General features: G+C 65.0%; 365 protein-coding genes, 2 tRNA genes and 1 pseudogene. 179 read left to right on the forward strand and 189 right to left on the reverse strand.

The window, feature by feature from the left end; genetic code table 11:
• Positions 1–177: 177 nt before the first annotated feature.
• The 3 genes from FBZ93_RS17220 to FBZ93_RS17230 are packed head-to-tail and all read right to left on the reverse strand — an operon-like array spanning position 178 to position 3,307.
• Entirely contained in the window at positions 178–687 is a 510-nt protein-coding gene (locus tag FBZ93_RS17220) for a hypothetical protein (protein WP_146987106.1), read from the reverse strand.
• Positions 684–1,754, reverse strand: coding sequence for a phosphotransferase family protein (locus FBZ93_RS17225; protein WP_167529080.1), 1,071 nt, complete (start codon positions 1,752–1,754; stop codon positions 684–686). Before FBZ93_RS17225 ends, FBZ93_RS17220 begins: the two co-directional genes overlap by 4 nt.
• A complete protein-coding gene (locus FBZ93_RS17230; protein ID WP_146987108.1) occupies positions 1,754–3,307 on the reverse strand; it encodes an acyl-CoA synthetase in 1,554 nt (517 codons plus the stop codon). Before FBZ93_RS17230 ends, FBZ93_RS17225 begins: the two co-directional genes overlap by 1 nt.
• 204 nt (positions 3,308–3,511) lie before the next feature.
• Here FBZ93_RS17230 and FBZ93_RS17235 point away from each other — a divergent pair, with 204 nt between their 5' ends.
• The 7 genes from FBZ93_RS17235 to FBZ93_RS17265 all read left to right on the forward strand — a co-directional run bounded on the left by FBZ93_RS17235 (position 3,512) and on the right by FBZ93_RS17265 (position 12,114).
• The gene (locus FBZ93_RS17235; RefSeq protein ID WP_146987109.1) at positions 3,512–4,747 is read left to right on the forward strand and encodes an ABC transporter substrate-binding protein; all 1,236 of its coding nucleotides are present in this window, start codon (positions 3,512–3,514) and stop codon (positions 4,745–4,747) included.
• A 49-nt stretch (positions 4,748–4,796) separates the two neighbouring features.
• A complete protein-coding gene (locus tag FBZ93_RS17240) occupies positions 4,797–5,912 on the forward strand; it encodes a hypothetical protein (protein WP_146987110.1) in 1,116 nt (371 codons plus the stop codon).
• A complete protein-coding gene (locus tag FBZ93_RS17245; RefSeq protein WP_146987111.1) occupies positions 5,912–6,838 on the forward strand; it encodes an acyl-CoA thioesterase in 927 nt (308 codons plus the stop codon). The genes FBZ93_RS17240 and FBZ93_RS17245 overlap by 1 nt, the downstream gene beginning before the upstream one ends.
• Positions 6,839–7,051: 213 nt before the next feature.
• Positions 7,052–7,285, forward strand: coding sequence for a hypothetical protein (locus FBZ93_RS40635; RefSeq protein ID WP_167529081.1), 234 nt, complete (start codon positions 7,052–7,054; stop codon positions 7,283–7,285).
• A gap of 270 nt (positions 7,286–7,555) precedes the next feature.
• A complete protein-coding gene (locus FBZ93_RS17255; protein ID WP_146987424.1) occupies positions 7,556–9,880 on the forward strand; it encodes a TonB-dependent siderophore receptor in 2,325 nt (774 codons plus the stop codon).
• A 1-nt stretch (position 9,881) separates the two neighbouring features.
• Positions 9,882–10,907, forward strand: a complete 1,026-nt coding sequence (locus tag FBZ93_RS17260) for an extracellular solute-binding protein (RefSeq protein ID WP_146987113.1) — start codon at positions 9,882–9,884, stop codon at positions 10,905–10,907.
• Positions 10,900–12,114: a PepSY-associated TM helix domain-containing protein gene (locus FBZ93_RS17265; protein ID WP_146987114.1), complete on the forward strand. Its 1,215-nt coding sequence runs from the start codon at positions 10,900–10,902 to the stop codon at positions 12,112–12,114. Before FBZ93_RS17260 ends, FBZ93_RS17265 begins: the two co-directional genes overlap by 8 nt.
• A gap of 342 nt (positions 12,115–12,456) precedes the next feature.
• Here FBZ93_RS17265 and FBZ93_RS17270 read toward each other — a convergent pair whose 3' ends face one another.
• A complete protein-coding gene (locus tag FBZ93_RS17270) occupies positions 12,457–14,094 on the reverse strand; it encodes an isocitrate lyase (protein ID WP_146987115.1) in 1,638 nt (545 codons plus the stop codon).
• A 146-nt stretch (positions 14,095–14,240) separates the two neighbouring features.
• On the opposite strand from FBZ93_RS17270, the gene FBZ93_RS17275 reads away from it, so the two are divergent.
• On the forward strand, positions 14,241–15,677 hold the full coding sequence (locus tag FBZ93_RS17275; RefSeq protein WP_074125890.1) for a helix-turn-helix domain-containing protein: 1,437 nt from the start codon (positions 14,241–14,243) through the stop codon (positions 15,675–15,677).
• 9 nt (positions 15,678–15,686) lie between these two features.
• Here FBZ93_RS17275 and serA read toward each other — a convergent pair whose 3' ends face one another.
• The 3 genes from serA to FBZ93_RS17290 form a co-directional block, all read right to left on the reverse strand.
• Positions 15,687–16,940 (reverse strand): phosphoglycerate dehydrogenase, encoded by a 1,254-nt coding sequence (serA, locus tag FBZ93_RS17280; RefSeq protein WP_146987116.1) that lies wholly within the window; start codon positions 16,938–16,940, stop codon positions 15,687–15,689.
• Between the two features lie 278 nt (positions 16,941–17,218).
• Positions 17,219–17,578 (reverse strand): BA14K family protein, encoded by a 360-nt coding sequence (locus tag FBZ93_RS17285; protein ID WP_246667528.1) that lies wholly within the window; start codon positions 17,576–17,578, stop codon positions 17,219–17,221.
• 155 nt (positions 17,579–17,733) lie between these two features.
• Entirely contained in the window at positions 17,734–18,030 is a 297-nt protein-coding gene (locus FBZ93_RS17290) for a hypothetical protein (protein ID WP_246667529.1), read from the reverse strand.
• Between the two features lie 535 nt (positions 18,031–18,565).
• On the opposite strand from FBZ93_RS17290, the gene FBZ93_RS17295 reads away from it, so the two are divergent.
• Complete coding sequence (locus FBZ93_RS17295; protein ID WP_246667530.1) at positions 18,566–19,564, forward strand: AraC family transcriptional regulator; 999 nt, start codon at positions 18,566–18,568, stop codon at positions 19,562–19,564.
• Positions 19,565–19,592: 28 nt separating this feature from the next.
• Here FBZ93_RS17295 and FBZ93_RS17300 read toward each other — a convergent pair whose 3' ends face one another.
• The 8 genes from FBZ93_RS17300 to deoC form a co-directional block, all read right to left on the reverse strand.
• A complete protein-coding gene (locus FBZ93_RS17300; RefSeq protein WP_146987118.1) occupies positions 19,593–20,684 on the reverse strand; it encodes an ABC transporter ATP-binding protein in 1,092 nt (363 codons plus the stop codon).
• An 84-nt stretch (positions 20,685–20,768) separates the two neighbouring features.
• The gene (locus FBZ93_RS17305; protein ID WP_146987119.1) at positions 20,769–22,229 is read right to left on the reverse strand and encodes an extracellular solute-binding protein; all 1,461 of its coding nucleotides are present in this window, start codon (positions 22,227–22,229) and stop codon (positions 20,769–20,771) included.
• A 27-nt stretch (positions 22,230–22,256) separates the two neighbouring features.
• A complete protein-coding gene (locus FBZ93_RS17310; protein WP_146987120.1) occupies positions 22,257–23,294 on the reverse strand; it encodes a carbohydrate ABC transporter permease in 1,038 nt (345 codons plus the stop codon).
• Positions 23,291–24,166, reverse strand: coding sequence for a carbohydrate ABC transporter permease (locus tag FBZ93_RS17315; protein ID WP_146987121.1), 876 nt, complete (start codon positions 24,164–24,166; stop codon positions 23,291–23,293). Before FBZ93_RS17315 ends, FBZ93_RS17310 begins: the two co-directional genes overlap by 4 nt.
• Before the next feature lie 7 nt (positions 24,167–24,173).
• Positions 24,174–25,097: a ribokinase gene (gene rbsK, locus FBZ93_RS17320; protein ID WP_146987122.1), complete on the reverse strand. Its 924-nt coding sequence runs from the start codon at positions 25,095–25,097 to the stop codon at positions 24,174–24,176.
• Between the two features lie 4 nt (positions 25,098–25,101).
• Entirely contained in the window at positions 25,102–25,557 is a 456-nt protein-coding gene (locus tag FBZ93_RS17325) for an RbsD/FucU family protein (RefSeq protein WP_146987123.1), read from the reverse strand.
• A 144-nt stretch (positions 25,558–25,701) separates the two neighbouring features.
• On the reverse strand, positions 25,702–28,086 hold the full coding sequence (locus FBZ93_RS17330; RefSeq protein ID WP_146987124.1) for an aldehyde dehydrogenase family protein: 2,385 nt from the start codon (positions 28,084–28,086) through the stop codon (positions 25,702–25,704).
• A 10-nt stretch (positions 28,087–28,096) separates the two neighbouring features.
• Entirely contained in the window at positions 28,097–29,122 is a 1,026-nt protein-coding gene (gene deoC / locus FBZ93_RS17335; protein ID WP_433995419.1) for a deoxyribose-phosphate aldolase, read from the reverse strand.
• A gap of 238 nt (positions 29,123–29,360) precedes the next feature.
• Here deoC and FBZ93_RS17340 point away from each other — a divergent pair, with 238 nt between their 5' ends.
• Entirely contained in the window at positions 29,361–30,155 is a 795-nt protein-coding gene (locus tag FBZ93_RS17340) for a DeoR/GlpR family DNA-binding transcription regulator (protein WP_146987125.1), read from the forward strand.
• A gap of 80 nt (positions 30,156–30,235) precedes the next feature.
• Here the strand turns inward: FBZ93_RS17340 and FBZ93_RS17345 are convergent, their stop codons facing one another.
• From FBZ93_RS17345 to FBZ93_RS17355, 3 genes are all read right to left on the reverse strand, one after another.
• On the reverse strand, positions 30,236–31,387 hold the full coding sequence (locus FBZ93_RS17345) for a substrate-binding domain-containing protein (RefSeq protein ID WP_146987126.1): 1,152 nt from the start codon (positions 31,385–31,387) through the stop codon (positions 30,236–30,238).
• Positions 31,388–31,491: 104 nt separating this feature from the next.
• Complete coding sequence (locus tag FBZ93_RS17350) at positions 31,492–32,484, reverse strand: ABC transporter permease (RefSeq protein ID WP_095733239.1); 993 nt, start codon at positions 32,482–32,484, stop codon at positions 31,492–31,494.
• A complete protein-coding gene (locus FBZ93_RS17355; RefSeq protein WP_146987127.1) occupies positions 32,481–34,061 on the reverse strand; it encodes a sugar ABC transporter ATP-binding protein in 1,581 nt (526 codons plus the stop codon). The genes FBZ93_RS17350 and FBZ93_RS17355 overlap by 4 nt, the downstream gene beginning before the upstream one ends.
• A 267-nt stretch (positions 34,062–34,328) precedes the next feature.
• On the opposite strand from FBZ93_RS17355, the gene FBZ93_RS17360 reads away from it, so the two are divergent.
• A complete protein-coding gene (locus FBZ93_RS17360; protein ID WP_146987128.1) occupies positions 34,329–36,161 on the forward strand; it encodes a PQQ-binding-like beta-propeller repeat protein in 1,833 nt (610 codons plus the stop codon).
• Positions 36,162–36,494: 333 nt separating this feature from the next.
• Here the strand turns inward: FBZ93_RS17360 and FBZ93_RS17365 are convergent.
• Positions 36,495–36,571, reverse strand: a tRNA-Pro gene (locus tag FBZ93_RS17365).
• A gap of 78 nt (positions 36,572–36,649) precedes the next feature.
• Here FBZ93_RS17365 and FBZ93_RS17370 point away from each other — a divergent pair.
• The 4 genes from FBZ93_RS17370 to FBZ93_RS17385 are packed head-to-tail and all read left to right on the forward strand — an operon-like array spanning position 36,650 to position 40,155.
• Entirely contained in the window at positions 36,650–37,639 is a 990-nt protein-coding gene (locus FBZ93_RS17370; RefSeq protein ID WP_167529082.1) for an L-threonylcarbamoyladenylate synthase, read from the forward strand.
• Positions 37,640–37,668: 29 nt separating this feature from the next.
• Positions 37,669–39,096: an FAD-binding oxidoreductase gene (locus FBZ93_RS17375; protein WP_146987130.1), complete on the forward strand. Its 1,428-nt coding sequence runs from the start codon at positions 37,669–37,671 to the stop codon at positions 39,094–39,096.
• A gap of 14 nt (positions 39,097–39,110) precedes the next feature.
• Positions 39,111–39,554 carry a GNAT family acetyltransferase gene (locus FBZ93_RS17380; protein ID WP_167529083.1) on the forward strand — a complete coding sequence of 148 codons (444 nt, stop codon included), beginning with the start codon at positions 39,111–39,113 and terminating at the stop codon, positions 39,552–39,554.
• A 19-nt stretch (positions 39,555–39,573) separates the two neighbouring features.
• A complete protein-coding gene (locus FBZ93_RS17385; protein WP_146987132.1) occupies positions 39,574–40,155 on the forward strand; it encodes a GDP-mannose pyrophosphatase in 582 nt (193 codons plus the stop codon).
• Positions 40,156–40,497: 342 nt separating this feature from the next.
• Here FBZ93_RS17385 and FBZ93_RS17390 read toward each other — a convergent pair whose 3' ends face one another.
• The gene (locus tag FBZ93_RS17390; protein WP_146987133.1) at positions 40,498–40,938 is read right to left on the reverse strand and encodes a hypothetical protein; all 441 of its coding nucleotides are present in this window, start codon (positions 40,936–40,938) and stop codon (positions 40,498–40,500) included.
• 258 nt (positions 40,939–41,196) lie between these two features.
• Here FBZ93_RS17390 and FBZ93_RS17395 point away from each other — a divergent pair, with 258 nt between their 5' ends.
• Complete coding sequence (locus FBZ93_RS17395; RefSeq protein ID WP_146987134.1) at positions 41,197–41,451, forward strand: hypothetical protein; 255 nt, start codon at positions 41,197–41,199, stop codon at positions 41,449–41,451.
• A gap of 83 nt (positions 41,452–41,534) precedes the next feature.
• Here the strand turns inward: FBZ93_RS17395 and FBZ93_RS17400 are convergent, their stop codons facing one another.
• Positions 41,535–42,008 (reverse strand): hypothetical protein, encoded by a 474-nt coding sequence (locus FBZ93_RS17400; protein WP_146987135.1) that lies wholly within the window; start codon positions 42,006–42,008, stop codon positions 41,535–41,537.
• 124 nt (positions 42,009–42,132) lie between these two features.
• On the opposite strand from FBZ93_RS17400, the gene FBZ93_RS17405 reads away from it, so the two are divergent.
• Both FBZ93_RS17405 and FBZ93_RS17410 read left to right on the forward strand, forming a co-directional pair.
• Positions 42,133–42,900 carry an SDR family NAD(P)-dependent oxidoreductase gene (locus tag FBZ93_RS17405; protein WP_146987136.1) on the forward strand — a complete coding sequence of 256 codons (768 nt, stop codon included), beginning with the start codon at positions 42,133–42,135 and terminating at the stop codon, positions 42,898–42,900.
• Between the two features lie 170 nt (positions 42,901–43,070).
• Complete coding sequence (locus FBZ93_RS17410) at positions 43,071–43,331, forward strand: helix-turn-helix domain-containing protein (RefSeq protein WP_016840962.1); 261 nt, start codon at positions 43,071–43,073, stop codon at positions 43,329–43,331.
• Between the two features lies 1 nt (position 43,332).
• Here FBZ93_RS17410 and FBZ93_RS17415 read toward each other — a convergent pair whose 3' ends face one another.
• Positions 43,333–44,307: a hypothetical protein gene (locus FBZ93_RS17415; RefSeq protein WP_246667531.1), complete on the reverse strand. Its 975-nt coding sequence runs from the start codon at positions 44,305–44,307 to the stop codon at positions 43,333–43,335.
• Between the two features lie 130 nt (positions 44,308–44,437).
• Here FBZ93_RS17415 and FBZ93_RS17420 point away from each other — a divergent pair, with 130 nt between their 5' ends.
• Positions 44,438–44,962 (forward strand): collagen-like protein, encoded by a 525-nt coding sequence (locus tag FBZ93_RS17420; RefSeq protein WP_146987137.1) that lies wholly within the window; start codon positions 44,438–44,440, stop codon positions 44,960–44,962.
• Positions 44,963–45,019: 57 nt separating this feature from the next.
• On the opposite strand, the gene FBZ93_RS17425 is transcribed toward FBZ93_RS17420, so the two are convergent.
• Both FBZ93_RS17425 and FBZ93_RS17430 read right to left on the reverse strand, forming a co-directional pair.
• Positions 45,020–45,247: a hypothetical protein gene (locus FBZ93_RS17425; protein WP_050426266.1), complete on the reverse strand. Its 228-nt coding sequence runs from the start codon at positions 45,245–45,247 to the stop codon at positions 45,020–45,022.
• 88 nt (positions 45,248–45,335) lie between these two features.
• Positions 45,336–45,602, reverse strand: a complete 267-nt coding sequence (locus FBZ93_RS17430; protein WP_021076086.1) for a DUF2277 domain-containing protein — start codon at positions 45,600–45,602, stop codon at positions 45,336–45,338.
• Positions 45,603–45,722: 120 nt separating this feature from the next.
• On the opposite strand from FBZ93_RS17430, the gene FBZ93_RS17435 reads away from it, so the two are divergent.
• Entirely contained in the window at positions 45,723–45,968 is a 246-nt protein-coding gene (locus FBZ93_RS17435; RefSeq protein WP_146987138.1) for a DUF2188 domain-containing protein, read from the forward strand.
• Positions 45,969–46,076: 108 nt separating this feature from the next.
• On the opposite strand, the gene FBZ93_RS17440 is transcribed toward FBZ93_RS17435, so the two are convergent.
• Positions 46,077–46,766 carry an ArsR/SmtB family transcription factor gene (locus tag FBZ93_RS17440; protein ID WP_246667532.1) on the reverse strand — a complete coding sequence of 230 codons (690 nt, stop codon included), beginning with the start codon at positions 46,764–46,766 and terminating at the stop codon, positions 46,077–46,079.
• Between the two features lie 140 nt (positions 46,767–46,906).
• Between FBZ93_RS17440 and FBZ93_RS17445 the strand changes: the two genes are divergently transcribed.
• From FBZ93_RS17445 to FBZ93_RS17460, 4 genes are all read left to right on the forward strand, one after another.
• The gene (locus FBZ93_RS17445; protein WP_246667533.1) at positions 46,907–47,308 is read left to right on the forward strand and encodes a nuclear transport factor 2 family protein; all 402 of its coding nucleotides are present in this window, start codon (positions 46,907–46,909) and stop codon (positions 47,306–47,308) included.
• Positions 47,309–47,370: 62 nt separating this feature from the next.
• Positions 47,371–47,718, forward strand: coding sequence for an MmcQ/YjbR family DNA-binding protein (locus FBZ93_RS17450; RefSeq protein ID WP_146987141.1), 348 nt, complete (start codon positions 47,371–47,373; stop codon positions 47,716–47,718).
• A gap of 156 nt (positions 47,719–47,874) precedes the next feature.
• Positions 47,875–48,228: a hypothetical protein gene (locus FBZ93_RS17455; RefSeq protein ID WP_050422017.1), complete on the forward strand. Its 354-nt coding sequence runs from the start codon at positions 47,875–47,877 to the stop codon at positions 48,226–48,228.
• Between the two features lie 169 nt (positions 48,229–48,397).
• Positions 48,398–48,811, forward strand: coding sequence for a hypothetical protein (locus FBZ93_RS17460; protein WP_146987142.1), 414 nt, complete (start codon positions 48,398–48,400; stop codon positions 48,809–48,811).
• Positions 48,812–48,907: 96 nt separating this feature from the next.
• On the opposite strand, the gene bfr is transcribed toward FBZ93_RS17460, so the two are convergent.
• Positions 48,908–49,396, reverse strand: a complete 489-nt coding sequence (bfr, locus tag FBZ93_RS17465; protein ID WP_050422038.1) for a bacterioferritin — start codon at positions 49,394–49,396, stop codon at positions 48,908–48,910.
• 213 nt (positions 49,397–49,609) lie between these two features.
• A complete protein-coding gene (locus FBZ93_RS17470) occupies positions 49,610–49,885 on the reverse strand; it encodes a (2Fe-2S)-binding protein (RefSeq protein WP_074128037.1) in 276 nt (91 codons plus the stop codon).
• A gap of 387 nt (positions 49,886–50,272) precedes the next feature.
• On the opposite strand from FBZ93_RS17470, the gene FBZ93_RS17475 reads away from it, so the two are divergent.
• Positions 50,273–50,578 (forward strand): hypothetical protein, encoded by a 306-nt coding sequence (locus tag FBZ93_RS17475; RefSeq protein ID WP_050422015.1) that lies wholly within the window; start codon positions 50,273–50,275, stop codon positions 50,576–50,578.
• A gap of 237 nt (positions 50,579–50,815) precedes the next feature.
• Positions 50,816–51,100 (forward strand): hypothetical protein, encoded by a 285-nt coding sequence (locus tag FBZ93_RS17480; protein ID WP_050422014.1) that lies wholly within the window; start codon positions 50,816–50,818, stop codon positions 51,098–51,100.
• Positions 51,101–51,185: 85 nt separating this feature from the next.
• On the opposite strand, the gene FBZ93_RS17485 is transcribed toward FBZ93_RS17480, so the two are convergent.
• The gene (locus tag FBZ93_RS17485; RefSeq protein ID WP_146987143.1) at positions 51,186–52,418 is read right to left on the reverse strand and encodes a lytic murein transglycosylase; all 1,233 of its coding nucleotides are present in this window, start codon (positions 52,416–52,418) and stop codon (positions 51,186–51,188) included.
• An 82-nt stretch (positions 52,419–52,500) separates the two neighbouring features.
• Here FBZ93_RS17485 and FBZ93_RS17490 point away from each other — a divergent pair, with 82 nt between their 5' ends.
• Positions 52,501–53,592 carry a toll/interleukin-1 receptor domain-containing protein gene (locus tag FBZ93_RS17490; RefSeq protein WP_167529085.1) on the forward strand — a complete coding sequence of 364 codons (1,092 nt, stop codon included), beginning with the start codon at positions 52,501–52,503 and terminating at the stop codon, positions 53,590–53,592.
• Positions 53,593–53,662: 70 nt separating this feature from the next.
• Here FBZ93_RS17490 and FBZ93_RS17495 read toward each other — a convergent pair whose 3' ends face one another.
• The gene (locus tag FBZ93_RS17495) at positions 53,663–54,244 is read right to left on the reverse strand and encodes a TIGR00645 family protein (protein WP_146987145.1); all 582 of its coding nucleotides are present in this window, start codon (positions 54,242–54,244) and stop codon (positions 53,663–53,665) included.
• A 166-nt stretch (positions 54,245–54,410) separates the two neighbouring features.
• Complete coding sequence (ettA, locus tag FBZ93_RS17500) at positions 54,411–56,060, reverse strand: energy-dependent translational throttle protein EttA (RefSeq protein WP_146987146.1); 1,650 nt, start codon at positions 56,058–56,060, stop codon at positions 54,411–54,413.
• A 274-nt stretch (positions 56,061–56,334) separates the two neighbouring features.
• Here ettA and FBZ93_RS17505 point away from each other — a divergent pair, with 274 nt between their 5' ends.
• Together FBZ93_RS17505 and FBZ93_RS17510 are read left to right on the forward strand one after the other, a co-directional pair.
• Entirely contained in the window at positions 56,335–56,577 is a 243-nt protein-coding gene (locus tag FBZ93_RS17505; RefSeq protein WP_146987147.1) for a hypothetical protein, read from the forward strand.
• A 123-nt stretch (positions 56,578–56,700) separates the two neighbouring features.
• On the forward strand, positions 56,701–57,663 hold the full coding sequence (locus FBZ93_RS17510) for a D-2-hydroxyacid dehydrogenase family protein (RefSeq protein WP_146987148.1): 963 nt from the start codon (positions 56,701–56,703) through the stop codon (positions 57,661–57,663).
• A 119-nt stretch (positions 57,664–57,782) separates the two neighbouring features.
• On the opposite strand, the gene FBZ93_RS17515 is transcribed toward FBZ93_RS17510, so the two are convergent.
• Entirely contained in the window at positions 57,783–58,538 is a 756-nt protein-coding gene (locus FBZ93_RS17515; protein ID WP_146987149.1) for a DUF4336 domain-containing protein, read from the reverse strand.
• 100 nt (positions 58,539–58,638) lie between these two features.
• Positions 58,639–59,886, reverse strand: a complete 1,248-nt coding sequence (locus tag FBZ93_RS17520) for a L,D-transpeptidase (RefSeq protein ID WP_167529086.1) — start codon at positions 59,884–59,886, stop codon at positions 58,639–58,641.
• A gap of 331 nt (positions 59,887–60,217) precedes the next feature.
• On the opposite strand from FBZ93_RS17520, the gene FBZ93_RS17525 reads away from it, so the two are divergent.
• Positions 60,218–61,057, forward strand: coding sequence for a hypothetical protein (locus FBZ93_RS17525; RefSeq protein WP_146987151.1), 840 nt, complete (start codon positions 60,218–60,220; stop codon positions 61,055–61,057).
• Positions 61,058–61,280: 223 nt separating this feature from the next.
• Here FBZ93_RS17525 and sseA read toward each other — a convergent pair whose 3' ends face one another.
• The 3 genes from sseA to FBZ93_RS17540 all read right to left on the reverse strand — a co-directional run bounded on the left by sseA (position 61,281) and on the right by FBZ93_RS17540 (position 63,878).
• The gene (gene sseA, locus FBZ93_RS17530; protein WP_146987152.1) at positions 61,281–62,138 is read right to left on the reverse strand and encodes a 3-mercaptopyruvate sulfurtransferase; all 858 of its coding nucleotides are present in this window, start codon (positions 62,136–62,138) and stop codon (positions 61,281–61,283) included.
• A 30-nt stretch (positions 62,139–62,168) separates the two neighbouring features.
• Positions 62,169–62,582, reverse strand: a complete 414-nt coding sequence (locus FBZ93_RS17535; RefSeq protein ID WP_050422006.1) for a rhodanese-like domain-containing protein — start codon at positions 62,580–62,582, stop codon at positions 62,169–62,171.
• Between the two features lie 120 nt (positions 62,583–62,702).
• On the reverse strand, positions 62,703–63,878 hold the full coding sequence (locus FBZ93_RS17540; protein WP_050632069.1) for a vWA domain-containing protein: 1,176 nt from the start codon (positions 63,876–63,878) through the stop codon (positions 62,703–62,705).
• Positions 63,879–64,060: 182 nt separating this feature from the next.
• Here FBZ93_RS17540 and FBZ93_RS17545 point away from each other — a divergent pair, with 182 nt between their 5' ends.
• From FBZ93_RS17545 to FBZ93_RS17560, 4 genes are all read left to right on the forward strand, one after another.
• Positions 64,061–65,959, forward strand: a complete 1,899-nt coding sequence (locus FBZ93_RS17545) for a diguanylate cyclase (RefSeq protein WP_246667534.1) — start codon at positions 64,061–64,063, stop codon at positions 65,957–65,959.
• 129 nt (positions 65,960–66,088) lie between these two features.
• A complete protein-coding gene (locus FBZ93_RS17550) occupies positions 66,089–66,334 on the forward strand; it encodes a GlsB/YeaQ/YmgE family stress response membrane protein (RefSeq protein WP_050422003.1) in 246 nt (81 codons plus the stop codon).
• Between the two features lie 93 nt (positions 66,335–66,427).
• Positions 66,428–67,270 (forward strand): AAA family ATPase, encoded by an 843-nt coding sequence (locus FBZ93_RS17555; protein WP_028334810.1) that lies wholly within the window; start codon positions 66,428–66,430, stop codon positions 67,268–67,270.
• 89 nt (positions 67,271–67,359) lie between these two features.
• Complete coding sequence (locus tag FBZ93_RS17560; protein ID WP_146987153.1) at positions 67,360–68,862, forward strand: flavin-containing monooxygenase; 1,503 nt, start codon at positions 67,360–67,362, stop codon at positions 68,860–68,862.
• A gap of 199 nt (positions 68,863–69,061) precedes the next feature.
• Here the strand turns inward: FBZ93_RS17560 and FBZ93_RS17565 are convergent, their stop codons facing one another.
• The 6 genes from FBZ93_RS17565 to FBZ93_RS17590 all read right to left on the reverse strand — a co-directional run bounded on the left by FBZ93_RS17565 (position 69,062) and on the right by FBZ93_RS17590 (position 77,961).
• Positions 69,062–70,705, reverse strand: a complete 1,644-nt coding sequence (locus FBZ93_RS17565) for a GMC family oxidoreductase (protein WP_146987154.1) — start codon at positions 70,703–70,705, stop codon at positions 69,062–69,064.
• A 28-nt stretch (positions 70,706–70,733) separates the two neighbouring features.
• The gene (locus tag FBZ93_RS17570) at positions 70,734–71,327 is read right to left on the reverse strand and encodes a GNAT family N-acetyltransferase (RefSeq protein WP_146987155.1); all 594 of its coding nucleotides are present in this window, start codon (positions 71,325–71,327) and stop codon (positions 70,734–70,736) included.
• A 134-nt stretch (positions 71,328–71,461) separates the two neighbouring features.
• On the reverse strand, positions 71,462–72,388 hold the full coding sequence (locus tag FBZ93_RS17575; protein WP_146987156.1) for an SMP-30/gluconolactonase/LRE family protein: 927 nt from the start codon (positions 72,386–72,388) through the stop codon (positions 71,462–71,464).
• 485 nt (positions 72,389–72,873) lie between these two features.
• Entirely contained in the window at positions 72,874–73,761 is an 888-nt protein-coding gene (locus FBZ93_RS17580; RefSeq protein ID WP_146987157.1) for a 4-(cytidine 5'-diphospho)-2-C-methyl-D-erythritol kinase, read from the reverse strand.
• 342 nt (positions 73,762–74,103) lie between these two features.
• Complete coding sequence (locus FBZ93_RS17585) at positions 74,104–75,891, reverse strand: tetratricopeptide repeat protein (RefSeq protein ID WP_146987158.1); 1,788 nt, start codon at positions 75,889–75,891, stop codon at positions 74,104–74,106.
• A 411-nt stretch (positions 75,892–76,302) separates the two neighbouring features.
• The gene (locus FBZ93_RS17590) at positions 76,303–77,961 is read right to left on the reverse strand and encodes an electron transfer flavoprotein-ubiquinone oxidoreductase (protein ID WP_146987159.1); all 1,659 of its coding nucleotides are present in this window, start codon (positions 77,959–77,961) and stop codon (positions 76,303–76,305) included.
• A 185-nt stretch (positions 77,962–78,146) separates the two neighbouring features.
• Here FBZ93_RS17590 and FBZ93_RS17595 point away from each other — a divergent pair, with 185 nt between their 5' ends.
• On the forward strand, positions 78,147–78,971 hold the full coding sequence (locus tag FBZ93_RS17595; RefSeq protein WP_433995420.1) for a uracil-DNA glycosylase: 825 nt from the start codon (positions 78,147–78,149) through the stop codon (positions 78,969–78,971).
• A gap of 111 nt (positions 78,972–79,082) precedes the next feature.
• Here the strand turns inward: FBZ93_RS17595 and FBZ93_RS17600 are convergent, their stop codons facing one another.
• The 4 genes from FBZ93_RS17600 to FBZ93_RS17615 form a co-directional block, all read right to left on the reverse strand.
• Positions 79,083–80,588: a glycosyltransferase family 39 protein gene (locus FBZ93_RS17600; RefSeq protein WP_146987160.1), complete on the reverse strand. Its 1,506-nt coding sequence runs from the start codon at positions 80,586–80,588 to the stop codon at positions 79,083–79,085.
• Between the two features lie 373 nt (positions 80,589–80,961).
• Positions 80,962–81,732 carry a ribonuclease HII gene (locus tag FBZ93_RS17605; protein ID WP_146987161.1) on the reverse strand — a complete coding sequence of 257 codons (771 nt, stop codon included), beginning with the start codon at positions 81,730–81,732 and terminating at the stop codon, positions 80,962–80,964.
• Between the two features lie 91 nt (positions 81,733–81,823).
• Entirely contained in the window at positions 81,824–82,270 is a 447-nt protein-coding gene (locus tag FBZ93_RS17610; RefSeq protein ID WP_146987162.1) for a VOC family protein, read from the reverse strand.
• A gap of 142 nt (positions 82,271–82,412) precedes the next feature.
• Positions 82,413–83,579 (reverse strand): PA0069 family radical SAM protein, encoded by a 1,167-nt coding sequence (locus tag FBZ93_RS17615; RefSeq protein WP_146987163.1) that lies wholly within the window; start codon positions 83,577–83,579, stop codon positions 82,413–82,415.
• 165 nt (positions 83,580–83,744) lie between these two features.
• On the opposite strand from FBZ93_RS17615, the gene FBZ93_RS17620 reads away from it, so the two are divergent.
• The 3 genes from FBZ93_RS17620 to FBZ93_RS41955 are packed head-to-tail and all read left to right on the forward strand — an operon-like array spanning position 83,745 to position 85,444.
• Positions 83,745–84,314 (forward strand): glycosyl transferase, encoded by a 570-nt coding sequence (locus FBZ93_RS17620; protein ID WP_146987164.1) that lies wholly within the window; start codon positions 83,745–83,747, stop codon positions 84,312–84,314.
• A gap of 42 nt (positions 84,315–84,356) precedes the next feature.
• Entirely contained in the window at positions 84,357–85,298 is a 942-nt protein-coding gene (locus FBZ93_RS17625; RefSeq protein WP_146987165.1) for a bifunctional helix-turn-helix transcriptional regulator/GNAT family N-acetyltransferase, read from the forward strand.
• Between the two features lie 29 nt (positions 85,299–85,327).
• Entirely contained in the window at positions 85,328–85,444 is a 117-nt protein-coding gene (locus tag FBZ93_RS41955; RefSeq protein ID WP_433995425.1) for an RSP_7527 family protein, read from the forward strand.
• 185 nt (positions 85,445–85,629) lie between these two features.
• On the opposite strand, the gene moaB is transcribed toward FBZ93_RS41955, so the two are convergent.
• The 3 genes from moaB to FBZ93_RS40640 all read right to left on the reverse strand — a co-directional run bounded on the left by moaB (position 85,630) and on the right by FBZ93_RS40640 (position 87,584).
• The gene (gene moaB / locus FBZ93_RS17630; protein WP_146987166.1) at positions 85,630–86,193 is read right to left on the reverse strand and encodes a molybdenum cofactor biosynthesis protein B; all 564 of its coding nucleotides are present in this window, start codon (positions 86,191–86,193) and stop codon (positions 85,630–85,632) included.
• A gap of 179 nt (positions 86,194–86,372) precedes the next feature.
• The gene (gene ypfJ, locus FBZ93_RS17635; RefSeq protein WP_074130872.1) at positions 86,373–87,311 is read right to left on the reverse strand and encodes a KPN_02809 family neutral zinc metallopeptidase; all 939 of its coding nucleotides are present in this window, start codon (positions 87,309–87,311) and stop codon (positions 86,373–86,375) included.
• A 96-nt stretch (positions 87,312–87,407) separates the two neighbouring features.
• Positions 87,408–87,584 carry a hypothetical protein gene (locus FBZ93_RS40640; protein ID WP_167529087.1) on the reverse strand — a complete coding sequence of 59 codons (177 nt, stop codon included), beginning with the start codon at positions 87,582–87,584 and terminating at the stop codon, positions 87,408–87,410.
• Between the two features lie 108 nt (positions 87,585–87,692).
• Here FBZ93_RS40640 and FBZ93_RS17640 point away from each other — a divergent pair, with 108 nt between their 5' ends.
• The 3 genes from FBZ93_RS17640 to FBZ93_RS17650 all read left to right on the forward strand — a co-directional run bounded on the left by FBZ93_RS17640 (position 87,693) and on the right by FBZ93_RS17650 (position 90,274).
• On the forward strand, positions 87,693–88,826 hold the full coding sequence (locus tag FBZ93_RS17640; protein WP_146987167.1) for a site-specific DNA-methyltransferase: 1,134 nt from the start codon (positions 87,693–87,695) through the stop codon (positions 88,824–88,826).
• A gap of 299 nt (positions 88,827–89,125) precedes the next feature.
• The gene (locus FBZ93_RS17645) at positions 89,126–89,452 is read left to right on the forward strand and encodes a hypothetical protein (RefSeq protein ID WP_146987168.1); all 327 of its coding nucleotides are present in this window, start codon (positions 89,126–89,128) and stop codon (positions 89,450–89,452) included.
• Between the two features lie 135 nt (positions 89,453–89,587).
• Positions 89,588–90,274 (forward strand): glutathione S-transferase family protein, encoded by a 687-nt coding sequence (locus FBZ93_RS17650; RefSeq protein ID WP_146987169.1) that lies wholly within the window; start codon positions 89,588–89,590, stop codon positions 90,272–90,274.
• A gap of 75 nt (positions 90,275–90,349) precedes the next feature.
• Here FBZ93_RS17650 and FBZ93_RS17655 read toward each other — a convergent pair whose 3' ends face one another.
• Positions 90,350–90,772 (reverse strand): nuclear transport factor 2 family protein, encoded by a 423-nt coding sequence (locus tag FBZ93_RS17655; RefSeq protein WP_146987170.1) that lies wholly within the window; start codon positions 90,770–90,772, stop codon positions 90,350–90,352.
• Between the two features lie 151 nt (positions 90,773–90,923).
• Here FBZ93_RS17655 and FBZ93_RS17660 point away from each other — a divergent pair, with 151 nt between their 5' ends.
• The gene (locus tag FBZ93_RS17660; protein WP_146987435.1) at positions 90,924–91,838 is read left to right on the forward strand and encodes a LysR family transcriptional regulator; all 915 of its coding nucleotides are present in this window, start codon (positions 90,924–90,926) and stop codon (positions 91,836–91,838) included.
• A gap of 157 nt (positions 91,839–91,995) precedes the next feature.
• Here FBZ93_RS17660 and FBZ93_RS17665 read toward each other — a convergent pair whose 3' ends face one another.
• Positions 91,996–92,616 carry a glutathione S-transferase family protein gene (locus FBZ93_RS17665; RefSeq protein ID WP_146987171.1) on the reverse strand — a complete coding sequence of 207 codons (621 nt, stop codon included), beginning with the start codon at positions 92,614–92,616 and terminating at the stop codon, positions 91,996–91,998.
• Between the two features lie 174 nt (positions 92,617–92,790).
• Here FBZ93_RS17665 and FBZ93_RS17670 point away from each other — a divergent pair, with 174 nt between their 5' ends.
• Positions 92,791–94,056 (forward strand): flavin-dependent oxidoreductase, encoded by a 1,266-nt coding sequence (locus tag FBZ93_RS17670; protein WP_146987172.1) that lies wholly within the window; start codon positions 92,791–92,793, stop codon positions 94,054–94,056.
• A 167-nt stretch (positions 94,057–94,223) separates the two neighbouring features.
• On the opposite strand, the gene FBZ93_RS17675 is transcribed toward FBZ93_RS17670, so the two are convergent.
• Both FBZ93_RS17675 and mutY read right to left on the reverse strand, forming a co-directional pair.
• Positions 94,224–94,643: a PaaI family thioesterase gene (locus FBZ93_RS17675; protein WP_146987173.1), complete on the reverse strand. Its 420-nt coding sequence runs from the start codon at positions 94,641–94,643 to the stop codon at positions 94,224–94,226.
• Between the two features lie 91 nt (positions 94,644–94,734).
• Positions 94,735–95,826 (reverse strand): A/G-specific adenine glycosylase, encoded by a 1,092-nt coding sequence (gene mutY / locus FBZ93_RS17680; RefSeq protein WP_146987174.1) that lies wholly within the window; start codon positions 95,824–95,826, stop codon positions 94,735–94,737.
• A gap of 75 nt (positions 95,827–95,901) precedes the next feature.
• Here mutY and FBZ93_RS17685 point away from each other — a divergent pair, with 75 nt between their 5' ends.
• From FBZ93_RS17685 to FBZ93_RS17710, 6 genes are all read left to right on the forward strand, one after another.
• On the forward strand, positions 95,902–96,186 hold the full coding sequence (locus tag FBZ93_RS17685; RefSeq protein WP_146987175.1) for a type II toxin-antitoxin system RelE/ParE family toxin: 285 nt from the start codon (positions 95,902–95,904) through the stop codon (positions 96,184–96,186).
• Positions 96,158–96,481 (forward strand): HigA family addiction module antitoxin, encoded by a 324-nt coding sequence (locus FBZ93_RS17690; protein WP_021076039.1) that lies wholly within the window; start codon positions 96,158–96,160, stop codon positions 96,479–96,481. Before FBZ93_RS17685 ends, FBZ93_RS17690 begins: the two co-directional genes overlap by 29 nt.
• Before the next feature lie 31 nt (positions 96,482–96,512).
• Entirely contained in the window at positions 96,513–96,992 is a 480-nt protein-coding gene (locus tag FBZ93_RS17695) for a DUF721 domain-containing protein (protein ID WP_146987176.1), read from the forward strand.
• Between the two features lie 123 nt (positions 96,993–97,115).
• Positions 97,116–97,772, forward strand: a complete 657-nt coding sequence (locus FBZ93_RS17700; RefSeq protein WP_074132364.1) for a DsbA family protein — start codon at positions 97,116–97,118, stop codon at positions 97,770–97,772.
• Between the two features lie 334 nt (positions 97,773–98,106).
• Entirely contained in the window at positions 98,107–101,571 is a 3,465-nt protein-coding gene (smc, locus tag FBZ93_RS17705; protein ID WP_146987177.1) for a chromosome segregation protein SMC, read from the forward strand.
• A gap of 155 nt (positions 101,572–101,726) precedes the next feature.
• Complete coding sequence (locus tag FBZ93_RS17710) at positions 101,727–102,695, forward strand: small ribosomal subunit Rsm22 family protein (protein ID WP_146987178.1); 969 nt, start codon at positions 101,727–101,729, stop codon at positions 102,693–102,695.
• 271 nt (positions 102,696–102,966) lie between these two features.
• On the opposite strand, the gene FBZ93_RS17715 is transcribed toward FBZ93_RS17710, so the two are convergent.
• A complete protein-coding gene (locus FBZ93_RS17715) occupies positions 102,967–103,677 on the reverse strand; it encodes a hypothetical protein (protein ID WP_146987179.1) in 711 nt (236 codons plus the stop codon).
• A gap of 343 nt (positions 103,678–104,020) precedes the next feature.
• Between FBZ93_RS17715 and FBZ93_RS17720 the strand changes: the two genes are divergently transcribed.
• The 4 genes from FBZ93_RS17720 (at position 104,021) to FBZ93_RS17735 (ending at position 107,713) form a co-directional block, all read left to right on the forward strand.
• Entirely contained in the window at positions 104,021–104,581 is a 561-nt protein-coding gene (locus tag FBZ93_RS17720; protein ID WP_050627216.1) for a LemA family protein, read from the forward strand.
• Between the two features lie 147 nt (positions 104,582–104,728).
• Positions 104,729–105,994, forward strand: coding sequence for a M48 family metallopeptidase (locus tag FBZ93_RS17725; RefSeq protein ID WP_146987180.1), 1,266 nt, complete (start codon positions 104,729–104,731; stop codon positions 105,992–105,994).
• Positions 105,995–106,218: 224 nt separating this feature from the next.
• A complete protein-coding gene (locus FBZ93_RS17730) occupies positions 106,219–106,962 on the forward strand; it encodes a hypothetical protein (protein ID WP_146987181.1) in 744 nt (247 codons plus the stop codon).
• 82 nt (positions 106,963–107,044) lie between these two features.
• Positions 107,045–107,713: a hypothetical protein gene (locus tag FBZ93_RS17735; RefSeq protein WP_146987182.1), complete on the forward strand. Its 669-nt coding sequence runs from the start codon at positions 107,045–107,047 to the stop codon at positions 107,711–107,713.
• A gap of 141 nt (positions 107,714–107,854) precedes the next feature.
• Here FBZ93_RS17735 and FBZ93_RS17740 read toward each other — a convergent pair whose 3' ends face one another.
• Together FBZ93_RS17740 and FBZ93_RS17745 are read right to left on the reverse strand one after the other, a co-directional pair.
• Positions 107,855–108,394, reverse strand: a complete 540-nt coding sequence (locus tag FBZ93_RS17740) for an adenine phosphoribosyltransferase (RefSeq protein ID WP_146987183.1) — start codon at positions 108,392–108,394, stop codon at positions 107,855–107,857.
• A 144-nt stretch (positions 108,395–108,538) separates the two neighbouring features.
• Positions 108,539–110,704 carry an anthranilate synthase component I gene (locus tag FBZ93_RS17745; RefSeq protein WP_146987184.1) on the reverse strand — a complete coding sequence of 722 codons (2,166 nt, stop codon included), beginning with the start codon at positions 110,702–110,704 and terminating at the stop codon, positions 108,539–108,541.
• 344 nt (positions 110,705–111,048) lie between these two features.
• Between FBZ93_RS17745 and FBZ93_RS17750 the strand changes: the two genes are divergently transcribed.
• Complete coding sequence (locus tag FBZ93_RS17750) at positions 111,049–112,047, forward strand: VOC family protein (protein WP_146987185.1); 999 nt, start codon at positions 111,049–111,051, stop codon at positions 112,045–112,047.
• Positions 112,048–112,195: 148 nt separating this feature from the next.
• Here the strand turns inward: FBZ93_RS17750 and FBZ93_RS17755 are convergent, their stop codons facing one another.
• The 3 genes from FBZ93_RS17755 to petA all read right to left on the reverse strand — a co-directional run bounded on the left by FBZ93_RS17755 (position 112,196) and on the right by petA (position 115,750).
• Entirely contained in the window at positions 112,196–112,870 is a 675-nt protein-coding gene (locus FBZ93_RS17755; RefSeq protein WP_146987186.1) for a dienelactone hydrolase family protein, read from the reverse strand.
• 207 nt (positions 112,871–113,077) lie between these two features.
• A complete protein-coding gene (locus tag FBZ93_RS17760; RefSeq protein ID WP_146987187.1) occupies positions 113,078–115,147 on the reverse strand; it encodes a cytochrome c1 in 2,070 nt (689 codons plus the stop codon).
• A 72-nt stretch (positions 115,148–115,219) separates the two neighbouring features.
• The gene (gene petA / locus FBZ93_RS17765) at positions 115,220–115,750 is read right to left on the reverse strand and encodes a ubiquinol-cytochrome c reductase iron-sulfur subunit (RefSeq protein WP_146987188.1); all 531 of its coding nucleotides are present in this window, start codon (positions 115,748–115,750) and stop codon (positions 115,220–115,222) included.
• 278 nt (positions 115,751–116,028) lie between these two features.
• Here petA and FBZ93_RS17770 point away from each other — a divergent pair, with 278 nt between their 5' ends.
• The 6 genes from FBZ93_RS17770 to FBZ93_RS17800 all read left to right on the forward strand — a co-directional run bounded on the left by FBZ93_RS17770 (position 116,029) and on the right by FBZ93_RS17800 (position 119,657).
• Positions 116,029–116,514, forward strand: a complete 486-nt coding sequence (locus FBZ93_RS17770) for a tRNA (cytidine(34)-2'-O)-methyltransferase (protein WP_146987189.1) — start codon at positions 116,029–116,031, stop codon at positions 116,512–116,514.
• A 10-nt stretch (positions 116,515–116,524) separates the two neighbouring features.
• Positions 116,525–117,157, forward strand: coding sequence for a 7-carboxy-7-deazaguanine synthase (queE, locus tag FBZ93_RS17775; protein ID WP_146987190.1), 633 nt, complete (start codon positions 116,525–116,527; stop codon positions 117,155–117,157).
• 121 nt (positions 117,158–117,278) lie between these two features.
• Entirely contained in the window at positions 117,279–117,644 is a 366-nt protein-coding gene (locus FBZ93_RS17780; RefSeq protein WP_021076023.1) for a 6-pyruvoyl trahydropterin synthase family protein, read from the forward strand.
• A 2-nt stretch (positions 117,645–117,646) separates the two neighbouring features.
• The gene (gene hemF, locus FBZ93_RS17785; RefSeq protein WP_208764024.1) at positions 117,647–118,543 is read left to right on the forward strand and encodes an oxygen-dependent coproporphyrinogen oxidase; all 897 of its coding nucleotides are present in this window, start codon (positions 117,647–117,649) and stop codon (positions 118,541–118,543) included.
• Positions 118,534–119,274, forward strand: coding sequence for an HAD family hydrolase (locus FBZ93_RS17790; RefSeq protein WP_146987191.1), 741 nt, complete (start codon positions 118,534–118,536; stop codon positions 119,272–119,274). Before hemF ends, FBZ93_RS17790 begins: the two co-directional genes overlap by 10 nt.
• Before the next feature lie 131 nt (positions 119,275–119,405).
• Positions 119,406–119,657: a DUF2158 domain-containing protein gene (locus FBZ93_RS17800; RefSeq protein WP_146987193.1), complete on the forward strand. Its 252-nt coding sequence runs from the start codon at positions 119,406–119,408 to the stop codon at positions 119,655–119,657.
• A gap of 87 nt (positions 119,658–119,744) precedes the next feature.
• Here FBZ93_RS17800 and FBZ93_RS17805 read toward each other — a convergent pair whose 3' ends face one another.
• Genes FBZ93_RS17805 through FBZ93_RS17820 form a run of 4 tightly spaced genes read right to left on the reverse strand, consistent with a single transcriptional unit; the run spans position 119,745 to position 122,567 of the window.
• Entirely contained in the window at positions 119,745–121,001 is a 1,257-nt protein-coding gene (locus FBZ93_RS17805; protein WP_146987194.1) for a CCA tRNA nucleotidyltransferase, read from the reverse strand.
• Positions 120,998–121,261 (reverse strand): DUF6111 family protein, encoded by a 264-nt coding sequence (locus FBZ93_RS17810; RefSeq protein ID WP_050421967.1) that lies wholly within the window; start codon positions 121,259–121,261, stop codon positions 120,998–121,000. Before FBZ93_RS17810 ends, FBZ93_RS17805 begins: the two co-directional genes overlap by 4 nt.
• On the reverse strand, positions 121,258–121,893 hold the full coding sequence (locus tag FBZ93_RS17815) for a CoA pyrophosphatase (RefSeq protein ID WP_433995426.1): 636 nt from the start codon (positions 121,891–121,893) through the stop codon (positions 121,258–121,260). The genes FBZ93_RS17810 and FBZ93_RS17815 overlap by 4 nt, the downstream gene beginning before the upstream one ends.
• A gap of 32 nt (positions 121,894–121,925) precedes the next feature.
• Positions 121,926–122,567 carry a DUF1285 domain-containing protein gene (locus FBZ93_RS17820; protein ID WP_146987196.1) on the reverse strand — a complete coding sequence of 214 codons (642 nt, stop codon included), beginning with the start codon at positions 122,565–122,567 and terminating at the stop codon, positions 121,926–121,928.
• Positions 122,568–122,806: 239 nt separating this feature from the next.
• Between FBZ93_RS17820 and FBZ93_RS17825 the strand changes: the two genes are divergently transcribed.
• From FBZ93_RS17825 to FBZ93_RS17850, 6 genes are all read left to right on the forward strand, one after another.
• A complete protein-coding gene (locus FBZ93_RS17825; RefSeq protein WP_050421964.1) occupies positions 122,807–123,811 on the forward strand; it encodes an AAA family ATPase in 1,005 nt (334 codons plus the stop codon).
• Positions 123,811–124,752 (forward strand): DUF58 domain-containing protein, encoded by a 942-nt coding sequence (locus FBZ93_RS17830; protein WP_146987197.1) that lies wholly within the window; start codon positions 123,811–123,813, stop codon positions 124,750–124,752. Before FBZ93_RS17825 ends, FBZ93_RS17830 begins: the two co-directional genes overlap by 1 nt.
• Positions 124,752–127,562: a DUF4159 domain-containing protein gene (locus FBZ93_RS17835; RefSeq protein WP_146987439.1), complete on the forward strand. Its 2,811-nt coding sequence runs from the start codon at positions 124,752–124,754 to the stop codon at positions 127,560–127,562. Before FBZ93_RS17830 ends, FBZ93_RS17835 begins: the two co-directional genes overlap by 1 nt.
• Before the next feature lies 1 nt (position 127,563).
• Positions 127,564–129,627, forward strand: coding sequence for a hypothetical protein (locus FBZ93_RS17840; RefSeq protein WP_146987198.1), 2,064 nt, complete (start codon positions 127,564–127,566; stop codon positions 129,625–129,627).
• Positions 129,628–129,798: 171 nt separating this feature from the next.
• Complete coding sequence (locus FBZ93_RS17845) at positions 129,799–130,224, forward strand: DUF2946 family protein (protein WP_146987199.1); 426 nt, start codon at positions 129,799–129,801, stop codon at positions 130,222–130,224.
• Positions 130,225–130,354: 130 nt separating this feature from the next.
• Complete coding sequence (locus FBZ93_RS17850; RefSeq protein WP_146987200.1) at positions 130,355–132,721, forward strand: TonB-dependent receptor; 2,367 nt, start codon at positions 130,355–130,357, stop codon at positions 132,719–132,721.
• Positions 132,722–132,861: 140 nt separating this feature from the next.
• Here the strand turns inward: FBZ93_RS17850 and FBZ93_RS17855 are convergent, their stop codons facing one another.
• The 3 genes from FBZ93_RS17855 to FBZ93_RS17865 all read right to left on the reverse strand — a co-directional run bounded on the left by FBZ93_RS17855 (position 132,862) and on the right by FBZ93_RS17865 (position 134,250).
• Positions 132,862–133,179 carry an EthD family reductase gene (locus FBZ93_RS17855; protein ID WP_146987201.1) on the reverse strand — a complete coding sequence of 106 codons (318 nt, stop codon included), beginning with the start codon at positions 133,177–133,179 and terminating at the stop codon, positions 132,862–132,864.
• A gap of 114 nt (positions 133,180–133,293) precedes the next feature.
• Entirely contained in the window at positions 133,294–133,806 is a 513-nt protein-coding gene (locus tag FBZ93_RS17860) for a GNAT family N-acetyltransferase (protein ID WP_050387376.1), read from the reverse strand.
• Positions 133,807–133,845: 39 nt separating this feature from the next.
• A complete protein-coding gene (locus FBZ93_RS17865; protein ID WP_433995427.1) occupies positions 133,846–134,250 on the reverse strand; it encodes an NUDIX domain-containing protein in 405 nt (134 codons plus the stop codon).
• A 242-nt stretch (positions 134,251–134,492) separates the two neighbouring features.
• Between FBZ93_RS17865 and FBZ93_RS17870 the strand changes: the two genes are divergently transcribed.
• Positions 134,493–135,380, forward strand: coding sequence for a metallophosphoesterase family protein (locus tag FBZ93_RS17870; protein ID WP_146987203.1), 888 nt, complete (start codon positions 134,493–134,495; stop codon positions 135,378–135,380).
• 26 nt (positions 135,381–135,406) lie between these two features.
• Here the strand turns inward: FBZ93_RS17870 and FBZ93_RS41100 are convergent, their stop codons facing one another.
• The 4 genes from FBZ93_RS41100 to FBZ93_RS17890 all read right to left on the reverse strand — a co-directional run bounded on the left by FBZ93_RS41100 (position 135,407) and on the right by FBZ93_RS17890 (position 137,516).
• Positions 135,407–136,177 (reverse strand): glycine-rich domain-containing protein, encoded by a 771-nt coding sequence (locus FBZ93_RS41100; RefSeq protein WP_208764025.1) that lies wholly within the window; start codon positions 136,175–136,177, stop codon positions 135,407–135,409.
• 95 nt (positions 136,178–136,272) lie between these two features.
• Entirely contained in the window at positions 136,273–136,848 is a 576-nt protein-coding gene (locus FBZ93_RS17880) for a hypothetical protein (protein WP_146987204.1), read from the reverse strand.
• A gap of 213 nt (positions 136,849–137,061) precedes the next feature.
• Positions 137,062–137,271 carry a DUF4170 domain-containing protein gene (locus FBZ93_RS17885; RefSeq protein ID WP_016839740.1) on the reverse strand — a complete coding sequence of 70 codons (210 nt, stop codon included), beginning with the start codon at positions 137,269–137,271 and terminating at the stop codon, positions 137,062–137,064.
• Positions 137,272–137,273: 2 nt separating this feature from the next.
• Positions 137,274–137,516, reverse strand: a complete 243-nt coding sequence (locus tag FBZ93_RS17890) for a hypothetical protein (RefSeq protein ID WP_146987205.1) — start codon at positions 137,514–137,516, stop codon at positions 137,274–137,276.
• Here FBZ93_RS17890 and FBZ93_RS17895 point away from each other — a divergent pair.
• Entirely contained in the window at positions 137,515–138,957 is a 1,443-nt protein-coding gene (locus FBZ93_RS17895; protein ID WP_146987206.1) for a helix-turn-helix domain-containing protein, read from the forward strand. The two genes, FBZ93_RS17890 and FBZ93_RS17895, sit on opposite strands and share 2 nt — an antisense overlap.
• 2 nt (positions 138,958–138,959) lie before the next feature.
• Here FBZ93_RS17895 and FBZ93_RS17900 read toward each other — a convergent pair whose 3' ends face one another.
• From FBZ93_RS17900 to FBZ93_RS17910, 3 genes are all read right to left on the reverse strand, one after another.
• Complete coding sequence (locus FBZ93_RS17900; RefSeq protein ID WP_146987207.1) at positions 138,960–139,217, reverse strand: iron oxidase; 258 nt, start codon at positions 139,215–139,217, stop codon at positions 138,960–138,962.
• Positions 139,218–139,703: 486 nt separating this feature from the next.
• On the reverse strand, positions 139,704–140,129 hold the full coding sequence (locus FBZ93_RS17905; RefSeq protein ID WP_246667535.1) for a hypothetical protein: 426 nt from the start codon (positions 140,127–140,129) through the stop codon (positions 139,704–139,706).
• Positions 140,130–140,193: 64 nt separating this feature from the next.
• On the reverse strand, positions 140,194–141,006 hold the full coding sequence (locus tag FBZ93_RS17910; protein ID WP_246667536.1) for a S1 family peptidase: 813 nt from the start codon (positions 141,004–141,006) through the stop codon (positions 140,194–140,196).
• Positions 141,007–141,389: 383 nt separating this feature from the next.
• On the opposite strand from FBZ93_RS17910, the gene FBZ93_RS17915 reads away from it, so the two are divergent.
• Positions 141,390–142,361 carry an SPFH domain-containing protein gene (locus FBZ93_RS17915; protein ID WP_146987208.1) on the forward strand — a complete coding sequence of 324 codons (972 nt, stop codon included), beginning with the start codon at positions 141,390–141,392 and terminating at the stop codon, positions 142,359–142,361.
• On the forward strand, positions 142,354–142,566 hold the full coding sequence (locus FBZ93_RS17920; protein ID WP_146987209.1) for a toxin-antitoxin system HicB family antitoxin: 213 nt from the start codon (positions 142,354–142,356) through the stop codon (positions 142,564–142,566). Before FBZ93_RS17915 ends, FBZ93_RS17920 begins: the two co-directional genes overlap by 8 nt.
• 277 nt (positions 142,567–142,843) lie before the next feature.
• Here FBZ93_RS17920 and FBZ93_RS17925 read toward each other — a convergent pair whose 3' ends face one another.
• Positions 142,844–143,290, reverse strand: coding sequence for a GYD domain-containing protein (locus FBZ93_RS17925; RefSeq protein WP_246667537.1), 447 nt, complete (start codon positions 143,288–143,290; stop codon positions 142,844–142,846).
• A 270-nt stretch (positions 143,291–143,560) separates the two neighbouring features.
• On the opposite strand from FBZ93_RS17925, the gene FBZ93_RS17930 reads away from it, so the two are divergent.
• Positions 143,561–144,511, forward strand: a complete 951-nt coding sequence (locus tag FBZ93_RS17930; RefSeq protein WP_146987210.1) for an aldo/keto reductase — start codon at positions 143,561–143,563, stop codon at positions 144,509–144,511.
• A gap of 225 nt (positions 144,512–144,736) precedes the next feature.
• On the opposite strand, the gene htpX is transcribed toward FBZ93_RS17930, so the two are convergent.
• The gene (gene htpX, locus FBZ93_RS17935; RefSeq protein WP_146987211.1) at positions 144,737–145,669 is read right to left on the reverse strand and encodes a zinc metalloprotease HtpX; all 933 of its coding nucleotides are present in this window, start codon (positions 145,667–145,669) and stop codon (positions 144,737–144,739) included.
• 254 nt (positions 145,670–145,923) lie between these two features.
• Positions 145,924–147,576, reverse strand: a complete 1,653-nt coding sequence (locus FBZ93_RS17940; RefSeq protein ID WP_146987212.1) for an ATP-binding protein — start codon at positions 147,574–147,576, stop codon at positions 145,924–145,926.
• 188 nt (positions 147,577–147,764) lie between these two features.
• Here FBZ93_RS17940 and FBZ93_RS17945 point away from each other — a divergent pair, with 188 nt between their 5' ends.
• The 5 genes from FBZ93_RS17945 (at position 147,765) to FBZ93_RS17965 (ending at position 153,187) form a co-directional block, all read left to right on the forward strand.
• Positions 147,765–149,111, forward strand: a complete 1,347-nt coding sequence (locus FBZ93_RS17945) for a lytic murein transglycosylase (protein WP_246667538.1) — start codon at positions 147,765–147,767, stop codon at positions 149,109–149,111.
• Between the two features lie 346 nt (positions 149,112–149,457).
• Complete coding sequence (locus tag FBZ93_RS17950) at positions 149,458–149,961, forward strand: DUF1993 domain-containing protein (RefSeq protein ID WP_146987213.1); 504 nt, start codon at positions 149,458–149,460, stop codon at positions 149,959–149,961.
• Positions 149,962–150,069: 108 nt separating this feature from the next.
• Entirely contained in the window at positions 150,070–150,930 is an 861-nt protein-coding gene (locus tag FBZ93_RS17955) for an SDR family NAD(P)-dependent oxidoreductase (RefSeq protein WP_146987214.1), read from the forward strand.
• 75 nt (positions 150,931–151,005) lie between these two features.
• On the forward strand, positions 151,006–152,109 hold the full coding sequence (locus FBZ93_RS17960) for an alkene reductase (RefSeq protein ID WP_146987215.1): 1,104 nt from the start codon (positions 151,006–151,008) through the stop codon (positions 152,107–152,109).
• 265 nt (positions 152,110–152,374) lie between these two features.
• Complete coding sequence (locus tag FBZ93_RS17965; RefSeq protein WP_146987216.1) at positions 152,375–153,187, forward strand: tetratricopeptide repeat protein; 813 nt, start codon at positions 152,375–152,377, stop codon at positions 153,185–153,187.
• Here the strand turns inward: FBZ93_RS17965 and FBZ93_RS17970 are convergent.
• The 24 genes from FBZ93_RS17970 to FBZ93_RS18080 all read right to left on the reverse strand — a co-directional run bounded on the left by FBZ93_RS17970 (position 153,176) and on the right by FBZ93_RS18080 (position 181,571).
• Entirely contained in the window at positions 153,176–153,886 is a 711-nt protein-coding gene (locus tag FBZ93_RS17970; protein ID WP_146987217.1) for a hypothetical protein, read from the reverse strand. The two genes, FBZ93_RS17965 and FBZ93_RS17970, sit on opposite strands and share 12 nt — an antisense overlap.
• 184 nt (positions 153,887–154,070) lie before the next feature.
• On the reverse strand, positions 154,071–155,813 hold the full coding sequence (locus FBZ93_RS17975; protein ID WP_167529103.1) for an ABC transporter substrate-binding protein: 1,743 nt from the start codon (positions 155,811–155,813) through the stop codon (positions 154,071–154,073).
• A gap of 115 nt (positions 155,814–155,928) precedes the next feature.
• Positions 155,929–156,255, reverse strand: a complete 327-nt coding sequence (locus FBZ93_RS17980; protein ID WP_146987218.1) for a DUF2160 domain-containing protein — start codon at positions 156,253–156,255, stop codon at positions 155,929–155,931.
• A 66-nt stretch (positions 156,256–156,321) separates the two neighbouring features.
• On the reverse strand, positions 156,322–157,128 hold the full coding sequence (locus FBZ93_RS17985; protein WP_021075985.1) for a carbohydrate ABC transporter permease: 807 nt from the start codon (positions 157,126–157,128) through the stop codon (positions 156,322–156,324).
• Positions 157,128–158,102 (reverse strand): carbohydrate ABC transporter permease, encoded by a 975-nt coding sequence (locus FBZ93_RS17990; RefSeq protein ID WP_146987219.1) that lies wholly within the window; start codon positions 158,100–158,102, stop codon positions 157,128–157,130. Before FBZ93_RS17990 ends, FBZ93_RS17985 begins: the two co-directional genes overlap by 1 nt.
• On the reverse strand, positions 158,102–159,187 hold the full coding sequence (locus FBZ93_RS17995) for an ABC transporter ATP-binding protein (protein ID WP_146987220.1): 1,086 nt from the start codon (positions 159,185–159,187) through the stop codon (positions 158,102–158,104). Before FBZ93_RS17995 ends, FBZ93_RS17990 begins: the two co-directional genes overlap by 1 nt.
• Positions 159,188–159,199: 12 nt before the next feature.
• Entirely contained in the window at positions 159,200–160,288 is a 1,089-nt protein-coding gene (locus FBZ93_RS18000) for an ABC transporter ATP-binding protein (RefSeq protein WP_146987221.1), read from the reverse strand.
• Positions 160,285–161,829, reverse strand: coding sequence for a glycerol-3-phosphate dehydrogenase (gene glpD, locus FBZ93_RS18005; protein ID WP_146987222.1), 1,545 nt, complete (start codon positions 161,827–161,829; stop codon positions 160,285–160,287). Before glpD ends, FBZ93_RS18000 begins: the two co-directional genes overlap by 4 nt.
• Positions 161,724–162,005, reverse strand: a complete 282-nt coding sequence (locus FBZ93_RS40645; protein WP_167529077.1) for a hypothetical protein — start codon at positions 162,003–162,005, stop codon at positions 161,724–161,726. Before FBZ93_RS40645 ends, glpD begins: the two co-directional genes overlap by 106 nt.
• A gap of 137 nt (positions 162,006–162,142) precedes the next feature.
• Positions 162,143–162,973, reverse strand: coding sequence for a DeoR/GlpR family DNA-binding transcription regulator (locus FBZ93_RS18010; RefSeq protein ID WP_146987223.1), 831 nt, complete (start codon positions 162,971–162,973; stop codon positions 162,143–162,145).
• Positions 162,974–163,133: 160 nt separating this feature from the next.
• The gene (locus FBZ93_RS18015; protein ID WP_146987224.1) at positions 163,134–163,844 is read right to left on the reverse strand and encodes an HAD family hydrolase; all 711 of its coding nucleotides are present in this window, start codon (positions 163,842–163,844) and stop codon (positions 163,134–163,136) included.
• An 82-nt stretch (positions 163,845–163,926) separates the two neighbouring features.
• Positions 163,927–164,121, reverse strand: a complete 195-nt coding sequence (locus FBZ93_RS18020) for a hypothetical protein (RefSeq protein WP_146987225.1) — start codon at positions 164,119–164,121, stop codon at positions 163,927–163,929.
• A gap of 164 nt (positions 164,122–164,285) precedes the next feature.
• Positions 164,286–164,747 (reverse strand): acyl-CoA thioesterase, encoded by a 462-nt coding sequence (locus FBZ93_RS18025; RefSeq protein WP_167529089.1) that lies wholly within the window; start codon positions 164,745–164,747, stop codon positions 164,286–164,288.
• Positions 164,744–166,840, reverse strand: coding sequence for a 3-hydroxyacyl-CoA dehydrogenase NAD-binding domain-containing protein (locus FBZ93_RS18030; RefSeq protein ID WP_146987226.1), 2,097 nt, complete (start codon positions 166,838–166,840; stop codon positions 164,744–164,746). The genes FBZ93_RS18025 and FBZ93_RS18030 overlap by 4 nt, the downstream gene beginning before the upstream one ends.
• 2 nt (positions 166,841–166,842) lie before the next feature.
• On the reverse strand, positions 166,843–168,126 hold the full coding sequence (locus tag FBZ93_RS18035; protein WP_146987227.1) for an acetyl-CoA C-acetyltransferase: 1,284 nt from the start codon (positions 168,124–168,126) through the stop codon (positions 166,843–166,845).
• Positions 168,126–170,393: an acyl-CoA dehydrogenase gene (locus FBZ93_RS18040; RefSeq protein WP_146987228.1), complete on the reverse strand. Its 2,268-nt coding sequence runs from the start codon at positions 170,391–170,393 to the stop codon at positions 168,126–168,128. The genes FBZ93_RS18035 and FBZ93_RS18040 overlap by 1 nt, the downstream gene beginning before the upstream one ends.
• A gap of 317 nt (positions 170,394–170,710) precedes the next feature.
• Positions 170,711–171,955, reverse strand: coding sequence for an SMP-30/gluconolactonase/LRE family protein (locus FBZ93_RS18045; RefSeq protein ID WP_146987229.1), 1,245 nt, complete (start codon positions 171,953–171,955; stop codon positions 170,711–170,713).
• Positions 171,956–172,368: 413 nt separating this feature from the next.
• The gene (locus FBZ93_RS18050) at positions 172,369–172,992 is read right to left on the reverse strand and encodes a flavin reductase family protein (RefSeq protein ID WP_146987230.1); all 624 of its coding nucleotides are present in this window, start codon (positions 172,990–172,992) and stop codon (positions 172,369–172,371) included.
• 159 nt (positions 172,993–173,151) lie between these two features.
• A complete protein-coding gene (locus FBZ93_RS18055) occupies positions 173,152–173,760 on the reverse strand; it encodes a TetR/AcrR family transcriptional regulator (protein WP_146987231.1) in 609 nt (202 codons plus the stop codon).
• A gap of 21 nt (positions 173,761–173,781) precedes the next feature.
• The gene (locus FBZ93_RS18060) at positions 173,782–176,919 is read right to left on the reverse strand and encodes an efflux RND transporter permease subunit (protein ID WP_146987232.1); all 3,138 of its coding nucleotides are present in this window, start codon (positions 176,917–176,919) and stop codon (positions 173,782–173,784) included.
• 125 nt (positions 176,920–177,044) lie between these two features.
• The gene (locus tag FBZ93_RS18065) at positions 177,045–178,151 is read right to left on the reverse strand and encodes an efflux RND transporter periplasmic adaptor subunit (RefSeq protein WP_146987233.1); all 1,107 of its coding nucleotides are present in this window, start codon (positions 178,149–178,151) and stop codon (positions 177,045–177,047) included.
• Between the two features lie 379 nt (positions 178,152–178,530).
• Complete coding sequence (locus FBZ93_RS18070; RefSeq protein ID WP_146987234.1) at positions 178,531–179,856, reverse strand: MFS transporter; 1,326 nt, start codon at positions 179,854–179,856, stop codon at positions 178,531–178,533.
• A gap of 203 nt (positions 179,857–180,059) precedes the next feature.
• Positions 180,060–181,223 (reverse strand): winged helix-turn-helix domain-containing protein, encoded by a 1,164-nt coding sequence (locus tag FBZ93_RS18075; protein WP_146987235.1) that lies wholly within the window; start codon positions 181,221–181,223, stop codon positions 180,060–180,062.
• A gap of 105 nt (positions 181,224–181,328) precedes the next feature.
• Complete coding sequence (locus FBZ93_RS18080) at positions 181,329–181,571, reverse strand: hypothetical protein (RefSeq protein WP_146987236.1); 243 nt, start codon at positions 181,569–181,571, stop codon at positions 181,329–181,331.
• 151 nt (positions 181,572–181,722) lie between these two features.
• On the opposite strand from FBZ93_RS18080, the gene FBZ93_RS18085 reads away from it, so the two are divergent.
• Entirely contained in the window at positions 181,723–182,355 is a 633-nt protein-coding gene (locus FBZ93_RS18085; protein WP_146987237.1) for an OmpA family protein, read from the forward strand.
• Positions 182,356–182,417: 62 nt separating this feature from the next.
• On the opposite strand, the gene FBZ93_RS18090 is transcribed toward FBZ93_RS18085, so the two are convergent.
• Complete coding sequence (locus FBZ93_RS18090; protein ID WP_146987238.1) at positions 182,418–183,722, reverse strand: phospholipid carrier-dependent glycosyltransferase; 1,305 nt, start codon at positions 183,720–183,722, stop codon at positions 182,418–182,420.
• Positions 183,723–183,959: 237 nt separating this feature from the next.
• Between FBZ93_RS18090 and FBZ93_RS18095 the strand changes: the two genes are divergently transcribed.
• Together FBZ93_RS18095 and FBZ93_RS18100 are read left to right on the forward strand one after the other, a co-directional pair.
• Positions 183,960–184,664: a FecR family protein gene (locus tag FBZ93_RS18095; RefSeq protein WP_146987239.1), complete on the forward strand. Its 705-nt coding sequence runs from the start codon at positions 183,960–183,962 to the stop codon at positions 184,662–184,664.
• Positions 184,665–184,666: 2 nt separating this feature from the next.
• Positions 184,667–185,833 carry a hypothetical protein gene (locus FBZ93_RS18100; protein WP_146987240.1) on the forward strand — a complete coding sequence of 389 codons (1,167 nt, stop codon included), beginning with the start codon at positions 184,667–184,669 and terminating at the stop codon, positions 185,831–185,833.
• A 77-nt stretch (positions 185,834–185,910) separates the two neighbouring features.
• On the opposite strand, the gene FBZ93_RS18105 is transcribed toward FBZ93_RS18100, so the two are convergent.
• From FBZ93_RS18105 to FBZ93_RS18115, 3 genes are all read right to left on the reverse strand, one after another.
• Entirely contained in the window at positions 185,911–186,240 is a 330-nt protein-coding gene (locus FBZ93_RS18105; RefSeq protein WP_146987241.1) for a hypothetical protein, read from the reverse strand.
• A gap of 172 nt (positions 186,241–186,412) precedes the next feature.
• Positions 186,413–186,733: a ComEA family DNA-binding protein gene (locus tag FBZ93_RS18110; RefSeq protein WP_146987242.1), complete on the reverse strand. Its 321-nt coding sequence runs from the start codon at positions 186,731–186,733 to the stop codon at positions 186,413–186,415.
• A gap of 111 nt (positions 186,734–186,844) precedes the next feature.
• Complete coding sequence (locus FBZ93_RS18115) at positions 186,845–188,515, reverse strand: glycosyltransferase family 39 protein (protein ID WP_146987243.1); 1,671 nt, start codon at positions 188,513–188,515, stop codon at positions 186,845–186,847.
• Positions 188,516–189,082: 567 nt separating this feature from the next.
• Here FBZ93_RS18115 and FBZ93_RS18120 point away from each other — a divergent pair.
• Positions 189,083–189,754 (forward strand): response regulator, encoded by a 672-nt coding sequence (locus FBZ93_RS18120; protein WP_146987244.1) that lies wholly within the window; start codon positions 189,083–189,085, stop codon positions 189,752–189,754.
• Complete coding sequence (locus tag FBZ93_RS18125) at positions 189,754–191,178, forward strand: sensor histidine kinase (protein ID WP_146987448.1); 1,425 nt, start codon at positions 189,754–189,756, stop codon at positions 191,176–191,178. Before FBZ93_RS18120 ends, FBZ93_RS18125 begins: the two co-directional genes overlap by 1 nt.
• Positions 191,179–191,256: 78 nt before the next feature.
• Here the strand turns inward: FBZ93_RS18125 and FBZ93_RS18130 are convergent, their stop codons facing one another.
• The gene (locus tag FBZ93_RS18130) at positions 191,257–191,691 is read right to left on the reverse strand and encodes a VOC family protein (protein ID WP_146987245.1); all 435 of its coding nucleotides are present in this window, start codon (positions 191,689–191,691) and stop codon (positions 191,257–191,259) included.
• 105 nt (positions 191,692–191,796) lie between these two features.
• Positions 191,797–192,813: an alpha/beta hydrolase gene (locus FBZ93_RS18135; protein ID WP_146987246.1), complete on the reverse strand. Its 1,017-nt coding sequence runs from the start codon at positions 192,811–192,813 to the stop codon at positions 191,797–191,799.
• Between the two features lie 216 nt (positions 192,814–193,029).
• Between FBZ93_RS18135 and FBZ93_RS18140 the strand changes: the two genes are divergently transcribed.
• Entirely contained in the window at positions 193,030–194,556 is a 1,527-nt protein-coding gene (locus FBZ93_RS18140) for an amidohydrolase family protein (protein ID WP_146987247.1), read from the forward strand.
• Positions 194,557–194,697: 141 nt separating this feature from the next.
• On the opposite strand, the gene FBZ93_RS18145 is transcribed toward FBZ93_RS18140, so the two are convergent.
• On the reverse strand, positions 194,698–195,435 hold the full coding sequence (locus FBZ93_RS18145; RefSeq protein ID WP_146987248.1) for an enoyl-CoA hydratase/isomerase family protein: 738 nt from the start codon (positions 195,433–195,435) through the stop codon (positions 194,698–194,700).
• Between the two features lie 47 nt (positions 195,436–195,482).
• The gene (locus FBZ93_RS18150; protein ID WP_050424019.1) at positions 195,483–196,007 is read right to left on the reverse strand and encodes a cupin domain-containing protein; all 525 of its coding nucleotides are present in this window, start codon (positions 196,005–196,007) and stop codon (positions 195,483–195,485) included.
• A 144-nt stretch (positions 196,008–196,151) separates the two neighbouring features.
• On the opposite strand from FBZ93_RS18150, the gene FBZ93_RS18155 reads away from it, so the two are divergent.
• Positions 196,152–196,367, forward strand: a complete 216-nt coding sequence (locus FBZ93_RS18155) for a CsbD family protein (RefSeq protein WP_146987249.1) — start codon at positions 196,152–196,154, stop codon at positions 196,365–196,367.
• A 57-nt stretch (positions 196,368–196,424) separates the two neighbouring features.
• On the opposite strand, the gene FBZ93_RS18160 is transcribed toward FBZ93_RS18155, so the two are convergent.
• From FBZ93_RS18160 to ggt, 3 genes are read right to left on the reverse strand one after another with little or no spacing between them, the layout of a single operon-like run.
• A complete protein-coding gene (locus FBZ93_RS18160) occupies positions 196,425–197,432 on the reverse strand; it encodes a D-2-hydroxyacid dehydrogenase family protein (RefSeq protein ID WP_146987250.1) in 1,008 nt (335 codons plus the stop codon).
• A gap of 29 nt (positions 197,433–197,461) precedes the next feature.
• On the reverse strand, positions 197,462–197,920 hold the full coding sequence (locus FBZ93_RS18165) for an FKBP-type peptidyl-prolyl cis-trans isomerase (RefSeq protein WP_074127875.1): 459 nt from the start codon (positions 197,918–197,920) through the stop codon (positions 197,462–197,464).
• 35 nt (positions 197,921–197,955) lie between these two features.
• Positions 197,956–199,542 (reverse strand): gamma-glutamyltransferase, encoded by a 1,587-nt coding sequence (gene ggt / locus FBZ93_RS18170; RefSeq protein WP_146987251.1) that lies wholly within the window; start codon positions 199,540–199,542, stop codon positions 197,956–197,958.
• Positions 199,543–199,737: 195 nt separating this feature from the next.
• Between ggt and FBZ93_RS18175 the strand changes: the two genes are divergently transcribed.
• Together FBZ93_RS18175 and FBZ93_RS18180 are read left to right on the forward strand one after the other, a co-directional pair.
• Positions 199,738–200,490 carry a rhodanese-related sulfurtransferase gene (locus tag FBZ93_RS18175; RefSeq protein ID WP_146987252.1) on the forward strand — a complete coding sequence of 251 codons (753 nt, stop codon included), beginning with the start codon at positions 199,738–199,740 and terminating at the stop codon, positions 200,488–200,490.
• Positions 200,483–200,698, forward strand: coding sequence for a SlyX family protein (locus FBZ93_RS18180; protein WP_146987253.1), 216 nt, complete (start codon positions 200,483–200,485; stop codon positions 200,696–200,698). The genes FBZ93_RS18175 and FBZ93_RS18180 overlap by 8 nt, the downstream gene beginning before the upstream one ends.
• Before the next feature lie 30 nt (positions 200,699–200,728).
• On the opposite strand, the gene FBZ93_RS18185 is transcribed toward FBZ93_RS18180, so the two are convergent.
• Positions 200,729–201,616 carry a LysR family transcriptional regulator gene (locus tag FBZ93_RS18185; RefSeq protein ID WP_246667539.1) on the reverse strand — a complete coding sequence of 296 codons (888 nt, stop codon included), beginning with the start codon at positions 201,614–201,616 and terminating at the stop codon, positions 200,729–200,731.
• A 378-nt stretch (positions 201,617–201,994) separates the two neighbouring features.
• Between FBZ93_RS18185 and FBZ93_RS18190 the strand changes: the two genes are divergently transcribed.
• The 3 genes from FBZ93_RS18190 to FBZ93_RS18200 are packed head-to-tail and all read left to right on the forward strand — an operon-like array spanning position 201,995 to position 204,402.
• Positions 201,995–202,408: a TadE/TadG family type IV pilus assembly protein gene (locus tag FBZ93_RS18190; RefSeq protein ID WP_146987254.1), complete on the forward strand. Its 414-nt coding sequence runs from the start codon at positions 201,995–201,997 to the stop codon at positions 202,406–202,408.
• A 1-nt stretch (position 202,409) separates the two neighbouring features.
• Entirely contained in the window at positions 202,410–204,068 is a 1,659-nt protein-coding gene (locus FBZ93_RS18195) for a TadG family pilus assembly protein (RefSeq protein ID WP_146987255.1), read from the forward strand.
• A gap of 43 nt (positions 204,069–204,111) precedes the next feature.
• Entirely contained in the window at positions 204,112–204,402 is a 291-nt protein-coding gene (locus FBZ93_RS18200) for a hypothetical protein (protein WP_246667540.1), read from the forward strand.
• A gap of 134 nt (positions 204,403–204,536) precedes the next feature.
• Here the strand turns inward: FBZ93_RS18200 and FBZ93_RS18205 are convergent, their stop codons facing one another.
• A complete protein-coding gene (locus FBZ93_RS18205; RefSeq protein ID WP_146987256.1) occupies positions 204,537–204,722 on the reverse strand; it encodes a hypothetical protein in 186 nt (61 codons plus the stop codon).
• Between the two features lie 122 nt (positions 204,723–204,844).
• Between FBZ93_RS18205 and hemE the strand changes: the two genes are divergently transcribed.
• The gene (gene hemE / locus FBZ93_RS18210; protein ID WP_146987257.1) at positions 204,845–205,891 is read left to right on the forward strand and encodes a uroporphyrinogen decarboxylase; all 1,047 of its coding nucleotides are present in this window, start codon (positions 204,845–204,847) and stop codon (positions 205,889–205,891) included.
• Between the two features lie 163 nt (positions 205,892–206,054).
• On the opposite strand, the gene FBZ93_RS18215 is transcribed toward hemE, so the two are convergent.
• From FBZ93_RS18215 to FBZ93_RS18225, 3 genes are all read right to left on the reverse strand, one after another.
• Positions 206,055–207,668, reverse strand: a complete 1,614-nt coding sequence (locus FBZ93_RS18215; RefSeq protein WP_146987258.1) for a GMC family oxidoreductase — start codon at positions 207,666–207,668, stop codon at positions 206,055–206,057.
• A gap of 163 nt (positions 207,669–207,831) precedes the next feature.
• A complete protein-coding gene (locus tag FBZ93_RS18220; RefSeq protein ID WP_146987259.1) occupies positions 207,832–209,421 on the reverse strand; it encodes a bifunctional 3-(3-hydroxy-phenyl)propionate/3-hydroxycinnamic acid hydroxylase in 1,590 nt (529 codons plus the stop codon).
• Between the two features lie 7 nt (positions 209,422–209,428).
• Positions 209,429–210,424 (reverse strand): VOC family protein, encoded by a 996-nt coding sequence (locus FBZ93_RS18225; protein WP_246667541.1) that lies wholly within the window; start codon positions 210,422–210,424, stop codon positions 209,429–209,431.
• Here FBZ93_RS18225 and FBZ93_RS40650 point away from each other — a divergent pair.
• Positions 210,408–210,584 carry a hypothetical protein gene (locus FBZ93_RS40650; protein WP_167529078.1) on the forward strand — a complete coding sequence of 59 codons (177 nt, stop codon included), beginning with the start codon at positions 210,408–210,410 and terminating at the stop codon, positions 210,582–210,584. The two genes, FBZ93_RS18225 and FBZ93_RS40650, sit on opposite strands and share 17 nt — an antisense overlap.
• A 123-nt stretch (positions 210,585–210,707) precedes the next feature.
• Positions 210,708–212,669, forward strand: coding sequence for a putative bifunctional diguanylate cyclase/phosphodiesterase (locus FBZ93_RS18230; protein ID WP_146987452.1), 1,962 nt, complete (start codon positions 210,708–210,710; stop codon positions 212,667–212,669).
• A gap of 22 nt (positions 212,670–212,691) precedes the next feature.
• Here FBZ93_RS18230 and FBZ93_RS18235 read toward each other — a convergent pair whose 3' ends face one another.
• From FBZ93_RS18235 to FBZ93_RS18245, 3 genes are read right to left on the reverse strand one after another with little or no spacing between them, the layout of a single operon-like run.
• Positions 212,692–213,672: a PDR/VanB family oxidoreductase gene (locus FBZ93_RS18235; protein WP_146987261.1), complete on the reverse strand. Its 981-nt coding sequence runs from the start codon at positions 213,670–213,672 to the stop codon at positions 212,692–212,694.
• 12 nt (positions 213,673–213,684) lie between these two features.
• Positions 213,685–214,431, reverse strand: a complete 747-nt coding sequence (locus FBZ93_RS18240) for a GntR family transcriptional regulator (RefSeq protein WP_146987262.1) — start codon at positions 214,429–214,431, stop codon at positions 213,685–213,687.
• Between the two features lie 5 nt (positions 214,432–214,436).
• Positions 214,437–215,486 (reverse strand): aromatic ring-hydroxylating oxygenase subunit alpha, encoded by a 1,050-nt coding sequence (locus tag FBZ93_RS18245; protein WP_146987263.1) that lies wholly within the window; start codon positions 215,484–215,486, stop codon positions 214,437–214,439.
• Between the two features lie 203 nt (positions 215,487–215,689).
• Here FBZ93_RS18245 and FBZ93_RS18250 point away from each other — a divergent pair, with 203 nt between their 5' ends.
• From FBZ93_RS18250 to FBZ93_RS18285, 8 genes are read left to right on the forward strand one after another with little or no spacing between them, the layout of a single operon-like run.
• Positions 215,690–216,403: a GntR family transcriptional regulator gene (locus FBZ93_RS18250; RefSeq protein ID WP_246667542.1), complete on the forward strand. Its 714-nt coding sequence runs from the start codon at positions 215,690–215,692 to the stop codon at positions 216,401–216,403.
• A gap of 58 nt (positions 216,404–216,461) precedes the next feature.
• Positions 216,462–217,427 carry an ABC transporter substrate-binding protein gene (locus FBZ93_RS18255; protein WP_146987265.1) on the forward strand — a complete coding sequence of 322 codons (966 nt, stop codon included), beginning with the start codon at positions 216,462–216,464 and terminating at the stop codon, positions 217,425–217,427.
• Position 217,428: 1 nt separating this feature from the next.
• Positions 217,429–218,184: an ABC transporter permease gene (locus tag FBZ93_RS18260; protein WP_146987266.1), complete on the forward strand. Its 756-nt coding sequence runs from the start codon at positions 217,429–217,431 to the stop codon at positions 218,182–218,184.
• Positions 218,163–218,969 (forward strand): ABC transporter ATP-binding protein, encoded by an 807-nt coding sequence (locus FBZ93_RS18265; RefSeq protein WP_246667543.1) that lies wholly within the window; start codon positions 218,163–218,165, stop codon positions 218,967–218,969. Before FBZ93_RS18260 ends, FBZ93_RS18265 begins: the two co-directional genes overlap by 22 nt.
• Before the next feature lie 7 nt (positions 218,970–218,976).
• Positions 218,977–219,777, forward strand: coding sequence for an ABC transporter permease (locus tag FBZ93_RS18270; RefSeq protein ID WP_146987268.1), 801 nt, complete (start codon positions 218,977–218,979; stop codon positions 219,775–219,777).
• 12 nt (positions 219,778–219,789) lie between these two features.
• Positions 219,790–220,455, forward strand: coding sequence for a polysaccharide deacetylase family protein (locus FBZ93_RS18275; RefSeq protein WP_146987269.1), 666 nt, complete (start codon positions 219,790–219,792; stop codon positions 220,453–220,455).
• Positions 220,452–221,321, forward strand: coding sequence for a fumarylacetoacetate hydrolase family protein (locus tag FBZ93_RS18280; protein ID WP_146987270.1), 870 nt, complete (start codon positions 220,452–220,454; stop codon positions 221,319–221,321). The genes FBZ93_RS18275 and FBZ93_RS18280 overlap by 4 nt, the downstream gene beginning before the upstream one ends.
• Positions 221,322–221,353: 32 nt before the next feature.
• Positions 221,354–222,397 carry a cobalamin-independent methionine synthase II family protein gene (locus FBZ93_RS18285; protein ID WP_208764026.1) on the forward strand — a complete coding sequence of 348 codons (1,044 nt, stop codon included), beginning with the start codon at positions 221,354–221,356 and terminating at the stop codon, positions 222,395–222,397.
• A gap of 50 nt (positions 222,398–222,447) precedes the next feature.
• Here the strand turns inward: FBZ93_RS18285 and FBZ93_RS18290 are convergent, their stop codons facing one another.
• From FBZ93_RS18290 to FBZ93_RS18305, 4 genes are all read right to left on the reverse strand, one after another.
• Complete coding sequence (locus FBZ93_RS18290; RefSeq protein WP_246667544.1) at positions 222,448–223,413, reverse strand: DUF2778 domain-containing protein; 966 nt, start codon at positions 223,411–223,413, stop codon at positions 222,448–222,450.
• Positions 223,414–223,704: 291 nt separating this feature from the next.
• Positions 223,705–226,080 carry a putative bifunctional diguanylate cyclase/phosphodiesterase gene (locus FBZ93_RS18295; protein ID WP_146987272.1) on the reverse strand — a complete coding sequence of 792 codons (2,376 nt, stop codon included), beginning with the start codon at positions 226,078–226,080 and terminating at the stop codon, positions 223,705–223,707.
• A 148-nt stretch (positions 226,081–226,228) separates the two neighbouring features.
• Positions 226,229–226,639: a DOPA 4,5-dioxygenase family protein gene (locus FBZ93_RS18300; protein ID WP_146987273.1), complete on the reverse strand. Its 411-nt coding sequence runs from the start codon at positions 226,637–226,639 to the stop codon at positions 226,229–226,231.
• A gap of 23 nt (positions 226,640–226,662) precedes the next feature.
• Positions 226,663–227,283: a class I SAM-dependent methyltransferase gene (locus FBZ93_RS18305; protein ID WP_146987274.1), complete on the reverse strand. Its 621-nt coding sequence runs from the start codon at positions 227,281–227,283 to the stop codon at positions 226,663–226,665.
• Between the two features lie 186 nt (positions 227,284–227,469).
• On the opposite strand from FBZ93_RS18305, the gene FBZ93_RS18310 reads away from it, so the two are divergent.
• A complete protein-coding gene (locus FBZ93_RS18310) occupies positions 227,470–228,171 on the forward strand; it encodes a hypothetical protein (RefSeq protein ID WP_146987275.1) in 702 nt (233 codons plus the stop codon).
• A gap of 21 nt (positions 228,172–228,192) precedes the next feature.
• Here the strand turns inward: FBZ93_RS18310 and FBZ93_RS18315 are convergent, their stop codons facing one another.
• On the reverse strand, positions 228,193–228,846 hold the full coding sequence (locus FBZ93_RS18315; RefSeq protein ID WP_146987276.1) for a PilZ domain-containing protein: 654 nt from the start codon (positions 228,844–228,846) through the stop codon (positions 228,193–228,195).
• Between the two features lie 378 nt (positions 228,847–229,224).
• On the opposite strand from FBZ93_RS18315, the gene FBZ93_RS18320 reads away from it, so the two are divergent.
• Positions 229,225–230,037, forward strand: coding sequence for an enoyl-CoA hydratase (locus FBZ93_RS18320; protein ID WP_146987277.1), 813 nt, complete (start codon positions 229,225–229,227; stop codon positions 230,035–230,037).
• A 194-nt stretch (positions 230,038–230,231) separates the two neighbouring features.
• Here the strand turns inward: FBZ93_RS18320 and FBZ93_RS18325 are convergent, their stop codons facing one another.
• The 8 genes from FBZ93_RS18325 to FBZ93_RS18360 form a co-directional block, all read right to left on the reverse strand.
• Positions 230,232–231,014: an SDR family NAD(P)-dependent oxidoreductase gene (locus FBZ93_RS18325; protein WP_146987278.1), complete on the reverse strand. Its 783-nt coding sequence runs from the start codon at positions 231,012–231,014 to the stop codon at positions 230,232–230,234.
• 86 nt (positions 231,015–231,100) lie between these two features.
• The gene (locus FBZ93_RS18330; RefSeq protein WP_146987279.1) at positions 231,101–232,024 is read right to left on the reverse strand and encodes a DUF1932 domain-containing protein; all 924 of its coding nucleotides are present in this window, start codon (positions 232,022–232,024) and stop codon (positions 231,101–231,103) included.
• A complete protein-coding gene (locus tag FBZ93_RS18335; RefSeq protein WP_146987280.1) occupies positions 232,024–232,893 on the reverse strand; it encodes an ABC transporter substrate-binding protein in 870 nt (289 codons plus the stop codon). The genes FBZ93_RS18330 and FBZ93_RS18335 overlap by 1 nt, the downstream gene beginning before the upstream one ends.
• A gap of 18 nt (positions 232,894–232,911) precedes the next feature.
• Positions 232,912–233,658 carry a TetR/AcrR family transcriptional regulator gene (locus tag FBZ93_RS18340; protein ID WP_146987281.1) on the reverse strand — a complete coding sequence of 249 codons (747 nt, stop codon included), beginning with the start codon at positions 233,656–233,658 and terminating at the stop codon, positions 232,912–232,914.
• 59 nt (positions 233,659–233,717) lie between these two features.
• Positions 233,718–234,596 (reverse strand): SMP-30/gluconolactonase/LRE family protein, encoded by an 879-nt coding sequence (locus FBZ93_RS18345; RefSeq protein WP_167529104.1) that lies wholly within the window; start codon positions 234,594–234,596, stop codon positions 233,718–233,720.
• A gap of 34 nt (positions 234,597–234,630) precedes the next feature.
• A complete protein-coding gene (locus FBZ93_RS18350) occupies positions 234,631–235,701 on the reverse strand; it encodes an aldose epimerase family protein (protein ID WP_146987283.1) in 1,071 nt (356 codons plus the stop codon).
• Between the two features lie 2 nt (positions 235,702–235,703).
• Positions 235,704–236,633, reverse strand: coding sequence for a Gfo/Idh/MocA family protein (locus FBZ93_RS18355; RefSeq protein ID WP_146987284.1), 930 nt, complete (start codon positions 236,631–236,633; stop codon positions 235,704–235,706).
• A 226-nt stretch (positions 236,634–236,859) separates the two neighbouring features.
• Positions 236,860–237,885 carry a histone deacetylase family protein gene (locus FBZ93_RS18360; RefSeq protein WP_146987285.1) on the reverse strand — a complete coding sequence of 342 codons (1,026 nt, stop codon included), beginning with the start codon at positions 237,883–237,885 and terminating at the stop codon, positions 236,860–236,862.
• A 151-nt stretch (positions 237,886–238,036) separates the two neighbouring features.
• Here FBZ93_RS18360 and FBZ93_RS18365 point away from each other — a divergent pair, with 151 nt between their 5' ends.
• The gene (locus FBZ93_RS18365) at positions 238,037–238,645 is read left to right on the forward strand and encodes a TetR/AcrR family transcriptional regulator (protein ID WP_146987286.1); all 609 of its coding nucleotides are present in this window, start codon (positions 238,037–238,039) and stop codon (positions 238,643–238,645) included.
• Here the strand turns inward: FBZ93_RS18365 and FBZ93_RS18370 are convergent.
• Both FBZ93_RS18370 and FBZ93_RS18375 read right to left on the reverse strand, forming a co-directional pair.
• Positions 238,642–239,592, reverse strand: coding sequence for a fatty acid desaturase (locus tag FBZ93_RS18370; protein ID WP_146987287.1), 951 nt, complete (start codon positions 239,590–239,592; stop codon positions 238,642–238,644). The two genes, FBZ93_RS18365 and FBZ93_RS18370, sit on opposite strands and share 4 nt — an antisense overlap.
• Before the next feature lie 14 nt (positions 239,593–239,606).
• Entirely contained in the window at positions 239,607–240,638 is a 1,032-nt protein-coding gene (locus tag FBZ93_RS18375; RefSeq protein WP_146987288.1) for an alpha/beta fold hydrolase, read from the reverse strand.
• A 213-nt stretch (positions 240,639–240,851) separates the two neighbouring features.
• Here FBZ93_RS18375 and FBZ93_RS18380 point away from each other — a divergent pair, with 213 nt between their 5' ends.
• From FBZ93_RS18380 to FBZ93_RS40655, 7 genes are all read left to right on the forward strand, one after another.
• Positions 240,852–242,189 carry an MFS transporter gene (locus FBZ93_RS18380; RefSeq protein WP_146987289.1) on the forward strand — a complete coding sequence of 446 codons (1,338 nt, stop codon included), beginning with the start codon at positions 240,852–240,854 and terminating at the stop codon, positions 242,187–242,189.
• A 263-nt stretch (positions 242,190–242,452) separates the two neighbouring features.
• On the forward strand, positions 242,453–243,358 hold the full coding sequence (locus FBZ93_RS18385) for a LysR substrate-binding domain-containing protein (protein ID WP_146987290.1): 906 nt from the start codon (positions 242,453–242,455) through the stop codon (positions 243,356–243,358).
• Between the two features lie 123 nt (positions 243,359–243,481).
• Positions 243,482–244,423, forward strand: a complete 942-nt coding sequence (kdgD, locus tag FBZ93_RS18390) for a 5-dehydro-4-deoxyglucarate dehydratase (protein ID WP_146987291.1) — start codon at positions 243,482–243,484, stop codon at positions 244,421–244,423.
• Between the two features lie 27 nt (positions 244,424–244,450).
• Positions 244,451–245,806, forward strand: a complete 1,356-nt coding sequence (gene gudD, locus FBZ93_RS18395; RefSeq protein ID WP_146987292.1) for a glucarate dehydratase — start codon at positions 244,451–244,453, stop codon at positions 245,804–245,806.
• 22 nt (positions 245,807–245,828) lie between these two features.
• Complete coding sequence (locus tag FBZ93_RS18400) at positions 245,829–247,277, forward strand: aldehyde dehydrogenase family protein (protein ID WP_146987293.1); 1,449 nt, start codon at positions 245,829–245,831, stop codon at positions 247,275–247,277.
• Between the two features lie 108 nt (positions 247,278–247,385).
• Positions 247,386–248,927: a galactarate dehydratase gene (gene garD / locus FBZ93_RS18405; protein ID WP_146987294.1), complete on the forward strand. Its 1,542-nt coding sequence runs from the start codon at positions 247,386–247,388 to the stop codon at positions 248,925–248,927.
• 95 nt (positions 248,928–249,022) lie between these two features.
• Positions 249,023–249,193, forward strand: a complete 171-nt coding sequence (locus tag FBZ93_RS40655) for a hypothetical protein (RefSeq protein WP_167529090.1) — start codon at positions 249,023–249,025, stop codon at positions 249,191–249,193.
• Between the two features lie 46 nt (positions 249,194–249,239).
• Here the strand turns inward: FBZ93_RS40655 and FBZ93_RS18410 are convergent, their stop codons facing one another.
• A complete protein-coding gene (locus FBZ93_RS18410; RefSeq protein WP_146987295.1) occupies positions 249,240–250,745 on the reverse strand; it encodes a CYTH and CHAD domain-containing protein in 1,506 nt (501 codons plus the stop codon).
• 112 nt (positions 250,746–250,857) lie between these two features.
• Positions 250,858–251,118 carry a hypothetical protein gene (locus FBZ93_RS18415; RefSeq protein WP_146987296.1) on the reverse strand — a complete coding sequence of 87 codons (261 nt, stop codon included), beginning with the start codon at positions 251,116–251,118 and terminating at the stop codon, positions 250,858–250,860.
• A 199-nt stretch (positions 251,119–251,317) separates the two neighbouring features.
• Between FBZ93_RS18415 and FBZ93_RS40660 the strand changes: the two genes are divergently transcribed.
• Positions 251,318–251,494, forward strand: coding sequence for a hypothetical protein (locus FBZ93_RS40660; RefSeq protein WP_167529091.1), 177 nt, complete (start codon positions 251,318–251,320; stop codon positions 251,492–251,494).
• Between the two features lie 43 nt (positions 251,495–251,537).
• On the opposite strand, the gene FBZ93_RS18420 is transcribed toward FBZ93_RS40660, so the two are convergent.
• Genes FBZ93_RS18420 through leuC form a run of 6 tightly spaced genes read right to left on the reverse strand, consistent with a single transcriptional unit; the run spans position 251,538 to position 257,469 of the window.
• A complete protein-coding gene (locus tag FBZ93_RS18420; RefSeq protein ID WP_146987297.1) occupies positions 251,538–252,410 on the reverse strand; it encodes an ABC transporter permease in 873 nt (290 codons plus the stop codon).
• Positions 252,407–253,240 (reverse strand): ABC transporter ATP-binding protein, encoded by an 834-nt coding sequence (locus FBZ93_RS18425; protein WP_167529092.1) that lies wholly within the window; start codon positions 253,238–253,240, stop codon positions 252,407–252,409. The genes FBZ93_RS18420 and FBZ93_RS18425 overlap by 4 nt, the downstream gene beginning before the upstream one ends.
• A complete protein-coding gene (locus tag FBZ93_RS18430) occupies positions 253,237–254,298 on the reverse strand; it encodes an ABC transporter substrate-binding protein (RefSeq protein WP_146987299.1) in 1,062 nt (353 codons plus the stop codon). The genes FBZ93_RS18425 and FBZ93_RS18430 overlap by 4 nt, the downstream gene beginning before the upstream one ends.
• Positions 254,298–255,431: a 3-isopropylmalate dehydrogenase gene (gene leuB / locus FBZ93_RS18435; RefSeq protein WP_146987300.1), complete on the reverse strand. Its 1,134-nt coding sequence runs from the start codon at positions 255,429–255,431 to the stop codon at positions 254,298–254,300. The genes FBZ93_RS18430 and leuB overlap by 1 nt, the downstream gene beginning before the upstream one ends.
• Positions 255,428–256,063: a 3-isopropylmalate dehydratase small subunit gene (leuD, locus tag FBZ93_RS18440; protein ID WP_146987301.1), complete on the reverse strand. Its 636-nt coding sequence runs from the start codon at positions 256,061–256,063 to the stop codon at positions 255,428–255,430. The genes leuB and leuD overlap by 4 nt, the downstream gene beginning before the upstream one ends.
• Positions 256,063–257,469, reverse strand: a complete 1,407-nt coding sequence (gene leuC / locus FBZ93_RS18445; protein WP_146987302.1) for a 3-isopropylmalate dehydratase large subunit — start codon at positions 257,467–257,469, stop codon at positions 256,063–256,065. Before leuC ends, leuD begins: the two co-directional genes overlap by 1 nt.
• 146 nt (positions 257,470–257,615) lie before the next feature.
• Between leuC and FBZ93_RS18450 the strand changes: the two genes are divergently transcribed.
• Positions 257,616–258,404, forward strand: coding sequence for an IclR family transcriptional regulator (locus FBZ93_RS18450; RefSeq protein ID WP_146987303.1), 789 nt, complete (start codon positions 257,616–257,618; stop codon positions 258,402–258,404).
• 153 nt (positions 258,405–258,557) lie between these two features.
• Here the strand turns inward: FBZ93_RS18450 and ald are convergent, their stop codons facing one another.
• A complete protein-coding gene (ald, locus tag FBZ93_RS18455) occupies positions 258,558–259,673 on the reverse strand; it encodes an alanine dehydrogenase (protein WP_146987304.1) in 1,116 nt (371 codons plus the stop codon).
• A 126-nt stretch (positions 259,674–259,799) separates the two neighbouring features.
• On the opposite strand from ald, the gene FBZ93_RS18460 reads away from it, so the two are divergent.
• On the forward strand, positions 259,800–260,288 hold the full coding sequence (locus FBZ93_RS18460) for an Lrp/AsnC family transcriptional regulator (RefSeq protein ID WP_050627110.1): 489 nt from the start codon (positions 259,800–259,802) through the stop codon (positions 260,286–260,288).
• 15 nt (positions 260,289–260,303) lie between these two features.
• Here the strand turns inward: FBZ93_RS18460 and FBZ93_RS18465 are convergent, their stop codons facing one another.
• Positions 260,304–260,864, reverse strand: coding sequence for a cytochrome b (locus FBZ93_RS18465; protein WP_246667545.1), 561 nt, complete (start codon positions 260,862–260,864; stop codon positions 260,304–260,306).
• A 397-nt stretch (positions 260,865–261,261) separates the two neighbouring features.
• Here FBZ93_RS18465 and FBZ93_RS18470 point away from each other — a divergent pair, with 397 nt between their 5' ends.
• Both FBZ93_RS18470 and FBZ93_RS18475 read left to right on the forward strand, forming a co-directional pair.
• Positions 261,262–262,230, forward strand: a complete 969-nt coding sequence (locus tag FBZ93_RS18470) for a hypothetical protein (RefSeq protein ID WP_167529105.1) — start codon at positions 261,262–261,264, stop codon at positions 262,228–262,230.
• A gap of 204 nt (positions 262,231–262,434) precedes the next feature.
• Complete coding sequence (locus tag FBZ93_RS18475; protein ID WP_146987305.1) at positions 262,435–263,148, forward strand: type 1 glutamine amidotransferase; 714 nt, start codon at positions 262,435–262,437, stop codon at positions 263,146–263,148.
• A gap of 9 nt (positions 263,149–263,157) precedes the next feature.
• Here the strand turns inward: FBZ93_RS18475 and FBZ93_RS18480 are convergent, their stop codons facing one another.
• Positions 263,158–263,481, reverse strand: coding sequence for a hypothetical protein (locus FBZ93_RS18480; protein WP_208764030.1), 324 nt, complete (start codon positions 263,479–263,481; stop codon positions 263,158–263,160).
• A 279-nt stretch (positions 263,482–263,760) separates the two neighbouring features.
• A complete protein-coding gene (locus FBZ93_RS18485) occupies positions 263,761–264,696 on the reverse strand; it encodes a LysR substrate-binding domain-containing protein (protein WP_146987306.1) in 936 nt (311 codons plus the stop codon).
• A 201-nt stretch (positions 264,697–264,897) separates the two neighbouring features.
• On the opposite strand from FBZ93_RS18485, the gene FBZ93_RS18490 reads away from it, so the two are divergent.
• The 4 genes from FBZ93_RS18490 (at position 264,898) to FBZ93_RS18505 (ending at position 270,951) form a co-directional block, all read left to right on the forward strand.
• The gene (locus FBZ93_RS18490; RefSeq protein WP_146987307.1) at positions 264,898–266,229 is read left to right on the forward strand and encodes an MFS transporter; all 1,332 of its coding nucleotides are present in this window, start codon (positions 264,898–264,900) and stop codon (positions 266,227–266,229) included.
• A 19-nt stretch (positions 266,230–266,248) separates the two neighbouring features.
• The gene (locus FBZ93_RS18495) at positions 266,249–267,274 is read left to right on the forward strand and encodes an amidohydrolase family protein (protein ID WP_146987308.1); all 1,026 of its coding nucleotides are present in this window, start codon (positions 266,249–266,251) and stop codon (positions 267,272–267,274) included.
• 215 nt (positions 267,275–267,489) lie between these two features.
• Positions 267,490–268,164, forward strand: coding sequence for an RraA family protein (locus FBZ93_RS18500; protein WP_146987309.1), 675 nt, complete (start codon positions 267,490–267,492; stop codon positions 268,162–268,164).
• Between the two features lie 315 nt (positions 268,165–268,479).
• Positions 268,480–270,951: a TonB-dependent receptor gene (locus FBZ93_RS18505; protein ID WP_433995421.1), complete on the forward strand. Its 2,472-nt coding sequence runs from the start codon at positions 268,480–268,482 to the stop codon at positions 270,949–270,951.
• Positions 270,952–271,132: 181 nt separating this feature from the next.
• Here FBZ93_RS18505 and FBZ93_RS18510 read toward each other — a convergent pair whose 3' ends face one another.
• Both FBZ93_RS18510 and FBZ93_RS18515 read right to left on the reverse strand, forming a co-directional pair.
• Positions 271,133–271,906 carry an SDR family NAD(P)-dependent oxidoreductase gene (locus tag FBZ93_RS18510; protein ID WP_146987310.1) on the reverse strand — a complete coding sequence of 258 codons (774 nt, stop codon included), beginning with the start codon at positions 271,904–271,906 and terminating at the stop codon, positions 271,133–271,135.
• A 99-nt stretch (positions 271,907–272,005) separates the two neighbouring features.
• A complete protein-coding gene (locus FBZ93_RS18515; protein ID WP_167529093.1) occupies positions 272,006–272,626 on the reverse strand; it encodes a hypothetical protein in 621 nt (206 codons plus the stop codon).
• A 241-nt stretch (positions 272,627–272,867) separates the two neighbouring features.
• Between FBZ93_RS18515 and FBZ93_RS18520 the strand changes: the two are divergent.
• From FBZ93_RS18520 to FBZ93_RS18620, 21 genes and pseudogenes are all read left to right on the forward strand, one after another.
• Positions 272,868–273,008 (forward strand): annotated as a pseudogene (locus tag FBZ93_RS18520) (SDR family oxidoreductase); the annotation flags it as partial.
• Positions 273,009–273,515: 507 nt separating this feature from the next.
• Complete coding sequence (locus FBZ93_RS18525; protein ID WP_050425097.1) at positions 273,516–274,766, forward strand: ABC transporter substrate-binding protein; 1,251 nt, start codon at positions 273,516–273,518, stop codon at positions 274,764–274,766.
• Between the two features lie 136 nt (positions 274,767–274,902).
• Entirely contained in the window at positions 274,903–275,721 is an 819-nt protein-coding gene (locus tag FBZ93_RS18530) for a helix-turn-helix transcriptional regulator (protein ID WP_146987311.1), read from the forward strand.
• Between the two features lie 122 nt (positions 275,722–275,843).
• Positions 275,844–276,854 (forward strand): branched-chain amino acid ABC transporter permease, encoded by a 1,011-nt coding sequence (locus FBZ93_RS18535; protein ID WP_146987312.1) that lies wholly within the window; start codon positions 275,844–275,846, stop codon positions 276,852–276,854.
• Position 276,855: 1 nt separating this feature from the next.
• The gene (locus FBZ93_RS18540) at positions 276,856–277,941 is read left to right on the forward strand and encodes a branched-chain amino acid ABC transporter permease (protein ID WP_146987313.1); all 1,086 of its coding nucleotides are present in this window, start codon (positions 276,856–276,858) and stop codon (positions 277,939–277,941) included.
• Positions 277,934–278,716, forward strand: coding sequence for an ABC transporter ATP-binding protein (locus FBZ93_RS18545; RefSeq protein WP_016847809.1), 783 nt, complete (start codon positions 277,934–277,936; stop codon positions 278,714–278,716). The genes FBZ93_RS18540 and FBZ93_RS18545 overlap by 8 nt, the downstream gene beginning before the upstream one ends.
• Positions 278,709–280,919 carry an ABC transporter permease gene (locus tag FBZ93_RS18550; RefSeq protein WP_146987314.1) on the forward strand — a complete coding sequence of 737 codons (2,211 nt, stop codon included), beginning with the start codon at positions 278,709–278,711 and terminating at the stop codon, positions 280,917–280,919. Before FBZ93_RS18545 ends, FBZ93_RS18550 begins: the two co-directional genes overlap by 8 nt.
• A 3-nt stretch (positions 280,920–280,922) precedes the next feature.
• The gene (locus FBZ93_RS18555; RefSeq protein ID WP_146987315.1) at positions 280,923–281,756 is read left to right on the forward strand and encodes a phosphoenolpyruvate hydrolase family protein; all 834 of its coding nucleotides are present in this window, start codon (positions 280,923–280,925) and stop codon (positions 281,754–281,756) included.
• Positions 281,757–281,782: 26 nt separating this feature from the next.
• The gene (locus FBZ93_RS18560) at positions 281,783–284,677 is read left to right on the forward strand and encodes a flotillin family protein (protein WP_146987316.1); all 2,895 of its coding nucleotides are present in this window, start codon (positions 281,783–281,785) and stop codon (positions 284,675–284,677) included.
• A gap of 9 nt (positions 284,678–284,686) precedes the next feature.
• Positions 284,687–285,124, forward strand: coding sequence for an SRPBCC family protein (locus FBZ93_RS18565; protein ID WP_146987317.1), 438 nt, complete (start codon positions 284,687–284,689; stop codon positions 285,122–285,124).
• A gap of 216 nt (positions 285,125–285,340) precedes the next feature.
• Positions 285,341–285,784 (forward strand): SRPBCC family protein, encoded by a 444-nt coding sequence (locus FBZ93_RS18570; protein WP_146987318.1) that lies wholly within the window; start codon positions 285,341–285,343, stop codon positions 285,782–285,784.
• Between the two features lie 15 nt (positions 285,785–285,799).
• Entirely contained in the window at positions 285,800–286,618 is an 819-nt protein-coding gene (locus FBZ93_RS18575; protein WP_146987319.1) for an FAD binding domain-containing protein, read from the forward strand.
• Between the two features lie 5 nt (positions 286,619–286,623).
• A complete protein-coding gene (locus FBZ93_RS18580) occupies positions 286,624–287,103 on the forward strand; it encodes a (2Fe-2S)-binding protein (RefSeq protein ID WP_146987320.1) in 480 nt (159 codons plus the stop codon).
• Between the two features lie 12 nt (positions 287,104–287,115).
• Positions 287,116–288,711: a xanthine dehydrogenase family protein molybdopterin-binding subunit gene (locus tag FBZ93_RS18585; RefSeq protein ID WP_146987321.1), complete on the forward strand. Its 1,596-nt coding sequence runs from the start codon at positions 287,116–287,118 to the stop codon at positions 288,709–288,711.
• A 2-nt stretch (positions 288,712–288,713) separates the two neighbouring features.
• Positions 288,714–289,736: a xanthine dehydrogenase family protein molybdopterin-binding subunit gene (locus FBZ93_RS18590; RefSeq protein ID WP_146987322.1), complete on the forward strand. Its 1,023-nt coding sequence runs from the start codon at positions 288,714–288,716 to the stop codon at positions 289,734–289,736.
• Positions 289,737–289,746: 10 nt separating this feature from the next.
• Complete coding sequence (locus FBZ93_RS18595) at positions 289,747–290,628, forward strand: AAA family ATPase (RefSeq protein WP_146987323.1); 882 nt, start codon at positions 289,747–289,749, stop codon at positions 290,626–290,628.
• A complete protein-coding gene (locus FBZ93_RS18600) occupies positions 290,625–291,743 on the forward strand; it encodes a vWA domain-containing protein (RefSeq protein ID WP_146987324.1) in 1,119 nt (372 codons plus the stop codon). Before FBZ93_RS18595 ends, FBZ93_RS18600 begins: the two co-directional genes overlap by 4 nt.
• Positions 291,740–292,630 carry an amidohydrolase family protein gene (locus FBZ93_RS18605; RefSeq protein ID WP_146987325.1) on the forward strand — a complete coding sequence of 297 codons (891 nt, stop codon included), beginning with the start codon at positions 291,740–291,742 and terminating at the stop codon, positions 292,628–292,630. The genes FBZ93_RS18600 and FBZ93_RS18605 overlap by 4 nt, the downstream gene beginning before the upstream one ends.
• A 51-nt stretch (positions 292,631–292,681) precedes the next feature.
• Positions 292,682–293,530, forward strand: coding sequence for an MBL fold metallo-hydrolase (locus FBZ93_RS18610; RefSeq protein ID WP_146987326.1), 849 nt, complete (start codon positions 292,682–292,684; stop codon positions 293,528–293,530).
• An 18-nt stretch (positions 293,531–293,548) separates the two neighbouring features.
• Positions 293,549–295,120: an isochorismatase family protein gene (locus FBZ93_RS18615; protein WP_146987327.1), complete on the forward strand. Its 1,572-nt coding sequence runs from the start codon at positions 293,549–293,551 to the stop codon at positions 295,118–295,120.
• 10 nt (positions 295,121–295,130) lie between these two features.
• Positions 295,131–295,757 (forward strand): FMN-dependent NADH-azoreductase, encoded by a 627-nt coding sequence (locus FBZ93_RS18620; RefSeq protein WP_146987328.1) that lies wholly within the window; start codon positions 295,131–295,133, stop codon positions 295,755–295,757.
• 600 nt (positions 295,758–296,357) lie between these two features.
• Here FBZ93_RS18620 and FBZ93_RS18625 read toward each other — a convergent pair.
• The 3 genes from FBZ93_RS18625 to FBZ93_RS40670 all read right to left on the reverse strand — a co-directional run bounded on the left by FBZ93_RS18625 (position 296,358) and on the right by FBZ93_RS40670 (position 299,077).
• Positions 296,358–297,731, reverse strand: a complete 1,374-nt coding sequence (locus FBZ93_RS18625) for a sensor histidine kinase (protein WP_146987329.1) — start codon at positions 297,729–297,731, stop codon at positions 296,358–296,360.
• On the reverse strand, positions 297,718–298,410 hold the full coding sequence (locus tag FBZ93_RS18630) for a response regulator transcription factor (RefSeq protein ID WP_146987330.1): 693 nt from the start codon (positions 298,408–298,410) through the stop codon (positions 297,718–297,720). The genes FBZ93_RS18625 and FBZ93_RS18630 overlap by 14 nt, the downstream gene beginning before the upstream one ends.
• Positions 298,411–298,537: 127 nt before the next feature.
• Positions 298,538–299,077 carry a hypothetical protein gene (locus tag FBZ93_RS40670; protein WP_167529094.1) on the reverse strand — a complete coding sequence of 180 codons (540 nt, stop codon included), beginning with the start codon at positions 299,075–299,077 and terminating at the stop codon, positions 298,538–298,540.
• A gap of 401 nt (positions 299,078–299,478) precedes the next feature.
• Between FBZ93_RS40670 and FBZ93_RS18640 the strand changes: the two genes are divergently transcribed.
• Entirely contained in the window at positions 299,479–299,679 is a 201-nt protein-coding gene (locus FBZ93_RS18640; RefSeq protein WP_146987331.1) for a catalase-related domain-containing protein, read from the forward strand.
• Between the two features lie 43 nt (positions 299,680–299,722).
• Here the strand turns inward: FBZ93_RS18640 and FBZ93_RS18645 are convergent, their stop codons facing one another.
• From FBZ93_RS18645 to FBZ93_RS18660, 4 genes are all read right to left on the reverse strand, one after another.
• The gene (locus tag FBZ93_RS18645; RefSeq protein ID WP_146987332.1) at positions 299,723–302,062 is read right to left on the reverse strand and encodes a Tex family protein; all 2,340 of its coding nucleotides are present in this window, start codon (positions 302,060–302,062) and stop codon (positions 299,723–299,725) included.
• A 110-nt stretch (positions 302,063–302,172) separates the two neighbouring features.
• On the reverse strand, positions 302,173–303,027 hold the full coding sequence (locus tag FBZ93_RS18650) for an amidohydrolase family protein (RefSeq protein ID WP_146987333.1): 855 nt from the start codon (positions 303,025–303,027) through the stop codon (positions 302,173–302,175).
• Entirely contained in the window at positions 303,024–304,061 is a 1,038-nt protein-coding gene (locus FBZ93_RS18655) for an aldo/keto reductase (RefSeq protein WP_208764027.1), read from the reverse strand. The genes FBZ93_RS18650 and FBZ93_RS18655 overlap by 4 nt, the downstream gene beginning before the upstream one ends.
• 156 nt (positions 304,062–304,217) lie before the next feature.
• A complete protein-coding gene (locus FBZ93_RS18660; RefSeq protein ID WP_146987334.1) occupies positions 304,218–304,535 on the reverse strand; it encodes a YdhR family protein in 318 nt (105 codons plus the stop codon).
• 82 nt (positions 304,536–304,617) lie between these two features.
• On the opposite strand from FBZ93_RS18660, the gene FBZ93_RS18665 reads away from it, so the two are divergent.
• On the forward strand, positions 304,618–305,193 hold the full coding sequence (locus FBZ93_RS18665) for a TetR/AcrR family transcriptional regulator (RefSeq protein WP_146987335.1): 576 nt from the start codon (positions 304,618–304,620) through the stop codon (positions 305,191–305,193).
• Positions 305,194–305,215: 22 nt separating this feature from the next.
• Positions 305,216–305,620: a GFA family protein gene (locus tag FBZ93_RS18670; RefSeq protein WP_146987336.1), complete on the forward strand. Its 405-nt coding sequence runs from the start codon at positions 305,216–305,218 to the stop codon at positions 305,618–305,620.
• 18 nt (positions 305,621–305,638) lie between these two features.
• On the opposite strand, the gene FBZ93_RS18675 is transcribed toward FBZ93_RS18670, so the two are convergent.
• The 8 genes from FBZ93_RS18675 to FBZ93_RS18710 all read right to left on the reverse strand — a co-directional run bounded on the left by FBZ93_RS18675 (position 305,639) and on the right by FBZ93_RS18710 (position 313,378).
• Entirely contained in the window at positions 305,639–306,478 is an 840-nt protein-coding gene (locus FBZ93_RS18675; protein WP_146987337.1) for a class I SAM-dependent methyltransferase, read from the reverse strand.
• Between the two features lie 48 nt (positions 306,479–306,526).
• A complete protein-coding gene (locus FBZ93_RS18680) occupies positions 306,527–307,384 on the reverse strand; it encodes an alpha/beta fold hydrolase (RefSeq protein ID WP_146987338.1) in 858 nt (285 codons plus the stop codon).
• A gap of 83 nt (positions 307,385–307,467) precedes the next feature.
• A complete protein-coding gene (locus FBZ93_RS18685) occupies positions 307,468–308,517 on the reverse strand; it encodes a hypothetical protein (protein WP_146987339.1) in 1,050 nt (349 codons plus the stop codon).
• Between the two features lie 193 nt (positions 308,518–308,710).
• Positions 308,711–309,832: a branched-chain amino acid ABC transporter substrate-binding protein gene (locus tag FBZ93_RS18690; protein WP_146987340.1), complete on the reverse strand. Its 1,122-nt coding sequence runs from the start codon at positions 309,830–309,832 to the stop codon at positions 308,711–308,713.
• A gap of 231 nt (positions 309,833–310,063) precedes the next feature.
• On the reverse strand, positions 310,064–310,612 hold the full coding sequence (locus tag FBZ93_RS18695) for a hypothetical protein (protein WP_146987341.1): 549 nt from the start codon (positions 310,610–310,612) through the stop codon (positions 310,064–310,066).
• On the reverse strand, positions 310,581–311,912 hold the full coding sequence (locus FBZ93_RS18700; RefSeq protein WP_246667554.1) for an acyl-CoA dehydrogenase family protein: 1,332 nt from the start codon (positions 311,910–311,912) through the stop codon (positions 310,581–310,583). The genes FBZ93_RS18695 and FBZ93_RS18700 overlap by 32 nt, the downstream gene beginning before the upstream one ends.
• A 31-nt stretch (positions 311,913–311,943) precedes the next feature.
• Positions 311,944–312,963 carry a DUF4424 domain-containing protein gene (locus FBZ93_RS18705; protein WP_146987343.1) on the reverse strand — a complete coding sequence of 340 codons (1,020 nt, stop codon included), beginning with the start codon at positions 312,961–312,963 and terminating at the stop codon, positions 311,944–311,946.
• A gap of 31 nt (positions 312,964–312,994) precedes the next feature.
• Positions 312,995–313,378, reverse strand: a complete 384-nt coding sequence (locus FBZ93_RS18710) for a hypothetical protein (protein ID WP_146987344.1) — start codon at positions 313,376–313,378, stop codon at positions 312,995–312,997.
• Between the two features lie 486 nt (positions 313,379–313,864).
• Between FBZ93_RS18710 and FBZ93_RS18715 the strand changes: the two genes are divergently transcribed.
• Positions 313,865–314,089 (forward strand): hypothetical protein, encoded by a 225-nt coding sequence (locus tag FBZ93_RS18715; RefSeq protein ID WP_146987345.1) that lies wholly within the window; start codon positions 313,865–313,867, stop codon positions 314,087–314,089.
• 15 nt (positions 314,090–314,104) lie between these two features.
• Here FBZ93_RS18715 and FBZ93_RS41760 read toward each other — a convergent pair whose 3' ends face one another.
• Positions 314,105–314,347: a helix-turn-helix domain-containing protein gene (locus FBZ93_RS41760; RefSeq protein ID WP_283810827.1), complete on the reverse strand. Its 243-nt coding sequence runs from the start codon at positions 314,345–314,347 to the stop codon at positions 314,105–314,107.
• A 206-nt stretch (positions 314,348–314,553) separates the two neighbouring features.
• Here FBZ93_RS41760 and FBZ93_RS18725 point away from each other — a divergent pair, with 206 nt between their 5' ends.
• A complete protein-coding gene (locus FBZ93_RS18725; protein ID WP_146987347.1) occupies positions 314,554–314,919 on the forward strand; it encodes a hypothetical protein in 366 nt (121 codons plus the stop codon).
• 32 nt (positions 314,920–314,951) lie between these two features.
• On the opposite strand, the gene FBZ93_RS18730 is transcribed toward FBZ93_RS18725, so the two are convergent.
• Positions 314,952–315,932 carry an AraC family transcriptional regulator gene (locus FBZ93_RS18730; protein WP_146987348.1) on the reverse strand — a complete coding sequence of 327 codons (981 nt, stop codon included), beginning with the start codon at positions 315,930–315,932 and terminating at the stop codon, positions 314,952–314,954.
• 391 nt (positions 315,933–316,323) lie between these two features.
• On the opposite strand from FBZ93_RS18730, the gene paaG reads away from it, so the two are divergent.
• Together paaG and paaZ are read left to right on the forward strand one after the other, a co-directional pair.
• The gene (gene paaG, locus FBZ93_RS18735) at positions 316,324–317,115 is read left to right on the forward strand and encodes a 2-(1,2-epoxy-1,2-dihydrophenyl)acetyl-CoA isomerase PaaG (protein ID WP_146987349.1); all 792 of its coding nucleotides are present in this window, start codon (positions 316,324–316,326) and stop codon (positions 317,113–317,115) included.
• 113 nt (positions 317,116–317,228) lie between these two features.
• Positions 317,229–319,256, forward strand: coding sequence for a phenylacetic acid degradation bifunctional protein PaaZ (gene paaZ / locus FBZ93_RS18740; protein WP_146987467.1), 2,028 nt, complete (start codon positions 317,229–317,231; stop codon positions 319,254–319,256).
• A gap of 178 nt (positions 319,257–319,434) precedes the next feature.
• Here the strand turns inward: paaZ and FBZ93_RS18745 are convergent, their stop codons facing one another.
• Positions 319,435–320,085, reverse strand: a complete 651-nt coding sequence (locus FBZ93_RS18745; protein WP_146987350.1) for a TetR/AcrR family transcriptional regulator — start codon at positions 320,083–320,085, stop codon at positions 319,435–319,437.
• Positions 320,086–320,291: 206 nt separating this feature from the next.
• A complete protein-coding gene (locus FBZ93_RS18750) occupies positions 320,292–321,212 on the reverse strand; it encodes a LysR substrate-binding domain-containing protein (protein ID WP_146987351.1) in 921 nt (306 codons plus the stop codon).
• Positions 321,213–321,312: 100 nt separating this feature from the next.
• Between FBZ93_RS18750 and FBZ93_RS18755 the strand changes: the two genes are divergently transcribed.
• From FBZ93_RS18755 to FBZ93_RS18855, 21 genes are all read left to right on the forward strand, one after another.
• Positions 321,313–322,086 (forward strand): ABC transporter ATP-binding protein, encoded by a 774-nt coding sequence (locus FBZ93_RS18755; protein ID WP_146987352.1) that lies wholly within the window; start codon positions 321,313–321,315, stop codon positions 322,084–322,086.
• Positions 322,083–322,805, forward strand: coding sequence for an ABC transporter ATP-binding protein (locus tag FBZ93_RS18760; RefSeq protein ID WP_146987353.1), 723 nt, complete (start codon positions 322,083–322,085; stop codon positions 322,803–322,805). The genes FBZ93_RS18755 and FBZ93_RS18760 overlap by 4 nt, the downstream gene beginning before the upstream one ends.
• Before the next feature lies 1 nt (position 322,806).
• Positions 322,807–323,721 carry a branched-chain amino acid ABC transporter permease gene (locus FBZ93_RS18765; RefSeq protein ID WP_095733037.1) on the forward strand — a complete coding sequence of 305 codons (915 nt, stop codon included), beginning with the start codon at positions 322,807–322,809 and terminating at the stop codon, positions 323,719–323,721.
• Positions 323,722–323,724: 3 nt separating this feature from the next.
• Positions 323,725–324,798: a branched-chain amino acid ABC transporter permease gene (locus FBZ93_RS18770; protein WP_146987354.1), complete on the forward strand. Its 1,074-nt coding sequence runs from the start codon at positions 323,725–323,727 to the stop codon at positions 324,796–324,798.
• Between the two features lie 32 nt (positions 324,799–324,830).
• Entirely contained in the window at positions 324,831–326,018 is a 1,188-nt protein-coding gene (locus FBZ93_RS18775) for an ABC transporter substrate-binding protein (RefSeq protein ID WP_146987355.1), read from the forward strand.
• Positions 326,019–326,109: 91 nt separating this feature from the next.
• Complete coding sequence (locus tag FBZ93_RS18780) at positions 326,110–326,838, forward strand: LamB/YcsF family protein (RefSeq protein ID WP_146987356.1); 729 nt, start codon at positions 326,110–326,112, stop codon at positions 326,836–326,838.
• Between the two features lie 38 nt (positions 326,839–326,876).
• Entirely contained in the window at positions 326,877–327,119 is a 243-nt protein-coding gene (locus FBZ93_RS18785) for an acetyl-CoA carboxylase (RefSeq protein WP_146987357.1), read from the forward strand.
• Between the two features lie 13 nt (positions 327,120–327,132).
• Positions 327,133–328,533, forward strand: coding sequence for an acetyl-CoA carboxylase biotin carboxylase subunit (locus FBZ93_RS18790; protein ID WP_146987358.1), 1,401 nt, complete (start codon positions 327,133–327,135; stop codon positions 328,531–328,533).
• A gap of 43 nt (positions 328,534–328,576) precedes the next feature.
• Complete coding sequence (locus FBZ93_RS18795; protein ID WP_146987359.1) at positions 328,577–329,452, forward strand: 5-oxoprolinase subunit B family protein; 876 nt, start codon at positions 328,577–328,579, stop codon at positions 329,450–329,452.
• The gene (locus FBZ93_RS18800; protein ID WP_146987360.1) at positions 329,442–330,419 is read left to right on the forward strand and encodes a biotin-dependent carboxyltransferase family protein; all 978 of its coding nucleotides are present in this window, start codon (positions 329,442–329,444) and stop codon (positions 330,417–330,419) included. Before FBZ93_RS18795 ends, FBZ93_RS18800 begins: the two co-directional genes overlap by 11 nt.
• Before the next feature lie 175 nt (positions 330,420–330,594).
• Complete coding sequence (locus FBZ93_RS18805) at positions 330,595–331,560, forward strand: LysR family transcriptional regulator (RefSeq protein WP_146987361.1); 966 nt, start codon at positions 330,595–330,597, stop codon at positions 331,558–331,560.
• Between the two features lie 107 nt (positions 331,561–331,667).
• On the forward strand, positions 331,668–332,627 hold the full coding sequence (locus FBZ93_RS18810) for a helix-turn-helix domain-containing protein (protein ID WP_167529095.1): 960 nt from the start codon (positions 331,668–331,670) through the stop codon (positions 332,625–332,627).
• Between the two features lie 191 nt (positions 332,628–332,818).
• Complete coding sequence (locus FBZ93_RS18815) at positions 332,819–334,843, forward strand: hydantoinase/oxoprolinase family protein (protein WP_167529096.1); 2,025 nt, start codon at positions 332,819–332,821, stop codon at positions 334,841–334,843.
• A 3-nt stretch (positions 334,844–334,846) separates the two neighbouring features.
• Positions 334,847–336,808, forward strand: coding sequence for a hydantoinase B/oxoprolinase family protein (locus FBZ93_RS18820; protein WP_146987363.1), 1,962 nt, complete (start codon positions 334,847–334,849; stop codon positions 336,806–336,808).
• Positions 336,809–336,912: 104 nt separating this feature from the next.
• A complete protein-coding gene (gene torT / locus FBZ93_RS18825; protein WP_146987364.1) occupies positions 336,913–338,019 on the forward strand; it encodes a TMAO reductase system periplasmic protein TorT in 1,107 nt (368 codons plus the stop codon).
• A gap of 74 nt (positions 338,020–338,093) precedes the next feature.
• The gene (locus tag FBZ93_RS18830) at positions 338,094–339,632 is read left to right on the forward strand and encodes a sugar ABC transporter ATP-binding protein (protein ID WP_146987365.1); all 1,539 of its coding nucleotides are present in this window, start codon (positions 338,094–338,096) and stop codon (positions 339,630–339,632) included.
• On the forward strand, positions 339,629–340,645 hold the full coding sequence (locus FBZ93_RS18835) for an ABC transporter permease (RefSeq protein WP_146987366.1): 1,017 nt from the start codon (positions 339,629–339,631) through the stop codon (positions 340,643–340,645). Before FBZ93_RS18830 ends, FBZ93_RS18835 begins: the two co-directional genes overlap by 4 nt.
• Positions 340,638–341,651, forward strand: a complete 1,014-nt coding sequence (locus tag FBZ93_RS18840) for an ABC transporter permease (protein ID WP_146987367.1) — start codon at positions 340,638–340,640, stop codon at positions 341,649–341,651. The genes FBZ93_RS18835 and FBZ93_RS18840 overlap by 8 nt, the downstream gene beginning before the upstream one ends.
• Entirely contained in the window at positions 341,648–342,541 is an 894-nt protein-coding gene (locus FBZ93_RS18845) for an FAD binding domain-containing protein (RefSeq protein ID WP_246667547.1), read from the forward strand. Before FBZ93_RS18840 ends, FBZ93_RS18845 begins: the two co-directional genes overlap by 4 nt.
• A gap of 15 nt (positions 342,542–342,556) precedes the next feature.
• The gene (locus tag FBZ93_RS18850) at positions 342,557–343,015 is read left to right on the forward strand and encodes a (2Fe-2S)-binding protein (protein ID WP_146987368.1); all 459 of its coding nucleotides are present in this window, start codon (positions 342,557–342,559) and stop codon (positions 343,013–343,015) included.
• Between the two features lie 15 nt (positions 343,016–343,030).
• On the forward strand, positions 343,031–345,400 hold the full coding sequence (locus tag FBZ93_RS18855; RefSeq protein WP_146987369.1) for a xanthine dehydrogenase family protein molybdopterin-binding subunit: 2,370 nt from the start codon (positions 343,031–343,033) through the stop codon (positions 345,398–345,400).
• A 48-nt stretch (positions 345,401–345,448) separates the two neighbouring features.
• On the opposite strand, the gene FBZ93_RS18860 is transcribed toward FBZ93_RS18855, so the two are convergent.
• Positions 345,449–346,207, reverse strand: a complete 759-nt coding sequence (locus tag FBZ93_RS18860; protein WP_146987371.1) for an SDR family NAD(P)-dependent oxidoreductase — start codon at positions 346,205–346,207, stop codon at positions 345,449–345,451.
• A gap of 80 nt (positions 346,208–346,287) precedes the next feature.
• Complete coding sequence (locus FBZ93_RS18865; protein WP_146987373.1) at positions 346,288–347,559, reverse strand: ROK family protein; 1,272 nt, start codon at positions 347,557–347,559, stop codon at positions 346,288–346,290.
• Positions 347,560–347,812: 253 nt separating this feature from the next.
• On the opposite strand from FBZ93_RS18865, the gene FBZ93_RS18870 reads away from it, so the two are divergent.
• From FBZ93_RS18870 to FBZ93_RS18900, 7 genes are all read left to right on the forward strand, one after another.
• Positions 347,813–348,766 (forward strand): sugar-binding protein, encoded by a 954-nt coding sequence (locus FBZ93_RS18870; RefSeq protein WP_433995422.1) that lies wholly within the window; start codon positions 347,813–347,815, stop codon positions 348,764–348,766.
• A gap of 63 nt (positions 348,767–348,829) precedes the next feature.
• Positions 348,830–350,356: a sugar ABC transporter ATP-binding protein gene (locus FBZ93_RS18875; protein WP_146987376.1), complete on the forward strand. Its 1,527-nt coding sequence runs from the start codon at positions 348,830–348,832 to the stop codon at positions 350,354–350,356.
• On the forward strand, positions 350,353–351,414 hold the full coding sequence (locus FBZ93_RS18880; RefSeq protein WP_146987378.1) for an ABC transporter permease: 1,062 nt from the start codon (positions 350,353–350,355) through the stop codon (positions 351,412–351,414). The genes FBZ93_RS18875 and FBZ93_RS18880 overlap by 4 nt, the downstream gene beginning before the upstream one ends.
• 309 nt (positions 351,415–351,723) lie before the next feature.
• The gene (locus tag FBZ93_RS18885) at positions 351,724–353,076 is read left to right on the forward strand and encodes a carbohydrate porin (protein WP_146987379.1); all 1,353 of its coding nucleotides are present in this window, start codon (positions 351,724–351,726) and stop codon (positions 353,074–353,076) included.
• A gap of 40 nt (positions 353,077–353,116) precedes the next feature.
• Positions 353,117–353,881 carry an ATP-binding cassette domain-containing protein gene (locus FBZ93_RS18890; RefSeq protein WP_146987380.1) on the forward strand — a complete coding sequence of 255 codons (765 nt, stop codon included), beginning with the start codon at positions 353,117–353,119 and terminating at the stop codon, positions 353,879–353,881.
• The gene (locus FBZ93_RS18895; protein ID WP_167529097.1) at positions 353,881–354,963 is read left to right on the forward strand and encodes an ABC transporter permease; all 1,083 of its coding nucleotides are present in this window, start codon (positions 353,881–353,883) and stop codon (positions 354,961–354,963) included. The genes FBZ93_RS18890 and FBZ93_RS18895 overlap by 1 nt, the downstream gene beginning before the upstream one ends.
• Positions 354,964–355,055: 92 nt before the next feature.
• Entirely contained in the window at positions 355,056–355,988 is a 933-nt protein-coding gene (locus FBZ93_RS18900) for a sugar-binding protein (RefSeq protein ID WP_146987384.1), read from the forward strand.
• A gap of 35 nt (positions 355,989–356,023) precedes the next feature.
• On the opposite strand, the gene FBZ93_RS18905 is transcribed toward FBZ93_RS18900, so the two are convergent.
• The 12 genes from FBZ93_RS18905 to FBZ93_RS41825 form a co-directional block, all read right to left on the reverse strand.
• Positions 356,024–356,794 (reverse strand): adenylyl-sulfate kinase, encoded by a 771-nt coding sequence (locus tag FBZ93_RS18905; RefSeq protein ID WP_146987386.1) that lies wholly within the window; start codon positions 356,792–356,794, stop codon positions 356,024–356,026.
• A 55-nt stretch (positions 356,795–356,849) separates the two neighbouring features.
• Positions 356,850–358,775 carry a tetratricopeptide repeat-containing sulfotransferase family protein gene (locus tag FBZ93_RS18910; protein WP_146987388.1) on the reverse strand — a complete coding sequence of 642 codons (1,926 nt, stop codon included), beginning with the start codon at positions 358,773–358,775 and terminating at the stop codon, positions 356,850–356,852.
• A complete protein-coding gene (locus tag FBZ93_RS18915) occupies positions 358,768–360,666 on the reverse strand; it encodes a tetratricopeptide repeat-containing sulfotransferase family protein (RefSeq protein ID WP_167529098.1) in 1,899 nt (632 codons plus the stop codon). Before FBZ93_RS18915 ends, FBZ93_RS18910 begins: the two co-directional genes overlap by 8 nt.
• 77 nt (positions 360,667–360,743) lie before the next feature.
• Entirely contained in the window at positions 360,744–362,198 is a 1,455-nt protein-coding gene (locus FBZ93_RS18920; RefSeq protein ID WP_146987390.1) for an HlyD family type I secretion periplasmic adaptor subunit, read from the reverse strand.
• Positions 362,188–364,353 carry a type I secretion system permease/ATPase gene (locus FBZ93_RS18925; protein WP_208764028.1) on the reverse strand — a complete coding sequence of 722 codons (2,166 nt, stop codon included), beginning with the start codon at positions 364,351–364,353 and terminating at the stop codon, positions 362,188–362,190. Before FBZ93_RS18925 ends, FBZ93_RS18920 begins: the two co-directional genes overlap by 11 nt.
• 28 nt (positions 364,354–364,381) lie before the next feature.
• Positions 364,382–367,468: an Ig-like domain-containing protein gene (locus tag FBZ93_RS18930; protein WP_146987393.1), complete on the reverse strand. Its 3,087-nt coding sequence runs from the start codon at positions 367,466–367,468 to the stop codon at positions 364,382–364,384.
• 247 nt (positions 367,469–367,715) lie between these two features.
• On the reverse strand, positions 367,716–367,958 hold the full coding sequence (locus FBZ93_RS18935) for a hypothetical protein (protein WP_146987395.1): 243 nt from the start codon (positions 367,956–367,958) through the stop codon (positions 367,716–367,718).
• 52 nt (positions 367,959–368,010) lie between these two features.
• Positions 368,011–379,332, reverse strand: a complete 11,322-nt coding sequence (locus FBZ93_RS18940; protein WP_146987396.1) for a filamentous haemagglutinin family protein — start codon at positions 379,330–379,332, stop codon at positions 368,011–368,013.
• A 128-nt stretch (positions 379,333–379,460) separates the two neighbouring features.
• On the reverse strand, positions 379,461–380,423 hold the full coding sequence (locus FBZ93_RS18945) for a FecR family protein (protein ID WP_246667548.1): 963 nt from the start codon (positions 380,421–380,423) through the stop codon (positions 379,461–379,463).
• A gap of 117 nt (positions 380,424–380,540) precedes the next feature.
• Complete coding sequence (locus FBZ93_RS18950) at positions 380,541–381,056, reverse strand: RNA polymerase sigma factor (RefSeq protein ID WP_146987399.1); 516 nt, start codon at positions 381,054–381,056, stop codon at positions 380,541–380,543.
• A complete protein-coding gene (locus tag FBZ93_RS18955; RefSeq protein ID WP_146987401.1) occupies positions 381,053–381,724 on the reverse strand; it encodes a secretin and TonB N-terminal domain-containing protein in 672 nt (223 codons plus the stop codon). The genes FBZ93_RS18950 and FBZ93_RS18955 overlap by 4 nt, the downstream gene beginning before the upstream one ends.
• A gap of 152 nt (positions 381,725–381,876) precedes the next feature.
• Complete coding sequence (locus FBZ93_RS41825; protein WP_146987473.1) at positions 381,877–382,020, reverse strand: LysR family transcriptional regulator; 144 nt, start codon at positions 382,018–382,020, stop codon at positions 381,877–381,879.
• A gap of 236 nt (positions 382,021–382,256) precedes the next feature.
• Here FBZ93_RS41825 and FBZ93_RS18965 point away from each other — a divergent pair, with 236 nt between their 5' ends.
• Both FBZ93_RS18965 and FBZ93_RS18970 read left to right on the forward strand, forming a co-directional pair.
• Positions 382,257–382,889 (forward strand): hypothetical protein, encoded by a 633-nt coding sequence (locus tag FBZ93_RS18965; RefSeq protein WP_146987402.1) that lies wholly within the window; start codon positions 382,257–382,259, stop codon positions 382,887–382,889.
• Between the two features lie 87 nt (positions 382,890–382,976).
• A complete protein-coding gene (locus tag FBZ93_RS18970; protein ID WP_167529099.1) occupies positions 382,977–383,759 on the forward strand; it encodes an alpha/beta fold hydrolase in 783 nt (260 codons plus the stop codon).
• A 364-nt stretch (positions 383,760–384,123) separates the two neighbouring features.
• Here FBZ93_RS18970 and FBZ93_RS40675 read toward each other — a convergent pair whose 3' ends face one another.
• The 5 genes from FBZ93_RS40675 to FBZ93_RS18990 are packed head-to-tail and all read right to left on the reverse strand — an operon-like array spanning position 384,124 to position 389,215.
• Complete coding sequence (locus FBZ93_RS40675) at positions 384,124–384,270, reverse strand: hypothetical protein (RefSeq protein WP_167529100.1); 147 nt, start codon at positions 384,268–384,270, stop codon at positions 384,124–384,126.
• Between the two features lie 40 nt (positions 384,271–384,310).
• The gene (gene moaA, locus FBZ93_RS18975) at positions 384,311–385,381 is read right to left on the reverse strand and encodes a GTP 3',8-cyclase MoaA (RefSeq protein ID WP_433995423.1); all 1,071 of its coding nucleotides are present in this window, start codon (positions 385,379–385,381) and stop codon (positions 384,311–384,313) included.
• The gene (locus FBZ93_RS18980) at positions 385,378–386,730 is read right to left on the reverse strand and encodes an FAD-dependent oxidoreductase (protein WP_146987406.1); all 1,353 of its coding nucleotides are present in this window, start codon (positions 386,728–386,730) and stop codon (positions 385,378–385,380) included. The genes moaA and FBZ93_RS18980 overlap by 4 nt, the downstream gene beginning before the upstream one ends.
• Positions 386,727–387,032 (reverse strand): ferredoxin family protein, encoded by a 306-nt coding sequence (locus FBZ93_RS18985; RefSeq protein ID WP_146987407.1) that lies wholly within the window; start codon positions 387,030–387,032, stop codon positions 386,727–386,729. Before FBZ93_RS18985 ends, FBZ93_RS18980 begins: the two co-directional genes overlap by 4 nt.
• 56 nt (positions 387,033–387,088) lie before the next feature.
• Positions 387,089–389,215, reverse strand: coding sequence for a molybdopterin-containing oxidoreductase family protein (locus FBZ93_RS18990; RefSeq protein WP_146987408.1), 2,127 nt, complete (start codon positions 389,213–389,215; stop codon positions 387,089–387,091).
• 221 nt (positions 389,216–389,436) lie between these two features.
• Between FBZ93_RS18990 and FBZ93_RS18995 the strand changes: the two genes are divergently transcribed.
• The gene (locus FBZ93_RS18995) at positions 389,437–390,345 is read left to right on the forward strand and encodes an AraC family transcriptional regulator (protein ID WP_146987410.1); all 909 of its coding nucleotides are present in this window, start codon (positions 389,437–389,439) and stop codon (positions 390,343–390,345) included.
• 143 nt (positions 390,346–390,488) lie between these two features.
• Here the strand turns inward: FBZ93_RS18995 and FBZ93_RS19000 are convergent.
• From FBZ93_RS19000 to mnmA, 4 genes are all read right to left on the reverse strand, one after another.
• Positions 390,489–390,565 (reverse strand) — tRNA-Met (locus tag FBZ93_RS19000).
• Between the two features lie 116 nt (positions 390,566–390,681).
• The gene (locus FBZ93_RS19005; protein WP_167529101.1) at positions 390,682–391,062 is read right to left on the reverse strand and encodes a hypothetical protein; all 381 of its coding nucleotides are present in this window, start codon (positions 391,060–391,062) and stop codon (positions 390,682–390,684) included.
• 54 nt (positions 391,063–391,116) lie between these two features.
• Positions 391,117–391,755 (reverse strand): class I SAM-dependent methyltransferase, encoded by a 639-nt coding sequence (locus FBZ93_RS19010; RefSeq protein ID WP_146987412.1) that lies wholly within the window; start codon positions 391,753–391,755, stop codon positions 391,117–391,119.
• A 75-nt stretch (positions 391,756–391,830) separates the two neighbouring features.
• A complete protein-coding gene (mnmA, locus tag FBZ93_RS19015; RefSeq protein WP_146987413.1) occupies positions 391,831–393,027 on the reverse strand; it encodes a tRNA 2-thiouridine(34) synthase MnmA in 1,197 nt (398 codons plus the stop codon).
• 358 nt (positions 393,028–393,385) lie between these two features.
• Between mnmA and FBZ93_RS19020 the strand changes: the two genes are divergently transcribed.
• Together FBZ93_RS19020 and FBZ93_RS19025 are read left to right on the forward strand one after the other, a co-directional pair.
• A complete protein-coding gene (locus tag FBZ93_RS19020; protein WP_246667549.1) occupies positions 393,386–394,978 on the forward strand; it encodes a flagellar hook-length control protein FliK in 1,593 nt (530 codons plus the stop codon).
• A 10-nt stretch (positions 394,979–394,988) separates the two neighbouring features.
• The gene (locus tag FBZ93_RS19025) at positions 394,989–395,711 is read left to right on the forward strand and encodes a flagellar hook assembly protein FlgD (RefSeq protein ID WP_146987414.1); all 723 of its coding nucleotides are present in this window, start codon (positions 394,989–394,991) and stop codon (positions 395,709–395,711) included.
• Positions 395,712–395,955 lie beyond the last annotated feature (244 nt).

The following is a 395,955-nucleotide window of genomic DNA, read 5'->3' on the forward strand; positions in this document are numbered from 1 at the left end:
CGCTCCGTCTCCCTCGCCGACCGCTTGCGCGGATGCCTTCAACGCCCGTCAATAATAATCCGAACGACCGTTCGGTCAATGAATAACACGGGCGCCGCAGGCGAGCAAGCTTCTTCTGGACGCCGCACCGCCGTGCAGCCCGCAAAGATGCAATCCCGGGTGGCCGACGCCGCCGCCTCAGCCCTGCGCCGCGCCACCCTCGCGTTCGCCGCCCGCGATCTGTTGCTGCATCGACTTCGGCGTTGTCGCGAGCTCGATCTTGAGCTGGTCGCAGATTGCCCGCCGCAACAGGCGCTCGATCTCGGCCGCGGCGTCACGATCGGCTGCACGCGCGTCCTCGCCGCTCGCCCAGAGCAGGAGCTGTCCCAGCTGCCGGTCGCCATCGTCGCGGACCGCCTCGATCGCCGCAGCGTCGGACACGTCGCCGTGAATGCGAGGCGTCGCAGAGATCTCCGGATGCATCATGCCGTCGGCCAGTCGCCTGACTGCCGCAAAAGTCTCGTCCTGCAGGCGCACCTGCTCGAGCAGCGGCCCCGCCTTCCAGTCGGCGGCGAGCTTCAAGCCGTTCAGAGCATAGATCGCTGAAAATACCTGCCCGCGGACGAAATCGTCGCTGCTGTTCGGCACGACATGGCTTTGCAGGGCATCGATGATGCCCTCGATCAACCGCTCGAAGGATCCACTCATGCCGCGGCCTCCAGCGCCCGCTCGAAGGCCCGCACGATCGAGGGCATCTGGCTTGCCATCACCGCAAGCCGCATGTCGTTGAAGCGATCGACCTCGAAGGCGCGCACCGCGCACATCTGGATCGCCGCGGCCTGGTACAGCGCGTAGGCCTCGTAGAAGGCGAGGCTCCTGTCCGAAACCGCAATGCCGGAGGCGCGCTGATAGAGCTCGATCACCTCGGCGCGCTCGAGCACGCCATAGAGCTTCCGGCTCCTGGCGTTGAAGGTCGGCATCATCGCCCAGGCCAGATCCTCGTGGGGATCGCCGAGATGAGTCAGCTCCCAATCGAGAATGGCGACGATCCGCCCCTTATGCTCGATGAAATTCCCGATCCGGAAGTCGCCATGCACGACGGTGCGGCACGGCGGCAGCGGGCAGTGATCCTCAAGCCAGCGTCCGCCCCAATCGAGCAGCGGATAATAGCGCGCCGTCGGGCGCGCCAGCGAGGCGCGCCAGCCGGTAATTGCCCGGAGCTCGGCGCGATCCGCGCCCTGCGCCTGCGACGCGAATGGCGTCGCGTCTGGATTGATCCGATGCAGCGACGCGAGGATCTCGATAAACTGCCGGGCGATCACGCGCTTGTGGTTCGGGTCGAGCTCGCTCGCCGCCCAAGGTGCGGGAACGTCGCCCTCGATGTGCTCGCAGATGAAGAACGGGAAGCCGATCTCGGCGCCATCCTGCGCTGACGACACCAGCGCCGGAACCGGAACGCCGCTGCCGGCCAATGCCTGCAACGCATGGACCTGCGGCAGCACCGAGTAAGGCGCAAACAGCCCGCTCGGCGGACCGACACGCAGGATCAGCTTGCGGTCTCCACCGAGGGCGGAGCGTGCCGCGAAGGCGTAGGTGATCCAGGAGAACCCCGACGATTTGCGGCCGAAGCTCGTGATCTCCGTCCGGCTCCCGGATATCCGCGACATGTGCTGCGCGAGCGCAGTCCGCACCGCATCGTCATTCACCACGGCCGGGTGAACAAGGTTCGGCGCAGTACCCGGCACATCGTTGGATCGTTTCGCAGCCTGCGGCATCAATTGACCGACCTCGTATAGCCCTGCCACTTCTCTTCGCGCAGCGCCGACTTCATGATCTTGCCGGAGCCGGTGAGCGGCAGCGGTTCAAGCCGGATGTCGACCGAGCGCGGGCATTTGTAGCCCGCGATCAAGGTGCGGCAATGCGCGATCACCATCTCCGAATCGAGCCGCGCGCCGTCCTTCGGCACCACGATCGCGTGCACCGCCTCGCCCCATTGCGGATCGGGAACCGCGATCACGGCGCATTCCTTGACGTGCTCATGCTGGAAGATGGCGTTCTCCACCTCGCCGGAATAGACGTTCTCGCCGCCGGAGACGATCATGTCCTTCAGGCGGTCGACGATATAGACGAAACCGTCCTCGTCCATCCAGGCGCCGTCGCCGGTGTGCAGCCAGCCGTTGCGCAGCACACGCGCGCTCTCTTCGGGCTTGCGCCAGTAGCCGAGCATCACGCCGGCGCCGCGGATCGCGATCTCGCCGACCGTGCCGCGCGGCACCTCGTTGCCGGCGGGATCGACGATGCGGATCTCGACGCCCGGTGCCGCTCGTCCCGCCGATTTGCGCTTGCTCGCCAGCGGTCCCTCCAGCGCGTGGTATTCCCAGGGCAGAATCGTCGCCAGCGCCGCGCTCTCCGTCATGCCGTAACCCTGGTGGAAGCGCCAGCTCGGCAGCACCCGCATCAGCTTGACCAGCAGCGCATCCGGCATCGGAGAGGCGCCATATTCGCAATCCCTGACGCTGCTCAGATCATACGTGCCGAAGGACGGATGATTGAGCATCATGTTGAGCATGGTCGGCACGAACAGGCAGTAATCGACTTTGTGCTCGGCGATGGTCTTCATCGCCAGTTCGGGCTCGAATTTCGGGATCGTCACATGGGTGCCGCCGACGAGCGTGAGCGCGATCATCGGCGAGGTGCCGGCCAGGTGGAACATGCCGGCCGAGTGCAGGTATCGGGTGTCCTCGCGGAATCGGAGCGCATAGATCCAGACCAGCGATTCATAGACGATGTTGGCATGCGACAGCATCACGCCCTTGGGGAAGCCCGTGGTGCCACCGGTGTAGAAGATGCCGGCAAGATCGTTATAGGCGCCGGATGCATCTTCGATCGGCGCGTGCGCAACCAGCTCGTCATAGCCCTGCATCCCGTCGGGGACCTGGCCCTCATCCAAATAGACCATCGCGGTGAGCGATTTCGCGCCTCTCAGCGCCGATGCGATCTCGGCAAAGGCCTTGTCCACCAGCAACAGTTTTGGCGTGGAATCGTCGATCGCATAGGCATTTTCAGCAACGGCCCAGCGCGTGTTGAGCGGCACTGCAACCGCACCGGCCCAGGCGATGGCGTAGAGCGCCTCGATATAGAGGTCGCTGTTGTGCGCCAGGATGGCGACGCGATCGCCTGGCTCGATGCCGAGCCGCCGCAGCCCGCCCGCGACACAGGCGACGCGGCGGCCGATCTCCTTCCAGCTCCGCGACCGTCCGGCATGGATGGTGCCCGGTGCATCCTTGCGCAACTGCACCGCCGAGATGAGCGCCTGCGTCAGCTTCATGTTTCCTCCTCGCCGCCACGCCGCTGCGTACGCCTGCGGATATTTCCGTCATGCGCGGCAGCCGATATGTCGCCCGGAGATTCCAGTTGATAATCCGGACAGACGGTCTATTATTGCACAGCGAACGCGGCGGGTAAAGCCTGGAAGGCAGCCGCCGTCGGGATCAACGAGCCCCGCAAAAGAGGGCCGTCATGGGAGGGGAAGATGCGGAAGCCAATCGTCACGTTTGCAGTGTGGGCGTTCGCGCTCACCGGCGCGCTCGGAACAGCGAACGCCCAGAAGGCCTATGGTCCGGGGGTCAGCGACACCGAGATCTTGCTCGGCGCCAATGCGCCTTACAGCGGGCCGGCGTCGATCTATGCGAGCTTCCCGAAGACCATGCTCGCCTATTTTGCGATGCTGAACGAAAAGGGCGGCATCAACGGTCGCCATATCAACTTGCTGACCCGCGACGACGCCTATAGCCCGCCCAAGACCGTCGAGGTGACGCGCGCGCTGGTCGAGAACGACAAGGTGCTCGCGATCATGGCGCCGTTCGGCACGCCGACCAATGCCGCGATCCAGAAATATCTCAACAGCAACGGCGTCCCACAGCTGCTGGTGCAGAGCGGCGGCACCCGCTGGAACGATCCGAAGCAGTTCCCCTGGACCACGCCCTACTCGCCGACCTACGTCAACGAGTCCCGGATCATCGCCCGCTATGTCCTGCGCGAGAAGCCGGATGCCAAGATCGGCGTGCTCCTGCAGGCCGACGACATCGGCAAGGATTTTGTCCTCGGCCTGAAGGAGGGGCTTGGCGCCAAGGCCGACACCATGATCGTCAAGGAGGCGATGTATCAGTCGACCGAGCCGACGATCGACTCGCAGATCGTAAACCTGAAGGCGTCGGGCGCGGATACGGTCCTGATCGCGGCGCAGAACAAGTTCGCCTCGATGGCGATCCGCAAGATCCACGAGCTCGGATGGAAGCCGCTGATCTTCCTCGGCTCGACCGCGAATTCGATCGCCGGCGTGCTGGTGCCGGCGGGGCTCGAGGCCTCGACCGGCATCCTGACCACGACCAGCTACAAGACGCCGAACGATCCGGCCTGGGCCAACGACAAGGGCATGGCCGACTATCTCGCCTTCGTCGCGAAATACATGCCGGGCATGGACCCGAACGATGTGATCGCGGTGACCGGTTACACCACGGCACAGCTCGGCGCGATCATCCTGCAGCGTTGCGGCGACAATCTCACCCGGGAGAACGTGCTGAAGCAGGCCACCAATCTCAGCGGCATCGCGCTGCCGATGCTGCTGCCGGGCATCACCATCCAGACCACGCCGCAGGACTACGCGGCGATCACCGAACGCCGCTTCGCACGCTTCGACGGCAAGACCTGGGTGCTGTTCGGCGACATCGTCGGCGCGGGAACGGCCAAGCAAGCCGCCAAGGACTGACTGCTCTGCGCACCGACCGACCGAGGCTCAAACACCAAGGACAAGAACAATGCTGACAGCCCAGGATGATCTCATCGGCCACCAGACACCGCAGCCGTTTGCCAAGGCAGGCGGCGGCGATATCAGGTTCACCGAGCGCTACTGGTACACCGCACATCCGATCGACGGCAGCGAGCTCTTGATCGATATCGGGCTCGGCTATTACCCGAACCGCAATGTGATGGACGGTTTTGCCGGCATCACGATCGGCCGCCGCCAGCACAATTTCCGTGCCTCGCGGCGGCTCGGAACGCGCCCGCTGGAGACCGAGGTCGGCGGGCTCAGAATCGAGATCGTCGAGGGCAACGGCCTGCACCGGGTCTCGCTCGCCGAGAATCCGTCCGGGATCAGCTTCGCGCTCGAATTCAAGGCGAGCTTTCCCGCGGCACAGGAGAAGCAGAATTTCCGGGAGCGCAACGGCGTCGTCGAAGAAGACCTCGCGCGGGTCTCGCAATTCGGCCGCTGGCGCGGCTGGATCATTGCCGACGGCAAGCGCTACGACATCGAACCGGAACGATGGTGGGGACAGCGCGACCGCTCCTGGGGTCTGCGTTCGGAGATGCGCACCGACGAGACGCGGCCGCCGGTTGCAACCCATCGCAACTTCTTCTGGACGTGGTCGATGTTCCAGTTCGAGACGTCGGCGCTGTCGGTCTTCATCAAGGAGCGCACGCCGGGCAAGCCGCATTACCTGTCGGGCACCGAGTTCCGCCGCGAGGCCGACGGATCGGTGTCGCATCGCGAGGTCACCTCGGTCGAGCACACAATCGAGTGGGCCGACGACCCGCTCGGGCAGACCATCGCTGCGGCCGACTTCACCTTCGTCTTCGATCACGGCGAGCCGCGCCACGTCAGGATACTGGGATTGCCGACCCGGTTTTATCTCAAGGCCGGCATGTATGGTGGGCTGCAGGGCTGGACCCATGGCGACGACCGCGGCGAGAACCATGCCGCACATGACGTCTGGAACCTCGACGATGCCGCGACGCGTGCCATCGCGCGCACGCTGTCGGACCATGTCGTGCGGCTCGACAGCGGCAACGAGACCGGATTCGGCATCAGCGAATACGGCGTCGCCGCCGGCTATCCGCTCTACCCGGGACCGCAGAAATTCCCGGCGATGTGATGGACGGGCAAGGCATCCGCGTCGCGGACGGTGACGAAGCCGCGTGCGATCCATGGGACAATCAGGCGGCGGAGGCGCTGGTCTCGCTCGAGACCATCGCCCCGCTGCGCTATCGCAGCCGCTTCGGCGACGGCAATCTCAACGGGCGCTCCTATGGCGGCCAGATCCTTGGCCAGGCCATGATGGCCGCGACGCTCAGCGCTCCCGAGGATCGCCCGGCGGCAATGCTGCAGCTCTTGTTCCTGCGCGGCGCCGATCCGGCCCGGCGCATCACGTTTGAGGCGCAGATTCTCCAGGACGGCAAACGGTTCTCCTCACGCCACGTCGTCGGCAGCCAGGGGGACGGGCGAACGGTGCTGAGCGCGCAGGCCACATTCTCCGCACCGCAGCCGGGTCCGCGGCACGCCGCCCCGTTCGCGCGATTGGAGGATCCGGAAGGCCTGCCCGATCTCTCCGTGATCCCCGACGCATTGATGGCGCAATTGCGGCCGCTCGGTCCCTATTCGCAGCACATCAAGCCCAGTATGGATTTTCGCATTCCCGAGATCGAGCGGCAGCTCTCGGCCGCGGCCGCAGAGCCGCGCCTGCGCTTCTGGATCAGATCCAGGCAGCCGCTCGCCACGGGTTCCCGCGCCCAGGCCGCCGTGTTCGCCTATCTCTCGGATTGGTGGCTCAACTTCTCCAGCGTCGGCGGCCATCTCCGCGACCTGCAGACGCGCGCCCCGCTCTATCTGTCGAGCCTCAACCATTGCATCTGGTTTCATCGCGCATTTTCGCCCGACGCCTGGATGCATGTCGACACCGAGAGCCCGTGCGCCGACGGCGGCCGCGGCCTGTCGATCGCCCGCGTCCATGACCGCAATGGGTCGATGCTCGCAACGTCAATCCAGGAAACCCTGATGGTGCATCCCGACGGCGATGCGTAAGCCACGCCGCGACAGAGTTGAGCGCGTGCCGTGATCGCGGCCGGGTTGCCGTCGATGCGCGGCGCTGGTTCCATCGTCTGTTGAATCCCGGCAACACCGTCAGACAAAAACGCGCAATCGCGCAGATTGTGGGTTTTGAATCACGAAGGTGCCGCATCCCTGTCAAATCCTGTTCGCGGGTGGCGCAACAAGAACACTATGGGGAAAACCTACATGCAGCAGGCACCGCTGGCCGCACGGAGTGCGGAATCGTCTGGATATGTTCTCTACTTCCAGCTCGCCAGCAATGGCACCAGACGCGCGTGCAGTCTGACGATCCAGGCGGAAAGCGCCAACGAGGCGGCGCGCATCTTCCGCGAGAACTGGGGCGAGATCGAATCGATGGCGCGCGACGGCGTGAGCACCGGAGTGGTCGGCTCGGCGCCCGTCAGCCTGGCGATGTCGTGAGACATATCGCGCGACGTACGGCGAACTCTACGCGTGAGGCGTGACAGGATAACGACCTCCGGGATCGCGCGACCAATTGACGCGCTGACGCAACAATCAAGTCATGGGGTGCGAGGCTCGCGCAAACGCGCGAGCCTCGCTGCGTCTTAGAACGATTCAAATCCAATCCGGTTAGAGGGATTCAAGTCTGCTCCGGTTCTTTTCGCGCGCGCCGACTGCTAGAGGCGCGGCGTGAATGAGTTCGCGTGAATCGGAAGTCCAAGAGTGCCTGTGAATGCTGATCGCCGGGTTGTCGGCGACCGTCGAAATGCCGCCGACAAGGGCCGCACCCACCTGCTGATCGGCGCAGCGTTCCTGCTCGCCGACGTTTCCTCCGCAGTAACGCCGGCAAGCGCCCAATCGAGCGTCGCCTTGCCGCCGGTCACGGTCGAGCAGCCCACGCCGAAGCGCAAGCCGGCCACCAGTTCGGCGAAGCCGGCGCAACGAATGCAGGCGGCGGCCGCGGCGCGGCAGCGCAGCCGAAATACCCAGCCGACCGCATCGGAGCGCGCCGCAGCCAGCGCCGCCGCGCTGAACGAAGCCAAGCTCGGCTATCGCGCGATGCCGAACTCGACCACCTTGCGCAGCGGCGCCTCGCCGCTCGACACCGCGCAGACGGTCAACGTCGTGCCGGAACAGGTCCTCAGGGATCAGCTGCCGCGCAACCTCGACGACGCGCTGGCGAATGTCAGCGGCGTCACCCAGGGCAACACGCTGGCAGGAACCCAGGATGCCGTGATGCGCCGCGGCTTCGGTGACAACCGCGACGGCTCGATCATGCGCAACGGCATGCCGCTGGTGCAGGGCCGCAGCCTCAACGCCGCGGTCGAAAGCGTCGAGGTTCTGAAGGGCCCCGCGTCACTGCTCTACGGCATCATGGATCCCGGCGGGATCGTCAACACGATCAGCAAACGCCCCGAGCTCTACCAGCACGGCTCGGTGACCCTGCTCGGCTCGACCTACGCCAACAACAAGAACGGCGCCGACGGCACCATCGACATCACAGGCCCGATCGGCAATGGCGGCCTCGCCTATCGCTTCATCGGCTATGGCGTGAGCGAGGACTATTGGCGCAATTTCGGACGCCATCGCGAGATGCTGGTCGCGCCGTCACTGGCCTGGTACGGCGACAACACCACCGTCCAGCTCAACTATGAGCACCGCGAATTCATCGCGCCGTTCGACCGCGGCACCGCTTTCGATTCCGTGACCAAGGCGCCGCTTGCGATCCCCGCGACACGCCGGCTCGACGAGCCCTTCAACAACATGTGGGGAACCTCCGACCTGATGCAGGCCTCGGTCGAGCACCGGCTGAACCAGGACTGGAAGCTGTTCGCGGCCTACAGCTACAACACAGAGACCTTCAGCGCCAACCAGCTCCGCATCACCGGCATCAACAGCAAGACCGGCGTCGAGACCCGCAGCAATGACGGCACGCAGGGTTCACTCAGCAATGCGAGCTACGGCACCTCCTATCTGCAGGGCAATGTCTGGCTCGGCGGGTTCCGCAACGAGGTGCTGTTCGGCGGCGACGGCCAGTACCGCACGATCTACCGCGACAATCTGATCCGTCAGGCGACGCCAAGCTTCAACTTCTACAATCCGGTCTATGGGCTGATCTCGCCGGGCATCACGGTATCGGCCAGCGACAGCGCGCAGACCGACAAGCTCGGCCAGTGGTCGGTGTTCTTCCAGGATACGCTGCATCTGACCGAGCGCTTCGCGCTGGTCGGCGGCGTGCGCTACATGGACTACGACCAGATCGCCGGCAGGGGCCGGCCGTTCATCACCAACACCAACGTGTCGGCGGACAAGGCGCTGCCACTCGGCGGCGCCATCCTCAAGCTCACCGACCAGGTCTCGCTCTATGCGAGCTACACGCAGTCGCTGAAACCGACCTCGACCATCGCGCCGCTCACCGGCGGCGTCGTGATCGGCTCCAACATCGCGCCCGAAGAGGGCACCCAGTGGGAGACCGGCGTCAAGTTCGACTTCAACAAGCGGATCTCCGGCACGCTTGCGCTCTACGACATCGAGAAGAAGAACGTGCTGGTTTCGCAGCTCAACCCCGCAACCGCTATCGTCGAGTACCGCACCGCAGGCAAGGTTCGCTCGCGCGGCGTCGAGCTCGATGTCACCGGCAGACTGACCGACAGCTGGAGCATGATCGGAAGCTACGGCTATACCGATGCACGGGTCACCGAGGATCCGACGCTCGCCGGCAACGCGCTGCAGAACGTCGCCCTCAACACCGCCTCGCTCTATCTGGTCTATGACTTCGGCACCGCCCTGCCCGGCCGCCTGCGTCTCGGCGGCGGCGCGCGCTATGTCGGCGACCGGCCCGGCGACGCCGCGAACAGCTTCGTGCTGCCGGCGTACACCGTTGCGGATGCATTTGCGACCTACGAGACCAAGGTTCAGACCTTCCCGGTGATCTACCAGTTCAACGTCAAGAACCTGTTCGACACCGTCTACTATCCATCCGCCAACAACATCCTGACGGTGGCGATGGGCGATGCGCGGCGCTTCTCGCTCTCGGCGACGGTGAAATTCTAGTATGGGCGCGGCGCGGACAGCGATCGGACTGCTCGCCGCCATGGCCGCGACCGCTTTCGCCTGCACTGCGGTGTGCGCTGACGAGCTCACGCTGTACTCGACCCGCGAAGCCAATCTGGTCGAACCCGTCATCGCGGCCTTCACCGCAGCGAGCGGCACCAAGGTCAGGACCGTCTTTGTCGAGGACAGCCTGGTCAAGCGCCTGACGTCGGAGGGCAACGATTCACCCGCAGACGTCCTCCTCACCATCGGTCTCGACAAGACGACGCAGCTTGTCACGCGCGGGCTGACGCAGCCGCTTGCATCTCCAGTGCTCGACCGGGCGGTCCCGGCGAACCTGCGCGGTGGCGGCGGCCAGTGGATCGCGCTCGCCGTCCGTCCACGCGTGGTGTTCGCACGCAACGACAGCTCCCTCGCCGCGATCAACTATGAGGAACTCACCGATCCCAAATGGCGCGGCAAGCTGTGCATGCGGCCGGCCTTGCACCAGAACAATGTCGCGCTGATCGCAGCCTTCCTCGCGCATCACGAGGCGGATGCGACGGAGAGCTGGCTCGCCGGGCTGAAGGGTAATCTCACTCACAAGCCGACCGGCAAGGACAACGACGTGGTCCGCGAGATCGCGGAAGGACGCTGCGAGATCGGGATCGGCAACACGGTCGCGCTCGCGCAGCTTCGCGACGGCCGCGAAGGCAATGATTGGCGCACGTGGGCGGACGCCGTGAAGGCCGTGCCGACCGCGTTCACGGGCGGCAGCAGCCACGTCAATCTGACCGGCGCGGCAATTGCCCGGCACGCACCGCATCCTGCCGCGGCCCGCGCCTTCCTCGAATTCCTCGTCACGCCCGAAGCCCAGACCATCTTTGCCGCCGCCGAGCTGGAATATCCCGTACTTGCGACCGCAAAGCGGCCGCCAATCGTCGAGGGACTCGGATCGTTTCCCGCCGATCCGCTGCCCATCGACGAGATCGCCGCGCATCAAGCGGCCGCAATCGCCCTGATCCGAAAGGCCGGCTTCGATGAGTGACGTCCGACGCCCGATCAAGGCCGCGCTGTTGCAGGTCCACTCCATCGCAGGCCTTGCGCTGGCGCTGCTCTGGGCCGTGATCGGCCTCACCGGCGCGACGATGGCGTTCGAAGATGAGATCGAGGCCAGCCTGAACAGCCAGATGATGCGCGTCGACGCCAGCGCGGCCCGGCGGCTGACACCGGATGAGCTGGTCGCGCGGCTTCAAGCCGCGGGCGAATTCGGCAAGGTCTCGGCCGTGACGATGGCGAGCGACCCGTCAGCGGCCGTACGCATCCGCTTCGCCCGCAGCGACGGCGGCGCGCGGCCGTCGTCGGTCTATGTCGATCCCTATGACGGACACGTACTCGGTTCGCCGCGCGGCGAGGACTTCTTCGCGACCGTGCGCAAGCTGCATCGCTGGCTGCTGCTGCCTGGTGACGGCAATGGCATGGGCCGCAAGATCACCGGCACGGCCGCGATCTGCCTGATCGTGATGCTGATCACCGGCCTCGTGCTGCGCTGGCCGCATCGCGCGCGCAGCGTGAAGATGTGGCTGAAGCCAAATCTCGGCCTGCGCGGGCGCGGCCTGCACCGCTCGCTGCATGCCGTGATCGGCACCTGGGTGCTGCCGGTCTATCTGGTGATGACGCTGACCGGCCTGTGGTATTCGTTCGAATGGTACAAGGCCGGCGCCAACTGGCTGCTGGCGCGGCCGCAGGCCACGACAGCGGCGATGCAGCCGAAACCACCGCGCGGCGCGTCGGCTGTCGAGACCAAGAGTGAAGCAAGGGCGGAAGCGAAGACCGAGGCAACACCGCTCGTGTTCGATCACGTCTGGTCAGCGTTCCTGCAGCAGGAGAACAACGATTACGGTAGGGCTCTCCTGACCCTGCCGGCCGGCGCCGGCACGGCAGTGCGCGTGCGGTCCTGGCCGCGGGATTCGTCGCTCGAGAGCGTGCGCGACGAATTCCGCATCGATGCCGTCACCGGGCGCGTCATCTCGTCGGACCGCTACGCGGACAAGACGGTTGGCGAGCGCGTCCTTGCCGGCGTGCTCGACATCCACCGCGGCGCCATCCTGGGATGGCCCGGCAAGCTCGCCTTCATGCTGGCCGCGGCCATGACGCCGCTGTTCGCCGTGACCGGCCTGCTGCTCTATCTGTCCCGCCGCCGGCACCGGCGCCTCGCGCGGCCGCCAGTCGCTCACCTCGTGCCGGGTGAATGACCCTCATGTCGCGAGAGGGCGAATGCCGTGACTCATAGATCGTGGAAAAACATTTGCTGTCGTCCCTGCGAAAGCAGGGACCCATAACCACAGATGCCGATCGTTGCGCGACGACGGAACGACGGGTCCCGATCACGACAACCGCCGCGGCGTATGGGTCCCTGCTTTCGCAGGGACGACAGTGGTGAATGCTGCCGCGGACACAGACTAAACGATTTTGCAAAACGTTGCGGGGCGATCTCGACCGCGTCACCGTGGTCGAAATCGCCCCGCCAAACGACGAACAGGCGGGACTGCCTCGCAATCCCGCCTGTCCGCCGATATCTTGATCCGTTCGAGCGATTAGCCGAACTGGTTCATCGTGTTGTGGGCGCCGCCCGCCTTGAGGGCAGCCTCACCGGCGAAGTATTCCTTGTGGTCGTCGCCGATGTCGGAGCCCGCCATGTTCTGATGCTTGGCGCAGGCGATGCCCTGACGGATCTCCGCGCGCTGCACGTTCTTGACGTAGCCCAGCATGCCCTGCTCGCCGAAATACTCCTTCGCGAGATTGTCGGTCGACAGCGCCGCCGTGTGATAGGTCGGCAACGTGATCAGATGGTGGAAGATGCCGGCCCGCTTGGCCGAATCCGCCTGGAAGGTACGGATGCGCTCGTCGGCTTCGATCGCCAGCGGCGTCTCGTCGTATTCCGGCTTCATCAGCTCGGCACGGTTGTACTTGCTGACATCCTGGCCGGCTTCCTTCATCGCATCGTAGACCTGCCAACGGAAGTTGATCGTCCAGTTGAACGACGGCGAGTTGTTGTAGGCGAGCTTCGCGTTCGGAATGACCTTGCGGATGCGGTCGACCATCGAGGCGATCTGCTCGATATGCGGCTTCTCGGTCTCGATCCAGAGCAGGTCGGCGCCGTTCTGCAGCGAGGTGATGCAGTCGAGCACGCAGCGATCCGCACCGGTGCCGGGACGGAACTGGTAGAGGTTGCTGGGCAGCCGCTTCGGACGCATCATCTTGCCGTTCTGGTTGATGATGACGTCGCCATTGCGCGCGTTCGCAGCCGTCACTTCCTCGCAATCGAGGAAGCTGTTGTACTGGTCGCCGAGGTCGCCGGGCTTGTGGCTGACGGCGATCTGCTGGGTCAGGCCGGCGCCGAGCGAGTCGGTACGGGTCACGATGATGCCGTCCTCGACGCCGAGCTCGAGGAACGCATGGCGGCAGGCGCGGATCTTCGCGATGAACACCTCATGCGGCACGGTCACCTTGCCGTCCTGGTGGCCGCACTGCTTCTCGTCGGAAACCTGATTCTCGATCTGCAGGGCGCAGGCACCCGCCTCGATCATCTTCTTGGCGAGCAGATAGGTCGCTTCCGCGTTGCCGAAGCCGGCGTCGATGTCGGCGATGACAGGCACGACGTGGGTCTGGAAGTTGTCGATCTTCTCGATCAGCGCCTTTTCCTTGGCCTTGTCGCCTTCCTTGCGCGCCGCATCGAGCGCGCGGAAGATGTCGTTGAGCTCGCGAGAATCCGCCTGACGCAGGAAGGTGTAGAGCTCCTCGATCAGCGCCGGCACCGAGGTCTTCTCGTGCATCGACTGATCAGGCAGCGGTCCGAATTCGGAGCGCAGCGCGGCGATCATCCAGCCGGAGAGGTAGAGGTAACGGCGGTCGGTGTTGCCGAAGTGCTTCTTGACCGAGATCAGCTTCTGCTGGGCGATGAAGCCGTGCCAGCAGCCGAGCGACTGGGTGTACTTGGTGCTGTCGGCGTCATAGGCGGCCATGTCGGCGCGCATCAGCGCAGCCGTGTAGCGGGCGACATCCAGACCAGTCTTGAAGCGGTTCTGCAGGCGCATGCGCGCCACGGCTTCGGCGGTGACGCCGTTCCAGGTGTCCTTGGTCTTGAGGAGCGCTTCGGCCGCCTCAATCTCGCTCTGATACGAAGCCGGTCCCTGGATGGCCCGGTCGCTGATCCCGCGCGGTTGGAAGTTCATGTCCGTGATCCCTTCGGTGACGAAATAACTGCACCGTTTGTGACGCTTGGCGGCGTTGGGAGCTAGACCTGGCGCGGAAAGCTTGTCATAACTTACAAGAAACCGTTGTATTGTTGTAATAACCTTACATTGGCATGGATGAGGCTATGGTAACCTCAAGCGCCCGTTCCGTTTTCATGGGCCCGCGACTGCGGCGGCTGCGGCGCGACCTCGGGCTGACCCAGGCGGACATGGCCGCCGATCTCGAAATCTCGGCCCCCTATGTCGCGCTGCTGGAACGGAACCAGCGGCCGGTGACGGCGGATATGCTGCTTCGGCTGGCCCGCACCTACAAGATCGATCTGGCCGATCTCGCCGGCGACGGCGGCGCCGATCACACCGCGCGCATGCAGTCGGTTCTGAAGGAACCGATGTTTGCCGACATCGACATCCCGACGCTCGAGGTCAGCGACCTCGCGGTCAGCTATCCCGGCATGACCGAGGCGTTCCTTCGCCTCTACACCGCCTATCGCGAAGAGCAACTGGCGCTCGCGGAGCGGCGCGCGCCGGACCTTGCGGGTGCCGCCTTGCTACCGGGTGAGAACTTCGACGCCAACGATCCCGTCGCGGAAGTCCGGCGATTCCTCGCCGCGCGCCGCAACAATTTCGCCAACCTCGACGATGCCGCCGAGCGTCTCGTCCATGAACCGGCCGGACCGGCGGGATTCATCGAGCGGCTTCGCGAACGTCACAAGCTCCAGGTCCGTTATCTGCCGCCGAACGTCATGCTCGGCTCGGTCAGGCGACTGGATATGCATCGCAGACAACTGCTGCTCGAGGACTCGCTCGATACCGCAGGTCTCAATTTCCAGCTCGCCAAGCAACTCGCCTATCTGGAACTCGAAGGCGAGATCAGCGCGGCGGTGGAAGACGGCAAGTTCAGCAGCAAGAGCGCCGAGCTGCTGGCCCGCCGCGCGCTCGCAGCCTATGCCGCGGCCGCGCTCATCATGCCGTACTCCGTGTTCGCGAAGGCGGTCGAGACGCGTCGTTACGATCTCGAGGCGCTGGCCCGTCAATTCGGCACCAGCTTCGAGCAGACCGCGCATCGCGTCACGACGCTGCAGCGGCCGGGCCTCGAGAAGGTGCCGTTCTTCCTGATCCGGGTCGATCCGGCCGGCAACATTTCCAAGCTGCTCGACGGTGCCGGCTTCCCGTTCGCAAAGCACGGCGGCGCCTGCCCGCTGTGGTCGGTCCACGACATCTTCAAGACGCCGCGCCAGATCGTCACGCAATGGCTGGAATTGCCCGACGGACAGCGGTTTTTCTCGATCGCCCGCACGGTGACCGCCGGCGGCGGCGCGTTCGGCGCCATCCGCGTCGAGCGGGCGATCGCGATCGGCTGCGCTGCCGAGCACGCGGGCCAGCTGATCTACACGCGCGATGGACAGGGGCCGAACGCCGATGAGCCGACCCCGATCGGCGTCGCTTGCCGGGTCTGTCATCGTCCGCGATGCGCGGCGCGATCGGCTCCTCCAATCGGGCGCGAGATTCTTCCCGACGATTTCAGAACCTCGAGCGTGCCGTTCGGCTTCTCGGCCGATTGACGCAGTCGATCACCCCTGCGGCCGGTTCTGGTCGTACAGCACCCGCGCACGGATGGTGCCGTCGATGTCTTTCAGGTCGGCCAGGAGCGCCTCGCCCTCGCCGCCGACAACGTCGGTCTCGAGCACGACATAGCCGACTTCCGGATCGGTCTGCAGATACTGCGCCAGGATGTTGATGCCGTGCCGGGAGAGTGCGTCGTTGACCTGGCGCATGACGCCGGGAACGTTGCGGTGAACATGGATGAACCGGGTGCCGGTCGGTCGCGCAGGCAATTGCACCTGCGGGAAATTGACCGCGCCGAAGGTCGACCCGACGTCGGAATAATCGATCAGCTTGCGTGCGACCTCACCGCCGATGCGATCCTGCGCTTCCTCGGTCGAACCGCCGACATGCGGCGTCAGGATGACATTGGGGAGCCCCTGCAGCGGCGAGACGAAGCGCGCTTCGTTCGAGACCGGTTCGACCGGAAACACGTCGACCGCGGCACCGGCCAGGCGGTTCTCACGCAATGCGCTCGCCAGCGCGTCGAGATCGACCACCGTGCCGCGCGAGTTGTTGATCAGATACGCCTCGGGCTTCATCAGCCGAAGCTGGGCCACGCCAATCATGTTGGCGGTAGCGGGCGTCTCCGGCACGTGCAGCGATACGACGTCGCTGGCCGCGAGCAGCTCGTCGAGCGTATCGACCGGCTCGGTATTGCCGTGACGCAGCTTGTCGGTGTGATCAAAATAGATCACGCGCATGCCCATCGCTTCCGCGAGGTTCGACAGCTGGGAGCCGATGTTGCCGTAGCCGACGATGCCGAGCGTCTTGCCGCGCACCTCGCGGCTGCCTTCGGCGGACTTGTCCCAGCCGCCGCCGTGTGCGGAGACCGAGCGCGGAAAGATCCGGCGGAACAGCATGACGATCTCGGCAATGGTCAGCTCGGCCACGCTGCGGGTGTTGGAGTATGGCGCATTGAATACCGGGATTCCGAGCTTTCGCGCGGCGTCGAGATCCACCTGATTGGTGCCGACCGAAAAGCAGCCGACGACGAGCAACCGGTCGGCAGCCTCCAGGATTTCCGCGGTCAACTGGGTCCGCGACCGAATTCCCAGCATATGGATGCCCGACAGCGCCTGCCTGAGGTCTTTCGGTCCGAGCGCCTTGGGCAGACGTTGCAGCTCGGTATAGCCGTTCGCCTCGAACATCCGGACCGCGGAATCGTTCACGCCCTCCAGCAGCAGCACGCGTATTTTTGTCTTGGGAAGCGACAACATCATCAAGATCCAGGCTCGTAGGTTCGGCAGGTCATACACGAACGCAGTTTCGACGGATCAGGTGATAACATAGAAAGCAATCGCGTCAGAAGCGGCCGTCAGCGGCCTGCCCCGCGATTTCCGGTCAAGCCCCCCTCGATCCGCGCATCCAGCCCCAGGGCGGGAACCGATTCAGCCAAATATCTTGCTCGATTCTCGGGCAGAGGCTCCATTCTGCCCCGGGCGGTCGAACGCCTGCTCCAGCTCACCGGCCAGAGCAGGCGCGGCTGCATCTCAAACGCTTACTGGCAGGGATAGCGCCGGCCGTCCTTGGCCTGGAACGTATTCGACGCCGGATCGTATGAGCGATAGCGCTGGGCGCAGGACGCCGCGTGCTGCTGGGCGGCCGCAGCTTCCTGCTGCGCAGCCGCGTTGGCGGCGCCAGCTGCGATGACGCCGCCGATGAGGCCGCCGACCAGTCCGCCGACAGCAGCGCCGCCATCGCAGTTCCCGTAGCGGCACCAGACCTTCTCGGTCACTGCCGGCGCTGCCGCCGCAACACCCGCACCGTGCTGCAGCGGAGCCGAGATAGCGGAGGCGGAAAACATCATAACGCCGGTGGTGGCCGTCAAAACAACTTTCAGAAAGCGAGCCCTACGCATCATATCTCCTGCTTCATTGCTGCGGGCGCAGGCCGGCACCTGCGTCCTGATTCCCTCAACATGGATGGGCTCGTCTGGTCCCGGACCGGACGACACCCGGACACGCGCGGCCGGTTACAATTCGCGCGTCAGCCTGCTTCACGGATGGGCGGAGTTCATTGGCCGGCTGCGTTCACGACGCGGCAGAGGTTATCGCCGACACCCGGAGCCAGCTGTCCCGGAGGCAAGATGAAGGTCGCATCGACGCGGCTGCCCTTGCCGTCCTTGCGGACGACGACCTGCAACGTTTGTGGCCGGCCGGATCCGGTGGTCTCCTGCTGAACGGTCAGCGTGCCGAGCTTCTTGTCGACGTTCACACCAACGAAACCCTCCGCCAGGACGGCGCGGGACACCTTGTCGAGGGCAGTAGCGGGATTGACCGATGGGAAGATCATCCAGGTCTTGTGCGTCATACCCGTGACCATGGGAACGCCGGTGCTCTGGACGTGATCTGCGCAACCATCGGCCAGCGCAGGTATGGACGAAAGAACCGTGAGCGCGAATACGCAAGTTATCCTTGTAAGCATGCTTTCATAACCCGTTTGAGTAGGCCCGCAGCATTTAGGCCAAATGGGCTATGAGTCCATGGACGCCATCGCATTCTGGATGGATGCATTCGGATTTCGGCTAGCGTGACCGGTTGCGTGCGGAGCCACGCTCGCTGGTATTCTGGAACGCCAGCACCGCGATAGGCGTGACCTCAGCGAGGACGCTCGAGGCGAGCGAATTGGATCAAATCTTACCTTTCGCTGCTCGATCTTCGCGATCCGGATATCCTGTTCGGAAATTGGATATCGAGCGAGAAGAAAAAGAGAACGCGACCTGATTTCCCCTAGGCTGTGTTAGGATGACCGTGCGGTTTGTGCGTGTGGCAGACGTCTCAAGGGATGGCTACCCCCCGGTCTGATCGATCGGGTCACTTAGCGCACAGCAATTGGTTAGGATTTGATGGTCGAAGACATACTCGTTGCAGCTCCCACACGATCGGGCTCTTCGTTTGAAGAACTCCTTGAAATGCTCAGACCGCACGGGATCAGCGCCCACTCCCCCCTGCAGCCCGACCAATCGTTTCGTTGGCATGCGGATATTGCAATTGGCGCGGAGATTGACGTCGTACGGGCGGACCTCTCTGCGGGCTGGGATTGGCGCTACTCATACGAGGACTCTGCCGGAGAACTCGCAATAGGTCTGCTGAATGCCGGCAAGGCCGAGACGCTCATTGCGGGAAAGAGCGTCGAGCGAACCCCGTCCGAGATCGCCATCGTCCCCCTCCCGACGATGCAGGCGCAGCGTGTCGAAGCGGTCGATGGACGATACTCAAGCGTAACGCTTACCCTGCATACGGGCATCGTCTCGAAGGTGCTGTCCGCAACATTCGGGAGCGCAGCGCTCGAAGATCTCAATTTGATGCCCATCGTCGACTTGTCGACCGGGGCCGGGCAGACGCTGCTCCAGCTCGTTCGTACCAGCGCGACCGGTCTTTATGACGGCACCCTGGCGCGCTCTCCAAAAGCCAGCGCGCTGTTGTCCGAGGCCACGATACAGCTCATCCTTGAGAACGTCCCGCATCGGCTGAGCGACCGGTTGAACCGCCACCCGCTGGATGCGCCGCCGCGCTACATCAGGCGGGCTGTCGACTATATGCGGGCCAATCCCCATCTGCCGCTGACGATATCGGATATTGCCGCGACGGTCGGCGTCAGCAGCCGGCTGCTGCAATTGGGCTTCCGCAAAATTCACGGCACGACGCCGGTCGCCTATTTGCGACAAGTTCGGCTGGAGGCGATCCACCATGAACTATCGCGACCCGAAAACCTGCTTCCGGTCAGCGAAGTTGCGCTGAAGTGGGGCTTTACCCATATGGGCCGGTTTGCCGCGGTGTACCGCTCGGCATTCGGCCTGTATCCGTCCGATACCGTCCGGCGAGCCCGGGGGTTCTGCGGCTAAGCAGGCGGTTGTCGAGCACTCCGGAAGATCAGCAAATCGCCATCCCTGACGCCTTGTCGAACAGATGCGTGCGCTCGAGGTCGAGCGCGACGTCGATGAACTGATCCGGCTCGGCGGCGACACCGACCGGCATTTGCGCGGTGAACGCGAATGCGCCGACGGTTCCGATCACCAGCGTGTGCGGCCCGAGCGGCTCCACGTCCTTCACAAATATGCGGATGGAAGAACCTGCCGGCGCGCCTTCGCGCAACACATGATCGGGCCGCACCCCAAGGACCACGGGCTTGCCGACGCTGCCCGTGTAGGCCGCCTCACGCGACTTCGGCACGCGCAACGCCGTGCCCGACGGCTCGGTGAAGGTGAGCGCGCCGTCGCGGGCTGTGATCTCGCCATGGATGAAGTTCATGCTCGGTGCGCCCATAAAGCCCGCGACGAAGAGATTACTGGGCTTCTCGTAGATCGTGATCGGATCGGCCGCCTGCTCGATCCGGCCCTTGTTCATCACCACGACGCGGTCGGCCATCGTCATGGCTTCGACCTGGTCGTGGGTCACATAAACGATCGTCTTGGCGAGGCGGCGGTGCAGCGCCTTGATCTCGGTCCGCATCTCGATGCGCAGCTTGGCGTCGAGATTGGACAATGGCTCGTCGAACAGGAACACATCCGGGCTGCGCACGATGGCGCGGCCGATCGCGACGCGCTGGCGCTGTCCGCCGGAAAGCTGCTTCGGCCGGCGCTGCAGATATTGCTCGAGGTCGAGCACGCGCGCCACGTCACCCACGGCCTTGTCGATGCTGGCGCGCTGCTCACCCCGCACCTTCATGCCGTAGCCGATGTTCTCGGCGACCGTCATGTGCGGATAGAGCGCGTAGTTCTGGAACACCATCGCGCAGTTGCGCAAGCCCGGGCGCAACTGCGTCACGTCGCGGTTGCCGATGCGGATGGTTCCGCTGGTGACGGCCTCCAGCCCCGCAACCATGCGCAACGTCGTGGTCTTGCCGCAGCCGGACGGGCCGACCAGCACGACAAACTCCTCGTCGGCCACCTTGAGGTCGAGCCCTTCAATGATCTTGTAGGGCCCGTATGCCTTGCTGACGTTCTCGATCTTGACGTGCGCCATGGAATCCTTTTCCGTCCCTTCGTCGACGGCTAGTCAAAATCCCGGATGACACGCGCGCATCATCCGGGATGTCTCGGTTGAGAGCTAGTTCTTCGGCGGCAGGCCCATCGCCGCGCGATAGGCCGCGAGCTGCTTGGCCCGGCCGAACTCGTCGGTCAGGCGATTCCACTCCTTCGCCATCGCGTCGAGCGCCGCCTGCGGCGTGGTCTGGCCGGCCAGCGCCTTGCCCAGCTCGATCTCCACCACCTCGGTATAGGAGAAATAGCCGGGCAGACGCATGTCGAGCGCGACGTTCTTGGCATTAATGGAGTCCGATTGCGCGCCGAGATATTCCTTGGCCTCTTCCGGCGAGAAGATCTTGCTCCACAGTTGCAGGTTGGCGGTGTGCGATTTGCGATAGGGATTGACGCCGCTGCCGCCGGTGATCGCCGCCTGCCCGGACACCTCGGGGCTGGTCAGCGTCTTGACGAAGTCCCACGCCGCCTTCTGGTTCTTGCCGGCCTTCGGCACCGCGATCTGCCAGCCGCCGAACGCCATGAACGGGCCCGGAAGCACGCTCGGGAATTTATCCCACTTCTTGGTCTTGGCGTTCCAGATCTCGTCCGAGCCAGGCAGCATCGCCGAGCCGACCTTGCCCGAGATCTTCGACTGCTTCGGGTCGGCGGCGATGACGCCGGTGTCGCCCCAGCCGATCGATTCCGCGACCTGGCCGCCGGCGACCGCCGCGTTCACCTCGCCGAACGAGAAGTTCAGCGCGTTGGGCGGCCCGAGCTTCGAGGCCCGGATGTATTCCTCGAGCCCCTTCACCCAGCCCGGATTGTTGATCTGCGCGTCCATCGTCTCGGGATCGAAGAACATCGCGCCCGGATAGTTCGGATTGTTGGCGTAGGCCGCCGCGTGGCTGAAGAAGAACCAGAACTGCTGGCCGCCGCGACGGAACGCTTCCGCCGTGCCCCACAGGCCCTTGTCGGGCCGCTGGAAGAACTCCGCAATGTCGAGATACTGCTTCCAGGTCTTCGGCGGCGCGAGGTCGTAACCGTATTTGGCCTTGAACGCGTCCTTCTCCTTGGGATCGCTGAACAGGTCGGTGCGGTACGTATAAGTGTGGACGTCGCCGTCCATCGATTGCGAGTAGATCTTGCCTTCCCACACCATCAGGCGTTCGCGATAGGCCGGCTCGATATCGTCCCAGTCCTTGCCGGACTGCATCTCCTTCGGCATCTCGCTGAGATAGGGGACGAAGTCCGGCAGCCAGGCCGGCGCGAAGCTGACGAGGTCGAACGTCGCGTCCGACGCCGTCAGCGATGTCGCGATCTTCGGATAGAGCTCGGACCAGGGAAACTCGACGACATTGACCTTGCCGCAGGTCTTCTTGGCCCATTCATCCGCGCCGAGCTTGAGCGCGGAGGCGATATACGGTCCGGTCTGCGACGCCACCGTCAAGGTGACGCCGGTGTAATCCGGACTACAGGCAGCGTTCGCCTGGCTCGCAACGCCCGCGATCGCGAGCGAGGTGGTCAACATCAGGAACGTCCGTCGCAACATCGTCTAGTCCTCCCTACAAAGTTTTTGCTATTTGATGGCCCCGAGCAGCAGGCCCGACTGCATCATCCGGCTGAGCAGGCCCGCCATGATCATCATGGGAACGATGGCGACGAGCGCCGCGGCCGAGATCGCCCACCATTCGTCGCCGCGCTGGCTGTTCTGTCCCGCCACCAGAATGGGCAGCGTCTGCCATCTCGAATTGGTCAGGAACAGCGCGAACAGAAACTCGTTCCAGACGAAGGCCAGCGTGATCATGAACGTCGCCAGCAGCCCGTTCATCGACATCGGCACCACAATGCCGATGAAGATGCGCCAGCTCGGCACGTTGTCGACCATCGCGGCTTCCTCGACCTCGATCGGGATCGCCTCGAAGAAGTCTCGCATCAGCCAGACCACGATCGGCAGCGAGAATGCGACGTAGCACAGCGTCAGGCCGACATAGCTGTCGATGAGCTGGAAACCCAGCCGGCCGATCTCGCTGTAGAGCAGATACAGCGCGAAGGCCGTGACGATCGGCGGAAACATGCGCTGGCTCACGAACCAGAACAGGATGTCCTCATTGCCGAGGATCGGTCCGGGCAGCGGCAGGCGATTGGCGACGACGGCTGCGATCAGCGCGATCGGAAAGGCGAGCAGAAGTGCCTGCGGGCGGGTCAATCCGAACGTCGCGTTGAAGAGCAGGTAGAAGCCGAGCGCGAGCAGGAAGAACACCAGGCCCGCACCGAACCGGACCTTGAACTCGAACCGCACCAGCGCATAGGCCGCCATCGCACCGATCGCGGTGGCGATCGCCGCCGCCGATAGGCCGACGATGGTCGAGTTCAGGAAGGTACGGAAGAACTCGCCGCGGATCCCCTGATAGAGATCGATGAAGGGCTGCAGGGTCGGCGTGAAGTCGATGAACGGCAGATAGGTCGGCCCGCCGACGACGCCCGGCGGCGTCTTGAACGCGGTCACGACCACCCAATACAGCGGAAACACCGTGATCAGGCACCAGGCGAGAACGCCGACCGCGACCAGCCGGCGGCTCCATGGCGACAGTCCGGTCAAGCCCTGTCCGCTCATCGGCGCTTCTCCAGATGCGGCCGCAGCAGCGCCAGATAGGTGACGCCGATGATCGTGATCGCGATCAGGAACAGGAAGCTGAGTGCCGACGTGTAGCCGAGATTGAACTTCTTGAAGCCTTCCTGATAGGCGAACAGCGTCAGCGTCTCGGTGTCGACGCCCGGCCCGCCGCCCGTCATCACGAACACCGTGTCCATGATCTTGTAGCTCTCGATCAGGCGGATGAAGACGACCGCGGCCGAGATCGGCAGCATCATCGGAAAGGTGATGCCCCAGAACTGCTGCCAGGCGCTGGCATTCTCCAATTCGGCGGCCTCGTAGACATCTTCGGGAAGCGTTTGCAGGCCGGCCAGCATCATCAGGATAACGAACGGCGTCCATTGCCAGACCTCGACCGCAATGATGCAGGCGAGTGCCCAATGTCCATTGGTGAGGAACGGCAGATTGACCAGGCCGAACTTCGACAGGAACTGGTTGAGCGGTCCCATGGTCGGGTTGAACATCATGCGCGCCACCAGCGCGACCGCCACCGGCGCCAGCAGCATCGGCAGCAGCAAGGCGACCCGAAACAGCCGCTCGCCCGGCACGCGCGCGTTGAGCGCCAGCGCAACGCCGAACCCAATCGCGTATTGCAGGGCGACCGCGATGAAGGCGATCAACGTCGTCGTGAAGAGCGCACTCCAGAACCGCGGCTCCTGCAACAGCGTCGCATAATTGCCGAGCCAGACGACGCGCGGCGGGATCGGTGGAATCAGGCGATAGCTGAGGAAGCTCGTGGTGAGCGAATAGATCAACGGAAAGATCGAGATCGCCAGCACGACGAGCACCGCCGGCCAGATGAAGACATGCTTGATCGGATCGTTCCGCATCATCGCGCGATCATCCCTTCAGCAGCGCTTCAATCTCTGCACGCTGCGGCATTGCGGGCGCGGTGCCCGGCCGGGTCACCGAGATTCCCGCGGTGGCCGAACCGAAGCGCGCAGCCTCGAGCGGATCGACACCGTCCGCGAGCGCCGCCGCGAAGCCGCCGACGAAGGCATCGCCCGCACCGGTGGTTTCGACCACCTTGCCGGCGGCAAACGGCGGCACATGCAGCGAGCGATCCCGCGAATGGAACAGCGCGCCGCGCTCGCCAAGCGTGATCAGCGCGGTGCCGGCGCCTTTCGCCAGCAACGCATCGCCGGCCCGTCGGGCGCCGGCGAGGTCGCCGACCGCGATCCCGGTCAGCGCTTCGGCTTCGGTCTCGTTGGGGACGACATAATCGCACAGCGCAAACAAGCCAGCGTCGAACTTGATCGCCGGCGCCGGATTGAACACCGTGATGCTGCCGGCGGCGCGCGCGATCTCGAGCCCTCGAAATGCCGCATCGACCGGCTGTTCGAGCTGCGTCACGAACACGCTGGAGTTACGAATGGCGTCCGCCACCGCATCGACATCGGCCGGGCTGATCCCGCCCGCCGCGCCCGGCACCACGATGATCGCGTTGTCGCCGCGCGTCTCGTGGACGTAGATGAACGCCGCGCCGGTCGGCGCGTCCGCCGTTTTCGCCACGCGCGGCCGGATTCCCTCGGCCTCCCAGGTCTTGACCGCAAGCTCGCCGAAGGCGTCGCTGCCGATCCGCGAGATGAAGCTCACGCTGGCGCCGGCCCTTGCTGCCGCGACAGCCTGGTTGGATCCCTTGCCGCCGGGGCCCATGGCGAATCCCGATCCGGCGATGGTCTCGCCGATCGCCGGCATGTTGCCGGCGCGGAATGCGAGGTCGACGACGAACACGCCGAGGACGGCGACGCCATTCTTGCTCATCTCGTCACTCCCCGTCCGGCGCGATGACGCCCTTGGTGAGCAGGAAGCAGCCGTAGAACCGGCGCTCACCGGTCGCGATCACGCAATAGGCCGTCTTGGCCTTCTCGTAAAAAGCATGGCGCTCGACGCCGACCAGCGGCCAGGATCGTCCCTCGGCGTGGTCGATCGCGGCCTGCACCTCGCGCTGCACGGGAGGTACTTCCTGCGGCTGGCCGACAATCTCCATGCGGCTCGCGGCATCGTCGACGAAGGTATCGAGCGGCATCACCGAGAGCACGGCTTCGACCGCCTTGGCGGCGCTCACATTGTCGATGCGCAGCAACTTGCCAAGCGCGGTCTGGCGCGCGATCGAGTCGGCCGGAAAATTGGTGTCGCACACCACCAGGCGATCACCGTGCCCCATCGCCCGCAGGGCATAGAGCACGTCGGCATTGAGCAGCGGATTGATGCCCTTGAGCATGTTGCGTCCCTCCCTCGTCTTCAAAATCGCCGGACTCTGACGGTCCGGATTCCCCACCGATATCACCGCAAGATGACGTCGCTCGATTCCAGTTTTGACACGTTTTCCTCACGCGAACCGGTACCCACTTCGCTCGGAAACGCTCTAGTCGCCATACGGAATCCAGATGTTCTTCACCTGCACGGCATGGCGAAGCAGGATCGGGCCCTCGCTCGCGGCCTTGTCGTACCAGTCGAGCGCGAGGCCGTGATCGACCAGCGTCCGCTTGAGATTTCCGATCGAGAGACGCTCGGCGGCCGCCGACGCGTCCTGCGATCCGAACGCCCAGAGCGCGTCGACATCGTCGTGCTCGGCAAGCACCTTGACCAGTTCGCCGCGATCGCCGGTGACGATGTTGACGACGCCACCCGGCACATCAGACGTCTCGAGCACCTGGTAGAAATCGGTCGCAGCGAGCGGATGCCGCTCGCTCGGCACGGCGACCACCCGGTTGCCCATCGCGACCAGCGGCGCCACCAGGCTGATGAAGGCGAGCAGCGGCGCCTCGTCGGGACAGGCGACACCGACCACGCCGATCGGCTCGTGCATCGCGAGCGCCACGCCGCGCAGCGGCGGCGCGTGCACGGATCCCTCGAATTTATCGGCCCAGGCGCCATAACTGAACAGCCGCTCGATACTCGCATCGACTTCCCCGCGCGCCTTTGCCGACGAGACGCCGGTCATGTCGGCGATGCGGCGGGTGAACTCGTCGCCGCGCGCCGACAGATTCTCGGCAAGGTAGTAGAGGATCTGGGCGCGATTATGCGCCGTCGCCCGCGCCCATGATTCGGCGGCGCGCGCCGCGGCCACCGCATTGCGGATATCCTTGCGATTGCCCTCACCGGCTTCGCCGAGGCGCCGGCCCTTTGGCGACAGCACCGCGCGCGAATAATTGCCGTCCGGACGGACCTGCTTGCCGCCGACGAACAGTTTTGCCGTTCGATCGATCGGCGGCACGTCGAATCCAGCGCTGGCGCCGGACGCAATCGGCAGCGGCGACGCCTTGGGCCGCGCCTTGCGCCCACTCCAGGCCTTCGGCTTGAGATATTCGACCATGCCTTCGCGGCCGCCCTCGCGGCCGAAGCCGGACTCGCGATAGCCGCCGAAACCGACGCTGGCGTCGAACAGGTTGGTGGCGTTGACCCAGACTACCCCGGCCAGCAGCTTCGGCGCGATGTCGAGCGCAAGACCAATCGTCTCGCTCCACACGCTGGCGGCAAGGCCGTAGCGCGTGTTGTTGGCGAGCATGACGGCCTCGTCGGGCGTGCGGAACGTCATCGCAACCAGGACCGGACCGAAGATCTCCTCGGTCGCAACCGTCGAGGACGGATGCACGTTCCAGAGCAGCGTCGGCGGATAGAAACATCCCTCCGCCGGCATCGCGCCGGGCGTCTGATATTTCTCGGCGCCTTCCTTCACGCCGGTCTCGACCAGCGCCTTGATCCGCTCGAGCTGCACCGGGGCTACCACCGCGCCCATGTCGATCGCCTTGTCGAGCGGCATGCCGACGCGAAGCGTCGACATGCGGCGGATCAGGCGCCTGCGGAAGGTCTCCGCAATCCCCTCCTGCAGCAGCAGCCGCGATCCGGCGCAGCAGACCTGACCCTGGTTGAACCAGATCGCATCGACCACGCCTTCCACCGCGCCATCGATGTCGGCATCGTCGAACACGATGAACGGCGACTTGCCGCCGAGTTCGAGCGTCAGCGATTTGCCGGTGCCTGCGGTCGTCTGACGGATCAGCCGTCCGACCTCGGTCGATCCAGTAAAGGCGATCTTGTCGACGGGACTTTCGACCAGCAACGCACCGGTCGCGCCATCGCCGGTGACGACGTTCAGCACGCCCGGCGGCAGGCCGGCCTCGGCCGAGAGTTCGGCGAACAGCAGCGCGGTGAGCGAGGTGAACTCCGCCGGCTTCAGCACCACCGTATTGCCGGCGGCAAGTGCCGGCGCGATCTTCCAGGCCAGCATCAGCAGCGGGAAATTCCACGGGATGATCTGCCCGATCACGCCGATCGGCACCTGATCGGCGAATTCCCGCTCCTGCAACTGCGCCCAGCCGGCGTGATAGTAGAAATGGCGCGCGGCGAGCGGCACGTCGAGATCGCGGGTCTCGCGGATCGGCTTGCCGTTGTCGATCGCCTCCAGCACGGCGAACAGCCGGGCGTGACGCTGCAGCATGCGCGCCAGTGCATAGAGATGACGCGCGCGGCCGTGACCGCCAAGCTTGGCCCACGCAACCTGCGCGGTGCGCGCGGCGTGGACCGCCGCCTCGACGTCGGCAGCCGCACCCTGCGCAATGCGCGCCAGCGCCTTGCCGGTGGCGGGCTCGATCGTGGTGAGGTGCTTGCCCGCATGCGGCGCGGTGAACTTGCCGGCGATGAAATGCCCGAACGTGGCGCCGTGCCGCGCCAGCCAGGCGCGCGCCTCGCCGTCCGCCTCGGGCGCGGGGCCGTACTCCATGGTCTCGAAATAATTTGCGACGCTCATCGCTGGAGTCTCATCCCACGGGGTGGCGGTTGAAAGCCGAATAGTGGCCGGTCACGTGATGCTCGAGCTGCCGCTCGATATCGGCAAGCAGGCTGGAGGCGCCGATGCGGAACAGATCCGGCTCGAGCCAGTCGCGTCCCAGTTCCTCTTTCATCAGGAACTGATAGTTGAGCACGTCCTTTGCCGTCGAGATTCCGCCGGCCGGCTTGAAGCCGATCTTGAAGCCGGTGCGCTCCTGGTAGACACGGATCATCCGCAGCATCGCCAGCGTCACCGGCAGCGTGGCATTGACGCCTTCCTTGCCGGTCGAGGTCTTGATGAAATCGGCACCGGCCATCATGCAGACCATCGATGCCTTGGCGACATTGCGCAACGTCTTGAGATCGCCGGTCGCCAGGATCGTCTTCAGATGCGCGTTGTCGCAGACGGCGCGGAAATCCTGGACCTCGGCGTAAAGCGTCCGCCAGTCGCCGGTCAGCACATGCTCGCGCGTGATGACGATGTCGATCTCCTTCGCGCCGTCGCGCACCGATGCCTCGATCTCCTTCAGCTTCAGTTCGTGGGGGATCAGCCCCGCCGGGAATCCGGTCGAGACCGCAGCGACCGGGATGCCGGATCCAGCGAGCGCTTCGACGGCCGTGCGGACGAACCGATGGTAGACACAGACCGCGCCGGTATGCAGCTCGCGCCCGGCAAAGCCAAGCCGCTCGAGAAGGTCGCCGCGCACGGGCGCCTTGGCCTTGGCGCAGAGGCGCTTCACCCGCTCGGTCGTATCGTCGCCGTTGAGCGTCGTGAGGTCGATGCAGGTGATCGCCTTGAGCAGCCACGCCGCCTGCGCGTCCTTCTTGACCGTACGACGGCCCGGCAGGCTCGCGACCCGCCGTTCGGCGGCCGACAGATTGATCCTGATCTCGTCGACCCAATCCAGATCGAGCGCGCGGCCGCTGTTGCGCGCGAGCTGCTGCGGATGCCCGCCGGGGGAAGACGGCAGCGCGGTCAATACGGACGGATTCTGGATGAAGACGCTCTGCGTCATGGAAGCGCCGTGCGGTCCTAGCGAATCGACGAGATCGGCAGATAGACTGAATGTGTCGATCGCAACATGTGATCCTCCCCTGACCTTGCCGCTGGGTTTGCTACCTGCCGAGGAACGACATCGTCCCGACGTCAGATGAGCTGCCAAACTGGATGTTATTATTGTAACAAGTTGACGTTGCTAAACTCACAACATTGTAAGATCATTGTCAATCAGATAAGCAAGCTCGGCGACAAAAATGGCTGAAACCCCAAACGCACGACCAAGCGAGACACGCGTCCAGCGCCTGCAGAGGCTGCGCCGCGCCGTTGAATCGAGTGGCGCGCTGCACCTGAAGGACGCCGCCGAGCTCCTGAAGGTTTCCGAAATGACGGTGCGGCGGGACCTTGCTGGTCCGGAGGGCGCCCTCGCTTTGCTCGGCGGCTACGTCGTCAACGCGGCATCGCCGACCGGGATCAAGTACGCGTTCGAGCAGGAGATCGACCAGCACACCCAGGACAAGCGTCTCGCCTGCCGGGCCGCCGCCGCCTCGATCAAGGAAGGCGATACGATCTTCATCGATTGCGGCACCACGATGCAATCGCTGGCGGATTGCCTGCCCGAGGATCTGCCGCTCTCGGTGATCTGCTATTCGATGAACGTGGCGTCGATTGTGACGCACCGGCCCGGCACGCAGGTGATGCTGATGGGCGGGCTCTATCATCCCTCGTCGCAATCCTTCGCGTCGGACGACGGACTGTCCTATCTGCGGCGGCTCGGGATCAACAAGGCCTTCATTTCCGCCGGCGGCGTGCACTGGACCCGTGGCGCGAGCTGCTCGAACTTTCACGAGGTCGCCGTCAAGCAGGCCGTGATCGAGACCGCGATGGAGAGCATCCTGGTGATCGACGCGAGCAAGCTCGGCAGTCTTAAGTCGGCATTCTTCTCCGATATCGGCGCGTTCTCGCGGATCATCGTCGGCGGCGCGGCGTCATCGGACGTGCGCAAGCACTTCCGCAGCCTTCCCGTCGAATATGTGACCAGTGCAATCTGACCCGGGCGGGGGCTGGCTCGCCCGGGTCAGCTTTGTCCATGATGCACGCCGTTGCGACACCGCGCATCGTTGGCCAAAGATCAGTTGCAGGCAGGCTTCGCCTTGTTGCAAGCGTCGGTCAGTTCGGACGGCGGCTCCTTCTTGAACACCGTCTTGTAGGATTCCAGCACGTTCGACTGCGTCACCGGCAGCGACTGCACGCCGACCCAGGCCGGCGTTTCCTTGCCGAGCAGCGCGTTCATCATGGCCATCGCCTCCGCGACGCCCTGGTCATAGGGACGCTGCGAGCCGGTCGCCTTCAGCGGTCCGCCCTTGGCGATCTCGATCGCCGATTGCAGGCCGAGATCGACGGTCGTGACCGGAATGTCGATGCCCTGCGCGCGCATCGAGCTCAGCGTATCCAGCGCCGGCTGATCCCAGACCGCGAACACGCCCTTGACGTCAGGATTGCCGGTGAGGAAATCGCCTGCGATTTGCGAAACCTTCGGCGGATCGGTGAAGTCGACCTGCTTCATCTTGATGTCGGGCCGGTTCTTCTGCATCCACTCGCGAACGCCCTTGGTGCGCTCGTTGGTGCTGAAATAGTCGACGCCGAAATTGACGAGGCCGATGGTGGCGCCCTGCGCCATGCAGGACGCCAGGATCTGCGCCGCGATCTGCCCGTTACCCAGATTGTCCGCCGAAATCATCGAGGCATATTCCTCGGGATGCTTGAGGCCGGTCGGAATGCTGTCCATCAGCACCAGCTTGATACCGGCCTTGGCGACCTTCTTGTAGGTCGGCGCGGTCGCGGTGAAATCGACCGGGATCGAGATGATGCCGTCCGGATGCTGCTGGATGGTGTTCTCGATGTCGGCGATCTGCTTGTCGACCTGATATTCGGCGGAGGCGACGCCGGTCACCGACACGCCGTACTTCTTCAGCGTGTCGGTGATGCCCTGGATCTGCAGCTGCGCCCAGTCGAGGTTGACCGTCTGCATCGAGATGCCGACCTTGAAGTGCTTCTCCTTGACCTTGGCGGCATCGGCATCCGACAGCGCCAGGACCTCGGGCGAAGCGGCCTTCTCGCCGTGGGGCCCCTGACCGACGATCGATTTCGGTCCGAGCGTCGCAAGATCGACGCCCTTGACGCAGGTTGCCGGCACTTCGGCGCGGGCCGAAGGGGCGATCGAAATGGCCGTCGCCGCGATCAGCGCGGTCAGCGGCAGGGTTTGTCGCAAGATTGGCTTCATTGTTTCCTCCCGTGTTTGGTCGCCGATTGACCGGAGGCCGGCGACCTTGCCCCTACCCTTGCAGCGCAGTGACCTTGCGGCCCTTGCGCTGCATCTGACTTCGACTAGCGCTTCGTGAAGGCGACCGCCGCCACGATGATCGCTCCCTTGATGACGAGCTGCATCGGCGAGCTGACGCCGAGCAGCACGAGACCGTTGTTGAGCGTGCCGATGATCAAGCTGCCGAACAGCGTTCCCAGGATGTAGCCGCGGCCTCCGAACAGGCTGCAACCGCCGAGGATCACGGCGGCGATGACGTCGAGCTCCATCCCCTGCACGACATCGGGCCGCGCGGCATGCGAGCGCGCCGACAGCACCAGCGCCGCAAGCCCGGCCAGCGCGCCGGTCAGCACGAAGGCGGCGGTCGTCACCCATTTGGTGTTGATGCCGGAATAGAGCGCCGCAGTCGGATTGCCGCCGACCGCATAGATGCGGCGGCCGAACACGTTGTAGTGCAGCAGCAGGATGCCGACGATCATCGCCACCAGCGTCCAGGCGATCGGAACGGGGATCCCTAAGAACGTGCCTTCGCCGAAGATCGCGAAATAGGTCTCGTTGGTGATGATGACCGGCTTGGTGTTGGTGACCATCATCGCCAAACCGCGCGCCATGCTCAGCGAGCCAAGCGTGACGAGGAAGGAAGGAATTGAGAGCTGCGTGGTCAGGATGCCGTTGAGCAATCCGACCAGCGCGCCGGTGCCGAGCCCGGCGGCGGCGCCGACGATCCAGCTGTTGCTGATCTGGCTCATCGCCAGCGCCGCGGCCATGCCGGACAGGGCCAATGTCGATGCGACCGACAGATCAATCTGGCGCGCAATGATCACGAAGGTCATGCCGACCGCGATGATCGAGACCAGCGTGGTCTGGCGTCCGATATTCAGGAAATTGTCGACCGACAGGAACCAGGGCGAGGACAGGCTGAACACCACCAGCAGCACCACGAAGGCGATGTACAGCATGTAGGGCCGCTCGCCGCGCAGCAGGTTCTGCAGCAGCTTGCGGCGCCGATCGGATCGGGTCGGCGCCGCGGCGACATTGGGCGCGGTCAGTTCAGTCATGCGGGCAGCTCTTGCAATACGCCTTGTCCGGAAGCCTGGTAGATCTGCAGGAGATGATGCAGCTCTTCGGCATCAACGATCTCTCCGCGCACGAGCGTCCGCGCCACGCGTCCATCGACGATCACGGAGATGCGGTCGCAGAGCTCGATCAGTTCGACGAGATCGGACGAGACGACCAGCACGCCGCTGCCGTCGCGCGCGGCGTTGCGGATCACGCCATAGATCTCCTCGCGTGCGCCGACGTCGACGCCGACCGTCGGCTCGTCGAGCAGCAACACGCGCGGCCGCGGATCATTCCATTTCCCGAACACGACCTTCTGCTGGTTGCCGCCGGACAATGTCCTGACCAGGCTGGAAGCGCCTTGCGCCTTCACCGAAAGCCGCGCGACGGCGGTTTCCGCGCGCCTGATGGCAGCGCGCTGCTGCATGAAGCCCCAGCGCGAGAAACGCGGGATCCGCGGCAGAGTGATGTTGCGCTCGATCGAATGATCCAGCACCAGGCCCTGCACATGCCGATCTTCCGGCACCAGCGCGACGCCCTGGTCGATCGCATCGGCCGGGCTCTTCGGCAGCCAAGGGCGGCCCTCGATCTCGAACGCGCCGCGCTCGACCGGCCGAAGTCCGAAGATCGTCTCCAGAATCTCCGTGCGTCCGCTGCCGATCAATCCGGCAAGGCCGTGGATCTCACCCTTCATCACAGTCAGGTCGACGGCCGACAGCCGGTCGTTGGACACATCAGAGAGCGACAGCACCGGCGACGGATCGAGCGCGCGCGCTGCCGCGGGCGCGGCGCGCGATGCGGCCGGCGCCAAGCGATCGGTGCCGATGATGGCGTTCACCAACCGCTTCATGTCGGTATCGGCCGTGACGAACGTGCCGGCGTTGGCGCCATCGCGCAGCACGGTGACGCGCTGCGAGATCTCGAACACCTCGTTGAGCCGATGCGTCACATAGATCACGCCGACGCCGCGGCGCGTCGCCTTGCCGATCGCATCGAACAGGATGCGGACCTCATCCGAGGTCAGCGAGGATGTCGGCTCATCAAGGATCAACAGCCGCACCTCGCCCATCAGCGCCTTGGCGATCTCCGTCATCTGGCGATAGGCGAACGGCAGCGAGCCGACCGCAGCTTTGGTATCCAGGGGAATGCCGAGCTCGCCCAGGAACGCTTCGGCCCTCGCCATCAGCTCGCGCTTCCTGACAAAGCCGAACCGCGTGCGCGGCTCGCGGCCGAGCAACAGATTGTCGGCGACGCTCAGCGACTCGACGAGACTGAGGTCCTGATAGACGACCGCGATCCCGGCCTCGCGCGACCGTGCCGGACTGTCGAACGTCGCCGGCTTGCCGGCGATCTCGATGGTGCCGCTGTCGGCCGCATGAACGCCGCTGAGGATCTTGATCAGCGTGGATTTTCCGGCCCCGTTCTCGCCCAACAGGGCATGCACCTCGCCGGCACGGACCTCGAGGTTGACGTCGCGTAGCGCTCGCACGCCGCCAAAGCGCTTGTTGATGCCGCCGACCATCAAAAGCGACGTCGACGGCCGAGGCTCTGCCGCGATCGAACCGGACAATTCCATTTTCCTCCCGTCGCCCGCGCGAAACGCTGATGCGATGATGACATATTGTTATTTTTGCAACTTATTGTGTTATAATTCTATCACAACAGGCAGCCTGTCAATGGGAGATCGCGCCGACGGGCGTCAGAATTGAGGGCGGTCCGAGCGAGCCCGGCACCGTCAGATCCGCGCCGCCGGCCTCCGCGGGGCACGCCGACATCCATCAGGGTTGTGCTACGCTACGCTTCGCTTGCTCGACTCATCCAAAGCCAACGCCGGTGAAGCGCGATGAAACTGGGTGCTGCGATTGCCGTCATCCTGATCGGGTCTTGCCTGCCTGCGACCGCGCAGCAAGGCGGTGCCGCCCTCTACGCGCAACGCTGCGCGCAGTGTCACGACAGTACCGACGCAAATATTCGGGCGCCGAGCCGCGCCGCGCTGCAGTCAAGGTCGTTCGATGAGGTTCTGGGAGCGATCACCACGGGCCCGATGGCATCCTTCGCGCAGGGACTGAGCAATGACGAGCGGGCGGCGATCGCCTCGCTCGTCACCGGAAAGGCCGCTTCGCATGCGGCGGCGGAGAACCCAGGCCAATGTGCGCAGGGCGAGACCGGCTTTCCGCAGCCGATCGACGGGCCACGGTGGAACGGCTGGGGCGCGGATCTCAACAACAGCCGGTTTCAGCCGGCGGCCATGGCCGGCCTCACGCAGGACAAGGTCTCCCGGCTGCGTCTGAAATGGGCCTTCGGATTTCCCGGCGCATCGATCGCGTTCGCCCAGCCGACCGTCATCGGCGGCCTGCTGTTCGTCGGCGGCACCGACCGCAAGGTCCACGCCCTCGACGCGAAAACCGGATGCACCCGCTGGGTGTTTCCGACCGAAGCGCCGGTCAGGGCGGCGATCAATTTCGCCACGATGGATAACGGCCAGCCGGTCGTCTTCTTTGGCGACCTGCTCGCCAACATCTACGCCGTGAATGCAACGACCGGCATGCTAATCTGGAAGTCCAGGATCGAGGATCACCTGGCCGCCCGGATCACCGGCGCGCCAGTTTTCTATGCCGGCGTCGTCTATGTCGGCGTGTCATCGATCGAGGAAGCGACAGGGTCTCGCCCCACCTACCAATGCTGCACGTTTCGCGGCAGCGTCGTTGCGCTGAGGGCCGAGACCGGCGCGCAGGTCTGGAAGACCTACACGATCGCCGAAGCGCCGCATCCGACACGAACGAACGCGATCGGGACCCAGCTGTTCGGTCCGGCCGGCGCATCGGTCTGGTCCGCGCCGACGATCGACGTTCAGCGCAAGGCGCTCTATGTCGCGACATCGAACAGTTACGCCGACCCGGCAACCGACACCAGCGACGCGGTCCTCGCATTCGATCTCGAGACCGGCAAAATGCTTTGGCATCAGCAGGCCACGCCGAAGGACAGCTTTGTCGTCGCGTGCTTCGGCACCGACCAGAGCAACTGTCCGGAGGATCGCGGCCCCGACCATGACTTCGGACAATCGCCGATCCTGGTGAACCTGCGTGATGGACATCGCGCGCTCGTCATCGGCCAGAAATCCGGCGTGGTGCATGCGCTGGATCCCGACCATGAAGGCAAGGTCCTGTGGCAGACGCGGATCGGCCAAGGCGGCCCGTTGGGCGGCACCGAGTGGGGCTCCGCCGCGGACCAGGACCGAATCTATGTCGCCAATTCCGACGTGCGGTTCCTGAGGGATGGCTCGAGGCGTCTCAATTCAAGCGAAGGCGGCGGCCTGTTTGGCCTCGATCTTGCCACCGGGAAAATCGCGATGCAGGTGGCGCCGGTTGCCTGCGGCGATCGCCCCCAATGCAGTCCTGCGCTCTCCGCAGCGGTCACCGCGATTCCCGGCGTTGTGTTCTCGGGTGGCGTGAGCGGCTTCTTGCGTGCCTACGCAAGCGATGACGCCAAGCTGCTTTGGGAGATCGACACCGCGCGCGACTACAGCACGGTGAACGGCGTTCCTGCCCATGGCGGCGCCATGGATGGACCCGGGCCGATCGTCGTGGACGGCATGCTGTACGTCAATTCCGGCTACGCGCAATGGGGCGGCCTGCCCGGCAACGTCCTGCTGGCCTTCGAGGTCGGCAACCCCTGATACGATGTCGGCATTTGCGCCGGCACAGCGAGCACTACTCGCCGCGGGGTATTCGTGCTTTGATGTCGGCCAAGATCGGCCGATAGTCTGAAGGGAGGCCTCGTGGTGTTTGGTGACGCGCTACGCAACATCACGTCCGGGGCCGTTTCCCTCGCGCTCAACGATCGTCCGATTTCAGGTTCCAAGCGGCGTCGAATCATCGCGGCCGGCTCGAGCTATTGCCCGACATCAGGGACGCGCGGCACGAGATCGAACGGCATGGCAGCCGCGCGGCAAATCGATGCGCATCTCGTTGCGCACAAAAAACACAGAAACTATAAGTGCTTGGAAAGATGGTCGGAGTGGCAGGATTCGAACCTGCGACCCCTGCGTCCCGAACGCAGTGCTCTACCGGGCTGAGCCACACTCCGACTGAGGGCCGGCTTATAGCGTCGGGTTTCGGGGACTGCAAGGGACCACAAGGCACCCAATTGAGGAATCTAGTCACAGTGGATACAGGTCTGAAAACGCACGTATTGCCCGCCGGCGCCGCCGCCACGGCCACCGCCGCCGGGGTTCTGGCCGAGGGCGGCCTGGTGGCGTTTCCGACCGAGACGGTTTACGGCCTCGGCGCCGACGCCGGCAACGCCTCCGCGATCGCCCGGCTCTACGAGGCCAAGGGCCGGCCGGCCTTCAATCCGCTGATCGCCCATGTCGCCGATCTCGGCGCCGCCCGCCGGATCGCCCTGTTCGACGGCCAGGCCTTGCGGCTGGCGGATGCGTTCTGGCCCGGCCCCCTGACCCTGGTGCTGCCGAAGGCGCTGTCCTGCCCGGTTGCGGAACTCGCGACCGCCGGGCTCGATACGGTCGCCATACGCATACCCGCCCACAAGGTGGCGCGCGACATCATCAAGGCCTTCGGCGGTGCCGTGGTGGCACCGTCGGCCAATCTCTCCGGCCATGTCTCGCCCACCACCGCCGAGCATGTGAACGGCGATCTGGCTGGGCGAATCGACATGATCGTCGACGGCGGCCCGGTCGAGGTCGGCGTCGAATCCACCATCGTCGGCTGCTTCTCCGATCCGGTGCTGCTGCGGCCGGGCGGGCTGACCCGCGCCGAGATCGAGCGCGTGCTCGGCCATCCCTTGCAATCGCCGCCGCAGGATGCCGAGAACGACGCTCAGCCGATCGCCCCGGGCATGCTCGCCTCGCATTACGCGCCGCGGACCCCGGTCCGGCTCAATGCCAGCGACGTCCATGTCGGCGAAGCCCTGCTGGCGTTCGGGCCAGCCAAGGTTGCAAGGCGCGAATGTGCCTTGGTGGTGATGAACCTGTCCGAGCGCGGCGATCTCGCCGAAGCCGCCGCCAATTTGTTCGGCTACCTTCGCACGCTCGACAAGAGAAACGCCGATGCTATCGCAGTGATGCCCATTCCCGAGGATGGGCTAGGCGAAGCCATCAATGACCGCCTGCGTCGCGCAGCGGTTGGGCGGAACTAACTTCCGGCTGAGTGAAAGACCAAGAAAAAATGAACATCGTCCAATCAGCGGTGCCGCCGCTTCCGCCCGAATTGCTGGAAAAATTCCGCGCCATCGTCGGCGCGAAATATGCGGTGACCGATGCCGCCGACATCCAGCCTTACGTCACCGAGGAGCGCGACCTGTTCCACGGCCGTTCGCCGCTGGTGCTGCGTCCGGGCTCGACCACTGAGGTCGCCGCGATCTGCAAGCTTGCGAGCGAACACAGGATCGCGCTGGTGCCGCAGGGCGGCAACACCGGCCTGGTCGGCGGGCAGACGCCGCACAATGGCGAGGTCGTGGTGTCGCTGCGGCGGCTCGACAAGATCCGCGACATCGACGTCGAATCCAACACCATGACCTGCGAGGCCGGCGTGGTGCTGCAAATCGCGCAGCAGAAGGCTGCGGACGTCGACCGGCTGTTTCCGCTGTCGCTCGGCGCCGAAGGCAGCTGCACCATCGGCGGCAACCTCTCGACCAACGCCGGCGGCACCGGAGCGCTCGCCTACGGCGTGGCGCGCGAGATGGCGCTCGGGCTCGAGGTCGTGCTGGCCGACGGCCGCGTGCTGAACGCGCTGTCGAAACTGAAAAAGGACAACACAGGTTACAACCTGCACAACCTGTTCATCGGCGCCGAGGGCACGCTCGGAATCATCACCGCGGCGACGCTCAAGCTGTTTCCGCGGCCGCGCGCGGTCGAGACCGCCTATGTCGGCCTGAAGTCGCCCGCGGCGGCGCTCAGGCTGCTGTCGATCTCGCGCAACCAGGCGGCCGGCAGCCTGACGAGCTTCGAACTGCTCGCCGACGTCGCGGTCGACTTCTCGATCCGCCACGGCATCGACATCCGCGATCCGCTTGAGAGCAAGCATCCCTGGTACGTGCTGATGGAATTGTCGTCGTCGCGCGACGATGCGCGCGACACGCTGGAGGCGATCCTCGCCCAGGGCATGGAAGACGGCATCGTCGATGACGCCGTCATCGCCGCCAATCTGAGCCAGCGCCAGGCGTTCTGGAAGCTGCGCGACGAAATGTCGGCGGCGCAGAAGCCGGAGGGCGGCTCGATCAAGCACGACATCTCGGTGCCGGTCGCAGCGGTGCCCGCCTTCATCGCGGAGGCCAATGCGGCCGTCGTGAAGCTGATCCCCGGCGCGCGGCCGGTACCGTTCGGCCATCTCGGCGACGGCAACATCCACTACAATGTCAGCCAGCCGGTCGGCGCCAATGCGGCCGACTTCCTGGCGCGCTGGCACGACGTCAACGCCGTCGTGTTCGACATCGTGCTGCGGATGGGCGGCTCGATCTCGGCCGAGCACGGCATCGGCGTGCTCAAGCGCGACGAACTGCCCGAGGTCAAGGACAAGGTCGCGATCGAGTTGATGCGGCAGGTCAAGGCGATGCTCGATCCGCTCGGCATCATGAATCCGGGCAAGGTGCTGTGACCGTGCAAGCGACAATGCCCTCTCCCTCCCTCGCCATCGCAGCCATCACCGACGCCGACATCTCTGCCGTGGTCGCGCTATGGCAGGCCTGCGGCCTGACACGGCCGTGGAACGATCCGGCTTCCGACATTGCGCTGGCGCGGCGCGGACCGAGTTCGGCCGTGCTGGTCGGCCGCGACGCCGGCGCGATCGTGGCGACCGCGATGGTCGGCCATGACGGCCATCGCGGCTGGGTCTACTACGTCGCGGTCGATCCCAACAGCCAGGGCAAGGGTCTTGGCCGCACCATGATGGCCGCGGTCGAGGATTGGCTGCGTGCAGCCGGCGTGCCGAAGCTGCAATTGCTGGTGCGGCGGGAGAACGCCAAGGCGAGCGCATTCTATCAAACGCTCGGCTATGAAGAATCCACCTCGGTGATGCTGGCCAAATGGCTCGACGGTCGCGAAGCGACGCCGTGAGCGAATTAAGGATTGACCCATGAGCATCGCCGACCGCGTCCGCGTCAAGGACGTCCAGCTGCTGTCGAAGCGCCGCTACGAGCTGAAGAGCGCGACCTTCGACTACCGCCGCAGCAACGGCGAATGGCAGACCCAGGTGCGCGAGGTCTATGACCGCGGCAACGGCGCGGTGTTGTTGCCCTACAATCTGAACATCCGCACCGTCGTGCTGGTGCGCCAGTTCCGCTACCCCGCTTTCGCCAACGGCTATGATGATCTCCTGATCGAGGCCGCCGCCGGCATGCTCGACGATGCCGCGCCGGAAGAGCGCATTCGCGCCGAGGCGGAGGAAGAGATCGGCTACCGGCTCGCGCATGTGCGCAAGGTGTTCGAAGCCTTCATGACGCCGGGCGCGGTGACCGAGAAGCTGCATTTCTTCATCGCCGAATACGACGCGGCGATGCGCGTCGGCGACGGCGGCGGGCTTGCCGACGAGGGCGAGGACATCGAGGTGCTCGAGCTTGCGATCGACGACGCACTCGCCATGATCAGCGACGGCCGCATCGTCGACGCCAAGACCATCATGCTGCTGCAATACGCAGCGCTGCATCTTTTCAGGTAGGTACCGCCGCGTTCCGGCTTACGCCCGCGAGCCGGGCAATCGCGGGGGGACGTTGCCAAAATATCGAAAACAACCCCATGCAAAGCAGCCGGCGGCGGCCGGCGCTCGACCAGCCACTTGACACGTCGGGCAACTCACGGATACACTTCTAATATTCCGAAATCACGCAGGCGCGCGCTGCCCCTAGCCCCGTCATCCTGAGGAGCGCGTCTTCGCGCGTCTCGAAGGATGCACGGCCCGGCTGGTGGCCGATTCATCCTTCGAGGCTCGCTCCGCTCGCACCTCCAGCGACAACGGCAAAGCCGTTGCGCGGGGATGACGGGGATAGATTGAACAAATGCGCTACCGCATCGTGATCGCAAGCCCGCTCAGATCGGCGTTGGCCATCAGGCCGACCTGGTGGCCGGTCAGCTCCAGCACCGCGCCCTTCTGATTGGTCAGCACGATCGCACGCGCGCCGCGGCCGAGGGCAAGCCCCGCGCCCGCTGCGCCGTAGACGCCGGCGACGTCGGACGGACGATTGATGTTGCTGACGCGGCCACGCAGCACGGTCTTGGAGCCGCCGAACACCAGGCCGTAATCGAGACCGCCGGTGGAGAGCCGATAGGAGCGGCCGCGGAACGTCAGCACGCCGCTGCCGCCGGAGCCGCCGATGATCCATCCGGCCTTGTAGATCGTGAGCGTCACGAAGCCGCTGTCGGCACGGGCGGCCGACGAGAAAGCAAGTCCGGTGAACGCCAGCAGCGCGACCAGTGCGGCACGAAGGGTGGATGAAAATTTCATGTGCAGTCTCCCCAAGATGGCTCACGTCGAGTTTCTTGCGTCGCGGCGCCGGCGCGAATCGCAATGCGCGACTGTAGCAAGCGCGTGACCAGGCGCAATTTGGCACGGCGCCGGCCTATTTGTTGACGGCTGTTTCCATGTAACCGGCGTTGAACCTGTTCCCGGGGTTGCAACACTCACTGCATGTCCGGGGCGGTCGGCCCCAGAGCTCCAGGATTTTCTCGCGGAGCATTCACATATTCAAACCGGAGATTTTCGATGCGTCGTCTTGCGATTGCCTGTGCCGCCATTGCCGCCACCGTGTCCGTGCTTGCCGCGGCAAGCCCCGCCAGCGCTAACCCGTATCACCTGATCCGCTGGCAGGACACGGGCTTCTGCCAGATCTGGGACCAGAGCATCCCCACCACGCCGTGGCCCGCAAACTTCGCCGTCGTCAGCGAGGAGCTGCCGACCTTCGACGCCGCGTTCACCTACAAGACTGGACTGCTCAATAACGGCACCTGCTCGTTCTGAGCGATCCCGATCACGCACAGGGCGGACACGCGGCAACCACGCGGCGTCCGCCCTTCTGCTGTCAGGCATCACGCGATCAAGCATCAGTGATGCTTGATCAGCGCGTCACGCGCGGCGGCAAGTTCGAGGAACGCGGCGCCGTTGCCGCCGCCATCGGGATGCACCGTCTTGGCAGCGCGCTTGAACGCCTGATGGACTTCGGTCGCCGCAAGGTGGCGGCCGAACGGCAGGCCGAGCAATTGCCGGTAGCGCTCCTCCTGCGTCAGCACCTTGGGCGTCAGGCCGCGGCGGCCGAACTGCGGCGCGGACAGCATGTGCAGCGCATCGCTGACGATGCCGAGACGGCGCAGCGCGATCGATTTGGTGCGGCGATCGGCCGATTTCAGCGCCGCCTGGCGCAGGATCGGCAGCACCTGTGCGGCCGCTTGCCGCAGCGTCTCGTCGATGTCGGTCGTGGCGATCTCGGCGACCATTTTGGCCATCTCGCGATAGTCGGGATCAGTCGCCGCGCAGAAGCGCTCGATCGCAACTTTCCAGTGTCTGATATGCGGGTCCATGATCGGTCCGTACTGTCATCCGAATATGGATGACAGCAACGCGCAAACGCGGCTTGGCGTTTCGGTTGGCGCAGTTTTGAATAGTGTTGTCGACAACGCTCACAAATCAGAACGAGGAAACGCCATGGCCCTTCTCGACAATCACATCGCCGTCATCACCGGTGCAGGCTCGGGCATCGGGCGCGCCATCGCACTGGGCTACGGCCGCGAGGGCGCGCGGGTGGTGCTGCTCGACATGAACGGCGATGCGGTGGCGGAAGCGGCCAAGGAGATCAGGAATGCCGGCGGCAAGGCGGAGAGCTTTGCACTCGACGTGACCGATCGCGAGGCCTGCATCGCGATGGCAAAGCAGATCGCCGACAAGGTCGGGCCGGTCTCGATCCTGGTCAACAATGCCGGCATCGCGCGCCGCAACGGCATGCTCGGCGCCGACGAAGCCGTGATCAAGGACTGGGAAGACATCATCGCGATCAATCTCACCGGCGTCTTCAACGTCACGCATTCGTTCCTCGCGCCGCTGCGCAAGAACAAGGGGCGCATCGTCAATATCGGCTCGATCCAGTCCTTCGTGCATCTGCGCACGCCGAGTTCACCAGCCTACACCGCCTCCAAGCACGGCGTGCTCGGCTTCACCAAGGCGCTCGCCGCCGAACTCGGCAAGGATGGCGTGCGCGTCAATGCGATCGGCCCCGGCTTCATCGAAACGCCGCTGAACGAGAAGGTGCGCGCCACCAATCCCGATCTCGTGAAGGTGTTCATGGATCACACCCCGCTCGGCCGCGCCGGCAAGCCGGAGGACATCGTGGGCCCCGCGATCTTCCTCGCCTCGGATCTCTCGGCCTATGTCTCGGGATCGATCGTGATGGTCGACGGCGGCTACCGCACACTGTGACGGATGGAACCGCAATCGTGGCGATTTCTGGGTATTTTGCTTACAAAGCAGGGAGTTAGCGCGGCGTTAAGGACTTGTTAACCAAACCGGCACACCGTGGATCTACGGGGTAGTTGGTTTCTCGATGTCTCCGCCTCATCGACGAGGCGGGCGTTGATCGGGAGGAGTTCATGTCATACGCGTCCACCGTACCGTCGCCGGAAGCACTGCTGCCGTCGCTGGCTCCAAATGAAATCGTCCCATTGCTGATCGGCGCGACAGTCGATGAGGTCGAGCGGGAACTGGTGCTGCAAACGCTCGCGCGCTGCGACGGCAATCGCACCCGCGCCGCGCGCGTGCTGGGACTGTCGGTCCGAACCTTGCGGAACAAGATCCGCGAATATTCGGCCGACGGCATCGACGTGCCGCTGAGCGAGCACGCCGCGGCCTAGCTCAGATCGAGAGATCGATCGCAAGCTGCCGCCAGCGCGACAACAACGCACTGTCCTCGTCACCGAGGCAGCGCGCGAGATACATGTCGGTCGTCGCGGTCTGTTGCATCGTCTGGGCTACCAGCGCAGTCGCGTAGTCCCAATAGTCGCGCCGTCCATTGGGATCGTCATCGACGAGGGACTTTGCGAGGATCTCGACGTAGATCGCGGCGACCGCATTTTGCCAGAACTCGCTTGCTGGCCTGTCGGCGGAGACCGCTCCGGTCCGCGCCTGCCACATCAGCCAGTAATTTTCTTCGCCTGCTGCCCAATCCGATGACGGCAGGCACGGATCGAGACATGGCGAGCGGCACAGCAATGGCTGCATCGTCCGCGCATTGCAGAACACGGCGTAGCCGAGCTTGTCGTACCAACGCGCGCGCAGCAATCGGCGGATCTCGTCCTGCTCGTCCGCGGCGAGTTGGCGCCTGCCCGTTCGCTCGAGTTCGGCGATGATCGCGGCCACGCGGTCGCGATCGAACGGCTCGACCTCGAGCACCACACCGATATTACGCGGAAACAACGCGTCGAGCACGCCGACCATCTCGCGATAGAACGCGCGCGCCAGGCCACCGCCGCGCCACGTCTTCCCGACGCCGACATGGTTGCAAAAGATCAGATCGCTTGCGTGATCGTAGGTGAAGAAGCCGAGCCCGATCGCGCGCCCGGCGGCGCGCAGGATGAAGCAGCGCGAGTCGAGCCGATAAGACAGCTCGCCGCCGCCGACGCTGAATTGTCTGATCTCGCCGACGTCATCGGACAGCAGCCAGCGGACGATGTCGTCAGGGCTGTCGCGCTCGCTCGCGGGAAACAGCTCCTCGTAGAGATCGAGCACACCCGTGCCACGAAAGGCCGCTTCGTCGAGCACATCGTGCCGCGTCACGACGATGTCGAGCGGTTGCGATGCTTCGCCGTAGCTGCCGTCCAGAATCCGCAATGCGTCCTCCGTTGTCATAATGCCCATGGAATTATGACTGTTGATCGCTCGCATCGGTGTCGGCCGGCAGAATTGAAGCCGTCGTCCAACCTCTGTTACAAGCGGCTTCAAATCGCGACGGAGCATAGCAGTGGCTGACGAGACAACTTCCCGCCAGGGGGCACGAGGTGCACAGGGGCCGCAGGGCCGTCAGGGCGAGCCGGGAAAGCCCGGACCGCAGGGACATCCCGGGCGGCCGGGGCCGGAAGGTGCACGCGGCAAGCCCGGTCCGCAGGGCAAAGCGGGCGTGGTCGGAAAGGCTGGTCCCCAGGGCAAGCCGGGGGCGCAAGGCAAGGCAGGCGTGCAGGGTCCGCGCGGCGAAGCAGGTCCACAGGGGCCGCAGGGCCCGGCCGGCCCGCGCGGTGAAGCCGGCCCGCCCGGCCAATTGCCGTCGATCGAGCAGGTGATGCCGTGGCTGCACATGATCTTCGACGCCTGGGAAGACTACAAGCGCACCAGGGAGCGTGAAGCCGCCGAGCAGGCTGAACGCGATGCCGTCGAGCGCGCGGCAGCGGAGGCGATCGCCCTTGAAGTCGATGACATCGATCTCGAGGAAGACGACGAGGACGACGATCACAAGAAAAAGAAGAAGCACCGCAAGAAGGACAAGAAGTAAATTCTTGTCGTCATCGCGCGACGACACGGCCCGCCATGTCCGTGTCGCGCGCCAGGCTCACCGCTCGGTCCGGGGATTGGTCGGAGGATCGGACGGCCTGGCGAGCTGCATGAGCTGGAAGACCCAGCGCATCGCATAGTACCAGGCAACACCCGCGAACGCCCCGCACGCCGACAGGATGATGACGTTGGCGAGGTCGATCGTGCCGCTCGACCACAGCATGCCGCAGGTCCAGAGCACGGCGAACGCAATCGAACAGAGCGTGAGCAGGGCGGCAGGCTTCATGGCGTTGCTCCGGGGCCGGGGTGAACGGCAACGATGCCCGGTGGCCCGACGCCTTACCGTGACCCGCGTCACGGAATGCGCCTGGGCCTCAGCCGAACCGGAGGCGCGAGCGCTCCCGCGCCTTCTCCGCCTCGACCTCGCGATCGCGCGCCGGCGCCGTGGTCTGCAGCGAGATCAGGAGTTTTCGCGCAGCAGCGGAAACCTCGGCCACGGCAAGATTGAAGGCGGCTTCATTGGACTGCGACGGCTTGTTGAAGCCGGACAATTTGCGCACGAACTGCAGCGCCGAGGCGTGGATCTCGTCTTCGGTGGCGGGCGGCTCGAAGTTGAACAGCGTCTTGATATTACGGCACATGTCGGTCTCCCTCGCCCGCACCAGCGGGGCGGCTCTCTCAAAGACGATCGGCTGCTGCAAAATACGACATCGTGGTCTATTCTGGCAGCCTCATCCTCCACGACGGAAACGAGGTTCCGGATGACCCACGTGATCTACAAGGTTGTCCAGCACGACGGCGGCTGGGCCTATACCGTCAACGGGGTGTTCTCGGAACCGTTTCCAACCCATGCCGCGGCGCTCGCCGCCGCACGGCGCGCCGCCAACGAGCAACGCGTTCCCGGGCGCACCGAGGCGATCCAGTATGAGACCTCGGACGGCAAATGGCTGACCGAGACCGCCTCCGGCAACGACCGCCCGGAGACCGAGGTCGAGGACGGCCGCTAAAGCGCGATGAAAAGCGTCATCGCGCTTTAGCTTCTTGTCTGAGCATGATCTTCTCGGAAAACCGCGTCACACTTTTCCGGATCATGCTCGAGGTTCATTCACGCGCTCTCAGAACGGAACCTGCACGCCGAGCCGATCGAAGAACGCCCGCCCCCGATCGGTGATCCGCAGCGCGCGAGGTATCCGATGCGGCGCAACGCCGCGCATCTCGACCAGCCGCGCCAGCACGGCATTGGCGAACGGACCTGCGAGATGCGGCACGCGCTCGGTCCAGTCATTGCAAAGCCGCAGATGCGGCTGCCGCGCCGGATCGAAATCGATCTGTTCGGCGCGGCACCACGCCAGCCCCTGCTCGGTCACGCGGCCATCGCGGCCATCGATGATGACGAGGCGACGGCGGATCAGCGCATTCGACAGCAGCACGCCGAGCTGGCCGGCAAGATGATGGTAGCAGGTGCGCGATTGCCGGAGCTGTGCGGCCGCCATCGCACGCCTGGGCGCGGCAGCGGCTTTCGCCGCGAGATCGACCAGGTTCTCGATCAGCGCCGCGACATCGTCGTCCCTGATACGGTAGTATCTGAACCTGCCCTGTGCCCACACCGACAGCACGCGCGCATCGACCAGCTTCTGCAGATGAGCACTGGCGCCCTGCGGCGAAATGCCGGCCACCGCGGCGAGCTCGCCCGCCGGCAGGGCCTTGCCGTCGGCCAGCGCGCTGACCATGGCCTCGCGCACCGGATCGCCGAGTGCCTCGGCGATCCGCGAAAATCCGGTCTGCACGGTTTGGGATGATCCCACCGCATCGTCCTCCATGTCGTGCTGAAACCGTCCTACGCGCATTCGCGACATCGCGAAACTCATTTCAGATTTTCCTGAAACGTCAGGACCGCTGTTTCCGGTCAAATCGGCGGCAGTCGACGACACACAAGGGAACAATCATGACAGAAGCCAACAAGGACGCCGAACGCATCTACAAGCTCTGGGATCAGGCCCTCGGCGACAAGGACCTCGAGGCGGCGCTCGCGCTCTATGCGCCCGACGCCTCGATCGAGAGCCCGCTGGTCCAGCATTTGATGCAGACCAAGGACGGAATCGTCCGGGGCCGGGAGGCGTTACGCGAGTTCATCACGCGCGTGTTCCGCACCAACCCGCCGCAGCGGCGGCGCTTCAAGCAGGGCTTCTTCAGCGACGGCCGGATTCTCACCTGGGAATATCCGCGCCAGTCCCCGGATGGCGACCAGATGGATCTGGTCGAGGTCATGGAGATCAAGGACGGCCTGATCCAGCGTCATCGCGTTTATTGGGGATGGTATGCGCTGAACGTCCTGAAGGCGGGCTAGCCGAACACGCCTCCATTAGTAACACGTGATAGGCTGCGCCGTCGAAATCGAGGTCGTCGACCATGTCCGCAACTCGCTTCCGCCGCACGGCGCTGAGCCTGCCCGAGGTGATCGAAGGCGCGCACCACGGCACGGTCGACTTCCGCGTCGGCAAGCGCATCTTCGCGACGCTCGGCTATCCGGACAAGGATTGGGGCATGGTGAAGCTGACGCCCGAGCAACAGGCTGTCGTGGTCGAGGCCGAGCCGGAGATCTTCCGGCCGGTGCCGGGCGGCTGGGGCAAGAGCGGCAGCACCAATGTCCGTCTCGCGAAAGCCGACCAGCTCACGCTGCGCAGCGCGCTTACGATGGCGCGGGACAACATCGCGGCGAAGCCTGCGAAGAAGGCACGCACGAAGAAGCCGGCCTGAACGCCACGATCCCGCACTGCATCACCGAGACCGCGCCGCTTCGCTCATTCTTTGAGCATGCATCCCGCACGCGGTTCGTGCCTAATCGCGCAAACACCGGATTCGGCGCGCTGGATGTCGCGTGGATCACGCACGAAGTTTTCGCGGAGGAATGCAATGCGAAGGCTCACGCATGGCGCGGTGCTCGCGTGGCTCGTCATCATGGCGGGCGCTGCGCTGGCGTTCGACAACGGCCAATACGACAATGTGCCGCCCGATATCCGCGCCTGGTTCAAGAGCGTGATCGCGCCGAATGGCGTACCCTGCTGCGACATCTCCGACGGCCATCGCACGAGCTATGATGTTCGAGGCGGCGCCTATTGGGTGCCGATCGAGGGCGAATGGATGATGGTGCCGGAGCGCGCCGTGATCCGCGATCGCGGCAATCCGGTCGGCGAGGCCGTGGTGTGGTACGTGCACCACCGCGGCAGCATCATCATCAGCTGCTTCGTTCCGGCGGACGCGGTCTGAACAGCGCCCACCGTTTACGCGCCACACAAGTGCGCGATCGTTTCAATTTGAGACAATTACTCTCTGTTAACCTTACTTTTTAACCAATAATTAAGGATGAGTTTGCGGGCGCAACGCGGCCCGGCCTAGCGTCCGCACAATGCTCCGTAACCGCGAGTTGGTGCGTGCCATGAGCTTTCGAACATCCACGACGCTGATGGCGTCCCTCGGCATTGCAGCGCTGCTGCTTGCTTCCTCGACCGAGACCGATGCGAGATCCGGAACGGCGCCGCGCGGCACCTTCGCCTCGCACCATCCGGCCTTCCGCCACCATGTGCGGGTGCCCGGCATCGTGTTGCCGGGGACGAGCGGATATTACGACGACGCGCTCGCCGCTGCGCCGCTCGCCGCCGAGGTCCCGGCGCCGGTGTCGAACGACGTCCGTTACACCTACACCCAGGACGTGCCCTGGGATTGGGCGCACCGCTATCCGCCGGCCGTGGCGCCGTCGGATCGCCCCTATGTGTCGAGCTGTCCCACCGAGACCGTGACGGTGCCGGGACGCGGTGGCGACCGCACCATCAACATCATGCGGTGCTACTGAGCGAGAGCTCGGTCCGAACAGCGAAAACAGAAGAGGCCGCCCGCAAGGACGGCCTCTCGTATTTTTAACGCGACTCAGCGAGCGCGAAACAGCCGCTCAGTGATCCTCGCCCTTCAGATGACCGACGTGCTTCTGGGTGTAGAGTTCGAGACCGATGCGCTTGATCAGGTCGAGCTGGGTCTCGAGGAAGTCGATGTGGTCTTCCTCGTCCTTCATCAGCTGCTCGAACAGGTCGCGGCTGACGTAGTCCTTGACGCCGTGGCAGTAGGTTGCCGCCTCCTGGTAGAGCGTGCGGGCGCCGATCTCGGCGGCCAGGTCACACTCGATGATCTCCTTGACGTCCTGGCCGATCTTCAGGGGATCGAGCACCTGCAGATTCGGGAAGCCGTCGAGGAACAGGATGCGATCGACGAATTTGTCGGCGTGCTCCATCTCCTCGATGGATTCCTTGCGCCAGACCTTGGCCATCTCCAGGAGGCCCCAATTGTTGAGCATCCGGTAGTGCAGCCAGTACTGATTGATGGCGGTCAGTTCGCTGCGCAGCCCCTTGTTCAGATAGTCGATGACCTTCGGGTCGCCTTGCATGATCCACTCCACCTGTCGCGGCCAAACCGGCCAGCACTAAATTTAGAATGCTTCTAAATCAGATTGCCGGGGAGAGCAACCCATCGCGGAAGCAGCGCGTGGATAACCGGATTCGGTGGATTTGGAGAGGACAGAGCGTTCCCGCGGTGCAAAAGCGGGATCGCGGGCCGTCAAGACAGGAACTCGAGCTTGGGCTCAGAGCCGAAAATTGCCCTAGCAGGCCGCGAGCGCAAATTCGGCCGGCTCGGCCTCTTCGTCGTTAGCGGCGTGGGGATGGCCGCTGTGGGGGCAGCCGGAGCAGCAGGCCTTGGCGCAGGGACCGAGCGCCTCGTCGATGATGGCCTTGATGGTGCGCGCGCAGCGGCCGCACTCGGCGCTACAGCCGAGGCAGCCATACACCTGCTTTGCATTTCGTGTCACGGACCCGCCACCGTTCACGGCATTGCGGACATCGTGGTCGCTCAGGACGTTACAGGAACAGACAATCATCAGAGGAGGCGGGTCCAACGGGTGATGCTCGGCAATATGGATATTGTCGGGCCCCGCCGGATGCAAAAGGAAAAAGCCGTTCTTGTAGCAATTCCAAACTGATGCGGGATTCATATTGGAATGAATCTAAATCGGTCGGTTCGGGCATTCGGGAATAAGAGGACCGGCCAGGCGGGTCTACCAGCCCAATCCGGTTTCGCGCCGCCACAGCCACCGCTTCACTGCGGCACTACAAGCTTGTGCGTTGCAAGATATGCCAAAAGCTGCAAGCATTTGGTCGCGAATACGGCAGCGTCGTTCATTGATCATTCAAGCTGGATATGGAACCCTCAGGCGAGACAGATCGCCAACGCACGCTGTCCCTGCTCCCGTGAGAAAGGTGAGGTCATGAAGAAGACATTGCTGGCGCTTTGCGCCGCCGCCACTCTGGCGGTTTCGGCCGTGGCGGTGCCCGCCCCCGCCCAGGCACAACGCGGTGTCGCCGCCGGCGTCGCTGCGGGATTGATCGGTGGCGCCATCGTCGGCGGCGCGATCGCTTCGCAGAACGGCTATTACGGTCCCGGCTATGGCTACTACGCGCCCGGTCCGGCCTATGTCGCCGAGCCCGGCTACGGTCCCGATTGCTTCTGGCAGCGCCAGCGGTTCTGGGACGGCTACACTTGGCGCGTTCGCCGCGTCCGCGTTTGCGATTGATCGCCGTTCATCTCGATTAATTCGAACCAGATGTCCCGGAAAACCGACTGTTTGTCCGGGACATCGGCTGTAGAAGGCCAGAAAAAACCGCTTTTCTGCGCGATGAGCCTGCGGGCGTTTACTTTCGGTTGACTGTTCTGCGCTGTTTAGCAAGACAGCAGTTCGAGATCAGCGTGCGAGTCACCTAAAACCCGGCGTCGAACCCTGACGCCACCACCTTCCAGGAGAGCCAAAGACATGAAGAAGACTTTAGCTGCCCTCGTTGCCGTTACCACGATTGCCGGTTCGCTGGCGGTTGCTCCGGCTGCCAAGGCTGGTGACGGCGGCGCCGTCGCGGCCGGCGTTGCCGGCGGCCTGATCGGCGGCGCCCTGCTCGGCGGCGCAATCGCGGGCGCCCGTCCGGCCCCGGTCTATGTTGCACCGGCGCCTGTTTACGTCGAAGAAGCTCCGTGCCGCTGGGTTCGTGAGCGCTTCTGGGATGGCTACGGCTGGCGCTTCCGTCGCGTCCAGGTTTGCGACTGATCGACCGACACGCTTTCAGCATCACACTCTAAAACCCGGCCTTGCGGCCGGGTTTTTGTTTTGCGCCACCGAGCGGACCTCGGGCTCAGCGCTGCCCGTTCATCGCGCGCAGCACCGCCTCGCTCGGCCAGCAGTCGACCTTGAGCCCGGCCTGCTTTTGGTAGGCCCCGAGCGCCGCGCGGGTCTGCATCCCGGCCTTGCCGTCGAGCTTGTCCTTATAGAGACCGATCCGCGTCAGCTGCTGCTGCATCGCCTCGACGTCGGCGGATCGCAGCTGCTTCGACGCCGACCATGGCGTTGCAAACGGCTGCGGGCTCGTCATGCGGTCGGCGAGATGGCCGACGAACAGCACGTAGAGATCGGAGAAATTGTATTCCTTGATCACGAAGTAGTTCGGCGTGGTCAGGAAGGCCGGACCATAGATGCCCTCCGGCTGCAGCAGCGAGGCCGATTGGGCCTGCTCGGTGGCGTTGAGCTTTTGCCCGCGCACCGGCACGAAGCCCGCCCGCAGCCACTGGCTGATCGGCTTCGTCACTTCGGGCACGCCCATCGTGCAGTCGGCATTGGCGGGTGCCGTAACCTCGTAGGCCCAGCGCACGCCCGCCTGCCAGCCCTTGTTGACGAGCTGCTGCGCGGCGGAAGCGAGCGCGTCCGGCACCGAGTGCCAGATGTCGACACGGCCGTCGCCGTCGAGGTCGACGCCGTGCTTGTAATACTCCGACGGCAGGAACTGGGTGTAGCCGGTCGCCCCCGCCCAGGACGAGCGCATCTCCTTGCGCGTCACCGCACCCTCGCCGAGGATCTTCAGCGCAAGGATGAACTCGGTGCGATACTGATCCTTGCGGCGGCCGACATAGGCTTGCGTCGCCACCACGCGCAGCGTGTCATAGGGCAGCGAATAGCGGCCGTAGTCGGTCTCGCGGCCCCAGATCGCCAGCACGATCGTCGGGGGAACGCCGAACCGCTTCTCAATCGCGTCGAGCGACGAGCGATACTTCTGCAACAGCCGCTGCCCCTCGGTGGCGAGCCGCGCGATCGAGGCTTCCTTGATGTAGTCGGCCGGCACCTGCACGAACTCGGCCTGCGCCGGCGCGCCGGTCTTGGGACGTCCCGGCAGGATCAGATCGGGCAGCTTGTAGTCGGGCTCGAGGGAGCGCGTCTCGCGATCGAAGGTTTCACGCGACACGCCGGCCGCCTTGGCCTCAGGCCACAGCGAGGCGATGAACTGGGTGAACGCGGCATCGGCGGCATATGCCGGCCGCTGCAGCGGCGCACAAAGCAGCAGCGCGCATGCGATGATGGTGGCTGGCCATTTCATGATCGATCTCACCCCGCGGAAACAGGCATTGCAACGTGGATTCGGCAATGTCAGAATTCAATTCTGGGTGGTAAGTTTTGCCATGCGCATATTTTTGTCATTTCCCTCCGAATTGGAATCGCAGGCTGACAACATCGCTCAGTCCTTGCGCAATTGCGACCATGACGTTTTCTTTTCGCACGACGATCTCCCGCCGGGCGACAGCTTCGATGCGCGCGTCGAAAAAGCCATCGAAAGCAGCGATTTTATGGTGTTCCTGATCTCACCGGAATCGGTGACCAAGGGGCGTTACACCTTGAGCGAGCTGGCCTTTGCCCGCAGCAAATGGCCGAACCCGAGCAATCGCGTGCTGCCGGTGATGATGGCGCCGACCCCGCTCGACCAGGTTCCGACCTATCTCAAGGCGGTCACGATCCTCGAACCTCAGGGCAGTGCCGCCGCCGAGACGCGCGCCGCGGTGGATCGCATGCTGGAGGCCAAGAGCGAGCAGTCGCGCGGGCCACTGAGCCTGCCGTTCCTCGTGCTGGCGCTGGCGTCCGCCATCGTGTGCAGCCTGGTCACGACCTATGCGCTCAACGTCCTGCAATATTCGTTCGTCGTCTCCGACGCAGGCGGGATCACGATCCTGCCCGGGGTGATCTTCGGCGCGGCGATCGCGACCTGCAATGTCATGTTCGGCGCGAAGGACCGGTTTCAGCTGGCGCTGGTGGTCGCCATCACGACCGCGGCCTGGATCGCGGCCTATGATGCGAGCGCGGTCACGCTTCAGGCGCTCGGCCAATATGCGAAGACCGTCCCGGCCGACGGCAATGCCGCAAGCCCGGCACAGATCACCGAGACGCTCGGCAACAACCCGTTGATGGGTTACCTGATCGGCGGCATCGGCGGCGCGGTCGGCGGAGCGATCACCATTCTCGGCGTGCTGCTGACCAACCCCGCCTTCAGGCGGATCGACAGCGTCGTGGTGACCTGGATCGCCGCCATCGCGGCCGGAACCATCTACGGCGCAATCGTCAGGCTGCCGACCCTGCTCGGCTGGCTGGTGCTGTTTGGCGTCTGGCAGAGCGCGTTCATCCTTGCCATGGCCCGCGGATTTCCGCGCGACGCGGCGCAGATCCCCGAATGGCTCGGCCGATCCGCGCCGACCTTGTTCGGCTCACGCGCGGCGCGGTGACGCCGCGCACAGAGCGTTTCCGAGCGAAGTGGGCACCGGTTCGCGTGAAGGAAACGCGTCAAGAAAGCCCCTAGTGTCCGGACTGCTTGGCGCCCTCGATCGAGTCGTTCGACAGCTTGTCGACGATGGCGATGCCGATCGCCGACAGGATGAAGACGCAGTGGATGATGGTCTGCCACATCACGCCGGTCTCGGTGTAGTTGCCCTTGCCTGACGACAGCGCGCCGGCCTCGATGAAGGTGCGCAGCAGATGGATCGAGGAGATGCCGATGATCGCCATCGCGAGCTTGATCTTCAGCACGCTGGCATTGACGTGGCTGAGCCATTCCGGCTCGTCGGGATGTCCCTGCAGATTGAGGCGCGACACGAAGGTCTCGTAGCCGCCGACGATCACCATCACCAGCAGGTTCGAGATCATGACGACGTCGATCAGGCCGAGGACGGCCAGCATGATCTGCTGCTCGCTGAAATCGAACGCATGGGCGAACAGGTGCCACAGTTCCTTCAGGAACAGCACCACATAAACGCCCTGGGCGATGATCAGCCCGACATAGAGCGGCAATTGCAGCCAGCGCGATCCGAAGATCAGCATGGGAACGGGACGCAGCGAGCGGCCCTTCAGAGGGACACGCGCGTCGGAAACAGCGGACATGTTGGAGTGCTCGCGGAATTGGAATTGCGGAGCGCTCTATCTACGCAATCCCGCGCGCTTGAAAAGCGACAACTGGCCGCAGATTGCGGCCGCGATACCGTCACGATCCTGCAAACAAGGAACAGTCGAACGCGGCACGATTGCCGCGCTCGACCGATCGAACCGATCAGCGCGTCAGCTTCTTGTACTTCACGCGGTGCGGAATGATGCTGTCCTGGCCGAGCCGGCGCATCTTGTCCTTTTCGTAATCCTGGAAGTTGCCCTCGAACCATTCGACATGGCTGTCGCCCTCGAAGGCCAGGATGTGGGTCGCGATGCGGTCGAGGAACCAGCGATCATGGCTGATGATGACGGCGCAACCGGCAAAATCCTCCAGCGCCTCTTCCAGCGCGCGCAGCGTGTCGACGTCGAGATCGTTGGTCGGTTCGTCGAGCAGCAGCACATTGGCGCCCGACTTCAGCATCTTGGCGAGATGCACGCGGTTGCGCTCACCGCCCGACAGCGCGCCGACCTTCTTCTGCTGGTCGGCGCCCTTGAAGTTGAACGACGAGCAGTAGCCGCGCGAGTTGACTTCCTTCTTGCCGAGCAGGATCAGCTCGTTGCCGCCGGAGATCTCCTCCCACACGGTCTTCTTGCCGTCGAGCGCGTCGCGCGACTGGTCGACATAGCCGAGATGCACGGTCTCGCCGACCGTGATGCTGCCCTTGTCGGGCGTGTCCTGCTCGGTGATCATCTTGAACAGCGTGGTCTTGCCGGCGCCGTTCGCGCCGATCACGCCGACGATGCCGCCGGGCGGCAGCTTGAAGCTGAGATCGTCGATCAGCAGCCGATCGCCGAAGCCCTTGCTGAGGCCTTCGAAGTCGACGACGTTGGCGCCGAGCCGCTCAGCGACCGGGATGATGATCTGCGCGGTCTGGGTCTGCTTCTCGCTCGCCTGCTTGAGCAGCTCCTCATAGCGCTGATAGCGCGCCTTCGACTTGGCCTGGCGGGCCTTCGGCGAGGACGCGACCCATTCCTGCTCGCGCGCCAGCGTCTTCTGATGGGCGGCGTCTTCGCGGCCCTCCTGCTCGAGCCGCTTCTGCTTCTGCACCAGCCAGGACGAGTAGTTGCCCTCGTAGGGAATGCCGCGGCCACGATCGAGCTCGAGGATCCACCCGGTGACGTTGTCGAGGAAGTAGCGATCGTGGGTCACGATCAGGATCGCGCCGGGGTAGTTGCGCAGATGGCCTTCCAGCCACGACACCGACTCGGCGTCGAGATGGTTGGTCGGTTCGTCCAGCAGCAGCAATTCCGGCTGGTCGAGCAGCAAGCGGCAAAGTGCGACGCGGCGGCGTTCACCACCCGACAGTTTCGTGACATCGGCATCGTCCGGCGGGCAGCGCAACGCATCCATCGCCTGGTCGACCTTGCTGTCGAGATCCCACAGGCCCTGGGCCTCGATCTCGTCCTGCAGCTTGGTCATCTCGTCGGCGGTCTCGTCCGAATAGTTGACGGCGAGCTCGTTGTAGCGGTCGAGGATCGCCTTCTGCTTGGCGACGCCTTGCATGACGTTCTCGCGGACCGAGAGTTTTGGATCGAGATGCGGCTCCTGCTCGAGATAGCCGACGCGAGCGCCCTCGGCGACCCAGGCCTCGCCATTATATTCCTTGTCGAGGCCGGCCATGATCTTGAGCAGCGTCGACTTGCCCGAGCCGTTGACGCCGAGCACGCCGATCTTGGCGTCCGGGTAGAAGCTCAGATGGATGTTATCGAGCACCTTGCGGGTCGGGTACGCCTTGGTCAGACCCTGCATGAAATAGATGAACTGGCGAGCCATCCGCTGTCCCTGGAATTGATCCGATTTAGAGGAAATTTTGCTGCCGCCGATGTAACGGCCGGCCCCTGAAAGCGCAACCGCGGGGCGGGCGTTTTCCATCCGTTCACCACGTTCTGTCCATTGGCCACGGGTGATTACGGGTTCGACACCATGTGAGCGCCGAATCACGACAATTGAAACCATCTTTTAATAAATCAGGCCAAAACTCGTCTGCAACGCCGAAAAACGGCGATTTTCGCGGCAGAACCGCGACCAAAACAGTTGAGGCCACACCATGGCTACCATCATTTCAGCACCGCTTTCGCGCCCGGTGACCAAATCCGAGGCGACGCTGTTCACCGAATTCCGCGCCTTCTGGCGGGCCTTCGCCGCCAAGGCTTTCAATCCCTACCGGCCGGAACTGCACTATATGCGCGGCCCGGGCCCGGCCTGCCGTGCCAAGCAGATGGCGTTGTCGCCGGCGGTCCGGTCGATGCTCGCCGACATCCGCACCGCGAAGACGCGCAAGCCGTCCTGAGCTTTCTAGCAATCGCCGCTTTTTGAAACCGCGGCGCTTGCGCGCCTGCCGATTGCGCGCGACCATCAGGGGATCTCGACGGTCGATTTCCTGCCGTTGCCCTCACCCTGAATGGACCTTCCGATGACGCGGCTCCGCTGTGCAATCCTCGACGACTATTTCGACATCGCGCTCTCGCTGGCCGACTGGCCGGCAATCAAGGATCGCGTCGAGGTCACGGTGTTCGACAAGCCGTTCGCGAGCGAGGCCGAAGCAGCCGGCGCGCTGAAGGATTTCGAGATCATCTGCGCGATGCGCGAACGCACTCCGTTCCCGAAGAGCCTGCTCGACGCGCTGCCCAAGCTGAAACTCCTGATCACATCGGGCATGCGCAACGCCGCGATCGATATGGACGCCGCCAAGGACCGCCAGGTGGTGCTGTGCGGCACCCAATATAGCCAGGATCCCACCGCGCCGCTGACCATGGGCCTGATCCTGGAATTGACCCGCGGCATCGGCCGCGAGAATGCGCGGATGCACGCCGGCGAGCCGTGGCAGAGCTTTGCCGGCACGGAGATCGAGGGCAAGACGCTCGGAATCATCGGCCTCGGCAAGCTCGGCAGCAAGGTCGCCGGCATGGCCAAGGTGTTCGGCATGAACGTAATCGCCTGGAGCCCCAATCTGACGCCGGAGAAGTGCAAGGAGGCCGGCGTCGGCTACGCCAGCAAGGACGAGCTGTTCGCGACATCAGACATCATCACCATCCATGTCGTGCTGAGCCCGCGCTCGCGCGGACTGGTCGGCGGCGCCGATCTCGCCCGCATGAAGCCGTCGGCCTATCTCGTCAACACCGCGCGCGGGCCGATCGTCGACGAAGACGCACTCCTTGTCGCATTGCGCGAGAAGACAATCGCAGGCGCCGGCATCGACGTGTTCTCGGTCGAGCCGCTGCCGACAGATCACCCGCTGCGCAAGCTCGACAACGTCGTGATCACACCGCATCTCGGCTACGCAACGCGCGAGAGCTTGCAGGCGCACTATCAGCAGATGGTCGCGTGCATCGACGCCTTCACCAAGGGCGGTGAGCCGCCGCGGCGGCTGGCCTGACCGCAGCATTCGCTGCGGCTAGAGCATGATCCGGAAAAGTGCGAAGCGGTTTTCCGAAAAGATCATGCTTAAACAAGAATCTAAAGCGCGATGACGATTCAACCTGATCTCATCGCGCTTTAGCCGAGCCAGCGGAAAGCGCGTTCGAGCTCGGCGCGGCCGTTCCGGTCATACCACCGCCCATGGGCGAGGATGATCCGCTCCGGGTTCCATTCGATCATGCGGGCGACGGCGGCCTTCAGCGCCCCCTTGTCACGCCGGAAGGTCAATCGCATGTCGCGCGGCGTGCTGCCGTCAGGATCGCGCACGCCGCCGATCCATGTCAGCAACCGCATCAATGGCGAGCGAATTCGGTCCGCTTCAAAGTTCTCGATCAGATCGGTCAGCAGCAAGGTCCGCGATTCCAGATGAAAGAACACGGTCTCCGTCATGTAGCTGCCCGCGACCGGAAGCGTTGCGATCCATTCATCCCACGGATAGCCCGATCGCGCCTCGAGTGGCTCGCCATCGAGAGCGAGCCGGCCGCCGGCCTGCTGTGCAATCCCGCGCGCAAGGAACACGCCCGCGTCGGGATAGGCCGCACGCCACTCAGGTATCCACCAATAGTGCAGGCGGTTCGGCCCGATGATCCAGCTCGGCACGCCAAGCGGCGCGATCTCGGCCTTGAGTTCATCCACCAACGGGGTCGGCGAGTGGATGAAGAGCCGCGCCCCCGGCAGACGAAGGATCGTCGCGCGCGTCGGGAACGGCATCTCGAGCCAGCGCGGGCCGAACCGGATCACCGGGCCGTCGACAATCCATACGTTGTCGGCAACCGGCTTCGGTGTGTTCAGCGGCGGATAGGTCAGGCGGGATTCGTGACGTGATTCTTGCATCGCATTGCCTCATAGCGGCAACGTCGAGACGGTCTGCTCGTTGCAACAAAAAAGGCGCGCCGTTCGCGCGCCTTTTCCAATGATGAGTTTGCCGGTTGGCCTAGCGCACCGTGACCGGCGCGGGCAGCGGCTGCACCGAGGTCGGCTGCGTGCCCGGCAGCGGCGCGGCCTGGGCCTGCGTCGGCGCGGGGGCCATCGGGTTCGCCGGCGCGGCGGATGCCGTCGTCGTTCCCGGCGGCGGGCCACCGGGCAGCACGACCACGCGGGTGCCGACCTTGGCGCGTTCAAACAGATCCGAGACGTCCTCGTTCAGCATGCCGATGCAGCCCGACGACACGAACTTGCCGATGGTCGACGGCTGGTTGGTGCCGTGAATGCGGTACACGGTCGAGCCGAGATACATCGCGCGGGCGCCGAGCGGGTTGCCGGGTCCGCCGGCCATGAAGCGCGGCAGATAGGGCTGACGCTCGATCATCTCCGTCGGCGGATGCCAATCCGGCCACTCGGCCTTGCGGGTGATCTTCTGCACGCCGGTCCAGGTGAAGCCGTCGCGGCCGACGCGGACGCCGTAGCGGATCGCCCGGCCGTTGCCGAGGATGTAATAGAGATAGGTGTTCGGCGTATCGACAACGATCGTGCCCGCCGGCTCCTTGGTCGCGAACGCCACTTCCTGGCGACGCAGATTCGGGGCCAGTTGCGCCGGGCCGTCTTCGGGCTGCTCGTCAGCCGGCAGCGACGCGATCTGCACCGGCTTGCCATTGGCATCGACCGGCGCCTGCTGCTGCGGCACGGCTCCAGTCACGCCCTCGGGCGGACGCATGCCGCCGCGGTCATCGCCATAGGACACACCTGCGGCCGGAACACCATTGTCGCGGTTGGCCTGCTGTGCGCCCGGACGATCGCCATAGATCACCGGCGGCGGCCCCATCGGACGGCCATAGCGCGGATCATCGGGCGACATCACCGGGCCAGTCGGCGCACCGCGCTCGGAATAGACCGGCTGCGAATTCATCGGGCGGCCGTAGCGCGGATCGTCCGGCGACATCACCGGACCGGTCGGCGCACCACGATCGGAATAGACCGGCGGAGCATTCATCGGGCGGCCATAGCGCGGATCATCCGGCGACATCACCGGGCCGGGCGGCGGCAGCGCGGCCGAATTGCGCGGCGCATCGTCATCGTCATTGATGGCGTCGAAATCCGGCATGTTGCCCTGCGAGTAGGGCTGCGGCGCGACCGAATAGGCCGGGCCCTGGGGAGCCGGATACCCCTGCTGAGCACGCGCGAGCGAAGTTCCTGCCAGGCCAAAAGCCGCGGCAGCGCAAATCGTCAGAATGCGGTTGATCATCATTGCTCTATTATAGTCCCCAAGCCACACCGGACTGTTAACGGCCCAATGCAGGAAGATAGCGGCGCATTCAAGACAAATCCGCGAAATCCGGGCTATTTCGGGCATTTGTGATTTGCCGTCAACGCTGCGGCAAAGATGTCTCATGGGTCGGGATTGTTTGTCCACGTGCCCAAAGTCATCAATCACCCGCATTTTGTAACAAACAGTCTCCGGGGGTTGCGATATCTTCGAATCGGCCTGATTCGCGTTCGCGACGCCGGCTTTCTTGTGTGGTCACCGCGTTCCCTCGACATCAAAGACCCTCCCGCAGAAGGGGGAACCCGCGCCCATGCTCCCCGGCCTTCGCTTCCTGTTCGCCGCGATCGTGCTGGCGATATCGCTCCTGGTGTTCGGGTTAGGGGCCGCCGCGCTGTTTCGCGCGGCGCATGAGGAATTCGCCAGTATTCCGGCCCGCCGGGCCCCGCCCGAGCCGCAGTTCGCACAGCAGCCAGAGGCCCCGCCGGTGCTCGCCATGGTGCGGGTCGATCAGCCCGCTGCGGACAAGACGACGACAGATGTTCCCGCCCCTGCGACCGCGACTGAGCCGGCGGTGTCTGAACCGGCCGCTGCCGCGGAGGCGCCGCCTGCTGCCGAGCCGGAGAAGCTTGCCGCGGTGAAGGCGGATGATGCGCCGCCGCCCGCCTCTCCCAAGGCCGAACCGCAAGCCGTGGAGACGCCCGCACCGGCGCAGCCCGCCGAGGTCGCTGCGCAGCCTCCGACCCCAGATCCGCCGCCGGCATCGCAGCCGACACCGGCCGCAAGCGAAGCGGCACCGGCCGCTGCCGAGCCCAAGGTCGCCGCAGTGGTTGATCCGCCCGCCGCAGCCAGCGAGCCCGCGCCACCGGCACCAGCAATGGTTGCGCCGGAGCCAGCACCGCCGCCGTCACCCGAGACCATCGCGGCCGAGACCAAGATCGCAACACTGGGCGGACCGGAAGTCGTCGTCGAACAACCGGCAGCGCCGAAGGCCACCGAGGCGAAGAAGCCGGAGCGCAATGCGACCAGCAAGCCGGCGCATCGCAAGGAGCGGCGGCGAATCGTCCGCGCGCGGCCGGTGGTGCGGCAGGCCGTTCAGCAGCAGCTCGATCCGTTCGGCAACCCGACCCTGGTGCCGCTCACGCGGCGCTAGAGCCTGATGAGATTAGGTTGAGCTGGAATGGCGTCGAAAGTTCACCTCTCCCTTGGGAGAGGTCGATTTGCGCAGCAATCCGGTGAGGGGTTACGGTCTATCGAGAGAGCAAGAGCCCTCACCCGGATTGCTGCGCAATCCGACCTCTCCCCACCGGGGAGAGGTGAAGCAAGACCGCGCCAAGCCGATTCAACCAAAACTCATGCCGCTTTAGGAGTATCGATCAGGCCGGCCCCGTCGCGATCGGCGGGCCGCTCGCCTGTCCCCATTCCGACCACGAGCCGTCATAGAGCGCAGTGTCGGTGACGCCGATCCGATAGAGCGCGAGCGTCAGCACGCCGGCCGAGACGCCCGAGCCGCAGCTCGTAATAATCGGCGCATCGAGCTTCACGCCCGCCCCAGAGAACGATTTGCGCAGATCGTCGAGCGGCTTCATCTCGCCGGTCGCGGCATCGAACAGCTGGTTGTAGGGCACGTTGCGCGCCCCCGGGATGTGACCGGCGCGGATGCCCGGCCGCGGCTCCGGCGCGCGGCCCTCGAAGCGATCGGCGGCGCGCGCATCGATCACCTGCTCCTTGCGGCTTTCGACATTGGCGATCATCTGCTCGATGCTGCGGACCCTCTTCGGATCGTAGCTCGCGTTGAACGTCGCAGGCTTCGGCTTCACCTCACCGCTCTCGACCGCCCTGCCCTCGGCGCGCCACTTCTTCAGACCGCCGTTGAGGATGCGCACATTGCGATGGCCGTAGGACAGGAACATCCACCAGGCGCGGGGTGCTGCGACCCAGCCGCCGGCATCATAGATCACGACAGTGTCGGCATTGCCGACGCCGAGCCCGCCGATGTCGCGGCCGAACTGCTCGGCGCTCGGGAACATATGCGGCAGCGGATTGGAATGGTCCGACACCGCGTCGACGTCGAAGAACACCGCGCCGGGCAGATGCGCGGCGAGATAATCGTCCTTCGGCAGCGGCAAAACGCCGGGCAGCTTGAAGGTCGCGTCGAGCAGTTTGACGTTGGCATCGCCGAGATGCGCGGCCAGCCATTCGGTCGAAACGAGCGGATCGTCGGCAACGGTCATGATCTGATGTCCTTGCGGGCCTGGGGCTTCTTAGCCCTTCTTCTTCGGCTCCCACGCCTCGATCGGGCCGCCGGCCTCGCGCCAGGCAGCAAAGCCGCCCCCCATATGCGCGACCGGCTTCAGGCCCATGTCCTTTGCGGTCTTGGCGGCCAGCGCCGAGCGCAGGCCGCCGGCGCAGTGGAAGATGAACTTCTTGTCTTCCTGGAAGATCGGCTTGGCATAGGGGCTGTTCGGATCGATCCAGAACTCGAGCATGCCGCGGGTGCAGGAGAATGCGCCGGGGATCTTGCCGTCGCGCTCGATCTCGCGGGGATCGCGGATGTCGACGATCACGACGTCGTTCTTGCCGATCATCGTGATCGCATCGGCCGCGCTGATGGTCTCGATCTCGGCATTGGCCTCGTCGATCATCACCTTGATGCCGCGGTGGATGTTCTGGGGCATGGGGCTCTCCCTTGTCTTTGTCTTTTGCCACCGTCATTCCGGACAGACGCGAAGCGGCTGATCCGGAATCTCGAAATTCCGGGTTCGATGCTTCGCATCGCCCCGGAATGACGGAAGTTATTACCGCACCAGCTCCCGCATCGCGTTCTCCAGACCCTCGATCGTGATCGGATACATGCGCTCGGAGAACAGGCGGCGGATGATGGTGGTCGATTCCGAATAGTCCCAGTGCTTCTGCGCCACCGGATTGAGCCACACCGCGTGCGGATAGGTGCGGGTGATGCGGTCGAGCCAGACCGAGCCGGCCTCCTCGTTGACATGCTCGACCGAACCGCCGGGCACCATGATCTCGTAAGGGCTCATCGAGGCGTCGCCGACGAACACCACCTTGTAGTCGTGCGGGTACTTGTGCAGCACGTCCCAGGTCGGCGTTCGATCGGTGAAGCGCCGCTTGTTCTGCTTCCAGACGCCTTCATAGAGGCAGTTGTGGAAGTAGAAATATTCCATGTGCTTGAATTCGCTCTTGGCGGCCGAGAACAGTTCCTCGACCTGCTCGATATGCGAATCCATCGAGCCGCCGATATCGAAGAACACCAGCACCTTGACCGCATTGCGCCGCTCGGGGCGCATGTGCACGTCGAGATAGCCGTGGTTGGCGGTCTCCTTGATCGTGGTGTCGAGGTCGAGCTCGTCGGGCGCGCCGGTACGCGCGAACTTGCGGAGCCGCCGCAGCGCGACCTTGATGTTGCGGATGCCGAGCTCGACATTGCCGTCGAGGTCCTTGAACTCGCGCTTGTCCCACACCTTCACGGCGCGGTTGTTGCGGTTCTTCTCCTGCCCGATCCGCACGCCCTCGGGATTATAGCCGTGGGCGCCGAACGGCGAGGTGCCGGCGGTGCCGATCCACTTGCTGCCGCCCTGGTGGCGGCCTTTCTGTTCCTCGAGCCGCTTCTTCAAGGTCTCCATGAGCTTGTCCCAGCCCATGGCCTCGATCTGCTTCTTCTCTTCCTCGGTGAGATATTTCTCGGCGAGCTTCTTCAGCCACTCCTCGGGGATCTCCGCCTTGCCCATGGCGTCGAGCAGGCTCTCGAGCCCCTTGAACACGGTGCCGAACACGCGGTCGAACTTGTCGAGATTGCGCTCGTCCTTCACCAGGGCGGCGCGCGACAAATAATAGAAGTTTTCGACCGTCTGTTCGGCGAGGTCGGCGTCGAGCGCTTCCATCAAGGTCAGATATTCCCGGAGCGTCACGGGGACCTGGGCGTCGCGCAGTGATGTGAAGAACTGGAGGAACATGGTTACTTAGATCGCCCGCCCTGCCGGTGCCGTCAAGGGCCCCTACCCCGCCCGTTCCGGCGGATCAGCCATTCACTTTCACTTAACCACCCCGGCCAGCTTCGGCTCCCGGCGGCGAAACGTGACGTTAAGATGGGACGTTGATCACTGGAGCTAACACGACGCCAGTGGACCCGATCGCCTTGCCCCACCGCAACGCCAAGCTGCCGAAACTGTTCTCGCCGACGGCGATCGTCGCCGCCGTGGTGACGGCGATGAGCATATTCGTGCTGGGTCTGCTGATCTGGAAGGCGGTCGAGGCGCGCACCACGGCCCTGTCGCAGGGCGAACGCGACATCCGCAACCTCACCCATTCGCTGGCGGAACACGCCTCCCATTCGGTCCAGGCGATCGACGTGGCCATGAACGCCATGGTCGACCTGCTGAAATACCAGAAGCCCCGCGTCGACCGCTTCAACGCGGCCTTGCGCAAGACCGCGGATGCGCTGCCGCAGATCAAGGAGATCGGCGTCATCGACCCCGACGGCAACCGGATCTACTCCTCGGCCGCGGAGCTGCCGGCCCACAACAACGCCGATCGCGGCTATTTCATCAGCCATCGCGACTCGCCGGACGCGACGCTGCATATCAGCGAGCCGTTGCAGTCCCGCCTGACCGGGCATCAGACCATCGTGCTGTCGCGACGCGTCACCAGGGAGGACGGCAGCTTCGGCGGCGTGCTGTTTGCGACCATCGAAAGCGGCTTTTTCGACCAGTTCTACCAGGCCTTCGAATTCGGTCCGCATGCCGGAATTACCCTGCTCCGCCTCGACGGCGTCGTTCTGGCGCACTGGCCGGCGGGCAAGTGGAGCAAGGAGGTTTCCGCGGCCTTCAAGGCGCAGATCCAGCAGGACCGGACGGGCTATAGCAGGACCACATCGCCGTTCGATGGACGCGTCAAGTTTCTCGGCTTCGAGCGCGCATCGCAATATCCGATCGTGGTCACCGTCGCCTTGCCGGAAGCGCAGGTGCTCGCCGCATGGCATGAGGATCTGCGCAACGACCTGTTCGTTGCCGTGATTCTGATGGGAAGCGTCATCCTGTTCGCCATCCTGTTGGGCAAGGAGTTTGCCAAGCGGGCCAAGGTCGCGCGGATGCTCAGGGAGCGCGAGGCGCGCTACCGGCTGCTGGCCGACAACATCGCCGACGTCGTGATCCTGCTCGACCGCAACGGCCGCTTCCTGTTCGTGTCGCAGTCGGTCGAGACCATCCTCGGCCGCAAGCCGGACGATCTGATCGGCAAATCCTGTTTCGAGTTCGTGCATCCCGATCACCTCGCCGACGTCGCCAAGGCGACATCGGAACTGACCAATTGGACCACCACCAAGACCGTCGAATTCAAGACCTTCCGCGCCGACGGGACCGAGGTCTGGGTCGAGATCAACTTCAAGCTGGCCGGGATTGCGGAAGACCATCAGGCCATCGAGGTCGTCGGCGTGCTGCGCGACGTGACCGAGCGCCGCAAGATGGAGGACGAGCTCAACGCGCTGAACGTCCGCCTGTCCGAGCTTGCGACCACCGACGGCCTGACCGCGCTCGCCAACCGCCGCAGCTTCGACAGCGCGTTGCCGCGCGAGTTCCGCGACCGCGAGCTGATCTCCCTGATCATGCTCGACATCGATCACTTCAAGGACTTCAACGACACCCAGGGCCATCAGGCCGGCGACGAATGCCTGAGACGGGTGGCGCGCGTGATCGCCGATGCCACCACCAACACCACGGCCATGGCGGCGCGCTACGGCGGCGAGGAATTCGCGATCATCCTGCCCGGCGTCGGCGAAGAGGATGCGCTGAAGGTCGCCGAAGCGATGCGCCTCACGGTGCGATCGCTGGCGATCGCCAATCCGGCCGCGCGCCGCGGCGTGGTCTCGATCAGCCTCGGCATCGCCAGCCGATCGGCTGCGACCGCGAACGAGACCGAACTGCTCGGCCAAGCCGATCTCGCACTCTATGAGGCGAAACGCAGGGGACGCGACTGCGCGGTGCTGGCCTCGTCGCTCGCGGGTGACAGTCATTCCGCAGGGCGGAAACAGTACGCCTGACATACTATGCGCCAGCTGCTTATGCGCTGGCTGCCGTTCAGGGTACCGCTGCGCTGCGGAATCCGCCCTAGACCGCCCGGCGTTTTCATTTACAATTGCGCCTGACAAGACAATGGGCAGGACGTTTGAATGGGCATCATTGCGGCACTGGTGATCGGTGCGATTGCCGGCTGGCTCGCCGGGCTGATCGTCCGCGGCGCGGGCTTCGGGCTGATCGGCAACATCGTGGTCGGCATCATCGGCGCGCTGGTGGCGGGCTGGCTGTTGCCGCAACTCGGCGTCAGCCTCGGCAGCGGCACGGTCCGCGACATCGTCAACGCGACGATCGGTGCTGTGGTCGTGCTGGTGATCCTGTCGCTGATCAGACGAGTCTGATCGAACAATTTGCAATTCCCACGGCCGCTGCGAGAGCGGTCGTTTCATGTTGAGGCCGAACCGGCCAGCGAACGAAACAAGGCAAAGAGATAGATGAAATTCACGGGTACCAAGGACTACGTCGCCACCGATGACCTCAAGGTCGCCGTCAACGCCGCCATCGTGCTCGAGCGCCCGCTGCTGGTGAAGGGCGAGCCCGGCACCGGCAAGACCGTGCTGGCCGAGGAAGTCGCCAAGGCGATCGACGCGCCGCTTCTGACCTGGCACATCAAATCGACCACCAAGGCGCAGCAGGGCCTCTACGAGTACGACGCGGTGTCGCGCCTCCGCGACAGCCAGCTCGGCGACGCCCGCGTGTCCGACATCAAGAACTACATCAAGCGCGGCAAGCTGTGGGAGGCCTTCACCAACGAGAAGCGCCCGGTGCTCCTGATCGACGAGATCGACAAGGCGGACATCGAATTCCCCAACGACCTGCTGCTCGAACTCGACCGCATGGAGTTCCACGTCTACGAGACCGGCGAGACCATCAAGGCGAAGCTGCGCCCGATCGTGATGATCACGTCGAACAACGAGAAGGAACTGCCGGACGCGTTCCTGCGCCGCTGCTTCTTCCACTACATCAAGTTCCCCGACACCGAGACGATGGGCAAGATCGTCGACGTGCACTTCCCCGGCATCAAGAAGCGCCTGGTGGAGGAAGCGCTGCGGATCTTCTTCGAGGTGCGCGAGGTTCCGGGCCTGAAGAAGAAGCCCTCGACCTCCGAGCTGCTCGACTGGCTCAAGCTGCTGCTCAACGAGGACATCACGCCCGAGATGCTCCGGGAGCGCGATCCGCGCAAGCTGATCCCGCCGCTGCACGGCGCGCTGCTCAAGAACGAGCAGGACGTGCATCTGTTCGAGCGGCTGGCGTTCCTCAGCCGCCGCGAAGTCTAGTTTCGAGATCGGCGGACGCCGGGGCGATGGCTCCGGCGTTTTGCTTCCAGTGCTCAACAACAAGCCAACAAACAAGAAGACCAGGGAAGATGAACGTCCAGACCCAGATCCGTGCCGCCGAGCCGGTCACCACAGAGCATTTCGACGTCCTGATCGCAGGCGCCGGCATTTCCGGCGTCGGCGCCGCCTACCACCTCACCACGCAATGCCCGGGCACCAGCTTCGTGGTGCTGGAGACGCAGAAGACCTTCGGCGGCACCTGGTCGACCCACCGCTATCCCGGCATTCGCTCCGACAGCGACCTGCACACTTTCGGCTATCGCTTCAAGCCGTGGACCAGCGCGCCGATCGCGAGCGCAGCGGAGATCCTGAAATACATGGGCGAGGTGATCGAGGAGAACGACCTCAACTGCCACATCCGCTATCGCCACACCATCACCGCGGCGAAGTGGTCGAACGAGACCAATCTCTGGACCATCGATGCCACCCGCATCGACACCGGCGAGCGGCTGCGCTTCACCACCAACTTCTTCTGGATGTGCCAGGGCTACTACCGCCACGACGCGGGCTATACGCCCGAATGGACCGACATGACGAAGTTCAAGGGTACGGTCGTGCATCCGCAGACCTGGCCCGACGACCTCGACTACAAGGGCAAGCGCGTCATCGTGATCGGCTCCGGCGCCACCGCCGCGACCCTGATCCCGGCGATGGCCAAGGATGCCGGCCATGTCACCATGCTGCAGCGGTCGCCGACCTATTTCCGCACCGGCCGCAACGCGATCGAGATCGCCGAGGAGCTGCGCCGGCTGCAGGTCGACGAGGCGTGGATCCACGAGATCACCCGCCGCAAGATCCTGTTCGAGCAGGATGCCTTCACCAAGCGGACCTTCGCCGAGCCGGAGGGCGCCAAGAAGGACCTGCTGGCGGCGGTCGAGGCCGTTCTCGGCAAGGACTACGACATCGCCACCCACTTCACGCCGCGCTACCGGCCGTGGCGGCAGCGCATCGCCTTCATTCCGGATGCCGACCTGTTCCACGCCATCAAGGGCGGCAAGGCGTCGGTCGTCACCGACGAGATCGACCGCTTCACCGAGAAGGGCATCCTGCTCAAGTCCGGCAAGGAGCTCGAAGCCGACATCATCATCACCGCGACCGGCTTCCACCTCTCCGCCAATGGCGGCATCGACTTCGAGATCGACGGCAAGCCGCTCGACTTCAAGGACACCGTGACCTATCGCGGCATGATGTTCACCGGCGTGCCGAACCTCGTCTGGGTGTTCGGCTATTTCCGCGCCAGCTGGACCCTGCGCGTCGATCTGGTCGGCGACTTCGTCTGCCGCATGCTCAAGCACATGAAGGCAACCGGCGTGAACAAGGTAACGCCGGCGCTGCGCCCCGAAGACCACAACATGCCGCTGCTGCCGTGGATCGATCCGGAGAACTTCAACCCCGGCTACATGATGCGCGGCATGCACCTGTTGCCGAAGCGCGGCGACAAGCCGGAGTGGCAGCACAACCAGGACTACTGGGCCGAGAAGGACGAATTCCCGGCGATTGATCTCGACGACAAGGCGTTCGTCTACGGCTGAGCTGCTTCTGCTTTCCGGTCTCCAACGGCGACACACCCAACGCTGTCGTCCCGGCGAAGGCCGGGACCCATACTCCGCGGCGGATGTTGTCGACGGAATTCGTCATTCCACTGGCGCTCAACAATGAGCATCGGTGGTTATGGGTCCCGGCCTTCGCCGGGACGACGCTGAACGGCTATCGTCGTACCTATCCGCTTCCTCACGCATACTCCGGCAGCTTCGCCGCCGCCTCGGGCGTCTTGCCGCGGATCATGTCGGAGGCCTTGTCGGCGATCATCAGGGTCGAGGCGTTGAGATTGGCCGAGATCATCCGCGGCATGATCGAGGCGTCGATCACGCGCAGGCCTTCCATGCCGTGGACCCGAAGCTGGTCGTCGACCACGGCCCACGATGCATCCGCCGGTCCCATCCGGCAGGTGCAGCCGGGATGGAAGGTGGTAGTGCCGCGTTGGGTCGCGGCCGCAAGCAGCTCCTCGTCGCTCGTGACCTTCGGACCGGGAAAGTCCTCATAGGCGAAATACGGCTTGAGCGGCTCGGAGGCGAGCAGCCGGCGCGCCAGCTTCATGCCGGCGACGACGACGCGGCGATCGATCTCCTCGGCGAGATAATTGGTCTGGATGATCGGCGGCGCGAACGGATCGGCCGAGCGGATTCGGACATAGCCGCGGCTCTCCGGCCGCTGCTGCCATGAGGCAACCGTCATGCCGGGTTCGTCCTCGAGCTGGCCCTGCACGCCTTCCTTGTAGCTCGCCGGCGTGAAGGTGAGTTGCAAATCGGAGCTCTCGGTGGTCTCGCCGGAATGCCAGAAGCAGTAAACCATGGTCGGCGACAGCGACAGCAGCCCGCGCCGCGTCGTCGCCCATTTGATCGCCTCGCCCCACAGGCTGAAGCCGCGGCGCAGCTCGTTGATGGTCCGGATGTTCTTGACCCGCGCCACCGAACGCGGCGCGTAGTGATCCTGCAGGCCTTCGCCGACACCCGGCAGCGCGTGGCGCACCTCGATGCCGTGCGACTGCAGCAGGTCGGGCGAGCCGACGCCGGAGAGCTGCAACAGCTGCGGCGAATTGTAGGCGCCGCCGGAGAGGATGACCTCCTTGGTGGCGCGGATCTCCAGCGGATCGCCGTGCTTGCCGCCGCGGTTGTAGCGTACGCCGACCGCGCGCTTGCCCTCGAAGATGATGCTGGTGACATGGGCATGCGTGCGCACATCGACATTCGGCCGCTTTCGCGCCGGATGCAGGAAGGCGGTGGCGGCGCTGACCCGGCGGCCGTTCAGGATGGTGCGCTGGCAATACGACACGCCCTCCTGGATCTGGCCGTTGTAATCAGGATTGCGCGGAATGCCGAGGCTGACCGCGCCCGCCATGAAGGCCTCGCAGAGCGGGTCCTGCCAATCCATCGTGGTGACGGTGAGATTGCCGTCGCGGCCACGATAAGTGTCGTCGCCCTCGCCGATCCTTCGCTCCATGCGCCGGAAATACGGCAGCACGTCGGGATAGCCCCAGCCGCGATTGCCGAGCTGCGCCCAGGTGTCGAAATCCTGGCGCTGGCCGCGATTGTAGATATGGCCGTTGATCGAGGACGAGCCGCCGAGCGTCTTGCCGCGCGGCGCGTAGATGCTGCGCCCGCCGGTATAGGGACCAGGCTCCTGCTGGTAGGCCCAGTTCACGCTCTTCATGTGGAAGGTCTTGATGAAGCCGGCCGGCAGATGGATGTAGGGATGCCAGTCGCTCGGCCCCGCCTCGAGCACGCACACCCGCGTGCCCGCGTCCTCACTCAACCGGTTGGTCAGCACGCTCCCGGCGGAGCCCGCGCCGATGATCACATAATCGAACGTTTCCATCGTCTCGTTTCTGGCGCCGACCACAGTGTCAGCGCGGCTTTTCGTTGAGTTGATAGTTGAGATGCGCCTTCACCGTCGGCCATTCGCTGGCGATGATGCTGTAAACCACGGTGTCGCGCAACGTGCCGTTGGGCGCGATCTGGTGGCTGCGCAGGATGCCGTCCTGCTTGGCACCCAAACGCTCGATGCCGCGCCGGCTCTGGTGATTGAAGAAGTGCGTGCGGAACTCGACCGCGATGCAATCGAGCTTCTCGAAGGCATGTTGCAGCAGCAGCAGTTTGCACTGCGTGTTGACCGCGCTGCGCTGCACGCGCTTGGCGTACCAGGTCGAGCCGATCTCGACGCGGCGGTTCGGCGTGTCGACATTCATGTAGGTGGTCATGCCCGAGATCCGGCCATCGGCATCGAACACCGTGAACGGCAGCATCGAGCCGGCCTTCTGCAGGCCAAGCCTGCGGTCGATCTCTTTCGCCATGTTCTCTGCTTGCGGAATCGCGGTGTACCAGAGCTTTGACAGCTCGCCGTCCTTCACCGCCTCCGTCACTCCAGCGAGGTGATCATGCGACAGCGGTTCGAGCCGCGCATGCGCGCCGCGAAGGGTGACCGGTTCAAGCCAGGGCATTTTGTTATCCTTCGTCTGTAGTCTCGCGCGACCTTAACCGTCATTGCGAGCGAAGCGAAGCAATCCATCCGTCCACATATGCGGATCGATGGTTTGCTTCGTCGCTTCGCTCCTCGCAATGACGGTGGGCTCGATCACTTGTTCAGAAAATTCAGCGGCAATCCCGGCCGCGACCAGTCCATCGCGATCAGCTCACCCTTGCCCGACAGCGTGATGTAGGCAGTCTTTAGATCGGGACCACCGAAGGCGATGTTGGTGGTGACGCGGTCGCCGGTCGGCACCTGCTCGACCACGGTGCCATCGGGCGCGATCACCGAGATGCAGCCCGAGATCAGGGTCGCGACGCAGACATTGCCGTTCGCTTCGACCGCGAGTGAATCAAACATCTGGTAGCCGCCGAGCCCCGCGATCGGCTTTCCCCGCTCGCCGCGATAGATCACGTCGCGCGGCTTGATGGTGCCCGGCTCGGACAACTCATAAGCCCACAGCCGCGCCGTCGGCGTCTCGGCGATGTAGACGGTCTTCTCGTCCGGCGAGAGACCAATGCCGTTGGCCGGCAGGATGCCGTGCACGGCCTCGACGATCTCGTTCATGCCGGGCTTCAGGTAATAAAACGCGCCGACATCCATGTCGCGGGCGCGGCGCTTGCCGAGATCGGAGAACCAAAGGCCGCCCTGTCTGTCGAACACCAGGTCGTTCGGCCCGCGCAGCTCATGCTCGCCGCACTTCGTCACCACGGTCTCGACCTTGCCGGATTGCAGATCGACGCGCTGGATCGAGCCGCCGAGATAATCCTCCGGCTGCGGTCCCGGCATGATCATGTTCTTGGTCGGGATCCAGGAGAAGCCGCCATTGTTGCAGATGTAGATCTTGCCGTCGGGACCGAGCGCGGCACCGTTCGGGCCGCCCGGCACCTTGGCGACGATCTCCTTGCGCCCGTCCGGATAGACCCGGGTCAGCCGCTGGCCGCGGATTTCGACCAGCACGACCGAGCCGTCGGGCATCACGACGGGACCTTCGGGAAACTCGAGATCGGTGGCGAGAACTCGGATATTGGCCATGGCATCCTCCCGGCTCTTTGGCTGCCGGCGGTCTCCGAACGGCCCCGCACGTGCAACGTTGTTGTTTCATCCTGTTATGGCAAACGGGGTTTGGCTTGCCAAGCAATCCGGGGCGCAACGCTGCCCGGCGTTGGGGTGGGATGATGCGGCAGAGAGGATGTCGTCCCGGCGAAGACGCGATGTCGCCACATCCACAGGTGTCGTCCCGGCGAAGGCCGGGACCCATCACCACAGGGCTGAGTTGTTAAACAAGGCTGCGGCCACGGCGTCGCGCAACAATGAGCATCGATGGTTATGGGTCCCGGCCCCCGTGCGCAATTGCGCACTAGGCCGGGACGACATCGAGTATGTTGCACGGTTGGTGAGTCACACATCCGCGTGCTCGCGGCAAGTTTCGCCCGAGCTTTGCTCTTCGGCCCGCCTTGTCGCACCTTACTCTACGTCGTTCCCCGATGCGCAATTGCGCATCTGTGAATGACGAAACGCTAGCTCAGCGAGCCCGCGTGCACCCACCAGCCGGGATGGTCGGCGCGGAGTTTTTCGCCGGCGGCCTCGGCGTCGGCATCGGTTCCGAACACGGCAAAGCAGGTCGCGCCGGAGCCCGACATGCGCACCAGGCGAACGCCGGTGGTCGCGCGCAGCGCGGACAAGACGTCACTGATGACGGGCTCGATGCGCGCCGCGGGGGCTTCGAGATCGTTGGTGCCGCGCGAAAGCGCTGCGATCCAATCGTCGACCGCGCGGCCGGCCTCCGGCCAGGCCGGCGCCTGCATCACGACATCGGTGGCGCCGATCAGGAGTTCGCCATGGCGCAGGCCGAGCGCATTGAAGACGTCCTTGGTCGCGACCGGCACGCGCGGATTGACCAGCACGGCCGGCATTTTCGGCAGGTCGAGCGGGAGCAGGCCCTCGCCGACGCCAGTCATGTCGCAGGCGCGCGAGGCGACGCACACCGGCACGTCGGCGCCGGTCTGCAACGCGACCTCCATGATCCTGCTATCGTCGAGCGAGAGCTCGTTGAGCCGCGCCAACAGCCGCAGCGCCGCCGCGGCATCCGCCGAGCCACCGCCGATGCCGGCCGCAACCGGCAGCACCTTCTCCAGCGTGAAGTGGCCGACCTCGAGATCCACGACGCGCTCGCCGAGCAGCCGCGCGGCCTTGAGCACGAGATTCTCGGAAGTATCGCCGCAGGCGTCGGCCAGCGGTCCCGCCATCGTCAGCGACAGCTCCGGGCCCGGCTCGAGCGTGAGACGATCGGCGCAATCGGCAAACGCGACGACGCTCTCGAGATCGTGAAACCCATCGACGCGCCGTCCGACAACCTTCAACGTCAGGTTGACCTTGGCACGCCCTTCTTCAATCAGCGCCGGCACGGCGATAAACCCCTAAAAAACAAACATCGTGATGCGATTAGCGTAAATCGCCGTACGATCCTATCCCTTTGTTTGGACGGAAATTCCGGGATTTGGGGGCTGTATTAGCCTGGCTTCACCTCTCCCGCTTGCGGGGGAGGCAAAGGAAGAGGCTCAGCGCGCGGCAACCGCTGCCGTCTAACCGCATCAGCCGCCGTCGTCCCTGCGAAAGCAGGGACCCATAACCATCGATAATTATTGTTGTAGACTGCCCGAACGACGAATTCGGTTCACAACATGCGCCGCGGAGTATGGGTCCCTGCTTTCGCAGGGACGACACCGAGTTTACCGCACCAACAAACCCTAGCCGCCCTTGCCGTCGTCGTCCTTCTTCTTGTCGGCGGCGGCGGCGTTCGAGGTGTCGTCCGGCAGGCCGTTGTCGATCTTGGCCTGGATCTTCGGCAGCTCTTCCGGCTCGGGCTTGAGGTCGCGGGCATGCGCCCACTGGAACTTGGCTTCCAGGGTGCGGCCGACGCGCCAGTAGGCGTCGCCGAGATGGTCGTTGATGGTCGGATCTTCCGGCTTCAGATCGATCGCGCGCTCGAGGTTCTTCACCGCCTCGTCGTAATTGCCGATCCGATAGTAAGCCCAGCCGAGGGAGTCCACGATGTAGCCGTCGTCAGGGCGCTGATCGACGGCACGCTTGATCATCTTCATGCCTTCGTCGAGGTTGATGCCCTGGTCGATCCAGGAATAGCCGAGATAGTTCAGCACATGCGGCTGCTCGGGCTGCAGCTCGAGCGCCTTGCGCATGTCGGCCTCGGCCTTATTCCACTGCTTGGAGCGCTCCTCGCAGATGCCGCGGTAGTAATAGGTGACCCAGGCATTCTTGTCGCCGCTGCCGGCCGGCAGCGCGTCGATCGCCTGCGAATAGGTGGTGGCGCAGTCGGCGAACTTCTTGCGGCCGCGCTCGATGTTGCCGAGCGCCAGGATCGCCTCGATGTCCTTCGGCTGATCCGCGGTGACCTCCTTGAGGATCTTGATCGCCTCGTCGCTGCGGTCGGCGGCGTCGAGGTTGGTCGCGAGCTGGATCTGCGCGTTGCGCTTCAGCGGCGACGACGCCGGCATCCGCTCATAGACCTTGATCGCCATCTGCGGCTTCTTCACCGATTCATAGAGATCGGCGAGCGACAGCAGCGCCAGCGGATGGTTGGGCTGCAGATAGAGCGCGAGCTGCAGGTAGACCAGCGCGAGGTCCTCGCCGCCGCGGCGGGTCAGCGTCGCGCCGATGCCGTACAGCGCTTCGGCTGCGCCGGCCTGCGGGCTGTCGACCAGCGGCGGCAGCTTCTTGCCGGCCTTGGTCTCCTTGATGCCTTCCAGCACCAGCGGATGGCGCGGTAGCTTCTTGTCGAACGCCTCGTACATCGCGGTGGCGGCGGCTGCATCCTTGTTGCGCGAGGTCCAGCGCGCATATTCGTCGACCGTGCGCAGCATCGAATCGTCGAGCTTGTAGACCTTCTCGAAGCGGGCGCCGGCATCTTTCTCCTTGCCGGACAACTCGTAGATCATGCCGGCGTGCAGGTCCTTGAAGATCGGATACCATTCGGGGCCGGTCAGCTTGTCGATCGAGGCGACCGCGCCCTTGCTGTCGCCGGCGCCATAGGCCGCCCAGGCCGACAGCAGCGTCGCCACCAGATCGGTGATCGGGCCGCGCACCGACTGGTTGATGTTGGACTGCGCCGCGGCGTACTTCTTCAGCTTGAGGTCGCGCACGCCGACCACGAGGCGGGCGACGCGGTTGGCCTTGTCCTGGGTCAGAATGCGGTCGGCGAGCTTGACCGCCTCGTCGATGTCGCCGTCGGCGAGCGAGGAGATGAAGGCGCGGTCGAGCAGCTCGGAATTCTTCGGATCGGTGCGCAGCGCCGAGCGGTAGAACGCCGCGGCCGAGGCCGCATCGCGTTCGACACTGGCGTGGCGGGCGGCGAGGTAGCTGCCGGCCGTGGTCAGCGATTTCAGATCGTTCTTGGACGGGAATTGGGCGGTATTGTCGGTCGGATGTTCCGGCGTTTGCGCCGCCAGCTGCGCAGGCACGGCAAGCGCCGCGGCAGCGAGAAGGGCAATCGTCAAGCGGTTGAAACGGGTGGACAGCATCACGGTCGCCTTGCTCCAGGGATTTACGCCAAGATGGATTTTACGGCCAAGATCTTGCGATCAGTCTCAAAATGCGAACCCAAGCGGCGGCATCACGGCGAGCGACAATGCCGCTTTTGGCGGTTATCCGCAAGGATCGCCCAAAGGCAACCCGTGACGAATCAATTGGCAGATTAGGCCCTTAGATCCGCCGATCCAGCCAGCCCCCGCAAGACGCTCCCACTATGGCGGTATCGTGACCGGGCCGGGCATATTCGCGCGCAGACGCAAAAAGCGCCGGATCCTGACGCCACGACACCTTGTTCCGAGTTTCCTGACGTATCCGACAGTGCAATCCGGCCGCTTCCGCAAGGCAAAGGCCAAGCGGAGGTTGCGGCGGGCTGCGCTCGGCCTCACGCAAATGTGGTCGGCTTACATCGCCTCGTAGTTCGGACCGCCGCCGCCCTCCGGAGGAACCCAGGTGATGTTGCCGTTGGGATCCTTCACGTCGCAGGTTTTGCAGTGGACGCAGTTCTGGGCGTTGATCTGGAAACGCGGTCCTGCGGATTCCTCGACCCACTCGTAGACGCCGGCCGGGCAATAGCGGTTGGAGGGACCGGCGAACACGTCATGTTCCGACGTCTTCTGCAGGTTCATGTCGGCGACCTTGAGATGGACCGGCTGGTCCTCCTCATGGTTGGTGTTGGACAGGAATACCGACGACAGCTTGTCGAACGAGATCTTGCCGTCCGGCTTCGGATAGGCGATCGGCTGGTGCTGCTTGGACGGATCGAGCGTCTTGCGGTCCGGCTTGGCGTGCGACTGGGTACCGAACAGCGAGAAGCCGAGCGTGTTGCACCACATGTCGAAGCCGGACAGTGCCATTCCGAGCAAATTGCCGAACTTCGACAGCAGCGGCTTGGCGTTGCGGACCTTGAACAGGTCCTTGCCGATCGCCGACGAACGCCAGGCATTTTCATACTCGACGAGCTCATCATTGGCGCGGCCGGCGCCGAGCGCGGCAGCGACGTGCTCGGCGGCGAGCATGCCGGAGCCCATCGCGTTGTGGACGCCCTTGATGCGCGGCACGTTGACGAAGCCCGCGGCGCAGCCGATCAGCGCGCCGCCCGGGAAGGAGAGCCGCGGCACCGACTGGTAGCCGCCCTCGGTGATGGCGCGCGCGCCATAGGCGAGCCGCTTGCCGCCTTCGAACAGCTCGCGAATATCGGGATGCGTCTTCATCCGCTGGAATTCGTCGAACGGCGACAGATACGGATCGTTGTAGTTCAGGTGAACGACGAAGCCGACCGCGACGCGGTTGTCGTCGTAATGATAGAGGAACGAGCCGCCGCCGGTCTTGTCGTTCAGCGGCCAGCCGAGCGTATGCTGCACCCGGCCCTTGTTGTGTTTCGCCGGATCGATCTGCCAGACTTCCTTCAGGCCGATGCCGAATTTCGGCGGCTCGGAGTTGGCGTCGAGCTTGAACTTCGCGATCAGCTGCTTGGACAGCGAGCCGCGCGCGCCTTCGGCGAACAGCGTGTACTTGCCGAGCAGCTCCATGCCGCGGGTATAGGAATCCTTGTGGCTGCCGTCCTTGGCGACGCCCATGTCGCCGGTCGCGATGCCGCGCACCGCGCCCTTGTCGTCATAAAGCACCTCAGCGGCGGCGAAGCCCGGATAGATCTCGACGCCGAGCGCTTCCGCCTTCGGCGCCAGCCAGCGGCAGACATTGCCGAGCGAGCCGATGTAGCAGTGATGATTGTTCATCAGCGGCGGCATGATGAAGTTCGGGATGCGGAACCAGCCTTGCGACGTCGCCCAGTAGAAGCGGTCGCTCGTGACCTGGGTCTTCAGCGGACAGTCGGCATCCTCGCGCCAATCGGGCACGAGCTTGTCGAGGCCGGCCGGATCGATCACCGCGCCCGACAGGATGTGCGCGCCGACTTCCGAGCCCTTCTCCACCACGACGATCGAGAGCTCCGGATTGAGCTGCTTCAGCCGGATCGCGGCCGACAGGCCCGACGGGCCGGCGCCGACGATGACGACGTCGAATTCCATAGACTCGCGCGGAGGAAGGTCTTCAGCACTCATGATCTTTGATCTCAGCCCATTGAGAACGCTTCTAAGCTTTTCAGAGGTCGTTGTTTCCGATTTTTGGCGGAAGGACAACCATGGAATTGCGCTTTGCGAGGTTTCGCGCGGCCGCGACGCCACAGGAGCATAATCTTTTCCAAAAACCAGCCTCCGCTTTTCCCGTTCATGCTAAAATTACATCCATGATGGCCCTGCCGCCCGAGCCCACCCCTACACTGCAGCAATTGCTGGCCTTTTACCTCGAGGCCGGGGTCGATTGCGCGCTTGGCGACGAGCCGATCAACCGGCTGGAGGAGGCCGAACCAGTTCCCGCCCTCGCCGCGCCGCGGCCGGTGGCGCTCAATCCGCTGCGGCCCCCGCCGATCCCAGCAGTTCCGCGCAGCGAAATCACCGTCGCGCCGGACGCCGCGATCGCCTCCGCGCGCGAGGCCGCGCGCACCGCGGCGACGCTTGAAGCATTGCGCACCCTGATGGAGACGTTCGACGGCTGCGCGTTGAAGCACACCGCGACCCGGCTGGTGTTTGCCGATGGCAACCCCGAGGCACGCGTGATGTTCGTCGGCGAGGCGCCGGGCCGCGACGAGGACATCGAGGGCCTGCCGTTCGTCGGCCGCTCCGGCAAGCTGCTCGACCGCATGATCGCCGCGATCGGGCTCGACCGCAGCAAAGCTTATATCGCCAACGTGATCCCGTGGCGGCCGCCGGGCAACCGCACGCCGACGCCGCAGGAGACGCAGGTGTGCCTGCCCTTCATCCAGCGCCACATCGAGCTGGTCAATCCCGACGTGCTGGTGACGCTCGGCAATCCCTCGACGCAGGCACTGCTCGGCACGCGCGAGGGCATCATGCGCACGCGCGGCAAATGGATCGATTACGACACCGGCACCCGCACGATCCGCGCGGTCGCCACCTTCCACCCGGCCTATCTGCTGCGCTCGCCGTCGTACAAGCGGCTGTCGTGGCAGGATCTGCGCGCGATCGCGAAGGTGTTGCAGCCGGCTTCGTAAATCCGTAGCCCGGATGGAGCGAAGCGTAATCCGGGTCAGGCTGCGGAAGGTTGAGGAAGCGGCCCCGGATTTCGCTGCGCTCCATCCGGGCTACGGCTTCACATCAAACCACTACCCCTTCGGCCGCACGATCGCCCAGCCGATCCGCAGCACCGGCTGCCGGCCGTTGACCAGCCGATCGAACGAGCGCGGCACTTCCGGCACCAGGCCGGGGAAGCGTTGCGCGAGTTCGGGCGGCGGCGTACCGGCGGTGTCCTGCGCGCGCCAGACCACGACGCCGCCGGTCTCGTTGAACTTCGCGACCGACAGCCAGGGCGTCCGCTGCGGCGCGGCGTCGAGCAACAGATGCGGGCGGCGCCCGTTCATCGCAATCAGGCTGGCGATCTCGGGATCGCCGGCCACCGCGCGCAGGCGCTGGTTGGTGCGGCGCTCATAGCTGTCGTCGAAGAAGCGCCCCATCGCGGCCGCCGGCAGCGAGGTCGGCACCTCCTTGGTGCTGGTCCAGGGCAGGAACAGCGCCGCCGCCAGCGCCGCGGCAGCAGGCGCCGCGACCGCGAAGGCCCACACCGAACGCAGCAGCCGCTGCCGCCGCAGATGGATCAGATCGCCGGTCGCGACCACGACCGCCAGCCCCGACATCAACAGCGCGACACCGGCGCCGCCGAAGGCGCGATCCAGATCGAACAGGGCGGAGATGAAGCTGCTCACGATCGCCGGCGCGAATGCGAAGAAATAGACGAATTGCTGCGCCAGCGGACTGACCGGCGGTCGGTAGATGATCGGGGCATCCTCACCGTCTCGGGCAAACCAGCGCGAATTGAGGATCGCCAGCACCACGATCGCCACCGTCGCCACGATCAGCCCGCCGAGCACGACACCCCAGTGCAGGGCGCGCGCCTTGAGATCGGCGAGCGCGGGCAGTGCCGGCAACGCCAGCACGTCGGCGCGGACCAGCCAGATCAGATAGGGCAGCGCCAGCACGATGATGACCAGCAGCGCGTAGAGCGGATCGACCGCGCGCAGCGTGCGCCGCCCGCGCTCGGTTGCGACCGCAAAGCCTGACACCAGTAGGATCATGCCGATCGCCGCCGGCGTCGTCAGCAGCAGCAGGCCGCAATCGATCGACCAGGCGAACCAGGCGCTGCGCCGGTTCTGCCCGATCAATTGCCAGGAATGCAGCAGCAACAGCGCCCACAGCGGGCGCGCCAGGATCAGCGGGCCGAACTCGAGGCTCGGCGAGGAGAACACCACGACCGTCATCGACAGCAGCACCGCCAGCACGCCCTGCGGGCCGCCGACAATGGCGCGCGCCAGCTGGTAGAAGGCGATGAAGGTTGTGATCTCGCAGACCTGCGCCAGCAGATAGACACCGAACACGTGGTTGCCGGCGGCGCGGAAGGCGATGTCGGCGAGCCAGAACGCCAGCGGCGGCCCCATGTCGGTGCCGACCTGATATTCGCGGCCGAAGGCGAGGACGGTGGCGAGATTGCCGGGCGGGCTGCCGTAGAAGATCAGCGGCAGGACCAGCCAGATCGCGGCCTGCACCAGCACCACGACCCACACCACGAGGCGCGGCCGGGCGCGGATCAGTTCGACAACCAGGGAGGTAAACCGCATGAAACGCCTGAAATGCCCCAGCCACCCGCGAGCATGATCCGGAAAAGTGCGAAGCGGTTTTCCGAAAAGATCATGCTAGAACACGGCGGCGTCTTCTGATCCCGAGGGTTTTGATAACGGGCGGCGGCGGTGGAGGCAACCGGCGTCAGGTATGCCGACGCACGATCCTCAAACTCCGTTGTCATCGCCCGCGAAAGCGGGCGATCCAGTACGCCGCGGCCCCTCGATCGAAAACGACTGTCTCTGGAATACTGGATCGCCCGGTCCCGTCTACGCCAAGGCTTCGACGAGGCAAGCGGCCTTGGGCGAGCCGAAGCTTTAGCGGAGGCGGCGAGCCCGGGCGATGACAGCGTTGGGTGGGTTGAAGGCGGTGCTACGCCGCTTCGGACGCCGCGGCGGCTTCGCTTTCGGCGTCGACCGTGAACAGGTCGGGCTCGGCGGGAAGCGGAAAATGCTTCAGCCGTGCGGCAACGACGGGGGCGAAGAAGCTGCGGTGATGGGTGCTCGGCCCGAGCCGGTCCAGCGCCTCGAGGTGCTCGGGCACGCCGTAGCCCTTGTGCTGCTCGAAACCGTAGCCGGGGCAATCCAACGCCAGCGCGCACATCAGGCGGTCGCGCGTCACCTTGGCGATGATCGAGGCCGCCGCGATCGAGGCCACGATGCCGTCGCCGCCGATCACGGCGTCGCAGTCGCAGGGCGTGGCGAGCTTGTCGCGGCCGTCGACGAAGACGTGCTTCGGCATTTCCGGCAGCGCATGCACCGCGCGCGCCAGCGCCCACAGCGAGGCGCGCAGGATGTTGTCGCGGTCGATTCGCGCCGGCGAGGCCACCGCGACCGAGAACGCGGCGGTGGCGCAGATCTCCTCGAACAGTTCCTCGCGGCGCTCGGCGGTCAACCGCTTGGAATCATCGAGGCCCTTGGGCACGCGATCGGGATCCAGCACGACGGCGGCGGCGACCACGGGCCCCGCCAGCGGGCCGCGCCCGGCCTCGTCGCAGCCGGCGACCGGCCAGACGCCGCGCTTGATCAGCGCGCGCTCGCGGCGAAAGCTCGGCCGGGTCACGGCGATGACGCGATTGGCCGGCTTGGCTGGCGCCTTGTTCGACGCGGTCTTTGACGTAGCCTTGGACTTGTCCCGAATCATGCGGGGATCGTGATCAACCAAGGCCCGCGACGCAACCGGGAACCCGGTGCCCTTCCCCGTTATTCAACTCGGCCCACTCCTCTTCCCGCACCTAGTCGGGAATCGACACCCGCCCGCTCTCGAGCACCTCGAATCCCGGCGCGCGCACCACTTCCCACGCGTGGCCGTCGGGATCGCCGAAATAACCGCAATAGCCGCCATAGCTGGTCGGCTGCGCCGGCTTCAGCAATTTGGCGCCTTTCGACAGCGCGAACGCCATCACCCGATCGACCTCGGCATCGTCGTTGCAGTTCCAGGCAATTGAAACGCCGTGGAATGCTGATGGCCGCGGCTGATCGGGCAGCCCGGCGTCGTCGGCGAGCAGATGCCACGGGAACAGCCCGAGCACGCTGCCACCGGTCTCGAAGAAGGCCACCTCCTCGCCGGTGGCGCGCATCTTCCTGCTGAAGCCGAGGGACTCATAGAAGGCGATGCTGGCGCGCATGTCGTTGACGCCGAGGGTCAGGACGGTGAAGCGTGCGGTCGGGGCGTTACTCATTGCTGCACTCACTTTATTTAACGTTGTCGCCATCTTGCATCTTCGTAGCCCGGATGGAGCGAAGCGCAATCCGGGAATATCTCGCAACCATGTTCGACCGTCCCGGATTTCGCTGCGCTTCATCCGGGCTACGGGATCTCGCCTAGAACAGACTGAGCTGCTGCCCGCTGCGCTTCGGCTTGGCGAAGTGATCGGTGGTCAGCTTGGTGCGCCGCTTGTTGAGGCCGAGCTTTTCGCAGGCGATCTCGAAGCGGCGGCCGATCATCCAGGCCATCGGCCCGGTGCCCTTCATCCGCGTACCCCATTGCGAGTCGTAGTCGCGGCCGCCGCGCATGTCGCGGATCAGCGTGAAGACGTGGCGGTAGCGGTCGGGATAGTTCGCCATCAGCCATTCGCGAAAGAGGTCGCGGACCTCGAGCGGCAGCCGCAGCAGCACGTAGCTCGCCTCTTTCGCGCCGGCATGGGCAGCGGCATCGAGGATGCGCTCGATCTCGGAATCGTTCAGCGCCGGGATCACGGGCGCGACCATCACCGTGGTCGGGATGCCGGCCTCGGTGAGCCGCTTGATCGCCTCGAGCCGCTTCGGCGGGGTCGAGGCGCGCGGCTCCATGGTGCGGGCGAGCTTCGCATCGAGCGTCGTCACCGAGAGCGCGACCTTGGCGAGATTGCGCTTGGCCATCCGCGCCAGGATGTCGATGTCGCGGGTCACCAGCGCCGACTTGGTGACGATGCCGACCGGATGACCGGCGCGCTCCAGCACCTCGAGAATGCCACGCATGATCTTCCGTTCGCGCTCGATCGGCTGATAGGGATCGGTGTTGGTGCCGATCGCGATCATCCGCGCTTCATAATCGGGCGCCGCCAGCTCCTTCTCGAGCAGCGCCGGCGCGTCGGGCTTGGCGAACAGCTTCGACTCGAAGTCGAGCCCCGGCGACAGGCCGAGATAGGCGTGGGTCGGCCGCGCGAAGCAATAGACGCAGCCATGCTCGCAGCCGCGATAGGGATTGATCGAGCGGTCGAAGCCGATGTCGGGCGAGTCGTTGCGGGTGATCACCTTGCGCGAGGTGTCGAGCGTGACGCTGGTGGTGAACGGCGGCAGGTCTTCGAGGCTCTGCCAGCCGTCGTCGAAGGCGACCCGCGCCTCGGCCTCGTAGCGGCCGCTGGCGTTGGACTGCGCACCGCGGCCGCGCCGCCGCTCGCGCTCGATTGCGACCGCAAGCTCGGGAAAAGGGGTGGGTGCACCCGCCGGGTTATCGGAGGGCGCCGTTACCGGCGGGTGCTTGAGGGCATGAGAGGATGCTCGGCTCATGCTTTGAAGCTAACACAGCCGGAGAACAAATCAAGAACAAGCGCAGAGAAAATCCACAAAGTGATGACGCAAAAATCTGCAGATGAGAAGGCTGCTTTGAATATGACAAGGTGATAACACGGCCGGAGTTTTCCTGAACCGTTTGAGCCACCGAAGCCTCAAATCATGCTGAGCGTGATCATTCCAACCGACGGGATCGAGCGCACCGCGGTCGCAACCTTGGCCGCGCTGGTGCCGGGCGCGGCCGCCGGTGTGATCCGCGAAGTGCTGCTGGTCGACCGCACCAACACCGACATCATGGAACGCGTTGCCGACGTCGCCGGTTGCCGGTTCCTGCGTTTCGAGGGCACGCGCGCCGCGGCGCTCGCGGCCGGCGCACGGCAGGCGCGCTCGCCCTGGCTGATGTTCCTGCATCCGGGCGCGGTGCTCGATGCCGGCTGGATCGAGGAAACCACCCAGTTCATCCAGATGGTGGCGGCGAGCGGCAAGGATCGCGCCGGCATCTTCCGCTACGCCCGCGCGCCCTACTCCGACCCCGGCCTGCGCGACGGCCTGAAATTCGTCGCTCGGATGATCGCCGGCCCCTCGGCCGAACAGGGCCTGCTGATCGCGCGCGAGCATTACGAGCGGATCGGCGGCTACCGGCCGGACGCCCGCCGCTCCGAGGCGCGGCTGCTGCGCCGGCTCGGCCGCTCCTCCCGCACCATGCTGCGTAGCCGGATCATGGTCGCTTAAAGGGTCTTGCATATTATTTGATTCCGTCAAATAATATATTTGATGAAATCAAATTCCTACGACGCCGCCCTCGAAAGCCAGGTTGCCGCGGTCCGCGGCTTCAGCCGGTTCTATACCCGCAAGCTCGGCATCATCGAGCCGAAGCTGCTGCACTCCCCGTTCACGCTGCAGGAAGCGCGGATCATCTACGAGCTTGCGCATCGCGAGCACTGCATCGCCACCGACCTGGTGCGCGATCTCGACCTCGATGCCGGCTTCGTCAGCCGCACGCTGGCAGCGCTGCAGCGCCGCCAGATCGTGACGCGCAAGCCGTCGAAGGCCGACAAGCGCGTCAACGAGGTGGCGCTGACCGCCAAGGGCCGCGCCACGGCCGCAGACCTCGACAGCCGCTCGCGCGACGAGGTCGCGGCGCTGCTGATGCAGATCGACAGCAGCCACCGCGCCGCGGTGGTGCATGCGATGAGCACAATCGAACAAGCGTTGGAGCCAACCATGCAAAAACCCACCGGCTTCCTGCTGCGCAGCCACCGCGTCGGCGACATGGGCTGGGTCGTCTCGCGGCAGGGACAAGCCTACGCCGCGGAATACGGCTGGGACATCAGCTACGAGGCGTTGGTAGCCGAGATCTGCGCGCAGTTTCTGCGATCGTTCGATCCGGTCCGCGAGCATTGCTGGATCGCGGAGGTCGATGGCGAGCCGGTCGGCTCGATCTTCCTGGTCAACGGCGGCGACGGGATCGCCAAGCTGCGGCTGTTGCTGGTCGAGGAGAAGGCGCGCGGGCTCGGCGTCGGCCGCGCCCTGGTCGAGCAGTGCATCCGCACCGCGCGCGAGAAGGGCTACAAGAAGATGACGCTGTGGACCCAGAGCATCCTGGTCGCCGCGCGCGGCATCTACGCCCGCGCCGGCTTTCAGCGCGTCAAGGAAGAGAAGCACCACAGCTTCGGCGCCGATCTGGTCGGCGAGACCTGGGAGCTCAAGTTGTGAAGCCGCAGCGCCGCGAAACCGGGCGGCGCGTGACGGCTGAGCTGATCACATTCTATGCGCGCAGGGCGCATGCGCTGCGGGCCGAGGCGTATCGCAGGGCGGTTCGCGCGTTGTGGCGCGGCTTGGTCAGGCTGATCAGCGGTTAATAGCTTCCCGATCGCGGAATTTTGACTCCGTAGCCCGGATGGAGCGCAGCGCAATCCGGGAACGCTACCGCCGCGGGGAAACTGCCCCGGATTTCGCTCCGCTTCATCCGGGCTACGGGGACCAGGCTCGAGATTCCGGGTTCGTGCTTCGCACGCCCCGGAATGACGATGGAGAGATACAAGGACTACGCGCTCGATCCCTTCGCCTTCGGGCGGCGGAGGTGCTCGTCGAGCCGCGGCATGATCTCGACGAAGTTGCAGGGGCGCGTGCGGTAGTCGAGCTGCGCGGCCAGGATTCCGTCCCAGCCGTCGCGGCAGGCGCCGGGCGAACCAGGCAGGCAGAAGATGAAGGTCGCGCCGGCAACGCCGGCGGTGGCGCGGCTCTGGATCGTCGAGGCGCCGATCTTGGCATGGCTCAGCATGTGGAAGGCGATCGAAAAGCCGTCCATCCGTTTCTCGAACAGCGGCTCGACCGCCTCCGGCGTCACGTCGCGGCCGGTGAAGCCGGTGCCGCCGGTCGTGATCACGGCATCGACGCCCGGGTCGGCGATCCAGCGCCGGATCACGGCGCGGATCGCCTCGACATCGTCGGTGACGATCTCGCGCGCCGCGAGCTTGTGGCCGGCCGCGGTGAGACGGTCGGCGAGCGTGGTGCCCGATTTGTCATCCGCCAATGAGCGGGTGTCTGAAATCGTCAGCACCGCGATGTTGAGCGGGACGAATGATTTGGATTCGTCGATTGAAGACATGGCAGTGCGCTCCTTCCGCACATCCCGCCGTCATCCTGAGGTGCTCGCGAAGCGAGCCTCGAAGGATGGGCCGCGGGCTCCGTCATCCTTCGAGGCTCGCCAAGAGGCGAGCACCTCAGGATGACGTCACAGGCAGCGCACAACTATATATGTCGCGCCACCGAAAGCCCCGCCTAGAGCTACCCGCCGCCGAACGTGTTGCAGGCCTGCACGGTGCCCTGCTGGTAGCCGGTCATGAACCATTGCTTGCGCTGAGCGGCGGAGCCGTGTGTAAAGGAATCCGGTACCACCCGGCCCGTCGCTTGCCGTTGCAGCGTGTCGTCGCCGATCGCGTTCGCGGTGGTCAGCGCGGCGTCGATATCGCCGGCCTCGAGGAAGCCCGGCCGCTTCTTCTCCTCGCGATTGACCCAGACGCCGGAGAGACAGTCGGCCTGCAACTCGACCTTGACCTGCAGCGCGTTGGCCTCGGCCTTGCTGCCGGCCTGCTGCTGCAGCCGGTTCACGCGCGGGATGATGCCGAGCAGGTTCTGGATGTGATGGCCGGCCTCATGCGCGATGATGTAGGCCGCGGTGAACTTGCAGGCGTTGCCGGAGCAGCCGCGGAAGCGTGTCTCGACCTCGCGGAAGAAGCCGGTGTCGAGGAAGATGGTCTTGTCCGGCGGACAGTAGAACGGTCCCATCGCCGACTGCGCCATGCCGCAGCGGCCGCCATTGGTGGCGTTGCGGAACAGCACGATCTTCGGACCGGTATAGCTCTGGCCGCTCGCCTTGAAGATCTCGCTCCAGCGATCGTCGATCTCACCGAGGATGCCGGATATCATGCTGCCCATCTCGTCGGTCGGGGCACCGCGCTTGGCCTGCCCGCCCGACGCCTGCCGGTCGGTCTGATAGGTCGGCGCCTGGCCGCCGCCGGTGAGAATCTCGGCGCCGCCGATCAGGATGCGCGGGTCGATGCCGAAGGCATAGCCGAGCAAGCCGAGCACAATGATGGTGCCGATGCCGAGCCCGCCACCGCCGCCCATCGGAATCCCGAAGCCGCCACCGCCGCCTCCACCCATCCCGCCTTCGTCGCGACGGTCTTCGATGTCGTCGCTGCGACGGAAATCATCATAGCGCATGGCGGCTTCCCTTCATTCCAGTCGGCGACCCAATGCGGGACACACCAACTTAAAATTTCCATTCTGTTAATCAATATCCTGCCCGGCAAAAATTGCCTAGCCCGTTGCACGCGCATCCTTTGCGCCGCGAACACTGCAAGCGCCGGCCGATTTACCGGCCGAATCGTGCCGGTTTGATGATCCGTAAAATTTTTCGCAGAACGCGCTGATGTTGCAGCACAACGCCGACGCCAATGCGCCACGTCGTTCGAAAGCTGCTGCAATCTTTTGCATGAACATTTCCAATTAAGTCGATTTTTACTTTGCCGGGTCAATGTGGCGCCAGTCGGTTGTTTAGTCCCGCGTCGCCGACAGCGTCGCCTGAGTCAGAGTTCTTGAGTCATGGTAGTGTCGCGTCGCGGGGCGTCTGCAAGGGCGCCCCGCACTAAATTTGAGAGTGCCCCGTCGAGCCACATCGTCATTGGCGATTGCGTGGCCGAATTGTCGAAGCTTCAGGCCGGCTCGGTCGACCTGGTCTTCGCCGATCCTCCCTACAATCTGCAGCTCAAGGGCGATCTCAAGCGTCCCGACGAATCGCATGTCGATGCCGTCGACGACGACTGGGACAAGTTCTCGTCGTTCGCTGCCTATGACGATTTCACCCGCGCTTGGCTGCTCGCCTGCCGCCGCGTGATGAAGCCGTCGGCAACGCTGTGGGTGATCGGCTCCTATCACAACATCTTCCGCGTCGGCGCGATCATGCAGGACCTCGGCTTCTGGCTCCTGAACGACATCGTGTGGCGCAAGTCCAATCCGATGCCGAACTTCCGCGGCCGCCGCTTCACCAACGCGCACGAAACCATGATCTGGGCCGCGCGCGACGAGAAGGCCAAGGGCTACACCTTCAACTATGAAGCGCTGAAGGCGTCCAACGAGGACGTGCAGGCGCGCTCCGACTGGCTGATCCCGCTGTGCACCGGCGAGGAGCGCCTCAAGGGCGACGACGGCAAGAAGGTTCATCCGACGCAGAAGCCCGAGCAGCTGCTCGCCCGCGTGCTGCTGTCGTCGTCGAAGCCCGGCGATCTCGTGATCGATCCGTTCAACGGCACCGGCACCACCGGCGCCGTCGCCAAGCGCCTCGGCCGCAACTATATCGGCTTCGAACGCGACCGGACCTATGCCGCCGCAGCCGAAGCCCGCATCGCCGCGGTCGAGCCGCTGCCGGAAGCAACGCTGGCGCCGTTCATGACCGCACGCGAGGCCCCTCGCGTCGCGTTCTCCGAACTGATCGAGCGCGGCATGATCGTGCCCGGCGCAAAGCTGGTCGACGCCAAGAAGCGCCACGGCGCATTGGTGCGCGCCGACGGCGCCATCATGCTCGGCGACAAGGTCGGCTCGATCCACCGCATCGGCGCGGTCGCGCAGGGCTCCGGCGCCTGCAACGGCTGGACCTTCTGGCACGTCGAGACCAAGACCGGCCTGCGCCTGATCGACGAGCTGCGCGCCGAGATCCGCTCCGAGATGGCGGTGGGCTGAGCGGGCCGCATTGCCGCTCAGTAGGATGGGTAGAGCGAAGCGAAACCCATCACTTTCTCGCCGTGTGATCGATGGGTATCGCTTCGCTCCACCCATCCTACGGTTCTGAGACCTGGGCCGACTTATCCTCATCCGTCATTCCGGGCTCGCCGCTTCGCGGCGCCCTCAGATGCGCAATTGCGCATCGGGGAATGACGGTGGAGAACAATGACGCCGTCTTGAACGCGGGCCGCCTTGTTGCGCCACGGCGGCGGGCTTACACTCACCTCCGTCACTTGCCGTTTCGATTGGTCGCCCCGATGCGAAGACAATCCGAGACCCTGCTGCTGGTGCCGCTGCTGCCGATCTTCCTGCTCGGCATGTTTCCGATGCTGCTGATCGGCCTGCTCGGATTCTTCGGTCTGATCATCTTCGGCATCCTGCTGGTCTGCGTCGGGCTGACGCTCGCCCTCGAGGCGCATGGCGAATTCAACGAGGAGATCATCGTGCACGGCTTTGCCCGCGGCTCCGAGCGGGCGACGCAGCTTTCACACCTGCATGCCGCGACCCGCTCCGCCGTCCTGCTGGACCTCGCGGGAATTGCGCTGATCGCCGCGGGTATCCTTGGCTTCTTCTGGGCCGGCTGACCAGCGCGGCACGCGACCCTGATTCACAAACTCGTCGCTTGCGCGTTGCGGCGAAATTTGCGCAAGAGGGACCCGTCTGCGGCCTTCCCCGCCGCGTCCCGTCTCGCCGGTCGCAAGAACCAAGGGAGTCACTTCATGATCAAATTCTATTTCAATGGCGCGCCGAATCCGAACAAGATCGCACTGTTCCTGGAAGAATCCGGCCTGCCGTTCGAGGCGATCCCGGTCGACACCCGCAAGGGCGAGCAGTTCGCGCCTGATTACCTGAAGGTCAATCCGAACGGCAAGGTGCCGGCGATCGACGATGACGGCGTGCTGGTGTTCGATAGCAACGCGATCCTGCTTTACCTCGCCGAGGAGCACGGCAAGTTCCTGCCCGCCAACACGCCGGCGAACCGCGCCGCGACGCTGTCCTGGCTGATGTTCATCGCGACCGGCCTCGGGCCGTATTCCGGCCAGGCCGTGCACTTCAAGCATTTCGCGCCGAAGGACCTCGACTACGCCAACAACCGCTATCAGTACGAGGCGCACCGCCACTACAAGATCCTCGACGATCACCTGGCGAAATCCCGCTACATGGTCGGCGACAGCTACACGATCGTCGACATGGCGTTCTGGGGCTGGGCGCGGATGGCGCCGTTCATTCTCGGCGAGGAAGGCTACGCGAAGTATCCGAACGTGAAACGGCTGGTCGACGAGATCTCGGCGCGGCCGGCGGCGGCGCGCGCGATCGCGCTAAAGGACAAGCACACCTTCAAGGCCGAGATGGACGACGCGGCCCGCGACATCATGTTCGGCCACATCAAGAACAAGGTGGCATAAGCCGATCGATACGACAGCAAGACGGCGCCCTCGCGGGCGCCGTTTTCATTTGTGTGGCCTACTTGCGGCGCGTGGCTATGCCGGAAACGCGCCGAGCGCTTTCTCGGTCAGGACCGAGTCGCAATATTCCCGCACCTCCTTGATCCGGCCGTCGTCGAAGCGGAACACCAGGCAATAGTCGTTGTCGTAGCGCTGACCTTCCTTGGTGAGGTTGTTGCCCTTGGCCTCGACCACGACGATGTCGCCGTCGGCGATGATACGATGCGCGACAGTGCGGCCGCGTTCGACCAGTCTCGAGCGGACATGGCCGTGCAGGTCGGTCATGATCGATTGCTTGCCGGTGAAGGTGCGCGACCAGGAATATTGCCCGGTCACGGTCCAGATCGCGTCATCGGCAAGCGTTGCCATGAACAGCGATTTCTCGCGCACCGCGGGATCGGGACTGCCTGCGATCACGAACATCTCCTGCACCAGTTTCTTGTTGTCGGCTGCGCTCATGGCGCGTCTCCTTGCGATGGGTTGGCTCTGATCTCAGGCGCTCCTGCGCGCGAACCGCGGTTCGCGACGCGTGAGAACGCCTTGCCTCCTGACCATGCGGCGCCGACACGCATTCTTCCAATCGATAGGCGATATGATATATATTCACCTGATGAATTTGAATTCGCTTGACCTCAATCTGCTTGTCGCGCTCGACTCCCTGCTGCGCGAAGCCAATGTCAGCCGCGCCGCGATGCGGCTCAATCTGTCGCAGCCGGCGACCAGCCACGCGCTGCAGCGGCTGCGCGACCTGATCGGCGACCCGCTGCTGGTGCGCAACGGCGCGCGCATGGAGCTGACGCCGCGGGCGCAGGCGCTGCGTTCGCCGCTGGCGCAGGCGCTCGACCAGGTGCGCACGCTGTTCATCTCCGACGATTTCGATGCGGCGCGCAGCGAGCGGCATTTCCGCCTGATGATGCCCGACCTCGCGGTCGAGCTGTTGATGCCGTCGCTGATGGAGAAGGTGACGCGGCTGGCGCCGAACATCACCATCGACGTGGTGCCGTGGCGGGGACCCGCGATCTTCACGGCGGAATTCGCCCGCACCATCGATCTCGTGATCTCGATCGGCGACTCCTTCAAGGGCTTTCACCGTCAGCGGCTCTACACCGACAGCGATGCGCTCGCGGTGCGCCGCGGCCATCCCGCCGGTACGCGGCTGAAGAAGCGCGAGGCATTCCTCGCCGCACGTCATGTTGCCGTGATCATCCGCGGCCAGAACGAGGATCTGATCGACACATGGCTGCGCGGCAAGGGCATCGAGCGGCGGATCGCGCTGGTGGTGCCGGGCTATATCGAGGCGCTGCACGTCACCGCGCGCACCGACCTCGTCGCCTTCGTGCCGCGCCGGCTGATCTCGGCGCTGTCGAAGCAGCTCTCGCTGGTGACGGTGACGCCGCCGCTCGATCCCGGGATCGACGAGCAGCACATGTTCTACCCGACGCGGGCGCAGATGGATCCGGGCTCGATCTGGCTGCGCAAGCTGATGCTGGAGACCGGACGGGAGCTGGAGACGGGGAAGGCGTAACGGCACGCTCTATCCACACGTCGTCCCGGCGAAGGCCGGGACCCATAACCACAGTTGTGAATTGGGGATTGAAGGGCTGTGGCCCCAGCGTCGCACCACAGGCGAGATTTGTGGTTATGGGTCCCGGCCTGCGCCGGGACGACAGCGAATTTGTTGCTTACGCCCTCTGCTCCGCCAGCACCTTCTGCACCGCCGGCCGCTGCTCCATCGCCGCGCGATGCGCCTTCACCTTGGGCAGCGTCGCAACGTCGACGCCGTCGCCGTCGAGCCAGAGCGTGAGCGTATAGAGATAGGCGTCGGCCACCGTGTAGCTGTCGCCCATCACCCACGGTCCCGCGAGCATGTCGCGCTCGATCAGGTTGAAGCAGGCGCCCATGGTCTTCGGGATCATCGTCTTCATGTCGGCGAACGAACTCTCCTGCGTCGCCCAGCGTGCGCCGCGCATCTTGTGGGCGTGGCAGACATGCACCGTCGAGCAGAGATAGGAATTGAAGGACTGCAGCCTGGCGAATGCGAAGGCATCGTCGAGCGGCGCGAGCTTCGCCTGCGGATAGGTCTGCGCAATGTAGGCCAGCATCGCCGGGGTCTCGGTCAGCACGCCACGATCAGTCACCAGCGTGGGCACGCGTCCCTTGGGGTTGATCTTGAGATATTCCGGGCTGTTCTGCTGGTTGACCTTGAAGTCAAGCCGCTCGACCGTATAGGGCGCGCCGGCTTCGGCCAGCGCGATGTGGGAGGCGAGCGCACAGGTGCCGGGGGCGGTATAGAGCTTGAGCATATCGTTGTCCTCTGCGGGCCTTGTCGGTTCGTGGCGAACCCGGCCCTTACCTTTTTATGGGATGCGGCGGACGTTAGCGGCAGCCTCCCTTGCCGTCCACCCCGCGCGCCGCCGCGGACCTTGCCCGCGGCGCCGCCGCCGTGCGATGACCATGGCCGATCGAGAGGGCTTTTCATGACTGTGCTTATTGCAGGTGGCGGAATTGGCGGACTGACGCTGGCGCTCAGCCTGCACCAGATCGGGGTGCCCTGCCGCGTGTTCGAGAGCGTGCCCGAGCTGAAGCCGCTCGGCGTCGGCATCAACGTGCTGCCGCATGCGGTGCGCGAACTGATCGAGCTCGGCCTGCACGATGTGCTCGACGCATCGGCGGTGCGCACCCGCGAGCTCGCCTATTTCTCCAAGCACGGCAAGCCGATCTGGAGCGAGCCGCGCGGGCTCGAGGCCGGCTACAAATGGCCGCAATTCTCGATCCATCGCGGCCGCCTGCAACAGCTGCTGCTCGATGCCGCGACCGCACGGCTGGGAGCTGCGAACATCCTGACCAGCCATCACCTCACCGGCTGGACCGAGACCGCGGACGGCGTCCGCGCCGACTTCATCGACCGCGCCACCGGCAAGCCGGCGGGCAGCTATGACGGCGCGGTGCTGATCGCCGCCGACGGCATCCATTCGGCGGTGCGCGAGAAGCTCTATCCGAAGGAAGGGCCGCCGATCTGGAACGGCCGCATCCTGTGGCGCGGCATCACCCGCGGCAACGCCTTCCTGACCGGGCGCACCATGATCATGGCCGGCCACGAGACGTTGAAATTCGTCTGCTATCCGATCTCGAAGGAAGCCGGCGCCGACGGCAAGTTCGACATCAACTGGGTCGCCGAGCGCCACATGCCGCCGACCTATCAATGGCGCCGCGAGGACTATAACCGCACCGCAAAGCTCGACGAGTTCCTGCCGTGGTTCGAGAGCTGGAATTTCGACTGGCTCGACGTGCCGGGCCTGATCCGGAATTGCCCGCATGCCTATGAATATCCGCTGGTCGATCGCGATCCGATCCCGCAATGGACCTTCGGTCGCGTCACGCTGATGGGCGACGCCGCGCATCCGATGTACCCGATCGGCTCCAACGGCGCTTCGCAGGCGATTTTGGATGCGCGCACGCTGACGCGCGAAATCCTGGCGCATGGCGCAACGCAGACCGCGCTCGCGGCCTATGAGGCCGAACGGCGACCCGCAACGACCGACCTCGTGATGCTGAACCGCCGCAACGGTCCGGAACAGGTGATGCAGCTGGTCGAGGAGCGCGCGCCTGATGGCTTCAAGCTCGTCACCGAGGTGCTATCGCAGCAGGAGCTGGAAGACATCGCCGCCAACTACAAGCGCGTCGCCGGCTTCCAGGTCGAGGGGCTGAATGCCAAGCCGCCGATCGTGCAGCGGCCAGGGTAGCTTTGCTTAAGCTGCGAAATCTATCCCCGTAGCTGCGAAATCTATCCCCGTCATCCTGAGGTGCGAGCGGAGCGAGCCTCGAAGGATGCACGGCCACAAGCAGGGCCGTCGACCCTTCGAGACGCGCGCTCCTCAGGGTGACGGGACTGCTAGTTGCGCGCGCGCCATCAGCGCAGCGCCCGTGTCGCCTCCACCAGGCGGATGCTACTGCTCGCCGTCGCGAGCAGCGTGCCGTCCGCGGCGGTCAGCCGGCCCTCGACAAAGGCGATGGTCTTGCCGAGCTGTGTCACCGTCGCCTCGCCGGTGATCGGTCCGGGCTTGGCGGGTGCCAGAAAGTTCACGGTCATCGAGATCGTCGTGGTGAAGAGCCTGCCCTCGGTCATCACGAACACCGCCGGCCCCATCGTGTCGTCGAGCATCGCCGAGAGCATGCCGCCCTGGATGAAGCCAGCCGGATTGCAGAAATCCTGCTTGCCGTCGAAGGCCATCTTGATCCAGCCCTCCTGCGGGCGTGCATCGACAAGCTGCCAGCCGAGCAGTTTTGCGACACGCGGCATCGGAATTTGGTCAAGCGCGGTTGCGATCATGGCGGCCCTCCATTGTGCCTGCCGTGATAGCCGACCGCTGCTGCCAGCATGGTGTCAGCAGGTCGTCACCTTCTAGAGATCCAGCCCGCTTCTAGAGATCGAGCCCGTGCGCGATGACCTTGCGCATCACGTTGGGAAACGCCTCGCCGTCCAGCGTCTCGACCGGCACCCAGCGCATGCCATCAGGCGCGCGGGTCCGCGACGCAACGCTCGCGCTGTAGACGACGAGTTCGAGCGGGAAATGCGTGAACACATGCGTGACGACGCCGGCCTTGCGGTGCCAGCGCCCGACGCCCTTGAGTTCCGGCGCCTGTGCAAGTGCGGCAGCATCCTCCAGTCCGGCCTGCCATTGCGATCCCGGCACCTCGGTCATGCCGCCGAGCAGGCCCTTTTCCGGGCGCGAGCGCACCAGGAGTTCGCCGCCGCGCGTCACCACGAAGGCGGCGCCGCGGCGCAACACGCCGCTCTTCTTCGGCGCCTTGCGCGGGAAGGTTTCCTGATCGCCCCGGATGCGGCCTGCGCAATCGTCATTCAGCGGACATAATGCGCAGGCCGGCTTCTTCGGCGTGCAGATCGTGGCGCCGATATCCATCAGCGCCTGCGCACTGTCGCCGGCGCGAGCCGGGCCGAGCAATGTTGTCGCCATCTCCTTGATCAGCGGCTTGGCCTGCGGCAGCGCCTCCTCGATGGCGTAGAGCCGGGTGACCACGCGCTCGATATTGCCGTCGACCGGCATGGTGCGGCGGTCGAACGCGATCGCGGCGATCGCCGCCGCCGTGTACGGCCCAATGCCGGGCAACGCGCGCAGGCCCTCCTCGGTGTCCGGAAAGACCCCGCCATGGTCGCCCGTCACCGCGACCGCGCAGGCGTGCAGGTTGCGCGCCCGCGAATAATAGCCGAGCCCGGCCCACATTCTCAGCACGTCGTCGAGCGAGGCGCGGCCGAGCAGGGTGACGTCCGGCCAGCGCGCCACGAATTTCTCGAAGTAAGGCCCGACCGCCCGCACCGTGGTCTGCTGCAGCATGATCTCGGACAGCCATACGCGGTACGGATCCGCCCGCTCCCCGGCCTTCGCGCGCCACGGCAGCGTCCGGCGATGCCGGTCATACCAGGCGAGCAGCCGCGCCGGGCGGTCGGGCGCATCCTGTTGCGGTCTTCGCTTGGTCGCTCGTGACTGGGACACGTTTCTTCCTCTGGATTCAGGCTCCACCAACGGCCAATCATTGCAAACTATGACGCAACGCGTTATAGTGCGCACATGATCGAGAGTTTCGCCGATCCCGAGACAGCATTGATCTGGTCGGGCCGGCGCAGCAAGAGATTGCCGCCAGATATCCAGAACGTTGCGCTCAGGAAACTCCGCCTTCTTAATCAAGCCCGCACTTTGAGCGACCTGCGCGTGCCACCCGGTAACCACCTCGAAGCATTGAAGGCTGACCGGCTGGGACAGCATTCGATTCGGATCAACGATCAATGGCGTATCTGCTTTGTATGGGATGAGGGAGGACCGGCACATGTCGAAATCGTCGACTACCACGACTAAGGGCGGGCTGCTCCACAACCCCCATCCCGGCGAGATCCTGCTTGAGGAGTTCCTCAAGCCGATGGGCCTCAGTCAGAACGGGCTGGCGCGGGCCGTTCATGTGGCCCCGCGCCGCATCAATGAGATTGTGCTGGGCAAGCGCGACATCACCGCCGATACCGACCTGCGGCTGGCACGCTATTTTGGCCTATCGGAGGGGTTTTTCCTTGGGCTGCAGATGGACTATGACCTGATGCAACGGCGCCGCGAGATCGACCGCGATCTCAAGGCCATCCGTCCACGCGCGGCGGCCTGATGGCCGCCGGGCACCATGGTATAACCCTCCCATGTCCAAACCCGGCCCGATCAGCGCAAAGCCCCTGTCGATCCTGCTCCGCGACGTCTTCACCGACGCCTATGCCAAGCAGGGCTTTGCCGCGCGCGAACTGGTGACGCGCTGGACCGAGATCGCGGGCGAGCGGATCGCCACCTTTTGCGAGCCGTTGAAGATGCAGTGGCCGCGGCCGGTGGAGGGCCAGCCCCAGGAGCCGGCGACGCTGGTGCTGCGGGTCGAGGGGCCGATGGCACTCGAGATCCAGCACTCCTCCGACGTGATCCTGGAACGAGTCAACCGCTTCTTCGGCTGGCACGCGGTCGGCCGCCTGACGATCCGGCAGGCGCCCCTCTCGCGCCGCAGCCGCCCGGCGCGGCCGCGCCCGCCCGACGCCAAAATCGTGGCCCGGGAGGCGGCAAACCTCGGCGCCGTGGAGGACGACGATCTGCGCGCGGCGCTGGCCCGGCTGGGTGCCTCGATCAAGCGAAATTGACGCTTTTCCGCAGGCCGGCCGCGAGACCCCGGCATTGCCACAATGGCCGTTTCAAGCTAGCGAAGGCTTCTTTTTCGGGACCCCCTTCATTGTGGCGTGAATGCGCCAATCCGGGAGCTGACCTTGATCATCACGCGCCGCGCTTTCACCACCGCTCTCTCGCTGACCGGGCTTGCCGCCCTCGCCGGCCTGTCGCCGCTGCGCCTGATCACGGACGCGTTCGCGCAGACCGCCGCCGAGGTCGCCAAGCCGCAGTCGCTGCCGGACATGGGGCTCGGCCCGCAGGACGCCAAGGTGACCATCGTCGAATACGCCTCGATGACCTGCCCGCACTGCGCCAATTTCAACGAGACCGTGTTCCCGAAGATCAAGTCGACCTACATCGACAGCGGCAAGGTCCGCTACGTGTTCCGCGAATTCCCGCTCGACATCAAGGCCGCCGCCGGCTCGATGCTGGCGCGCTGCATCGCCAAGGATGACGCGCCGAAGTACTTCGCCGTGATCGACCTGCTGTTCCGCCAGCAGAACGACTGGGTGATGAAGAACACCACCGAGACGTTGACCCGGATCGGCAAGCAGGCCGGCCTCAGCCAGCAGCAGGTCGAGGACTGCCTGAAGGATCAGACGCTGCTCGACAAGATCGCCGCCGACCAGAAATACGCCAACGACGTGCTGAAGGTGAACTCGACGCCGACCTTCTTCGTCAATGGCGAGATGCTGAAGGGCGAGACCTCGTTCGAGGAATTCAGCAAGCACATCGATCCGCTGCTGAAGAGCTGATCGCAAACCTTCGAGCCTGACATCGTCGTGCCCGATTTTGAGTCGGGCACGATAATTGTGGATGACTTGCGGTCACTACATGCGGCGATCGCATTATTTCGTTGTTGAAAACCTGATTCGCCCGATGCGAATCTCCGCGGACATGCAGAGGCCATAAAACCCCTGCAAATCCCTTGGGAAAAGCTTGGTCAAGCGGTTGCCCTGACGCGCAGGCATCGCCATTGTCCCCGCTCATGAGAGCTGCACGCAGCTATTCAGCCCAGACACCGACATTGCCATCCATGGTATTGTCACGGCAGGGAGATTCGCGCCCGGCCAAACGAGATTTGTGTACATGAAGCTCACGCGCCTCCGCCTGCACGGTTTCAAGTCGTTCGTTGAACCCACCGATTTCATGATCGAGCCGGGCCTGACCGGCGTCGTCGGACCGAACGGCTGCGGCAAATCCAATCTCGTCGAAGCGCTGCGCTGGGCGATGGGCGAGACTTCGCACAAGTCGCTGCGCGCCGCCGACATGGATGCCGTGATCTTCGCCGGTTCCGGCAACCGTCCGGCGCGCAACCATGCCGAAGTCGTGATGACGATCGACAATTCCGATCGCTCGGCGCCGGCCGCGATGAATGACAGCCAGCTGCTCGAAATCTCCCGCCGCATCGAGCGCGAGGCCGGCTCGGTCTACCGCATCAACGGCCGCGACGTGCGTGCCCGCGACGTGCAGATCCTGTTCGCCGACGCCGCCACCGGCGCGCGTTCGCCGGCGCTGGTCCACCAGGGCAAGATCGGCGAGATCATCCAGGCCAAGCCCGAGCAGCGCCGCCGCGTGCTCGAAGACGCCGCCGGCGTCGCCGGTCTGCATGCCCGCCGCCACGAGGCGGAACTGCGGCTCAAGGCGGCCGAAACCAACCTCACCCGCGTCGAGGACGTGATCGGCCAGCTCACCGGCCAGATGGAAGGCCTGAAGAAGCAGGCCCGCCAGGCGATTCGCTACCGCGAGGTCGCGGCCAAGGTGCGCAAGTCCGAGGCCATGCTGTTCCATCTGCGCTGGATCGAGGCCAATGCCGACGTCAACGACGCCGCGCGCACCCACGATCTCGCCGTGCGCGAGATGGCCGAGCGCACCCAGCATCAGGCGGAAGCCGCGCGCATCCAGGCGATCCGCGCCACCGAATTGCCCGCGCTGCGCGATGCCGAGGCGCGCGCCGCCGCCGGCCTGCAGCGCCTGACCAACGCGCGCGAGATGCTCGACCGCGAGGAGCAGCGCGCCAAGGAGCGCGTCGGCGAGCTCGATCGCCGCCTCACCCAGTTCGCCCAGGACATCGCGCGCGAGCAGCAGCAGACCTCGGACGCCGACATCGCGTTGCAGCGGCTCGACACCGAAGACGCCGAGCTGAAGGAAGAGATCAAGTCGCGCGTCGAGAAGCGCTCCGGCGTCGACGAGCGCGTCTCGGAGGCCGAAGAGATCCTGGCCGCGACCGAGCGCCAGTTCTCGGAGCTGACCACGCAACTCGCCGACCTCACCGCCAAGCGCAACCAGCTCGAAGCCGGCGTGCGCACCCATCGCGACCGGCTGGCACGGCTCGATCAGGAGATCGCCAACGTCCAGGCCGAGGAGACCAAGCTCGCGCAGGAGACCGGCAATCTCGGCGACATCGACGCGCTCGCCGCCGCCATGGAGATCGCGCAGCAGACGCTCGCCGAATCCGAGGCCGCGGTGCAGGAGAGCGAGGCGCACCACGCTGCCGCACGGCAGACGCTGGAAGCCTCCCGCAATCCGCTCGTTGAGGCCGAGAAGCGCGTGCAGCGGCTCGAGACCGAAGCCCGCACCATCTCCAAGCTGGTCACCAGCGAGACCAAGAATCTGTGGCCGCCGATCATCGACGGCATCACGGTCGCCAAGGGCTATGAAAAGGCGATCGGCGCCGTGCTCGGCGACGACCTCGATGCGCCCGTCGATTCCTCCGCGCCGATGCGCTGGACCAATGTCGGCGAAGCCGCGGGCGATCCTTCGCTGCCTGACGGCGTCGAGCGGCTGGCCGATCACGTCCAGGCGCCGCCGGAACTGGCGCGCCGTCTCGCCCAGATCGGTGTCGTAGCCAAGGAGCGCGGCGCCGCGCTGGTGTCGCAGCTGAAGACCGGCCAGCGGCTGGTGTCGCTCGAAGGCGATGTCTGGCGCTGGGACGGCTTTGTCGCCGACGCGCATGCCCCGACCGGCGCCGCGCGCCGCCTCGCCGAACGCGCCCGCCTGGTCGACATCGAGCATGAGCTGGAACAGGCCCGCATCGACGCCGCCGCCAAGCGCCAGGCGCTGGAGACGGCTGAGGAGGAACTGCGCTCGGCGTCCGCCGCCGAGGGTGCCTCGCGCGAAGCCGTGCGCGCCGCCCGCCGCGAGACCGACGCCGCGCGCGAACGCCATGCCGCGACCGAGCGCGAGATCAACCGCCACGCCGCGCGCAAATCGGCGCTGACCGAGGCGCACAGCCGCGTCGCCGCCGACCGCGCCGAGGCCGAGGCCGCGCATGAAAGCGCGGCCGCCGCGCTCGCCGAGCTGCCGCCGGGTGTCGAGACCGAGGCCCAGCTCGCCGCGGTTCGCGCCGAGATCGACAACCAGCGCCGTGCCGCGGCGCAGGTCCGCGCCGAGGCGCAAGCGCTCGCCCGCGAAGCCGAGCTCGCCGACCGCCGCGTGCAGGCGATCCTTGCCGAACGCAACGAATGGCAGAACCGCAAGACAAGCGCCGCCTCACAGGTCGGGACCATCGAGGCGCGTATTGCCGAGGTGTCGATCGAGCGCGAAGAGCTGGCCAATGCGCCGGAGGTGTTCGCCGAGAAGCGCAGCGCGCTGATCACGGAGATCGAGCACGCCGAGGGCGATCGCCGCATCGCCGCCGACGCGCTCGCGACCGCCGAAGCGGCGATGGCGGAAACCGACCGCGTCGCCAAGGCCACGCTCGAAGCGCTGTCGTCCTCCCGCGAAGCCACAGCGCGCGCCGAAGAGCGCATGGAAGGCACCCGCCGCCGCCTCGCCGATATCGAGCGCGAGATCCACGACATGCTCGAGGTCGAGCCGAGCGCGGTCGTCGGCATGGCCGAGATCGAGCCGGGCCAGGAGCTGCCGCCGGTCGCGCAGGTCGAGGAAGAACTCGAGAAGCTGCGCCGCGACCGCGAGCGGCTCGGCGCCGTCAATCTGCGCGCCGAGGAAGAGCTCAAGGAAGTCGAGACCCAGCACACCGCGCTGACCACCGAGCGCGACGACCTCGTCGAGGCGATCAAGCGGCTGCGCCAGGGCATCCAGAGCCTCAACCGCGAGGCCCGCGAGCGTCTCTTGACCTCGTTTGAGACCGTCAACAACCACTTCAAGCGGCTGTTCACCGAGCTGTTCGGCGGCGGCGAAGCGGCGCTGCACCTGATCGAGAGCGACGATCCGCTCGAGGCCGGCCTCGAGATCATCGCCAAGCCGCCGGGCAAGAAGCCGCAGACCCTGTCGCTGCTCTCGGGCGGCGAGCAGGCGTTGACCGCGCTCTCGCTGATCTTCGCGGTGTTCCTCACCAACCCGTCGCCGATCTGCGTGCTGGACGAAGTCGACGCGCCGCTCGACGACCACAACGTCGAACGGTTCTGCAGCCTGCTGCACGAAATGACCGGCTCGACCGACACGCGCTTCATCATCATCACGCACAATCCGATCACGATGGCGCGGATGAACCGGCTGTTCGGCGTCACCATGGCCGAGCGCGGCGTGTCGCAGCTGGTGTCGGTCGACCTGCAGGGCGCGGTCGACATCCTCGACCAGAACGTGGCGTAGGGCTACGCTCGCGGCCAAACGTCGTCATTGCGAGGAGCTCGGCGACAAAATTGCGAAGCAATTTTGCGCGGAAGCGACGAAGCAATCCATGCCTCAGCAAGCGGCGCTATGGATTGCTTCGCTTCGCTCGCAATGACGAGGGGATGGTACGTCGCATGACCTCACCTGACCTTCCCGCCGAACTGCGCGCCGCCCTCAACGCCCGGCTCGAAGGCCTGTCGCGCAGCGACGCCGCCGGCCGTGCAGCCATCATCTCGCAGACCTATCGCGAAGGCGGCGGCTCCTCGACGATCAAGACCGAGACTGATGCGCTGGCCTACGCCGTGGCGCGGATGCCGGCGACCTATGCCGCCGTTGTGGCGAGCCTCAATGCACTCTCCGAGATCCGGCCGGACTTCGCGCCCGCGAGCCTGCTCGACGTCGGCGCCGGTCCGGGCACCGCGACCTGGGCGGCCGCGGAAGCCTTCTCGTCGTTGCAGGCGTTCACGCTGCTCGATGCCAATGTGGCCCTGCGCACGCTGGCGCTCGACCTCACGCGCCGGAGTGACCGTCTGCGCCGCATCACCTCCTACGAGCTCGGCCAGGCCCGCACCTATGCGGCGCATGCCGAGGCCGCTGACCTCGTGATCGCGAGCTACCTTATCAACGAGCTCAATGATGCCGAGCGCGACGCGCTCACCGATGTCATGTGGGAGAAAACCAGGGATACCCTGCTGGTCGTCGAACCCGGCACGCCCGCGGGATACGCCCGGATCATCGCACTCCGCACACGATTGATCGCCGCCGGCGCGCATGTGATTGCCCCCTGCCCGCATGACGGCGCCTGCCCGCTGGTCGCGCCCGACTGGTGCCATTTCTCGCAGCGCCTGCAGCGCTCGCGCGCGCACAAGCAGGTCAAGGGCGCCGACGCTCCGTTCGAGGATGAGCGCTTCGCCTATGTGGCGCTGAGCCGCGCGCGCGTTGAGGACAGGCCAGCGCGCGTGCTGGCGCAGCCGGATGTCGGCAAGGTCGAGATCGCGGCCAAGCTATGCACGCCCGACGGCATCGTGGTTGCAAAAGTCCCCCGCCGCGCCAAGGCCGATTATGCCCGCGCCCGGCGCTGGCGCTGGGGCGACACGGTTTAGACGGTGGTCACACCGCAACCGCGAGGAAGCCCGGCTTCCCCGATTGGAGGCCCGCCGCAGCCGCGCGCGGCCAAAATATCGAAAACAACCCCATGCAAAGGAGCTGGCGGCTGCCGCCGTTCGACACGGCAACTTGACACGTCGGGCAACTCAGGGATACATTTCCAATATTCCGAAATCGCACAAGTGCCCCCACGCCCGGCGGAGCCAGGTGCAGCCAGTTTTGCCGCAAAACCAGCTCGACATTACTTGAATCGGGCAAGCCTGATTCTCACTGCGGCTCTCTTAGATGCCATTCGCCGTTTCGGCGATCGATAGAGGTTGGAGCGCTTCGTTGGGGCGCTCCCAACGACGAAGCAAGAAGATTGACGCGAGCGTTTCCGTCCCAACCAGTAAATTCATAGAGCCATTTGCCGTCATCAGGAGTGCGATAGTGCCACTCCTTAACAGATGAGCTTGGCTTGCTCGGAACTATGTCCATTCCGTCAGGAGGTCCGGACGGACCCTCACCCGAGGCAACGGATGCCAGCCAGCGCTTATCCGGAGAATAGTGCGGAGGTGCAACGATGCTCGTATCGTCACCCGTGTCAGCCCATACAAGACGGTAACTGACGCCTTCCCAATAATCGATCTCAATCAAAATAAGATCGTGCTCAGGAAAATAACCGATCAGTTGATACTTTACGCAGCCATCAGCGTCAGTGCTCTGGCACTTCGCTTCCTCGTTGAGATAGACCCGTGTCTTCCCATTCCTGAACTTCAACTGTAACCCGGGGCCTATGCGCTGGGCCAGTTCGGCAACCTGCTCCAGACAAGCCTTCTCTGAGCGATCAAGGTCGCCTATGCCATGGTCGCCGATACAACGGCCGTCCTGCGATGGATGATCCGAGAAGGAGTAGGGAACGCCGGCGAATGCTGCCCCGTCGATCAAGAGACATGCCGCCGCTGCCGCAATTACCAACTGTACGAGACGCCTCTTCATTCCAGAGCCCGGGTCATTAGGAGCCGTCGTGATGACAGACAACCTCTTCTGCCGGGGTTAATCGGTTGGTTCAAAGTTGCTCGATCATCGATGTCCGCTCTGGGTCAAAGCTGAAAAAGCTCGCAGCGAGGCAACGGGTCCGCGTACCTTCGAAAGCGGACATCCGAATTTATGAGTACACGCCCTCGGAAACCGATCCGGAGAGCCGCTGAACAACACGACGATGTTGAACCTATCCCGCCCATCCCCGACCAAGACATTGCCCACCTCTTCGCGGCGGGCTGCCCTGCGCCCGATCTTGGGCTACGGTGCCGCCGTCTCGTCCATCAGGAGTTGCCCTGTCATGTCGACCAGCTGGATCGTTATCGGCGTCATCGTCCTTCTCGTGCTGTTTGCATTCGGCGCCTACAACCGCCTCGTCGCGCTCGGCCAGCGGGTCAGCCAGGCCTTTGCCGACATCGACGTGCAGCTCAAGCAGCGCCACGACCTGATCCCGAACCTGGTCGAGACCGTGAAGGGCTACGCCTCCCATGAACGCGGCACGCTCGACGATGTCATCAAGGCACGCAATTCGGCGATGTCGGCGCAGGGTCCGGCGCAGGTCTCGGCGGCGGAGAACCAGCTCTCCGGCGCGCTCGGCCGGCTGATCGCACTCTCCGAAGCCTATCCGGACCTCAAGGCCAACGCCAATTTCCAGCAGCTCGCATCGGAGCTTTCCGATCTCGAGAACAAGATCGCCGCCAGCCGCCGCTTCTTCAACAACGCGGTCCAGGAATACAACACCGGCATCCAGCAGATGCCGGCCGCGCTGTTCGCCGGCATGTTCGGCTTCACCCGCAAGGATTTCTTCGACCTTGGCGCCAGCCGCACCGAAGTCGAGGCGGCACCGAGCGTGAAGTTCTGACGACTTCCTTCGAGATGACGCCCCTTCGGTCATTCCGGGGCGATGCAACGCATCGAACCCGGAATCTCATCTCACTCACTCATCTCGAGATTCCGGGTTCGCGCTTTCAGCGCGCCCCGGAATGACGGTGAGAAGCGGGAGCGCTCCATGGCGGCCTATGGTCTCTACACGCATATCGCATCGAACAAGTTTCGTTCGATGCTGCTGCTTGGCGGCCTGTTCCTGCTGATCTACGTGCTGGTCTATGCCGGCGCGCTGGTCGCGGAGGTGATGATCGATAGCGGCCGCACCGTCGACTATTACCTGACGCGGGCCTCGCGCGACCTGGTGTCGGCGCTGCCATGGGCGACGATCGCGGCGGTGGCCTGGATCGTGATCGCCTATTTCTTCCACCAGAAGATGATCGACGCCGTGACCGGCGGCGAGAGCGTGACGCGGCAGCAGCAGCCGCGGCTTTATAATCTGCTGGAAAATCTCTGCATCTCGCGCGGCATCCCGATGCCGAAGCTGAAGGTGATGGATAGTCCTGCGCTGAATGCGTTCGCGACCGGCCTCAACCCGCGCCAATACGCCATCACGGTTACCACGGGTCTGCTGAAGGCGCTGAACGACCAGGAGATCGAGGCCGTGCTCGGCCACGAGCTCACCCATATCAAGAACGGCGACGTGCAGCTGATGGTGATCGCGGTGATCATCGCCGGCGTGGTCGGCTTCTTCGGGGAGCTGTTCTTCCGTCTGTTCACAAACCTGTCGTGGAACTCGAGCGGCGGCGGAGGCGGCTGGTCGTCGTCGTCATCCTCCTCATCGTCGAGATCTTCCTCGGATCGCGACAGCAAGGGCTCGGGCGGCGGCGCGATCGTCGTGATCATCATCGCGGTCGCATTGATCGTGCTGGCCTGGCTGCTGTCGCAGGTGGTCAAGCTCGCGCTGTCGCGGTCGCGCGAATTTCTCGCCGATGCCGGATCGGTCGAGCTGACCAAGAACCCCGATGCGATGATCTCGGCGCTGCGCAAGATCGAGAACCGCGGCGAGCTGCCGGACGCCACCTCGGCCGTGATGGAACTCTGCGTCGACAATCCGCGCGAGGGCTTTGCCGACCTGTTCGCGACCCATCCGTCGGTGAAGTCCCGGGTCGACGCGCTGGTGAAATATGCCGGCGGTCACGATCCCGGACCGCTGGCGCTGCCGGATGAGACCTTGGACCAGACCGCGACGCAGGACCAACGGACCGCGGCCGGCGAACAACCTCCACCGGTGACCCACGGCCCGTGGGGCGATAAACCGCCTGCACAACCAAACAATCCGCCGCCGCTGCCGGGCACCAGCCCCGCACAGGGACCTTTGGGACCGCTGGGTCCTCTCCAAGGCCCTCTGCGAGGCCCTCTCCAAGGTCCTTGGGGCCGGCACCGCTGATCGCGCCGGCGCTTTGATTTGGGCATGATTTTCCCGGAAAACCGCTGCGCCATTTTCCGGATCGTGCCCTAGCCTACTCAGTCCATTAAGGAATTCCCCACCAAACCGAATGTGGACGCCTTAAGGAATTGAATTCTCCCTCGTTTCTGCCATGTTCGCGCCCAAAGCAGTGTGGGGACTTGCCGGCCGCCATCGCGGTCGGGAGCGCGCTTTAAGGGACTTCCATGGCAAAGCCGGTTGTGATCGTGGTGGGCGCTGACAAGGGCGGGGTCGGCAAGACCACCGTCTCGCGGACGCTCCTGGACTATTTCAGTGCCAACAATGTGCAGACCCGGGCGTTCGACACCGAATCGCCGCGCGGCACGCTGAAGCGCTTCCATCCCGACATCACCGAGATCGTCGACATGACGACGACCGCGGACCAGATGAAGATCTTCGACACGCTGAACTCGGGTCCCGCGGTCACCGTGATCGACGTCCGCGCCGGCCTCTTGTCGCCCGCGCTGGCCTCGCTGCGCGACATCGGCTTCCTCGACGCGGCGCGCTCCGGCCAGATCACCTTCGCCGTGTTCCATATCCTCGGCCCCTCGATCGCCTCGCTGGACGAGATCGCCGAGACCGCCGGCTTCATGGGCGGCGCGAAATATTTCCTGGTGAAGAACTTCATCAACGACACCCAGTTCTTCCAGTGGGACCAGGCGACCTACAATTCCTACTTCCACCGCATCAAGGACGCGACCGACCTCACGATCCCCAAGCTCAACGAAATGGCCTATGAGCAGGTCGAGGTCTCCTCGGTTCCGTTCCTGAAATTCGTGGCCAACAAGCAGATCAACGACGATGCCGCGAACTATTCGTTCGTACTGCGCGGCTATGTCCGGCATTGGCTCGCCAATGTCTGGAGCGAGTTCGACCGGATCAAGCTGACCGACCTGGTCGGCGCCAAGTCGGCCAAGGGCGAAAAATAGTCGAGGCCGGGCAGCGAAAAAGTCGCGCCCGGGGCGGCGATGGGGCTGGATTAGGCGAAAATTTGGATTGATATAGCGGGCAATGTCATCGACGCCCGTCTACATCATCTGCTCGCCCCGCCCGCAGGTCGGCAAGACGCTGATCGCGCGGCTGCTTGCGGAATTCCTGCTGCTCAAGAACGGCGACGTGGTCTGCTACGACATCAACCTGAAGGAGCCGTCGCTGCTCGACTACCTGCCGCGGATCACGGAAACCGCCGACGTGATCGACACCTACGGCAAGATGCAGCTGATGGACCGGGTCATCGTCAATGACGGCATCGCCAAGGTGATCGACCTCGGCTACCACGCCTTCGACGAATTCTTCAAAATGTGCGACGAGATCGGGCTGATGAAGGAGGCGCTGCGCCGCCGCGTCTCACCCGTGATCCTGTATGTCGCCGACACCGACCGCGCCTCGGTGCGCGGCTACCAGACGCTGCAAGGCCTGATCCCGCCGAACGGGCTGATCGTCATCGACAATGAATTCGTGGTGCGCGGCGAGCTGCCGCCGGTCATGACCGCCAGCCGGGTGTTGCGCTTCCGCGCGCTGCCGGTGTTCCTGAAGACCTATATCGACCGGCTGACCTTCTCCTTCACCGGCTATCTGCGCCAGGAGAAGGATTCATCGACCGAGCTGCACCAGTGGATCCGGCGGAATTACACCACGTTCCGCGATCTCGAGCTCAGCATGCTGCTGCAACGGGGATGATTGTCGTCCCGGCCAAGTGAAGCGCGAGCCGGCACCCATAACCACCGTTGAGCGTTTGGCGAAAGCTGGGGCCGCAGCATTTTCCCACAACCAGCATTTGTGGTTATGGGTCCCGGCTTTCGCCGGGACGACGCGGAGGAGTTAATGCCCCTCGAACGTCATCAGCGTGCGCACCGGAACCTCCATCGCGCGCAGCTTTGCTGCGCCGCCGAGGTCGGGCAGATCGATGATGAAGCAGGCCGCCACCACATTGGCGCCGATCTGGCGCAGCAGCTTGACCGCGCCCTCCGCGGTGCCGCCGGTCGCGATCAGATCGTCGACCAGAATCACGCGCTCGCCGGGCTGCACCGCGTCGGCATGCATCTCCATCTCGTCGATGCCGTATTCCAGCGAATAGGCGATCCGCACGGTGGTGTGCGGCAGCTTGCCCTTCTTGCGGATCGGCACGAAGCCGGCGGAGAGCTGATGCGCCACCGCGCCGCCGAGGATGAAGCCGCGCGCCTCGATGCCTGCGACCTTGTCGACCTTCGCTCCGGCCCAAGGATGCACCAACTCATCGACCGCGCGGCGGAAGGCCCGGGCATCCGCCAGCAACGTCGTGATGTCGCGAAACAGGATGCCCTTCTTCGGGTAGTCCGGGATGGTGCGAACGGTCGCCTTGATGTCGTGGTCGAAGGTCATTGCTGTCTCGCTTTCTCCGCGTCGTCATTGCGAGGAGCTCGCGACAAAATTGCAATGCAATTTTGCGCTGAAGCGACGAAGCAATCCATCTCTCCCCGGATTGAGGCATGGATTGCTTCGCTGCGCTCGCAATGACGGTCCAAATCAATTCACTCCCGGATTCAGCCGGAATGCATTCTCGACAATGCGCAGGCCGACCTCGTTGCCGAGCGACATCAGCGATTCCGGATGGAATTGCACACCGCCGACCGGCAGGGTCTTGTGCTCGATCACCATCGCGACGCCGTCTTCGGTGGTCGCGGTCACCGCCAGCACCTCGGGCACGCTGTCGCGCTCGACATAGAGCGAATGATAGCGGCCGATCACGATCTCATTGGGCAGATTGTGCATCAGCCGGCCGCCGCGCACCTGGACACGCGAGGGGCGGCCATGCGCGGGCTGGCCAAGCTGGCCGAGCTGGCCGCCGAAATATTCGCCGATCGCCTGCACGCCGAGACAGACGCCGAAGATCGGCAGCTGCTTCTCGAGCGCGGTGTCGATGGTCTTCGCGATGCCGAAATCCTCCGGGCGGCCCGGCCCGGGCGACAGCACCAGCAGGTCCCAGCCCTTCTTCTTGAGCATGTCCTGGGCATGGACGTGTCGGACCACGGTGACGTTGGCGCCGACCTGGCGGAAGTAATCCGCCAGCATGTGCACGAAACTGTCGTCGTGATCGATCAGGAGCACGTTCTTGCCCGAGCCGGTGGCATCGGGCGCGAAATCCGACAGCGGCTTCGGCGGATCGCCGCGCAGCGCCTGGAACAGCGCCGCCGCCTTGACCTGGCACTCGCGGTCTTCCGCGGCCGGATCCGAGTCGAACAGGCAGGTCGCGCCGACGCGCACCTCGGCGAGACCATCCTTCATGCGGATGGTGCGGATGGTGAGGCCGGTGTTGATGCTGCCGTCGAAATTGACGCAGCCGATCGCGCCGGCATACCAGCGCCGCGGCGACCGCTCATGGTCCTCGACGAACTGCATCGCCCACAGCTTCGGCGCGCCGGTCACGGTCACGGCCCAGGCGTGGGTCAGGAAGGCGTCGAGCGAATCGAAGCCCGGCCGCAGCATGCCCTCGACATGGTCGACGGTGTGGAACAGTTTTGAGTAGGTCTCGATCTGGCGCCGCGCCAGCACCTTGATGGTACCGGGCACGCAGACCCGCGCCTTGTCGTTGCGATCGACGTCGGTGCACATGTTGAGCTCGAACTCGTCCTTCTCCGAGTTCAGGAGCTTGCGGATCTGCTCGGCATCGCCGATCGAATCCGAGCCGCGTGCGATGGTGCCGGAGATCGGACAGGTCTCGACCCGGCGGCCGTCGGAGCGCACGAACATCTCGGGCGACGCCGAGACCAGGAACTCGCCGTCGCCGAGATTCATCAGCGCGCCATAGGGCGACGGATTGATGCGGCAGAGCCGCTGGAACACTTCCGCCGGCGAGCGCTCGCACGGCTCGGCGAACAGTTGCCCCGGCACCGCCTCGAACAGGTCGCCGCGGGCGAACGCCGCGCGCGCCACTTCGACGGTCGCCTGGTATTCGCCCGGCGCGTGATCGGCAAAGCCCTGCCGGTCGGTCTTGGCGTAGAGGCTCGGCGCGGTCTCGTGCGACCGGCCGGCGGTCGATTTGCCCTTCCACGCAAACTCGTAATTCAGCGCCACGCCGCGGCCGGTGGCGCGGTCATAGGCCAGCAGCCGGTCGGGCACGTAGAGGACGATGTCGCGCTGGTCGGCCTCGCGGGCGCGCTTCTGCTTGAGGTCCTCGATCTGGAACACGAGGTCGTAGGCGAAGGCGCCGAACAGGCCGAGCAACGGATCGGCATTGGAGGTGAACGCCGCCACCATGTCGCGCACCAGCGACATCACGCTGGCACGGCGGGTGCGCTGGTCTTCCTCGACCGGCGCTTCGCCGCGGATGATATGGCCGGCGAGCTCTGTGGCGCTCCGCTCCGAGATCACGACGCAGGGCTCGCGCAGCACGTCCCCGAGGAAGGCGATCAGGACCTCGCCGCGCGGGTTCAGCGCCTGCAACGAGAAGTCGGTGCCCGAGGTCTCCAGCACCAGCGGCGGATCGGCGAAGCCGAGGTCGAAGCTCTCGTAGCGGCCCGGCACGGTCGTGCCCGAGGACAGCACCACGCCGCGGCGGCGGTCGAGCAGCGCGATCAGGTCGTCGAGGCGGTTGGCGCCGCCGGTGAACTGCTCGACCACCCGCGCGACCGCGAGGCCGCCATTGGTCAGGTATTCGCTTCGAGCCGGCAGGGAGAAGACTGTCCTGTTCATGTGATCCTCTTACGAGACTTGCCGAGAGAGCGCCACACAGGACAAACGAAGGGACCGTCGCACTGCGATGGCGACCTTCGACGTTTGTGAAAAAAGAAAACGCACCGGCCACCTATGAGAAGGTGGGCCACCAACGACGGGATGGACTGGCAACGGTGTTCATGGCCGCTACACACCACCCGGCGCGGGCCGTGTCAAGGGATGGCCCGACACCCCTGCCCCAATCCTGGACGCGCCTCTGATCGGCATTTTCGGGGTTTGAAGGGCCGGAAATCCGCGTAGGATTTGCCGAAATGGCGGCCGGCCGGCCGCCCAAAAAACAGACAGATGGCGGAGACGCGCAGATGGCGATTTTGGGTCTCGGATATGCCGGCTTCGGCTCCGACGCACTCGATGACTGGCGGCAGTTCGGCACCGGCCTCGTCGGGCTGCAGGCGATCGAGCGCGGCAACTCGCTGCTTGCGTTCCGGATGGATGACCGCAAGCAACGCATCGTGATCGACCGCGCGCAGGGCGAAGGGACCAGGTTTTTCGGCTGGGAGGTGGCGGACGCCACAGCGCTCGACGCGCTGGCGGCGCGGCTGGAGCGCGCCGGCGTCGCCGTGACATCGGAGCCGCAAACCCTCGCCGACGCGCGGCGGGTGCGCGGGCTGATCTCGTTCCGGGATCCGGCCGGCAACCGTCTCGAGGCGTTTCATGGCGCCGAGATCGACGACACGCCCTTCAAGCCGGGACGCTCGATCTCCGGCTTCCGCACCGGCGCACTCGGCCTCGGCCACGCGGTGCTGACGGTCGAGCACATCGCCCCTGTCATGAGCTTCTATGTCGACGTGCTCGGCTTCGGGCTCAGCGACTACATCGAAAAGCCGTTCCGCGCCTGTTTCTTCCACGTCAATGCGCGCCACCATTCGCTGGCGCTGATCGAGACCGGCAGCAACGGCATGCACCATCTGATGGTGGAGCTGTTCTCACTCGACGATGTCGGCCAGGCCTATGACGTCGCGCAGCAGGAAGACCGCGTTAACGTCACGCTCGGCCGTCACACCAACGATCTGATGACGTCGTTCTACGCCAGGTCGCCGTCAGCCTTCATGGTGGAGTGCGGCTGGGGCGGCCGCGAGATTGATCCTGCGAACTGGACGCCGTTCGAGATGCATGACGGCCCGAGCCTGTGGGGCCACGAGCGCGTCTGGCTGTCGGCTGAGGACCGCGCCGTCGCCCGCGAGATGCGGATGCGCGCCGCCTCGGAAGGCAAGCGCGCGCCGGTGCAGGTGATGGAAGGCAATTTCAGGCTGATGTCGGGAACCTGCCCGTGGTGGGATGGGGTGAAGGCGGAGAGTTAGAACTCGCCGTCGTCCCTGCGAAAGCAGGGACCCATAACCACAGGGTACGGTTATCTGGCGAGATGACTACCAGTGTGCCTATTGCGATGGCCGCGGCGTATGGGTCCCTGCTTTCGCAGGGACGACATCGCATTTGCGGCTGGATCACCTAGCCCAGATGCTTCTTGAAGAACTCCGTCGCCCGGTCCCAGGCCAGTTCGGCACATTGCCGGTCATGCACCGACAGGCGCTGCTCGTTGCCGAAACCGTGGTCGGCGTCATAGCGGTACAGCTCCAGCGATTTGCCGGCGGCCTTCATCGCCTTCTCGAAACCATCGACCAGCGCCGGCGTGCACCAGTCGTCCTTGGTGGCGAAATGGGCCTGCAGCGGAATCCGAACGTCCGCCGGCTTGGCCGCCTGCTCCGGCGGGATGCCGTAGAACACCACACCGGCGGTCAGCTCGGGGATCTTGGTGGCACCGATGATGGTCACCGCGCCGCCGAGGCAGAAGCCGGTCAGGCCGACCTTGGCGCCGTTCTTGGCGAGGTATTGCGCGGCGCCGCGCACCGTCTGCGTCGTGGCGTCCATGAAGTCGAGCGAGTTCATCTCTTTGCCGGCCGCGTCGGTGTCGTGATACGGCACCACCTTGCCCTTGTAGAGATCGGGCGCGAGCGCATCGAAACCGGCCCGCGCGAAGCGATCGCACATGCCCTTGATCTGGTCCTGCAGGCCCCACCATTCCTGGATCACGACCACGCCGGGCGCGTTGCCGCGGGCGGCATTGGCGAGATAGCCCGACGCTTCCTTGCCGTCCGGACGCTTGAAGCTGATGCTGGTACCCATGAGTTCCTCCGCAATGTTTGCCGGCTGATTGGCCGGCATCTTGTCCGTACTGCGCCAAGGAAGCAATCCACTCACCGTCATTGCGAGCGCAGCGAAACAATCCATATCTCGGCACAACGGATAGGTGGATTGCTTCGCTACGCTCGCAATGACAGTAGAAGCAAAAAAGCCCCCGAAGGGGCTTTTTCAAATTCGCGATAGCCGTGATCAGTGGGCGTCGGCCCAGACCTTGCGCTTGGTGAAGTACATCAAGAACGCGAAGATGATCAGGAACACAAACACCTGCATGCCGATCCGCTTGCGCGCTTCCATGTGCGGCTCGGCGGCCCACATCAGGAAGGTGGTGACGTCATGCGCGTACTGCTTGACGGTCGCGGGCGAGCCGTCGTCGAAGGTCACCTGACCGTCGGACAGCGGCTTCGGCATCTTGATGGCGTGGCCGGGGAAGTACTTGTTGTAGTAGGTGCCCTCCGGGACGGTGACACCTGCCGGCGGCTTGTCTTCAAAGCCCTGCAGGATGGCGTCGACGTAGTCCGGTCCCTGCTCCTGGTACTGGGTGAAGAAGTCGATGACGAACTGCGGGAAACCGCGCTCGTAGGACCGTGCTTTGGTCATCAGCGACAGGTCCGGGGGCGCCTTGCCGCCGTTGGCCGCGGCGGCCGCCTGCTCGTTCGGGAACGGCGCCGGGAAGTAGTCCGCCGTGCGGCCCGGACGCTCGAACATCTCGCCCTGGTCGTTCGGACCGTCCTTGATCTTGTACTCGGACGCGAACGCCGTCGCCTGCGCCTCGGAATAGCCGGGACCGCCGGGATCGGCGAGGTTGCGGAACGCAACGTAGCTCAGGCTGTGGCAGGCCGAGCAGACTTCCTTGTAGACCTTCAGGCCACGCTGCAGCGCGCCGCGGTCATACTTGCCAAAGGGACCGGAGAACGACCACGTCTGGGCAGGCGGCTTGTCACCACCCTCGGCCCTGGCGTTCTGGGTGCTGCCGGCGAACAGGCCGCCGGCCACCACCAGCGCGAGCACCACGGAGGCTGCGGTCGCGGCCCTGCCCTTGCTCTTCGCCAGCACGTCGTCGGCGATCGAGTTCGGCACCGTACGCGGCGTCTCGATGCGGGCGAGCAACGGCAGCACGATCAGGAAGTAGGCGAAGTAGCACACCGTCAGGATGCGGCCGGCGATCACATAGATGCCTTCCGGCGGCTGCGAGCCGAGATAGCCGAGCCCGATGCAGACCACCACGAAGATCCAGAAGAACTGCTTGGCCAGCGGACGATACTTCGACGAACGGGTCCGTGCGCTGTCGAGCCAGGGCAGGAAGCACAGGATGATGATCGCCGAGAACATCGCAACGACGCCGGCGAGCTTGTTCGGGATCGAACGCAGGATCGCGTAGAACGGCAGGTAGTACCATTCAGGCACGATGTGCGCCGGGGTCACGCCGGGGTTCGCCGGGATGTAGTTGTCGGCGTCGCCGAGATAGTTCGGCATGTAGAAGATGAACCAGGCGAAGAAGATCAGGAAGCACGACACACCGAACGCGTCCTTGATGGTCGCATAGGGCGTGAACGGAACGGTGTCCTTCTCGGTCTTGGCCTCGACGCCGGCCGGGTTGTTCTGGCCCGCGACGTGCAGCGCCCAGATGTGCAGCACGACCACGCCGGCGATCACGAACGGCAGCAGGTAGTGCAGCGAGAAGAAGCGGTTCAGTGTCGGGTTGCCGACCGAATAGCCGCCCCACAGCAGGGTCACGATGCTCTCGCCGAAATACGGCACGGCCGAAAACAGATTGGTGATGACGGTGGCGCCCCAGAAGCTCATCTGGCCCCACGGCAGCACGTAGCCCATGAAGCCCGTCGCCATCATCAAGAGGTAGATGATGACGCCGAGGATCCACAGCACCTCGCGCGGCTCCTTGTACGACCCGTAATAGAGACCGCGGAACATGTGAATGTAGACTGCGAAGAAGAACATCGACGCGCCGGCGGCGTGCATATTGCGCAGCAGCCAGCCGTAGTTGACGTCGCGGACGATCAGCTCGACCGACTTGAAGGCGAAGTCGGCGTGCGGCGTGTAGTGCATCGCCAGGATCACGCCGGTCAGGATCTGCAGCGCCAGCATCATCGAAAGGATGGCGCCGAAGGTCCACCAGTAGTTCAGATTGCGCGGCGTCGGATAGGCCACGAACGAGGAGTGGATCAGGCCGAAGATCGGAAGGCGCCGTTCGATCCACTTCAAGGCGGGGTTGCTCGGTTGGAAATCAGATGGTCCGCTCATTGATGCGATCCTGAAGAAGAAAAACGACGCGATGGGTCCAAGGGGAAGCCTAAGTCCCGGAGGGTCCGGGACTTAGCCGATCTGGATTTTGGTGTCGGAAACGAAGCTATAGGGCGGCACCGCCAGGTTGGCGGGCGCCGGCCCCTGACGGATACGACCGGAGGAGTCGTACTGAGAACCGTGGCAGGGGCAGAAGAAGCCGTCGTAATTGCCCTCATGGGCGATCGGGATACAGCCGAGATGGGTGCAGATGCCGATCACGACCAGCCACTGGTCGTGGCCTTCCTTGACGCGGGCTGAGTCGGCCTGCGGATCGGGCAGGCTCGAGAGCGGCACCTTCTGGGCCTCCTCGATCTGCTTCTTGGTGCGGTGGCTGATGTAGATCGGCTTGCCGCGCCAGAAGACCTTGATGTCCTGCCCCTCGGCGATCGGCGTCAGGTCGACCTGGATCGGCGCGCCGGCGGCGATCGTCGCGGCGTCCGGGTTCATCTGGGCAACCAGCGGCCAGACAGTGGCGGCTGCGCCGACCACGGCGGCAGCTCCGGTTGCAACAAAGAGAAAATCACGGCGTGTCGGATGGTCCGCCGAAGACGCTGTCGTCACGATTCCTAGCCCTTTCTTTTCTGCAGCCGGTGGAACCGCCCCAGAGACGCTGGGAAGCGCCCCAAGAAAGGCTGCCGGCGCCCGCGGCCCCCGCGGCGGCAGAAAACCGCTATTCCCCACCCCAAATGGCGGAACAGCAGTCCAGAATCGTTCTATTGGCACCCTTGCCGGACGAGCGCAAGCCCGCTATCGGCTCGCACACGTGCAATGCACGAAATCCGCGCCGAGCGATGTTTTATTGAGACAATTTCATCCGGATTTCACAGGTCGCCAGCACCATGCAGATCGCGCTGTTCCAGCCCGACATTCCCCAGAATACAGGGACGATTCTGCGCCTCTGCGCCTGCCTGGACGTGTCAGCCCATATCATCGAACCGGCGGGATTCGACACCTCGGACCGGAATTTCCGCCGCGCGGGTATGGACTATCTCGACCATGTGCGGTTGAAGCGTCACGACTCATGGTCGAAATTCGAGGAATGGCGGGCCGAGGCCGCCTGCCGGCTGGTCGTGTTCACGACCAGGGCCGCGAAATCCTACCTTGATTTCTCGTATACGGCCTCCGATGTCCTGCTGTTCGGGCGCGAAACGGCAGGGGTGACCGACGCGGTGGTGGCCGCCGCGGATGCGCGGCTGGTGATTCCGATCAGGCCGACCATGCGCTCGCTCAATGTCGCCGTCACGGCAGCCATGGCGGTCGGTGAAGCGCTGCGGCAGACGAGTTCAGGATTTGCGGGTTCAGGAATTGCCGGTCCGGCAACTTAAGGAATTTTTGGTGAGCTACGCGGTCAAGGAGATCTTTCTTACCCTGCAGGGCGAAGGCGCCCATGCGGGCCGGGCCTCCGTGTTCTGCCGCTTCGCCGGCTGCAACCTCTGGAGCGGCCGCGAGCAGGACCGCGCCGGCGCCGTCTGCCGGTTCTGCGACACCGATTTCGTCGGCACCGACGGCACGCTCGGCGGCCGCTATGCCGACGCCGCCGAGCTCGCCGGCATCATTGCAGCGCAATGGACCGGGGGCGAAGCCGACCGCTACGTGGTGCTGACCGGCGGCGAGCCGCTGCTGCAGGTCGATACCGCATTGATCGAGGCCCTGCATCGCCACGGCTTTGCGATCGCGATCGAGACCAACGGCACCATCGCCCCGCCCGACGGGCTCGACTGGATCTGCGTCAGCCCCAAGGCCGCCTCCGAGCTCGTGGTGCGCAGCGGGCACGAGCTCAAGCTGGTCTATCCGCAGCCGGAGAACGCGCCGGAGGACTTTGCCGGGCTCGCCTTCGAGCGCTTCTCGCTGCAGCCGATGGACGGCCCCGACGTGATCGAGAATACCGAGCGGGCGATCGACTATTGCCTGAAGCACCCGCAATGGCGCCTTAGCGTGCAGACGCACAAGACGCTCGGCATTAGATGACCGAAGCGTTTTCGAGCGAAGTGGAAACCGGTCCGCGTCAAGAAAACGCGACCAAACAAAGATAAGAGCATGATCCGCTTCAATCGGATCGTTCTCTTCAAGAACTGGATTGTTGAGAGAGATGTGGGAATTGACGAAAGCGTTTCGGTTCGAGGCTGCGCATGCGCTGTCCGGAACGACCTTTGGCGCCGCCAGCGAGGAAATTCACGGTCACTCGTTTCGCGCCGAGGTGACCGTCCGCGGCACGCCCGACCCGAAGACCGGCATGGTGATCGATCTCGGCCTGCTCGAACGCGCCATGGCCGAGGTGCAGAAGACGCTCGATCATAAGTTCCTGAACAAGATCGAGGCGATCGGGGTGCCGACGCTGGAGAATCTGTCGCGCTTCATCTGGGAGCGTTTGCAGCACGCCGGCAAGCTGACCCGCGTCAGCGTCCATCGCGACAGCTGCAACGAGAGCTGCACTTATTTCGGCCCGCAAGGTTAGTCATGCTGCCAACAGACCCCGCCATCATCGAGGACCGCAAGGCGCGTGCGCGCGGCTGGTTCGAGGCGCTGCGCAACGACATCTGCGCGGCGTTCGAGCAGCTCGAGGACGACGCCTCCCCCGCGCTCTATCCCGGCAGTGCCGGCCGGTTCGTGCGCACCCCCTGGGATCGCACCGACCATACCGGCAAGCCCGGCGGCGGCGGCGTGATGTCGATCATGAAGGGCCGGCTGTTCGAGAAGGTCGGCGTGCACTGCTCGACCGTGCACGGCGAGTTCGCGCCCGAATTCCGCGCGCAGATTCCCGGCGCCGCCGACGATCCACGATTTTGGGCCTCGGGCATTTCGCTGATCGCGCATCTGCGCAATCCGAACGTGCCCGCCGTGCACATGAACACCCGCTTCGTCGTCACCACCAAGGCCTGGTTCGGCGGCGGTGCGGATCTGACGCCGGTGCTGAACCGGCGGCGCACCCAGGAAGACCCCGATACGGTCGCCTTCCATGCCGCGATGAAAGCGGCCTGCACCGGACCGAACGGCGTCGCCGACTACGACAAGTACAAGAAATGGTGCGACGACTATTTCTATCTGCCGCACCGCAAGGAAGCCCGCGGCGTCGGCGGCATTTTCTATGACTGGCATGACAGCGGCGACTGGGAGGCCGATCTCGCCTTCACCCAGGACGTCGGGCGCAGCTTCCTGAAGATCTATCCCGAACTGGTGCGGCGCAATTTCGCGGCCGACTGGAGCGCGGAGGATCGCGACGAGCAATTGGTCCGTCGCGGGCGCTATGTCGAGTTCAATCTGCTCTACGATCGCGGCACCATCTTCGGCCTGAAGACCGGCGGCAATGTCGATTCGATCCTGTCGTCGCTGCCGCCGGAGGTGAAATGGCCGTGACCAAGCTGCCGCGCGCGATGCTGATCGACATGGATGACACCATCCTGTCGGCCTATGGACGTCCCGAGATCGCCTGGAACACGATCACCGCCGAATTCGCCGCCGAGCTCGCGCCCCTGCCCCCCGACGAGGTCGCGACCGCGCTTTTGGCTTATGCACGGCGATTCTGGTCGACGGCTGAACCGATCTGGCGGATCAAGCTCGGCGAGGCGCGCCGGCTCACCGTGAAGGGCGGCTTCGCTCAGCTTGCGGCAGCCGGCCATCGCGCGCTCCCCGACGATCTCGCGGACCGCATCGCCGATCGCTTCACCGCCTATCGCGAGGAGGAGATGTTCGTCTTCCCCGGCGCGCATGAGGCGATCGATGCGTTCAAGGCGCTCGGCATCAAGCTCGCGCTGGTCACCAACGGCGCCGCCGACATGCAGCGCGCCAAGGTCGAGCGCTTCGCGCTCGGTCATCGCTTCGATCACATCCAGATCGAGGGCGAGCACGGTTTCGGCAAGCCCGAGGAGCGCGCCTATCTGCACGCGATGCAGGCACTCGGCGTCACCCCGGCCGAGACATGGATGATCGGCGACAATCTGGAGTGGGAGATCGTGGCGCCGCAGCGGCTTGGCATCTACGCGATCTGGATGGACGTGCACGGCGTCGGGCTGCCGGTGGGATCGACGATCAAGCCCGACCGCATCATCCGCTCGCTGAGCGAACTGGTTCCCGCCCGACACGAATAGCTGTTTTCCACGTCAATTCCATCGAAGCCGGCGCCGGCCGTGATTTGACTGTCATCACCGGTCGCTAGCCTGCCGTCCGCGTCAACCAGCGCGAAGGGAATATCATGGAACTGAAACCAGGCGATGTCGTCATGCTGAAATCCGGCGGCCATCCGATCACGGTGGTGGAAGTCGACGAGGACAAGGTCGAGTGTCTGTGGATGGGCACGGACGGCGATCTGTTTCGCGAAACCCTGCCGCTCGTCGCACTCGAATCGACCGAGCTCGATCCCGAGGACGATGAAGAGGAAGACGACGAAGAAGAAGACGACGACGAGGAAGAAGAGGACGACGAAGACGAGGACGACGACGGCGATCGCAAGAAGAAGCGCAAGGCGGCCTAAGATCCGTTGATGCGATGCTGCCTCGCGCATGCGGCATGCGTACGACGTTCGTCACCGTGCCGCCGATGAACTCGGCGGTACGAAAATTCAGAGCCGGTGATCGCGGGTGAAACGGGAAACGGTCTGGTCGGCGATGCCGGACAGCACCTGCGGATCGAGCGGAAAATCCGCCGCGAGCCAGGCATCCTCGGCCAAGGTCAGCACATGCCCCAGCGCCGGCCCCTCGGCGATCCCGCGCGCGATGAAATCCGACGCCCGCAGCGGAAAGTGCGGCGCACGCCAGCGCTGCGGCAACGTGGCGAGCGCGCGCCATTGATCGACGTCGCGGCCGGCGCCGGTTCGCGCCCAGGCCAGCAGCAGGCGGTCGCGGTACGGCTCCTCATCGAGCCGGTAGAGCCTGCGCTTGGCATGCGCCTCGTCCATGCCGGGCAGGCGCCACCAGCGATGGCCCATCGAATCCAGCGCCTTGGCCTCGGCGTTGGAGAGCCGCAGCCGGCTTGCGATGCGCCGCGCATCCTCGGTCACCGCAACCGTCAGCGCTGCGAGCCTGCGCATCGCACTCGGTGCGAGCCCCATCAACCTCTCGATCTCGATCATCGCCGCGAACGGCCCGGTATAGGCGACGCCGCCGAACAGCGGCTGCAGCAACCCGCCATCGCCCATCGCGACCATCGCGCCGGCGGCGCCGTTCGCCACCACGAGCTTGAGCATCTCCATCCGGATGCGCTCGGCCGAGAGGCCGGCAAGTCCGGCGCGCGCACTGACGCAGGCGAGATAGCCGGCGCGATCGACCTCGCCCGCGCCATAGGCGGCGTGGAAGCGGAAGAAACGCAGGATGCGCAAATAATCCTCGGCGATCCGCTGCGCGGGATCGCCGATGAAGCGCACGCGGCGCGCCTCGATGTCGGCGAGACCGCCGACGTGATCATGCACGACGCCCGAGGCGTCGACCGACAGGCCGTTGATGGTGAAGTCGCGCCGCTCGGCGTCGCGCACCCAGTCGCGCCCGAACGCCACCTTGGCCTTGCGGCCATAGGTCTCGGTGTCCTCGCGCAGCGTCGTCACCTCGAACGGCTGGCCGTCGACCACCAGGGTCACCGTGCCGTGCTCGATGCCGGTCGGCACGCTCTTGATGGCAGCCCGCTTGGCGCGGCGGATCACCTCCTCCGGCAGCGCCGTGGTGGCGATATCGATGTCGGCGAGCGGAATCCGCATCAGCGCGTTGCGCACGGCGCCGCCGATCACCCGCGCTTCCTCGCCGTCGGCATTGAGCAGGCCGAGCACGCGCGCCGCCGGCCCCGAAGCGAGCCACGGTGCGTCGGACAACAAGCGCACCTCGCTCATCTCTCAGCCCCCGGCACCAGCCTGCCATTCTCGATGTGAGCGGGAACGTAGGTGGAGTTCGGCGGCGCGCCGGTCAGTTCGGCGAGCAGCACGAAGCTCACGATGACCATCACCAGCGCCGCCAGCGTCAGCTTCATGATCATGTCGAGCGGCCAGGACGCCGGCAGCGTCACGCCGGACCGCGTCGCGATGAGGAAGATGGCATAGACCGCGAAGGGGATCAGGAAGATTCCGATCTCGGTCAACACCGTGCGGATCATGACAGATAGATCCGCTCATACAGCACGCGCAGGATGCCCGCGGTCGCGCCCCAGATGTAACGCTCGGCGAACGGCATCGCATAATAGGAGCGGTCCATGCCGCGGAATTCCTTGGTGTGGATCTGATGATTCTCGGGGTTCATCAGGAAAGCGAGCGGCACTTCGAACGCATCGACGACTTCGGCCTCGTTGATCTCAAGGGCAAATCCCGGCTTCACCTTGGCGACCGTCGGCAGGATGCGGAAGCCGAACGCAGTGCCATAGAGGTCGAGATAGCCGACAGGGTCGATGAATTCCCGCCTCAAGCCGACTTCTTCACAGGCTTCGCGCAGCGCGGCATCGAGCGGCGAGGCATCGGTGGCGTCGATCTTGCCGCCGGGAAACGAAATCTGGCCGGCGTGGCTCGACAGATTGGGCGAACGCTGCGTCAACAGCACGGTCGGCTCGGGATGATCGACCACCGGGATCAGCACCGCGGCCGGCCGCACCGGCTGCTCCTGGGCGACGATCTCGAGCATCCGGTCGTTGCCGGAATCTCCGGTGCGCGGAATGATATGCGGATCGACCAGGCCCGGCGGCACTTCGAAATTGAGCCGCGTGCGGGCCCGCGCGAAGAATTCCGTCGAGCTGATCGTCGCCGGCTTCACCTTCAGCAACGGCTCGTTCAAAGTGCGCCCCTCACCTGACTGGCATCGGCCATCGCGAAAAACTCGCCGCCGGACTCGATGCCGAACATCTCCTGACCATCGACCATCCGCTCCTCGCCCATGTCAACCAGATCGTAGTAGAGCGCGCGGGTGACCTTCGCCCACAGGTCGGCGCGAACATGCAGATAGGGCGTCAATCCGCCATCTTCGGCGGCTTCGAATCTGAGGCCGTGGCCCTTCTCGCAATCCACCCAGTCATCGACGTTGGTGCGGAACCTGAGCAACCGGCCGCGCGCGTCTTCCTCGGTCTGCATTTCCACGGCGAGGAACGGTGCGTCGTCGACGCGGATGCCGACCTTCTCGACCGGTGTCACGAGAAAGTGCTTGCCGTCCTCGCGTTTCAGAATCGTGGAGAACAGCCGCACCAGCGCCGGGCGTCCGATCGGCGTTCCCATGTAGAACCAGGTGCCGTCAGGCGCGATTCGCATGTCGAGATCGCCGCAGAACGGCGGATTCCACAGGTGAACCGGCGGCAGGCCCTTGCGTCCGGCCGTATCGGATGTCGCAGCCTGGTTGGCGGCAGCAGTCAAGCCCTCGAGGCCCTTGCCTCCGAGACCCGTAGTTTCACTGCCGGAATCGCTCTGCCCTTGCTTCGCCATTGTTTGCCTTGAAGTTTCCTACCCTCAATCTGGCACGTTTGGTGCACGTATTCTGAGATGTGGTCGGGATGTCATTCTCGCCACATCGTGATGCCGGTCATACCCTGAAATACCGATAAGGTGGGGATAGTTTAATTCAACGAATACATGGCCTTCGCATAGGTTTAGCATGCGGGCCATGCGATGACGACAGATGCAGCCGCGGGAAATGCGCGCATCGCCGAGAAGGAGCGGATCGAATGGCTGGTGCAGACAGCGTCGAGAAACTGGAGGATGTGATCGTCCGTTCGGCCGAGCAGGTCGCGGGCCAGATCAAGGCCGCCAAGGAAGCGGTGTCCACGGTCATCTTCGGCCAGGACCAGGTGATCGAAAACACGCTGGTGACGATCCTGTCCGGCGGCCACGCGCTGTTGATCGGCGTCCCCGGCCTCGCCAAGACCAAGCTGGTCGAAACGCTCGGTGTCACGCTCGGGCTCGACGCCAAGCGCATCCAGTTCACGCCTGACCTGATGCCGTCGGACATCCTCGGCGCCGAAGTGCTCGACGAGAGCTCGGCCGGCAAGCGTTCGTTCCGCTTCATCTCGGGTCCGGTGTTCGCGCAGCTCTTGATGGCCGACGAGATCAACCGCGCCAGCCCGCGCACCCAGTCGGCGCTGCTGCAAGCCATGCAAGAGCAGCACATCACCATTGCCGGCGCGCGGCACGATCTGCCGAAGCCGTTCCACGTGCTCGCGACCCAGAACCCGCTCGAGCAGGAAGGCACCTATCCGCTGCCCGAGGCGCAGCTCGACCGCTTCCTGATGGAAATCGACGTCGACTATCCCGATCGCGACGCCGAGCGCCGCATCCTGTTCGAAACCACCGGCGCCGAAGAGGCGCATGCCAAGCCGTCGATGGACGCGGAGACGCTGCTCACCGCACAACGGCTGGTGCGGCGCCTGCCGGTCGGCGATTCCGTGGTCGAGGCGATCCTGACGCTGGTGCGCGCCGCGCGCCCCGGCACCGAGGGCGGCGAGGCCGGCAAGCTGATCGCGTGGGGACCCGGTCCCCGCGCCAGCCAGGCCTTGATGCTGGCGGTGCGCGCCCGCGCGTTGCTCGACGGCAGGCTCGCGCCGTCGATCGACGACGTGCTCGATCTCGCCGAGCCCGTGCTCAAGCACCGCATGGCGCTGACCTTCTCGGCGCGCGCCGAGGGCCGCACCATTCCGGACGTGATCAAGCAGTTGAAGACGCGGATCGGTTGATGGCAGCAGACAACAGGCATCAGAACGAGGAGATCCTGGCGGTCCGACGTGCAGATGGCGAAAGCCGAACGCTCGCCGCGTCGCTGCCGCGTCTGGTGCTTGAGGCCCGCCGTGTTGCCGCCAACGTCATCCATGGCCTGCACGGCCGCCGCCGCGCCGGCTCGGGCGAGAATTTCTGGCAGTACCGCCGCTTCGTCTCCGGCGAGCCGTCGCAGCGCGTCGACTGGCGCCGCTCGGCACGCGACGACCATCTCTATGTGCGCGAGCAGGAGTGGGAGGCCGCGCACACCGTGTGGATCTGGCCCGACCGTTCGCCCTCGATGGCCTTCGCCTCACGCGATGTGCGCGACAGCAAGCTGGAGCGCGGACTGATCGTCGCCTTCGCGCTTGCCGAGTTGCTCGTTGCGGGCGGCGAACGCGTCGGCATTCCCGGCCTCATGAACCCGACCGCAAGCCTCAACGTGATCGACAAGATGGCGGAAGCGATCCTGCACGACGAGACGACGCGCGCGAGCCTGCCGCCGTCCTTCGTGCCGTCGTCGCTGGCCGAAGTCGTCGTGCTGTCGGATTTCTGGTCGTCATCGGCCGAGATCACGGCGATGCTGGGCGGGCTTTCCTCCTCGGGCGCGCACGGCACCATGATCCAGGTCGTCGATCCCGCTGAAGAGACCTTCCCCTATTCGGGCCGCGTCGAATTCGTCGAGCCCGAGGCCGGCAGCGTCATCACCGCGGGCCGCGCCGAGAGCTGGGCGAGCGACTATGTCGCGCGCGTCGCGCTGCATCGCGAGCAGATTCGGACCGAGACCAACCGGCTCGACTGGTTGTTCTCGACCCACACCACCAGCCGCTCCGCGGCCGAACTGCTGCTGTTCCTGCACGCCGGCATGATGGTGAGCAAGGGCGGCGGCCGCTCAACCGTCAAGGCGGGACGCAGCGCATGATCGCAGGCCTCCCCCTCTCCTTCGCCGAACCGCTGCTGCTGCTGGGGCTGGTCAGCCTGCCGGTGCTGTGGTGGCTGCTGCGCGTGATGCCGCCGCGGCCGCGCCGGATCGAATTCCCGCCGACGCGGCTATTGTTCGACATCGCGCCCAAGGAGGAGACGCCGTCGCGCACGCCGTGGTGGCTGACGCTGCTGCGGCTCGCCGCCGCGGCGCTGGTCATCCTCGCCGCTGCCGGCCCGATCTGGAATCCGCAGACCGGCGTTGCCGCGGGCAAGCAGCCGCTGGTGATCCTGCTCGACGACGGCTGGAGCGCGGCTTCGAGCTGGGATGCGCGGATCAAGGCTGCCGACGAGTTGGTCGCCAATGCCGACAGCGACCGCCGCGGCGTCGCGCTGGTGCCGCTGTCCGAGCCCACGCGCGACATCACGCTGATGCCGGCCGGCGCCGCGCGCGTCGCGTTGCGCCAGCTTGCGCCAAAGCCCTACTCGATCGATCGCGTTGAAACCCTCAGCTCGCTGGAACGTTTCCTCAAATCGACCGGCGACTGCGACATCGCCTGGCTGTCCGACGGCGTCGACACCGGCCGCGGCAGCGAGTTCACCGAAGGTCTCGGCAAGGTGATCGAGAGCCGCAATCTGACGATCTATGCCGGCGGCGCGCAATCTGCGCAGGCGCTGGTCGCGGCCGAGAACGCCGCCGCCAAGATGACCGTGAAGGTGCTGCGCACCGAGAGCGGCATTGCGGCCGGGACCGTGCGCGCGGTCGACGCCAAGGGCTCGCCGATCGGCGAGGCCCGCTACACATTCGGCCCGCAGGACCGCGAGACCGAAGCCGCCTTCGACCTTCCGGTCGAACTGCGCAACGACATCGCGCGGCTCGAGATCGCGGGCGAGCATTCCGCCGGCGCCGTGCAGCTGCTCGACCGGCGCTGGCGCCGCCGCGCCATCGGCGTGGTCTCGGGTGCGAGCAACGACACTGCACAGCCGCTGCTGGCCTCGACCTTCTATCTCTCCCGCGCGCTGTCGCCGTTCGCCGATGTCCGGCTCGGCGATCGCGGCGCACCGCAGCAGGTGATCGGGCAATTCCTCGATCAGCGGCTGCCGATGATCGTGATGGCGGACGTCGGCACGCTGTCGCCGGAGATCCGCGACCGGCTCAACGCCTGGATCGAGCAAGGCGGCGTGCTGGTGCGCTTCGCCGGTCCTCGCCTCGCGCAGGCCGATGACGACCTCGTTCCCGTCAAGCTGCGCCGCGGCGGGCGCACGCTTGGCGGCAGCCTGACCTGGGAGAAGCCGCAACACATGGCCTCGTTCGCTGCCGACGGTCCGTTCGCGGGCCTCACCGTGCCGAAGGACATCACCGTGAGCCGCCAGGTGCTGGCCGAGCCCGACGCCGTGCTCGCGACCAAGAGCTGGGCCTCGCTGGAGGACGGCACGCCGCTCGTCACCGGCGAGCATCGCGGCAAGGGCGTGGTCAGCCTGTTCCATGTCGGCGCCGACATGCGCTGGTCGGACCTGCCGATGTCCGGCACCTTCGTCGAGATGCTGCGTCGGCTGATCGACATGTCGGGCTACACCTCGAAGCCCGGCCCGGGCGTCGCCAGCGATCCCAATGCCGAGACGGTGGCGCCGCTGCGCACGCTCGATGGCTTCGGCGCCTTCGGTCCGCCGCCCTCGACCGCCAAGCCGATGTCGGCGGACTATCGCGACCGCGGCACCGCGGATCATCCGCCCGGCTTCTACGGCACGGCCGAGAGCCCGATCGCAGTCAACACGCTGGCCTCCGCCGACCGGATAGCGCCGCTCGACACCTCGGGCCTGCGCGCCAAGCGTGCGACCTACACCAACGCCGAGCCGCGGGACCTGCGCGGCATCATGCTGTCGACGGCGCTGGCGCTGTTCCTGCTCGACGCCATCGTGGTGGCGATGCTCGGCGGCGGCCTCGCCGCGCTGATCCGGCGGCGCGCGGCGCCTGCCGTGCTTGTGTTGGCCTTCATCCTTGCGACGACGATGGCGCCCTCACCGACGCGCGCGCAGAACGCCGGCAGCGACGACTTCGCCATCAAGTCGGTGTCGCAGACCCGGCTCGCTTATGTCGTGACCGGCAATGCCGACGTCGATTCCATCGTCAAGGCCGGGATGTCCGGACTGACGCTGTTCCTCGGCCAGCGCACCGCGCTGGAAGCCGGCGATCCCGTCGGCATCGATCCCGCGCGCGACGAGCTGGCGTTCTTCCCGCTGATCTACTGGCCGATCGTGCCGGGCGCGCCGAAGCCGCCGCAGGACGCCATCAACAAGATCGACGCCTACATGAAGCAGGGCGGCACCGTGCTGTTCGACACCCGCGACGCCGTCGAAGCGCCGCCGGGCGACAACGGCGCCTCGCAGACACCGGGCATGCAGACGCTGCGCGAATTGCTGTCGACCCTCGACGTGCCCGAGCTCGAGCCTGTGCCGCGCGAGCACGTGCTGACCAAGACGTTCTATCTGCTGCGCGACTTCCCCGGCCGCTTCAACTCGGGCCAGACCTGGGTCGAGGCGCTGCCGCGCGAGGACGATGAAGAATCCGCACAGCGCCCGGCACGGGGCGGTGACGGTGTCTCGCCGATCATCATCACGTCCAACGACCTCGCCGGCGCCTGGGCGATCCGTCCCGACGGCCAGCCGATGCTGCCGCTGACGCCGGGCGAGCCCCGCCAGCGCGAATTCGCCTTCCGCGCCGGCGTCAACATCGTGATGTACACGCTGACCGGTAACTACAAGGCCGACCAGGTGCATGCACCTGCCCTGATCGAGCGGCTGGGACAATGATATGAACTACGGTATCGCGTTCACACCGCTGGTTCCCTCGATCGTGCTGTGGATCGCGCTCGGCGCGATCGTCGTCATCGCCGCACTGCTGCTGTTGTCGCGTGCGCGCGGCGCCGCGGTGCGTGTCGCAGCATTGGCGCTGATCCTGCTTGCGCTGGCCAATCCGTCCTTCACCCGCGAGGACCGCGAGCCATTGACCTCGGTCGCGGCCGTGGTGGTCGACAAGAGCCCGAGCCAGAATTTCGGCACGCGCAACCAGGAGACCGACAAGGCGCGGCAGGCGCTGGTCGACAGCCTGAAGCAGATCAAGGGCCTCGAGGTCCGCGTCGTCGAGGCCGGCCAGGCCGACGGCGAAACCGACGGCACAAAACTGTTCGGCGCGCTGACGTCGGCGCTGTCGGACGTTCCGGTCGAGCGCGTCGCCGGCGCGTTCATGATCACCGACGGCCGCGTGCATGACATTCCCGGCAACGCCCAGGCGCTCGGCTTCCAGGCCCCGGTGCACGCCCTGATCACCGGCCGCAAGGACGAGCGTGACCGCCGCATCGCGATCACGGCGGCGCCGCGCTTCGGCATCGTCGGCCAGACCCAGACCATCACCTACCGGCTCGATGACCAGGGGGTCACCGGCGAGCGCGCCAAGGTCACGATCCGCCGTGACGGCGAGGTGATCAACGAGCGCACACTGACCTCAGGTCAGACCTCCAGTGTCGACATCGACATCAAGCACGCCGGTCCCAACATCGTCGAGATCGAGGCCTCCCCGCTCGAGAACGAGCTGACGCCGGTCAACAACCGCGCCGTGGTCGCGATCGACGGCGTGCGCGACAAGCTGCGCGTGTTGCTGGTGTCCGGCGAGCCGCATGCCGGCGAGCGCACCTGGCGCAACCTGTTGAAGTCGGACCCCAGCGTCGATCTCGTGCACTTTACGATTCTGCGTCCGCCGGAGAAGCAGGACGGCACGCCGATCAACGAGCTGTCGCTGATCGCGTTTCCGACCCGCGAGCTGTTCCAGCAGAAGATCAACGAATTCCAGCTGATCATCTTCGATCGCTACGCCCGCCAGGGCGTGCTGCCGATCGCCTATTTCGACAACATCGCGCGCTATGTCCGCTCCGGCGGCGCGGTGCTGGTTTCGGCCGGCCCCGACTACGCCTCGACCACCAGCATCTGGCGCACGCCGCTGGATTCGGTGCTGCCGGCCGAGCCGGTCGGCGTCACCGAGAAGCCGTTCTATGCGCATCTGAGCGATGCCGGGAAACGCCATCCGGTGACGCGCGGGCTGGAAGGCTCGAATGCCGAGCCGCCGCATTGGAGCCGGTTCTTCCGCACCGTCGACACCCGCAACGCGATCAACCCGCCGGTCATGACCGGCGCCGACGGCAAGCCGCTGCTGCTGCTGTCGCGGTTCGGCGAAGGCCGCGTCGCGCTGCTGCTCTCCGACCAGATCTGGCTGTGGGCGCGCGGCTATGAGGGCGGCGGACCGCATCTCGATCTGCTGCGGCGGGTGTCGCACTGGCTAATGAAGCAGCCCGACCTCGACGAAGAGGCGTTGCGCATGCAGGTGCAGGGCAAGGACCTGATGGTGGTGCGGCAGACCATGGCCGACACCGTGTCGCCCGTCACCGTGACGTCGCCGAGCGGCGCCACGCATGAACTGACGCTCACCGCCGGCGATCCCGGCGAGTGGCGCGCGACCTTGCCCGCGAACGAGCTCGGCCTGTGGCAGGCCACCGACGGCACGCTGAAGGCGCTGATCAATGTCGGCCCGACCAACCCGAAGGAATTCTCGGAAGTCACCTCGACCACCGACATGCTGAAGCCGCTGGCGCAGGCGACCGGCGGCGACGCACGGCGCATCGTCGACGGATCGAGCCTCGACATGCCGCGCATCGTGCCGGTGCGCGCGTCCTCGATCTTCCGCGGCGACGGCTGGCTCGGCGTCAAGATGCGCGACGCCAGCGTGGTCAAGGGCGTCGGCGTGCTGCCGATGTTCGCCGGCCTGGTCGGCCTGCTGCTGCTGCTCGGCGGATTCGCGGCAACCTGGCTGCGTGAGGGACGCTGACACCAATAGCGCGCATATCCAATCGGCCCCGTTGCTGCAATCCCACACCAGCAACGGATCGATAAAGTGGGTCTGAACCACCGTTGACATCGCGGCCGCCGTCCGATGTTATAATGTAACATCGGACGGCCGGGGAATGAGCGCCGTGCCGATGGGTGGGGCTCTATCGGCATGAATTGGTTCCGGAGACACATCAAGACTGGCTCGCGGCTGGCGCTGTTCGCGCTCGCCGTCCAGTTCGTGCTGTCGTTCGGGCACTTCCACCCCATCGCGGCCGCGCAAGCCGCGCCCGCTGCCCAGAGCGGCCTGTCGCTGCTCGATCTCGCCTATATCGGGACCTCGGCGACGCCGGACCTCGCGGTCCAGGTGACCGGGACCGAGCCGCCCGTCAGGCACGACAACGACCGGCATCATCCCGCCGACAATTGCGCGATCTGCGCCATCATCTCGCTCGCCAGCAGCATGCTGTTCACCGCGCCGCCGGTGCTGTTGCTGCCGGAGGCTGTCGAGCTTCTGTTCCGCACCACCAATGCCGAATTCCTCCATCTGAAGTCGGCGCCCGCGGCCTTCCGTTCCCGCGCACCTCCTGTGTCCTGACATCGACTGATTGCTGCACGCCCTGAGCGGACGGCCGCGTCACAGTTGCGGCTTCCCGCGGGGCAAATCGGGATCGATCCGTCGTTTCGACGGGGGCTGGATCATCACTTCCAGCACTTGGACCAGGACAATGACACTTCAGAAGACACGGGCACTCCACATCGGAGGCGCGAGCTGGCTGCTGCTCGGCGCCATGCATGGCAGCGCGCTGGCCGACGACACGCCGACGCAACTCCCTGACGTCACGGTGACGGCGCCAAGCCCGATCCAGCGGCACCGCACTGTGCCAACGCGTGCGCCGGTTCACGTCGTCCGGGCTGCGCCGAGCCGCAACCGCGAACGCGCCGCGGCGGTGCAACCGGCGCAAGCGGCACCGGCGCCTGCGCCACAACAGGGCGTGCTGCCCGTCGTCACCGACCAGTTCGCGACTGTCACCGTGGTGCCGAACGAAGAACTGCGGCGCTCCGGCGGCGCCACGCTCGGCGATCTCTTGTTCTCCAAGCCCGGCATCACCGGGTCGAGCTTCGCGCCCGGCGCATCGAGCCGGCCGATCATCCGCGGCCTCGACGTCAACCGCGTCGGCATCGTCGAGAATGGCCTCGGCGGCGGCGGCGTCTCCGATCTCGGCGAAGATCATTTCGTGCCGATCGATCCGTTCTCGACCAACCAGATCGAGGTGGTGCGGGGACCTGCGGCGCTGCGCTACGGCTCGACCTCAATCGGCGGCGTGGTGAGCGCGACCAACAACCGGATTCCCGACGCGATGCCGACCTGCGCGGCGGCACCGTTCCAGAGCTATGGGCTGCCGGTGAAGGCGCCGCTGGCCGACGCCGGCGGCCCGGGTTGCCTCAATGTCGAGACTCGCACCTCGGTAAGCTCGGTCAATCGCGGCGTCGAAGGCGGGATGCTGCTGGATGCCGGCGGCAACAATGTCGCCGTGCATGCCGACGTCTACGGCCGCACGACCAGCGACTACAGCATTCCGAGCTATCCGTATCTGTTCGACCAGACCCGACCGGTGGGCGGCCGCCAGCCGAATTCCGCGACACAGTCGGACGGCGCCTCGGTCGGCGCGTCGTATTTCTTCCAGGGCGGCTATATCGGCGCGGCGATCACGCAGAACGACTCGCTCTACCACATCCCCGGCATCGACGGCTCCGACCACAAGACCCGGATCGACGCGCACCAGACCAAGATCGCGGTCAAGGGCGAGTACCGGCCCGATGCTGCCGCGATCGACGCCGTGCGGTTCTGGGTCGGCGCGACCGACTATCGCCACAACGAGCTCGGCCTTGCCGACCCGACCGATCTGTTCAGCGACGGCGTGCGCCAGACCTTCACCAGCAAGGAGCAGGAAGCCCGCGTCGAGGTGCAGATGATGCCGTTCAACGCACGCTTCGCAACCGTGACGACCGCGTTCGGCCTGCAGGGCGGCCACCAGGAGTTGACCGCGCCGAGCCCGGACGATCCGGGCGCGCTGTTCAACGGCCTGTGGAGCCCGAACAACAACAACCGCGTCGCGGGTTACGTGTTCAACGAGTTCAAGTTCACGGACCAAACCAAGGCGCAAATCGCGGGCCGTATCGAGCATGTCGAGCTGCACGGATCGATGCCGGATTTCCCGGCGAACTTCCTGCCCGACGGCGCGCCGCAGAGCGCGGTGTCGCGCAATCCGTCCTACACGCCGGTCAGCGGCAGCGTTGGGCTGATCCAGAACCTGCCCGGCGATCTCGTCGGCAGCATCACGGCGCAATATGTCGAGCGCGCGCCGAAGCCCGCCGAGCTGTTCTCGCGCGGCGCGCACGATGCGACCGCAACTTTCGACATCGGCAATCCGAACCTGACTATCGAGACCGCGAAATCGGTCGAGATCGGCCTGCGCAAGGCGACCGGACCGTTCCGCTTCGAGGCCACCGCCTACTACACCCGCTTCAGCAATTTCATCTATCGCCGCCTGACCGGGGTGATGTGCGGCGGTGATTTCGATTCCTGCGGCAATGGCGATCCGAGCAACGAGGCGCGCCAGGCGGTCTACTCGCAGCGGGACGCGATCTTCCGCGGCGCCGAATTCCAGAGCCAGCTCGATATCGGCGCGCTCAACGGCGGCATCTGGGGCATCGAGAACCAGTTCGACGTGGTGCGTGCCACCTTCACCGACGGCACGAACGTGCCGCGGATTCCGCCGGTGCGGCTCGGCGGTGGCGTCTACTGGCGCGACAGCAACTGGTTCACCCGCGTCAACCTGGTGCACGCGTTCGCGCAGAACGACATCGCCGTGATCGGCGAGACCCCGACCGCGGGCTACAATCTGCTGAACGCGGAGATCACCTACAACACCAAGCTCAATCAGTCATGGATCGGCGCGCGCGAGATGACGCTTGGTCTGGTCGGCAACAATCTGCTCAACCAGAACATCCGCAACTCCGTCTCCTACACCAAGGATGAGGTGCTGATGCCGGGCCTCGGCGTGCGGGCGTTTGCGAACTTGAAGTTCTGAGACAAACGTATCCCTCTGCCGTCAGCGGCAGAGGGATCTGCTGTTGCGTAGCCCGGATGGAGCGCAGCGCAATCCGGGGCAGCTATACCTGCGGCGGGACTGATCCCGGATTTCGCTTCGCTCCATCCGGGCTACAAGCGTCAGTGGCCGACGACGACTTCGCTGATCTGGATCACCGGCTGCTGGTCAGTGTAGTTCGGAATGTCGCCCAAGATCTCCTGGGCGTGCTTGCTCATACCGGCGGCGAAGGCTTCGACCGAGTCGCAGAAGATGTGGCACATCCCGACATAGGTCGCGGGTTGCCCCGGCGCGCCGCCGGCGATCCCCTTGTCGACGGTGTAGTATTTGCAGGCGTCGCCCAGCCGCGCCTTCACCAGGGGCATGTGCTTGTCGCGATAATAGTCGTGATCAAAGCGCGCGCCTGGATTGTTCGGATACATCACACTGACCTTGATCATGGCGCGCACTCTCCCTGTTGATATGACATGCGCCGGTCTTGTCCCGGCGCTTGCCTCAACTGTGCTTCAGTTTCTGATGGCGCGCAACCGTTCCCGCGATGGCCCGCGCGGATGTCAGATCGCCTTGCTCCAGTCCGGCTGGATCGGTCCAGATACGCCCTCGAACGCGCCGTCAACCAGTTCCATGACAAGCAGGCGACTGTAGTCGACCGGGCCGGGCATCGTCATCCGCCCCTTCGGCACCGGCTTGAAGCCGACTCGCGCATAATATGGTTCGTCGCCGACCAGCACGATCAGCCGATGGCCCTTGGCCCGGGCGTCATTGATCGCACGCTCGAGCAGCGCGCGGCCGACGCCGCGGCTGCGGAACGGCGGCTCGACCGTCAACGGCCCGAGCATCAGCGCCGGCGTATCGCCGATGGTGACCGGTAGCTGGCGCACCGAGCCGACCAGCAAGGTGCCGATCCGCGCGGTGAAGGAGACGTCGAGCAGATGATCGACATGCTCGCGCAGCCGGTAGGCGCTGAGCACGAAGCGGCCGGGCCCGAAGGTGCGCTCGTGCAGGCGCTCGATCGCCTGGGCGTCTTTCGGGGTCTCGGGCAGGATGGTCAGGGACAATTCGGTCATTGTGGGGCGCGGGATAGCATCTGGCGCGGGCGCGGTCCATCACCGCCATGTGGCCGGCGGCGGCCTGCCCTCGAGCACCTCCGCGATCCGCAGCCGCGTGCCGGGGGTGGTCTCCTCCGGCAGCGCGGCCGGATCGAAGAAGCCGCAGGCCACGATCTCGCGATTCGGCTCCGGCAGCCGGTCCTGCCGGTAGTTCCGGACGACATAGACCGCGACATGATCGCGCGGCGAGACATGGCTGTTGTGGAAGATGCCGTGCAGCACCGGCTCGCCGGTGAGCTCGATCCGCCCCTCCTCCTCCAGCTCGCGCCGCAGCGACTCGATAAAACTTTCGCCGACCTCGACCCCGCCGCCGGGCAGATACCAGCCGTGGACGTAGCTGTGCTTGACCAGGAACACGTTGTTGTCGGCGTCCAGCACCACGGCGCGGACCCCGAGCGTCATGCTGCGGACCAGCCGCCAGTAGAAATGAAACACCCACCTGATCTGCGGCTCGTAGCGCTTGCGTAAATCGAGCAGGACCGTCACTGAACCCTCGCCATCATGCTGTTTGATCCGTGCTTGATCCTTGCTTTGATCCTTGCGCGCCTGCGCAGCTCTTGCCAATACAGGACAGGACGTTCGGGATAGCACGACATGACCGGCTGCCGGCCACTTTTCACCGACAATCCGAAGGGAATTGCGTGATGGCAGCGTTCCGCCTCGCGCATCTGTCGGATCCACATCTGCCGCCGCTGCCGGCGGCGCGGCTGCGCGACCTCGCCGGCAAACGCGCCTTCGGCTATTTGAACTGGACGCGCAACCGTCACAAATATCACCGCCGCGACGTGCTCGATGCGCTGGTATCGGACATGCAGGCGCAGCAGCCGGACCATGTCGCCGTGACCGGCGACCTCGTCAACCTCGCGCTGGATGCCGAGTTCAATCCGGCCCGGCAATGGCTGGAGGGTGTCGGCGGCGCTGCCGACGTCACCGTGGTCCCCGGCAATCACGACGCCTATGTGCGCGCGACCCGGCATCGCTTCGTCAGCCACTTCGGCGAGTATCTGCGCGGCGACGCCGATGGCGCAGCGACGCATTTTCCGTTCGTGCGCCGCCGCGGCCCGGTGGCGCTGATCGGCGTCTCCTCGGCGGTGCCGACGCCGCCGCTGATGGCGACCGGCTGGCTCGGCCATGCCCAGCTCACAGCGCTGGAGACGATCCTCGCGCAGCTGTCGCGGGAGGATGCGTTCCGCGTCCTCCTGGTTCATCACCCGCTGCACTCCGACGGGCGCGCCAAGCGGCTGACCGATTCGCATCAATTGCTCGCGCTGCTCAAGCGGCACGGCGTCGAGCTGGTGCTGCACGGCCACGATCACATCCATTCGACGATGTGGTTCGATGGCCCCGAGCGGAAGATCCCGGCAATCGGCGTGCCGTCGGCATCGGCGCTGGCGCGCAAGCACTATCCGGCGGCGGCCTACAATCTGTTCTCGATCGAGCGCGACGGCAACGCCTGGCGCTGCGAGCAGACCGTGCGCGGCCTCGGCCATCACGACGGCATTCGCGAGCTGAAGCAAGTGCGGTTGTCCTGAAGCGCGCTGCTTTTCCGGATCAAGCGTTAATCGCCACCGCCGCCGCCACACCCGCCGCCGCAGCCGCCTCCGCTGTCGCCGCCGCCTCCACCGTCGCCACCGCCTCCATCACCGCCGCCGTGGCCGCCACCATCGCCGCCATGGCTTCCGTCGCTGCCGGCATCGCCGAAGCCCGCCGACGATCCGTCGATCGATGAGTCCGAGAAATCACCACCGCAATAGGGGCTGCTGCCGGCAATGCCGCTGCGCCGCAGCGCCTCGCAGTCGGTGTGATAGATGAAGCCGTTCGCAATGTTCAGCTTGGCATCGAGCGCGAACAACAGCGGCAGCCGCGTCGGCCTGATCGGATCGATGTTCTCGTATTTGCAGCAGTACCACCAGACCCGCCGCAGCCCTTCATTGCTCCGGCGCCGCTCCTTCACCAGCACGACGGCCGGCGTGTGATGCAGGAACGTGCCGAACGCGCGGCGGCAGAACGCGTCGTATTCGCGGGTGTAGAGAATGAATTCGTGCCAGAGATCATCGGCCGCCTGCGACGGCATCGAGACGTAGCGCTTGCCGCTCATCAGATGGGCGAGGAAGAACTGCCGCAGGCCGCGCGACACCAGCGCGCTGTCCTTGCGGGAGAAGCCGGGGTGATGTTTCTCGAGCCGGGCCAGCAGCCCCGCCGGCCATTTGAAGGTGCGGATATATTCGGCGCGCCGCAGCGTCTGCCATTTGCCGAACAGCACGGCGCTGCCGATCACGGCGCCTGCCGCCAGCACGCCGAAAAATGCCGAGGCGGGTGTTATGACCACGATGCCCCCCGCCCCTATCTGAGCATGATCTCCGCGCAAACGCGTTCCGCGTTTGTCGCGAGGGAAAACCGCTTCGCACTTTTCCGGATCATGCTTCAGAAATTCTGCACACTCGCCAACAGCGCGAAACCGAACAGCGCCAGCGCGCCGAGGATGAAGCCGAGCACGAACATGCCGACCCCGCCGCGGCGCTTCGGCGCCACCACCGGTACGGGCGGCGGCGCCGGCGGCTCGGCAACCGGAAGCGGCGTTGCCACCATCGCATGCTCGCGCTCGATCAGGCGGCGCGCCACATAGTCGGTGACCGCATCGACGATCACGGCCACGTCGTGCGATTCGGCGAGCACGATGCGGCCGAACCTCGTGTCCTGCACGAAGCGGTAGATGCGCTTGTCGCGGCCCATCAGCACATGCGCGACGACGTCGATCCAGAGCCGCGGTGTCTCGCCCTGGCTGATGCCGCGGTCGAACAAGTCGACCCTCGCCGGCACCTGCGCGAACAGCGGATCGAGCGCGTCGTTGAGGATCTCGAGCCGCGCCACTTCGGCATCGCGCAGCTCGACGACGACGCCGGTGCGGTCGGCCGCTTCGATCCGCGCCCGCCGCAGCGCCTCTCGCAGCGTCGGCCGCATCTCGCGCGCCTCGCTGCCGGTGTTCTGCGGATCGGACATGCCTTGCGGCCTCGTGGTGACGGGTTTGCTTAGCCATTAACCTATCAGCAACCATGACGTCCGCAAAGGACGTTGGTTCCCAAGCACTTAGGCGATCACTTATCCCCAGATCAAAAAACCCACGCGGTGTCCCAAAAGCGGTCGACCCCACCCGGATGAACCGGATGGGGCCGCCGTCCTTGGACGTTTTCTTAGCTCTGATAATTCTGGCGCTCAGGCCGAAACCCGCGACGGCTCCTCGACGATCGAGAAGCGCACGCCGGCCTTGTGGCGGCTCTCTTCCGAGACTTCCTTCCAGCACTCTTCGGCTTCCTTGCGGGTCTTGAACGGACCGCGGACCTGGGCGGAGCCTTCGACGAGCTTGTGGAAGTTCATCGACCCGAACTCGCCGCCGATCACCCAGAAATTGCTGCCCTTGCTCATCGTCAGTCTCCTTTGAAAAAACCGTGCTGCCTTTGCTCAGCCGCCTGAAACCTGATCCCCGCAACCTGCTCGCCGGTTCGACATTCTTGACAGAGCATCGCGAAGTGCGTGTCAGGAGATAAACGCGAAAAGCTGAAGTTCGTACAGATCCCTTGTTTTTTATTGGTGATGTCATGTAACATCTGAACTTGTAATAAATGTCGATTTGTAAATTCTGTCACAAAATAGGTCAGGAAGGCTGCCATGCCCGGCGAATCTGGAAAGAAGCTGTTCGTCGGGCCGCGGTTCCGGCGGATCCGCCAGCAATTGGGGCTGTCGCAGACCCAGATCGCCGAGGGGCTCGGCATCTCGCCCTCCTACATCAACCTGATCGAGCGCAACCAGCGCCCGGTGACCGCGCAGATCCTGCTGCGGCTGGCCGAGACCTACGATCTCGATCTGCGCGATCTCGCCACCGCCGACGAGGACCGCTTCTTCGCGGAACTCAACGAGATCTTCTCCGACCCGCTGTTCCGCCAGATCGACCTGCCGAAGCAGGAGCTACGCGACCTCGCCGAGCTCTGCCCCGGCGTGACGCATGCGCTGCAGCGACTCTACGCCGCCTATACCGAGGCGCGCCGCGGCGAGACGCTGGTGGCGGCGCAGATGGCTGACCGCGAAGGTTCGCAGTTCGACGCCAACCCGATCGAGCGGGTGCGCGACCTGATCGAGGCCAACCGCAACTATTTTCCAGAGCTCGAGACCGCGGCGGAAACTCTGCGCGACGAGCTCAACGTCCCGACCGAAGGCCTGTTCACCGCACTCGCCACGCGCTTGCGCGAAAAACATTCGATCGTCACCCGTGTCATGCCGGTCGACGTGATGCGCGAGACGCTGCGCCGTTTCGACCGCCACCGCCGGCAGCTCCTGATCTCCGAGCTCGTCGACAGCTCCGGCCGCAGCTTCCAGCTCGCGCTGCAGATCGGCTTTGTCGAATGTGGCGCGGCGATCGACGCGATCGTCAGCCGCGCCGGGCCGCTCGACGACACCGCGCGCAGGCTCTATCGCATCACGCTCGCCAATTACTTCGCGGCCGCCGCGATGATGCCCTACCAGCCGTTTCATTCCGCCGCCGAAGCCCTGAGCTACGACGTCCACGTGCTGGCGCAGCGCTTCAACGCCGGCTTCGAGCAGGTCTGCCACCGCCTCACCACGCTGCAACGGCCGAACGCGCGCGGCGTGCCGTTCTTCCTGCTGCGCGTCGACAATGCCGGCAACGTGTCGAAGCGGTTTTCCTCCGGCACCTTCCCGTTCTCCAAGTTCGGCGGCACCTGCCCGCTCTGGAACGTGCATTCGACCTTCGACATGCCCGACCGCCTGCTCAGCCAGGTGATCGAGCTGCCGGACGGCACGCGCTACTTCTCGATCGCGCAGACGGTGCGCCGGCCGGTCGCGCCCTACCCGCAGCCGCAGCCGCGCTTCGCGATCGGGCTCGGCTGCGAGATCCGTCACGCGGCCAAGCTGGTCTATGCGACCGGGATGGATCTGGAAAAGGCCGAGGGCACCCCGATCGGCGTCAACTGCCGGCTCTGCGAGCGCGAGAATTGCAGCCAGCGCGCCGAACCGCCGATCACCCGCACGCTGATCCTGGATGAAACGACGCGGCGGGTGTCGTCGTTCGCGTTTTCGAACGCGCGGGAGTTGTGAGATCAATCCACAGCGGCAAACGCCTTGCACCACCCGTCCTTGCCGATGACACCGTCCACCACCTTGCAGCCGTCGGGCGCGACGAACAGTGTGCACAGACCGCAGGAGTAGATGCCGTTCGGCGTGTCCTGATATTCGGCCTGCGGTTTTGTCATTTTGTCGGAAGCGGCTGCGCGTCGCAGCAGGAGCGCAGCGGGAAGTCCTGCGATGGCTGCGCCGACGAAAGCGCGCCGCGAGCGTGCGGGTCGTTGTTTGGCCATTGGAGTTGTGCCTCCATTTGTCAGCGGTCGAAATTGTACCCGCCATTGCAAGCGAAGCGAACAGTCCCACCGTCGCAGCCCAACACGCGGTGTCATCACCCGCGAAAGCGGGTGATCCAGTATTCCAGAGACAGCAGTGTTAGAGCCGGGAGGCCGCGGCGTACTGGATCGCCCGGTCAAGCCGGACGATGACAGGTGAGGATGGGACAAAGCTCCTCCCACGTCGTCCCTGCGAAAGCAGGGACCCATACGCCGCGGCCGGTGTTGTGAATGGGACTCGTCGTTCCGATGTGACGCATCAATCCGCATCGGTGGTTATGGGTCCCTGCTTTCGCAGGGACGACACTGAATGCCTCGCGGCGCCTGTGAGTCGCACATCCGCCGTCGGGCAAATCAGCGCCGGGGGCCACGCTCCCCTCGTCATTCCGGGCGGGCGAAGCAAGCCCCGGAATGACAAGGGGACGGACGCGCAACCGGCGCGACCACTCAAGGTTTGCGCAGATTGAGCGAGAAGCGCAGGTTGAGCGGCTGCAACATTTCCGGCGGCGGTGCCTCGCCGACATTGCCGCGCTTCAGGATGGTGCGCAGATCCTCGGTCGCGCCGGCGTCGTTGAACGCAGGAAACGTGACGCGCTCGACGGTGCCGTCCGGGTTGAGCCAGGCGCGCACCACGAGCGTCGGCGGCGGCCCGTTCTCCTTGCCGGAATGCTCGATCACCCAGTTGCGGAAGCGATTGGCGACCGTCTCGTCGGCCGCGATCCATTCCTCGAACCGGTATTTGACCAGCTTGGCGAACTGCGCCCAGGACGGCGGCGCCTGTTCGGGATTGCGAAAGTCTTGAGCATGGCCTGGCGCCGGGGAGAAGACGAGCAGGCCGAACGAGAGCACGAGCGTGCCCCGCAGAATGAGCATGGTTCTGGACAAGGGTTGACCGCAGACAGCAGGCTGACAGGACGACGCGAGAGCAACTAGTCGCTCATTGTTGCAGGCATGTGACGCGCGCCGAGATGCTGGCGGCGCGATGCGCGCGGGACGCGGTGCCGCTCATCTGCGGCCGGTCGTCCTCCTGGAAGCGCACGCCATGTGCGGCAAGAAAGGATTTGGCGTGCGCGGCATCGACCGCCAGCACACGATCGATCGTGGTCCTGCGGCTCACCACCCCTTCGACGAGGCCGCGGGAGTCCAGCACCGGCGCTCCGCTGGTGCCGAAGGTGACATTCGAGCGCAGCACGAGATGCTCGGGATCGCGCAGCGTGGTGTCGACGAACGCGTTGCCGAGGGATCCGCCATGCGCGAGCATCGGCTTCAGGCGGTCATAGGCCTCGGCGAACACCATGTCGTTGGCGACGGACGGGCTGACGCGCGGAAATACCGCTGCGAGGCCCAGCGTGCGCGGGACCTTGATCAGGGCAATGTCGCTCGCAGCCAGCGCCACGACGCGCGCTGCAACGGCGCGGCCCTCCTTGCTGACGACAATACGGGCGCAGTCCACGACTGCATGACGCGCGGTCAGCATGTGGCCGAGATCGTCGACAAAGAACGCGGTGCCGTCGAGCCGCTGGCTGACGGCAGGCGGGCCGTCGACGTCGCGCGCCAAAGGCTTCGCCGCCTCGATCTTCCGCACCGGTTGAAACGGCGAGAATGGCACCTGCGCCGCGGCCCGTTGCGGCGTGAAGCCGGTGAGCGCGCAACCGATCGCGATACCGCAGGCCAGCCGGATCATGCGGGCAGGCAATTTCGCGCGCGTCACCGATACCGCGCCGCCAACAATCGAAACCAGGTGATGCACCCTCAGACCCCAACCCTGCCCGACGCCGCCGCGCAAGCCGCGCGCTAGCAGCGTCTGTACATTACACCGCACTCTCTACTTCATTTCGCGCGGCGTAGCCGATTTTCCGAGACGACATTTTGTCGGCGATCCAAGGCGATCCAGGCACGCGCGGCGCAATGCGCGCTGCTCGGCTTGAGCGGGGATCGCAGACCCGGGTGATGGCCGCGTGCCGATCCAGCCTAGACTACCCGCGCTCCGTCCGTGTCCCACCTATGTGATTGGTCTGGCTGGAGAATACGCCGATCGCGGCATCGTCAATGGCAGCCTACTTCTGTCCGCGCTCATTTTATGATATCAAAAAATATCAGCAATTATGCTGGATGCATCAGGGGTTTGCTCCCATGACCATGCAAGACCATTCCGCTTCAGGCCTTTCCACGATCAAGGTCAGGGTCGACGACCGGCCGGCCATCCTTGTCGGCAGCGGCTATGTCGCGCTTCTGCTCGCGCTGTTCTTTCTCGTGCTCACCGTCTGGTGCGGCTACGGCGCGTTCATGCACGCCTCGACCTGGTCGCTGCTCGGCGCGCTGCTGAGCCTGATCGTCGCCATTCTGTTCGGCTCGTCGATCTATTCGCTGCAGCCGAACGAGAGCGCGGTGCTGACATTGTTCGGCGCCTACGCCGGCACGGATTCCACGCCGGGGCTGCGCGCCACCGTGCCGTTGTTCAAGATCGCGAAAGTATCGCAGCGCGTCCGCTACCATGAATGCGGCAAGCTGAAGGTCAACGATCTGATCGGCAACCCGATCGAGATCGGCGCCGTTGTGGTCTGGCGCGTCGACAACAGCGCCAAGGCGATCTTCCAGATCGACGACTATGCCGACTTCGTCGGCGCGCAGACGGAATCGGCGCTGCGCCACATCGCCGGACGCCATCCCTATGATTTCGACGAGGCGGTCGCGCATGCGGGTCCCGACGAGGCCGCCAGCCACGACCAGGTGGCCGCACGCACGCTGTCGCTGCGCGAGAGCGGCGATCAGGTCACCAACGAGTTGATCGTCGAACTCAAGGAGCGCCTTGCGGTGGCCGGCGTGACCATCAACGAAGCCTGGATCAACCATCTCGCCTACGCGCCGGAGATCGCCCCGGTGATGCTGCGCCGCCAGCAGGCGAGCGCGGTGATCGCCGCGCGCAAGCTCGTGGTCTCGGGCGCGGTCGACATCGTCAAGGAGGCGCTCGACAAGCTGAAGGAGCAGACCGACATCGATCTCGATCCCGAACGCAAGGCGGCGATGGTGTCGAATCTGCTTGTGGTGCTGGTCTCCGACAAGGATGCGACGCCGGTCGTCAACACCGGAACACTGTATGCCTAAGCGCGGGCGCCCCAAGGGGCCGGACAAGGAGCCGATCCTGCTGCGGCTCGGCGGCCCGCTGCTTGGCATCCTCGACCGGCTGGCCGCCGCGGAATTCCGCTCGCGCCAGGGCCAGATCGAAAAGCTCTTGCACGAGGCGCTGGTCCGGCGCGGCGCCTGGCCGCCAAACGCGGATGCGGAAGAGGAATCATCGGACTCCGGCTGACACACAAGCGGCCGCGACGCCGGCGTGAGTCAGATGCCGCGGCGGCTCGATTACGCGCTGCGAGCGAGGGAGCGGACGTCGCGCGACAGCACAACCGGCCGGGGCTAATGCGAGCCAGCATGCGCGCGCGACATCCGCCCGAGCTAATGCCCATCCGTTGACGCGCCCCGGATCAGCGGCACGCAACGGCCCCCGCCTCTGCGCGGGACGCTGCGAAGCGCCGCCGCGCGAGAGTGACATCAGATCGATCTGCGCCGCGTTTGGTCGTCCGTGGCCGTCAGCTGCCCGGCGGCGAGTAGGCAGCCTTGAGCTTGGCCGCGTGCTGACGCACGACCTTGATCTCGTCCTGGGTAAACAGCCGGACCAGCTTCACGTTCTGGATGGCGCCAGCCGCGACGACGATGCCGGTGATGGCAGGCGCGACGGTCGGATCCGGAACGTCGAAGATCACCATCACGCTGGGGCCGTCGGTCGCCATGCTGTACATCGAAATCAACTTGCCGCCGCCCGCCTCGATCAACTTCTTGGCCGCCTCCAATCGATTGGTGCTCGGGTTCTCCAGGATGTTGTTGATCGCACGCGGCGTGTATTCCCCTGAGAGGCAGAAATGCATGGCAATCCCTCCATCTTTGTCTGGGAATGAAAAGGCATTCACCCGGGCGTCGCCCAGGGCAGAAGGAGATTTCGTACTGAAATGAAGAAGAAAGGGCCTGCCGATGGCCATGAGCGCTGCCGCTCATTCTCCGGAATTCGGCGTAACCGGTGGCAGCTCGCCGCGCAATCTACATCAAGTGCACGGCAAATGAAATCGCGTTCCTGCGTGACGAATGAATCGATCGATGATCGATGCGGCATGGAGGGGCAGCGTGCCTGACCTGACGCGCGCGCGTGACCTCACGCCATCTCTGCATCGGCTGTCGTGACAGCGCCTTGCAAACGCTGGCGATCTGCCTCAGTGTCCGCGTCTCCCGCAAGAACAAGAGAAAGAACACTCATGAAGCATCGTCCGCTCGGCCGCTCCGGTCTCACCGTCCCTCCCCTCTGCTTCGGCTGCAACGTGTTCGGCTGGACGGTCGACGAAGCCTCGTCGTTTCGCCTGCTCGATACCGTGCTCGATCAGGGGCTGACGTTCCTGGATACGGCCGACGTCTATTCGCGCTGGGTGCCGGGCCATCACGGCGGCGAGTCCGAGACGATCATCGGCAAGTGGATGAAGGCGCGCGGCAACCGCAATCGCGTCATTCTCGCCACCAAGGTCGGCATGGATATGGGAGGCGGCAATGTCGGGCTGAAGCCGGACTACATCGCGCGCGCGGTCGAGGATTCGCTGCGACGGCTGCAGACCGATCACATCGACCTCTACCAGTCCCACAAGGACGACGAGACGACGGCACAGGAAGAGACCCTCGCGGCCTACGACAAACTGATCAAGGCCGGCAAGGTCAGGGCGATCGGCGCTTCGAACTTCTCGCCGGAGCGGCTGCAAGCTGCGCTCGATATTTCCAAGGCGAGCAACCTTCCCCGCTACGAGAGCATGCAGCCCGAATACAGCCTGGCGGAGCGGTCGAGCTACGAAGGCGCGCTGCAACGCGTCTGTGTTGAGAACGACGTCGGCGTGATCACGTTCTTCTCGCTGGCCGCCGGATTCCTGACCGGCAAATATCGCTCGGAGAGCGACTTCGCCAAGAGCCCGCGCGGGACGCGCAGCATTCCAAAATACATGAACCCGCGCGGTCTGCGCATCCTCGCCTGCCTTGACGAGGTCGCCGCGGAAACCCGCGCCGAACAGGCCGCGGTCGCGCTTGCCTGGCTGATGGCCAAGCCCGGCATCACCGCTCCGATTGCCAGCGCGACCAAGCCCGAGCAAGTCGCAACGCTGGTCGCGGCGGCGAAGCTCGAGCTCAGCAAGAACCAGGTCGAACGGCTCGATGCGGCGAGCGCATAGCGCGGCGTAATTCAGTGGAATAGCGACGACACCGTGCTCCTCTCCCCGTTCTTACCGAGAGAGGGTTGGGGTGAGGGGCTGGCTCCGCACGCACAGTGAACAGTCGGACTCGCGGAGGCTCCCCCTCACCCGGAACGCATCTAACGATGCGTTCCGACCTCTCCCCGCACGCGGGGCGAGGTGAAGTCGAGCCAGTTGCTCGATCCGAAGTAAATTCACCTAGCCTTAACCCCACGGCCCGCGTTGGCCTGACGATCCGCCCCACGGGCTCCGCGGCGGGTAGCTCGCACCAGCCGGGCGCGGCGCGGTCTGGGTGCCGAGCTCGGCGGCGAGCTGCTGCAGCGCGGCGATGCGGTTCGCGGTCGAGGGATGGGTGGCGAACAGATTGTCGACGCCGTGGCCCGACAGCGGGTTGATGATGAACATGTGCGCGGTGGCCGGATTGCGCTCGGCTTCCATGTTCGGCACCTGATGCGCCGAATTCTCGATCTTCGCGAGCGCAGACGCCAGCCACATCGGCTGACCGACGATGCGCGCGCCATAATTGTCGGCGGCGTATTCGCGGGTGCGGCTGATCGCCATCTGCACCAGCATGGCGCCGAGCGGCGCCAGGATCATCATCGCGATCGAGCCTATGATGCCGGGGCCGTTGTTGTTACGGTTGCCGCCGAAGAACATGCCGAACTGCGCCAGCATCGAGATCGCGCCGGCGATCGTCGCCGTGATCGTCATGGTCAGCGTGTCGTGATGCTTGATATGCGCAAGCTCGTGCGCGATCACGCCGGCGAGCTCCTCGCGGCTGAGCTGCTGCATCAACCCCGTAGTGACGGCAACCGCAGCGTTCTCCGGATTGCGGCCAGTCGCGAACGCATTGGGCTGCGCCTCGTCCATCACGAACACGCGCGGCATCGGGAGCGCCGCGCGCTGCGCGAGCTCGGCGACGAGATTGTAAAGGTCCGGCGCCGAGCGCGCGTCGACCTGATGGGCGCCGTACATCGACAGCACCATGCGATCGGAATTCCAGTAGGTGAACAGGTTTGTCGCAGCCGCGACGATCAGCGCGATCACGGCGCCGGTGCCGCCGCCGATCAGATAGCCGACGCCCATGAACAGCGCGGTGAGGCCGGCAAGCAGGAGCGCGGTACGAAAATAGTTCATCGTGGTTCCCTGACGGCAGGCGGAATGCTGCCACAATCGACGCCGCTGAGGTAGGGATTTTGCCGCCGACGCCGCAAGAGGAACCCGTGCGTCGCAGCGCCGCGGCGCGGATTAACGATTGGTCATGTGCGGCGATCCGTAGCCCGGATGGAGCGCAGCGCAATCCGGGAGCGATGCCTCACCCCGCGACCTGATCCGGGATTACGCTTCGCTTCATCCGGGCTACTCGCTACGAGGTCGCTACGAAAGCGCGTCTACTCCGCCGGCACCTGCGCGAGCCGTGTCCGCCGCTCGCGCAGCGCAACCCGCAGCATGCGGGCGAGCTGGGCCCGGCTGTAGGGCTTTCCGAGGAACAGGATGCCCTGCTCGAGCTTGCCGTCCTGGTCGATGGCGTTCTCGGTGTAGCCCGATGTGAACAGCACGCGCAGCCCGGGGCGGCGCCGCTCGGCCTCGGTGGCAAGCTCGCGCCCGTTCATCGCGCCGGGCATGATGACGTCGGTGAACAGGAGGTCAACCGGCGCGCCGCTATCGAGCACGGCGAGCGCCTCGGCACCGCTATTGGCCGACAGCGTGGTGTAGCCGAGGCTCTCGATCTGGGTCAGCACGTAGGAGCGCACCAGCCTGTCGTCCTCGACGACGAGCACGATCTCTTGCGCGCCGCGCGCCTCCGGCTGCCGCGGCTCGGGCACCGCGGCCGGCGAGACCGCCGCCGCGCGCGGCAGATAGAGCATGACCCTGGTGCCGCGGCCGAGCTCGCTGTCGAGCACGATGTGCCCGTTCGACTGCTTGACGAAGCCGTAGACCATGCTGAGACCCAGCCCAGTGCCCTTGCCGACGTCCTTGGTGGTGAAGAACGGCTCGAACACCTTGGCGAGATCGGCTTCCGCGATGCCTTGGCCGTTGTCGATCAGCGCGATCGCAATGTAATCGCCGGCGGCGAGCCCGTCATGGCCGTGCACATCAGACGGCTTGAGCTCGGCGGTGCGGGTCTCGATCCGCAGCTGGCCGCCCTTCGGCATCGCGTCGCGCGCGTTCAGCGCGAGATTGATGATCGCGGTGACCAGCTGGTTGGAATCGACCAGCGCGCGCGGCAGATCGGGCATCGGGTGAAAATCGATATCGACATGATCGCCGATGGTCGGTCGCAGCAGCTCGATGGTGTCGACCATCAACGCGTTGACGTCGACGTCGCTCGGCTGCAGCGGCTGCTTGCGCGCGAAGGCGAGCAGATGCCGCGTCAGCGATGCGCCGCGCTCGGCGGCGTCGCGGATCAGGGCGGTGATCTCGGTGAGCTGGCGGTTGTGGGTGACCGCCTCGGCCAGGATGTCGATGGTCCCGGTGATGACGGTGAGGATGTTGTTGAAGTCGTGCGCGATGCCGCCGGTGAGCTGGCCGACCGCTTCCATCTTCTGCGCCTGGCGGATCTTGTTCTCATTGACCTCGGCCTCGCGGAAACGCTCGAGCAGGAATTCCGAGTGCTGGCGCTGCCGTTCCTCCTCGGCGAGCGCGATATGCGCCTCGCGCAGTTGCGCCTCGGTCGGGATCGCCAGGATCTTCGGGATCAGCGGCCACAGCAGCACCGCGGTGAAGATCGAGGCGATTGCGGTCAGCGCCTTGAGCAGGCCTTCGAGACCGTAGATCGGCACCCACAGCGTGTAGATCGAGAACACATGGGTGAGACCGCAGGCCAGGATGAAGGCGGCGAACGGCCAAGCCATCCAGCCGAACTGGAAGTCGCGCCGCTTGGAGACGAGGATCGCCAGCGCAAACGGGATCGAAAAATACGAAGCGGCAATGATGGCGTCTGAAATCACATGCAGCCAGATCAGCTCGGGCTCCCACAACAGGCAGATGCCGTGTGGCGAAAATGTCGACGAATCCAACAGACGCTCGAGAAAGCTCCACATGGGTCCCTCCGGGCGCGATCGATCCGCCGACACCCCTGCCCGCGAATCATCGGCCGATCATGGCGGCGGCACTTCAACCTGCCTTAGCCCAATTGGTCCAAGGCCCGCACCCCCGTTGTTGCCCGGTGTCAGCCTGGTGTATGCAGATCGGGCCTGAAATCCCCCTTTTTCCCCAGCCGGTGACATCGATGCCAGCATCTTCCCTCCGCGCCCCGATCATGATCGCAGCGATCGCGGGGGCGCTGGCGCTCTCCTCGCTCGGTCAGGCGCAGCAGTTGCTGCCCAACCCCGCGGGGCCCGCGCCAGTCAGGCCGCGCCCGCCGGCGGCGGCCTCACCCAGGGCTGCGTCCTGCCACAACGGGCAAAACTTCGATCGCTTCCTCGCCGAGCTGAAGCAGAAGGCGGTCGCCGCCGGCGTCTCGCAGCGCACGATCGCTGAGGCCGCGCCGTACCTGGTCTACGACCAGGGCATCGTCAACCGCGACCGCGGCCAGCGCGTGTTCGGGCAGATATTCACCCAGTTCGCCGGCCGCATGGCCGCGAATTATCGCATGCAGCAGGGCCAGCAATACATCCGGACCTATGCGGCCGCGTTCGCGCGTGCCGAGAAGGAGTATGGCGTGCCGCCGGCTGTCATCGCCGCGTTCTGGGGGCTGGAGAGCGATTTCGGCGCCCAGATGGGCAATCTGCCGACGCTGAAATCGCTGGTGTCGCTGGCCTATGACTGCCGCCGCTCGGAGATGTTCCAGGGCGAGACCATCGCGGCGCTGAAGATCATCGAGCGCGGCGACCTGACGCCCGACGAGATGATCGGCTCATGGGCCGGCGAACTCGGGCAGACGCAATTCCTGCCGACGCACTATTTCAACTATGCCGTCGACTATGACGGCGACGGCCATCGCAATCTGCTCGCGAGCGGTCCCGACGTGATCGGCTCGACCGCGAACTACATCGCCAACGGATTGAAGTGGCGGCGCGGCGAGCCGTGGCTGCAGGAGGTGCGCGTGCCGCAGGCCGCGAATTTTCCGTGGGACCAGGCCGACCTCACCGTCAAGCTGCCGCGCTCGAAATGGGTTGCGCTCGGCGTGACTCTGACCGACGGCAAGGCGCTGCCAAGTGACGAGCTTCCGGCCTCGCTGCTGCTGCCGATGGGCCGCATGGGTCCAGCGTTCCTCGCTTATCCGAATTTCGCCGCCTACACCGAGTGGAATAACTCGCTGATCTACTCGACCACCGCCGGTTATCTCGCCGGCCGCATCGCGGGCGCACCGCCGATGCAGCGGCCGCACGCCCCGGTCGCGCAGCTGCCGTTTGGCGAGATCAAGGAGCTGCAGGGGCTCTTGGCGCGCGCCGGCTACGACGTCGGCAAGATCGACGGCGTGATGGGCCAAGCGAGCCGCAGCGCGGTGAAGGCGATGCAGATGAAATACGGCCTGCCTGCGGATTCCTGGCCGACCGCGGAGCTGCTCGCGCGGATGCGCGGCGGCGGTCGCACCCAGCCGGCCGCGGACGCCGCGATGCCGGGGATGCGGTAGTCCCGCTCTCACTTTCCGTAGCCCGGATGTAGCGAAGCGGAATCCGGGAAGACAACCGAACGTGGCTCCCCGGATTGCGCTGCGCTTCATCCGGGCTACGCCGTCTTTTTTCCCCGTCACCCTGAGGAGCGCGCAGCGCGTCTCGAAGGGTCGACGGCCACCGGCCGGGCCGTGCATCCTTCGAGACGCGCTTCGCGCTCCTCAGGATGACGGGATTGAGAAAGCGCCACGGAAATATTTGACCAAGTGTTACAGCCTCCCGCAGTTGTATTCTTCCAACCGCGCCCCATTTGCAGCATCGCCGTTCGGTAACATCCGGACTTTCATCAGCACCAGGGAGCATCACATGTCCTTCCATGACGCCGTCGTCCCCGCATATTTGCAGATCCTAAGCAGCCTCACCGGCGAGTTGACCAAGGCCGAGGCGCATTGCGAAGCGAAGAAGATCGCGCCCGAGGTGCTGCTGGCATCGCGGCTCTATCCGGACATGCTGCCGCTGACGAAGCAGATCCAGCTGGTCTGCGATCACGCCGCACGCGGCTGCGCGCGGCTGACGCACAGCGAGGTGCCGTCAACGCCCGACACCGAGAAGAGCTTCGGCGAACTGAAGCAGCGGCTGGCGAAGACGATCGACTATGTGAAGTCGTTCAAGCCGGAGCAGTTCGAAGGCGGCGACGCCAAGGACGTCACCTTCCCGATCGGCCCCGACCGCACCATGACCTTGAAGGGCCAGCAGTTCCTCAGCGCGTTCTCGTTCCCGAACTTCTATTTCCACGCCGTGACCGCGCACGGCATCCTGCGCCACAACGGCGTCGAGGTCGGCAAGCGCGATTTCCTCGGCGCGAGCTGACGCGATATTCCCCGTCGCGGGATTTTCCCGCTGCGGCGGATACGTCGCCTCACCAGCGCAGCCGTGCTACTGCTCCCTGACAACAACAAGACGTCAGGGAGCACGCCAATGTCGACCACAACCCACGCACCGAAAGCCATCGATCCCTCCTCGTCGCTGCACGCCGAAGCGCTGGGATTGGCGAAGAACCACGGCCGCCTCACCGGCCGCCGTATCATCGTGGTCGGTGCGGGACAGCGCACAATCGTCGACGAGGAACCGCCAATCGGCAACGGCCGCGCCATGAGCGTGCTGTTCGCGCGCGAGGGCGCCGCGGTCGCCTGCCTCGACGTCAACAAGGACGCCGCCGACGGCACCGTCGCGCAGATCACAAAGGAAGGCGGCAAGGCCTTTACCGATGTGGTCGATGTCTCCGACGTCGCGGCGATCGCGCCCGCGGTCGAACGCTGCGCGCAAAAGCTCGGCGGGCTCGACGGGCTGGCGCTCAATGTCGGCATTTCCTCCGGCCTGTCATTGCCCAAGATGACGGCGGAAGCCTGGGACCGCGACTACGCCGTCAATGTGCGCAGCCACATGCTGTTCGCGCAGAAGGCGCTCGAGCTGATGGCGCCGGGCGGCGCGATCATCCTGATCTCGTCGATGGCGAGCCAGCGCGCCGGCGGCCGCAACCCGGCCTATGAATCCTCCAAGGCGGCGCAGATCGCGCTCGGACGGGCGATTGCGCGGGCCGGCGAGGACAAGGGCATTCGCTGCAATGTGATCGCGCCCGGCTTCATGGATACCCCGATGGGCCGCGACGCCAGCCGCAGGCGATCGGATCGCGCCTTGACAGTGCCTTTCGGCCGCCAGGGCACCGGCTGGGAGGTCGCCTATTCTGCGCTGTTCCTGATTTCGAATGAATCCTCCTATGTGAACGCGCACACTCTGTTCCTCGATGCCGGCCACATGGGCGGAATCGTGCGCGGCTGATCTGCGGACGGGCCATTGCGCTCGTCGCCGCAATGCACAACTCTCCCTCATCGATCATTGTCTGGAACATTTCACATGAGCCAATCGACCAAACTCCTCGAGCCTTACAAGCTGGGCGCGCTGACCTTGCCGAACCGCCTGGTGATGGCGCCACTGACGCGCAACCGCGCGGTGCCGCCGGGCATGGTGCCGAGCCCGCTCGCGGTGGACTATTACGGCCAGCGCGCCTCCGCCGGCCTCCTGATCACCGAGGCGAGCCAGGTCTCGCAGCAGGGCCAGGGCTATCAGGACACGCCCGGCATCTATTCGAAGGAACAGGTCGAAGCCTGGCGCAAGGTCACCGATCGCGTGCATGAGCGCGGCGGCCGCATCTTCATCCAGATCTGGCATGTCGGCCGCATCTCGCATACCTCGCTGCAGCCGAACGGCGGCGCGCCGGTGGCGCCGAGCGCGATCCGCGCCAAGACCAAGACCTTCGTGAACGGCACCTTCGCCGACGTGTCCGAGCCGCGCGCGCTCGAACTGTCGGAAATCCCTGGGATCATCGAGGACTTCAAGCGCGGCACCGCGAATGCGCTGGCGGCCGGCTTCGACGGCGTCGAGATCCACGGCGCCAACGGCTATCTGCTCGACCAGTTCGCCCGGGACAGCACCAACAAGCGCACTGACGCCTATGGCGGCTCGATCGAGAAGCGCGCGCAGCTGATGCTGGAAGTCTCCAAGGCGGTCGCTAAAGAGGCCGGCGCCGACCGCACCGGCATCCGCATCTCGCCGGTGACGCCGGCCAACGACGTCTCCGATTCCAATCCGCAGCCGCTGTTCGACCACATCGTCGACCAACTCAACGCGTTGAAGCTGACCTATATCCACGTCATCGAGGGCGCGACCGGCGGCCCGCGCGACAATTTGGCCTTCGACTACGCTTCGCTGCGCAAGCGCTTCAAGCAGACTTACATCGCCAACAACGGCTACGACTTCGCGCTGGCGGAGAAGGTGCTGGAGGCAGACGCGGCCGATTTGATCGCATTCGGCAAGCCATTCATCTCCAACCCCGACCTGGTCGAGCGGCTGAAGGCCGGCGCCCCGCTCAACGAATGGGACAAGGCGACCTTCTATGGCGGCGGCGCCAAGGGCTACACCGACTATCCAACGCTGAAGGCGACCGAACCGGCGGAGTAAAGTCAGCCTCGCTGCCTCGCGATCGTCATTGCGAGGAGCCAAGCGACGAAGCAATCCATGCTTCGTATTCTGCGGCGCGATGGATTGCTTCGCTTCGCTCGCAATGACGGAAACAGAACGGCCGGGATCGCTCCCGGCCCTTTTTCATTGCGCACCATCGGATTTCTATGCATCGACGCCCTCGCGGCACGACAAGCGCTGGCCTCGACCTCCGGCACCGCATAGCATGGTGCGCATCGAGAGCATGACACGGTCACATGCGGGAATGAGCAAGGACAACGCCGAGGATATCGTTCGACGCGCGACCGCTGCCTACAACAGCGGCCGGCACGACGAGGCGATCGCGCTTTGCGAGCGCGGCCTTTCACGTCAGCCCGGCGAACCGATGCTGAGCCATCTGCTGGCGGCCGTGCTGTTTGCCAAAGGCGAGATCGCGCCGGCCCGCAGGCATGTCGAGACCAGCCTGGCGCGGCGTCCCGACAATGCCGCGGCGCGGCTGCTGGCCGGCCGCCTCGCCCGCTCCGGCGGCGAATTCGATGCGGCGCTGGCGCATCTCGAGCGCGCCATCGCGCTGAAGCCGCAGCGCGATGCCTTCGTCGAGAAGGCGCGCACGCTGGATCTGGCCAGCCGCAAGGGACAGGCGCGCGAGGCCTGGGAGGCGATCCTCAAGGCCATCCCGGAGCATCAGGAAGCCAATGCGCGCCTCGGGCGGCTGGCCTGGGAGGATGGCGAGCTCGCCAAGGCTGCAAGCCTGCTTGCGCGCGCCACCGCGAGCCCGGCGCCCGCATCGGTATGGTTTGATCTCGGCGTGGCAAAGCAGGATCTGCGCGACCATGATGGCGCGGCACACGCCTATCGCACGGCGCTCGAGATCAAGCCGGACTATGCCGAGGCGGCACTCAATCTCGGGATCGCGCTGCAGGAGGACGGCAAGCCCGACGCCGCGATGCAGGCCTTTGCGCGCGCCTACGGCCTGCGTCCAAAACTGTTCGGATCAATCGCGATGGCGCTGACCTCGGCCCCGCATGGCCGCCTGTGGCTCGATGAGGGCGCGCTGCGCGCGGCCTTAAGTAACTAGCCGCCCGCGCTTGGCACGGAAATGCTTGCGGTAGACATTGGGCGCGGCCAGCACTTCGCCGACCACTTTTGCATAGGCTTCGCGGTGTGCGTCGTCGAAGGCTTCGAACACCAGTTCGGGCGCTTCGCGCGGCACGGCGAAGCATTGCGCGACCGGCGTTCCTTTCGGCAATACACCGGCAAAATCAGGCTGGGTCCAGACCGCCGGGAAATTGATCCCGCCGTCGTGAAACCGGTCGGCGTCAACGAGGCCCGAGATCAGCCGGAACGGCAAGTCGTCGCGATTGACCGGATGCGTCGCGAACAGCGACCAGCCCGGTTCGAGCTCGATGGTCCAGAAGCTGTTGAATTTCAGCGCGGCCTGGCCGTTGGCGAACGGCGCGCCGGCAAACTGCGCGACGGGATGGAAGCTGAGCGGCGCGCGCGGATGACCTTGCGTTGCCGGCTCCGGAATGTCCCAGTCCCAAGCGAACGCGCCGTGCTCGACCCTGATATCGCAGGGCAGCGGGATCATGACCCCGTAGGCCATCGCATCGACGAAGGGCGGGCATTGCTTGACCGTGCGGATGTCGCGGTCGTGGATCTCGGAATGCGCCTTCGCCGGCATCGCGCGCAGCCAATCGGGCAACGCAGTGCGGGCCGGGAACGGCCGCGGCAGATGCTCGGCAAGCCGCGGATCACAGCGAAAGATCATGCGCATGGTGAACTCCCGGGATCATGATGCGATGACAAGGCGACGCATGATGACCTCATCGCGCTATTTGAGCACAATCCCGAAAGGCGCTCCACTCTTCCGGATACAGGCGTCGATCAAGCAAAAAGGCCGGGATCGCTCCCGGCCTTCTGTAGTTTGCGGATGGCGTGGGCGGTCAAGCCTTGCCGCCTTACTTCGCTTCGGCGCGCTTGGGCGGCGAGGCCGGCCACGACTTGATCAGGGTGTCGTAGTCGATCGTCTCGCCCTTCGGCTTCTCGTTCGCGAGCTTGCGCTGCGGAGCGATGGTGCCGTCCTTCTCCGCCTTCTTGTACCAGTACTCGGCGGTTTCCTTCTTGTTCAGCTTCGGTCCGCAGGCGCCCTGCACACCGGACTTCTCAAGACGCTCCATCACCGAATCCTGGGCCGCGGCGAGCGCGTCCATCGCAGCTTGCGGCGTCTTCGCACCGGACGACGCATCGCCGATGTTCTGCCACCACAGCTGAGCGAGCTTCGGATAGTCAGGCACGTTGTTGCCGGTCGGGGTCCACTGCACGCGCGCGGGCGAGCGGTAGAACTCGATCAGGCCGCCGAGCTTTGGCGCACGCTCGGTGAACGACTTGTCCCAGATGTCGGATTCACGGATGAAGGTGAGACCGACTTGGCTCTTCTTCAGGCTCGTCGTCTTGGAGACGATGAACTGCAGATAGAGCCAGGCCGCCTTGCGGCGATCAACCGGGGTCGACTTCAAGAGCGTGGCCGAACCCACGTCCTGGTAGCCGAGCTTCATGCCGTCCTTCCAGTACGAGCCGTGCGGCGACGGGGCCATACGCCACTTCGGCGTACCGTCCGCGTTCATCACGGCAATGCCCGGCTTCACCATGTCGGCGGTGAAGGCGGTGTACCAGAAGATCTGCTGGGCGATGTTGCCCTGCGAGGGCACCGGGCCCGACTCGGAGAAGGTCATGCCCTGTGCCTGCGGCGGAGCATACTTCTTCATCCAGTCGAGATACTTGACGATCGAATAGACCGCCGCCGGGCCGTTGACGTCGCCGCCCCGCTCGACCGACGAGCCGACCGGACGGCAGCCTTCCATGCGGATGCCCCATTCGTCGACCGGCAGGCCGTTCGGGAGACCCTTGTCGCCGTTGCCGGCCATCGACAGCCAGGCGTCGGTGAAACGCCAGCCGAGCGAGGGATCCTTCTTGCCATAGTCCATATGGCCGTAGACCTTGACGCCGTTGATCTCCTTGACGTCGTTGGTGAAGAAGTCGGCGATATCTTCATAGGCCGACCAGTTCACCGGAACGCCGAGATCGTAGCCATACTTGGCCTTGAACTTGGCCTTGTATTCCGGGTTGGTGAACCAGTCGTAGCGGAACCAATAGAGGTTCGCGAACTGCTGGTCGGGCAGCTGATAGAGGTGGCCGTTCGGTGCCGTGGTGAACGACTTGCCGATGAAGTCGTCGACGTCGAGCATCGGGTCGGTGACGTCCTTGGCTTCGCCCTTCATCCATTCCGTCAGGTCGACCGCCTGGCCGTAACGGAAGTGGGTGCCGATGAAGTCGGAGTCGTTGATCCAGCCGTCATAGACGTTCTTGCCGGACTGCATCTGGGTCTGGATCTTCTCGACGACGTCACCTTCCTGGATGATGTCGTGCTTGACCTTGATGCCGGTGATCTCCTCGAACGCCTTGGCGAGCGTGCGGGATTCGTATTCGTGCACCGTCAGGGTTTCGGAGACGACGTTGATCTCCATGCCCTTGAAGGGGGCAGCGGCCTTGATGAACCACTGCATCTCCTTCATCTGGTCGTCCTTGGAGAGGGTCGACGGCTGGAATTCGCTGTCGATCCACTTCTTCGCGGCCGCCTCGTCGGCGCGGGCCGGCGCGGCGATAGCCACTGATGCCACAGCCAGCGCGACGACGCTGGTCATGGTCAGAAGACTATCCTTGGTCCTTCTCAAGTGTCGCATGTTGATTCCTCCGGTTGCAGCGACAAACTAAGTACCCCAGGTCCGGGTAGACCCCGGATCTGCTCTTTTTCGCCTCTCAGACGGTGCGAAAGATCACCGCAGCTGAGGCAAGCGAAATCAGTGTTGCGAGCCACAGGCTCGAAATATCAATGCCCTCCCCGATCGGCAGGGTGAAAATCGGATCGGTACCGACGAGGCCGATCCACAGCAAATGGATCACCGCCGCCAGCACCAGCGAGACGAACAGGCGATCGCCGCGCGTGGTCGGAATGCGCAGCACGCCAACCCGCTCGGCCTCGGGATAGGCCGCAGCGAGCCAGGTCATCACGCCGAGCGTCGAGGCGAGCAGCACGAAGAAGATCGCGGTCGGCAGCGTCCAGGCCATCCATGCGATGGATTCCATGATCCTACTCCTTGCGCATGATCCGGTCCGAAAACCGGCTTCCACTTTTCGGGATCATGCGCCCTCCTAGACCCGGCCGAGCGCGAAACCGCGCGCGATGTAGTTGCGGACGAACCAGATCACGAGCGCCCCTGGGATGATGGTGAGCACGCCGGCCGCGGCAAGCAGGCCCCAATCCATGCCGGCAGCCGAGACCGTGCGCGTCATGATCGCCGCGATCGGCTTGGCCTGCACCGAGGTCAGCGTGCGCGCCAGCAGCAGCTCGACCCATGAGAACATGAAGCAGAAGAACGCGGCGACGCCGATCCCGCTCGCGATCAGCGGCACCAGGATCTTGATGAAGAAGCGCGGGAACGAATAGCCGTCGAGGAACGCGGTCTCGTCGATCTCGCGCGGCACGCCCGAGACGAAACCCTCGAGGATCCACACCGCCAGCGGCACGTTGAAGATGCAGTGCGCGAGCGCGACCGCCCACGGCGTATCGAACAGGCCGATCGCCGAATAGAGGTTGAAGAACGGCAGCGCATAGACCGCCGCCGGCGCCATGCGGTTGGACAGCAGCCAGAAGAACAGATGCTTGTCGCCGAGGAAGCGGTAGCGCGAGAACGCATAGGCCGCCGGCAACGCCACCGCGATCGAGATCACGGTGTTGATGACGACATATTCCAGCGAATTGATGTAGCCGGAATACCAGCTCTCGTCGGTGAAGATGCGCCGGTAGTGCTGCAGCGTCGGCGTGTGCGGCCACAGCGTCATCGTCGAGACGATCTCGGCGTTGGTCTTGAAGCTCATGTTGACGAGCCAGTAGATCGGCAACAGCAGGAAGATCAAAAACAGCGCCATGATGAGGCGACGACCGGGGATCGAGTGCATCACGCCACTCCTTCCTTCGGTTTGAGCACGCCTGCGGGCCTGGGTGCGGCCGCTGCCTTAGGCTCGGCCGCCGGCTCGCCCTGCGCCACGGCCTTACGTTCGGTGCCCGCATTGGTCATCACGGTGTAGAACACCCAGCACACGATCAGGATGATCAGATTGTAGACCAACGACAGCGCCGCGGCCTTGCCGAGGTCGAACTGGCCGAGCGCGATCTTGACGAGCTCGATCGAGACGAAGGTCGTCGAGTTGCCGGGGCCGCCGCCGGTGACCACAAACGGCTCGGTGTAGATCATGAAAGAGTCCATGAAGCGCAGCAGCACCGCAATCAGCAGCACGCGGTTCATCTTCGGCAGCTGGATCGCCTTGAACACCGCCCAGCGCGAGGCGCCGTCGATCTGCGCCGCCTGGTAATAGGCGTCGGGGATCGACTTCAGGCCGGCGTAGCACAGCAGCGCGACGAGGCTGGTCCAGTGCCAGACGTCCATCACGATGACGGTGACCCAGGCGTCGACCTCATTGGACACGTAGTTGTAGTTGAAGCCGAGATGGTTCAGCACATAGCCAAGCAGGCCGATATCGGGCCGGCCGAAGATCTGCCAGATGGTGCCGACCACGTTCCACGGAATCAAGAGCGGCAGCGCGAGGATGACGAGGCAGGCCGCGACGCTCCAGCCCTCACGCGGCATCGACAGTGCGACGATGATGCCGAGCGGCACCTCGATCGCAAGGATCACGGCGGAGAAGAACAAATTGCGGCCGAGCGAGGCCAGGAACCGGCCGCCGAGATCGGTCGAGGGATCGAGCAGCTCCTTGAACCAGCCGACACCGTTCCAGAAGAACTGGTTGTTGCCGAAAGTATCCTGCATCGAATAGTTCACGACCGTCATCAGCGGCAGCACCGCCGAGAACGCGACCACCAGGAACACCGGCAGCACCAGGAACCAGGCTTTTTGGTTGATCGTCTTGTCCATCAGGCGACCCCTTCCACCAAATGGCTGTCGGCATAGACGTGGACATAGGCGGGATTGAAAACGAGACCGGCGGTATCGCCGGAGACCGAGAAGCCCGGCGGCACGCGCGCCGCGAGCTTGGTGTTGCCGACGCGGACACGGGCGAACTGGATGCGGCCGAGATCGTCGATCCGTTCGATCGTGGCCGAGAGCAGCCCGGACGCCGGCGGCGCGACATCGACGAATTCGGGCCGCACGCCGATCTCGATCTTCGCAGCCTTCGGTAGCACACCATAGTTGCGGTGCAGGCCGATGACGTGGCCGTCGATCCGCGCCTCATGGCCCGAGACCTCGGCGGGCACGATGTTCATGCCGGGCGAGCCGATGAAATAGCCGACGAAGGTGTGCGCCGGCTTGTCGAACAATTCGGCCGGCGTGCCGCTCTGCACCACGCGGCCGTCATGCATGACGACGACGGTATCGGCGAAGGTCAGCGCCTCGGTCTGGTCGTGGGTGACGTAGATCATCGTGAGATCGAGCTCGCGATGCAGCGCCTTCAGCTTGGAGCGGAGCTGCCATTTCAGCTCGGGATCGATCACCGTCAGCGGCTCGTCGAACAGCACGGCGGCGACGTCGGAACGCACCAGGCCGCGGCCGAGCGAGATCTTCTGCTTGGCGTCGGCGGTGAGCCGCGTCGCCTTGCGGTTCAGATACGGCGTGAGGTCGAGCAGACCGGCGATCTGCTTGACCCGTGCATCGACCTCGGCCTTGGCGATACCGCGGTTCTTCAACGGGAAGGCCAAGTTCTCGCCCACCGTCATGGTGTCGTAGATCACAGGAAACTGGAACACCTGCGCGATGTTGCGCTTCTGCGTCGACAGCGGCGTGATGTCCTTGCCGTCGAACAGGATCTGGCCGCGCGACGGCGTCACGATGCCGGAAATCAAATTGAGTAGCGTGGTCTTGCCGCAGCCGGACGGCCCGAGCAACGCATAGGCGCCGCCCTGCCGCCAGGTCATGGTGACCGGCTTCAGCGCAAAGGATTCCAGCGGCGCGTCGTTGCCGTTGTAGGACTGCGCGAGATCAACGAGGTCAATGCGGGCCATGAAGCATCTCCCTCACTTCGAGAAACTGGTTGCGGGTGAAGCGACGAGGCGGTCGGCCGCGTCGAACACGAAAATGTTGTCGGGATCGAGCGCGGCGTCGAGCACCTGCCCGGGTTCATATTCGTGCACGCCGTGCAGCACCGCGACCCAGTTCGAATCGTGGACATGGACGTGCACAAAGCTCTCCGAGCCGGTGATCTCGGTCACGGTCACGGTAGCAGCGAATTTGTGGCGGCCGGCCGAAGCGTTCCCGACCTCGAGCTGATGCGCGCGGAAGCCGATCCGGTAGGCGCCGTCGGGCAGACCGGCATAGAGTCCGGCTGCGGGCGCCTGCTCGCCGCCGGCATAGATCACCCGGTCGCCTTTCTTCTCGATGCCGATGATGTTGAGCGGCGGATCGGAGAACACCTGCGCGACCCGCAACGTGTCGGGATGGCGGTAGACCTTCGGCGTCGCGCCGGTTTGCAGCGCCTCTCCTTCCCACATGCATACGGTGTCGCCGCCGAGCAGCAGCGCTTCCGATGGCTCGGTGGTGGCATAGACGAAGATCGCGCCGGACGCCTCGAAGATGCGCGGCAGCTCGGCGCGCAGCTCCTCGCGCAGCTTGTAGTCGAGATTGGCGAGCGGCTCGTCGAGCAGCACGAGATCGGCACCCTTGACCAGCGCGCGCGCGATCGCGGTGCGCTGCTGCTGACCGCCGGAGAGCTGCAGCGGCGTGCGCTTGAGGTAGGGCTCGAGCCGCAACAGGCTGGCCGCCTCCGCGACGCGCTTCTCGATCTCGGCCTTCGGCTTGCCCTGCACCCGCAACGGCGAGGCGATGTTCTCGTAGACCGTCAGCGAGGGATAGTTGATGAATTGCTGATAGACCATCGCGACCGAGCGCTGCCGCACGTCGGCGCCGGTGACATCCTTGCCGTCGACCAGCACGCGGCCGGTGGCCGGCTTGTCGAGGCCGGCGAGCAGCCGCATGATCGAGGTCTTGCCCGACAGGGTCGGCCCGAGCAGCACGCTGAGCGTGCCACGCTCCAGCGTCAGCGACACATCGCGGATGGTCGGAATGCCATCCACGGTTCGCGTGACGTTCTGCAGTGTAACGCTCATGCCCGTCCTCCCGCTTCGCGGAGGGGACGTTCACCGGACACGCGGTTGGCGGCCATCCACTCGTCGAGCGCGGCGATTTCACCCGCCGTCATCCGCAAGCCCAGCTTGGATCGTCGCCAGACGACATCTTCCGCAGTCCGAGCCCATTCGTTCGCCATCAGGTACCGGACTTCACTCTCCGTCAAGGTGGCGCCGAAGGAACGGCCGAGATCTTCAGCCGATGCTGCATTGCCGAGGACCTTGCCGGCGCGCGTGCCGTAGGCGCGCGCGAGACGGTTGGCATGGGGCTGCGTGAGGAATGGATGGTTGCGAACCAGCTCGGCGGCGAGCGCCACGACGGCCGACACATCCATGTCGCCGCCGGGCAGCGGCGCCTTGCCGGTCCAGCCCTCCTGCGCTTTCGCACCCTTGAGATAAGGCGCGAGCCGCTCCAGCGCCTCTTCGGACAGCCGGCGATAGGTCGTGATCTTGCCGCCGTAGATCGAGAGTAGCGGCGCACCGCCGGGCGTATCGAGTTCGAACACATAGTCGCGGGTCGCGGCCTTGGCCTCGCTCGCGCCGTCGTCATAGAGCGGACGCACGCCGGAATAATTCCAGACCACGTCCTGCGGCTTCACCGGCTTGGCAAGGTATTCGCTGGCGGAGGCGCAGAGATATTCGATCTCCTCCTGCGTCGCCTTCACCTCGGCCGGATCGCCGTCATAGTCGCGATCGGTGGTGCCGATCAGCGAGAATTCGTCCTGATAGGGAATCACGAAGATGATGCGGCCGTCGGCATTCTGGAAGATGTAGGCGCGGTCGTGGTCGTAGAGCTTGGGCACCACGATGTGCGAGCCCTGCACCAGGCGCACCTTGGCCCGCGCGTTGACGCCGGCGCCCGACGCCAGCACCTGTTCAACCCAGGGACCGCCGGCATTGACCAGCACGCGCGACTTGATCGTCTCACGCGAACCGCTCGTCGTATCCTCGACCGTGACGTGCCAGACACCGTCGACCTGCCGGGTCTCGACCGCGCGGGTGCGGGTGCGGATCTCGGCGCCGCGATCGGCGGCATCGCGCGCCGTCAGCGCAACCAGCCGCGCGTCGTCGACGAAGCAGTCGGAATATTCGAAGCCCTTGGTGTAGCGGCCGGGGATCAGCGGCTTGCCGACCACGTCGCGCGTCAAATCGACCGAGCGCGTCGCCGGCAGCAGATGCCGGCCGCCGATATGGTCGTAGAGGAAGAGGCCGAGCCGCAGCAGCCAGGCCGGGCGCAGGCCGGCATGGTGCGGCAAAACGAAACGCAGCGGGCGAATGATATGGGGCGCGATCTGCCAGAGAATCTCGCGCTCGATCAGCGCCTCACGCACCAGACGAAACTCGTAATATTCGAGATAGCGCAGACCGCCATGCACGAGCTTGGTCGACCAGGACGACGTCCCACTGGCCAAGTCATTCATTTCACAGAGGAAAACAGAATTACCCCGGCCTGCCGCATCGCGCGCGATGCCGCAGCCATTAACGCCGCCTCCAATGATGGCGAGGTCGTAAATTCGGTCCAAAGAACGCTTCCCCCGGCAACCGCCTTCGCTTTGACGGTTTTACTTTCGGATTGGAGTAGATCACAACAAAAAACGAAAGAAAAGCGAAAATGGGGAACTTTAGCTGGGGATTTTTTGGGCGGGATGATCGCGGCGGGGGCAGAATCTCTCGCCACCACCCACGCGACGACGTTCACCCCCGTCACCCTGAGGTGCGAGCGAAGGGAGCCTCGAAGGGTGCATGGCCCGGCTGGTGGCCGTCGATCCTTTGAGACGCGCGCAAGAGCGCGCTCCTCAGGATGACGGGTCAGAGTATGAATGCTTGGCGAGTGAGCTACGCGCTGCGCAGCGTCGCCGGTGTCGCGTCGACGCCATTGTCGTCGATGTCGACGGCCGGCTTGTCCATCGCCACGACCACCTCGATCCCTCTGCTGTGGCAGATGTTGGCGAGGCCCGCAGGCAACGGCGAGTCGGTGACGAAGGTCTGGATCTGGCTCATATGGGCGATGCGCACCGGCGCGCTGCGGCGGAGTTTGGTCGCATCCGACACCAGCATGACATTGCGCGCATTGGCGATGATCGCCTGCGCCACCTGCACCTCGCGATAGTCGAAGTCGAGCAGCGCGCCCTCCTCGTCGATCGCGGACGCACCGATGATGGCGTAGTCGACCTTGAACTGGCCGATCAACTGCGTCGCGGTGGAGCCGACCACCGCACCGTCGGCGCGGCGCACCGTGCCGCCGGCCACCACCACCTCGATGCGCGGATGGCGATAGAGCAGCATCGCGACATTGAGGTTGTTGGTGATGACGAGCAGGTCCTCATGCGAGGTCAGCGCGCTGGCGACCTCTTCCGTGGTGGTGCCGATATTGATGAACAACGAGCAGCCGTTCGGAATCCGCGCGGCCGCGGCGGCGCCGATCGCCTTCTTCTCCTCGGCAGCGACGAAGCGGCGCGCCTCATAGGCGAGGTTCTCGACACCGGAGGCGATGATCGCACCGCCATGGATACGGGTCAGCGACCGCTCGTCGCAGAGATCGTTGAGGTCCTTGCGGATGGTCTGCGCCGACACCTCGAACCGCTTGGCAAGGTCTTCGACCATGACCCGGCCGAATGCGCGTGCAATGTTGAGGATTTCAGTCTGGCGATGGGAGAGTCCGGCCACGGCGGCCCCCTTGAAACGGCAATTGGTTGGAGCATGATCATTTCGGAAAACCGGCTTCCACTTTTCCGGATCATGCTCTCGCCCATGGTGCGACCGTTCGGCACCGAGGTCAACGAGCAAGCATCGCCGAGGTTAAGAACTGCGTTGCAGCAATGCCGATTTACCAAGTCATGGCCGACGCAACCAGGCGGATCAATTCCGGATCGTCGAATGCCCGGGCGCTGGCGACGGCGCCCGCCGCGAGCAGATCGGCATGATTGAGCCCGGTTCGCATCCCGATCGTCGCGATGCCCGCCGCCGTCGCGGACTGAACGCCGGAGCGCGAGTCCTCGAACGCCAGTGACGCCGATGCCGCCGCACCCGCGAGGCGCAGCCCCTCGAGATACGGCAATGGGTGCGGCTTGCCGTGCGCCAGCTCGTCGCCGATCACGAGGGCCTTGAAACGCTGCGCAATGCCCAGTCCCGAGAGCAGCAGTTCGGCGTTCGGGCGCGGCGCATTGGTCACCGCCACCATCGGCACGCCGGCGCGATCGGCGCGATCGAGCAGCGCCATCAATCCCGGCACCGGCACGATCTGGCCGCTGACCAGTTCGCGGAAAATCCGCTCCTTCTCGCTGAGGATGGCGGCGCGGCGCTCAGGCGGCTCGTGGGCGAGGAAGCGCTCGCCGATCGACGCATTGGAGAAGCCTTGCAGCTCCCTGCCGAAGCGCGCGCGATCGAACGCGTGCCCGTGAGGGCCGAGCACCTGGTTGAACGCGGCCAGATGGAGTGGATCGGTGTCGGCGAGCGTGCCGTCGATATCGAACAGCAACGCCCCTTGCGTCTGCGACGCTCCGTGGGTCTGCGACGCTTGGCCTCGTGTCTGCGACATCCGGGGAAGTTTCCGTGAACCGGATGCATCAATACAGACTCCAGCGGCGCGCGCAAACGGCGCACCGCGGCTCAATGGCCGATCAGGAAGCGACCTGCAAAATTTGCCCGGTGACAAGGCGTCGCGCCGCACGCTCGGCCTCGCGTGCGTTGCGGAAGATTTGGCCTTCAAGAGCCTGGAAAAGGTGCGAGGCTGCAAAAAACGCGTACCCGCGTGCGTCGCGCACCACGATACCCGCTGTTTCTGAATTTACCTCGATCACGCAGCTGTCTGACATTGTCGGCCTCGGTTTGATTCCGGGCCGACAACGGTGTCACTGCCTGTTTGTTCCTCGGTTTATTTGCGAACCGAAGCGCCATTTTTGCAATCAGGCAGCGCTCCGGTCTCAGTTTCGACGCGTTTTACTCGCGCCGAATCAGCGGCGTTTTCGCGCGAAAAACGTCAGGTCGAAATCGTCGCGCCGTCGCGCTGGATCGGTTGCGGATGGCCCTGCTCGTCGATCGAGACATAGGTGAAATTGCCGTCGGTGACGAGGATCGATTGCTGCTCGCGGCGGCGCAGCACCCAGGCTTCGAGATGTACCGTGATCGAGGTGCGGCCGACGCGCACGAGATTGGCGTGCACCGAGACGAGATCGCCGACATAGACCGCCTTGCGGAAATTCATCGCCTCGATCGCGACCGTCACGGTGCGCGATTTCGCGACCTTGCCGGCGAACACGCCGCCGCCGAGATCCATCTGGCTGAGCAGCCAGCCGCCGAAGATATCGCCATTGGCGTTGGTATCGGCCGGCATCGCCAGCGTGCGGATGCAGAGATCGCCCTGCGGCTCGTTGCCGCTGATCGGCGGCGCGTGAACGTGGGTCTCGGGTGCTTGGGTGTCGGTCACTTGCGAGTCGGTCACTTGAAGCCCTCCCAGCCGGTATCCGGGGCAAATCGCCCGCCGAACTTGCGCATCAGCGATTGCATGGTCGACACGATATTGTCGACCCCGCGGCTGCGCGCATAGTTGAGCGGGCCGCCGCGGAACGGGGCATAGCCGGTGCCGAAGATCATCGCGCCGTCGACCATGTCGGGATCGTCGACGATGCCCTCGCGCAAGGCGGCAACGCAGACATTCGAGATCGGCAGCACAAGCCGGTCGATCATCTCGTCGCTCACCTTCGGACCGGTCTCCGGCAACGGCGATTTCTCCGCCTTGCCGTCCTTCCAGGTGTAGAAGCCCTTGCCGGTCTTGCGGCCGAGCTCGCCCTTGGCGACCTTTTCGCGCAGCCAGGCCGGCGTCGGCGGCAGCGTGTCGCCGAACTTCGAGCGCAGCATGTCGCCGACGTCGAGGCAGATATCGAGGCCGACCTGGTCGGCAAGCTCGATCGGGCCCATCGGCATGCCGAACTCGATCGCGGCTGCGTCGATCAGGCGCTGGTCGGTCTTCTCGTCCAGCATCATCATCGCTTCCAGCATGTACGGCGTCAGCGCGCGGTTGACGAGGAAGCCCGGCGAGCTCTTCACCGGCAGCGGCAGGCGGTCGATGGCGCCGACGAAGGCACGCGCTTCCTGGAGCATCGCGGCATCCGTGCCGTCATGGCTGACGACCTCGACCAGTTGCAGCCGCGACACCGGGTTGAAGAAATGCAGACCGAGCAGCCGCTCCGGACGCGCCAGCGTGGTGCGCAGATCCTGCAACGGGATGCTCGATGTGTTGGTGGCGAGGATCGCGCCGGGCTTCATCCTCGGCTCGAGCGAGGCATAGACCTTCTGCTTCAGCTCGAGCTTTTCCGGCACCGCCTCGATGATGAGATCGGCGTTGCGGACGCCCTCGCCGTCCATGTCGGGGATCAGCCGGTCGAGCGCGTCGCGCTGGTCGATCTTCCTGCGCATGATCTTGCCGAACAGCTCGGAGGCGCGCTTCATCGCGCCGGCGATCGGCTCGGCCTTCATGTCGGCCAGCGTCACCCTCATGTCCTGGTTGGCGCACCAGGCCGCGATGTCGCCGCCCATCGCGCCGGCGCCGATGACATGGACGTGCTGCACCTTGTTGCCGGTGCCGGCCACCTTCTTCATCTGCTCACGCAGGAAGAACACCCGGATCAAATTCTGCGCCGTCGGCGTCACCATCAGATTGGCGAACGAGGCCTTCTCCGCGTTCAGCATCGCCGCGCGGTTGCCGGCGTGCTTCTCCCAGAGCTCGATCAGCGCATAGGGCGCTGGATAATGCTTGCGCGGCGCCGCCTTCTCGGCCTCGCTGCGCATCCGCGAGGCGAGAAAGCCCCTGACTGGACCCGAATTGAGCAGCGAATTGAGCGCGCCGGGCCTGGCGCGCTTCAGCCGCCCGAACACCGCATCCTTGACCGCGTTGCGGACATGGCGCTCCTGGGTGACGGCATCGACCAGCCCGAGGGATTTGGCGCGGCGTGCATCGATCGTCTTGCCGGTCAGCATCAAGGTCATCGCCTGCATCGGGTTGACCAGCTCGGTGAAGCGCACGGTGCCGCCGAGGCCGGGATGCAGGCCGAGCATCACCTCCGGGAAGCCGAACCTGGCATCGTCGATCGCGATCCGCATCTGGCAGGCGAGCGCGACCTCGAGGCCGCCGCCGAGGCAGAAGCCGTGGATGACGGCGACCGACGGCACGCGCAGCGCCTCCAGGCGGTCGATCACCGCATGGGCGCGGCCGATCTGGGTCTCGACAGCGCCGGGATCGGTGACGCCGCGAAACTCATTGACGTCGGCGCCGGCGATGAAGCCGCTTTTCTTGGCCGAGCGCACCACGAGGCCGGTCGGCCGTTGGTTCTCCAGCGCCGTGACGATGGCGTCGAGCTCTTCGAGCAGATCGGCGGACAGCGTATTGGCGCTGGCACCAGCGCGGTCGAACAGCAGCCAGGCAATGCCGTCCTCGTCACGCGTCAGCTTGAAATTCCTGTACGGGCTCTCGGTGGCCGGCTTCGGCCCGAGTTCGAGCACGCGATCGGCGAGAAGGTCCATGATCCGTGAATCCATGATCACACCATCTCAATCAACATCGCGCCGCCCTGCCCGCCACCGATGCATTCGGTGGCGACGCCGCGCCTGGTGCCGAGCCGCTTCATCGCATTGACCAGATGCAGCACGATGCGGTTGCCGCTGGTGCCGACGGGATGGCCGAGGCTGATCGCGCCACCATCGACGTTCAACTTCGCGCGGTCGATCTCGCCCGCCGCGCCGTCAAGCCCGAGAATCTCGCGGCAGAATTTGTCGTCGTTCCAGGCGGCGAGGCAGCCGAGCACCTGGGTCGCAAAGGCCTCGTTCAGCTCCCAGGTGTCGACGTCCTGCAAGGTCATGCTGTTGCGCTTGAGCAGCGCGCTCGCCGACAGCACCGGGCCAAGGCCCATGATCGAGGGATCGAGCGCCGACCACTGGCTGTCGAGGATGACGGCCTTCGGCGTCAGCCCGTGCTTGGCCACCGCGGTCTCGGACGCCAGGATCACCCAGGAGGCGCCGTCGGTGATCTGCGAGGAATTGCCGGCGGTGACCTGACCCCACGGGCGCTCGAACACCGGCCTCAGCTTTGCCAGCGTCTCGGCTGTGGAGTCCGGGCGAACGCCATCGTCATGATCGTAGAACTTGCCGTCGCGCGAGAACGCGGTCTCGACCTCGCCCTTGAGGAAGCCCTCCTTCTGCGCGTTGGCCAATCGCTGATGGCTCTGGGCCGCGTAAGCATCGGACTGCGCGCGGGTGATGCCGAAGAGATGGCCGACCTTCTCGGCGGTCTGGCCCATGTTGAGCTCGGTGATCGGATCGGTCAGCCCGCGCTCGAGGCCGATGATCGGCTTGAAGTAGCTCGGCTTCACCTTCAGCGCCGCGGCGATCTTGGCACCCAGCCCCTTGGCGCCGGCAAAGCCGGCAAACCAGCGCACGCCGGAATTGGGCCAGACCAGCGGCGCGTGGCTCAGTGCCTCGGCGCCGCCGGCGAGGATCAGATCGGAGATGCCCTCGCGGATGTAGCGATAGCCGGTGTCGATCGACTGCATGCCGGAGCCGCAATTGATCTGCACCGTGAAGGCGACCATCTGCTCGCCCATGCCGAGCCGGAGCGCCGCGACCCGCGCCGGGTTCATCTCGTCGGCGATCACGTTGACGCAGCCAAGGATGACCTGGTCGAAGGCATCAGGCGCGAATGGCTGCCGCGCCAGTAGCGGCCGGCCGCATTGCACGGCGAGATCGACCGGGGTGAACGGGCCGGGACCGGAGCGCGCCTTCAGGAACGGCGTCCGGCTGCCGTCGACGATAAAGACTGGTCGCGCCATCAGCTCGCCGCCCTCTGCTCACCAAGCTCCTGGAAGAACTGATGCACGTCGGCGGATTTCTTGTAAATCGGGGACAGCGCCTCGGGCGCAAAATCATCGACCTCGATGACTTTTGCGACGGCCTCGTGAGCGGCGGCGAGCTTCTCGCCGTCATCCTGGGTGATGACGCCCTTCCTGACCGCCTCCTGCCAGTCATGAAGCCGCGCCGCACGCAGCTGCTTGGCCGCATCCTCGGCCGCGACAACGAGACGGAAGGCCTTTTCCAGCCGCGCAATGCCGCCGTCGTCCTCGACAAAGGCGAGGTCCGGCGTCAGGCGGTCGCGCGCCGCTGATGGCGACAGCACGAGCTGGGCGCACAGATGCACGACGCGATCAGACGGGCCGGTGACGCGTGCGCCGAACGGCTGGATCAGGAATTTCAGCAGCCACGCCACCGGACGGTTCGGCAGGTTGGCAAGGATCTCCGCAAAGCGATTCTCGATCGTCTTGAAGCCTGACGCCATGCACCATTCGAGCGCAGGCAGATCCTCCTTCTGCCGGCCCTCGTCCTGCCAGCGTTTCAGCGCGGCGGAGAGCAGATAGAGCTCAGACAGGATGTCGCCGAAGCGTGCGGAGAGCATCTCCTTGCGCTTCAATGCACCGCCGAGGGTGAGCAGCGCCATGTCGGCGCACAGCGCGAACGCCGACGAATAGCGTGACAGCTGGCGATAGAACTTCGTGGCATCGCCGGCATCCGGCGCCGGCGCGAACAGGCCGAAGCTCCAGCTGCGGCCCCAGGCGCGGAACATGGTCGCAAAGCTGTGGCCTACATGCTTCCAGAACGCGGTGTCGAATGCGGCGAGGCCCTTGTCGCGATCGGTCTCGCTGAGCGCGTTCATCTCCTGCAACAGGTAGGGATGCGCGCGGATCGCGCCCTGCCCGAACACGATCAGATTGCGGGTCAGGATATTGGCGCCCTCGACGGTGATGCCGACCGGCACCGAGCGGTAGAGCCCGCCGAGATAGTTCTGCGGCCCGTCGATCACGGCCTTGCCGCCATGGATGTCCATGGCGTCGTCGATCGCGATCCGCATCCGCTCGGTGGCGTGCAGCTTCATGATGCCGGAGATGACGGCGGGGTGGTGCCCCTCGTTCAGCGCAGCGCAAGTCAGCCGCCGCGCGGCGTCGAGCAGATAGGAGGTCGCAGCGATGCGCGCCAGCGGCTCTTCGATGCCCTCGAACTTGGAAATGGAAATGCCAAACTGCTCACGGATGCGGGCATAGGCGCCGGTGGTACGCGCGGCATAGGCGGCGCCGGCGGCCGACAGCGACGGCAGCGAGATGCCGCGGCCGGCGGCGAGCGCCGTCATCAGCATCTTCCAGCCTTGGCCGAGCCGCTCCTGGCCGCCGATGATGTAGTCGAGCGGGATGAAGACGTCCTTGCCCCGGTTCGGGCCGTTCTGGAACACCTGCATCGCCGGCAGATGGCGGTGGCCGATCGAGACGCCGGGCAGATGGGTCGGGATCAGCGCGACCGTGATGCCGAGCTCGTCCTCGCTGCCGACGAGGTGATCGGGATCATAGGCCTTGAAGGCAAGGCCGAGCAGTGTCGCGACCGGACCGAGCGTGATGTAGCGCTTGTGCCAGTTGAGCTTCAGCCCGAGCACCTCGCGGCCTTCGAAATTGCCCTTGCAGATGATGCCGGTGTCGATCATCGAGGCGGCGTCCGAGCCGGCCTCCGGGCTGGTCAGGCCGAAGCAGGGAATGTCCTGGCCCGCGGCCAAACGCGGCAGCCATTTGTCCTGCTGCTCCCTGGTGCCGAAGCGCATCAGGAGTTCACCCGGCCCGAGCGAGTTCGGCACCATCACGGTGACGGCCGCGGTCAGCGAGCGCGACGAGATTTTCCGCACCACTTCGGAATGCGCATAGGGCGAGAAGCCGAGGCCGCCGAATTCCTTGGGGATGATCATGCCGAAGAATTTCTTGGCCTTGATGAAGGCCCAGACCTCGGGCGGCAGATCGCGCCATTCCCAGTTGATCTTCCATTCGTCGAGCATCGTGCTGAGCTCGTCGACCGGACCGTGCAGGAAGGCGTTCTCCTCGTCGGTCAATTTGGCTGGCGCGAATGCCAGCAATTTCGACCAATCGGGATTGCCGGTGAAGAGATCGGCGTCCCACCAGACGTCGCCGGCTTCCAGCGCCTCGCGCTCGGTGTCGGACATGGTCGGCAGCACGCCACGCGCCCAGGAGAAGATCGGCTTGGAAAGGTAATCGCGGCGGAAGCTCATGGTGGAGTCCTCATGGATCGGCGGCGCGGATGCATAATCTTATCGGAAAGTGCCGGTCCCCGGTGAACACTTCGCTGTTCAAATAAAGCGAAATTGACGCGGCTGAGCCGCCGTTTGTTAACGGCAGGCCGCGCGTTCAGTTCCGAAAGCTGAGGTGCGACAATCAGGTAGCGGGGGATGGCAAATTCACCTCTCCCTTGGGAGAGGTCGGCGCGCAGCGCCGGGTGAGGGGTTACGGTCTCTCGTGAGAGCAGCGCCCCCTCACCCGATTTGCTGCGCAAATCGACCTCTCCCCGCTGGGGAGAGGTGTGGTCAGATCAGGCAGGCCCAGCGCCCTGGGTCGCGGTATAGACCGCGTAGAGCGACTGGCTTGCGGCCATGAACAGGCGATTGCGCTTGGGGCCGCCGAAGGTGATGTTGCCGCAAACTTCGGGCAGCCGGATGCGGCCGAGCAGCTTGCCTTCCGGCGACCAGCACGTCACGCCGTTGTAGCCGACCGCACGGCCTGCATTGCTCGAGCACCAGACATTTCCGTTGACGTCGCAGCGGATGCCGTCCGGTCCGCACTTCACGCCGTCGATCGTGAAATCGCTGAACCGCTTGCCGTTAACAGGCTTGTTGTCGGGGCCGACATCGAACACGAAGACATCGCCTTTGCCACCCGCGCCGGTATCGCCCGGTCCCTTGCCGGTCGAGACGACATAGAGCTTCTTGTAGTCCGGCGAGAAGCAGATGCCGTTCGGATCCGGCACCTGGTCCTCGCTGACCACGAGATCGACGCGGCCGGAGGGATCGATGCGATAGCAATTGGTCGGCAGCTCGCGCTTGGCCGGCACGAAGCCCGCCGGCTGGCCGATCCGGGGATTGAGCTTGCCGGCGGAATTGCTTGGTCCGCCCGCGGCGTCAGGCTCGCCCTCATAGAGCTGGCCGCCATACGGCGGATCGGTGAACCAGTAGCTGCCGTCGGGATGCGCGACGATGTCGTTCGGGGAGTTCAGCCGCTTGCCTTGATAATTGTCGGCAAGCACCGTCGCAGTGCCGTCATTCTCGTAGCGCGTCACGCGGCGGGTGAGATGTTCGCAGGACAGCTGGCGGCCCTGGAAGTCGAACGAATTGCCGTTCGAATAGTTCGACGGCATCCGGAACACGCTGACATGGCCATCATCCTCAGACCAGCGCATCTGCCGGTTGTTGGGGATGTCGCTCCACAGGAGATAGCGGCCCTGCGAGCTCCAGGCCGGGCCCTCCGCCCACAGCAGGCCGGTATGGAGGCGCTTGATCGAGGTGTTGGGCTGGGCCAGATCGTTGAAGGACGGATCGACCGCGATGATGTCGGGGTCCCAGAAATAGGTGGTCGGCGCGCCGCGCGGGCTGAAGTCGCGCGGCGGGCTGGTGATGGTTGTCGGCGGCCCGACCGGCGCCGGCGCATTCTGGGCCAGCGCGCCACTGACGCCGGTTGCGGCAGCAGCCGCCCCCACCGCCAATCCCTGGACTAGTGTTCGCCGTGAAACGTTCGGATCGCGCCGCTCTTCTGTTGGATTGCTCCGCGGTTGGCGTGTCATCGCATCCTCCCACTCTGTTGACCGGCCGTTGATCCGGCCTGGCGCGCGGGAGGTTAGACTGCTCGCCCCGAGGTTGCGAGTGACGGATTTTCATCACGGCGCGCGGAAATTTCACATTGTCGTGGTTTCCGCTTCCGTCATTGGGGGCGAGAAGGCAAAGCGCTGTACTCGCCACAAGCCCTCTTCGTTCGTTTGATGCATACGTCGCGCCACATTTACAACTGTCGTCCCTGCGAACGCAGGGACCCATACGCCGCGGCGGGTGTTGTGAATGGGGCTCGTCATTCCAGCATAATGCAACAATGAACATTCGTGGTTATGGGTCCCTGCTTTCGCAGGGACGACACTGAGTGTGTTGCGCAATGTGTGAGGCAAATGTCCGTTGGCTCGCAATGACGGTTACATGGACTGGCTCAATCCGGCCGGATCATCTCGAACATGTTTTCCGGCTTGATCTCGAAATAGTCACCTCTCCGGCCGGCGCGGACGATCGGGTGCGCGAGACCGGTCTGGTAGACGCCGTCCTTGATGAAGGCCTTGTCGATGTGGACGGCGACGACCTCGCCGAGCGTCAGCCAGGCCTCGGCCTTCTTGCCGTCGGCGCCCTGGAGCTGGATGATCTGGCTCACCTTGCATTCGAACGACACCGGGCTTTCGGCGACGCGCGGCACGTTGACGAGCTTGCCGGGTACCTGCGTCAGGCCTGCGAGCTTGAACTCGTCGACATCGCGCGCGACATGCGCCGCGGTCGCGTTCATGTGCTTGGCCAGATCCATCGTCGCCAGATTCCAGACGAACTCGCCGGTGTCCTGGATGTTGGCGACGCTGTCCTTCCAGTTGGTGGAGGAGAAGCCGATGATCGGCGGCACGTAGCAGAAGGCGTTGAAGAAGCTGTAGGGCGCGAGGTTGACGTTGCCGCCCTTGTCACGCGAGGCGATCCAGCCGATCGGCCGCGGCGCCACGATGGCGTTGAACGGATCGTGCTTCAGGCCGTGGCCGTTCTTCGGCTCGTAGAAATGCAGGTCTTTCGCGGTCACGGTGCAGCCCCTTTGGTAGCCCGGATGGAGCGCAGCGCAATCCGGGGCGATCTCGCAAGCGGATCAATACCCGGATTGCGCTGCGCTCCATCCGGGCTACAACGTCGCTTCGCTCGCAATGACGGGAGAGTCAACTGACGAAAACGTCAGCCCTGGCGCTCAATGGGCGCGGGCGCGCGGAGACAGGCCGGCGATCACGAAATCGATCATCTGGTCGATGGTCGGACCTGGCTTGGTGGCGCATTGGGCGATCATCTGCGGGTGGAAGAACCGCATCATCGCCGTGCAGGCGCACAGCGCGGCAACCTCGAGATCATCGACCTCGAACTCCCCCGACGCCATGCCCTGCGCTATCACCTCGCCGATGGTGTTGCCGATCAGCTCGATATGGGCGACGCAGACCTCCCAGTCCTCCTGCATCGCGATCTCGACCATCTCGTGCATCTTGGAATCGCCGACATAGCGCTCGGTGTTCATCCGATTGATGGTCGTCATCATCTGCCGCAGGCGCGTCGCGGCCGGCCCCTCCGACCGCGCGATCCGCTGCGCCTCGATCTCGACCTCGCCCATCAGGCCGCGCGCCACGCCTTCGTGGATCGACTTCTTCGAATCGAAGAAGCGGTACACGTTGGCGGGGCTCATCCGCAGCTCTTTGGCGATGTCGGCGACCGTGGTCTTCTGGTAGCCGATCTGCCGGAACAAGCGCTCCGCCACCACGAGAATCCGTTCGCGGGTGTCGGTTTCGCTATGTTCCGAGATCAGTGTCATGTTGGCCTGCTCAATCTTCAATTATTCGGCCGCCTCAGCAAGTGGAAATGCGAGTTGTCCTTTTCCCGCATGCTGCGGCGCAGTATCGGTCTGCTCGGGGCCGCTCTCCTCGAGGGTCTTGCGGAACCAGAGGGCGTAAAGGCCCGGCAGATACAGCAAGGTCAGGAAGGTCGCAACAAACAAACCGCCCATGATGGTGATCGCCATCGGGCCCCAGAACGCCGAGCGCGACAGCGGGATCATGGCGAGGATCGCGGCGAGCGCGGTCAGCACCACCGGCCGGGCGCGCCGGACGGTGGCCTCGACGATCGCCTCCCGGCGGGTCAGGCCGGACGCCACGTCGCTCTCGATCTGATCGACCAGGATGACCGTGTTGCGCATGATCATGCCGGCGAGCGCGATCAGGCCGAGCAGCGCCACGAAGCCGAACGGCTGGTTGGCGACGTTGAGCCCCAGCGAGGCGCCGACGATGCCGAGCGGCGCGGTCAGGAACACCAAGGTCAGGCGCGAGAAGCTCTGCAGCTGGATCATCAGGAGCGTCAGCATCACCATCACCATCACGGGGAAGAGGATGAAGATCGACGCATTGCCCTTGGCGGATTCCTCGAACGCGCCGCCCGGCTCGATCCGGTAGGCCGGCTCGAGATGGGCTTGGATATCCTTCAGCTTCGGCGAGATCTGGTTGGTGACGTCGGGCGCCTGCACGCCGTCGACGACATCCGAGCGCACCGTGATCGCCATGTCGCGGTTGCGCCGCCACAGGATCGGTTCCTCATGCGCATACTCGATCTTGGCAATTTGCTGCAGCGGGACCGCCACACCATTGCGTGACGTGATGGTGAGGTCGCCGACCCGGCCGAGATCGAGCCGTTCGGACTGGACCGCACGGGCGACCACGCCGACCTTCTCGATGCCGTCGCGGATCGTGGTGACCGGCGCGCCCGAGATCAGCATCGCCAGCGCCTGCGAGACGTCCTGCGGGGTCAGGCCGAGCGCGCGCGCCCGGTCCTGGTCGACGGCAAGCTTCAGATAGGGCGACTGCTCGTTCCAGTCGAGCTGGACGTCCTTGACGTTCTTGTTCTGGCGCATGATGTCGCGCACCTGGTAGGCGATGTCGCGCACCTTGTTGGCGTCCGGCCCGATCACGCGGAACTGGACCGGGAAGCCGACCGGCGGACCGAAGTTGAAGCGATCGACCCGGACCCGTGCCTCGTTCAGCGCGCCGTCGGCGGCGGCCTGCTCGATCTTCGCCTTGACGCGCTCGCGCGCCTCGACGTTCTTGGCGAGGATCACGATCTCGGCGAACGCCTCGTTCGGCAGCTGCGGGTTGAGGCCGAGCCAGAAGCGCGGCGAGCCCTGGCCGACATAGGCGGTGTAGGTCGCAATGTCCTGGTCGCCCTTCAGCAGCCCTTCGGCCTGCTTCACCGCCTTCTCGGTGACGTTGAAGGCCGTGCCCTCGGGCAGGCGGAGCTGCAGGAACAGCTCGGGCCGCTCCGACAGCGGGAAGAACTGCTGCTGGACGTGACCGAAGCCCACGATCGCGGCAACGAACACACCGACGGTCGCCGCCACCACCTTGATGCGGTGATCGACGCACCACTGCACGACGCTGCGCAGGCCACGATACATCCGCGTCTCGTAGATCGCGTGCGGATCGTGGTTTTGGTGCACCTTGATGTTCGGCAGCAGCTTGACGCCGATATAGGGCGTAAAGATCACCGCAACGAACCAGGAGGCGACCAGCGCGATCGCCACGATCCAGAAAATGCCGCCGGCATATTCGCCGACCGCCGAATTGGCAAAGCCGATGGGGAGGAAGCCAGCGGCCGTGACCAGCGTCCCCGTGAGCATCGGAAACGCAGTAGATTCCCAGGCAAAGGACGCCGCCTTCATGCGGTCCCAGCCCTGTTCCATTTTCACCACCATCATCTCGACCGCGATGATGGCGTCGTCGACCAGCAGGCCGAGCGCGATGATCAGCGCGCCGAGCGTGATGCGGTGCAGGTCGAGCGACATCGCGTTCATCACGATGAAGACGATGCCGAGCACCAGCGGCACCGACAGCGCCACCACGATGCCGGTGCGCCAGCCGAGCGCGACAAAGGAGACGAACAGCACGATCGCGAGCGCCTCGACGAAGGAGTGCACGAACTCGCCGACGGCGTGCTCGACCACCTTGGGCTGGTCGGCGATCTGCTGGACGTCGATGCCCTGCGGCACCGCCTTCATGAACTCGGCGGTCGCCTGCTGCACTTCCTTGCCGAGCTCGAGGATGTTGGCGCCCTTGGCGGTGACGACGCCGATGCCGAGCGCGGGCTTGCCTTCCTGACGGACCTTGAAGCTCGGCGGATCGACATAGCCGTGGCTGACGGTTGCGATATCGCCGAGCCGGAACACGCGGCCGTTGCTCTCGACCGGCGTTTCGGCAACCGCCTTGACGCCGTCAAGCGCGCCGGTGACGCGCAGCGGCACGCGCTGCGACGAGGTCTCGACCGTGCCGGCCGGCGTGACGTTGTTCTGCTTGGCGAGCGAGTCGAACAGCGCCTGCGGCGTGATGCCGAGGGTCGCGAGCTTGGCGTGCGAGAACTCGACGAAGATGCGTTCGTCCTGGGTGCCATAGAGGTCGATCTTGGTGACACCCGGCACCTTCAGCAGGCGCTGGCGGAAGCCTTCGGCGACCTTCTTGAGCTGCGCGTAATTGGCGCCGTCGCCGGTCATCATATAGAGGATCGAATCGACGTCGGAGAATTCGTCGTTCACGACAGGACCGAGGATGCCGGAGGGCAGCTCGCCCTGCACGTCGACCAGCTTCTTGCGCAGCAGGTAGAAGAGATAGGGCACGTCCTTCGGCGAGGTCGAATCCTTGAAGGAGACCTGCATCGCCGTGAAGCCCGGCTTGGAATAGGTCTGCACCTTGTCGAAGAACGGCAGCTCCTGCAGCTTCTTCTCGATCGGATCGGCGACCTGCATCTGCATTTCCTGCGAGGTCGCGCCCGGCCACATTACCGAGACGTTCACCACCTTGACGGTGAAGAACGGATCCTCGGCACGGCCGAGCTTCTCATAGGAGAAGAAGCCGGCGGCGCCGAGGATGATCATCAGGAACAGCACCAGCGTCGGATGGCTGACCGCCCAGGCCGAAAGGTTGAAGCGCTTCATCGAACTCTCCAGGTCCAAATCGTCTCGACTTCAATCGTCATTGCGAGCGAAGCGAAGCAATCCATTTCTTCAGCACGCGGCGACGTGGATTGCTTCGTCGCTTCGCTCCTCGCAATGACGCGGGACTAGAACGACAGCGACGACACGACCCGCACCTTCTGGCTCGGATCGAGTTTCTGCACGCCGAGGGCGACCACCTTGGCGCCGTCGTCGACGCCGCCGGAGATGACGACATTGTTGCTCTCATAGGCCTTCACCTTGACCGGCTTCAGCGCGATGTCGCCCTTGTCGTCGACGATGTAGAGCGAGGGATCGCCGCCCTGGCTGTACAGCGCCGACAGCGGCAGCTTCGCCACCCGCTCGCTCGCCTTGTCGGCCAGGGTCAGCGTCGCGGTCATGCCGAGCGAGACCGCCTCGTCGGCGTCCGGCAGCGAGAATTTTGCGAGATAGGTGCGGGTGGCGGGATCGGCCTGCGGCGCGACCTCGCGCAGCTTCGCGGCATAGGTCTTCTTGGCGTCCGACCATAGCGTCACCGTGGCAACGCCCGACCTGGCACGAGCAAGAAGCGTCTCTGGGATCGCGACGACAGCTTCCTTCTCGCCAAGTCGGGCGACGCGGATCGAAGCCTGGCCCGCGGCAACCACCTGGCCGGGCTCGATCATGGTCGCTGTGACGACACCCCGGGTGTCGGCCACCAGCGTTGCATAAGAGAGGGAGTTCTTGGTCAGCTCGACCGAGCGCTCGGCGCGGTTCAGCCGCGCCCGCGCCTCGTCGCCGGCCGCCTTGGCGGAATCGAGCGCCGCATCGGTGGTCCAGCCCTTGGCCTTCAGGTCCTTGGCGCGCTGCTCGGCGGCGGCGGCCTGCGCCAGCACGCCGGTGGCGGCCTGGAATTCGGCCTCGGCCTGCTCGGCCTGCAGCTTCAGGTCGACCTCGTCGAGGGTGGCCAAGGGCTGGTCGACGTCGACTGTCTGTCCGACCTCGACCAGCCGCTTGGCCACCTTGCCGGCAACCCGAAAGCCCATATCGGCTTCGATACGGGGCTTGATGGTGCCGACAAAGCTGCGCTCAGGGGTTTCAGCTTCGTAGTGGACGGTCGCCACCAGAACGGGGCGTCCCGGCTCGGCGGTTTCGGCCGCCTTTTCATTGCAGCCGGTCAGCGCGAACACCGCAAAAGCAAGCGATGCTCCCGTCAAGAGCCTGTAATAGCTCGAGAAAATGGAACGGCCGAACATCTGAATTCTCCATCGGGCTGATGACTGATGAAGAGTATCGATTTATCACTGATGAATGTCAATAATCGTCAGCAGTAACCTATTCGTGAGGAGCGCCGTGAACAGCGCGGCATTTCCGGGTGTAGAGCCTTGGAAGTCGAGACTTGGAAAAGACTTGGAAGATGGCCAGCCCGGATGAACCGAAGCGAAACCCGGGACTGTGCATGGGGTTGTTTTCGATTTTTCGAGCCCGGCGGCTGGATCACGCAACCACCGTCCCATGGGCCCGGCATGTCCGCGCCAGAAATCGTAGGATGGGTGGAGCGCACTGATACCCATCAATCCCGCCGCGGACACCGAACGATGGGTATCGCTTCGCTCCACCCATCCTACGCAGGATCTACTTCGCGTCGGCGAACTCGGTCTTGGTCTCGTGGCTGCCGAGGAAAACCAAGAGGCCGGCCGCGAGCGGCAGCAGCGAAAGTACCAATAGACCGGTCGAGGTGCTGCCGGTCGCCTCCTTCACCCAGCCGATCAGATAGGGTCCGCCGAAACCGGCGAGGTTGCCGATCGAGTTGATCAGCGCGATCGCGCCGGCGGCCGCGGTGCCGGACAGCCAGGCAGTCGGCAGCGTCCAAAACACCGCGAAGGTGCAGAACACCCCGATCGCGGCGACCGTCAGCACGACCATCGTCATGGTCGGATCGGTGATGTAGCTGGAGACGGCGAGCGCCAGCGCCGTGAGCAAGAGCGGCGCGCCGACATGAAACACGCGCTCCCGCGTCGCATCCGAACGACGCGCCCACAGGATCATCGCGACGGTGCCGAACGCATAGGGGATCGCGGTGACGAAGCCGGTCTGCGCGTTGGTCAGGCCGAACGCCTTGACGATCTGCGGCAGCCAGAACTGCATGCCGTAGAGCGAGGCGACGAAGCCGAAATAGATCGCGCTGAGCGCCAGCACCTTCGGCGAGGACAGCGCCTCGAACAGCGTGAAGTGCTTCGCCGCCTGCTTGGCCGCGACCTCGGCGTCGAGCTTCGCCTTCAGCCACGTCTTCTGCTCCGCCGAGAGCCAGTCGGCCTTCTCGGGCCGGTCGGTCAGATAGAACCAGGTGACGATGCCGAGCAGCACCGAGGGGATGCCCTCGATGACGAACAGCCACTGCCAGCCCTTCAGCCCCATCACGCCGTCGAGGCCGAGCAGCAGGCCAGAGATCGGCGCGCCGATCGCGGTCGAAACCGGGACGGCGATCGCGAAGGCGGCGAGAAAGCGCGCGCGATACTCGGCCGGATACCAATAGGTCAGATAGAGGATGATGCCGGGGAAGAAGCCGGCCTCGGCCACGCCGAGGAAGAAGCGTAGCGCGTAGAAGCTGTGCTCGTCATAGACCGCCGCCATCAACGCCGAGAGGATGCCCCAGCTCACCATGATGCGGGCGATCCACTTGCTGGCGCCGAACCGCTCCAGCGCCAGATTGCTCGGCACCTCGAAGACGAAATATCCGATGAAGAAGATGCCGGCGCCGAAGGAGAATACCAAGGGCGAGAACTTCAGCTCGGCATTCATGGTGAGCGCCGCGAAGCTGAGATTGACGCGGTCGAGATAGGAGAAGAAGTAAGCCAGGATCAGGAACGGGATCAGCCGCCAGGAGATCGCGCGGATCGTGGACGTCTCGATCTCGCTGCGGGCGCCGCGATCGGGCGCGACGGTTGCGGTCTGGCTCATCTGTTTCCCCCAGGCTGTTGCTTGCGTCCAGGATTATTGGCTGACCCCGGATTGAGCAATGGCAAATACTATTAGCTCACAGCCCAGATGGGAAACCATCCGTCATTGCGAGCGAAGCGAAGCAATCCATCGATCCGCATACGCGGACGGATGGATTGCTTCGTCGCTCCGCTCCTCGCAATGACGAGCGGAGAGAATGTGCCCTACTCCGCCAACTGGAATCGCGCGAAGCGGTCGAGCTCCTCCTCTATGCGGCGCTTCAGCTCCTTGCGCCCCGCCTGCTTCTTGCCGTTGCCGACCCAGCTCCATTTCTGCATCAGCAGCTTCTTGTTCTGCCGATCGGTCTTGAGGTCGAGGGCGGCGACGATGTCGTCGCCGACCAGCACCGGCAGCGCGAAATAGCCGAACAGGCGCTTCTCCTTCGGCACATAGGCCTCGAAGCGGTGGCCGTAGTCGAAGAACAGCTCGGTGCGCTTGCGCTGGATGATCAGGGGATCAAACGGCGAGAGGATGTGAACCAAGGCCGGATCACCCTCGCCGGTCGCTTCCAGCACCTCGGGTCGCGCCCAATGCTCCTGCTTGCCGGCGCCGTCGAGCGCGATCCGCACCAGCTCCTTGCGGCGAACCCTCGCCTCGATCAGGCTGCGCACCACCTTTTTGCTCGGCGCGTCCAGATGGCAGATCGAGTCCAGGCTGACGATGCCCTGCGAGCGCAGCGCGCGGTCGAGCAGGTAGGCCGTCCGGGCCGCAGCCGGCGCGGGCTTCGGCGGCTTGTCCCAGCCGAAATGCCTGCCCATCAGCTCGTAGGTCTTCAGCATGCCGGCGCGTTCGCTGATCGTGACCACGCCGCCATAGAAGGCGAGCTGCAGCGCACGCTTGGAGGGTTTCCGGCTCTGCCAGAGATGCTCCTTCTCGGTCAGCACGTCGTCTTCGATGTCGCGGATGGTGAGCGGACCCTCGCGCAGCAGCCGCATGATCTTGCGCGTATCCGCAGGGGTCACCGACGAATACCATTTGTGGCCATCGCGCTTATGCGCCTTCATGAGCGGCAGGAAGATGCCGATGTCCTTGGACGGAATGTAGGACAGCGCGTGCGTCCAATATTCGAACACGCTCTTGTCCTGGCTCTGCGCCTGCTTGAGGTCGGCGCGGCGGTAGTCCGGAATCCTGCTGAACAGGATATGGTGATGGCAGCGCTCGATCACGTTGATGGTGTCGATCTGCACATAGCCGAGATGGTCGACGGCGGCCGCCACCGCTGACGCACCCTCCCCGAACGGCGCCGTTGTATCGAGCCGCTGCGCGCGCAGCCAGATGTGGCGGGCAGCAGCATTGTTCAGGGATAAGGGTTCGGCGGCGCGGGGCATTGCCCAGGCAATGTAGTGAGATTCGCGCCGCTGTGGAGAGCGGCGCGAGCGAAATCAGCCGTGCATGATCATCGCCCCTGGACGTTGGGCGGCGCTTCGGGCCGCCTACTGCGATCCAACGGCCCGCCGCAACCACGGAACGTCCGCCATCGCCGCCGCGAGCGCGGCGCTTTCCTCATGGAAGACCCGGGACGAATGACCGCCGACCGGAAACCAGCCGCGGCCATCTTCCACGTCCCGCCGATACTCCTCGAAGCCAACAGTCCGATCCGGCCGAACGAAGATATCGATGCAGCGCGAGGCACCCTCGTCATTGATCGAGCGAAGGACGCGATTGACGTGGGCCATGATGTCCTCCTCTCCGCCACGCGCCCCTGCCGAGGGCCGGCCTATCCGACCGTGACCTAGATCACATTCCCGGCTTTGAACCCGTCCTAGGTTCCCAGCATCAAAACGATAGCAGCCGGATTGGCTGGCCGGACATTTAAGGACCAAAACCATGACCCGCTCTCATTCCTTGTCTTTTTTGACAATCGGCGCTGCGCTGTCGATGACGGCGGGCGTCGCACTGGCCGGCAGCGACACCGTTCCAGCCGCCCAGATCCTCAATGCGCTGAAGCCGAAGTCGGCCACCCGCAGCCTCTCCGCCGGCACGCAGGTCGACCCGGCCGCTTCGGCCAAGGAGGCAAGCTTCCTCAACAGCGTGCGCAACCGGCAGACCCGCTCGCTGTCATTGGGCGGACGCCAGGAGATCGCCGACATCGCCGCCAACAAGCCGAAGATCGATCTGGAGATTCACTTCGACTACAACTCGGCGGAGATCGCCAAGGGCTCGGCCCAGGCGGTGCAGGAGCTCGGCAAGGCGCTGTCGGATGCCAGCATGAAGGGCTCGACCTTCATCCTCGCCGGCCACACCGATGCGATCGGCAGCGAGGCCTATAACCAGGACCTCTCGGAGCGCCGCGCTGACACCATCAAGACCTATCTGGTCGAGCATTACGGCCTGAACGGCTCCGATCTCGTGACCGTCGGCTATGGCAAGACCCGGCCGAAGGACCCGAACGCACCGATGGACCCGACCAATCGCCGCGTGCAGGTCGTCAACATGGATACCAAGACGGCGCAGCAGTAATCTCCCGAACGTCCGATCCGCCTGTCAGACCCCGGCAGGCGGATCACTTGTTTCGGAGGGATTCAAATCCAGTTCTGGAACAGCATCAGCCGATTGAAGGTCGCGATCGAGGTCTCGATCGCGGCGACCGTGATCGGCAGCATCGCGATGAAGCCCGCGCATCCGACGGCGACGAAGGCCCACAGCAGCCAGCGCGGCGCGCCCTTGCGCGTCAAGGCGTAGACCAGCACGAAGCTCGCGGTGGTCGCCGCCGGCAGATAGTAATAGATGAAGCCGAGCGTGCGCGGCAGCAGCGCCCAGGCGAGATACGGACCGAGATAGAACGCAAGCACGAGAAACGCATCGCGGCCGCGGGCGACGATCCAGTCGCGCAGCGCGACGATCAGCGCGATCAATGCCGGCCACAGCACCAGCGGATTGCCGAGAAACACGACCGCCGCGAACCTGTCATCGCCGACCTTCTCGAACAGATACCAGACCGGGCGCACCAGGAACGGCCAGGACGGCCATGAGCTCATATAGGTGTGGCCCGCAATCGCGGTCGTGGTGTTGTCGGCAAAGATCCGGCGCTGCGCCTCGATGATGTCGCTGAACGAGAGGCCGTAGAGCGGCACGAAGGTCGCGAGATAGACCGCCGCCGGAATCAGCACGAAACACACGATGAAGTGCCGAAGACGGAAGTCCGGCCAGAGGTCCGGCCGGTACCAATCCTCCGCATTGGCGTCGGCGAAGCGCGCGCGCCAGCCCTGCATCAGGCGGATCATCACGACGATCGCGATGCAGGTCGCAAGCACGAACAACCCGCTCCATTTGCAGGCACACGCCAGCCCCGCGGCCAATCCCGCCAGCGCGAAGGCAGACTGCGGCCGCGCTTGCCTGAAGCCATGGATGAAAGCTGCAATCGCGAACAGACAGAACGCGAGCGCGAAAATATCCAGCATCGCGATCCGCGACTGCACGAACAGCATCTGGTTGAAGAAGGCGAGCAGCATGGCAGCGATCGCGCGTTCCTGCGACGCGAACAGCGCGAGCGCGCCGAGATAGACGGCGACCAGCGCCAGCGTGCCGAACAGCGCCGCGGGATAGCGCCATCCGAGCGGCACATCGCCGAACGCCTTGATCGAGAGCGCGATAATCTCCTTGGCAAGCGGCGGATGCATCGGATTGAGAATCGGGCCCTCGAGCACCGGCTGGAGCATCTGCCGCGCCGCCGGCACGTAGTGCACCTCGTCGAAATAGAGCTTGTCCGGCGCCGTGATCCCGAGCAGCAGCACGACATGGGCGACGACGAAGATGATCGCCGCGACGATCGCCGTGCGGGCGGCGGGACGCCGCAGAGCTGAGGGAGATTTGGATGCGATGATCAAAGGGCGAGCACGTGGAGGAGAACGAGTGTGAGCGAAGTGTGAGCTACGGTCGCGCCGTTGCACGCGACGCGTGTGAACTGTGTGATCGGAACTCACTTTCACAACCGCAGCGTTGAACGCAATCGAATCGACAGAGACTAACCATCCAGTCACCTCGGGGAAGTTTGTGACATATATACAATATCAGATGCATGTCCGATCCGGTACGATGACTCCGTTCAATCGATCGGTATTGCAATGAATTCGTCTCGCAGCCTTTTTTCCCTGCTTGCACTCGGTCTTTTCGTCGCCCTGACGGCGCATCCCGCTCAGGCGCAGACCCGCGTCGGCGAAGCGGCGATGGTGAAGAACGAGGTTCTCCGCATTGCAGCTGCAACCACGCCGATCAATGTCGGCGACGCGCTGCTGCGCGATGAGACGGTGCGCACCGGCCTCGAAAGCGCCGCGCGGCTGGTGATGGCCGACAGCACCAACCTCTCGCTCGGGCCGAATGCCTCGCTGAAGCTCGACCGCACCGTGTTCGACGACGAGCATCATTATCGCGATGTCGCGATCCGCCTCACCTCGGGTGCATTCCGCTTCGTCACCGGCCACTCGGACAAGGCGGCTTACAAGATCACCACACCGCTTGCGACCATCGGTGTTCGCGGCACGGTGCTCGATATCCTGTCACAGCGCGGCAAGACCACCGTGGTGTTGCAGGAAGGCGCTTCGACCGTGTGCACATCGAGCCGGCAATGCATCGACCTGACCCAACCCGGCGACACCGCGATCATCACTTCGAGCGGCGGCCGCACCACGATCCAGAAGACCAACAACCCGCCTTGGACCTTTGCGGCGACCTGTACCCAGGCCGCGGGGCTTTGCACCGTCACCCAGTTCGCGGATGCGTCACCGGCGACGCCGCCGGTCGACGACACCGGAATGCTGTGCGGACGGTGACGATGGCACGGCGCATCCATCACGTGGTCCTGTCGACGGCTCTGACGTTGGCGCTGTCGGTCGCGATGCTGCAGGCGCTGGCTGCGCCGGCTCAGGCACAGACTCCAACGCCGAACTGCACGTCGATTCCCGATACCAACCTGTCAGCATTTGTGTCGTCGAACTGTGGAGCGACGCCCACGCCGACGCCCACCCCCACGCCGACACCTACTCCCACGCCAACACCGACGCCCACGCCGACCCCGACGCCGAGCCCGTCGCCGACACCGATCACCGGCGCGCCGTCGAGCGGCAGTTCGATCAACAACCTCGCCGACCAGCGCTTCAACCAGATGATCACCAACCGCGTGCTCGGATCGGTGCTGCTCGGCGTCAACGAGCAGGTCAATTGCGACGACTGCATCAGTGCGTTCGGCGCCGCCGGCTCGTTCTCGGCCGGCATCCATGGCCGCAAGACCATCACGCCGAACCTGTCGCTGCTCGCCGGCATCGCCTACACGCAATATGGCGAGGGCGGCTACAACGTCACCAGCGCGCCGATCGGCGCCTTCGCGCTGCGCTATGACTTCGTCGACTGGGGCTCGTCGCGGCCGTTCTTCGACATCGGCAGCATCCTCTCGCCGTCGGAGAAGGTGCGCTACACCCGCAGCTACACGACCAGCCTCGGCCCGGTGTCGGTCACCGGCCAGACCTCGAGCGAGAATTACGGCGTGTACGGGCGCGCGGGCTGGATCAGCCGGCTGTCGGCGCGTGACGAGGTCGCGGCCTCGGTCGAGGTCTGGCAGCTCTGGCAGCGGGTCAAGGGCTACAGCGATCCGGCTGTCGCCTTCAATCCGTTCGATGCCACCATCGCCGACGGCACCGATCGCACCAGCCTGGTCAAGATCGGCGGCCAGTGGACGCATCTGTTCGGATCGAGCATCGAAACCAACATCAATGGCGGCTGGGTGCAATCCTTCGCCACCCATTCCGGCATCGTCGCCACCGTCACCGGCGATGGCACCATCGTGCCGACGATCGGCAATCAGGGCTGGTTCGAATATGGCGGCCGCGTCGGCTTCCGCATCACCAAGGGCTGGATCGCCGACCTCTTCCTCAACGGTACCGCCGGACCACAGCCGGTCGGCAACACGGTGCACGGCGGCGTCGGGCTGCGGATCAGCTACTAGGACGAGAGCCCCGTCCGCATCCCTTCCCGGCTAGCGGATCCCACCGCCGCTAGCCGCGGTCTCACAACGATCGACGTTCAATCGTTGTCCCAGTAGCCATCCGAGTACCCTTCGCGGTACCCGTATGAATAGCCGCGATCATATCCGCCCGGATATTCATCGCCGTAATCGTACACGTGACGATGGTAGCGGACGACGGGGGCAGGCGAATAATAGTCCCTCTCGTAGACATAGGCTCGAGCCGCACGCGAGGTCATGGTGGAGCCCAGCAGGGCGCCGACGGCCAGGCCGCCAACGATGCCGACGGCCACGGCGTCTGCGCGCCGGCCGCGGGCGGTGGCTTCCGTCGACGCAAGACACCCCATCGCGATGACCGCGGCGGTCGTGAGAACAGCTATTCGTTTCATTCACGCATATCCTTGTTTGAGTTCGAGAACCGCGCAGGCCGGTGGCAGCGATCGACCATCGCGCTTACCGCAGGATGACGTCGCCGCGCGACCGGCATCCTGCTCCGCCGTGCCCTCGAGTCCTCTTGTCGGTTCATCCGCGCCGGATGGCCGGCGCGCCAATGGAGAGCCTCTAGAACGTGACGAGGTCCTTGATCTCGCTGCGGACAAATCGCGGCACAACCCGTCTGCCCACGAAGTCGTTCCAGTCCTTGAACTTCGACTTCGTTCTCGCCTCCGTGATTGCAGTCACGGCGCGAACGCTGAGATGCGGAAGCTTGACCAATTCGCTGACAGGAGCGGTGTTGAGGTTGATCTTTTCGGTCCGGCCGACGGGCTCTCGTGCCGCGGGTGCCTGGCGGGTTGAGCCGGTGATTGATGGAGATGTCTGCGCGAGCGCGGTCGCACCGATGATACAAACACTGAGGCAGATGCAAACGAACCGAGTAAACATGGACCGTTGTCCTTCGTGATATGACGCCCTTCACCCGCGGCCGATAAAGCGGGCGCCGATTACCGCAAGCTTACGGTCGCGATCGTCGCAGCGACTTTCTGAAGCATCCGGTCAGCGGATCACGACGAACAGTCCGGCGCGGCGCGCTGCGGTGGATCGGCTCGCAGCGATATTCGTCTTGGCCAACATCGTTGCGAGGCTTGAAGCTGCGCTGCCCGGCTCGCGAAGCGGCGCCACCAGGAATGCAACCAGGTTTCGCCTGGCGCCTGGAATTCCGAGCAAGCTCGATTGAATGGAAATTTCGCGCCTGACATAGTGTCCGGCCTGCGCCGCCATCCGCTCGGTCCATTCAAGGCAATCATCCTGATCATCGAAGCAGAGTGCAGCCCAGCCGCGCTCCGGCGTCACCTGGCGAGGCAATGCCAATGAATACTGGTAGGCGAAGGGATCGCCATAGTACGGGTGATCGGAGCTGTAGAACGCCACCGCCAGCCCGAGGCTATCGTTGCCTCCGACGATCGACAGGGGCGTCCCCATTTCCTCGTGCCACAGGCGGGTGAGTTTGTCTGCCGCCTGGTGATAAAAGTTTCGTCCCTCCTCATAGCCGTGGCTGTTGCGGTAAAGCGCATGAATCGGGGCCGCGATCACAGCGGCCACGATCGCAATGCCGGCAACGAGGAGCGCTGCATTGACCGTGTAGAAGCGCTCGATCCGGTAGCGGGTGCTGCAAACAATCGGCACGGCAAGCAGGAACAATCCCTGCAGCGCCCATAGCGACGGCAAGTCGGTGCAGAGGAATATGGAGGTGATGAATGGAAGCACGATCGTGCCGACCGCGACGTGCCAGAGCAGCTTCAGGTTTGGATCCGACGACGCCATATCGCGAGACAGGCGCCTGATTCGATAGCCTGCGATCATCACCCACGTCGCGGCGGCCAGACTCACTGCCGCAGCAAGGCCGAGCAGGAAATTGGTGGCGTCTTGCAAAGACGTCAGGAAATCGGCCCGCACATGGGTTGCTGCATAGTAGACGGGCTCCGCGCCTGTCTCGGCCAGCCATTGCAGGTGCGGAAACAGCGCGAGCAGCCCGGCCGCGGTGGAGATCCAGGGCGAACTGGAGGTGAAGTAGGCGCGTCGCAACGGATGAACCATCGCCGACAACGCGAAGCTCGCGACCAGAAAGATGGAATAGTACTTGCCCAACATGGCAAGGGAGGCCGTCAGACCTGCGGCAATCGCCCAGAGCGGCGCCCTGGTTTCAAAGGCGCGGAGGAAGCAATAGGTCGCAAGGGGCCAGACCGCGAGCAACACCGCGTTGGCGTTGAAGCGCTGTGCATGAAATTGATACGCCGGGGTCAGCATGAGCAGGAGCAGCACGAGCAGGCGCTTGTGCCCGCCGACAAACCGCCTTGCAATCAGGTCGACGAACCACAATGCTAGCGCCGCATTCGTCATCGCCATCAGCTGCAACGACCAGTCGGTCAGCGGAAAGGCCGAGGTCCACGCGCCGGTCACCCATCCCATCAACGGCGGGTGCTTGGGATAGCCCCACGCGAAATGCCGTCCATAGGTCCAGGTCTCCAGCACGTCGGGATGCAGGCCAGCGCCGTGATAGGCCACGGCCAGATACAGCGTCCAGATGCTAACGAAGCCGGCGAGCAGCAGTGGTACCGACCACCCTGCTTCGACCCCTTCCAGCCACCGGTCGAACGGGCGGCGCCAACACGCCGGCTGGCGATCCGACCGCTTGGCCATCGCCGACAACGCAAAATCTACCGGCATGAAGCCTTCGTTTTCATATCGCGAACGCCATGTCGGCGACGCTCATCGACATGCTCTTCACAGCCAGCATTACGACAGCCTGACGCGGCTCAGCTCACGTCTCCAGGGTGGCCTCGCCAACGCTGATGGCGGTCATGCGCCGGTAATGCTGATCGATGCCTCTGGCGGATCAATCCCGTCGAGGAGATCCGCATGCAAAGACTCGCCATCATGATGATCATGACGCTGATTGGCTTTGGAGTGCTTGGTGCTCGAAGCCGGCGCCGGTTACGGGGCAGCAGTGGCCGCAGGGGTCATTGACGCCTTGGCGATCGCGTCAGCCGTGGCGGCGGGCCGTCGCGGAAGCGATTGAGCCCGATCGGCGCCATTCTGACGGGCCTTGCACAGGGCCGCCGATCGGGCCGCGACCTCATCGCTCCTGGGATCAAAAAAGCCGGTCAAATCACCAAGAAAATGCCCCTCACATCAACGTATTGAGATGAAAGATCGCACTTTTCCCGCCAGCCGTAATCTTATGGTAATCCGTCCGTAATGGTAGAAGCCGTGTCTCATGCTTGGGAGAATGCGGTGCGAGTTCTGGTCGTGGAGGATGACCCTCAGCTTGGGCCATGGCTGCGGGATACTCTGGGAACGGCCTTCGGCTCATCTGATATGGTCACGACGCTCGAGGAAGGCCGGGCCGCTATTGCCGTCCGGAATTTCGAACTGGTGGTGATCGACCGCGGACTGCCGGATGGTGATGGCTTGGCCTTGCTGCGCGACCTGAAGCAACAGAAGCCGAGCCCCGCGACGATTGTGCTGACGGCGCTTGATGATCCCGTCGATATTGCACGCGCCCTCGACGACGGGGCGGACGACTATGTCGCCAAGCCATTTGAACCGATCGAGTTGGTCGCGAGAGCGAAGGCGGTGCTCCGGCGTCTGTTCCTGGATCGAGGGGCGGTCGTTCGCATCGGCAATCTGAGCTACGACGTCCTCAATCGCGAGGTCTGCGTCGATCACCAGCCGATTGTCGTCCCGCGGCGTGAACTGGCAATCCTGGAAGCCATGGTGCGGCGGATCGGGCGCGTGGTCCTGCGCGAGACGCTTGAAGTTGCTGCCTATGATTTTGACGACGAGATTCAATCGAACGCGATCGAGGCGCATGTTTCGCGGCTGCGTCGGCGCCTCCGTGCGGCCAACTGCAAGATCGTCATCAAACCGGTCCGTGGCCTCGGCTATCTGTTGAGTGGTGAATGATGATGTTCAAGTGGCAAACGCTCAAGCGCATCCATCGGTCGATTGCAGTGCTGTCCGCGACGCTCATCGGCGCCGTGACGACGATCATGCTGCTCTGCGCGGCAGCCTTGCTGATCCGGTTTGGCGGCGACGACGACGGCACCTGGGCCGCGGCCGACGTCGCCGACGCCTTGAAGGCAGCCGTCACACGCAACGAGGCGGGCCAGCTCGCCCTCAAGCACACCTCGCGGCTGGAGGAGATCACCCGCAATTTTCCGACGTTCTGGTATGTCGTCTCCGACAAGAGTGGCGAGGTTAGCTACGGCCCGGTGCCGAAATGGCGTCCACAAAAGACGCTGGCGTCACGTGACGGGACGAGTTTCCTCGCCTATGCGATCGACGGCGAAACCACGAAGCTGAAGAAGATGGCCGGCGTCCGAAACACGCCGGTGGGCGAGGTATGGATCGAAACCGGTGGCGTGGCCTATACGGCAACGCAACTGACGGTCGGAACGCTCACCGATGCGACGATCGTTGCGCTCCCCATCATCCTCGTCCTGGCAGCGACGGCGTTTACTGCCATGGTTTTCGTGCCGACGCTCATCGCGCGTCCCGTTCGGGCCGTCGCCGCGGCCGCCGAGATGATCGACGGAGTTTCAGATGGCCGACGACTGCCGGAAGACAATGCGCCATCCGAGCTCTTGCCTCTCGTCATGGCGTTCAATCGCGCGCTGTCGCGGATCGACACCGCTTCAAAAGCACAGCGAAATTTCCTGTCGAATGCGGCACATGAACTTCGGACGCCTTTGACCAATGCGCGCACCATACTCGAGCAGGTCGAGGACGCTCCGTTGCGTACCAAGCTGATAGCCGAGAACCAGAAGCTGTCGTCGATTGTCACCATGCTGCTGCAGTTGGCGCGCATCTCGGCCGAACCCGCCGAACTGATCGACATGGATCTTGCTGCGCTCGCGCGCAGGGTGGCGGCCGAACACGTGCCGATGGCGTTGAAGAACGGAAGCGATGTCGAGTTCACCGAGCCGCGTCACCCGGTCCGGGTGCGCGGTTCGGAAACCGCGATCGGCGTTGCACTCTCGAATCTGATCCGAAACGCCGTGACGCATGGAAGCGCGGGCGGCTCCGTCCTCATCAAGGTCGAAGCGCCAGCGCGGTTGAGCGTTGTTGACTTCGGATCCGGTCTGCAGCTTGGCCAACCCGAACGTCTGCTCGAGCCCTTCAAGCGTGGAAACACCGGCGCGGAAGGAACTGGGCTCGGGCTTTCGATCGTTTCCCAGGTGATGACCACCCACAACGGCAGTGTTTCCCTCCGCGATACGCCGGGAGGCGGCACCACGGTCGAGCTGAACTTTCCGGCCCTTCCCTGTCAGCCGTCAGAGCTGCCGCAGGGGAGAAAGGCCGCCCACGCCATGACCGACGCTGCCTGAAGCGAACTTCCCTCGCCTCGCGGAAGCGAGGCGAGGGACAATGGCCCACGCCGCCTTGCCTTCATAGGCCCGGCGCGATCAGGCGGTGGCTGCCGCGGATTGCTTCGTCGCGGCCTCGACGTCCATCCACATCACTTCCCAGATGTGACCATCGGGATCCTCGAAGCTGCGGCCGTACATGAAGCCGTAGTCCTGCTTCGGCGACGGATCGGCGGTGCCGCCCGCGCCCTTCGCCTTGGTCACATAGCCGTCGACGGCGTCGCGGTTATCGGCGGAGAGGCAGACCAGCACTTCGCTCGTGGTCCTCGCATCGGCGATCGTCTTCGGCGTGAACTGCCGGAATTTGTCGTGGGTCAGCAGCATGACGAAAATGGTCTCCGAGATCACCATGCAGGAGGCGGTCTCGTCGGAGAATTGCGGGTTCTTGGTGGCGCCGATGGCCTCATAGAACGCAGTGGAATGGGCGAGATTGCTGACCGGCAGGTTGACGAAGATCATTTTGGGATTGGCCATGAGAAGCACTCCAATTGGCGGGGTTGTGGCCCGAGGACGAACCGCATAGCCGCTTCCCGACATCGCTGCGCGAATTTTTCTTGCGGCGTCGTGCCGCAGGCGGCCTCAGGTCACGATCGGCGTCGGCATGGTCAAAAATGCCCGTGTCACATGCCAGAACAGCTCACGATTGGTGGCGAGCGCCACCGAATGGGCGGTGCCGGGCAGGATGATGAACTGGCGGTCGCCATTCGGCAGCTTGTTGAAGAACTCCTCGAGATCAGGGACGGCCGCGATCCCGTCATACTCGCCGCGAACCAGCAGCACCGGCGCCAGCACCTTCTCCGGATGCACCACCGGCAAATTGGCGGTCATGTCGAGATAGGTGCCGGTCGGGATCTGGTCGCCGAACTGCATCTCGACATCGGCCAGCACCTCGATCACGGCGGGGTCCGACGTGCCGGGCCGGTCGCGGGTCGCAATCGAGCGGATCATGTCGCGGTCGCGCTTGCGCATGTTGTGGCTGCGGTAATAGGCAAGCTGCTCGGCGCGCTTTGCCAGTGTCGGCGAGCCCTCGCCCTTGTACGTGAAGGCGGCGAACACCAGCCGGCCGATCCGCTCGGGCGCCGCCATCGCGAAGGCGCCGGCCCGCAGCGCGCCGGAGGATTCGCCGATGAAGTGATATCGCCTCTCGCCGGTCTCGCGCGCGATCACCTCGACCGCGGCCTTGAGGTCCTCGACGCCGCTGGCGATATCCGCATTGCCCGACGTGCGTCCGGACTTGCCGTAGTTCTCGTGATCCATGGTCCAGCAATCGAAGCCATAACGCGCAAACACATTGAGCAGCGAGTACTCGCCCTTGCCCGGCACGGAGAGATCGAACACCCGCGATGTCACGGACGAGCCGTGGACGAAGAACGCCACGGGCCGCGCCGGCTCGCCCGGCTTCGGCGCGCCGATCCGCTTGCGGAACATCCACAAGGGAATGTCACCCTTCTTCGCCCAGTATTCGTTGCTCCATATTTCTCCTTCGGCCGGAACAGCCGTCGCAGCCTGCGCAGGCGCTGCGCCGAGCACTCCGGCGGCTGTTGCAACGCCGATGCCCTTGATGATGGTGCGCCGCGAATGGTCCGAATGCGTCATAGCTCGCTCCCTTCCGGATTTCTTCATCTGATCCGGTGCACCGGAGCATAACAGCGCGCGTGTCCGGTTGCGCGACGCGGGCGTCTCGCGTTTATCGATCCGTTGCACGATTTTGTGAACGCGCATGCCGGCATTCTGCGCGGACGACGGACGGACTTGGTCCTAGTCTCCGCCGCGGTCCGACCGGAAAAATCCGGCGAGAAGCGGGAGCGAAGAATGAGCAGCAACCTCACCGACGACGAACTTGCCGCCTTGATGCCCTCCGAACTGTGCCAGCACCAGACGCCGATCCCGACCCAGATCGTCTCCAGCGACGAGTTCTATCCCGACCCGCAGAACGAACGGCAGCGCGAGGTCGAGGCGCGGCTGCTGGCGATGGCCGACGATCTCGGCGGCAAGCAGGGCCTCGATCGCCGCAGGTTTTTCCAGACCGCGGCCGGCATGGCCGCTTCCTTTGTCGCGATGAACCAGGTCTACGGGGAGTTGTTCGACGTGACGCCGGCGGAAGCCGCAACGCCCGCGATGGCGCAAGAGCGCGCCAACGGGTTGAAAGATCAGTTCATCATGGACATGCACACGCATTTCCTGCGCGACGACACCCGCATCATGGGCTTTGTGGAAATGCGCAAGGCGGTCGGCAAGGCCGGCTGGAATAAGGAGCTCAACGATCACGAGCAGACCATCGAGGATCTGAAGTTCAACAACTACAAGAAGGAGATGTTTCTCGATTCCGACACCAAGATCGCGCTAATCTCCTCGGCGCCCTCGGACATCGAGCAGGACTGGTTCCTGACCAACGAGCAGATGGCCGACGCGCGCAAGAAGATGAACGACGAGGCCGGCTCGCGCCGCGTGTTCTGTCACGCGATCTTCACGCCCGGCCAGCCCGACTGGCTCGACAAGCTGGACGCTGCGCTGGCGCTAAAGCCGGAATCCTGCAAGGGCTACACGATCGGCGACAACACCCACAAGGAGATCAGCCGCTACCCCTGGCGGCTGGACGACGAGAAGGTCGCCTACAAGGGCTATGAGAAGATGGTGAAGGCGGGCATCAAGAATGTCTGCGTCCACAAGGGACTGTTCCCGCCCGGGATCGAGAAGCAATATCCGAACCTGCGCGGCTTCGCCGACGTCGCCGATGTCGGCCGGGCCGCCAAGGACTGGCCGCAGCTCAATTTCATCATCTACCACTCGGCCTATCGCCATGTCGGTGGCGATCCGAAGGTCGCGCTCGCCGAGTTCGAGCGCACCGGCCGCATCGCCTGGACATCAGACCTCGCCGACATCCCGGCGCAGTATGGCGTCAACAATGTCTATGGCGATGTCGGGCAGCTGTTCGCGACCACGCTGGTCGCCGAGCCCAACGTCTGCGCCGCGCTGATGGGCACGCTGATCAAGGGGCTCGGCGTCGACCACGTCTGCTGGGGCACCGACGCGCTGTGGACCGGCGCGCCGCAATGGCAGATCGAGGGGCTGCGGCGGCTCGAGATCCCCGAAATGATGCAGAAGAAGTTCGGCTACGCGCCGCTTGGGCCCGCCGACGGGCCGGTGAAGACCGCGATCTTCGGCGACAACAATGCGCGGCTCTACAACATCCAGCCGAAGCGCGCGATGCGCGACATCAAGGGCGACCGCTTCGCGATGATGAAAGCGCAGTATGAGAAGGCCGGCCCCGAGCCGTCGCACACGCGCTACGGCTACGTGGTGCCGAACGGGGTGATCGATCACCGGGTGTTTGTGTGACGCTCCAGCCCCGTCATTGCGAGGAGCTCGCGACAAAATTGCAAAGCAATTTTGCGCTGAAGCGACGAAGCAATCCATTCATCCGCATGCGCGGAAAGATGGATTGCTTCGCTTCGCCCGCAATGACGAGCAGCCGGAGGTTCACCGTCCCGTAAATCTCGGCTTCCGCTTCTCGCCGAAGGCCTTGACGCCTTCCTTGAGATCGTCGCTGTCCCTGACTTCATCGAGCAGCCGCCGCACGTCGGCGACCGTCTCCAGCGGCCCCTTCGGCATGGCTTCACGGGCGAGCTTCTTCAGCGCGCGGACCACCAGCGGCGCGTTGCCGGCGATCTTCGCGGCCATCTCCTGTGCCATCGCGATATGTTGTCCCTTTGGCACGACCTTGTTGACGAAACCGATCTGCCAGGCGCGCTCCGCCGACATCTCCTCGCCGACCAGCAAAAACTCCATCGCGATCTTGTGCGGCATCCGCGCCATCACCGAGGAGACGCCGCCCGCCGTGGTTCCGATCTTGCCCTCGGGATAAATGAAACGCGTCGTCTCCGACGCCACGCACAAATCGGCCATCTGGACCAGCACGAAGGCCCCGCCCACGACCCAGCCAGACGTTGCCGCAACGACCGGCTTGTCCAGCTCAACGCCCAGACCGGGGACCGCGTGCCACATATTGACCGGAAGGTCGGCCACATCGGCGCCGACCGAAAAATACTTCTCCTCCGAGGAAGCCAGCACCGCGACGCGATCGTCGCTGTCGCGGAAGCGCAACCATGCATCGCGCAACTCGCTGCACAGCGCATTGTTCAGCGCATTGTGCTTTTCGCTGCGAGCCATCGTGATGGTGGCGACGTGATCCGCACTCTCGTAGCGAACGAGCGTCATGCTGGCCTCCCTGTTTGTTGTTCTTTCAACGCGGCCTGGCCGCGTCGTCACTTCTTCTCGTCGGGATGCCGGTGTACCGGATCGACCCACAGCACGTTCTCCGGCTTCTCGACCGGCTCGATATCGAGATTGATCGCGACCGCCTCGCCGTCGGAGCGCACCAGCACGCATTCCAGCACCTCGTCGGGACTGGCATTGATCTCCTGATGCGGCACATATGGCGGCACGAAGATGAAGTCGCCGGGACCGGCTTCGGCGGTGAACTGCAGCTTCTCGCCCCAGCGCATCCGCGCCTTGCCCTTCACGACATAGATGATGCTTTCGAGATGACCGTGATGATGCGCGCCGGTCTTGGCGTCCGGCTTGATGCTGACGGTGCCCGCCCACAATTTCTGCGCGCCGACGCGGGCGAAATTGATCGCGGCCTTGCGGTCCATGCCGGCGGTCGACGGGACGTTCGGATCGAGCTGGTTGCCCGGAATCACGCGGACGCCGTCATGCTTCCAGCGCTCGTCGTCGTGATGGTGATGACCGTGGTCATGAGAATGGGTGTGATCGTGGGAACCGCTCATCGTTCTTGCTTTCGTTGGTCGAGTTTCGTGCCTGGAACGCTACCGAAAAGCGCGCGCGCAGGCGAGCGCAAAATCGGAACATTGCCAATCGGAACATCGCGATGTCCCAGCGCGTTGCGTCAGCGTATTCCGAAGGAGTATTTCATGACCAGCACGACCGACAAGATCAGGGGCAGGGCCAACGAGGCGATCGGCAGGCTCAGGCGACGCATTGGCAAGGCTACCGGTTCTCCGGCGATGCAGGGCCGAGGCGCGATCCAGCAAGCCAAGGGCAAGGGGCAGAAGGCGCTTGGCGGCGCCAAGCGGATCGTCAGAAATGCGCTCAAGAGAGCGACCACAGCGGCCCACTGGCCTCGCTGAACGATAGACGAGACGGCCACCCCTTCAGGCCGGCCGTGTGAGCATCAGCGACGCTCGTCAGCCGCGCGGGCGCGGATGTGTCAACACATCCGGATGTGCGAGCACATCCGGATTGACCACATTGGTCGGCGCACCGGCGGCATAGGCCACGATCTGATCGAAGATGTCGGTGAACTGGATCTCGTATTCGTCGCGCGAGACGTAACCGAGATGCGGCGTGCAGACCACATTGTCCATGTTGAGCAGCGGATCCGAAGTGTCGCGCAGCGGCTCCTTCTCGTAGACGTCGATTGCGGCCATGCCGGGCCGGCCGGCGCGCAGCGCATCGGCCAGCGCGCCCGGCTCGATCAGCGGCGCGCGGCTGGTATTGACGATCAGCGCGGTGTCTTTCATCCGCGCCAGGTCTTCCGCCTTGACGATGCCGCGCGTGGCGTCGACCAGCCGCATATGCAACGACAGCACGTCGCAGCGGGCAAAGAAATCGGCCTTGCTGGCCGCGGTCTCGTAGCCGTCGGCACGGGCCTTCGCCAGCGCGCCCTCGCGCGCCCACACCAGCACGTTCATGCCGAACGCCCTGCCGTAGCCCGCGACCACCGCGCCGATGCGGCCGTAGCCGTAGATGCCGAGCGTCTTGCCGCGCAACGTATGGCCGACGCCGATCTGCCATTTGCCGGCCTTCAGCGCCGCCATCTGTTGCGGGATCGCGCGCATCGCGGCGAGGATCAGGCCCCAGGTGAACTCGGCGGTGGCGTAAGACGGCGTATCCGCATGCTGGCTCGACGACACGATGATGCCGAGCCGCGTGCAGGCGTCGATGTCGATATGCGGATAGACGCTGCGCTGGCTGATCAGCTTCAGCTTCGGCAGCCGTTCGAGCAGCGGCGTGCGGATCTGAGTGCGTTCGCGGATCAGGACCAGCGCGTCGGTGTCGCGCAGCCGTTCCGCGAGCGCGTCGACATCCTGGACATGATCGTTCCAGATCGTGACGTCGTGGCCGTCGAGCTTGCGGAAACAATCGAGGGTGCGCAGCGTGTCGAAATAATCGTCGAGGATCGAGATCTTCATCGCTGCGCCTCCCCTTTGCCGGGTGCCGCCTATTTCACGCCCAGCAGTTCGACATCGAACATCAGCGTGGCGTTCGGCGGGATCACGCCGCCGGCGCCGCGCGCGCCGTAGCCGAGGTTCGGCGGGATGATCAGCGTGCGCTTGCCACCGACCTTCATGGTGGCGACGCCCTCGTCCCAGCCCTTGATCACGTGGCCCTGGCCGATCGGAAACTCGAACGGCTCATTGCGATCGACCGAGGAGTCGAATTTCTTGCCCTTCTGGCCGTTCTCGTAGAGCCAGCCGGTGTAGTGCATGACGCAGGTCTGGCCGGGCTTCGGCGAGGCGCCGGTGCCGACCTTGCTGTCGATGATCTGGAGGCCTGAAGCTGTGGTCATGGGCTTTCCTGCGGTTTGGGCCGTTGCCGGACCGCCGGCAACGGACGTGGAGACTGCCGCCGCAAGGCCGGCGAACGCAGTCCTGATGATCGTGCGTCGTGAAGATTGCATCCGGGACGTCCTTCCTTGATTGATATTGATCGCGATCAGTAGCCGAGCGCGCAACCGTCCTTGCGCGGATCGGAGCCGCCGGTCAGCGTGCCCTTCTCCCAATCGATCCAGATGCCCTGGCCGCCGCCGAGCGGCGCGACCACGCTGGTGGTCTTGTGGCCGATCTTCTTCAGACCTTCGACGATCTCCGCCGGCACGCTGTCCTCGAGCTGATAGACGCCCTCGTAATGCAGGCCGCGCGGCATGTCGATCGCTTCCTGAATGTCACAGCCATAGTCGAGCATGTTGGTCAGCACATGGGTCTGGCCGACCGGCTGATACTGCCCGCCCATCACGCCATACGGCATCACCGCACGGCCGTTCCTGGTGGCCAGCGCCGGGATGATGGTGTGCAGCGGGCGCTTGCCCGGTGCGATGCAGTTCGGATGACCGGGCTGGATACGGAAGCCGCCGGCGCGGTTCTGCAGCAGGACACCGGTCTTGTTGGAGACGATCGCCGAGCCGAACGAATGCGCGATCGAGTTGATGAAGGAGCAGACGTTGCGATCCTTGTCGACCACCGTGATGTAGACGGTCGACGGATTCATCGGCGGTGCGACGTTCGGCAGTTCGAGCAGCCGGTCCATCCGGATGTTCTTGATGTGCTCGTCGGCGAATTCCTTCGAAAGGATGCCGGCGACATCGACATGGGCGTGCTGGGGATCGGCGATATACTGCTCGCGCATCATATAGGCGATGCGCGCGGCCTCCGCCTCGAGGTGGAAGCGCTCGATGCTGAGCGGCTTGAACTTGGTCAGGTCGAAGCGCGACAGGATGTTGAGCATCACCAGCATGGTGATGCCCGGGCCGTTCGGCGGGCACTGCCAGACGTCGTAGCCCTTGTACATCGTGCCGATCGGCGAAGTCGCCTCGGTCGAATGCGCCGCAAAGTCCTCGAGCGTATGCAGGCCGCCGATGCCGCGCAGCGTGTCGACCATGTCGGCGGCGATCTCGCCGCTATAGAAGGCGTCGCGGCCCTTCTGCGCGATGGCGCGCAGCGTCTTGCCGAGCTCGGGCTGACGGATCACGTCGCCGGCGACCGCAGGCTTGCCGTGCGGCAACAGATAGCGCTCGGTGTTGGTGCCGTTCTTCAGCTTCTCGAAGCCGTTCTTCCAGTCGAAGGCGATGCGCGGAGCGACGACATAGCCTTCTTCGGCGGCCTTGATCGCGGGCTGCAGCAGCCGGTCGAAGCCGAACTTGCCGTGATCCCTGAGGATCAGGTCCCAGGCATCGATGGCGCCGGGAATGCTGACGGCATGCGCCGAGGTCAGCGGCACCGAATGGATCTTGCGTTCGAGATACCACTCGGCGGTCGCCGCCATCGGCGCCCGGCCGCTGCCATTGTAGGCCGTGATCTTGCCCTCGCCCCTCGGCTGGATCAGCGCAAAGCAGTCGCCGCCGATGCCGGTCGATTGCGGTTCGATGACGCCGAGCAGCGCGCAGGCCGCGACCGCAGCATCGGCGGCCGTGCCGCCCTCGCGCATCACCTCGATGGCCACCAGCGCCGCCTGCGGATGCGATGTGGCAACCATCGCGTTCTGGGCGTGGACCGTGGAACGGCCGGCGAAGTGGAAATTCCTCATAACGGAGAGCTCGCTTGATCGTGATGGGCTGATGCTGCTGCGGCGGATGGGTGCCAAAGGGATAGCAAGGGGATGGAAAGTACATGGCACATTCATCCCCGGCTGAGCAATGCCTGGCATGCCAGAGGGATTATCCCGGTAATGCATGGCTTTGCGGGGTTACGCCGACCTGGCCGGCCTGATAAACCGCAGGCCATGCCGCTCAAGGTCGCCGCCTTCTACCAGTTCGCCGCGCTACCCGACTTCCGCGCGTTGCGCGAGCCGCTGCGCGCGCTCTGCGCGGGGCTCGATCTCAAGGGCAGCGTGCTGCTCGCGCATGAGGGCATCAACGGCACCATCGCCGGCAGCGACGAAGCGATCGATGGCTTCGTCGCCGAACTCAGGCACGGGCCGCTGTTCGGCGGCCGGCTCGACAATCTCGAGCTGAAATTCTCCGAGGCCGCGCGGATGCCGTTCCAGCGGCTCAAGGTGCGGCTGAAGAAAGAGATCGTGACGCTCGGCGATACCACGGTCGATCCGACGCGGCAGGTCGGCACCTATGTCGACGCCGCCGACTGGAACGAACTGATCGCCTCGCCCGACATCATGGTGCTCGACACCCGCAACGCTTTCGAAGTCGCGATGGGCAGCTTCGAAGGCGCGGTCGATCCCAGGATCGCGAGCTTTGGACAATTCAAGGAATTTGCCGCGCGGCACCTCGATCCCGAAAAGCACCGCCGGATCGCAATGTTCTGCACCGGCGGCATCCGCTGCGAGAAGGCGAGCGCCTATCTGCTCGCGCAGGGCTTCGCCGAAGTCTATCACCTCAAGGGCGGCATCCTCAGATATCTCGAGGAAACGCCGCAACAGGACAGCCGCTGGTGCGGCGACTGTTTTGTGTTCGACGAGCGTGTCGCGCTCGGCCACGAGCTGCGCGAGCGTGGACGCGAGGACGGCACGCATGAATGATGTGGCAAGACTGAGCGAACGGATCGATGCGCTGGAGGTCCGCCTGACCTATCAGGACGAAGCCATCGAGACGCTCAACCAGACCATCACGGCGCAATGGAAGCAGATCGACGCGTTGACGCGCCAGCTCGCCGAGCTGCGCGACCGGCTTCAGGAGGCCGAACGCCAGGCGCCGAGCCCCGCCAACGAACGCCCACCGCACTACTGATCGGCGCCGCCGCAACGCGGCGACACCGGACTACATGTTGCTCGCCTGACGCATCGGCTTGGCGCCGCTGAAGAACAGGCTGGACAACCGCTGCACCATTGCCGTCGCGCGGCTGCCCTCGAGGCCCGGGCGAACGCACAGCAGGCGCTTCTGAACCGGAAGCTCCGGAAGATAATAGTCCTTCGCCGAAATCAGCGAGGACGGGATCATCCGCTCGGGGCACGCCGTCAGGCCGTATCCGGCCCGTGCGGCCTCCAGTCGCAGCTGGTGGTTCGGGCTCCTGAACACGATCTTGTATGAGATGTTGTGCTTGGTGAGCGTCCGGATCATCCAGTCGTCACCCGGCCATGCCAGGATCGGGATCGGAGCACCCGGCCGCAGGACAAAATCGCGTGATCGCACCCACACCGAGCGCTCGTCGGCCTCGGCGGCGATCGTCACCTCGTCTTCGTTCTCAAGCGAGGGATTGCTGTAGACGAAGGCGATGTCGATGTAGCCATCGATCAATCCCCTGATCACGATCGGCGACATGTCGGCGTGAACCAATACGTCGGCGAGCGCGTCGGCGGGATGCAGCTTGAGGAATTCCTCGGCGAGCATCGTGCTCATGCCCAGCCGCAACGGCTGCGGTCCTTCATGATTGCCGCCGAGCCGAAGCAGTTGATCGTTCGCTTCGAGGATGCGCCGTGCCTGCTGCACGGCAACCTTGCCGAGCTCGGTGGTCGTGGTGCCGTTTGCCGTTCTGACGAAGAGCGCGCCACCGATCAGGCTCTGCAGTCGTTTGACCTGCGAACTGATCGCCGGCTGACTGAGGCCGAGACGCTCCCCGGCTTTCGACAGGCTGCCTGTCTCCGCTATTGCAACGACGGTACGAACGATTTCAGTAGGAATATTCAAATGCTGACGTGGTCTGTGCATCGCGAGCCCTCCAATCTCAGCACGGGACGCAATTCCGATCTCTAAAGTATGTGATTTAGCTATACTAACATTTGGTTGCACTTTCGTTTAGCTGCAATTGCCGCCAAGGCACTGATAATGCAGCCTATATGTATTGTTACGTGCATTGCTATCCATACCGCGGTATCCGACAACTGTGCCTCCGCACGCCGCAATACCTCTGCAGCATCACACCCCGGGTTTTTGCGGATATCGCATCAAAAATTCTGATCGCCCCATAACGCTTCACTGACCCGATAAGTCTGAATTGACGTCCCTGATTCGCGAAAGCGTTTTCATAGTTTTCCTTAATCAAAGCCTCGCAACGTGGCCTCGTAGATTGCGTTTCGAGGTGTTGTCATGACCAGGTTATTTCGCTGTCGAAGCGGCGCTTCTGCTGTCGAATTTGCGCTGATGCTGCCGCTGTTCCTCGCCTTCATTTTCGGCATCATCGTATTCGGTTCGTACCTTGCGATGGTGCATGGCGTTCAGCAACTCGCCGCCGAAGCGGCGCGGTCGTCGATCGCCGGAATGACCGACACTGAACGCAACAGCCTCGCAACCAGTTACGTCACCGCCAACGTATCGACCTATCCACTGCTCGTTCCCGGCAATCTCACCGTCAATGCCGCGCCGTCGGCATCGAACGCGAACGTCTACATCGTGACGCTCAACTACAACGCGGCCGGCAACTTCATCTACAAGCTGCCTTTCGTGCCGGCGCCTGCGAGCACCATCGTCCGCTCCGCTGCGATTCAGTATGGGGGGTTCTAGGATGAGCGGCATCCTCACGCTGATGCGGCGCTTCGGCGCCGACGAGCGGGGAAACTTCGCGATGATCAGCGCCGGCCTGATGACGCTCGTGATCGGGTGCGCCGGGCTTGCCATCGATCTCGGCACGATCTTCGCCGATCGGCGCAAGACCCAGAGCACCGCCGACCTCGCTGCGATCGTCGCCGCCGCCAATCTGAGCAATCCGGTCAATGCCGCCTCCGCGACGGTGACGCAGAACAACTATCCGGCCAGTGCGCTGGTCAAGGTCGAGACCGGGACCTACACCGCAAGCAGCGCCATCGCGCCACAGGCCCGTTTCGTGACCCCGGCGGCCGGACTTCCGAACGCCGCGCGCGTCACGCTGACGACCCAGACCCCGCTCTACTTCGCGCGCTACATCACCGGCGCGAGCAGCTTCAACATCACGACGACCGCCACCGCGACATCGACCGAAATGGCGACATTCGCGATCGGCTCGCGGCTGCTCTCGGTCAACGGCGGCGTGATCAACGCGCTGCTCGGCTCGATGCTCGGCACCACGCTGTCGCTCTCGGTGATGGACTACAATTCGCTGATCAGCGCCAAGATCGACGCGCTGGACTTCCTGTCGGCGCTGGCAACCCGGATCAACCTGACCGGCGTCACCTATAGCGACCTCTTGAGCAGCAACGTCAAGGTCGGCGATTTGATGGCGGCTGCGCTGACCACCCAGCAGATCACCAATGGCGCGGGCGCCGCGACCACCGCGCTGTCGACAATCTCCCAGGCCGTCACCGGCTCCTCGACCAAGGTTTCGCCGGGTACCCTGATCGACCTCGGGCCCTTCGCGAACCTCACGGTAGGGCAGAAACCGAAGGTCGGCGCCAGCGTCTCTGTGTTCGACCTCGTCAACACGGTGGCGCAGATCGCCAACGGCAGCCATCAGATCGCAAGCTCCGTCAATCTCGGCCTGCCCGGCATCGCCAACGTGTCGGTGATCGCGACGATCGGCGAGCGGCCGGTCGGCTCGAGCTGGATCGCGATGGGCACCCAGGGCGTGAGCGTGCACACCGCGCAGACCAGGATCCTGGCGACGGTCAATGTTCTCGGCTCCGGCAGCATCGCGTCGATCAATCTGCCTGTCTATGTCGAGGTCGCCTCAGGGACCGCGACGCTTAATGCGGTGTCCTGCGGCCATCCGAACATCAACACCTCGCAGGTCACCGTCGGCGTGACGCCGGGCATCGTGGATGCCTGGATCGGCAACGTCACGGTCGCCGACATGACCAACTTCGCGACCAAGCCCAATCCGCCGCCGGCGACGCTGGTCACCGTGCTGGGGATCCCGATCACGGGCCTCGCCCATGTCGGCATGGGCAACACCACGCCGACCAACGTCAATTTCAGCTACAGCGACATCCAGGCAGGGACGAAGAAGACCGTAACGACGACCAACTTCCTCACCTCGCTGACATCAAGCCTGCTCGGTGACCTCACGCTCAACATCGCGGGCATTCCGATCCCGGGATTGGGCGCGCTCGTCATGAGCATCCTGAACGGCGTGACGAGCCCGATCGATCAAGTGCTGGCGTCCCTGCTCTCGGCCCTCGGCATCGGGCTCGGCCAGGTCGACGTCTGGGTGCTGGGCATTCGCTGCGACGGCGCCGTGCTGGTGAACTAGAGCACGATCGCGACCGGGCATCACACCGGGGTAGGAGACGGCGGTGAGTACAACAATAAGAAGGTACAAGATCGACAGCCAGCGAACGGCCTTGATGAAGCGCGGCTTGATCTTCTTCCGCAACACCAGCCTCGGATGTCTCGTACTCAACATCTCGACCGGAGGGGCGGGACTTGCGGTGGACAGCGACGCCACACTCCCGTTCGCGTTCGACCTCGAGATCGAGAGCGAACCGATCCGGCGGCACTGCATTCTGGCCTGGCGCCTGGAGCGCCGGCTCGGCGTGAGCTTCGAATTCGACCGGATGCTGCGTCCCGAAGCCGGCCCGATCTAGTTGATCGCGACGCTCACATGATGCGGCATCACGGCGATTGCGCGGCCCGCGTCGAACCGCCACGACGCGGCGGTTCGTTCCAATATGATTGAGCTGATTTCGCGTCGTGGTTAGCAATCGCTGGGATATACCAGCTAATTGTCGCGATTGCCGTCGTGCTTCGACGGCGCCGGCTGCGTGGCGCTGACCGGATCGGACGCCGGGAAGGTATCCTCCAGACCCTCCTTCAGCCGGGAGCGCGCCTTGCGCTCGGCGGCCTTGGCCTCGTGCGGCTTCTCGGCATGCTTGTCATGCGCTGCAGGATCGAATTTGTCGGCCATGTCGTCCCTCCCTTCTCCGGGGGCAACGCGCCCACGCAAACAGGGGTTCCAGAACCGCCTTGGCCCGCTGCGCCGCAGCGTGTATCAGGGGCCAAATTTTGACCGAGATCAGGAACTTTCGCGTGCCCCAGGATCCCACCAAGAAGCCGCTCATCGACCTCCTGTCGGGCCACCGGCAGGCCACGCCGCCGCTCTGGATGATGCGGCAGGCCGGCCGCTATCTGCCGGAATATCGCGAGCTGCGCGCCAAGGCCGGCGGCTTCCTCGATCTCTGCTTCACGCCCGAATTCGCCACCGAGATCACGCTGCAGCCGATCCGCAGGTTCAACTTCGACGCCGCGATCATCTTCTCCGACATCCTGGTGATCCCCTATGCGCTCGGCCGTTCGGTACGTTTCGAGGCCGGCGAAGGACCCCGGCTCGATCCGCTGGCGACGCCCGGCGAGATCGCAACGCTGGCGACGCAGGCCAATTTCGACCAGCTCGAGCCGGTCTTTGAAGCCCTGCGCCGCGTCCGCCGCGAGCTTGCGCCCGAGATCGCGCTGATCGGCTTCTGCGGCGCGCCGTGGACGGTTGCGACCTACATGGTGGCCGGACAGGGCACGCCGGACCAGGCACCGGCGCGGATGCTCGCCTACCGGCATCCGGATGCGTTCGCCAGGATCATCGACGTCCTGGTCGAGAACTCGATCCACTACCTCGTCGGCCAGCTCAAGGCCGGTGCCGATTGCCTGCAGATCTTCGACACCTGGGCCGGCGTGCTGCCGCCGCGCGAGTTCGCCCGCTGGTCGATCGAGCCGACGAAACGCATCGTTGCCGGCGTGCGCAAGCAGGTCCCCGGCGCCAGGATTATCGGCTTTCCGCGCGGCGCGGCGGGCATGCTGCCGGCCTATGTCGAGCAAACCGGCGTCGATGCCGTCTCGATCGACTGGGCAGCCGAGCCGTCGATGATCCGCGAACGGGTGCAGAGCCGCGTCCCCGTGCAGGGCAATCTCGATCCGCTGGCCCTGATCGCCGGCGGCGCCACGCTCGATCGTGCGGTGGACGATGTGCTGGAGAATTTCGGCGCAGGGCCGCTGATCTTCAACCTCGGCCACGGCATCCTGCAGGAGACGCCGATCGCCCATGTCGAGCAGATGGTCGCACGGGTACGCGCGTATAAGGGGTGAGGCCACGTAGCCGACTCCGTCGCCGTCACCCTGAGGAGCGCGCTCTTGCGCGCGTCTCGAAGGGTCGACGGCCCGAGTCTCTCCGAGCCGCAAGAGCGGGACCGTGCATCCTTCGAGACGCCGCTTCGCGGCTCCTCAGGATGACGGGTTCGCTACTGCCGCGTTACCGCGCATCCTCCAAAATCATGTCGGACGCCTTCTCCGCGATCATGATCGTCGGCGCGTTGGTGTTGCCCGACATCAGGTCCGGCATAACCGAGGCATCGACCACCCGCAGTCCCTCGATGCCGCGCACCTTGAGCCTGTTGTCGACCACCGCGAGCGGATCGTTGCCCATCCGGCAGGTCGAGGTCGGATGATAGACCGTGCTGCCGGTGCGGCGGCAGAAATCGAGCAGATCGTCGTCGCTGACCACCTTGGCGCCGGGATCGACTTCGTCGACCGAGTATGATTTCAGCGCCGGCGCGGCCAGGATCTTGCGCAGGATGCGGATGCCGTCGATGAAGGCGCGGCGATCGGTTTCGGTCGCCAGGTAATTGATGCGGATTTCCGGCGGCACGCTCGCATCCGCGCTTTTGATCTTCAGCGAGCCGCGGCTCTCCGGGCGCAGCTGGCAGACCGACGCTGTGAAGCCCGAGAACGGGTGCAGCTTCTCGCCCATTTTGTCGGTCGAGAATGGCAGGAAGTGGATCTGGATGTCGGGCGACGCCAGCCGCGGGCTGGTCTTGAAGAACGCACCCGAGGTGCCGGCCGCGATCGTCAGCGGCCCCTTGCGCAGCGCCGCATAGCGCAGGCCGGCCATGACGCGGCGCACCGGATTGTTGACGACGTCGTTCAGCGTCACGGTCTGCGCACAGCGCGTGACGATGCGAACCTGCATGTGATCCTGCAAATCGTTGCCGACGCCGGGCGCATCGAGCACGATCTCGATGCCATGCTGCTTCAACAGATCGGCAGGGCCGACGCCGGAGAGCTGCAGCAGTTGCGGCGAGTTGTACGCGCCGCTCGAGACCAGCACCTCCTTGCGCGCCTTGGCCGTGCGCAATTGCCCGTCCTGCTTATACGCAACACCGTTCGCGCGCTTGGCGTCGAACAGGATGCGCTGCGCCAGCGCCGAGGTCTCGACGCGCAGATTGCCGCGCGTCAACGCCGGCCGCAGATAGGACCGCGCCGTCGACGCGCGGCGGCCCCGCCGCGTCGTGGTCTGGAAGAAGCCCGCGCCCTCCTGGGTCGCGCCGTTGAAATCCGGATTGGTCGGAATGCCGACCTCAGCCGCGGCATGCACGAAGGCTTCCGAGAGCGGATCGTGATGGCGCCAGTCCGACACCGGCAGCGGACCGCCCGCGCCGTGATACTTGTCGCCGCCGCGCTGCTGATCCTCCGCCTTCCTGAAATAGGGCAGCACGTCGTCATAGCCCCAGCCGGCATTGCCGCGCTGCCGCCAGCGGTCGTAGTCCTCGTGCTGGCCGCGCACATAGAGCAGGCCGTTGATCGAGCTGGAGCCGCCGAGCACCTTGCCACGCGGCTGGAACACCTGCCGCCCGTTCAGACCAGGCTCGGGCTCGGTCTGGTACATCCAGTTGACGGATTTTTCCTTGAACAGCTTGCCGTAGCCGAGCGGGACATGGATCCAGATGTTGGTGTCCTTCGGCCCGGCCTCGAGCAGCAGCACCGAATGCTTGCCGTCGGCGCTCAGGCGATTGGCGAGCACGCAGCCGGCGGAGCCGGCACCGACGATGACGTAATCATACTCGGCCGCATCATTGTTATTGTTCACTGGTTTCCCCCGGAATTTCTTTGTTCCGGTGGTACAGACAAAGCGCTGCCTTGAAAAGGCTAGAGCTCCATTCCGATTTGATCGGAACGGAGCTGTCGCTTTTTGTCTTGACGCGTTTTCTTCACGCGAACCGGTGTCCACTTCGCTCGAAAACGCTCTAGTGCTATGCGCTGAGGTTCTGGAGCAGTTGCCCGACAAGCATATTGAGCTCGTCGGCGTTCTCGGCGGCGCCGAATACATAACGGTCGGGCCGTACAATGACGGCCGACGCGCCGTATTGCTGCATCCATCCCGCGAACAGCTCGTCGCGCTCGACCACGGTCAGGATACCGTCGGCATCGCCACTTTCGCCTGAAGTGGTGATGACGACGCGCTCGCCGGCGAGATGCTGCCAGGCGGCACGAAATGCCTCCGACAGCCACGTCATCGGCTCGGCCGCCGCCGTCACGATCGCAAATTCCCCTTGCAGCAAATCGTCGAGCCGGCATGTCCGCCCATTAGGCGCACGCACATGCGGCTGCACGAACAGCAGCCCGGCGAGCACAGCATCGCGCGCGATCAGACCGGAGACGAGATCGGGGATGAATTTCTGCCTGATGGTTTCGGCCTTGCCGGCCTTCAGGTCGGCGCGCAGCCGCAGGTCGCGTTCGGCCGCCGCCACCGGATCAAGTTCGCCGATGATCTTGCCGAACTCCTTGGCGCTGGCGACGACAGCGCGGACATGCGGCTTGCGCTCGACCTCGTAGCTGTCGAGCAGCGCCTCGGCGGCGTCGCCGCGCAGCACCAGCCTTAGCTTCCAGGCCAGGTTCACGGCATCGCGGATGCCGGCGCACAGCCCCTGCCCGAGGAACGGCGGCGTCTGATGCACGGCATCGCCCATCAGCAGCACGCGGCGGTCGCGCCAACGCTGGCCGAGCAGCGCGTGGAAGCGGTAGACCGCCGAGCGCCAGATCGTGAGATCGGAGATGTCAGTGAAGCCCTGCAGCAATCGCACGACATTGTCGGGTGCGCCGGCCGCCTCGGGATCCTCGCCCGGCAGCAGCTTGATCTCCCAGCGCCGCAGATTGCGCGGGCCCGGCACGAAGGTGCCGGGTCGCGACGGCCAGCAATACTGAAAACTCCTGGCCGGCCGCTTGGCGGGATCGCTGGTCAGCGTATCCACCACCATCCACCATTCATCGAAGGCAAGGTCGTCGAGGCCGATGCCGAGCTGCTTGCGGACAAAGCTGTTGGCGCCGTCGCAGCCGACCAGATAGCGCGCGCGAATCAGGAACTCCTCACCTCGCTCGCAACGCGCGGTCAGCGTCACCGCGCCGTCGCCCTGCTCGAGCGCGACGCCGGCGGTCGCAAGGAAAACGTCGGCATGCGGATATTCGGCGAGCTTGTCGCGCAGCGCCTGCTCGAGGTCGGGCTGCACGAAGGTGACGTTCGGAATCCAGCCGAGCGGAAACGGCGGCGGCATCGGGTCGAAGATCTTGATGATCTCGCCGTCGACGCCGAGATAATGCGAGCCGTTATGCGGGGCGATCGCCTGCTCCATGAAATCGCCGAGCCCGATCGCCTGCAGCACGCGCAGCGCCTCGTGATCGAGCGTGATCGCGCGCGGCTTGTCGTAGATGTCGGCGACGCGCTCGACGACGGCGACCCGCAAGCCGGCTTTCGCCAGCAGATTGGCGAAGATGGCACCGACCGGCCCGAGGCCGACGATGGCCGCATCATAGATCGCATCATGCCGGGGGTTCGCGACTGACATCGACATGCTACTTCGCGAGGTAGCTCTCGAGCGTCAGCGGCTTCGGCTTCAGCTGCGGCTCGCGGATCGGAACATCGGCAAACGGCGTCGCCTCCTCGAACCAGGCCTGCCGCGCCGGCAAGCCCCATGGAAACGAGATTTTGTGGTCGGACGGATCCCAGCCGATCGGTTCGTTCTCGATGTCCATGATCTGGTAATGCGTGTTGAACAGTTCGACGCGATGCCCGTCGGGATCGCGCATATAGACATACATCGCGTGTCCCGGCCCGTGCCGCCCCGGGCCGCGTTCGACGGCCGCACCATAGCCGAGCTCGCCGGCGAGATCGCAGGCGTTCAGCAAATGATGAATCTCGGGCGCGAGGAACGCGAAATGATGCAGCCGCGGTCCGGCGCCGTTGAAGAACACTATGTCGTGCGGATTGCCCTTGCGCTGCAGGAACACGCCGCGCAGATCGAAGGTGCCGGCCGGCGCGATATATTCGCTGAGCCGGAAGCCGGCCGCGGTGTAGAACTCGCACGCCTTGCGCACGTCGGGCGTCAACACCTGATAGTGATCGAGCCGCAGTGCCGAGCCGCCGGCATGGCGGGTGAATTTGGTGATCATGCGCGGCTCGACCGGCATGATCGCGCAGAACTCCAGCGGCGTGCCGGCCGGATCGGTCGCCTGCAGGGTGCGGCCCTGGTGCGGCACCTCGGCCCAAGCTGCCTTGCATCTATTTGCTTCGAGGAAAGCCTTGAGCCGGTCGAGGTCATCGTCCCTGAACACCCGCAGGCCAAGCCGTGCGCAGACTGCGCCCTCGCCCTTGCGCAACACAAGGCTGTGATGACAGGCCTCCTCGACACCGCGGAAGTAGAGCGTGTCGCCCTGCTCCGCGGTCAGGATCAGCCCGATCACCTTTTCGTAAAACTGCCGGCTCGCCGCGAGGTCGCGGACGGTCAGGACGACGTGGCTCGCCCGCGTGATACGAAACCCGGGATCGTGGTTCGTGGCCGGCAAGCTCATGTGCACCTTCTGGTTTTGGCCGTTCGCGGGAACCCAACTCATTGCGAAAAACCGGCGGGCGATCAAGCAGCGTGGCGGGCAATCTCTGCCGGTCCGTGACATCACGTCACGCATTTGTATCGATTTGTTAGCAATGCCCGCCGGTGGAACCGAAACGTGAGCCGACCGTGGCACGGTCTGTGTCAATAGTTCATAGTTTGTCAAAGGTTTGCAGAGAATTCTTCGGCGCTGCGCCATGGCCAACCGCGCAAGCGACGTCGTGACGCGCAGGCAACGTAGTGAGATGCGTACCTATCTCAGATCATATTTCGCGGCCCTGTTCGCGGGTGACCTCGCGGCCTTCGGCGCACCACCGACGGATGAAGCGCTAGCCGGCCACATCCGCGCCGAGCAGGTCTCGCTCGTGCTCGGCTATTCCTTCGGCATCATGCTGGCCAACGCCTGCAACGCGCTGGTGCTCGCGGCTGCGTTGTGGCAATCGCCCGATTGGATCTTTGCGCTGGTATGGGCGGCCGCCGTGAGCAGCGCGGCACTGTTCTTCGGCCTGCAGGCGCGCGCCTCGCGCCGCATCGCCAAGCCGCAATTCGTCTCGCGCCGAACCATGTACCGGCTGGTGCGCAATGCGCTGGCGCTCGGCGCCGCCTGGGGCGTCGTCCCCGTCGCCTTCTTCGCGAACGCATCGAGCGGCGCCCAATTGGTGATCACGTGCCTTTGCGCCGGCATGCTGGCCGGCGGCGCCTTCGCCTTCTCCACCATCCCGATCGCCGCGATCGCGTTCACCGCGCCGATCTTCGTCGGCACCGCGATCTGCCTCGGCCGCGACGGCGACTTCATCTATCTCCTGACGGCGGTCCTCGTGCTGGTCTACGGCTCCGTGCTGCTGCGCGGCGTCTTCGTCAATGCGTTCGAGTTCCGCCGGCGGATCATCGCCCAGCATGAGGCCGAGCGGACGGTGCGGCAGGATCCGCTGACGCATCTGCCGAACCGCGTCGCCTTCAACGAGGCGCTCAACGGCGCGCTGAACCGGCTGTCGCGCTCGGGCGAGGAATTCGCCGTGCTGCTGCTCGATCTCGATCGCTTCAAGGAGGTCAATGACAGGTTCGGCCGTCCGGCAGGCGACGAATTCCTGGTGCAGGTTGCTGCCCGGTTGCAGCGCTGCACGCGCGCGGCCGAGCATGTCGCGCGGATCGGCGGCGACGAGTTCGCGCTGATCATGTCCAATCTGACCCGGCCCGAGGACGTGCTCGCGATCGCCGAACGGTTCGTCGCGGCCTTCGCCGATCCGTTCCCGATCGACGGATTCGAGATATCAAGCGCGATCAGCATCGGCATCGTGCTCGCGCCGCGCGACGGCAACACATCGCACGATCTGCTCAAGCATGTCGACATCGCGCTCTACCGCGCGAAGAAGTCCGGCCCCGGCACGATCTGCTTCTTCGAGGCGAGCGACGACCAATCGGCGCGCGACCGCCGCGCATTGCAGCGCGATCTGGAACAGGCGATCGAGGAGAACCAGCTGTTTCTCGTCTACCAGCCGTTCCTCGACATCCGCAAAGGCCGCATCACCGGCTTCGAGGCGCTGTTGCGCTGGCAGCATCCGGAGCGTGGCCTGATCCCGCCGAGCGTGTTCATTCCGATCGCCGAGGAGAGCGGACTGATCCACCAGCTCGGCGAGTGGGTGATCCGTCACGCCTGCGCGATGCTGTCGCGCTGGCCTGACGACATCAGGATCGCGGTGAATTTCTCCGCGGTCCAGTTCCAGAACGTCGGCATCCTGCAGACCATCGTCGAGGCGCTTGCCGAGGCGAACGTCGCGCCGAACCGGCTCGAGATCGAGATCACCGAGTCGATGCTGATCTCGAAATACGGATCGGCGCCCGCGATCCTGAACGGGCTGCTCGAGCTCGGTCTGACGGTCGCGCTCGACGATTTCGGCACCGGCTTCTCGTCACTGACCTATTTGCGCAAGCTGCCGTTCAGCCGCATCAAGATCGATCAATCCTTCATCCGGGACATGCTGACCCAGCCGGATTGCGCCGCGATCGTCAAATCGGTGATCGGCCTCGCGCAGGACCTGCAGATCGGCGTCGTCGCCGAAGGCGTCGAGACCGCCGACCAGCTCGAATATCTGCGCCAGACCAGTTGCGACGAGGTCCAGGGCTATCTGATCGGCCGGCCGATGTCGGCCGGCGAGATCACCGCCCTGCTCGATCACGATCCGCAGCACTCGGTGCACGCGGCGTAGCCTGATCGAGCGCCCGCGCGCGTCACAGCACGTCGGCGCGATGCAGTGTATCCACCGTGATGGTGCCGCGCGCCCGCGAAACGCACGCGCAGATCTTGCGGCTTTCCCGCTTCTGGTGCTCGCTGAAGAAGACGTCGCGATGGTCGATCTCGCCGTCGACACCGACCACATCCAGCGCGCAGACGCCGCATTCGCCGCGCCGGCAGTCGCTCATCACCTCATGACCGGCGTCGTTGAGCACCTCCAGCATCGAGCGGTCGTGCGGGATCACGAACTCGGTGCCCTCACCTCTGAGCCGCACGCGGAACGCCTCGGTCGGCAACAGCCCGCTCGATCCAAAGGTCTCGTAGCGCAGATCGGTCATCGCCCGGCCGGACGCCTCCCAGGCGCGCCGCGCTGCATCGAGCATCCGCATCGGGCCGCAGAACAACGTCATCGTATCCTGCGGCAAACCGCCGAAGACGCGTTCGAGGTCGAGCCGCCTGCCCTCGTCGCCGGCATGGACGATGAGGCGCTCGCCGAGCAAACCTTCGAGCATATCGAGATAGGCCGCATCGCTGCGCGTGCGCACGGCATAGTGCAGCACAACCCTGGCATCGCGACGCGCCAGCGCCTGCGCCGCGCCGACGATCGGCGTGATGCCGACGCCGCCTGCGATCAGGCAGAACTGCCGCCGCGTCCAGTCGAGCTGCACCAGCGAGGCGGGCTGCGTGATGTTGAGCCGCGCCCCCGGCGCGAGCGACCACATATAGCGCGAGCCGCCGCGGGAATCCGGCGCGCGCCGCACCGCGATCCGGTAGCCCTGCGGATCGACTTCGCCGACCATCGAATAGGAACGGGTCTGCGGCTGGCCGTCGATGGTAACGCCGACATCGATATGGCTGCCGATGGGATAGGGCGCGCCGGTGAAATGATCCGGCCGCAGCAGGAATTCGCGGATGGTGGGCGTGAGATCGCGCACAGCTTGCAGCGTCGCTGATGTCCAGGTTTCGATGAATCGCATGGCGCGCTCCGTTCAGCCTGATGTGATCAGCGCCAGCGCCGGCAGCAGATCGAGGTGGGTGCGGTTGCGCAGCGCCAGCCGCAGATTGCGCGCCGCAAGCCTTGCATGCTCGCGCATGACCGCTTCGGCGCGCGCGCCCTCGCGGTTCTCGATGGCGTCGACCACCACGCGATGATGATCCTGCGCGATCAGCAGGATCTGGCGCGCCTCGGGCAAGGCCGATTGCGCCATCACAAACGCGCTCGGCGAGGCGAATGGCAGCGCCGAGGCGCGGTCGATCTGCCGGATCAATGGTGGGCTGCGTGACAGCTCGGTGAGCAGCGCGTGGAATCGGGCGTTGAGCGCGACATAGGACGAAAACGCCTCGACCGAGATCGGATCCTGCCGCACCAGGCCTTCGATCTCGTGGAGGCATTCCTTCAGCGGCTCGAGATCGCGCGACGACACGCCGCGCTCGGCGGCAAAGCGCGCACCCAGCCCCTCCAGCGTGCCGCGCAGCTCGATCGAATCGAGAATGTCGCGCTCGGAGAATGCCTTGACCATGAAGCCGCCGGAGGGGATCGCCTCCAGCAGGCCTTCCTCCTCCAGCCGGACCAGTGCCATTCGCACCGGCGTGCGCGACACCCCGGTGATCTCGACCGCCTGCAGCTCGGAGATGCGCTCGCCCGGCCGCAGCCGGCCCGAGAGAACGAGGTCACGCAGCGCAAGCTGCGCGCGCACGGTCTGCGACACGGAGCGATCGGTTTCGCGTTCCGCCATACGGCCTACTCCGCCGCCTGCAGCTGCTGCGGCGGGTTCTCCTTCGCCACCATGCGGTCGATGACGCGCCGCGCCCACATCGCGCCGGCGTCGATGTTGAGATTGTAGAACACGCGGTCCGGATTCTCGTCCATCGCGCGCTGCTGCGCCTCCAGGATGATCTCGTCCTCGTGGAAGATGCCGGCGACGCCGTCGCGGATTTCGCTGGTCAGGCGCTGCTCGGTGATGCGGTGATTGCGGACGAAGGCCCAGAAGTAATGACAGGTCTCCTCGGTCTCCGGCGTGATGGTGTTGAGCACATAGCCATTGACGCCCTGCGAGCGATCACCTTCCGGCGCGCCCGATCCGGCCGGCGCGACGCCGACATCGATATTCACGGTGCACGGCGCCTCGAAGCGGATGATCTGCCAGCGATCGACCGGGCCCGGCTTCCGCAACTGCTTGGCCCAGAACGGCGGCGCCTCGATGCCCTGCATCCAGCGCGTCACGGTCACGGTCTTCTCGCCATGGGTGACGTCGAACGGCGCTTCAGCGACCGCATCATTGCCGATGCTCGAGCCGTGCACGAAGGTCTCGTGCGTCAAGTCCATCAGATTGTCGACGACCAGGCGGTAGTCGCATTTGACGTGAATGGTCTTGCCGTCGCCGGCCCAGGCCGGATCGTTGTTCCAGTGCATGTCGGGCACCAGCGCGGGATCGGCGAGCGCGGGATCGCCCATCCAGAGCCAGATGAAGCGATGGCGTTCGACAACGGGATAGGCGCGCACGCAGGCCGACGGATTGATCGTCTCCTGCGAGGGCATGAAGGTGCAGCGGCCCTGCGCATTGTATTTCAGGCCGTGATAGCCGCAGACCACGGTGTCGCCGTCGAGCCGGCCCTTGGAGAGCGGGACAAGGCGGTGCCAACAGGCATCCTCCAGCGCCGCGACCTCGCCGTCGCCCTTGCGGTACATCACGACATGCTTGCCGCAGATCGTCCGCGGCAACAGCGCGTGCTTGATCTCGGCATCCCAGCCGGCCGCGTACCAGGCGTTCATCGGAAAGGGGTTCGGCATGAAATCCTCCCTACGTTGCATTCTGATTGTATACATTGATACCAAATCTTCCGTGATTTCCAAGAAAATTTCTCGAATTTCCGACTGATGGAACTATCTCAGTATACATAAGCGGCAGCTATCGAACCAAACTGCGAAGAAAATCGATTTTCGATTGACGACGACACGGCCGTCCGCCAGTCTTGCCGGCCATGAACATCGGGTTGAGTTTTCGTGAGGGCTTGGCCGGCGACGGGCCGCGAAGCCTGACATCGGCGGTTCAGGAGCGGCTGCGGGCCGACATCCTGTCGACCCGGCTGCTTCCGGGCCAGAAGCTGCATATCGCAGGCCTCGCCAAGCAGTTCTCGGTCAGCCTCGCTGCCGTCCGCGAGGCATTGTCGCGCCTGGTGGCCGACGGCCTGGTGCAGGCCTCCGACCAGCGCGGCTTTCGCGTCTGTCCGGTCTCGCTCGCCGATCTCGCCGATGTCACGCAGACCCGGATCGACATCGAGGGACTTGCACTGCGGCGCTCGATCGAGCGCGGCGACGAGGCCTGGCTGTCGTCGGTCGCGGTGGCCTGGGAATCGCTCAAGGCCGTTCCGCATCGCTATCCCGACGACCCCACCGTGCATTACGAGGAATGGGTGGTCCGCCACCGCCTCTTCCATCGCGCGCTGGTCAATGCCTGCGGGTCGCAATGGCTGCTCGGCTTCCGCGACGTGCTGCATGAGCAGAGCGAGCGCTACCGGCGACTTTCGATCCGCCGCGAGGTCGGCAGGGCGCGCGACGTCCAGGCCGAGCACGCCGCGATTGTAGACGCGGTTTTCGCGCGTGATGCGGATGCGGCAGTTCGCGCATTGTCAAAGCACTTCGGCACAACCAGGGAATTCGTCGAGCTCGCTGCTCCGCGCATTGCGGAGGTCAACGGCACGTCCTGATCCACGGCACGCAAGGCGCCGCAAACAACAACAATCGATATCCGGGAGAAACAGAACCATGAGCATCACGCGCCGCCGCGCGCTGGCAGCCCTGATCGCCACCACTTTGCTGGCCGGCCCAGCCTTCGCGACCGACACGATCCGCGTCGGCTTGCCGACCAAGACCTATTGGCCGACGACGATCGCCGAGACCGCGGTCCGGCAGAAGCTGTTCGAGAAGGAAGGCATCAAGGCGGAACTGACGGTCTATCGCAGTGGCGCCGAGACCTTCGAGGGCATGGCGGCAGGCGCCGCCGACATCATCCTCGATCCGCCGTCGCTGGTATCGGCCGGCCGCAAGAAAGGCGTGATGTCGCGGATCGTCGCCAATGCGGCGATGGGCAATTTCGGCTGGCAGCTGATGGTGCCAACCAAGTCGACGCTCGAGGTCAAGGATCTCAACGGCAAGAAGGTCGGGATCACCGCGGCAGGCTCCGGCTCCGACCTGCTCGCGCTCTGGACCATCCAGGACAAGAAGATCGACTTTACCCGCGTGCCGGTCGGCGGCGGCGGGCTGGTGCCGAACCTGCTCGCCGGCAACGTCGATGCCGCCGTGGTCTATTCGCCGCTCAGCTTCCAGGTCGCCAAGTCGGGCGAGGCCAAGACCATCCTCGACTATGCGACCGCGGCGCCGCCGAACCTCACCGCGGGCTGGATCGTGCTCGACAAGTTCGCCGAGGCCAAGCCGGACGTGGTGCAGAAGGCCGTCAATGCGCTCTATGGCGCCGTGCAGTTCATGCGCGCCAACCGCGACGTCACCGTGAAGCTGATCGCCGACCTCTACGAGATGCCGCCCGAGATCGCCGCGATGGAATACGACAACACCATCATGAAGCTCGAGACCGACGGCGACATGGGCGCGGCCAATGTGCCGGCAGCGGTGCAGCTGTCGCTCGATCTCGCCAAGCTCGGCGGATTGAAGGACATCGTTCCGGTCGAGGACGTGATCTCGACCAAATTCAAGCCGGTTCCGACCAAGCCGTAAGATGCAGGCCACCCTCACCATCAAGCTCGCGCGGGTCGCGATCGTGATCGCGACCTTCGCGCTGTGGGAATTGTTGTCGCGGACCGGGCTCGCCAACCCGCGCCTGCTGCCGTCGGCATCCGACACGCTCGCAACGCTCGGCGATCTGCTGCAACGGTCGAGCGTCCGGACCGACCTTCTGGTGACCGCGACCGAGGTACTGACCGCCTTCGCGCTCGCGGTGCCGATGGGTGCGCTGATCGGCTTCCTGATCGCGGAGAACCGCTATTTTGCCGATGTCGCGAAGCCGCTGCTGTTCTTCGCCTTCAGCATCCCGAAATCGATCTTCCTGCCGATGTTCATCCTGGTGTTCGGCGTCGGCTTCGCGCAGAAGGTCGGGTTCGGCTTCTTCTCGACGATCTTCATCGTGATCATGTCGACCACGACGGCGGTGGAATCGGTCAAGGCCGAGCACCTGACGGTGGCCCGCTCCTACGGCGCCACGCGCGCGCAGACCGCGTTCCGCGTCTATCTGCCGAGCATGCTGCCGGTGCTGCTGGAAGCGCTGCGGATTTCGATGATCTTCAACCTCACCGGCGTGATCCTCGCCGAGATGTACGCCTCGCGCGACGGCATCGGCCACCAGATCGCGACCTGGGGTGAGAACTTCCAGATGAAGCAGCTGCTCGCCGGCGTCGTGATGGTCGCCGCGATCGCCATGACCTTCAATGAACTGATCAGATGGGTGGAAACGCGATGCAGCCATTGGCGAACGTGACACCGCTGAAGCCGCCGCCGCGCGCCGGCGCGATCGAGGTGAGGAATGTCGGTCAGGTGTTCCGGACCAGGTCCCAGGACGTCGTCGCGCTGGAGGACGTCTCGCTCGACATCAAGCCGGGACGCTTCGTCGTGCTGGTCGGCCCGAGCGGCTGCGGCAAGTCCACGCTGTTGATGATGATGGCCGGGTTGCGCGCGCAAACCTCGGGCACCATCACCATCAACGGCGCGCCGATTGCGCAGCCCGATCCGAATCGCGTCGGCGTCGTGTTCCAGGAAGCGAGCCTGTTTCCGTGGCTGACCGCGGAAGACAATGTCGAGTTTCCGCTGGCGCTGCGCGGCGTCGCCAAGGCGGAGCGCCGGGCCAAGGCGCAGGACGCGCTCAAGCTGGTCGGCCTCGAAGGCTTCGGCAAGCGCCACCCGCACGAGCTGTCCGGCGGCATGAAGCAGCGCGTCTCGATTGCGCGCGGCCTGGTGCAGGATCCGCCGGTGCTGTTGATGGACGAGCCGTTCGCCGCGCTCGACGAGCAGACCCGCATGACGATGGGCGACGAGTTGCTTCGCATCTGGGCCGCGACCGGCAAGACCGTCGTGTTCGTCACCCACAGCCTGACCGAGGCGGTCTATCTCGCCGACGAGGTGATCGTGATGTCGCCGCGGCCCGGCCGCATCGTCGATCAGTTGCAGGTCAATCTGCCGCGGCCGCGAACCTACGAGATGCTGAGCGGCGACGCCTTCGGCGCGCTGCGCGACCGCATCTGGCGGCACATCCGCAAATCGGCGTGAGACAGCGATGAGCGCGAAAACCCTTCGCCATCTGATCGTCGTCGGCCTGCTCGTGCTGTGGGAGCTGTTGCCGCGCGCCGGCCTGATCCCCGAGCTATTCCTGCCGTCGCTGTCCTCGACCCTGCTCGCCGGCTGGAACGAGGCGGCCGAATATGGCCATGCGCTCGCTGTGACGCTTTACGAGGTCGCGGTCTCGATGGCGTTCGCTTGCGGCGGCGGCATCCTGCTCGGCGCCATCGTCGGCAGCCTGCCGCGCCCGCGGCTGCTGATCATGCCGATGGTCTCGAGCCTCTATGCGGTGCCGCTCGTGATCCTCTATCCGGTGTTCACGGTGTGGCTCGGCATCGGCTCCGAATCCAAGATCGCCTTCGCCTCGATCTATGGTTTCCTGCCGACCATGCTGGCGACCGCAGCCGGAATTCAAACCATCGACCCGCAGCTGCTGCTCGCCGCGCGCAGCATGGGCGCGACGCTGAGCCAGCGGCTGGTTCGCGTCATCATTCCCGCCGCGATCCCGACCGTGCTGTCGGGCCTTCGGATCGGCGGTGCGCTCGTGATCGTCGGCGTGGTTGTCTCGGAGATGCTGATCTCCTCCGCCGGTATCGGTTATCTGATCTCGCGCTACCGCACCATTCTCGACAGCCCGCATGTGTTCGCCGGCGTGCTGCTGGTGTTGTTCATGGCGATCGCCTTCAACACCGCGATCCGCTGGGTCGAGCGCAAGGCCGCGATCTGGCAGACCGGAACGCGCGCCGGCCAGGGCGCCGCCGACGAGGTCGGCTCCGGCACGATGCAGCCGGCGACGTAAGGGGATCGTGACGTGTTCGACCTCACCTTGACATTCGACAATGGACCCGAGCCCGACGTGACGCCGCTCGTGCTCGATGTCCTGGGCGAGCGCGGCATCAAAACCACGTTCTTCGTCATCGGCGAGAAGCTCGGCGATCCCGCACGCCGGCGGCTCGTCGCCCGTGCGCACGACGACGGCCACTGGATCGGCAATCACACGTTTACGCACAGCACGCCGCTCGGCCGGCAGCCGGGCGCGGACACCGCACAGCGCGAGATCGGCCGGACTCAAGCCGCAATCGGTGAGCTCACTCATCCCAATCGCTGGTTCCGGCCGTTCGGCGGCGGCGGCAATCTCGACGACCGGCTGCTGAAGCCCTCGGTGGTCGACTATCTCGCCCACCACAAGCACAGCTGCGTGCTCTGGAACGCGATCCCGCGCGATTGGGACGATCCCGACGGCTGGACCGATCGCGCGCTCGAGCAATGCCGTGCGCAGCCATGGACTCTGCTGGTGCTGCACGACTTGCCGACCGGCGCGATGGCGCATCTCGCCCGCTTCCTTGATCGCGCCGAAGCCAACGGCGCCCGCTTCCGCCAGGATTTTCCGCCGCAATGCGTCCCGATGCGCAACGGCGAAATCGCGCTTCCCATCGAAGCCTATGTTTCCTCCATCGAACAGAGTGAGAGACCATGAAGATCGCAAGTTTCAAGGCGGCGGGCACCGCAAGCTACGGCATCGTGACCGACGCGGGGGTGATCGACGCCGGCAAGCGGCTCAGGGCGCATCCAACACTGAAGGCGCTGCTGACATCAGGTTCGCTGGACCAACTGAAGAAGCTGCTGGACGAACGCCCCGACCACGCGCTCAGGGATGTCGAGCTGCTGCCGACCGTGCCCGATCCCGACAAGATCTTCTGCATCGGCGTCAACTATGCGACGCACCTCGCCGAGAGCGGCCATCCGACGCCGCCGCATCCGATGATCTTCACCCGCTTCGCCAACAGCCAGGTCGGCGCCGGCCAGCCGATGATCCGGCCGCTGGAATCCGAGCGCTTCGACTATGAGGGCGAAATGGCCGTCATCATCGGCAAGGCCGGCCGCCGCATCCCGCGCGAGGCCGCGCTCGGCCATGTCGCCGGCTATGCCTGCTACAATGACGGCAGCATCCGCGACTGGCAGCGCCACACCTCGCAATTCGCACCGGGCAAGAATTTCGTCGGCACCGGCGGCTTTGGACCGTGGATGGTGACGACCGATGAGCTGACGGACATCAGCCAGCAGCACATCGCGACCCGCCTCAACGGTGTCGAGGTGCAGGCCGCGCCGATCTCCGACCTTGTGTTCGACGTCGCCACCCTGATCGCCTATTGCTCGACCTTCACTGAGCTCGTGCCGGGCGACGTCATCGTCACCGGCACCACCGGCGGGGTCGGCGCCTATCGCACGCCGCCGCTGTGGATGAAGGAAGGCGACGTCGTCGAGGTCGAGATTTCCGGCATCGGCGTGCTGCGCAACCCGGTGAAGGACGAAACCGCGGCAAGCGCAACGCGCGCGGCCTGATCCGGCCGCACAACAACAAGAAGGAGGACATCATGAACCTGCCCAAGCATCTGCTGCCGACCACCGTCGTCGGCAGCTATCCGCAGCCGGAATGGCTGGTCGATCGCGCGATGCTGTCGAAGTCGGTCCCGCGCACCCGCATGCACGCGATGTGGCGCCTGCCGGCCGAGCATCTGGAGGAAGCACAGGACGACGCGACCATCGTGGCGATCCGGGACATGGAGCGCGCCGGCATCGACATCGTGACCGACGGCGAAATCCGCCGCGAGAGCTACTCCAACCGATTCTCTACCGCCCTTGAGGGTGTCGACGCCGACAATCCGGCGATGATCACCGCACGCACCGGCAACACGCAGACGCCGGTGCCCCGCGTGGTCGGCCCGGTGAAGCGCAAGGGACCGGTGGAGCTGCACGACATGCAGTTCCTGCGCAAGAACACCGACCGTGCCGCGAAGATCACCCTTCCCGGCCCGTTCACGATGAGCCAGCAGGCCAAGAACGAGTTCTACAAGGACGACGAAGAGCTCGCGATGGCGTTCGCCGAGGCCGTCAATGCCGAGGCTCGCGACCTCGAGAAGGCCGGCGCCGACGTCATCCAGCTCGACGAGCCCTGGGTACGCAACAATCCGGAGCTGGCGAAGCGCTACGCGGTGAAGGCGATCAACCGCGCACTGCAGGGCATCACCATCCCGACCGTGGTGCACCTCTGCTTCGGCTACGCCGCTGTGGTGCCGGGCTCGACCAAGCCGGCGGGCTACTCCTTCCTCGCCGAACTCGACGACACCATCGCCGATCAGATCTCGATCGAGGCGGCCCAGCCGAAGCTCGATCTCGGCGTGCTCAGGGATCTGTCGTCGAAGAAGATCATGCTCGGCGTCCTCGATCTCGGCGATCCCGAGATCGAGCCTGCCTCCGTCGTCGCCGATCGCATTCGCAACGGCCTGAAGCATGTGCCGGCTGAGCGGCTGGTGGTCGCGCCGGACTGCGGCATGAAATACATGCCGCGGCAAGTCGCGTTCGGAAAACTGAAGGCGATGTGCGATGCGGCCGCGGTGGTCAGGAAAGAGATCGGCTAGGCCGCCGAAACATCAAGAGACAAGATCGGTCGCCAGCGACGCTGGCGGCATCACGAGTTCGACGCCGAGCGGGTCGAGGCCGACTGGACATCCTTGATATTGATGACGACGGCGATGCGCTTGATCATGCCGCTGCGATAGGCCTGCAGGAACCTGTCGTAGTGCTTGACCGAGATGCAGCCGTTGGAGTCGCCGTTCGGCCCGAGCATGTAGCTGTGGACCAGCAGGCCGACGCGCCCGAACGTATCGCTGCCATCGACCGGCGTCATGCGCAGCGCGGGCACGCCGTGGAACAGCTTCTCGCGCGGCTTCATCTCATAGATGCCGGGCGGCGTTGCACCGGCGTTGCGGGCGTTCACATGCGCCGGATCGTCGAGCAGATTGCCGAGCCCCGAATGCGCTTCGAACTTGGTGCCGTCGGGCATGTACACGATGCGGCCGGTGATGTCGTAGACCGCCGTGGTGCTGTCATAACCGAGCTTGCCGAGATCGGGGCTCGGGCCGGACAACAGGCCGTCATTCGGATCGATCGAGGCCAGCTGCAATTTGCCCGGCATCATGTCGGCGATCTTCTGCAGGAACGTCCGGTTGTCGCCCTGCTGCACCGGCGCCTGCGGCGGCAGCGGCTGATCGTTGCGCGCGAGCAGATTGGCCTCGGCCGGGCGCGACCGCGGCATCGGCACTGCGGGCGTCGTCGTCACCGTGGTCGTTGCGGCGACCGACGCGGTCGCCGGCTCGCTGCTGGTCGGCAATTCGGTCTGCGTGTCGCGCAGCTGACCGGACAGCGCGTCCTCGATCTGGCCGAACTCGGAATTGAAATCGCCGCGGCTCGAACGGAACCCGCGGCGCAGAGGATAATAGAGCGAAGCCGTGTTGATCGTGGAGCGAGAGCCGAAGCGGTCGTCGAAATTCAACGAGGCGGTGGTATTGGCGAGCGCCGGTCCATGCAGCCACGCGGTCGGGTCGATGCCGACCATCCAGGCGGCAAGGCCAGACGACAGGACGAGCGCGCTCACGGCGAACGCCGTGCTGCCCACCAGAGACATGCCGCGGCTTGACCTGCGCCCGGCAGCTTTCGTCGTACGTTGACCCATCATCCCCAAGTTCGGTGTTCTGGGGCCTGTTAGTCGGCCCACGTGGGATTCACCGATCACTCATCATATCAGGGAATTAGAGTAAGGCATAATCGAGACGGAGCCGGCAACGACAGGATTTTTAAACGTTTTTCGGATGGAAAGTGCCGGGGAATCAGCCCCGCAAGGGCTGAAACGGGTGGAAAAGTCCCGATTCGGGACAATTTCGGCGACTCAGGCGATCTTTTCTTCCCGGAGGGTCAGCACCGGGACCGGCTTCCCGATCGCGTAGCCCTGCACGTAGTCGACCCCGATCTGGCGCAGCTCGTCCAGGATCGCGAGGCTCTCGACGAACTCGGCGACCACCTGCTTCTGCATGATCTTGGCGGTCTTGGTGATCATCTCGACCATGGCGCGATCGACCTTGCTGTTCAGGATCTCCTTCACGAACGAGCCGTCGATCTTGATGATGTCGACCGGCAGGTGCTTCAGATAGGCGATCGAGGACATGCCGGTGCCGAAATCGTCGAGCGAGAAGCTGCAGCCGATCTCGCGCAGCCGCGCGATGAATGTCTGCGCCTCGTCGAGATTGGAAATCGCGCTGGTCTCGGTGATCTCGAAACACACCACGGCCGGCGACACATCATGCTCGGCAAAGAGCCCGGCGACGAAGTCGACGAAGTCGCTGTCACCGATGGTGGCGCCGGACAGGTTGATGGCGTAGCTCGCGATCTTGCGCGGATGGTGCTTGCGATCGGCGATGACCTCGAAGGCGCGCCGCACCACCCAGCGGTCGATCAGCGGCATCAGTCCGTAACGCTCGGCGGCGGGCAGGAAGCTGCCGGGGGGCACCAGGGCGCCGTTCTCGTCGCGCAGGCGCAGCAGCAGCTCGCGCCGGTCGTTGCCCTTCAGCATGCCGTTCACCGGGCGGATCTCCTGCTCGTAAAGGCAGAAGCGGCCCTCGTCCAATCCCTTGCGGATGCGATTGACCCAACTCATCTCGGCAACCCGCACCGCCATGCCGGTATCGGACGGACGGTGCTCCTGGACGCGGTTGCGCCCCTTGTCCTTGGCAAGGAAGCAGGCGACGTCGGCGAGCCGCAGCGCATCCTGCACGCCGGCGCTGTCGGCAAGCCCGACCAGGCCGATGCTTGCGCTGATCCGAAAGCTCGAGCCCTCATGGACGAAGTTCGACTGCTCGACCACCGCCCTGATCCGCTCCGCGACATCGGCGGCAACGTCGTGCGTGGCGGAGCCGTCGTCGCGCAGCAGAATGCCGAATTCGTCGCCGCCGAGACGCGCGACCAGCCCGCTGTCGCCGACCTCGGCGGTCAGCAACCGCGCCACCTGTCTCAGCAGCCGATCGCCGGCCATGTGGCCGCAGGTGTCGTTGACGATCTTGAACTGATCGAGGTCGATCAGCATAAGGTCGGCGCCCACGCCGTCCGCGCCCGACATCGCCTGGTGCAGCTCGAACTCGAACTGCCGCCGGTTGGCAAGGCCGGTGAGCGCGTCATGGGAGGCGGCCCAGGCCAGTTCCTCGACCAGCCGCCGCTCGGCGGTCATGTCGTGAATGATCATGACGCGGCCGGCCGGTTCGCCGGCATGCACGATCGGGGTCTCGACCACCGAGACCGGCACGCTGGATTGATCCGGTCGCACCAGAAGCTGCGGCCGGCTCTCGCTATCGGCCTCGGCCGTCTGGAACGATCCGCGCACCGGCTGCTCGGCGATGTTGAACAGCGACGAAAGCTGCCATCCGGTCACGTCCTGCCCCGCCGCAATCAGCCGCTGCGCGGCGGCGTTCATGTAGCCGACGCGATCGTCCTGCGTGGTCACGATCACAGCATCGCCGATCGAGGCCAGCGTGAGCTGGGCGCGCTCCTTCTCGACGGCGAGCGCGGTCTCGGCAAGCCAACGTCGCCACAGCATCCGCCGCGTGTGGAACAGGACGATGCCGGCAAGGCAGGCCGCGATCACGAGATTGACCAGCAGCAGCAGCGCGGAGACTTGACGCGACGCCTTGCCCAATTCGTCCGAGAAATCGACGGCAAGCGTGCTCAGTGCGGCATCGACCGCACCGATCCGCTCGGCCCAGTGCTTGATGGCCGCAGCCGAAGGATCATGCAGCGCGACGTCGTTCGCGGCCTCGTTCCTGATCTCGATCAATTGATCGAGCAGCGCATCCGAATTCCGCCACGCCGTCACCGCGCCGGCTACGTGGTGCATCTTGCGGAAATATTTGAACAGCCAGATCAGGCCGCCGATGTCGTCATCATGATTGCCCGCTTTGGCGAAACCGGCGCGGGCCACGGCATCGTTATTGCCTGGCGATTCCAGCGCGCGCCGCGCCGTGCGGTCGGCCAGCGGCACCGCGATCGCGGCGTCGAACTTCTGCAAATAGAGCGGCGCGCCCGTGCTGACATAGGTCTGGAGGTAGTGAATGGCGTCCTTCTGGCCCTTCGACCACATGCTTTCGCCCGCCACATAGGCCCGGACCGCGGACATCACCTGCAGGCTGCCCGCCGACAGGCCGCCCAGCAGCAGCACGATCGCCAGCAGAGGGCCGACGACCCGCCACAGCGCCCAGCTACGGAATGAAAAGAACATGCCCAATGCGCCCGACCCTGAAATTGTCGGGTGAATCTAGGAATGGCGGCTTAACCTCACGTTGCAAAACGCGATGAGTTTGAAGCGACTTGGTTGTAGTTGGAATTGCGTCAAACTTTACGCATCCGGCCAACCGGGCCCGCAGCGCTCAGGGACGCAATGTCGGCGAGGTATTCGGCGCCGGCGCCTGCTCCATCTCGGCCTCTTCGGGCAACTTGTCGGCATGGACGGCGAGCGGCGTCCCGATCCAGAGCGGATCGTCGCGATGATCGCGGCGCGGATTGGTGGTGTTGGGATGGACCAGGATGCTCAGGCTCCCGTGGTTGAGCATCAGCCACGGCACCAGGGTCGGAAACAGCTCGGCCGCGAACGCCACCTGATACATCGCCTGATCGTGCGGGCCGACCTTGACGTCGTGCCAGCGCCCGAGCGTGACCAGGAAACGCTCGCCCATCCAGTTCCGCAGGCGTTCGGCCTCGCCCCGGCTGGTTGCGGGATCGTAATAGACATGGGCGTGGTAGCTCGCGATCTCGCCGATCGCCCGTGGCGCGTCCGTCATCTCACCTCTCCTCCTGCGGCCGATCACCTGCGCCGCAGCACGCTGAACTGGAACGACTGCGTCGCGCCCCACGGCGTGACGTGCCGGTGCGCCTCATGCGCGATCAATTCGAATGCCGGACCGATGGCCCGGCCGAGCGCTGCGGGATCATAGCGCTGCACCGGCAGCCCGCTGCATTTCTCCGGACCGTCCAGCGCGAAAGTGCCGATCACGGCGTGGCCGCCTGCCTTGACGCCGCGATGCAGTCGCTCGAGATAGGCCGCGCGATCCTTTTCCTCGACAAGAAAGTGAAACGCCGCACGATCGTGCCAGATGTCGAAGGCTCGCGGCGGCTGCCAGACCGTCGCATCATCGGCGACCCAGCGCACCGCTTCGCCTGCCGCGCCGATCCGCTCCCGCGCGCTCGCCAGCGCCGCCTCGGAAAGATCGAGCACGGTCAGATCGTGAAAGCCGCGCGCCAGCAGCGCATCGACGAGGCGCGAGGCCCCGCCGCCGATGTCGATAATCGACGCGTCAGGGCCCGGCGCTGCGGATTCGATCAGGCGCAGCGATGGCTGCGGATCGGCTTGCGACCAGCTCACCTGCTGCTCGCCCTTTGTCAGATAGACGGTCTGCCAATGCGATTGACGATCAGACGCGGCCATGGCGATATGTCCCGAAAGCGGCGGCAACCTGCGTTGCGTACGGTTAACCATGAGCTAGGCGCGGCGGTATCCCGCGTCAACCGGCAGCAACCGGCACGCACGGCCACATGGCGGCAAATGCCCGCATTTGCATCGCCGCATTTTCCATCTAACCTCACCGGCAGGTTGAGATCGGGGCGCCCGGGGATGGCCAATTTCGGCTGGACACGCGTCAACAGGCCTGCACAGACGGAGGACGCCGCCAGCGGCTTGCGCGGCCTCACCGACCCATCGGCGTTTCTCGCCGCGCTCGACAAGGTGGTGCCGCGCTATCTCGATCTCGCCGACAACGGCGTGCTGGTCTATCCGGCCTGCAAGCGCAAGCCCGGCGATCTGCTCGGCGATGCCAGGGCGATCTGGGAGCACACCCGCCTCGAAGCGGTGCGCTATATCCCGATGGTGCCGCGGAAGGAACCCGCGCTGCTGACCGATCCGGCCCGCCAGGCCGAGACGATCGATGCCTTCCTGCGCCAGCAGGCACACGACAAAACCGTGGTCGATTTCACGGGAACGGCGATCGAGGACTACGGCATCGCAATCTACGCCGCGCTGAACTGGCTGAACCATTGCGGCGCCATCGTGAATGCCGATCCGCAGAAATTCTCGGGCACGCTGCGAAGCTTCCGCAAGGTCATGGTCGTCGCCCGGCAGTGGTGGGCGCTCGACGGCGCCGCAGAGCGCTGCCGACAGATGCTGGAGGCGCGCGAGCGACCGCCGCTGGTGTTCTTCCTGTTGTGGGCCGAATGCACCAACCTGGCGCGCGAGATTGCGATCGCCGCGGCCGGTGCGGCGGCGACCGAGGACAGCATCGCGCGCATGCGCGCAGCCGACGATCCGGAACAGCTGTAGCGAAGCGGCGGAGCCCCCGGTTCAGGCAACAGGGTCCGCGTCGGCGGACACCACCAGCAGATCCTTGGACTTGCGCGCGATCAGGCGGCCGAGATCGCCCTGCTTGTAGCTCTCGACGAACTTGATGGCGAAGCCGTTCGGCAGATGCCGGACCACGCGCCCGACGCAGGCACCGATCGCCAGCGGCATGCCGACCGGCGGCTGCACCGCGGAGGACACCGCAGCGCCCGACAGCGACATGTCGATGATGAGGCAGCTCTGCACGGTGCCATCCGCCAGCGTCAGCATGGCATGCGGCGCGACCGGAACGAAACGCGGATTGTTGCGCGCCTCGCGCACGCTCGGATCCTTCTGCTTCTTCTCGATCCAGGTCAGCTTGTCGGCGAACTTCTCGCGCCTCGCATGCGTCATCTCGAGCTCGAGCAGGAAGCTGCCGCTCATCGTGTCGGTGATGCAGCCCTCGAACTTGCCGAACTCCTCGAAATACGAGGTCAACCGGTCGCCGACCTTACCGACGACCGGCACGTCCACGATCATGCGGAACGGCGAGACGCGTGTGGTGCGGCAGGCGAAGGTGCGTAGCTTGCCCTGCGCGTCATACCAGTTCGGCAGCGTGTAGCTGCCGTTGACCGTGATCCTGACCGCGCGTTGCTTGAGGAACTTCTCGACAGACACGACTGGACCTCGCCCAAGGCGATGTGAGTGCACGGAGTTCGGGGCTGACCGACATCCCGGGTCGGTCTGGTGGTGGGGACATCCGCTACCGGCGCGATGGCAGCGGGAAGGCTGCGGCACGCGTCCCAGCGTGCCGCGGGAGGGTCCTGGCGCGCAGGTGCGTACAGTCGTACCGTTGAAAAACTAGGAAAAAGTTAAACCGGGACGGAGCGCGGGCGGCGCACTCTATGGCGCAACCCTTACGCGGCAGTTTATTTTGCGAGCCGTACAACTACCGGGAGAGTCGTTGCACGCCGCTGCAATCGCGCCGTGCCCTAAACCGGCTGCCTCGGCTTCCGGCCGGGTGCTAGGCTTGATGCAAATCAGAGCGGACCTCACATGGCAAACATCTCGGACAAATCGCTTGCCGACGGCAAGATCCTGCAAAGCGTGGTCGACGGCGTCGGCGTCATCACCTTCAACAATCCCGACAAGCGCAATGCGATGTCGCTGGAGATGTGGGAAGGGCTCGGCGAGGCGTTGATCGCCTTGCGTGACGATCCGGCCGTCCGCGTCGTGATCCTGGTCGGCGCCGGCGACAAGGCCTTCGTGTCGGGCGCCGATATCAGCCAATTCGAGAAGACGAGACACAACGCCGAAGCCTCCGAGGAATATTCACGGCGCAGCGCCGCCCAGCGCGCTTTGCTCGCCGATTACCCGAAGCCAACCATTGCCTGCATCCGCGGCTTCTGCCTCGGCGGCGGCATGCAGGTGGCGATGCTGACCGATATCCGCATCTCCGGCGCCAGCGGCCAGTTCGGCATTCCCGCCGCCAAGCTCGGCATCGCCTATGGCTATGACGGCTTGCGCCATCTGGTGTCGCTGGTCGGCCCGTCCTGGGCGCGGCTGATCATGTACACGGGGATGCGGATCGATTCCGCGGAAGCGCTGCGCATCGGCCTCGTCGATCGCGTGCTGCCGGATGCCGAACTCTGGGACGCGACCATGGAGATCGCGCGCACCATCTCGGGCAACGCGCCGCTGGCGATCAAGGCCGCCAAGATCACCATCGCGCAGGTGCTGAAGGATCCCGCCGATCGCGATATGGCCGCGATCAAGCAGATCGGCATCGACTGCATGGACAGCGCGGATTTCCGCGAAGGCCGCAACGCCTTCATGGAAAAGCGCAAGCCGCAGTTCAAGGGCCGGTAGCGGCATTCTTACCTCGCCCCGCTTGCCGGGAGAGGTCGCATCGCATCAAAGATGCGATGCGGGTGAGGGGGAGCTTCCGCGAACGCCGCTATCACCGTTGATGCCGTGACAGCCCCTCACCCCAACCCTCTCCCCGTAAGAACGGGGAGAGGGAGAACGAGGAATCTCAATCGCCTTCGCCCAGCCCTTGCCGACTACTTCTTCTCGTTGACCGGCACCGTGTAATTGAGGATCAACCGGCCGCCATCGGGATAGATGGTCTGGCCGGTGATGTAGGAGGCATCGTCGCTGGCGAGGAATGCGACGACCGAGGCAACCTCGCTCGGCTCGCCGCAGCGGCCGGCAGGCGTGCGCGACAGCACGCTGCGCCGCGCGTCCTCCGACGAGAAGATCGCCGTCGCCACCATCTCGGTCAGGATCGTGCCGGGCCCGACCGCCACGACGCGAATACCGTGCGGCGCCAGCGCCACGGCGGCGACCGAGGTGAGCTGCTTCATCGCGCCCTTGGACATCGCGTAGGTCGCAAGCGAGGGAATCGCGAGCAGCGCGTTGACCGAGGACATGTTGACGACGACGCCGCCGCCGCCCTGCGCGATCATCTGACGCGCCGCGGCCTGCACGCCGAAGAATGCGCCCTTGAGGTTGATCCCCATCACGTCGTCGAACTCGGCCTCGGTGATGTCGAGGAAATCGCGGTTGCGCGCGACGCCGGCATTGTTGACCATGACATCGAGCCGGCCGAACTCCTTCACCGCAGTGGCGACGATGCGATCAACATCGGCGCGCTTGCTGACATCGGCTTCGACGGCCCGCAACTGATCGACATGTCCGAGCTCCTGGGCGGTGTGGACCAGCCCGGCGGCATCGACGTCCGAGATGACGACCCTGGCGCCATCGGACAGGAAGCGCGCGGCGCAGGCCTTGCCGATACCACGCGCCGCGCCGGTGATGGCGACGACCTTGCCGGAATTCTTCATGGGAGTCCTCCAAGACAAAACTGTTCACGGAGCAATAGCGCATTGCGCGGCGGCAGGGAACGCGGCGGATTCTCCGCGCGCAGTGCTCAGGATTTGATGCGCGCGAGAATCCGGTCGGCCTCGGTCCGCCAATCGGCGCTGCGGGCGAAGTCCGCCGTGCCCTTAGCCCCGAACACACCCTCGTCCGCCAGATCGGCGATCCAGCCCTGCCGCTCGGCGGTCCCGGACGCGGACCATGGCGTCAGCCCGGCCTCGCGCACGGTCGCCGCCACCTCGCGCACCTCCTCGGCACGCCGCCGGCCGTGCTCGATCACCCGCTGGAAGAAATAGGCGCCCTGCTTCTCCCAATCGATGCCAGGGAAGGTCTCCTTGAGCGAGGCCAGCACCGCATCCTCGACGCCATAGGCGCGCGCGGTGGTGAAGCTCTCGATCACCATCGCCTCCAGCCCCTTGATCATGATGCTGCGGCACATCTTGACCGCCGAGGACACGCCAAGCTCGTCGCTCGCGACCTTCGCCGCGAAGCCGAGCGCGACCAGGAGCGGCGCCAGCTCCCGCGCGCCTTGGCCGCCGAGCAGCAGCGGCACCTTGATCCGGTACGGCGGCAGCGAGGTCATCACCGCGCCCTCGACATAGCGGCCGCCGGCGCCATCGATGTGGGCCGCCGCGCGTTGCTTGGCGCCCGGCGAGGCCGAGTTGAAATCGAGAAACCAGGCGCCGTTCCGGATCGCGGGCGCAGAGGCCTCGGCCACCGGCACCGCCTGGCTCGCCGTCACCGCCGAGATGATGAAATCGGCCCGCGCCGCGAGCTCGGCATGCGATTGCGCAAGCACGACGCCGATCTCCGCCGCATGTGCGCGCAGCGGCGCGCCCTGCCCGCGGTCGAGCTTGATGTCGTAGGCTGCGACATGGATGCCCTGCTGGCGCAGATCTTCGGCCAGGATCTGGCCGACCTCGCCATAGCCGAGCATGCCGACCTGCCACTGCCGCGGATCGCTGGAGATGGTCATCAGTTCAAGTCCCGTGTTGTGTCGTCGAACAGCTCGTCGACCGTGACGCGCCCGGGGATCAGCGCCTGCTGGACGCAATAGTCGATCATCCGTTCGAGCGGCTTGCGGTTCGCCTCGACGCCGAACGGCAGCATGTCAGGCACGCTCGCCGGACCGGGCTCTGCCTTGCTGTGCTTGAGGAGATCGTAGAGGCTGCGCACTACATCGGGCCGCGACGTCGCGAGCCGCGTTGTCACCACGACCAGGTGATTGACCGGCACGACGCCATGCCGCGCGTACCACCGCGCTGCCTCAGCAGTCGGATCGGCGAACAACGGCTTGAGCGCCGGATCATTCGAGGTCTCGCCCAGCACGGCGTCGAGCTCGCCGCGCTTCAGCATCTCGATAATGCTGCTGTCCTTCGGCGCGCGTTCGGTGCGGTCGACATATTCGGCGACATGCGGGTCCTCGAAGGTCACCCAATTGATCCTGTCAAGGTTGACGCCATGGTCGTTGGCGAGGATGCCGCGCACCCACGCTCCGGTCGTGGTCGTGAACGAGCGGATACCGACCCGCTTGCCTTCGAGATCGGCAGGCGTGAGCGTGCCGCGATCCGCGCGACAAAGCGCGTGGCCGTGCTGGAAGCGGCCGACCATCGCCGCCGGCAGCAGCACCAGCGGCTTGCCGTACGCGCGCGCCATCAGATAGGTCACGATCGCCATCTCGCAGACGTCGAAGGCCTGCTCGCGCACCATCGGCTTGAACGCGGCATTGGTCGGCGTGAACTCGGTGAAGTCGAGGTCGAACAAATCCGAGCCCAGCTCACCGCGCTTTACCGCCCGGACGTGCGGGTGATTGCCAAGCACCGTGCGCAACCGAAGCTTCTCCATGGCGACGAACTCCGCGGGTCAGGTCAACGCTCGTCCTGGAGCAAAGCCCGGCGCCTTGCGCAGCGCTGATATCGCCGGATCGAGCGGCGGGGCTTGCAGCGCGGCGACAGTTGCGCGCACCAACTCCTCGATGGCATGGCCGGCATCGGTGCCGTCGGCACTGCCGCGCGACAGGCGCGACACGCGCTCCGGCGTCACCAGCGTGTAGTAGAGCGCGCCGAGCAGGAAGTGGCCGCGCCAGACCAGGTCGGTGCGCGGAATATGCGGCAGGCTTTCGTGGATCGCATCGATGAAGGCGTGGCTGGTGTCGTCAAAAGTCTGCGCGATGATCTTGCGCACGACCTCGTTGCCCTCGGCCGACATGATCGCGCGCAGCCGCGTGAACCGCGTGCCGCCGCCGGCGAGATCGCTGCCCGAGGTGAAGGCCGGCAGCACATAGGCGCGCACGATCGCCTCCAGCCGGTCCTGCAAATCGCGCACCCGCCGCGCCGCTGCCAGAAGCTCCGAGCGCCGCCGGTTCATCGGGCCGCAATGGCGGCGATAGATTTCCAGCAGCAAACCGTCCTTGGTCTTGAAATGATAGGTCACGCTGCCGGGATTGGCGCCGGCGGCCTGCGCGATGTCGCGCACCGAGACGGCGTTGAAGCCGTAGGTCGAGAACAACTCCTCCGCCGCGGCGAGAATCGCCTCGCGCATGTTCGGCTTGCGGGTGCTGACGGCCTTTGCGTCGGCCTTGACGTTGGACTTGGTGGGCTTGCGGACCATATTTGTACTATCGTCCAAATATTCAGGTCGCGTCAACAAGGCGGCCCGCGGGCCCGCGATCAGGACAGTTTGACGTCAGGCTCGGCCCGGCCGCGCGCGGCGGCATCGAGCAGAAAGGTCTGGCCGTGCCCGGGATCGGCCGCGCGCTGCGCTTCATCCATGTCCTGCCAGGCCGAGGTGACCAGCACGCGCGAGAAATCGCGGCCGACAAAGGCCGGGCAACTCGATTGCTTCGCCGGCACCTTCAGCGAGCGCAGATGCCGGCCGCTGGGATCGTAGATATCGACGCAGCCGCCGCCCCAGCGCGCGTTCCAGATCATCCCGTCGGCATCGACGACCGCGCCGTCGAGCCCGCCGATGCCGCGATGCCTGATCAAATCGATCGGCTCGCCGGTCGGCAATCCCGTTGCCGGATCGAGCGGCACACGATGCAGGACGTTGGTCGCGGTGTCGGCGAAGTAGCCGACGTCGCCCGCGGGCGAAAAGCAGATCGCATTCGGGATCGTGATCCCGGGATAAAGCCGCGTGATGCGCCCCTTATGCAGCGCATAGATCGCGCCGGCGCCCTGCTCGGCATTGCGCCCCATGGTGCCGAGCCAGAAGGTGCCCGAGGGATGCACGCGCGCATCGTTGGAGCGCGTCGCCGGATTGTCGGCCTCCAGCGCGGCAAACAGCTCCAGGCGTCCGTCGGCGACCTGCCGGACGTAAACTCCGTCTTCGGTCAGGATCAGCTGCCGCTCGCCATCGATCCGCGCCAACGCGCTCGCCATCTTCGGCAGCGCGTGAATGATTGTGCGGCGATCTGCAAAGCGATGCTCGAACAGGCGACGCTCGCGGATGTCGAACCACCAGGCGGTATCGGTTGATGCGTCATAGGTCGGGCCTTCGCCCAGATGACAACGCTCGGCTGACAGCACGGATGTCGGCACCTCGTCGATTGGCGGCTCGGCGGCACGGTCGGTCATTGCGCACTCACACGGTTGAAAAGCGGTAGACGATACTACGCTGGTAGATCTGGCCAGGGTCGAGCCGCGCCGACGGGAAATCCGGCCGGTTCGGCGTATCCGGCCAGGCGTGCGGCTCGAGACACAGTGCGTCGGACTGGCGGTAGAGCCGGTCGCCCTTGCCGGCGGTCGAGCCGTCGAGGAAATTGCCGGAATAGAACTGCAATCCCGGCTGATCGGTGAACAGCTCCATCACGCGGCCGCTGTGCGGCGCCTCGAGGCGCGCGGCAAAGCGAAGGTCCGTCCCTGAGGCGAGACAGAAATTGTGGTCATAGCCGCGCCCGAGCCGTAGCTGCTCGTCATTCATCCTGATCCGCGCGCCGATCGCGGTGGGCTTGCGGAAGTCGAACGGCGTGCCGTCAACCGGCCACGGCGGTGCTGGTAACGGAATCGCCGTGGCGTCCACGGCGAGGAAATGGTCAGAGGCGATCGTCAGCCGATGATCGAGGATCTGCATGCCCGAGCGCGCGCCGTCGAGATTGAAGAAGCTGTGATTGGTGAGATTGATGTAGGTCGGCCTGTCGGTGGTCGCCTCGTAGGTGACTGCGAGTTCCATCGGACCGCGGACGCGATAGGTCACGCGCGTCTGAAGATTGCCCGGATAGCCCTCTTCGCCATGCGGGCTCTCGCGCTCCAGCACCAGCGTCGGCGCTGGATCGTCCGACAGTTCGACGATCCGCCACAGCCTGCGATCAAAGCCCTGCGGCCCGCCGTGCAGCGCGTTGGGGCCGTTGTTGGCCTCGAGGTTCACCGTCTCGCCATCGAGCACGAAGCGCCCGCCGGCGATCCGGTTGGCATAGCGCCCGATGGTTGCGCCGAAGAATTTGCGCTGCGCGAGGTAACCGTCGAACTCGTCGTGGCCCAGCACGACGTCGTCGCAACGGCCGTCGCGATCGGGCGTGAGCAGCGCTTGCAGCGTGGCGCCGAAGGGTAGGATGGCCGCTTCAAAGCCGTGTTCGCCGCGCAACGTCACGCGTTCGACCACTGTGCCGTCGTGCAACTTGCCGAATGGCGCGCGAGCAATGCTGGCTGATGTCATTGTCAGTCCTCGAACGCCTCGACGAAGCGCCGTCGCCCCAGCATGAAGCTATCGGCGGCGAGCCGCAAGGGTGCGAGGTCGACATCGGATTTTCCGTCCGACGTCAGCGCCACAAAACGCCGGTACAGCGCCGGATATTCCTCGTCGGTGGCATCGACCATCAACCTGTTGCCATCGCGCAGCTGCCGTCCGCCTTTCGACAGCATCACGGGCCCGGCCTCGGTCTCGCACAGGATGTCCCAGCTCGGCGGCCCGCTCTGGCGAAAATCGAATTCGGCGTGGATCGGCAAGCCGTTCGCATCGGACAGTTCAATTGCTGCTGCAATCGGCGTCTCCCGATTGGCGGGAAAGTCCAGCACCGCACTTTTGACAAAGACCTGAGACGGCAGGATCTCGGTCAGGATCGATAGCGCGTTGATGCCGGGATCGAACACGCCGAAGCCACCCGCCTCGAAGATCCATGTCTGGCCGGGATGCCAGACGCGCACGTCTTCCTTCCAGATAATGGTGACCTTGCTGATCGTGCGTCCGGCGAGCAATTTTCGCGCCGGACCTACCGCGGGTGCGTAACGCGAATGCCAGGTCGCGAATAATGTCCTGTTCGCCTCATGCGCGGCCGCGATCAACGGCGTGAGCTCGCTCACCGTGGCGCCCGGCGGCTTCTCCAGCAGCACATGCTTGCCCGCGGCGAGCGCCATGGCTGCCTGCACATGACGCACCTGCGGGGGCGTGCACAGCGCGACCGCATCGATCTCCGGCCCGTCGCGCAACAACTCCGTCAGATCGCGGAAATGCGGCAGGCCGGATGGGGTCTTGGCAGGATCGACCACGGCGACGAGTGCGGCGCCTGACGTCTTCGCGATCGCAGACACGTGCTGCCGGCACGCAATCTCGCCGAAACCGACGATGGCGATGCGAAGCAGGTCGCTCATGGCCGTCCTCGCGTTGCTGCCCGCCCGGCCGGCCGATGCCGCCAGGCGAGATCCAGCGCCGAATACCAACGGCATGATCCGGGTTTGGTTGCAAACATGCAAGCCCACGACGCCTTGTTGTGCGACGCGCGGCTGGGGCATCGGTTCTGATCCACCAAAATCCATGCTCCAGGCCGTTGTTTTGCCGCGATTTCTTCGCGCGAACCGTTGGGACGCGCTCACCGCGCTAGCGCGCGGCTTCGAATCCGCCGAGCACCGCCGTCAGATTGGCACCGAGGATGTCGGAGAGATAGCCGCCTTCCTGCACCAGCACCGTCGGCAGGCCGAAGCGGGCGAGCGCCTCGCCGATCCGCCGGAAGCCGTCGGTGGTGACGGCAAGGCCCGCCAGCGGGTCCTTCTCGGAGGCGTCGAGACCGAGCGCGACCACGAGCGCGGTCGGCGCGAAGGAACGGATCGCCTTCTCCGCCAGAGCGAGCGCCTTGATGTAGTCGTCGTCGCCGGTGCCCTTGGCGAGGGGAATGTTGAGATTGGTGCCGAGCCCGGGCCCGGCGCCGCGCTCATGCGCGTAGCCCCAGACGAACGGGTAGAAGAACGATGGATCGGCGTGGATCGAGACGGTGAAGACATCGCCCCGCTCGTAGAAAATGCCCTGCGTGCCGTTGCCGTGATGCACGTCGACATCGAGGATCGCGACGCGCTCGTGCCTCTGGCGCAGATGCTCGGCCGCGATCGCGCTGTTGTTGAGGAAGCAGAACCCGCCGGCGAGATCGCGATAGGCATGATGGCCGGGCGGGCGGCACAGCGCGTAGACCGCGTCCTCGCCGTCGAGCACCATCTGCGCCGCGGTGACCGCGACGTCGCTGGAGGCGCAAGCGCCGGCCCAGGTGCCGGGGCCGATCGGGGCCGCGGTGTCGACCGTATGCCAGCCGAGCTTGCCGACGATGTGGGTGGGATAGGTGCCGGCGTTGCGCACCGGGTGCATGTTCGCGATCATCTCCGGTCCGGCATTGCCGAGCGCCGACCATTCGTCCCAGGCGTCCGCGAGGAAGCTCAGATATTCAGGACTGTGCACGCGCGCCCGTGGCCCTTGCCCGAATGTGGTCGGCTCGATCAGCGTGTGCTTGCCGGCTTTCAAGCCCGCCAGCAGGCGATCGGCACGCTCGGGCTGCTCGGTGGTGCGCTGGACCACACCGCGGACAAGGAAGAACTGCGGATCATGGCTGCGGTGCAGATCACTGTAGACGGCCTTCACGGGACACTCCTGTTTGAACAGCGGCTGAGCTGGGTCTTCGCTGGCGCGTTGTACACCATCAGCGGCAGCGATGATCTGAAACCAAGTGCGATTTCATGCTATGTCCGCATGCAGCGCAATGATTCAACGACGTAGGACACAAATCGCGGCCATGGCGAGCAAGGCGGAGACCGAGGATGCGGCAACAGGACGGCGCGGCCGGCCGCGCTCCGCCGCGACCACGGCCGCGATCCTGCAAGCCGCCTATGTGCTGATGGCGGCCACCGGCCTCGCCGCCACCACCATCGACGCGATCGCCAAACATTCCAACGTCTCGAAGATGACGATCTACAAATGGTGGCCGTCGCGCGAAGCCTTGCTGATCGATGCCTTCCTCGACCAGGCCTCGCGCGCCGTGCCGCTGCCCGAGGCGGGCAATCCCGTGGCCCGTATCCGCCGCCATGTCGCGACCTATGTCGAGGCGCTGCAGGGCGAATTCGGGCGGGTGCAACTCGCGGTGATCTCGGAATGCATCTCGAAGACCGGCACGGCCGAGCTGTTCTACGAGCGCTACCTCGGTCTTCGCCGCGCCAGGATGATCGAGATCATCACCGCCGGCCAGAGGGATGGCAGCATCGGTGCGCCGGGCGTGCCGGGCGACATCTATGACGCGATCTACGGCAGCCTGTTCTATCGCTATGTCTTCGGCATCAAGCCGCTGACGCCGGCCTACGCCCGCAATCTCGTCAATCTGGTGCTGCGGCCGCGCGCGGACACTTAGGCCGAGCGCTGCCGCTGACGACGAAACCAGGCCCAGGTCTCGCGCGTCACCGCGCGGTAGTTGCTGCCGCGATACACGATGTGGCCATCGACGATGGCATTCAGCTTCGGCAACGCGTGGAACGGCACCGTCGGATAGGCGTGGTGCTCGACATGATAGGGCATGTTCCAGGCGAACCACTTCATGATCCGGCCGGTCATCGTGGTGCGTGTGTTCTCGAACGCACTCCGCGTCCGCTCGCAGCCGGTATGCTCGGCATAGAGATAGGGACGCAGGATGAGCTGACCGGCCAGCAGCGGCACGATCCAGGCCCAGAGCAGGATCGCACTGTGCAGCGCGAGCGACGCCGCCAGCAACAGCAGGTAACCGGCGAGATAAAGCCTCGCCTCCAGCACGATCGCGGCGCGCTTGTGCGCCGGAATCCACGGAACGACCACTTGTCCCGTGAATGCATGCCGCAGCATCAGGCGGATGCGGACCAAGACCTGCAACAGTCCCGAATAGGCGATCGCGAGCTGGGTGTCGGACGCGGGCCTGGGACCGACGATCAACTCCGGATCCTTCTCCGGATCCTGGGTGTAGCGATGATGGTCCCAGTGAAACAGGCAGTAATATTGATAGGGCAATCCGATCATGAAGGCGGACAGATTTCCGACGACAAGATTGAGGGCATGACTGCGGAACGCGGTCTTGTGCGCGGTCTCGTGCACCACCATGAACAGGAATGCGACGAAGTATCCCTGGATGGCGATCAGCGGCAGCGCCCATGGCAGGCCGTCGCGCGACGAGACCAAGGAGATCAGCGCGCCGACGATCACAATCATCCCGTAATGGCTCGCTGCGCGCACTGCGCCGGGAAGGTTCGACTTGGTCGACAGATCGCGCAGGGTCAGCGGGCTGAGCGGCTTCAGGCGCGGTCCGGCGTCACTGGTCTCTGCGGTGCTCATGGTCGTCTCACATGTCAGCGTTGCAGCAGCGCCGAGATTTCGGCGTTGATGAAGGCGCGGTCTTCGGCGTTGTTGATGGGATTGCCGGCCCGGTGGCCGTGGATCGAGGGGATCGGGTGCAGCACGGCGGAGCGCGCATTGACCAGGCGGCCGAGTTCATCCCCATTGTCACGCGGGTCGAAATAGCGATCGGTACGCCCCGGCATCAGCAGCATATGCGCCTTGATCGCGGCCAGCGCGCGATCGAAGTCGCCGCCGAATTCATCGCAGCCGCTGATGTCGCCGGCCTGCCAGATTGCGATTTGCGCCAGCAGATCATTGGCATCACGCCGCGCAAAGGCGCCATCCCATGATCCTGCGAGGTAGTCTTCCAATGAGTTGAAGCCGGCCTTGCGCCAGACTTCCTCGCGATAGAATTCATGCGACATCGCCCAGCCGGCATAGACGCGTCCCATCGCGCGCAAACCTGCGGCCGGCTTGCTGATGAAGCGCCCATCCCGGTAGGCCGGGTCAGCAGTCAGCGTCCCCTTAACGCCTTCGAGGAACACATGATTGTAAGGCGAGCACCTTGCGCTGCCGCAGACCACTGCCGCGCACTCCACCATGTCGGGATAACGCGCGGCCCAGTGATAGGCCTGCATGCCGCCCATCGACCAGCCATAGACCAGTGCGAGCCTGGTCACGCCAAACCGCTCGATCAGCAGCCGCCGCTGGACAGCGACCGCATCGTGATAGGTGAAGGCCGGAAACGGCTCGCCGCCGAGCACCTCGGCCGAATTCGACGGCGAGGATGACAGACCATTGCCGAACAGGTTCGCAATGACGATGAAGTAGCGCTGGGGATCGAGCGCCCCGCCCGGCTGCACCAGCCATTCGATGTCGGGATGCTGGGCGGCGAACGAGGTCGGATAGAGGATGACGTTGTCCCTGGCCGCGTTCAGCGTGCCATAGGTCTTGTAGGCAAGCGCAAGCTGCGGAAACACCGCGCGGCCCTGCAAGGTCACCTTGCCTGCCTCGAACACCTCATAGTCGCGTGGCGTGGTCATGGGCATTCGACCTCGATCGACAGGCGCAGCGTCGCGCCTTCAATAACTGTACTAGTAGTACACTAATTGACAAGCGTATGCAACCGTAACGAAGGTGGCATGACACCGGGCCGATCCATTCAAAATCGGTATGGATCAATACCCGTTTGGGCTTGGACCCATTGCCGTCATCTCTCTAGGACAGACCCCGAGGAAATTTCCAAGGAGGCGCGAATGAGCGCAATTGTGTCCGCCACGGATGCGCGGCGATCCCGCGTCCGGCTGTTGATCGTGACGATGCTGTTTCTCGTCACCACCGTGAACTACGCCGATCGCGCCACGCTCTCGATCGCCGGCCCCGCCCTCTCCAAGGAACTGCATCTCGACCCGGTCGCGATGGGCTATGTGTTCTCGGCCTTCGGCTGGTCCTATGTGATCGCCCAGGTGCCGTGCGGCTGGCTGCTCGACCGCTTCGGTTCGAAATGGGTCTATGCGATCAGCATCATCGTGTGGTCGGTGTTCACCGCGATGCAGGGCATGGTCGGATTCCTGGCCGCGGGAACCGCGGTCGTCGTGCTGTTCGCGCTGCGCTTCCTGGTCGGCATTGCCGAGGCGCCGTCATTTCCGGCCAACGCGCGCATCGTCGCGGCCTGGTTCCCGGGCAATGAGCGCGGCACCGCATCGGCCTTCTTCAATTCAGGGCAGTATTTCGCGACCGTGATCTTCGCGCCGCTGATGGGCTGGATCGCGCATGAGCATGGCTGGAGCCATGTGTTCTACGTGATGGGCGGGCTCGGTATCATCATGGGGATCGTCTGGATCAAGACGATTTACGAGCCGAAGGACCATCCCGGGATCAACGAGGCCGAGTTCGACTACATCAAGCAGGGCGGCGCGCTGGTCGACATGGACGCGGCGAAGGACGGCAAGACGCAGGACAGCGGCCCGCGCTGGGACCACATCCGCCAGCTGCTCGCCAACCGCATGATGCTCGGCGTCTATATCGGCCAGTACTGCATCAACACCCTGACCTACTTCTTCCTGACCTGGTTCCCGGTCTATCTGGTGAAGGAGCGCGGGCTCTCGATCCTGCAAGCCGGCTTCGTCGCGACCTTGCCGGCGCTGTGCGGCTTCATCGGCGGCGTGCTCGGCGGTGTGATCTCCGACTACATCCTGCGCCGCAGCGGCTCGCTGACCATGGCGCGCAAGATCCCGATCGTCGGCGGCATGCTGCTGTCGATGGTGATCATAGGCTGCAACTACGTCGACAGCCAGGCGCTGGTGATTGGGTTCATGGCGCTCGCATTCTTCGGCAAGGGCATCGGCGCGCTTGGCTGGGCCGTGGTCTCCGACACCTCGCCGAAGGAAGCCGGCGGCGTCTCCGGCGGGTTGTTCAACACCTTCGGCAATCTGTCCTCGATCACGACCCCGATCATCATCGGCTACATCCTCGCCGCCACCGGCTCGTTCAACGGCGCGCTGGTGTTCGTCGGCGCCAACGCGCTGGTCGCGGCGATCGCCTATCTCTTCATCGTCGGCGAGATCAAGCGGGTACAGCTGAAGGCGGCCTGAGCCAGGCCGCCTATGTCTATCGACCCGTCATTGCGAGGAGCGAAGCGACGAAGCAATCCATCTTTCCGCATGTGCGGACAAATGGATTGCTTCGCTTCGCTCGCAATGACGGGGATGGAGCTTGGACACAAATCTCGGAAAACGGCGGCTTCGGCCGCCGTCTTTGTCTGCTTTTTTGTCTGCTTTTTTGTCTTCTTGGCCAGTAGGAGGCATCGATGCTAGAACGTACAAATCCCCGACCGATCCATTCCGGGTTAGCATCGATGTTCGACCTGAGCCAGCTCCGCTGTTTCGTCACGGTGGCCGAAGAACTGCACTTCGGCCGCGCCGCGGCGCGGCTCAACATGACCCAGCCGCCGCTGAGCCGGCAGATCCAGGTGCTCGAGCACATCATCGACGCGCCGCTGCTGGAGCGCACCAGCCGCTCGGTGCGGCTCACGCCGGCGGGCCGCAGCTTTTTGCCCGAGGCGCGGCGCATCCTCAAGCTCGCGGAATCCGCATCGCAGGTCGCCCGCCGCATCGCGCTCGGCAAGACCGGCTCGCTCAAGATCGGCTTCACGGCGGCGGCCGCCTACGGCTTCCTGCCCGACCTGATCGCAGCCGCCCGCTCCCGCCTGCCTGAAGTGGATTTTTCGCTGAAGGAGATGGTCTCCGGCGATCAGTTCGAGGCGCTGACCACCGGCCAGATCGATGCCGGCCTGTTGCGCCCGCCGATCGCGCGGCCGGAATTCGCCAGCCGCCGCGTCGTGGCCGAGCCGCTGCTCGCCGCGATCCCGAAGAAGCATCCGCTGGCCGCAGCCGACACCGTCAGCATCAAGGATTTCGACGACCAGCCGTTCGTGATGTATTCGCCCTATGAGGCGCGCTACTTCCACGACCTGCTGGTGTCGATGTTCACCCGCGCCGACGTGCTACCGCGCTATGTGCAACACCTCAGCCAGATCCACTCGATCCTCGCGATGGTGCGCGCCGGGCTCGGCGTCGCGATCGTGCCGGAGGCCGCCGCGAGCCTGAAGATCGCGGACGTCAAGCTAAAGCCGCTGAAGCTGCGCACGCCGGTGCCGGTCGAACTGTTCATGGTGTGGCGGCGCGACCACGAGAACCAGCTGCTGCCGTCATTGATCGAGATCGCAACCGAAATCGCGGCGCCGCAGCTGCGCGGCGATTGATGCAGAGTTAGCATCGCTCGATACCGCGTTTGGCTTGGACGCGCATCGAAGCATTTCCTAGAAACTCCGCCATGGACGCGCGCTCTCGCGCATCCTTCCCAACATCATTCAAGGAGTGGCGCCATGAGCAAGATGACCCCTCGGGAGATGGCCGCTAAAATCGGCGGCGGCCTCCTGTCTTTTCCCGTGACCCCGTTCAACGCGGACTATTCGTTCAACGAGGCGACCTATCGCGCCAACATGGACTGGCTGTGCGGCTATGACGTCGCCGGCCTGTTCGCCGCCGGCGGCACCGGCGAGTTCTTCTCGCTGACGCCATCTGAAGTTCCCCACGTCGTCAAGATCGCCGTCGAAGAGACCAAGGGCCGCGTTCCAGTGCTGGCCGGCACCGGCTACGGCACCGCGATCGCGCGCGAGATCGCAATCGGCGCGGAAAAGGCCGGCGCCGATGGCCTCTTGCTGCTGCCGCCCTATCTCACGCATGCCGAGCAGGACGGTCTCGCCGCCCATGTCGAGGCTATTTGTTCGTCGGTCAAGATCGGCGTCATCGTCTACAACCGCGACAATGCGATCCTGCAGCCCGATACGCTGGCCCGCCTCTGCGAGCGCTGCCCGAACCTCGTCGGCTACAAGGACGGCATCGGCGACATCGAGCTGATGACCCGCGTCTACACCAAACTCGGCGACCGCCTGACCTATATCGGCGGCCTGCCGACGGCGGAAACCTTCGCGCTGCCCTATCTCGACATGGGCGTCACGACCTATTCGTCGGCGGTGTTCAATTTCGTGCCGGAATTCGCCACCCAATTCTACGCCGCGGTGCGCCGGCGCGATCATCAGACCATCCATGCTGGACTGAAGGATTTCATCCTGCCGCTGATCGCGATACGCAACCGCAAGAAGGGCTATGCGGTGTCCATCATCAAGGCCGGCATGAAGGTGATCGGCCGCGATTCCGGCCCGGTGCGGCCGCCGCTCACCGATCTCACCGAGCAGGAGATCGCCGAGCTCGCGGCACTGGTCGCGAAGCTGCCGCAGGCGGCGGCGCAACAGGCGGCGGAATAAGAACGCAAAGCGCGAAGGGAGGAGCAGATGATTCAAGACACGATCCGCACCGGCTTTGCCGGCGCCCCCGTCGTCACGGCGATGGAGGTGATTCCGGTCGCCGGCCGCGACGGCATGCTCCTCAATCTGAGCGGCGCACACGCGCCGTTCTTCACCCGCAACCTCGTCATCCTCACCGACAACTCCGGCCACACCGGCGTCGGCGAGGTGCCGGGCGGCGAGAAGATCAGGAAGACGCTGGAAGATGCCCGCGACCTCGTCGTCGGCCAGACCATCGGCGCCTGCAACAATATCCTGGCCTCGATGCGCCAGGCCTTCGCCGACCGCGACGCCGGCGGCCGCGGCAAGCAGACCTTCGACCTCCGCGTCACCATCCACGCGGTCACCGCGGTGGAATCCGCGCTGCTCGACCTGCTCGGCCAGCATCTCAACCTCCCGGTCGCAGCGCTGCTCGGCGAGGGCCAGCAGCGCGCTGATGTCGAGACGCTCGGCTATCTCTTCTTCGTCGGCGACCGCAGCAAGACCAGCCTGCCCTATGTCGAGGGCGAGACCGGCAAGCCCGACTGGTTCAATCTGCGCCATCAGGTGGCGATGACGCCGGAGACCGTCGTGCGCCTCGCCGAGGCGACGCAGGCGCATTACGGCTTTGCCGATTTCAAGCTCAAGGGCGGCGTGCTCAAGGGCGAAGCGGAGATCGAGGCCGTCACGGCAATCGCAAAGCGTTTCCCCAAGGCGCGCGTCACGCTGGATCCGAACGGCGCCTGGTCGCTGGATGAAGCGATCCGGCTGTGCAGCAACATGCACGGCGTGCTCGCCTATGCCGAGGATCCCTGCGGCGCCGAGGCCGGCTTCTCCGGCCGCGAGATCATGGCCGAGTTCCGCCGCGCCACGGGGCTGCCGACCGCCACCAACATGATTGCGACCGACTGGCGCCAGCTCTCGCATGCGCTGCGGCTCGGGGCCGTCGACATCCCGCTCGCCGATCCGCATTTCTGGACCATGCAGGGCTCGGTGCGGGTGGCGCAGACCTGCCGCGACAACGGCTTGACCTGGGGTTCGCACTCCAACAACCATTTCGATATTTCGCTGGCGATGTTCACCCATGTCGGCGCCGCGGCGCCCGGCAAGGTGACCGCGATCGACACCCACTGGATCTGGCAGGACGGCCAAGCGTTGACCAAGGAGCCGCTGCAAATCAAGGGCGGCAAGATCACGATCCCGGATCGACCGGGTCTCGGCATCGAGCTCGATCGCGGTGCCATCGAGGCGGCGAACGCGCTATACAAGCAGCATGGTCTCGGCGCCCGCGACGACGCGCTGGCCATGCAGTTCCTGATCGCGGGCTGGACCTTCGACGACAAGCGTCCCTGCCTCGTGCGCTAACAACAAAAGGTTGGAGAGAACAATGACCGCTCACCAGAAGAACTTCATCGCCGGCGAATGGATCGACGGAACCAGCATCACGCGGGACATCAACCCCTCCAACACCAAGGACGTGGTCGGCGAATACGCCAAGGCCGACAAGGCGCAGACCGAGAAGGCGATCGCCGCCGCGAAGGCCGCCTTCCCGGCCTGGGCGCGTTCGACGCCGCAGGAACGCTTTGACGCGCTGACCAAGATCTCGGTCGAAATCCTCGCCCGCAAGGAAGAGCTCGGCCGCCTGCTGGCGCGCGAGGAAGGCAAGACGCTCCCCGAGGGCATCGGCGAGGTGGCGCGCGCCGGACAAATCTTCGCGTTCTTCGCCGGCGAGGCACTGCGGCTGATGGGCGAGAAGGGCGCATCGGTTCGCCCCGGCCTCGACGTCGAGATCACCCGCGAGCCGGTCGGCGTCGTCGGCATGATCACGCCGTGGAATTTCCCGATCGCGATCCCGGCCTGGAAGATCGCGCCGGCGCTCTGCTACGGCAACACCGTCGTGTTCAAGCCGGCCGAGCTGGTGCCGGGCTCCGCCCATGCGCTGTCCGAGATCATCGCGCGCTCCGGCATTCCGGCCGGCGTCTTCAACCTCGTGGTCGGCTCGGGCTCGGTGGTCGGCCAGACGCTCCTGGATCATCCCGACGTTGCCGCGATCTCGTTCACCGGCTCGGTTCAGACCGGCCGCAAGATCGCGCAGGCCTGCGTGCTCTCCAATCCGATGAAGAAGTTCCAGCTCGAGATGGGCGGCAAGAACCCGCTGGTCGTGCTCGATGACGCCGACGTCAAGGTCGCGGTCGAGGTCGCCGTCAACGGCGCCTATTTCTCGACCGGCCAGCGCTGCACGGCGTCGTCGCGCCTGATCGTCACCGCGGGAATTCACGACCGCTTCGTCGATGCGATGACCGAGCGGATGAAGGGGCTCTCGGTCGATGACGCGCTGAAGAGCGGCGTGCATGTCGGCCCTGTGGTCGACCAGAGCCAGCTCGACCAGGACCTCCGCTACATCAAGATCGGCCAGGACGAAGGCGCCCGCCTGCACTGGGGCGGCGAGCTGTTGAACCGCGAAGCGCCCGGCTTCTACCTGCAGCCGGCGCTGTTCACCGGGGCGACCAACCAGATGCGGATCGCCCGCGAGGAGATATTCGGCCCGGTCGCCTGCGTGATCCGCGCCAAGGACTATGAGGAGGCGCTGGCCATCTCCAACGACACCGAGTTCGGCCTTGCCTCGGGCATCTGCACCACAAGCCTGAAATACGCCTCGCATTACAAGCGCAACAGCGAGGCCGGCATGGTGATGGTCAACCTGCCGACCGCCGGCGTCGACTACCACGTGCCGTTCGGCGGCCGCAAAGGCTCGAGCTACGGCGCGCGCGAACAGGGTGCTTATGCCCGTGAGTTCTACACCATGGTGAAGACGGCTTACACGTTCCCCGGTTGAGACGCGTAGGGTGGGTTAGCCGAAGGCGTAACCCACCGTCGGCACCACACACGAAACACGGCGGGTTACGCCTTCGGCTAACCCGCCCTACAAACTTCCGGAGCCCTCATGGACCAGTCGATCGGCGCGCAGGAGCAGCCCCGCTACATCAAGCTCAACGCGCGCGACAATGTCGCGATCGTCGTGAATGATTTCGGCCTGCCTGCCGGCTCCCGCTTCGCCTGCGGACTGACCTTGCGCGCCTTCGTGCCGCAGGGCCACAAGACCGCATTGGAAGACATCGCCGAAGGCGCGCCGATCATCCGCTATGGCGAGGTGATCGGCCATGCGCTGTCGCCGATCCTCGCCGGCGAATGGGTCGACGAAGCGCGCATCCGCATGCCGGACGCGCCACCGCTCGATCAGCTCGAGATCGCAACCGCGGTGCCGCCGGCGCTGCCGCCGCTCGAAGGTTTTACGTTCGAGGGCTACCGCAATCCCGACGGCTCCGTCGGTACCAAGAACATCCTCGGCATCTCCTCGTCAGTGCAATGCGTCAAGGGCACGATGGAATATGCGGTGAAGCGCATCCGCGCCGAGCTGCTGCCGAAATATCCCAATGTCGACGACGTCGTGCCGCTGACCCATGCCTATGGCTGCGGCGTCGCCATCACGGCGCCCGATGCCGTGGTGCCGATCCGCACCCTGCAGAACCTCGCGCTCAATCCGAATTTCGGGGGCGAGATCCTCGTCGTCGGCCTCGGGTGCGAGAAGCTCGCGCCGGAACGGCTGGTGCCGGAAGGCATCAATGACGCCATCGTGCGGATGCAGGATGAAGCCTTTGACGGTTTCGGCGCCATCGTCGATGCGATCATGACGCAGGCCGAGGCTCGGCTGAAGGTGCTCAACACCCGCAAGCGCGAGACCTGCCCGGCCGCGGATCTCGTGATCGGCCTGCAATGCGGCGGCAGCGATGCGTTCTCCGGCGTCACCGCCAACCCCGCCGTCGGCTTTGCCGCCGACCTCCTGGTTCGCGCCGGCGCGACCGTGATGTTCTCGGAAGTGACCGAGGTGCGCGATGCAATCCAGCTGCTCACCCGCCGCGCCGTCAACGAGGATGTCGGCCGCGCGCTGATCCGCGAGATGGCCTGGTACGACGCCTATCTCGCGCGCGGCGGCGCCGACCGCAGCGCCAACACCACGCCGGGCAACAAGAAGGGCGGGCTCGCCAACATCGTCGAGAAATCGCTCGGCTCGATCGTCAAGTCGGGCTCCGGCCCGATCGCGGGCGTGCTGTCGCCCGGCGAGAAGGCACGGCAGAAGGGCATGCTGTTCGCGGCAACGCCGGCCAGCGACTTCATCTGCGGCACCTTGCAGCTCGCTTCCGGCATGACCTTGCAGGTGTTCACCACCGGCCGCGGCACGCCCTATGGCCTGGCCGCCGCGCCGGTCATCAAGGTCGCGACCCGCAGCGAGCTGGCGCGGCGCTGGAAGGACCTGATCGATTTCGACGCCGGCTGCATCGCGACCGGCGAGAAGACCATCGAGGAGACCGGCTGGGACCTGTTCCGTCTGATCCTCGACGTCGCGAGCGGGCGCACCAAGCCGTGGTCGGACAAGTGGGGCATCCACAACGACCTGACGCTGTTCAATCCGGCGCCGGTGACCTGAGCATCTGCGCCAGATTAACCGCCCGTTAGCCACGTCCCCACCGGCCGCGGAACGTTGCAATTCGATTCAAATTGTCCGGCCATGGAGGCAGCCCCATGAGCCGGACATTCAACGACCTCAAGGACCAGGCCGACCGCGCTGAACGGTTGGTACGCACGGGTTTGGACCCGCTGACGGCCGAGCGGCTGCGGGAATTCGCCGAGGAATGTCGTCGCCAGATGGCCGCGACCGAGCGGGACGAGCGCGGCGCACCGCACGCGGCGTAAGACACCGCCTCATACGAAAGACCGCCGCTACGAGACGGTGCATGGTCTAAGACGGTTTCAGTCTCCGCATCTCCTGTGCCGCGATCTTGATCAGCGGCTTGACCGCCTGCTCCTCGCGGCCCAGCACCACGCCTGATGCAAAGGCGCGGTCGCGCTCCCTACGGTGCGGCGCCTTGAGCGCGGCGTCCACCGCCAGCTTGCGGTGCGCGACGAAATCGTTGAGCGACCCGAGCGCGTCCTGGATCCGCTTCAGGTGTTTCGACAGGCGCTTGAGCTGCTTCCGTTCTTGCTTGCCGGGAAACAGGCTCTCGAAGAAATCGATGGCGTATCTTATCTTCTTGGCCTTGATGCGCACCTTGTGCCGCTGTCGGGGCGACAGTTCGTCGACATGGCGGCCGTCCTTGCGCAGCTTCTTGAGCCGGCGATCCAACAGCGCGGCGCTGAACTCGCCGATCGGCCCGCCTTCGTCGTCGGCCGCGATGGTCTGCTTTGCTTCGATCCATTGCATGGTATCGATCAGCATCGAGCGATAGTGCTGCGAATCGATTGCCTGCCTCGCGCGGGCAAATGCCCGGTCGCGACGGCCCGAGAACTCCTGCCGGATCGCCCTGCCGCCCCGTCGCAACAGCACGTCGTGCGATGCGGGCTCGATATCTTCCTTGACGAACACATCCAGCTCGCGCGCAGGCGCGAGCGCGTTGGTGAGCCATTTCAGCTGCGCCTTGACATCTTCCGTCGAAGCCGTGGCCAGGATCCCAGAGAACAGCGAGATCGCGGCACGCAGCCGCCGCAGGCCGACCCGCATCTGGTGAACGCCTTCGGTCTCTCCCTCGCGGACCGCATCCGCATTCGACGAGAAGTGGCGGAAGGTTGAACGCGCGATCACCCGAAAGGCCTCGCCTGCCGTGACCCCGGAATCAAGCGCAACGCTTTCGGCAGAGACGATGCTATGCTGATCGTTGCCGGTGAGTTCATAGCCGCGCTCGGCCTTCGAGCGGAGATCGAGCTCGGCGTCGGACCGCCGCTCCAGCGCCCTGGCAACCCGGAACAGATCGAGCACCCGCCCGCTCTTCAGCTCGAGCTCGATTTCCTGAATCGGATGGGACCGATGGCCGGCTGTCGTGTTGCCGCGATCGATGGCGAGCTCGATCTCGCTCTGCCTGGTGCGCAGCGGCACAGTAATACGCCGCACCGACGTCTCAAACACCGGCTTCAGCTTGCGGCGCAGCCCACCCGACGCGAGCCCCTCGAGCGGTGACCCCTCGGCCTTGTCGAGGTCGAACGCGTCATTCTCGAGTTCGGTCTCCCATTCACCCCGCTCAAACTGCGGACCCGCGCCGGACTTGATCGTCTGAACATAGTCGTGGCCATCGTAGCGCACGCGCAGCGTGAGCCCGTGCCGTTTCAGCTTATGCTTCGCGGTATCAAAATAGGTCGAGACGAGATCGCTCGTCGACGGCTCGCCGCTCTTGGCGCCGCCGATCCGCGGCTTTTCCAGCGCCTTCAGCTTGCGCGCAGGAACGCGAAATTTAAGCTCTGTTTCAGCGGCCATTGCCTCTTCCCACGGATCAGGCGTCGATCAGGCGACAAGCAAAAGTCCGCCGCGACGGAATCGCAGCGGACTTTGCGTCACACGGTTGTTGCGTCACACGGTTGTTCAACCGTTAGTCGTCATCGTCGTGATGAATGACAGTCTTGCTGCGATTGCCGAATTCGTCCTGCTTCTTGATCACCGTGGTCCGGTCGCGGCGCGGCTCGCGCTCCCTGATCACGGTGGTGCGATCACGGTCGCGGTCACGATACTCGGGCGCCCGGCCCACGGTCACACCGGCACCGACGGGACCGGCGCGAACACCGACATCATCGGCGAACGCAGGTGAAGCGATCACGGTCACCATGGCCGCGGCGAACAGATACTTCCTCATCGCGTATCTCCTCCTCCAGTTGCGACGTGAGGGACGAACGCTCGCTGCGACATACTGTTCCTATGTTGCGCGCATATGCGGAACATCAGGTGGGGAACTTGGCTGAACAGACATTCACCTGTGTGGCGAAATGCTCATGTTCCACGCGTTGAATAGCCTGAATTGCTGTCCCACGTTTTCATCAACAGGAGGACGTTCCATGAAACAATCACAGCACTTCCTCGACAATGCGGAGAACTGCGCGCAGCTCGCCGAGCGCGCCGATGACGAGCCGACCTACAACCGCTTCAAGCGAATGGAAGCGGCCTGGCGCGCGCTGGCCATCGAACAGGACTGGCTCGACGGCGAGACTTCGCCGGCGCAGACCGCAGCGTAATTCGGGGCTCGTGGCGGCGGATGCGCCGCCACGAAACACCCACCTATTCGGCGCTGCGCTGCCGCTGCCAGCGCAAGAGATAGGCCTGCAGCCGCCAGATGATCGCCGACAGCACGACGCCGACCAGCATCAAGACCACAACCGCGACCATCATGCCCGAGGCCTCGCCGCGCGCTTCGGACTCGATGATGAGACGGCCGATGCCGCGCTCGGCGCCGATGAATTCGCCGACGATGACGCCGATCAGCGCGAAAGAGATCGCCGGTGTCAGCGAGGCAAACACCCAGGCCATGGTCGAGGGAATCACCACGGTGCGGGTGATCTGCCATTCGCTGGCGCCGAGCAGCCGCGCCGCATTGGTAAAACCCTCGTCGATCGAGCGCGCGCCCTCGAAGGTGTTGAAGAACACCAGGAACACCACGACGATCCACGACGTCACGATCTTCGACATGTCGCCGATCCCGAACGCCAGCACGATGATCGGCGCCAGGGCGATCCGCGGAATCGAATTCACCGCGGTGATGAAGGGCTGGAAGATCGCGCTCAGGCGATCGGAGCGCCCGAGGACCAGCCCGGCGACGAAGCCGCTGACCACACCGGTGACGAAGCCGAAGAAGGTGTTCTTCAGCGTGATCGCGGTAGCCGCCCAGAGATTGTTCTCGTTGCGCGCCAGGCATTTTGCGAAGTCGCCGTTGAACCAGCCGTTGAAGACGCCGAGCTTCGAGGTCAGGCAGCTCTGGATCAGGAAATTGTCTGCTATCATCGACGGCTTCGAGATGAAATACGGATCGAGCAGATCCGGCACCAGCCACGGCAGTTTGGTGCGCAGGTCATAGCCCCACTGCCACACCGACAACGCGACGGCGCAGATCAGGACCTGCCAGCCGACCGTGCCGAGCGTGCCGTACCTCTTCATGCGCTGCGGCCCTTGACGAACTCCTCGCCGAGCGAATGCCAGATGTGCTGGAACAGCTCGGCATAATGCGGCGTCTCGCGCACCTTCACCGCGTCGCGCGGGCGGTCGAAATCGACCGTGAACATGTCCTTGATCCGGCCCGGCCGCGCCGAGAACAGGATGATGCGGTCGGCCAGGGTCAGCGCCTCGCCGAGATCGTGGGTCACGAACAGCACGGTCTGCTGCTCGCGCTCCCAGATCCGCAGCAGCACCTCGTGCATGTCGATCTTGGTGTGGGTGTCGAGTGCGCCGAACGGCTCGTCCATCAAGAGGATCTGCGGCTCGACGATCAACGTCCGCATCAGCGCCGCGCGCTGCCGCATGCCGCCCGACAGCGCCGACGGATAGGCATTCTCGAATCCCTTCAAGCCGGCCTGCGCAACGCATTCCGCGATGCGGTCCTTGCGTTCCGACGCGGGCACGCCCGATAGCTCCAGCCCGTAGCCGATATTGTCGCCAACGGTCCGCCACGGAAACAGCGTATCGCGCTGGAAGACATAACCGACATTGGGTGTCGCCTTGCCGGCGACAACGCGCTTGCCATCGATCAGGATCTCGCCGCCGGTCGGGCGGATCAGCGAGGCGATCATGTTGAGCACGGTGCTCTTGCCCGAGCCCGACGGCCCGAGCAGCGCGACGAACTCGCCGCGGCGCACGTCGAAACTGACGTCGCGCACGGCCTCGATCGTGGTCCTGGCAAGCTGGAACGACTTGCTCAGGCCCTTGACCTCGACGCGGCGCTCGGCCGCGGCGCGCGGCGACACGGTTGCGCTCGTCTCGAGCGCGCTCAACCCGGATAGGCCTTTCGCGCCGCGTCGATGAGGTTCGAGTTGACCACGTCGGCGATCTTGAGCGGCTTGATGCCGGTCATCTCGCGGAACCAGACCTTCTCGCCGCGCGCGAAGCTCGCGGCATCGACCGAACCCTCATAATCCGCGACCTTCTGGATCGCAGTGATCTCGAGCAGATTGGCGTCGCGCGAGGTGCTGCCGACATAGGGCTCGATGGCGTCGTAGACCTCGGTCGGCTTGTGCGCCTTGATCCATTGCGACGCGCGCCACAGCGCGGTGACATAGGCCTGCATCTTGGCCGGATCCTTGTCGATGGTCGCCTGCAGCGTGAAATGCGCGGTGACCGGCACCTTGCCGCCGATATGCTTGTTCCAGATCGCTTCATCGGTGCCGTCGAACAAGAGTTCGCCCCAGCCCTGCTGCTGCGCCTCGTTCAACAGCGACAGCGAGCTGACGAGGATGTCGACCTGCTTCGATTTCAGCGAGCCCAGCATGGTGTCGACATTGCCGGTGCCGATCCAGGTCACCTTGTCGTCGAGCCCCATGGTTTCCATGTAGTAGGACGCCCAGACATGGTTGGTGCCGCCAAGCGAGGAGACCGAGACGATCGGCTTGCGGCCGTCGGGCCGCTTCCATTGCGTGAAGGCCTCCAGCGAATTGATGCCCTGGTCCTTCAAATCCTTGCGCAGGATGAACATCACCGAGTTCGACCGGGTGTCGACCGGCAGCAGCACGCGCGCGGCACGGCCGTGATTGGTCAGCTGCATTGGATGGGTGACGTCGCCGATGCCGATATCGCCCTGCGACGAAGCGATGATCTCGCGGGTCTTCACGCCGCTGCCGCCCTGCACCAGCTTGCAGTCGAGCCCGGCGTCCTTGAAGTAGCCGATACGGTCCGCGACGAATTGCGTCTGATAGACCGGCACCGCGACCGGATAGATCGCGCGGCCCGGGGTCGCCTGCGCCCATCCACGCCCGTTCACCAGCGCGGCACCGCCGGCGGCGATCACCGTCAGTGCCGATCGCCGCGAAATCTGAGGCGTGGTCAGGCGCGCCATCACGCGTGCTCCTTGGCCGAGATCTTGTCCAGCGCGCTGAGCACCGCATCGCCCATCTGGACGGTCGACAGCCTCTTCGCACCGGCTTCCGCAATGTCGGCCGTTCGTGCGCCGGAGGCAAGTGCGGCCTGCACCGCCTGCTCCAGTAGATCGGCATCCTCGGGCCGATTCAGTGTCAGCCGCAACAGCATCGCGACGCTGAGGATCGAGCCGAGCGGATTGGCGATGCCCTTGCCGGCGATGTCGGGCGCGCTGCCATGCACCGGCTCGTACAGCGCCTTGCGCCGGCCGAAGCGGTCGACCGGGCCGAGCGAGGCCGACGGCAGCATGCCGAGCGAGCCCGAGGCCATCGCCGCGCAATCGGACAGGATGTCGCCGAAGATGTTGCCGGTCACCATGACGTCGAACTGCCGCGGCTCGCGCACGATCTGCATCGCGGCGTTGTCGACATAGAGATGGGTCAGCTCGACGTCGGAGAATTCCTCCTTGTGCAGCCTGATCACCTCCTCGCGCCAGACCACGCTGGTCTCCAGCACATTGGCCTTGTCGACCGAGCAGACCTTATTGCGCCGGGTACGCGCCAGCTCGAACGCCGAGCGCGCCACGCGGCGGATCTGGTTCGTGGTGTATTGCTCGGTGTTGAAACCGCGGCGCTGGCCGTCGGGCAAGGTCTCGATGCCGCGCGGCTCGCCGAAATAGATGCCGCTGGTCAGTTCGCGGATGATGACGAAGTCGACGCCGTCGAGCACCTCCGCCTTGAGCGGCGCCGAGGCCGACAGGGCCGGGCTCGCCATGATCGGCCTCAAGTTCGCGTAGAGATCGTATTTGCTGCGCAGGCCGAGCAGGCTACCGGCCTTGCGCGCCGCCGCCGGCACTTCGGTGGTCTCGGGCCCGCCGGTGGCGCCCCACAGGATGGCGTCGGCCTCGTCCATCGCCTCGGCCGTGTCTTCAGGCAACACCTTACCGGTCGCCAGATACGGGATCAGGCCGTATTGCGCCTCGCGCAAGGTCATCGGCACGTTACGCTTCGCAGCGAACCAGTCGAGCACGCGGCGCGACTGCGCGGTGACCTCGGGGCCGATGCCCTCGCCGCCGACCACGGCGACCTTGACCATGTTGGATTGCGTGCTCATGCGGATATCCTTGTCGAATGAATCCAGGGCCGCGCGGTGCGGTCGGAAGCCTGGAAGGCGTGGATCTCGTCGTCGCGCTGCAATGTCAGCGCCACTTCGTCGAGCCCCTTCAACAGCCCTTCGCGCCGCCGCGGATCGATCTCGAACGAATGCCGCGCGCCTGATGGCGACACGATGGTTTGCGCTTCCAGGTCGATCGAGACCTTGCCGGCGCCCTGCGTCGCCTCGATATCGGCGGCAAGCTGATCGACCACCGCCTTGCCGACGACGACCGGCAGGATTCCGTTCTGGAAGCAGTTGGCGAAGAAGATATCGCCGAAGCCGGAGCCGATGATGGCGCGGATGCCGCGCTCCTGCAGCGACCACACCGCGCCCTCGCGCGACGAGCCGCAGCCGAAATTCGGTCCCGTGACGAGGATCTCCGCGTCCCGGTACGGCTCGCGGTTGAGGATGAAGTCCGGATTCTCGGAGCCATCAGGGAGATAGCGCAGCGAGCCGAACGCCCATTTGCCGAGCGTGCCGCGGATTCCGTTGCCGACCAGCCGCTCGATCCGGATGATCACGTCGGTGTCGATATTGCTGCGCATGATGGGCGCGGCGGTTGCGGTGAGCTTGTCGAACGGTTTCGGCATCACGAGCGCCCCATCATCCTGACGTCGGCGATCGCGCCGGCAATCGCCGAGGCCGCCGCGCTCGCGGGGCTCGCCAGATGCGTCCGCGCGCGCGGCCCCTGCCGGCCGACGAAGTTACGGTTCGAGGTCGAGACCGAGCGTTGCCCGGGCGCCACCACCTCGCCATTGGCGGCAAGGCACATCGAGCAGCCCGGCTCGCGCCACTCGAATCCGGCCTCGATGAAGATCTTGTCGAGCCCCTCGGCGACCGCCTCGCGCTTGACGTTCTCCGAGCCGGGCACCACCCATGCGCGGACCCCGGCGGCGACCTTGCGGCCGCGCGCGACCTCGGCGGCGGCACGCAGATCGCTCAAGCGGCTGTTGGTGCAGGAGCCGATGAACACCCAATCGATCGGCGTGCCGGCGATCGGCGCACCGCCTTGCAGGCCCATATACTCCAGCGCAGTCTCGATCGCGGCGCGCCGTGCGGGATCGTCCACCGACTTTGGATCGGGAATGATGCCGTCAACGCCGACGACATGCTCGGGGCTGATCCCCCAGGTCACCTGCGGAATGATCTTCTCGACATCGATCACGACCTCGCGGTCGAACACCGCATCGGGATCGCTCGGCAGCTCGCGCCAGGCCTTGACCGCGCGATCCCACATCTCGCCCTGCGGCGCGTAGGGACGGCCGCGCAGGAATTCGAACGTCTTCTCGTCCGGCGCCACCATGCCCATCTTGGCGCCGAGCTCGATCGAGAGGTTGCAGATCGTGAGCCTTCCCTCGATCGGCAGCGCGCGGATCGCGCTGCCGGCATATTCGACCGCATAGCCGGTGCCGCCGGCCGCGCCGATCTGCCCGATCAGCGCCAGGATCATGTCCTTGGCGGTGACGCCGAGCGGCAGCTCGCCTTCGAAGCGCGCACGCAGCGTCTTCGGGCGGCGCTGGATCAGCGCCTGCGTCGCCAGCACATGGGTGAGCTCGCTCGATCCGATGCCGAAGGCGAGCGCCCCAAGGCCGCCATGGGTGCAGGTGTGGCTGTCGCCGCAGACGATCGTCGCGCCCGGCAGGCTGAGGCCGAGTTCGGGTCCGATGACGTGGACGATGCCCTGGCCGGGCTGATCGACATCGAACAGCGTGATGCCGCTCGCCGCGGTTTCGATCCGCAGCGCGGCGAGCAATTCCTGTCCGATCTTGCTGGTCCCGGCGCGGCCGGGCGCCGTCGACAGCGCGTGATCTGGCGTCGCAAACGTCAGCTCGGGATTGTGAACCTTGAGGCCACGGCTCTTGAGATCGAGCAGGCCGCGCGAGCCGCCGAGATCGTGCAGCAGATGGCGATCGATATGAAGGAGATCGGTGTCCTCGCTCAAACGGGCGATGACATGCTGATCCCAGATCTTCTCGAGCAAACTTCGGCCGGGCATCCGCCTTCCCCTGCTCTGTGCGTTTCCATGCGGCTTGATCTAATTGGCGCCAATCTGTGCCAAAGTTGTCGTCAAGTGAAGCGGTTTCGGCCTAACTTCACATATGTGAAGGAGGTGCGGTCGTTGACGCGCCGCGGAGACAGCCAATGCCGAACGCGAATAAGCCGGCCATCGTCAAATCGGCCATGCGGGTGTTTGCAGTTCTGGAGTTCTTTCGGGAAACGAAACGGGCGGCTTCCATGACTGAAATAGCTTCCGCATTGGGAATGCCCCAATCGAGCACGTCAGTATTGCTGCGCAGTCTCGTTGAATTGAACTACCTCGAATACGAGCGAAAGACCCGGCGCTTCATCCCCAGCTACCGGGTCAATCTGCTCGGTGACTGGATCCGTCGTTCTCCGTTCCGCGACAAGAAGCTGACCGATCTGATGGAGGAACTCTGGACCGCAACGGGCGGCGAAACCGTCATGCTTGGGCAACAGGCCGGCGCCGCCGGGATGCGATATCTGCACGTTGTCCCCGGCGGCTCTCAGCTTCAGTACACGGCACATGCCGGTCAAATACGGCCGATGGTTCGGACCGCGCTCGGACACGTGCTGCTGAGCCAAATGCCGAACACCAGGATTCGCGGCATCATCCGTCGCAACAACGCCGAGGAGCCGAACCAGCCGGCGCGCGTTCGCGAAGCGGCCTTTCTCGAAGAGATCGAGCGCATTCGCCGCCGCGGCTTCTCCGAGTCAGGCGGCCGCACGACGCCGGGCGCAAGCACCATAGGCATGCTCGTTCCCCTGCCGAAGCGCCGCGCTCCGCTGGCGATCGGCATCGGCGGCCCGATCGAGCGAATTGCAGCCAAGCGCGAGCACATCATTGAAGTGATGCAGAGACGGCTGAAAGCACTGACCGGCGAAGCCGGGTCAAGATTCGCCGAGAAATGACATCTCGGATGCTTGACGTCTGGTGCGGATAACGGAACCGTAGCCCGGATGGAGCGATAGCGAAATCCGGGGGCAGTCTCTCAGCGAAGAGGCCGGCCCCGGATTTCGCTTCGCTGCATCCGGGCTACAAATGCCTTACTGTGCGTCGAATTCCTACGACGCCAGTGCTTCCTCCGGCATCACGGCCGCGAGATGCTGGCTCTCGGCCACGGCGGGGTTGGTGATACGGCCGCGATGGACGTTGAGGCCGGCGCGCAGATGCGGATCCTCGACCAGCGCGCGCAGTCCCTTCGAGGCCAGCGCCAGGCCGAACGGCAAGGTGGCGTGGTTGAGCGCGTGGCTCGAAGTCACCGGCACCGCGCCCGGCATATTGGCCACGCAGTAATGCACGATGTCGTCGACCAGATAGGTCGGCGCCTGGTGCGTGGTCGGCTTCGAGGTCTCGAAGCAGCCGCCCTGGTCGATCGCGACGTCGACCAGCACCGCGCGGCGTTTCATGCCCGAGAGCTGCGCGCGCGACACCAGCTTGGGCGCGCTGGCGCCGGGCACCAACACAGCACCGATCACCACATCAGCCGCGAAAACCTCCTGCTCGATCGCTTCCAGCGTGGCGTAACGGGTGCGGATGCGCCCCAGGAAGAGGTCGTCGAGCGCGCGGAGCCGCGGCAAGGACCGGTCGAGGATGGTGACGTCGCTGCCGAGCCCTGCGGCCATCCGCGCCGCATGGGTGCCGACCACGCCGCCGCCGATGATCGCAACGCGCGCCGGCGGAACACCCGGCACGCCGCCGAGCAGCTTGCCCATGCCGTCGGCGGATTTGCGCAGCGCGGCGCCCGCGGCCTCGATCGCAAGCCGGCCGGCGACTTCGCTCATCGGCGCGAGCAGCGGCAGCCCGCCATGCGCGTCGGTGACGGTCTCATAAGCGACCGCCGTGCAGCCGGAGGCGATCAGCCCTGTGGTCTGCGGCACGTCGGGCGCGAGATGCAGATAGGTGAACAGGATCTGTCCCTCGCGCAGCCTGATCCATTCGGACGGCTGCGGCTCCTTCACCTTGACGATCATCTCGGCGACGGAGAACACCTCTTCGGCGGTGTCGGCGATGCGTGCGCCGGCCTGGGTGTAGGCGTCATCGCCGGCACCGATGCCGTCGCCGGCGCCGCGCTGCACCACGACCTCGTGGCCGTGCGCCACATATTCCCGCACCGAGGCCGGCGTCAGCCCGACCCGATATTCCTCGACCTTGATTTCCTTGGGCACGCCGACGCGCATGGTCCGCTCCTTGCAAAATTGGTTTCCGCCAACCACAAGGCTATGCCCCGTCACACGGCGTTTCTCAGCGAAATCCGGCTTGCCCACAGCCGAATACGCTCATATCCTTCGTCGTCGGCTTCGCTCTTGAAGGAAAACTGCGTGGACGGTCTCGATCGCATCGACCTCCGAATCCTCGCTGAACTGGTCACTGATGCCCGTGCCAGCCAGATCGAGCTTGCCGAGAAGGTTGGGCTGTCACCGACCGCCTGCGCGCGGCGCATCCGTCATCTCGAGGAGATCGGCGTGATCCGCGGCTACCGCGTCGACCTCGAACCGTCAGCGCTTGGCCTCGTCACTACGGTCGTCGTCACCATCACGCTGGAGAAGCAGAGCGAGGATTACCTCGCCGCTTTCGAGGCCGCGATCGCGCGCTGTCCCGACGTCGTGTCGTGCCATCTGATGTCGGGCAGCGACGATTATCATCTGCAGGTCATCGCCCGCGACATCGCCGACTTCGAGCGCATCCACAAACAGCATCTGTCGCGGATGCCGGGCGTCGCCCGCATCCATTCCAGCTTCGCGATGCGCGAGGTGGTTCGCCGCACGATTCCTGAAACCGCGTTGCGCGGCTGACGATATATCGCCGCGTCAGGAGGGATTGCGGCTCGCGCGCGGCCACATCCGCGCCAGCGTCTCGTCCTTCTTGACGACGACGTGCCAGAGCGTCGCCGCGATATGCAGCGCGACCACGGCATAGACGACATAGGCGAGCGCGCCATGCGCGAGTTCGCCGGCTTCCGCCACCGCCTTGTTGTCGGCGAACAGGCGCGGCCAGCTGAAGGTCCAGAAATAGCGCAGCGAATAGCCGCCGGCCGACGAGAACATGTATCCCGTCACCGGCATCACGAACAGGATGGCGTAGAGCGCCCAGTGATTGAGCCTTGCCGCGATCGTCACCAGCGGCGAGAGCGAACGCGGCTCCGGCGGCGCCGTGGTCGCCGCGCGCACGATCAGCCGCAGGATCGCCAGGAAGAACAGGGTGACGCCGAGCGACTTGTGCACCTCGAGCAGTTCACGCCGCGGCGACGTCCCCGCCGGCTGCAGCCCGCAATAGAGCCCGATCAGCATCGCCGCGATGAACAGCACTGCCGTCGCCCAGTGGATCCTGCGCAGCAGTGGGTCGTAGCTGGCCGGGATGTCGGTCGTCACAGGGCGCCTTCGCTTGAAGCCAGCCCGTGCGGGTGCGGCCGGAAAAAGGAAGCCGTTCTGTAGAGGATCGGGCGGAGCCTGCCTACCCGCCGCGGATGTCACATTGGATCACGATCGCGAAGGCTGGAGGACCAGGTCTCTCCCGTCGTCATTCCGGGGCCTGCGTCTTCGGCGCATCCCGGAATGACGAGAGAGGGGTTTGGGCGGGCCGCGCGTTGTCACAATCGGCGCGCCGCTCGCTCGCTGTCACAAACGCCGCGCTGTCACAAACGCTGTCACAATCCGTAGCCGCCCGGGCTCGAGCCACACGCATTTTTTAGTCGTGATTCGCGGCCTTCTATGACAGAATTACTACAGTTCAATATCAATTCGGTTACACGCGGAGCGGTGAATGAGCATGGAACGGCGGCCGGTTTCGCTGGCTTGGTCGAATCCAGTGGTCCGGTGGTGGGGCCTCTTGAGCCTTGTCAGCGCCGCCAACATCGCGGTCTGGTTCGCGCTGTATCGCCAGTTCCATGAGCAGGCGAGCGGCAGCTTCAGCAACACCTCCGGCATCGGCCTGATGCTGCTGCTGTGCGCGGCCTATGTGTTCGGCTGCGCGTTCCGCTCGGTGCTGCCGCGCGCCGACGTGCAGCGCATCTGCCTGTTCGACACCTGGCTGTCGAGCGTCGTGGTCGGCCGCACCGTCGCCACCATCGCCGAGGTCTGCTTCGCCGCGCAATGGGCGATCATCCTGCATCAGCTCGGCACCATGACCGGCGCCGAGACCACCGTGACCATCGCCTGGATCATCGTGCCGCTGATCGTGATCGCGGAATGCTTCTCCTGGTATGCGGTGCTGACCACGCATTATCTCTGCAACGCGATCGAGAACTCGATCTGGGCCGTGGTGTTCTTTCTGGTCGGGATTGCGCTGTGCCGGCTGCTGCCCGAGTTCCACGGTCCGGTGCGCTGGGCCTTCATCGTCGCGATCGTCGGCATCGCCGCCTTCCTCGCCTTCCTGATGACCATCGACGTCCCGATGTACCTGAACCGCTGGCGCGCCAATCTCGCCGCCGGCGGCACGCTGCTGCATCCGCTCGACGGGCTGCGCGACGTCAGCCGGCGCTGGGTCGTAACTCATGACATCGCCGAGTGGCGTGAGGAGATCGCCTGGATGTCGCTGTATTTCAGCATGGCGGTGTGGTCGAGCCTCGCGCTCTGCGTCGGCTATTCGCTCGAGGATCAGCTGCCGCGCTACCGCACCGAGCCTGCGATCGTCAGCACGACACCGGCGATCGTGGCGACGACGCCGACGAACGTCGGCACGGCACCGGCAGCGCAGCACACCGCGACGATCGACGCGGCGGCACCGTCGCAGAATTGATCGGCGCCACCCCCGTCATTGCGAGGAGCTCGGCGACAAAATTGCAAAGCAATTTTGCGCTGAAGCGACGAAGCAATCCATCTATCCGCCCGGGAGCAATGGATTGCTTCGCTTCGCTCGCAATGACGGGTGTGCAGAGCTTGTGTCTATCAGCGCATTCGGAGTAAAGGCTGGGTCATCCCCGCTCCTCCATAAGCGCGTTTCATGCCCCGCATCACCATCATCGAAACCGGGCTCGTCAGCCCGCAATACCGCGAGCGTCACGGCAGCTATCCGCAGATGTTCGAGCGGATGGTGGCCGCATCAGATCCATCGGTGACCTGCGACGTCGTGAGCATCGCCAGGGGCGAGGCACTGCCGGGTCCGGCTACATTGGACGCGATTCTGATCACGGGATCTGCGGCAGGCGTCTATGACGATGTCGAATGGATCGCGCCGCTCGAAGCCTTCGTGCGCACGGCCCATGACCAGCATGTTCCGATGGTCGGCGTCTGCTTCGGCCATCAGCTGATCGCGCAGGCGCTCGGCGGCACGGTGCGCAAGTCCGAGAAGGGCTGGGGCATCGGCCGGCACGTCTATCAACTGGCGCCGGACAACGGCCTGCTCGCGGGCGACACGATCGCGGTGGCCGCCTCGCACCAGGACCAGGTGATCATCCCGCCGGCCTCCGCGCGCACCATCATGGCATCCGCCTTCACGCCGCATGCCGGGCTGCTCTATGCCAACGGCACGACGCTGTCGGTGCAGCCGCATCCGGAATTCACCGCCGACTACGCCGCCGCGCTGTGCGACCTGCGCCGCGGCCTCGCGCCCGATCGCGTGGTCGACACCGCCAAGGCCTCGCTCACCGAGCGGCTCGATCACGCCGCGCTCGGCGGCGTGATCACGCGCTTCCTCACACGCCGCGCGCCTGCATGAGACAGCGCCTCAGGTCATACTGCCCGGCATGAAGCAACGCACGCGCGGGTGGCCGTCGATATAGTGCTTCCACACCATGGTTCGCCCGATCTTGTTCGGCTCGGTGATCAGGGCCGCATCAGGCACAACGACCCATTCGCTGTCGATGCGCACGCGATAGTGGCCGTGATCCGATTCCCAGTCCGGATCGGCAACCACCGATCCGTCGGCGTCCGAGCAGCATTGCCCGTAGCCGCTGTGCAGGCTTTCGAACCAGGGTTTTAAGGGTGAATTGGCGTAGCGGCCGTCGTCGCGCGCCAGGGTCGGCGATGTCATCCACATCGTGGATGTCATCCACACCGCCCCAAGCAGCACCGCCGCAGGTGAGAGAACGTGCATGTTGTCGTCTCCGCAGATCTCGATCAGCTGCGGGCGCGCATCACCAACCATTCGCCCGCGACATTGCCATCGCAGGCGAGACCACGACGAATCGGCGCCCCAGCACCTGAGATTCAGTTATGCAAGAGCAGCGCCAAACTGCATTCCGGGAGATTACTGCCAACGAAAGTATGGGTGCTCGGACCGTCAGGCGCGATACGCGCCAAGCAGCCGGTCGCCTTCCGCGTGGCTCGATCAGCGGCTCACTGCTGTGACCGCGGGAACGAGCGGTGGCGCACTGCGCGAAGCCGCCTGCAATGCGCATTCGACGAAGCGGCGCGGTAGCAGCGAAGCGTTCGAGCGCATCGCCACCAGCATGCGGCTTTCGGCGTCGGGCGTATCGAGCGTCTTGGCGACGACGTTCATGACCCCGGCATGCTGGTAACAGGACGGCAGGATCGAAAGCCCGATCCCTGCTGCGACGAGGCTGAGCACGGTGCGCAATTCATGCGCCTCCTGCGCGATCCGCGGCGCGAAGCCGGCGCGCCGGCACAGCATTGCGGCCTGGTCGCCGACGCCGCAGCCGCTCTCGGCCATGCCGACGAATTCGTGCTCGGCAAGGTCGGCAACACTGAGCTTGCCGCGTGCTGTGGCGAGCGGATGATCGATCGGCAGGAACACCATCAAGCGGTCGCGCCAGACGACATGAACCTGCAGATCGGCCGCGGGCCGGAAGTCGAGCGGCGGCCGCATGATCGCGACATCGAGCTCGGCATCGGCGAGAGCCAGGAGCTGCTTCGCCGTCGACATGTGCCGCAGTTCGATCTTCACCCGCGGATAGCTGGCGCGGAAGCTGCGGAACAATTCGGCGAACATGTCGAGCATCGGAACAGAATCCGTGAAGCCGACACGGACCGCGCCGGCTTCACCGCGCGCGGCACGGCGCACGGTCTCCGACGCGAGGTCGAGCTCGCTGACGGCACGGCGCGCATGCTCCAGCAGCAATTGACCGGCCTGGGTGAGCTCGACGGCACGCCGTGTCCGCGACAGCAGCTTCGTGCCGAGCTCCTCCTCCATCGCCTTGATCTGCGTGCTCAGCGGCGGCTGGCTGACATGCAGCCGTTTGGCGGCGCGGCTGAAGCTGAGCTCCTCGGCCACCGCGATGAAATAGCGAAGCTGCCTGTAGTCCATCGCTTATTCCGATTCCCTATAAGTGACGGGTCAAAGCGGTATTTGACCTCCCAGGACCGTTTCCCGATCTTGGCGCCAAAACGCGGTCCCTCCAAGGGGCAACACGCGCAGCCGATCAGCCATGCGAAATCGCCGCGAATAACAGGCGTTCCGCCCGGTTCGGATCACAGGCGCGACAACAAAAAGCAAGGGAAGAATCCAATGGGCCAGGCCTCCGTCAGCGAGCTCGAAGAGCAAACCATCCGCCGGGTGTACTGGCGGCTGATCCCGATCCTGTTCGTCATGATGTTCTTCAACTATCTCGACCGCATCAATCTCGGCTATGCCGGGCTGACGATGAACAAGGATCTCGGCCTCAGCTCCGCGATCTTCGGCTTTGCCGCCAGCATCTTCTTCCTCGGCTACATGGTGCTCGAGGTGCCGAGCAATCTGATGCTGCATTGGCTCGGGGCGCGGATCTGGCTGGCGCGGATCCTGATCACCTGGGGCCTCGTCGCCACGCTCACCGCCTTTGTCTGGAATCCGCTCAGCCTCTACGTGATGCGGTTCGGCCTCGGCGTCGCGGAAGCCGGCTTCATGCCCGGCGTCGTGCTCTACCTGACCTACTGGTTCCCCTCGCGCTACCGCGCCCGGGCGGTTGCCGGCTACATCATCGCCGGCTCGTTCTCGGCTGTAGCCGGCGGGCCGATCTCGACCAGCATCATGACCTGGTATGACGGCATGGCTGGCCTGCATGGCTGGCAATGGATGTTCATCGCCGAGGGTGTGCCGACCATTCTGCTCGGCCTGTTCACGCTCTATTATCTGACCGACCGCCCGGCCAAGGCGAGCTGGCTCACCAAGGAACAGGCCGCCTGGCTGGAGGGCGAGCTCGCCGCCGAGCGGGCCGAGATCGAGCAACAGGGGCAGCACAGGTTGATCGAATGCGTGCTCGATATCCGAGTCTGGCTGCTGGCGGCACTGTTCGGCTGCGCGCTGGTCGGCATCTATGGCCTCTTGCTGTGGCTGCCGCAGATCATCAAGGGCATGGGCGATCTCAGCAACATCCAGGTCGGCTTCCTCTCGGCGATCCCGCCGCTGCTCGGCGTGGTCGGCACCATCGTGGTCAGCCGCAGTTCGGACAAGACAGGCGATCGCAAGTTTCATCTCGCGGCCGTCTATCTGCTCGCCGCGGTCGCGATGCTCGGCAGCGCCTATGTCACGAGCCCGGTGCTGGCTTTCGTGTTCCTCTGCATCGTCGGCTTCAGCCTCAACGCCGGCAATCCATTGTTCTGGAGCATCAACGCCTCGCTGCTGACCGGCGCGGCCGGCGCCGCCTCGATCGCCATGGTCAACACGCTGGCGCAGTTCGGCGGCCTGATCGGCCCGTGGTGCATCGGGCTGATCAAGGACTCCACCGGAAGCTTTTCCTGGGCGCTGGTCGGCATCGCCGGCTTCCTGTTCGTCGCCTCCGCCATCGCCGCCACCATGCGCGTCAAACCGCGCGAGACGGAACTTTCGGGCGCGATCCCGTCATCCGTCGCCCACTCATGACACTACCAAGGACGCAACCATGATCATCGATTGTCACGGCCACTATACCACCGAGCCAGCCAAGCTGCAGATCTTCCGCGACAAGCAGCTCGCCGGTCTCGCCGACAGATCGCGCCGGCCGCTCAGCACCAATCTCGGCATCACCGATGACGAGATCCGCTCGAGCGTCGAGGGCGCGCAGCTCCGTTTGCAGAAGGAGCGCGGCACAGACGTCACGATCTTCTCGCCGCGCGCCGCCGGCATGGCGCATCATGTCGGCAAGGAAGCAACCAGCCGTGAATGGACCACGATCTGCAACGACCTCGTGCACCGGGTCTGCACGCTGTTTCCGCAGAACTTCGTCCCCGTCTGCCAGCTGCCGCAGAGCCCGGGCGTGCAGCCCAAAAACTGCATCGAGGAGCTGGAGCGCTGCGTGACCCAACTCGGTTTCGTCGGCTGCAACCTCAATCCCGATCCCGCCGGCGGCTATTGGTGCGATCCACCGCTGACGGATGAATGGTGGTATCCGCTGTACGAGAAGATGGTCGAGCTCGACGTCCCGGCGATGGTCCATGTCAGCTCGTCCTGCAATCCCTGCTTCCACGGCACCGGCGCGCATTACCTCAACGGCGACACCACCGCCTTCATGCAGTTCCTGACCTCGGACCTGTTCAAGCGCTTCCCGACTTTGCGGTTCATCATCCCGCATGGCGGCGGCGCGGTGCCCTATCACTGGGGCCGCTACCGCGGGCTCGCGCAGGACATGAAGCTGCCGCCGCTGTCGGAGCATCTGTTGAAGAATGTGTTCTTCGACACCTGCGTCTATCATTTGCCCGGCATCGAGCTGCTGACCCGGGTGATCCCGGTCGAGAACATCCTGTTCGCGTCGGAAATGGTCGGTGCGGTCCGCGGCATCGATCCGGAAACGGGTCATCACTTCGACGACACCCGCCGCTACATCGACGCATTGCCGCTGAGCGCCGAGGACAAGGCCAAGATCTTTGAAGGCAATGCCCGCCGCGTCTATCCTCGCCTCAACGCCCATCTCGACCGCCGCGCGCACTGAGCGATGTATCAGCCCCGTCATTGCGAGGAGCTCGCGACAAAATTGCAAAGCAATTTTGCGCTGAAGCGACGAAGCAATCCATCGCGCCGCATATGCGGAAGCATGGATTGCTTCGCTTCGCTCGCAATGACGGTGATAGTCCTGCGAGCACAGTATTTCCGTCATCTTGATTGCAAACGTGCAATCACGCCCAACACAAACTTCGGAGAACACCGATGGCCATAGGATTTGCAATTCACAAGGCGAAGCGGAAAGTGTCGCCCGACCTCGTCGCGCGCTACCGCACGCTGCCGGTCGCCAATATCAGCGACGTGATGTCGCGGATCGCGGGCACCAACCGGCTGCGGCCGATGCATAAAGGCGGCTGGCTCGGCGGCCCGGCGCTGACCGTGAAGACCCGGCCCGGCGACAATCTGATGGTGCACAAGGCGATCGACCTGGCCCAGCCCGGCGACGTGATCGTGGTCGATGCCGGCGGCGTGCTGGTCAACGCCATCATCGGCGAGATCATGTCGACGCTGGCCGAGAAGAAGGGCGTGGCGGGTTTCGTGATCGACGGCTCGATCCGCGACGCCGGTGCGATCCGCGCTGGCTCGTTCCCGGTGTTCGCCGCCGGCGTCGCCCATCGCGGCCCCTACAAGGACGGCCCGGGCGAGATCAATTGCGCGATCTCGATCGACGGTATGATCGTCGAGCCCGGCGATCTCATCGTGGCCGACGATGACGGCGTGCTCTGCGTACCCCATGGCGACGCCGAGGCGATCTGCAAGCTGACCGAGGCCAAGAAGGCAACCGAGGAGAAGGCGATCCAGCAGATCCTCGCCGGCACCAGCGACCGCCGCTGGGTCGATGAGGCCCTGCAGCGGCTCGGCTGCGAGTTCAAGGACTAGACCGTCGCCGTTGCCCAAGAGGCGGGAATGCCCGCTTCTTGGGCACGAATTTGCGTAAAGCAGTCCGGAATGACCCCCCCGGCTGTCCGTCCATCGGCATCGGGAATTTTTCCCGATCATCGATGGAAAAGATTCCCGCCCTCCCGGGACACATCTCGTTTGCCAAAGCACCGGCGCTCCCGCAGTCTCGAAGCCGGGGTTCGTCGGGGATAAAAGCCGAACCGCGACAATGGGGTGGGCGTTATGGCTGGTACGTTGTTGCGTACGGCAACACGGTTTCTGTCTTCTTCGGTCCATACGCGCGGCGCTGCGGCCGTGCTCACCGCCATCGGAGCCGCAGCGCCGCTGACTGCGGGCGCCCAGACCGCCGCCCCGACCGAGTTGCCGCCGGTCACCGTGATTGCCCCCTCGCCGCTGTCGGGCACGCGCAGCATCAAGCCCGCGTCGCGGCCGGTGGTGCGGACCTCGCGGACCGCTCGGACACGGGCTGCGCCGGCGCAAACCGCGGCAGCGCCCGAAGGCGGCGCTGGCGTTCCGGGCCCGTCCGAGCGCGACTCGAGCCTGCTCGATCGCGACAAGATCCCGTCCAACACCGAGGTGCTGACCGCGGCGGATTTCAGCCGCAACTATTCGACCAACTTCCTCGACTCGGTGAACCGCAAGCTGCCCGGCGTCACGCTCACCGACCAGACCGGCAACCCGTTCCAGCGCACGCTTGATTACCGCGGCTTCGTCGCCTCGCCGGTTCAGGGCACGCCGCAGGGCATCGCGGTCTATCAGAACGGCGTGCGCATCAACGAATCCTGGGGCGACGTGGTGAACTGGGATTTCATCCCGGAAAAGGCCATCGACCGGGTTTCGCTGGTGCCCAACAACCCGATCTTCGGCCTGAACGCGATCGGCGGCGCGCTCAGCATCCAGATGAAGAACGGCTTCACCTATCAGGGCTCCGAGGCGGAACTGTTCGGCGGATCCTACGGACGTGTGCAGGGCAGCGTGCAGGCCGGCGGCCAGCGGGACAACATCTCCGCCTATGCGGCGTTCGAATCCGCCTATGATCGCGGCTGGCGCGACCATGCGAATTCGTCGCACATCAACCGGATGTATGTCGACGTCGGCGCGCGCAACGATGACACCGAATTCCATGTCAACTTCACCGGCGCCAGCAACCTGCTCGGCAACGTCGCGGCAACGCCGGTCGAGCTGCTCAACCAGCGCTGGTCCAGCGTCTACACCTGGCCGCAATCGACGCTGCTGCAGCTCGCCTTCGTCAACGCGACGTTGAGCCACAATTTCTCGGACACATGGTCGTTCCAGGGCAATGCCTATTTCCGTGGCTTCCGGCAGACCCACGCCGATGGCAACGGCACTGACGTTGCGCCATGCGACGATCCCACGACCTTGTGCATCGGCGACGGCCTTCCGGTCTTCGGTCCAGCCGATGGCCCAGCCACTCCGAACACGCTCGGCAACGCCTTCCTTGGCGAAATCGACCGCAACCGCGCCGCCACCAACAGCTTCGGCGGCACGGCGCAGCTGACCAACTCGGACAAGCTGTTCGGGCACGACAACCACGTCGTGATGGGTGTCAGCGTCGACCACGGCAATACGAAGTTCACGGCAACCAGCGAGCTCGGAACGATCGATCCGAACAACCTGTTCGTGACCGGCACCGGCGTCTTCATCAACCAGCCCGACGCAGGTCTCAGCCCGGTCGATCTGCGCGCCACCAACACCTACACCGGCATCTACCTCACCGACACGTTCGATGTGACCAACAGGTTCTCGGTGACGGCCGGCGGGCGATTCAACTACGCCCAGATCGATCTGAAGGACCAGACCGGGACCAATGACCTGCTCAACAGCAGCAACCGCTTCCAGCGCTTCAATCCGGTGATCGGCGGCACCTACAAGATCACGCCGAACCTCACTGCCTATGCCGGCTATTCGGAAGCCAACCGCACGCCGACGCCGCTGGAGCTCGGCTGCTCCGATCCCAACCATCCCTGCATGATCGACACCTTCCTGGTCGCCGATCCGCCGCTCAAGCAGGTGGTGTCGCACACCGTCGAGGCGGGCCTGCGCGGCAGCTGGGGCCGCGATGCCAGGACGGGCGTGCTGAGCTGGGGGCTGGGCGCGTTCCGCACCCTGTCCGACGACGACATCATCCACGTGGCAAGCCCGCTCGGCGTCAACAATTTCGGATACTTCCAGAACGCCGGACAGACCTTGCGCCAGGGCATCGAGGCCAAGCTCGACTACCGCTTCGATCGCTGGAACGCCTATGCCAACTACACCTATGTCAACGCGACCTATCAGAGCGCGATCACGCTGTCCTCGCCGAACAATCCGAATGCGCTGATCAGCGACGCCGGCGTGCAATATGTCAACGTCACTCCGGGCGACCACATCCCCGGCATTCCCGCGCACCGCTTCAAGGCCGGCGTCGACTACAACGTCACGGATGCCTGGAAGGTCGGCGCCGACCTCAACGTCGTGGGCAGCCAGTGGCTGATCCATGACGACACCAACCAGAGCCCGAAGGTGCCGGCCTACTCGGTCGTCAATCTGCACACGTCATATCAGATCACGAAGAACATCGAGGTGTTCGGCCTGATCAACAATGTGTTCAACCAGCATTACTATCTGAACGGCGCGTTCTATCAGACCGGCGGCTTTGTCAGCGCCGGCTCGGCACCCAACCTGATGGCGCAGCTGAGCGATCCCCGCGCCTTCGTGCCCGGCATGCCGCTCGCCGCCTATGCGGGCATCAGGGCGAAGTTCTAGGAAAGACCCGCGACACTTTCGACGCCGTCATTGCGAGGAGCGAAGCGACGAAGCAATCCATTCCTATTCGCGGCGCGATGGATTGCTTCGCGGAGCCTGTCATCGGGCGCGCATTCGCGCACCCGTTGGCTCGCAATGACGTGGAGCGCCCACATCGTCACCAGCCCTGACAGACGCCGCGTTACGCCACCGTCCCGCCGTCGACCGGCATCGCGATGCCGGTGACGAACGAGGCCTTGTCCGACAGCAGGAACACTGCAACCTCGGCGATCTCTTCGGGGCGCGCGGCGCGGCCCATCGGGTTGCGGGTGACCGCGGCCTTGATCAGCTCTTCCGGATCGGCCTCGTTGTGGCCGGGCTGGTCCGGCCGGTTGACGAACACCCGCAGCATCGGCGTGTCGATCGCGCCGGGACAGATCGCATTGACGCGCACGCCGTCCTTGGCGTGGCGCTTGGCCAGTGCCCGCGCCAGACCGATCACGCCGGCCTTGGCCGCCGAATAGGTCGGGCTCCACGGCGAGCCGACCAGGCCTGAGGTCGATGCGGTGAACAGGATGCTGCCCTTGCGCCGCGCCGTCATCTCTCCCAGCGCCGCGTTGGTGGTGATCAGCTGCGAGCGCAGATTGAGATCGACGCTGAGATCCCAGCCTTCGAGATCGTCGATCACGGACGGACCGGGAATGCCGAGGTGATTCCAGACGCAGTCGAGCGCACCGAATTCCTTCACCGTCGCCGCGACGATGTCGCGCGAAAACTTGTCGTCGCGCAGATCGCCGGCCAGCGCCAGCGCGCGTCCGCCGCCCTTTTTGATCTCGTCGACCACCGCCTTCGCGCCGGCCTCGTTCTGGTCGACCACCGCAACCGCCGCGCCCTCGCGCGCCAGGATGCGCGCGCCGGCGCGGCCGGCGCCCGATGCCGCGGCGGTGACGAGTGCGATCTTGCCTTGCATGTCCATGTTTCGATCCTGATTGTGCCCGTGAGTTCGAGCCTTCTTGGTTCCAGCTGAAGCTCTGGTTGAATCAGGACCGCGGCGCCGCAGTCTTGCGCTGAAGCGCTAGCGGCCGCCGAACAGGACCGGAGACTGGCCGGGCAGCAATTGCGAATGAATGTCGCTATCCATGCGCTCCGCGCCTTGCTGGGTGAAGCTCGCTCCGAACGACAGGCTGACATTCGAGCTCGGGCGGAACTCTACTCCCGCACGCGCCGAATAGCCGGCGTTGACGCCGGGATTGCCGCTGAACGGCGCCAGCGGTCCGCCGGCGCCGGGAGGATTGTATTTCAACGAGTCGAAGCCGGCGAAGAACGTCACGGGTGTATTGCCGACGCCCTTGAAGTTGTAGCCGACCTGCGCGCCCTGATATTCGAGCCCGCCGAACGCCGCCGATTGGCCGAGCGTGCTCCAGCCGACACGGCCACCTTCGCCGCCGACGAACCAGCCGTCCGGCCGGCCATTCAGATACGAGAAGTCGCCGCCCTGCGCACCGGCGGCGTCAAAGCTCGGAAAATTGCCGTAAGTGTCCGCCTTCTGGCCATCGGCAAGGCTGCCGCCGAAGCCGAACAGCGAGCCCGGGGTCCAGTAGCGCACCGGTCCGGCCTGGGCGTGGGCCTGCTGAACGCCGAGGCAGAGCACTGCGGCGATGATTGGGAGACCGGTTTTGCTTGCGAAAATCGACATTCGGGAGACCGTCACCTGTACAGCCGAACTATACGCTCCGGAGGCCGGCAATGCCAGCGCGGCGCTTCGGCGCGACCGCCGCGCCTCTTGCCATCAGCGCGGCCACCACCGTCCAGCTCGGCAATGGCGCCGATCACGATCGAACTCAACAAGCCGATCGCGCTCGAGGCGCGGTCGTGCTTTGCGATCCGTGAAGGCAACCGCACCGTCGGCGCGGTGTTGCAAAATCATCCGATCGCCTGACGCGGTCGTCTATCACAAATCGGCGGCAGCGCTGTCCGGCTTCTCGAAGACCGGCCTCACCGACATCAAGGATATGTCCGAGGGCTGGTGGATGACCGGCCAGACCATCCTCGTCAACGGCCGCTACACGACGAAGTGACAATGGCGGATTGGGGGCGGGCGTGAGCGTCCGCCCCTTGCATCCGAGTTGCCCGACGGCGCAAGACCCTGCGGACATGCAAGACTCGGACAGATCATGTCGCGAGAATGCGATGCCATATCTTCAGCGCTGTTCGAACGTGCGTCAGATTCACGCCCGTCATCCTGAGGTGCGAGCGGAGCGAGCCTCGAAGGATGCACGGCCCGGCTGGTGGCCATCGATCCTTCGAGACGCGCTACGCGCTCCTCAGGATGACGGGTCTGGTAGCTTCGCAGGGACGACATCGAGGATGTGTCTGCTTGCCCCCCACGCACCCGCCGCTCTCCGCGACATTGCGTCGCGAAACTCGTTGCGGCGCAACAATCAAAATGAGACTGCCCGTTAAGCACCCCCGGCGCGACGACATCCGCGCCGCGCCTCCCTTCGGCTAGCTTTGCCGGCAACAACCGGACGCCCATCGGCCTTCTCGCCACGTGGTCGCCGGCGACAACACAGAGGGAGGAAGCGATGTTGAAAAGCAGTTTGGGACTGATTGCGTTGAGCAGCCTGTTGCTTTCGGGCACGGCGTTCGCCCAGGAGAAGATCAAGGTCGGCGTCACCGCAACGCTCGAGGGCACCTACACGGTGCTCGGCGAGGACGGCATGCGCGGCCACCAGACGGCGCTCAACGTGCTCGGCAAGAAGATCGGCGACAAGGAACTCGAATTCATCGTCGCCTCGACCGACGCGACGCCGGACTCCGCGGTGCGCGCGGTGCGCAAGCTGATCGAGCAGGACAAGGTGCAGATCCTGCTGTCGCCGCTGTCCGGTGACGAAGGCATCGCGGTGAAGAATTTCGCCAAGACCCATCCGGAGCTGACCTTCGTCAACGCCGCCTCCGGCGCGCAGGAGACGACCTATGTCGATCCGGCGCCGAACTTCTTCCGCTACAACATGGACGGCGCGCAGTGGCAGGTCGGCCTCGGCAAATACGCCTATGAGACCAAGGGCTATCGCAAGATCGCGACCGTCGGCGAGGATTACTCCTTCATCTACACCCAGGTGTTCGGCCTGGTGCTGGAATTCTGCGGCGCCGGCGGCCAGGTCACCAACCGGCAATGGGTGCCGCTCGGCACCAAGGACTTCGCCTCGGTCATTGCTGCGCTGCCCGACGATGTCGATGCGATCTATCTCGGCCTCGGCGGCGCCGACGCGGTCAACTTCCTCAACCAGTATCAGCAGGCCGGCGGCAAGGCGCATCTGATGGGCGGCTCCATCATGATCGACCAGACCATCCTGTCGTCGAAGGGCAGCGCCAAGAACGCGCTGATCGGCACCATCGCGGCGAGCGGCCAGGCCGACACCTGGGAGGATCCGGGCTGGCAGAAGTTCGTCAAGGCCTATCAGGACTCGTTCCCGGAGAGCAAACGCTTCCCGAGCCCGTCGCTGCTCGCCACCAACTATTACGGCTCGACCATGGCGCTGATCCTGGCGCTGCGGCAGGTCAATGGCGATCTCTCCAACAACCAGGCCAAGCTGAAGGATGCGCTGGCGAAGATCGAGATCGACGCCCCGAACGGCAAGATCAAGCTCGACGCCAACCGCCAGGCGATCGGCACCAATTTCGTCACCGAGGTGGTCGATGACGGCAAGGGCGCGCTGTTCTCCAAGGTCGTGAAGGTGATCCCGAACGTCAACCAGACGCTGGGCTACGATCCGGCGGTTTTCGCCAAGATCGGCCTGCCGAGCCGCACGGTCCCGGAGTGCAAGAAGTACTGACGTATTTGTTGCAGTGCGGGCAGAGCGGCCGCGGCATGGCGCGCGGTTGCATCAAGAGCCCTGCTCGCCCTTGCTTTCCGCGGGCGGATGATGAACGCTTGTCGAAAAGACAAGAACATCCCGCGGGAGGGGAGGCATGAGCAGGGCGCTTGCCGTCTTCCACGGCCGGTTCGGTCGCGCGACGGTCTACCAGTTGAACCGTCCCTTCAACGTGCATGCGCACCGCGAAGGGCACCTGATCTTTCATGTCGGCGGCACGCCGGCGCAGATCGACGTGTCGGAGCAGCGCCTGCTGCTCAAGGACGACACCGTGGTCGCGGTCAACCCGTGGGAACCGCATAATTTCCTGCCGACCGACATGGATCACGGCGCGATCTTCTTCGTGCTCTATGTCAACGCCGAGTGGTTCGCCCCGCAGCCCGCAACGGCGCAGGGCCTGCGGTTCGGCCGCACCTTCTTTCCGCGCACCGAGGCGCTCGACCGGCTGATCCGCCGCACCGCAGCACTGGTGTGCGGCGCGCCGTCGCTGCGCAGCCTCGATTGCGAGCTCAGGCAGTTGATCGATTCCTGCTACGAGGAGAGCTGGCAGGCGGCCGAGGGCGCTCCCGCCGCCGCTGCGGTGACCGATTTCCGCGTCCGCAAATCGATCAAGCTGATGTCGGAAAGCCCCGGCGCCGAGATCGAGCTCGATGCGATCGCGCGCGAAGCGGGGCTGTCGCGGCCGCATTTCTACCGGCTGTTCCGGACGCAAACCGGCGTCACCCCTCACCTCTACATGAACACGCTGATCATGGAGCAGGCGCTGGATGCGCTGGTCGCGACCGAAGCGCCGATCGCCGATATCGGCTTCGATCTCGGCTTCTCCTCGCAGAGCGGCTTCACCCGCTTCTTCGCCGCCAATGTCGGCATGGCCCCGACCGACTATCGCCGCGCCGCCAAGGTGTTGCGGCCGTGAGCGAGTTCCGCACCGGACGATAAAAGATACTCTCGATCAAATCCGACGCTTTCGCCCTCGGTAGGATGCACGGACACGTGGCCCGGCAGACGGCCGCGACCGACTGAGGGAACGCGACTGACATGGCCAGGTTCATCGAACGCCATCCGGCCTGGGCGCTGATCGTGATCATCGCGGTCGCGGTGCTGGCGTGGCTGGTGTTCGCGATCTGGCCGCCGGGGCTGGAGGCAGCGATCGGCCGCAAGCGCGTGTTCCTCAACGCTGTGCTGAACGGCATCACGCTCGGCGGGCTGTATTTCCTGGTGGCGAGCGGCTTCACGCTGATCTTCGGGTTGATGCGCAACGTCAACCTGGCGCACGGCTCGCTCTATCTGTTCGGCGGCTATATCGGCTACGCCATCAGCACCTGGACCGGCTCGTGGATCCTCTCCTTCATCGTCGCCTTCATCGCGGTGGCGCTGGTCGGGGTGATCCTGCAGCTCGCCGTGTTCCGCCGCATGGAGGGACAGGACCTCCGCCAAACCATGGTGACGATCGGGCTCTCGATCGTGTTCGCCGATCTGATGCTCTGGGTGTTCGGCGGCGACTTCTACCAGGTCCAGACCCCGAGCTGGCTGATCGGCCCGGTGCAGCTGCCGCTGCTCACCGCGATCAAATCATCCGGCGAGCCGGTCTATCTGCAATATCCGCTGGTGCGGCTGGTGATCTTCTTAGCCTCGGTCGTGATCGGCATCGCGATGTGGCTGGCGCTGAACCGAACCCGGATCGGCATGATCGTGCGCGCCGGCGTCGACGACCGCGACATCCTGGCCGCGACCGGGGTGCGGATCCAGCTGGTGTTCGTGCTGGTGTTCGCGCTCGGCGCGGGGCTTGCCGGCATTGCCGGCGTCGTCGGCGGCACCTTCCAGTCGCTCTCGCCCGGCGAGGACACCCGCTTCCTGCTCGCCTCGCTGGTGGTCGTGATCGTCGGCGGCATGGGGTCGATCCCGGGAGCCGCGCTCGGCGCCGTCATCATCGGCCTCGCCGAGCAGCTCGGCTCGGTCTACATCCCGACCTACGCCATCGTCGTCACCTTCCTGATCATGGTGCTGGTGCTGGCGCTGCGGCCGCAGGGCCTGCTCGCGAGGCGATGAGATGTCGTTGCTGCAGAGCACCCAGTTCCGCCCCGACCGATCCGCCAACGCGACCCGCCGCGCCCTGCTCCGCGCCTGGCCGGAATTCCAGAATCCCGTGGCCTGGCTGGTCGCGCTGATCCTTGTGATCATGCCGCTGATCGCCAACGGCTTCTTCCTGATCGAGATCTTCGCCACCACGCTGATCCTCGGTGTCATCGCGCTCAGCCTGATGTTCCTGGCCGGCTATGGCGGCATGGTCAGCCTGATGCAGCTCACCATCGCGGGCTTCGCCGGCTACATGGTCGCGGTGTTCGGCGTCAGCGGCAACGCCAATATCAGCCTCGGCTGGCCGTGGTGGCTCGCAACCCCGATGGCGCTGGCGCTGGCGACGCTGTTCGGCACGCTCGGCGGCGCGCTCGCGGTACGCACAGAGGGCATCTACACCATCATGATCACGCTCGCGATCGGCGCGGCGTTCTACTACTTCACCAACCAGAACTGGGCGATCTTCAACGGCCACACCGGCATCAACACCGTCGCGACGCCGCATTTCTTGGGCGTCGACTGGCGCACCGATATCGCCTTCTACTATGTGACGCTCGGGGTCGCCGCGATCTGCTACTTCGCCGTCCAGTATGTCTCGCGCGCACCGTTCGGCCTCGCGCTGCAGGGCGTCCGCGACAATTCGCGCCGTATGGCGGCCCTCGGCTTCAACCCCAATGCCCACCGCATCGCGGCCTACGCCTTCGCCGCCTTCATCGCGGCGCTCGGCGGCGTGCTGCAGGTCTGGAACTACCGGCAGATCTCGCCGGGCTCGGTGAGCGTCGGCGCCTGCATCGACGTCCTGATCATCGCCGTGGTCGGCGGCATCACGCGGCCGATCGGCCCGTTCATCGGCGCATTGATCTTCGTCCTGCTGCGCACCTTCGCGCTCGACGTGCTGATCAAGTTCGGCCTCGACGGCAACCGCTTCCGCCTGCTGATCGGGCTCGGCTTCCTCGCCATCGTGTTCTGGTCGTCGGACGGCGTGATCGGCCTGTGGGAACGCTGGCGCCGCCGCAACACGTCTTCGACGCAACGTTCAGGCGGAGGCCGCCATGGATAGCGTCGCGCAGCGGCTGTCCGTGGTCGGCGCCGGCGCGGCGCTGGAGCTGCGCGGCGTGACGCGGCTGTTCGGCGCGCTGGCGGCGCTGACCGACGTCACCATCACCGTGCGGCCGGGCGAACGGCGCGCGGTGCTCGGCTCGAACGGCGCCGGCAAGACCACGCTGTTCAACTGCATCACCGGCGACTTCCCGCCCTCCTCCGGCACGATCCGCTTCTTCGGCGAGGACATCACCCAGTTCCCGCCCTATGAGCGCATCCGACGGGGCTTGCGCCGCACCTACCAGATCTCGGCTTTGTTCCCCGGTCTCACCGTGCAGGACAACGTCTACCTCGCCTGCCGCGGCGTCTCGCGCGGACGGTTCTCGTTCCTGCGTCCGGGGCAGAACGATGCTCTGATGCACGCGACCGAAACGCTGGTACAGGCCGTGCACCTCTCTGGTGTGAAGGACCAGCGCGTCGCCGAGCTCGCGCACGGACAGCAGCGCCAGCTCGAGATCGCGCTGGCGCTGGCCGGCGCGCCGCGCTTCATCCTGTTCGACGAGCCCGCGGCGGGGCTGTCGCCGACCGAGCGACGCGAGCTGATCGAGATCCTGACCTCGCTGCCGGCGCATATCGGCTACATCATCATCGAGCACGACATGGACGTTGCGCTACGCGTCGTCGAGAGCGTGACGATGATGCACAATGGCCGCATCTTCAAGGAAGGCTTGCCGCGCGAGATCGAATCCGATCCCGAGGTGCAGGAGCTTTATCTCGGAGGCGGCCATGAATGACCGCCGTGCCGCGCCCGCGCTCGAGGTGAAAGGCCTCGACGTCTATTACGGCCATTCGCACGCGCTGCAAGGCGTCGATCTCACGCTCGATAGCGGCGTGTTCTCGGTGGTCGGCCGCAACGGCATGGGCAAGACCACGCTGTGCAAGGCCATCATGGGCCTGGTGCGCGCCAGCGGCGGCTCGATCCGGATCCGCGGCGAGGAGATCACGCGGCTCAATCCGGCGCGGATCGCCCGGCTCGGCGTCGGCTATGTGCCGCAAGGCCGCCGGCTGTGGCGCTCGCTGACGGTTGACGAACACCTCGCGCTCGCCGGCGGCCTGCGCCGCGGCGCCTGGACCATCGAGCGGATCTACGACACCTTCCCGCGCCTCGCCGAGCGCAAGAACAATGGCGGCAACCAGCTCTCCGGCGGCGAGCAGCAGATGCTCGCGATCTCGCGTGCGCTACTGACCAACCCGCATCTCCTGATCATGGATGAGCCGACCGAGGGCCTCGCGCCTGTGATCGTCGCCCAGGTCGAGGACATGCTGCTGCGCCTCGGCGACGAAGGCGACATGTCCGTGCTGGTCATCGAGCAGAACATCGGCGTGGCGACGGCGGTGTCGCGCAACGTCGCCATCATGGTCAACGGCCGCATCAACCGCATCATCGACTCCGCGCGCCTCGCGACCGACCGCGACTTGCAACAGCGGCTGCTCGGCGTCGGCACCCACGGCTCGGATGAGACCGACGCCGAGGCGGCGCCAGCGAAAGCTGAAGCTGTCGGCACGCCGCAGCCGGAGCGCAAGGGGCCGGCGCGCATCTACATCTCCAACCCCGTGCTCCCGACGCGCTGGTCGCAGCCGGTGCCGATCGCCCGGATCGAGGCCGCCGCGCGGACGCAATCCGCGGCGATCACGCGTCTCGAGGAGACGGCCCGCACGCGGCGCGAACCCGCGACGTCGAAGACTTCGGGACCACCGGTCGTGCTGGTCGTCGGCACGCTCGACACCAAGGGCGCCGAGCTGCGCTTCATCCGCGATATCGTCGCGGGCAGCGGCCTGCGCACCCGGCTGGTCGATGTCTCGACCAGCGGCAAGGCGGCGAGCTGCGACGTCACCGCGCAGGAGATCGCGCTGAACCACGGCCGCGGCGGCTCCGGTGTGTTCGGCGCCGACCGTGGCGCCTCGGTCACGGCGATGGCGGAGGCGTTCGAGCGCTGGCTGCGCCGCCAGGGCAACATCGCCGGCATCATCTCCGCCGGCGGCTCCGGCGGCGCGTCGCTGGTCGCGCCCGGCATGCGCGCGCTTCCGGTCGGCGTGCCGAAGCTGATCATCTCCTCGGTCGCGTCGGGCGACGTCGGTCCTTATGTCGGGCCCGCCGACATCACCATGATGTATTCGGTGACCGACGTGCAGGGCCTTAATTCGATCTCGCGCGCCGTGCTCGGCAACGGCGCCCATGCCCTGGTCGGCATGGTCAAGGCGCGGCTCGATGAACAGGCCGCCAGGCAGCGCGATACGAGCGCTCAGCTTCCGGCTATCGGCATCACCATGTTCGGCGTCACCACGCCGGCCGTGCAGAAGATCGCCGCCGACCTGCGCGAGGATTTCGAGTGCCTGGTGTTCCACGCCACCGGCGTCGGCGGCCGCTCGATGGAGAAGCTGGTCGAGTCCGGACAGCTCGCCGGCGTCATCGACCTCACCACGACCGAAGTCTGCGATCTGCTGATGGGCGGCGTGTTCCCGGCGACCGACGATCGCTTCGGCGCCATCATCCGCAGCGGCGTGCCCTATGTCGGCTCGGTCGGCGCACTGGACATGGTGAACTTCGGCGCGCCCGACACCATCCCGGAGCGCCACCGGCAGCGTAAATTCCACGTCCATAATCCGCAGGTCACATTGATGCGGACGACGCCTGAAGAGAACGAGCGCATCGGCCGCTGGATCGGCGAACGCCTCAACCAGATGGACGGGCCGGTGCGTTTCTTCCTCGCCGAAGGTGGCGTCTCCGCGCTCGATGCGCCGGGCCAGCCGTTCTGGGACCCTGATGCCGATGCGGCGTTGTTCCGCGCGCTGGAGCGCACCGTGCGCCAGACCGGAAATCGCCAGATCATCCGCGTCAAGCGCAACATCAACGATCCCGAGTTCACCGCCGCCATCGTCAGCGCGTTCCGTCCGCTGCTAGGACGCGCCGGTGGCCGGCGGAGAGTGGCGAGGTGACCCATGCCCAGGTTTGAACGCGCGGCGCTGCTGAAGAAGTTTCACGCCATGATCGCCCGCGGCGAGCCGATCGTCGGCGGCGGCGCCGGCACTGGCCTATCGGCAAAATGCGAGGAGGCCGGCGGCGTCGACCTGATCGTGATCTACAATTCCGGCCGCTACCGCATGGCCGGCCGCGGCTCGCTCGCCGGACTGATGCCCTATGGCGATGCCAACGCCATCGTCGTCGAAATGGCCGGCGAAGTATTACCGGTCGTGACAAACACGCCGGTGCTCGCCGGGGTCAACGGCACCGATCCGTTCCGCGACATGGACGTGTTCCTCGACCAGCTCAAGGCGCTCGGCTTTGCCGGCGTGCAGAACTTTCCGACCGTCGGCCTGATCGACGGCATCTTCCGCGCCAATCTCGAAGAAACCGGGATGTCCTATGCGCTCGAGATCGACATGATCGCGAAAGCGCATGACAAGAACATGCTGACCACGCCCTATGTGTTCAGCGAGCAGGAGGCGACCGCGATGGCGATCGCCGGCGCCGACATCATCGTCTGTCATATGGGCCTGACCACAGGCGGCACGATCGGCGCGCAGACTGCGCCAAAGCTCGAAGACTGCCCTGCCCGCATCGAGGCCTGGGCCGAGGCCGCCCTCAGCGTCAATTCGAACATCATCGTGCTCGCGCATGGCGGTCCGATCGCGGACCCGGCGGATGCCGATTTCATCATGAAGCAGACCCGCAACTGCCACGGCTTCTATGGCGCCTCCTCGATGGAGCGCCTGCCGGTCGAGCGGGCGCTGACGGAACAGGTTCGCAAATTTAAGGCGATCGGCGCGCGCTAGAGCCGCCGTGACCAAGGGAGGAAGAGATGTCGGGGATGCTGGTCGGTGAATTGATCCTCTGGCTCATCGTCGCGATCGTCGCGATCGTCATCATCGTCTATGTCGTGAACTGGCTGTATCACCGTTCGTCGAAGGAAGTCTCCTTCGTCCGCACCGGTTTCATGGGCGAGCGGGTGGTGATCAATGGTGGCGCCTTCGTGCTGCCGTTCATCCACGACTACACGCCGGTCAACATGAACGTGCTGCCGATGGGCATCGTGCGCTCCCGCCAGGACGCCGTGATCACCCGCGACCGCATGCGCGTCGACATCGAGGCCGATTTCTATGTCCGCGTTCAGCCGACCCGCGAGGCGGTCTCGATCGCCGCCGCGACGCTCGGCCGCCGCACCATGGAGCCGCAGCAGCTCCACACCCTGCTCTCCGGCAAGTTCATCTCCGCGATCCGTTCGGTTGCGTCAGAGATGACGATGGAGCAGATGCACGAGCAGCGCGGCGATTATGTCGCGCGCGTCAAGGCCAATGCGGCCGAAGCGCTGGCGCAGAACGGCCTCGAACTGGAATCTGTCGCGATCACCGATCTCGACCAGACCGATCTCGAATATTTCAACCCCTCGAACCGCTTCGACGCCGAAGGTCTGACCCGCCTGATGGAGGACATCGAGGCCAAGCGCAAGCTGCGCAACGACATCGAGCAGGACTCGATGATCAAGATCCGCTCCCGCAATCTGGAGGCCGAGCGGCAGGCGCTGGAGATCGAGCGCGAGAGCGAGACCGCCCGGCTCGAGCAGGAGCGCGACATCGAGATGCGCCGCGCCCTGCAGCGCACCGAGGTCGCCCGCGAGCGCGCGCTGCGCGAGACCGAGGCCGAGCAGGCCCAGATCACCGCGCGCGAAGCCATCGAGAAGGCGCGCATCGCCAATGAGCAGGCCATCACCGAAGCCCGCATCGCCTCGGAGCGCGAGACGCGGCACAAGGAGATCGAGCGCACCCGTGCGGTCGAGGAGAAGGAGCTCTTGGCCCGCGAGGAGATCGAGCGGGTCCGGATCGCCAACCAGCGCTCGGTTGACACCACCCGTATCGCGTCCGAGCGCGAGGTGCGGCAGCGCGAGATCGAGCGGATGCGTACGGTCGAGGAGGCCGAGATCGCCGCCCGCGAGGCGATCGAGAAGGCCCGCATCCAGCAGGACCGCGTCGTCACCGACGCCCGCATCGCCAATGAGGAAGAGACCCGCCGCCGCGAGATCGAGCGCACCCGCGCCGTCGACGAGGCCGAGATCGCCGCCCGCGAGGCCACCGAGAAGGCGCGCATCGCTCAGACCATGACGGTCAATGTCGAGCGCATCTCCTCCGACGAGCGCACGCGGGCGTTGGAGATCCAGCAGGTCCGCACCATCCAGGAAGCCGAGATCGAGGCGCAGAAGGCGGTCGAAGCCGCCCGGATCATCAGAGAGAAGACGCTGGCTGCCGAGCGCATCGCCGCCGATCACACCACGCGCAAGCTCGAGATCGAGCGCAATCAGGCCGTCGAGATCGCCGGCATCAGCGCGCGCGAAGCCACCGAGGCCTCGCGGATCGCGCAGGAAGAACACGTCCGGGCGCTCGAGATCGCCCGCACCCGCGCGATCGAGGAAGCCGACATCGCCTCGCGCGAGGCGATCGAGGCGGCGCGGATTTCCCAGGAGAAGTCGGTCGCCGCGCAGCGCATCCGCGCCGAACGGGAGACCCGCGGGCTCGAGATCGAGCGCACCGGGGCGATCGAAGCCGCCGAGCTGAAGCGCCGCGACGCCGTCGAGCGGCAGCGCATCGATGTCGAGCTGGCGCTGGAAAGCGAGCGCATCGCCTCCTCCAGGACCCGCGAAGTTCTCAACATCGACCAGAAGAGGGCGATCGAGCTTGCCGACGAGGAGCGCGTGATCGCGCTCGCCGCCAAGCGCTCCGAGCGGATCGACGCCGACCGGCAGGTCCGGCAGGCCGAGATCGTGGCGCGCAAGGACATCGACACCACAGACGTCTCGCGCGAGCAGGCGCTGGAGGCAGCCCGGATCGAGCGGCGCCGTGCCATCGAGCAGCTCGAGGTGGCCCGCAACCAGTCGCTGCAGGAGGCCGAGATCGTCGCCCGCGAGGAGGTCGAGCGCGCGCGGATCGCCTCGGACCGGGGCCTGGACGAGGCCCGCATCGGCCGCGAGCGCGAGCTGCGCAAGCTCGAGGTCAACCGCGAGAAGGACGTCGAGACCGCGCTGATGGAGAAGGCCATCGCGCTGCATCAGAAATCGCTGGAGGAATCCGCGGCGCGCGCCGCGGCCGAGGATGCCCGGATCCGCGCGACGGAAGCTGCCGAGCGCGTCGTCACGGCGCGCGAAAGCGAGATCGCGAAACGGCGCAAGACGGTCGAGGTGCTGCTGGCCGAGAAGCAGGCCGAGGAAACCAGGATCGCCGCGGAAGCCGAACGCGTCCGCGCGGCGGTCGAGGCCGAGGCGCAGCGCCTGCTCAACGAAGCCGAGAACGTCTTGACCGACCAGGCGCGCTACTCGCTGTTCCGCCGCAAGCTGCTCGACCGGATCGAGGGCATCGTGCGCGAGAGCGTCAAGCCGATGGAGAAGATCGAGGGCATCCGCATCCTCCAGGTCGACGGCCTCAACGGCAACGGAAATGGCGGCGGCAATGGCCGCAGCGCCACCGACGAGGTGATCGATTCGGCGCTGCGCTACCGCGTGCAGGCGCCGCTGATCGATTCGATCCTGTCGGACATCGGCGTCGAGGGCGGCAGCCTCGCCAAGATGCCCGGCCTGATCCGCGAGGCCCGCGACATGCAGGGCATCAAGGATTCCGCACGCAAGAGCGGCGGCGACGCCAAGCCGGCGGCGCCCGAGGGCGGCGGCGAGCCGGCGCGCCCCGAGCGCACGCCGCGCAAGAAGGATTGAGCGCACGCCATGGCACGGGTTTACGTCTCCACCGTCGTCAACGCCCGCAACGACCGGGTCTGGGCCCGCGTCCGCGACTTCAACGGGCTGCCGAACTGGCATCCTGCGATCGCGGAAAGCCGGATCGAGGGCGGCGAGCCCTCGGACAAGATCGGCTGCGTCAGGGATTTCCGCCTGCGCAACGGTGACCGGATCAGGGAGAAGCTGCTCGGGCTGTCCGACTACGACATGTTCTGCACCTACTCGATCCTGGAATCGCCGATGGGCGTCGAGAACTACGTCGCCACCCTGCGGCTGACGCCGGTCACCGATGGCGACCAGACCTTCCTGGAATGGATCGCCGAGTTCGATTGCGCGCCGGAGCGCGAGACCGAGCTCGTCAACAATATCGGCGGCGGCGTGTTCCAGGGCGGGTTCGACGCGCTGAAGCGGGCGTTCGGGGGATAGCGGAATGTATAGATCAGATATCTCCGAGCAGACGGTCCACCTCTCCCCTTGTGGGAGAGGTCGGATCGCATCGCCAGATGCGATCCGGGTGAGGGGTCGCGGACCCTCGTGGGACCTGTGCCCCCTCACCCGGCGCTACGCGCCGACCTCTCCCCGCTGGGGAGAGGTGAGGCAGGCGGCTCGATACGTCAAAACCGCAGATATTGGATTTTGACCGTGCCGCATATCGTCAAAAGCACGATCCTGGATGCACCGACCGATACGGTGTGGGCCGTGCTGCGCGATTTCAACGGCCATGACCGCTGGCATCCCGCCGTCGCAAGCAGCGGTATCGAGCGCGCGCAGCCGTCCGACAAGATCGGCTGCGTCAGGCGCTTCAAGCTGAAGGACGGCGCCGAGCTGCGCGAGCAGCTGCTGGCGCTATCCGACCTCGAACAATCGTTCAGCTACTGCCTGCTCGATACGCCGATCCCGATGTTCAACTACGTGGCGCATGTCCGCCTGCTGCCGGTCACCGACGGCGACCGCACCTTCTGGCACTGGGAATCGCGCTTCACGACCCGGACCGAGGACAGGGACCGGATCACGCAGATGGTCGCAGAAGATATCTACCAGGCCGGGTTCGAGGCCATCCGCCGGCATCTGAAGGAGGCCGCGTAAGCGGGGAAGGACATCATGCCAGTCACGGTGAAGACCTTCACCAGCAGCCACGACGCCGCAGCGGCGCTGTCGTCGGATCGCAGCGCCCGCTATCTCGGCGGCGGCACGCTGGTGATGCGGGCGCTGAACGAGGGCGACATCTCGATTTCGACAATCGTGCGCGCCAGCGATCACGCGATGACGCGGATCGACGCCTCGGGCTCGCGCATCACGCTCGGCGCCGGCGTCACCTTTGCGCGCATCCTGGCCGAGCGCGATCTCGCCTTCCTGCACGGCCCGGCCCGCTCGATCGGCGGACCTGCGGTGCGCAACATGGGCACGGTCGGCGGCAATCTGTTCGCGCCGGTGCCCTATGGCGACTTCACCGTCGCGATGCTCGCGCTCGATGCCATGGTATCGGTGCAGGGCGGCCTCGGTGGCCGCGAGATCCCGATCGACGAGTTCCTGCAATCGCGCGACCGCCAGACCGGCACGCTGGTGCTGGCGATCTCCTTCGCCAAGCCCGGCAGCACTGACGCCTTCCGCTACCGCAAGATCGCGCGGATCAAGCCCAAGGGCGGCGCTGTCATCACGCTGGCGGCGCATCTGCCGCTCAACGGCGGCCGGATCGTCGGCGCCCGCGTCGCGCTCGGCTCGATGGCGCCGACCCCGATCCGCGCCCGCGCCGCCGAACGCGCGCTGGAAGGCCGCGCGCTCGATACCTCCACGATCAGCGCGGCCGCAGCAGCAGCGGTCGAAGGCACGTCGCCCGGCGACAATGCGCTCGCCAGCGCCTGGTATCGCCGCGAGATCGTCGGCGTGCATCTCAAGCGTTTGTTGTCCGGTCAGGAATAATCGCGATGGCCAAGACTGCACTTCAATTCCTGCATAACGGCCGCGACGTCGCGATCTTCGTCGACGGCGGCACCAACCTCCTGGTCGCGCTGCGCGAGCTGATCGGCGACATGACGCCGAAATTCGGCTGCGGCCAGGGCGGCTGCGGCACCTGCAGCGTGCTGATCGACGGCGAATTGCATCTCTCCTGCCTGACGCTGGCCGAGACGGTCGCCGGCCGCTCGGTCGAGACCCTCGACGGCATCAAGAACGGCCCCAATCTGCACCCGCTGCAGCGCGCCTTCGCCGACAATTTCGCCGCGCAATGCGGCTATTGCACGCCCGGGATGCTGATGGCCGCGAAGGCGCTGCTCGACCGCAATCCGCAGCCGAGCCGCGCCGAAGTGGTCGAGGCGATCTCCGGCAATATCTGCCGCTGCACCGGCTATGAGCCGATCATCAACGCCGTGCTGGCTGCCGCCTCCGGCGGCCGGGCCCGCGCGTAAGGGAACAGTGCCATGCTGGAATTGCGCAAGGACCTCTTCGCCGACGAGCGCGACGATAACCTCAAGGAAATCGGCAAGGGTACGCAGCGCCAGGACATGCTCGGCCATGTCACCGGCACCTCGCCCTATTTCGACGACCACAAGCTGCAGGGCATGCTGCATCTGAAGGTGGTCCGCAGCGCCCATTCGCACGCACGGCTGCGCCGAATCGACACCTCGGAGGCCGAGCGGTCGCAGGGCGTGCGGCGGGTGATCCGCGCCTCCGATGTGCCGCGCAATCTGAACACGCTGCTCTCGCTGATCAATTTCGGCAAGGATGACGAACCGTCGCTCGCGGTCGACAAGGTGCGCTATAAGGGCGAGCCGATCGTTGCCATCGTCGCCGACAGCCCGCGCGAGGCCTTTGAGGCCATCGCCAAGGTCAAGATCGACTACGAGGTGCTGCCGGCGGTGTTCGACGTCGAGGACGCGCTGAAGCCGGGCGCGCCCGTGGTCAACGAGGTCTATCCCAAGAACACCTTCACCTATCACGAGACCTATGATCGCCAGCAGCTGCGCTTCGGCGATGCCGACCGCGCGCTCGCCACTGCAGACCATGTGCTGGAGCAGCGCTACCAGATGTCGCCGATCGAGCACGCGCCGACCGAGACCAACGGCTCGATCGCGGCACCCGACACCAACGGCCGCTACATCGTCTACACTTCGACGCAGGCGCTGTTCTTCTCGGTCGACACCTGCGCAAAAATCCTCGACGTGCCGTCCAACACCTTCCACTTCATCGGCGGCACGGTCGGAGGTGGGTTCGGCGGCAAGGTCGATACCTTGACCGAGCCGCTCTGCATCCTCGGCGCGATGCTGACCGGACGGCCGGTGCGCTACGTGTTCGGCCGCGAGGAGGAGATGCAGTACGGCCCGCCGCGTGGCGCCGAGCGGATCTACATCAAGGACGGCGTGATGCGCGACGGCCGCGTCGTCGCCCGCAAGGTCCGCGCCTATTTCGACAGCGGCGCCTATACGCGGCTATCGAGCTATGCGGCGGTGAAATGCGCGGCGCATCTGCCCGGCCCCTACACCATCCCCAACGTCCACGGCGACGTCTACTGCGTCTTCACCAACCGGACGCCCGCAACCGCGATGCGCGGCTTCGGCGTCACCGCGATGGATTTCGCGATCGAATGCCAGATGGACAAGCTCGCCCATCTCGTCGGCATGGACCCGATGGAGTTCCGGATCCTCAATGCCTATCGCGACGGCGACATGAAGGCGCATCGCCGCGAGGCCAAGAACACCGCGCTGATCGAATGCGTGCAGGTCGCCGCCGAGAAGGCCAAATGGCCGCTCCGCGAGGACTTCAAGCGGATGTCGTCGCGCAAGGATGGAGGCGGCGCGCGGGCTGCCGTGACGCCGACCCCGCGCGAGACGCAGGCGCCGCCGACGGCATTGTCGCAGCAGCGCACGACGTATGACCGCGCGCCGGCTGCAACCCGCGAGCCGCCGCCACCGCCGCCGCCCTCGTCGCCGCCACCGTCATCACCGCCGCCGCGGCCGAGCGCGCCGTCGCATGGCGCCATCCGCTTCTCTTCCGTCTTCGGCACCAGGAGGCGCTGACCATGACCCGGCATCGCGGACGCGGCATCGCGTCGGTCAATTATCCCATCGGCATGAATCTCGGCGGCGATCCGAGCCAGGCGCTGGTGCATTCCAACCCGAGCGGCAAGTTCACCGTCGCGCTGTCCTCGATCGATCTCGGCCAGGGCATGAAGTCGGTGACCCGGCAGATCTGCGCCGAGACGCTCGGCGTGCCGGTCGAGGACGTCTATGTCGACACCGCCGATTCCGACACCGGGCCGCACTGCATGGGCTCGTTCGCCTCGCGCGGCACGCATCGCGTCGGCAACGCGGTGATGGCGGCGGCGCGGGAGGCGCGCGGCGTGATGATGGAGGCGGCCGCCGAGGAGCTGGAGGTGAATGCCGCCGATCTCGAGACCGACGGCCGCGGCAACATCCACGTCAAGGGCGCGCCGCACCGCTCGATCTCGACCAAGGACGTCGCGATCGCCGCCCAATTCAAGCAGGGCAAGACCATCTCCGGCCGCGGCATCTTCCTGGTGCCGCTGTCCGACGTCGATCCCGAGACCGGCGAGATGTCGCCGGCGACGTGTTACGCGCATGCCTGTCTGGTCGCCGAGGTCGAGGTCGACGACGAGACCGGCGAGGTCGACATGGTCAGGATGGATTCCGCCTATGAGCTCGGCCGCGCGCTCAATCCGCGGCTGGTCGAGCAGCAGCTGGTCGGCGGCGCCTGGATGGGCGTCAGCCACGCGCTCTATGAAACGCCGGAGCCCTTTTATCCGGAGCCGGTGCATGGCCCGCGCGACTTCGTCGAATATCTGATGCCGGGGCCCGGCGACATCTGCCCGCACGACATCGCGGTGCTGGAACGCCCGGCGCCCGACGGCCCGTTCGGCGCCAAGGGGCCGGGCGAGATGTGCGCCAACCCGGTGCTGCCTGCGGTCGCCAATGCGATCTTCAACGCGGTCGGAGTGCGGATCGACGATCTTCCGATCACGCCGGAGAAGGTACTGCGCGCGATCAAGGCGCAGGGCGGCGCGCGGCCGCAGCCGCGGCGCTGAGGTCTTTTCCATGCCGGTCCGCAGCAACATCGTCGGCATCGACAGCCCGGAGGCGCTGGAGAGGGCGCTGCGCGCGGCCTATTACCTTGCCGACGACGGCATCGCGACGGCCTCCTATCTCTCGCTCGCGCTCGGCAAGCCGCTGCTGCTCGAGGGCGCGCCGGGTGTCGGCAAGACCGAGGCGGCGAAAGCGATCGCCGCCGTGCTCGGCCGCAGGCTGATCCGCCTGCAATGCTATGAGGGCATCGACGCCGCCGCCGCGCTCTATGAGTGGAACTATCCGCGCCAGATGCTGGCGATCCGGCAGGCCGGCGAAGAAAGCATCGACATCTACGGCGAATCCTTCCTGATCGAGCGTCCGATGCTCGCGGCACTGCGCGCGCCTGATGCGACCGTGCTTCTGATCGACGAGATCGACCGCGCCGACCAGGAGTTTGAGGCCTTCCTGCTCGAATTCCTCTCCGACTTCCAGATCTCGATCCCGGAGCGCGGCACGGTGCGCGCCACCGAGCATCCCGTCGTGGTGCTGACCTCGAACCGGACCCGCGATTTGCACGAGGCGCTGCGGCGGCGTTGTGTGTATCACTGGATCGACTACCCGAACGCCGAACGCGAGGCCCGCATCGTGATGATGCGCGCCTCCAGCGTCGCCGAAGCCACCGCCCGCGCCGTGGTCGCCGCGGTCGGCCGTCTGCGCCGCGAGCCGCTGAGCAAGGCGCCGGGCATTGCCGAGGCGGTCGACTGGGCGGAGGCCGCGACCCTGCTCAACAAGGGCGGCGCGCGTTGGCCGGACGCGTTCAAGCGCTCGATCGGCGTCGCACTGAAGGACGAGGAGGACCTGCATTTCATCTCGCCCCGGCTCGATGCGATCATCGCGGAGGCAGCCGCGTGAGCGACGAGCTCAAGCTGCCGCGCGCCGCGCGGATCTTCGTCACCTTTGTCGCGCTGCTGCGCGCCAACGGCTTCTCGGTCGCGCCGGAGCAGACGACGAGCTTCCTGGCGGCGATCGAACTGCTCGGGCCACGGAGCCTGGAGCACATCCGCCGGGCCGGCCTTGCCACGCTGGCGCCGCCGCCGGAGCGCCGCGCGACCTATGACCGGCTGTTCGACATCCATTTCCGCGGCGCTGATGCCATCGAGCAGGCCGAAGGCGAAGACGAGGAGACCGTCCGCCTGCAGGAGGAAGGTCGCGGCGAGGACGAGCCGCCGCTCGCCGACGAAGCCAATGAATCCGGCCTCGCCGCGGCGCGGGCCGAAGCGCTGGTCGAGCGCCGTTTTGCGCAAGTCCCGACCAGCGATCCGCTGCGCCAATTGTCACGCGAAGCGGCACGCCGATTGCCGCGACGACGCGGCCACCGTCGGCGACGTGCGCGCGGCGGCCCGTTCGCCGATCTGCGCCGCACGCTGCGCGACAGCGTGCGCAATGACGGCGAGGTGCTACGGCTCGGACGCATGCGCCGCCGCCAGCGCCCGCGCAAGATCCTGTTCCTGATCGACGTCTCCGGCTCGATGAAGGCGCGCACCGAGGAGAACATGCGGCTCGCGCATGCGCTGGTGCAGGCGGCCGGCAATGTCGAGGTGTTCACTTTCGGCACACGGCTGACCCGCGTCACATCTGCACTGCGGCTGAAGCGGCGCGAGCAAGCGCTGAATGCGGCCTCGTTTTTGGTCAGCGACTGGGACGGCGGCACAAGGATCGGCGACGCGCTGCAAGCGTTCCTCGCGGTGCCGCGGTTCGGCGGATACGCCCGCGGCGCAGCTGTCGTGATCGTCTCCGACGGCCTCGAACGCGGCGATCCGGCGGCGCTGCGCGATGCGGTGGCAAAGCTATCGCGCCGGGCCTGGCGCGTGAGCTGGCTGACGCCGCTTGCGACGTCGCCCGGCTTCAAGCCGCAAACCGAGGCGCTGATCGCGATCCAGCGCTTCGTCGATGATCTCGTGGACGGCGGATCGAGCGCGGCTGTGGTCGCGCATCTGCTGTCGCTCGGAACAAGGAGAGCTGCGTGACTGGCATTGTCGACGGACATCATCACATCTGGCGTCAGGCCGATCTCGCCTGGCTGTCCGGCCCGATGCAGCCGCGCATCTTCGGTCCCTACGAGCCGATCCGCCGCGACTACCCGATCGAGGAATATCTCGACGACCTCAAGGGCGCCGGAGTCACCCGCTCGGTCTACGTCCAGACCAACTGGCCCAACGGCCAGTTCGAGGATGAGGCGGCTTGGGTGCAGCAGACAGCGGATCAACACGGCTGGCCGCACGCCCTCGTCGCCTATGCCGATTTTTCCTCAGGCGACGTCCGGCCGCAGTTGGACCGGTTGAAGCGTTATCCGCTGGTGCGCGGCGTGCGCATGCAGCTGCACTGGCACGAGAACCCGCTCTACCGCTTCGCGGCACGGCCCGATCTCTGCACCGATCCGGCAATCCGGCGCAATATCAGCCATCTCGCCGACTATGGCTGGAGCTTTGACCTGCAGGTGTTCGCGCCGCAGATGGCCGACGCTGCCGCGCTCGCCGCCGCCTGCCCCAATGTGACGTTCATCCTGCAACATGCCGGCATGCTGGAAGATCTGTCGCCGCAAGGCCGTGCCGCCTGGCGCGCCGGCATGGCGCGGCTCGCACAATGTCCCAACGTGGTGGCGAAGCTCTCCGGGCTCGGCACCTTCATCCATCGCAACGATGCCGCGCATATCGCCGGCGTCATGACCGACACGGTCGCGATCTTCGGTGCGGAGCGCTGCCTGTTCGGCTCGAACTTTCCGATCGAGAAGTTGTGGACCAGCTACCGCGATCTCGTCGATGCCTTCAAGGCGGCCGCCGAGCGGCTCAGCCGGGAGCAGCGCGCCGCGATCTTCGGCACGACGGCGGCGCGGGTCTATCGGCTGGAGCCATAGCCGCGCCGCGGGCACGAACACGACAACGAACACGAATTTGGAGGGAGAGCGATGCCGTTGGAGATCAAGATTCTGGACTATGGCGATATCGAGCTGGAATCGAGCTTCCTCGTGCTCGGGCACAATTGCGGCCGCACCCGCCGCGTGCTGACGCTCGGCTTCCTGATCCTCGGCGGCCCCTACCCCGTGCTGGTCGACACCGGTTACCGCTCCAACCAGATCATGGAGACGCTCGGCATGCGCGGCCTCCAGTTCCACGAGAACATGATCGAGAACCAGCTCGCCCGCCACGGCGTGCGGATGGGCGACGTTCGCTTCGTCTGCCACACCCATCTGCACATCGACCATGCCGGCAAGGACGACCTGTTCCCGATGAACACGACCGTCGTCCTGAACCGCAAGGAGCTGGAATATTCGGTCTCCGGCCTGATGCATCCGCAATATCCCGCGCCCGACATCAAGCACCTGATCGACCGCCTGCACACCAAGAGCGCGCTGCGCTTCCTCGACCTCGAGATCACCGGCCCTGTCGAGCTGATGCCCGGCGTCTATTGCGACGCCGCCAACGCCCACACCGAAGGCTCGATGAACATCCACGTCCACACCACCGACGGCATCGCCACGATCTGCGGTGATGTGATCTACGATTTCAACGACCAGATCGTCACGCCCTTCAACGAGATCCATGACGCCGAGCCGCGCACCACCGGCAACCATGGCACCAGCAAGCGCGCCGAGAAGGCCGCGATCAAGAAGCTGCTCTCCAGCTCGCGCTATCTGCTGCCGGTGCATGATCGCCCCGCCAAGATCGAGGGCGGCATGGTGGTCGGCCGCCTGCACGACCAGGTGCCCGGGCCGGTCGTGCAGAGCCTGCCGCAACGAAGCTGGTTCCCGGCATAACCGCGAAGGCCTGTCACGATGACGCATGTCACGCTGCGCAGCGAGTTCGAAGACCTGATCGACCCCTACGCGCCGGTCGGCCAGGTCGGCACCGGCTTTGATTTCACGGAGGGGCCGATCTGGCACCCGGTCGATCACTTCCTGCTGTTCTCCGACATGCCCGGCGACGTGCGCCGCCGCTGGGATGCGCGGCGCGGCGTGGTCGAGGTCAAGCGTCCGTCGAACAAATGCAACGGCATGACCTACGACGCCGATCTCAATCTGATCGTCTGCGAGCACGCCACGTCCTCGCTGATCCGCGAGCGGCCGGACGGGCGGCGCGAGGTGCTGGCCTCGCATTACGAGAACCAGGAACTCAACAGCCCGAACGACGTCTGCGTTCATTCGAGCGGTGCGATCTATTTCTCCGATCCCTGGTATGGCCGGATGCCGGTCTACGGCGTCGAGCGGCCGCGGCAGCTCGGCTTCCAGGGCGTCTATCGCGTACCATCAGGCGGCGGCGCGCCGAAACTGCTGGTCGACCGCTATCTGTTCGAGCAGCCGAACGGGCTGTGCTTCTCGCCGGACGAGCGCATCCTCTATGTCAACGACACCGTGCAGGCGCTGATCCGCGCCTTCGACGTCGGCGCCGACGGCTCGCTCAATAATCCGCGCGTGTTCGCCTCCGGCATCCGCTCCGAGCTCGAACCCGGCCTGCCCGACGGCATGAAGTGCGACCAGCGCGGCAATGTCTGGGTCACCGCACCCGGCGGCGTCTGGGTCTATTCGCCCGATGGCAATCTGCTCGGCAAGGTCCGCTTGCCCGAGCTCGTCGCCAATCTCGCCTGGGGCGGCGCCGATTTCCGCACCCTCTATCTGACCGCGACCCATTCGGTCTACGCGATCCCGACCAAGGTCGGGCCGCGCAACGAGCCCTATATGAGCGGCAAGCGCGGCGGCGCCGGCGCTGCATCATCCACGCCCGCGCCGAACCTCACCGCCGGCGAGATGCAGCTCGATCCGCAACGCTGCGCGATGATCATCCAGGACATGCAGAACGATGTCATCATGGATGGCGGCGCCTTCGCCGACTCCGGCGCCCCTGCCCATGCAAGGCAGCAGCACGTCGTCGAGAATGTCCGCCGCGTGGCGGAGGCGGCGCGGGCGCGTGGCGTTGCCATCATCCATGTCTGGTTCGTCGTCGAGCCGGGCGCGCCAGGGGTGACCTTGAACGCACCGCTGTTCGAGGGGCTGGTCGACAGCAAGGCGATGGTGCGCGGCAGCTGGGGCGCGGCGCCGGTCTCCGGCCTCGAGCCGCGCCCGGGCGATTTCGTGGTCGAGAAGATGCGGATGAGCGCGTGGGAGGGCACAAGGCTCGAGACCATCCTGAAGGCGACCGGCCGCGACATGATCATCAACACCGGCGCCTGGACCAACATGTCGGTCGAGCACACCGCGCGCACCGGCGCCGACAAGGGCTATTTCATGATCGTGCCGGAGGATTGCTGCTCGACCATGAATGCCGACTGGCATAATGCCGCGATCAATTTTGCGCTTCAGAACGTCTCCGTCGTGACCAACGCCGACACCGTCATCAAGGCGCTCGGCTGAGGGAGGCGCGGTGCCGAAGCTGCTGCATCTTGCCTGCTCTCCCCGCGCCGATTCGGAATCGGCAGCCGGCGCGTGCGTCTTTGTGGAGAGCTTCCGCAAGGCACGCCCGGACTGGGAGATCGACGCGATGAACCTCTGGCGCGAACCCCTGCCGGAGTTCGAGGGGTATCTGCTCGAGGCCAAATATGCCCGGATCGGCGGCAAGGGCTTCACCAATTCGCAGCACGATGCTTTCGCAGTCGCCGAACGCCTCGCGCTGCGGCTGTCGTTGGCCGATCGCGTGCTGATCTCGACGCCGATGTGGAATTTTTCGATTCCCTACAAGCTCAAGCAGTGGCTCGACGTCATCATCCAGCCGGGGCTGACCTTTCGCTTCGATCCGGCGCAGGGTTATCTGCCGCTGCTCAAGGACCGCCCGACGGTCGTGATCCTGGCGAGCGGCAGCGACTTCGTCACCGGCATGAACCGCGGCCGCATCGACATGGCGACGCCCTATCTGCGCGAGATGCTGCGCTTCATCGGCATCCAAGACGTGCGCTTCGTGCCGATCGGCCCGACCACCGGCCCCACGGAGCCGATCCGCGCGGCCCGCGACGCAGCGCATCGCAGGCTTGCGGAGATGGCGGCGCGGTTTTGAACGGTTAATACCACCGTCGTCCTGGCGAAAGCCAGGACCCATAACCACCGCTTTCGGCAATGAGCGGGATCGCAGCCCCGGCGTGGCGCAACAACTCTCACTTGGGGTAATGGGTCCTGGCCTTCGCCAGGACGACGACGGGATAGTTCGACTCAACGTGTCAAACAACGCGGTGCCATCGCCCGCGCATGCGGGTGATCTAGTGTCCACGGCTCTTCCCATCGCGTCGTCCCGGCGAAGGCCGGGACCCATACTCTGCGGCGGATATTGTGAACGGCACTCGTCGTTCCAGCGTCGCGCAACAAGCCGCCTTTGGGGTTATGGGTCCCGGCCTACGCCGGGACGACGGCGAGCATGTTGCACGGCCTGTGAACTCATGCTTCCGCAGTCTCGCGACGCGCTGCGGCCACTTGCGCGGCGAGGGGCGTTTAAAGACGGCGATTACACGATTTCGGAATATTAGAAGACTACCCCTGATTTGCCCGACATGTCAAGTTGCCTGGTCGAGCGCCGCCAGCCGCGAGCTGCTTTGCATGGGGTTGTTTTTCGATATTTTTGGCGGCGCGCACCAAGCGAGAAGTTCCTCCGCTGTCACCGCCCCTACGCCTCCGCCGCAGGAAAGATCAACCTGCACAACAATCCCGGCGCGCTGTCGCGCAATTCGATCTTGGCGCCGTGCAGGCTCGCGACCGCCGCAACCAGGCTGAGACCGAGGCCGTTGCCCGGCGTGTAGCGGCTCTGCTCGAGCCGGTAGAAGCGCTTGAAGACGCGGTCGTGCTGGTCGGCCGGAATGCCCGGGCCGTCATCGGCAACCGAGATCACCGGCCCGCCTTCGTCATCGTCGCAAGTCACGGTCACCCGTCCGCCCGGGCGGCCATGCTTGATGGCGTTGTCGACGAGATTGGCAATGGCGTCGAACAACAGGTCGCGGTCGCCGGTGACCATCACCGCGGGATCGCCGGCAAGGTCGAGATGGGTGGTCACCTCCTCAGCCGCGGCATCGTAGAGCTCGACCACCTCGCCTGCGATCTCGACGAGATTGACGGTGCGAAACGCGCCCTTACGGGCCCGCGTTTCGATCTCGGAGATCCGTGTGATCGATGCGAACATTCCGAGCACCGCGTCGAGATCGGCGATGGTGTCGCCGATCAGCGCCGCATCGCCCTCTGCGTTGCGTGGGGCGTGATAGGCCTTCTCCAACCGGCCGCGCATCCGGGTCAGCGGCGTGCGCAGGTCGTGGGCGATGTTTTCGCTGACCTGCTTGACGTCCCCCATCAGGGTCTGGATCCGATCCAGCATCAAATTGAGGTTCTCGGCGACGCGATCCCATTCGTCATGGCTGCCGAGGAGCGGGATGCGCTGGTCGAGGCCGGAGAGCATGATGGCGCGACTGGTCGCATTGATCGACTCGATCCGGCCCACCGTTCGTCGCGTGACCCCGATGCTGGCGGCCGCAGCCAGCACGATGATCAGCACGACAACGGCGATGCCCGCGGCCCGGATCTGCGCCATGAAGCCGTCGAGATCGCTGATGTCGCGGCCGACCAGCAACCGATCGCCGTTCGACAGGGTCTCCGTCACGACTCGCGCCAGCGAGGTTCCCGTGGCGAGCTGCGGCAGCGAGACGCGGAATTCGGTCCATCCCTGCCCGGCAGCCTCCGCCGGCCATTGCTTGAGATTTCCTGCAAACACCGCCGAGCCGGGGCCGGCCAACAGATAAACATGGTCGGCAAAGGCTTTGTCCGCGATGCGTTGCGCAATCAACGCGGTCAGGCCATCGCGGCCGGACCGCGCATAGGCATCGTCGAGGCTTGCCTGCTCGGTCATGATCGCGCGGTCGGACCTGTCGCGCACATAGGACAGTGTCGACCAGTAAACATAGGCAAAGATGACGGACACGATCAGGCCGAAGATGCCGATGGCGATCAAGGCCAGGCGGAACGTCGATGACCTGAGGGTTTTAGCCAGGAGCACGGAGGCAGTACCCGATGCCGCGGATCGTGTGGATCAGCGGATAGGCTTGCTGGTCGTCGACCTTGCGGCGCACCCGTCCGACATAGACGTCGATGATGTTGGTCGAGGGATCGAAATGCAGATCCCACACGTGCTGCAGCAGCATGGCGCGCGACACCACCCGGCCCTCGTTGCGCGCGAGGTATTCGAGCAGCTGGAATTCCTTCGGCAGCAGCGGAATCTTGCGGCCGCGGCGGCTCGCCGTCCGCGCGATCAGATCGACCGCGAGATCGCCGACCCGCAGGATGGTCTCCTTGGCAACGGTCTCGCTGCGGCGGCCGAGCGCCTCCAGGCGTGCCAGCAACTCGACAAAGGAGAACGGCTTGACCAGATAGTCGTCACCGCCGGCGCGCAAGCCACGCACGCGGTCATCGACCTCGCCGAGCGCGCTGATGATCAGGAACGGCACTGCGATGCCATCGTCGCGCATCTGACGCATCACCGTGATGCCGTCGATGTCGGGCAGCATGCGATCGATCGTGATCACGGCATAGTCGCGCGCCGCGCCCTGGTTCAGCGCCTCGCGGCCGTTCGCCGCCAGATCCACGTCATAGCCGCAGGTGGTGAGTTCCTCGACGAGCTGACCCGCGGTCTCCGGATCGTCCTCGACGACGAGAATGCGGCGGTGAGCTCCGGTCATCTTCTTGAACTCTCCGAGTTCTCAACCCCTCCGAGCGCCCCGCGACGGTCGCCGCCAGACTATCCCATTCCGGGGCTGGATGGAACGTCTGGCGACGGCCGCGACAACGGTGCGGATGGTTGGGCGATCACCAATAGTCCCCGCACACATTGACCCATTGCAGACCGTAAGCCGTCCATACCCTGCGGTAACAGCCGTCGTAGTAATCGGCATAGACGTAAGGCCCACCGCCGAAGAAGGCGAAGCGATGGAAGCGGTGATGATGGAAGAAGCCGCCGTGATGGAAGAAGCGTCCGCCGTGGAATCCGGCGCCGGCGAACCGCGGGCCGAACGCGGGAGCGCCTGCGAAGCGCGCGCCGCCGAAATGGCCGCCGGCAAAATGCCCGCCGCCGCCCATGGCAGCGAACGCCATGCCGCCACCATGCATACCGCCAAAGCCGCCGCCGTGCATGCCGCCGAAGCCTCCGCCATGCATGCCGCCACCCATGGCGCCAGCAAAGCCACCACCGTGGCCGCCACCGAAACCACCGCCACCACCGAAACCACCGCCGCCGCCATGCCCGCCGCCACCACCGCCGCCGCCGCCTCTGGCAAAGGCCGCGGGTGCGAGCGCAACGCTGACAGCGAGCGTCGCCGCCGTGAGACATTTGAGAAGCCTGTTCTTCATGAAATCCTCCCTGATTGGGACCGCGGCGAACCTCGTATCGCCGCACACGAGCATGATCAGAAGACGCAAGCGCGAGCCCGACTTCAACTGACAAATGCGCCAGATTCTGACGCCGGATTTAGGATTGGCGAGCGCGTCGGCATGCGCAGCAAATGACCGGATCGCGGGCCCCGACTGCGTTGGCCGAGATCGACGGACATTTGACTGGAATCAGCGAATAGCGCGCGTCGTATCGCTCCCCCCGATTTCTTAATCCCGGACTCATCCAAGAAACGGCGTCGTCGTGGCGGGGCAGATCCGGTTCACAATTTGTCGATCACCGGGCCTCCCCGCGACGCCGACCGTTGTGAACATCATGACGGCGGGGCCGCGTGGGCCGGCGCTGCTGCGCGGCGCGGCCGATGTGGCAGCAGCCGGGCGATCTGTTCCGCAAGATGAATGCCGCGCAAACGCAGGCGCTGTTCGACAACACCGCCCGCCAGGTCGGCCAGGCATCGAAGCATATCCAGGAGCGGCATGTCGCAAATTGCAGCAAGGCCGATCCGGCCTACGGCAAGGGGGTCGCGGAGGCGCTCGCCAGGTTCGCTGCCGGCAAGCTGTAACGAAATGAGGGCGGCGAGTTTAGCTTGCCGCCCTTCTCACTGCTCAGGTCGGCTTGCCGCGCCCGCTCTTCTCGGCGGCGCGGCGCAGCGCCTCGGCGAGCGCGCCGCCGCCGGACTGCTCCTGCGGACGGCGCGGCGCGGATGAGGTCATCTTGGCCGAGCCACGCGAGAAATCGCGTGACGGTCCCGCGTTGTCCTTCTTCGGTCCGACCTCATCGTCGAGCCGCAGCGTCAACGCGATGCGCTTGCGTGCGACCTCGACGTCCAGCACCTTGACCTTGACGATATCGCCCGGCTTCACCACCTCGCGCGGGTCCTTGATGAAATTCCGCGACATCGCCGAGATGTGCACCAGCCCATCCTGGTGCACGCCGATATCGACGAAGGCGCCGAACGCGGCGACGTTGGTCACGGTGCCCTCGAGGATCATGCCCGGCTTGAGGTCCTTGACCTCCTCGACACCGTCCTTGAACACCGCCGCCTTGAACGCCGGACGCGGGTCGCGGCCGGGCTTTTCCAGTTCGCGCAGAATGTCGGTGACGGTGGGCAGACCGAAGGTGTCGTCGACGAAGGATTGCGGCTTGAGCCCTCGCACCATATCGGCGTTGCCGATCAGCGCCTTGATGTCGCTCTTGGTCGCCTCGAGAATGCGGCGCACCACCGGATAGGCTTCCGGATGCACGCCGGATGAATCGAGCGGGTCCTCGCCATTGCTGATGCGCAGGAAGCCGGCGCACTGCTCGAAGGCCTTCGGCCCGAGCCGCGGCACCTCCTTGAGCGCCTTGCGCGACTTGAACGGACCGTTGGCGTCGCGGTGCTGCACGATGCTCTGCGCCAGCCCCTGGCCGATGCCCGACACCCGCGCGAGCAGCGGCACCGAGGCGGTATTGGCATCGACGCCAACCGCGTTCACGCAGTCTTCCACCACGGCATCGAGCGAGCGCGCCAGCTTGGCCTCGCCGAGATCGTGCTGATACTGGCCGACACCGATCGCCTTCGGATCGATCTTGACCAGCTCAGCCAGCGGGTCCTGCAGGCGCCGCGCGATCGAGACCGCGCCGCGAATGGTGACGTCGAGGTCGGGTAGCTCGTTGGAGGCGAAGGCGGAGGCCGAATAGACCGACGCGCCGGCTTCGGAGACGACGATCTTGGTCATCTTGCGCTCGGGCAGCCGCTTCACGAGCTCGGTTGCCAGCTTGTCGGTCTCTCGCGAGGCGGTGCCGTTGCCGATCGCGATCAGCTCGACGCCATGCTCGATCGCGAGCTTGCCGAGGATGGCGAGCGACTCGTCCCAGCGCCGCTGCGGCTCGTGCGGATAGATTGCCGTATGCGCCACCACCTTGCCGGTGGCATCGATCACCGCGACCTTGACGCCGGTGCGATAGCCGGGATCGAGCCCCATGGTGGCGCGCGGGCCGGCCGGCGCCGCCAGCAGCAGATCGCGCAGGTTCGAGGCGAACACGCGCACCGCCTCGGTTTCGGCCGCGGTCCACAGCCGCATCCGCAGGTCGATGTTGAGATGGATCTGGATCTTGGTGCGCCAGGCCCAGCGCACCGTCTCCGTCAGCCACTTGTCGCCCTTGCGGCCCTGGTTGGAGATCGCAAAGCGGTTCATGATCCTGAGCTCGTAGAGACTGGGCTGGCCGACGACCGGCTCCTGCGCCTCCGGCTTGATCGCGAGGTCGAGGATCTCTTCCTTCTCGCCGCGGAACAGCGCCAGGATGCGGTGCGACGGCAGCTTCGGCAGCGGCTCGGAGAAATCGAAATAGTCCTTGAACTTCTCACCTTCGGTCTTCTTGGCGGTGCGGACGGTCGAGGCCATGATGCCGTTCGACCACATCTCCTCGCGCAGCGCGCCGATCAGGTCGGCATCCTCGGCGAAGCGCTCGACCAGGATCGCGCGCGCGCCGTCCAGCGCCGCGGCGACGTCGGCGACCTGCTTCTCGGCATTGACGAACGGCGCGGCAGCCTCGTTGGGGTCGTTCTGCGGCTGCGTCAGAAGCTGATCGGCGAGCGGCTCGAGCCCGGCTTCCTTGGCGATCTCGGCCTTGGTGCGGCGCTTCGGCTTGTACGGCAGATAGATATCTTCCAGGCGCCCCTTGCTGTCGGCCGCCATGATCTGGGCCTCGAGCGCGGCATCGAGCTTGCCCTGCTCGCGAATCGAATTAAGCACCGCGGTGCGGCGCTCCTCGAGCTCGCGCAGATAGGTCAGCCGTTCTTCCAGCGTGCGCAGCTGCGCGTCATCGAGTGCGCCGGTGAGCTCCTTGCGGTATCGCGCGATGAACGGCACCGTGGCGCCGCCGTCGAGCAGCGTCACCGCCGCTTCGACCTGCTCGTCGCGAACCCCAAGCTCCTGCGCAATCTGATGATGAATCTTTGCCACGCCTGTCTCTCTGAATCCTCGCGCCACATATGGCGCGGACGCCGCTTATGAACCATCCCGGATCGATTCATCAAGGCGCGCTGTGGATCAAATGAGGCGCAGGCGGCAATCTATTTCAGGGATGTCGGCCGCCCGCGGCTTGACAAATAGATGCGCGCCGCATTGCCTCCGAAAATCGCAGCCTTCGCGTCACTTGACAAATCAGCCAGCAAGGTCTCGGCCGCTGCGAACCATTGCGCATAGCCGCCGGCGAGATTGACGACGGGCCAGTCGCTGCCCCACAGCATCCGCTGCGGCCCGAAGCATGCGAGTGCATGATCCACGGCCTCGCGTAGATCGGCAAGCTGCCAGTTCGGGGCGGCCTCCGTGGCGAGGCCCGATAGCTTGCAGACGACGTTGGACCGCGTTGCCAAGCTTGCTATGTCGTCCTTCCAGGCTGCGATGTCACCGGTCGCGAGCCGCGGCTTGCCGAAATGGTCGAGCACGAATTGCAGGTCCGGATGGCGATCGACCACCTGAACGAGCCGCGGCAGATGGGGCGACAGCACCAGCGCGTCGAACACGAGGTCGTGCCGCACCATGGCCTCGAGCGGCGCTGCCAGTTCGGGGCGCAGCAGCCAGTCGTCATCGGCGATGTCCTGCACCATCGGCCGCAAGCCGACCAGCAGTTCGTGTTCGGCGATCGCATCGACCCGGTCTGCGGCATCGGGCGCATCGAAGTCGATCCAGCCGACCACGCCGCGCACCAGTTCCGAGCTCTTGGCGACGTCGAGCATGAATGCCGTCTCCGCCTCGGTCGGAGCCGCCTGCACCAGGATGGTGCCTTCGATTTGAGCCGCGGCGAGATGCGGCGCGAGATCGGCCAGGCCGAAGTCGCGATAGATCCGCCCGCGCTCGGGCGTCAGCCAGCCGTAATCGGCGCGCGCCAAGGTCCAGACATGGTGATGGGCATCGATCCGCATCATGCCGGCACCGGCGCATGCTGGTCGAGCAGCCCCTCGGCCTTCAGGTCGCGCCACAGCGCAGCAGGCACGGCTGACGACAATGCGGCGACGTTGCGCTCGACCTCCTGCGGCGTCTGCGCGCCGAGCACGACGCTTGCGACCGCCGGATGGCCGAGCGCGAAATGCAGCGCCGCGGTCGGCAGCGCCACGCCATGGGCGCGACAGACGCGCTCGATCGCCGCCACCTTCTGCATCACGTCGGGCGGCGCGTCCTTGTAATTGTACTTGGCGCCGGCCACCGCGCCGGTCGCCAGGATGCCGGAATTGAACACGCCGCCCAGCATCATGCCGATGCCCTGCTTCTCCGCCAGCGGCAGGAACTCGGCCAGCGCCGGCTGCTCCAGCAGCGAGTAGCGGCCGGCGAGCAGCATGGTGTCGAACGCTCCGGCCCTGGCGAAGCGCACGCACATCTCGGCCTCGTTGACGCCGATCCCGATGCCCTTGACCACGCGCTCGGCGCGCAGTCTGTCGAGCGCGACATAGGCGCCTTCCATGGCCTCGCGGAACCTGGCTTCGATCGCATCGGCGCCATGAGTCCAGACGTCGACGTCGTGAATCAAGAGCAAGTCGACATGATCGGTGCCGAGCCGCAGCAGCGACTGCTCCACCGACCGCATGGTGCCGTCATAGGAATAATCGACCACCGCACGATGCGGCTGGCCGCCGACGAAATTGGAGCCGTCGCCGCGGCCGTGGAACGGGTCCATCCAGCGCCCGACCTTGGTGCAGACGACGATGTCGTCGCGCGCCACGCGGCGCAGCGCGGTGCCGCAGCGATGCTCGGCGAGGCCATGCCCATACAAGGGCGAGGAATCGAGCAGGTTCACGCCCAGCGCAAACGCCCGCTCCATCGCGGCGATCGCAGCCGTGTCGTCGAGCCGCGCAAAGAGATCGCCGAGCGGCGCGGTGCCGAAACCGAGAATGGAGACATCGAGCCCGGTACGACCGAGCCTGCGGCGCGGCAGCGTTTGATGTGAGGATGGAGTTTGGTTCACCGTGACGGCTCCCTTGCAGTTTTCTTGCTTGCAGGGAGAGTAGCCTTGTGGACCCACCAAGCACAAGCGGATGCGCGCGGCGCATCACACGCGGACGTGCGCCGCCGGGCGGCGGTCGAAAGTTCCGCCACTGTCAGTTGACGCGACGGAGCCTTCCTAGTCGCCGCCGGCGCTGATCTGCTCGGCGACGTTGTCGACCACCACCGGGCTTTCGAAATAGGTCACCGTCGGATCGGCGCCGTACTTCTCCCGCGCACGGGCGCGCCACGCATCGGTGTACAGCGCTTCCGCCTCGCTCCTCGAGTTCCAGAAATAGATGCCGCCCGCGGTCCTGCCGTCCTCGGACAGCAGATAGGTCTTCCGGAACAGCCCCGGTACACCGCGATAGATCGGTGCGGTGCTCAGGAAGATGCTGCGCGCTTCTTCCCACGTGATCGGCTTGGGCAAACTGAACGACGTAACGGCGGTGATCATCCCGACCTCCTGAGGCAACCATTCTTGACATGATTGTCAATCATGACGATGATGTCAAGAATGATCCGCTGGAGCTTGGCAAATGGTGGGTGTACGTCAGTTCAACGAGGACGAGGTGATTGCGACGGCGCTCGACGTGTTCTGGCGCAAGGGCCTGCACGACGCGACGATGCAGGACCTTGCCGCCGCGACCGGCGTGCAGCGCGGCAGCCTCTACAACGCCTATGGCGACAAGGAAGCGATCTTCCTGCGCGCCTTCGATCAATATACCGGGCAATTCCTGGAAGCGGCCGGTCATGCGCTGGCTCACGCCGACACGACGACCGCTTTGCGAAATTTCTTCGACATGATCATCGTCAACATGACCGACGGCTCGCCGGCGCGCGGATGCCTGACGACGCGCACCGCGCTCGATGCGGCAATCTCGAGCACCGAGGTGCGTCAGCGCGTACAGGATGTGCTGGACCGGCTCGAGCAATTGATCGGCAAGACCCTCAGCGCGGGTCCGGGCAGACGACGCGCTGCGGATACCAACCGGCTGGCGCGGGTCTTCGTGACCTTCACACGCGGCCTCGCCGTGATGGAGCGCGCCGGCTACAGCCGCAAGCAGCTGAAAGAATCGGCTGCGACCTTCGTCGACGCGGTGATGGGCGCCTGAGGGAGTTTTGGGAGGGAACATCATGCCGGATCGAAAGGGCGGCTGCCTCTGCGGCGCGGTGCGCTACGAATTGAAGGCCGAGCCGCGCGGGATCGCAATCTGCCATTGCACGCATTGCCGGCGACTGAGCGGCAGCCTGTTTTCGCTCAACGTCGTGATCCGCGAGTCCGACTATGAGCAGTCCGGCGAGACCGCCGTCTTCATCGACAAGGGTGACAGCGGTCATCCGGTCGAGCGCCATTTCTGCGGCGTCTGCGGCTCGCCGATCCTGGCCAAGACCGCGCTGATGCCGGGCAAGGTCGTGGTCAAGGCCGGCACGCTCGACAGCATGGACGGCCTGCAGCCGCAGATCGAGATCTATACCGACCACGCCGCCACGTGGCTCGCGCCGGTCGCAGGCACTATGCGCTTCGCACAGAATGTGTGACGGCGCAGCCCGCGCCGATCAATCCGCCTGCTTGCGCGACCAGGCGCCGACGAACGTCGGCAGCGCGAACACGCCCTGCGTGCCCACCACTTCGGTGCGTAGGCGCTCGGCAAAACTATCCAGTGCCAGCTCCGCCTCGGTGGCGACACCGAGCTTGACGATATGCGGCTGGTTGCTGCACAGGCCGCTCGCCATGTAGTCGTAACCGTCGAAATCCATGCCGCCTCCCACCGGTGCAAACAGGCTCATACGCGGCGCGGGAAGCCCGGCCGCGACGAAGGCGCCGTGCAACGACAATCCCATCCGGTTGTTCAGCCCGGCGCGGTGGAACATCTCCTTCACCGTGCCCCATGCCTGCGACAGCAGCGGCGACGGCGGATTGGCGATCGGTCCCTCGCCCCAGTCGAGATCCTGAAACGCCACGATGCCGCCAGGCTTGACGTGGACGAGCAATTGTCGAACCAGTGCCGCGGGATCCTTGACATAGATCAGCACAAGCCGGCCGACGACCGCATCGAAATCGCGGTCCAGCTCGATCGTGTTGATGTCGCCGACCCGGAATGACACCTGGCGCAGGCCGAGCGAGCGCACGGTGGCCGCAGCCTCGTCGACGATGGCGGGATTGCTGTCGACGCCGACGACCGTCCCGCTCTCGCCGACCAGGCTTGCGGCGATGAAGGACACGTTGCCGGCGCCGCTTCCGACGTCGAGCACCTTCATGCCCGGCGCGAGCCCGGCCTCCTTCAGAAGCTGCCATGTCGACGCATCGTAGAGCTGCGACTGGCGCTTGAGCCTGTCGGTCTCCGCGGTCGAGCGCCCCATCACGTAGTTCGGATCATAGCCGGACGTCTCTTGCATGGATGGCCCCGTCTTTCGTGGATCTAATGTGCCGGTTCGCGCCCGCGCTCACCGCGACGGCAGGCCCGACAGGAAGGCCTGCAGGTCTGCCGCGAAGCGCTGCTCGAACGCGATGGCGCGGTGGGGTGAATGGCCGCATCCCTCATAGCGAACGATGTCGGCACGCGGATTGCCATACGCGAGGCGCGCCTCGTGATCCCTGAGAAACGCCGCGCCACATCCGGGATCGGCCTGGACAATCCTGACCGGACACAGGAACTCCCGCTCGGTCGGGATCGCCGCAAGGACGGCGCCCGCGACGTCTCCGTCGGCCCAGCACCGCCAGTCCTGCCGCTGCAGCGCAGAGGCATGACTGAGCAGATGACGTGGGCCGTAATGATCGCGTCCGATCCCGCCCATCGGCGTCGGAGAGTCGGAAACGAAAGCAAGGTACGTGCCGAGCGGTGCGCGCGCTTGCTGCCACGCAGCCTGGCGCGCCCTGGCGATGGAAAACAGTTTTGGGAAGGCCGATTTCTCCCACTCCCCCGGTTGTCCCAGATACCACGGCGGATCCTCGAGGAATGCGGCGCGCACATTGGCGTCACCGCTCTGCGCGAGCACGCCGGCAACGCAGCCGCCGAGCGAGTGGCCGACAATCACCGCCGGACGCCCGATTGCGGCCAACGCGGTCTTTGCATCCGAAACGTAGGCAGCAAGATCGTAGTCCGGGGCACGATCCGAGTGCCCGTGGCCGCGGAAATCCAGGGTCCAGATCCGATATCGATCCTTCAGCCGGCCGGCGATTTCCTGCCATGTGTCCCGGCTCAGCGACAGGCCGTGCAGGAACAGGATCGGTTCGCCGTCCGTCGGGCCATGGACGGATGCGGCAAGCCTGATGCCGTGATTGTCGAGCGCGATATCGGTCACCGAACATCTCCGTTACAAAATACGAGCAACACCAGGCATCGGCCGGCAGGCTTGCTGCTCGGCGCGACACGCGAACGGCAGTCTCAACGTCCGATCTGCCGGAACTTGTCGGAGAGGCCGTCGAGATAGCCGACCCAGGTCGAATTGATCGGCTGGTGCTCGATCAGCGCGTGAAAGCGGATCATCATGCAGATCAGGAACAGCGGCTGGATGAATGCGGCGCGCACCGTCACGGCCAGCAGGGCCGCGATGAACACGGTGACGATGGCGCCATACTCCCTGACCGCCTCCGGCAACCAGACTGTCACCAGTCCGGCGGGGACCAGCAGCAACAGGCAAAGCAGGATGCTCAGGATCCGTTCGACGATGACCATCCAGACCGACGTGGTCAGGATCGGCTTGGCGTTCTGGCAATAATAGACCAGCCCGTCCTGGATGTTGCGCCTGGGGTCGCCGCCGCCGCGCGCCAGATCGTAGGAGAGCACCACCTTGTCCAGATAGCGCGTCGCGGCCGACAGGATGGTGTTGAGCAAGCCGACGATCGCCTTCATGCCGGGCACCGGCAGCCAATCGCCGAGCGTATCGAGCGCATTGTGAAACGCGCGCAGCACGGCGCGGATCAGCGCATTGAGCCCGAACAGGACCGCGACCTCGCCGAACCGATCCATCACGATCCGGCGGCCATAGGCAAACTGCCCTTCGGTGCCGTTGCCGATACGGCCATGCGTGATCAGTTCGGTCAGCACGGCGACATGGCCGCAGGCGATCATGTGCACCGTGTAGCGCAGGATGGCACCCCAGATCCATCCGCCGAGCAGCAGGGTGCCAAGCAGCCAGCAATAGCCAAACACGCTGGCGACATGGGTGCCGAGCCACACCGCGCCGCCCACGGCGACAAAGGCAAACACCGCGCACGCTGCGGCAAAGCCCAACAGCACGGCCCATCGCGCCAGCGCATAAGGCAGGGTCTCGAGCAGCAGCTTCAGCGCGGTGCCAAGACCGTGATCGCGCACCAGCAGCGGATAGGAATGCGATGGTCCTTGCGACGATCCTTGAGACGATCCTTGGGACTGCCCCGCGGCGTGCCATTCGCCAGAACGACCGCCGCCATTGCTCAGACTCATGTCAGACACGTGTTGCTCTCTTCCGTTGCCGTCGAACGACGTCCGGCGATGGCAGTCGTTGGGTAAATCAGTTGGTGGCGTTGCTGCCTGGCGTCACAGCGCCAACAACCTCCGGGGCTGGCAGAGGGTTGGTCCGTTGGCGCTGTGAGCCGGCATAGCCGCGACATCGATCAGGGAGGAGCGCCGATGTCGCGGCCAGCGATCATTGACCGGCGGCCGGCAGCTCGGCATAGTTGCCGTCCTTGTCGCGCCGGTACACGACGTAGTCGATCAGGGTGATGTCGCCCTTCGGCGTGTAGCTGATGTTGCCGAGCACGGTGTCCCAGTGTCCGGCCTTGATGGCCGCCGCGACCTTCTTGGCGTCCGTGGTCTGGGCGCGGGTCACGGCCTGGCTCCAGATCTGGAACGCGGCATAGCTGTAGAGCGTGTAACCGTCCGGATCGATGCCCTTGTCCTTGAACTTCTTCAAGGTCGCGGCCGCGGTCACCTTCTTGCGCGGATCCGGCGAGAAGGTGAACAGCGAGCCCTCGGCGAGCGGCCCCGCGATCGCGGCGAACTGCTTGTCGACCAACGCGTCGCCGCCCATCAGCACGGCATTGACGCCCTGCTCGCGCATCTGGCGCAAGATCAGCGCAGCTTCGGCGTAGTAGCCGCCGACATAGACGAAATCGATCGATTCCTTCTTGAAGCGGGACACCAGCGCGGCAAAGTCTTTGTCACCCTTGGTGTAGGCCTCATAGAGCTTTTCCTTCACGCCCGCCGCGTTGATGGCGTTCTTGGTCTCGTCGGCAAGACCTTTGCCGTAGGTCGTCTTGTCGTGGATGATCGCGACGTTTTTGGTCTTGTAGTTCTTGATGATATAGGCGGCCGCGACCATGCCCTGCTGGTCGTCCCGGCCGCAGACGCGGAACGTGTTCCACAACCCGCGTTCGGTGAACAGCGGGTTGGTCGAGCCGGGCGTGATCTCCAGCACGTTGCCCTCGGCGTAGGCGTCAGAGGCGGGAATCGAGGTCGACGAGCAGAAGTGCCCGACGACGAACGGGATCCTCGCGCCCGCCATCTTCTCGGCAACCGACACCGCCTGCTTCGGATCGCAGGCGTCGTCGCCGACTTCCAGCTTCAGCTTCTTGCCGAGCACGCCGCCCGCCGCATTGATATCGGCAATCGCGAGATCGGCGCCGTTCTTGAACTGCTGGCCGAAGCTCGCCTCCGAGCCGGTCATCGGCCCAACCACGGCAACACTGATATCCTGCGCCATGGCAGCGCTGGACATGGCCAGGCTCACGCCAAGCGCAAGACAATATCCTCGAAGTGCAAACTTCATCACATTCTCCTCGATGGTCTCAAGTCGCCTCAATGCATCGCAATCGACTCAACTCGCCGGGTGCGACGGTCACCGGGGGCTGCCTTGTATGCGCGCGGTGGCCGGCAGGCTCGGACTGGGGCGACGGGGGATTGGACATATGCGACAACGGGCAACAATGTGAAACACGTTGCCGTGCATTGGCGCTCAAATCGCACAAGAAGCCATCCATCTCGTGTGCGTGACGGCACGTCACGGCCGCACCAGCGGCTCGGACTTTTCCGGCTTGACGCCGGCTCCGACCGGCGCGGCGGCCTCGATAGCGCCTTTCAACTCGATCTCGTAGTAGCCGCCGATCTTGATCGCGCCCCATTGCGTCGAGACCGCCAGATCGATGCGTTGTCGCGTCGGCAGATCGGCATCGGTGTGCCGGTGGGCGACGCTGCCCTGAGACAGCACTTCGATGTGGGACAGCCGAACACCGTCCGCGTTCCAGAAGTCGAAGTTGAGGTGCTGCGGCAGCGGACGGCCGAACACGCCCATTTCCTTGAAGGCGAGCTCGACATCGACATGGCCTGGGCCCGCCATGAAGCTGTAGTAATGGCCGCGGACATCATTGGTGATGTTGGCGCGATTGACACCCAGGCCGAGCACCGTCGGATGATGCGGATCGGTGGACTGCGCCGATGCCGCGCCGAGCAACGCGCCGGCCCAGAGAAGCACGCAGAGCGCCGGCTTCACGACCGTCTTGAGCCCGGCGATCGACCGTTCACTGCACGGGGGACAGGGAACGCGCTTCATTGCGGTCATCCGAGAACAGCAGGGGCGTCGACCGCATGTCCGCACCGAGATACGCCTCGCCAGCCATCTGATAGTTGGCCGGCGCCAAGGCGAGGTGCTGGACGGCGGCATGGACATCGCGCACGCAACGCTCGAGCCCGCAGCTCACGTCGACGGACGCCGAGCCGCCGGCACCGAACATCAGCTCGGTCGCCTGCTTGGCCGTGTTCGCCGCGTGGGTCGATGCCAGCCACAGCTTGGCACGCTCGGCAACGCTGAGTGCCCTGCCGGCACTGATCGCCTGCCACGCCTCTCCCAGCGTCTCGTAGAGGAAAGCCCGCCCCGAGCCCAGCAAGGCCTCAGCGCGTCCGAGATCAGCCTGCACCAGCGAATCTTCGCGGAGCAGCTTGCGCGAGCGCGACGCGATCTTTCGTCCGACGAGCCCGACCAGGATGTCGATGGCATGGCGGGCGATGCCGAGCGGCACGGCCGCGAGCGCCGCCCCGAACAGCGCGATGGTCGGAAACGCATAGAGCGGGCCCTGCTCCACCGACGGTTCGCGAAACGAGAGCGACCGCGCGGACGGCACGAACGCATCCGCGATCGCATAGTCATGGCTGCCGGTGCCGCGCAGCCCGATGCTGTGCCAGGTATCGAGGATCTCGCATTGCGCGGTCGGGAACAGCATGAAGCGCATCACCGGCGTGCCATCGGGGTGCAAGCGCGGCTGATCCCCATCGAAGATCCGGCAATTGCCGATCATCCAGCCGGAGTGCTGGCAGCCGCTTCCGAGCGGCCAGCGGCCCGTGACGCGATAACCGCCCTCGACGACCCCAGCTGTGCCGAACGGCCGCAAGGCTCCCGCGGTTCGAACCAGCGGGTCGCTGCCGTAGATCTCGCGCGCGGCATCCTTCTCAAGATACCCGCCGAACACGCCATAGATGCCGCCGATGGCCATGCACCAGCCTGCGGCACCATCGGCGCGCGAGATCTCCTCGACCACCCGAACGAGGGTCATCGGGTCGACCTCCTCGCCGCCGATGACGCGCGGAATCCAGAGCCGGAAGAGGCCTGCCTGCGCCATTGCCTCGACCAGCGGGACAGCCAGCCGCCGCGATCGCTCACTTTCCTGTGCGGATGCCTGAACCAGCGGCGCGAGCGCCGCGGCAGCATCGACGAAGGATGATCGGATGGTGTCAGTCATAGCTGCCTCGCTGTCGATGAATCGCCCGCGTAAGGTGACCCGCGGGGGCCGCCTTTTAATCGCCTCGGCGATGCGGGGCTCGGACGGATGCGACGCCGACTGGGACGCATGCGACATCACACAACAATGTTCGCACACCTCGCCTGCGCTAATTCGGATTCGGCACGAAGATGACGATCTTCAGATCTCGCGACGGCGTGAAGTTCGCGTGCCGGACTTCGAAGCGGGTCGGTCCGGTCTTCTTGACGCCATCGGCGCAGAAGCTAACGAAATTACCGGGCTCGCCCTTGTCGACGGTCAAGTGAAAGTCGCCGATCGGCGTCGCCCAGTTGGCGCCGGTCGAGAGCACATAGGCAATCGACCGCTCACTGAACGGGGGATAGGGAGCGCGCCTCGTCGCACGCGCCCGCTCAAGGCTGCGGATCAGGTCGTCGTCGATGCAGTATGACGCCAGAAACGCGGGCGCTTCAGGACTACTGCGCCAGTTGTCGGCGCCGATGATGGTCTGCACGGAGCCGCCGACGCTCGGACGATAGGTCTGCTCGAAGGTGATTTCCCGGCCGGCAGGAAAGGTCTGCGTCCAGGTATAGGCCGAGCGCAACGTCCAGGTCGGCACCAGATGATCCTGCATCGGGCCACCCGAGCCATAGGTCTCGATCGCGCCGACACCGAGCTTGACGAGCTCGGGCCAGTTCGATTTGGGCAGTTTGTCGAGCAGCTCGCCGGCGGGGCCCCTGATCGGCATCAGCGGAATGCCGAGCTTCCGCAGCAGCGCCGTCTGATCCACATCGTTCGCGAGCGCGGCCTGTTCGAGATGCGGCGCGGCCGCCTTGCCGTCAACCCTGACGTGGAAATCAAAGATGTTCTCGGGATTATCGGTCGGCAGTCCGATATTCTCGTCGCTCTCCTTGCCGGCGATATCGGGCATCGGGAACGCGATCATGATCGTCTTGTCGGCGGCCGAGGTGTTGAGGAACCGGTAGACGATCCGGATCTGCTTCTCGGAGATGAACAGGTCCTCGGAGCGCATCACGATGTCGGGGTCCTGCTTGAAACGAAGCCCTCCGGTTTCCAGCGCAGCCGACGTGTCATTCGCCCGCGCGCACCAGGGCATCAGCATGGCAAGCAGGACTAGAAAAGCCCCTTTGGCTACCGGACGCATGGTCATTCCTTCTCTCTTGATTGGGGGAGTATCGCGGTCAGTCGCATCCGTCCTTGACCAGGAAGAAATCGGAGACGTCGACGTGCGTCGTCTCGATCGGCAGCACGACCCAACTGTCCATCTCGAGATGACCGCAAAGCTTTACGACAGCGATTGATTTCCGGCCCTGCCAGGCCGTCACCATGAATCCGATCGGGACAGCACTGCGCTCGAAAACATGCAGCTTGGCAATACCGGCGGCAGCGCCGGCCGCAAGCGAGATCGTGATTTCGCCGGTACTGGTGCCACCAGGCCGGATCGGCGATTGCCGCGGTGGCCCAAAGGAGAGTTCGCTCCCGGCTGAGACCGCGATGGTCTGTTGGAACCCGTTTTCGATCCTGAGCACAGGTTTCGCACCCGCGGCCCCGGTGGCGATCGGCACTATTCCCGCTAGAAGGCAGAACATCACTGATGCTGATCGAATGAACAAAACCGACATGAGCGCAATCCTACCTGAATGAGTGCGCGCAAAGCCGAACCGGTTCGCTGCGTCGTGATCTTTCTCCGAATATCGATGCACGCGCACGCGCGCCGTCACTGCGAACGATATTGAATGGCAAGTACTCTTCCTGTCGCGATCAGACGGAAGCTACCTTTTATGTGCTTCGCGGATATGCGGCACGGACCGATGCGACACTGATTTGGACATATGCGACATCGGTCCACCACTTGAAACGAATTTGTCTCCGCCTGTCGCATGGTCGTCCGACGGCAACGTTGTGTGCAGGCCGGCCACCCGTTAATGATCGCCTGCCCTCGGACGCTCCTGTATCGTCGACGACCTTCATGAGGATGGACAAGCGGCATGCGCGGATCATATCGGCGGATATCCCGATCGCTCCTGTTGATCGGAGCAGCACTGATCGTGATGGCCGCTTCGACGCCCGCATCGGAAGTCGCGATCCGGTGGGACGCGAAAAATGCCTACCGCAAATGCGACGGCGCGATCGACGGCAGCATCGCCTGGCCGTCCGAACCAAAGACGGCATGCGTCGCCATGCTGATGTGCGCGAATGAGAGCCCGCTGTCCGCGGAGCGTTATCAGCGATTGATCGAACAGATCCGGCGGGTGCCGGGCTGCGGCGAGCCCTAGACAGCGGCCGCAGCCCTAAGGCGCGCGTTCCGTCAGATGCGGCGCGGTGCGAATGTCCGACGGCGTCGCACCGTAGCGCAGGCGAAACGTGCGGTTGAAGTAGGACAAGTCGCCGAACCCTGCCTCAAACGCAATGGTGCTGATGCTCCGGCCACTGCTGCGCGGATCGATCAGCCGCGCAGCCGCAAGGCCGCGCCCTTCTGCAACCACCTCCCCGTCCCGGGACGCACCGATCACCAGCGCCGCAGGGTTGATCACATGGCTGACGACGAGATGTTGCAGCTCCGCAACGCCCGGCTCGATTGTCCACGATGTCGTCTCCGTCCAAACGCATGTCGCATCAGTCCATGCGTCGCGTTTCCGAGACGCCTAAGGGTCGGGCGGCAAGTTGCCAAGGACATGCGGCTTAGGAATTTTCGGGCATGGGACAAGAGATGGCATCGAATTCACCAACTGGAGGAGCAATGCTCGCGTCGAACCTCTTGCGTATCAGCGTCGTCCTCTTTCTCGTCGGGCTTGGCCTCGGCATCGGCATGGGTGTGGCCGAGGATTTCACGCTGGCGCCGGCCCACGCGCATCTCAATCTGCTCGGATTCGTCGCATTGTTCCTTGCCGGACTTTACTACCATTCGTTTCCCGCCGCGGCCACCGGTCCACTCGCCAGGATACAGGCCTGGCTCTCCGTGATCGGTGCCGTCATCTTTCCGATCGGAATTGCGGCCATCCGGATCGGCGGCCAGACCTACCAGCCCGTCGTAGTGGTCGGTTCGCTCGTCGTGTTGGCGGGAGCCGCCCTGTTTGCCTTCATAGTTTTCCGCAACGGAGCATGATGCGATGAGTTGGAATCGAAGATCGACGTCGGTTAGCGCGTTCGCGGCACTGCGCGAATATCCGATGGCGTTGCGCCGTAATGCCGGCGGAAGGTGCGGTTGAAGTAAGAGAGATCGCCGAACCCGACTTCGAACGCAATCGCGCCGATGGTGCTGCCGCTGTGGCGTGGATCGGTCAGCAGATGATGCGCACGCGCCAGGCGCTGACCGAGCACGAACTCCGAGAAGGTCGAACCTGCGCTTTCGAACAGCCTCTGGATATGGCGCGGCGTGAGTTTCATCCGGGCAGCCACCGCGGGCAGAGTGAGGTCGCCGTAGCTGAGATTGTCATTGATGTCGGCCTTGACCGCGGCAAGCCGCGCGGCCGCCAGCCCGCCGTCTTCGGCGGCAACCGCTGCATCCCGGTTCGCGCCGATGATCAGCGCGCCGAGATCGACCAGATGCTTGACGACGGCGCTGCGCAGCTCGGGGGTCGCGAGCTGGTAGCTGTCGTCGAGCTCCCTGATATAGAGCGCGAGCAGGCGCATGGCTTCGGTGTTTGCCGGCAACGGACGGATCAGCATGTCTTCGGGATCACGAACCAGCGATGCGAGCGCCTTGCGCGGCAGCCTGAGGCCGACGAAGCGGCTCGGCGATACCGGGACGACCATGTTGCCGGCCTCCGCGCTCGACTGCAGCACGGCCTGCCCCGGGCTGAGCTCGATGTCGCGGCCACGCTGCGACGCGCGAACGTTGCCGCTCGTGATGATCGTCAGCACCAGGTCGTCGGTACCGTCGAGCAGTTCACGCGGTCTTGCGATCTTGAGATTGCTGCACGCCCAGGATCCGATGCCGAGCCCGGACAGTTCGCGCACATTCGCTTCCGCATGAAATGCGCCGTCGTCGAGCGGCTCCGGATCGAGCTTGACGATCATCCGCCCGATCTGCTCGCGAAAGATCGGCAAGCGATCCCGCTCGCCGAAATGCGCGGTCGAGAATCGAAACCCTGTGAAATCGCCCGACTGCACTGTCATAGGCTCGCCCTCATGGCGGCGGAGGTCGCCGTTGATATGCGGCTGATTTGTGGCGGCGCATGCCGCGGCATGGAGGCCATGCAGCGCGACTGTGAACGTGAACCTTTCACGGGTTCCGCCGACGCCTCGGTCTGACAAGTGTCAAGCGTCCGCGCATAAGCATCGCAAATACGCGGGTCCGGCGCAGCGCGCCAAATTGCTCCGATCTCGATCGGTTTGTCGCGCCCGAATTCGCGGCCGGGACTAAGATCGTCCTCGCTCCGATAAGCTCGAAGTCGGCCGATTTCGTTGGGGCATGGATAATTTATAATTGACTGACCGGACGGTCAATAGTAATCCGATCGCCGGTCATGCGACCTCGGTCGTCAGAAACCGAGAACGGGAGGTAATCATGGTCAGCGATCTCGTGTTGACCGATATCCGCGCCGGATATCGCGTCCTGACGCTCAACAGGCCCGACCGCCTGAATTCGTTCAGCGCCGATCTGCACACCGCATTGATGGCCGCGCTGCTCGCGGCAGAACAGGACAAGTCCTGCCGCGCGCTGATCCTGACCGGAGCGGGACGCGGGTTCTGCGCCGGGCAGGATCTCTCTGACGGCGTCTTCACGCCGGGCGAGACGCCCGATCTCGCAGCGCCAATCGAGAAATACTACAACCCGCTGGTGCACAAGCTGCGCAGCATTCCGATGCCCGTGCTGTGCGCCGTCAACGGCGTCGCCGCAGGGGCCGGCGCGAACGTGGCGCTTGCCTGCGATATCGTGATCGCCGCACGGTCGGCCAAGTTCATTCAGGCCTTCGCGAAGCTTGGCCTCGTTCCGGATTCCGGCGGCACCTGGTTCTTGCCGCGGCTGGTCGGCGGAGCGCGGGCGCGCGCACTGGCCATGCTGGCCGAGCCGATCTCGGCGGAACGGGCGGAATCCTGGGGCATGATCTGGAAGGCGGTCGAGGATACCGAGCTGATGACGGAGGCCCACGCCCTCGCCGCCTCGCTCGCGACGCAGCCGACCGACGGTCTTGCGTTGATCAAGCAGGCGCTCGATGCCTCCGAGAGCAACACGCTCGACGCGCAACTCGATCTCGAGCGTGACCTGCAAGGCCGCGCCGGCCGATCGGCGGACTATGCCGAAGGCGTCACCGCCTTTCTCGACAAGCGCGCGCCGCGCTTCACCGGAAGAGCCTAACACCGATTGAACGTTCCGCCCGCAAGGCAAGACGCAACATTGATCACAAGTCAGAGGATTCGACTTCGATGACACAGCCTCAATCCAGCGGCACCCGGATGTCCGACAACATCATGAAGCTCGACAGCTTCGTGCGCGGCAAGTGGTCCGGCGCGCGCGAGCCGGCCGCCGAGATCCACAGCGCCGTCATCGGCGACGTAGTGGCGCTCGCGACCAGGAGCGATCTCGACATGCGCGAGATCCTCGCCTATGGCCGCGCGGTCGGCGGCAAGAGCCTCCGCAAGCTGTCGTTCCACCAGCGCGCGGGCCTGCTGAAGGCGCTGGCCGACCATCTGAGCCAGCATAAGGACCGGCTTTACAAGCTCTCGCTTCATGCGGGCGCGACCCGCACCGACGCCATGATCGACGTCGATGGCGGCATCGGCACGCTGTTCGCCTATGCCAGCAAGGGTCGCCGCGAGCTTCCGAATACCAGGTATCTGCTCGACGGCAATGTCGAGGGGCTCTCCAAGGGCGGCGCGTTCGCCGGCCAGCATATCGTCACGCCGTTGCACGGCGTCGCCGTGCATATCAACGCATTCAACTTTCCGTGCTGGGGCATGTTGGAGAAGCTGGCGCCCGCACTGCTCGCCGGCGTTCCCGTCGTCACCAAGCCCGCGACGGTCACCGCCTATGTCGCCTACGAGTTGGTGCGGATGATCACCGAATCCGGAGCTCTGCCGGACGGCGCGCTCCAGTTCATCGTCGGATCGACCGGCGATCTGTTCGACCACCTCACCTGCCAGGACGTGGTGTCGTTCACGGGCTCGGCTGATACCTCGCAGAAGCTGCAACGGCATCCGGTCGTTGCGCGCGAAGCTGTCCGGTTCATCGCCGAGCGCGACTCACTCAATGCAGCGATCCTCGCTCCGGACGCCGTGCCGGGAAGCCCGGAGTTCGATCTCTTCATCAAGGAAGTGGCAAAGGAGATGACGGTCAAGGCCGGGCAGAAATGCACCGCGATCCGCCGCGCACTGGCGCCGTCGGCACAGCTCGATGCCGTGGTCACCGCCTTGCGCGACCGTCTGGCCAAGGTCGTGATCGGCAATCCCGAAAGCGACAAGGTCAGGATGGGACCGCTGGTCGGCCTCGCCCAGCGCAGCGATGTGCTTGCCCACGTCGCGAAGCTCCGCACCGAGGCCGAGCTGGTGGCCGGCGATCCCGACAACTTCCCGCTGGTCGACGCCGACGCAAAGCGCGGCGCTTTCGTTCCGCCGCTGCTGCTGCATTGCGCGAAGCCGCTCGCCGCAACCGCGGTGCACGAGATCGAGGCGTTCGGACCGGTCTGCACCGTGATGAGCTATGACGATCTGGACCAGGCTATCGCACTGACCAATCGCGGCGGCGGCAGCCTGGTCGCCTCGGTCTACACCCACGATATCCCGACGGCGACCGAACTCACCTTCGGCATCGGCAGCTTCCACGGCCGTGTCGCGATCATCGACCGCGACTGCGCGACCGAGCACACCGGGCACGGCTCGCCGATGCCGCAGATGGTTCACGGCGGCCCGGGCCGCGCCGGTGGCGGCGAAGAGTTGGGCGGCGTCCGCAGCCTGCAGCACTACATGCAACGCACCGCGTTGCAGGGCTCCCCTCGCATGCTGAGCGGCGTCACCGGCCGCTGGTTCAAGGGCAGCCCAATGCTCGAGGGTGACCTGCACCCGTTCCGCTATCACTACGACGATCTCGAGATCGGCCGCACGCTGGTCTCGAAGGCGAGGCAGATCACGCTCGACGACATCGAGCACTTCGCGCATTTCACCGGCGACACCTTCTATGCCCACATGGACGAGGAAGCGACCAAGGGGCATCCGTTCTTCCCGGGCCGCGTCGCGCATGGCTATCTGCTGCTGTCGTTCGCGGCCGGCCTGTTCGTCGATCCCGACTACGGTCCGGTGCTGGCGAATTACGGCCTCGACTCGCTGCGTTTCGTGAAGCCGGTGCAACCGGGAGAACAGATCCAGGTGCGGCTGACGGCCAAGGAGAAGACGCCGCGCAACAAGCAATATGGCGAGGTGCGCTGGGACGTCGAGATCACGACCGGCACCGGCGAGACCGCGGCGACCTACGAACTGCTGACGATGAATGCGATGCGGAGCTAGAGCGTGACGTCTCCCTCTCCCCGTTCTTACGGGGAGAGGGTTGGGGTGAGGGGCTGCCTCCTCGTATGCGGTGATAGCTGTATTCGCGGAGATTCCCCCGCACCCGGATCACATTGCGCTTCGCTCCATGCGATCCGACCTCTCCCCGCACGCGGGGCGAGGTGAAGCGAAGCCCGCTTCAAAGCAGCTCCGCCTGCCGGCTTCGGCCGGCGGGCTTTGCCTTGCCGCGCGGCCGGGCGGCGGCATCGCCTGCACCGGCCAACACCAGCTGCGCGACGAAGTCGGCGTATTCGGCGCGGCTCATCGGCCCGCCTTCGCGGAACCACATATAGTGCCAGTTCAGCATGCCGAACACGCTCATCGTCAGCGGCTTGAGCACGCGCTTCTGCTTCGCCGCCGGCACCGCGGCGGCGAGCGCATCCGACATCATCCCGACCAGGACCCGCTCGCTCGCAAGCAGCGGCTGCTGCTTGTCCTTCGGCAGCAGCTTGAGGCTTGCGATCTGGACCTGATGCTCGGCGTCGGCATGCCGGTAGAGCTCGAGCAGGGTGGCAACGATCGTCCTGAAGCGCTCGATGGGATCGCCGGCCGACGCGCTCGCCTTGCGAACCGCCGTCACCAGCGTCTCGAGATGCGACGACAGGATATCGAACAGGATCGCTTCCTTGTCGGGATAATAGTGATAGAGCAGCGCCTTGGAGACCCCGCACGCATCCGCGATCGTGTTCATCGAGGTGCCGACATATCCCGATGCGGCAAACAGCTCGGCCGCGCGATGCAGCATCGAGAGGCGCTTGTCGTCGTAGTCCTTGGCGCGCGATCGGGCCATGTCGCTCCGTTCCACCGGCCGCCGTCCGGCCATCGTTAGAAGCCGTCAATCGACGGCAAAGTTCCGAAACGCCGCCCTGCCTCGGCCGGGCCGCATCCGAACCACCTTTTATTGACCATCCGGTCGAACAATTCCATGGCTGAGTTGGAATGGCGCCCTGTCTTACGGACACGCAGTTCAGACACGCGATGCTGCCATCCGGGACGTCAGTCGAGCTTGAATGGCTCCGATCCCGGATAGGAATGGGCGACGAACTCGCAGAAGACGCGGGCCGCCGGCGAAAGCGCCGCGTTGCCCTTCCAGGCCAGCCCGACATCCATGGTGTGGACATCGTCATCAAGTGTCTTGAGGTCGATGCGATGTCCCTCGAGCGACCAAGGACGGTAGACCATGTCCGACAGGATGGTGATCCCCATCCCGGTCGCGACCATGCTGCGCACCGCCTCCACCGACAGGGTGCGGAAGATGACGTTGGGGACGTACGCCGTGTGCTGCCAGTAACGCATCGCGGAGCGTTCGGCCTCATCGACGGTCAGCATCAGATACGGCTCACTCGCCAGATCCGCCAGTTTGATGCTGTCCTTACGGAGCAGCGGATGATTGACACAGGTCCATAGCCGCCGCGGCGAGCGCAGCAGCAGCCGCGAGCGGATGGAGTGCCGATCATGCAGGTTCGCGATCAGCATGATCGCCGCATCGACGCTGCCGCTGATCAGGCTCTGCTCGATCGCATCGCGTTGAAACTCGTGCAGCCGGACCGTGATGCCCGGAAAGGTGCGCCAGAACCGCGTCAGCAGCGGCGGCAGGAAATATCCGGCAACGGTGTAGCTGACGGCCACGTCGACCGTGCCGTCGACCTGCGTTCCCCAACGATGCGGCCCCCGTGTCGCATCCGACACGCTCGCCTCGATCGCGCGGGCGCGCTGCAGGAATTCGTGGCCGTCGAAGGTCAGCGTCACACCGTTGGAATGGCGGTCGAACAATTTGCGGCCAAGCTCGGCCTCCAGCGCCTTGATCGACGAGGTGACCGCCGACTGCGTCACGTTCAAGGCTGCCGCAGCCGCGGACACGCGTCCGCTCTCTGCCGTCGCGATGAAATGCCGGACCTGACGGAACGTCAGAGACATAAAAATTTCCGATATCAGCGAACGATATTTCGAATTTTACAATCCCGCGACGGAACGGAAAAATCAATCCATCGGTTCCGGGTGAGAAGGCGTTGGGATGATGGCTGATGGTTTGGAATTGGTCGCGCGCGGGGTCAGCGTCCAGTTCGAAGGCCTGAAAGCGCTGTCCGACGTTACACTGGCCGTGCCACGCGGGCGCATCGTCGGACTGATCGGCCCCAATGGCGCCGGCAAAACCACCCTTATTAATGTGTTGACCGGCTTCCAGCCGGTCGGCGCCGGCACCGTGGAGCTGGAGGGTGAAACGCTCAACGGCATTGCAGCGCACATGCTGCGACGCAAAGGCGTGGCGCGGACCTTCCAGTCAGGCCGCCTTTTCCGCGACCTGCCCGTCATGGACAACCTGGAAGTGACCGGCGTCGGCCTCGGCCAAAGCCGGCCCGACGCGATCAGCGAGGCCGAACGGGTCATGGCCTGGCTCGGCATTTCGCATCTTGCCAACACCATCGCCGGCGCGCTGCCCTATACGGACGAGCGCCGTGTCGCGATCGGCCGCGCCATCATGGGCACGCCGCGCTATCTGCTGCTCGACGAGCCAGCGGCCGGCATGTCGGAGCATGAGAGCCACGAGCTTGCCGCCATCATTCGCCGCATCGCGGGCGAGCTCAATGTCGGCGTGCTCTTGATCGAGCACAATATCGGCCTCGTGCTCGAGCTCTGCGAACGCATCTTCGTGCTCGACTCCGGCGAAATCATCGAGGTCGGCACGCCGGCCCAAATCCGCGACAGCGATGCGGTGCGGCATGCCTATATGGGCACGCAGCGCGACGAATTGCTGCTACCGCTCGCAGCCGAAGCGGCCGTCGCGTCATGACCGCGCTCGTCGTCGACGACATCACGGTCAGCTATGGGCGCCTCACGGCACTCCGCGGCGTGACGTTGACGGTCGACGAAGGCGAAGTCCTGTTCGTGACCGGCCCGAACGGCGCCGGCAAGTCGACGCTGCTCAACGCCATCGCGGGCGTCGTGCCGCCCGCCTCCGGCGCCATCATGATCGACGGCGTGGGGATCACGGGCGCCGAGCCCGAAGACATCGCCCGGCGCGGATTTTCGCTGGTGCCGGAAGGACGCAACGTCTTCGGCGCGCTGACGATCGAGGAGAACCTGAAGGTTGGCACCGGCATGCGCGCCGACCGCAGGACAATCGCCGACGACCTCGATCAGGTCTACGGGGAATTCCCGATGCTGGCCGAGCGCCGCCACACCCCGGCGGGCATGCTCTCCGGCGGCCAGCAGCAGATGCTGGTGATCGGCCGCGCGCTGATGGCCGCGCCCCGCATCATGGCCATTGACGAGCCGTCGCTCGGCCTCGCGCCCAAGATCATCGACCAGGTCTACGAGATCCTGATGCGCCTGCGGGCACAGCGCAAGCTCACGCTGCTGATCGTCGAACAGAGCTCGACGCGCGCCATGATGACGGGCGGGCGGATGGTCCTGATCCGCGGCGGGCGCATCGTGCTCGAAGGCCCCGCGGCCGACATGGTCCGGGACGATCGCCTGAAGCAAAGCTATTTCGGCTTCGGAGATCACTGAGATGCGTGAGTTGCTCCAGATCATCTTCGACGCGCTGAGCCTCGGCAGCCTCTATGCGCTGGGTGCGCTCGGCATCGCCCTGATCTTCGGCGTGATGCGGCTGGTCAACTTCGCCCACGGCGACTTCATCGCCTTCTGCGTGTTCGCCATGCTGTGGCCGTCGATCGACGCGGCGGCGGTGGTCTTCGCCGGCCAGCTGCCGTTCTATCTTTTGATCCCGCTGCTGCTCCTGACCGGCGCCGCGCTGTCGATCCTGTCGGAGATCGTCGTCTTCCGGCGTTTCCGCAACGCCAATCCGGCGACAATGATGATCGCGTCCTTTGCACTCGGCTTCGTCATCCGGCATCTGCTGCTGATGCTGTTCTCCAGCCGGCCGAAGTCGATCACGCTGTGGCCGAGCCTCGGCTTGCCGGTCGAGTTCCTCGGCGCCCACATCCCGATGCTGCAGGTCGTGACCATCATCATCACGCTGGCCGTGCTGGTGATCCTCGTCCTGTTCCTGAAGCGCACGCGCTACGGGCTCGAGATGCGCGCGGCGGCCGATAATTTCACCATGGCGCGCATGCTCGGGGTCCGCGCCAACGGCGTGATCCTGCTGGCCTTCGCCATCAGCGGCATGCTGGCGGCGGCGATCGGCCTGATCCTGGCGACCAATTCCGGCACCGCCGACATCGGCATGGGCGCCAACGTGATGCTGATCGCATTCATCGCGACCGTGATCGGCGGCCTCGGCAGCATTCCCGGCGCGGTTGCCGCCGGTTTCCTGATCGGTGCGGCCAGCGTCGTGTTCCAGGCGACCCTGCCGCACGACGCCCGTGTGTTCCGGGACGCGTTCGTCTACGGCGCCGTCATCGTCGTCCTTCTGGTGCGGCCGCAGGGCCTGTTCGCACCGAAATCCGCCAAGCAGAGGGTCTGATCGATGTCGCAGCGGCCGTCCGTCATCCGGCAAACGATCGTCACGCCGATCGTGCTGATCGTGGCGCTGCTCATCATGGCCGCCCTCAGCTATCAGTTCGGCAGCCGGGCCTTCAACCGCACCGTGGTCGAGATGTTCATCAACATCATGGTGGTGGTCGGGCTCTACGTCTTCGTCGGCAATTCCGGCCTGCTGTCGTTCGGCCATATCAGCTTCATGTGCCTCGGCGCCTACATGACCGCCTGGCTCACCATTCCGCCGGTCATGAAATCGATCACGCTGAAGGGGCTCCCGGCGTGGCTGCTCCACACGCAACTGCCGATGTGGGTGGCGACACCGATCTCCGGGATATTTGCCGCCCTGTTCGCGCTGATCGTCGGGCGCGTCATCATGCGCCTGTCGGGCATCGCCGCCTCGATCGCGACCTTCGGCCTGCTCGGCGTCATCAACAACGTCTATTCGAACTGGGATTCGGTGACCGGCGGGCAAGGCTCGATCGTCGGCATTCCGCCAACCATGAACGTCTGGACCGGATGGATCGGCGGCGCGGTGGCAATCGCGATCGCCTATCTCTATTCGATCTCCCGCTCGGGACTGGCGCTGCGCGCCACCCGCGACGAAGCGGTCGCAGCCAGCGCCTCGGGCATCGACATCGTCCGCGAGCGGCTGATCGCCTTCGTCGTCAGCGCCTTCATCATCGGGCTCGCCGGCGCGCTGTACGCGCACTTCCTGAGCATCGTCAATCCCGGCGCATTCTATCTGCGGACCACATTCATCACGCTGTCGATGCTGGTGGTCGGCGGCATGTACAGCCTCAGCGGGGCCGTCTCGGGCGTGGTCGCGATCTCGGTGCTGATCGAGCTGTTCCGCGATCTCGAGAAGGGCATCAGCCTTGGCGGGCATACCGTCGGGCTGCCGAACGGTGTCCAGGAGATCGCGATCGGCATCATCACCATCGTGATCCTGATGTACCTGCCGACCGGATTGACCCGCAACCGGGAGTTCTCCTGGCGCCGATGGCCGCTGCAGCGGCGCCTGCCTCGGCCGGTCCAGACCGCACTGAAGGAACTGCACTGACGCTCGTTTTGTAAAAATTGGAGGAGTGGCATATGCGCTTGACGACATTACTCGGCATCCTGGCCGGAGCATCCGCGCTCTGGCTCACGCCGGCCCAGGCGGCCGACGAGATCGTGGTTGGTTTTGCGACCGCGGCATCCGGATTCATGCAGGCCTATGACAAGCCGGCGCAGGACGCGGCGCTGATCCGGATCGAGGAGATCAACAAGGCCGGCGGCCTGCTCGGCAAGAAGCTCAAGCCGGTGTTTGCCGACACCAAGACCGACCAGGCCGAAGGCGCCAAAGCCGGCCTTGCGGTGCTCGACCAGGGCGCCGACCTCGTGATCGTCTCCTGCGACTACGATTTCGGCGCACCCGCGGCGCTGCAGGCGCAGGCCGCCGGCAAGGTTTCGTTCTTCCTCTGCGCCGAATCGATCAAGGCCGGCATCCCCGGCGTCGGCCCGTTCTCGTTCTCGGCCTCGGTGCTGGCCCCGGTGCAAGGCGCAACCATGTCGGAATGGGCGTACAGCAAGAAGAACGCGCGCAGCTTCTATCGGCTGCTCGACAGCTGGACCGTCTACAACAAGGGCATCTGCGACGGCTTCGACTGGATGCTGCCGCGCCTGAAGGAGGCCAAGTTGGTCGGCAGCGACACCTTCAAGAACGACGACGCCTCGATCGCGTCGCAGATCACGCGGATCAAGAGCCTGCCGAAGGAACCTGACGCCATCATGCTCTGCACGATGATGCCGGGCGCCGTCTCCGCCATCAAGCAGATCCGCGCCGCCGGCATCAAGTCGATGATCCTCAACGGCTCGGGCGTCGACGGCAGCTACTGGATGAACGCCGTTCCGGATCTGTCGAACTTCTACGTTCCGGTGCAGGGCTCGGTCTACGGCGACGATCCGAACGCGAAGGTCAACGAGTTCAACAAGAAGTACAAGGAAGTCACCGGCGGTGACCCGTCCAGCCAGTACGTCTATCCCGGCTACGTCCTGATCGACGTCTGGGCCAAGGCGGTCGAGCGCGCCAAGTCGACCGACGCGGCGGCGGTCGTCGCCGAGCTCGAGAAGATGAACAACGAGCCCACGCTGTTCGGGCCGCGCACCTTCACCAAGGACATCCACCACCAGAACCAGGGCCGTTACCTGATCGTCGACACCGAGGCCGGCAAGCCGAAGGTGATCGACCAGTGGACGATCTCGGAAAAGATCCCGCTCGACTATCTGGTGTCCAAGTAACCCGGCACCGCGCCGCCCTGGGTGCGCTGGACGTACGCAGGGCGGGCCCGCCGCCGGTCCTCTACAAAGCTTGTTGGAAGGAAATCAGGAGATGGTCGTGATCAACTGCGACATGGGCGAGGCCTACGGCCTCTACAAGATGGGCGACGACAGGGCGTTGATGCCGCATATCGACGTCGCTAACGTCGCCTGCGGCTTTCATGCCTCCGACTTCAATCACATGCGCAAGACGGTGCAGCTCGCCAGGGAGTTCGGCGTCAAGGTCGGCGCACACCCCTCGCTGCCGGATCTGCAGGGATTTGGCCGCAGGGAGATGAAGATCAGCCGCGAGGAGCTGACCAACTGCCTGCTCTACCAGATCGGCGCGCTGAAGGCGTTCCTGGATGCCGAAGGCATGCCGCTCAACCACATCAAGCCGCACGGTGCGCTCTACGGCATGGCGTCGCGCAACGAGGACATCGCCGAAGCCGTCGCCGACGCCGCTGACGTCTACAAGGTGCCGCTGCTCGGCATGAAGGGAACGCTGCACCAGCAAGTCTATGAGCGCCGCGGTCATGCCTTCGTCGCCGAGTACTATGCCGATCTCGACTACAATGCCGACGGCAGCCTGATCATCACCCGCGAGCACGAAGCAAAGGATCCGGCCGACGCCGCGACCCGATGCGCGAGAGCCGTGAACGAGGGCAAGACGCGCACGGTGGCGGGAAACGACATCGTGGTCGGCGCCGATTCGATCTGCATTCACTCCGACACGCCGAACGCCGTCGCCATCGCGGAAGCCGTGCGCGAGGCGGTTCGTCCCTATCTCACCCCGCGCTGAGCCGGCGCGGCAAGAAACCAACGATCCAAGAGGAAACCATGGCAACGCAGCAGATCTTCTCGCCGCTCCCGGGCATCTTTTACCGCAGGCCCGCGCCCGACAAGCCGGTCTACAAGAACGACGGCGACGTCGTCGCGGAGAGCGACACGATCGGGCTCATCGAGGTGATGAAATCATTCAATGAAGTGAAGGCCGGCGCCGCCGGCAAGATCGTTCGCTTCCTGGCCGAGAACGAGGATGCCGTGATGGCCGGCCAGCCGATCGCAGAAATCGACGTTTGAGCCGCGACCAGCCATGGCGATCAAGAAGCTCCTCATAGCCAATCGCGGCGAGATCGCGGTGCGCATCATCCGCGCCGCGCGCGATCTCGGCATTGCAACCGTCCAGGTCTACAGCAAGGCCGACAAGGACTCGCTCGCGGTCAGGCTCGCCGACGAGGCGATCGATATCGGTCCGCCGCAGGCGTCGAAATCCTATCTCAACCAGGCGGCGATCCTTGCCGCGGCGCAGGCCACCGGCGCCGATGCGATCCATCCCGGCTACGGCTTCCTCGCCGAGAATGCCGAATTCGCGGCCGCGGTCGAAGCGGCCGGATTGATCTTCGTCGGCCCGACCGCACAATCGATCCGGCTGATGGGCGACAAGGTCGCGGCCCGCGAGGCCGCCGCCTCCGCCGGCGTGCCGACCGTCCCCGGCAGCGAGGGGCGGCTGGAGTCGGAGGAAGCGGCCTTCGCGCTGGTCGAGAAAACCGGCTTCCCTGTCATGATCAAGGCCGCCGCCGGCGGTGGCGGACGCGGCATTCGTATCGCGCGGTCCGCCGAAGAGTTTCATCATCTGATGCCGCAGGCCCAGGCCGAAGCGCTTGCGGCCTTCGGCGATGGCGGGCTCTACGTCGAGAGGCTGATCGAGGGGGCGCGGCACATCGAGGTCCAGGTGCTCGGCGATGGACGCGACGTGATCCATTGCTTCGAGCGCGAATGCTCGTTGCAACGGCGCCGCCAGAAGGTCTGGGAAGAGGCTCCCTCGCCCTCGCTCACCCAGGCCGTGCGTGAAAAACTCTGCAGTTCCGCCGTAGCGCTGGCCAAGGCGGTCAATTACCGCGGCGCAGGGACGCTCGAATATCTCTACGACGACAGGACCGGCGAATTCTACTTCCTGGAGATGAACACCCGGATCCAGGTCGAGCATCCCGTCACCGAAATGGTCACCGGCATCGACCTCGTGCGCGAGATGATCCGGGTCGCCGGCGGCGAGCCCCTGCGCATTCGCCAGGACGAGGTGCGCGTCGGCGGCCATTCGATCGAGGTCCGCATCAACGCCGAGGATCCCGCCAGGAATTTCCTGCCCAATCCGGGCACGGTGAGCGCGCTCAGCGTACCCGGCGGCGACGGTGTGCGCTTCGACAGCATGCTCTATCAGGGCTACACCGTGCCGCCGTTCTACGACAGCCTGCTCGGCAAGCTGATCGTGCACGACAAGGACCGGCCAAGCGCCATCCGGAGGCTCGAGCGGGCGCTGGCCGAGCTCAGCGTCGAAGGCATTTTCACGACGAAGCCCCTGCACCAGGCGCTGGCGCGCGACGCCGACGTCAAGGCCGGACGCTTCCATACGGCATGGCTCGAACCGTGGCTGGAGTCCCATGCCGCAGCCCTTGCCACCGCTCAGCCGCCATCAGCCGTGAAGGTCGCGCCATGATGGCAAGAGAATCCGCCCCGTCAGCAACAGGAGGCCGCTAGTGATGCAAACCCGATTTTCCTTCGGCGGCGACGAGCACATCTTCGCCGAGGTCGGCGAGGCGATGTCGCTCGAGGCCTTTTTCAAGAGCCTCTTCATCACCAACGCGGTGCGCGACGCGAAGATCAGGGGCGTCACCGAGATCTGTCCGGCAAACGCGTCCTATCAGGTCAAGTTCGATCCCGACCAGATCAAGCCGGACGATCTCCTCACCGAGCTGAAGCGGCTGGATTCCGCGTCGGAGAAATCCGAACCGGTGATCAAGACGCGGATCATCGAGATCCCCGTGCTCTACAACGATCCCTGGACGCACGAGACGCTGATGCGCTTCCGCGAGCGGCATCAAGACCCAAACGGAACCGATCTCGAATATGCCGCGCGCATCAACGGCCTCGACAGCGTCGACGCCTTCATCAAGGCGCATTCCAGCGCGCCCTGGTTCGTCTCGATGGTCGGCTTCGTTGCCGGCCTGCCGTTCCTCTACCAGATGGTCGAGCGCAAGCGGCAGCTTCAGGCGCCGAAATATCTGCGCCCGCGCACCGACACGCCGAAGCTCACCGTCGGACATGGCGGCTGTTTCAGCTGCATCTACTCGGTGCGCGGCGCCGGCGGCTATCAGATGTTCGGCATCACGCCGATGCCGATCTACGATCCCAACCAGAACATCAGCTATCTGCGCGACTTCATGTGTCTGTTCAGGCCGGGCGACATCGTGAAGTGGAAGCCGATCGACCGGGCGGCCTATGATGCAGCGGTCGCCGACGTCGACGCCGGCCGGTTTGCGCCGGTGATCCGCGACGTCTCGTTCTCGCTGACCGAGTTCAACCGCGACGTTGATGCCTACAACGCCAAGCTCGATGGAGTCCTCCATGGCCGTTAAGGTTTTGAAGCCGGGTCTTGCGACCACTGTCCAGGATCTCGGACGTCCGGGCTATTATCACATCGGCATCCCGCTCTCCGGCGGCATGGACCGTCACGCGCTCGCGGCCGCCAATCTGCTGGTCGGCAACGAGGCAGGCGCAGCCGTGCTCGAAGCCGTGTTCATGGGACCCGAGCTCGAATTCACCGAGGACGCCATCGTCGCGGTCACCGGTGCGGAGCTGCCGCCGAAGCTCGACCGCGAGCCGCGCGAAACCTGGACCAGCTTCAGGGTGAAGCGCGGCCAGATCCTCTCCTTCGACTTCCTCAAGCAGGGTGCGCGCGGCTACATCGCGGTCGCCGGCGGCATCGACGTGCCCGTCGTTCTCGGCTCGCGCTCGACCTACGCGCTCGGCGCGCTCGGCGGTTTCAAGGGCCGCAAGCTCGAGGCCGGCGACGAATTGCCCATCGGCCATGCCGCCGCGGCAGCCAAGGATGGACGCAGCGTCGCCAGGGAATTGCGCGGGCAACCGGCGGGAATGCCGACCGAGCTGCGCGCGATGCCCGGGCTCTACTGGCACCGCATCACCGAGGCGGCCGGCGACGGCTTCTTCTCCGACACCTGGAAGGTCGCGCCGGAGGCGGACCGGATCGGCTACCGCTTCAAAGGCGGCAAACCGCTCGAATTCGTTCCACGCGAACCGCCGTTCGGCGCCGGCTCCGACCCGTCCAACATCACCGATGCCTGCTATCCCTACGGCTCGATCCAGGTTCCCGGCGGCACCGAACCGATCGTGCTGCATCGTGATGCAGTCTCCGGCGGCGGCTACTTCATGGTTGGGACCATCATCGCCGCGGACATGGACCTGATCGGCCAGCTGCAGCCCAACACACCGGTGAAGTTCGTCAAGGTCGACATGAATCAGGCGCTTGCGGCTCGCAAGAGCCGGTCGGAACTGCTCGGCAAGCTGCACAGCGCCCTGGCGTGATCGCCGCCGGGCCGCCCTATCCGTCAGCGAGTCCCCGGCCGGCACCACCGGTCAGGGGATCGTGCCTGAGGTCGGCTTCACCGCGAGAGCTGCGCCCGTCGGCACGAGAGTTGCAGCGCATGCGGCCGGGCTGAGAAACACCGCTCATGAGTTAGGCAACATCGGAACAACCGCGATGTCCGTTTCTCTGAAACAGATCCGTTACTTCGTCGCCGCCGCCGAGACCGGGCGCATCAGCCAGGCGGCGATCGACCTCAACGTCTCGCAATCCGCAGTCACTGCGGCCATTCAGCAGCTCGAAGCGACCGTCTGCGCCCGCCTGCTGGAACGCGCGCCGAACGGCGTCACCGTCACGATGGAGGGCAGCCGCTTCCTGTCCCAGGGCCGCCAGATCCTCGCCGCCGTTGCCGAGGCGGTGCGGAACACGCAGATGTCGGCGGGACCGCTGTTCGGGACGATCCGCATCGGCGTCACCTACACCGTGTCGGGCTACTTCCTGCCGCGCCACCAGAAACGCTTCCAGGCAAGCTTTCCCGGCATCACGATCGAGCTGTTCGAGGCGCCGCGCGACGTGCTGGAACGTGCGCTCGTCGACGGCGCGCTCGATCTCGCTGTGATGCTGGTGTCGAACCTGCGCAACAACGCCATGCTGACGAGCGAGACGCTGCTGCGATCGCCGCGCCGCTTGTGGCTTGCGCCCGAGCATCCGCTGACCCGCGCCGAGCGGGTCCATCTCGCCGACATCGCAACCTATCCCTACGTCATGCTCACCGTCGACGAGGCCAAGCACACCTCGATGCGCTACTGGAGCAATGCCTCGCTCGAGCCGAACACGATCTTCCGCACCTCCTCGGTCGAGGCCGTGCGCTCGATGGTCGCAGGCGGCATGGGGATCGCCATTCTCTCCGACCTGATCTACCGGCCCTGGTCGCTGGAGGGACAGCGGATCGAGACCCGCGTCATCGAGGACGAGGTGCCCAGCATGGATATCGGCCTGGCCTGGCGGCGCGACACCAGGCCATCGGAAGCAGCGATGGCGTTCCACGATTTCATGCGCTTCGCGGTTGCAGGCGTCGGGCCGGGGCGGCCCCCCGTCAGCATGGATCAGCGGCACCAGGCTGAGGAGGCGATCGAAATCTAGAATATCTGTTTCCGTTTTATTCGACTTGACGCCGTCCGGCAGTCCTCGCCAAACTTTGGCCTGGGGACACGACGACCGGAGGCACAGCCGGCGGCGGGGAGTGAGACATGCAAGTCACCTACACGACCATCGACATCCCGTTGCAGAGCCGCCGCCAGTACTGGCAGGAGGTCGTCTCGAAGACCTATTACTCGCTCGACCTGCGCTTCCCGAGCACGCGCGAGTTCGATGCGCGCCTCGGCGCCTGGTCGATGGGTCCGCTCTCGGTCTCGCGAAACATCGCCAATGGCCTGCTGTACAAGCGCCATGAGCGGCACCTCCTGAGCGAGCGGGAGGAATCCTTCCTGATCACGGTGCCCGAGCTTGCGGAAATCCGCTTCGAGCAGGACGGCAAGGTCGTGCACTGCCGTCCCGGCGCATTCCTGATCGAGCGCAGCCATCTGCCCTACGAATTCAGCCATCAGGATCCAACGGCGCTGTGGTGCCTGAAGATCCCGAGCGCGGTGCTGCGCGGCCGCATTTCGCGGCCCGAACGCCTCGCCACCCTGCAATTCGACGCCAGCCGCAGCGTCGGCGCGCTGTTCGTCGACACGCTGCGGCTCTCCGGTGAGCGGATCGAGGAAATGGACGAGACGGCGCGCACGCTGATGGGCAAGCACCTGATCGAGCTGCTCGCAATGGCCATCGAATCCGACGACCGCGTGCTGACCGGCCACTCGTCCTCGGTACGTAACGGCCACCTGCTGCGCTGCGAGCAGTTCATCCGTGCCCGCCTCGACGACATGCGGCTCACCCCGCAGATGATCGCCGACGGCTGCGGCATCTCGCTGCGCTATCTGCACCAGATCTTCGAAGGCGAGGGGCTGACCGTCTGCGCCTATATCCGCAACCAGCGGCTGGCGATGTGCGATGCCCTGCTGCGCGATGCGGGCTGCCGCAAGAGCATCTCGGAAATCGCCTATCAATGGGGCTTTGCCGACCAGGCGCAATTCAGCCGCAACTATCGCGGCCGGTTCGGCTGCACCCCGAGCGAAGCGCGCGCCACCTCTCGCGCCGCCAACGCCTGACGACACCACGACCGCATCGGCCTGATCGTTTCCTGGGCAGCCGTCTTTGGCAGCCCGCCGCCGTCCGCGGCACGCACCCCCCGCCATACGGTTCGCTCTCTCGCACAAATCTTCCTGCGCTCAGCGTCAAGAAGGCGGGCCGCCGCTCTGCCTAAGATCGGCGAAACGCTTGTTCGAAAGGAAGACGCATGGTGCAGGACCTTCGTGTGGCTGTCGATGTTGGGGGCACGTTCACCGACATCTGCATTATGGACGAGACGACCGGTCTCATCCGCATCGAGAAGACCTCCTCCACGCGCGATCCGATCGAAGGGATCATGGGCGGCGTGTCCAAAGCCGGGATCGATCTGTCCAGGGTGGCGCTGTTCTCGCACGGCACGACGGTTGCCACCAACGCGCTGATCACGCGCCGCCTGCCCCGCACCGCCGTGGTGACGACCAAGGGGTTCCGCGACGTCATCGAAATCCGGCGCGCCAACAAGGAGGACCTCTGGGACACCTACAAGGACGTCGTGCGACCCTACGTGCCGCGGCGCGATCGCCTGACCGTGCCCGAGCGCGTCGATGCCGGCGGCAAGGTGATCGAACCGCTCGACGTCGAAGCCGCGCGCGAGGTGGCCCGCATCCTCAAGCGCCGCGGCGTCGCCGCCGTCGCGATCTGTTTCATGAACGCCTATCTCAACGGCGCCAATGAGCGCGCCATGCGCGACATCCTGCTGGCCGAAATGCCCGACATTCCGGTGTCGATCTCCTCGCAGGTGCTTCCCGAGATCTTCGAGCATGAGCGCTTCTCGACGACGGTCGCCAATGCCGTCGTGAGCCCGGTCGTCGTCAACTACACGAGCCGGCTCGGCGATCGCCTCGCCCACGAGGGCTACACCCGCGATCTCTTGTTGCTGCACACCGGCGGCGGGGTGATGACGCCGGCGAGCGTCAAGGATTTCGCGGCCCGCCTCGCCGGCTCCGGGATCGCCGCCGGCGCCATCGCCAGCCGCTATATCGCCGGCCTCTGCGGCTTTCCCAATTCGATCGGCCTCGACATGGGCGGCACGTCCACCGACGTGTCGCTCGCCTATGAGGGCCACTCGCGCGTCACCAAGGACTGGCACATCGAATTCGGCTATCCGATCCGCTTCGCCTCGATCGAGGTGCTCACGATCGGCGCCGGCGGCGGCTCGCTGGCCTGGACCGACCCGGCCGGCTCCCTGCGCAACGGCCCGCAATCGGCCGGCGCCCACCCGGGACCGGCCTGCTACGGCAACGGCAACACCCAGCCGACCAACACCGACGCCAACGCGACGCTGGGCCGGCTCGGCACCGACCTTGCCGGCGGCAAGGTGAAGCTCGACCCCGAGCTGGCGCGGCAGGCCGTCGAGAGCGGCGTCGCCAAGCCGTTCGGCCTCGGCCTGCATGAGGCGGCGGACGCGATCGTCAAGGTCGCCAACGCCAACATGTCGGACGCGGTGCGGCTGATCTCGATCAGCCGCGGCTACGATCCGCGCGACTTCGCGCTGGTGGCGTTCGGCGGCGCCGGCGCGCTGCATGGCGTCGACGTCGCGCGCGAGCTGTCGATTCCGGTCGTGATCGTGCCGCCGAATCCCGGCGTGACCTCCGCGCTCGGATGCCTGCTCGTCGACATGCAGCACGATTTCTCGCAGAGCTGCATGGTCGACGCGGCCGACGCCGACGCTGCCGAAATCGAGGCACAGTTCGCCGAACTCGAGAAGGCCGCGCTCGCGCGTCTCACCCATGAGGGCGTCGCGCAGAACGACATCGTGCTGCAGCGCTCGATCGACATGATGTATCGCGGCCAGTGGCGTTCACTTGCTGTGAATGCGCCGCAGCCGATCGGCGCGATCGCCGACCTGGTGCAGAGCTTCCACGCCGAGCACCAGCGCGAATACAATTTCCGCCGCGACAGTGCACCGGTCAGCTTCTTCCGCCTCAACCTGAAGGCGGTCGGTGTGGTTCCCAAGGCCGAATTTGCCGTTCACGCGCCGACCGGTGTTAGCCCCGCGCCGGTTGGCCACCGCAGGGTCTGGTTCGAAGGCAGCGGGCTCGATACGCCCGTCTATCAGCGCGACGACCTGCCCTGCGGCTTCTCCTTTCAAGGCCCCGCGATCATCGAGCAGCTCGATGCCACGACCGTCGTGCCGCCCGGCGCCGGCGCCGAGGTCGACAAATATCTCAACATCATCATTCGCGTGAAGGAGTGAACCATGGCCACGGCCCTCCCGCTCGATCCCGTGACCTTCGAGGTCCTGAAGAACTCCTTCATCACCAGCGTCGACCAGATGGGCGAGCAGGTCTTAAGGACCTGCTACTCCTTCGTGATCTACAACCGCGACTTCTCGAGCGCGCTGCATGACGCCAACGGCGAATGCGCCGCGCAAGGCAACCAGGATATCGCGGTCCACGTCGGCACGCTGCATTTCACCTGCAAGGACGTGATGCGCCATTTCGAGGGCGACATGCATGAAGGCGACGTCTTTGCGATCAACGATCCCTATGCCGGCGGCACGCACTTTTCCGACGTGCGGCTGATCCGCCCGATCTTTGCCGACGGCAAGATCATCGCCTTCAGCCAGTCCAACGGACACTGGTCGGACGTCGGCGGCAGCGTGCCGGGATCGTTCGACGTCGCCGCCCGCGAGATGTTCCGCGAGGGCCTGCGCATCACGCCGGTCCGCCTGTTCGACAAGAACGGCCTGCGCAAGGACGTTGCGCATCTGATCGCCTCCAACACCCGCGACCCGGCCTCGATCATCGGCGACATTCAGGCGCAGGCCGAAGCCACCGCCGTGTGCGAACGCGAGATCCTGCGCCTGGTCGGCAAATACGGCCGCGACACCGTCGAGACCGGGCTTGCCGCGGTCCAGGACTATGTCGAGCGCTCGGCGCGCCAGCGCATCGCGGCGCTGCCCGACGGCGAATGGGAAACCGTCGACTTCATCGACCGCGATCCGGCCGGCGGCGAAGGCATGATCCCGATCCGCATCAAGATGACGATCAAGGGCGACCGCGCGATCTACGACTTCACCGGCAGCCATCCGACCATCGGCTCGATCTACAACTCGGCGTTCGGCGCCACCTTCTCGGCGGTTGCGGCCGGCATGAAGACCTTCTTCCCCGATCTGCCGCTCAATTCCGGCTTCTATCGCTGCTTCGAGATCATCGCCCCCGAAGGCTCGATCGTCGATGCCAAATGGCCGATCGCGGTGACCGGCTTCCTGATGCCGTTCGAGAAGATCATGAATTCGATCTACGAAATGTGGTCGAAGCTGATGCCGGAGCGCGCGCTCGCCTGCGCCTTCAACCTCGAATATCTGCTCACCGGCGGGCTCGACGCCCGCAGCGCCGACAAGCCGATCTTCATGTTCTACGACTGGCTGCCCGGCGGCTGGGGGGGACGCAACGGCAAGGACGGCAGCAATGTCACCACCGCCTGCTTCGGCACCGGGCTGATGTCGCAGCCGGTCGAGGGCCAGGAGCGCGCCAACCCGATCCTGACCACCGAATGCGAGATCCTCACGGACTCGCCCGGCCCCGGCAAATGGCGCGGCGGCGCGGGCGTGGTGAAGACGTCGCGGATGCTGCAGGCCGAGAAGACAGTGATCTCCTATATCTGCGACCGCGAGCGCGCCATCGTGTGGGGCATCGAGGGCGGCCTGCCGTCGATGCCGCACGGCCTGACCTTGAGGCGCGCCGGCAGCGCGGCCGAGGAGCGGCTCGGTTCGATCTTCTCGGACGTTCCGATCGGCGAAGGCGACGTATTTTCGCGCCCGACCGCCGGCGGCGGCGGGTTCGGTGATCCGCTGGAACGCGATCCGAACCTCGTGATCGAGGACATCAAGGACGACTATGTCTCGGTCGAGCGCGCCGCCAAGGACTATGGCGTCGTGGTGCACACGATCGATGCCGAGCTCTGCAACTACGAGGTCGACAAGGTCGCGACCGCCGCGCTCCGCGCCAGGATCCGCTCCGAGCGCGTCGCCAATGTCCGGCTCGATCCGGAGACGGTGGCGCAGCGCTATCGCAGCGGAGAGCTCAACGCGTTCGACGTGATCCGCAAGCACGCCGTGATCCTCGACTGGGGCACCGGCGCGCTGCTTGCCGAATCCACCCGCCAGTTCCGCGAAGCGTTCGAGCGGCGCTCGGTCGCGATGTGGCAAGCCGGCTGACCGTCATCGACAGCCGCGCCGCCGGCAGACGGCGCGGCCCATCCACCAGAAGAGGACGAGAAGCCGCCGCCCTGCACTTTCATTCAAACCATGAGGATTGCGCTATGACGATCTCGACGTGCCTTTCTTCCAACCGGCTGTGGCCGATCCGCTCCGTGCTCGGCATTGCCGCCGCCCTCGCTCTTGCCAGCGCCGCCACGCCGGCGGCGGCGGGGACCGAGACGCCGTGGTTTCCAATGAAGGTCTACGACGCGTCATCCGGCGCGCCGAAGCCTGCGGACTACACGCCGCTTCCGAAGGCCGAGAAGCCCTACAAGCTCTGCGTGCTGTTTCCGCACATGAAGGACAGTTTCTGGGTCGCCGTTGCCTACGGCATCGTGAAGCAGGCGGAGGCGATGAACGTCAACATGAACCTCTACGAGGCCGGCGGCTATGAGAACCTCCCCAAGCAGCTGTCGCAGTTCGATGACTGCATGGCAAGCGGACCGGATGCGATCATCGTCGGTGCCATCTCCGGCGCGGGCCTCAGCAAGAAGTTCGAGGAGGCAAAGGCAAAGGGCGTGCCGGTGGTCGGCGTCACCAATCCGCTGCCGCCGAACGCGCTGCCCGCGGCCAACTATGTCGACTTCGTCGCGATGGGCGAGGTCACCGGCGCCGGTCTGCTGGCGCAGGCCAAGCCCGCCGACAAGCTCAACATCGTCACGTTCCCCGGCCCGGCCGGCTCGGGCTGGGCTGAGTCGTTCAACGAGGGCTTCAAGAAGGCGATCGCCAAGAATCCGAACGCCAAGATTCTCGCTGAGAAATTCGGCGACTCCGGCGTCGCCGTGCAGCTTCAGCTGATCCAGGACGCGCTGCAGGCCTATCCCGCCATGAACGTGATCTGGGGCACCGCCCCCACCGCCGAAGCGGCCATCGGCGCCGTTGCCGAGGCCGGCCGAAGCGACCTGAAGATCGTGTCGTCCTACGAGAACCAGGCCATGCTCGACGCGCTGAACCGCGGCGACATCCTCGCCTTCGCAACCCAATATCCCGTCGGCGAAGGCGCGATCGCGATCGACCAGGCGGTGCGTCTCATCGAGAAGAAGCCCGTCATGAGCCTCGTCCAACCGGTGGCCACCGTCATCGACAAGACCACCGTGCCGAAATTGCAGATGGATCTCGTGTTGGCGCCTGCAAGCTGGACGCCGGTCTATTCGGTCAAGGCCAAGTAGGCATGGCAAGTAGGCCGAACGGTCGGGGCGGGAGCGAGGCTCCCGCCCGCTTGCTCACGGCCACGGAGACGCGGATGAACGTCGAGATCGATTCGAAGCCGGCCACGCCCCTGCTTCAGTTGCGCGGGATCTCGAAGCGATTCACCGGCGTCCGGGCGCTCGATCGCATCGATCTCGATGTCCGTGCCGGCGAACTTCACGTCCTGTTCGGCGAGAACGGCGCCGGCAAGTCGACGCTGATCAATGTCGTCTCGGGTACGTTTCCACCCGACGAAGGCACCTTTCATTTCGGCGGCGAGGAGATCCACCACCTGACGCCGCAGCGCGCGCGCGAGATCGGCATCAGCCCGGTGTTTCAGGAGTTCTCGCTGATCCCGAGCCTCACAGTGGAAGAGAACCTGTTCCTTGGCCGCGAGGTCACGCGCGGCGGCGTGCTGCATTCGCGCGAGATGCGCAAGCGCGCCAGCGCGCTGATCGACGAGCTCGGCTTCGATCTCGATCCCGCGCAGCGGATCGACGACCTGTCCCGTGCCCATCAGCAGATGGCCGAGATCGCCAAGGCCCTGCTCGGCCGCGTCCGCCTTCTGATCCTGGATGAGCCGACCGCTTCGTTGACCGAGCGCGAGACGGGACGGCTGTTCGAGCTGATCGCGCGCCTGAAGAGCCAGAATGTCGGGCTGATCTACGTCTCGCATCGCATGCGCGAAATCCGCGCGCTGGCCGACCGCGTGACCGTGCTGCGCGACGGCCGTCACATCCGGACCCTCGACGCCGCCACGTCGACGGACGGCGAGCTGGTGGAATTGATGACCGGCCGCACCATTGACCTGCTGTTCCCGACCATCACCCACCAGCCGGACAAAGTGATGGTCGAGGTCGAGAACCTGACGCTCGCCGACGGCAGCGTGAGAGACGTCAACTTCCATGCCCGATCAGGCGAGATCACCGGCATCGCGGGCCTCGTCGGCTGCGGCAAGTCGGAGCTGATCCGCGCGATCTACGGCATCGAGCGCACGTCATCGGGCGTGATCCGGATCGATGATGCGCCTTACGAATTTCCAACCCCGAGGCACAGCTTGAAGCGGGGCGTCGCCTACTTCCCCGCCAACCGGATCGCCGAAGGGCTCGCGCTGTCCCGTCCGATCCGCGAGAACGCGTCGATGACCGGGCTCGACCTGCCCGCCTTCGCCCGCTTCGGCGTATTGCGGCAGGCCGCCGAACGCGTGACGATCGCGGGCATCATGGAGCAGCTGCAGCTCAGGCCGCCGAACATCGAACGCAGCGCCGGCGCCCTGTCGGGCGGCAACCGCCAGAAGGTGATGCTGGGACGCGCGCTGACGCGCGAGCTGACCGTGTTCCTGTTCGACGAGCCGAGCGTCGGCATTGATGTCGGCGCCAAGCTCGAGGTCTACGAGTTCATGAAGCGCCTCGTCGAGACCGGCGCCGCCGTGATCGTGGTGTCTTCCGAACTGCCCGAGGTGCTGGCGCTATCGAACCGGCTCTACGTCATGCATCAGGGCCGCATCGCCGCCGAGTTGACCGGCGCCGAGAGGACCGAACAGAATGTGCTTTCGAGCTTCTTCCGCGAGCATCTCACCGCGGAGGTTGCATGAACACGGCCCTGGTCGCCGCAGCGCCGCGGCACGCGATCAGCCTGCGGTCGATCGCAGGCCGGATCGGGCTGCTGCCAGCTCTGCTTGTGCTGCTCGTGGCCGGCATGTCGGCGGTCGATGCGCAGTTCTATGGCCTCATCAACGTCCTCAACATCCTGCGCAACGCCTCGCTGCTGGCAATCGTCGCCTGCGGCCAGGCACTGGTCATCATCGCGGGCGGCTTCGATCTCTCGGTCGGTGCGGTGGTCGCGCTTGCCAGCGTCGTCACCGCAAAAGCCATGGCTGCGACCGCCGCCGCGTTTCCCGGCAACAACGCCCTGATCATTGCAAGCGGTGTCGCGGCCGGGCTCGGATCCGGGGCCGTGGTCGGGCTCGTCAACGGCTTCTGTGTGGCAAGGCTCAAGGTCTCCGGCTTCGTGGTGACGCTGGGCACGATGTCCGCCACCGCCGGTGTTGGCCTCATGATCACCAACGGCATCCCGGTTTACGGGATGCCCGAGATCTTCGTGAAGGGCTTCGGCCGCGCCCAGGCGCTCGGTCTGCCGACCGCCGCCCACATCGCCCTGATCGTGATCCTGGTGATGGTGTTTGCACAGCGGCGCACGCTGTTCGGCCGTTACGTCTACGCGATCGGCGGCAATGTCGATGCGGCGGTGGTGTCGGGCGTGACCATCCAGCGTCATATCGTCGGCACCTACGTCGTATCGAGCGTCCTTGCGGCATTGACCGGCATTCTGCTGACCGCGCAGGTCGGCTCCGGCCAGGCCAGCTTCGGCGGCGACCGGATGATGCTGCAATCGATCGCCGCCGCCGTGATCGGCGGCGTCAGCCTGCGCGGCGGCGTCGGGCGCATCGAGATCGTCGCCATCAGCGCACTGTTCCTGACCATCCTCGGCAACGCGCTCAACCTCCTGCACGTCGACTCGCGGCTTCAGCCGGTCTTCCTCGGCGTCATCATGGTCGCAGCCGTGGCGCTCGACGAACTCAGCCGACGGAGCAAGCCACGTGTCTGACCTCGAATTGACCGTTGCCGCCAAGGACACCGACCGTCCGAAGCTCGCGCTGAGCCACCGGCTCTGGAGCGCCGTGCTGCCGGTCGCGCTGGCGCTGCTGCTGCTCGGCTTCGCCGCCGTCGACCATGGCGTGCTGTCGCCGGCCAACCTGCTCAACATCGCACAGCAGACCAGCTATCTGGCGCTGTTCGCGATGGCGCAGACCGTGGTCATCCTGACCCGCGGCTTCGACCTCGCGCTTGGCCCGACGGTGTCGATGGTCAGCGTCGGCAGCGCGCTGGCGATGGCCGGTGCGACGGCCTCGGGCCATGGCACGGTCGCCGTGCTGCTTGCCGGGCTCAGCGCCGGCTTCGCCCTCGGTATCGCGTGCGGCCTGTTCAACGGCGTGGTCGTCGCGCTGTTCGGGGTCAATCCGTTCGTCGCGACCCTCGGCAGCTACAATATCGCGATCGGGATCGCGACCACGCTTTCGTCCGGACGGCCGGTGCAGGGCGTGCCGGCGCCGTTCTCACAGATCTTCTACAGCGGCAGCATCTTCGGCTTGCCGGCGGCGATTGCGATCACCGTCGCAGTCGGCCTCGGACTGCATTTGCTGTTGGCCCGCACCGTGTTCGGCCGCTCGCTCTATCTGATCGGCACCAACCCGCGCGCCGCGGCGGTCGCCGGCCTGCCGGTGAAACGCATTCTGGTCGCGACCTATGTGCTGTGCTCGGGGCTTGCCGCGCTGGGCGCAATCATGATGACGGCGCGGACCGGATCGGGTGAACCGAACCTCGGCGGCGCGCTCTCGCTGCAGGCGATTGCCGGCGCCGTGGTCGGCGGAACGAGCCTCGCCGGCGGGCGCGGCGGCGTCGGCACCGCGGTGCTCGGCGCCCTGTTCATCACCATTCTCTCCAACGGCATGAACCTCACCCGGATCGACGGATACGTGCAGATGGTCGTGCTCGGCGCGATCGTCATCATCGGCGTGCTGCTGGATCGGCTGCGGCAGGAGCGGAGCGCATGATGTCAGGCACACCGATCCAGAACATCCCGGTCGCGGCGCGCGTTACGCCGGCCTCGATCTACGTCGCGCCCTCGCTCGCCGCAGCACGCGATGCGCTGAGCGAATATGGCGCCGCCGGTGCTCCCCTGGCCGGCGGCACATGGATCATGCGATCGCCGATCCGTCACGAGCCGCTCAAGACTCACTATGTCGCGATCGGAAGGATCGCCGAGCTCTCGGCAATCCGGATCAGCGGCAACGCAGTCGAGATCGGCGCGGCCGTCACGCACGCGGCGCTTGCGGCGGCGTTGGCCGACCTTCCAGAATTTGCCGGCCTCGTCGCGGCCGCCGGACGCTCCGCCAACCCGGCGATCCGCGCGATGGCGACAATCGGCGGCAATCTGTCGACGTCAGACTTCGCCGCGGCGGATTGCGTGCCGGCGCTGCTCTGTCTCGATGCCGATGTCGAGATCGCGGACCGCAACGGTCGCGAGCGCATCAGCCTGGCGCATTTCCTCGAGGTCCGATCAAAGCTCGCAGCCGGCCGCATCGTGACGCGGATCATCGTGCCGCGGGCGGAATGCAGGACGGCGCATATCCGCCTGCCGCTGCGCAGGTCCGGCGACTATCCGGTCGCCATCGTCAGCCTTTCGGTCAGCGTCGATGCGGCGAACCGCGTCCGGGTGGCGCGAATCGCGGTCGGGTCGGTCGAACCGAGCGCGCGCCGCTGGCCGCCGCTTGAAGACGCACTTCTTGGACGTCCGCTCGACGCCGCGGAAGCTGCACGGATTGCGGCCGAACTCACCGGCGAATTCATCGGCCGCGACAGCGTCGATGCACCGGCCTGGTATCGTGTCAGCGTGCTACCCGGCCTCGTCCGCCGTGCAGTGATCGCTGCACGTGGCTCATGAAAGCGCGGGGATGACATGGGATTCAATCTGACCGTGAACGGCGATCGCCTCTCCTCCGCGGCCGAGCCTGCCACCCCGCTGGTCGATGTCCTGCGCGAGGAGATGCATCTGACCGGCGCGAAGCCGGTCTGTCGCGAAGGCTTCTGTGGCGCCTGCATGGTGCTGGTCGACGGCGAGCCGACGCCTTCGTGCCTGCTGCCGGCTGCGCTGGCCGATGGCCGCGAGATCCAGACCGTCGAAGGCCTTGCGCCGCTCGGCCAGTTGAACCGGATCCAGGCCGCACTCGAGGTCAGCGATGCCGTGCAATGCGGCATGTGCTTTCCCGGCATGGTGGTGAGCCTGACGCATCTCTTGACGACACGGCCGGATGCCACAAGTGACGATATCCGCGCGGCGCTGACCGGGAACATCTGCCGCTGCACCGGCTATGAACGCATCGTCGAGGCGACATTGCTCGCCTTGGCGACGGCTTGAGCGGGGGGCGCTGGGATGTCCGACGTTTCTGCAACGATGGATTTGCGCCGGCGTGACGCCGCCGACAAGCTGCGCGGCCGCACGCGCTACACCATCGATCGCTATCTGCCGGGCATGCTGCACGCCGCGGTGCTGCGCGCCGGTGTGCCGGCAGGGCGGATCATGCGTCTCGATACCTCGAGAGCAGCCCGCATGCCCGGCGTGCGCGCCATCGTGACGGCGGCCGATGCGCCCGGCATGATCGGGATCGGCATCGCCGATCATCCGCTGTTCGCCCGCGACGTCATCCGCTACGACGGCGAACCGCTCGCCGCGGTCGCAGCCGTCACGCTGGCGCAGGCGCAAGCCGCGCTCGCGGCGATTGACGTGGAGATCGAGCCGCTCCCCGCCGTCTTGACCATGGCGGACGCGCTGAAGCCGGATGCAAGCCTGGTTCATCCGGACTGGCGCAGCTATGAGGTCTTGCTCGAAGGCAGCGCGCGCGGCGGCAACGTCGCCTGGGAGGCGACCGTCGTTCGCGGCGACGTCGATGCCGCCTTTGCCCGGCCTGACGTCGAGATCGTCGAAAGCTGCTTTCGCGTCGGCCGGCAGAACCACGTCGCTTTCGAGCCGCGTGCGGTGGTCGCAAGCTACGAGGATGGACGCTTCCACATCGAGACGTCGACGCAGGTCCCCTGGGGCATCCGCAACGCGACCGCGCGCCTGCTCGGCGTACCGGCGTCGCAGGTCCGCGTTACGGTGCCGCCGGTCGGCGGCGGCTTCGGCCTCAAGTTCGATCTGGCAGTCGAACCGTTCGCCGCCCTGCTCGCCCGCGCCAGCGGCCGGCCGGTGCGCCTCGTCAATTCGCGCGAGGAGGAGATGCTCACCTGCCTGTTCCGCGAGAATGCCGATATCCGCATCCGCTCGGCGGTGACGCGCGAGGGAGATATCGTGGGGCGCGAGGCGGTGGTCCTGATGGATTGCGGCGCCTATGGCGGCGAACAGATCTTCCTGACCACCATGACCGCGCACACGCTCGGCGGCAACTACAAGCTTGGCAGCGTGCGCATGGTCTCGCGCGCGATCTACACCAACACGGCGCCGAATGGCGCGTTCCGCTGCTGCAACGGGGTCTACAACACCTTTGCGCTCGAGCGGCACACCGACGAGATCGCGGCGCGGATCGGAATGGATCCGCTCGCGTTCCGCCGCCGCAATGTGCTCGGCGACAAGGATCTCGGCGCCACCGGCCAAATCTTCGAAGGCGATGTGCTCGGCCCGATGCTCGAGCGGATGGATACGCTGCGCGATGCGGCTGCGCCGCCGCCAGCGCGCAGCGACGGCCGGCTCTATGGACGCGCGACCACCGTCGGCACCTGGTTCGTCTTCGTCGGCCCATCGGCCGCAACGGTGAACATGAATGCCGACGGCACGGCGACGCTGGTCACGTCGGGCGTTGAAATCGGATCCGGCTCGATGATGCAGAGCCTGCCGCAGATCGTCGCCAGCACGCTCGGCATCGCGCCCGAGCATGTGGTCGTGCGCGCAGCCGATACCGATGCGGCCGGCTATGACGTCGGCGTCGGCGGCGGCCGCACCACCGTCTCGCTCGGCGCCGCCAGCCTGTCGGGAGCGCAGGAGGTGCGCACCAAGCTGCTGAAGGTCGCCTCCGAGATGATCGAGGCTGCGCCCGATGATCTCGTCATGCGCGGCGGGCGGATCGAGATCGCCGGCGCGCCGGGCTCCGGCCGTACCGTCATGGAGGTCGCGACCCGCGCCCAGGCGCTGGGTGGTCCGGTCTCCGGCACCGGCGCCTTCACCGGCGCCGGCGTGCCCGCGATGCCCGGCTGCGTGGCCGGACATTTCATCGACGCGATCGACATCCCTGTCTTCGCGGTCCACGACTGCGAGGTCGCGGTCGATCCGGAAACCGGACATGTCGAGGTGCTGAGCTATCGCGTGGTCCAGGACGTCGGCCGCGCGCTGAACCCGCGCGCGATCCATGGCCAGATCCAGGGCGGTGTCGTGCAGGGGCTGGGTTATGCGTTGCACGAGGAAGTCACGATCGGCAGCAACGGCCGGGTCTGCCAGAACGGCTTCGAAACCTATCGCGTGCCGCTGGCGCTCGATGTCGTGCCGGTCGAAATCAGTCTCTATGAAGGGGCGCCGTCAATCGGACCGCTCGGCACCAAGGGCGCCGGCGAGGTGCCGATCCTCAATGTCGGAGCGGCCGTCGCCTGCGCCGTTGCAAACGCCACGGGCAAGCGCGTCCAGGCGCTTCCACTGACCCCGCCGCGCGTGCTCGAACTCCTGCTCGATCGCACGCAGGATCTGGCCCTTTCCCACATCGCCGATGCATGGACGGACAATCTGATACGGTCGTATCAGACAGCTCACGACAAATAGCAGCGAACCCGCGTCCCGTCCGGCGCGTCAACGCCGTCGATTGAATCGCTAGACCCAGCCGCCGTCGACGATATGGCTCTGGTTGGTGCAGGCGCCGCTGTCGTCGGCGGCAAAAAACAGCACGACGCGGGCGATGTCGTCAGGCACGAGCTTGCGCTTGAGGCACTGCCGCTGCATCAGTTCAGTGACGCCTTCGGGCGTCAGCCACAGATCCTGCTGCCGCTGGGTCATGATCCATCCGGGCAGGATGGAGTTGACCCGCACATTGTGCGGCCCGAGATCGCGGGCCAGCGCGCGGGTGAGGCCCTGAACCGCTGATTTCGCCGTGGTGTAGCAGGGCATGTTGCCCTGGCCGATCACCCAGCTCACCGATCCGATATTGATGATCGCACCGCCGCCCGCCTGTTTCATGTCGGGTGCGACCGCCTGGGCGCTGAAGAACTGATGCTTCAGGTTGACGGCGATCCGCTCGTCCCAGAATTCCGGTGTGACGTCCTCGATCGTGTGACGATCATCGCGCGCTGCGTTGTTGACCAGGATGGTGATCGGCCCGAGCGCCTCGCGGATGCCGGCGATCGCGCGGCGCAGCGCGCCGATGTCGCGCAGGTCGGCGTGTTCGAAGTGCACGCGCGCTTGCGCCCCCAGATCGGACAGCAGTTGCTCCGAGGACGTCAGATCGATGTCGATGAAGCCGACCCGCGCGCCCTGGCTGACGAATTGGCGGACGATCGCCTCGCCGATGCCGGAACCGCCACCGGTGACCAGGACGGTCCGGTCCTTGAGGCTTGGATAAATAGCACCCTGCATTGGCATCCTCACGATTTGGCGCCTGAAGGGCGTCAGTTGCATTGCTGCGGCTCAAGCAAAGGGCCGCAGCTCCCGAGGTTTCACTCGGTTGTCTCCATGTGGCTTCGGTCCACGACCCGTAGCGTCCGCCGCACCATGCCGTCGACAATCGTCGCCGACTCGCTGGGACGCACATGGATCGCCGTGGATTTGAGCAGCCACGGCAGCACCGCCTGCTCGAGCCGTTCCTCATAGGCACTGCGCATCATGTCGAACGCCTGCAGGCCGGGACCTGCGAGGATCAGATGATGCGGGCGCAGCACCGATATCGTCGTGGCGACCGCCTCGGCAAGCGCGTGGCCAGCCTGCCGAAACAACTGTTCGAGACGCGGATCGCCGGCGCGTGCCCGCGCCCGGAGCAGCGCCATCTGCGCCTCGGACGGTTGCTGCGACACCGCCGGCGGCAGGTCGAGAAAGGTGCGGGCGTCTCGGTAGAGCGCATAGTCGGCGAGATGGGCCTCGATGCAGCCGCGCTGACCACAGCGGCACTGCGGACCGTTCGGCGTCAACTTGACATGGCCGATCTCGCTGCCTGCGCCGGCCCCCCAGCGCGCTTCACCGTCGACGATGATGCCCATGCCGATGCCGTGACCGACCATCAGCGTGGCCGTGAGGCCCTGCGCCAGTGCCGGCTCGGCTGCGACAAGGGCGAGCGCCACCGCGACCGCGTCGTTCGCCATCACGACTTCGACGCCGAATTCCTGGCGGATCGGCGTTGCCAGATCGACGTCGGTGATCGACAGCGCTGGGCTCCACAGATGCCGGCCGGTGTCGGCGTCGACGATGCCCTGCAGCGCAATCCCGATTCCCAGCACCCGGTCTCGCGGCGTGGCCGTCTCTTCGAGCATGGCCTCGATCTGCGCGATCACGAGGTCGCACACCGCGCCTGCATCGAGCCCGCGCGTCGTCAGTTCAAGCCGCGATTGCGCCAGGGCCGCGCCGCTGAAATCGGCGATCAATGTCTCGACCAGATTCATGCGCAGCGAGACCGCAATGATGCGGCCGAATTCGGGGTTCAGGGTCAGCAGGACCGCCGGCCGGCCGCGGCGGCGGCCGTTCAACCCATCCGTATCCTCGTCGTCGGTATCGTCCGGCCACGACGTCGCCGTATCGGTCTCGGCCTCAACCAGCAGGTCTTCCGCCATCAGCTTCGACGTGATGGCCGAAATGGCCGGGAAGCTCAGCCCGGTGCTGCGTGCAAGCTCGACGCGCGGCAACGGTCCCTGACGCCGCAAGACTTCAACGAGACGGTCGCGGTTCGATCCGCGGGTCAGACTTGAAGCGCGTCTCAGCGGTTCGGACTGCTCATTCATGCCGGCTTTTTTAATTCGCTTGATAAAATTATTCAACGGATACGCCTCAGATATTGGCCAGAAAGTATCGATTGCGACTGAAATACATCACCTTCCTACTATTTTTGCTTGAACAGCGGGACTCGAACATCCTTGACTGGACTTTTTGTCGCGCTAATTTATTAGTTACGTGAATAAAATAAGGCGTGAAAAGCGCCGGGCGTGAAATCCCCTCGCGGGGGGTATCGACAGGGAGGTGCATATGAATAACTCAATGAAGAGGTTGATCGTGCCGCTGCTGGCGGGCGCAGCTGCGCTCGCGATGACCACGGGGATAGCACAGGCGCAGCAAAAAAAGACCATCGCGCTGGTGACCAACGTCGCGGCCGACTTCTGGACCATCGCGGGCCGCGGGCTTGAGAAGGCGCAGAAAGAGCACCCAGACTACAATATCGAGTTGATCGTCACCAATGAAGGCACCGCGGCCGGTCAGCGGCGCGAGCTGGACGACCTGCTGGTGCGCGGCGTCGCCGGCATCTCGATCTCCGTCGACGACGCGCCGCATGCGACCGAAGAACTCAACAAGGTTGCGGCCAAGACCGTGCTGATCACGACGGACAGCGACGCGCCGCAGAGCAATCGCCTCGCCTATATCGGCACCGACAACGTCGCGGCCGGACGGCAGGCCGGCGAGGAGATCAAGAAGGCGCTGCCGAACGGCGGCAAGATCGCGCTGTTCGTCGGAACGATGGACGCCGACAACGCCCGTGAGCGGGTGCAGGGCATCAAGGAATCGATCGCCGGCACCAAGGTCGAGCTGGTCGACGTGTTCACCGACCAGGTCGACTTCGCCAAGGCCAAGGCGAACATGGAGAACGTGCTCGTCAAATATCCCGATATCGCGCTGCTGTCCGGCCTGTGGAGCTACGAGACCCCGCTGATCTATGATGCGGTGAAGGCCGCGGGCAAGGCCGGCAAGGTGAAGATCGTCGGCTTCGACGAGGATCAGCGCACGCTGCGGGGCATTTCCGACGGCACGATCGAATCCACCGTCGTGCAGCAGCCGTACGAGTTCGGCTATCTCTCCGCCACCAACATCATCAAGACGCTGAACGGCGACAAGTCCTGGATTCCGAAGGACAGCAAGCTGATCGTGCCGACCAAGGTGATCAGCAAGGCCAACGTCGCGGAGTTCGCCGCGAATCTGAAGGACCTGTTGAAGAAGTAACTTCAGTCGGCTTCACCGCCCGGCCGCCACGGCCGCCGGGCGGTGTGCAGGAGGACATGCCGCATGGCGGAAACGCTGCTGGAACTCAGCGGAATCAGCAAGACCTATCCCGGCGTCCGGGCGCTCGACGACGTCAATTTGCGCATCTGCCGCGGCGAGGTGCTGGGCCTGATCGGCGAGAACGGCGCCGGCAAGTCGACGCTGATGCGCGTGCTGGCAGGCGTGATCGCACCGAGCGCGGGCGTGATCCGCATCGGCGGCACCGAGCACGCCCGGATGACGGTGAACGAGGCGACGCTCGCCGGCATCGCCTTCGTGCACCAGGAGCTGAACCTGTTCGAGAATCTCGACGTCGCAGCCAACGTCTTCATCGGGCGCGAGAAGCTTGCCGGCGGCCCGCTGAAGCTGGTGGACAATGCCGAGATGCGCGCTCGCGTGACGCCGCTGCTGGAACGGCTGGGCGCCGATTTCACGCCGAGCACGCTGGTCGACAATCTGTCGATCGCCGAGCGTCAGATGGTGGAGATCGCCAAGGCGCTCTCGATCGACGCGCGCGTGATCATCATGGACGAGCCAACCTCGAGCCTGACGATTTCGGAGACCGAACGGCTGCTGGAGGTGATCGCCGACCTGAAGGCACACGGCATTTCGGTGATCTACATCTCGCACCGGCTCGGTGAGATCATGAGCTGCGCCGATCGCGTCGTGGTGCTGCGCGACGGGCGCACGGTGGGGGAGCTGGCGCGGAACGAGCTGAGCCACGCCGCCATGATCCGGCTGATGATCGGCCGCGACCTGAAGGCGCTGTACACACCCCCGGCGCACGCGCCGCAGCCGGGCGGCTGCGACATCGCGGGCGTCGTGACGACGGCCTTTCCCGACCGGCAGATCGATCTTTCGGTGCGGCGCGGCGAGATCCTTGGCCTTGCCGGACTCGTCGGCGCCGGCCGCACCTCGCTTGCCCGCGCCGTGTTCGGCATCGACCCGCTGCTGGGCGGCGAGATCAGGATCGACAACGCACCGGTCGGTGTCGCCTCGCCGCGCGATGCGATCAGGCAGGGAATCTACCTGGTGCCGGAGGACCGCAAGAAATCCGGGCTGGTGCTGGAACTGCCGATTCGCGAAAACGTGACGCTCGCGAGCCTGTTGGATTATGCGCGGATGTGGCTGGTCAACGGCACCGCCGAGCGCAAGATCGCAAAAGATCAGGCGAGGCGCCTGTCGATCAAGGCGCCGAGCATCGACATCGAAGCGGTGACGCTCTCCGGCGGCAACCAGCAGAAGGTGGTGCTGGGCAAATGGCTCTCGATGCAGCCGCGCGTGATGTTCTTCGACGAGCCGACCCGCGGCATCGATGTCGGCGCCAAGAGCGAGATCTACGCGCTGATGCGCAGCCTCGCCGACCAGGGCGTCGCCATCGTGATGATCTCCTCCGACATGGAGGAGGTCATCGGCGTCTCGGACCGGGTCGCAGTGATGCATGAAGGCAGCGTCAGCGGCGTGCTCGAGCGCGACCAGTTCAGCGAATACAACGTGTTGCGGCTGGCGGTCGGCCAAACGCTCGAGACCATGGAGGCCGCTGCGTCATGATGAAGAAAGAACTCGGCCTGTTCTTGCTGCTGGCGGTGATCTCCGCCATCACCGGCGCGATCAACCCGGCCTTTCTGTCGTTCGTGAACCTACTGAACATGGCCAATTTGATCGGCCTGTTCGGTGTGTTCGCGCTGGGCGAAGGGCTCGTCATCATCACCGGAGGCATCGATCTTTCGCTCGGCTCGATGTTCGCGCTGCTTGGCGTCGTCTTCATCGACCTGCTGACGACGTATCAGGTGCCCTGGCCGTTCGCGCTGCTGCTGGTCCTGATGGGCGGGCTGGCGCTGGGCGGCATCCAGGGCTTCCTGATCACCCGGCTGAAGATGCAGCCCTTCATCGTGACGCTGTGCGGGCTTTTGATCTATCGCGGCGCCGCACGCTACTACACCAGCGATTCGACGCGCGGCTTCGGCTACGGCGACGAGGCCAGCACGCTGAGCAACATCGCCTCCGGCAATGTCGCGGGCATTCCGAACACTTTCATCTTTCTGATCATCCTGGCGGTGATCCTCGGCGTGCTGCTGCATCGCTCGGTCTACGGGCGCTGGCTCTATGCCGTCGGCAAGAACGAGGAAGCGGCGCGTTTCTCCGGCATCAGGACGAACCTCGTGATCGCGACCGCCTATGTCATCAGCGGCGGCCTCGCCGGCGTTTCGACCGTGCTGTTCGTGTTCTACACCAACTCGGTCTCGCCGAGCTCCTTCGGCAATTTCTACGAGCTCTATGCGATTGCGGCGGCCGTGCTCGGCGGCTGCAGCCTGCGCGGCGGCGAAGGCTCCATCCTTGGTATCGTGCTGGGGACGGCCTTGCTGCAGGTGCTGCAGAACCTCGTGAACATCCTCGGCATTCCGAATTCGCTGAACTTCGCGGTGATGGGCACCGTAATTCTGATCGGCGTGCTGGCGGATCAGCAATTGCAGGCCCGGCGGCGGCGCAAGGCCGCGCTGGCCGGCCTCGCCCGCACGGCGCCGAAATCGAAGGAACCCACGATTCGGCAAAGCGCGTCTCCGCATGGCGCGGCCGCGTTGCCGACGAGCGCGGGTGATCAGGCGTGACAACACGATACGGAAGAGCCGCGATCGGGAATACGGACGCGGCGACGTGAGTAGAGGAACACGGGGAGGAGTTCGATGCGCAGGACCGATGAAGTACGCCACGCTGGCGTCCGCATTCGCGCTGCAGGCCGGACCCGGCCGGGCGGCGGACCGACCCTCACCACCGTCTTGAAAGGCTTTGGTGCGCACGCGGTTTCCATCTCAGGTTGAGGGATGAGTGCACTGAAAGGGGCGCGTTCCGTGCTGAAGGGCTTTGGGCGGGAACGTGAAGCAAAATGGACAAAGCCGGGGACGCTGGGAGTGCAGAAAATGTCACTTAGATCTGTAGGCACCGCGGGGGCGTGCGGATTGGGGATCGCCCTATTATCTCTATTCGGCGGCGGCGGCGCGCATGCGGCCGATCTGCTCACGAAGGCTCCGCCTGTGCCTTACACGGAGACCGATGATTTCTGGACCAGGCCGTATCTGTTCGGCGATCTCGGCAGGACGCAGCTGAAAGAGCGAGGCATCTCGCTGGCCCTGACGCTTGGCGACGAAGCCGTCGGCAATCTGTCGGGCGGCAACAAGAACGTCGGGGCTAACGCCGGACAGCTGTTCTTCCAGGCAAAGTTCGACATGGCGAAGCTCGCCGGCATCCAGGGTGGCACCGTCGGCCTCACGCTGGTCGACCGCTTCGGCCACAATCTGAACGACGACGCAGGCATTCCGGCCTTGCAGCTGACCAACGAAGTGTTCGGCCGCGGTAATATCCTGCGCCTCACGGAACTCTACTACTCGCAAAAGCTGTTCGATAATCGCCTCGAACTCAAGGGCGGCCGGCTGCCGGTCGGCTCCGACTTCTTCTTCGGCCTGTGCGAGTTCATCAACCTGACCTTCTGCGGCGGCCAGCCCGGCAACATCCAGGGTGGCTACATCTACAATTGGCCGGTGAGCCAATGGGCCGGTGTGGCGCACTACAACTTCGCCAAGGAATGGCAGCTGTCGGTCGGCGTCTACGACGCCAATCCGAATTATCTGACGACGTCGGATTCCTCGACCTACTTCCTGCCGGGCGTTCCCGGCTCGAGCCGCGCCTCCGGCGTGCTGGTGCCGGTCGAGGTGGTCTGGGCGCCGAGCGGTCCATTGAACGGGACCTGGAGATTCGGCGGCTGGTATGACAGCGCGTCGACAATTGACGGCGGCCTGCCGGGTATCATCGCGGCCATCCCGGGCGTCGATGGTGTCCCGGGCCAGAATCTCGGAGATCAACGCGGCCGCTATGGCGTTTATGAATCAATCCTGCAGCGGCTGACCGTTGAGGGTGCAAAGGCGCAGGGTTGGTACATGTTCCTCAACACGACGGTCGCCGATCACCGGACGTCGTACCAGGACTACCAGGTCGCGCTGGGCTTCAGGCACACCGGAACGTTCTCCTGGCGTCCGGAAGACGAAGTCGGCTTCGCGGTGGGCACGACCCATGTGAATTCGGCGGCCCTCACCCCCAATGCCGGCGGCAACGAAGTTCCGATCGAAGCCTGGTACGGCTGGCAGGCGACTGGCTGGATGAACCTCAAGTTCGACGCCCAGTACGTGATCAACCCGGGCGGACGCGGCTATAACGGCGCCGGCGTCAAGACCGAGAACGCCTGGGTGCTTGGTTTGCGTACGCTGGTGCACTTCTGAGCCGGAGGTGGTTTGCCAGCATGCCGGAGCGAGACCAGCCATGGTAACCCCTCACGACGCCGGGCTAGCAGTCCTGGAGTTGAAGGGCATCGGCAAGGAGTTCGGCGCCATTCGTGCGTTGCATGGCGTCGACCTGCGCGTCTCCCCCGGCGAGGTTGTCGGCCTGATGGGCGACAACGGCGCCGGCAAGTCGACGCTGGTCAAGATCATCGCCGGGAATTTCCCGCCAACTCACGGCGAGATCCGCTTTGACGGCAAGCCGGTTCACTTCGTCCGTCCAATCGATGCCCGCACGGTCGGCATAGAGGTGGTCTATCAAGACCTCGCGCTCGCCGACAATCTCACGGCAGCGGCCAATGTGTTCCTCGGCCGTGAGCTCAAGCGCAAGCTTGGTCCGTTCGCGTTGCTCGACCACAAGGCGATGGCAGCCCGCGCGCTGGAGCTATTCGGCGAGCTGCGCTCGGAGACCCGGCCGCACGATCTCGTCAAGCAGATGTCAGGCGGCCAGCGGCAGGCGGTCGCGATCGCGCGGACGCGGCTCTCCAACGCCAAGCTCGTGATGATGGACGAGCCGACGGCGGCGATTTCGGTCCGCCAGGTCGAACAGGTCCTGAGCCTGATCCATCGCCTGAAGGAACAGGGCGTCGCGGTCATGCTGATCTCGCACCGCATGCCCGACGTGTTCGCGGTCTGCGACCGCGTCGTGGTCATGCGTCGCGGCGAGAAGCGGGCCGACAAGGCGATCGGCGACACCAGCCCCGAAGAAGTCACCTCCCTGATCACGGGAGCGAAGGAGGCTGCGTGATGGCCACGCCCCTGGACTCTCCCCTCACCTTCACCAATGTCGGCAAGACCAAATGGTGGCGAAGCGGCCTCTTCGCCTCGCAGACCGGCTACGTCCTGCTCGCTCTGGTGGCGCTGTTCGTGGTGATGAACTTCGCCAGCCCTTACTTCCTCACCCAGGGCAATCTGCAGAATGTGGCGAAGAACTTTTCCTTCATCGCCATCGCCACGCTCGGCGTGACCTTCGTCATCATCACGGGCGGCATCGATCTCTCGGTGGGCTCGGTGATGTGCTTCTCCGCGATGATCACCTCGATGGTCATGACGTCCATCTCGACACCGGGCATGCCCGGCGCGGACTGGTTCGTGCATCTGGCCGACGACGGCAAGACCGTGATCGCCAACATGCCCGGGTTGATCCTGCTTGTCTCGGTGCTGGCAGGGCTCGGCGTCGCGCTGGTAGTCGGCCTCGTCAACGGCTTCTGCATCGCGGTGCTGGGGCTGTCACCCTTCGTCACCACGCTCGGCATGCTCTCGATCGTGCGCGGCCTCGGCTACGTCGTCTCCAACGGCCGCGGCAGCTTTCCCAGCGGCCCCGAAGCCAGTTATTTCTACACGCTGACATCGGGCGTCGTGTTCGGACTGCCCGCGCCGTTCATCTATCTCGTGGTGCTCGCGGCGACGATGGCGGTCGTGCTGCACCACACCGGTTTCGGCCGCCACGTCTTTGCGCTCGGCGGCAATGAGAAGGCGGCTGCCTTGACCGGCATCTCGGTCGTGCGCGTCAAGATCGAGGTCTACGTCATCTGTGCGCTCGCGGCCGGCCTGCAGGGCATCATCATCTGCGGCTGGCTCGGATCCGCGCCGGCCAACATGGCGACGTCCTACGAGCTCAATGTCATTGCGGCCGCCGTGATCGGCGGCGCCAATCTTGCCGGTGGCGCCGGCGGCCCGCTCGGGGCCATCGTCGGCTGCGTGCTGCTGGAAGTGATCCGCAACGGCCTCGTGCTCGCGCAGGTCAACTCCTATTGGCAGCAGACCCTGGTGGGGGTGATCATCATCGCAGCGGTGCTGGTCGACCGCCTTCGCTCGCGCATGGCCTGACAAGTTCATCCTGGAGGATCGTGATGTCCGCCTATCCACCTCCCGGAGCCACCACCTGAAGGATAGGCACAATAAGAATGTGGAGGGAAACAATGAGGAAGGCACTTCTTGCCGCCGCGGTGCTCGCCATGATGGCGTCGCCCGGCTTTGCCCAGAGCTACAAATTCGTGATCGTGCCCAAGGCGATGAACAATCCGTTCTTCGACTTCGCGCGCGACGGCTGTCAGAAGCGAGCCAAGGAGCTCGGCAACATCGAATGCATCTACAAGGGTCCCGTCGAGCACGAGCCGGCGACGCAAGCGCAAATCATCCAGGATTTCATCACCCAGAAAGTGGACGGCCTCGCCATCTCGGTCGCCGACGTTGCGGCCATGACCAAGTCGATCGAGGCGGCGACGGCGGCCGGCATCACCGTCATCACGTTCGACGCGGACGCACCTGGCTCGAAGCGGATTGCCTATATCGGTACCGACAACAAGGAATTCGGTGTCGCGCTCGGCAAGCAATTGCTGAAGCTCCGGCCCGACGGCGGCAAATACGCGATGATCTCCGGCGGGCCGGGTGCGGAGAACCTCGCCGAACGCGTCAATGGTGTCCGAGAAGCGCTGAAGGGCTCGAAGTGGACCGAGGTCGGGGGATCGCCGACCTTCTGCAACGACGACCCCGCGCTCGGCGTTCAGCAGATGACCGATCTGCGCACTGCCGTTCCCGACCTCGCAGCGATCGTCCCGGTCGGCGGCTGGCCGATGTTTGCGCCAGAAGGCTTCAAGGCGTTCGCCAGCAAGAGCAAGAAGGACATCGACGCCGGCAAGTTCACGCTGGTCGTGGCCGATACCCTCAAGATGCAGCTCGAGCTCCTGAACGAGGGCTACGCCAATGCGCTGATCGGCCAGCGTCCGTTCGAGATGGGCGAGAAAGCGATGGATACGCTGCTTGCCATCAAGAAGGGCCAGAAGGTGCCGGAGATCATCCACACCGGCCTCGACGTTGTGACAAAGGACAACGTCGCGGCGATGCTGAAGTAGGAGTTAAGCGGCGCTTTGATGGTTCGCCACGCTCGTTATCGGGAACAACTCATCAAGCGCCGCACTTCACTCGCCGAGATCGCTTCCGTGCCCTCATCCAACACCAGCTTCTCCACCACATAGCCGACGTCGCGCCCGTAGAACACGTTGGTGATGTTCGGTAGCGCGACAACGACGAAGCGGCCGACGTGATCCGCAAGGCCTGTTTCGATGCGTTGCCTGATCTCAGAAAACGAGAATGGATTCTTCTCGTCGGTTCCGTGTGTGTCGCGCACAGCCACGCACACCTGCCCAACCCGCCGGATGCCTTCCTCTATCAGTCGGCGGTGGCCTGCGTGAAACGGTTGGTAGCGCCCGACGAAGAGTGCGGTCGGCTTCCGTGGATCGAATGGCGGACGCAATCTGGCAAGCACCTTCTCTGCCCAGAATTGCGGAGTTCCATTTCCATTCACGCGGAGATCGAAATTGCCGGGGAGAACGAACATGCGGTTGGTATCTTCAAAGCGCCCTGCATCGATGCGATCGACCCAGATGATAAATGCCTTGCCAAAGGCCGCTCGCGTCTCATCGGTCGGGCAGACGAAATCGGCAATCACGGTACCGCCGGCCTCGACGACGCGATCACACATCCATCCCATCCGCCTGGCGTGCTCGACGCGGTCTTCGTGACTGAAGCCGAGATCGCGTGACAGGTTCTCCCGCACTGCGTCCGCGTTGAACACGACGGCATTGATGAGCGGCGCAAGGGCTTTTGCCAGTGTGGTCTTGCCCGCGCCAGGTAGACCCATGATCAATATCTTGCGCATCTTGTTCCTCTCGAACGATACCGAACTGCCGCCGGATGCGGATCGGCGCCCCGCTTCACGAGGCACCCATTTTGAGGTTCGCCTGTCGCGGCAGGCTGTTGAATACCCCGAGCCAGGGTTCATAACGTTGCCAGCGCGAGACGGAGGTTCGATAGATCGGCTGCCGCGCCTGCCATACGCTTGCGGTCTTGATCACTCGTTGGTTCTGCTCCGGCCGCAGACAGGCGTCGTTCCATTGCAGGCCGCAAAAGTCGATGATCTGTCGTATGAAGGGCTCGGGAGCCGCGACCACATCTTCATAGCCGATTTCAAGCAGGAATGCCGGCGGCAGCACGTTACGCCAGTGTTCGGTCAGCCGAGCGTATTGCTCGTAATAATCAACGATCCATTGCCGATCGAACGAAAAATCCATGCCATTCGCAAAGTTGTTGAAGTAGACCGAAAGGCAGGTATCGATCGGATCGCGGCGACAATGGATGACGCGCGCCCCGGGGAATGTTGCATACAACAGTCCGATGTTGTGGAAGTTCTGCGGCAGCTTGTCGGTGATCCTGCGCGCGGTAGGAGAGATCTGCTTCAGCCTCGTCTGATAGGCTGCTTGCGTCTCCCGGATCCAGGCCGGATCGATCCTGCCTTCACGGTCCACTCCGAATTCCGGGGCATGATCAGGCCAGAAAGCCAGCTCGCCACCCGCCGCGACATCTGGATGGCTTGAGAGGACTTGCTCGACCAACGTCGTGCCGGAACGCGGCATTCCGACGATCAGCACCGGCGCGTCCCACGCACGCGCGGCGTCCTTGTTGCGGGCAAAGAATTGTGGCGTGAAACGCCGGATCAACCGATCGACAAGCTCCGCGTGCACCGCGGGATTGTAGTATTTATTCTTGACGCGCTTCTTCAGCGAATTCGCTTGGTCGAAATGTCCGATGGCGTGACCGTACTCGCCGATATCGTCATAGGCCTTGCCCAGCGCGAAATGGACGAGTGCCGCCTCGTGTCCGGTGATCGCCGGATTTCCTAGCTTTCGCTCCAACTGGCCTATCAAGGGCCGATCAGCGTCCGAGAGACGCTTCACCTCAACCAAGCCAACAGGTCCCAATATGTCGTGAGTGTTCAGCGCGTTCGCCAGGTCGAATGACGCGGAGGCTTCATCAAAGCGCCCCTGCTGCATCAGGATCGTGCCCAGCATCGCATGCGCATCGCTCTTGCGCGGCTCAAGCAAAATCGCGCGCCTGACGAATTCCTCCGAAGCCAAATCGTCACCCTCGAAGCCGAGTATCCTGGCCTCGCACAACCGCGCAAAGGCAGTGCCCGGTCTGAGCGCAGCAGCGGCGCGAAGGCACTCGATGGCCCGTTTGCGGTAGCCTTCCTCTTCGAGCAGCAGACCGAGCTTGTAGTGCGCTTCCACCAGATTTGGCCGCAAGCGCGCGGCTTCCTGATACCGTTCCATGGCGGCAGGAAGCGAACCCAGCGCCTCCAATGCAAGCGCCATGTTGTAGTGTGTCAGCCCGCACGATGAATCGATCCGCAAGGCCTCGGCGAAGCAATCGATGGCTCGCTCGAATTGGCTCTCCGCCAATAGGACAAGTCCGCGGTCATTGTGCGCCCCGGCGTTGTCCGGCTGAAGTTGCAGCGCAAGATCCAGCTCGCTGGCTGCCCCGGCAAGATCCCCGTCCTCGCGCAGCAGGTTCGCCAATTGAACGTGAGGCGAAACATGGTTTGGATGCGATGATACCGCGTGCCGCGCGATGCGGAGCGCGAGCGGCAGTCGGCCGGTTTGCCCGGCCACGGCGGTCAGGATCTGTAGACCGGCAAGGTGATCAGGCTGCTGGACCAGGATCTCGCGAGCTCGCCGCTCGGCGTCATCGCCTCGGCCATCGGTGTACGCCCCAATCGCGTCCCGCAGCAGGGCCTGAATATCGCTGGACGACGGAGCGGTCGCAGGCGCCTTCTCGATCCACATGGCGAATTCGTCATTCATGCCGGTTCAACGCTGCGAACAAGGGATCGAGGTGCTTCTCGTAGTTCCGCCACCGCCCGACTGAGCTTTGATAGAGCGGCTGCCGAACCTGCCAGTAGCTCAAGGTCGACACCGGCCGTTCGGTGAGGTGAAAGTTCATGCAAGCCGGATCCCAGTCCAAGCCAAGAAACTTGATCAAGCGCCGGCTCTGACCTTCGAGATCGTCGGTCAGGGTCTCGTAATTCATCTCGATTGTCCGATCGGGTAACAGGCCGATCCAGTGCCGGGCCAGTCGTCTGATCAGCCGCGCCCTGTGGCCACAGTCCGCCAGATCGTAGGAAAAATGCTGGGCTCCAGGTGCGAACATCTGAAAATAGCAGGACAATGCGGTATCGCGATCATCGCGGCTGCACAGGACAAATCGTGCCCGGGGAAACAGCTGCGCAAGAAGGCCAACGTGAAGAATGTTGTCCGGCATTTTATCGACGACGCGATGGGCACCTTTCGCATCACCGTACAGCTTGACGATGTGCTCCTTCGCAAGTCTCCGCGCTGTGTCATGAAACGCTTGCGTTGTGCCGGCAATGTCGGGGCGGCTCAAGACGCTGTCCATCCGAATGACATCACCGAGTTCACCGGCACCGAACACACGCGAGTGGCTGGCGCAGATCTGCTCCACCAGCGTCGTGCCGGACCTCGGCATACCGACGACGAACACCGGCAATTCCGACATGTTGCTGAAGTCCGTCGGTTCGACGCGGGATCGGTCGCGGTAGCGCTCGATCAATTGTTCGATGCGGGCGGCAAAGCTTTCCTTGTCGAACAGATCGGCCACTTTGGGCCAAATGTCGCGGACCAGGCTATTTGCGGCGGAATACCGCGCGAACGCCTCATCGTATCGTCCGGTCTTGTCCAGCAGCCGTCCAAGGCCAAACCCTGCGGTGATCCGTCCGTCTATGCTGGTGTTTGGCTGCTCCAGCGCATCGGCAAGACGCTGCTCATCTTCGACCTCGAGCGCGGAGCCCTCGCTGGAGACGTGCTTGTATGACCGCAAATCGCCCGGATTGAGAGCGCGAACCTTGTCGGAATAGCCGTCAGCCTCTTCGAACCGACCTAGCGATCGCAATGCCCAGCCGATTCCGGCCAGGGCGTCAGGCAGGCCGGGCGAGATGGTCTCTGCCCGCTGGAAGCACACCAACGCCTCGTCGGCCTGATTCAGATAGATCAGCGTAGCCCCCTTGGCGCACAGAAACTCCGGAATGTCGGGCTTCAAGGCCAGCGCCTTGTTGTGGCAGCGCAGTGCCTCCGGCAATTGCCCCATATCTCGAAACTGGGTTCCCAGAACGTAGTACGATTCCGCCCGGTTGGGAGATAGAGCAATGATTTTGGACCAGTGACGCGTCGCGTCCTGCAATCGCCCCGCGGCTCTCAGCGTGATGGCAAGTTGAATCTGCGCCGGCATGGAAGCAGGCGCGATCGCAACCGCTGCTTCACAGTAGGACACCGCTGCCTCATAGCGACCGAGATCCGACAACAATGTCGCAAGTTCTGTATATGCGACGACCATGTCCTGCTTGATGTTGATGGCGCGCTGATACGCGCCGATCGCTTCGTCGTTCTCATGGATCGTCCGCAGCGCGCTCCCGAGATTGACCCACGCCTCGGGATGTCCGGGATGAACCTTGATCGACCGCCGGATCAGGTCGATCGCGCCTCGAACGTTGCCGCGCTGCAATTCGACGGCACCCAGCATGTGCAACGCCTGGGGGTGGTCAGGCAGTCTTGCCAGGACGCTGCGATAGCCGGCCTCGGCCTCGGCCAGGGCTCCCAGTTTGTGAGCAGCGACCGCGGCCGAGAGAACATCCATGATCTCCGTCATTTGGTTGCGGAAACCCTCGTTCTCGTCGAACAACCTGGCTAGTCCCGCGCGGAATTCTTCGGCAGGACCAAGCGCCGCGCCTGTCAAGGCAGTCGCTGGTGAGGCTGCACTCATCGCTCGTGCAAGCTTTCGTGTCTGTAGCGCATGATCGGCGACAGCACATACTCAATCACGCGTCGCTGCCCGGTCCTGATCTCCGCCGTCACCCCCATGCCGGGCCCCAGCTGCATTTCTCCCTGTTCTGTACCGATCGTGGTTTCCTTCAACGCAATGCGAACCATGTAGGAGGACTCGCGCTCGGAAGGATTCCCTGCAGCCTGCGGCTTCCCTGCAAACGGATCCTTGTCGGATGTCTCCGAAGACGGGCGCGTGTAGCGCAAGGCGTCTCGGCCGACGAGCCGGACATTGCCATGGAGGAGACCGTAACGCGTGTAGTTGAAGGTCTCGACCTTGATCTCGGCTTGCTGCCCGACTTCGACGAACCCCACCTCGCGGTTCGGAAGGGTCGCTTCGACCTCCAGCTTCGAGCCACGGGGCACCACGACCATCAGCGTCTGGGCCGGTGTTACGACGCCGCCGATCGTGTGGACCGACAGCTGTTCTACCGTTCCGTCAACCGGTGACCTGAGAGTCTGCAAGCCGCTGCGTTGCCGGGCCTTGATGCCGTCCTGCGACAGTTGGGCCGCAGTCTGGTTCGCCTTGGCGAGCTCCTTGATGTCCTGGTCCCGCAACTCCTCTTCCGTTTGTTTCCGCTGCTGGACCAATGCGGCGATCTGCGCAACCGTCGCCTCGACGTGATGCTCGGTCGCAATCCGGGTGTGTTTCGCCTCAACCTGCTGCCGCTCCGACTCCAGCAGGTTGACCTTTGACGTCAGGCTTTTTTCCAGGAGCTCCCTGTACATTCGCACCTTCTCTTCGAGCAGGGGCAGCGTCGCGTCGATCTTGGCTATGGTTGCCTTCGATTCGTCCCGCTCCGCGACCTTGGCCAGGACTTGCTGATCGATCCCGTCGAGCTTGGCGTGGTGCTGTGCCAGCTCGGTCAGCAATTGCCGCTTCTGCGCATCGACCAACGCCGGCTCCGCGTCCGTTGGCGCGACGAAGGCGCCAGCGTCTCCTGCGAGTTGTGCGGACAGTCGTACCGCATCCAGCCTCGCCTGCATCAGATCGCGCGCAATCCGGTCGACGTCCGCAGCGGTCGCGGTCGGATCGAGTTCGACCAAAACATCTCCGCGCCGGACAGCATCGCCTTCGCTGATCGCGATCCGCTTCACCACGCCGATTTCGAGCGGCTGGATCAGCTTCACCTCTCCGGCCGGGATCAGCCGTCCGTTCGCCACTGCAATGATGTCCACCTTACCAAGACAGGCCCAGATCACCGCCACCGTCACGAGCAAGACGATCGTCCCAATCATCAGGTGACCGGCCGGCGACGCCGGGGTTTCGATCACCTCGAGTGCGCTGGGCAGGAACTCCCGCTCCGAGGCGCGGCGCTGCGCCGAGCGGCGCTGAAACAGCACCACTTCGCCGGCCTTGTGATCCGCAGCGGAGACGCCGTTAGACCGCATTGGAGATCCCCGACTGTAGCCGATAGAGGTGGGCGTAACGTCCCGACCGCCGGAGCAGCTCTTCGTGCGTGCCTTCTTCCACCTTTCGTCCGTGGTCGAGCGTGATCAGACTGTCGGCGCCGCGGACGGTCGAGAGCCGATGTGCGATGACGAGCACGGTCCGTCCTGCCGCGATGCGGCGCATGTTCTCCTGGATGACCCGTTCGCTTTCGTAATCCAGCGCGCTGGTTGCTTCATCAAAGATCAGGATCCGTGGATTCGCCATCAGCGCGCGGGCGATCGCGATGCGCTGGCGCTGACCGCCCGACAAGGACGCGCCGCGTTCGCCGATCGTCGTGTCGTAGCCTTGCGGCAGCTCGACGATGAAGTCGTGCGCCCCCGACAAGGTCGCGGCGCGAATGATCTGCTCGATCGGCGCGCCGGGGTCAGCCAGCGCGATATTCTCGCGCACCGAGCGGTTGAACAGAACGTTGTCCTGCAACACGATGCCGATTTGATGCCGTAGCCAGGCGGTATCGACCATGCTGAGGTCGATCCCGTCGATCAGCACGCGACCGGACTCCGGCGTATAGAGGCGCTGCACCAGCTTGGCGAGTGTGGATTTCCCCGACCCCGACGGCCCGACGATACCGATGACCTGTCCCGGCGCCACGTGTAGCGATACATCGGCGAGCACTGCGGGCCCGTTCGGCACATAGCGGAACGTAACATGTTCGAACCGGATCTCGCCCCTGATGGCCGGTAGCGAGGCCGCACCAGTCTGGGCAGGTTCGCGCTGCGTATTCAGAATATCGCCCAAGCGAGCGATCGAGAGTCTGGTCTGCTGGAAATCCTGCCAAAGCTGCGCAATGCGCAACACCGGCTGGGCGACTCGCCCGGCCAGCATGTTGAAGGCGACCAGCTCGCCCACGGTAAGGTCGCCCGCCATCACCGCCTTTGCGCCCAGATAGAGCGTGGCGACGATCGTGAACTTGTTGATGAACTGGACAACCTGACCACCGATATTTCCCAAGGTCTGCGCGCGGAAGCTGGCGCGGACGTAACCCGACAACTGATCTTCCCACCGCCGCAGCATCTGCGGCTCGACTGCCATTGCCTTGATGGTTTCTGCGCCGCTGACGGACTCGACCAGAAAGGCCTGATTGTCGGCACCGCGGGCGAATTTCTCATCGAGGCGGCGACGCAGCACCGGCGTCAAGATCACGCTGATGATCAGATATGCCGGCAGCGAGGCAATGACGATCCACGTCAGTAGCGGACTGTAGAGGTACATGACCGCGAGGAAGATGAAGGTGAAGAACAGGTCGATGGACAGCGTCAGCGCGGAACCTGTGATGAAATTGCGGATGTTCTCCAGTTCGCGCACCCGCGCGACGGAATCGCCCACGCGGCGATTGGCGAAGTAGGAAAGCGGCAAACCGAGAAGATGGTCGAACAGCCGCGCGCCCAGTTCGACATCGATGCGGTTCGTGGTGTGGCTGAAGACATAGGTACGCAGCGCACCTAGCGTCACTTCGAACACCGACACAAATGCCAGGCCGATCATCAATACATCGAGCGTGGACAGCCCGCGATGCACCAGCACCTTGTCAACCACCACCTGGAAGAACAGTGGCGAGACCAGGCCGAGCAGTTGCAGGAAGAATGACGCGATCAGCACCTCGGTAAGCGCATATCGATACCGATGCACCGCCGACAGAAACCACCTGATATCAAAACGATTGGCCAGCATCGCCGGCGAGAGCCGTCTGCTCAGCAGGATCAGCTCGCCCGTCCAGACCGTATCCAGATCCGAGCGTTCCAGCAGATTCGGCAGCGCAGTTCCCGCGGCGTGCACGGCGGCGCGACCGTCAACGACCCGGCTGACGATGCTGAACTGGTCGTTCTCGTTGACAAGAATTGCCGGCAGCGGGGTCTTCTCGAGCCGCTCCCAGTTGGTCTTCACCAGCCGCGCGCGCAATCCGAGACGCCGCGCGATACGGATCAGATCTTCCTTGCTCGCGATCGCGCCCGCCACCAGGTGGTGGCGCCCCAAGGTCACCGGGTTTGCCGGTATCCCAAGATGTCGCGCGATCTGACAGAGCGCCACGAGACCTGTATCAGTCCTGGGCGGGACTGATACAGGCTCCGATTTTCCATCGTTGACGGTTTCCACAGCGCTAAGCCGTAAGTCGCAGCGATGGCTATACGGTCTGGGTCACGGTCTGTTGCCCGAACCCGTTCAAGGCGAACGTCTTGTTGTAGATCGGCGGGAACGTGCCGAGCTGAACAGTCGTACCGGCCTTGAACGCCGTGAATGAGCCGATATGGCTGACGGAAAGCGCGAGCGCGGTGATCGAGGCATTCATCGTGGCGCCGAGCGAGGTGTTGTTCGTCAACGTTGCCGTCGGCACCAGACCAAGGCCGAACTCGATCTTCCCATCGTGGTTTGCGTCGTGAGTTGACGCGTTCGGAATCGTCAGCGGAGTGCCAAACGACAGCGGCTCGACGGTCCCATCTTCGAGGACCAGTGCAGGCACCAGGCCGGAGGAGTTCAGATCGAACTTCTGCACCACGTTCAGTCCGATACCGAGAATCAGATCGAGGACATCGATCGACAACGGACCGATGTTGATGTCGGTCACGTCGGTGCCGAAGATGATGTTGCTGGCGATCGCGACGAGGTCGCCCGACAGGTTCACGATATCGTTGCTGGTCCCTGTACCGGAAATCGTGCCGGGGCCGGCGTTGCTGCCGTTGGTGTTCACATTGGGGAATGCCAGGGTCAGCTGCGCGCCGCCAGGCAGGTTGATCGTCGTGCTCAGCTGGCTGCTCTTCAGACTGAAGCCCAACACCGGCTTGGTGAACGACCCGACGCTCACATGCGTACTCGGGCCGGTGCCGAAGACGGTGGCGTGCGCGCCGGCCGAAAGGCCAAGATCCAGCCCGAAGGTGAACGAGCCGCTTGGTCCATGCGCCGTGAAGTGCCCGCCGCCGAGTTGCACGTCGGTCGCCATGATCTGCATCGTGTCGGTGGTCTTGTTGTAGGTGGAGTCCAAACCGACGTTGAACGGCAGCGTTGCGCTGATATCACCTGCCGTGATCTTCAGGTCGGCCTGAACGCCTGCCCTGACGTGCAGGTCGGCGCCGGCGCTGGCGATCGTGGTGGAGACGCCAAGCGTACCGATCACGGCCTTCTTCGACGTGCTGTAGCTCTTGTCGAGACCGAGGAATCCGGTGTTGAAGTCCTTGCTGAAGGCTGCCCCGGTATCCCAGATGCTCTGCCCGGTGGTCTGGAACGTCAGATCGGTCGAGGATTGGGCGTTGTCGATCACGATCGACTGGCTCGTGGTGTTCGAGGCGGACACAGTCGGGTTTTCCGTCTCGGCTGCCGTCGCGGTGATCCCCAACGAGTCGACGATGGAGGTGTTCGCCGGCATCAGAATGTCGACTTCGTCCTGAAAACTGCCCTGGTTGGAAGGGTTGAGGTTGATGGTATTGCCTGACAGCAATCCGAGCTTGTCTATGATCGAAGTGGCGCCCGTCGTTCCGGTCAGGTTCAGCCCGATGCTCTGAATAAAATCCGAGCCCTGGTTCACCGTCCCAAAGTCGCCCGATTGGGAGGTAATTTCCAGACGGACTTCGTTGATCGGGTCACCCGGCTGCATCGGGAGCACCGTCACGTTCACAGTGGGCGTGTCCGCCACCGGCGTCTCCTTCACGGTAACCAGGGTTACCGCGTTGTTGCCCGCGCCGTTGGACGAATAGACCTGGAACACATCCTGATCGCCGGTCGGCGTCCCGTTGACGAAATCGTCGAGCGTCGTCGGCGTGTAGATCAGGCTCTGTCCGTCCGCTGCGATGGTGACCGTGCCGTATTTCGGTCCGAGCGGCCCTGGAGCGACCCCCGTAATGCTCATATTCGCGCCGCCGACCAGGTTAGCGATCGGAATAGTGATGGCGGTATCCTCAAGCGTGGTTTCGGTATCGGCGGTAATCGTCTGGGTGATGGTCGTGGCCGCGGTGGCCGGGGAGCCGGTGTTCTCGACCTCTGCATTGGTCCCGGTCATCGACAGGGTGTCGCTGAATGTCGATCCGGCCGGCAACGAGACGAGCAGTTCGTCCGTGAACTGCCCCTGGTTGGCAGGAGGCGTAATCAGGTTGCCAGACAACAAGCCGTCGGTGTCAGTGACCGTAATCCCGCTGGTGTTGGTGCCGGTCAGTGAAAGGCTGAAGCTCTTGATGTAATCCGACATCTGATTGATCGTCGCGAAATCATCCGACGTGACGGTGATGTCGAACCGCACCAGCGTCGCAGCGTCACCGGCATGTGGCGCGGCAATTTGATCGACAACCTTCGGTGGATCTGCAACGGGCACGGCATTCACGGTGACGAAGCTCGTGACCTCGCCGCCAAAACTGTCTGTCACGCAGACCTGGAACGCGTCCTGGTTGCCGGTCAGAATGCCGTCAACATAATAGTCAAGCGTTGTCGGCGTATAGATCAGGCTCTTTCCGTCGGACGCGATGGTCACCGTGCCGTATTGCGGCCCTTCGGGACCAGAACCGATCTCGCCAATGCTCAGAATCGCGCCACTGTTCTTGTCGGTCGCGAGCGCGCTGACCGGAATGATGATCGACTGATCCTCCAGCGTTGTCACCGTGTCGGGCGTGGCCGTCGGCGCATAAGGCGCGACCGTCTCGAGTTTCTGGCCGACACTCAGCGTTCTGACGCCGACGATGCCGGTTTCCCCGGTCGGGTGGAGGTCATCGATCGACAGATCGTGCGCAGCGTCGCTCAGGACGAAGCTGGTTGTGTGGATGTCCAGATGATTGCTGCCGATACCGGCCAGCCCGAACTCCATCCCAACGTCGAACGCCGGTACCTTGGCGCCGTTCATGTTGACGCCGTTCTTCAGGTTGATCACGCTGCCCGCCCCGGTGACGAACTGCGTGATGTCGGGATCGCCGCTGACCTGGAGGCTGGACAGCTTTCCGTTGGTGAAATCAAAGAACAGGCCCGACAGATCGGCCTTGGGCCCCTGCATCGTCACCGTGAAATCAAGATTGCCGCCATCTTCGACGACTGTGACTTCTGCTCCGGGTGAGCCCGGCACTGTGAAAGTGATGCTCCGGGGGCATACGACTTCGCTCTTGGGTGGCGAGGTCGGATCGGTGGGAAGGAAGACTCCGTCTATGCTTCCGTAGAGTGCGGCAGGGAAGGTAGGGTCTAAGGGATTTCCATCGGACCAGTACCAGAAGCCGTCCTTGCTCTTGAGGACCAACGCCATCGCAGCCTCCCTCGATCATTGATGAAAAATCAAATTGCTACAATGCACTTCTCCTCGCGGAATCTCCTGCCCGGAGAGTCCGCGGTACTGCCAATAGAGATTGACTGACGAAAACGATATTGGGTAAGCGACGAAACTATTGCACGATCGCGTTGTCGCCACAACGCTTATCGTTTCTACTTTTAACTAATACATCTTTAGATAGTACGATCGCGCAGCAAGAGAAGCGGCAATTGGATCGATGATCTCAAGTCGAAGCTGATAAATGCGCTCGGCGATTGTATCGGCTCGATTGCTCGCAGCGTTCTTCTCTTTTCATATCGGCAAGCCGCTGAACACGATGGTCGCCGATATTCGCGAACAGGCTGTACACGACGTTGCGTCGACGGTTGTCGCGGATGGCGGCAAAGCCTTCGCCGCCGCGCTCGACGTTGGAAATCAGGCACACATTGACGCCGCCGTTGCACGAACCATCAGGGAGTTCGGTCAACTGGACATCGTGGCGCCCGCGGCTTTGCGCGCCATGATGTGCTCCGGTGCGACTAACGCGACGTCACGCGCTGCCTTTCCTCATCCGTCAGCTGCCGCGCCTGCTCCGCCGTCAGGTTGCCGTTGCCGACCACGCGAAACATGCTGTTCGGATCATAGCTCTGTCGCTCGTTGCCGTCGCGGCGCCGCTCGTTGCCGCCAGGATCCGACACTCCGTCGCCGCCGCCATAGCCGAGCACCTCGACGATGATGACCGAGGGCTGTCCAGTATTGGCGGCCGGTGCCGCCGCCGTTGGTTGCTGGGCCGCGCCCGCAGTGTTGTTCGCCGCGGTCAACGCGCCCACCGGCGGCCCCTGCACCACCGGCACACCGACCGACGTACCCTGCACCTGGATGTTGGCGACGTTGAGCACCTGGAGCGCTTCGAGAGTGAGATTGCCCGACACGCGAATTCCGGCCTCACCGGCATCGATCGTACCGTGCGGCGCGAACAGATCGACGTTGCCGGGCGGAACACCGGGAACACCAATCAGGGTTGCGATGCCGGCACCGGTCTGCGGCGTGTTCGGGGTCTTGGCCGCACGGCCATACTGATCGTATACGACCAGCGGCGGCGACGTCACGATCGAGGTCTGCTTGCCCTTGCCGGCGTTGAGGTCGCCATTGGTCGAGAACATCAGGATATCGCCGCCGAGCTCGGTGAAGACGCGCGACTGCGCCACCACCACGCTGCGATCGGTGAAGATGTTGACATCGCCGCCTTCGAGCGTCAGCAGGCCGGGGCGCGCGGTATCGGTTTGCCCGGTCAGGTCGGGCGTCTGGTTTTCGATGCCAAGCGACACGCCGCCGCCGGGTGCAAGGATGTTGATGCTGCCGCCCTGCTCGGTGCGGATACGTGCGAGCTGGAACAGCGACAGGTTGCCGGCATAGGCCGTGGTGGTGCCTCCGATTACGCTGCCCGGAAACAGGGTCTGAATCGCCCGGTAGGCGCGATCGTAACCCTTGCCGCCGGCACCTTTTCCGTTTGCCGCCGTCTCGCCGCCCGCCTTGAGCTCGGCGAAATACACCTGCTCGATGAACGGCAATTGTGCGGCCGGGGCGAGCTTGCGGAAATCGGCCAGCGCTTGGTCGCGACTGAGCGTGCCGCCCTCGATCCCGCCCATGTAGCTGGAGAGCTGCGCGAGATAGCCTTGCGTCGTCGCATCCGTGTTGCGCGGATCGAAATAGAGGTTGATGAAGGCCGCGTTGTCGGGGCCGTTGGCGCCGATGCCAACCGCAACACCGATCGAGGCACCTGTCGCCGGCAGCAGCGGGTTGTCCGCGTTGCCGACCGACGTGATGCCAAGGCCCTGCGTTCTAAACTGGCCCAACTGCGCGACAATGTCGCGACCTGCAAGGACGGACAGCGAGCCGGGTCCCTCCACGCGAATGTTGAAGAAGTCCGGATAGGCCAGGCTGCAGGGCTGGCAGCTCGCAATGTCGCGCCCGGCCTGCACCAGCGAGGCGTCGCCGGGCCCGGCATTCTCGATGTTGATGATCGGCTGGATGATATCGAGGCCGGCGCGCACCTGCGCGCGCTCCGACGTCGCCAGCGCGAGCTTTGTCAGGCTGCCCTGAACCGCATAGACATGGACGGTATGCGGATCGTTGAACTGCACCAGGTTCGATGGCACCGACAAAGGGCCGCCAAACGTGTCGGAGGGAGACGGATTGAGGAATGTGCTCGCGTAATCACTGCCGGCCGGCGCGGAGGCGCTGTTGACCTGGGCGGTCAGATCGGCCGCCGTCATGCTGACGCCGAAACCGACGATGTCCTGTTGGGCCAGCAAATCGACGCGGGCCGTCGGCGCCGCCAATGCAGCCAGGTAATTGAAGCCGAAGCTGCTTTGCTGAATCTTGCCGGCCCGGATGGAGCCGCCGGCCGCCGTCAATTCGAAGATTGGTGGCGCGAAATCACCATGCACAGTGATGTCGCCGCCCGACGTGAACTCGCTCAGGGCGCTGTTGGCCGTCATGCTGGTGAAGAAGCCGTAGGGCGCCTGCGCGGCATAGTAGAATGAGGGAGGCCCATTTCCTTCGAGACCGGCCGGGATGGGATAGCCGCCGCTGCTCGATGGATCGCGCTGCTGCGTCATCCGCGTGGGATCGCCGACGATCGCATTGATTCCCCGGCGAGACACCACATTGAACTGGGCGTCCCCGATCAACAGATCCACGCGCGCAATCGCCAGAGAACTGGCGCTCAGCGGCGCCATCCCGATCTCGCCGGCCTGGATGTCGGCTGTCCCCTGCCCGACCAGCAGATTGGCGTAGTTGATGCCGCGCCCGACCGTCAGCGAGAGACTGCCGCCGCCGTACACCGACAACGCACCGCCGGCGGTCAATCCGCCAGTCGTCGGCACGCTGATGTCGACATTCCTGAGCTCGCCGTCGACAGCGACGCGGACGTTACCTCCTCCCAACGCACCAAGTCCCCTGAATGCGGCCACCGACGGGAATGAATCAGATCCGTAGTCGAGATAAGGTTGATAGTAAGTGCCGAAATTGAGGAACCAGGTCGGGCTGGCGGCGAGCGGTTCAGTCCACAGCCAATAGGTATCGAGCGCAGTGGCCGCGTAGTCGTTCACCTGACCGCCGTGGGCGTCGGCGCCGATCAGGCTGCCATGCACCTTGACCGTGAGATTGCCGCCGCCAATCTGATAACTCGGATGGAACGCTTGTACCGGATAGGATACATCGTACGGCACTTGATTGAAGTTTGCGTCATAGCCATACCCGAGATAGGTATCGTACACGTACGTGAAGGCTGACAGAATCGGGGAGCGCGAGGGTACCGCGAAATTCGGCGTGGCCTGCTCACCCGCGGTATAGATGCCGAACGCGGTTTGGATGTCGATGTTGCCGGCCGCAGCGAGTTCGAGGTTGCGGGTGCCGGTGCGCACCACGCTCGGGATTTGCACGATGATGCCGCTGTCATTGATATTGGCGTCAATCAGATAAGGTGCCGCGAACACGATCGAGCCCGGCTCGGGATTGGCCGCCGTTGCGGCGGGACGCAGCACGGTCGGCACGATCGCCAGCGGATCGGCGCCGGTGAGATCCGCGCCTGCAACCAGGCGCAGCGTTGCTGATCCGGAGCCCGCCGGCAGCGGTGCCGCGATGGCGAAGATCTTGCCGTCCGGCGAGTCCACCGGCGCGGCAAAGCCGTCGCTGAGGCTGCCATTGATCAGCAGGTTTCCGGCCGCGCGCAACGTCAACACCATCGCTTCACCATTGTAGCGGTAGGTGTGCAGATCGATGCCGGAATTGGCGTTGGACGGACTTTGCAACAGCTGGAGATCGCCACTGCTGCGCAGCTCGATGCCCGGCATCAGGTGGAAGGCGGTGACGGCCGTGCTGGTCAGCGTCCCGATCCCGGCCTTGATGCTCGCGGCAGCGATATAGGCCTGCGCATCGGCATTGGCCTTCGCCAGACTGGCGTCGACATAGGGCGTGCCGGTGACGTCATAGACCTTGACCGCCTCGACATCGATCTCGTGTGCGCCGACGACCTGGACTCCGTTGTTGCTGATGCGCACGCCGGTGGTGCCGTCGCCGTTCGCCGTTCGTGGCACGCGCAGCCAGACCTGTCCGCCATTAAGCGCGATGTTCGGGTCGGCACCCGCGACATTGATCACCGGCGTGCTGCTGCCGTCCGTATCGAACGTCATCGTGCCGTTGCCGGCAAGGCCGAGGAACACCGTGCCGCCCTTCGCTGCGGTGGTGCCGGCATTGAGCACTGCATGCGCACCGAGCCTCAGGTTGTCGCCGGCGATGAGGCGGATGGTGGCATCGCTGCCGCCGCTCGCATCGATCAGGCCGGCGACGGTGATGCTGCCGCTGCTCGCGCTCAGCTCGACGTCATGGGCGGTGACGTTGCCGACATTGATGTCGCCGGTCGCCAGCGTCAGCGCCTGCTCGCCCGAGAAACCCGCGATGCTGCCGAGCAGCGCGCTCGCGTTGCCCGAATTGACCGTGATGATCGCCTTGCCGCCGGCGTAGCGTGGATCGGCGCTGGCCAGCAACTGCCCGTCGAGACGGGCAGTGCCGTTCGGCGCGACGATGGTGAGCGTCCCGGCGTTGCCGCCCTGGTCGGAATCCACGACGTCGAGCATGGGCAACGTCACCGAGCCGAGCCGGCCGCCGCGCAGATCGACCATCGCGCCGGACGCAATTGCGATATCGCCGTTCACGGTCTGCAGCGTCACGCTGCCGGCCGGCGCGATCCGCACCACGTCGAAGAACGGCATCACCGCCCCGGCGACGTTGGTGACCGACCCGGCCTGCAGCATGATGCCGTTCTGCGCGGTGAAGGTGATCGCGCCGGACGGCAGGTTGATGGTGGTGCCCTGGACGATGCTCTGCGCCGAGACCGAGAGCGTCGCGCCGTTGGAGGTGGCGACCGGCTGGCCGGCACCGCCCGGCAGCGCGGCAAAAGTGACCGTGCCGGCATTGGCGACGAGCTGCGTCAGCGCGCCGGCCTGCGCCGTCACCAGCGGCGTCGCGATCGTCAGACCTCCGCTGACGCTGAAGGTGCCCGGCATCACCTCGCCGGGGGCGTAGGACACCGAGCCGATCTTTTGCATCGTGCCCGCAGCGATCGGCCCCGCAAAGGCGACGCCGTCGATCACCTGTTGGGACGCCGCCAGCGTTACGGTGTTGAAGCCGCCGAACGCAAGGCTGCCGCCGCCACCCAGCGTCAGTTGCGTCGCATCGATCTCGAACGCGCCGCGCCCGGTTCCCGTCGCCGCGGCGCCCGTTGCGCCGCCGTTCAACGTGATCGTGTTGGCGCGGAGCCTGACGCTGTCGGCGGCGGCACCAAAACCGTTGATCACCGGCGCGCTCAACGTCAGCGCCGCGAGCAAAGGCTGACCGGTCACAGGATCCAGATCACCGAGATCGACCGAGCCATAGACGTTGACCGCGGAGGACGCCGACAGCATCAGGTTGCCGGTTGCCGGCAGATGACGCAGCGGATCGCCTTCGGACAATTGCGCGAGCAGGCTGGAGCTCAGGTTGAAGCCCGAAGCGCCTCCGGTGCCGAAATTGATCACCGGCACGCTGACCATGACGGTCGGCGCCGCGAGGCGGGCGGAAGAATCCATGGTGATGGTGTTCGAGGCGCTCAACGCCAGCACGCTTCCGCCGAAGATTTGCGCGCCCGCGCCGATGCTCAGCTTGCTCGCGCCGCCGCTCCCCGTCGGCAACGTGATCGGCAGCACCGGTGCGTTGGACGCCAGCACGAACGCCCCCGCTCCGCCTCCGCTGACACGTGCCAGCGCAATCGATCCCAGGGTCTTGCCGGTCTTCGGATCGTTCGGGAACAGGGTCGGGATCGCGCCGAACGACGTCGTATCGATCTGCGCGCCGGCGCCGATCGTGATCGCGCTGCTCGCCGTCAGCATGATTTCGGGCGCGATCAGCACCGCTCCGCTGTCGATCTGGAGCTTCTGCGCCGCCGGCGTGATGGTCAGCACGTTGCCATACAGGCTGCGCGTGCCGCCGATCAGAATGCTCTGCGCGCCGATGCCGTCGAGCGCACTGGCCTGCAGCCCGGTCATGCCCGGCGCTGCGGTGCCGCCCGGCGCAAGGATCTCGAGATTGGAGGCGACGATATCGGCCTGCCCACCCCGGCCGCCCGCCGGGGCCGTGAAGTCACCGAACCCGCCTGTGGCCGGCAACGACAGACTGTTGGTCGCACTGATGACGAGTTGCCCTGCATCGATCGGCAGATAGGGCGCCGCGATGCCGCTCGCGGCCGCCTTGGACGCATAGAACTGCGTCGCCGTGGTTTCGGCATATTGCGACTGCCGGCGGACGACTGATCCGGGCGTGACGATGTAGACCGAGGGAAGCGGATCGTGGAAGCCGGTGTTGGCGACCTCGCCGTAGCCAAGTACGCGGTAAGAGCCGTCACGCTGCGCGAAATTCGACAGCCCGGTGGCGGAGGTCTGGTTCACCGCGACGGTGACCTTGAACGCGCCGGGCAACAATGCGTAGTGCCCCGGCAGCAAGGTGTAGGTGCCGGCCGGCAGCCCGGGGCTTCCACTCAGATAGACCTGCTGGCCAACCTGCAGGGCAACCGGTGCCGACGCGCTCCGCGTCGGATCGCTGAGCTGCATCTGCGGGTCGCGCGGCGCATAGCGGTTACCGAGGCTCGGCAGGATCGCGAATGTCTGGGTGCCGCTCAGCGTATCGACCGAGCCGCCGGCACCGCTGACGAACTGCGCGCCGTAGGTGTCGCCGCCGCCGGATTCGTCGATGCGCGCGGAGGCCGTCGTACCGGATGCTCCCTGGACCGTCAGCGCCCGGCCATAGAACGAGATCGTCTTGGCCGGTGGCGCGCTCATCGTGTTCGCCGTGCCGCTGTTGTCGTAGCCGTAGATCCAGTCGGTATTGCCGAGCGGCGCGCCATAGGGGATCAACGTGCCCCCCGCCGACACCGACGTGATGCTGCCCGCCAGCAGGTTGATCGCTTTCGTGCCGGAAGGATTATTCGGGTCTCCGAAGGTGATCTGCCCGAGCGGCGCCAGCAGGACGCCATCCTGATTGATGGTCGGCGCGATGATCTGCACGGATCCGCCCGCCGACAGGGGTATGTAGGGCGTTTTGCCGTTGCTGATAAAGCTGACCACGCTGTTCGGCCCGGTCGCCTGAATCACGAACTGACCAGCGGGTATGCTCGCGTATCCATTGATGATCGGCCCTGTGCTGATCGGATAGATCTCCGTCCCGGTGAACGTCAGGTCGCCAGCAGTCGCCAGCGGGGTAGGCCTGTTACTGGCGTAACCGGGTGAATTTCTGGAGGCCGGCACCAGGCGGATGTCACCCAGGCTGTTGAACGATATGTTGGCGAAACCAGGCAGCGATACCGCCTGCTGAACCGGGGTGGAGAAATCGGTGAAGCTGGTGACATAGCTGTATCTCGCACCGCTGCGCAGCGTACCTTCGATGTCGATCAGGTTGGCATCGACCTCGAGATGCGCCGTACCAGCCATGGGCGCTGCGCCGTAGCTGCCGAGGGCGACGTAGCTGGCGCTGGTATATTCGTTGACGTTGCGCTGGCCGCCGCCGATGTCGACATAGGGCGCGCTGAGCCGGACGCTGGCGCCCGGCTTCGCGCTGATGTTGGTGGCGTTGATGGTCAGGCTGCGCGGCAAGACGAGATTGACGCTGCCGTCGAACACCAGCGCATCGACGGCGCCGAGCGACGCCGACGCGAAACCGCCGCTGGAGATCTGGTCGGCGCCGATGAACAGCTTCCCGAGCAGGTTGCCCGGGATCGCTTGCCCCGGCGACAGACCCGCCGACATCAGCGGCGCCGCCTGGCTCACGATGGTCTGGAAGATCGGCTGGACGAATTGCGAGGCCCCGGAGCTGTCGGCGACATAGGCCCCGGCCATCTGATCGATCGTCAGGCTGCCGCCCGCAACCCCGGCCCCACCCGCCTGCGCCTTCATGGTGGCGTCGAACAACAGACCGAGCGATGCCCGGATCGCGACGCTGCCGCCCGGCGTCGCAACAGGCGACTGGGTTGCTCCGGATCGACCCGCGACCTGGAGGATCGTTCCCGACGCCCCCGACACGTCAATGATCGCCCCGGCCTGTGCCACGACGACGCCGAGCGGTTGCTCGCCATAAGGCTGGGCGGCCGCATAGGGGTAGTAGAGCGACGGCTGCGCGTCCTGATTGATGTTGACCTGTCCGCCACCGAGCACGGTGTTCACCGGACGCCGCAACGGGTCGAGCGTCGAGGTCACGAGCCCGGACGCCAGCAACCGCGCGTCTGCTCCGATCCAGAGCGTCTGCGTCGCGGCATAGAACGGCCCGTTGTAGGGCGGCGTACCAGCCGCTGATCCAATCGGGACCCAGGGTCCGGGCACGCCGGTCAGATCGAGGTTGATGGTCCCGGCGGGCGCGTTGATCGTGCCGTCGACCGTGAGTTGACGGCGCGCGTGCAGGGATATCGCCGCCTGAGGATCGGCGTTGATCACGGCACCCCGCTGAACATTGAGATTACCGTTGAAGGCGTCGATCGCGCTCAGGACCAGGTTCACCGGCGACGACGGCTGATACGAGGACAGCGTCCGCACCGTTGCGACGCTCGCGACATCGCTGCCGGTGGGCGCCGACACGGCTTGCGGATTCGGAATCAGATTGACCCCATGCAGCTCAAGATCGGTGCCGGCAGCGACCGTCAGGTTCTGGTAGCTGTAGAGCGCGTACTGGCTGAAGCCGCCGCTGGCAAAGAAGCCCGGCGACAGCCGCAGCACGCTAGCCGGATCGACCGGCATGAGGTTGCTGGTCCCGTCGGCATTGATCGAGCTGACCGTGTTGAGCGGGAGGATGGCGTCTCCGCCGATCTGGATCGTGGGCGTTGCGATGCTGAGCGCGCCGCCACCGGTGAAGCCGTAGGACCGCAGAGCGCCGCCGAGATAGACTCGGCCCGGATAGGTCTGCGCGACCTTCGAGTTGCGCAGCGTCGCGCCGAAACCGTCGGCGATCAGCGTGATGTTGCCACCGGTGCCGACCGGCAGGCCGTTGCTGGTCTTGATCTTGCCTGTACTCTGCATCCAGCCGCCGCTCGACGCATCAATCACCGCGCCGGCATCGATCCGAACATTGCCATAGGCAGCCAGGCTGACGTTGCCGCCGTTATAGAGCGTCGGTGTGGCGGCGCTGCCGCCGACGAAATCGTTGACCCACAGACCGCGCGTATCGATCAAGCTGCCGGAATGCAGCTCGACGTCGCCGGTGATAACAGTCGTTCCCCCGTGCGCGGCGTTGACGGTGACCGAACCGGCACGCGCCATCAGCTGGCCGTCGATCGAAATTCCGCCGCCGATCAAGCCGATGCTCGAATTCAGGGCGATCGAGCCGCCGGAAGCAACCTGAAGCCTGGCGCCGTTCACGACGCTGATGGCGGGAGATATGGCTTTGCTGACCGGATCGGTCACGCCGCCCCCGGCATTGATGGTGATGCTGCCGTAGTTCGCCTGATCGAGCAGATCGGCCGACAAATAGACGATCTGCTGCCAGGACGGCGGCAGCGGCGACGTCGCACTCGAAAGCGCCGGCGGCGCGATTGACGGCGTGACGACCACGCTGGCGGGGATGATGCTCGCATCGGATGCCCCGAGGGTGAACGCGGCGCCGGCGGGAAGCGTGTTGGCGGTCCGCTGATAGGGCCCGTTGACCGTCGCCGTGACAACCGAGGCGTCGACCTCGGCAGCGTTCGCAATCACGCTCAGGGCGCCGGCGGCGCGTCCTTCGAGATAGGCCGGCTGGTACCGCTGATCAGAGAAAAATGGATTGGCATAAAATTCGGTGACGCCCCAGTGGGCATGATTGACCGTGAAGCCGACCCCGATCGAGACGTAGGTCAGATCGGCAGGGGCCTGATTGGCGCTGTAGATCCTGCCATCCGAGCCGACCAGCCAGGTAACCGGCACATAGCCGGCCTGATGCGCGAGCGAGCCGCCGGAAATATCGATCGACGCACCAGGTCGCAGGATGGCATCGCCCGTGGAATAGGCGATCACCGTGCCTCCGGTAGTCAGGCGCTGGTCGATCGGCCGGTCGACCTGACCGAGCCATCCCGACACCTCCAGCAGGCCGCCCGCAGTGTAGACCCGATCCGAAGCCACCGGGTTGAGTTCGTGGACGTTCACCCACACGTTCTTGCTGGAAAGGATGCCGCCGCGTTGCAATGGCGAGTCGCGCAGCTCGTTAGCACGCACGTTGACCTGCACGACATCGCCCGACGCCGCGACCGGCACGCCCTGCAATCCTGAAACGTCGATCAGGGACCCTGCGTCGACAAGAACACGCGCACCATCGCGGTTGGAGTTCGTGTTGATCTTGGCGGTGGGATTATCTTGCAGATACAGCTGATCTCCGTAGCTCGATGCCTGCAGCGCCACGCGCCCGGACGGCGCGATGATCGCAGCCCCCGACTGCACATTGACGAAGCCGCCTTCGACCGTAATCTTCGACTGCGCCTGGGGCTGCGTGTCCTTCGCGGTGAGACCATCCTCCTCGGGGAGCACCGCGGTGACGCTGCCGCGCGCGAGCTGCGCCGCACCGGTCTGCGTCGACACCGCATAGTGCGTGGAGCTGTCGTAGCCGAACTCCCCCTGCAATCCCTGCTGCGCGGACGACAGGATCGAACCGGCCTGATTGACCGAGGTGGTCGCTACCAGCACGCCGGATTGCTGCAAATTCATACCGACCAGCGTGATGTTTCCGGTCGGCGCCGCGATCAGGCCGGTGTTGCTGACCGTGCCGCCATTGAGCACATTCAGCACCAGACCCTGCTGGCTCGTGCTGCCGCTGGTCGTGACATAAACCGACGTGCCGGCGGCGAGCGCGGCCTGTCCGCCCGGCGTCACGATGCTGCCGCCGTTCTGCACGTTGGCGCCGAGCAGAAATACGTTGCCGCCTCCCGTGGTGACGGATGCGGGCGGCGCCGTGACGATCACGGCACCAGCCTCGACGATGACATTGCCGGTTGGGCCGCTGCCGTTGCCGAAGATCGGCGCCTGCAAATTACCGGCACTGTCAAACGGCGAGCGATTGAGCAGACCGGCCTTGAACTGTTGATCGGTGATATTGAGCGTCGAGGCCACCAGCGAGCCGACATTGACCTGGCTTGCACCGCCGAAAATGATGCCGTTCTGGTTGATCAGCAGCACCTGGCCGTCGGCCCTGATGTTGCCGAGGATCTGGCTCGGCCCGACATTGCCGATCACGCGATTGAGCGCGACCCAGTTGCTGTTGCCCTGCTGATTGAAGACGACGTCGGTCTGGGCGCCGACATTGAAGCTCTGCCAGTTGAGGATTGCCTGCGGCGCGGTCTGGGTGATCCCGACACTGGTGCGTCCGTTCACATTCGCCTGGGTCGGAAGGTTGGCACCAGACCAGAGACCAGATCCGGGCGCAACCTGCAGCCCACCCGGCGCAAGACCGTTGGGCACCGCGAGCTGCGGCAGCGTGCGCGACGTGCCAGCCGCCTGTGCGGCATTCCGCGCGGCCGCCTGCGCCGCTTGCATGGCCTGGATCGCCTGGGCTGCCCGTGTCAGTGCTCCCGAGCTTTTCGCAGCCGCGTCTGCCGCCTGCTGGGCCCCAGTGCTCGCCGCGTCGGCCGCGTATTGCGGCGCCGCGACCGTCCATGCGCTACCAAACGGCCTCGCATTCGCAGGATGCGCTGCGAGCAACAATGTCACCAGGCCCGTGCCGGCCATCAACCCGCCGCGGGACATCCGGCGCGACAGCGCGCTGACGGCCACTTCACCGCGTGTACGGGGATGATGGGTGGTTTGAGCTCGAACCGGCATGACACGTCCTTCCAGCGAACATCGCAGAGGTCACACCAGCGTGACGGGACGCCCCGCTTAAAACTGCATGGATTTTTTGTGAAAGTTTCGTGTCACCGCAGAGCGGTCGGAAGATGGTCGGATCGCGCTCAGCTCAGCAGCACGATTCCGCCAGGCAGCAACCTGACACGCGCATCGAACGCCTGCTGGAGCTGGGTCAGGATCTCGTCCATGCGATCGATCCGAAAGCGACCGCTGACGGGCAGCCGCGCGATCTCGGCGTTGACAATGAAGATGCGGCCAGGCCGGTAGCGGTTGATCTCCTCGACCACATCGGCCAGCGGCGTGAAGCGGAACAGCAGGAAGCCGCGTTGCCAGGCGGAGGCAACCTCGATGTCGGCAGCGGCGAGGCTCTCGCCTCGCGCATCGTAGCGCAGTTGCTGCCCTTCCTTCATGGCGGTCACCTCGGCGCCGCGCTCGACCTTCAGCGCACCCTTGAGGCAAGTCACGCAGACCGGCCGCTCGCCGCCGGCCGGCACGTAGCGCACATCGAACTGCGCATTGTCGGCAAGAATCCAGCGGTCGGCCGCGCGGACGCCAAAGCTGCGGCCGGTTGTGCCAAACGCCGCCTCACCGGAGAGCAGCTCGATCCGCGCAACGCCGGGATCGGCGGGCCGCAGCGCGATGCTGGTCTGTACGTTCATTCGGATTGAAACATCGCCCGGCAGCGCCACGCTGCGCTGCTCGCCGGTGGCGGTCCGGTAGTCGGCCGCGAACTCCGACCAGGACGGCCACAGGCCGAGCGGCGGACGCGCCAGCGCATAGACGCCCGCCGCCGAGGCCGCGGCCGCGAGTCCGCCGCCGAGCAACACACGCCGATTGAGCGGCCGCGACGCGCTCCTCGACTGTCTGGCCATCGCAGCCGCACGCACGTTGCGGCCGGCCGGTGCAAGGTCTCGCCACAGGCGGCTCGCGGCGGCAAACGCGGCAGCATGCTCTGCGCTCTGGGCACACCAGCTCCGCAGCGCTTCGGCATCGGCCGCGGTGGCCTGTCCGGAGGTGAGCTGTCGCACCCAGCCCACCGCCTCCCGCCTGAGCGGATCAAATTTCATATCGTCGTTATCCGTTGCGCTCATGGCTGGCGCCCGCCGCGTGCCTGGCCAAGCCGGGACATGGCTCTTCTCACCACCCCTCTCCCAATGACGTTTCCTGCCGGGCGAAACCGCATGTTATCCGCCGCTCCGACCACGCCGCGCCAGACAATATTCCTGTGCCCGCTGCAGCTCCAGATCCACCAGGCGCAAGGAAATGCCGAAGCGGCGGGCTATCTCCTGCCGCGGCATCCGATCGAGCCGTGCCGCGAGCAGAATTTCACGGCGGCGCTCCGGCAGCTCGTGCAGAATGGCTTCGAGCGTGCGCAGGTCGGAACGCGCGCGCGCCACCTGCTCGGGATCGGGCGCACCATCGGCGATCTCCAGCAGCCCGTCGACCTCGGCGGCGCTCAGGGTGCGGCTATCCGCATTGCGCTGGCGATCACGCGCCGCGTTCATGGCGACGCCAAAGACGTAGTTGCCGGGATTGCCGACCGTACCGACTGAATCCACCTGGGCGATGCGGAGCCAGGCGTCGTGCAGCGCGTCACCCGCGAGCTCGGACGATCCCAGCCGCCGTGTCAGGCGGCGCTTGAGCTCATCATAGCGTTCGACCAGCAGACGTCTTATCAAGGCAAGGGATGCTTCGGTCATGGGCGTGCCGGAGAGCCGTCACAAGCCATCGTGACGCCGGATCCCTGTGGCACGACCACCAGGGTCACGGGCTGGGCAATGCCCACAGGCGGCGCCATTTGGACCTGCATCCGGCGCAGAGCGCGATCGATGCCTGCATCGACCGTGGCGCTGCCCGCCGAGCCCAACCGCTCGAACCGCTCCACGTTACCGGCCGGATCAATCCAGAACTGCAACGCGATCCGATAACTGCCCGGCCGCGCATCGGCCTCCCCGCACAGCGCGGCCCGAAGGCCGGTCTGCAGCCGCGCATAATAGTGGCTCACCGGAGCCGGCAGCGCCGCCGGCGTCGTGGCCGGTGTCGGATAGAGGACGAAAGATGTCTCCCCGAGCACGCGCGCCGACAGACCGGTGCCTGCGAGCAGCCGCGCGAGCGCCATGCCCGCAGTCATGGGTCCCCGGACGGCGCTGGAATGCCGTCCGGCCGTCAGGTTGCTGTTGTAGAGGACGCTCCGACCAGCCACGTCACCATACTGCTCCAGCGCGGCTGCCAGCGGCTGAGCCGCGATATCGAAGTCGATTTGTCTCCCCTCCGCCGATGCCTTCGGCGCCGCCAAGACAATGGCACCGAACATCAGCGCACGGCACAGCCGGGCGCTCCGGGCCTGCGCTCGCGCATCCGGGGTCAACTCGACTCCTCGCGTTACAAGATTGTCATGGTCGGGCGGGGACCATAGGCAGACCGTGTAACAGTCTCATGTCAGGAAGATCGGATAAATGCGAACGATCACAGCGGCCAGCAGGTAAGCGCCGCACGATGCACTCCAACGCCAACCCAGCGTCATAGGCTGCAATCCCGCCGGCGCATCCTGGGCAGGAAATCGCAGCCGACCATCGTCAGCTTCACATGACGCGTCGATCGCTCGAGCAGCGGCGCGTCGAGACTCTCCTCCAGCTTCTGGATGTGTCGGCTGGGAAAGGTCAGGTGCCTTCGTCCCGCACCACCCGCAGAGGCTGCGAAGCAGCAATAGCGTTCTCAGCAGCGAACTTGCATTATTTCCAGATCGGCCTTACTTGTTCACCCAAGGTGCCGAAGGGGTGCCTTCCCGCGCAAGAGGCCCTCACCCTTCGACACTGGTTCGCTTTCCCCGTTGCGATACATGCTTTGAAAAGCATCGGGGTTACGACGACTCACTCGACCCTTTGTTCGGCAGAGCGGGAATGCCGAAATCCCAACGGAGGGTTGTTGTGCCTTTATCTCCATCAGAAGAAATCGAGCTTGCGTCGACACATGTCGCCGCTAGCGAGCTCCTGCGCGAAGTCAAGATTCGTGCCCGAATTCGTCTGCATGATCTGTCCAACCAGGTGCCAGATGCGATCTTCTATGCACGCTGGATCTCAAGGAAACGACGCTGGGCTTTGCCCGCATCCTGGAAGCTTGCGCAGGCCCTCAACATCGTTTCCACGGAACTTGGATTTCAAGATTGGGAGCACCTTCGCCGCGTTTTGGAGGGGCGGGCCCAACTGTCCGATGATTTGGGCGGCCTTTGGTACGATCTTCGTTGCCAATTCCTGCTCAACAGTTGGTTCGCGACCTATGCTGACGCCAGCTCGTTCTGTCGCCAAGGTGGTGAGCGGTTTCTGTTCCCGTTCGCAAAGCAGATCGTCGTCGGCGATGCTAATTTCGTTCGAATGCTAGGGCTGGATCCCGCGTCACCGCTCTGGAAGGAGACGCGGAACGATCTCTTCGCAAGCTATGGTTCCCCCGCCTGGCGGGCCCTTTGCTCGGCTCGCCTGGTGGCGACCCGTGGTCGCTTGCCGATTGGCCGCACGCCAACCGCGCGCAATCTTTGACTCGAGCGATACGTCTGCAGGGCGATGCGCCTTGAGACGCCTACGCACTCCCCCGGTTTCGACCACATCTCAAAGAAACAAGAAAACATGTTCGCAGATTTCGCTACGTCAATCGACGGAACTCGCATTGCCTATGAAATCACTGGCTCAGGTCCAGCTGTCGTGCTTCTGCACGGTGGGGCTCAGTCACGCCAAACGTGGCGAGCTGCTGGCTATCTGGACAAGTTGAGCTCGAACTTCACCGTCCTGACCATGGACTTTCGCGGTCACGGTGACAGCGATAAGCCCGCAAGCGTGGAGGCATACGGCATTGAGCGCCACTGCCAAGACATCTTGTCCGTTGCCGATCACGCGGGCATCGAACGATTCTCGCTTTGGGGGTATTCTTTTGGAGCAAATACTGGCCGCTATCTTGCTGCCGAATCCGAGCGTGTAGCTCGGTTCGTGATGGTCGGTGTGCCGTTCGGTCCTGGCGCCTCCGGCGACTTCCGCCGCATGGTGATGGGTGTTCGGAATCGCTGGATACCGATCCTGCGCGCGCAAAGCGAGGGGACACTCGATTTGGAGTCGCTTACGGATCCTGAGCGCGCTTATCTTCAGAGCTCCCGTGCGCAGCATGAAGTTCCTTGGCTTACCGCCATGCTCGACTGGCGCGAAATCGTCCCAGCGCAACTGCTCTGTCCGACGCTTTGGATCTTGGGCGGGAAAAATTCGGTTGCGCTGGAAAATGCCCGGAGCATCGGATCCGCTTTGGCGAATTCCAAGGTGTCGCTATGCACGATCGATGGACTGACGCATGAAATGGAAATGAGCGACATCGACAATGTCTTGCCGCGCGTCCAGGAATTCATCAGGAACACCCCCGAGTAAGGGGCCAGAGATTTGCGCTAACGTGTGGACTGGCGGCGAATGCGACAAGAAGGGTCGCTTTTGCCGCCAGGTCGCGTTTCCGCCCCCTGGGCTAAATGGCCGCAGCATGTGCCGCGAAACTCGAAATGGAAACAGTTCCAATCATCCGTGAAGTCAAGATAACAGGCCACGTCGAATCAACGATGGCAAACTGGTTCGGACCGATGATCGCTTCTCGACCTTCCGTCTCGTAACGGCACATCAACCGGTCAGTTGGAGATTAGGGAAATAGACCTCTTGAGGTGACTTGCGTATTTGAGCATCGCCCCGAATGACATGGTGGACTTTCGATTGAACCGACGTCACGTTGATCGTTGAAAGCAGATCAGCAGTTGCGCGACTGGGAAAGCGGCGCGAAATCCGCTCGCGAGGCCGCTCCGGCCTCAGCGTCGCGAATGCCCTCGCATAGGACCTCGCGCCAATAGGCGAATTGTTCACGGTCGGGCAGATCTTCGGTGTTCCAGATCTTCACAAGTTCACCTCGTCCGTGCATAGACCATACCAGCCGACGCTTATCCCCCCGTCGCCGACATATGTCGCGAAAGCGCTGGCGGAGCCCCGTTTCGGTTGATCACGAAGTCATGCCCGCGCGGTTTGTCGCGGATCGCACCATCGATCGTACGCATCAGTTCCGTATCGTCGTGCGAGCGGCGCATCACGGCCTTGAGATCGACAGCATCCTCCTGCCCGAGACAAGTATGGAGAATGCCGGCCGCCGTGACCCGCACCCGGTTGCAATCTTCGCAGAAATTATGGGTGAGCGGCGTGATGAAGCCGATCACCCCGCCTGTTTCCGCGACGCGGGCATAGCGCGCCGGGCCTCCGGTTCGAAGCGGAAGATCGCTCAAGGTCCAGCGCTCTTCAATAGACCTCCGCAGTTGATCGAGCGGCAGATATTGGTCGATCCGGTCGACGCCGATGTCGCCGAGCGGCATGGTCTCGATGAATGTCACGGTCATGTTGCGGTCGTGAGCAAAGCGGATCAATCGGTCTGCTTCCGTCGCGGTGCTGCCGCGCAAGGCAACCACATTGATCTTCACCGCGAGGCCCACCGAACGAGCGGCTTCGATCCCCTCGAGCACTTTTGCAAGCACGCCGCCGCGAGTGAGGGATCGATAAAGGTCCGGATCGAGCGTATCGAGCGACACATTGATGCGCTTCACGCCGCAACGCGCGAGACCATCCGCGAATTGCGCCAGACTCGTGCCGTTGGTCGTCAGCGTCAGTTCGCGCAGTCGCCCTGCGTTGAGCTGCGCGCCAAACGCCGCGAACAGCGTCATGATGTCCTTGCGAACCAGGGGCTCGCCGCCGGTGATCCGAATCTTGCTGACGCCGCGGCGGATGAATGCCTCTGCAAGGCGATCGAGTTCCTCAAGCGACAATAGATCCTTGCGGGGCATGAAGGTCATGTGTTCCGACATGCAGTAGACGCAGCGCAGGTCGCAGCGGTCGGTAACCGAGAGGCGCAAATATCTGACGTGCCGACCGAACGTGTCGATCAATCCGCAAGTACCGCCGAAGGAGCCAAGCTGGGAGCGGACTTGGGAGTTGACCTGAGCGCTGGCCTGGCCGTCTGCGTTCAACATGCGACGCCTCCGCCGGCGGCAGCAAACATCTCGTCTATGGCGATGAATTTCTCCCGAGGCTTCCCTTTCGCTCCGCCACGCGCGACCTCTTCCGCGTCGATGCGTGTCCAGGCTGGATAGTCGACGAAGCGCCGGATCGACTTCCCCGCGAACAGGCTGTCGGGCTGCCCCGGCGGCTCATCGAGCTGTGACAGATCAGCCAGCAAATTGCCCACCGTCTCGACGCTGCAGGCGCGGTTCGTGCCGATGGTCCCCTGCGGGCCGCGCTTGCCCCAGCCGCAGACATAGACGCCGGGCAGAACGCTGCCGGCAATTGCGAGCCGGCCGCCAATATTGGCGTGAATGCCCCTGGTCTCGTCATAGGGAATGCCGCCAACCGGCGCCGCACGGCGGCCGATGCTGGAGAACACCAGGCCACAATCAAGGATCAGGGGTCGCTGGGCAACACCTCGACTGAATGACATTTGCCGGACCCGCATGTCGCCCTCAATGCCAAGCGGGGCGAGGTTGAACAGGAACACGCAACGTCGCCGCTTCGTGTTCTGGTGCGTCGCGAATTCCCGGAGCATGGCGAGAACAGCTTCCGCCTCGCTGTCCGGACCAGGAGCCGGAGTAACCACGCCTAGAGCGATTTCGGCAAAGCCATCGAGGTCGACGACCGGATCGCAGTCGGCAAGCTCCGCAAATTCCTGGAGCTCCTTTGCGGCAAAGCGCGTCTGATCGGGCCCGCGCCGCCCGACCAGATAGATCTCACGAACCTGACTGGCCGCGAGCGCCTCCTGCGCATGCGCGGCGATGTCGGTATGACGCAGTTCGTCCGGCGTCTTCGCAAGGATCCTCGCCACGTCCAGCGCCACATTGCCGTGACCGATGATCACCGCTTGCTCGGCATCGAGATCGAAGCGGAGATGACGGAAGTCCGGATGACCGTTGTACCAGGCGACAAAATCGCCGGCTTGATAGCTGCCCGAAAGCCCTTCGCCGGGGATGTCCATGAGCCGGCCGACGGGCGCGCCGGTGGCGAGGATGACGGCATGGTAGCAGGACCGCAGCGCGCCAATTGTCACGACCCCTCCGATCTCGACGCCGCCGAAGAAACGAAAGCCCGGCATCTCCGCGATGCGGTCGAAGACACGGGTCACCTGCTTCAGCTTGGGATGATCCGGCGCGACGCCAAAGCGCACCAGCCCATATGGCACCGGCAAGCGTTCGAACATGTCGACGTCAACGGTTCGCCCGGACCGCAGCAGCGCTTCCGCGGCGTAGAATCCGCTCGGCCCGGCCCCAACGACCGCAACGCGATAGCGACCCGCGGCTCGTTCGTGTGAGGGCGCTCCGAGGGTCATCGCAGGATCATCGCCTTGCGCTCATCCGCGCCCGGCAACGGCGGAAGCCGGCTCGTGACGACAGGCGTCTCCGCCGCCCTACGGCGGTTGATCTCGATCCACTCTAGCTTGTCGGCAGGCAGCTTGTGCGCGGCCTTTATCGCACCGACCGGACAGACCGGAACGCAACCGCCGCAGTCGATGCAATTGGTCGGATCGATGTAGGTCATGCTGTCGTCAATATGGAAACATTCGACGGGACAGACGCTGACGCACTCGGTATAGCGGCAGCCGGCGCAGAGATCCGTTACAACATAGGGCATCGTCGCTTCTTTCGTTGGAGACAACTCACACGGCCAACCGCAGGCCGCGCTTGCCGTCAGGCGGTCGCCACCTGCACCAGAACGTCGGAAAATGTGGGAGCGCGGCCGAGATCCGCGTAGGCCGGCGGCGTCACCGCATGGACGGTCGCACCCTTGCGGTTCGAACGGTGCCAATATCCCGCCGGCGCGACCACCACCCCCCGCATGACATCGGCCGACAGCGTTGCAAATGCCTCAAACGAACCACGGTGATTGAAGACACGGATCGGCGCACCCGCTACAATACCGCGCGAAGCCGCATCTTCGGGATGCAGGACCACCATTTGCTGCTCACCGGCCAAGACCTGCTGCGCAGGCAGATTGCCGTAATTCGAGTTCAGAAGCGCGTGACTCTTCGGCGAGATCAGGCTCAACGGGTAGCGTTCGGCTTCCGCCGGAGCCGTCATCGGACTCTCATTCGGCGCGATATAATGCGGCAAGGGATCGACGGGGTCGCCAGCCTGGTCGGCGCCGTAGCCCTGCCGGAATAGCGGCACGACAAAGTTGCCGCCTTCGGCGATGCTCGACTTGAACTCGCATTTTCCGGAGGGTGTCGGGAAATTGCCGTCGCGATGTGGCGCCCATTCGTCCGGATGCTGGAGCGACAGCCGGGCAAAACCAGTCTTCTTGAGCTGCTCGAGGCTGATGCCTCGCAGCGCGGGACTGGTCCAGTCCATCGACGCTTCGATCATCTCGTCGTCGGATCGCAAGAAGAATGGATCGTCGATATCCATGGCCGCGGCCAGGCGCCGGAACAACTCGGTGTTGGAGACGGCTTCTCCGAGCGGAGCAATGGCCGGATTGTTGTAGGACAGATAGAGGTGCCCCCAGGAGAACATGATGTCCTTCTGCTCCAGCTGGGTGGTCGCAGGCAGCACGATGTCGGCATATTTGGCGGTGTCGGTGAGGAAGTGCTCGCTGACGACCGTGAACAGGTCCTCTCGCGCCAGTCCGCGCTCGAGCCTGTCCTGCTCGGTGACCATGGCCATCGGATTGGCGTTGTAGACGAACAGCGATCTGATCGGCGGTCCCTCGGGCAAGTCGCCCGTCAATGCTGCGCCGAGACGCCAGGTATTGATCACGCGCATCTTGGCGGGCTGCAGGTCGGGACGCATCAAATTCGGCCAGTTGACCGGAAATGCCCAGATCGGAAGCTGGAGCAGACCGCCTCCGACATGCTTCCAGGCACCGATCAAGGCGGGCAGGCACGCGATGGCGCGAACCGTCTGTCCGCCGCCGGCATGGCGCTCCACGGCAACGCCGATCCGGACGACCGCCGGCGGCGTGGTCGCATATTCGCGTGCAAGCCTGATGATGTCTTCGGCCGGAATGCCGGTCTCGCTCGCGGCGAACTCCGGCGTGTAGGTCGACGCTCGCGCTGCGAGCTCATCGAATCCGATGGTGTGCTTATCGATATAATCGCGGTCGATCAGCTGTTCCTTGATGACGACGTGAATCATGGCCAAGGCCAGGGCGCAATCGGTCCCCGGGCGGATCTGGAGATGCCAGTCGGCCAGGGCCGCGGTTCGGGTCCGGACCGGGTCGATCACGACCAGCTTCGCACCGCTTTTTTTCGCCTTCTCGATGAACGGCCAATGATGCGAGTTGGTGCTCAGCGTATTGCAGGCCCAGAGGATGATGTACTTGGAATGAACGAAGCTCTCGGGGTCGACGCCCGGCGTATGCCCGATCGTCATCATGTAGGCGGTGCACGAAGCCGAATCGCAGAAGGTGCGTTCGGAGACCGAGGCGCCGAGCTTGTTGAACAGGGGATCGCCGACATTGAGGCCATTGATGATGCCCTGCGTGCCGAGATAGCTATAGGGCAGGATCGCCTCGGCGCCGCTCTCGGCGATGATTGCCTTCCACCGCGCCGCGATCTCGCCGACGGCTTCATCCCAGGAGATGCGCGCGAAGCTGCCGCTCCCTTTCGGACCCACGCGCCTGAGCGGATAGAGCACGCGCTGGTCGCTGTAGACCCGCTCCTCGTAATTGTTCACCTTCACGCACAGCCTGCCCCTGGTGAAGGGATGGTCGGGATTGCCCCGAACGGCGATCGCTTTGCCGTCCTCTACGGTGGTGAGGATCGAACAGGTATCGGGACAGTCATGTGGGCATGCACCAACGACTATGCTCTGGGCCATATGCGCTCTCCTCCGTATCTTACGGACAACCTTGGTGCATACTGCCAACCATCGGAGCGGCTGGATTTATCCTGAACTGCGGAACGTTGTTCCTGGCCTGCGGACATCAGCAGGCTTGACCGTTCACCCGTCCGTCGCTGATACTTGGCACGGGTGTTGCTTGACATGACCGGCGTCTCAGGCGTGAGCCGCCGCTTTCTTGCAATCGAGAGGAGGGCGTAATGGGCCAAGTCCTCGGACACTCGGTCGACAAGTACGTCACCGGGAAAATGTTGCAGACATCGGGCGAACGCTGCTGGTCGAACCTGCTAGTCGAACGCTGGACCCACGAGGCCGGCGAGCTGCCTCCCCTGACGCCTCGCGATACTGAGGTTGCTGTCCTGTTGAACGGACATAGCTTGGTTGATCGCATCGGCAGCGGGATGCGTCAGGTGACGCATGGTCAGCCGGGAACCGTCTGGCTCTGCCCTTCCGGTATCACGGAAGAATTCATCAACGTCGCCGAGCCGCTTCAGAACGTTCTGCACATCTTCCTCCCCGGTCGATCTTTCGAGGAGACGTTGCTGCGCGACCTCGATATTGATCCCAAGTGGGTGGAGCTGCGTTACGAAGCCATCGCGCAAGACACGTTCATCAATCAGATCGCGGGCCAGATTCTGCAAGAGCTAAATCACGAAAGCTCGTCCGGACGTCTTCTCATGGAGACGCTCGGAGTCGCTCTCTCTGCGTATCTCGTACACAAATACTCAGCCGCCGAGATTCGCCAGCCGCCGGCGCGAAACACGGACAAGCCCCTGGATACGCGTCGGCTGGCGCGCGTGGTGGAATTTATCCGCAGCAACCTCGATGCTGAACTCACCGTCACGCAAATGGCGTCGGTCGCCTGCATGAGTGCGGCCCACTTCGCACGCAGTTTCCGGCTCGCCACCGGATCCCCGCCGCACGAGTTTGTCAGCCTTCAACGCCTTGCCCTCGCAAAAATGCGCCTGCTCAGCGAAGGCAGTCAGATTTCCGAGATCGCCTTGGCCGCCGGCTTCTCGTCGCAAGCGAACTTTACCAGAGCCTTCCGCAAGGCGCTGGGTGTTACGCCAGCGCAATTTCGAGCCCAGAAGGCACGTCCAGCCCCTTAGATTTTCGGCGACGCGAGCGTCCCTGTCTAAATTGTAAGGTTGCAAAGTTCTGAAGGCGATAGGCGCTCAACCCGGCTCGGGCGCTACCATCCGGTGCACGACATCGCAGGAAACCGTAGCCTGGCGTAAAAAATCGTAGCCCATGGTAGCGGGGGAGGGACTCGAACCCCCGACCCCAGGATTATGATTCCCGTGCTCTAACCAGCTGAGCTACCCCGCCACGGACTCGCGATCGGCGGCATAGAAGCCGCTGCTGCGAACGCGCGGGATATAAAGAGTGGCACACGCACCTGTCAAGCAAAGGCGGACGGAGCCGCAAACTATTGCAGCCAGAGGCTATTTCGGCCTGATTGATTGGTCGCCGCCGGGGCTGCCGGGCGGCGGAATCACCGGCGTGTTGCCGCCTTGCGGGGTCGGCGCACGCATTTCGGGGTCGACACCGGCCGGCGGACACAGCACCCCGTCGGATTTGGCGAGCTTGTCGGCCAGCGGCTGGGCGGCCTGCCCGGTGGTGGTTCCCTCCGGCGCCGCAACGCCCGGATGCGAAGGCTGCTGCGGCGCGCAATTCGCGGCGGCGCGCTGTGGCGCCGGCGGCGCGGTCTGTGCCGGCGGCGTGGCGGGCGTCGGCGGCGCCTGCGCCTCGGCAACAATGGGTGCCAGCATCAGCACACAGGACAATGCGAGCGTGCGATGGGCGCGTGTTCGATTGATCCTCATGACAAGAAAACCGGGACGACGCGCCGATGTTCCCGGTCAAAATCACATCAAGCCTCACGATTTGCGGAAGCGGATCAGCGAGAAATGCCCCATCGGCGGCATCGGCCGGCGTTCCGCGAGACTGACGCCGCCATGCTTCGCCGCCCAATTGGTCAGCCGCTCCCATGGAAATTCCGGACGCCAGCCGAGCCGCCGCGCCAGCGGCGCGAAGGCGAGCTCGAAGATGCGGCGCGGGCCGCTCTCGGCGCCGATGTGATTGACCAGGATCAGCTCGCCGCCCGGCTTCAGCACGCGGATGAAATCGTCGAGCGTCGCCTCGGGATCGGGCACCGCGGTGATGACGTATTGCGCGACCACCGCATCGAAGAACGAATCCGGGAATGCGAGGTGCTTGGCGTCCATCACCGCGAGCGTCTCGACATTGCTGAGGCCCAGCGCGCGCACGCGCTTCAGCGCCCGCCGCAGCATCGGCTCGGAAATATCGACGCCGCAGAGTTTTGTGGTGCGCGCATAGTCCGACAGCGACAGTCCGGTGCCGACACCGACATCGAGCACGCGCCCGCCGATCCGGTCGGCTTCCGCGATGGTCGACTGACGGCCCTGATCGAACACCTTGCCGAACACCAGATCGTAGATCGGCGCCCAGCGGCCATACGCCTTTTCGACCCCGTCGCGGTCGATGTCCCCAGCCATTCCCCTGCCCCGAATTCAGCTTTGTTTGTGCATGATCGCTTCGGAAAACCGGTTCCCACTTTTCCGGATCATGCGCTATCCGCGAACTGCTTCCGCGAGCGGCGCGACTGTATCGCGCATCACGCCTCGCGCCGCGCGGCTTGCGCTCGCACTTCTGATGAACCCGCCGCCGAGCACACGCGCCTGCCCGGACGGCGCATCGTAGAACACGCAGGCCTGGCCGGGCGAGACGCCCTCCTCGCCGGCGACGAGCTCGACCTCATAGCCGCCATCGACCGCGCGCAGCCATGCCGGCTGCGGCGCGCGCGTCGACCGCACGCGGACATAGATCTCGATACCCTCGCCGATCACGCGATCCAGCGCACCATCGCCGATCCAGTTGACGTCGCGCAGCGCGATGCGATCCATCCGCAGCGCCTCGCGCGGCCCGACCACGACCCGGCGGGTCGCCGCATCGAGCTTGACCACATAGAGCGGGTGGCCTGAGGCGATGCCGAGACCCTTGCGCTGGCCGACGGTGAAATGAACGATGCCCTGGTGCTGACCGATGACATTGCCGGCGAGATCGACGATATCGCCCGGCGCGATCGCATTCGGCTTCAGCCGTCCGATGATGTCGGTGTAGCGGCCGGTCGGCACGAAGCAGATGTCCTGGCTGTCCTGCTTGTCGGCGACCTCGAGATCGAAGCGCCGCGCCAGCTCGCGGGTCTGCGGCTTGGTCATGTCGCCGAGCGGGAAGCGCAGGAAGTCGAGCTGCTCGCGGGTGGTGGCGAACAGGAAATAGCTCTGGTCGCGATCGGCATCCGCTGCGCAAACCAGCGAGCGCGATCCGTCGGCAAGCCGGCGCGAGGCGACATAGTGTCCGGTGGCCAGCGCCTGTGCGCCGAGCTCGCGCGCAGTCGCGAGCAGATCGCGGAACTTGACCGAACGGTTGCACTCGATGCACGGCACCGGCGTTTCGCCGAGCGCGTAGCTGTCGGCGAAATTGTCGATCACCGATTGCTTGAAGCGGCTTTCGTAATCGAGCACGTAATGCGGGATGCCGATCCGCTCGGCGACATTGCGCGCGTCGTGGATGTCGCGGCCGGCGCAGCAGGCGCCCTTGCGATGGGTCGCAGCGCCATGGTCATAGAGCTGCAGCGTGATCCCGACCACGTCATAGCCCTGCGACTTCAACAGCGCAGCCGTCACCGACGAGTCGACGCCGCCGGACATGGCAACGACGATCCGTGTGTCTTCAGGGCGGCCTTCAAGATCCAGACTGTTGAGCATCTCTAAGCGGTCATTGGTCACTGTCGCGGCGAGCCTATGCGCTCCGCGACGAAATTGGAAAAAGCCTTTGTCCAGAAAGCCTTAGAACGCGTCCAGGGCCGGTCGGTCGGTTCGGGACGCGTCGGAGGCCACCTTTAATATAGGCCGTATTCCGGCGAGGCAATCCAGCGCAAGTGATGCCTTGCCGCGCGCGGACGGCAAATCTTGCCGCCGGGCAAAAACGGGGCCTGCCGGGAACCGGTTCCAGGCCGCCGTCGCCACTCATAACCAACTGAAATAACTCAATATTTATTGCACCCGCCCGTTGGCCCGCTCCTTGCTGACAAAACGCCGGAAGTCTCATTTGCGAGGTTTGGCAGTGGTCAGCGTCACGTCGGAAGCATTGGCAGGCCGGTCTTTTCAGGGCGCGACGCGGTCGTCGCGGCCCGATCCCGCCGCGCAGGCAGGGAACGACGGTTTTGCCGCGCTGGTCGACAGCAACACTGCGTCCGCAAGCGACAACAGCCGTTACGACTCCCAACCGGCGCCCGCGCGGCGGTCCGATGATTCGTCTTCGACGACCGACGCACGTTCCCGCGACAACAGCACTGCGCCGGACCGGACGTCGCGAGACCCCGGCAGTTCGCGCGACGACACCAAGGTCGATAACGACAGCGATAGCGACGCGCCGCGCAAGACCAAGTCGAAATCGAAATCGGACGACTCGAAGTCGAGCACCGATACGCAATCCACCGGCGACAAGGCCACGACGCAAGCGGCGCCGCAGGCGGATCCATCCACCACGGCAACGGCCAACGCCGTGGTTGCCGTTCCCGTTGCCGCTGCAACGGCGACCGACCCGGCCGCGACGGCGACCGCGCCTTCCGGTCAGTCCGCCGCGCCTCTCGCGATCGCGGCTGCGGCCATCGCAGCAAGCTCGGCGATCGCCGGTACCGGTGCCGCCGCCGGCACCGGAGCGCCAGCCGGCGCCGACACCGCAACCGCGGCGACCACCGCCGCGAATGCCGACAAGGTCGCCAAGGCGGCCGGCGTCAAGAGTGAGGGACAGGTCGCCGCCACCGATACGGCAACGGCTGCGGGCGCTGCGACCGCGACCGGCGATGCGACACTCGCCGCCACCGTCGCCGCGGGAACGCCTGCGACCAAGACGACACCGCAAGCCAAGGTGCAGCTGACCCAGAAGGATGCGGTTGCGACGGCACCTGCCAGCCAGGACGGCACAGCCCAGGGCAGCAACAACACCGCACAGGCAGCTCCGACCAACATCGTTCCCGCCGTTGCGCAGCCGGCTGCGGTTGCCGGCAAGGCGAAGGCCGACGCAGACGGCGCAGCGGATGCAATCAAGGCCGATGCGAGCGGCGACGGCAAGGCCGCGCCGACGGCCGGCGGCCAGGCCACTGCGCAGACCCAGGTCACGACGCCCGATCCCAGCGCGCAGGCGGCGAATGCACTCCAGCCACAACTCGCCACCCAGACGACGCCGTCGGCGACCGCGCAATTGACCGTGACCAACGCCGCGCAAAGCGCCGCCGTGCCGCTCAGCGGGCTTGCGATGCAGATCGCCGCCTCCGCCAAGAGCGGCAAGAGCCGCTTCGAAATCCGGCTCGACCCGGCCGAGCTCGGCCGCATCGATGTCCGCATCGATGTCGATCGCAATGGCCAGGTGACCTCGCATCTCACCGTCGAACGCCCGGAAACGCTGTCGATGCTGCGCCAGGACGCCAACCAGCTGCAGCGCGCGCTCGACAATGCCGGCCTGTCGACCGGCAATGGCGGATTGCAGTTCAGCCTGCGCGACCAGTCGCAGTCGGGGCAGAACAACAACGGCCAGCCCAATCCGAACGCCCATCGTTTGATCGTCGCCGAAGAGGACAGCGTTCCCGCCGCCGCGGCAGGGCGCTCCTACGGCCGCGCAAGCAGCGCCCTCGGCGGCGTCGATATCAGAGTGTAAGGAGTTCACCATGGCAGTCGATGCAACCATGCCAACGCCCGTCGTCTCGGCACCGGGCACCAGCAACGGAACGAGCTCCGGCAGCAGCAGCACGGGCAGCGGCCTGACGACCTCGTCGCAGGGCATCGCCGACAATTTCCAGACCTTCCTGACGCTGCTGACGACGCAGTTGCAGAACCAGAACCCGCTCGATCCGCTCGATACCAACCAGTTCACCCAGCAGCTCGTGCAATTCGCCGGTGTCGAACAGCAGCTGAAGTCCAACGATCAGCTCAAGCAGCTGATCGCAATCGAGAAGAGCGCACAGTCGACCCAGGCGCTGGTCTATGTCGGCAACACGGTCGCGGTCGACGGCAGCAAGACCCAGCTCGACAAATCCGCGACGTGGAATCTGGTGTCTCCGCAAGCCACCAGCGCCACCATCACGATCACGAGCTCGACCGGCCAGACCGCCTACTCCGGCAATTTCAATCTGAAGCAGGGCAATGCCAGCTTCGTCTGGGACGGCAAGGGCAACGACGGCACGCAATGGCCCGCCGGCTCCTACACGCTGACCGCGACCGGCAAGGATTCCAAGGGCAATGACCTTGCGATCTCGACCGAGATCCAGGGCATGGTCGACTCCGTCGACCTGACCGCCTCCCCGCCGCTGCTCTCGATCGGCGGCCAGACCTACACCACCGACAAGATCAAGCGCGTGGTGCGCGGCGCGACCGGCGGCAGCAGCAGTTAAGCGACGCTCCCGGCCGGCCCGATCGCACGCCTTCCCCACGCGGATAGCCAAGCACTCGGTGTCATCACTCCGTAGGCGGGTGATCCAGTATTCCGGAGACGGTTGTGCTTGAGACGAGAGGCCGCGGCGTACTGGATCGCCCGGTCATGTGTTTAGACCGGACAGATCACGGACAGGTGTTCGGGGACATAGCTGACACATCACAATTGGCTGGATTGGTCGATTCGGGAGGCCGTCCATGCCG

Origin of the sequence: Bradyrhizobium macuxiense (assembly GCF_007993935.1) — a bacterium.
Taxonomy (GTDB): Bacteria; Pseudomonadota; Alphaproteobacteria; order Rhizobiales; family Xanthobacteraceae; genus Bradyrhizobium; species Bradyrhizobium macuxiense_A.

What these genes read in the sequence shown, in the direction of transcription:
- FBZ93_RS17220 (WP_146987106.1), bottom strand. Translation starts at nt 687, where the DNA reads ATGAGTGGATCCTTCGAGCGGTTGATCGAGGGCATCATCGATGCCCTG.
- FBZ93_RS17225 (WP_167529080.1), bottom strand. Translation starts at nt 1,754, where the DNA reads ATGCCGCAGGCTGCGAAACGATCCAACGATGTGCCGGGTACTGCGCCG.
- FBZ93_RS17230 (WP_146987108.1), bottom strand. Translation starts at nt 3,307, where the DNA reads ATGAAGCTGACGCAGGCGCTCATCTCGGCGGTGCAGTTGCGCAAGGAT.
- FBZ93_RS17235 (WP_146987109.1), top strand. Translation starts at nt 3,512, where the DNA reads ATGCGGAAGCCAATCGTCACGTTTGCAGTGTGGGCGTTCGCGCTCACC.
- FBZ93_RS17240 (WP_146987110.1), top strand. Translation starts at nt 4,797, where the DNA reads ATGCTGACAGCCCAGGATGATCTCATCGGCCACCAGACACCGCAGCCG.
- FBZ93_RS17245 (WP_146987111.1), top strand. Translation starts at nt 5,912, where the DNA reads ATGGACGGGCAAGGCATCCGCGTCGCGGACGGTGACGAAGCCGCGTGC.
- FBZ93_RS40635 (WP_167529081.1), top strand. Translation starts at nt 7,052, where the DNA reads ATGCAGCAGGCACCGCTGGCCGCACGGAGTGCGGAATCGTCTGGATAT.
- FBZ93_RS17260 (WP_146987113.1), top strand. Translation starts at nt 9,882, where the DNA reads ATGGGCGCGGCGCGGACAGCGATCGGACTGCTCGCCGCCATGGCCGCG.
- FBZ93_RS17265 (WP_146987114.1), top strand. Translation starts at nt 10,900, where the DNA reads ATGAGTGACGTCCGACGCCCGATCAAGGCCGCGCTGTTGCAGGTCCAC.
- FBZ93_RS17270 (WP_146987115.1), bottom strand. Translation starts at nt 14,094, where the DNA reads ATGAACTTCCAACCGCGCGGGATCAGCGACCGGGCCATCCAGGGACCG.
- FBZ93_RS17275 (WP_074125890.1), top strand. Translation starts at nt 14,241, where the DNA reads ATGGTAACCTCAAGCGCCCGTTCCGTTTTCATGGGCCCGCGACTGCGG.
- serA (WP_146987116.1), bottom strand. Translation starts at nt 16,940, where the DNA reads ATGATGTTGTCGCTTCCCAAGACAAAAATACGCGTGCTGCTGCTGGAG.
- FBZ93_RS17285 (WP_246667528.1), bottom strand. Translation starts at nt 17,578, where the DNA reads ATGCGTAGGGCTCGCTTTCTGAAAGTTGTTTTGACGGCCACCACCGGC.
- FBZ93_RS17290 (WP_246667529.1), bottom strand. Translation starts at nt 18,030, where the DNA reads ATGACGCACAAGACCTGGATGATCTTCCCATCGGTCAATCCCGCTACT.
- FBZ93_RS17295 (WP_246667530.1), top strand. Translation starts at nt 18,566, where the DNA reads ATGGTCGAAGACATACTCGTTGCAGCTCCCACACGATCGGGCTCTTCG.
- FBZ93_RS17300 (WP_146987118.1), bottom strand. Translation starts at nt 20,684, where the DNA reads ATGGCGCACGTCAAGATCGAGAACGTCAGCAAGGCATACGGGCCCTAC.
- FBZ93_RS17305 (WP_146987119.1), bottom strand. Translation starts at nt 22,229, where the DNA reads ATGTTGCGACGGACGTTCCTGATGTTGACCACCTCGCTCGCGATCGCG.
- FBZ93_RS17310 (WP_146987120.1), bottom strand. Translation starts at nt 23,294, where the DNA reads ATGAGCGGACAGGGCTTGACCGGACTGTCGCCATGGAGCCGCCGGCTG.
- FBZ93_RS17315 (WP_146987121.1), bottom strand. Translation starts at nt 24,166, where the DNA reads ATGATGCGGAACGATCCGATCAAGCATGTCTTCATCTGGCCGGCGGTG.
- rbsK (WP_146987122.1), bottom strand. Translation starts at nt 25,097, where the DNA reads ATGAGCAAGAATGGCGTCGCCGTCCTCGGCGTGTTCGTCGTCGACCTC.
- FBZ93_RS17325 (WP_146987123.1), bottom strand. Translation starts at nt 25,557, where the DNA reads ATGCTCAAGGGCATCAATCCGCTGCTCAATGCCGACGTGCTCTATGCC.
- FBZ93_RS17330 (WP_146987124.1), bottom strand. Translation starts at nt 28,086, where the DNA reads ATGAGCGTCGCAAATTATTTCGAGACCATGGAGTACGGCCCCGCGCCC.
- deoC (WP_433995419.1), bottom strand. Translation starts at nt 29,122, where the DNA reads ATGACGCAGAGCGTCTTCATCCAGAATCCGTCCGTATTGACCGCGCTG.
- FBZ93_RS17340 (WP_146987125.1), top strand. Translation starts at nt 29,361, where the DNA reads ATGGCTGAAACCCCAAACGCACGACCAAGCGAGACACGCGTCCAGCGC.
- FBZ93_RS17345 (WP_146987126.1), bottom strand. Translation starts at nt 31,387, where the DNA reads ATGAAGCCAATCTTGCGACAAACCCTGCCGCTGACCGCGCTGATCGCG.
- FBZ93_RS17350 (WP_095733239.1), bottom strand. Translation starts at nt 32,484, where the DNA reads ATGACTGAACTGACCGCGCCCAATGTCGCCGCGGCGCCGACCCGATCC.
- FBZ93_RS17355 (WP_146987127.1), bottom strand. Translation starts at nt 34,061, where the DNA reads ATGGAATTGTCCGGTTCGATCGCGGCAGAGCCTCGGCCGTCGACGTCG.
- FBZ93_RS17360 (WP_146987128.1), top strand. Translation starts at nt 34,329, where the DNA reads ATGAAACTGGGTGCTGCGATTGCCGTCATCCTGATCGGGTCTTGCCTG.
- FBZ93_RS17375 (WP_146987130.1), top strand. Translation starts at nt 37,669, where the DNA reads ATGAACATCGTCCAATCAGCGGTGCCGCCGCTTCCGCCCGAATTGCTG.
- FBZ93_RS17380 (WP_167529083.1), top strand. Translation starts at nt 39,111, where the DNA reads ATGCCCTCTCCCTCCCTCGCCATCGCAGCCATCACCGACGCCGACATC.
- FBZ93_RS17385 (WP_146987132.1), top strand. Translation starts at nt 39,574, where the DNA reads ATGAGCATCGCCGACCGCGTCCGCGTCAAGGACGTCCAGCTGCTGTCG.
- FBZ93_RS17390 (WP_146987133.1), bottom strand. Translation starts at nt 40,938, where the DNA reads ATGAAATTTTCATCCACCCTTCGTGCCGCACTGGTCGCGCTGCTGGCG.
- FBZ93_RS17395 (WP_146987134.1), top strand. Translation starts at nt 41,197, where the DNA reads ATGCGTCGTCTTGCGATTGCCTGTGCCGCCATTGCCGCCACCGTGTCC.
- FBZ93_RS17400 (WP_146987135.1), bottom strand. Translation starts at nt 42,008, where the DNA reads ATGGACCCGCATATCAGACACTGGAAAGTTGCGATCGAGCGCTTCTGC.
- FBZ93_RS17405 (WP_146987136.1), top strand. Translation starts at nt 42,133, where the DNA reads ATGGCCCTTCTCGACAATCACATCGCCGTCATCACCGGTGCAGGCTCG.
- FBZ93_RS17410 (WP_016840962.1), top strand. Translation starts at nt 43,071, where the DNA reads ATGTCATACGCGTCCACCGTACCGTCGCCGGAAGCACTGCTGCCGTCG.
- FBZ93_RS17425 (WP_050426266.1), bottom strand. Translation starts at nt 45,247, where the DNA reads ATGAAGCCTGCCGCCCTGCTCACGCTCTGTTCGATTGCGTTCGCCGTG.
- FBZ93_RS17430 (WP_021076086.1), bottom strand. Translation starts at nt 45,602, where the DNA reads ATGTGCCGTAATATCAAGACGCTGTTCAACTTCGAGCCGCCCGCCACC.
- FBZ93_RS17435 (WP_146987138.1), top strand. Translation starts at nt 45,723, where the DNA reads ATGACCCACGTGATCTACAAGGTTGTCCAGCACGACGGCGGCTGGGCC.
- FBZ93_RS17445 (WP_246667533.1), top strand. Translation starts at nt 46,907, where the DNA reads ATGACAGAAGCCAACAAGGACGCCGAACGCATCTACAAGCTCTGGGAT.
- FBZ93_RS17450 (WP_146987141.1), top strand. Translation starts at nt 47,371, where the DNA reads ATGTCCGCAACTCGCTTCCGCCGCACGGCGCTGAGCCTGCCCGAGGTG.
- FBZ93_RS17455 (WP_050422017.1), top strand. Translation starts at nt 47,875, where the DNA reads ATGCGAAGGCTCACGCATGGCGCGGTGCTCGCGTGGCTCGTCATCATG.
- FBZ93_RS17460 (WP_146987142.1), top strand. Translation starts at nt 48,398, where the DNA reads ATGAGCTTTCGAACATCCACGACGCTGATGGCGTCCCTCGGCATTGCA.
- bfr (WP_050422038.1), bottom strand. Translation starts at nt 49,396, where the DNA reads ATGCAAGGCGACCCGAAGGTCATCGACTATCTGAACAAGGGGCTGCGC.
- FBZ93_RS17470 (WP_074128037.1), bottom strand. Translation starts at nt 49,885, where the DNA reads ATGATTGTCTGTTCCTGTAACGTCCTGAGCGACCACGATGTCCGCAAT.
- FBZ93_RS17475 (WP_050422015.1), top strand. Translation starts at nt 50,273, where the DNA reads ATGAAGAAGACATTGCTGGCGCTTTGCGCCGCCGCCACTCTGGCGGTT.
- FBZ93_RS17480 (WP_050422014.1), top strand. Translation starts at nt 50,816, where the DNA reads ATGAAGAAGACTTTAGCTGCCCTCGTTGCCGTTACCACGATTGCCGGT.
- FBZ93_RS17485 (WP_146987143.1), bottom strand. Translation starts at nt 52,418, where the DNA reads ATGAAATGGCCAGCCACCATCATCGCATGCGCGCTGCTGCTTTGTGCG.
- FBZ93_RS17490 (WP_167529085.1), top strand. Translation starts at nt 52,501, where the DNA reads ATGCGCATATTTTTGTCATTTCCCTCCGAATTGGAATCGCAGGCTGAC.
- FBZ93_RS17495 (WP_146987145.1), bottom strand. Translation starts at nt 54,244, where the DNA reads ATGTCCGCTGTTTCCGACGCGCGTGTCCCTCTGAAGGGCCGCTCGCTG.
- ettA (WP_146987146.1), bottom strand. Translation starts at nt 56,060, where the DNA reads ATGGCTCGCCAGTTCATCTATTTCATGCAGGGTCTGACCAAGGCGTAC.
- FBZ93_RS17505 (WP_146987147.1), top strand. Translation starts at nt 56,335, where the DNA reads ATGGCTACCATCATTTCAGCACCGCTTTCGCGCCCGGTGACCAAATCC.
- FBZ93_RS17510 (WP_146987148.1), top strand. Translation starts at nt 56,701, where the DNA reads ATGACGCGGCTCCGCTGTGCAATCCTCGACGACTATTTCGACATCGCG.
- FBZ93_RS17515 (WP_146987149.1), bottom strand. Translation starts at nt 58,538, where the DNA reads ATGCAAGAATCACGTCACGAATCCCGCCTGACCTATCCGCCGCTGAAC.
- FBZ93_RS17520 (WP_167529086.1), bottom strand. Translation starts at nt 59,886, where the DNA reads ATGATCAACCGCATTCTGACGATTTGCGCTGCCGCGGCTTTTGGCCTG.
- FBZ93_RS17525 (WP_146987151.1), top strand. Translation starts at nt 60,218, where the DNA reads ATGCTCCCCGGCCTTCGCTTCCTGTTCGCCGCGATCGTGCTGGCGATA.
- sseA (WP_146987152.1), bottom strand. Translation starts at nt 62,138, where the DNA reads ATGACCGTTGCCGACGATCCGCTCGTTTCGACCGAATGGCTGGCCGCG.
- FBZ93_RS17535 (WP_050422006.1), bottom strand. Translation starts at nt 62,582, where the DNA reads ATGCCCCAGAACATCCACCGCGGCATCAAGGTGATGATCGACGAGGCC.
- FBZ93_RS17540 (WP_050632069.1), bottom strand. Translation starts at nt 63,878, where the DNA reads ATGTTCCTCCAGTTCTTCACATCACTGCGCGACGCCCAGGTCCCCGTG.
- FBZ93_RS17550 (WP_050422003.1), top strand. Translation starts at nt 66,089, where the DNA reads ATGGGCATCATTGCGGCACTGGTGATCGGTGCGATTGCCGGCTGGCTC.
- FBZ93_RS17555 (WP_028334810.1), top strand. Translation starts at nt 66,428, where the DNA reads ATGAAATTCACGGGTACCAAGGACTACGTCGCCACCGATGACCTCAAG.
- FBZ93_RS17560 (WP_146987153.1), top strand. Translation starts at nt 67,360, where the DNA reads ATGAACGTCCAGACCCAGATCCGTGCCGCCGAGCCGGTCACCACAGAG.
- FBZ93_RS17565 (WP_146987154.1), bottom strand. Translation starts at nt 70,705, where the DNA reads ATGGAAACGTTCGATTATGTGATCATCGGCGCGGGCTCCGCCGGGAGC.
- FBZ93_RS17570 (WP_146987155.1), bottom strand. Translation starts at nt 71,327, where the DNA reads ATGCCCTGGCTTGAACCGGTCACCCTTCGCGGCGCGCATGCGCGGCTC.
- FBZ93_RS17575 (WP_146987156.1), bottom strand. Translation starts at nt 72,388, where the DNA reads ATGGCCAATATCCGAGTTCTCGCCACCGATCTCGAGTTTCCCGAAGGT.
- FBZ93_RS17585 (WP_146987158.1), bottom strand. Translation starts at nt 75,891, where the DNA reads ATGCTGTCCACCCGTTTCAACCGCTTGACGATTGCCCTTCTCGCTGCC.
- FBZ93_RS17590 (WP_146987159.1), bottom strand. Translation starts at nt 77,961, where the DNA reads ATGAGTGCTGAAGACCTTCCTCCGCGCGAGTCTATGGAATTCGACGTC.
- FBZ93_RS17595 (WP_433995420.1), top strand. Translation starts at nt 78,147, where the DNA reads ATGATGGCCCTGCCGCCCGAGCCCACCCCTACACTGCAGCAATTGCTG.
- FBZ93_RS17600 (WP_146987160.1), bottom strand. Translation starts at nt 80,588, where the DNA reads ATGCGGTTTACCTCCCTGGTTGTCGAACTGATCCGCGCCCGGCCGCGC.
- FBZ93_RS17605 (WP_146987161.1), bottom strand. Translation starts at nt 81,732, where the DNA reads ATGATTCGGGACAAGTCCAAGGCTACGTCAAAGACCGCGTCGAACAAG.
- FBZ93_RS17610 (WP_146987162.1), bottom strand. Translation starts at nt 82,270, where the DNA reads ATGAGTAACGCCCCGACCGCACGCTTCACCGTCCTGACCCTCGGCGTC.
- FBZ93_RS17615 (WP_146987163.1), bottom strand. Translation starts at nt 83,579, where the DNA reads ATGAGCCGAGCATCCTCTCATGCCCTCAAGCACCCGCCGGTAACGGCG.
- FBZ93_RS17620 (WP_146987164.1), top strand. Translation starts at nt 83,745, where the DNA reads ATGCTGAGCGTGATCATTCCAACCGACGGGATCGAGCGCACCGCGGTC.
- FBZ93_RS17625 (WP_146987165.1), top strand. Translation starts at nt 84,357, where the DNA reads ATGAAATCAAATTCCTACGACGCCGCCCTCGAAAGCCAGGTTGCCGCG.
- moaB (WP_146987166.1), bottom strand. Translation starts at nt 86,193, where the DNA reads ATGTCTTCAATCGACGAATCCAAATCATTCGTCCCGCTCAACATCGCG.
- ypfJ (WP_074130872.1), bottom strand. Translation starts at nt 87,311, where the DNA reads ATGCGCTATGATGATTTCCGTCGCAGCGACGACATCGAAGACCGTCGC.
- FBZ93_RS40640 (WP_167529087.1), bottom strand. Translation starts at nt 87,584, where the DNA reads ATGCAAAAGATTGCAGCAGCTTTCGAACGACGTGGCGCATTGGCGTCG.
- FBZ93_RS17640 (WP_146987167.1), top strand. Translation starts at nt 87,693, where the DNA reads ATGGTAGTGTCGCGTCGCGGGGCGTCTGCAAGGGCGCCCCGCACTAAA.
- FBZ93_RS17645 (WP_146987168.1), top strand. Translation starts at nt 89,126, where the DNA reads ATGCGAAGACAATCCGAGACCCTGCTGCTGGTGCCGCTGCTGCCGATC.
- FBZ93_RS17650 (WP_146987169.1), top strand. Translation starts at nt 89,588, where the DNA reads ATGATCAAATTCTATTTCAATGGCGCGCCGAATCCGAACAAGATCGCA.
- FBZ93_RS17655 (WP_146987170.1), bottom strand. Translation starts at nt 90,772, where the DNA reads ATGAGCGCAGCCGACAACAAGAAACTGGTGCAGGAGATGTTCGTGATC.
- FBZ93_RS17660 (WP_146987435.1), top strand. Translation starts at nt 90,924, where the DNA reads ATGAATTTGAATTCGCTTGACCTCAATCTGCTTGTCGCGCTCGACTCC.
- FBZ93_RS17665 (WP_146987171.1), bottom strand. Translation starts at nt 92,616, where the DNA reads ATGCTCAAGCTCTATACCGCCCCCGGCACCTGTGCGCTCGCCTCCCAC.
- FBZ93_RS17670 (WP_146987172.1), top strand. Translation starts at nt 92,791, where the DNA reads ATGACTGTGCTTATTGCAGGTGGCGGAATTGGCGGACTGACGCTGGCG.
- FBZ93_RS17675 (WP_146987173.1), bottom strand. Translation starts at nt 94,643, where the DNA reads ATGATCGCAACCGCGCTTGACCAAATTCCGATGCCGCGTGTCGCAAAA.
- FBZ93_RS17685 (WP_146987175.1), top strand. Translation starts at nt 95,902, where the DNA reads ATGATCGAGAGTTTCGCCGATCCCGAGACAGCATTGATCTGGTCGGGC.
- FBZ93_RS17690 (WP_021076039.1), top strand. Translation starts at nt 96,158, where the DNA reads ATGTCGAAATCGTCGACTACCACGACTAAGGGCGGGCTGCTCCACAAC.
- FBZ93_RS17695 (WP_146987176.1), top strand. Translation starts at nt 96,513, where the DNA reads ATGTCCAAACCCGGCCCGATCAGCGCAAAGCCCCTGTCGATCCTGCTC.
- smc (WP_146987177.1), top strand. Translation starts at nt 98,107, where the DNA reads ATGAAGCTCACGCGCCTCCGCCTGCACGGTTTCAAGTCGTTCGTTGAA.
- FBZ93_RS17710 (WP_146987178.1), top strand. Translation starts at nt 101,727, where the DNA reads ATGACCTCACCTGACCTTCCCGCCGAACTGCGCGCCGCCCTCAACGCC.
- FBZ93_RS17715 (WP_146987179.1), bottom strand. Translation starts at nt 103,677, where the DNA reads ATGAAGAGGCGTCTCGTACAGTTGGTAATTGCGGCAGCGGCGGCATGT.
- FBZ93_RS17720 (WP_050627216.1), top strand. Translation starts at nt 104,021, where the DNA reads ATGTCGACCAGCTGGATCGTTATCGGCGTCATCGTCCTTCTCGTGCTG.
- FBZ93_RS17725 (WP_146987180.1), top strand. Translation starts at nt 104,729, where the DNA reads ATGGCGGCCTATGGTCTCTACACGCATATCGCATCGAACAAGTTTCGT.
- FBZ93_RS17730 (WP_146987181.1), top strand. Translation starts at nt 106,219, where the DNA reads ATGGCAAAGCCGGTTGTGATCGTGGTGGGCGCTGACAAGGGCGGGGTC.
- FBZ93_RS17735 (WP_146987182.1), top strand. Translation starts at nt 107,045, where the DNA reads ATGTCATCGACGCCCGTCTACATCATCTGCTCGCCCCGCCCGCAGGTC.
- FBZ93_RS17740 (WP_146987183.1), bottom strand. Translation starts at nt 108,394, where the DNA reads ATGACCTTCGACCACGACATCAAGGCGACCGTTCGCACCATCCCGGAC.
- FBZ93_RS17745 (WP_146987184.1), bottom strand. Translation starts at nt 110,704, where the DNA reads ATGAACAGGACAGTCTTCTCCCTGCCGGCTCGAAGCGAATACCTGACC.
- FBZ93_RS17750 (WP_146987185.1), top strand. Translation starts at nt 111,049, where the DNA reads ATGGCGATTTTGGGTCTCGGATATGCCGGCTTCGGCTCCGACGCACTC.
- FBZ93_RS17755 (WP_146987186.1), bottom strand. Translation starts at nt 112,870, where the DNA reads ATGGGTACCAGCATCAGCTTCAAGCGTCCGGACGGCAAGGAAGCGTCG.
- FBZ93_RS17760 (WP_146987187.1), bottom strand. Translation starts at nt 115,147, where the DNA reads ATGAGCGGACCATCTGATTTCCAACCGAGCAACCCCGCCTTGAAGTGG.
- FBZ93_RS17770 (WP_146987189.1), top strand. Translation starts at nt 116,029, where the DNA reads ATGCAGATCGCGCTGTTCCAGCCCGACATTCCCCAGAATACAGGGACG.
- FBZ93_RS17780 (WP_021076023.1), top strand. Translation starts at nt 117,279, where the DNA reads ATGTGGGAATTGACGAAAGCGTTTCGGTTCGAGGCTGCGCATGCGCTG.
- hemF (WP_208764024.1), top strand. Translation starts at nt 117,647, where the DNA reads ATGCTGCCAACAGACCCCGCCATCATCGAGGACCGCAAGGCGCGTGCG.
- FBZ93_RS17790 (WP_146987191.1), top strand. Translation starts at nt 118,534, where the DNA reads ATGGCCGTGACCAAGCTGCCGCGCGCGATGCTGATCGACATGGATGAC.
- FBZ93_RS17800 (WP_146987193.1), top strand. Translation starts at nt 119,406, where the DNA reads ATGCTGAAATCCGGCGGCCATCCGATCACGGTGGTGGAAGTCGACGAG.
- FBZ93_RS17805 (WP_146987194.1), bottom strand. Translation starts at nt 121,001, where the DNA reads ATGAGCGAGGTGCGCTTGTTGTCCGACGCACCGTGGCTCGCTTCGGGG.
- FBZ93_RS17810 (WP_050421967.1), bottom strand. Translation starts at nt 121,261, where the DNA reads ATGATCCGCACGGTGTTGACCGAGATCGGAATCTTCCTGATCCCCTTC.
- FBZ93_RS17820 (WP_146987196.1), bottom strand. Translation starts at nt 122,567, where the DNA reads ATGGCGAAGCAAGGGCAGAGCGATTCCGGCAGTGAAACTACGGGTCTC.
- FBZ93_RS17825 (WP_050421964.1), top strand. Translation starts at nt 122,807, where the DNA reads ATGGCTGGTGCAGACAGCGTCGAGAAACTGGAGGATGTGATCGTCCGT.
- FBZ93_RS17830 (WP_146987197.1), top strand. Translation starts at nt 123,811, where the DNA reads ATGGCAGCAGACAACAGGCATCAGAACGAGGAGATCCTGGCGGTCCGA.
- FBZ93_RS17840 (WP_146987198.1), top strand. Translation starts at nt 127,564, where the DNA reads ATGAACTACGGTATCGCGTTCACACCGCTGGTTCCCTCGATCGTGCTG.
- FBZ93_RS17845 (WP_146987199.1), top strand. Translation starts at nt 129,799, where the DNA reads ATGAATTGGTTCCGGAGACACATCAAGACTGGCTCGCGGCTGGCGCTG.
- FBZ93_RS17850 (WP_146987200.1), top strand. Translation starts at nt 130,355, where the DNA reads ATGACACTTCAGAAGACACGGGCACTCCACATCGGAGGCGCGAGCTGG.
- FBZ93_RS17855 (WP_146987201.1), bottom strand. Translation starts at nt 133,179, where the DNA reads ATGATCAAGGTCAGTGTGATGTATCCGAACAATCCAGGCGCGCGCTTT.
- FBZ93_RS17860 (WP_050387376.1), bottom strand. Translation starts at nt 133,806, where the DNA reads ATGACCGAATTGTCCCTGACCATCCTGCCCGAGACCCCGAAAGACGCC.
- FBZ93_RS17865 (WP_433995427.1), bottom strand. Translation starts at nt 134,250, where the DNA reads ATGACGCTCGGGGTCCGCGCCGTGGTGCTGGACGCCGACAACAACGTG.
- FBZ93_RS17870 (WP_146987203.1), top strand. Translation starts at nt 134,493, where the DNA reads ATGGCAGCGTTCCGCCTCGCGCATCTGTCGGATCCACATCTGCCGCCG.
- FBZ93_RS17880 (WP_146987204.1), bottom strand. Translation starts at nt 136,848, where the DNA reads ATGTCCGATCCGCAGAACACCGGCAGCGAGGCGCGCGAGATGCGGCCG.
- FBZ93_RS17885 (WP_016839740.1), bottom strand. Translation starts at nt 137,271, where the DNA reads ATGAGCAAGGGCAGCAATTTCTGGGTGATCGGCGGCGAGTTCGGGTCG.
- FBZ93_RS17895 (WP_146987206.1), top strand. Translation starts at nt 137,515, where the DNA reads ATGCCCGGCGAATCTGGAAAGAAGCTGTTCGTCGGGCCGCGGTTCCGG.
- FBZ93_RS17890 (WP_146987205.1), bottom strand. Translation starts at nt 137,516, where the DNA reads ATGGCAGCCTTCCTGACCTATTTTGTGACAGAATTTACAAATCGACAT.
- FBZ93_RS17900 (WP_146987207.1), bottom strand. Translation starts at nt 139,217, where the DNA reads ATGGCCAAACAACGACCCGCACGCTCGCGGCGCGCTTTCGTCGGCGCA.
- FBZ93_RS17905 (WP_246667535.1), bottom strand. Translation starts at nt 140,129, where the DNA reads ATGCTCATTCTGCGGGGCACGCTCGTGCTCTCGTTCGGCCTGCTCGTC.
- FBZ93_RS17915 (WP_146987208.1), top strand. Translation starts at nt 141,390, where the DNA reads ATGACCATGCAAGACCATTCCGCTTCAGGCCTTTCCACGATCAAGGTC.
- FBZ93_RS17920 (WP_146987209.1), top strand. Translation starts at nt 142,354, where the DNA reads ATGCCTAAGCGCGGGCGCCCCAAGGGGCCGGACAAGGAGCCGATCCTG.
- FBZ93_RS17925 (WP_246667537.1), bottom strand. Translation starts at nt 143,290, where the DNA reads ATGGCCATCGGCAGGCCCTTTCTTCTTCATTTCAGTACGAAATCTCCT.
- FBZ93_RS17930 (WP_146987210.1), top strand. Translation starts at nt 143,561, where the DNA reads ATGAAGCATCGTCCGCTCGGCCGCTCCGGTCTCACCGTCCCTCCCCTC.
- htpX (WP_146987211.1), bottom strand. Translation starts at nt 145,669, where the DNA reads ATGAACTATTTTCGTACCGCGCTCCTGCTTGCCGGCCTCACCGCGCTG.
- FBZ93_RS17940 (WP_146987212.1), bottom strand. Translation starts at nt 147,576, where the DNA reads ATGTGGAGCTTTCTCGAGCGTCTGTTGGATTCGTCGACATTTTCGCCA.
- FBZ93_RS17945 (WP_246667538.1), top strand. Translation starts at nt 147,765, where the DNA reads ATGCCAGCATCTTCCCTCCGCGCCCCGATCATGATCGCAGCGATCGCG.
- FBZ93_RS17950 (WP_146987213.1), top strand. Translation starts at nt 149,458, where the DNA reads ATGTCCTTCCATGACGCCGTCGTCCCCGCATATTTGCAGATCCTAAGC.
- FBZ93_RS17955 (WP_146987214.1), top strand. Translation starts at nt 150,070, where the DNA reads ATGTCGACCACAACCCACGCACCGAAAGCCATCGATCCCTCCTCGTCG.
- FBZ93_RS17960 (WP_146987215.1), top strand. Translation starts at nt 151,006, where the DNA reads ATGAGCCAATCGACCAAACTCCTCGAGCCTTACAAGCTGGGCGCGCTG.
- FBZ93_RS17965 (WP_146987216.1), top strand. Translation starts at nt 152,375, where the DNA reads ATGAGCAAGGACAACGCCGAGGATATCGTTCGACGCGCGACCGCTGCC.
- FBZ93_RS17970 (WP_146987217.1), bottom strand. Translation starts at nt 153,886, where the DNA reads ATGCGCATGATCTTTCGCTGTGATCCGCGGCTTGCCGAGCATCTGCCG.
- FBZ93_RS17975 (WP_167529103.1), bottom strand. Translation starts at nt 155,813, where the DNA reads ATGACCAGCGTCGTCGCGCTGGCTGTGGCATCAGTGGCTATCGCCGCG.
- FBZ93_RS17980 (WP_146987218.1), bottom strand. Translation starts at nt 156,255, where the DNA reads ATGGAATCCATCGCATGGATGGCCTGGACGCTGCCGACCGCGATCTTC.
- FBZ93_RS17985 (WP_021075985.1), bottom strand. Translation starts at nt 157,128, where the DNA reads ATGCACTCGATCCCCGGTCGTCGCCTCATCATGGCGCTGTTTTTGATC.
- FBZ93_RS17990 (WP_146987219.1), bottom strand. Translation starts at nt 158,102, where the DNA reads ATGGACAAGACGATCAACCAAAAAGCCTGGTTCCTGGTGCTGCCGGTG.
- FBZ93_RS17995 (WP_146987220.1), bottom strand. Translation starts at nt 159,187, where the DNA reads ATGGCCCGCATTGACCTCGTTGATCTCGCGCAGTCCTACAACGGCAAC.
- FBZ93_RS18000 (WP_146987221.1), bottom strand. Translation starts at nt 160,288, where the DNA reads ATGAGCGTTACACTGCAGAACGTCACGCGAACCGTGGATGGCATTCCG.
- FBZ93_RS18015 (WP_146987224.1), bottom strand. Translation starts at nt 163,844, where the DNA reads ATGTCGCAGACACGAGGCCAAGCGTCGCAGACCCACGGAGCGTCGCAG.
- FBZ93_RS18020 (WP_146987225.1), bottom strand. Translation starts at nt 164,121, where the DNA reads ATGTCAGACAGCTGCGTGATCGAGGTAAATTCAGAAACAGCGGGTATC.
- FBZ93_RS18030 (WP_146987226.1), bottom strand. Translation starts at nt 166,840, where the DNA reads ATGGATTCACGGATCATGGACCTTCTCGCCGATCGCGTGCTCGAACTC.
- FBZ93_RS18035 (WP_146987227.1), bottom strand. Translation starts at nt 168,126, where the DNA reads ATGGCGCGACCAGTCTTTATCGTCGACGGCAGCCGGACGCCGTTCCTG.
- FBZ93_RS18040 (WP_146987228.1), bottom strand. Translation starts at nt 170,393, where the DNA reads ATGAGCTTCCGCCGCGATTACCTTTCCAAGCCGATCTTCTCCTGGGCG.
- FBZ93_RS18045 (WP_146987229.1), bottom strand. Translation starts at nt 171,955, where the DNA reads ATGACACGCCAACCGCGGAGCAATCCAACAGAAGAGCGGCGCGATCCG.
- FBZ93_RS18055 (WP_146987231.1), bottom strand. Translation starts at nt 173,760, where the DNA reads ATGACACTGATCTCGGAACATAGCGAAACCGACACCCGCGAACGGATT.
- FBZ93_RS18060 (WP_146987232.1), bottom strand. Translation starts at nt 176,919, where the DNA reads ATGAAGCGCTTCAACCTTTCGGCCTGGGCGGTCAGCCATCCGACGCTG.
- FBZ93_RS18065 (WP_146987233.1), bottom strand. Translation starts at nt 178,151, where the DNA reads ATGTTCGGCCGTTCCATTTTCTCGAGCTATTACAGGCTCTTGACGGGA.
- FBZ93_RS18070 (WP_146987234.1), bottom strand. Translation starts at nt 179,856, where the DNA reads ATGAGCCAGACCGCAACCGTCGCGCCCGATCGCGGCGCCCGCAGCGAG.
- FBZ93_RS18075 (WP_146987235.1), bottom strand. Translation starts at nt 181,223, where the DNA reads ATGCCCCGCGCCGCCGAACCCTTATCCCTGAACAATGCTGCTGCCCGC.
- FBZ93_RS18080 (WP_146987236.1), bottom strand. Translation starts at nt 181,571, where the DNA reads ATGGCCCACGTCAATCGCGTCCTTCGCTCGATCAATGACGAGGGTGCC.
- FBZ93_RS18085 (WP_146987237.1), top strand. Translation starts at nt 181,723, where the DNA reads ATGACCCGCTCTCATTCCTTGTCTTTTTTGACAATCGGCGCTGCGCTG.
- FBZ93_RS18095 (WP_146987239.1), top strand. Translation starts at nt 183,960, where the DNA reads ATGAATTCGTCTCGCAGCCTTTTTTCCCTGCTTGCACTCGGTCTTTTC.
- FBZ93_RS18100 (WP_146987240.1), top strand. Translation starts at nt 184,667, where the DNA reads ATGGCACGGCGCATCCATCACGTGGTCCTGTCGACGGCTCTGACGTTG.
- FBZ93_RS18105 (WP_146987241.1), bottom strand. Translation starts at nt 186,240, where the DNA reads ATGAAACGAATAGCTGTTCTCACGACCGCCGCGGTCATCGCGATGGGG.
- FBZ93_RS18110 (WP_146987242.1), bottom strand. Translation starts at nt 186,733, where the DNA reads ATGTTTACTCGGTTCGTTTGCATCTGCCTCAGTGTTTGTATCATCGGT.
- FBZ93_RS18115 (WP_146987243.1), bottom strand. Translation starts at nt 188,515, where the DNA reads ATGCCGGTAGATTTTGCGTTGTCGGCGATGGCCAAGCGGTCGGATCGC.
- FBZ93_RS18125 (WP_146987448.1), top strand. Translation starts at nt 189,754, where the DNA reads ATGATGTTCAAGTGGCAAACGCTCAAGCGCATCCATCGGTCGATTGCA.
- FBZ93_RS18130 (WP_146987245.1), bottom strand. Translation starts at nt 191,691, where the DNA reads ATGGCCAATCCCAAAATGATCTTCGTCAACCTGCCGGTCAGCAATCTC.
- FBZ93_RS18135 (WP_146987246.1), bottom strand. Translation starts at nt 192,813, where the DNA reads ATGACGCATTCGGACCATTCGCGGCGCACCATCATCAAGGGCATCGGC.
- FBZ93_RS18140 (WP_146987247.1), top strand. Translation starts at nt 193,030, where the DNA reads ATGAGCAGCAACCTCACCGACGACGAACTTGCCGCCTTGATGCCCTCC.
- FBZ93_RS18145 (WP_146987248.1), bottom strand. Translation starts at nt 195,435, where the DNA reads ATGACGCTCGTTCGCTACGAGAGTGCGGATCACGTCGCCACCATCACG.
- FBZ93_RS18150 (WP_050424019.1), bottom strand. Translation starts at nt 196,007, where the DNA reads ATGAGCGGTTCCCACGATCACACCCATTCTCATGACCACGGTCATCAC.
- FBZ93_RS18155 (WP_146987249.1), top strand. Translation starts at nt 196,152, where the DNA reads ATGACCAGCACGACCGACAAGATCAGGGGCAGGGCCAACGAGGCGATC.
- FBZ93_RS18160 (WP_146987250.1), bottom strand. Translation starts at nt 197,432, where the DNA reads ATGAAGATCTCGATCCTCGACGATTATTTCGACACGCTGCGCACCCTC.
- FBZ93_RS18165 (WP_074127875.1), bottom strand. Translation starts at nt 197,920, where the DNA reads ATGCAATCTTCACGACGCACGATCATCAGGACTGCGTTCGCCGGCCTT.
- ggt (WP_146987251.1), bottom strand. Translation starts at nt 199,542, where the DNA reads ATGAGGAATTTCCACTTCGCCGGCCGTTCCACGGTCCACGCCCAGAAC.
- FBZ93_RS18175 (WP_146987252.1), top strand. Translation starts at nt 199,738, where the DNA reads ATGCCGCTCAAGGTCGCCGCCTTCTACCAGTTCGCCGCGCTACCCGAC.
- FBZ93_RS18180 (WP_146987253.1), top strand. Translation starts at nt 200,483, where the DNA reads ATGAATGATGTGGCAAGACTGAGCGAACGGATCGATGCGCTGGAGGTC.
- FBZ93_RS18185 (WP_246667539.1), bottom strand. Translation starts at nt 201,616, where the DNA reads ATGCACAGACCACGTCAGCATTTGAATATTCCTACTGAAATCGTTCGT.
- FBZ93_RS18190 (WP_146987254.1), top strand. Translation starts at nt 201,995, where the DNA reads ATGACCAGGTTATTTCGCTGTCGAAGCGGCGCTTCTGCTGTCGAATTT.
- FBZ93_RS18195 (WP_146987255.1), top strand. Translation starts at nt 202,410, where the DNA reads ATGAGCGGCATCCTCACGCTGATGCGGCGCTTCGGCGCCGACGAGCGG.
- FBZ93_RS18205 (WP_146987256.1), bottom strand. Translation starts at nt 204,722, where the DNA reads ATGGCCGACAAATTCGATCCTGCAGCGCATGACAAGCATGCCGAGAAG.
- FBZ93_RS18220 (WP_146987259.1), bottom strand. Translation starts at nt 209,421, where the DNA reads ATGTCAGTCGCGAACCCCCGGCATGATGCGATCTATGATGCGGCCATC.
- FBZ93_RS18225 (WP_246667541.1), bottom strand. Translation starts at nt 210,424, where the DNA reads ATGAGCTTGCCGGCCACGAACCACGATCCCGGGTTTCGTATCACGCGG.
- FBZ93_RS18230 (WP_146987452.1), top strand. Translation starts at nt 210,708, where the DNA reads ATGCGTACCTATCTCAGATCATATTTCGCGGCCCTGTTCGCGGGTGAC.
- FBZ93_RS18235 (WP_146987261.1), bottom strand. Translation starts at nt 213,672, where the DNA reads ATGCGATTCATCGAAACCTGGACATCAGCGACGCTGCAAGCTGTGCGC.
- FBZ93_RS18240 (WP_146987262.1), bottom strand. Translation starts at nt 214,431, where the DNA reads ATGGCGGAACGCGAAACCGATCGCTCCGTGTCGCAGACCGTGCGCGCG.
- FBZ93_RS18245 (WP_146987263.1), bottom strand. Translation starts at nt 215,486, where the DNA reads ATGCCGAACCCCTTTCCGATGAACGCCTGGTACGCGGCCGGCTGGGAT.
- FBZ93_RS18255 (WP_146987265.1), top strand. Translation starts at nt 216,462, where the DNA reads ATGAGCATCACGCGCCGCCGCGCGCTGGCAGCCCTGATCGCCACCACT.
- FBZ93_RS18260 (WP_146987266.1), top strand. Translation starts at nt 217,429, where the DNA reads ATGCAGGCCACCCTCACCATCAAGCTCGCGCGGGTCGCGATCGTGATC.
- FBZ93_RS18265 (WP_246667543.1), top strand. Translation starts at nt 218,163, where the DNA reads ATGCAGCCATTGGCGAACGTGACACCGCTGAAGCCGCCGCCGCGCGCC.
- FBZ93_RS18270 (WP_146987268.1), top strand. Translation starts at nt 218,977, where the DNA reads ATGAGCGCGAAAACCCTTCGCCATCTGATCGTCGTCGGCCTGCTCGTG.
- FBZ93_RS18280 (WP_146987270.1), top strand. Translation starts at nt 220,452, where the DNA reads ATGAAGATCGCAAGTTTCAAGGCGGCGGGCACCGCAAGCTACGGCATC.
- FBZ93_RS18285 (WP_208764026.1), top strand. Translation starts at nt 221,354, where the DNA reads ATGAACCTGCCCAAGCATCTGCTGCCGACCACCGTCGTCGGCAGCTAT.
- FBZ93_RS18295 (WP_146987272.1), bottom strand. Translation starts at nt 226,080, where the DNA reads ATGTTCTTTTCATTCCGTAGCTGGGCGCTGTGGCGGGTCGTCGGCCCT.
- FBZ93_RS18300 (WP_146987273.1), bottom strand. Translation starts at nt 226,639, where the DNA reads ATGACGGACGCGCCACGGGCGATCGGCGAGATCGCGAGCTACCACGCC.
- FBZ93_RS18305 (WP_146987274.1), bottom strand. Translation starts at nt 227,283, where the DNA reads ATGGCCGCGTCTGATCGTCAATCGCATTGGCAGACCGTCTATCTGACA.
- FBZ93_RS18310 (WP_146987275.1), top strand. Translation starts at nt 227,470, where the DNA reads ATGGCCAATTTCGGCTGGACACGCGTCAACAGGCCTGCACAGACGGAG.
- FBZ93_RS18320 (WP_146987277.1), top strand. Translation starts at nt 229,225, where the DNA reads ATGGCAAACATCTCGGACAAATCGCTTGCCGACGGCAAGATCCTGCAA.
- FBZ93_RS18325 (WP_146987278.1), bottom strand. Translation starts at nt 231,014, where the DNA reads ATGAAGAATTCCGGCAAGGTCGTCGCCATCACCGGCGCGGCGCGTGGT.
- FBZ93_RS18330 (WP_146987279.1), bottom strand. Translation starts at nt 232,024, where the DNA reads ATGACCATCTCCAGCGATCCGCGGCAGTGGCAGGTCGGCATGCTCGGC.
- FBZ93_RS18335 (WP_146987280.1), bottom strand. Translation starts at nt 232,893, where the DNA reads ATGGAGAAGCTTCGGTTGCGCACGGTGCTTGGCAATCACCCGCACGTC.
- FBZ93_RS18340 (WP_146987281.1), bottom strand. Translation starts at nt 233,658, where the DNA reads ATGGTCCGCAAGCCCACCAAGTCCAACGTCAAGGCCGACGCAAAGGCC.
- FBZ93_RS18350 (WP_146987283.1), bottom strand. Translation starts at nt 235,701, where the DNA reads ATGACATCAGCCAGCATTGCTCGCGCGCCATTCGGCAAGTTGCACGAC.
- FBZ93_RS18355 (WP_146987284.1), bottom strand. Translation starts at nt 236,633, where the DNA reads ATGAGCGACCTGCTTCGCATCGCCATCGTCGGTTTCGGCGAGATTGCG.
- FBZ93_RS18365 (WP_146987286.1), top strand. Translation starts at nt 238,037, where the DNA reads ATGGCGAGCAAGGCGGAGACCGAGGATGCGGCAACAGGACGGCGCGGC.
- FBZ93_RS18370 (WP_146987287.1), bottom strand. Translation starts at nt 239,592, where the DNA reads ATGAGCACCGCAGAGACCAGTGACGCCGGACCGCGCCTGAAGCCGCTC.
- FBZ93_RS18375 (WP_146987288.1), bottom strand. Translation starts at nt 240,638, where the DNA reads ATGACCACGCCACGCGACTATGAGGTGTTCGAGGCAGGCAAGGTGACC.
- FBZ93_RS18380 (WP_146987289.1), top strand. Translation starts at nt 240,852, where the DNA reads ATGAGCGCAATTGTGTCCGCCACGGATGCGCGGCGATCCCGCGTCCGG.
- FBZ93_RS18385 (WP_146987290.1), top strand. Translation starts at nt 242,453, where the DNA reads ATGTTCGACCTGAGCCAGCTCCGCTGTTTCGTCACGGTGGCCGAAGAA.
- kdgD (WP_146987291.1), top strand. Translation starts at nt 243,482, where the DNA reads ATGAGCAAGATGACCCCTCGGGAGATGGCCGCTAAAATCGGCGGCGGC.
- gudD (WP_146987292.1), top strand. Translation starts at nt 244,451, where the DNA reads ATGATTCAAGACACGATCCGCACCGGCTTTGCCGGCGCCCCCGTCGTC.
- FBZ93_RS18400 (WP_146987293.1), top strand. Translation starts at nt 245,829, where the DNA reads ATGACCGCTCACCAGAAGAACTTCATCGCCGGCGAATGGATCGACGGA.
- garD (WP_146987294.1), top strand. Translation starts at nt 247,386, where the DNA reads ATGGACCAGTCGATCGGCGCGCAGGAGCAGCCCCGCTACATCAAGCTC.
- FBZ93_RS40655 (WP_167529090.1), top strand. Translation starts at nt 249,023, where the DNA reads ATGAGCCGGACATTCAACGACCTCAAGGACCAGGCCGACCGCGCTGAA.
- FBZ93_RS18410 (WP_146987295.1), bottom strand. Translation starts at nt 250,745, where the DNA reads ATGGCCGCTGAAACAGAGCTTAAATTTCGCGTTCCTGCGCGCAAGCTG.
- FBZ93_RS18415 (WP_146987296.1), bottom strand. Translation starts at nt 251,118, where the DNA reads ATGAGGAAGTATCTGTTCGCCGCGGCCATGGTGACCGTGATCGCTTCA.
- FBZ93_RS40660 (WP_167529091.1), top strand. Translation starts at nt 251,318, where the DNA reads ATGAAACAATCACAGCACTTCCTCGACAATGCGGAGAACTGCGCGCAG.
- FBZ93_RS18420 (WP_146987297.1), bottom strand. Translation starts at nt 252,410, where the DNA reads ATGAAGAGGTACGGCACGCTCGGCACGGTCGGCTGGCAGGTCCTGATC.
- FBZ93_RS18430 (WP_146987299.1), bottom strand. Translation starts at nt 254,298, where the DNA reads ATGGCGCGCCTGACCACGCCTCAGATTTCGCGGCGATCGGCACTGACG.
- leuB (WP_146987300.1), bottom strand. Translation starts at nt 255,431, where the DNA reads ATGAGCACGCAATCCAACATGGTCAAGGTCGCCGTGGTCGGCGGCGAG.
- leuD (WP_146987301.1), bottom strand. Translation starts at nt 256,063, where the DNA reads ATGCCGAAACCGTTCGACAAGCTCACCGCAACCGCCGCGCCCATCATG.
- leuC (WP_146987302.1), bottom strand. Translation starts at nt 257,469, where the DNA reads ATGCCCGGCCGAAGTTTGCTCGAGAAGATCTGGGATCAGCATGTCATC.
- FBZ93_RS18450 (WP_146987303.1), top strand. Translation starts at nt 257,616, where the DNA reads ATGCCGAACGCGAATAAGCCGGCCATCGTCAAATCGGCCATGCGGGTG.
- ald (WP_146987304.1), bottom strand. Translation starts at nt 259,673, where the DNA reads ATGCGCGTCGGCGTGCCCAAGGAAATCAAGGTCGAGGAATATCGGGTC.
- FBZ93_RS18470 (WP_167529105.1), top strand. Translation starts at nt 261,262, where the DNA reads ATGGAACGGCGGCCGGTTTCGCTGGCTTGGTCGAATCCAGTGGTCCGG.
- FBZ93_RS18475 (WP_146987305.1), top strand. Translation starts at nt 262,435, where the DNA reads ATGCCCCGCATCACCATCATCGAAACCGGGCTCGTCAGCCCGCAATAC.
- FBZ93_RS18480 (WP_208764030.1), bottom strand. Translation starts at nt 263,481, where the DNA reads ATGACATCCACGATGTGGATGACATCGCCGACCCTGGCGCGCGACGAC.
- FBZ93_RS18485 (WP_146987306.1), bottom strand. Translation starts at nt 264,696, where the DNA reads ATGGACTACAGGCAGCTTCGCTATTTCATCGCGGTGGCCGAGGAGCTC.
- FBZ93_RS18490 (WP_146987307.1), top strand. Translation starts at nt 264,898, where the DNA reads ATGGGCCAGGCCTCCGTCAGCGAGCTCGAAGAGCAAACCATCCGCCGG.
- FBZ93_RS18495 (WP_146987308.1), top strand. Translation starts at nt 266,249, where the DNA reads ATGATCATCGATTGTCACGGCCACTATACCACCGAGCCAGCCAAGCTG.
- FBZ93_RS18500 (WP_146987309.1), top strand. Translation starts at nt 267,490, where the DNA reads ATGGCCATAGGATTTGCAATTCACAAGGCGAAGCGGAAAGTGTCGCCC.
- FBZ93_RS18510 (WP_146987310.1), bottom strand. Translation starts at nt 271,906, where the DNA reads ATGGACATGCAAGGCAAGATCGCACTCGTCACCGCCGCGGCATCGGGC.
- FBZ93_RS18515 (WP_167529093.1), bottom strand. Translation starts at nt 272,626, where the DNA reads ATGTCGATTTTCGCAAGCAAAACCGGTCTCCCAATCATCGCCGCAGTG.
- FBZ93_RS18525 (WP_050425097.1), top strand. Translation starts at nt 273,516, where the DNA reads ATGTTGAAAAGCAGTTTGGGACTGATTGCGTTGAGCAGCCTGTTGCTT.
- FBZ93_RS18530 (WP_146987311.1), top strand. Translation starts at nt 274,903, where the DNA reads ATGAGCAGGGCGCTTGCCGTCTTCCACGGCCGGTTCGGTCGCGCGACG.
- FBZ93_RS18535 (WP_146987312.1), top strand. Translation starts at nt 275,844, where the DNA reads ATGGCCAGGTTCATCGAACGCCATCCGGCCTGGGCGCTGATCGTGATC.
- FBZ93_RS18540 (WP_146987313.1), top strand. Translation starts at nt 276,856, where the DNA reads ATGTCGTTGCTGCAGAGCACCCAGTTCCGCCCCGACCGATCCGCCAAC.
- FBZ93_RS18545 (WP_016847809.1), top strand. Translation starts at nt 277,934, where the DNA reads ATGGATAGCGTCGCGCAGCGGCTGTCCGTGGTCGGCGCCGGCGCGGCG.
- FBZ93_RS18550 (WP_146987314.1), top strand. Translation starts at nt 278,709, where the DNA reads ATGAATGACCGCCGTGCCGCGCCCGCGCTCGAGGTGAAAGGCCTCGAC.
- FBZ93_RS18555 (WP_146987315.1), top strand. Translation starts at nt 280,923, where the DNA reads ATGCCCAGGTTTGAACGCGCGGCGCTGCTGAAGAAGTTTCACGCCATG.
- FBZ93_RS18560 (WP_146987316.1), top strand. Translation starts at nt 281,783, where the DNA reads ATGTCGGGGATGCTGGTCGGTGAATTGATCCTCTGGCTCATCGTCGCG.
- FBZ93_RS18565 (WP_146987317.1), top strand. Translation starts at nt 284,687, where the DNA reads ATGGCACGGGTTTACGTCTCCACCGTCGTCAACGCCCGCAACGACCGG.
- FBZ93_RS18575 (WP_146987319.1), top strand. Translation starts at nt 285,800, where the DNA reads ATGCCAGTCACGGTGAAGACCTTCACCAGCAGCCACGACGCCGCAGCG.
- FBZ93_RS18580 (WP_146987320.1), top strand. Translation starts at nt 286,624, where the DNA reads ATGGCCAAGACTGCACTTCAATTCCTGCATAACGGCCGCGACGTCGCG.
- FBZ93_RS18585 (WP_146987321.1), top strand. Translation starts at nt 287,116, where the DNA reads ATGCTGGAATTGCGCAAGGACCTCTTCGCCGACGAGCGCGACGATAAC.
- FBZ93_RS18590 (WP_146987322.1), top strand. Translation starts at nt 288,714, where the DNA reads ATGACCCGGCATCGCGGACGCGGCATCGCGTCGGTCAATTATCCCATC.
- FBZ93_RS18595 (WP_146987323.1), top strand. Translation starts at nt 289,747, where the DNA reads ATGCCGGTCCGCAGCAACATCGTCGGCATCGACAGCCCGGAGGCGCTG.
- FBZ93_RS18610 (WP_146987326.1), top strand. Translation starts at nt 292,682, where the DNA reads ATGCCGTTGGAGATCAAGATTCTGGACTATGGCGATATCGAGCTGGAA.
- FBZ93_RS18615 (WP_146987327.1), top strand. Translation starts at nt 293,549, where the DNA reads ATGACGCATGTCACGCTGCGCAGCGAGTTCGAAGACCTGATCGACCCC.
- FBZ93_RS18630 (WP_146987330.1), bottom strand. Translation starts at nt 298,410, where the DNA reads ATGACCGGAGCTCACCGCCGCATTCTCGTCGTCGAGGACGATCCGGAG.
- FBZ93_RS40670 (WP_167529094.1), bottom strand. Translation starts at nt 299,077, where the DNA reads ATGAAGAACAGGCTTCTCAAATGTCTCACGGCGGCGACGCTCGCTGTC.
- FBZ93_RS18640 (WP_146987331.1), top strand. Translation starts at nt 299,479, where the DNA reads ATGTGGCAGCAGCCGGGCGATCTGTTCCGCAAGATGAATGCCGCGCAA.
- FBZ93_RS18650 (WP_146987333.1), bottom strand. Translation starts at nt 303,027, where the DNA reads ATGATGCGGATCGATGCCCATCACCATGTCTGGACCTTGGCGCGCGCC.
- FBZ93_RS18660 (WP_146987334.1), bottom strand. Translation starts at nt 304,535, where the DNA reads ATGATCACCGCCGTTACGTCGTTCAGTTTGCCCAAGCCGATCACGTGG.
- FBZ93_RS18665 (WP_146987335.1), top strand. Translation starts at nt 304,618, where the DNA reads ATGGTGGGTGTACGTCAGTTCAACGAGGACGAGGTGATTGCGACGGCG.
- FBZ93_RS18670 (WP_146987336.1), top strand. Translation starts at nt 305,216, where the DNA reads ATGCCGGATCGAAAGGGCGGCTGCCTCTGCGGCGCGGTGCGCTACGAA.
- FBZ93_RS18675 (WP_146987337.1), bottom strand. Translation starts at nt 306,478, where the DNA reads ATGCAAGAGACGTCCGGCTATGATCCGAACTACGTGATGGGGCGCTCG.
- FBZ93_RS18690 (WP_146987340.1), bottom strand. Translation starts at nt 309,832, where the DNA reads ATGAAGTTTGCACTTCGAGGATATTGTCTTGCGCTTGGCGTGAGCCTG.
- FBZ93_RS18695 (WP_146987341.1), bottom strand. Translation starts at nt 310,612, where the DNA reads ATGAAGCGCGTTCCCTGTCCCCCGTGCAGTGAACGGTCGATCGCCGGG.
- FBZ93_RS18700 (WP_246667554.1), bottom strand. Translation starts at nt 311,912, where the DNA reads ATGTCGCATGCGTCCCAGTCGGCGTCGCATCCGTCCGAGCCCCGCATC.
- FBZ93_RS18705 (WP_146987343.1), bottom strand. Translation starts at nt 312,963, where the DNA reads ATGACCATGCGTCCGGTAGCCAAAGGGGCTTTTCTAGTCCTGCTTGCC.
- FBZ93_RS18715 (WP_146987345.1), top strand. Translation starts at nt 313,865, where the DNA reads ATGGCCGCTTCGACGCCCGCATCGGAAGTCGCGATCCGGTGGGACGCG.
- FBZ93_RS18725 (WP_146987347.1), top strand. Translation starts at nt 314,554, where the DNA reads ATGCTCGCGTCGAACCTCTTGCGTATCAGCGTCGTCCTCTTTCTCGTC.
- FBZ93_RS18730 (WP_146987348.1), bottom strand. Translation starts at nt 315,932, where the DNA reads ATGACAGTGCAGTCGGGCGATTTCACAGGGTTTCGATTCTCGACCGCG.
- paaG (WP_146987349.1), top strand. Translation starts at nt 316,324, where the DNA reads ATGGTCAGCGATCTCGTGTTGACCGATATCCGCGCCGGATATCGCGTC.
- paaZ (WP_146987467.1), top strand. Translation starts at nt 317,229, where the DNA reads ATGAAGCTCGACAGCTTCGTGCGCGGCAAGTGGTCCGGCGCGCGCGAG.
- FBZ93_RS18745 (WP_146987350.1), bottom strand. Translation starts at nt 320,085, where the DNA reads ATGGCCCGATCGCGCGCCAAGGACTACGACGACAAGCGCCTCTCGATG.
- FBZ93_RS18750 (WP_146987351.1), bottom strand. Translation starts at nt 321,212, where the DNA reads ATGTCTCTGACGTTCCGTCAGGTCCGGCATTTCATCGCGACGGCAGAG.
- FBZ93_RS18755 (WP_146987352.1), top strand. Translation starts at nt 321,313, where the DNA reads ATGGCTGATGGTTTGGAATTGGTCGCGCGCGGGGTCAGCGTCCAGTTC.
- FBZ93_RS18760 (WP_146987353.1), top strand. Translation starts at nt 322,083, where the DNA reads ATGACCGCGCTCGTCGTCGACGACATCACGGTCAGCTATGGGCGCCTC.
- FBZ93_RS18765 (WP_095733037.1), top strand. Translation starts at nt 322,807, where the DNA reads ATGCGTGAGTTGCTCCAGATCATCTTCGACGCGCTGAGCCTCGGCAGC.
- FBZ93_RS18770 (WP_146987354.1), top strand. Translation starts at nt 323,725, where the DNA reads ATGTCGCAGCGGCCGTCCGTCATCCGGCAAACGATCGTCACGCCGATC.
- FBZ93_RS18775 (WP_146987355.1), top strand. Translation starts at nt 324,831, where the DNA reads ATGCGCTTGACGACATTACTCGGCATCCTGGCCGGAGCATCCGCGCTC.
- FBZ93_RS18780 (WP_146987356.1), top strand. Translation starts at nt 326,110, where the DNA reads ATGGTCGTGATCAACTGCGACATGGGCGAGGCCTACGGCCTCTACAAG.
- FBZ93_RS18785 (WP_146987357.1), top strand. Translation starts at nt 326,877, where the DNA reads ATGGCAACGCAGCAGATCTTCTCGCCGCTCCCGGGCATCTTTTACCGC.
- FBZ93_RS18790 (WP_146987358.1), top strand. Translation starts at nt 327,133, where the DNA reads ATGGCGATCAAGAAGCTCCTCATAGCCAATCGCGGCGAGATCGCGGTG.
- FBZ93_RS18795 (WP_146987359.1), top strand. Translation starts at nt 328,577, where the DNA reads ATGCAAACCCGATTTTCCTTCGGCGGCGACGAGCACATCTTCGCCGAG.
- FBZ93_RS18800 (WP_146987360.1), top strand. Translation starts at nt 329,442, where the DNA reads ATGGCCGTTAAGGTTTTGAAGCCGGGTCTTGCGACCACTGTCCAGGAT.
- FBZ93_RS18805 (WP_146987361.1), top strand. Translation starts at nt 330,595, where the DNA reads ATGTCCGTTTCTCTGAAACAGATCCGTTACTTCGTCGCCGCCGCCGAG.
- FBZ93_RS18810 (WP_167529095.1), top strand. Translation starts at nt 331,668, where the DNA reads ATGCAAGTCACCTACACGACCATCGACATCCCGTTGCAGAGCCGCCGC.
- FBZ93_RS18820 (WP_146987363.1), top strand. Translation starts at nt 334,847, where the DNA reads ATGGCCACGGCCCTCCCGCTCGATCCCGTGACCTTCGAGGTCCTGAAG.
- torT (WP_146987364.1), top strand. Translation starts at nt 336,913, where the DNA reads ATGACGATCTCGACGTGCCTTTCTTCCAACCGGCTGTGGCCGATCCGC.
- FBZ93_RS18830 (WP_146987365.1), top strand. Translation starts at nt 338,094, where the DNA reads ATGAACGTCGAGATCGATTCGAAGCCGGCCACGCCCCTGCTTCAGTTG.
- FBZ93_RS18835 (WP_146987366.1), top strand. Translation starts at nt 339,629, where the DNA reads ATGAACACGGCCCTGGTCGCCGCAGCGCCGCGGCACGCGATCAGCCTG.
- FBZ93_RS18845 (WP_246667547.1), top strand. Translation starts at nt 341,648, where the DNA reads ATGATGTCAGGCACACCGATCCAGAACATCCCGGTCGCGGCGCGCGTT.
- FBZ93_RS18850 (WP_146987368.1), top strand. Translation starts at nt 342,557, where the DNA reads ATGGGATTCAATCTGACCGTGAACGGCGATCGCCTCTCCTCCGCGGCC.
- FBZ93_RS18855 (WP_146987369.1), top strand. Translation starts at nt 343,031, where the DNA reads ATGTCCGACGTTTCTGCAACGATGGATTTGCGCCGGCGTGACGCCGCC.
- FBZ93_RS18860 (WP_146987371.1), bottom strand. Translation starts at nt 346,207, where the DNA reads ATGCAGGGTGCTATTTATCCAAGCCTCAAGGACCGGACCGTCCTGGTC.
- FBZ93_RS18865 (WP_146987373.1), bottom strand. Translation starts at nt 347,559, where the DNA reads ATGAATGAGCAGTCCGAACCGCTGAGACGCGCTTCAAGTCTGACCCGC.
- FBZ93_RS18870 (WP_433995422.1), top strand. Translation starts at nt 347,813, where the DNA reads ATGAAGAGGTTGATCGTGCCGCTGCTGGCGGGCGCAGCTGCGCTCGCG.
- FBZ93_RS18875 (WP_146987376.1), top strand. Translation starts at nt 348,830, where the DNA reads ATGGCGGAAACGCTGCTGGAACTCAGCGGAATCAGCAAGACCTATCCC.
- FBZ93_RS18880 (WP_146987378.1), top strand. Translation starts at nt 350,353, where the DNA reads ATGATGAAGAAAGAACTCGGCCTGTTCTTGCTGCTGGCGGTGATCTCC.
- FBZ93_RS18885 (WP_146987379.1), top strand. Translation starts at nt 351,724, where the DNA reads ATGTCACTTAGATCTGTAGGCACCGCGGGGGCGTGCGGATTGGGGATC.
- FBZ93_RS18890 (WP_146987380.1), top strand. Translation starts at nt 353,117, where the DNA reads ATGGTAACCCCTCACGACGCCGGGCTAGCAGTCCTGGAGTTGAAGGGC.
- FBZ93_RS18895 (WP_167529097.1), top strand. Translation starts at nt 353,881, where the DNA reads ATGGCCACGCCCCTGGACTCTCCCCTCACCTTCACCAATGTCGGCAAG.
- FBZ93_RS18900 (WP_146987384.1), top strand. Translation starts at nt 355,056, where the DNA reads ATGAGGAAGGCACTTCTTGCCGCCGCGGTGCTCGCCATGATGGCGTCG.
- FBZ93_RS18905 (WP_146987386.1), bottom strand. Translation starts at nt 356,794, where the DNA reads ATGCGCAAGATATTGATCATGGGTCTACCTGGCGCGGGCAAGACCACA.
- FBZ93_RS18910 (WP_146987388.1), bottom strand. Translation starts at nt 358,775, where the DNA reads ATGAATGACGAATTCGCCATGTGGATCGAGAAGGCGCCTGCGACCGCT.
- FBZ93_RS18920 (WP_146987390.1), bottom strand. Translation starts at nt 362,198, where the DNA reads ATGCGGTCTAACGGCGTCTCCGCTGCGGATCACAAGGCCGGCGAAGTG.
- FBZ93_RS18930 (WP_146987393.1), bottom strand. Translation starts at nt 367,468, where the DNA reads ATGGCGTTGGTCCTCAAGAGCAAGGACGGCTTCTGGTACTGGTCCGAT.
- FBZ93_RS18940 (WP_146987396.1), bottom strand. Translation starts at nt 379,332, where the DNA reads ATGCCGGTTCGAGCTCAAACCACCCATCATCCCCGTACACGCGGTGAA.
- FBZ93_RS18945 (WP_246667548.1), bottom strand. Translation starts at nt 380,423, where the DNA reads ATGAAATTTGATCCGCTCAGGCGGGAGGCGGTGGGCTGGGTGCGACAG.
- FBZ93_RS18950 (WP_146987399.1), bottom strand. Translation starts at nt 381,056, where the DNA reads ATGACCGAAGCATCCCTTGCCTTGATAAGACGTCTGCTGGTCGAACGC.
- FBZ93_RS18965 (WP_146987402.1), top strand. Translation starts at nt 382,257, where the DNA reads ATGCCGAAATCCCAACGGAGGGTTGTTGTGCCTTTATCTCCATCAGAA.
- FBZ93_RS18970 (WP_167529099.1), top strand. Translation starts at nt 382,977, where the DNA reads ATGTTCGCAGATTTCGCTACGTCAATCGACGGAACTCGCATTGCCTAT.
- FBZ93_RS18980 (WP_146987406.1), bottom strand. Translation starts at nt 386,730, where the DNA reads ATGACCCTCGGAGCGCCCTCACACGAACGAGCCGCGGGTCGCTATCGC.
- FBZ93_RS18985 (WP_146987407.1), bottom strand. Translation starts at nt 387,032, where the DNA reads ATGCCCTATGTTGTAACGGATCTCTGCGCCGGCTGCCGCTATACCGAG.
- FBZ93_RS18990 (WP_146987408.1), bottom strand. Translation starts at nt 389,215, where the DNA reads ATGGCCCAGAGCATAGTCGTTGGTGCATGCCCACATGACTGTCCCGAT.
- FBZ93_RS18995 (WP_146987410.1), top strand. Translation starts at nt 389,437, where the DNA reads ATGGGCCAAGTCCTCGGACACTCGGTCGACAAGTACGTCACCGGGAAA.
- FBZ93_RS19005 (WP_167529101.1), bottom strand. Translation starts at nt 391,062, where the DNA reads ATGAGGATCAATCGAACACGCGCCCATCGCACGCTCGCATTGTCCTGT.
- FBZ93_RS19010 (WP_146987412.1), bottom strand. Translation starts at nt 391,755, where the DNA reads ATGGCTGGGGACATCGACCGCGACGGGGTCGAAAAGGCGTATGGCCGC.
- mnmA (WP_146987413.1), bottom strand. Translation starts at nt 393,027, where the DNA reads ATGCTCAACAGTCTGGATCTTGAAGGCCGCCCTGAAGACACACGGATC.
- FBZ93_RS19025 (WP_146987414.1), top strand. Translation starts at nt 394,989, where the DNA reads ATGGCAGTCGATGCAACCATGCCAACGCCCGTCGTCTCGGCACCGGGC.